Origin of the sequence: Chryseobacterium sp. PCH239 (assembly GCF_018924625.1) — a bacterium.
In the GTDB taxonomy this organism is placed as follows: domain Bacteria; phylum Bacteroidota; class Bacteroidia; order Flavobacteriales; family Weeksellaceae; genus Chryseobacterium; species Chryseobacterium cucumeris.
On record NZ_CP073027.1, the window covers coordinates 980418 to 1441790 of the forward strand.

Annotated in this window: 401 protein-coding genes, 6 tRNA genes, 6 pseudogenes, 1 CRISPR repeat array and 1 riboswitch (2 of these 415 running past the window's edge); of the genes and pseudogenes, 172 read left to right on the forward strand and 241 right to left on the reverse strand. The window is 36.2% G+C overall.

The window, feature by feature from the left end; genetic code table 11:
- The 5 genes from KBP46_RS04605 to KBP46_RS04625 form a co-directional block, all read left to right on the forward strand.
- On the forward strand, positions 1 to 77 hold the final stretch of the coding sequence (locus KBP46_RS04605; RefSeq protein WP_216444761.1) for a four helix bundle protein. The gene continues 244 nt to the left of window position 1, outside the view; the window shows 77 of its 321 coding nt (coding positions 245–321); its start codon lies beyond the left edge, outside the window; its stop codon occupies positions 75 to 77.
- A gap of 113 nt (positions 78 to 190) precedes the next feature.
- Entirely contained in the window at positions 191 to 1966 is a 1776-nt protein-coding gene (locus KBP46_RS04610; protein ID WP_216444762.1) for an acyl-CoA dehydrogenase family protein, read from the forward strand.
- A 144-nt stretch (positions 1967 to 2110) separates the two neighbouring features.
- Positions 2111 to 2425 (forward strand): hypothetical protein, encoded by a 315-nt coding sequence (locus KBP46_RS04615; protein ID WP_120230934.1) that lies wholly within the window; start codon positions 2111 to 2113, stop codon positions 2423 to 2425.
- 26 nt (positions 2426 to 2451) lie between these two features.
- Complete coding sequence (locus KBP46_RS04620; protein ID WP_062670100.1) at positions 2452 to 2787, forward strand: YegP family protein; 336 nt, start codon at positions 2452 to 2454, stop codon at positions 2785 to 2787.
- A gap of 79 nt (positions 2788 to 2866) precedes the next feature.
- On the forward strand, positions 2867 to 3313 hold the full coding sequence (locus KBP46_RS04625) for a phosphohydrolase (RefSeq protein ID WP_041461800.1): 447 nt from the start codon (positions 2867 to 2869) through the stop codon (positions 3311 to 3313).
- On the opposite strand, the gene KBP46_RS04630 is transcribed toward KBP46_RS04625, so the two are convergent.
- Positions 3310 to 4026: a DUF2490 domain-containing protein gene (locus KBP46_RS04630; protein WP_062670101.1), complete on the reverse strand. Its 717-nt coding sequence runs from the start codon at positions 4024 to 4026 to the stop codon at positions 3310 to 3312. The genes KBP46_RS04625 and KBP46_RS04630 overlap by 4 nt on opposite strands.
- 71 nt (positions 4027 to 4097) lie before the next feature.
- The gene (locus tag KBP46_RS04635) at positions 4098 to 5909 is read right to left on the reverse strand and encodes a TonB-dependent siderophore receptor (protein WP_216444763.1); all 1812 of its coding nucleotides are present in this window, start codon (positions 5907 to 5909) and stop codon (positions 4098 to 4100) included.
- Positions 5910 to 6547: 638 nt separating this feature from the next.
- Here KBP46_RS04635 and uvrA point away from each other — a divergent pair.
- Both uvrA and KBP46_RS04645 read left to right on the forward strand, forming a co-directional pair.
- A complete protein-coding gene (gene uvrA / locus KBP46_RS04640; protein ID WP_216445450.1) occupies positions 6548 to 9340 on the forward strand; it encodes an excinuclease ABC subunit UvrA in 2793 nt (930 codons plus the stop codon).
- An 88-nt stretch (positions 9341 to 9428) separates the two neighbouring features.
- Entirely contained in the window at positions 9429 to 10196 is a 768-nt protein-coding gene (locus KBP46_RS04645; protein ID WP_123278371.1) for a methyltransferase domain-containing protein, read from the forward strand.
- Positions 10197 to 10282: 86 nt separating this feature from the next.
- Here KBP46_RS04645 and KBP46_RS04650 read toward each other — a convergent pair whose 3' ends face one another.
- Positions 10283 to 10921, reverse strand: a complete 639-nt coding sequence (locus KBP46_RS04650) for an NAD(P)-dependent oxidoreductase (RefSeq protein WP_216444764.1) — start codon at positions 10919 to 10921, stop codon at positions 10283 to 10285.
- A gap of 344 nt (positions 10922 to 11265) precedes the next feature.
- Between KBP46_RS04650 and KBP46_RS04655 the strand changes: the two genes are divergently transcribed.
- The 3 genes from KBP46_RS04655 to KBP46_RS04665 all read left to right on the forward strand — a co-directional run bounded on the left by KBP46_RS04655 (position 11266) and on the right by KBP46_RS04665 (position 13929).
- Positions 11266 to 12375 (forward strand): epoxide hydrolase family protein, encoded by a 1110-nt coding sequence (locus tag KBP46_RS04655; RefSeq protein WP_062670108.1) that lies wholly within the window; start codon positions 11266 to 11268, stop codon positions 12373 to 12375.
- 9 nt (positions 12376 to 12384) lie between these two features.
- Positions 12385 to 13155 carry an alpha/beta hydrolase gene (locus KBP46_RS04660; RefSeq protein ID WP_123278374.1) on the forward strand — a complete coding sequence of 257 codons (771 nt, stop codon included), beginning with the start codon at positions 12385 to 12387 and terminating at the stop codon, positions 13153 to 13155.
- Positions 13156 to 13641: 486 nt separating this feature from the next.
- Complete coding sequence (locus tag KBP46_RS04665; protein WP_062670113.1) at positions 13642 to 13929, forward strand: hypothetical protein; 288 nt, start codon at positions 13642 to 13644, stop codon at positions 13927 to 13929.
- A 50-nt stretch (positions 13930 to 13979) separates the two neighbouring features.
- Here the strand turns inward: KBP46_RS04665 and KBP46_RS04670 are convergent, their stop codons facing one another.
- The 7 genes and pseudogenes from KBP46_RS04670 to KBP46_RS04705 form a co-directional block, all read right to left on the reverse strand.
- Positions 13980 to 14351, reverse strand: a complete 372-nt coding sequence (locus tag KBP46_RS04670) for a response regulator (RefSeq protein WP_062670114.1) — start codon at positions 14349 to 14351, stop codon at positions 13980 to 13982.
- A gap of 18 nt (positions 14352 to 14369) precedes the next feature.
- A pseudogene (locus KBP46_RS04680) lies at positions 14370 to 14938 on the reverse strand (chemotaxis protein CheB).
- Positions 14939 to 14949: 11 nt separating this feature from the next.
- Positions 14950 to 15780, reverse strand: a complete 831-nt coding sequence (locus KBP46_RS04685) for a protein-glutamate O-methyltransferase CheR (RefSeq protein WP_062670119.1) — start codon at positions 15778 to 15780, stop codon at positions 14950 to 14952.
- Positions 15781 to 16146 (reverse strand): response regulator, encoded by a 366-nt coding sequence (locus KBP46_RS04690; protein WP_062670121.1) that lies wholly within the window; start codon positions 16144 to 16146, stop codon positions 15781 to 15783.
- Between the two features lie 15 nt (positions 16147 to 16161).
- The gene (locus tag KBP46_RS04695) at positions 16162 to 19770 is read right to left on the reverse strand and encodes a response regulator (RefSeq protein WP_216444767.1); all 3609 of its coding nucleotides are present in this window, start codon (positions 19768 to 19770) and stop codon (positions 16162 to 16164) included.
- A 5-nt stretch (positions 19771 to 19775) separates the two neighbouring features.
- On the reverse strand, positions 19776 to 20873 hold the full coding sequence (locus tag KBP46_RS04700; RefSeq protein ID WP_216444768.1) for an ATP-binding protein: 1098 nt from the start codon (positions 20871 to 20873) through the stop codon (positions 19776 to 19778).
- Positions 20874 to 20983: 110 nt separating this feature from the next.
- Complete coding sequence (locus KBP46_RS04705; protein WP_216444769.1) at positions 20984 to 21250, reverse strand: PleD family two-component system response regulator; 267 nt, start codon at positions 21248 to 21250, stop codon at positions 20984 to 20986.
- Between the two features lie 309 nt (positions 21251 to 21559).
- On the opposite strand from KBP46_RS04705, the gene KBP46_RS04710 reads away from it, so the two are divergent.
- A tRNA-Arg gene (locus KBP46_RS04710) sits at positions 21560 to 21631 on the forward strand.
- 244 nt (positions 21632 to 21875) lie between these two features.
- On the opposite strand, the gene KBP46_RS04715 is transcribed toward KBP46_RS04710, so the two are convergent.
- Complete coding sequence (locus KBP46_RS04715; RefSeq protein WP_216444770.1) at positions 21876 to 24179, reverse strand: response regulator; 2304 nt, start codon at positions 24177 to 24179, stop codon at positions 21876 to 21878.
- Between the two features lie 56 nt (positions 24180 to 24235).
- The gene (locus KBP46_RS04720; RefSeq protein ID WP_216444771.1) at positions 24236 to 24838 is read right to left on the reverse strand and encodes a CHASE3 domain-containing protein; all 603 of its coding nucleotides are present in this window, start codon (positions 24836 to 24838) and stop codon (positions 24236 to 24238) included.
- A 715-nt stretch (positions 24839 to 25553) separates the two neighbouring features.
- Here KBP46_RS04720 and KBP46_RS23515 point away from each other — a divergent pair.
- The 8 genes from KBP46_RS23515 (at position 25554) to KBP46_RS04750 (ending at position 33019) form a co-directional block, all read left to right on the forward strand.
- A complete protein-coding gene (locus tag KBP46_RS23515) occupies positions 25554 to 26024 on the forward strand; it encodes an alcohol dehydrogenase catalytic domain-containing protein (protein ID WP_253297203.1) in 471 nt (156 codons plus the stop codon).
- Positions 26002 to 26337 (forward strand): zinc-binding dehydrogenase, encoded by a 336-nt coding sequence (locus KBP46_RS23520; RefSeq protein ID WP_253297280.1) that lies wholly within the window; start codon positions 26002 to 26004, stop codon positions 26335 to 26337. Before KBP46_RS23515 ends, KBP46_RS23520 begins: the two co-directional genes overlap by 23 nt.
- A gap of 402 nt (positions 26338 to 26739) precedes the next feature.
- A complete protein-coding gene (locus tag KBP46_RS04730) occupies positions 26740 to 27093 on the forward strand; it encodes a hypothetical protein (protein WP_216444772.1) in 354 nt (117 codons plus the stop codon).
- Positions 27094 to 27282: 189 nt separating this feature from the next.
- A complete protein-coding gene (locus tag KBP46_RS23525; protein ID WP_253297204.1) occupies positions 27283 to 28137 on the forward strand; it encodes a TonB-dependent siderophore receptor in 855 nt (284 codons plus the stop codon).
- Positions 28138 to 28139: 2 nt separating this feature from the next.
- Complete coding sequence (locus KBP46_RS23530) at positions 28140 to 29534, forward strand: TonB-dependent siderophore receptor (protein WP_253297205.1); 1395 nt, start codon at positions 28140 to 28142, stop codon at positions 29532 to 29534.
- Between the two features lie 3 nt (positions 29535 to 29537).
- Positions 29538 to 30983: a DUF3526 domain-containing protein gene (locus KBP46_RS04740; RefSeq protein WP_216444773.1), complete on the forward strand. Its 1446-nt coding sequence runs from the start codon at positions 29538 to 29540 to the stop codon at positions 30981 to 30983.
- Complete coding sequence (locus KBP46_RS04745) at positions 30984 to 32330, forward strand: DUF3526 domain-containing protein (protein ID WP_216444774.1); 1347 nt, start codon at positions 30984 to 30986, stop codon at positions 32328 to 32330.
- Entirely contained in the window at positions 32324 to 33019 is a 696-nt protein-coding gene (locus KBP46_RS04750) for an ABC transporter ATP-binding protein (protein ID WP_062670135.1), read from the forward strand. The genes KBP46_RS04745 and KBP46_RS04750 overlap by 7 nt, the downstream gene beginning before the upstream one ends.
- A gap of 97 nt (positions 33020 to 33116) precedes the next feature.
- Here the strand turns inward: KBP46_RS04750 and KBP46_RS04755 are convergent, their stop codons facing one another.
- Positions 33117 to 34412: a deoxyribodipyrimidine photo-lyase gene (locus tag KBP46_RS04755; RefSeq protein WP_216444775.1), complete on the reverse strand. Its 1296-nt coding sequence runs from the start codon at positions 34410 to 34412 to the stop codon at positions 33117 to 33119.
- A gap of 187 nt (positions 34413 to 34599) precedes the next feature.
- Here KBP46_RS04755 and KBP46_RS04760 point away from each other — a divergent pair, with 187 nt between their 5' ends.
- Positions 34600 to 34842: a hypothetical protein gene (locus tag KBP46_RS04760; protein WP_110008709.1), complete on the forward strand. Its 243-nt coding sequence runs from the start codon at positions 34600 to 34602 to the stop codon at positions 34840 to 34842.
- A gap of 65 nt (positions 34843 to 34907) precedes the next feature.
- Here KBP46_RS04760 and KBP46_RS04765 read toward each other — a convergent pair whose 3' ends face one another.
- The 3 genes from KBP46_RS04765 to KBP46_RS04775 all read right to left on the reverse strand — a co-directional run bounded on the left by KBP46_RS04765 (position 34908) and on the right by KBP46_RS04775 (position 37126).
- Positions 34908 to 35672 (reverse strand): hypothetical protein, encoded by a 765-nt coding sequence (locus tag KBP46_RS04765; RefSeq protein WP_216444776.1) that lies wholly within the window; start codon positions 35670 to 35672, stop codon positions 34908 to 34910.
- Positions 35669 to 36163, reverse strand: coding sequence for a MarR family winged helix-turn-helix transcriptional regulator (locus KBP46_RS04770; protein ID WP_216444777.1), 495 nt, complete (start codon positions 36161 to 36163; stop codon positions 35669 to 35671). The genes KBP46_RS04765 and KBP46_RS04770 overlap by 4 nt, the downstream gene beginning before the upstream one ends.
- 117 nt (positions 36164 to 36280) lie before the next feature.
- A complete protein-coding gene (locus tag KBP46_RS04775; RefSeq protein WP_216444778.1) occupies positions 36281 to 37126 on the reverse strand; it encodes an AraC family transcriptional regulator in 846 nt (281 codons plus the stop codon).
- Positions 37127 to 37197: 71 nt separating this feature from the next.
- On the opposite strand from KBP46_RS04775, the gene KBP46_RS04780 reads away from it, so the two are divergent.
- Both KBP46_RS04780 and KBP46_RS04785 read left to right on the forward strand, forming a co-directional pair.
- The gene (locus KBP46_RS04780) at positions 37198 to 38574 is read left to right on the forward strand and encodes an MFS transporter (RefSeq protein WP_216444779.1); all 1377 of its coding nucleotides are present in this window, start codon (positions 37198 to 37200) and stop codon (positions 38572 to 38574) included.
- A gap of 38 nt (positions 38575 to 38612) precedes the next feature.
- Positions 38613 to 39002 carry a hypothetical protein gene (locus tag KBP46_RS04785; protein WP_062670150.1) on the forward strand — a complete coding sequence of 130 codons (390 nt, stop codon included), beginning with the start codon at positions 38613 to 38615 and terminating at the stop codon, positions 39000 to 39002.
- A 64-nt stretch (positions 39003 to 39066) separates the two neighbouring features.
- Here the strand turns inward: KBP46_RS04785 and KBP46_RS04790 are convergent, their stop codons facing one another.
- The 3 genes from KBP46_RS04790 to KBP46_RS04800 form a co-directional block, all read right to left on the reverse strand.
- The gene (locus KBP46_RS04790; RefSeq protein WP_253297206.1) at positions 39067 to 39717 is read right to left on the reverse strand and encodes an HD domain-containing protein; all 651 of its coding nucleotides are present in this window, start codon (positions 39715 to 39717) and stop codon (positions 39067 to 39069) included.
- A 91-nt stretch (positions 39718 to 39808) separates the two neighbouring features.
- Positions 39809 to 40666, reverse strand: a complete 858-nt coding sequence (locus KBP46_RS04795) for a helix-turn-helix transcriptional regulator (RefSeq protein ID WP_216444780.1) — start codon at positions 40664 to 40666, stop codon at positions 39809 to 39811.
- A 121-nt stretch (positions 40667 to 40787) separates the two neighbouring features.
- Positions 40788 to 41945 (reverse strand): MFS transporter, encoded by a 1158-nt coding sequence (locus KBP46_RS04800; protein ID WP_216444781.1) that lies wholly within the window; start codon positions 41943 to 41945, stop codon positions 40788 to 40790.
- Between the two features lie 193 nt (positions 41946 to 42138).
- On the opposite strand from KBP46_RS04800, the gene KBP46_RS04805 reads away from it, so the two are divergent.
- Positions 42139 to 42750 carry a GNAT family N-acetyltransferase gene (locus KBP46_RS04805; protein WP_216444782.1) on the forward strand — a complete coding sequence of 204 codons (612 nt, stop codon included), beginning with the start codon at positions 42139 to 42141 and terminating at the stop codon, positions 42748 to 42750.
- Positions 42751 to 42799: 49 nt separating this feature from the next.
- Here the strand turns inward: KBP46_RS04805 and KBP46_RS04810 are convergent, their stop codons facing one another.
- Positions 42800 to 43714, reverse strand: coding sequence for an AraC family transcriptional regulator (locus KBP46_RS04810; protein WP_123278399.1), 915 nt, complete (start codon positions 43712 to 43714; stop codon positions 42800 to 42802).
- A 76-nt stretch (positions 43715 to 43790) separates the two neighbouring features.
- Positions 43791 to 44588, reverse strand: coding sequence for an SDR family oxidoreductase (locus tag KBP46_RS04815; RefSeq protein ID WP_123278400.1), 798 nt, complete (start codon positions 44586 to 44588; stop codon positions 43791 to 43793).
- Positions 44589 to 44722: 134 nt separating this feature from the next.
- Here KBP46_RS04815 and KBP46_RS04820 point away from each other — a divergent pair, with 134 nt between their 5' ends.
- Positions 44723 to 48064, forward strand: a complete 3342-nt coding sequence (locus KBP46_RS04820) for a DEAD/DEAH box helicase (RefSeq protein ID WP_216444783.1) — start codon at positions 44723 to 44725, stop codon at positions 48062 to 48064.
- Between the two features lie 98 nt (positions 48065 to 48162).
- Here KBP46_RS04820 and KBP46_RS04825 read toward each other — a convergent pair whose 3' ends face one another.
- The 6 genes from KBP46_RS04825 to KBP46_RS04850 all read right to left on the reverse strand — a co-directional run bounded on the left by KBP46_RS04825 (position 48163) and on the right by KBP46_RS04850 (position 53487).
- Entirely contained in the window at positions 48163 to 49473 is a 1311-nt protein-coding gene (locus tag KBP46_RS04825; RefSeq protein ID WP_216444784.1) for a T9SS type A sorting domain-containing protein, read from the reverse strand.
- A gap of 238 nt (positions 49474 to 49711) precedes the next feature.
- The gene (locus KBP46_RS04830; RefSeq protein ID WP_216444785.1) at positions 49712 to 50887 is read right to left on the reverse strand and encodes an acetyl-CoA C-acyltransferase; all 1176 of its coding nucleotides are present in this window, start codon (positions 50885 to 50887) and stop codon (positions 49712 to 49714) included.
- Positions 50888 to 51039: 152 nt separating this feature from the next.
- Positions 51040 to 51540, reverse strand: a complete 501-nt coding sequence (locus KBP46_RS04835) for an endonuclease V (RefSeq protein ID WP_216444786.1) — start codon at positions 51538 to 51540, stop codon at positions 51040 to 51042.
- A gap of 2 nt (positions 51541 to 51542) precedes the next feature.
- A complete protein-coding gene (locus tag KBP46_RS04840; RefSeq protein WP_216444787.1) occupies positions 51543 to 51911 on the reverse strand; it encodes a glyoxalase in 369 nt (122 codons plus the stop codon).
- Positions 51908 to 52357, reverse strand: coding sequence for a GNAT family N-acetyltransferase (locus tag KBP46_RS04845; protein ID WP_216444788.1), 450 nt, complete (start codon positions 52355 to 52357; stop codon positions 51908 to 51910). Before KBP46_RS04845 ends, KBP46_RS04840 begins: the two co-directional genes overlap by 4 nt.
- An 89-nt stretch (positions 52358 to 52446) precedes the next feature.
- A complete protein-coding gene (locus KBP46_RS04850; RefSeq protein WP_062670175.1) occupies positions 52447 to 53487 on the reverse strand; it encodes a M28 family metallopeptidase in 1041 nt (346 codons plus the stop codon).
- A gap of 160 nt (positions 53488 to 53647) precedes the next feature.
- Here KBP46_RS04850 and KBP46_RS04855 point away from each other — a divergent pair, with 160 nt between their 5' ends.
- Both KBP46_RS04855 and KBP46_RS23535 read left to right on the forward strand, forming a co-directional pair.
- Positions 53648 to 54532, forward strand: a complete 885-nt coding sequence (locus tag KBP46_RS04855) for an aminotransferase class I/II-fold pyridoxal phosphate-dependent enzyme (RefSeq protein WP_253297207.1) — start codon at positions 53648 to 53650, stop codon at positions 54530 to 54532.
- Positions 54499 to 54786, forward strand: a complete 288-nt coding sequence (locus KBP46_RS23535; protein ID WP_253297208.1) for a hypothetical protein — start codon at positions 54499 to 54501, stop codon at positions 54784 to 54786. The genes KBP46_RS04855 and KBP46_RS23535 overlap by 34 nt, the downstream gene beginning before the upstream one ends.
- Positions 54787 to 54928: 142 nt before the next feature.
- On the opposite strand, the gene KBP46_RS04860 is transcribed toward KBP46_RS23535, so the two are convergent.
- Positions 54929 to 57661: a sodium-translocating pyrophosphatase gene (locus KBP46_RS04860; RefSeq protein WP_216444789.1), complete on the reverse strand. Its 2733-nt coding sequence runs from the start codon at positions 57659 to 57661 to the stop codon at positions 54929 to 54931.
- Positions 57662 to 57796: 135 nt separating this feature from the next.
- Here KBP46_RS04860 and KBP46_RS04865 point away from each other — a divergent pair, with 135 nt between their 5' ends.
- Positions 57797 to 59518 (forward strand): amidohydrolase, encoded by a 1722-nt coding sequence (locus tag KBP46_RS04865; protein WP_216444790.1) that lies wholly within the window; start codon positions 57797 to 57799, stop codon positions 59516 to 59518.
- Between the two features lie 78 nt (positions 59519 to 59596).
- On the opposite strand, the gene KBP46_RS04870 is transcribed toward KBP46_RS04865, so the two are convergent.
- The 10 genes from KBP46_RS04870 to pdhA form a co-directional block, all read right to left on the reverse strand.
- Positions 59597 to 60208, reverse strand: coding sequence for an inorganic pyrophosphatase (locus KBP46_RS04870; RefSeq protein ID WP_062670183.1), 612 nt, complete (start codon positions 60206 to 60208; stop codon positions 59597 to 59599).
- A 16-nt stretch (positions 60209 to 60224) separates the two neighbouring features.
- Positions 60225 to 60737 carry a hypothetical protein gene (locus KBP46_RS04875; protein ID WP_062670185.1) on the reverse strand — a complete coding sequence of 171 codons (513 nt, stop codon included), beginning with the start codon at positions 60735 to 60737 and terminating at the stop codon, positions 60225 to 60227.
- A 24-nt stretch (positions 60738 to 60761) separates the two neighbouring features.
- Complete coding sequence (locus tag KBP46_RS04880; protein ID WP_216444791.1) at positions 60762 to 61937, reverse strand: hypothetical protein; 1176 nt, start codon at positions 61935 to 61937, stop codon at positions 60762 to 60764.
- Between the two features lie 88 nt (positions 61938 to 62025).
- On the reverse strand, positions 62026 to 62922 hold the full coding sequence (locus tag KBP46_RS04885; protein ID WP_253297209.1) for a phytanoyl-CoA dioxygenase family protein: 897 nt from the start codon (positions 62920 to 62922) through the stop codon (positions 62026 to 62028).
- 109 nt (positions 62923 to 63031) lie between these two features.
- Positions 63032 to 63946 carry a hypothetical protein gene (locus tag KBP46_RS04890; RefSeq protein ID WP_123278410.1) on the reverse strand — a complete coding sequence of 305 codons (915 nt, stop codon included), beginning with the start codon at positions 63944 to 63946 and terminating at the stop codon, positions 63032 to 63034.
- Positions 63943 to 64620 (reverse strand): DNA repair protein RadC, encoded by a 678-nt coding sequence (gene radC, locus KBP46_RS04895; RefSeq protein ID WP_120230895.1) that lies wholly within the window; start codon positions 64618 to 64620, stop codon positions 63943 to 63945. The genes KBP46_RS04890 and radC overlap by 4 nt, the downstream gene beginning before the upstream one ends.
- 29 nt (positions 64621 to 64649) lie before the next feature.
- Positions 64650 to 65228: a murein L,D-transpeptidase catalytic domain-containing protein gene (locus KBP46_RS04900; protein WP_123278411.1), complete on the reverse strand. Its 579-nt coding sequence runs from the start codon at positions 65226 to 65228 to the stop codon at positions 64650 to 64652.
- Positions 65229 to 65241: 13 nt separating this feature from the next.
- A complete protein-coding gene (locus KBP46_RS04905) occupies positions 65242 to 65910 on the reverse strand; it encodes an ABC transporter ATP-binding protein (protein ID WP_216444793.1) in 669 nt (222 codons plus the stop codon).
- Between the two features lie 245 nt (positions 65911 to 66155).
- Entirely contained in the window at positions 66156 to 67751 is a 1596-nt protein-coding gene (locus tag KBP46_RS04910) for a 2-oxo acid dehydrogenase subunit E2 (RefSeq protein WP_123278412.1), read from the reverse strand.
- Between the two features lie 84 nt (positions 67752 to 67835).
- Positions 67836 to 68837 carry a pyruvate dehydrogenase (acetyl-transferring) E1 component subunit alpha gene (gene pdhA, locus KBP46_RS04915; protein WP_062670214.1) on the reverse strand — a complete coding sequence of 334 codons (1002 nt, stop codon included), beginning with the start codon at positions 68835 to 68837 and terminating at the stop codon, positions 67836 to 67838.
- Between the two features lie 848 nt (positions 68838 to 69685).
- Here pdhA and KBP46_RS04920 point away from each other — a divergent pair.
- The 3 genes from KBP46_RS04920 to KBP46_RS04930 are packed head-to-tail and all read left to right on the forward strand — an operon-like array spanning position 69686 to position 72591.
- Entirely contained in the window at positions 69686 to 70288 is a 603-nt protein-coding gene (locus tag KBP46_RS04920; RefSeq protein WP_216444794.1) for a phosphatase PAP2 family protein, read from the forward strand.
- Between the two features lie 8 nt (positions 70289 to 70296).
- Positions 70297 to 70782 (forward strand): BlaI/MecI/CopY family transcriptional regulator, encoded by a 486-nt coding sequence (locus KBP46_RS04925; protein ID WP_062670216.1) that lies wholly within the window; start codon positions 70297 to 70299, stop codon positions 70780 to 70782.
- A 24-nt stretch (positions 70783 to 70806) separates the two neighbouring features.
- Positions 70807 to 72591, forward strand: coding sequence for a DUF4153 domain-containing protein (locus KBP46_RS04930; protein WP_216444795.1), 1785 nt, complete (start codon positions 70807 to 70809; stop codon positions 72589 to 72591).
- 52 nt (positions 72592 to 72643) lie between these two features.
- Here KBP46_RS04930 and KBP46_RS04935 read toward each other — a convergent pair whose 3' ends face one another.
- Entirely contained in the window at positions 72644 to 73396 is a 753-nt protein-coding gene (locus KBP46_RS04935) for a hypothetical protein (protein ID WP_062670220.1), read from the reverse strand.
- 137 nt (positions 73397 to 73533) lie between these two features.
- Positions 73534 to 73884: an RNA-binding protein gene (locus tag KBP46_RS04940; RefSeq protein ID WP_034696719.1), complete on the reverse strand. Its 351-nt coding sequence runs from the start codon at positions 73882 to 73884 to the stop codon at positions 73534 to 73536.
- A 368-nt stretch (positions 73885 to 74252) separates the two neighbouring features.
- On the opposite strand from KBP46_RS04940, the gene KBP46_RS04945 reads away from it, so the two are divergent.
- The 9 genes and pseudogenes from KBP46_RS04945 (at position 74253) to KBP46_RS04985 (ending at position 84111) form a co-directional block, all read left to right on the forward strand.
- The gene (locus tag KBP46_RS04945) at positions 74253 to 74666 is read left to right on the forward strand and encodes a DUF6157 family protein (protein ID WP_216444796.1); all 414 of its coding nucleotides are present in this window, start codon (positions 74253 to 74255) and stop codon (positions 74664 to 74666) included.
- 97 nt (positions 74667 to 74763) lie between these two features.
- Complete coding sequence (locus tag KBP46_RS04950; RefSeq protein WP_062670225.1) at positions 74764 to 75159, forward strand: acyl-CoA thioesterase; 396 nt, start codon at positions 74764 to 74766, stop codon at positions 75157 to 75159.
- Positions 75156 to 75716, forward strand: coding sequence for an AraC family transcriptional regulator (locus KBP46_RS04955; protein WP_062670227.1), 561 nt, complete (start codon positions 75156 to 75158; stop codon positions 75714 to 75716). Before KBP46_RS04950 ends, KBP46_RS04955 begins: the two co-directional genes overlap by 4 nt.
- Before the next feature lie 194 nt (positions 75717 to 75910).
- Positions 75911 to 78787 (forward strand): heavy metal translocating P-type ATPase, encoded by a 2877-nt coding sequence (locus KBP46_RS04960; protein ID WP_216444797.1) that lies wholly within the window; start codon positions 75911 to 75913, stop codon positions 78785 to 78787.
- A 4-nt stretch (positions 78788 to 78791) separates the two neighbouring features.
- Positions 78792 to 79520 (forward strand): DUF72 domain-containing protein, encoded by a 729-nt coding sequence (locus KBP46_RS04965; RefSeq protein ID WP_216444798.1) that lies wholly within the window; start codon positions 78792 to 78794, stop codon positions 79518 to 79520.
- A gap of 294 nt (positions 79521 to 79814) precedes the next feature.
- Complete coding sequence (locus tag KBP46_RS04970) at positions 79815 to 80684, forward strand: polysaccharide deacetylase family protein (protein WP_123278419.1); 870 nt, start codon at positions 79815 to 79817, stop codon at positions 80682 to 80684.
- A gap of 64 nt (positions 80685 to 80748) precedes the next feature.
- Positions 80749 to 81408 (forward strand): YggS family pyridoxal phosphate-dependent enzyme, encoded by a 660-nt coding sequence (locus tag KBP46_RS04975; protein ID WP_123278420.1) that lies wholly within the window; start codon positions 80749 to 80751, stop codon positions 81406 to 81408.
- A gap of 56 nt (positions 81409 to 81464) precedes the next feature.
- Positions 81465 to 82649 (forward strand): sigma-54 dependent transcriptional regulator, encoded by a 1185-nt coding sequence (locus KBP46_RS04980; protein WP_120230883.1) that lies wholly within the window; start codon positions 81465 to 81467, stop codon positions 82647 to 82649.
- Between the two features lie 101 nt (positions 82650 to 82750).
- Positions 82751 to 84111 (forward strand): annotated as a pseudogene (locus KBP46_RS04985) (MATE family efflux transporter).
- A 171-nt stretch (positions 84112 to 84282) separates the two neighbouring features.
- Here the strand turns inward: KBP46_RS04985 and KBP46_RS04990 are convergent.
- A complete protein-coding gene (locus KBP46_RS04990; RefSeq protein ID WP_123278421.1) occupies positions 84283 to 84786 on the reverse strand; it encodes a GNAT family N-acetyltransferase in 504 nt (167 codons plus the stop codon).
- Between the two features lie 182 nt (positions 84787 to 84968).
- Positions 84969 to 85532, reverse strand: coding sequence for a Crp/Fnr family transcriptional regulator (locus KBP46_RS04995; protein ID WP_216444799.1), 564 nt, complete (start codon positions 85530 to 85532; stop codon positions 84969 to 84971).
- Between the two features lie 76 nt (positions 85533 to 85608).
- Between KBP46_RS04995 and KBP46_RS05000 the strand changes: the two are divergent.
- Positions 85609 to 86297 (forward strand): annotated as a pseudogene (locus tag KBP46_RS05000) (HAD family hydrolase).
- A gap of 84 nt (positions 86298 to 86381) precedes the next feature.
- Here the strand turns inward: KBP46_RS05000 and KBP46_RS05005 are convergent.
- Positions 86382 to 88784, reverse strand: a complete 2403-nt coding sequence (locus KBP46_RS05005) for a prolyl oligopeptidase family serine peptidase (RefSeq protein ID WP_216444800.1) — start codon at positions 88782 to 88784, stop codon at positions 86382 to 86384.
- A gap of 117 nt (positions 88785 to 88901) precedes the next feature.
- Between KBP46_RS05005 and KBP46_RS05010 the strand changes: the two genes are divergently transcribed.
- Positions 88902 to 89051, forward strand: coding sequence for a hypothetical protein (locus KBP46_RS05010; RefSeq protein ID WP_157885743.1), 150 nt, complete (start codon positions 88902 to 88904; stop codon positions 89049 to 89051).
- Between the two features lie 58 nt (positions 89052 to 89109).
- Here KBP46_RS05010 and KBP46_RS05015 read toward each other — a convergent pair whose 3' ends face one another.
- Both KBP46_RS05015 and era read right to left on the reverse strand, forming a co-directional pair.
- Positions 89110 to 89538, reverse strand: a complete 429-nt coding sequence (locus KBP46_RS05015; protein WP_216444801.1) for a DoxX family protein — start codon at positions 89536 to 89538, stop codon at positions 89110 to 89112.
- 68 nt (positions 89539 to 89606) lie between these two features.
- Positions 89607 to 90482 carry a GTPase Era gene (era, locus tag KBP46_RS05020; RefSeq protein ID WP_062670247.1) on the reverse strand — a complete coding sequence of 292 codons (876 nt, stop codon included), beginning with the start codon at positions 90480 to 90482 and terminating at the stop codon, positions 89607 to 89609.
- A gap of 350 nt (positions 90483 to 90832) precedes the next feature.
- On the opposite strand from era, the gene KBP46_RS05025 reads away from it, so the two are divergent.
- The 3 genes from KBP46_RS05025 (at position 90833) to KBP46_RS05035 (ending at position 92806) form a co-directional block, all read left to right on the forward strand.
- A complete protein-coding gene (locus KBP46_RS05025; protein ID WP_120230877.1) occupies positions 90833 to 91396 on the forward strand; it encodes a Crp/Fnr family transcriptional regulator in 564 nt (187 codons plus the stop codon).
- Between the two features lie 225 nt (positions 91397 to 91621).
- Positions 91622 to 91954, forward strand: a complete 333-nt coding sequence (locus KBP46_RS05030) for a multidrug efflux SMR transporter (RefSeq protein WP_034696733.1) — start codon at positions 91622 to 91624, stop codon at positions 91952 to 91954.
- A gap of 141 nt (positions 91955 to 92095) precedes the next feature.
- The gene (locus KBP46_RS05035; protein ID WP_123278425.1) at positions 92096 to 92806 is read left to right on the forward strand and encodes a T9SS type A sorting domain-containing protein; all 711 of its coding nucleotides are present in this window, start codon (positions 92096 to 92098) and stop codon (positions 92804 to 92806) included.
- A 58-nt stretch (positions 92807 to 92864) separates the two neighbouring features.
- Here KBP46_RS05035 and KBP46_RS05040 read toward each other — a convergent pair whose 3' ends face one another.
- From KBP46_RS05040 to KBP46_RS05065, 6 genes are all read right to left on the reverse strand, one after another.
- Complete coding sequence (locus KBP46_RS05040; RefSeq protein WP_120230875.1) at positions 92865 to 93632, reverse strand: class I SAM-dependent methyltransferase; 768 nt, start codon at positions 93630 to 93632, stop codon at positions 92865 to 92867.
- Positions 93632 to 94441 carry a type I methionyl aminopeptidase gene (gene map, locus KBP46_RS05045; RefSeq protein WP_062670256.1) on the reverse strand — a complete coding sequence of 270 codons (810 nt, stop codon included), beginning with the start codon at positions 94439 to 94441 and terminating at the stop codon, positions 93632 to 93634. The genes KBP46_RS05040 and map overlap by 1 nt, the downstream gene beginning before the upstream one ends.
- 86 nt (positions 94442 to 94527) lie before the next feature.
- Complete coding sequence (locus KBP46_RS05050; RefSeq protein ID WP_062670258.1) at positions 94528 to 94959, reverse strand: BT0820 family HAD-type phosphatase; 432 nt, start codon at positions 94957 to 94959, stop codon at positions 94528 to 94530.
- A 97-nt stretch (positions 94960 to 95056) separates the two neighbouring features.
- Positions 95057 to 96034 carry an acyl-ACP desaturase gene (locus KBP46_RS05055; RefSeq protein WP_047431293.1) on the reverse strand — a complete coding sequence of 326 codons (978 nt, stop codon included), beginning with the start codon at positions 96032 to 96034 and terminating at the stop codon, positions 95057 to 95059.
- A 150-nt stretch (positions 96035 to 96184) separates the two neighbouring features.
- Positions 96185 to 97726, reverse strand: coding sequence for a 2,3-bisphosphoglycerate-independent phosphoglycerate mutase (gpmI, locus tag KBP46_RS05060; RefSeq protein ID WP_120230874.1), 1542 nt, complete (start codon positions 97724 to 97726; stop codon positions 96185 to 96187).
- A gap of 183 nt (positions 97727 to 97909) precedes the next feature.
- Positions 97910 to 98839, reverse strand: a complete 930-nt coding sequence (locus tag KBP46_RS05065) for a DUF2268 domain-containing putative Zn-dependent protease (protein ID WP_216444802.1) — start codon at positions 98837 to 98839, stop codon at positions 97910 to 97912.
- Positions 98840 to 98998: 159 nt separating this feature from the next.
- On the opposite strand from KBP46_RS05065, the gene KBP46_RS05070 reads away from it, so the two are divergent.
- Complete coding sequence (locus KBP46_RS05070; RefSeq protein ID WP_002979957.1) at positions 98999 to 99322, forward strand: translation initiation factor; 324 nt, start codon at positions 98999 to 99001, stop codon at positions 99320 to 99322.
- Between the two features lie 2 nt (positions 99323 to 99324).
- On the opposite strand, the gene KBP46_RS05075 is transcribed toward KBP46_RS05070, so the two are convergent.
- The 4 genes from KBP46_RS05075 to KBP46_RS05090 form a co-directional block, all read right to left on the reverse strand.
- Positions 99325 to 100224 (reverse strand): leucine-rich repeat domain-containing protein, encoded by a 900-nt coding sequence (locus KBP46_RS05075; protein ID WP_216444803.1) that lies wholly within the window; start codon positions 100222 to 100224, stop codon positions 99325 to 99327.
- Between the two features lie 57 nt (positions 100225 to 100281).
- Positions 100282 to 102435 carry an alkaline phosphatase PhoX gene (locus KBP46_RS05080; RefSeq protein WP_216444804.1) on the reverse strand — a complete coding sequence of 718 codons (2154 nt, stop codon included), beginning with the start codon at positions 102433 to 102435 and terminating at the stop codon, positions 100282 to 100284.
- 275 nt (positions 102436 to 102710) lie between these two features.
- Entirely contained in the window at positions 102711 to 106769 is a 4059-nt protein-coding gene (locus tag KBP46_RS05085) for a LamG-like jellyroll fold domain-containing protein (RefSeq protein ID WP_216444805.1), read from the reverse strand.
- Between the two features lie 396 nt (positions 106770 to 107165).
- The gene (locus KBP46_RS05090; protein WP_216444806.1) at positions 107166 to 108995 is read right to left on the reverse strand and encodes a cytochrome-c peroxidase; all 1830 of its coding nucleotides are present in this window, start codon (positions 108993 to 108995) and stop codon (positions 107166 to 107168) included.
- A gap of 228 nt (positions 108996 to 109223) precedes the next feature.
- On the opposite strand from KBP46_RS05090, the gene KBP46_RS05095 reads away from it, so the two are divergent.
- Complete coding sequence (locus KBP46_RS05095; protein WP_062670271.1) at positions 109224 to 109709, forward strand: hypothetical protein; 486 nt, start codon at positions 109224 to 109226, stop codon at positions 109707 to 109709.
- Between the two features lie 21 nt (positions 109710 to 109730).
- Positions 109731 to 110585 (forward strand): nucleoside phosphorylase, encoded by an 855-nt coding sequence (locus KBP46_RS05100; protein WP_062670273.1) that lies wholly within the window; start codon positions 109731 to 109733, stop codon positions 110583 to 110585.
- 313 nt (positions 110586 to 110898) lie between these two features.
- Here KBP46_RS05100 and KBP46_RS05105 read toward each other — a convergent pair whose 3' ends face one another.
- The 4 genes from KBP46_RS05105 to KBP46_RS05120 all read right to left on the reverse strand — a co-directional run bounded on the left by KBP46_RS05105 (position 110899) and on the right by KBP46_RS05120 (position 114684).
- A complete protein-coding gene (locus tag KBP46_RS05105) occupies positions 110899 to 111660 on the reverse strand; it encodes a hypothetical protein (protein WP_216444807.1) in 762 nt (253 codons plus the stop codon).
- Positions 111657 to 112085, reverse strand: coding sequence for a MarR family winged helix-turn-helix transcriptional regulator (locus KBP46_RS05110; protein WP_216444808.1), 429 nt, complete (start codon positions 112083 to 112085; stop codon positions 111657 to 111659). Before KBP46_RS05110 ends, KBP46_RS05105 begins: the two co-directional genes overlap by 4 nt.
- A gap of 509 nt (positions 112086 to 112594) precedes the next feature.
- On the reverse strand, positions 112595 to 113872 hold the full coding sequence (locus tag KBP46_RS05115; protein ID WP_184935554.1) for a hypothetical protein: 1278 nt from the start codon (positions 113870 to 113872) through the stop codon (positions 112595 to 112597).
- 254 nt (positions 113873 to 114126) lie between these two features.
- Positions 114127 to 114684, reverse strand: coding sequence for a DNA-3-methyladenine glycosylase I (locus KBP46_RS05120; protein WP_123278436.1), 558 nt, complete (start codon positions 114682 to 114684; stop codon positions 114127 to 114129).
- Positions 114685 to 114822: 138 nt separating this feature from the next.
- On the opposite strand from KBP46_RS05120, the gene KBP46_RS05125 reads away from it, so the two are divergent.
- From KBP46_RS05125 to KBP46_RS05135, 3 genes are all read left to right on the forward strand, one after another.
- Complete coding sequence (locus tag KBP46_RS05125) at positions 114823 to 115122, forward strand: hypothetical protein (protein WP_034697596.1); 300 nt, start codon at positions 114823 to 114825, stop codon at positions 115120 to 115122.
- A 120-nt stretch (positions 115123 to 115242) separates the two neighbouring features.
- On the forward strand, positions 115243 to 116052 hold the full coding sequence (locus tag KBP46_RS05130; RefSeq protein WP_062670284.1) for an enoyl-ACP reductase: 810 nt from the start codon (positions 115243 to 115245) through the stop codon (positions 116050 to 116052).
- Between the two features lie 452 nt (positions 116053 to 116504).
- On the forward strand, positions 116505 to 118367 hold the full coding sequence (locus KBP46_RS05135) for an RICIN domain-containing protein (protein ID WP_123278437.1): 1863 nt from the start codon (positions 116505 to 116507) through the stop codon (positions 118365 to 118367).
- Positions 118368 to 118458: 91 nt separating this feature from the next.
- Here the strand turns inward: KBP46_RS05135 and KBP46_RS05140 are convergent, their stop codons facing one another.
- From KBP46_RS05140 to KBP46_RS05165, 6 genes are all read right to left on the reverse strand, one after another.
- A complete protein-coding gene (locus tag KBP46_RS05140; RefSeq protein WP_216444809.1) occupies positions 118459 to 119898 on the reverse strand; it encodes a glycoside hydrolase family 30 beta sandwich domain-containing protein in 1440 nt (479 codons plus the stop codon).
- Positions 119899 to 119938: 40 nt separating this feature from the next.
- Positions 119939 to 120748 carry a family 16 glycosylhydrolase gene (locus KBP46_RS05145; protein ID WP_062670288.1) on the reverse strand — a complete coding sequence of 270 codons (810 nt, stop codon included), beginning with the start codon at positions 120746 to 120748 and terminating at the stop codon, positions 119939 to 119941.
- Between the two features lie 74 nt (positions 120749 to 120822).
- Entirely contained in the window at positions 120823 to 123045 is a 2223-nt protein-coding gene (bglX, locus tag KBP46_RS05150; protein ID WP_216444810.1) for a beta-glucosidase BglX, read from the reverse strand.
- Positions 123046 to 123054: 9 nt separating this feature from the next.
- Positions 123055 to 124479: a glycoside hydrolase family 30 beta sandwich domain-containing protein gene (locus KBP46_RS05155; protein ID WP_216444811.1), complete on the reverse strand. Its 1425-nt coding sequence runs from the start codon at positions 124477 to 124479 to the stop codon at positions 123055 to 123057.
- Positions 124480 to 124482: 3 nt separating this feature from the next.
- Entirely contained in the window at positions 124483 to 126012 is a 1530-nt protein-coding gene (locus KBP46_RS05160) for a RagB/SusD family nutrient uptake outer membrane protein (RefSeq protein ID WP_062670293.1), read from the reverse strand.
- Positions 126013 to 126022: 10 nt separating this feature from the next.
- Complete coding sequence (locus tag KBP46_RS05165) at positions 126023 to 128941, reverse strand: TonB-dependent receptor (RefSeq protein ID WP_123278441.1); 2919 nt, start codon at positions 128939 to 128941, stop codon at positions 126023 to 126025.
- 250 nt (positions 128942 to 129191) lie between these two features.
- Here KBP46_RS05165 and KBP46_RS05170 point away from each other — a divergent pair, with 250 nt between their 5' ends.
- The 4 genes from KBP46_RS05170 (at position 129192) to KBP46_RS05185 (ending at position 134530) form a co-directional block, all read left to right on the forward strand.
- Complete coding sequence (locus KBP46_RS05170; RefSeq protein ID WP_253297210.1) at positions 129192 to 130301, forward strand: sugar MFS transporter; 1110 nt, start codon at positions 129192 to 129194, stop codon at positions 130299 to 130301.
- 16 nt (positions 130302 to 130317) lie between these two features.
- Entirely contained in the window at positions 130318 to 131106 is a 789-nt protein-coding gene (locus KBP46_RS05175) for an NUDIX domain-containing protein (RefSeq protein ID WP_062670299.1), read from the forward strand.
- Positions 131107 to 131234: 128 nt separating this feature from the next.
- Entirely contained in the window at positions 131235 to 132413 is a 1179-nt protein-coding gene (locus tag KBP46_RS05180) for an acyl-CoA dehydrogenase family protein (RefSeq protein ID WP_114821912.1), read from the forward strand.
- Between the two features lie 158 nt (positions 132414 to 132571).
- Positions 132572 to 134530 carry a T9SS type A sorting domain-containing protein gene (locus tag KBP46_RS05185; RefSeq protein ID WP_216444812.1) on the forward strand — a complete coding sequence of 653 codons (1959 nt, stop codon included), beginning with the start codon at positions 132572 to 132574 and terminating at the stop codon, positions 134528 to 134530.
- 102 nt (positions 134531 to 134632) lie between these two features.
- Here KBP46_RS05185 and KBP46_RS05190 read toward each other — a convergent pair whose 3' ends face one another.
- From KBP46_RS05190 to KBP46_RS05215, 6 genes are all read right to left on the reverse strand, one after another.
- Complete coding sequence (locus KBP46_RS05190) at positions 134633 to 136996, reverse strand: patatin-like phospholipase family protein (protein WP_216444813.1); 2364 nt, start codon at positions 136994 to 136996, stop codon at positions 134633 to 134635.
- Between the two features lie 167 nt (positions 136997 to 137163).
- Positions 137164 to 139851 (reverse strand): PD-(D/E)XK nuclease family protein, encoded by a 2688-nt coding sequence (locus KBP46_RS05195; RefSeq protein ID WP_216444814.1) that lies wholly within the window; start codon positions 139849 to 139851, stop codon positions 137164 to 137166.
- The gene (locus KBP46_RS05200; protein WP_062670309.1) at positions 139848 to 140384 is read right to left on the reverse strand and encodes a hypothetical protein; all 537 of its coding nucleotides are present in this window, start codon (positions 140382 to 140384) and stop codon (positions 139848 to 139850) included. The genes KBP46_RS05195 and KBP46_RS05200 overlap by 4 nt, the downstream gene beginning before the upstream one ends.
- Positions 140384 to 140788: a hypothetical protein gene (locus KBP46_RS05205; protein WP_062670311.1), complete on the reverse strand. Its 405-nt coding sequence runs from the start codon at positions 140786 to 140788 to the stop codon at positions 140384 to 140386. The genes KBP46_RS05200 and KBP46_RS05205 overlap by 1 nt, the downstream gene beginning before the upstream one ends.
- Before the next feature lie 62 nt (positions 140789 to 140850).
- On the reverse strand, positions 140851 to 141486 hold the full coding sequence (gene rsmG, locus KBP46_RS05210) for a 16S rRNA (guanine(527)-N(7))-methyltransferase RsmG (RefSeq protein ID WP_062670312.1): 636 nt from the start codon (positions 141484 to 141486) through the stop codon (positions 140851 to 140853).
- 98 nt (positions 141487 to 141584) lie between these two features.
- The gene (locus tag KBP46_RS05215; RefSeq protein ID WP_216444815.1) at positions 141585 to 142922 is read right to left on the reverse strand and encodes a M20/M25/M40 family metallo-hydrolase; all 1338 of its coding nucleotides are present in this window, start codon (positions 142920 to 142922) and stop codon (positions 141585 to 141587) included.
- Between the two features lie 314 nt (positions 142923 to 143236).
- Between KBP46_RS05215 and KBP46_RS05220 the strand changes: the two genes are divergently transcribed.
- The 5 genes from KBP46_RS05220 (at position 143237) to KBP46_RS05240 (ending at position 148866) form a co-directional block, all read left to right on the forward strand.
- Complete coding sequence (locus tag KBP46_RS05220) at positions 143237 to 144430, forward strand: pyridoxal phosphate-dependent aminotransferase (RefSeq protein WP_120230848.1); 1194 nt, start codon at positions 143237 to 143239, stop codon at positions 144428 to 144430.
- A gap of 33 nt (positions 144431 to 144463) precedes the next feature.
- Positions 144464 to 147403 carry a pitrilysin family protein gene (locus KBP46_RS05225; protein ID WP_216444816.1) on the forward strand — a complete coding sequence of 980 codons (2940 nt, stop codon included), beginning with the start codon at positions 144464 to 144466 and terminating at the stop codon, positions 147401 to 147403.
- Between the two features lie 148 nt (positions 147404 to 147551).
- Positions 147552 to 148184, forward strand: a complete 633-nt coding sequence (locus tag KBP46_RS05230) for a peroxiredoxin (protein WP_002980000.1) — start codon at positions 147552 to 147554, stop codon at positions 148182 to 148184.
- 125 nt (positions 148185 to 148309) lie between these two features.
- Positions 148310 to 148618, forward strand: coding sequence for a co-chaperone YbbN (locus KBP46_RS05235; RefSeq protein WP_062670320.1), 309 nt, complete (start codon positions 148310 to 148312; stop codon positions 148616 to 148618).
- On the forward strand, positions 148618 to 148866 hold the full coding sequence (locus tag KBP46_RS05240; RefSeq protein ID WP_002980002.1) for a hypothetical protein: 249 nt from the start codon (positions 148618 to 148620) through the stop codon (positions 148864 to 148866). Before KBP46_RS05235 ends, KBP46_RS05240 begins: the two co-directional genes overlap by 1 nt.
- A 527-nt stretch (positions 148867 to 149393) precedes the next feature.
- Here KBP46_RS05240 and KBP46_RS05245 read toward each other — a convergent pair.
- The 3 genes from KBP46_RS05245 to KBP46_RS05255 are packed head-to-tail and all read right to left on the reverse strand — an operon-like array spanning position 149394 to position 151638.
- Positions 149394 to 150083, reverse strand: coding sequence for a Bax inhibitor-1 family protein (locus tag KBP46_RS05245; protein ID WP_216444817.1), 690 nt, complete (start codon positions 150081 to 150083; stop codon positions 149394 to 149396).
- Between the two features lie 38 nt (positions 150084 to 150121).
- Positions 150122 to 150556, reverse strand: a complete 435-nt coding sequence (locus tag KBP46_RS05250) for a peptidylprolyl isomerase (RefSeq protein ID WP_228432307.1) — start codon at positions 150554 to 150556, stop codon at positions 150122 to 150124.
- A gap of 47 nt (positions 150557 to 150603) precedes the next feature.
- Positions 150604 to 151638 carry an acyl-CoA reductase gene (locus KBP46_RS05255; RefSeq protein WP_062670326.1) on the reverse strand — a complete coding sequence of 345 codons (1035 nt, stop codon included), beginning with the start codon at positions 151636 to 151638 and terminating at the stop codon, positions 150604 to 150606.
- 59 nt (positions 151639 to 151697) lie between these two features.
- On the opposite strand from KBP46_RS05255, the gene KBP46_RS05260 reads away from it, so the two are divergent.
- The 8 genes from KBP46_RS05260 (at position 151698) to KBP46_RS05295 (ending at position 160649) form a co-directional block, all read left to right on the forward strand.
- Positions 151698 to 152048 carry a 4Fe-4S dicluster domain-containing protein gene (locus KBP46_RS05260; protein ID WP_034698512.1) on the forward strand — a complete coding sequence of 117 codons (351 nt, stop codon included), beginning with the start codon at positions 151698 to 151700 and terminating at the stop codon, positions 152046 to 152048.
- Between the two features lie 108 nt (positions 152049 to 152156).
- Positions 152157 to 153221, forward strand: coding sequence for a 3-phosphoserine/phosphohydroxythreonine transaminase (gene serC / locus KBP46_RS05265; protein ID WP_062670328.1), 1065 nt, complete (start codon positions 152157 to 152159; stop codon positions 153219 to 153221).
- A 107-nt stretch (positions 153222 to 153328) separates the two neighbouring features.
- Positions 153329 to 154294: a D-2-hydroxyacid dehydrogenase gene (locus KBP46_RS05270; RefSeq protein WP_120230843.1), complete on the forward strand. Its 966-nt coding sequence runs from the start codon at positions 153329 to 153331 to the stop codon at positions 154292 to 154294.
- Positions 154295 to 154296: 2 nt separating this feature from the next.
- Positions 154297 to 155541 carry a DUF1015 domain-containing protein gene (locus KBP46_RS05275; RefSeq protein WP_123278449.1) on the forward strand — a complete coding sequence of 415 codons (1245 nt, stop codon included), beginning with the start codon at positions 154297 to 154299 and terminating at the stop codon, positions 155539 to 155541.
- A gap of 54 nt (positions 155542 to 155595) precedes the next feature.
- On the forward strand, positions 155596 to 156999 hold the full coding sequence (locus KBP46_RS05280) for a M28 family peptidase (RefSeq protein WP_062670334.1): 1404 nt from the start codon (positions 155596 to 155598) through the stop codon (positions 156997 to 156999).
- 2 nt (positions 157000 to 157001) lie between these two features.
- Positions 157002 to 158360, forward strand: coding sequence for a M20/M25/M40 family metallo-hydrolase (locus KBP46_RS05285; protein WP_216444818.1), 1359 nt, complete (start codon positions 157002 to 157004; stop codon positions 158358 to 158360).
- 3 nt (positions 158361 to 158363) lie between these two features.
- Positions 158364 to 159722, forward strand: coding sequence for a M20/M25/M40 family metallo-hydrolase (locus tag KBP46_RS05290; protein ID WP_216444819.1), 1359 nt, complete (start codon positions 158364 to 158366; stop codon positions 159720 to 159722).
- 696 nt (positions 159723 to 160418) lie between these two features.
- Positions 160419 to 160649 carry a hypothetical protein gene (locus KBP46_RS05295; RefSeq protein ID WP_147367550.1) on the forward strand — a complete coding sequence of 77 codons (231 nt, stop codon included), beginning with the start codon at positions 160419 to 160421 and terminating at the stop codon, positions 160647 to 160649.
- A gap of 163 nt (positions 160650 to 160812) precedes the next feature.
- On the opposite strand, the gene KBP46_RS05300 is transcribed toward KBP46_RS05295, so the two are convergent.
- The 5 genes from KBP46_RS05300 to KBP46_RS05320 all read right to left on the reverse strand — a co-directional run bounded on the left by KBP46_RS05300 (position 160813) and on the right by KBP46_RS05320 (position 164800).
- Positions 160813 to 161034: a hypothetical protein gene (locus KBP46_RS05300; RefSeq protein WP_216444820.1), complete on the reverse strand. Its 222-nt coding sequence runs from the start codon at positions 161032 to 161034 to the stop codon at positions 160813 to 160815.
- A gap of 146 nt (positions 161035 to 161180) precedes the next feature.
- Positions 161181 to 161756: a hypothetical protein gene (locus tag KBP46_RS05305; protein ID WP_216444821.1), complete on the reverse strand. Its 576-nt coding sequence runs from the start codon at positions 161754 to 161756 to the stop codon at positions 161181 to 161183.
- A 168-nt stretch (positions 161757 to 161924) separates the two neighbouring features.
- The gene (locus KBP46_RS05310) at positions 161925 to 162962 is read right to left on the reverse strand and encodes a peptidylprolyl isomerase (RefSeq protein WP_228436759.1); all 1038 of its coding nucleotides are present in this window, start codon (positions 162960 to 162962) and stop codon (positions 161925 to 161927) included.
- Between the two features lie 82 nt (positions 162963 to 163044).
- The gene (locus tag KBP46_RS05315) at positions 163045 to 163557 is read right to left on the reverse strand and encodes an FKBP-type peptidyl-prolyl cis-trans isomerase (RefSeq protein WP_062670348.1); all 513 of its coding nucleotides are present in this window, start codon (positions 163555 to 163557) and stop codon (positions 163045 to 163047) included.
- A gap of 172 nt (positions 163558 to 163729) precedes the next feature.
- Positions 163730 to 164800, reverse strand: a complete 1071-nt coding sequence (locus KBP46_RS05320; RefSeq protein WP_062670350.1) for a branched-chain amino acid aminotransferase — start codon at positions 164798 to 164800, stop codon at positions 163730 to 163732.
- Between the two features lie 85 nt (positions 164801 to 164885).
- Between KBP46_RS05320 and mnmD the strand changes: the two genes are divergently transcribed.
- Both mnmD and KBP46_RS05330 read left to right on the forward strand, forming a co-directional pair.
- Positions 164886 to 165560 (forward strand): tRNA (5-methylaminomethyl-2-thiouridine)(34)-methyltransferase MnmD, encoded by a 675-nt coding sequence (gene mnmD / locus KBP46_RS05325; RefSeq protein ID WP_216444822.1) that lies wholly within the window; start codon positions 164886 to 164888, stop codon positions 165558 to 165560.
- Between the two features lie 205 nt (positions 165561 to 165765).
- Positions 165766 to 166182 (forward strand): NUDIX domain-containing protein, encoded by a 417-nt coding sequence (locus tag KBP46_RS05330; RefSeq protein ID WP_120230835.1) that lies wholly within the window; start codon positions 165766 to 165768, stop codon positions 166180 to 166182.
- 21 nt (positions 166183 to 166203) lie between these two features.
- Here KBP46_RS05330 and KBP46_RS05335 read toward each other — a convergent pair whose 3' ends face one another.
- Positions 166204 to 166908, reverse strand: coding sequence for a DUF4294 domain-containing protein (locus tag KBP46_RS05335; protein ID WP_062670356.1), 705 nt, complete (start codon positions 166906 to 166908; stop codon positions 166204 to 166206).
- A 51-nt stretch (positions 166909 to 166959) separates the two neighbouring features.
- Between KBP46_RS05335 and KBP46_RS05340 the strand changes: the two genes are divergently transcribed.
- Both KBP46_RS05340 and rpe read left to right on the forward strand, forming a co-directional pair.
- Entirely contained in the window at positions 166960 to 168033 is a 1074-nt protein-coding gene (locus KBP46_RS05340) for a M42 family peptidase (RefSeq protein ID WP_062670358.1), read from the forward strand.
- 340 nt (positions 168034 to 168373) lie between these two features.
- Positions 168374 to 169024, forward strand: a complete 651-nt coding sequence (gene rpe / locus KBP46_RS05345; protein WP_216444823.1) for a ribulose-phosphate 3-epimerase — start codon at positions 168374 to 168376, stop codon at positions 169022 to 169024.
- Positions 169025 to 169229: 205 nt separating this feature from the next.
- Here the strand turns inward: rpe and KBP46_RS05350 are convergent, their stop codons facing one another.
- From KBP46_RS05350 to KBP46_RS05360, 3 genes are read right to left on the reverse strand one after another with little or no spacing between them, the layout of a single operon-like run.
- Complete coding sequence (locus tag KBP46_RS05350; RefSeq protein ID WP_228432309.1) at positions 169230 to 169715, reverse strand: DUF1772 domain-containing protein; 486 nt, start codon at positions 169713 to 169715, stop codon at positions 169230 to 169232.
- A gap of 37 nt (positions 169716 to 169752) precedes the next feature.
- The gene (locus KBP46_RS05355) at positions 169753 to 170850 is read right to left on the reverse strand and encodes a DUF692 family multinuclear iron-containing protein (RefSeq protein WP_216444824.1); all 1098 of its coding nucleotides are present in this window, start codon (positions 170848 to 170850) and stop codon (positions 169753 to 169755) included.
- 3 nt (positions 170851 to 170853) lie between these two features.
- Positions 170854 to 171075, reverse strand: a complete 222-nt coding sequence (locus KBP46_RS05360; protein WP_216444825.1) for a hypothetical protein — start codon at positions 171073 to 171075, stop codon at positions 170854 to 170856.
- Positions 171076 to 171220: 145 nt separating this feature from the next.
- Between KBP46_RS05360 and KBP46_RS05365 the strand changes: the two genes are divergently transcribed.
- Complete coding sequence (locus KBP46_RS05365) at positions 171221 to 173068, forward strand: alpha-L-fucosidase (protein ID WP_253297211.1); 1848 nt, start codon at positions 171221 to 171223, stop codon at positions 173066 to 173068.
- Between the two features lie 76 nt (positions 173069 to 173144).
- Here the strand turns inward: KBP46_RS05365 and KBP46_RS05370 are convergent, their stop codons facing one another.
- From KBP46_RS05370 to KBP46_RS05410, 9 genes are all read right to left on the reverse strand, one after another.
- Positions 173145 to 173561, reverse strand: a complete 417-nt coding sequence (locus KBP46_RS05370) for a nucleoside-diphosphate kinase (protein WP_034687444.1) — start codon at positions 173559 to 173561, stop codon at positions 173145 to 173147.
- 668 nt (positions 173562 to 174229) lie between these two features.
- Complete coding sequence (gene rsgA / locus KBP46_RS05375) at positions 174230 to 175156, reverse strand: ribosome small subunit-dependent GTPase A (protein WP_216444827.1); 927 nt, start codon at positions 175154 to 175156, stop codon at positions 174230 to 174232.
- A gap of 161 nt (positions 175157 to 175317) precedes the next feature.
- Positions 175318 to 176397, reverse strand: a complete 1080-nt coding sequence (locus KBP46_RS05380; protein ID WP_047431451.1) for a chorismate mutase — start codon at positions 176395 to 176397, stop codon at positions 175318 to 175320.
- Positions 176398 to 176797: 400 nt separating this feature from the next.
- Positions 176798 to 177379: a hypothetical protein gene (locus KBP46_RS23540; protein ID WP_253297212.1), complete on the reverse strand. Its 582-nt coding sequence runs from the start codon at positions 177377 to 177379 to the stop codon at positions 176798 to 176800.
- Positions 177380 to 177411: 32 nt separating this feature from the next.
- Positions 177412 to 178497, reverse strand: a complete 1086-nt coding sequence (gene dnaX / locus KBP46_RS05390; RefSeq protein WP_034698546.1) for a DNA polymerase III subunit gamma/tau — start codon at positions 178495 to 178497, stop codon at positions 177412 to 177414.
- A gap of 98 nt (positions 178498 to 178595) precedes the next feature.
- Positions 178596 to 179228 (reverse strand): TetR/AcrR family transcriptional regulator, encoded by a 633-nt coding sequence (locus KBP46_RS05395; RefSeq protein ID WP_034698548.1) that lies wholly within the window; start codon positions 179226 to 179228, stop codon positions 178596 to 178598.
- A gap of 5 nt (positions 179229 to 179233) precedes the next feature.
- The gene (locus KBP46_RS05400) at positions 179234 to 180490 is read right to left on the reverse strand and encodes an aminotransferase class I/II-fold pyridoxal phosphate-dependent enzyme (protein ID WP_062670368.1); all 1257 of its coding nucleotides are present in this window, start codon (positions 180488 to 180490) and stop codon (positions 179234 to 179236) included.
- A gap of 428 nt (positions 180491 to 180918) precedes the next feature.
- Entirely contained in the window at positions 180919 to 181272 is a 354-nt protein-coding gene (locus KBP46_RS05405) for an AraC family transcriptional regulator (RefSeq protein ID WP_062670370.1), read from the reverse strand.
- Positions 181273 to 181369: 97 nt separating this feature from the next.
- On the reverse strand, positions 181370 to 182107 hold the full coding sequence (locus KBP46_RS05410; RefSeq protein ID WP_120230827.1) for a LuxR C-terminal-related transcriptional regulator: 738 nt from the start codon (positions 182105 to 182107) through the stop codon (positions 181370 to 181372).
- Positions 182108 to 182196: 89 nt separating this feature from the next.
- Between KBP46_RS05410 and KBP46_RS05415 the strand changes: the two genes are divergently transcribed.
- The 3 genes from KBP46_RS05415 to KBP46_RS05425 all read left to right on the forward strand — a co-directional run bounded on the left by KBP46_RS05415 (position 182197) and on the right by KBP46_RS05425 (position 187192).
- Positions 182197 to 182844 (forward strand): DUF1349 domain-containing protein, encoded by a 648-nt coding sequence (locus tag KBP46_RS05415; RefSeq protein ID WP_216444828.1) that lies wholly within the window; start codon positions 182197 to 182199, stop codon positions 182842 to 182844.
- Between the two features lie 741 nt (positions 182845 to 183585).
- On the forward strand, positions 183586 to 186588 hold the full coding sequence (locus tag KBP46_RS05420) for an ATP-binding protein (RefSeq protein WP_216444829.1): 3003 nt from the start codon (positions 183586 to 183588) through the stop codon (positions 186586 to 186588).
- A complete protein-coding gene (locus tag KBP46_RS05425; RefSeq protein WP_062670379.1) occupies positions 186581 to 187192 on the forward strand; it encodes a response regulator transcription factor in 612 nt (203 codons plus the stop codon). Before KBP46_RS05420 ends, KBP46_RS05425 begins: the two co-directional genes overlap by 8 nt.
- Positions 187193 to 187323: 131 nt before the next feature.
- Here KBP46_RS05425 and KBP46_RS05430 read toward each other — a convergent pair whose 3' ends face one another.
- Entirely contained in the window at positions 187324 to 188169 is an 846-nt protein-coding gene (locus KBP46_RS05430) for a hypothetical protein (RefSeq protein ID WP_216444830.1), read from the reverse strand.
- A gap of 251 nt (positions 188170 to 188420) precedes the next feature.
- Between KBP46_RS05430 and KBP46_RS05435 the strand changes: the two genes are divergently transcribed.
- From KBP46_RS05435 to KBP46_RS05445, 3 genes are all read left to right on the forward strand, one after another.
- On the forward strand, positions 188421 to 189377 hold the full coding sequence (locus KBP46_RS05435; protein WP_216444831.1) for an AraC family transcriptional regulator: 957 nt from the start codon (positions 188421 to 188423) through the stop codon (positions 189375 to 189377).
- Positions 189378 to 189492: 115 nt separating this feature from the next.
- Complete coding sequence (locus tag KBP46_RS05440; RefSeq protein ID WP_120230823.1) at positions 189493 to 190695, forward strand: MFS transporter; 1203 nt, start codon at positions 189493 to 189495, stop codon at positions 190693 to 190695.
- 196 nt (positions 190696 to 190891) lie between these two features.
- Positions 190892 to 191305 (forward strand): hypothetical protein, encoded by a 414-nt coding sequence (locus tag KBP46_RS05445; RefSeq protein WP_062670388.1) that lies wholly within the window; start codon positions 190892 to 190894, stop codon positions 191303 to 191305.
- Between the two features lie 164 nt (positions 191306 to 191469).
- On the opposite strand, the gene KBP46_RS05450 is transcribed toward KBP46_RS05445, so the two are convergent.
- Together KBP46_RS05450 and KBP46_RS05455 are read right to left on the reverse strand one after the other, a co-directional pair.
- Positions 191470 to 192150, reverse strand: a complete 681-nt coding sequence (locus KBP46_RS05450) for a hypothetical protein (RefSeq protein WP_216444832.1) — start codon at positions 192148 to 192150, stop codon at positions 191470 to 191472.
- A 5-nt stretch (positions 192151 to 192155) separates the two neighbouring features.
- The gene (locus tag KBP46_RS05455) at positions 192156 to 192905 is read right to left on the reverse strand and encodes a hypothetical protein (protein ID WP_216444833.1); all 750 of its coding nucleotides are present in this window, start codon (positions 192903 to 192905) and stop codon (positions 192156 to 192158) included.
- A gap of 247 nt (positions 192906 to 193152) precedes the next feature.
- Between KBP46_RS05455 and KBP46_RS05460 the strand changes: the two genes are divergently transcribed.
- From KBP46_RS05460 to KBP46_RS05470, 3 genes are all read left to right on the forward strand, one after another.
- Complete coding sequence (locus KBP46_RS05460) at positions 193153 to 193755, forward strand: Crp/Fnr family transcriptional regulator (protein WP_367397892.1); 603 nt, start codon at positions 193153 to 193155, stop codon at positions 193753 to 193755.
- 65 nt (positions 193756 to 193820) lie between these two features.
- On the forward strand, positions 193821 to 194441 hold the full coding sequence (locus KBP46_RS05465) for a hypothetical protein (protein WP_216444834.1): 621 nt from the start codon (positions 193821 to 193823) through the stop codon (positions 194439 to 194441).
- A 13-nt stretch (positions 194442 to 194454) separates the two neighbouring features.
- Positions 194455 to 194856 (forward strand): DoxX family protein, encoded by a 402-nt coding sequence (locus KBP46_RS05470; protein WP_062670394.1) that lies wholly within the window; start codon positions 194455 to 194457, stop codon positions 194854 to 194856.
- A gap of 79 nt (positions 194857 to 194935) precedes the next feature.
- On the opposite strand, the gene KBP46_RS05475 is transcribed toward KBP46_RS05470, so the two are convergent.
- A complete protein-coding gene (locus tag KBP46_RS05475; protein WP_216444835.1) occupies positions 194936 to 195571 on the reverse strand; it encodes a DUF1062 domain-containing protein in 636 nt (211 codons plus the stop codon).
- Between the two features lie 498 nt (positions 195572 to 196069).
- Between KBP46_RS05475 and KBP46_RS05480 the strand changes: the two genes are divergently transcribed.
- Complete coding sequence (locus KBP46_RS05480) at positions 196070 to 197485, forward strand: aldehyde dehydrogenase family protein (RefSeq protein WP_216444836.1); 1416 nt, start codon at positions 196070 to 196072, stop codon at positions 197483 to 197485.
- 114 nt (positions 197486 to 197599) lie between these two features.
- On the forward strand, positions 197600 to 198397 hold the full coding sequence (locus KBP46_RS05485; RefSeq protein WP_216444837.1) for an AraC family transcriptional regulator: 798 nt from the start codon (positions 197600 to 197602) through the stop codon (positions 198395 to 198397).
- Between the two features lie 138 nt (positions 198398 to 198535).
- On the opposite strand, the gene metE is transcribed toward KBP46_RS05485, so the two are convergent.
- Positions 198536 to 200839, reverse strand: a complete 2304-nt coding sequence (gene metE, locus KBP46_RS05490) for a 5-methyltetrahydropteroyltriglutamate--homocysteine S-methyltransferase (RefSeq protein ID WP_216444838.1) — start codon at positions 200837 to 200839, stop codon at positions 198536 to 198538.
- Positions 200840 to 201017: 178 nt separating this feature from the next.
- A riboswitch (cobalamin riboswitch) is annotated at positions 201018 to 201204 on the reverse strand.
- A gap of 195 nt (positions 201205 to 201399) precedes the next feature.
- Here metE and KBP46_RS05495 point away from each other — a divergent pair.
- Positions 201400 to 201861, forward strand: a complete 462-nt coding sequence (locus KBP46_RS05495) for an Lrp/AsnC family transcriptional regulator (protein WP_062670399.1) — start codon at positions 201400 to 201402, stop codon at positions 201859 to 201861.
- Between the two features lie 84 nt (positions 201862 to 201945).
- Here KBP46_RS05495 and KBP46_RS05500 read toward each other — a convergent pair whose 3' ends face one another.
- The 3 genes from KBP46_RS05500 to KBP46_RS05510 all read right to left on the reverse strand — a co-directional run bounded on the left by KBP46_RS05500 (position 201946) and on the right by KBP46_RS05510 (position 203830).
- A complete protein-coding gene (locus KBP46_RS05500; RefSeq protein WP_216444839.1) occupies positions 201946 to 202488 on the reverse strand; it encodes a hypothetical protein in 543 nt (180 codons plus the stop codon).
- A gap of 105 nt (positions 202489 to 202593) precedes the next feature.
- Positions 202594 to 202962 (reverse strand): VOC family protein, encoded by a 369-nt coding sequence (locus tag KBP46_RS05505; protein WP_120230810.1) that lies wholly within the window; start codon positions 202960 to 202962, stop codon positions 202594 to 202596.
- Positions 202963 to 202969: 7 nt separating this feature from the next.
- Positions 202970 to 203830: an alpha/beta fold hydrolase gene (locus tag KBP46_RS05510; RefSeq protein WP_216444840.1), complete on the reverse strand. Its 861-nt coding sequence runs from the start codon at positions 203828 to 203830 to the stop codon at positions 202970 to 202972.
- A 430-nt stretch (positions 203831 to 204260) separates the two neighbouring features.
- Between KBP46_RS05510 and KBP46_RS05515 the strand changes: the two genes are divergently transcribed.
- The gene (locus tag KBP46_RS05515) at positions 204261 to 204407 is read left to right on the forward strand and encodes a hypothetical protein (protein WP_165835290.1); all 147 of its coding nucleotides are present in this window, start codon (positions 204261 to 204263) and stop codon (positions 204405 to 204407) included.
- A 798-nt stretch (positions 204408 to 205205) separates the two neighbouring features.
- Here KBP46_RS05515 and KBP46_RS05520 read toward each other — a convergent pair.
- From KBP46_RS05520 to KBP46_RS05535, 4 genes are all read right to left on the reverse strand, one after another.
- Positions 205206 to 209261 carry a hypothetical protein gene (locus KBP46_RS05520; RefSeq protein WP_216444841.1) on the reverse strand — a complete coding sequence of 1352 codons (4056 nt, stop codon included), beginning with the start codon at positions 209259 to 209261 and terminating at the stop codon, positions 205206 to 205208.
- The gene (locus tag KBP46_RS05525; protein WP_216444842.1) at positions 209258 to 210307 is read right to left on the reverse strand and encodes a radical SAM protein; all 1050 of its coding nucleotides are present in this window, start codon (positions 210305 to 210307) and stop codon (positions 209258 to 209260) included. Before KBP46_RS05525 ends, KBP46_RS05520 begins: the two co-directional genes overlap by 4 nt.
- Before the next feature lie 2 nt (positions 210308 to 210309).
- Entirely contained in the window at positions 210310 to 210699 is a 390-nt protein-coding gene (locus KBP46_RS05530; RefSeq protein ID WP_040996276.1) for a hypothetical protein, read from the reverse strand.
- Between the two features lie 438 nt (positions 210700 to 211137).
- On the reverse strand, positions 211138 to 211959 hold the full coding sequence (locus KBP46_RS05535) for a hypothetical protein (protein ID WP_216444843.1): 822 nt from the start codon (positions 211957 to 211959) through the stop codon (positions 211138 to 211140).
- A 303-nt stretch (positions 211960 to 212262) separates the two neighbouring features.
- Here KBP46_RS05535 and KBP46_RS05540 point away from each other — a divergent pair, with 303 nt between their 5' ends.
- The 4 genes from KBP46_RS05540 (at position 212263) to KBP46_RS05555 (ending at position 215770) form a co-directional block, all read left to right on the forward strand.
- Positions 212263 to 213135 carry a hypothetical protein gene (locus tag KBP46_RS05540; protein ID WP_216444844.1) on the forward strand — a complete coding sequence of 291 codons (873 nt, stop codon included), beginning with the start codon at positions 212263 to 212265 and terminating at the stop codon, positions 213133 to 213135.
- Between the two features lie 43 nt (positions 213136 to 213178).
- Complete coding sequence (locus tag KBP46_RS05545; RefSeq protein WP_216444845.1) at positions 213179 to 213637, forward strand: hypothetical protein; 459 nt, start codon at positions 213179 to 213181, stop codon at positions 213635 to 213637.
- Between the two features lie 441 nt (positions 213638 to 214078).
- Positions 214079 to 215104 (forward strand): SEFIR domain-containing protein, encoded by a 1026-nt coding sequence (locus tag KBP46_RS05550; protein WP_216444846.1) that lies wholly within the window; start codon positions 214079 to 214081, stop codon positions 215102 to 215104.
- Positions 215105 to 215227: 123 nt separating this feature from the next.
- Positions 215228 to 215770, forward strand: a complete 543-nt coding sequence (locus tag KBP46_RS05555; protein WP_216444847.1) for a hypothetical protein — start codon at positions 215228 to 215230, stop codon at positions 215768 to 215770.
- A gap of 553 nt (positions 215771 to 216323) precedes the next feature.
- On the opposite strand, the gene KBP46_RS05560 is transcribed toward KBP46_RS05555, so the two are convergent.
- Complete coding sequence (locus KBP46_RS05560; RefSeq protein ID WP_367397893.1) at positions 216324 to 216890, reverse strand: site-specific integrase; 567 nt, start codon at positions 216888 to 216890, stop codon at positions 216324 to 216326.
- A gap of 20 nt (positions 216891 to 216910) precedes the next feature.
- On the opposite strand from KBP46_RS05560, the gene KBP46_RS05565 reads away from it, so the two are divergent.
- The gene (locus KBP46_RS05565; RefSeq protein WP_216444848.1) at positions 216911 to 217219 is read left to right on the forward strand and encodes a hypothetical protein; all 309 of its coding nucleotides are present in this window, start codon (positions 216911 to 216913) and stop codon (positions 217217 to 217219) included.
- A 343-nt stretch (positions 217220 to 217562) separates the two neighbouring features.
- Here the strand turns inward: KBP46_RS05565 and KBP46_RS05570 are convergent, their stop codons facing one another.
- From KBP46_RS05570 to KBP46_RS05625, 12 genes are all read right to left on the reverse strand, one after another.
- Positions 217563 to 218273 (reverse strand): hypothetical protein, encoded by a 711-nt coding sequence (locus tag KBP46_RS05570; protein WP_216444849.1) that lies wholly within the window; start codon positions 218271 to 218273, stop codon positions 217563 to 217565.
- 315 nt (positions 218274 to 218588) lie between these two features.
- On the reverse strand, positions 218589 to 219209 hold the full coding sequence (locus KBP46_RS05575; protein ID WP_216444850.1) for a hypothetical protein: 621 nt from the start codon (positions 219207 to 219209) through the stop codon (positions 218589 to 218591).
- A 47-nt stretch (positions 219210 to 219256) separates the two neighbouring features.
- A complete protein-coding gene (locus KBP46_RS05580; RefSeq protein WP_216444851.1) occupies positions 219257 to 220429 on the reverse strand; it encodes a hypothetical protein in 1173 nt (390 codons plus the stop codon).
- 149 nt (positions 220430 to 220578) lie between these two features.
- A complete protein-coding gene (locus tag KBP46_RS05585; RefSeq protein ID WP_216444852.1) occupies positions 220579 to 220938 on the reverse strand; it encodes a hypothetical protein in 360 nt (119 codons plus the stop codon).
- 219 nt (positions 220939 to 221157) lie between these two features.
- Positions 221158 to 222378 (reverse strand): site-specific integrase, encoded by a 1221-nt coding sequence (locus tag KBP46_RS05590; RefSeq protein WP_216444853.1) that lies wholly within the window; start codon positions 222376 to 222378, stop codon positions 221158 to 221160.
- Between the two features lie 251 nt (positions 222379 to 222629).
- Positions 222630 to 222717 (reverse strand) — tRNA-Ser (locus tag KBP46_RS05595).
- Positions 222718 to 222909: 192 nt separating this feature from the next.
- Positions 222910 to 223404: a hypothetical protein gene (locus tag KBP46_RS05600; protein ID WP_123277821.1), complete on the reverse strand. Its 495-nt coding sequence runs from the start codon at positions 223402 to 223404 to the stop codon at positions 222910 to 222912.
- A gap of 86 nt (positions 223405 to 223490) precedes the next feature.
- On the reverse strand, positions 223491 to 224156 hold the full coding sequence (locus tag KBP46_RS05605; protein WP_216444854.1) for a hypothetical protein: 666 nt from the start codon (positions 224154 to 224156) through the stop codon (positions 223491 to 223493).
- Between the two features lie 2 nt (positions 224157 to 224158).
- Complete coding sequence (locus KBP46_RS05610) at positions 224159 to 228961, reverse strand: RHS repeat-associated core domain-containing protein (protein WP_216444855.1); 4803 nt, start codon at positions 228959 to 228961, stop codon at positions 224159 to 224161.
- A gap of 19 nt (positions 228962 to 228980) precedes the next feature.
- Positions 228981 to 230240, reverse strand: coding sequence for a M48 family metallopeptidase (locus KBP46_RS05615; RefSeq protein WP_216444856.1), 1260 nt, complete (start codon positions 230238 to 230240; stop codon positions 228981 to 228983).
- Positions 230240 to 232402, reverse strand: coding sequence for a type VI secretion system Vgr family protein (locus KBP46_RS05620; RefSeq protein ID WP_216444857.1), 2163 nt, complete (start codon positions 232400 to 232402; stop codon positions 230240 to 230242). Before KBP46_RS05620 ends, KBP46_RS05615 begins: the two co-directional genes overlap by 1 nt.
- A gap of 543 nt (positions 232403 to 232945) precedes the next feature.
- The gene (locus KBP46_RS05625; RefSeq protein ID WP_123277826.1) at positions 232946 to 233449 is read right to left on the reverse strand and encodes a DinB family protein; all 504 of its coding nucleotides are present in this window, start codon (positions 233447 to 233449) and stop codon (positions 232946 to 232948) included.
- A 157-nt stretch (positions 233450 to 233606) separates the two neighbouring features.
- Between KBP46_RS05625 and KBP46_RS05630 the strand changes: the two genes are divergently transcribed.
- Entirely contained in the window at positions 233607 to 234743 is a 1137-nt protein-coding gene (locus KBP46_RS05630) for a tetratricopeptide repeat protein (protein ID WP_216444858.1), read from the forward strand.
- A gap of 93 nt (positions 234744 to 234836) precedes the next feature.
- Complete coding sequence (locus KBP46_RS05635; RefSeq protein ID WP_216444859.1) at positions 234837 to 235175, forward strand: nuclear transport factor 2 family protein; 339 nt, start codon at positions 234837 to 234839, stop codon at positions 235173 to 235175.
- Here the strand turns inward: KBP46_RS05635 and KBP46_RS05640 are convergent.
- The 4 genes from KBP46_RS05640 to KBP46_RS05655 form a co-directional block, all read right to left on the reverse strand.
- Positions 235172 to 235735 (reverse strand): DUF6624 domain-containing protein, encoded by a 564-nt coding sequence (locus KBP46_RS05640; RefSeq protein WP_216444860.1) that lies wholly within the window; start codon positions 235733 to 235735, stop codon positions 235172 to 235174. The genes KBP46_RS05635 and KBP46_RS05640 overlap by 4 nt on opposite strands.
- 43 nt (positions 235736 to 235778) lie before the next feature.
- Entirely contained in the window at positions 235779 to 236330 is a 552-nt protein-coding gene (locus KBP46_RS05645) for an AAA family ATPase (protein ID WP_216444861.1), read from the reverse strand.
- A 61-nt stretch (positions 236331 to 236391) separates the two neighbouring features.
- Positions 236392 to 237387: an MsnO8 family LLM class oxidoreductase gene (locus KBP46_RS05650; RefSeq protein WP_062670415.1), complete on the reverse strand. Its 996-nt coding sequence runs from the start codon at positions 237385 to 237387 to the stop codon at positions 236392 to 236394.
- 65 nt (positions 237388 to 237452) lie between these two features.
- Positions 237453 to 237809: a helix-turn-helix domain-containing protein gene (locus tag KBP46_RS05655; protein ID WP_216444862.1), complete on the reverse strand. Its 357-nt coding sequence runs from the start codon at positions 237807 to 237809 to the stop codon at positions 237453 to 237455.
- A 107-nt stretch (positions 237810 to 237916) separates the two neighbouring features.
- Here KBP46_RS05655 and KBP46_RS24110 point away from each other — a divergent pair.
- Positions 237917 to 239049 (forward strand): annotated as a pseudogene (locus KBP46_RS24110) (MFS transporter).
- Between the two features lie 126 nt (positions 239050 to 239175).
- Here KBP46_RS24110 and putP read toward each other — a convergent pair.
- Together putP and KBP46_RS05670 are read right to left on the reverse strand one after the other, a co-directional pair.
- A complete protein-coding gene (gene putP, locus KBP46_RS05665; protein ID WP_216444863.1) occupies positions 239176 to 240672 on the reverse strand; it encodes a sodium/proline symporter PutP in 1497 nt (498 codons plus the stop codon).
- 254 nt (positions 240673 to 240926) lie between these two features.
- Positions 240927 to 242222, reverse strand: a complete 1296-nt coding sequence (locus KBP46_RS05670) for an Ig-like domain-containing protein (RefSeq protein WP_216444864.1) — start codon at positions 242220 to 242222, stop codon at positions 240927 to 240929.
- 236 nt (positions 242223 to 242458) lie between these two features.
- On the opposite strand from KBP46_RS05670, the gene KBP46_RS05675 reads away from it, so the two are divergent.
- The 7 genes from KBP46_RS05675 to KBP46_RS05705 all read left to right on the forward strand — a co-directional run bounded on the left by KBP46_RS05675 (position 242459) and on the right by KBP46_RS05705 (position 249753).
- Entirely contained in the window at positions 242459 to 243340 is an 882-nt protein-coding gene (locus tag KBP46_RS05675) for a cupin-like domain-containing protein (protein ID WP_062670425.1), read from the forward strand.
- Positions 243341 to 243464: 124 nt separating this feature from the next.
- Positions 243465 to 244178, forward strand: coding sequence for a hypothetical protein (locus KBP46_RS05680; RefSeq protein WP_062670427.1), 714 nt, complete (start codon positions 243465 to 243467; stop codon positions 244176 to 244178).
- A gap of 57 nt (positions 244179 to 244235) precedes the next feature.
- On the forward strand, positions 244236 to 244772 hold the full coding sequence (locus tag KBP46_RS05685; protein WP_062670429.1) for a TetR/AcrR family transcriptional regulator: 537 nt from the start codon (positions 244236 to 244238) through the stop codon (positions 244770 to 244772).
- 10 nt (positions 244773 to 244782) lie between these two features.
- A complete protein-coding gene (locus KBP46_RS05690) occupies positions 244783 to 245316 on the forward strand; it encodes a Crp/Fnr family transcriptional regulator (RefSeq protein WP_216444865.1) in 534 nt (177 codons plus the stop codon).
- A 67-nt stretch (positions 245317 to 245383) separates the two neighbouring features.
- On the forward strand, positions 245384 to 245767 hold the full coding sequence (locus KBP46_RS05695; RefSeq protein ID WP_120230793.1) for a hypothetical protein: 384 nt from the start codon (positions 245384 to 245386) through the stop codon (positions 245765 to 245767).
- 133 nt (positions 245768 to 245900) lie between these two features.
- Positions 245901 to 248711 (forward strand): TonB-dependent receptor, encoded by a 2811-nt coding sequence (locus tag KBP46_RS05700; RefSeq protein ID WP_123278209.1) that lies wholly within the window; start codon positions 245901 to 245903, stop codon positions 248709 to 248711.
- A gap of 7 nt (positions 248712 to 248718) precedes the next feature.
- Positions 248719 to 249753 carry a phytase gene (locus tag KBP46_RS05705; RefSeq protein ID WP_216444866.1) on the forward strand — a complete coding sequence of 345 codons (1035 nt, stop codon included), beginning with the start codon at positions 248719 to 248721 and terminating at the stop codon, positions 249751 to 249753.
- A gap of 123 nt (positions 249754 to 249876) precedes the next feature.
- On the opposite strand, the gene KBP46_RS23555 is transcribed toward KBP46_RS05705, so the two are convergent.
- Together KBP46_RS23555 and KBP46_RS05710 are read right to left on the reverse strand one after the other, a co-directional pair.
- A complete protein-coding gene (locus KBP46_RS23555) occupies positions 249877 to 250278 on the reverse strand; it encodes an ATP-binding cassette domain-containing protein (RefSeq protein ID WP_253297215.1) in 402 nt (133 codons plus the stop codon).
- Positions 250254 to 252125 carry an excinuclease ABC subunit UvrA gene (locus KBP46_RS05710; RefSeq protein WP_253297216.1) on the reverse strand — a complete coding sequence of 624 codons (1872 nt, stop codon included), beginning with the start codon at positions 252123 to 252125 and terminating at the stop codon, positions 250254 to 250256. Before KBP46_RS05710 ends, KBP46_RS23555 begins: the two co-directional genes overlap by 25 nt.
- A gap of 51 nt (positions 252126 to 252176) precedes the next feature.
- Between KBP46_RS05710 and KBP46_RS05715 the strand changes: the two genes are divergently transcribed.
- Complete coding sequence (locus KBP46_RS05715; protein ID WP_216444867.1) at positions 252177 to 252599, forward strand: MarR family winged helix-turn-helix transcriptional regulator; 423 nt, start codon at positions 252177 to 252179, stop codon at positions 252597 to 252599.
- Between the two features lie 9 nt (positions 252600 to 252608).
- Here the strand turns inward: KBP46_RS05715 and KBP46_RS05720 are convergent, their stop codons facing one another.
- The 9 genes from KBP46_RS05720 to KBP46_RS05760 all read right to left on the reverse strand — a co-directional run bounded on the left by KBP46_RS05720 (position 252609) and on the right by KBP46_RS05760 (position 264312).
- Entirely contained in the window at positions 252609 to 253331 is a 723-nt protein-coding gene (locus KBP46_RS05720; protein ID WP_216444868.1) for a sterol desaturase family protein, read from the reverse strand.
- A gap of 79 nt (positions 253332 to 253410) precedes the next feature.
- Positions 253411 to 253680: a hypothetical protein gene (locus tag KBP46_RS05725; RefSeq protein WP_062670440.1), complete on the reverse strand. Its 270-nt coding sequence runs from the start codon at positions 253678 to 253680 to the stop codon at positions 253411 to 253413.
- Between the two features lie 81 nt (positions 253681 to 253761).
- A complete protein-coding gene (locus tag KBP46_RS05730) occupies positions 253762 to 255102 on the reverse strand; it encodes a S41 family peptidase (RefSeq protein ID WP_216444869.1) in 1341 nt (446 codons plus the stop codon).
- A 6-nt stretch (positions 255103 to 255108) separates the two neighbouring features.
- Complete coding sequence (locus KBP46_RS05735) at positions 255109 to 255852, reverse strand: hypothetical protein (protein ID WP_253297217.1); 744 nt, start codon at positions 255850 to 255852, stop codon at positions 255109 to 255111.
- Positions 255853 to 256033: 181 nt separating this feature from the next.
- Positions 256034 to 256957, reverse strand: coding sequence for a T9SS type A sorting domain-containing protein (locus KBP46_RS05740; RefSeq protein WP_216444870.1), 924 nt, complete (start codon positions 256955 to 256957; stop codon positions 256034 to 256036).
- 75 nt (positions 256958 to 257032) lie between these two features.
- A complete protein-coding gene (locus tag KBP46_RS05745; protein ID WP_216444871.1) occupies positions 257033 to 258325 on the reverse strand; it encodes a hypothetical protein in 1293 nt (430 codons plus the stop codon).
- A gap of 324 nt (positions 258326 to 258649) precedes the next feature.
- Entirely contained in the window at positions 258650 to 259936 is a 1287-nt protein-coding gene (locus tag KBP46_RS05750) for a hypothetical protein (RefSeq protein ID WP_216444872.1), read from the reverse strand.
- Between the two features lie 69 nt (positions 259937 to 260005).
- Complete coding sequence (locus tag KBP46_RS05755; RefSeq protein WP_216444873.1) at positions 260006 to 263308, reverse strand: TonB-dependent receptor; 3303 nt, start codon at positions 263306 to 263308, stop codon at positions 260006 to 260008.
- A gap of 47 nt (positions 263309 to 263355) precedes the next feature.
- A complete protein-coding gene (locus tag KBP46_RS05760; protein WP_253297218.1) occupies positions 263356 to 264312 on the reverse strand; it encodes a FecR family protein in 957 nt (318 codons plus the stop codon).
- A gap of 240 nt (positions 264313 to 264552) precedes the next feature.
- Here KBP46_RS05760 and KBP46_RS05765 point away from each other — a divergent pair, with 240 nt between their 5' ends.
- The gene (locus tag KBP46_RS05765) at positions 264553 to 265179 is read left to right on the forward strand and encodes an RNA polymerase sigma factor (protein ID WP_062670452.1); all 627 of its coding nucleotides are present in this window, start codon (positions 264553 to 264555) and stop codon (positions 265177 to 265179) included.
- Positions 265180 to 265866: 687 nt separating this feature from the next.
- On the opposite strand, the gene hxpB is transcribed toward KBP46_RS05765, so the two are convergent.
- Together hxpB and KBP46_RS05775 are read right to left on the reverse strand one after the other, a co-directional pair.
- The gene (gene hxpB / locus KBP46_RS05770) at positions 265867 to 266514 is read right to left on the reverse strand and encodes a hexitol phosphatase HxpB (RefSeq protein WP_216444875.1); all 648 of its coding nucleotides are present in this window, start codon (positions 266512 to 266514) and stop codon (positions 265867 to 265869) included.
- A 22-nt stretch (positions 266515 to 266536) separates the two neighbouring features.
- Positions 266537 to 267157: a metalloregulator ArsR/SmtB family transcription factor gene (locus tag KBP46_RS05775; RefSeq protein WP_216444876.1), complete on the reverse strand. Its 621-nt coding sequence runs from the start codon at positions 267155 to 267157 to the stop codon at positions 266537 to 266539.
- A 194-nt stretch (positions 267158 to 267351) separates the two neighbouring features.
- Here KBP46_RS05775 and KBP46_RS05780 point away from each other — a divergent pair, with 194 nt between their 5' ends.
- From KBP46_RS05780 to KBP46_RS05795, 4 genes are all read left to right on the forward strand, one after another.
- On the forward strand, positions 267352 to 267978 hold the full coding sequence (locus KBP46_RS05780) for a superoxide dismutase (RefSeq protein WP_216444877.1): 627 nt from the start codon (positions 267352 to 267354) through the stop codon (positions 267976 to 267978).
- 22 nt (positions 267979 to 268000) lie between these two features.
- Positions 268001 to 268501: a DUF2480 family protein gene (locus KBP46_RS05785; protein ID WP_062670458.1), complete on the forward strand. Its 501-nt coding sequence runs from the start codon at positions 268001 to 268003 to the stop codon at positions 268499 to 268501.
- A 4-nt stretch (positions 268502 to 268505) separates the two neighbouring features.
- The gene (locus KBP46_RS05790; RefSeq protein WP_216444878.1) at positions 268506 to 269063 is read left to right on the forward strand and encodes an NADPH-dependent FMN reductase; all 558 of its coding nucleotides are present in this window, start codon (positions 268506 to 268508) and stop codon (positions 269061 to 269063) included.
- A gap of 170 nt (positions 269064 to 269233) precedes the next feature.
- Positions 269234 to 269584 (forward strand): 4Fe-4S dicluster domain-containing protein, encoded by a 351-nt coding sequence (locus tag KBP46_RS05795; protein WP_216444879.1) that lies wholly within the window; start codon positions 269234 to 269236, stop codon positions 269582 to 269584.
- Between the two features lie 88 nt (positions 269585 to 269672).
- On the opposite strand, the gene KBP46_RS05800 is transcribed toward KBP46_RS05795, so the two are convergent.
- Both KBP46_RS05800 and KBP46_RS05805 read right to left on the reverse strand, forming a co-directional pair.
- Positions 269673 to 270608, reverse strand: a complete 936-nt coding sequence (locus KBP46_RS05800; RefSeq protein WP_216444880.1) for a ketopantoate reductase family protein — start codon at positions 270606 to 270608, stop codon at positions 269673 to 269675.
- A gap of 64 nt (positions 270609 to 270672) precedes the next feature.
- Complete coding sequence (locus KBP46_RS05805) at positions 270673 to 271254, reverse strand: Crp/Fnr family transcriptional regulator (protein WP_216444881.1); 582 nt, start codon at positions 271252 to 271254, stop codon at positions 270673 to 270675.
- A gap of 273 nt (positions 271255 to 271527) precedes the next feature.
- Here KBP46_RS05805 and KBP46_RS05810 point away from each other — a divergent pair, with 273 nt between their 5' ends.
- Both KBP46_RS05810 and KBP46_RS05815 read left to right on the forward strand, forming a co-directional pair.
- A complete protein-coding gene (locus KBP46_RS05810; RefSeq protein ID WP_062670466.1) occupies positions 271528 to 272283 on the forward strand; it encodes an AraC family transcriptional regulator in 756 nt (251 codons plus the stop codon).
- 27 nt (positions 272284 to 272310) lie between these two features.
- Positions 272311 to 273471, forward strand: coding sequence for an NAD(P)/FAD-dependent oxidoreductase (locus KBP46_RS05815; protein WP_216444882.1), 1161 nt, complete (start codon positions 272311 to 272313; stop codon positions 273469 to 273471).
- A gap of 107 nt (positions 273472 to 273578) precedes the next feature.
- Here the strand turns inward: KBP46_RS05815 and KBP46_RS05820 are convergent, their stop codons facing one another.
- From KBP46_RS05820 to KBP46_RS05840, 5 genes are all read right to left on the reverse strand, one after another.
- Positions 273579 to 275012, reverse strand: coding sequence for a T9SS type A sorting domain-containing protein (locus KBP46_RS05820; protein WP_216444883.1), 1434 nt, complete (start codon positions 275010 to 275012; stop codon positions 273579 to 273581).
- Positions 274979 to 276580 carry a reprolysin-like metallopeptidase gene (locus KBP46_RS05825; protein ID WP_216444884.1) on the reverse strand — a complete coding sequence of 534 codons (1602 nt, stop codon included), beginning with the start codon at positions 276578 to 276580 and terminating at the stop codon, positions 274979 to 274981. Before KBP46_RS05825 ends, KBP46_RS05820 begins: the two co-directional genes overlap by 34 nt.
- Positions 276581 to 277225: 645 nt before the next feature.
- Positions 277226 to 278020 (reverse strand): hypothetical protein, encoded by a 795-nt coding sequence (locus KBP46_RS05830; protein ID WP_216444885.1) that lies wholly within the window; start codon positions 278018 to 278020, stop codon positions 277226 to 277228.
- An 83-nt stretch (positions 278021 to 278103) separates the two neighbouring features.
- Positions 278104 to 278649 carry a hypothetical protein gene (locus tag KBP46_RS05835; RefSeq protein WP_216444886.1) on the reverse strand — a complete coding sequence of 182 codons (546 nt, stop codon included), beginning with the start codon at positions 278647 to 278649 and terminating at the stop codon, positions 278104 to 278106.
- Between the two features lie 160 nt (positions 278650 to 278809).
- Positions 278810 to 280168: a tetratricopeptide repeat protein gene (locus KBP46_RS05840; protein WP_216444887.1), complete on the reverse strand. Its 1359-nt coding sequence runs from the start codon at positions 280166 to 280168 to the stop codon at positions 278810 to 278812.
- A 539-nt stretch (positions 280169 to 280707) separates the two neighbouring features.
- Between KBP46_RS05840 and KBP46_RS05845 the strand changes: the two genes are divergently transcribed.
- Positions 280708 to 281205 carry a GNAT family N-acetyltransferase gene (locus KBP46_RS05845; protein WP_123277851.1) on the forward strand — a complete coding sequence of 166 codons (498 nt, stop codon included), beginning with the start codon at positions 280708 to 280710 and terminating at the stop codon, positions 281203 to 281205.
- A gap of 142 nt (positions 281206 to 281347) precedes the next feature.
- On the forward strand, positions 281348 to 282214 hold the full coding sequence (locus tag KBP46_RS05850) for an alpha/beta hydrolase (protein ID WP_216444888.1): 867 nt from the start codon (positions 281348 to 281350) through the stop codon (positions 282212 to 282214).
- 110 nt (positions 282215 to 282324) lie between these two features.
- On the opposite strand, the gene KBP46_RS05855 is transcribed toward KBP46_RS05850, so the two are convergent.
- Positions 282325 to 282397: transfer RNA gene (locus tag KBP46_RS05855), tRNA-Lys, on the reverse strand.
- 350 nt (positions 282398 to 282747) lie between these two features.
- A tRNA-Lys gene (locus KBP46_RS05860) sits at positions 282748 to 282820 on the reverse strand.
- 326 nt (positions 282821 to 283146) lie between these two features.
- On the opposite strand from KBP46_RS05860, the gene KBP46_RS05865 reads away from it, so the two are divergent.
- Positions 283147 to 283308 carry a hypothetical protein gene (locus tag KBP46_RS05865; protein ID WP_156106559.1) on the forward strand — a complete coding sequence of 54 codons (162 nt, stop codon included), beginning with the start codon at positions 283147 to 283149 and terminating at the stop codon, positions 283306 to 283308.
- Between the two features lie 175 nt (positions 283309 to 283483).
- Here KBP46_RS05865 and KBP46_RS05870 read toward each other — a convergent pair.
- A tRNA-Lys gene (locus KBP46_RS05870) sits at positions 283484 to 283556 on the reverse strand.
- Positions 283557 to 283838: 282 nt separating this feature from the next.
- On the opposite strand from KBP46_RS05870, the gene KBP46_RS05875 reads away from it, so the two are divergent.
- Positions 283839 to 284294, forward strand: a complete 456-nt coding sequence (locus tag KBP46_RS05875; protein WP_062670477.1) for a MarR family winged helix-turn-helix transcriptional regulator — start codon at positions 283839 to 283841, stop codon at positions 284292 to 284294.
- A 14-nt stretch (positions 284295 to 284308) separates the two neighbouring features.
- Positions 284309 to 284812: a transposase gene (locus KBP46_RS05880; RefSeq protein ID WP_216444889.1), complete on the forward strand. Its 504-nt coding sequence runs from the start codon at positions 284309 to 284311 to the stop codon at positions 284810 to 284812.
- Positions 284813 to 284887: 75 nt separating this feature from the next.
- Here the strand turns inward: KBP46_RS05880 and KBP46_RS05885 are convergent, their stop codons facing one another.
- From KBP46_RS05885 to KBP46_RS05905, 5 genes are all read right to left on the reverse strand, one after another.
- Positions 284888 to 285526 (reverse strand): DJ-1/PfpI family protein, encoded by a 639-nt coding sequence (locus tag KBP46_RS05885; RefSeq protein WP_216444890.1) that lies wholly within the window; start codon positions 285524 to 285526, stop codon positions 284888 to 284890.
- A 102-nt stretch (positions 285527 to 285628) separates the two neighbouring features.
- Entirely contained in the window at positions 285629 to 286627 is a 999-nt protein-coding gene (locus KBP46_RS05890; RefSeq protein WP_216444891.1) for a GlxA family transcriptional regulator, read from the reverse strand.
- A 194-nt stretch (positions 286628 to 286821) separates the two neighbouring features.
- Entirely contained in the window at positions 286822 to 288414 is a 1593-nt protein-coding gene (locus tag KBP46_RS05895; protein WP_253297219.1) for a beta-carotene 15,15'-monooxygenase, read from the reverse strand.
- On the reverse strand, positions 288407 to 289471 hold the full coding sequence (locus KBP46_RS05900) for an HlyD family secretion protein (RefSeq protein WP_062670488.1): 1065 nt from the start codon (positions 289469 to 289471) through the stop codon (positions 288407 to 288409). Before KBP46_RS05900 ends, KBP46_RS05895 begins: the two co-directional genes overlap by 8 nt.
- Before the next feature lie 4 nt (positions 289472 to 289475).
- Positions 289476 to 290798, reverse strand: coding sequence for a TolC family protein (locus tag KBP46_RS05905; RefSeq protein WP_216444893.1), 1323 nt, complete (start codon positions 290796 to 290798; stop codon positions 289476 to 289478).
- A 132-nt stretch (positions 290799 to 290930) separates the two neighbouring features.
- On the opposite strand from KBP46_RS05905, the gene KBP46_RS05910 reads away from it, so the two are divergent.
- Positions 290931 to 291743 carry an AraC family transcriptional regulator gene (locus KBP46_RS05910; protein WP_123277857.1) on the forward strand — a complete coding sequence of 271 codons (813 nt, stop codon included), beginning with the start codon at positions 290931 to 290933 and terminating at the stop codon, positions 291741 to 291743.
- 62 nt (positions 291744 to 291805) lie between these two features.
- On the opposite strand, the gene KBP46_RS05915 is transcribed toward KBP46_RS05910, so the two are convergent.
- The 8 genes from KBP46_RS05915 to KBP46_RS05950 all read right to left on the reverse strand — a co-directional run bounded on the left by KBP46_RS05915 (position 291806) and on the right by KBP46_RS05950 (position 300662).
- Positions 291806 to 295291, reverse strand: coding sequence for a DUF2723 domain-containing protein (locus tag KBP46_RS05915; protein WP_216445455.1), 3486 nt, complete (start codon positions 295289 to 295291; stop codon positions 291806 to 291808).
- A 100-nt stretch (positions 295292 to 295391) separates the two neighbouring features.
- Complete coding sequence (locus KBP46_RS05920; protein WP_216444894.1) at positions 295392 to 296180, reverse strand: SDR family oxidoreductase; 789 nt, start codon at positions 296178 to 296180, stop codon at positions 295392 to 295394.
- Positions 296181 to 296362: 182 nt separating this feature from the next.
- Complete coding sequence (locus tag KBP46_RS05925) at positions 296363 to 297175, reverse strand: hypothetical protein (protein WP_216444895.1); 813 nt, start codon at positions 297173 to 297175, stop codon at positions 296363 to 296365.
- 382 nt (positions 297176 to 297557) lie between these two features.
- Positions 297558 to 297947 (reverse strand): RidA family protein, encoded by a 390-nt coding sequence (locus tag KBP46_RS05930; protein ID WP_216444896.1) that lies wholly within the window; start codon positions 297945 to 297947, stop codon positions 297558 to 297560.
- Positions 297948 to 298047: 100 nt separating this feature from the next.
- Complete coding sequence (locus tag KBP46_RS05935; RefSeq protein WP_062670502.1) at positions 298048 to 298611, reverse strand: Crp/Fnr family transcriptional regulator; 564 nt, start codon at positions 298609 to 298611, stop codon at positions 298048 to 298050.
- Positions 298612 to 298682: 71 nt separating this feature from the next.
- Complete coding sequence (locus KBP46_RS05940) at positions 298683 to 299174, reverse strand: SMI1/KNR4 family protein (protein ID WP_062670504.1); 492 nt, start codon at positions 299172 to 299174, stop codon at positions 298683 to 298685.
- 9 nt (positions 299175 to 299183) lie between these two features.
- A complete protein-coding gene (locus KBP46_RS05945) occupies positions 299184 to 299777 on the reverse strand; it encodes a TlpA disulfide reductase family protein (protein WP_253297220.1) in 594 nt (197 codons plus the stop codon).
- Between the two features lie 165 nt (positions 299778 to 299942).
- The gene (locus KBP46_RS05950) at positions 299943 to 300662 is read right to left on the reverse strand and encodes a DUF6796 family protein (protein ID WP_216444898.1); all 720 of its coding nucleotides are present in this window, start codon (positions 300660 to 300662) and stop codon (positions 299943 to 299945) included.
- A 196-nt stretch (positions 300663 to 300858) separates the two neighbouring features.
- Here KBP46_RS05950 and KBP46_RS05955 point away from each other — a divergent pair, with 196 nt between their 5' ends.
- From KBP46_RS05955 to KBP46_RS05965, 3 genes are all read left to right on the forward strand, one after another.
- On the forward strand, positions 300859 to 301842 hold the full coding sequence (locus KBP46_RS05955; protein ID WP_062670507.1) for an AraC family transcriptional regulator: 984 nt from the start codon (positions 300859 to 300861) through the stop codon (positions 301840 to 301842).
- Positions 301843 to 302163: 321 nt separating this feature from the next.
- A complete protein-coding gene (locus tag KBP46_RS05960) occupies positions 302164 to 304494 on the forward strand; it encodes a TonB-dependent receptor (RefSeq protein WP_062670509.1) in 2331 nt (776 codons plus the stop codon).
- A gap of 3 nt (positions 304495 to 304497) precedes the next feature.
- Positions 304498 to 305316 (forward strand): DUF4249 domain-containing protein, encoded by an 819-nt coding sequence (locus KBP46_RS05965; protein WP_062670511.1) that lies wholly within the window; start codon positions 304498 to 304500, stop codon positions 305314 to 305316.
- Between the two features lie 51 nt (positions 305317 to 305367).
- Here KBP46_RS05965 and KBP46_RS05970 read toward each other — a convergent pair whose 3' ends face one another.
- Positions 305368 to 306093 carry a YoaK family protein gene (locus KBP46_RS05970; protein ID WP_062670514.1) on the reverse strand — a complete coding sequence of 242 codons (726 nt, stop codon included), beginning with the start codon at positions 306091 to 306093 and terminating at the stop codon, positions 305368 to 305370.
- 395 nt (positions 306094 to 306488) lie between these two features.
- Between KBP46_RS05970 and KBP46_RS05975 the strand changes: the two genes are divergently transcribed.
- Together KBP46_RS05975 and KBP46_RS05980 are read left to right on the forward strand one after the other, a co-directional pair.
- Positions 306489 to 307175 (forward strand): Crp/Fnr family transcriptional regulator, encoded by a 687-nt coding sequence (locus tag KBP46_RS05975; protein ID WP_062670516.1) that lies wholly within the window; start codon positions 306489 to 306491, stop codon positions 307173 to 307175.
- Positions 307176 to 307277: 102 nt separating this feature from the next.
- Positions 307278 to 307673: a VOC family protein gene (locus KBP46_RS05980; RefSeq protein WP_216444899.1), complete on the forward strand. Its 396-nt coding sequence runs from the start codon at positions 307278 to 307280 to the stop codon at positions 307671 to 307673.
- A gap of 74 nt (positions 307674 to 307747) precedes the next feature.
- Here the strand turns inward: KBP46_RS05980 and KBP46_RS23560 are convergent, their stop codons facing one another.
- From KBP46_RS23560 to KBP46_RS06000, 5 genes are all read right to left on the reverse strand, one after another.
- Positions 307748 to 307933, reverse strand: a complete 186-nt coding sequence (locus KBP46_RS23560) for an alpha/beta fold hydrolase (RefSeq protein ID WP_367397899.1) — start codon at positions 307931 to 307933, stop codon at positions 307748 to 307750.
- Positions 307915 to 308694 carry an alpha/beta fold hydrolase gene (locus KBP46_RS05985; RefSeq protein ID WP_253297221.1) on the reverse strand — a complete coding sequence of 260 codons (780 nt, stop codon included), beginning with the start codon at positions 308692 to 308694 and terminating at the stop codon, positions 307915 to 307917. Before KBP46_RS05985 ends, KBP46_RS23560 begins: the two co-directional genes overlap by 19 nt.
- Before the next feature lie 145 nt (positions 308695 to 308839).
- Complete coding sequence (locus KBP46_RS05990) at positions 308840 to 309247, reverse strand: ACT domain-containing protein (RefSeq protein ID WP_216444900.1); 408 nt, start codon at positions 309245 to 309247, stop codon at positions 308840 to 308842.
- A 477-nt stretch (positions 309248 to 309724) separates the two neighbouring features.
- Positions 309725 to 310378 (reverse strand): response regulator transcription factor, encoded by a 654-nt coding sequence (locus KBP46_RS05995; RefSeq protein WP_062670524.1) that lies wholly within the window; start codon positions 310376 to 310378, stop codon positions 309725 to 309727.
- Positions 310356 to 312062, reverse strand: coding sequence for a sensor histidine kinase KdpD (locus KBP46_RS06000; RefSeq protein ID WP_253297222.1), 1707 nt, complete (start codon positions 312060 to 312062; stop codon positions 310356 to 310358). The genes KBP46_RS05995 and KBP46_RS06000 overlap by 23 nt, the downstream gene beginning before the upstream one ends.
- A 712-nt stretch (positions 312063 to 312774) precedes the next feature.
- Between KBP46_RS06000 and KBP46_RS06005 the strand changes: the two genes are divergently transcribed.
- From KBP46_RS06005 to KBP46_RS06020, 4 genes are all read left to right on the forward strand, one after another.
- Complete coding sequence (locus KBP46_RS06005) at positions 312775 to 313962, forward strand: FAD-dependent oxidoreductase (protein WP_216444901.1); 1188 nt, start codon at positions 312775 to 312777, stop codon at positions 313960 to 313962.
- A 13-nt stretch (positions 313963 to 313975) separates the two neighbouring features.
- The gene (locus tag KBP46_RS06010; protein ID WP_216444902.1) at positions 313976 to 315748 is read left to right on the forward strand and encodes an FAD-dependent oxidoreductase; all 1773 of its coding nucleotides are present in this window, start codon (positions 313976 to 313978) and stop codon (positions 315746 to 315748) included.
- A gap of 306 nt (positions 315749 to 316054) precedes the next feature.
- Entirely contained in the window at positions 316055 to 317194 is a 1140-nt protein-coding gene (locus tag KBP46_RS06015; RefSeq protein ID WP_062670532.1) for a VWA domain-containing protein, read from the forward strand.
- A gap of 59 nt (positions 317195 to 317253) precedes the next feature.
- The gene (locus KBP46_RS06020; RefSeq protein WP_216444903.1) at positions 317254 to 318708 is read left to right on the forward strand and encodes a sigma 54-interacting transcriptional regulator; all 1455 of its coding nucleotides are present in this window, start codon (positions 317254 to 317256) and stop codon (positions 318706 to 318708) included.
- Positions 318709 to 318779: 71 nt separating this feature from the next.
- Here the strand turns inward: KBP46_RS06020 and KBP46_RS06025 are convergent, their stop codons facing one another.
- Both KBP46_RS06025 and KBP46_RS06030 read right to left on the reverse strand, forming a co-directional pair.
- A complete protein-coding gene (locus KBP46_RS06025) occupies positions 318780 to 319187 on the reverse strand; it encodes a DUF4440 domain-containing protein (protein WP_062670536.1) in 408 nt (135 codons plus the stop codon).
- Entirely contained in the window at positions 319187 to 319435 is a 249-nt protein-coding gene (locus KBP46_RS06030) for a hypothetical protein (protein ID WP_062670538.1), read from the reverse strand. Before KBP46_RS06030 ends, KBP46_RS06025 begins: the two co-directional genes overlap by 1 nt.
- 162 nt (positions 319436 to 319597) lie before the next feature.
- Between KBP46_RS06030 and KBP46_RS06035 the strand changes: the two genes are divergently transcribed.
- The 7 genes from KBP46_RS06035 to arsB all read left to right on the forward strand — a co-directional run bounded on the left by KBP46_RS06035 (position 319598) and on the right by arsB (position 325409).
- On the forward strand, positions 319598 to 320422 hold the full coding sequence (locus KBP46_RS06035; RefSeq protein ID WP_216444904.1) for a GyrI-like domain-containing protein: 825 nt from the start codon (positions 319598 to 319600) through the stop codon (positions 320420 to 320422).
- A 69-nt stretch (positions 320423 to 320491) separates the two neighbouring features.
- Positions 320492 to 321613, forward strand: coding sequence for an agmatine/peptidylarginine deiminase (locus KBP46_RS06040; RefSeq protein WP_216444905.1), 1122 nt, complete (start codon positions 320492 to 320494; stop codon positions 321611 to 321613).
- Positions 321614 to 321738: 125 nt separating this feature from the next.
- The gene (locus tag KBP46_RS06045) at positions 321739 to 322680 is read left to right on the forward strand and encodes a 3',5'-cyclic-nucleotide phosphodiesterase (RefSeq protein ID WP_216444906.1); all 942 of its coding nucleotides are present in this window, start codon (positions 321739 to 321741) and stop codon (positions 322678 to 322680) included.
- A gap of 184 nt (positions 322681 to 322864) precedes the next feature.
- Positions 322865 to 323194 carry a helix-turn-helix transcriptional regulator gene (locus KBP46_RS06050; protein WP_062670547.1) on the forward strand — a complete coding sequence of 110 codons (330 nt, stop codon included), beginning with the start codon at positions 322865 to 322867 and terminating at the stop codon, positions 323192 to 323194.
- A 76-nt stretch (positions 323195 to 323270) separates the two neighbouring features.
- Positions 323271 to 323744, forward strand: coding sequence for a DUF6428 family protein (locus tag KBP46_RS06055; RefSeq protein WP_062670549.1), 474 nt, complete (start codon positions 323271 to 323273; stop codon positions 323742 to 323744).
- A gap of 19 nt (positions 323745 to 323763) precedes the next feature.
- Positions 323764 to 324375 (forward strand): low molecular weight phosphatase family protein, encoded by a 612-nt coding sequence (locus KBP46_RS06060; RefSeq protein ID WP_062670551.1) that lies wholly within the window; start codon positions 323764 to 323766, stop codon positions 324373 to 324375.
- 2 nt (positions 324376 to 324377) lie between these two features.
- Positions 324378 to 325409 (forward strand): ACR3 family arsenite efflux transporter, encoded by a 1032-nt coding sequence (arsB, locus tag KBP46_RS06065; protein WP_123277869.1) that lies wholly within the window; start codon positions 324378 to 324380, stop codon positions 325407 to 325409.
- Positions 325410 to 325462: 53 nt separating this feature from the next.
- Here the strand turns inward: arsB and KBP46_RS06070 are convergent, their stop codons facing one another.
- Both KBP46_RS06070 and KBP46_RS06075 read right to left on the reverse strand, forming a co-directional pair.
- Positions 325463 to 326755 (reverse strand): hypothetical protein, encoded by a 1293-nt coding sequence (locus KBP46_RS06070; RefSeq protein WP_216444907.1) that lies wholly within the window; start codon positions 326753 to 326755, stop codon positions 325463 to 325465.
- 621 nt (positions 326756 to 327376) lie between these two features.
- Entirely contained in the window at positions 327377 to 328972 is a 1596-nt protein-coding gene (locus tag KBP46_RS06075) for a tail fiber domain-containing protein (RefSeq protein WP_216444908.1), read from the reverse strand.
- Between the two features lie 375 nt (positions 328973 to 329347).
- Here KBP46_RS06075 and KBP46_RS06080 point away from each other — a divergent pair, with 375 nt between their 5' ends.
- On the forward strand, positions 329348 to 330136 hold the full coding sequence (locus KBP46_RS06080) for a PhzF family phenazine biosynthesis protein (protein ID WP_216444909.1): 789 nt from the start codon (positions 329348 to 329350) through the stop codon (positions 330134 to 330136).
- A 135-nt stretch (positions 330137 to 330271) separates the two neighbouring features.
- On the opposite strand, the gene KBP46_RS06085 is transcribed toward KBP46_RS06080, so the two are convergent.
- Together KBP46_RS06085 and KBP46_RS06090 are read right to left on the reverse strand one after the other, a co-directional pair.
- Complete coding sequence (locus KBP46_RS06085) at positions 330272 to 330724, reverse strand: Hsp20/alpha crystallin family protein (RefSeq protein ID WP_062671580.1); 453 nt, start codon at positions 330722 to 330724, stop codon at positions 330272 to 330274.
- 196 nt (positions 330725 to 330920) lie between these two features.
- On the reverse strand, positions 330921 to 332069 hold the full coding sequence (locus KBP46_RS06090; RefSeq protein WP_253297223.1) for a cation:proton antiporter: 1149 nt from the start codon (positions 332067 to 332069) through the stop codon (positions 330921 to 330923).
- 829 nt (positions 332070 to 332898) lie between these two features.
- Here KBP46_RS06090 and KBP46_RS06095 point away from each other — a divergent pair.
- Both KBP46_RS06095 and KBP46_RS06100 read left to right on the forward strand, forming a co-directional pair.
- On the forward strand, positions 332899 to 333471 hold the full coding sequence (locus KBP46_RS06095; RefSeq protein ID WP_253297282.1) for a lysoplasmalogenase: 573 nt from the start codon (positions 332899 to 332901) through the stop codon (positions 333469 to 333471).
- 11 nt (positions 333472 to 333482) lie between these two features.
- Positions 333483 to 334463: a sterol desaturase family protein gene (locus KBP46_RS06100; protein ID WP_216444911.1), complete on the forward strand. Its 981-nt coding sequence runs from the start codon at positions 333483 to 333485 to the stop codon at positions 334461 to 334463.
- Between the two features lie 213 nt (positions 334464 to 334676).
- On the opposite strand, the gene KBP46_RS06105 is transcribed toward KBP46_RS06100, so the two are convergent.
- The 3 genes from KBP46_RS06105 to KBP46_RS06115 form a co-directional block, all read right to left on the reverse strand.
- Positions 334677 to 335537: a GLPGLI family protein gene (locus KBP46_RS06105; protein WP_216444912.1), complete on the reverse strand. Its 861-nt coding sequence runs from the start codon at positions 335535 to 335537 to the stop codon at positions 334677 to 334679.
- Positions 335531 to 335710, reverse strand: coding sequence for a hypothetical protein (locus tag KBP46_RS06110; protein ID WP_114821595.1), 180 nt, complete (start codon positions 335708 to 335710; stop codon positions 335531 to 335533). The genes KBP46_RS06105 and KBP46_RS06110 overlap by 7 nt, the downstream gene beginning before the upstream one ends.
- A gap of 605 nt (positions 335711 to 336315) precedes the next feature.
- Positions 336316 to 336540, reverse strand: a complete 225-nt coding sequence (locus KBP46_RS06115) for a helix-turn-helix domain-containing protein (RefSeq protein ID WP_216444913.1) — start codon at positions 336538 to 336540, stop codon at positions 336316 to 336318.
- A 385-nt stretch (positions 336541 to 336925) separates the two neighbouring features.
- Here KBP46_RS06115 and KBP46_RS06120 point away from each other — a divergent pair, with 385 nt between their 5' ends.
- Both KBP46_RS06120 and KBP46_RS06125 read left to right on the forward strand, forming a co-directional pair.
- Complete coding sequence (locus KBP46_RS06120) at positions 336926 to 337738, forward strand: RNA polymerase sigma factor (RefSeq protein WP_253297224.1); 813 nt, start codon at positions 336926 to 336928, stop codon at positions 337736 to 337738.
- 1 nt (position 337739) lies between these two features.
- A complete protein-coding gene (locus KBP46_RS06125; RefSeq protein WP_216444914.1) occupies positions 337740 to 338834 on the forward strand; it encodes a hypothetical protein in 1095 nt (364 codons plus the stop codon).
- 464 nt (positions 338835 to 339298) lie between these two features.
- Here KBP46_RS06125 and KBP46_RS06130 read toward each other — a convergent pair whose 3' ends face one another.
- The 10 genes from KBP46_RS06130 to KBP46_RS23570 form a co-directional block, all read right to left on the reverse strand.
- Positions 339299 to 340462 carry a hypothetical protein gene (locus KBP46_RS06130; RefSeq protein ID WP_216444915.1) on the reverse strand — a complete coding sequence of 388 codons (1164 nt, stop codon included), beginning with the start codon at positions 340460 to 340462 and terminating at the stop codon, positions 339299 to 339301.
- A 351-nt stretch (positions 340463 to 340813) separates the two neighbouring features.
- The gene (locus KBP46_RS06135) at positions 340814 to 341374 is read right to left on the reverse strand and encodes a hypothetical protein (RefSeq protein WP_216444916.1); all 561 of its coding nucleotides are present in this window, start codon (positions 341372 to 341374) and stop codon (positions 340814 to 340816) included.
- Entirely contained in the window at positions 341375 to 344935 is a 3561-nt protein-coding gene (locus KBP46_RS06140) for a DUF6443 domain-containing protein (protein WP_253297225.1), read from the reverse strand. It abuts the gene before it with no gap.
- Between the two features lie 4 nt (positions 344936 to 344939).
- The gene (locus tag KBP46_RS06145; RefSeq protein ID WP_216444917.1) at positions 344940 to 348245 is read right to left on the reverse strand and encodes a hypothetical protein; all 3306 of its coding nucleotides are present in this window, start codon (positions 348243 to 348245) and stop codon (positions 344940 to 344942) included.
- A 2-nt stretch (positions 348246 to 348247) separates the two neighbouring features.
- Positions 348248 to 349789 carry a T9SS type A sorting domain-containing protein gene (locus KBP46_RS06150; protein ID WP_216444918.1) on the reverse strand — a complete coding sequence of 514 codons (1542 nt, stop codon included), beginning with the start codon at positions 349787 to 349789 and terminating at the stop codon, positions 348248 to 348250.
- A gap of 360 nt (positions 349790 to 350149) precedes the next feature.
- On the reverse strand, positions 350150 to 350653 hold the full coding sequence (locus tag KBP46_RS06155; protein WP_216444919.1) for a hypothetical protein: 504 nt from the start codon (positions 350651 to 350653) through the stop codon (positions 350150 to 350152).
- Complete coding sequence (locus KBP46_RS06160; RefSeq protein ID WP_216444920.1) at positions 350650 to 354195, reverse strand: DUF6443 domain-containing protein; 3546 nt, start codon at positions 354193 to 354195, stop codon at positions 350650 to 350652. Before KBP46_RS06160 ends, KBP46_RS06155 begins: the two co-directional genes overlap by 4 nt.
- A gap of 4 nt (positions 354196 to 354199) precedes the next feature.
- Positions 354200 to 357496, reverse strand: a complete 3297-nt coding sequence (locus KBP46_RS06165) for a hypothetical protein (RefSeq protein WP_216444921.1) — start codon at positions 357494 to 357496, stop codon at positions 354200 to 354202.
- Positions 357497 to 357498: 2 nt separating this feature from the next.
- Positions 357499 to 358404: a T9SS type A sorting domain-containing protein gene (locus KBP46_RS23565; protein WP_253297226.1), complete on the reverse strand. Its 906-nt coding sequence runs from the start codon at positions 358402 to 358404 to the stop codon at positions 357499 to 357501.
- Between the two features lie 204 nt (positions 358405 to 358608).
- The gene (locus KBP46_RS23570; protein ID WP_253297227.1) at positions 358609 to 359040 is read right to left on the reverse strand and encodes a hypothetical protein; all 432 of its coding nucleotides are present in this window, start codon (positions 359038 to 359040) and stop codon (positions 358609 to 358611) included.
- 709 nt (positions 359041 to 359749) lie between these two features.
- Here KBP46_RS23570 and KBP46_RS06175 point away from each other — a divergent pair.
- Positions 359750 to 360433, forward strand: a complete 684-nt coding sequence (locus KBP46_RS06175; RefSeq protein WP_216444922.1) for a nucleotidyl transferase AbiEii/AbiGii toxin family protein — start codon at positions 359750 to 359752, stop codon at positions 360431 to 360433.
- A gap of 40 nt (positions 360434 to 360473) precedes the next feature.
- Positions 360474 to 360785, forward strand: a complete 312-nt coding sequence (locus KBP46_RS06180) for a hypothetical protein (RefSeq protein ID WP_216444923.1) — start codon at positions 360474 to 360476, stop codon at positions 360783 to 360785.
- Between the two features lie 66 nt (positions 360786 to 360851).
- On the opposite strand, the gene KBP46_RS06185 is transcribed toward KBP46_RS06180, so the two are convergent.
- The 4 genes and pseudogenes from KBP46_RS06185 to cas9 all read right to left on the reverse strand — a co-directional run bounded on the left by KBP46_RS06185 (position 360852) and on the right by cas9 (position 367562).
- The gene (locus KBP46_RS06185) at positions 360852 to 360998 is read right to left on the reverse strand and encodes a hypothetical protein (protein ID WP_216444924.1); all 147 of its coding nucleotides are present in this window, start codon (positions 360996 to 360998) and stop codon (positions 360852 to 360854) included.
- A gap of 137 nt (positions 360999 to 361135) precedes the next feature.
- Positions 361136 to 361952: direct repeats of the CRISPR family, unit length 47 nt; unit sequence GTTGTGAATTGCTTTCAAAAATTATTATCTTCGTGATTAGTCACAGC.
- Positions 361953 to 362009: 57 nt separating this feature from the next.
- Positions 362010 to 362348, reverse strand: coding sequence for a CRISPR-associated endonuclease Cas2 (gene cas2 / locus KBP46_RS06190; RefSeq protein ID WP_216444925.1), 339 nt, complete (start codon positions 362346 to 362348; stop codon positions 362010 to 362012).
- Positions 362345 to 363238, reverse strand: coding sequence for a type II CRISPR-associated endonuclease Cas1 (gene cas1, locus KBP46_RS06195; RefSeq protein WP_216444926.1), 894 nt, complete (start codon positions 363236 to 363238; stop codon positions 362345 to 362347). The genes cas2 and cas1 overlap by 4 nt, the downstream gene beginning before the upstream one ends.
- A gap of 2 nt (positions 363239 to 363240) precedes the next feature.
- Positions 363241 to 367562, reverse strand: a pseudogene (gene cas9, locus KBP46_RS06200) (type II CRISPR RNA-guided endonuclease Cas9).
- A 399-nt stretch (positions 367563 to 367961) separates the two neighbouring features.
- Between cas9 and KBP46_RS06205 the strand changes: the two are divergent.
- Positions 367962 to 368234 carry a helix-turn-helix domain-containing protein gene (locus KBP46_RS06205; RefSeq protein WP_216444927.1) on the forward strand — a complete coding sequence of 91 codons (273 nt, stop codon included), beginning with the start codon at positions 367962 to 367964 and terminating at the stop codon, positions 368232 to 368234.
- Positions 368221 to 368523 (forward strand): hypothetical protein, encoded by a 303-nt coding sequence (locus tag KBP46_RS06210; RefSeq protein WP_216444928.1) that lies wholly within the window; start codon positions 368221 to 368223, stop codon positions 368521 to 368523. The genes KBP46_RS06205 and KBP46_RS06210 overlap by 14 nt, the downstream gene beginning before the upstream one ends.
- 51 nt (positions 368524 to 368574) lie before the next feature.
- Here the strand turns inward: KBP46_RS06210 and KBP46_RS06215 are convergent, their stop codons facing one another.
- From KBP46_RS06215 to holA, 5 genes are all read right to left on the reverse strand, one after another.
- Positions 368575 to 369948, reverse strand: a complete 1374-nt coding sequence (locus KBP46_RS06215; protein WP_216444929.1) for a site-specific integrase — start codon at positions 369946 to 369948, stop codon at positions 368575 to 368577.
- Positions 369949 to 370242: 294 nt separating this feature from the next.
- A tRNA-Ser gene (locus KBP46_RS06220) sits at positions 370243 to 370327 on the reverse strand.
- Between the two features lie 140 nt (positions 370328 to 370467).
- On the reverse strand, positions 370468 to 370680 hold the full coding sequence (locus KBP46_RS06225) for a hypothetical protein (protein ID WP_062670628.1): 213 nt from the start codon (positions 370678 to 370680) through the stop codon (positions 370468 to 370470).
- A gap of 524 nt (positions 370681 to 371204) precedes the next feature.
- Complete coding sequence (trxB, locus tag KBP46_RS06230) at positions 371205 to 372149, reverse strand: thioredoxin-disulfide reductase (protein WP_216444930.1); 945 nt, start codon at positions 372147 to 372149, stop codon at positions 371205 to 371207.
- A gap of 271 nt (positions 372150 to 372420) precedes the next feature.
- Positions 372421 to 373458, reverse strand: coding sequence for a DNA polymerase III subunit delta (gene holA / locus KBP46_RS06235; RefSeq protein ID WP_216444931.1), 1038 nt, complete (start codon positions 373456 to 373458; stop codon positions 372421 to 372423).
- A 7-nt stretch (positions 373459 to 373465) separates the two neighbouring features.
- Between holA and KBP46_RS06240 the strand changes: the two genes are divergently transcribed.
- The gene (locus tag KBP46_RS06240; protein ID WP_062670636.1) at positions 373466 to 373897 is read left to right on the forward strand and encodes a type I restriction enzyme HsdR N-terminal domain-containing protein; all 432 of its coding nucleotides are present in this window, start codon (positions 373466 to 373468) and stop codon (positions 373895 to 373897) included.
- Between the two features lie 197 nt (positions 373898 to 374094).
- The gene (locus tag KBP46_RS06245; protein WP_216444932.1) at positions 374095 to 374838 is read left to right on the forward strand and encodes a dienelactone hydrolase family protein; all 744 of its coding nucleotides are present in this window, start codon (positions 374095 to 374097) and stop codon (positions 374836 to 374838) included.
- A gap of 64 nt (positions 374839 to 374902) precedes the next feature.
- Here KBP46_RS06245 and KBP46_RS06250 read toward each other — a convergent pair whose 3' ends face one another.
- The 8 genes from KBP46_RS06250 to KBP46_RS06285 form a co-directional block, all read right to left on the reverse strand.
- Positions 374903 to 375283 (reverse strand): PEGA domain-containing protein, encoded by a 381-nt coding sequence (locus KBP46_RS06250; RefSeq protein ID WP_062670641.1) that lies wholly within the window; start codon positions 375281 to 375283, stop codon positions 374903 to 374905.
- A 243-nt stretch (positions 375284 to 375526) separates the two neighbouring features.
- Positions 375527 to 375898 carry a cupin domain-containing protein gene (locus tag KBP46_RS06255; protein ID WP_034696224.1) on the reverse strand — a complete coding sequence of 124 codons (372 nt, stop codon included), beginning with the start codon at positions 375896 to 375898 and terminating at the stop codon, positions 375527 to 375529.
- Complete coding sequence (locus KBP46_RS06260; RefSeq protein WP_120230628.1) at positions 375895 to 376422, reverse strand: GNAT family N-acetyltransferase; 528 nt, start codon at positions 376420 to 376422, stop codon at positions 375895 to 375897. The genes KBP46_RS06255 and KBP46_RS06260 overlap by 4 nt, the downstream gene beginning before the upstream one ends.
- A 3-nt stretch (positions 376423 to 376425) precedes the next feature.
- Positions 376426 to 377028 (reverse strand): DUF2911 domain-containing protein, encoded by a 603-nt coding sequence (locus tag KBP46_RS06265; RefSeq protein ID WP_062670647.1) that lies wholly within the window; start codon positions 377026 to 377028, stop codon positions 376426 to 376428.
- A gap of 128 nt (positions 377029 to 377156) precedes the next feature.
- Positions 377157 to 377762, reverse strand: coding sequence for a CDP-alcohol phosphatidyltransferase family protein (locus KBP46_RS06270; protein WP_216444933.1), 606 nt, complete (start codon positions 377760 to 377762; stop codon positions 377157 to 377159).
- Positions 377763 to 377816: 54 nt separating this feature from the next.
- A complete protein-coding gene (locus KBP46_RS06275; RefSeq protein ID WP_317126393.1) occupies positions 377817 to 378323 on the reverse strand; it encodes a methylated-DNA--[protein]-cysteine S-methyltransferase in 507 nt (168 codons plus the stop codon).
- Positions 378324 to 378368: 45 nt separating this feature from the next.
- A complete protein-coding gene (locus tag KBP46_RS06280) occupies positions 378369 to 378914 on the reverse strand; it encodes a DinB family protein (protein WP_216444934.1) in 546 nt (181 codons plus the stop codon).
- A gap of 53 nt (positions 378915 to 378967) precedes the next feature.
- On the reverse strand, positions 378968 to 379486 hold the full coding sequence (locus KBP46_RS06285) for a Crp/Fnr family transcriptional regulator (protein ID WP_216444935.1): 519 nt from the start codon (positions 379484 to 379486) through the stop codon (positions 378968 to 378970).
- A gap of 69 nt (positions 379487 to 379555) precedes the next feature.
- Between KBP46_RS06285 and KBP46_RS06290 the strand changes: the two genes are divergently transcribed.
- Together KBP46_RS06290 and KBP46_RS06295 are read left to right on the forward strand one after the other, a co-directional pair.
- Positions 379556 to 380410: a hypothetical protein gene (locus KBP46_RS06290; protein ID WP_123277940.1), complete on the forward strand. Its 855-nt coding sequence runs from the start codon at positions 379556 to 379558 to the stop codon at positions 380408 to 380410.
- 3 nt (positions 380411 to 380413) lie between these two features.
- Positions 380414 to 381457, forward strand: coding sequence for a hypothetical protein (locus tag KBP46_RS06295; protein WP_216444936.1), 1044 nt, complete (start codon positions 380414 to 380416; stop codon positions 381455 to 381457).
- A 131-nt stretch (positions 381458 to 381588) separates the two neighbouring features.
- Here the strand turns inward: KBP46_RS06295 and KBP46_RS06300 are convergent, their stop codons facing one another.
- The 13 genes from KBP46_RS06300 to KBP46_RS06360 all read right to left on the reverse strand — a co-directional run bounded on the left by KBP46_RS06300 (position 381589) and on the right by KBP46_RS06360 (position 396344).
- A complete protein-coding gene (locus tag KBP46_RS06300) occupies positions 381589 to 382641 on the reverse strand; it encodes an alpha/beta hydrolase (RefSeq protein WP_216444937.1) in 1053 nt (350 codons plus the stop codon).
- Entirely contained in the window at positions 382625 to 383914 is a 1290-nt protein-coding gene (locus tag KBP46_RS06305) for a PepSY domain-containing protein (RefSeq protein ID WP_216444938.1), read from the reverse strand. The genes KBP46_RS06300 and KBP46_RS06305 overlap by 17 nt, the downstream gene beginning before the upstream one ends.
- Positions 383915 to 384115: 201 nt before the next feature.
- On the reverse strand, positions 384116 to 386266 hold the full coding sequence (locus tag KBP46_RS06310; RefSeq protein ID WP_216444939.1) for a TonB-dependent siderophore receptor: 2151 nt from the start codon (positions 386264 to 386266) through the stop codon (positions 384116 to 384118).
- A 157-nt stretch (positions 386267 to 386423) separates the two neighbouring features.
- Complete coding sequence (locus KBP46_RS06315) at positions 386424 to 386882, reverse strand: hypothetical protein (RefSeq protein ID WP_216444940.1); 459 nt, start codon at positions 386880 to 386882, stop codon at positions 386424 to 386426.
- A 53-nt stretch (positions 386883 to 386935) separates the two neighbouring features.
- Positions 386936 to 387436, reverse strand: a complete 501-nt coding sequence (locus tag KBP46_RS06320) for a hypothetical protein (protein ID WP_062670665.1) — start codon at positions 387434 to 387436, stop codon at positions 386936 to 386938.
- A gap of 156 nt (positions 387437 to 387592) precedes the next feature.
- Positions 387593 to 387964 (reverse strand): hypothetical protein, encoded by a 372-nt coding sequence (locus tag KBP46_RS06325; protein WP_062670667.1) that lies wholly within the window; start codon positions 387962 to 387964, stop codon positions 387593 to 387595.
- Between the two features lie 129 nt (positions 387965 to 388093).
- On the reverse strand, positions 388094 to 388552 hold the full coding sequence (locus KBP46_RS06330; protein WP_120230617.1) for a hypothetical protein: 459 nt from the start codon (positions 388550 to 388552) through the stop codon (positions 388094 to 388096).
- A 9-nt stretch (positions 388553 to 388561) separates the two neighbouring features.
- Positions 388562 to 389005, reverse strand: coding sequence for a hypothetical protein (locus KBP46_RS06335; protein ID WP_216444941.1), 444 nt, complete (start codon positions 389003 to 389005; stop codon positions 388562 to 388564).
- A 201-nt stretch (positions 389006 to 389206) separates the two neighbouring features.
- Positions 389207 to 390400 carry a hypothetical protein gene (locus KBP46_RS06340; protein WP_216444942.1) on the reverse strand — a complete coding sequence of 398 codons (1194 nt, stop codon included), beginning with the start codon at positions 390398 to 390400 and terminating at the stop codon, positions 389207 to 389209.
- A 208-nt stretch (positions 390401 to 390608) separates the two neighbouring features.
- Complete coding sequence (gene carB, locus KBP46_RS06345; protein WP_120230614.1) at positions 390609 to 393791, reverse strand: carbamoyl-phosphate synthase large subunit; 3183 nt, start codon at positions 393789 to 393791, stop codon at positions 390609 to 390611.
- A 59-nt stretch (positions 393792 to 393850) separates the two neighbouring features.
- Complete coding sequence (locus KBP46_RS06350; RefSeq protein WP_216445459.1) at positions 393851 to 394204, reverse strand: four helix bundle protein; 354 nt, start codon at positions 394202 to 394204, stop codon at positions 393851 to 393853.
- Between the two features lie 41 nt (positions 394205 to 394245).
- A complete protein-coding gene (locus KBP46_RS06355; protein ID WP_062670679.1) occupies positions 394246 to 395319 on the reverse strand; it encodes a carbamoyl phosphate synthase small subunit in 1074 nt (357 codons plus the stop codon).
- Between the two features lie 134 nt (positions 395320 to 395453).
- The gene (locus KBP46_RS06360; RefSeq protein WP_301285832.1) at positions 395454 to 396344 is read right to left on the reverse strand and encodes an aspartate carbamoyltransferase catalytic subunit; all 891 of its coding nucleotides are present in this window, start codon (positions 396342 to 396344) and stop codon (positions 395454 to 395456) included.
- Positions 396345 to 396583: 239 nt separating this feature from the next.
- Here KBP46_RS06360 and KBP46_RS06365 point away from each other — a divergent pair, with 239 nt between their 5' ends.
- Positions 396584 to 397045 carry an Lrp/AsnC family transcriptional regulator gene (locus KBP46_RS06365; RefSeq protein ID WP_034696246.1) on the forward strand — a complete coding sequence of 154 codons (462 nt, stop codon included), beginning with the start codon at positions 396584 to 396586 and terminating at the stop codon, positions 397043 to 397045.
- A 437-nt stretch (positions 397046 to 397482) separates the two neighbouring features.
- On the opposite strand, the gene argH is transcribed toward KBP46_RS06365, so the two are convergent.
- The 8 genes from argH to KBP46_RS06405 form a co-directional block, all read right to left on the reverse strand.
- Positions 397483 to 398787: an argininosuccinate lyase gene (gene argH / locus KBP46_RS06370; protein ID WP_216444943.1), complete on the reverse strand. Its 1305-nt coding sequence runs from the start codon at positions 398785 to 398787 to the stop codon at positions 397483 to 397485.
- Between the two features lie 256 nt (positions 398788 to 399043).
- Positions 399044 to 400126 (reverse strand): M20 family metallo-hydrolase, encoded by a 1083-nt coding sequence (locus KBP46_RS06375; protein ID WP_216444944.1) that lies wholly within the window; start codon positions 400124 to 400126, stop codon positions 399044 to 399046.
- Positions 400101 to 400895 (reverse strand): acetylglutamate kinase, encoded by a 795-nt coding sequence (gene argB / locus KBP46_RS06380; protein WP_216444945.1) that lies wholly within the window; start codon positions 400893 to 400895, stop codon positions 400101 to 400103. The genes KBP46_RS06375 and argB overlap by 26 nt, the downstream gene beginning before the upstream one ends.
- 66 nt (positions 400896 to 400961) lie before the next feature.
- Positions 400962 to 401921, reverse strand: coding sequence for an N-acetylornithine carbamoyltransferase (locus KBP46_RS06385; protein WP_216444946.1), 960 nt, complete (start codon positions 401919 to 401921; stop codon positions 400962 to 400964).
- Positions 401922 to 402006: 85 nt separating this feature from the next.
- Positions 402007 to 403146 carry an aspartate aminotransferase family protein gene (locus KBP46_RS06390; protein ID WP_062670693.1) on the reverse strand — a complete coding sequence of 380 codons (1140 nt, stop codon included), beginning with the start codon at positions 403144 to 403146 and terminating at the stop codon, positions 402007 to 402009.
- Between the two features lie 84 nt (positions 403147 to 403230).
- Positions 403231 to 404196, reverse strand: coding sequence for an N-acetyl-gamma-glutamyl-phosphate reductase (gene argC, locus KBP46_RS06395; protein ID WP_123277954.1), 966 nt, complete (start codon positions 404194 to 404196; stop codon positions 403231 to 403233).
- 52 nt (positions 404197 to 404248) lie between these two features.
- Positions 404249 to 405445, reverse strand: coding sequence for an argininosuccinate synthase (argG, locus tag KBP46_RS06400; protein ID WP_123277955.1), 1197 nt, complete (start codon positions 405443 to 405445; stop codon positions 404249 to 404251).
- Complete coding sequence (locus KBP46_RS06405) at positions 405417 to 406082, reverse strand: GNAT family N-acetyltransferase (RefSeq protein WP_062670699.1); 666 nt, start codon at positions 406080 to 406082, stop codon at positions 405417 to 405419. The genes argG and KBP46_RS06405 overlap by 29 nt, the downstream gene beginning before the upstream one ends.
- Positions 406083 to 406242: 160 nt before the next feature.
- Here KBP46_RS06405 and KBP46_RS06410 point away from each other — a divergent pair, with 160 nt between their 5' ends.
- The 13 genes from KBP46_RS06410 (at position 406243) to nhaA (ending at position 422087) form a co-directional block, all read left to right on the forward strand.
- Positions 406243 to 406659, forward strand: a complete 417-nt coding sequence (locus KBP46_RS06410) for a helix-turn-helix domain-containing protein (protein ID WP_062670701.1) — start codon at positions 406243 to 406245, stop codon at positions 406657 to 406659.
- Between the two features lie 271 nt (positions 406660 to 406930).
- The gene (locus KBP46_RS06415; protein ID WP_216444947.1) at positions 406931 to 408310 is read left to right on the forward strand and encodes a porin; all 1380 of its coding nucleotides are present in this window, start codon (positions 406931 to 406933) and stop codon (positions 408308 to 408310) included.
- A gap of 65 nt (positions 408311 to 408375) precedes the next feature.
- Positions 408376 to 409956 carry an MFS transporter gene (locus KBP46_RS06420; RefSeq protein WP_216444948.1) on the forward strand — a complete coding sequence of 527 codons (1581 nt, stop codon included), beginning with the start codon at positions 408376 to 408378 and terminating at the stop codon, positions 409954 to 409956.
- Positions 409957 to 410016: 60 nt separating this feature from the next.
- Positions 410017 to 410226 (forward strand): DUF6814 family protein, encoded by a 210-nt coding sequence (locus KBP46_RS06425; RefSeq protein ID WP_216445461.1) that lies wholly within the window; start codon positions 410017 to 410019, stop codon positions 410224 to 410226.
- 64 nt (positions 410227 to 410290) lie between these two features.
- Complete coding sequence (locus tag KBP46_RS06430) at positions 410291 to 410653, forward strand: GNAT family N-acetyltransferase (RefSeq protein ID WP_216444949.1); 363 nt, start codon at positions 410291 to 410293, stop codon at positions 410651 to 410653.
- 97 nt (positions 410654 to 410750) lie between these two features.
- Positions 410751 to 410945: a hypothetical protein gene (locus KBP46_RS06435; RefSeq protein ID WP_062670711.1), complete on the forward strand. Its 195-nt coding sequence runs from the start codon at positions 410751 to 410753 to the stop codon at positions 410943 to 410945.
- Complete coding sequence (locus KBP46_RS06440) at positions 410935 to 413526, forward strand: histidine kinase dimerization/phospho-acceptor domain-containing protein (protein ID WP_253297228.1); 2592 nt, start codon at positions 410935 to 410937, stop codon at positions 413524 to 413526. Before KBP46_RS06435 ends, KBP46_RS06440 begins: the two co-directional genes overlap by 11 nt.
- Before the next feature lie 122 nt (positions 413527 to 413648).
- Complete coding sequence (locus tag KBP46_RS06445; protein ID WP_062670716.1) at positions 413649 to 414008, forward strand: response regulator transcription factor; 360 nt, start codon at positions 413649 to 413651, stop codon at positions 414006 to 414008.
- Positions 414009 to 414106: 98 nt separating this feature from the next.
- Positions 414107 to 415993, forward strand: a complete 1887-nt coding sequence (locus KBP46_RS06450) for an AMP-binding protein (protein ID WP_216444950.1) — start codon at positions 414107 to 414109, stop codon at positions 415991 to 415993.
- Between the two features lie 61 nt (positions 415994 to 416054).
- A complete protein-coding gene (gene acs / locus KBP46_RS06455) occupies positions 416055 to 417986 on the forward strand; it encodes an acetate--CoA ligase (protein ID WP_216444951.1) in 1932 nt (643 codons plus the stop codon).
- 234 nt (positions 417987 to 418220) lie between these two features.
- Positions 418221 to 418586, forward strand: a complete 366-nt coding sequence (locus KBP46_RS06460; protein WP_062670722.1) for a hypothetical protein — start codon at positions 418221 to 418223, stop codon at positions 418584 to 418586.
- A gap of 109 nt (positions 418587 to 418695) precedes the next feature.
- The gene (locus KBP46_RS06465) at positions 418696 to 420906 is read left to right on the forward strand and encodes a bifunctional (p)ppGpp synthetase/guanosine-3',5'-bis(diphosphate) 3'-pyrophosphohydrolase (RefSeq protein WP_062670724.1); all 2211 of its coding nucleotides are present in this window, start codon (positions 418696 to 418698) and stop codon (positions 420904 to 420906) included.
- Positions 420907 to 420908: 2 nt separating this feature from the next.
- Positions 420909 to 422087 carry a Na+/H+ antiporter NhaA gene (nhaA, locus tag KBP46_RS06470; RefSeq protein ID WP_034696273.1) on the forward strand — a complete coding sequence of 393 codons (1179 nt, stop codon included), beginning with the start codon at positions 420909 to 420911 and terminating at the stop codon, positions 422085 to 422087.
- Here the strand turns inward: nhaA and KBP46_RS06475 are convergent.
- On the reverse strand, positions 422084 to 423097 hold the full coding sequence (locus KBP46_RS06475) for a YihY/virulence factor BrkB family protein (protein ID WP_062670728.1): 1014 nt from the start codon (positions 423095 to 423097) through the stop codon (positions 422084 to 422086). The genes nhaA and KBP46_RS06475 overlap by 4 nt on opposite strands.
- A gap of 229 nt (positions 423098 to 423326) precedes the next feature.
- Between KBP46_RS06475 and rlmH the strand changes: the two genes are divergently transcribed.
- The gene (rlmH, locus tag KBP46_RS06480; protein WP_062670730.1) at positions 423327 to 423800 is read left to right on the forward strand and encodes a 23S rRNA (pseudouridine(1915)-N(3))-methyltransferase RlmH; all 474 of its coding nucleotides are present in this window, start codon (positions 423327 to 423329) and stop codon (positions 423798 to 423800) included.
- A gap of 157 nt (positions 423801 to 423957) precedes the next feature.
- On the opposite strand, the gene KBP46_RS06485 is transcribed toward rlmH, so the two are convergent.
- The 4 genes from KBP46_RS06485 to KBP46_RS06500 all read right to left on the reverse strand — a co-directional run bounded on the left by KBP46_RS06485 (position 423958) and on the right by KBP46_RS06500 (position 426196).
- Positions 423958 to 424410, reverse strand: a complete 453-nt coding sequence (locus KBP46_RS06485; protein ID WP_062670732.1) for a tRNA (cytidine(34)-2'-O)-methyltransferase — start codon at positions 424408 to 424410, stop codon at positions 423958 to 423960.
- 66 nt (positions 424411 to 424476) lie between these two features.
- On the reverse strand, positions 424477 to 425289 hold the full coding sequence (locus tag KBP46_RS06490; RefSeq protein ID WP_216444952.1) for a lipopolysaccharide assembly protein LapB: 813 nt from the start codon (positions 425287 to 425289) through the stop codon (positions 424477 to 424479).
- Complete coding sequence (locus tag KBP46_RS06495) at positions 425286 to 425852, reverse strand: phosphatase PAP2 family protein (RefSeq protein ID WP_062670736.1); 567 nt, start codon at positions 425850 to 425852, stop codon at positions 425286 to 425288. Before KBP46_RS06495 ends, KBP46_RS06490 begins: the two co-directional genes overlap by 4 nt.
- 2 nt (positions 425853 to 425854) lie before the next feature.
- Positions 425855 to 426196 carry a twin-arginine translocase TatA/TatE family subunit gene (locus KBP46_RS06500; RefSeq protein WP_034696279.1) on the reverse strand — a complete coding sequence of 114 codons (342 nt, stop codon included), beginning with the start codon at positions 426194 to 426196 and terminating at the stop codon, positions 425855 to 425857.
- Between the two features lie 384 nt (positions 426197 to 426580).
- On the opposite strand from KBP46_RS06500, the gene KBP46_RS06505 reads away from it, so the two are divergent.
- The gene (locus KBP46_RS06505; RefSeq protein ID WP_123277961.1) at positions 426581 to 427528 is read left to right on the forward strand and encodes a hypothetical protein; all 948 of its coding nucleotides are present in this window, start codon (positions 426581 to 426583) and stop codon (positions 427526 to 427528) included.
- A 75-nt stretch (positions 427529 to 427603) separates the two neighbouring features.
- Here the strand turns inward: KBP46_RS06505 and KBP46_RS06510 are convergent, their stop codons facing one another.
- From KBP46_RS06510 to secD, 3 genes are all read right to left on the reverse strand, one after another.
- Positions 427604 to 428407 carry an arylamine N-acetyltransferase gene (locus KBP46_RS06510; protein ID WP_216444953.1) on the reverse strand — a complete coding sequence of 268 codons (804 nt, stop codon included), beginning with the start codon at positions 428405 to 428407 and terminating at the stop codon, positions 427604 to 427606.
- A gap of 103 nt (positions 428408 to 428510) precedes the next feature.
- Positions 428511 to 429767 carry a TCR/Tet family MFS transporter gene (locus tag KBP46_RS06515; RefSeq protein ID WP_216444954.1) on the reverse strand — a complete coding sequence of 419 codons (1257 nt, stop codon included), beginning with the start codon at positions 429765 to 429767 and terminating at the stop codon, positions 428511 to 428513.
- Between the two features lie 176 nt (positions 429768 to 429943).
- Entirely contained in the window at positions 429944 to 432853 is a 2910-nt protein-coding gene (gene secD, locus KBP46_RS06520; protein WP_216444955.1) for a protein translocase subunit SecD, read from the reverse strand.
- A gap of 216 nt (positions 432854 to 433069) precedes the next feature.
- Between secD and KBP46_RS06525 the strand changes: the two genes are divergently transcribed.
- Positions 433070 to 434437, forward strand: a complete 1368-nt coding sequence (locus tag KBP46_RS06525) for a sorbosone dehydrogenase family protein (protein WP_216444956.1) — start codon at positions 433070 to 433072, stop codon at positions 434435 to 434437.
- A gap of 203 nt (positions 434438 to 434640) precedes the next feature.
- Here KBP46_RS06525 and hemN read toward each other — a convergent pair whose 3' ends face one another.
- The 3 genes from hemN to KBP46_RS06540 form a co-directional block, all read right to left on the reverse strand.
- Complete coding sequence (gene hemN / locus KBP46_RS06530) at positions 434641 to 435999, reverse strand: oxygen-independent coproporphyrinogen III oxidase (protein WP_216444957.1); 1359 nt, start codon at positions 435997 to 435999, stop codon at positions 434641 to 434643.
- A 178-nt stretch (positions 436000 to 436177) separates the two neighbouring features.
- Positions 436178 to 437191, reverse strand: a complete 1014-nt coding sequence (locus KBP46_RS06535) for a glycosyl hydrolase (RefSeq protein ID WP_216444958.1) — start codon at positions 437189 to 437191, stop codon at positions 436178 to 436180.
- A 46-nt stretch (positions 437192 to 437237) separates the two neighbouring features.
- On the reverse strand, positions 437238 to 438755 hold the full coding sequence (locus KBP46_RS06540) for an amino acid permease (RefSeq protein WP_062670751.1): 1518 nt from the start codon (positions 438753 to 438755) through the stop codon (positions 437238 to 437240).
- 164 nt (positions 438756 to 438919) lie between these two features.
- Here KBP46_RS06540 and pnuC point away from each other — a divergent pair, with 164 nt between their 5' ends.
- The 5 genes and pseudogenes from pnuC (at position 438920) to KBP46_RS06565 (ending at position 444877) form a co-directional block, all read left to right on the forward strand.
- Positions 438920 to 439582, forward strand: coding sequence for a nicotinamide riboside transporter PnuC (gene pnuC, locus KBP46_RS06545; protein ID WP_062670753.1), 663 nt, complete (start codon positions 438920 to 438922; stop codon positions 439580 to 439582).
- Positions 439583 to 439586: 4 nt separating this feature from the next.
- Positions 439587 to 440252, forward strand: coding sequence for a hypothetical protein (locus tag KBP46_RS06550; RefSeq protein ID WP_062670754.1), 666 nt, complete (start codon positions 439587 to 439589; stop codon positions 440250 to 440252).
- 89 nt (positions 440253 to 440341) lie between these two features.
- Positions 440342 to 441108: pseudogene (gene dapF, locus KBP46_RS06555) on the forward strand (diaminopimelate epimerase).
- Between the two features lie 32 nt (positions 441109 to 441140).
- The gene (mltG, locus tag KBP46_RS06560) at positions 441141 to 442166 is read left to right on the forward strand and encodes an endolytic transglycosylase MltG (RefSeq protein WP_216444959.1); all 1026 of its coding nucleotides are present in this window, start codon (positions 441141 to 441143) and stop codon (positions 442164 to 442166) included.
- Between the two features lie 131 nt (positions 442167 to 442297).
- Complete coding sequence (locus KBP46_RS06565; protein ID WP_216444960.1) at positions 442298 to 444877, forward strand: TonB-dependent receptor; 2580 nt, start codon at positions 442298 to 442300, stop codon at positions 444875 to 444877.
- Between the two features lie 45 nt (positions 444878 to 444922).
- Here the strand turns inward: KBP46_RS06565 and KBP46_RS06570 are convergent, their stop codons facing one another.
- The 3 genes from KBP46_RS06570 to KBP46_RS06580 all read right to left on the reverse strand — a co-directional run bounded on the left by KBP46_RS06570 (position 444923) and on the right by KBP46_RS06580 (position 448148).
- Positions 444923 to 445375: an adenylyltransferase/cytidyltransferase family protein gene (locus KBP46_RS06570; protein ID WP_062670769.1), complete on the reverse strand. Its 453-nt coding sequence runs from the start codon at positions 445373 to 445375 to the stop codon at positions 444923 to 444925.
- Between the two features lie 139 nt (positions 445376 to 445514).
- Entirely contained in the window at positions 445515 to 446537 is a 1023-nt protein-coding gene (gene galE, locus KBP46_RS06575; protein WP_216444961.1) for a UDP-glucose 4-epimerase GalE, read from the reverse strand.
- Positions 446538 to 447023: 486 nt separating this feature from the next.
- A complete protein-coding gene (locus tag KBP46_RS06580) occupies positions 447024 to 448148 on the reverse strand; it encodes a DegT/DnrJ/EryC1/StrS aminotransferase family protein (RefSeq protein ID WP_062670775.1) in 1125 nt (374 codons plus the stop codon).
- 88 nt (positions 448149 to 448236) lie between these two features.
- Between KBP46_RS06580 and KBP46_RS06585 the strand changes: the two genes are divergently transcribed.
- Entirely contained in the window at positions 448237 to 449838 is a 1602-nt protein-coding gene (locus tag KBP46_RS06585; protein WP_216444962.1) for a S8/S53 family peptidase, read from the forward strand.
- A gap of 219 nt (positions 449839 to 450057) precedes the next feature.
- Here the strand turns inward: KBP46_RS06585 and KBP46_RS06590 are convergent, their stop codons facing one another.
- Complete coding sequence (locus KBP46_RS06590) at positions 450058 to 452592, reverse strand: phosphoenolpyruvate carboxylase (protein ID WP_216444963.1); 2535 nt, start codon at positions 452590 to 452592, stop codon at positions 450058 to 450060.
- Positions 452593 to 452814: 222 nt separating this feature from the next.
- On the opposite strand from KBP46_RS06590, the gene KBP46_RS06595 reads away from it, so the two are divergent.
- A complete protein-coding gene (locus tag KBP46_RS06595; RefSeq protein WP_123277970.1) occupies positions 452815 to 453219 on the forward strand; it encodes a hypothetical protein in 405 nt (134 codons plus the stop codon).
- 37 nt (positions 453220 to 453256) lie between these two features.
- Positions 453257 to 453862: a hypothetical protein gene (locus KBP46_RS06600; RefSeq protein ID WP_253297229.1), complete on the forward strand. Its 606-nt coding sequence runs from the start codon at positions 453257 to 453259 to the stop codon at positions 453860 to 453862.
- Positions 453863 to 454033: 171 nt separating this feature from the next.
- Here KBP46_RS06600 and lpdA read toward each other — a convergent pair whose 3' ends face one another.
- Complete coding sequence (gene lpdA / locus KBP46_RS06605) at positions 454034 to 455434, reverse strand: dihydrolipoyl dehydrogenase (RefSeq protein WP_216444965.1); 1401 nt, start codon at positions 455432 to 455434, stop codon at positions 454034 to 454036.
- A 98-nt stretch (positions 455435 to 455532) separates the two neighbouring features.
- Between lpdA and KBP46_RS06610 the strand changes: the two genes are divergently transcribed.
- From KBP46_RS06610 to KBP46_RS06625, 4 genes are all read left to right on the forward strand, one after another.
- Entirely contained in the window at positions 455533 to 455952 is a 420-nt protein-coding gene (locus KBP46_RS06610; protein WP_216444966.1) for a helix-turn-helix domain-containing protein, read from the forward strand.
- A gap of 136 nt (positions 455953 to 456088) precedes the next feature.
- Positions 456089 to 457252 carry an iron-containing alcohol dehydrogenase gene (locus KBP46_RS06615; protein WP_120230582.1) on the forward strand — a complete coding sequence of 388 codons (1164 nt, stop codon included), beginning with the start codon at positions 456089 to 456091 and terminating at the stop codon, positions 457250 to 457252.
- Positions 457253 to 457477: 225 nt separating this feature from the next.
- Positions 457478 to 457939: a lipocalin family protein gene (locus KBP46_RS06620; protein ID WP_216444967.1), complete on the forward strand. Its 462-nt coding sequence runs from the start codon at positions 457478 to 457480 to the stop codon at positions 457937 to 457939.
- A 64-nt stretch (positions 457940 to 458003) separates the two neighbouring features.
- Entirely contained in the window at positions 458004 to 458660 is a 657-nt protein-coding gene (locus KBP46_RS06625; protein ID WP_216444968.1) for a GDSL-type esterase/lipase family protein, read from the forward strand.
- Positions 458661 to 458741: 81 nt separating this feature from the next.
- On the opposite strand, the gene KBP46_RS06630 is transcribed toward KBP46_RS06625, so the two are convergent.
- The 3 genes from KBP46_RS06630 to KBP46_RS23575 form a co-directional block, all read right to left on the reverse strand.
- Positions 458742 to 460094, reverse strand: a complete 1353-nt coding sequence (locus tag KBP46_RS06630; RefSeq protein ID WP_120230580.1) for a DEAD/DEAH box helicase — start codon at positions 460092 to 460094, stop codon at positions 458742 to 458744.
- A gap of 150 nt (positions 460095 to 460244) precedes the next feature.
- The gene (locus KBP46_RS06635; protein WP_228432247.1) at positions 460245 to 460757 is read right to left on the reverse strand and encodes a hypothetical protein; all 513 of its coding nucleotides are present in this window, start codon (positions 460755 to 460757) and stop codon (positions 460245 to 460247) included.
- 124 nt (positions 460758 to 460881) lie between these two features.
- Positions 460882 to 461373 carry the 3' portion of an AarF/ABC1/UbiB kinase family protein gene (locus KBP46_RS23575; RefSeq protein WP_253297230.1) on the reverse strand. 477 nt of this gene lie beyond the right edge of the window, so the window shows 492 of its 969 coding nt (coding positions 478–969); its start codon lies beyond the right edge, outside the window; it ends in the stop codon at positions 460882 to 460884.

The window sequence follows — 461373 nt, forward strand, 5'->3', positions numbered from 1 at the left end:
CTGAAATCTTTGAAATTAAGATTGAAGAATTTCAAAAAGCAACAATGGTATTTCAGAATACTTTAAACAGGGACTAAGAAAACAAAAGACTAGGAGATAATGGACCGAAAGAAAATAGACAGTATAAAAGTCTATCATCTATCCGTCTATTATCTGAATGTCTCAAAAAATTTAAAAAACAAAATAATATATGGCTACATTAAAAGGCGGGGAATTCCTGATCAAACAGATTCCTGCAAACGAAATTTTCAGTATTGAAGAACTGAATGAAGAACAAAAGATGCTTCGTGATTCTGCGAAGGAATTTATAGATAGAGAAGTAGTTCCTCAAAGAGAACGTTTTGAGAAGAAAGATTACGCATTTACTGAAGAGACCATGCGTAAACTGGGAGAAATGGGAATGTTGGGAATCGCGGTTCCTGAAGAATACGGAGGTCTTGGAATGGGCTTTGTGACTACAATGCTTGCCTGTGATTATCTATCAGGAACTACAGGTTCATTGGCTACAGCTTATGGTGCACACACCGGAATTGGAACCCTGCCAATCGTTCTTTACGGAACTGAAGAGCAGAAGAAAAAATACCTTCCGGATTTAGCAACGGGAACAAAATTCGGAGCTTACTGTTTGACAGAGCCAGATGCTGGTTCTGATGCCAATTCAGGAAAAACAAAAGCAAAACTTTCCGAAGACGGAAAACATTATATCATCAACGGTCAGAAAATGTGGATCTCCAATGCAGGATTTGCAGATACATTTACATTATTTGCTAAAATTGATGATGATAAAAATATCACAGGATTTGTCATCAACAGATCGGAACTTGAAAACCCTGAAAGCTTAACTTTCGGAGAAGAAGAACATAAATTAGGTATCCGTGCTTCTTCTACCCGTCAGGTCTTCTTCAATGATATGAAAATTCCTGTGGAAAATCTTTTAGGAGAAAGAAACAATGGTTTCAAGATCGCTTTGAATGCATTGAACGTAGGCCGTATCAAATTGGCTGCAGCATGTCTTGATGCACAGAGAAGAATTTTAAACCACTCTATCCAGTACTCTAACGAAAGAAAACAGTTTGGTGTTTCAATCGCTACTTTCGGAGCGATCAGAAAGAAAATTGCTGAAATGGCAACCGGAGTTTTCGTAAGTGAAGCAGGTTCTTACAGAGCAGCTAAAAACGTTCAGGATAAAATTGACGAATTAGTAGCAGGTGGATTAAGCCATCAGGAAGCAGAACTGAAAGGTGTTGAAGAATTCGCGGTAGAATGCTCAATCCTTAAAGTATTCGTTTCTGACCTTGCCCAGCACACAGCAGACGAAGGAATCCAGGTGTACGGAGGGATGGGATTCTCTGAAGACACTCCTATGGAAGCTGCATGGAGAGATTCAAGAATTTCAAGAATCTATGAAGGTACCAACGAAATCAACAGATTATTAGCCGTAGGAATGCTTATTAAAAGAGCGATGAAAGGTGAATTGGATCTTTTATCACCTGCTATGGCCATCAGCAAAGAATTGATGGGTATCCCTTCATTTGAAGTTCCTGATTATTCAGAATTCATGAGCGAAGAAAAAACAATTATCGCAAACCTTAAGAAAGTATTCCTAATGGTTTCCGGAGCAGCTCTTCAGAAATATATGATGGATATTGAAAAACAACAGCATTTATTATTGAATGCATCTGAAATCCTTAACCAGATCTACATGGCAGAATCTGCAGTACTAAGAGCAGAGAAACACTTCTCTCCTGAATCTGTAGAAGCAGCTATGGCTCAGTTAAATCTTTACAAAGCTGTAGAGAAAATCATCACTGCAGCTAAAGAAGGAATTGTTTCTTTTGCTGAAGGAGATGAGCAGAGAATGATGCTTTCTGGATTAAGAAGATTCACTAAATATACCAACCATCCGAATGTAGTAGCGCTTACTGAAAAAGTAGCCGCTCACTATATCGAGAAAGGATCTTATTAATCTTTAATAACATAAATTTGATTCAGCGTCCCAATTTTGGGGCGCTTTTTTGATCTTTATCAGTTATGACATCCATTTAAATTAATGGTATTTAGCAAGGTTATTCAAAAAAAATTATTATTTTTATTTTAAAATAACTAACACATGAAAATTTTATTATTTCCAATACTCCTTATTTCCGTTACTTTTTCAGCACAAAAAAAAGATAATTTACTTCCTGTTCCCAAGATGGATACCACAAAAATTGTTGCTAAAGGGAAATTCCCGGGATATTTTGCTCTGAAACCCGATCAACCTCAAAAAGAACTTTACAAAATATTAACGGTTAAGCCCAATGATACAATTCTTTATCTGGCTTTAAAAGAATCTTCAAAGGATTATTCACAATATAAAATTCTAAATTCGATTACTCCAGATAAGCTTCAGGTCAATCGGAAAAAAATACTACCATCCAAATAACATAACACAAACTAAAAACTATTACCATGGGAAAATTTATTATCTCTAAAAGAACAAACGGAGACTTTCAGTTCAACCTCAAAGCTGGAAACGGGCAGGTTATTTTAACCAGCCAGGGATACAGTACCAAACCTTCCTGTGAAAGCGGAATCGGATCCGTAAAACTCAATGCACAGGAAGACGCAAAATTTGAAAGAAATACAGCCAATGACGGCAGATGTTATTTTAATCTAAAAGCCGGAAACGGACAGATCATCGGAACCAGCCAGATGTATGAATCTGACAATGGTATGGAAAACGGAATAGAATCTGTAAAAAACAATGCTCCTCATGCTCATATAGAGGACGAAACAGACTTTTAAAATCATATAAAATATTCTTCATAAAATGTCTTATTTTTTTAAGGCATTTTTTATTTTTGTACTCTATTTTTCATTAGAAATGACAAAAGAAGAATTACTGAATAAAGCAATCAAAATCGCCGATAAGGCTCATAAAGGACAAACCGATAAATACCATGCTCCCTACATTGCCCACGTAATGCGGGTGATGAACTATGGTAAAACACTGGATGAAAAAATCGTTGGAGTACTTCACGATGTTGTAGAAGACCATCCACAGGAGTTTAGTCTGGACTATTTAAGGTCGGAAGGATTTCCTGAATATATTATTTTTGCCATCAGCTGCCTTACAAAGCTTGATCCGGAAGAAGACTATGATGAATTCATTAAAAGAACGGAACGATCTCTCCTTTCTGTAGCTGTAAAACTAAATGATCTTCGTGATAATATGGATCTCAGAAGAGTAAACAGAGAGCTTACTCCTAAGGATATCAAAAGATTCAATAAATATCTGAAAGCCTATCGCTATCTGATAGAGAAATATTAATCCGCACCCGGGAAATCGTAACTCTTCGTGTGATGATCTGTTCCATCGATATTGATATTTAACGCAAGGTAAACGAAATGTAAATTTTTGTTTCCTTTTGCTTCAAATTCACGCTGCCACAGATATCCGCTCACGATTCCGAAATAATCATCGATCTGATAGCCGAAACCGCCATAGACTCTGTTTCTGGCGAAAGTAGGCTTCATCGGAGAGACAAAGAAAACCTCGTCATAAGCATTAGCGAAAACAGTTCCTTTCTTAATGGTTTTAGCGTTCAAAGGAACACTAACGTTCAGACGGTATCTGTAACGCATTCTCTGGGAAGTCTGATCTGTTTTTGGCTCGTAAAACCAGCTCTTTTCAGCACGGAAACGGTTTTCAAACTTTACGATACCTTTCTTGATATCAATAACGTCCTGAAGCCATACCCTGAACTCCTCTCTGCTCAGGCTATGTTCTTTATAGTTAACATACCTTCCCAGTCCTACAAAAGGTTTGTGGTTTTTGGTAAGATTATACCCTAGCCCCCCTTTTATTTCATAATAATCAGGGTAGGTATAATCTTCGTTACCACGCATCTGCCCTTCAGCATAAAGGAAAAATTTCGGATGAAACTTATAGGTCAGAGTCACTGCATTGAAGCTGGAAATGTGTTCCTGCGCTTTAAAAAAAGATATTCCAAGTAATAAACCTAAGCCTATAAGACGTTTCATAAAAAATTTTTGCAAATGTATATTTTTTAACAATTTGTTAATATTAACTTTCATTAATATTAAATTAACACCTACTTAATATTAATTGTATAAGAAAACCCAATGTGGAACCACCTTTGCGGCATTCCCACCCCAAATGCTTCGGTATATTTTGTGTTGGTCAAATTGTTAATCAACACATACACTGAATAATCTTTCTTAGCAAAACTCAGCTTCTCATCTACAAGATTATAGGTTCCCAGATTGACTCTTTCATTGTAACGGTAAACAAGCTCATTGGTAAAGTTTTTCAGGAATTTCACCTCTAACTTGGACACAAACTGATGCTTCAGATTGTCCAGAATATATCTTGAAATCACACCAGCTTTTTCTTCATATTTACTATCAATATAAGTATATCCTACTGTATATTTTAACCAGTCTGTCGGTCTGTGGCTCCACTCGGCTTCGACTCCTTTTGTTTTGATATCTCCTACATTCTGGGCATACCATACTTTATCACTAAGGTCTTTTTTTACCCAGTCAATAGAGTTGCTGGAATTCCTAAGAAATCCACTTATTTTTGCTAAAATTCTGTTATTTTGATATTGATAACCTATCTCTGATGACAAAGCATTTTCAGGCTGTAAATCCGGATTTCCCTGTTCCGTTTTACTCACATAATAAAGTTCGGTAAAAGTGGGTACACGGTGTACTTTTGCGATATTTCCGTAGATTTTAGAATTAGTATTAAAGTTATAACCTACGTCAAGCCCCGGATAAAAGAAATTTCCTTCTTTAGAATAATTAGCCCATGAAATTCCCGGACTGATGTTCAGTTTTTTATCCAGTAATGAAAAATGATGTTCAAAGAAAACCTGAGATATAAAACGGTTTCGGTCACCCAAATTACTGCTTATTAAAAATTCTTTTCTCAGTTCAACACCAATTCCGGTTATTCCCAACCCCCACTGATAGCTGGAATTCACTTCTCCACCTACGTTATTTCCGATGTGCATATTTCGGTAAAAATCCGGATTCCATCTGTCATAAAGATACATATCCTGCCCTCTTCTCCAATACACATTAGAGTTAAGCTTCAGCTTTCCAAAAGTCTGCTGATGAGCTACACTTACAATAGAGGCCTGTGTTTCCTCATACTGTTTGGTAGCAGCACTGGAAGCATAAAAACCATTGGCTCCGAATTTCTTTTCCGAAAACCCGGCCTGTACTCTTACATCTCCGTTTTTGATATTCAGCTTTCCCTGATAAAATACATTCCTGATTTCATAATCTGTATTGAACATATATCCTTCTGAAGAAGCAGAATTTGCCTGAAGGGAGTTGGTAAATTTTTCATTTCCGATCTGCGCGTTAAATCCCAGACCATAGCTGCCGTAATCTCCACCCTCTGCACTGATTTTTACTTTTTTCCCTGGGGTAGTTTTGGTAACGATATTGATAACACCGGCATAAGCATTCTGTCCGAAACGTCTTGCAGCCGGACCTTTTATGATTTCTATCTTTTCTACCTCATCCAGATCTACCGGAATATTCATATTATTATGTCCGGTCTGGGAATCATTCATCCTGATTCCGTTCAACAACAGAAGAACCTGCTCAAAAGAACTACCACGAAAACCGATATCGCTCTGCACACCATTAGCCCCTCTCCTTCTGATATCCATTCCTGGCACCTGTTGAAGGATTTCGTCTATACTTTTAGCCGGAGAATTTACAATGTCTTCTCTGGTGATAACACTGATGTTCTGATTGGCACTTTTATAAGGTGTAGAGATAAATTTTCCCTGAAATTGGATGCTTTCAATATCTGTTGTCTTTTCCTGTGCATTTACCCAAAGTAAAGATCCCAGAAAAAAAGCACTTCCTATCTTTTTGATCATAATCGTTTCCGTAGTTTTTTTAACAGAGTCCAAAAGTAAGAGAGTTCACCAAGACAGGCAAATGATAGTTGTCATAAAAAAAGATGCAACGTAATGCTGCATCTGTGTGAGGGAGTAATTCTATCTTTTTCTCATTAAATGTGTAACTAGATCTCTGAATAATTTTCTCATTTCTATATTACATATTTACGGCTACAATTTTAAATAATTTTACAACATAAAACAATAGTTAAACAAAAAAACACAATATATTTTAAAAATTATAAAAAACACTGTAAAATAAACCGTAAAACAACATTAAGTCCACAAAAAATATTCATTTTTATCGTTCATCAACAGATTTATTTCCTTTTTCGCCTTCTTATTTCATGTTGATAATAACAATTTTTAACAATAAGATAAGCGTAAATTTTTCGCTAAAATTTCGTAATTTTGTGGGTCTTAATTTTACGATGAAAGCATTCTTTTTCAACGGTAATTCTATCGGCAATCTAAAAAATTACAGCTGCAGAATATCAGATGAATTTGGGAATACCGGCAAAAGTTCAATTGATGACAGCCTGGGAAAATTCTAAGGCAAAACACCATTATACTGAAAGTTTTAATGCTTTACAGTTACTTTTATGAATAAACAAAATATGGCTAACACAACAGAAATAGACATAAAGAAACAGATTTTCGTTAAGAATGCACATCTTAACAATCTGAAACATATAGACGTCCTGATTCCGAAAAATAAACTTATTGTTATTACAGGTGTTTCAGGAAGTGGAAAATCCTCTTTGGCCTTTGATACTATTTATGCAGAAGGACAGAGAAGATATGTAGAAAGTTTAAGCTCTTATGCCCGTCAGTTTTTGGGAAAATTAGAAAAACCAAAAGTGGACGATATCAAAGGACTTGCACCTTCTATTGCCATACAGCAGAAAGTAATTTCTTCCAATCCGCGTTCTACTGTGGGAACTTCTACAGAGATCTACGATTATATGAAGCTTTTATTTGCAAGGATCGGGAAAACCTTTTCACCGGTTTCCGGAGAAGAAGTGAAGAAAGATTCGGTTTCTGATGTAGTCGACTTCATCAAGGCTTCAAAAAAAGATACTTCCTTTCTATTAACTGCTCCTTTGGAATATGATGTTGACAATTTCAAAGAAACCTTAAATATTTTAAAACTGGCAGGTTTCACAAGGCTTGAAATCAATGGAAATGTTGCAGGAATTGAAGACCTTGAAAGTTTTGGTTTTACTCCTGAAAAAGGAATGACTATTAATCTTGTCATCGACCGTTTCTCATACGAAGAAGACGAAAGTTTTTTACAGAGACTTGCAGACTCTATACAAATGGCGTTCTATGAGGGACGCGGATATTGTTCACTAAAGAACATCGATACAGAAAAAGTAAAAGAATTTTCCAATAAATTTGAGTTGGACGGCATGGAGTTCCTTGAACCCAACGTTCATTTTTTCAGCTTTAATAATCCATACGGAGCATGTCCGGCGTGTGAAGGGTATGGAAAAGTAATTGGAATTGATGAGGATCTTGTAGTTCCTAATAAAACATTATCCATCTACGAAGATGCTGTTGTCTGCTGGAGAGGAGAAACGATGAGCGAATGGAAAAAAGATTTCATCAAAAAAGCAGGTGATTTCCCTATCCACAAACCTTATCATCAATTAACAAAAGAACAGAAAAACTTCCTTTGGAAAGGTGACGGAAGGAGTAATTTCCCGTGCATCAACAATTTCTTCAAGATGCTTGAAGAAAACCTTTATAAAATCCAGTACAGAGTAATGCTTTCCCGTTACAGAGGAAAAACCCTTTGCCCGACATGTGAAGGTTTGAGACTTCGTGAAGAAACAAGCTGGGTAAAAGTAGACGGACACAATATTCAATCGATGATTGAGCTTCCTTTGGATGAGCTGGCTCCTGTCATTAATGGATTGAAGCTTTCTGATCATGACAAAGAAGTAGCCAAAAGACTGATCTATGAAATCACCACCCGCCTGGAATTTTTATTAAAGGTAGGATTAGGATATTTAACCTTAAACAGAACGTCCAATACCCTTTCAGGAGGAGAAAGCCAGAGAATTAACTTAGCAACCAGTTTAGGAAGTTCTCTGGTCGGTTCTATTTACATATTGGATGAACCTTCTATCGGACTGCACTCTAAAGACACCGAAAACCTGATCGAAGTATTGAAAAATCTTCGTGACCTTGGAAATACCGTTATTGTAGTAGAACACGACGAGGATGTGATGAGAGCGGCAGACTATATTATTGATATTGGTCCGGAAGCAGGTTATCTTGGTGGCGAACTGGTATTTGCCGGTGATTATAAAGACTTGAAAAAAGCCAATACCCTTACTTCAGAATATCTTACGGGAAGACTTGAAATTGAAGTTCCGAAAAAAAGAAGAAAAGGAAAAGAATGGATTCATATTAAAGGTGCGCGTCAGAATAACCTTAAAAATATAGATGTAGACGTTCCTTTGGAAAGTCTGGTAGTCATTTCCGGAGTTTCAGGAAGTGGAAAGTCTACTTTGATGAAAGAGATCCTTACCAATGACATCCAGATCCAACTTGGAATGGGTGGTAAAAAAGGAGACTATGATTCTGTAGAATTCCCGAAAAAACTGATCAAAAATATTGAATTGATTGATCAGAACCCGATTGGAAAATCATCCCGTTCAAACCCTGTCACCTATCTAAAGGCTTACGATGATATCCGTGATCTTTTTGCCAAGCAGAAAGTGGCCAAAATGATGGGTTACAAGCCTAAGCATTTCTCTTTCAACGTGGATGGAGGTAGATGTGATGAATGTAAAGGAGAAGGAGTAATCAATGTGTCTATGCAGTTTATGGCAGACATCGAGCTTGAATGCGAAGTTTGTAAAGGAACCCGATTCAAAAATGAAATCCTTGAAGTAAGATTTGATGAAAAAAACATCTCTGATATTCTTCATATGACCGTAGATGAAGCATTGGAATTCTTTAAAGATAATAATGAAGAAAAGATTGTAACAAAGCTGAGACCTTTGCAGGAAGTAGGATTAGGCTACCTGCAGCTGGGACAAAGCTCTTCTACCCTTTCAGGTGGTGAGGCACAACGTGTGAAACTGGCTTCTTTCCTTGTAAAAGGAGTAACCACAGATAAAACATTATTCATCTTTGACGAACCTTCTACAGGGCTTCACTTCCATGATATTCAGAAATTACTGAAGTCATTACAGGCTTTGATTGATCTTGGACATTCAGTGATTGTTATTGAGCATCAGCCTGATATCATCAAATGTGCCGATTATATTATCGATATCGGTCCGGAAGCCGGAAAACATGGTGGCGAAGTTGTATTTGCAGGAACACCTGAAGATCTGACTAAAAATAAAAAGTCCTATACGGCAAAATACATCAAAGAAAAATTGGAACAATAAATACAATCGGCTGTTTTAAAAACAGCCGATTTTTATTTAGATTCTTTATCTTTATTCAACTTATTAACCCATTACAAAATTATTCTTTATGCCTTGGAATCCCGAATTATACGATCAATACAAAGATGTACGTTACAAACCCTTTTATGATTTAGCAGCATTAATTAAGCCTGAAAATAATATAAAAGCTATTGATTTAGGCTGTGGAACCGGAGAACAAACCTCTATTCTAACGGAAAAACTCACAGGTTCTACATTCTTAGGAATTGATTCATCAGCAGAAATGCTTGAAAAATCAAAGAAATTTGAAAACGATCATTTACATTTTAAGCTTCAGAGTATTGAAGAAGCAGCACTGTCTGATCAGAAATGGGATCTTGTCTTCAGTAATGCCGCTTTACAGTGGGCTGATGATCACGAAACTTTATTTCCTAAAATCATTGGATTACTTTCAGAGAATGGACAGTTAGCCATACAAATGCCCGTCCAGAAAGAAAATATTCTGAACCAGATTCTAACGGAAATGGCAGATGAGGAGCCTTATGCATCCCAATTAAATCATTTTAACCGAGATTCTCCGGTGCTTTCAATGGATGATTATGCCCAGATATTATTTGATAACGGAATTCAGGATATTGAAATATTTCAGAAAGTATATCCCATCATTGCGAATGATCACGAGGCTTTATACACCTTTATTTCAGGAACAGCATTGTTACCTTATGTAGAACGTCTGGAAGGAGAACAGAAAGAACAATTCATCTCCGAATTTAAATCTCGTATCGCCAAAAGGTTTACGAAATATCCGGCTATCTATGCATTCAAGCGCATCCTGATGTATGGCCGTAAGAAATAGAAAATCTTGATCCCCCATAAAAGAAAGCTGCCACAAAAGCCAAATTATTTGGCTTTTGTGGCAGCTTCGTCTTTATAGATTCTTTACTATTTTATATTATACAAGAACGGACTTTCCCTGATATACTCAGAATTTTCAATCTGAGAAGCTAAAAAATCAGCAAGATCTACGGCACTGATATTTTCTCCTTTGCAGTCTGTAAGGCTTATTTCCGTTGGAAAACGGTCCTCTGTAAGATGAATCAGAGGTAGTCTTACCAAGGTCCAATCTAGGTTGCTCTCCAGAAGAAGTTCATATTCTTTTTGTTTATCAGTTGTAGTCTCAGGGTAATTCTGATACATCCAGTCTGTCGCCATTTTTACCTTTTCATTTTTATGATCGGACGGTGTATTTACACTCAAGCCTGTAGTTACAATATAGCGACCGATTCCATGATGACTCATTGCAGAAATGATATTTTTTGTAGCATCACTAAAAATAGACTTCTCTCCTTTTGGCTGCCCTAAAGTACTCATGACAAGATCAGTTCCTAGAATCAATTTATCGATCGCTGTTGTATCCCTTGCATCTCCTTTTACCACTTCAATTAATGGATTTTGAAGGGTGAAATTCTTGGGATGCCTTAATAAAAGTTTAAGATGATATCCTTTCTCAAGAAGGTTTTGTACCAGATATTGTCCGGATTTTCCGGTTCCGCCGATGATGGCAATTTTATGGATTTTCATAATGATTTTTTTTAATATTAAATATCAATAATCAGCAGCTGATTCACCGCTAATGACCATTAGTATTATAAAAGATGAATTGTCTTTTCTTTAGATAAGAATAATAGGTATATAGGGTTCAGAAAATTGAACCTAAGATGTTCAGGCTTAAAAGTAACACCTGACTCATAGTAATATGTATTACGAGATTTTAATGAATTAAAGTTACTTATTTTCCTTATTAAAAAAATCAAAAAATTATGATTTTGACAACATATATTAAAAGAGAAAGTTTTTAACTTTGATAATAGGCTTATTACCAGCACATTCCATCAAAAACATCTACACTAATAAAATATAATAATATGGAACCCTTTACAGTAAACATCCCTGAATCGGTGATCACCGATCTTAAAAATCGCCTGCAAAATACCCGCTGGCCCGGAGAACCTGAAGGCTCAGGCTGGAACTACGGAACCAACGAAACTTACCTAAAAGAACTTACCCATTACTGGATCAATGATTATAACTGGAGAATGCGCGAACAGCAATTGAATCAGCATCCTCAGTATATCGTACTGATAGACGGAATTCTAATTCATTTTCAATACATAAGGGGAAAAGGTCCTAACCCAAAACCATTGATTCTTACTCATGGCTGGCCGGATAGCTATTACCGTTTTCATAAAATTATCCCATTGCTTACAGAAGGCGAAAAGAGTTTTGATCTGGTTATCCCTTCCATTCCGGGATTTGGTTTTTCTGATAAAACAGCAGTCAGCAGCGAAAGAGTCGCTGATCTTTGGAAAAAATTAATGACAGAAGTACTTGGCTACAAAAAATTTTATGCTGCAGGAGGAGATATCGGCATGGGCGTAGTAAAAGCACTGACTTCAAAATACCCCGAAGTCCTGGAAGCTGTTCATCTTACCGATGTGGGATACCCTACCGGTCAGGAAGATTTCACCACAATGAGTAAAGAAGAACAGGAATTCGCGCAGTTTGTTCAGCAGTGGTGGTACAGCGAAGGAGCTTATGCCATGGTACAGTCTACCAAACCTCAATCGCTGGCCTATGGTCTCAATGATTCTCCTGTCGGATTGGCAGCCTGGATCATTAGCTTTACCAATGCAGGAGCTTCTCCGGAGCTGATTGAAGCAGCATTTGGGGGCAGAGACGAATTACTTACTAATATTATGATTTATTGGGTCACACAAACCATTGGTTCTTCTGCCAGAATGTATAAGGAAGATGCAGCGGCTTTATGGAGCGGAACACAGGTTCATCAAAAAAGCAGCGTTCCTGCAGGAGTACTTGTATTTCCACGCGAAGCCCAGTTTCCAAAAGAATGGGCAGAACGTTTTGTGAATGTCACCAGCTTTAAAAAGATGAATGAAGGTGGCCATTTTGCCGCCCTAGAATTACCTCATCTATTTGCAGATGAACTGAGATCATTTTTTTATTCTGTCCCATAAAAACAATGTATGAAATATAATATATCTGCCCTACTTACAGTTTCTGTTTTGATGATGAGCTGTACTATACAAAAGAAAAATACTGAAAGTAATGATTATGAAGTAAGACTGGATACTTTAACCTTCTTTGACCAGAGCAGAAACCGGAAGATTCCTGTAGCCTTGTATCACCCTAAAACGGATAAAAAGATTCCCAATCAACAGGTTATTATCTTTAATCACGGATATGGTTTTAATAAGGGTGGCGATTATTTTGTCTACTCTTATTTGACTGAAAAACTGGCTTCAAAAGGTTATTTTACGGTCAGTATCCAGCATGAACTTACAACAGACCATCTGTTGCCCACTGAAGGAAATTTACAAATGGTGAGAAGGCCTTTCTGGCAGAATGGTTCGGATAATATTCTTTTTGTACTGAATAAACTTAAAAAGATGAAACCAGAACTGGATTATAAACATCTTTCCTTAATAGGCCATTCCAATGGTGGTGATATGACAGCATTATTCGCAAATCAGCATCCTAACCTAGTATATAAACTGATTACAATCGACAACCGCAGAATGTTTCTGCCCAGAACTTCTGTTCCTAAAGTATATACTCTGCGTTCTAATGATTATCCGGCTGATGAAGGCGTACTTCCAAATGAGGTAGAACAAAACAAGTATTCTATGACAGTACAAAAAACCTCCATTAATCATAGTCATATGGATAATAAAGGCAGTGATGAAGAGAAAAGAGTCTTAAATGATTTTGTTTTAAAATATCTTTCTGAACAGTAATTTCAAAAAGCTCCACAAGTTATCCACAAAAAATGTGGATAACTTGTGAATTTTAACATTTAATTCATATTTCGTATTAAAATAATTGCTACATTTACTATGTAATAAACATCGAAGTGGAAACTTTATTTGCTTTTCTTACTACTCTTGAAATTGCAATTAAATTTGAAATAAAAATTTAAGCACAGCATTGTCGGCTGTGCTTTTTATTGTTGTCTAATTAAAAAAATGAGATGTATTTATCTACTGGATCTACCCCTAAAGGGTAGATTCTTTTATCCATATATCCTTTCAAATAAAGATTTTTAGAGTTTTTGAATCCCTGAACATCTATTTATTCCAAACTGTATTAAAGAGCCGGTCAGAAAACCTATCATCAATGCAAAATTCATTTTAATCAGATTGCTCTTTATAATGTTATAATCTCCTCATATTGTTCCCCAGTACGGTATAACATTTGTATTTTACAGTTTAATTATCAACAATATGGACGAAACGAAAATAGAATCTTTAGACCTGATTAATGATAAGTATTTAATAGATGAATATTTTAAACTTAAGGTGAATAAGGAATTAAATATTGACATTGATCTTAGCTCTGAATATATCACTGCACATAATATAGTTTCAAAAAAATTAATTCTTGTGCAGACATTTTCTCATACCATTATGGAAAACCCGCAGCTCTATCTTTTATTACGCTCTTTAATTCATAACGTCAACAGTTATCACGTAACAAAAAGTCAAATGATTTCTGCTCTGAATAATACATAAAAAAAATCTCTCAAAATTTGAGAGATTTTTTATTTGGAAAATCGAAAGATTTACACCTGCTCTTTTATATGCTTTGCCACCATTTCTTCAAGATCATCCAGATTAAAAGGTTTTGAAACATAATCATCTGCCTTTGCTTCGGAAGCTAAAGCAGCAATATCATTGTTTGCCGTAACATAAATGACAGGAATGTGATTGAATTCTTCACTGTTTTTCAGAAGTTTTGTGGCTTCCACTCCTCCAATTTTCGGAATCCAGTTATCCATCAGAATAACATCGGGATGATATTCGGCCACTTTCTCCAGAATATCATGTGAAGTTTCTGAGATTCTGACCTCGTAGCCATTCTCTTCAAATATGATGGTAATCACTTCCAAAATAGCAGCGTCATCATCAAAAATTAAAATTTTCTTTTTGCTCATATTATTTAGGTTATTCTATTACAACTGATTGATATAATCTGCCAGATTATCCGGTTTGATAATTTGGTCATAATCTATTTCTTCTACGGCATGTTTGGGCATATATTCCACTTCTGCCGTTTCAGGATCCTGGATCCATACCTGTCCGTTATTTTTTTAATATAACAAAGTCCTTCTACTCCATCAGCATTGGCTCCGGACAGAAGAACTCCAATCATATTCTCTCCATAAATTTCTGCTGCAGACCTGAAGGTAACATCTATTGAAGGACGGGAATAATTCATTTTTTCTGAGCTGTCCAATGACATATTTTTCTTATTCTCAAACAGCAAATGATAATCTGCCGGAACAATATAAATCGCATTATTGTCTATTTCAGTTTTATCTTCTACTTCTATCACCGGTATTTTCGTGAACTGCTGTAATAAGGTTCTCAGAATGTCTCCGGATTGGGCTTTACGGTGAACCACCACTACGATTGGGATTTTCAGAATATCATTCAGGTTTTTGATCATTTCAATAATGACCTGTAAACTGCCTGCTGATCCTCCTATAACAATTAATTCAATGTTTTTCTGTGATTCCATAGCATTGGTTATTAATGATGATCAAGCTTTTTCCAGATTTTCTGGTCTTCAATCTGATGGTAATTCTTTTCAATAGTGGAAAACCTGAGTGTTTCTTTTGCTCCCAAAGCCAGAAAACCTAAATTTTCCAGACTATTATCGAAAAGTTTAAAAACTCTTTCCTGCAGTTCTCTATCAAAATAGATCAGAACATTTCTGCATATAATCAGCTGAAAGCTATTGAAAGAACTGTCTGAAACCAGGTTGTGCGTAGATAAAATAAGTTTTTCCTGTAAGCTTTTATCAAATTTTACACTATCATAATTGGCCGTATAGTAATCTGAAAAATCACGTTTTCCTCCTGAAAGCATATAATTTTCAGAATATAATTTCATCTGATATAACGGGAAAACACCGGCTCTGGCAGTTTCAAGAACTGCGGGATTTAAATCTGTACCATAAATCAGGGATTTATCATACAACCCTGCCTCTTTCAATAAAATAGCAATAGAATAGGCTTCTTCTCCCGTAGAGCAACCCGCAATCCAGATCCTAATCAGCGGATAAGTGCCTAATTGTGGCAGAACTTTCTCACGTAATGCTTTGAAAAAAGAAGGATCCCGAAACATTTCTGTAACATTTACTGTAACTTCTTCTACAAAACGTTTTAGATATTCCACATCATTCATAAGGGTATACCTAAGTTCCGCGAAGCTGGTAAACCTATCCAAAAGACATATCCTGTTTACCCTTCTTTTAAACGAAGCCCTGCTATAACCTGAAAAGTCATAGCCATACATCTCATAGACATCGTTGATCAGATATTCTATTTCTCCATCTTTTACGATACTTGGTTCCAGCATCTATGAAAGTTTTTCTATTGCCATTAGTAAAAGGTCTACATCAATAGGCTTTGAAACATAATCATCAGCGCCTACCTCAATACATTTCTCACGGTCTTCAGGCATAGCCTGTGCGGTTACTGCAATAACTGGTATATCTTTAATTTCAGGCGTATTTCTTATGATTCTTACGGCTTCATATCCGTCTATTCCCGGCATCATCATATCCATAAGCACCATTGAAAAATCAGGATCAGCTTTTAGCATATCTAAAGCTTGCTGAGCCATCGTACTGGTTTCTACTGCATATCCGCGGGCCTTAAGGGTGAGTTTCAATGCGAATATATTACGTGGATCATCATCCACAATTAAAATTTTCTTTTTCATCAGAATTTTATCTGTTTAACTTTCATACAACCAAACACGAAGCAGCGATAACAGCTGATCAATATCTACTGGTTTTGAGATATAATCCGAAGCACCTGCTGTAATGCATTTCTCACGGTCTCCAATCATTGATTTTGCGGTTACCGCTATAATAGGCAGTTTTTTAAATGCCGGCATTTTTCTGATCTGCTTTATGGTTTCATAACCATCCATTTCCGGCATCATCATATCCATTAAGATCACGTCTATATCAGAATTGTGGTGAATTTGCTCCAGAGCATGCTTTCCGTCCATGGCTACAATAACCTCTACTTTATATTTTTCCAGTGCTTTGGTTAAAGAAAAAATATTGCGGACATCATCATCGGTAATCAGAACCTTTTTACCACTCAGAACCTCTGTTAGGGATCCCAGCATTCTGCCTGCAGTACTTTCTGCGGAATTATTTTTTTCTTCCACCAGATGCAGGAACAATCCTACTTCATCCAAAATCCTTTGGTACGAATGCGCTGTTTTTACAACAATTGAATCTGCGTATTGCTTTATTTTAAGCTCTTCTTCTTTAGATAAATGGTGTTCTGTAAAGATGATAATGGGAAGGTTTTCCAGTCCTTCATGGCTTTTGATAGATTCTATGACGTGATAATCATTTCCTTTTGCGCTCGCAATATCCAGAATAACGCAGTCTACAAGATCAGAAGTCAGAGCTTTTACACTATCTTCTACCGTATGTTCTACAGATAAAGAGATATTAAAATTGCTCAGGAAATAAGACAATGCACTGGCATGTTTGGCATTTTCTTCAACAATCAGCACTTTTTGAGATCCTTTTTTTAAGGCTTCTTCAATCTTTCTGAAAACGTCAGTCATTTTATCCAGTGCTACCGGTTTATTAATAAAGTCAACGGCACCTTTCATCAGACTTTCTTTTTTAAGATGAAGAACAGACATCATATGAACCGGAATATGTTTGATATAAGGATCAGATTTCAGTTCATCCATGACCTCCCAGCCATCTTTCACAGGAAGCTGAACGTCCAGTAAAATAGCATGCGGATGGTACTTCTGAGCCGCTGAAAGAGCATAATCTCCTCTTACCACAACCACTCCTTTATAGCTCTGCAGATGGGCATATTTCAATAAAGCTTTTGCAAAATTGATATCATCTTCAATAATCAGAATGACTTTATCTCCTTCCTGAATATTTTCTCTGTCGTCTGCTACATCTTCAGGAATTTCAAGGGTATTTACCGGAATTACTTTTGGTTCTCCTTCATCAAGAATATTCTGAATTTCTTCCACATCTTCACGAATCACCTCTACAAGATCCTGATCTGTCTCAGAATGTATAATCTCTGTCACCGCGTGTGCAGGAATAATAAAGCTGAATTCACTTCCTTTGTCTATCTCACTTTTCAGAACCAATTCACCTCCAAGAAGTCTTGCTATTTCACGGCTTATGGACAGACCTAAACCTGTTCCTCCGAACTTTCTTTTGGTAGATCCATCAGCCTGCTGGAATGCTTCAAAGATAATTTTTTGCTTATCTTCTGCTATTCCAACGCCTGTATCTTTCACTGAGAATATGATAAAATCAGGTTTTTCAGAATGTTTCTTGATGTGTAAACCGATGCTTCCTTTTGTGGTAAATTTTAGGGCATTCGACAATAAATTTCTCAATACCTGGTCAATTCTCAGACGGTCACTTTCGATCACTTTCTGTACATTTGCATCGATTTCGATATTAAACGGGAGTGCTTTCTCCTGAAATACAGGATTGAAAAGACTCTTAAGGTCTTTTACCACTTCTTCAAGGTTTACGTCCTGATATTCAAGCGTCATTTTACCAGATTCTATTTTGGCAAGATCCAGAATTTCATCAATAAGGGTTAATAAGCTTGTGCCTGAACTATGAATTACTTTGGCAGATTCCATTTGATCTTCGTTAAGATTTTCGTCAGGATTTTCCGTCATTAATCGGGATAAAAGAAGAATAGAATTCAGCGGAGTACGCAATTCATGAGACATATTGGCTAAAAACTCAGATTTGTATTTAGTACTTAATGCCAGCTCTTCTACTTTTTTCTGAATTTCATTATTACGTTCAGCAATTAAATGATTTTTTTCTTCCAGCAATCTGGAGCGCTCTTCCAGTTCTGCATTAGCCTGCATCAGCTCTTCCTGCTGTACTTTAAGCTCTTCTTCAGATGCCTGAAGCTTCTGGGTTTGTGCTTCCAGCTCCGTATTCAGATTTTCAAGCTCAGAGTGCTGAACCTGTAATTCCTCAGATTGAGCCTGTGTTTCTTCCAATAATTGCTGCTCTTTTTCTCTGCTTTTTGCAGCACTCAGGGCGATTCCTATATTGGTACAGCATTCTTCAAAATAGTGTATTCTGTCTTCCTCAAAATTAGAAGTAGAACCAAGCTCTAATACTCCTATTATATGGCCGTCTGCAAATAGCGGCAGCAATATAATTCCGTAAATTTTAATCGTACTGCTGGCAAAAGTAACCACAAAATCTTCTTCATGAAGGTTATTATAAACCTGTGTCTTAGCATTAACAAAAGCCTGTCCCACCATTCCTTCTCCGGGTTCAAAAGCTTTTTTCATATTGGATTCCAGTCCAAATGCTTTATTAAGTTTTAAAATTCCTTCATCATATAAATACACAGAACCATTAATACATTTTCCGTATTCAATCAACTGCATTAAAGATTTATTGGAAACTTCCTGTACAGTCTTATTCCCTACCAGGGATTCATTCAGTAGCGCAAGCCCTTTCTGACGCCAGTCGCTCTTATTAATCTTATCAAAAGAGGTTTTGAGAGACTCCGTCATGTGATTAAGAGATTCTACCAGATCTCCAAGATCATCCTGAGCATTATCCACCGCTTTTTCACTGTAATCCCCATTCGCTACTCTGTTGGCAATCTTTTGAATAGCACTTACACGGCGCGTCATTTCTTCATCTTTTGCCTTAAGCATTTTCTCAAGCTTATCTCTTCGGATAAGATCTGCGCGCATTTTTATATAGAAAAATACAGTGACAACCACTGCAGCAACGGCGGAAAAAAGGATAAAAAGGACAGTTGTACCGGACGAACGGTTGAGATCATTATTTTTAATTTCAACCTGGTTTTCTTCATATTGTACAAAATCATTGACAATTTTCCGGCACTGATCCATATAGATTTTACCCTCAGTAATTTCCTGTTGCGTCATGATAATGCCTCTTCGTCTGTTCTCAACCAAATGTTTCAGGTTCTGCATTACCTTATCAACTGCTGCTTTTAAGCCTGCAAGTCTTTGAATTTGATTCTGATCATCGATATCCAAAGATTCAGCGCGTACCAAAGCTTTAGGATATTCTCTTAATCCCCGTTTATAAGGTTCAAGAAAATCTTCCCTTCCGGTAAGCTGATACCCTCTGTTTCCTGTTTCTGCATCCAGTAAAGCAACGAGAACGTCTTTCACCGCTGTTACAGAACGTCTGCTTTTGGAAAGATTTTCACGGTGGTTCATCTGATTTTGGATACTCCAATAAGAAGCCAACGAGCTGGCTATTAAAATCAAAAGTGAAAGACCTACTCCGAACTGAAGATTTCTTATTATTTTTTTCGGCATTAAAATTAGTTTAGTGGTAATGTGAAATAAAAAGTAGAGCCTTCATCTACTATACTGGAAACCCCAACACTTCCATGGTGCTGTTTGATGATCTCGGAACAGATAAACAACCCGATTCCCATTCCCTGAAACTGCAGTGAAGATTCTTCTACACGGTAGAATTTTTTGAAAACCGCATCCTGTTTAAAATCCGGGATACCAATTCCAAAGTCTGTTACGTTCACTCTTACTTCTTCAGCTTCTTCATCTACAAAAGTGGTGACAATCACCTGATTATTATCTGGTGAATATTTTATAGCATTGGTCAGAAAGTTGATGAGCACCTGTTCTATACGGATTTCGTCTAAAGAAATTAAAATATCCGGTTTTGTTCCGTGACGCTCAATTTTCACTTCACGCTGATCATGAGTTTGTATGATTGTTTCAATGGCATTATTGATCAAATTTTCCAGATTAACGGGTTTTTTATTAATTTTCAGCTTGCCATTTTCTATTTTAGAAACATCCAGCAGATCAGTGATCAAGGTATTCAGCTTTTCAATCTGTCCCTGAACTTTCGCTACAAACCCTGCTTCAGAGCTTTCTTTATCGAGTTTTAATTTTCTTTCCAACAACTGAACATAGGCTTTAATACTCGTTAAAGGAGTCTTTAGCTCATGGCTGGCGATGCTTAAAAATTCATCTTTTTCTTTTTCAACTTTCTTCTGATCATCAATATCGGTAAAAGTTCCCACCCAGTTTTTAATACGGCCTTCATCATATACCGGCGTTACTCTAAGCAAATGATAACGGTAATTACCAGAAACCACATTTTTAATTCTGACCTCCAGCTCAAGAGCTTTTCCTTTTTTTCTGCATCTCTCAAATTCTTCTGTTATATCAGGATCATCCGGATATATTTCAGGAAAATTCTGTTCAGAATCTGAATATTCATACCATTTACCGTTCACGAAATCCACAGTTCCGGCTTCATTAAGGGTAAATGCAATTTGTGGAAGTGACTCCAGCATTAAGTGAAAATGGTCAATCTGAGACTTCATTGTCACTTGTGATTCACGTCTTCCTTTAACCTCCAGCTCAAGATTCTGCTGGGCCTTCTTCATTGCTATATTCTGCTCCTGAAGATTATAGAATGTTTTTACTTTCAGTAAAAGAATTTCAGGATCTACAGGTTTCGTGACATAGTCTTTAGCACCGGAAGCATAGCCTTTCGTTATAAATTTCTTATCTGTATTAACAGCAGATAAAATATAATGGGAACTTCTTTTGTTTTACTGTAATCTGCCAATGTTTCTGCTACTTCAAAACCGTCCATATCAGGCATCTGAACATCCAGAATAATGAGGGCATAGTCGTTTTTAAGGGCTTTAGCAAGCGCCTCTTCACCGGAATTGGCTGTTTCCACCTGAAAATCTTTGGACTCTAGTAATTTTTGCAGTGAATAAAGATTACTTTGATTGTCATCAACAATTAAAATCATAGAAGTTAAAATCAATAATTAGTTACAGATATTTAAACCTCAAAAATACTTACAATATTTCAAAACGTAGCAATTTTTAAAGTATTATGAATAACTAATTCATACCACATTTTATGCTTTAAATAGGAATAAAATGAGATTAAGGGAGCTCATCCCATCTAAAAAAAATTTCTATCATTTCAGAGAAAACCAGATTATAAAACTCCTAAAACCTACTTAAGCATTTGTTGTTAATGTTTTTCTCTTGAATCAACATCTTGATCATTACGCTACTAAGGCAAATAATTTGTAATTTTATAATCTTAGCCAGGCCTCATAGTTCAATGGATAGAATAGAAGTTTCCTAAACTTTAGATCCAGGTTCGATCCCTGGTGAGGCTACAAAACGTGAACTCTTTGCTTAAGCATCTAAGAAAAATGAATGCTCTTGATGATAAATCGTCTAATTTGACAATTAAATTTTGAATAATTACAAGATAATAACAATCTTAAAAGAGGCTATCTCTTCTAAGATTTAAGACAGCCTCTTCTGCTTTATAAATTGTATAAAATCTTTTTTGTAAAAGTATTTCTAAGTAAAAAGTAACTTAGTAGAAAGAAATCGAGCACCATTTTTTTATAAATTCTAAACACTAATATATTTTTTGAGCACCTCAAGAAGATCTGCCTTTCTTACAGGTTTGGGAAGGAAATCATTCATTCCGGCTTCAAGGCACTTTTCTTTTTCGCCCAGCACATTTCCGGCTGTAACGCCTATGATAGGTATGTGTTCATATCCCGGCAGCATTCTGATATTTTGTGTTGCCTCAATACCGCTCATTATTGGCATCTGTACATCCATCAGGATAATGGAAAACTGCTTTTTCCTGCATTCCTCCAGAGCCTGCAGCCCATTGACTGCTTCCGTTAGATGTATACTGGGAGCAAGAGATTTCATCATTCTATTATTCAGGACCATATTCACAACATTATCATCAACCAAAAGCACATCTAATTCCGGGGCAAATAAATGGGAAACTTTTTCAGACTGGTCCTTCCCGGTTTCCACTGTATAACTTCGATCTACTTTTTTTAAGGTTTTGTATAGTTCATGTGATTTGATAGGCTTCAACAATAAATGTGCATTTTGTATTTTCCTAACCGAGGTAAATATGCTCAATTCTTCTGAAGAAGAAGAAAGTATTATAAATGGGGAAGTCTCTTTTCGCTGGTTGAACAGCCCTGTCATTTTATCAATCGTTTCCAATCCGGACATAAGAGGCATATGATAATCCATCAGGATCACATCGAACCGCTCACCTTTCAACAAGATATCTAATGCTTCCATCCCATTAGAAGCCAGGGTAGATTTGATATTCTTATAGCTAAGCATGTGCTCAAGAATGATCCTGTTGGTTTCATTATCATCAACCACCAGGGCCGTTTTGATCGTTATTTCATCCTCCTCTCTCAATTGAGAGATCTCGTAAGGAATCTCAATGTCAAAGAAAAATACAGAACCGCTTTCCTTTGCGCTGCTCAGCGACAAATGGCTTCCCATATATCCCAGGATATTGTTCGAAATAGTAAGCCCTAGACCCGTGCCACCATATTGTTTACTGATGGAACTGTTTTCCTGAGTAAAGGCATCAAAAATGTATTTCTGTTTTTCAACAGGGATGCCGATTCCCGTATCTCTAACCGAGAAACGCAAAGCAATAGTACGATCATCCATACGTAATTTCTCTACTTTTAGCTCGATCTCTCCTTTTTCTGTGAATTTCACGGCATTCCCAAGAAGATTGATCAAGATCTGCTTTAACCTTGCTTCATCCATAAAAAGTATTTTTGGAAGACCCGGTTCAATATTGAGAAGAAGTTCGATATTTTTTTTCTGGGATTGATAAATAATAACATTGATAACCTGGCTCAACATGTCATAAACATCACATTTTTCAATCAAAAGCTCCATTTTTCCGGATTCTATTTTAGAAAAATCCAATATATCATTGATAATGCTAAGCAGGTTTTCCCCTGACTCATTGATGTAATTCAGATATTGCATCTGTGTTTCATTCAGCGGTGTTGTGAGGAGAAGGTCTGAAAAGCCAATAACTCCGTTTAAAGGAGTTCTGATCTCATGACTCATATTGGCAAGAAATTCGGATTTTGCTTTGCTGGCAATATCTGCTGTTTCCTTGGCATTTTTTAGTTCTTCATTTATCTTTACAGCATTTGTAATATTCTGTATGGAAATAATTACTCCTCCTACTTCATCTTTTGTAAGATACCAAGGTCCGACTTTAAGGTCGTAATGCTGAATTTGTTCTTTTCCTTCTACCTTTAGTGTATAGTCACTGTTGATGTAGGTTTTTCCCAACAGCGCATTGTCATAAATCTCTTTTCTTTCTTTGGGTATACTAGGTGATATAGTGAAAAGATTATTACCAATAAGATCTATATTATTCATACTAAATTCCTCCTTCCATCTGTTGCTTACGGCAACATAATTAAGGTCTTTATCAAACATGGCCAAAGGAACAGGAACATCAGTGGCAAAAGACTGCATTATAGCCTCCTTGCGGGTAACCTCCAGAAACATCTTTTTGAAGGCATCAATGTCCTGAATGATTCCGAAAACCCTTTTGCAGCTATTACCTTCAAATTCGGGAATCCCTTTTACTCTTACCCATATCGTAACTCCATCATTACGCAAAAGCTGAAACTCCTCATCAAAAGTAATTCCTTGTTGTATTGCTCTGTTAAAAAGGTATTTTATTCTCTCCTTGCTTTTTCCTTTGTAAAAATCAAAGGCAGTTTCGAAAGTAGGCTGAAGATCATCTTTCAGTTTGTGAATTTCTCTTGTACTTTGAGACCAAAAGAGCTTTCCGGTCTTCATATTGGCTTCCCAACCTCCCACTTGGGCTACTAAGCTTGTTTCCTCAAGCATTTCCTTAGTGTTAAACAGATCTTTTTCCAACTTCCCGCGTCGGATAAGGTCAGATTTTAGTTGTATATAAACAAAATAGTTACCCCAATGGCTGCCATGGCAGAAAAAACGATGAACAAAACGGTCCACTGGGAAGACTTGTTCAGATCTTCATTTTTTATAGCAAGTTGAACTTCCTCCTTTTTTACAAATTTCTGAACGAGCATGCGGCATCTGTCCATAGCCTCCTTGTTTTGTACAAGTTCGTCCGGACTCATTAATATTCCTTTTTTACGATTCTCAATAAGCAATACATATTCTTTCATCATCATCTCTGAAGTATGCAGCAATTCATTTAGGATATTAATCTGATCTTTATCTCTCAGATGAAGTCTACCTTTGTTAGAAACAAGCAACGGATATTCACTCTTACTTTTATTGAAAGGTTCAAGAAAACTTTCCCTTCCGGTAAGCTGATATCCCCGATTTCCTGTTTCGGCATTTAAAAGAGTATTTAAGATATCTTTTGCTAAGCTTATAGATTCCTTATTTTTTAATAAGTCTTTCCTATTCTCCATCTGCTTATGTATGCTTATATAAGATGCTATGGAACTAGCAATCAGAAGTATCAAAGAAATCACTACTCCAATTTGAAGATTTCTTATAATTTTTTTTGGCATTAAATAGTATTTTTGTAATAAAATACTAAAATAGATCATTTTATAATATTAACAAATTAATTTAGAAATTTGTCAGCAGATATTGGAACATGAGTATAATTTAAGCCGTTTAAAGATAGAGTTGCCCAATTTAAAAGTTTATTTTGTATGTTTTCCTGATTGCTAGTTGTTATCTAATTTGCTTATTTAAAAAAGGAACTGTTTTTTTATAACAAACTGACAATAAAAACCTTACGTCAGATATAGATGGTTGTTTAGAGTTGTATTAAAAATATAGAGGAATCATCTGCTGGGCTACATGTAACCTATAAATCAATAGTTCAAATTGTATATTGAAATTTCTCCACAAAAAAACCTCCCGAATCACTGAGAGGTTATACTGTAATTTGTCAGAAATATGAAATTTTCAATGCTCAAATATAATTAAGTGTTTACACGATCGAATATGATCTGAATCATACCGTTCCAAAAAACCTTTTGACACCTATTTTAATGTAATAATTTACAAGCACATCACCATGGAATTCTCTCCATAATTTACTGACATATATTAGTTTAATATCAATTAAATCACCCGTTATTCAAAATCAATTTTCGTACATTTAAGGTATAAGTTTTAAAATATTAAGTTATGAAAGCAGTACGTTTTTTCGGGCACAAAGATGTCCGTGTTGTCAATGATATGTAAAAAGCCACTCCTAAAGGAGATGAAGTCTTGCTAAAAATTGGAGGAGCAGGTGTATGCCACTCTGATCTTCATATTATTGACGAGGGAACTGTAGGAGGTTCAGTATTCACATTAGGCCATGAAAATGCCGGCTGGATTGAAGAAGTAGGGCCTGACGTGAAGGGCTATAAAAAAGGAGATGCCGTTCTGGTCTATGGTCCATGGGGATGTGGCCATTGTAAACCCTGTCAGCAATCCAAAGAAAATTATTGTGACCATCAGTCCGAAATGGCTTATGGAGGTGGTTTGGGACTAGATGGAGGGATGGCTGAGTATATGCTTGTTCCTTCTTCAAGATTATTAGTTCCTATCTATGATCTGGATCCTGTGATTGCCGCTCCGCTTACTGATGCAGCTTTGACTCCTTATTCCGCAATTAAAAGATCATTGTCTAAACTACTCAAAAGATGCCGATGCAGCAGAACAGATTCAGAAAATTACAGGAATCAAAAAAGCTAAAGTGGTTATTGATTTTGTAGGGGCAACGTCAACCATAGAGCTCGGAACTAAAATTGTAAGTCTGGATGGTGATCTTACCATTGTCGGATTGGGCGGAGGTCATTATCAGTACAGCATGTCCGGACTGCCATTTGGGGTGAGCATGACGAATCCTTATTGGGGATCAAGAGTTGAGCTTATGGAAGTGGTAGGATTGGCAAGACAGAAAAAAATTCATATTGAAATTGAAAAATATAAACTGGATGAGGCCAATGAAGTTTATGATCGGATGAGAAATGGAAAGATCAGAGGTAGAGCTGTTTTGATTCCATAACAAAATGAAATAGAATATAAAGCCGGAAGTAGTTTTGCTTTCGGCTTTTTATTATCTATACACCATAAAATGTTCAGAATAACCTTTGTATTGATATACCCGGCTTGTTAATTTAATATCATTCACCTTTGTCCATTCAGCTTTCATAGATTAAAATGGCAACACAATTATTATAAGGATCTCCACAAGTGCCATCGCAGTCATGTGCTATTCCTTCAATATCATTACGATCAGGAACCACAGAAGTCAGTCTTAAGTTTTTAAGATTAAATTCATATGAACAACCTTACTCCATAAAGTAAATTCAAATCTATTAATTCCAAGTAAAAGCTAAAAATATCTGCTACTTTTTATTCATCATTCAATTTTTATCAAATTAAATTGTACATTTGTTTTTCTATTATGCAAAAATTTCTCAGAGTCTTTTTTGTTTTTTCTTTACTTCTGATATTTGTTTCAAATGTCAGCGGGGTTACAACATGTCTTGACCATGCCAGGCACTCCAAAGGTAAAGTGACTTATAAAAAAGGTTCAAAAGAAGAGAAAATTCCTACTTTTTCTCAGGACGACGAATGTCAGTGTGCACTTCATTTACACATGAGTAATGTTCTTCTCTCTGAACCTTTGAATTTGGATTTTGCTATCGACACTACCAATGATAACGAGATGCCACAACCAAAAGCCATTTCTTATCGTTGTCTTCTGGACTTTTTCAGTTCCAGAGCTCCTCCATATCTATTTTCTGCAGTAGCTTAATCTATGCTGCCCTAATATTTTCGTTTACAGATTTTTTAGTCTGTACTGTGATTCCGTGGATACCTGTGTCTTCACACCTATAAGGATATCCTTTTATTAATGGGCAAATTAAATGCCCGTACACCCCTGTTCATGACTACCAGTAATTTTAATTATTCGGGAATAATTCATTGTATTTCCCCAAATTCTGTGAAACTTTTCAGTCTAAGTTTCATCACCGCATCATCATTTCTGTATGCTCAATCCCGTTCTGAAGATTCACTATCTACTGTGGTTCAAACCGTAGAGGTCATCGGAAGAAAGTCTAAAGATTATACTTCCGACTATTCTTTTGCCGCCACCAAGGTTGCGATGAAAAACAAAGATCTACCCTTAACACTCAATACCGTTACCAAAGAACTGATCACCGACCGTCAGGCTTTCCAGCTTGGTGATGTGATGAAAAATGTGAACGGAGTTTCTCCTTCCAGCTATTATAACCAATACAACATCCGTGGCATCAGCCAGAATGAAGAAGGCCAGATCATCAATGGAATGAGGACAAGACAGTATTATTTTTTACAGCCGATGACTTCCAATATAGAACGTGTGGAGGTTTTCAAAGGGCCGGCAAGTATTACCATGTCCAGTGTAGATCCCGGAGGAACGATCAATATGGTTACCAAAAAGCCATTATCAAACCCTCGCCACGAAATCAGTTTATCAGGTGGAAGCTTTGAAACTTACCGTGTCACTACAGATCTTACAGGTCCTTTAAATAAGAGCAAAACTTTATTATTCCGTTTTAACGGAGCGTATCAAAATGCTCATTCATTCAGGGAGCATGTTAAAAACAGTGGTATTCTGATCTCTCCTTCTATCACCTTTGTTCCGAATGAAAAAACATCCGTGAACATAGAAATGATTTTTAATGATCTCTATGGAAACCTTGACAGAGGGCAGCCGATTTTCGGAGCAGTAGCAGGAAAAACAGATTTATACAGCACTCCTAGAAGTCTGAATTTAGGAGCTCCGGATGATTTTTTAAAACCAGAGAACTCATAGTAATGGGAACGGTTGCCCATCATTTTAACCAATCCATCAGTTTTAATGCTTCCTATATGAAGCAATATTGGAGAGAAAATCTGCAGGAGCATAGAACAACCAACTCTTTTGTGCCTGATATGGATAACAAATCGGTTTCCAGCCTTGCCATGATGCAGTTTGTACAAAGAAAGCAAAACTGGGCAACAGATAACATTAATACTTATTTTAATTTTAAATTCAAAACCGGGGCTGTTCAGCACCAGGCTTTGATAGGCTATGACAGTCAAATTTGGGAGAAACGTAAAGGCGGACAACAGAATGCAGCAAGAGGTTTTCTGCTGAAGAACGGTTCGGTAGCTTCTTCTTACAATCCTGCAAAAGCTTCGGATTATCAGACCGTTAATTATAATGGAACAATCATTCCTAAGCCTAATGTCACGCCATTTGATCTGAATCCAGAAGCTGTAAATTATCAGGGTGCGGATTTTAATACGCTTAATGTGATCACGCCCTTACCTTCTGCTCTTACCACAACGCATGCAGCTTATATCCAGCATCTTTTTACCTGGAAAAAGTTTAAAATATTAACGGGAATCCGCCAGGAATGGTTTCAGGATATTACCAACTTCAAAGAAGCTAATGAGACCTTTTTTAACAATAATAAACTGTTGTACAGATTCGGTATTACCTATAGCATAACGGATCATATCAATATATATGGAACTTATTTAACTGGCTATCAACCTCAGTCCAATACGGTAACGTTGATGCCCAATACCTCCAGTCTTACAGGATCTGCAGCAAGATTCAAACCTTTGACTTCTGATCTTAAAGAGCTGGGAATCAAAGCACAGCTTTTTGGAAGAATTTCTCTGAATCTTGCAGTGTATGAAATCAACCAGAAAAATATTCTAATCAATGCCAATAATCCTTCAGAACCTGACGAACTTGTGCAGCGTGGTGCAGACCGAAGCCGGGGATTTGAAGCTGAGTTTTCCGGTCATATTCTTCCACAATGGCATATTTACGGAGGCTACAGCTATATTGATGCTAAAATAATGGATGACAGTAACCCCGATGTCATAGGTAAAAGAAAGGAAAACACGTCTAAGAATTCGGTGAATATCTGGACACGCTACAATTTTTCAACTATTGAATTCCTCAAAGACTTTGGGATTGGTGCCGGAATACTTTATCAGAGTTCTAAAGTTCCGTGGTTTACAAGAAGTTTTGAGCTTCCCGCCTATACAACAATAGATGCAGCATTGTATTATACTCCTGCAAAGACTGTCCAGCTCTCTTTTAATCTGAATAACATCACCAACAAAGTCTACTGGATAGGAGCTCAGAACTATTTAAGACTGTTTCCGGGAACTCCAAGAAATTATTTACTAACTGCTACTTATAAATTTTAAATTATGGCTATTTCAAACTTACAACTGATGGTGAGAAAAACCTGGCAGGATTTGTTTAAAGGAAAACAAAATCTGCTCACCACGATTGCCGTACTCCTGTTCTGTATGCTGAGTATTGGTATAGGATATACAAAATACACGGATTCTTTTTCGAAAATAAAAGAATACCGGAAAGAAGTCCGGGAAAACTGGGAGCACAGACCAGACAAACATCCGCACCGTATGGCTCATTATGGTTATCTGGTTTTCAGAATCGGGCATCCACTAAATATTTTTGACAACGGACTGGATGATTACCTTGGAAATGTTATATTTCTGGAGGCGCATAAACAAAATACTGCCAACCTTTCGGAAGCAGGAAGTTCCGGAACTTTAGTCAGATTTGGGGCATTTAGCAGTGCATTTATTCTGCAGAGTATTGTTCCATTGATTATTCTTTTTCTAGGATTTGGATTAATTGTTCAGGAGCGTGAGAATGCTACTTTAAAGATCATCAGTGTGCAGGGAACTTCCGGAAGAGATATTATCTGGGGTAAAATCCTGGGACTCTGGCTGTTTTCTTTATGTTTCCTGATTCCGGTCATTCCCATTGTTTTCATGGCTGCATTCATGTCGGAGGCTACCAATACAGCGGATATTGCATTACGCTTATCATTTCTGTTACCTGCTTATATGATCTATTACTTTTTTATCTGCACGTTGACCGTAGTGGTTTCTGCAAATAGTAAAAGTACCTCATCTGCGTTGATCAGCCTTATTGGTTTCTGGCTTCTTTTCATCATTGTTTTGCCTAAAGGAATTCAGTTTGCGGCGCAGAATTTATATCCTGCCCCTTCCCGGATTGCTTTTGAAACGAGCCTGGAAAAGGATATTTTAAAGTCTGGAGACAGCCATAATCCTGATGATCCGCATTTCAAAAAAATCAAAGACTCTCTGCTGGCAAAGTATCAGGTAAAAACAACCAATGAACTTCCTTTCAACTATGGCGGATTCGTTATGAAGGAAGGGGAAAAAATAAGTTCACATATCTATATCAGACATCAGAAAGAACTGCAGAACATTTACAGTAAACAGCAAAATCTGACTGATATTTCAGGACTGATTAATCCTGCCATTGCGATCAAAAATTTTTCAATGATTGCAACGGGCACAGATTTCTTCTCTTATAACCAGTTTCAAAAACAGGCAGAAGAATATCGTTATCAGATGGCTCAACATTTAAATGATTTGCAGATTGAGAAGATCAGTAATATTAAACCGGAAAATGGCGGACCGCCTGCCGTCATCGACAAACACAACTGGGAAAAGTTCCCGGATTTCCAATATCGGTATACTTCTGTTCCGGACAGCATGAAACAACAGCCAATACCTGCTGCTGCATTAATTCTCTGGATGGCTATCTGCATTATTGCGATCGAAATAAGTGGAAGAAAATTAAAATTAATCTAAATGAATCGTTATTTATACACTCAATTTTACCGTAACAAAGCCTATATCATTGCTCTGCTGTTTTTATTGATAGCCGGGCTGATGGCTATTTATACAGGGAAAAAATTTTTAGACAGAAACGAAGACATCATCTCCCGAAGTGGAGCATTTCAAAAAGAAAGTATAGAAAGAAATACAAAATTTCACAAAGATGATCTGGGGCTGGTTCTTTATTATATTAAATTCAATCTGGTGAATGAAACACCCAGACTTGCCGCTTTAAATATCGGAATGCGTGACCTGAATCCTTCTATTCAGGGAGTAACCATCCGAAATCTCGAGGAACAGCGCTACAATGCTGATTTTTATAATCCAGCCAATGCCGCAGTTGGAAATTTTGACTTTAGTTTCGTTGTTGTTTTCCTGTTTCCACTGGTGATTGTTGCATTCTGCTATAATCTGATTTCTGAGGAAGAAGAAAGAGGAACCTGGAAGCTGCTGTCGGTTCAGAGCGGTAATTTACAAAAGCTTCTGGATCATAAGATGTTCATCCGTCTTTTGGCTGTTACAGTTGTATATTTTGTATTAATTATCATCGCTTCGGTCTGGATAAAAATACCTTTAGACTCGTACTATATTGCTTTTATGGTCAGTGGTTGGTTGTATATTCTGATCTGGTTTTCCCTGTGCAGATGGATTGTGTCTTTTCGGAAATCATCGGCTCAAAACGCATTAATTCTTCTGATTGTATGGGTGGGCATCAATTTTATTATCCCGATGAGCAGTAATATTCTGATACAGAAGCTTTATCCGGTTCATGAGTCCCTTAAAGCTGTGATGGAACAGAGAGAAGGCTATCACAACAAATGGGATGAAGCCAAACGTCCTACCATGGAAAAGTTTTACAAAGCCTATCCACAATACAGCAATTTCACTGTAGAAGAAAATGATGCATTCACCTGGACCTGGTATTATGCCATGCAGCATATGGGAGATCTTGAATCTGCAAAATCATCAGAACAGTATACAGAAAAAATGCAAAAACGGAATAAAGCAGCAACCTATTTAGGTTATTTCCTTCCCAATCTACATACTCAGCTTGTAGAAAGTCATCTGGCAAAATCTGATCTGCAGAATCACTTACAGTATGCTTCATCGCTCAAAAAATTCCATGAGAAAAAAAGATTGTTCTTCTACCCTCTTATTTTCTCAGGTAAGAGTACGGAATCTGTCAACTGGGCACAACAAACGATAGAGGTTTTCAAATTCTCTTCCTCTATCAAATGGATACAGATACTTCTTCCCTACCTCATCTTCATTGCTTTATTCATCATTCTTTCACAATACAAATACAGAAAACTATGTTAAAAACAGTCAACCTGCATAAAAAATACAACGATTTCACCGCACTTCATTCTCTTAATCTGGAAGTAAAAAAAGGAGAAATTTTTGCGCTGCTCGGACAAAACGGAGCAGGAAAAAGTACAACCATCAATATTCTTCTGGGACTCATTAAAGCAACTTCCGGAGATGCTTTTATTAATGACATTTCTGTAAAAGAAGAACCGCAAAAGATAAAAAAACACCTGGCTTACATTCCTGAAACCGTTCTTTTATATCCTAACCTTACAGGAATAGAAAACCTTGATTTTTTCTCCAAAATCGCAGGTTTTGATTACCAGAAAGATGAACTGTCTGCGCTCCTTAAACGTACCGGTTTGCAGGAAACCGCCCATCATAAAGCATTGGGCGGTTATTCCAAAGGGATGCGCCAGAAAGTTGGAATTGCCATTGCTCTGGCCAAAGATGCAAAAGTACTGCTACTGGATGAGCCTACCAGCGGGCTGGATCCGATTGCTACTGCAGAATTTACAGAAATTGTAAGACAGCTGGGTAAAGAAGGCAGAACGGTTTTAATGGCAACTCATGATATTTTCAATGCGGTAAGTGTTGCTACCAATATCGGTATTATGAAACAGGGAGAACTTGTCCAGAATTTACCTTCCAAAGCATTTACAGCGCAGGAATTACAGGAGCTGTATCTGAAAACAATCTGATGATCCTGTTACTTTAGTAAGTAACTTTTCATATTAAATATCAATTGGTTGATGCCCGGTGACGTTTTGTTACCGGGCATTTTTCATATCACATTATTTATGTTAATGCTTTCTTATATTCTGACAAAGCTCTTTCGCGGGCAAAGGTGTGTTCTACAATGGGTGATGGATATGCTGGTGTATTCCATTCAGGGAGCCATTTTTTGATGTACAGTAAGTCTTTATCAAATTTTTCTGTCTGAGCCGTTGGATTAAAAACCCTGAAATAAGGTGCTGCATCACATCCCGAGCCTGCAGCCCACTGCCAGTTTCCATTGTTGGCAGACAGGTCATAATCATTCAGTTTTAATGCAAAATACGCTTCCCCCCAACGCCAGTCGATCAACAGATGTTTGCATAAAAAGCTCGCGACAATCATTCTTACCCGGTTATGCATATAGCCTGTCTCATTCAGCTCTCTCATTCCGGCATCTACAATCGGATACCCTGTGGTTCCTTCACACCAGTGCTTAAACTCTTTTTCATTATTCCGCCAGTGGATATTATCATACTGCTTTTTGAAAGACTGATGAACCACCTGTGGGAAATGATATAAAATCTGCATAAAGAATTCACGCCAGATCAGCTCCGACAGCCATACCGCATTATGCTTCAATGCAAAAGCCACACACTTTCTGATGCTGATGGTTCCAAAGCGTAAAGCAATTCCGAGCTGTGTGGTATGCTGTAATGCCGGAAAATCACGGTACTTATCGTAATCATCAATAATAGACGCCTCCAGGACCGGTTTTTTAAAATCAAAATCTGTTTTTTTGAAACCTATTTCCTTTAATGCCATAATCTCAGAATATTTCTGTGGAAAGAGGTTCTTACAATCCAATTCAACAGATTGATAATGCTCAGGAGTTAAGGCTTCCCGCCACTTTTTGGCAAAAGGAGTGTAAACCGTGTAAGGCGAACCGTCTTTTTTAACAATCTGATCCTTATCAAAAATCACCTGATCTTTACAGGCCTTAAAAGGAATATTTTTTTCTTTGAAAAAATAATAGATTTCCTTATCTCTTTCAATTGCCTGAGGTTCATAATCTCTGTTGCAGAAAATACCTTTAATAGTATACTCTTCGGACAATTTTCTGAATATTTCTATAGGTTTACCATGATAGGTATTGATTTTTGAGTGATGCTTTTTTAATGAAATATTGATATCCGTCAAAGCCTGGTGGATATAATCAACCCTGCGGTCTTCTTTATCTTCCAGCTTCCCGAGAATATCAGTATCAAATATAAAAATAGGTAGTACCGGTGCATCAGACTGCAGAGCGTGATGAAGTCCGATATTGTCTTCCAATCTCAGGTCGCGCCTGAACCAGAAAATGGTGATTGTATCTTTCATAATTCCTTAATTCAAATTCATTGATCATTCCTGCTTGGAAATGACTCCATAACTAAGGATAAATATACAGATTTACTCCATTAATATTTTTAATAATTTGCATGATCTGGCTTTATCATTACAGTTTATATGATGATATGAATTAAAATTTTCCGACATTTGCTCCAATTATAATAGAAGCTTACGCATGGAAGAATTTGAAGTACCGGTAACTTATAAGGGCAAAGAACTGCTTTTCAATGGAAAGCTGGCTACATTCTCTTACGGATATAAACTGTATGTAGACGTAGATGGAACTGAAGTCGTTATCGAGCGTGATGATCACGGTGACTTAAGAGCTCTTCTCCCCGATGCTGCTTCCGAAAAAAATGTAGATAAAGGACTTATTGAAGCCATTATAGAAGTATTTAAAGAGCTTCAGGTTTTATAATTTGTTCTGCATAAAAAAAGAGACTTTTCGGAAGTCTCTTTTCATTCCCATATATTGAGTTTCATTTATTCGAAAACTACATAATTGACCTTATCCACGCCTGTATTTCCTGTTTTTTCATGATAGGCATACAGAACAAGCTCATAGTTTCCCGGCGAACTGATGATATGATCTCCTTCAAACAGATTGGTTGAAACTAAAGACATCTCTACATTTTTCACAAATTTTCCGTCTTTCTTCAGGATTCCTTTCACTTCTATTTCATCGGAATTCCACACGCCTCCTTTATCAATAACACATCCGCACATCATCACAATATTGGCCTGAAACAGGAAAGGTTTATCTTTAATACTTTTCAGTGCAATATACTGATGGGTTCTGGGTTTCAGAATATCAATAATATACCCCGGAATCTCAAGGATAATTCCCTCTCCCAGAATATGTTTCCCGGGAATCAGCCATAGCTCTGTACTTACTACCGCCTGAGCCTGCTTGCTGTTCAAAGGAGAGATTACTTCTATATTCACAAATGTAGGTTCATCAATATCTATGGCAGCCATAAAACCTCCTGTCTGTTCATCTGCAATGGAGTTTCCTCTTACTTTGGGCGTTTTCATAATCAGATCTGTGTTTCCCGTGCTTCCGGTAGTGTTTCCTTCTGCCAGAATCCTTTGATTAAGCTTGTTTCTGATGATAATATGAGCGCCGCCCAATGAAGTTCCGATAAACTTTGCATCTTTTGCTTTGGCTCTGATCATGATTTTCGTTTCTGTTGCCGAAATCAAATTCGTGGAAAAAAGAAATGCTGTAATGAGAAATAATGCCTTCATGATTGAATTGATTTTAAATATTCTTGTTTAAATCTGTGATGAAAAGATTCATTTTTTAATTCCTGATCAATATCATCCAGATACGTTAAAATCGACAGATCTTCTGATAATACCTTCAGAATTGCTTTTTCACAACTGTCCCAGATCTGCTTCAGCTGAGGAAGCATATCAATGGCTTTGGGAGATAATGAAATGATCTGCTTTCGCTTATCTGCACTATCTTTTTTGATGATGAGATAACCGCTTTCGCTCATTTTTTTGACGATAGCCACAACGGATGGATGTGAATAGCCCAAAGGCTCAGCGATATCGGTAATAGAAATTTCGCCTTTTTTCTGCAGCAACATAAAAACCAGATACCAATTGGGTTCCACATCAATTCCGAATTCTTTATAAAACTTCCGCACATCATGAGACATGCGGTCACTAATTCTCTTCAGTCTGCTATCCAAAGCTTTATATCCTAATTCTTTAATAAAGTCAAAATCCATCTGAAATATATTTGCAGTAAATATATAAAAATATAAAGTCAACTATATAGTTAACTTTATATTTTTTTTAAAATCAAATCTTAACCTAATAAAAAAAGCCTTCTTATAAAAAGATATTTACTTGAAACTTTTCCTGTATTCTCCGGGAGTTACTCCTCTGTATTTCTTGAACAGTTTGGAAAGGTGGCTTTCATCGCTGAACTGGAGCTCGTAGGCAATCTCACTGAGTCTGACACTGCTGTATTTTAAATAGGTTTCCACCAGTTTTAATCTATAGTCCAGCAGATAATCCTGATAAGAAATTCCTGTCTGCTGTTTAAAATATTCTCCGAAATAATTCCCGGAAATCCCAAAATGACCGGCAATAGTCTGAATTCCGGTTTTCTCACGGTCTTTTATATGTTGCTGAATATATGCAATGATTTTCATGATGGAGAAAGCTTTCCGGTTTTCCTGCAGATCTGAAGTTTCACTCTGAATGATATTCCGGGCAATAAGGTTCAGAAGGATCGACATGCAGTTGCGGATAATTAAATAATCCTCAGCTTTATTTTTGAATTCATTTGCAATTTGCAGAATAAGGGTTTCTGCAAAGCGCTCATCATTTTTATCTCTGAAGACACAGCCTGCTCTTGCATGATAATTATGGCTGATGTATTGTAGTTTATGTAAATTCTCACAGCTTTCAATACGGTCCGCTTCCAAACGGATTTTATCAATAAACTCCACCGGGCATTGAATTGTAATAAGCTGGGCAGACTCACTTTCAAAACGATAAAACTCTTTTTGTGGAATAATAAAGAGCTTGCCCTGAGAGAAATTAATGTTTCGCCCATCATAAGTAAGCGATCCTTTTCCCTTCACAATATAAACGAATGAGAGAAAAGTGTTTGTTTTAAGTACAATCTCTTCTTTCAGTTCTAATTCTCTCACATCAATCTCTTCAAGAGGCAATCCTTTCATGACACACTGTATTTTCCTCCAAAAGTACAATTTTAACAGAACACAAAGGAGGTAATTTTGCTCAAAAAAATATGAACATACATCCGAAACGGTGGCAGGCACTCAACTTTCTGATTGCAGGTGCTTTTCTATCACCACTGGATTATTTTATTGTTAATATGGCTCTGCCTTCCATCAAAAAATCACTGAACGCCAGTGATCATCAGCTTCAGATGGTTATAGCCATTTATGGACTCACCTATGCCGCACTTGTCGTGTGTGGCGGACGCCTGGGTGATATTTACGGACGTAAAAAGATATTTATAGCAGGATTGTATACTTTTCTGTTTTCCTCTCTTGCCTGCGCTTTTTCTCCGGATGTTACATGGTTAATTACTTTCAGATTGTTTCAGGGTGTTGGTGCATCATTGCTTGCTCCACAGGTACTGGCTTCTATAAAAGACCTTTTCAACAGTCAGGAACAGCCTAAGGCCGTAAGTGTTTTCAGTTCGGTATTTGGTCTTGCTTCGGTGATCGGACAGTTATTTGGCGGAATTCTTTTAAGCATGCATTGGGGAAATTTTTCCTGGGAAATGGTGTTTCTTGTCAATGTGCCAATTACTATTATCTGTATTCTGGGCATTCATTTTACTATGGGCAACAGTAACCCGAAAGAACAAACAGGTATTGATTTTGTGGGAGCTTTGTTATTAGTTATTGCCTTACTTTTTCTCATCTGCCCTCTTATTTTCGGCCAGAAATTCGAATGGGCATGGTGGATTTTCGGAATATTTGTCACCGGAATCGTATTAATAATTTTATTTTTAAAACACGAGAAGAAACAGCTCAAAGATAATCGCCCCATACTTATAGAGCCGGCTTTATTGCAGCATAAACCTTTCGCATTAAGTCTTCTGATTATTTTCTTTTATAATTTCACAGCTGGTTTATTTATTTGCTATCCTTATTATCTACAGCAGTTTCTTCATCAAAATTCAATGCAGACAGGATTTGCCATCATTCCTTATGGTCTCGCTTTTTTTCTGGCACCTTTGGTTACTTCCAGAGTACAATTAAACGCATCCAAAATGATCTATATAGGATTAGGATTGTTAATGACAGGATTTCTTATAAGTGCAGCTGTTTTTTATTTTCAGCACAAACCCTCATTTGTGACTCATCTGACATTGTTTATTGCCGGATTTGGACATGGTACGATTATGCCGGTCATGATGCGGACGGCCATTTCCCTGGTTTCAAAAGATAAAGCCGGGCAGGCTTCAGGCTTGGTAAGTATTGGTATTCAGATTGGGAGCGTTACCGGAGGAGCTGTTATTGGTACGCTGTTCTTTAATCTAATCCCAATTCTGGGGTTTACAGAAGCCTTTGCAGCCGCTGTAGGAATGATAGGTATTTTTCAGCTGGCTGGGCTCTGGGCACGAAACAGATTAAGCAAAATTATTAATTAAAAGATAAGTTTAAATCAAAAGATATAATACATTTAATTATGAATAATACAGAAAAGATCATTTGCGAAATAGAAGAATTCCACGGGAATATCGAAAAATGGTTTCAGGGGAAAGCCGAAAATCAGGAAAGTCTTTATCAAGAATTATTAGCCGGATTTTCACAAGATTTTAAAATGATTAATGGAAACGGAGATACTGTTACCCTATCTATGCTTGAAGAATGGCTTCCGACTGTATTTGGAAAGTTCCCGGAGCGAAGCATTCAGGTTGAAAATATTGAAGTCAATCATTCTGCGCATCACGGACTTGCTACCTATATTGAAACACAGGTCACTGGAGAAGTCCTGACTAAGAGAAAATCATCTGCGGTATTTCTGCTTGATAAAGAAAAAGCACTCTGGCTTCATCTTATAGAAAACTGGATATAAACCATAACAGCCCTGATCATCTAAGAATGTCCGGGGCTGTTTATTTTTTGAAAGAGCTATTTTCCTATTCAGACCATGGAGAATGTAAAATACAGTCGCAGAAGTTTTTCCTTTCAAAATTTGGGATCATGAAGGCACATACATCTGCTTTTATATTTCCGAAAGTAGTTTCGGTTTTATGTTCAAAACCACCGAAAAATGTAGGAATGATCTTCTTTTTGAAATCCTTTCTCGGAAAAGTTCTGATAATCTCTTCCCGATGTTCCGCACTCAGGTTTTCATAGCCTTCGCCCATCACATCCAATCCCACTCCTGAATACATTAAAGCAACCTCATTTTCTTTATGTTCCGCAATTCCAATGGTAGTGTGAAGGGCAATGGTGTCCCAAACGAGCTGAAGTTTATCCTGAGCAATACCATACCCCTTCAAAAAGTCTCTGGCTGCATTGGCTCCGTCTACTTCAAATCTCAGATCCGGGCTGCTGTAATGAGAAACAAGCCCCAGATCGTGAAATACGGATGCTACATACAATAGTTCCGAGTCATGCGCTTTGTTTTCACGTTTTGCATTTAAGGAAGAAAATAGAAAAACACGCATAGAGTGATTGTAGATAAATTCTGTTCCGTGTTCCAATAGAAGTTCTGTGGCTTCTGTTGCAATTTTACTGTCCGGGATGATGATTCCCGCAACTTCTTTCATACGATGTACTGACATATCTTTATATAATTTTATCCAAAGATATCCTGATTAGAAATGCTTCGGAATATCAATAAATGCCGATAAGATGTCAAAATTTCCGTCGAAATTATATTCCTATATGAATGAACTTACTGCGATAGTTTGCCGGAGATATTTCCGTATTTTTTTTAAAGAAGTGGCTGAACTGTTCCGGTGTACCGAAATGAAGCTGATAAGCAATCTCTTTTACAGAATGGGAACTGAACTGAAGAAGTCTTTTTGCCTCTGCTATAATCTGTCCGTTGATGATTTCTTTAGCACTTTTATCAGAACACCGTTTACACAATTCACTTAACCTTCTTGGCGTAATATTCAATCTTTCCGAATAATCATTCACGGCGTGAAGGCTATGATACTGACTGCTCAGCAATTCCATAAATTTGCGGTAAATGATATAATCCTGACTGTCAAAAGTATCCTCTTTTACCATTTTTACATTCGCCAGCTTGATCATCATGATTTTTAAATAGGCCGCCAGTACATCCATTTGATTGGTATAAGATGTTGCTTTGTATTCCGTCAATAAGTTTTTACATAAGTTTAAAAATTCATCTGTTTCAACTTGGTCCGGTATCAGTTTTTGATTCGCAGCAGCATTATTAAACAGAACAGCCTTGCAATTGCTGGCACTGGAAGGAACTCTTTCCCAGAAACAATCGCCAAAGGAAATATGATAGCCACAGACTTCAGCATCATTTTCAAATCTGCAGATCTGACCTTTTGAGAGTAAAAAAATTTCCTGATCTGTGATATCAAAAGAGTGCTCATCTATCACCAGTACTCCTTTACCTTTTTCAATCATTACAATGTGATGATAATTAAGCCTCACAAAATCCACGAAATATGGGAGATCATCTTCCAATCGTTTTACGGAAAAAGAATGGTCAATAACAGATTCTGATACAATTCCTGAGACCGGCTTCATAAAAGGAAATTTTTAATAAAGATAAAAAGTATTTTACAATGCAAGATTAAATAACAACCATGAGCCGGAACATGTCAAAAAACGCTTAAAAGATGTCAAAAATCCCTTAAAAAGAAATTAATTATGATTTCCTGAAGACTTTCATCTGACCCGCCATAATCGCCAGTAAAATTCCAAAGCAGGCAAAAAGACCGTATGAATATCTTAGATCAAAACTTTCCGCAATATATCCGATAAGAGGAGGCCCCATCAGAAATCCTAAAAACGATATGCTGGAAACAAATGATAAAGCAATACTCGGAGCTACTGTACTCACTTTTCCTACTGTACTGTAAACGGAAGGCACACTCAGGGAACTTCCGAGGCCAATGATCATAAAAGCAATGATGCAGATCCACAGTTCCGGAAAGAAAACACTTAGAAAAAGCCCGCTGCTCATCAGCAGTCCACAACACTGCAAAACGATCTTTTTCCCATACTTTTCAATGATTTTATTCCCGATAAAACGACCTAAAGTCATCATTAAGATAAAACTCGTATACCCCAGTATGACAAGGTTTTCAGGTGCTTTAACTATAGTTTGAAAATAAACCCCGCTCCAGTCGAACATCGCTCCTTCAATCGCCATACTCAGAAAGCCTATAATTCCCAAACCAATCAGTGTAGGATTCACTGCTTTGAAAATTGAACGGGTCTGCGGTTCTGCTTTATGAATAATATTGGTCAGATTTTTTGTACTGTAAAACCAAAGTATTCCTACCAGAATGAAAATAACAGCAAAATGGTAAAAAGTTCCTACATGGAGATTAATCATCAGCAAACCTATGACTGCCCCCGTAAGCCCTGCAAAACACCATGCTCCGTGATAGGAAGAAAGAAGAGTTCTTTTCGTGATAGATTCTATCTCAATTGCCTGTGTATTGATGGCAATATTGCACATATTCCCGGACACACCGAAAAAGAACAGAACGGCCCCTAAAGTCCAGTAAGAAGGTGATAAACCAATTAAGAGAAGAAAAAAAGGATACAGCATAAAGCATCTTTTGATAATTCCGCTGCTTCCGTAAATACTGATCAGTTTTCCGGCCAGAACCATCGTCGACAGCTGTCCTATCGGCATCAAAAGCAAAAGTGTTCCCAATTGGGCTTCAGTAATGGAAAGAGCAGTTTTAATGATAGGAATCCGGCTCGCCCAGGAAGAAAAAACAAGCCCGTGGGCAAAGAATAGTAAAAAACAGGCGGTCGGCATTTTTGCATTAAAAGATGGGGTCTCGTTCATTATAACAGGGTAATAAAAATCCTTTTTGCAAATTTAGACACGCTGCGCTATTAAAATGTAGTTCATTTTTGTCATTTTTATGTTCCATTTTAACCAATAATGGAAATGTGGATCTCCTTATGATGGAAAATCACTTTGTTTTTTGAATACAGATTTTCATTTTTTATTAATTTCGTTGTATAAAAAATGAGCCATGAAAGAAAAATGGATCGCCTATCCAACTATTTTGGAAGGAGAAACTGTTGAATTAATTCCCCTTGAAAAAGAGCATTTTGAAGAATTATATGCTGCTGCTTCAGATAAAGAACTCTGGGAACTGATTCCTACCGATTGTTCTGAAGAAACCCGGTTTTATAAAACGTATGAATTCGCCTTATCAGAAAGAGAAACCGGAAATCAATATCCATTTGTAATACGACATAAAGAAACCGGAAAACTGATTGGTTCCACACGCTTTTTTGAAATATATCCGGCAGACAGAAAACTGGAAATCGGATGGACATGGATCACCAAAGAGTTCTGGGGAACAGCCATCAATCTTGAATGCAAATTACTGCTCCTCACCTTCTGCTTTAATGTACTGAAAACAAACAGGGTACAGTTGAAAACGAAAGACGATAATTTCAGATCACGAAAAGCGATCGAAAAAATCGGTGGTGTATTTGAAGGTATTTTACGTAAAGACAAAGTTCTCAGCGATGGTACTACAAGAAATGCCGCTTATTACAGTATTTTGAATGATGAATGGGCAGCTGCAAAAAGCAAAATTGAAGCTTTGATCAAAGAAAAGCAACGTGTTGGCTAAAAAGTATACAATAAAAAAACACCTGATATTTGAACCAGGTGTTTTTTATTTAGTTGAAAGACTGTCTGTAACTCAGAGGTGTTTTATCGGTTTTCTTTTTAAACAGCTTATTGAAAGACTGCGGATGTTCAAATCCAAGAGCATACGCTACTTCAGATACAGAAAAACCTGTGGTAGTAAGATATTCTTTCGCCTTCTCAATCAGTTTTTCATGAATATGCTGCTGGGCATTTAATCCGGTAAGGTTACGAAGCATATCACTCAGATAATGGGGTGACAGATTGAGTGTGGAGGCCAGAAATTCTACCGTAGGAAGCCCTTTATTTAAGGTTTCCTGCTCGTTAAAATACTTTTCCAGCACAACATCCATTTTAGCCAGTACATCATTATTAACTGCCTTTCTGGTGATAAACTGTCTTTTATAAAAACGGTTGCTGTAATTAAGAAGCACATCAATATAAGAAACAATAACGTCCTGACTCACTTCATCAATAGCTGTATTTAATTCATTTCCAATATTATCCAACAAGCCTGTTATCGTTGTCTTTTCCTGATCAGACAAGTGCAGTGCTTCATTCGTATCATAAGAAAAGAAACCGAAGTTTTTGATATTCTTTGCCAAAGGATAACTTCTGATGAAATCCGGATGTACCAGCAAAGTATACCCGCAGTATTCTGCATTCTCATCAGTAGAAAGAACCTGACCGGGAGCCGTAAACATCATTCCTCCCTCATTGAAGTCATAATATCCCTGTCCGTAACCCATTTTCCCGACCGTGGAATATTTATATGAGATCTTATAAAAATTCAGGATAAAGCTTCTCTTCAGCATATCTTTTCTGATACTCATTTTCGTATTATCCACAAGGCTTACCAACGGATGAAGCGGCTTGGGCAGCTGCAGCATATCGTGTAATTCTGATATGGATGAGATCTTCAGCGGAATATTATCTTTCTTTTCCATGATATAAAATTATAAATTATTGGAGTAAAAAGACAGTACAATGTAATTTACTTTATACTGTCTTTCAAAAATCTGATTACATAAACTGTTTTCCGAACTGCTCTCTGAATGCCTCATCACCAAGTTCAAGACGCTGTGCATAGATGGCTTTAGCATCTTCTCCGGCCACATATCTCAATTGTTTTTTACCATCTGTTGCAGCCTCATAGACTACTGCTGCAATCTGTTCCGGTGTAGAAGCCGCTTCCATCATTCCTTCCATTTTAGAAAACAGAGAATTCGTCATGTCTTCATAAGCAGGACTGGATGCTGAGTCCAGTGAACGGCTTACAAAATCCGTCTTGATTCCTCCGGGAGACACCGTTTTAATATCAATTCCCAAAGTATTAAGCTCAAAAGCTAAGCTTTCACTCCACCCTTCAAGCGCCCACTTGGTTGCGTGATAAGTAGAACCTAATGGGAATGCTACCAGTCCTCCTATAGACGTTGTAGAAATGAACATTCCCTTTTTCTGTTCTCTGAAGTAAGGAATAAATGCCTGTGTAACGCGTATAACCCCTAATAAATTCGTGTCAAGCTGTTTGACAATCTGATCATCAGAAAGCGCTTCCAAAGGTCCTATAAGGCCATATCCTGCGTTATTATACACCACATCGATGTCTCCAAGTTCAAGAGCCTGCTTTACAGTAGACTTAATCTGTTCCGGATTGGTAACATCCAGCGGAAGTACAGTTACATTCTCCAAAGCCGCAAGATCAGCTGCTGCTTCAGGGTTTCTCATAGTGGCGATTACTTTCCATCCGTTGTTTTGAAATAATTGGGCAGCTGCTTTTCCTAATCCTGTAGAAGCACCTGTTATAAAAATTGTTTTCATTTTTCTTGGTTTAAAATTACAGGACAAAGTTCTGCATTACAACAAACGCCCGAGTTGCCAAAATGGGGTAAGGTGTAGCCAAAACGGATTCTTTAATATATTTGTTTTTTGTAAGTTTGTCCCGATCTATTTTTATGGCAGAATATATTCTTGACAACATCAATATCAGTACACTTTCCGTATATGACCTGCTGAAACATACCTCAGACAGTGCATTTATCGGGATCAGGGATTTTCGTGAAATCTATCCTGTTGCTATTGAAAACAATACAGGAATATTTACAAAACAATCTTCACTGCAGGATTTTCCGGTGGTCAGTATCAGCAAAATCAACAGTTCATTACTCTGTTCCTGCACCTGTGACCATGAAAAAAAACAGCTTTGTACTCATCAGGCAGAGATTATTCACTGCATTATTGAAGATAAAAATTATCGATTGTTTTTTGATGAAACGCTACGCAAGAAAATATTTCTCCCTAAAGCCAGAGGATATGGTCTGGAAAACGAGCCGGATCTGGATCAGTATTTTGAATTGGAATACAAAGATGGCCAAATTCAGATATTGCCCAAAATCAAGGAAATACTTCCTGTAGATGATGTAATGCTGACAGGAGATCTACTTCCTCAGCTTCCTTCTAAACTGGATGAGCTGGCAGTATTGGAATCGGGTAAAAAGCAAATAATGGTTATCGGTAAACACCGCTATTATAATCACATGACCTTCTCTCTTATGGAGGCAGAGATAACGCAATCAGGAAAAATCAAAAATCCGGTCACTCCCGTAGATGCCATGCAGCTCATATGGAAAGCGGAGAAACCTGCAGATATTAAATTTTACACTGCTATCACTTCTTTTCAGAATAATTACAATGAAGATTATAATCCTTCAGAACTGGAAGCTTTAAAGCTCATTGTAAAGAATCCTCTGGAGCTGGAAGTCTATTATCATGACCGGGAAATCGCAGAAACCGTTTCCGCAAAGTCACTTTCCCATATTGAATTAAACACTTTAGATGCAGAGGTTCAATTATCTGTATTTAAGAAAGATCCGTTTTTTGAAATCACCGGAGAACTGTTGTTTAATGACATTGCTCTTCCATTTAAAAATATTGTTCTCAGAAATGATTATTTTGTTTATAACCGTAACGTTTTCAACTTTGTAGACGATCCTGACATGCTCAGAATCATCCGGTTCTTTAAGGCTCATAATGAAATATTACTGGTTCATTCTTCAAAATATGAAGCATTTATGCAGGACATTCTCTCTTCTTTAGAAGAACGTATTCATATCAATTACAATTATATACGACCTGCAACAAAAGTACAACTTGAAGACAAGAATTATCAGACTGAAAAAGTCATTTATCTCCGTCAGCAGGAAAATTATATAGGAATTACTCCCGTTATGAAATATGGTGATGTGGAGGTCCCGGTCTATTCCAGGAAGCAGATTTTTGATACCGATCAGAATGGAAATCCATTTAAAATAGAAAGAAATGAATCAGCCGAAGCCCGCTTTACTTCTTTGGTGATGCAGCAGCACCCTGATTTTGAAGACCAGATGGACGGCTATCAGTATTTTTATCTCCACAGGGATAAGTTCCTGGATAACAACTGGTTTCTTGAAGCATTTGAGACCTGGAGAAATGAAGGAATCATCATACTTGGTTTTAACGAATTAAAAAACAATAAATTAAACCCTCACCGGGCAAAAATCAATATTCAGATTACCAGCGGACTGGATTGGTTTAACGCTAAACTGAAAGTAGGATTTGGTCCCAAAGAAGCTTCTCTGAAACAGCTTCACCGGGCCATCCGGAATAAGAGTAAATTTGTCCAGCTGGATGATGGCAGCATGGGAATTCTTCCCGAAGAATGGATGGAAAAGATAGCTGCTTATTTCAGAGCAGGAGAAATTGATGAAGAGCTTTTAAAGATTCCGAAAATCAATTTTTCGGAGGTAACGTCACTATTTGAAAAAGAAATTCTGAGCAAGGAGATTCAGGAAGAACTTACCTCCTATTCTACAAAGTTTTCAAAAGTAAAAGACATCCCGGAAACGGCTGTTCCCGCTGAGCTGAATGCTGAGTTGAGAGATTACCAGCATGACGGACTCAACTGGCTTAATTTTCTTGACAGTTTCAACTTCGGAGGATGTCTGGCAGATGATATGGGGCTTGGAAAAACCATTCAAATCATTGCTTTTATCCTTTCGCAGAGGGAAAAACGGGGACACGCCACGAATCTTATTGTCGTTCCTACTTCCCTGATTTTCAACTGGCAGGAAGAGATCAGCAGATTTGCACCTTCCATAAAAGTTCTGCTTCATTATGGTGCAGACCGTCCAAAAACAACCGCTCATATGCCTGATTACGAAGTAGTTCTTACCACTTACGGAATGCTACTTTCGGACATTCAATTTTTGAAAAAGCTTAATTTCAATTATGTGTTTCTGGATGAATCACAGGTGATTAAAAATCCTAATTCAGAAAGGTATAAAGCGGCACGTCTGCTTCAATCAAGAAACAGAATCGTACTAACGGGGACGCCCGTTGAAAACAGCACTTTTGATCTTTACAGTCAGCTTTCTTTTGCCTGTCCCGGATTGTTGGGAAGCAAACAGTATTTTAAAGACATTTATGCTATCCCTATTGATAAATTTGAGTACAGCAAACGTGCCATAGAGCTTCAGCAAAAGATAAAGCCATTTATCCTCAGAAGAACTAAGAAACAGGTTGCCAAAGAACTTCCGCAGAAAACTGAAACAGTAATCTACTGTGAAATGAATACGGAACAGCGCAAAATTTATGATGCTTATGAAAAGGAACTTCGTGAGTTTATTGCCGCCAACGATGACGATGATCTGAACAAGAACAGCATGCATGTTCTTACAGGCCTTACGAGGCTCAGACAGATCTGTAATTCCCCTGTTCTGATGAAAGAGGGATACTCCGGTGAAAATGCCGTTAAAATCGAAATTCTGATGGAACAGATCCTCGGAAAATCCAAAGATCATAAAATCCTTGTTTTCTCACAGTTTGTGGGTATGCTGGACCTCATAAAGACAGAACTGGAACGCCACAATATTCAGTTTGAATATTTAACAGGTCAAACGAAAGACAGAGGGGAAAAGGTCGCTCATTTTCAAAACAATGAAGACATTCGTGTATTTTTGATTAGCTTAAAAGCTGGAGGCGTGGGCCTCAATCTTACGAAGGCAGATTATATTTACCTTGTAGATCCATGGTGGAATCCTGCAGCTGAAAACCAGGCTATTGACCGAAGTTACCGTATAGGACAAACCAAAAATGTAATTGCGGTAAGGATGATATGCTCCAATACTGTAGAAGAAAAAATTCTTACGCTGCAGAAAAAGAAAAAACAGCTGGCTCAGAATCTGCTTGCCACTGACGGAAAAAAACTTCAGGGATTGTCTAAGCAGGATTTGATGGATTTACTGGGATCTGAATCGTAATATAAAAGCTTAAAAACAGCAAATAAAAAACCGACAGGTAAAAGACCTGTCGATTAAAAAACAAAAATTGATATGGATATGATTTAGATATGATGTGTCTATTTCTTAATAATCTTTTCTGTAGCTGTTTTCTGATTTTTTGTATGAATTTTGATCAAGTAAGTTCCTGGAACAAACCGGTCCATTGAAATCGTCATCGAATTACCTTCCAGCATCTTTTGTCCGGACATATTGTAAATCTCGTATTTCTCCAATCCTTCCTTCATCTTGATTGTCACTGAACCTGATGTAGGGTTCGGATATATGTTCACCTGGGCTGGTAACTCTTTGGAAACTTCTGATGTTGAAAGACTTTCAGGATGAATATTTAAAGTATAATCCTCTGCCTGACCGATAAACCAATCTGAAGGACACGGAAGATTCTTTAAAGCGCCCATCCATGAATTGGATTCATATGCTTTTACCAGTCTGAAACGGGTTTCTCCCAACTGCGCTCCTGCCGGAATGGTAATATTAGCTGTTGTCACCCCGGACTGCCGGCCGGGAACCGGATTGGAATTATCCAGATAGCCCAGATTAAATTGTTCATCAGCATCAAACTGATTATTATGGTTAAAATCAATATAAGCATAGGCAGATACGGTAGTCTGGCCATGGGTACCACCTGTCACACTTATAGGATAGGTATTTCCACGGTTCACATTAAACACTGTTGCTGTAAAGTTTTCAAGAACATCAGAATTGCCGTCAAGTGCACTGTTTCTAACAATTCCGGCAAATTCTACCGTACTGATTTCACTCACGGTTGAACTTGTAATATTTTCAGTACCGCAATAAGGAGCCGGGAAACTGGCCGTATTTCCTATGATATTAACCGTATAATCTTCCGTCTGCCCTGCTCTTAAACTGCTGTCACAAGCTGAACTTATAGAATTAGCAGCTGCCGGATTTGAATAGGCCTGAACATTGGTGTTTTTAAGAACCCTCATTCTTGTACTTCCGCTGGCAGCATTGACCGGGATTACTATGGTATTATTGACTGTAAAAGCATTAGCCGGATTAGCGGCATCAAGTCTTCCTATATAAAAGCTTTCTCCTGCATCATCAAAATTTCCGTTCTGATTAAAGTCTATAAAAACAACTACATCGCTTGGAAATGTACTGGAAGGACCTTGCACGGATATTGGGTAAGAACTTCCCGACTGCAGGTCTGTAGATATTGCTGTAAAGTTCTCATAAATTTGTGCATTGGACGATTGAACGGATGAGGAATTATTAATCGTTCCGAAAGTTACATTACTGATCATGTTGCTGTCAGCTCCATACTGAAAGGTTGGCATACAATATTGCAGCTGCGCATTCGTCAGGGATGCAAGTACAATACCAGAAAGAGTAGTTATTTTTTTCATTTTCTTTGTTCAATTTCTTGGGACAAATTTATATTTATTTAGAATGAATAAAAATAACAATGTAATGATATTTGTCAGCTTAATAAAAATAGAGCTTTAAATTTCGTCTGAACTCATTAAATATTCTGTTTTACCAATAGATAATCAATATGTTGCCAACGAAAAAGATCTTTCTCAAATTTAACTTTAAGAAAGATCTTTTAATATAATAATTGAAATCTAAGGTAATTTATCCCTTTTAGTCTATATTTTCGATAAGAACTGCGGAAGCGCCTCCTCCTCCATTACAGATGGCGGCAATTCCATACTTTCCTTTTTCCTGGCGTAAAACATTCACTAAAGTGGTCATAATCCTTGCTCCTGAAGCACCAATCGGATGTCCCAATGCCACTGCTCCTCCGTATACATTTACCTTGCTGATATCATAATCCAGAATTTTTTGATTGGATAGAATGACTGAGGAATACGCTTCATTAATCTCGAAAAAGTCGATATCAGACAGACTAAGACCAGTTTGTTTCAACAGTTTCTGAATAGCGATGGAAGGTGAAGTGGTAAACCATTCCGGTGCCTGAGCGGCATCTGCATAGGCTATTATTTTTGCCAGTGGTTTTAAATTATGCCGTTCTATCGCCTCAGAGGATGCTAATAATAAGGCTGCAGCCCCATCATTCAGATTGCTGGAATTGGCTGCTGTAAGTGTTCCGTCGGCTTCAAATGCAGGTTTCAAAAGAGAAATTTTCTCTGGGATCAGTTTATCAATATCTTCGTCTTTACCAACGATTGTAGTTCCTTTTTTACTTTCAATCGATATTAGGATCAATTCGTTGCCAATCTTGTCGTTTTTTGCCGCTTCCTGAGCTCTCTGGTATGAGAGAAGGGCATAATCATCAAGTTCCTGTCTGGTAAGTCCATATTTTTTCACGCGTAATTCCGCTGCACTTCCCATGTGGAAATCATTGTAGACATCCCATAGCCCGTCTTTAATCAATCCATCAGTAAGATTCGTATCTCCCAGTTTTGTCCCCTGACGGATTTTGACATAATGTGGAACATTGCTCATGCTTTCCATTCCTCCCGTCATAACAATATGATCCATTCCAAGCTGGATCTGCTGTGCACCCATCATCGCCGATTTCATTCCGGAAGCACAAACTTTGTTGATTGTCGTAGCATCTTTATCAACGGGAATTTTAGCAAAAATCGCAGCCTGTCTGGCTGGCGACTGTCCGAGTCCTGCGCTTAGCACATTTCCCATATATACACTGTCTATATGCTCTGGTGAGAGATTGATACCTTCATAAGCGTTCTGAATGGCAATAGCTCCCAACTGTGGTGCTGTAAATCCAGAGAGGCTTCCCATAAAACCACCCACCGGGGTTCGTTTTGCGGCGACTATAAATACTTCTTTCATAGAATTTATTTTTTACAATATACCGATCAGTATATTTTTGATTAAAAAAAATCCTTTTATATTGACAAAGGAATATAACAAAGATAATCAAAATATACCAATCGGTATATTCATAGACAAAAAAAATCTTACTTTTTGTAAGACTTTATTATTTATGCTCTGCTTAGTTGGTCTAATCTTTTCAACAGCGTAGGCATTCTGTAATCGCCATGCATCTGTTGTACTTTTAATTGAACTTCATCTACATTTATTCCTTTCGCTGTTACAAAAAGTGGGGTTTTACTTTCTCCACGAACTGCATTTCTTCGTTGGGAATCAGGAGTTCTAAATTCATTCTTTGCAATCCCAACAATAGGATATTTTTCTTCCAGTTCTTCATAAAGATGGCCGCCTAAGCCAATTTTCCCATCATTATCCAAAGTGACATATCCATCAACAATGATAATGTCTTCTGGTCTTAATGTTATTTTTTTTAACAGACTCAAAATACAGGGTAATTCTCTTTTGTAAAAAGCCCCGCTTTCATATTCTGAACTTACGGGAATCTGTTCTATAAAGACTTCCACTTCTTTTTCAGAGGTCCAGTCTTCAAATGCAATACACACGGTATTGGCATAATCCTCATAATAATAGGTATCAAATGCGTAAATCATATTTATTTCTTAAAAAACTCACCGAAGTGCCACAATATTCCTGACGGATCATGTACAAAGCACTCTTTCCCCCAATCCATTGTTCTTACAGGAGTAAGCATCACATTTTCATATTTTTCTGTAAGCTCCAGAGACAAAAGTTCTTTCCAGAATTCATCAGTATTGGCAACTTCCATAAAGATCATGGTATTATCCACCCAGTCTTTTGCATAATAATCCTGGAGATAAAATCCGATTTCTTCTCTTGTAAATAAAGACAATTTAGATTCCAGAACCACTTCTTGAAATCCCATATCTCTGTAAAAATTTCTGCTGATCTCAAAGTTTTGCGCTCCGATAAAAGGTCTGATGGATTTCAGTTTTGGTATCATAATTTTTTATTTTTCCAGTTTTCAGAAATCATTTGAAACTTGATTTCTCCTTTTCCATGGGTTCCAGCTTCCTTCCATCCAGATTTTCTGTAAAAGATTTCAGCCCTTGTTCCAGGTGAAGTACCCAGCCATACGGAATCTTTATTTTGTTCAAAATACCAGTCCAGCATAATATCATGGAGTTTCCTGCCTATTCCAAGGTTTTCAAAATCCGGATGCACAAAGAGCGCCCAGATATTGTTTTCTTTCAGATCTGCAATGGAAAAACCAACGATCTGATCTTCCATCTCACAAACCCAACCTTTTCCTCTTTGGAATAGAAATTCCTCACAATCTTTATCGGTAACCAATCCAGGATCTGATAGCGTGTTTTCTTTCACGGAGTTTCTCACAATCTGTATTTGTGGGATATCTTCTGGCTTTGCTTCCCGGATTATTGTTTTCATGGTAATGTTTTTGCTGGCAGTTTACAGGAATGATATTTTTTTAACCTTATCAAAGCTTAAAAAAATATCATTCCAATTAAAATTAATAATTATTTTCTGTCAACCACAATTCTTTCTTCTCTGTTGGCAATATCCCATGCAGTGGTAAAAATAAGCTGGGTTCTTTTCTCCAGCAACTGATAATCAATTTTTTCAGGATCATCACCTGGTTTGTGATAATCTTCATGAATACCATCAAAGAAAAATGCTACAGGAATATTATGCTTGGCAAAATTATAGTGGTCCGAACGGTAATACAATTGTTCAGGGTCATTCAAGTCATCGTATTTGTAATTCAGTTCCAGGTTGTTGGTTCTTTTGTTCGCCGCTTCGTTGATTACTTTAAGTTGGGAGCTCAACATTTCAGAACCAATCACATAGACATATTGTTTTCCTCTGTTGGCAGGATCATCACGTCCGATCATATCAATATTAAGATCAACCACGGTATTGGCTAACGGGAAAACAGGATTTTCGGAATAATATTCTGAACCGAAAAGTCCATGCTCCTCTCCTGTAACATGGAGAAACAGGATTGATCTTTTAGGCCCTTTTCCTGCTTTTTTAGCCTGTTGGAATGCTTTGGCAATTTCCATTACAGCTACAGTTCCACTTCCGTCATCGTCTGCTCCATTGTACACAACTCCATTTTTGGTTCCTACGTGATCATAATGAGCAGAAACCACCACAATCTCGTCCGGTTTTTCACTTCCTTCAATAAAAGCTAAAATATTTTCAGAATCCGGAAGGTTACCTCCTCCTCTTTTCTTCATGAATTCAGACGGTACTTTCTGATAGTAAGAGCCTAGTGCTTTAGGAGCTGAAATACCCAGATTCTTATAGTAATTAATCATATACTCACCCGCTTTTTTCTGTCCTTTGCTTCCGGTATCCCGCCCTTCCATATCGTCTGCTGCAATGACGTAAAGGTTTTTCTTTAAATCCTCTGCATTAATCTCTTTATAGGCATTATTAAACGCTTTGTTATGTTTTGTTGAAACAGGATGTGAAGCATTCCCGTCAGATATTTTTGCCGTTCCACAACTGGTTACTACAGCCATTGCCAACAACGGAATAAGTATTTTTCTCATAAAAGATAAATTTCTTAAAAATAACAATTTTTATTGAATCCCAGTATTAATAATCAATAGGACAAAATAATATGCAGTTCATTACAAATCTACCAACACACAAGCTTAAGTGTAATTTTGATATTAAAATTTTATTATATTTGATAAAAATACAAAATAAGTGAAAGAAATTTACGGATTTACTCATTATTCCTTTTTTACGGAAATGTCCGAGCTGGCAGCCAGGCACGGAAGCTTTGATCTTTCTCTGGGACTTCCCGATTTTGATATTGATGAACGCCTGAAAGTATTTTTAAAGGAAGCTGCTGAACACAACACGCATCACTATGAACCTCTTGCAGGCAATCCTCTGCTGATGGAGAGCATTATCAGATTCAATGCAAAACGAGCTCATCAAATAACGGTTACCACAAAGGAAATCACGATTGTACCCTGTGCAACCTTTGCTTTATATACTTCTCTTAAATCAATTATTAATCAGGGTGATGAAGTTATTATTATTCAACCCTCCTACTATACGTACGGACCCGCTGTTGTAATGAATGGCGGAATTCCTGTTTATTATGATCTTGATGGTGATTTTACCATAGATTGGAATCTGTTTAAAGACTGTATTACTGAAAAGACAAGAGCAGTCATTGTCAACTCTCCCCAGAATCCAACCGGAAAAATATGGAAAAAAGAAGACTGGAATCAGCTCTATGAACTGATCAAAGACCGTGATATTTATTTGATTTCAGAAGAAATATATGATACTTATTGTTATCATGAAACTGAACATTACAGTTCTTTCATCCATCCTGAACTTAGGAAAAAGACTTTCTGTATTTTTTCTTTTGGTAAAATGTTTCATACTTCGGGATGGAAAGTGAGTTATATGCTTGCTTCAGAAGTTTTAACAACAAGATTTCAATGTCATCAGCAGTATATTTCTTACAGTGCCAATGCTCCTGCACAATATGCTATCGCAAAATATCTCGACGTATTTGATCCGGATCTCAATAAAAAATCATGCAGAAAAAAAGAGATATTTTTAATGAAATGATTAAAGAAACACCGCTTCAGATCGAACAAAAAGCGGAAGGAAGTGTTTTTCAAGTTGTTAATTTCAGGACTATTTCTAAAAGCATGACAGATGTAGAGTTTTCAAAATGGCTTACCATTGATAAGAGGGTTTCCTGCCTTCCACTTTCTGCTTTTTACAATTCCAGAGATAATTCTGATTATATCAGGTTTAGTTTTGCTAAAAAAGATGAATTGATTATTCAGGCTTTGGAGCATTTGAAAAGAAGTCTTTGATTTTTCTGGATTTGCTTTTCCCAAAGATCACACAAATTTTCACAGATGATGGCTGATATTTTTTGCCTGGATTTTTTATGACGTGGATAGACGTGAAAAAGCACCGCCATAGCGATGCTTTTGTACTATTTTCACATTGATTTTAAAGAGCCAATACTCTTACATCAATTCTTCTGTTTTTTGCTTTGCATTCATCAGTGTCATTAGCTTCACAAACAGGATGCTGTGAACCATATCCTTCTGCTTCTATTCTGTCTCCGGAAATACCTAGTTCGAGTAGTTTAAGTTTGGCTGTCTGTGCTCTCAGATTGGATAATTTGATGTTACTATCTTCATTACCGCTGTTATCTGTATATCCGCCCAGTTTTATTTTCAGATCCGGATAAGCATTTAAAATTTCTGACAAAGTATTCAATTGAAGCACGGATTCTGCTTTCAGATCACTTGAACCTGTTTCAAAATAAAGGTTTTCAATGGTATACCACTTATTTGGATCTAATGCAGACTTATCTTTTTGTTTCACCACATTGTAAAGTTGGTAAAGCTGGCTTCCATCGCCCAAGGCAATCGTTTTTCCTCCATCCAGTTTTATTTTCTGAATATTACCTGTTTCATATACAAAGTCTCCGTTTTCATTAAGGTGTCCTTTAATTTCTCCCGGAATGACCGTAATTATTTTAGAATCTCCATTTACAGTTACTGCACTACTGGAAATTCCTGTAAGGCTTTCAATTTTTGCTTTTCTGTTAGCTTCAATTTTATCTTTATGCAAAACAGACAAAGTAGGTGCAATCACCAGAGAAACGATTGACATTAATTTAATCAGGATGTTCATCGAAGGTCCTGATGTATCTTTAAACGGATCTCCCACCGTATCACCTGTTACAGATGCTTTGTGTGGTTCTGAACCTTTATAATACGTCTGTCCATTAATATCAACTCCTTTTTCGAAGGATTTTTTTGCATTGTCCCACGCGCCTCCTGCGTTATTCTGAAACATTCCCATTAAGACACCACATACTGTAGCTCCAGCCAGGAACCCTCCTAATACTTCAGGTCCGAAAATAAAACCGATTAATAAAGGAGAAACGATAGCAATCGCACCAGGCAGCATCATTTTTCTGATGGATGCATCTGTAGAAATGGCTACACATTTTTCATATTCCGGTTGCGCTTTCCCTTCCAGAATTCCCGGAATTTCACGGAATTGTCTTCTTACTTCTTCTACCATTGCCATAGCAGCCTGTCCTACTGCGGTAATCGCCAATGAGGAGAAGATAAACGGAATCATCCCACCTACAAAAAGTCCGGCAAGAACATCTGCTCTGTAAATATCAATACCATCAATTCCTGCAATTCCTACAAAAGCAGCAAATAAGGCCAATGCTGTTAAGGCAGCTGAAGCAATGGCAAATCCTTTTCCTGTAGCAGCCGTTGTATTTCCTACGGCATCCAGAATATCTGTTTTTTCACGTACTTCTTTGGGAAGTTCACTCATCTCAGCAATACCTCCGGCATTATCTGCGATAGGTCCAAAAGCATCAATAGCAAGCTGCATGGCTGTGGTAGCCATCATTCCAGCTGCAGCAATTGCCACTCCATAAAGCCCGGCACACAGATAAGAACCATAAATTCCTCCCGCCAATACAATAATAGGAAGCAAAGTAGATTCCATTCCCACGGAAAGCCCACCGATAATATTGGTTGCATGCCCTGTAGAAGATTGTCTCACAATACTGGAAACGGGTCTTTTCCCCATGGCAGTGTAATATTCTGTAATAATGCTCATTAAAGTTCCCACTACCAGACCTACCATGATAGCTCCGAATACACCCATTTTCGTAAACTCATGACCTCTGAGAACCATTTTTTCAGGAAGGATATAGGTTACCAGGAAATAAGAAGCAATAGCGGTAATTACAATACTTCCCCAGTTTCCAAGGTTTAATGCATTTTGTACACTGGAAGTGGATGACCCTTCATTGTCATTAATTTTCACAAATAAAGTTCCGATCATTGAAAATATAATTCCTGTTCCTGCAATCAGCATCGGCAAAAGAATCGGGGCAAAACCTCCGAAAGCATCATCAGAAACAGTTTCTCTGCCTAATACCATCGTGGCAAGAACTGTCGCCACATAGGATCCGAAAAGGTCGGCTCCCATTCCGGCAACGTCTCCTACGTTATCTCCTACATTATCTGCAATGGTAGCTGGATTTCGGGGATCATCTTCAGGAATTCCGGCTTCCACTTTTCCTACAAGGTCGGCACCTACGTCTGCAGCCTTAGTATAAATACCACCTCCTACTCTTGCAAAAAGCGCAATAGACTCAGCTCCAAGAGAAAATCCGGTAAGAATTTCGATGGTTTTTTCCATTTCATGAGAATCTACTGTAGCTTCAGGGGCAAAAATCTGTTTAATAATCAGAAATAAAGCTCCCAACCCTAAAACAGCCAGTCCGGCAACTCCCATTCCCATTACAGAGCCTCCTGTAAAAGATACTTTAAGGGCTTTTGAAAGTGAAGTTTTTGCAGCTTCTGCCGTTCTCACATTCGCTTTGGTAGCGATTTTCATCCCGATAAACCCTGCTGATGCAGAGAATACAGCTCCTACGGCAAAAGCAATTCCGATACTCCAATGTGAGTTGGCATTACTTGACCCCATTACTGCCAATAGAATGGCGACAACAACAACAAAGTACGTTAAGATTTTGTATTCAGCCTTTAGAAAAGCCATTGCACCGTCTGCAATATGGCCGCTGATTGTTTTCATTTTTTCATTTCCAGCATTCTGTTTATTGACCCAGTTGCTCTGAAGAAATGTATAAAGCAAAGCTATGACACCAAAAATTGGCACTAACACAAATAGATCCATAGTTTATTATTTTATATTAAAAAATTGAGATTAGTCTTATAAATATAATGAAATTATAAACACATAATAAAATTCACTAATAATAATATATTATTTTGTAAATTTGTTTATCACTATGATTTGAATTAATTATTTATGAAAAGGATATTGTACACTATTTTTTTATCTGCAAGCATAAGCAGCTGTCAAAATAAGATTCCACAACAAAACGCTGAAATACTTTATTTCGGAGGTCCTATTATAACAATGGAAGACACCCCTCTTCAGGTTGAAGCTGTAGCAATAAAAGACGGGAAAATACTTTTTGCGGGAACAAAATCAGATGCAGAACGTTTTTCAGAGCCAGCAACCAAAATGATTAATCTTAATGGAAAAACTCTACTTCCCGGTTTTATAGATGTTCATGGGCATCTTACTTCAAGAGCCGGGATGATGGATGTTGTAGATTTATCTCCTGAACCTTATGGCACTGTAAATTCAATTGAAGATTTACAGAATACCATTAAAAACTACATCAAAGACAAAAAAATTACAGATCAACAGCCGATTATCGGAAATGGTTATGATGATGCAATTATGACAGAGCATCGTCATCCTACAAAAGCTGAACTGGATGTTATCAGTAAGACCAATCCTATCATTGTTATTCATGCTTCAGGCCATGCCAGTGTAGCTAACAGTGCCATGCTAAAGCTTTTGGGAATAACGGAATCATCAAAAGATCCTGAAGGAGGGCACATTGGCAGGGATAAAAAAACAGGAAAACTGAACGGAAAATTAGAAGAAAATGCAAGTTTCAACGCGTTACTGGTCATCACAGAAAAAATGGGTAAAGGCAAAAACACAGAGGCTCATGCAATGGAAAATCTGATGAAAGCCCAGAATGAATGGCTCAGCTATGGACAGACTACTATTTGTGATGGGAGAACGATGGGAGAAAGTGTTGCGCTGTTAGAAAAAGCAGCATCCCAACATCTTCTTAAAGCTGATGTTGTTTACTTTCCGGATTACGAATATTTCAAAAAGGATTTCAACAGTTTCAAACCAAAGTATATGAAATATGAAAATCACCTGAAATTAGCCGGATTCAAATTTTCTGACGACGGTTCTCCACAAGGTAAAACGGCCTGGCTTACCCAGCCTTATTTAGTTCCTCCTGAAGGTCAGTCTAAGGATTATAAAGGATTCCCTATTTTTACGGATGAAACCTTATACAACGATCTGAAAGTCCTTTTTCAAAATCACATCACTGCCCAGCTTCATGTAAATGGAGATGCCGCAATTGATCAGGCCATCCGTGTTATTCAAAGATTAAAAGATGAAAACATTTACAAGCCGGAATTGCGGGCAACATTAATTCATGTACAGAACAGCAGACCTGATCATATTCAAAAAATAAAAGAATTAGGAGTAATCCCTTCTTACTTTTCTACGCATGCTTATTTATGGGGAGATTGGCATTATTCGAGTGTTTTCGGCCCTGAAAGAGCTTCTTTTATAAGCCCGGCAAATTCAGCATTAAAAGCAGGAATTATTTTTACCATTCATCATGATGCTCCGGTTACACCACCCGATCTGATTACAGCAGTATACGCAGCAGTGAATAGAAAGACACGGTCTGGAATAATTTTAGGTCCTAATGAAAGAATCTCCACCCTTGAAGCGTTAAAAGCGATTACCATTAACGGAGCTTATCAATTGCAGGAAGAAAACAGAAAAGGGTCTATTAAACCTGGTAAACTAGCTGATTTTGTTATTCTTGATCAGAATCCTTTAACCACAACTCCTGAAAATCTCAGAAACATTAAGGTTCTGGAAACGATAAAAGAAGGATATTCTGTATACAAAAGAAATTAAACCTATTGATACATAATAAAATATTCACAAAAAAAGCAGATGAAAAATCATCTGCTTTTTTATTCTAGGGAAAAAATCTTATCCTCCGAATTTATCTGCATAGTCTGTTTGAGAAGCTTTGATCACTTTTCTTGCGTGTTCAGCTCCGTAAACTTCCTGGATTCTGCATTTTGCAGGCTCATCCGGTAAGTTTTTATAAGTAAGGAAGTAGTGCATCAATCTTTTTACTTCAGCTTCCGGTAATTCAGAAATATCTCTGAAGTGCCCGAAAGCGTGGTCATTAATCATTACTGCAACAATTTTATCATCTGCTTCACCTCCGTCGATCATTTTGAAACCTCCGATTGGAATAGCTTCCATCAATAAACCTCCGGCATGGATATTGTGAGAACTTAAAACACAGATATCAAGTGGGTCATGATCACCCATAGTAACGTCAGTAGCACCTGATTCTACAGCAAGTTTCATTACCTCTTTATCACAGTATGTTCTTGGTACAAAACCATATAAAGCTGGGATAATGTTAGAGAATTTCTGTGGCCTGTCTACCTTTAAGTATCCTGTTTCTTTATCTACTTCATATTTAATAGTATCTGAAGGAACAATTTCCACAAATACGTTGACAACATTTGGCGCATCTTCTCCTGCAGAAATTCCGTGCCATGGATGTGCTTTAAAATTTGGAATCATTATTTATCTGTTATTTTTAAGTTATTATTAAAATTTCTTTTCTTAAATCTTCTATAGTTTCAGCAATATAATCGTTGCTTTCCATATAATTCATGATGAAAATCGTTTTGAATTCATCCAGCTGAACTTCTCCTTTTAATCCATCATAGGTTTTGTGAAGCAGTTCTATAATCGCATTCTTTGAGTCAACAATATTCTTCCATGAATTTTTCGTAATGTACAACTGTTGTGAAGAGTTATACTCAAATTCTTCGTTGATTGCTTTTTCTGTCAGGAAAATAAACTCATGAACCGCCAGTCCTCTATCAAACCTCTGGATAAGGTTGGATGGTTTCATTCTGTCCAGAAACAATGTCATTCTTTCGTAGGAATGTGCTTTGTTCTCTGAATTTGATTTCACGGTAAGCAGTTTGATTTCCTGGTTCTTAAGAGTAATGTATGAGTGTACAAATTGTCTGAGCAAAACCAGAAAAGGAATTGCAATAATCAATGCAAATGCATAGGGTAAATATCCTGATAGACTCGTCATAATTTTAGACTGCAAAATTACTAATTATTTTCCGTCTTCTAAAGAGTTTTTAAAGATATCCACTTTAGAAATTTGTATATAGACCAATGCAAGGATAATTATAAGATAAAAGCCAAGCATCATCCTGTTTACCAGAGACGGAAAAACCAAAAATCTCAGCATAACAGTTCCATAAATAATTGCAAAAAACAAGACCTGAGACTGGTTCTTTTTATTATAAAATGAAAAACGATTCGCCAGAATGACTACTATAAAAATCAACAGGACTGGAAAATAGGAAGTATTGAACTCCAGCATGATATTAATTTTAATAAAACGAAAATAATCTGCAAAGGAAAATGGATCAGGCTGCGACACAGGATAAATCTGAACTTTCGTAAACTGGTTCATAAAAAGTGTAGACCAAGAAACCTGATTAAAAGCCTGTATTAAAAAGAAGGAAAGAAATATATATCCGTATGATACCAGTAATAAACCTGTTTTAATCTGAAAGCTATTTCTATAAAAATAAATAAGGGCATACAGGAATGAATAAAAAATAAAATATTCAGGTCTTGTAAGCACACAAAGCATAGCCCATATGCCTGCAAAAAAGAAATTTTTTCTCACTAAAAACACATAAAAGCTCAAAAGAAGCAGCAAGCATGATAAGGAATCTGCTGATACATGCCGGGCCGATTCCGGCAATGGCTTGAACAGTGAAATCAAAACAGTAAGGATGAAGGCAAGAGGATAATTTCTCAGAATTTTTATCAAAAAGCTGAAAATCAGAACCAGAATCAATGCATAAGAGATAACTGAAATCAGGGAGATTGAAGCAGAAGCACTGAAACCAAGCTTAAACAATGACCAGCCGATAAAATTATAAAAAGGTTTTACCACAAAAAGCTGTAACTCTTCTTCGTAGGCTTTGGGATTTTGTGAGATTATTTTATAGTAAGTACTCTCTCCTTTTGCCACTTCCTCAACCATGGGATTAACAGGCCCAAGTCCTGCAAAGTCGGGATTCTTTTCCCTCAGTTCGTCATATACCTTCTGATGAATTTCTTCAATTTTCATTTCAGGATATTCCGTTTTATAAATAAGCCCCATATAGGCCTCCATATCAGTGTTGTAATAATGATGGGTATACAGGTAGTATGACATCATGCATACATAGATTGAAAATATAAAAACAAGAATATTCTTCTTTTTTTCCATACACTGATATTAAGAATACAAATGTAAAAAAACTATCTTTTTAAACCCGTATTCCTATAAAAAGCTTTACGAAGAGGATTTTTCTGTATTAAAGTTCAAACAGTGCCGGCCTCTGTGTCACTTCATGATAACAGACACTATTTTCATCAAAGAAATGGTAAACAAGACTTTTTCTCGTTCTGTTTTTATCCGTGTGAGGTTCTCCGCCGTGAAGAATATTGGCATGCCAGATTAATAAATCTCCTTTTTTGGCTTTAAAGATTTCTTTCTTCAAACCTAATTCTTTTACTTTATCCTCCAGGAAAGTTTCATAAGCTCTGTAGCTTTTCTTACCAATTTTCAAAGCTGTCCCTTCATTATCATAATCAGAATTCAGGAAATAAGGGAGTTTATGGCTTTTAGGAATATAATGAAGCGCTCCGTTATTCTCATCTACATCTTCCAGGGCAATCCATACACCTAATAAACCACCTAATGGATACGTGGTCATGTGAATACTATCAGAATGGGTTTTCTGCTGGCTGCCATTGATAAAATTGATACTTTGGAAAAGTTTGGATTTTCCGTCAAGCAAAACAGATAAAAATTCTAACAGTTCTTTATCACTTCCAATATTTTTAATGATTTCTGAATGGTGGATCGCAAACATCAGTTTTCCTCCGTATATAAATTTCAAAGTCCCGTCCTTCATTAGTTTATCAATTTCAGCATTGATCTGATCGGCCGTTTCAGGAGTAAGGAAATTTCTAAGAATCATATAGCCATTTTCATCATACTGAAGAGCACTTTCTTTATTTTCGTCGGAAAGTTTCTTAAAAAAAGGAGTTTCCCTAAGTTTTGAATCATCCGGTCTTCGTTCGCTAGCCGGAAGATGTGCAAAATCTTTACTTGAAATACTTGAAAAATAGTTCTTATTGATTCCGTATTTTTTATATAATGGAATATTATGCTTTAATTTATTCTTTTTAAATATGTTATAAAGCATGTATGATAATTTGTACTGACGAATCTGTTGTAACATAACTGTTTTACTAAGGATTTTATAAAGTTACGGAATATTACCTAATTAGAACCAATCTAAACAATGCTTTTCATCATAAAAAAGACTTTCCTCTTAATACAAGATATCCTAATTTTTTAAAAAGGTTCTTTTTTGAATTCTCAATAATTCCGTACGGTCTTAATTCGGGACGAAACCCTCTGAAAAACTCTTCAATATTAGGTAGTTCTCCTCCTTCAAAATCAAAAATATGAGTTTCTATATTTTCTTTAATGAGATGATCAATCAATACGGATGCTCCTGATAATTTGACATAATCTTTATCATTAAAATTTCCTAAAAGCGCTACCATATTACTATCCGAATACGTAGCAATCATATTAACAATCTTATGCTTATAGTAAAAAGCTGTGAATTTCAGATATCCGGACTTATAAAAGCTTTCAAAAATCCTCATGAATTCAAACAAATCATGGTCTTTATTCAATCCTATTGTATTGGATTCAATAAAAGCTTTTGCTTTCTCATAAGGGATCGTTTTGATTTCTGATTCTTGTAAAACAGCTTCATCTAACCGAAGTTTTCTTTTTCTTTTGGGTGAATATTTCGAATATACTTTCTCATAAGCCTCAGGATATAATAAAAAGTTTTTCTTGATTCTGATCTTTGTGCGAAGCTGATTGACATCATTAAAAGGATACGCCCTTATCATGTAATTTTTTTCCAGGTATTCTAAAAATGTCTCATTAAGATCCACATCATCTTTGCTGGAAAAAACCCCAAGCTGCTGGCAAAGCTTAGGATTATGCACTATTTTCAGTCCATATTTTCTTACAAAAGGTATGGGCATTACAGCTTCATAATCTTTATAAACAAGAATTTCCCATGGCATTGTAGAAGTTGTATCTAAAAAAACTTTTGTTGCAGAATATTTTCTTTGTTCGGAATTTTCTAAACATTGAGCATATTTTACAAAATCAATTTCATGGTATTTCAATCTTCTAATCATAATAATCCTGCGTCTGAGAAGCTAAAATAAGAGTCCTGCGTGACAATAATATGGTCTAAAAGCTGAATGCTTAATGTATTTCCCGCTTCTTTTATTTTCTGTGTGATATTGATATCTTCCCGGCTTGGTTTTAAACTTCCGGAAGGATGATTGTGTGCAATGATAATACCTGTTGAAAAATGATCCAAAGCTGACTTATAAAGTGTTCTTACATCTACAATAGACTGACTGATCCCTCCCTGTGTGAGTTGAGAAACATGAATTACTTTATTGCTGTTATTAAGGAAAATTGTCCAGAACTCTTCTGTTCTCAGATCGGAGAGCTGATTTCTGAGAATCGCATAAGCATCATGACTGTTTCCAATAATTGTTTTTTCAGGAATATCCTGTACTGCTCTTCTTCTGCCGATTTCCAAAGCTGAAATAATTGAAATGGCTTTTGATTCTCCAATACCTTTAAATTTCATCAGATCTTTGGCAGAAAGTAAGCTCAATTCATTCCAACTGTTATTGACAGAGGCCAAAATTTTCCTTGCTAATTCCAAAGCATCTTCCTCTCTATTTCCACTTCCCATAATAATTGCCAGAAGTTCAGAATCAGAAAGTGAGCCTTTGCCTTTCTGCAAAAACTTTTCTCTGGGTCTGTCATCTTCGGCAAGGAGTTTTATGGCCATGGAAAAAAATTATAGATGAATATTATCAATTAATAGAAAGCATATAAAATAACAGGTTTTGGAGACCTATCAATATATTTTGCTGTTTCTTTAAGTGCATTGACGGAAAGCATAGGACATCCTAAGCTCAGACACGCAGGAGACTTTGATTCTGCATCAGGAATACATCCGTAAGAATGAAGAACAATAGCTCTTTGCATGGCATTGCTATTGGTAGCATCCAGTCCTGCCAGACGATAAGCTTTCCCAAACTTCCCTATATAGCTTTCTCCAATGACATATTTTCCAAGTGATGACTGATAAGAGCCTTCAACATTACTGAATTTCAAAGCATCTGATTTTGGAATGACAGAGCCTGATCCATGAGAAACTACAGCCTGCTGTAGAATCGTATTATTTTTCAGGTTATAAATAAAATAACGATACTTCCCGGATGGGATTTTAAAGTTGATAAAAACAGCCAGTTCCTGATTGTACTCTTTTCCTTTTATATAATTTTTAATCTCCAAAATTCTTGTTTGAGGAATACCTGATGGGTTCAACTGCTGGGATTCAGCTTTTGAACAGGAAATTACAATTAAAAAAAGAAAAATAAAGTGCTTCATCATCCGGTTTTATATACTACTCTATGATCATTCCGTCTTTCATAACGAGCTTGCGGTCTGTGATTTCTGCCAGATTCGGGTTATGCGTTACAATGACAAAAGTTTGGTTGTATTTGTCTCTAAGATCAAAAAACAATCTATGAAGATCATCGGCGTTCTTTGAATCAAGGTTACCTGTAGGCTCATCTGCAAAAATAATTTTCGGGGAATTGATTAAAGCTCTTGCTACAGCTACCCTTTGCGCCTCTCCACCTGAAAGCTGGTTGGGTTTATGATTCAGTCTTTGCTCTATCTTTAGATCTTCAAATAAAGCATAAGCTTTTTCGATAGCTTCTCTTTCGTTAGCTGCAGCTATTTTTGTCGGAAGCAATACATTTTCCAATGCGGTAAACTCCGGAAGAAGCTGATGAAACTGAAATACGAAACCGATATTCTGATTTCTGAATTTTGACAGCTGTTTATCATTCATATTAATAAATGATTCTCCTGCAATTTCAATTTCAGTATCATATTTATTAGATTGACTAGGATGATCCAAAGTTCCCAGAATCTGCAGCAATGTAGATTTACCAGCTCCTGATTCTCCTACAATAGAAACCACTTCCCCCGTTTTGATCTGAATATCAACACCTTTCAGTACCTCTAAATTCCCATAAGATTTATGGATATTTCTTGCTTTAATCATAATTCAAAAGTAGTGAATTGCCTGCAAATAAAAAACCGCTTTTTGAAGCGGTTTGTATTTTATTTTAGATTTAATATTATTAGATTTTGTTAATTCATTTATAGAAGTCTTTTCTATTAATTTTTTTAATTATTCCTGTCTTATTTTTTTGTAAAAATTTTTCCTAAACTATAAGATTTTGTTTGCATTCCATTTACAAAAAAACCTCCCGATTTGGGAGGTTTTACTATTTTCAGTTCAGAAAATTACAGTAACAAAGTTAATGGACTTTCTAAATAGGTTCTTAATGTCTGTAGGAACTGAGCCCCTGTGGCACCGTCTACTACTCTGTGGTCACACGCCAATGAAAGTTTCATGGTGTTTCCAACTACGATCTGACCATCTTTAACGATTGGTTTCTCAATAATGGCTCCTACTGAAAGGATTGCAGAGTTTGGCTGATTGATGATACTTGTAAACGTTTCGATTCCGAACATTCCTAAGTTTGAAATAGAGAATGTAGATCCTTCCATTTCATTAGCTTTAAGACCTTTATTCTTAGCTCTTGAAGCCATATCTTTTACAGATGCAGAAATCTGAGTATACGTCATCTGATCTGTATTTTTCAATACCGGAACTACCAATCCGTCTGGAATAGCTACTGCTACGCCGATGTTGATATTTCCTCTGTGAATGATCTTATCACCTGCCCAGCTTGAATTAACCTGAGGATGTTTTCTTAAAGCAATTGCAGTTGCTTTAATAATCATATCATTGAAAGAGATCTTAGTATCAGGTAAAGAATTGATTTCTTTTCTAGCCTCAATTGCTTTATCCATATTGATCTCAACCATCAGATAATAGTGAGGGGCAGAGAATTTACTTTCAGAAAGACGTTTTGCAATAATATTTCTTACTTGTGAATTTGGAGTCTCTGTATCTTCACCTTGTACAAAGCTTACTGCAACAGGAGCAGCGCTTGCTGCAGGAGCTGAAGCAGCTGGTTTTGCAGCTGGCTGATAGTTTTCAATATCTTTTTTAACGATTCTTCCGTTTTCACCAGAACCCTGAACACTGTTGATATCAACTCCCTTATCCTGAGCCATTTTCTTAGCCAGTGGAGAGATTGCTACTCTGTCAGAAGATGAAGAGTTCGCAACCGGAGCAGCTTTTTCTTCTGTTTTAGCTTCTGCTTTTTGTTCAGCTGGTTTTTCAGTTGACTGACCGGCAGCTTTTGGAGCTCCTACAGCGGAAACATCTGTTCCTGCAGGGCCAATGATTGCTAATACGGAATCAACCGGAGCAGCACCTCCTTCTTCTACACCTTGCTTCAATAATACTCCATTGAATTCAGATTCGAAATCCTGTACTGCTTTATCTGTTTCGATCTCAGCAAGAAGGTCTCCTTCTTTTACTGTATCTCCTACGTTTTTGTGCCATTTAGCCACTTTACCTTCTGTCATTGTATCAGAAAGTCTTGGCATTGTAATAATTTCAACTCCTGCCGGAACTTCTGCAGCAGCAGGCGCAGCAGTTTCTACTTTAGGCTGTTCTTCTGATTTTTTTTCTTCAGTTGCAGCAGCGGGAGCAGCAGCCCCACCTGTCAATCCTGAAATATCTTCTCCTTCATTCCCGATAATAGCTAAAACAGAGTCTACAGCAGCAGCAGATCCTTCTTCTACACCTACGTATAAAAGGGTTCCTTCTATTTCAGATTCGAAATCCTGAACTGCTTTATCAGTTTCAATTTCAGCTAAAATATCTCCTTCTTTTACTTTATCTCCTACTTTTTTATGCCATTTGGCCACCTTACCTTCCGTCATTGTGTCGGACAGGCGGGGCATCGTAATTACTTCTGCCATAATCTATATTGATTTGAGATTCGAGATTTGAGATTTGAGATTTCAGAAATTTCAAACTTCAAATTTCAAATAAATTTTTATTTTTTAGTTTTCTAATTTGTCTAAGAATGGATAATCTTCCTGAGCATATACATACTCATAGACTTTTTCTGCATCCGGATACGGGGAGTTTTCCATAAATTCGATACACTCTTCAACAAAGTCTCTGGATTTGTTATCCATAACTTCCAATTCTGCTTCTGTAGCCCATCCGTTTTCTAAAATTCTATGTTTTATCAATTCGATTGGGTCATCATTTTTATGAAGAGCTACTTCTTCTTTAGATCTATATGGCTCGGCATCAGACATAGAGTGCCCTCTGTAACGGTAAGTTCTTGCTTCAATGAAAGTAGGTCCGTCTCCTCTTCTTGCTCTTTCAATAGCTTCGTAAGCAGCTTCTGCCACTTTTTCAGGATCCATTGCATCTACAGCAAGGCAAGGCATTTCGTATCCTAATCCTAATTTATAGATATCTTCGTGGTTGGCTGTTCTTTTTACAGAAGTTCCCATTGCATACTGGTTGTTTTCTACAACAAATACTACAGGAAGTTTCCAGTTCATTGCCATGTTGAAGGTCTCATGTAAAGAACCTTGTCTTGCAGCACCATCACCAAAGAAACAGATATTTACTGCTTTTCTGTCGAAATATTTATCTGCAAAAGCAATACCTGCACCTAATGGAATTTGTCCTCCAACGATACCATGTCCTCCGTAAAAACGGTGTTCTTTACTGAAAATGTGCATAGATCCACCCATACCTCCGGATGTTCCGGTAGCTTTACCACAAAGTTCAGCCATGATTCTTTTAGGATCTACTCCCATCGCCATTGGATGGATGTGACATCTGTAAGCAGTAATCATACTATCCTTTGTAAGATCCATTGCATGTGTAAAACCGGCAGGGATAGCTTCCTGACCGTTATACAAATGTAAAAATCCTCTGATCTTTTGTTTTAGGTAAAGAGAACGGCATTTGTCTTCAAACCTTCTCCACATTGTCATATCTTCATACCACTTCAGGTATACCTCTTTAGAAAATTCTTTCATGTGTTAGCTCTTGCTTTTTTATGATGAAATAGTTGAGCAAAATTATGAAAAAAACTTTGTTTTTATTCTATACATAGATAACTTTTCGATTTTTCTGCAAAATCTATTTGCGGGCTGTATGGATTATTCTTAATTTCCGACCCCTTGGAAGCTTGATAAAGCTACGTTTTATCCATTACATTCTTTCCGTAATATTTCAGGAATTACCCTATTCATAAGCATTTCCCGAAACAACATATAATTAGGAGACATTGGAATTCTTTATATTTTGTTCTCCTATTTTATTCCTCTTTAATTATTGTTAATATATATTTTGGTTATTTCAACAGCTTCTTTTCCGGGGAAAAATCTGTAATTTTCAGAGTTCTGTCTTCAATTTCATTAACGAAATTACCCTATTGTTTTACCGTTCTGGCTTTAATTTCCTTCCAATCTTTGTCTGCTATAAATCCTTCCCTGCCATTTTCATTGTATACTCACCTTTTCACTCAAGCAGGTAAACAACCTCTGTTTTTCATTGAATCCCGATTTCAGGATTGACACAATTGATGGATAGGTTGTAGTGTAACAATATTTTCCCGGGAAACTTTTTGAATAAAGGCTAAACAACCTGAAAATATAAATAATATGAATACAGGTTACATGATAATGCTGAGTAAGACTGATCAATTAATATTAAGCATTTCCTGCAAAATTCAGTATTCATTTAAAGAAGCAAAAAAAAACATTTCACTTCATCAAAAACATTTAGTAATCAGATAACTTACCCATTAAACCACCTATTCCGTCTCATGGTTTCCATTTGATTTTTGAGGTTATAATAGTATATTTGGTTTTTAATCTCAACTATGGAAGAAAAACAATCTTCATTATTACATAAAATTTCAAAAGTCATCTCTGATTTTTTTAATCCTTTGGTCTCTCTGATCATTTTCTTTATCTACATGAGCATCAGAGAATATTCCCTTAAAGATTCTATGCTTTATTTCCTTCCTGTATTATTAATGATCATTATTCCGGTTGTGATATGGCTGGTGTGGAATGTAAAGACTGGAAGGTATACCAATATGGATGTTTCCAACCGTGTCCAAAGGAAAACCTTATATATATTTATTGCAGTTTGTGTGATCGCCTATCTTCTTTTTAATTATATCAGAAACGGATACATTGATTTTGTCATGCTATTTATTCTGGTACTACTTTTCGCTCTTCAGATCAGCAATCTTTTTATCAAAAGCTCGATGCATACAGCATTCAATGTATTTGTGGCAGCACTCTTTTTCTCACTGAACTGGAAAATGGGTTTTGCATGGCTGGGAATCGCTATTTTAGTCGGAATCACACGTGTCATTTTAAAAAGACATACCGTAAAAGAAGTATTTATGGGGGCTGGAATAGCTTTTCTGGTATCTTTTATCTATCTTTATTGCAATATTCAATTTCAACATTAGAATACTCTATGAAAATAAATCATCTTACTGCCGCAGAAGAAAACTTTATGAAGCTGTTTTGGAAAATGGAATCTTTTTATCTGAAGGACGTTATGGAGCAGCATCCGGAACCGAAACCACACCAGAACACGGTTTCCACTTATTTGAAAATATTAGTTGAAAAAGGCTATCTATCTACTGTAAAAGAAGGAAGAATCTTTAAATACAGCGTACTTGTTCCTTTAGATGGGTATAAAAAATTTCTATTAAAAGAACTTTCACACAACTTTTTTAATCATTCAGGGAAGGAAATCCTGGAGCTTTTATTAAGTGAAAAATTAATTTCCCAGGAAGATATGAAGGGTTATTTTGATCTAAAAATCGAAATAAAGCCAGCAAAGGTGGAAGAACCTAAGTTCGAAGTAGCTGAAGAAATCCTGAATCCAAAAAAAGAAAAGAAAACCAAAGGAAAAGACAAGGATAAGGATAAAAAGAAAAAAAAGAAAAAAGATTAATCTAAACCTTAAAAACACCAAATCATGAAAACAAAATTCCAGGAAACTCTAAGCCGGGCCAATGAAGTCATTTTCCGATATCCAATGATTTTGGTAATGGCTTTATTAGCTGCTATTGGTGCCATATACATTGTGGAAACGGAACGTAGTGAAATTACTTCTTATATTAAGTTCACCATTTGTTCCTGTCTCGGAATTTCTCTGATGTTTGCATTAAAAATGTTGTCACAGAGAATCGGGAAAGAATTACTACTACAAGTATGCGGTATAGTTTTCCTTATAGGTTTCTATTATATCCTGCCTGATAAAAAAAACAGTTTTACAGAAGTATACGCTTATATCATTGCTGTTACTGCTCTTCTCTCTCACTTATTGGTATCATTTGTTCCGTTTCTGGAGAAAGACAGAGAGCTCAGATTCTGGCAGTATAACAAAAACCTTTTTATCAATATCTTTCTCACTGCCGTATTTACAGGAGTTCTGACAGGCGGTGTGGAATTAGCCATCTTAGCGGTTGATAAACTTTTTGACTTTAATTTTCATGACAGAATTTACAGAGATACATTCTTTGTTCTCGCTATTTTGGGAAGCAGTTTTATTTTCCTTTTATTTAATGATAAAGGCTTAAATAACCTTGAAAAAGACGGAACTTATCCCGTTGTTCTGAAGTTTTTTACTCAGTTTATATTAATTCCGTTACTCCTTATCTATGTAACAATTCTTTATTTTTATTCTGTTAAAATATTAATCAACTGGCAGCTTCCAAGAGGCTGGGTTTCTTACCTTGTTTTAGCCTATAGCATTGTTGGCATCATTGCATTACTTCTGGTTCATCCGTTGAAAGAAGAAAACGCAAAATCCTGGGTCAGAATATTTTCAAGAGCATTTTATTATACCATTGTTCCTTTGATCGTTCTGCTTTTCACTGCTATTTTTACCAGAATTTTAGAATATGGTTATACAGAACCAAGGTATTTCGTTCTGCTGCTTGCTCTATGGTTGTTAAGCATTGTTGTCTACTTTATTTTCAACAAAAAAGCTACAATAAAGTTCATTCCTGTCAGCTTATTTTTATTTGGTGCTTTTGCATTGGTTTTCCCTTACCTTAATGCATTTAGTGTGGCTAAGAGAAGTCAGAAAACAGAATTGATGAATATTTTAAACCAGCATCAGCTAATGAGTGCAGGCAAGATTAATTTTCAGAAAAAAGTTACTGATACTGTCCGTAATGAAATTGCTGATAAATTTGAATTTCTGGCTGAAAGAAAGCAAAGTGAATTTCTATCAACGCTACTGAACGAAAAAGATCAGGCTGAATTAACCGACAATATTAAAAATGGTACATTTTATAGTATCAATTACGATATTCAGAATAAGTTCTCGGATGTGAATGTAACAGTAAAAAACAGAGCATACGAAATGAACAGACTCGTTCTTATTCGTAAAGAACAGGCTGTAGAAATCGGGAATTATCAATATTTATTTTTTTTCCATCGGTATAGCAGGGATCCCCAACAACTGAATAATGATCAGTTTGAGCTTACGGACCAACTGACAGAAAAATCCTCATTAAAACTCAGTTTAAATTCTCAGGAAGAAATAGATTTCGGGCCACAGATTATTAAACTATTTGAGAAAAATAAAAACAAGAAAGGAAATGTATTAATCCCAGAAATTGCTATGGAATCTGATTTAGGAAAGTATCATGTTAAGCTTATTTTCAGTGAAATTACAAGAGAAAAGTACTCTGAAAACGACACTGCCAGTATTTATTACGAAAACGTTTATATCCTTATAAAATTAAAATAAATAAAAAGAGACTATATGGATAGTCTCTTTTTTATTTTATCTAAATAGTCTGTTATCTATTAGTTCCAGAACTCCACAATGGAGTATAATCGTTATAAACGACTAAATTCCCGTCATTTTGTACAGAAAGCTTGTTCGCTCCTCTGCGAGAAGTATTTGAACTCCATACTGCTTTATTATAAGAATCATAAACAACTAGGTTTCCATCTGACTGGAACTCCGCTCTGCTTCCTTTATTATCTGTTCCGGATGCCCAGATTGCATCTCCGTTATCGTATGATAAAACAAGATTTCCGTCATTTTGGAAAGTCAGATAATAACTGCCATTAGGAGAGAAAACTTTTCCTCCTTTACGGAATTTGTATCCAGTACTTATGTTTCCATTTCCGCGGCCAAACCCATTATCTCTTCCACTATTTTTCAAATCGCTTTTTGAAGCCCATAACGGGTTTGAGCCATTATAAATAACAAGATTTCCGTCATCCTGAATAGTTAATCTTTCCGCTCTTCTACCATTAGTATTAGAACTAAAAGCCACCCCATTTCCAGGAGTATAAACGACTAAGTTCCCATCATCCTGAAAAACAGCTCTTACTCCCTTGTTATTAGTTCCTGCATCCCACATGGCAACTCCGGCTCTGTTATACAAAACAAGGTTACCATCATTCTGAAAAATCAAATAATATCGGTTGTTACTTGCCCAGTATTTTCTATTTTGCTCTAAGTTCTGCCCTGTGTAAATGTTCTGTGCATTAATTAATAATCCACCAAACACCATCATTAATGCTAATAAATGTTTTTTCATTATAATTATTTTTTGATTGATTGATAATTTCTAAAATTATGCCAAAACATCATCATTTTCCAACCCAAGTTATAATTAAATGATTTACTGGAAATTAAATTCCATAAAAAAAGCGGCTTAAAAGCCGCTTCATATTTTTACCAACGATTTCCGCCTCCGCCACGGTTGTTACCATAGCCTCCGCCTCTATTATTGTTGTTACCATAACCTCCACCTCTGTTGTTATCGAAGCTTCTTCTTGGCTTCTCTTCTCTTGGCTTAGCCTCAGATACATTTAGAGTTTTTCCGTTAAATTCTTTTTGGTTAAGAGCTTCAATAGCTTGCTTTCCTTCTTCATCACCCATTTCTACAAAACCGAAACCTCTGGAACGACCAGTTTCTCTGTCTGTAACGATTTTAGCTGATGATACATCACCAAATTCTGCGAATAGATCGTGCAACTCATACTCTTTAGTTGCGTAATTGATGTTTGAAACAAAAATGTTCATTTTAAATAAATTAAAAAATTAATAAAAATTTGGTATATAAAAGAAAAACAACATAAATTAATGAACAAATATTGATTCCAAATATAAACGTATGCAAGATACAATTAAAAATTTCAAATCAAAGCTTTTTTTAAATATTTCTCACATTATGTTGAATCTAAAAACAAAAAAAACACATAAAAACAATTTAAAAACCTGATTACCAAATAATTAATTAGAAATACATTTTGTTATAAAATTAGTTAAAGATTTAAAAACAAATGCCAACGCTGAGTCCTCAAAATCAAGTTGATATAACACACAACATTTCATTTATCAACTTCCTTACTGCCCTGTTCTTCATAAAATTTTAAATACTGCACCAGAATATGAAATCTTACACCACAAATTATACCAACACACTTATTGAAGCCGCTGAAGATTGTCCTGTTTTCCGTTCACAGGTTCCTCCTGAAAAAAAGGAAAAAACACTCGCCAATCTCCAATATGAGCAACTTATAAAAAGTCCTTATCAATATTCTTCCGATGATCTAATTTTTGAATGCTATGCCATTAAAAATGAAATTTCAAAAAATGAGAAAGAGAATGAAAGAGAAAAATTCTTTTCCAGAGGCCAGCCTTGTCTACGGTGTTCTCCTTTAGCAAAAAAATATGGGTTTGGATTCCATCATAATACAGAAGGGAAAGTAGCTCTGATTGCCATAGAAAGCGAAGAATATCAAACATTACTGAATGATCCTGCTATAGCAAAAACGAAAGCCATGCGTTCCAAAAGAAAATGATTGAGAAAATGAATGATTCTTTTCAGATCAATAAATACTATTCTTTTGAAAAGATCAGCTTTTAACACTAAATTTGTACTGCAAATTATTACAAGATATGAACTACCATACCAGAAAATGGGTGAAACCCGAAGACTTAAACCCCAATCATTCACTTTTCGGAGGAAGACTCCTTCAATGGATTGATGAAGAAGCTGCACTTTATGCTATCATTCAGTTGGAAAACACAAAAGTAGTAACCAAATTTATTTCTGAAATCAACTTTGTCAGCTCAGCCAAACAGGGAGATATTATAGAAATTGGAATTGAAGCTACCCATTTCGGGTCTTCTTCTATTACTTTGAGATGTGATGTAAGAAATAAAATGACTCATCAAACCATTATTACGGTAGAAAGAATTGTCATGGTAAACCTTAACGAAGAAGGCAATCCTGTTCCTCATGGCAAAACCCAGATAGAATTCGTAAAAGACAGGTTAAACAACAGCCTATGAAGATTTTCATAAAGAATATGGTCTGCAATAGATGCATTTCGGCAGTAGAAAATATCTTCCGTAATGCAGATGTAAAGACAGCTAATATCTTACTGGGAGAAGTAGAAACGGAAGCTGATCTTTCTCCTGAAAAAATGCAGATCATAGAAAAAGAACTGCTTGATACAGGTTTTGAAAGAATTATGGATTCAGCTCATCAGACTGTAGAAAAAATCAAAAACCTGATCATTGTAAAAATAAGCGAGCTCGATATCTCGGAAGATTTTCTGCTTTCCGAATTTTTAAGTTCAAAACTTCACAAGGATTACAGTGCTCTTTCCAAAACATTTTCTCAAAACGAAAATATCACATTAGAGCAATTCTTCATTCTTCAGAAAATAGAAAAGGTAAAAGAGCTTCTTTTATACAACGAATTCAACCTTACTGAAATTGCAGGAAAACTTGGGTATAAAAGTGTACAGCATCTTTCTTCCCAGTTCAGGAATACAACAGGATTCACTCCTACTGAATTCAAAAAACTCAAAGAACACAATCGCAAAGCACTCGACAATCTATAAGTTTAAGTGTTTGAGCGCTTAGGGTGAAGGAGTTAAATATTCCTATTCACACTTACAAACTCTCAAACACTCTTACTCTTATACTCTCCTACCCTTAAACTCTCCCACTCCACCTAATTTTATAACTATTATCCTTAAATTTATAACAACCTTAGTTTTCCATTTTGGAAATTTGTACTATAAATTTAAGAATCATGGAACAACAGTATAAAATACTCGGAATGACCTGTTCCGGCTGCCAGAAAAAAATTTCAAATCAACTGAACAGTGTTGATGGTGTTAAAGCCGATGTAAATCTGGAAACTCATACCGCCACCATCACTTCTGATCATGGAGTGAAACTTTCGGTATTAAATGATGCCCTGGCAGAAATAGGGAAATACAGACTTGAAGATCCCAATCATCCCGAGACAGCCTTTGTAAAACCTCAGGACCGTGTATCTCCGTCTTCGGTATACTATTGTCCAATGGAATGTGAAGGAGATAAAGTATATTTCAAACAAGGGGAAAGATGTCCTGTCTGCAAAATGTATCTGGTTCCTATTGAAGAAAAGCTTGCCAAAGATCCTAATCATAAACCAACTTATTCATCAACCAACCTTCCTGAAAATTTTAAAGATAGTATCGGGAAGCATTATTGTCCGATGTTTTGTGAAGGGGATAAAGTATATGATGAAAAAGGCAGCTGCCCTGTTTGTCATATGGATTTAGAGCCAATTACTGAAGAACTCGCCCAAAAAGCAACCTCACATCAGCATCACGCTCATTCCCATTCTCATTCTCACCATCATCATAATCATGACCACCATGACCATCATCATGAGGCTCCTAAAGTGACTGATGAGATGGCAGGCAGGTACTACTGCCCAATGTATTGTGAAGGCGACAAAACCTATGATTCTAATGTGGGATGTCCGGTTTGCGGAATGGATCTTGTAAAATATCCGGAAAAGAAAACCGCAAAATACACCTGTCCTATGCATCCGGAAATCATTCGTGACGAACCGGGAGACTGCCCGATCTGCGGAATGGATCTTGTGAGAATGCCGGACAGCGGTGATGATGACGAAGATGAAACCTATACTATATTAAAAAGAAAGTTCATTATTTCACTCGCGTTTACGATTCCGGTTTTCATTCTTTCTATGGGAGGAATGTTGATCAACTTCCCTTTCTCTCATCAGATCCAGGGATTTATTGAGCTTGCATTGACTCTTCCTGTAATGTTTTATTCAGGATGGTTTCTGTTGAAAAGAGGCTGGGTTTCCTTCAAAACATGGAACCTCAATATGTTCAGTCTGATTGCTCTGGGAGTTGCTGCTGCATTTATTTTCAGTATTGTTGCTCTGATATTTCCAGACATTATTCCACATGAAATTCGTGGACACAATCATGAAATCCCATTGTACTTTGAGGCTGTCTGTGTGATTTTAACCCTTGTTATTTTAGGTCAGCTGATGGAAGCAGCAGCTCATAAAAAAACAGGAAATGCCATTAAAGAATTAATGAACCTTTCACCTGATGAAGCCAATCTTATGATAAACGGTGAAGAAAAAAAAGTACTGCTTTCCCAGGTAAAAATAGGAGATTTATTAAAGGTAAAACCTGGTGAAAAAATTCCCGTAGACGGAAAAATCATTGAGGGAAATTCTATTGTGGACGAAAGCATGATTACCGGAGAACCTGTTCCTGTTGAAAAAAATGTTGACGATAAAGTATCTTCCGGAACCATCAACGGTAACCAGGTATTCATTATGAAGGCAGAAAAAGTAGGTGATGAAACACTGCTTTCCCAGATCATCAAAATGGTGAATGAAGCCAGCCGCAGCAAAGCACCTATCCAGAAGCTTACGGATAAAGTTTCAAAAGTATTTGTCCCTGTAGTCATTCTTATTGCAGTACTTACTTTTGTTCTTTGGCAGTTTTTCGGCCCGGAAGGAAAAAGGACTCTATTTGCCTTTGTGAATGCTGTTGCCGTTTTGATTGTGGCTTGTCCCTGTGCCCTTGGTCTGGCCACTCCCATGTCTTTAATGGTAGGAATAGGGAAAGGTGCTAAAAACGGAATCCTTATAAAAAATGCAGAAGCTCTGGAACAGATGAATAAAGTAAATGTTTTGATTACTGATAAAACAGGAACTTTAACAGAAGGGAAACCCTCCGTAGAACATATTGAAACAGTAAACGGAGATCAGAATCAGATTTTAAAACTGGCTTTTTCTTTGAATCAAAATTCTGAACACCCACTTTCCAATGCCATCATAAAAAGAGCAAAAGAAGAGAATGTAAGTGCTGAAAAAGTAGATCAATTTGAAAACATATCTGGAAAAGGAGTCAAGGGAAATATCAATGGCAAGACCGCTTATCTTGGAAATGAAAGTCTCCTGACCTCCCATCAGATTATGATTCCGGAGAGCTTAAAACAGAAAGCAGTAGAAGTTCAGTCTAAAGCTCATACTATTTCTTATATCGCACAGGAACAGCAGGTGCTGGGATTCGTAAGCTTTACAGATAAAATTAAAGAAAGCTCTAAGAAAGCCGTAAAACAGCTGATGAGTGAAGGTATAGACGTTATCATGATGACCGGAGACAATGAACATACTGCGAAAGCTGTTGCTGATGAATTAGGAATCAAACATTTCAAAGCCAACTGTCTTCCTGAAGATAAACTGAATGAGGTAAAAAAACTACAGCAGCAGGGCAAAATTGTAGCGATGACGGGAGACGGAATCAACGACTCTCCTGCCCTTGCCCAGTCTGATGTGGGCATTGCTATGGGAACAGGAACAGATGTTGCGATTGAAAGTGCTGAAATTACTTTATTGAAAGGAGATATCTTAGGCGTTGCAAAAGCTAAATTACTTAGTGAAAAACTTCTCAAAAACATTAAAGAGAATCTGTTCTTCGCATTCATCTATAATGTACTGGGCGTTCCGGTTGCGGCAGGATTATTGTATCCATTCTTTGGAATTCTTTTATCACCAATGATTGCAGCTGCAGCCATGAGCTTCAGTTCCCTGTCTGTGATACTGAATTCATTAAGATTAAACTCTGTAGATCTGGATATAAAATAATAACATGACAAAAGAAAATCTTTACATAGGGTGCTCGGGATTTTACAATAACGACTGGAAAGGGTCTTTATATCCCGAAAATGCCCAAAGTAAAGATTTTCTTTCTTTATACTCAAAAACATTCAATGCCGTAGAAATCAATTCTTCTTTTTATAGAAAACCGACCTCAAAAACATTATTGAAGTGGTATGCTGAAACACCTGATAATTTCAGATTCTTCATTAAAATTCCAAAAGCCATCACCCATCAAAACCGGCTTGAAAATTCCAAAGATGAGATCGTTCTATTCTGCAATCATATTCAAAACAGCCTGAAGGATAAACTTTCCGGATTTCTATATCAGCTTCCTCCTTCCTTTAAAAATACGGCAGAGAATATAGAACGGATTATCAACAATCTCGATTCCAGATTTCTGAACGTCATTGAATTCCGGCACAGCTCATGGTGGCAAAAAGAGATATTTGATCTTTTAAAACAATACGATATTGTCTTCTCAGGCGTAAGTTTTCCAGGCAATCTTCCTGAAGACCTTATTATTAATCATCCGGAAATACTCTATTACAGGCTTCATGGAAAACCTGTTCTTTACAAATCAGAATATAGTAATGATTTCATGGATGCATTAGCTGAAAAGATTAAAAATACAACCCAAACCTCATTTATTTTCTTCAATAATACCTGGGGAACGGCAGCTATTAAAAATTCGCTGTATCTAAAACATATTTTGGAATAACACTCCGGCAGAATGATTTGATTTTGTTAAAATAAAATAATTCTCCGTCAATTGAAGAATATTGAAGTCTTAGCAAACATAGAAAAATACTATCGTTTTCATATTTATAAATGTTAAATTTTAAAGAAAAGAAAATCATAAATTTACAACTTGTCAGGTAATGAAAATCTCCCTTAAAATAAAGTTCTTAAAATAAACTTAAAAAGAAAAACAACTGCACAGCTTGGCATATAATTTGTTAATTTTCATCTGTTATTTTTAACGATTTTTAACAATTTAAATTCCATTATTTTTATGAGAAAAATTTTTGCGGGAAAGTCAAAAAATATGACTTTTCTCGGGATGGTTGTATTGATGAGTACAACTTCGGCTTTATTGAACAGCTGTAATTTCAAGAATGAAGTGAATAATGACCCCGTCGTCAGTTCACAGGAACATCCTTCCGCAGAAATAGTCTCCAGTAATATGGATGATGAAAGCGTAGACCCGGATAAAAGAGTGATCTACCTTACCTTTGATGACGGACCCAATCAGGGGACAGAAAATCTTTTAAAAATCCTGGACAAGAGAAATGTCTGCGCCACTGCCTTTCTGGTGGGGAAGCATGCTTATGGAAGCAAAAAACAGAAGGATGATCTGCTATTGCTTAAGCAAAACCCGTTGGTAGAGCTGGCCAATCACAGTTTTTCTCATGCTCACAACAAATACACAGATTTTTATAAAAATGCTGATGCTGTAGTTCACGATTTTGACATCGCCAAAGACAGTCTGAAGCTTACCGATAAAATAGCAAGAACTCCCGGAAGAAATATCTGGAGGCTCAACAATATTAATGTAACAGATATTAAAAGTTCCACTTTAGCAGCAGATGGACTTAAAAAAGCCGGTTATAAAGTAATTGGCTGGGATCTTGAATGGAGACCTTCTCAGAAAATGACTTTAAAAGGAAGTCATGAAGCCATGATCAAGAAAGTAGACAGTATTTTCATGAACGACCTTGAGAAAACATCCAGACACCTTGTATTCCTTACTCACGACCAGTATCTGAGAGATGCAGACTCTATCAATGAACTGGATATGTTTATTGAGAAACTGCAGAAGAGCAACAGGTTTGTGTTCAGAAAAATATCTCAATATCCTAAAATCAATGAGGTTTTGAATTAATAACCGCTGCATACCTGATATCACTAAGCTTTGAACATTCAGAGAATTTTCGGACATTTGTATTATGAGTATTAAAGAGAACTACAACACTATAAAAAACCAGCTGCCATCCACTGTGCAGCTGGTTGCTGTTTCAAAAACACATCCTGCATCGGCTGTTCAGGAAGTATATGACCTGGGACAGAAAGTTTTCGGAGAAAACAAGGTTCAGGAACTGATGGAAAAAGCTCCTCTTCTTCCTCAGGATATCCAATGGCATTTGATTGGTCACTTACAGACCAACAAAGTGAAGTACATTGCTCCTTTCATAGATACCATACAAAGTGTGGATTCTGAAAAATTATTAACAGAAATCAATAAAGAAGCAGGAAAACACCACAGGAAGATTAAAGTTCTTCTGCAGGTAAAAATTGCAGCAGAAGAAAGTAAGTTCGGACTTGAAATTTCTGAAGCGAAAGCTCTTTTTCAACAATCTATTGAAGGCAATTTTCCCAATGTGGAAATAACTGGTTTAATGGGAATGGCAACATTCACCGATGATGAGCAGCAGGTTAGAAATGAATTTTTAACACTGAAGAAGCTTTTTGATGAATTAAATCAATCAAAAGCATTAAATACTTTATCAATGGGAATGAGTGATGATTTCCCGATAGCAATCGAGTGTGGGGCTAACTCTGTGAGGGTTGGATCTGCTATTTTTGGAAGAAGAGACTACTCCAAATAGAATATTTAGGTACAGTTTTTGCTAATAATTGAAACAAAAAATTTAAATTTGCAACTATGCAAAAAATCCTTATAGTAGAAGACGAAAAAGCAATCTCGGGAGTACTTCATAGTATTCTTTCGGATGAACTCACCGATTATGAATTTGTTATCGCCGAAGATGGCCTTGAAGGTTACAAGCAGGTAGAAAAAGAAGATTTCGCCCTAGTGATTTCTGATATTAAAATGCCTAAGCTTTCAGGAACCGAGCTTTTGAAACAAAGTCTTGCCTTAAAACCAGAAACTACTTTTATCATGATCTCAGGACACGCAGACATTGATTCCGCTGTTTCCTGTTTGAAAGAGGGCGCATATGATTTTATTTCCAAACCCATTGATATCAACAGACTTATTACAAGTGTGAAAAATGCATTGGTGAAAGAAACCCTGAAGAAAGAAAACAAAAATCTCCAGACTGAAAATAAAACTCTAAAAAGAAAAGTAAGTAAGAAATACCAGATGATTGGTACTTCTCCTGCTCTTCAAAAGATTCAGGATATGATTGAGAAGGTAGCTGCTTCTGATGCCAGAGTTCTGATCACAGGACCTAACGGAGCAGGAAAAGAGCTGGTAGCTCATGCAATCCACAATCAAAGTGAGCGTGCAAGAGGCCCTATGGTAGAGGTAAACTGTGCTGCTATCCCATCTGAACTTATTGAATCTGAACTTTTCGGACACGTAAAAGGATCTTTTACAGGTGCTATTAAAGATAAGCAGGGAAAATTTGAACAGGCCAATGGCGGTACTATTTTCCTGGATGAGATTGGAGATATGAGCCTTATTGCTCAGGCTAAGGTATTAAGAGCTCTACAGGAAAGCAAAGTTTCTCCTGTAGGAAGTGATAAAGAAATCAAAGTTGACGTAAGAGTAATTGCGGCAACCAATAAAAATATGCAGAAAGAAATTGAGGAAGGAAAATTCAGAGAAGACCTTTATCACAGACTTTCTGTTATTGAAATCTATGTTCCGCCATTGGATGAAAGAAAAGAAGATATCAAATTATTGGTTGAGCACTTTTCAGGAATGATTGCTGATGAGCATGGTACTGCTGCGAAAAAGTTTGATGATAAAGCTATTGATGCTTTAAAAGCGCTTTCGTGGACTGGAAATATCCGAGAATTAAGGAATGTTGTTGAAAGATTGATTATTCTTGGTGGAAACACTGTTTCTGAAGGTGACGTTGCAAGTTTTGTAAGGAAATAATAGCCTATTATTTACCATATTATAAAAATTTGCAGTGTTACCACTGCAAATTTTTTTTTTGACCTAATTTGAATGATAAACTATATGAATCTTAAAATATTATGAACTTTTTAAACAAAAACTATACAAAAGAATGCCTGACTTTGGCTCTGCCTGTAATGCTTACTCAGGTGGGGCAAGTTTCAGTAAACTTATTCGATAATATTATTGTCGGAAAATTATTGGGTGCCGATGCTCTGGCATCTGTTTCATTGGGGAATGCTGTGTTTTTCTCCATATTTGTGTTAGCCCTGGGCTTTTCATTTGCCATTCCACCATTGGTTTCGGAAGCGCACTCCAAACAGGATCACGCTACGATCAATTCTGTATTCAGCCACGGCTTTATTATCAATATGTCGGTCGGAATTATCCTGATGGTCATTCTCCTTTTGGGAATGCCACTCCTCTATCATTCCGGACAGCCCGCCAAGATCATTCCTGATACGGTAAGCTTTTTAAGTATCATGGTGATCAGTATGATACCATTCATGGCCTTTCAGACCCTTCGTGAAGTTTCTGAAGGTTTATCCTATACCATTGGAGTTACCAAAGCGACCATTATTGCCAACATCATCAATATTGCCTTAAACTATGTCTTTATCAAAGGACTTTGGGGAATTCCGGCAATGGGTGTACAGGGATCTGCACTGGCTACTCTGATTTCCAGAATTTTTATGGTGGTTTTTCTTTATTTTGTTTTGGTAAAAGAAGAAAGAACAAGACGCTATATCAAAGATTTCTCTTTAAAAATTCAGGTTTTTTCAAAGCAGATGTTTGATAAAATGGTGAGACTTGGATTACCTACAGCTTTACAGATGTTCTTTGAAGTAACTGCTTTTGCCGGAGCTGCATTTATTTGCGGGCTGATCTCAGCACACGATATTGCTTCTCACCAGATCGCATTAAGCATGGCTTCATTTACCTTCAACTTATGTGTTGGATTCAGTGTTGCCTCTACGGTAATGATTGGGAGAAAACTGGGTGAACAGAATTTTGTGGAACTGAGAAAGGTAGGAATCAACAACCTGAAAATCGCCTTTATTTTCATGTGCATCTGCGGATTGGTGTTTATTTTAGGCAGAAATATCCTTCCTACCTTCTTCACGAAAAAAGAAGAAGTGGAAGTCATTACCCTGGCTGCAAAACTGATGATCATCGCTGCTTTATTCCAGCTTTCTGATGGAATTCAGGTGACCGCTTTGGGAATGCTGAGAGGTTTGCAGGATGTGAAATTCCTTCTATTTATACCTTTATTGCATACTGGGTGATTACCATTCCTTTGGGATATTTCTTCTGTGTTACTTTAGAAATGGGCGCATTCGGAATGTGGATCGCACTTGGACTGGGATTAACGGTTTCCGCTGTTTTCCTGGTAAAACGATTCCTGAATATGTCTGCGAAAAGAATTAAGCAGAATTCATAAAATCAAAAAGGCTGTTTCAATGTGAGACAGCCTTTTTTATATTCGTTAATTTACAACAGAACAGTGCGCTATATCCTTTCTATATCTATATAATTATGCATATTTTCTAAACACAAACAGTATAAATTAAATTCACAAATAGACACTAGCTTATCCGCCTTTCTGCTCAGTTTAATCTATCCTCTTCCCTAAGATCTTCAGACTTCTTTCCACACCATCCAGAATCGCTACATTAGGAAGACTTCCCCAATCTTCAAATCCAAAGTGTCTGAATAACTTCAAACTTGGTTCATTATGAAGGAAAATAAGCGCTACAAGGTTTTTTACTCCAAATTTTCCGGCGTTATCAATGCAATATTGAAGAATGGCTTTTCCGTATCCTTTTCCTCTGCAGGATTCATCCAGATAAATACTTACTTCTACCGTACCGTTATATGCTGCCCTTTCATGGAATGAACTGAAACTGACCCAACCAACGGTTTGATTCTGGTCATCTTCAACTACCCAAAGCGGCCTTGTCTGGGGATTATGCTCTTCAAACCATTTTAGCTTACTTTCCACAGAAACTTCTTCCATGTCTGCAGTGACCATTCTTGAAGCAATTGTTGAGTTGTAGATGGCTACGATTTTATTCAAATCGGCTAATTCAGCATTTCTGAACTTTAGTTTTTCCATGAATATTGAAGTCAAATTATTGTAACGCAAAAATACTACATTTTAAAATCACCCCTGTAAAAACACACTCAATTTATTTTATTTTTAATAATTAAAGCAAATACACCCCTAACAATACAATCATTTTTTACACAAAGACGTAATAAATTTAAACTTTGAATATTTTTAAGGAGCAAGGAAAATTATTTTAAATCTTTTAAAATTCTATTTAAACTTCTTACTGTAATTCCTAAATAAGCCGCCATATCTTCTTTGGAGATATGAATATTCTGCTTAGCCTGCATTTGTAACAATTGTTTTAAAGTATGTTCTATCGTATATAACTGTTGGTAGGATGCTCTGCTGGAAGTATTGATAATTCGCTCTGCAAAAGACTCTAAAAGAAGGTGGTTTAGGGCAAGATCATTTTTAATCAAAGCTTTAAAAAACGGAATCTTTACTGCATATACTGTCACTTCATTGAGGGCTTCAATACTGCACAGACAGTTTATATTTTTGATTAATTCCACTTCCCCGATGATTTCACCGCTTCCCAGAAACTCAACAATATATTCTTTTCCGTTTTCTTCAGCCAGAAAGCATTTGACAATCCCTTCTTTAATCATCATGACATGAGAAAGCTGATGATCCTGTACCAGTATTTGATCCCCTGTAGAAAAAGATTTTACTAGAATATCGTCACTCGTGTTCTGCTTTTTGTGCAGTTCATCAAGATAGTTTAAAAATGTCTGATTCGTCCTTAACATATTCTCCCGGGACAAATGTCCTTTTCTTATTGAGTTTTTATACTGAATTTTACGGACAGAAAATTACAAAACAAAAATGAATAATCATATTACAACCATTGCTTTTGATGCGGATGATACACTTTGGATCAACGAACCTTATTTTCAGGAAGCAGAAAAAAATTCTGTGTACTTCTTGAAGATTATCTTCCACAACATTCGGTATCACAGGAATTGTTTAAAACAGAAATGCAGAATCTCCATCTGTATGGCTATGGAGTAAAAGGATTTATGCTGTGTATGGTTGAAACCATCACTAGAGTTTCTAATAATACAGCTTCATTGGAATTAGTCAATAAAGCTATTATTCTTGGTCAGGAGCTTCTTCAGAAACCTATAGAATTATTGGATGGAGTTACCGAAACTCTTGAAAGTTTAAAAGGAAAATACAGACTGGTTGTTGCCACAAAAGGCGATTTGCTGGATCAGGAGCGTAAACTGAAAAATTCGGGATTACAGGATTATTTTCATCACATTGAAATCATGAGTGACAAAAAAGAACACGATTATAAAAAGCTTTTGAAACATCTGGACTGCCAACCTGAAAACTTTCTGATGCTTGGAAATTCTATCAAATCAGATATTCTGCCGGTACTAGAAATCGGTGGTTATGCCGCTCATATTCCTTATCATGTCACCTGGAGTCATGAACAGCATGATGTAAATCTTGAGCATCCTAATTTTATAGAGCTTAAGAGTATTGATGAGATTTTGAAGCGCTTTTAAATACAATATAACAACGCCCCAACTTTCTTAATATATTTTTAATCAAAAAAGAGACTGTTTTTGATAAACAGTCTCTTTCTTTATTTATTTCTTCAAGCACTTTTCAAGGAACTGATCCTGTTCCCATAAAACGTGTAAGATATTTTCTTTCGCCTGGTAACTGTGGGCTTCTTTTGGAAGAAGAACCATTTTCACAGGAGCACCTAAATTTTTCAGTGCCTGGAAGTATCTTTCCGTCTGCAATGTAAATGTACCCGGATTATTATCTGCATCTCCGTGAATCAGAAGAAGTGGGGTCTTCATTTTGTCCGCATGCATAAACGGAGACATCGTGTTGTAGATTTCCGGAACATCCCAATAGTTTCTCTGCTCACTCTGGAACCCGAATGGTGTCAAAGTCCTGTTATAGGCACCACTTCTTGCAATTCCACAGGCAAAAAGGTTAGAATGAGTCAGAAGGTTTGCCGTCATAAATGCACCGTAAGAATGCCCTCCTACAGCCACTTTCTTTCTGTCGATATATCCTAAATGATCTACTGCATCAATGGCAGCAGCAGCATTGGCTACCAACTGAGGAATAAAGGTATCATTAGGTTCTGTTTTCCCTTCCCCAACAATTGGGAAAGCAGCATTATCTAAAACAGCATACCCTTTAGCTGTCCAATATACAAAAGAGCCATACGTTGGGAATGTAAAGTCATTATCATTTTGAGTACTCTGTCCTGCAGTATCCTTATCTTTATATTCTCTAGGGTAAGCCCAGATTAATAAAGGTAATTTTTCTTTCTTTGTCTTTCTATCATAGTTTGCAGGTAAATAAAGGGTCCCTGTCAGGGTAACACCATCATTTCTCTTGTAAGTAATCACTTCTTTGTAAACGTCTTTGATACTTTCAAAAGGGTTTGCAAAATTGGTTACGGCTTCTGCTTTATTAGATTTAATATTCTTTTTAAAATAATTAGGATATTGGCTTGGTGACTGCTGAGTGGTCAGAATTTCTCCTTTTGAAGGATTTAAAATATCTACAATCCCTTCTTTAGCGTTTTTAAGATTAGAGGTATAAAGTCTTTTCTTTTTCAAAGATTTAATATCCATTTCGTCGATAAACGGGTGCTGTCCATCTTTGGTAAATCCATCTCCGATAAGATAGGCTTTTCCACCTTTCATATCGACTACAGATCTTCCGTATTGGTTTTTCGTTGTATTAAAATGTCCGGGATCGCTGTAAACATCCTGGTAATTTCTGTCATCGAAAACTTTTGATTCTCCACTGCTAAGATCCAACAGGTAAGATTTTGTATTTCTTGTATCATACCAGCCTTCAGAAACAATAGCATAATGATCATTAGTCCACACCACGTCCTTATATCTCTGCTTTGTTTTGAAGAAAGATTTCGGAGCCGCTGTAAACGGAGCTTCCCAGGTAAATATCTCGTCTCTGTACTCTGCTGTTTTAGACTGATCTCCTCCATCCAGAGCTTCCGCATAGGTAAGAGTAGCCGGAGCATCGCTTCTCCATTCCATTTCTCTTTTTCCGGTTCTTACGGATGAAAATCCTTTTGGCATGATTTCATTCAAAGGAACGTCATTTACTGTTTTTACAGTATTTCCTTTCATATCATACACCACCGTTGTTGATGGAAATCTGCTCAGTGGCACAATATAAGAGAATGGTTTTTTAATAATTGTAGCCAGCAGATAGCTTCCGTCCGGAGAAAAACTTAAGCCGGCATACATATCCTGATCTTTCAGTTTCTTAAGATTTCCTGTAAGATCTACATTATAAATTTCAGAAGCAGTAAGGGTCTCAAATTTTTTTTCGTCCTGAGGGTTCTTCAAAAGATCCTGATAAGTCCTGTTCTGGGAAACCTTACCATCTGCTGTTGAAACAATCGGGCCTGTCGGAAGGTCTTCGTCTGCATTTAAAAGAGCAGCTCTGTTTTGTGGAAGCGTTCTGATCAGGAAGCTTTGAGAGTCATTATACCAAATATAAGGCATTCCTAAATTAGCATTCAGATTATCTGCGGTAATCTTTTTGGCAGATGCTGTTTCCATATCCACTATCCAAAGTTCTACTCCTTTAGAGGTTGTATTGGTAAAAGCCAGCTTCTTTTCATCCGGTGAAAACGAAACGTAGGCAATTTTTGAATGGGAAGGTAAGTTTTTTACCTGAATCTCATTTTTATCATTGAACTTTCTGATATTCAGATTATTGGAGTAGATCATGCTGCTTGAAATATTGGTAACAGGATTGATTCTAAGTCCGCCAAGCTTCATTTCATTCTGACTGAGGTCTTCCAATGTTTTATATGTAGGGCGATACGTAAACACTACCCAGTCCTTTTTGCTGTTCATCAGAACACTCGGAGGTCTTTCATAATCTGCAAGTTTTAAAATCTCGGCAGAGGGTTTCTGATAGCTAATATTTTCCTGTGCATCATAAAAATTGAGAAATGCCAAGAGGCAAATAGTCAGTTTTATCTTCATTATAAATTCATTTTTTACGAATGTAGTGAATTTTAAAAGAATTTTAACACTTAAAATAAGACTCCTTTTAGTGTCATATTTATTTTTTATTACATTTATCTTACAAATTAAAATAATATGAAAAATTTAAAAAAATTATCAAAAGGAAATTTAAAATTGATTAACGGAGGAAATGCTCCACTATGTGATGCAGGCTTTATGGCTTGCAGAGTAAGAGATGAAAACGGAGCCCTGATCTGGGAATGCTTACCTAACTGTAATTATTAATAACAGAAAAGGCACTTCATTTTCTGAAGTGCCTTCCTTATTTTGTATGGTTGTAAGATTACCAGTCTGAAGCTCTTTTTCTTCTTTCAATCATATGATCTACTGAAACTTTTCCAGCTCCAATTACCATAAGCAAAAGATAAACAGAAAGATAAATAAGGCTCATTTCTCTTTTTTCGAATGGATCTGCTCCATGTACCACAAAACCTGCAATAATCATTGTAAAGATTAAAAATCCCAGAGCAACTCTTGTAAAAAGCCCTAATATCAGGAGTATTGAACATACAAATTCAGCAAAAACCGTAAGAATCAATGACACCTGTGATCCCAATCCCATAAAATCAAAAAATTCGATTTTACCACCAGCCAATAGCATCTGAAGCTTTGGAAAACCATGAGAAAGCATGGCAAAACCAACAAACACTCTTACTGCCAGTAAAATAATATCTTTAGGTATTGAGCTGAAATTTGAATTATTATAGTTCATGTACTAAAAAATTTATACTAAGGTAGTAAAAAATCTTTTAATACAACGGGATTACAGGCTATTTTAGTCTATCTGTAACCGAAATTTTTAAGATCCCTATCGTTCTTTCTCCAGTCTTTTTTCACCTTTACAAAAAGGTTTAAATGAATTTTTTTGGTGAAAAATTTCTCAAGGTCCAATCTGGCTTCAGTTCCAACTTTTTTAATCGCTTCTCCTTTATGCCCGATAATAATTCCTTTTTGAGTATCTCTTTCTACATAAATAATAGAGTCTATAAAGATAATTCCTTCTTTCTCTTTGAACTGTTCAGTCACTACCTCTACAGAGTATGGAATTTCTTTATCGTAATTCAAAAGGATTTTCTCACGAATAGCCTCATTAACAAAGAACCTTTCAGGTTTATCCGTGTACTGGTCTTTATCATAGTAAGGCGGATTCTCAGGAAGCAAAGATTTTATTTTAGGTAAAATAACTTCTGTATTGAAGGCATTCAATGCAGAGATAGGTAAAATCTCAGCCTTTGGAATTCTTGCATGCCAATCTTCTACCAATTTTTCAAGACCTGCCTGGTCCGTCTGATCTACCTTATTTAAGAGAAGAAGTACAGGAACAGGAATTTTATTCAGTTTATCAATTAAAAATTCTGATGGTTCTGCTTTATCGGTAACATCTACAATAAACAGGAAAACGTCAGCATCCTGCAAAGAGTCCTTTACAAAATCCATCATTTTCTCCTGCAGTCCGTATTTTGGATCCAATACTCCCGGAGTATCAGAAAATACAATCTGAAGATCATCTTCATTATAAATACCAAAAATTCTGTGGCGGGTTGTCTGAGCTTTCTGCGTTACAATCGCCAACTTCTCTCCCATCAATTGGTTAAGCAAGGTCGATTTTCCCGCATTGGGCTTTCCAACTATATTTACAAATCCAGCTTTGTGCATAAAAATAATATTACGAACTGCAAAGTTAGTAAAACAAAATTGGTCTTTACAGTTAATCTTAACAATTAAAAGAAAAAAGAGAGTTATATGCCTAATACAGTGTGAGAAAAGGAAATTTACCCTGGATCACAATTGCCGGGCTCACCAAGCCGTCAAAAATTCAAAGAATTTTTGACACCTCTCCAATGGAGGAAAATTTTGCTCTTTTCCTTTGTAGTATTGACAATAAATAAATTGAATTCAGAAAAATTTTTGATTATACATATTGCAATATTTCTGATAAAAAATATCTGATAATTTTGTATTGCATTACTTAAAACTGATATTTTTGACTATTAGAATTCATCTTTATGAATATAGACCAGATTCTTGATAAGGTTTACCTCCTTCCTGAGACCTCAAAAAACAGTTTAAAAGAGTATATTACCGAAGTTTCCCATCCTAAAGGCTTTTGTCTGATGGAAGCTGATAAAGTGATTCCTTATCTTTATTTTATAAGAAAGGGGATCGCACGTGCTTATTCTTCAACAGCTGACAATGATATTACTTTCTGGTTCGGAAGCGAGGGACAATGTATTCTCTCTATGAAAAGCTATGTGGAGGACAAACCGGGCTATGAAAGCATTGAACTTCTGGAAGACTGTGATCTGTACAGAATGGAAACAGAAAACCTAAGAAAACTGTTCAATGAAGATATCCATATTGCCAACTGGGGACGAAAGCTGGCAGAAGCAGAAATGATAAAATCTGAAGAACTGATTATTTCCAGACAGTTCAAAACTTCTCTGGAACGTTATAAAGATATTATGGCGTATCAACCTGAACTGTTAAAAAGGGTTCAGCTGGGGTATATTGCGTCGTATCTTGGGATTACTCAGGTAAGTTTGAGTAGAATACGGGCCGAAATCAAGTAGATTAAAAAATTCTTTGATCCTTAATTTATGTTTGGGCTAAAGCCAACGGAATGATCTTTTATATTATAAGCGGACTAAAGTCCGCTCCTAATGATATGACAACTCTTTCATTTACATCTTCATTCTTCCAGCTCCCATCTTTCTTTCTTTAATTTCATTTTTTAACAATTGTAAAATTTTTTCTCCTGTCAAATTCTGAAATTTGCAGTAGTAAAATTTTAAAAAATGAATTGGTTAATATTAGTTATCGCAGGATTATTTGAAGTTGCCTTCGCATCATGTCTGGGAAAGGCAAAAGAAACATCAGGAACTGAAATGTACCTGTGGTACGCGGGTTTCCTGGTAACAATGACAATCAGTATGCTTTTACTCATCAAGGCTACTCAAACCTTACCTATCGGTACTGCTTATGCGGTATGGACGGGAATTGGAGCAGTAGGAACTGCCTTAATGGGAATCATATTCTTTAAGGATCCTGTAAGTTTCTGGAGAGTATTTTTTATTGTAACACTTATAGGTTCTGTGGTAGGATTAAAGGCTGTATCCTCATCACATTAAAAAGCGCATAAATTTCTATCTATATTTAAAAGTGGGAACCGTTTTCGTATTGAAGGCGGTTTTTTTTAATCATTTTCAGGTTTTAATTTATTTGACAAGAAAAAGAAATTCTTTTATATCTTTATCGGAAACTTTTAACCTATGAAAAAAATTCTATTCCTTTTAGCAGGTGGCTTACTCACTGCCCAGCAAACCTCTGAATTAATTTCCAATAACTGGTATATTTCCAAAATGGTAACAAGCAGTGGCCAGACTACCAATACACCTTTAATAGATAATGGAGTTCCCGCAACTACATTTAATTCCGCGGGAGGAACGAGCTATGTTATTAATTCCAGATATTATAACACCTCTATGATGGGCTTTGGGATTATGCCCGGAAGCAACAATCTGATCAAAACATCAAGTGCATGTACTCTTTTATTTTATAATGGCGGAAATGCAGCACCTGTTCGTGCTTATGATCAGAAAAACTGTGATATTTATGGTTTAGGAGCATATGCATCAATTTACAGTTACCAAATAACAACCAACGGAATTGTAAAAACTTTGGTGATTACAGATCCTTCAGGAAACAAAATTTACTATAACAATACTGACCAATTGAGCACTAAAGAGACTGCTGCAGTAACGAAAATGTTTAAAGCATATCCAAATCCTGCAAAAGAAGTTTTGCATCTCGAAAATATTGAGAAAAACCTTCCTCTTAAGATCTACGATTTGTCAGGAAAACTGGTATTTGAGACTACAACCAACAGCAACAAAACATCAGTTGATACAAGCAATTTACAGAAAGGGCAATATATTGTAACGATAGAAAATTATAAGTCCTACCCTTTTGTCAAAGAATAAAAACAGAACGTTTCATGTAAATAAAAAAACCGTTTCACTAGCTGAAACGGTTTTTATTTTATTTTTTATAAACTACAGGTAAGATTTCATTATGTCTTAATCCGAATTTTTTTATTTCTTCTTCAGAGAATGTCTGTGAATAGAAGTTCTGTTCTACTTCGAAGCCTGCCTTTCTTAAACGGTCAAAATAATCCATTCCGTACCAACGAACATGATCGTACTGTCCGAAATGTTTCTGACGTTCTTTTGGATCTTTAATCGTGAAGTCTTCATAGGTTTTCTCTAATGAATTTTTCATCGGAACCTGAAGAATTCCCCACCCGCCGGGTTTCATTACCCTGTATAGCTCGCTCATTGCTTTTGCATCGTCTTCAATATGTTCCAGAACGTGGTTACAGAAAATGATATCAAAACTATCATTTTCAAAAGGTAAATCCAGAATATCAGCCTTCACATCTACAATAGGAGAATACAGGTCTGCAGAGATATAATTCAGGTTGCTCATTCTCTTGAATTTCCTTAAAAATTCCTGTTCGGGCGCAATATGGAGGACTTTATAATTCTTAATGAAAAAATCGGTTTCATTCTGAAGATACAGCCACATCTGGCGATGTCTTTCCAAACTTAACGTTCCGGGAGAAAGAGCATTTTCTCTTTGTTTTCCATATCCATACGGAAGGAATTTTCTATAAGATCTTCCATCAATAGGATCAAAGAACTGATCTCCTTTGAAAAACTGATAAATAAGCGGTCTAGCCCAGATGCTCATTTTAATAAGCATAGGACGTGGAATTTTATTCAGTAAAAGCTTAGTTACCTTTTTCATTAAAAATCCAGTTGGAACTGCTTTTCTTCATCACTTACAATCCCTAAAGCTTCGTATACATAATCAAATGTAGAAAGCAATACCGGCTTACCATTGATCACAGCTACATCATGCTCGAAATGAGCAGAAGGTAAATTATCTAAAGTAGTTACTGTCCAACCGTCATTATGGAATTTTACTTTTTCAGTTCCCATGTTAACCATCGGCTCGATTGCAATGGCTAAACCGTCTTTAATTACTTTTCCGCTTCCTTGTCTTCCATAGTTAGGAACTTGCGGATCTTCGTGCATTTTTCTTCCTAATCCGTGTCCTACAAGCTCTCTTACTACTCCATACCCCTCCTTTTCACAATGTGTCTGGATGGCATGGGAGATATCTCCTATTCTTTTTCCTCTGACAACCTGCTCAATTCCTTTGTATAAAGATTCCTTGGTAACCTGCAGTAATTTTTTAACCTCAGGTTTCACTTCCCCGATTTCAAAAGTATAGGCATGATCTCCTACGAAACCATTCAAAATAACGCCACAATCTACAGAAAGAACATCTCCTTCTTTTACTACATCATTGTTTGGGAAACCGTGAACAACCTGCTCATTCGGAGAGATACATAAAGAGTTTGGAAATCCTCCGTAGCCTAAGAATGCGGGTTCAGCACCATGATCTTTAATAAAATCATGAGCCAGTTTATCTAAATATAAGGTAGTAATCCCCGGTTTAATTTCTTTTGCCAACATTCCCAATGTTTTAGAAACCAGTCGGGCACTCTCCTTCATCAGACGTAATTCGTCTATTGTTTTTAATTGAATCATTGTATTAATTTACCAATGTATTAATAGATCAGTGTAACAATATGGATTGGTAAATTGGTACACTGTTAAATTTAAATTGTTTTATTCTACCAAAAAAGTCCTTTTTTCTTTTCTTTTTTAAGTTTTGAATAGGCAAGAACTTCTTTTCCTTCAACGCGGAATTCTATTCTTTCCTGAATAATATTGTAGATCTCACCCCATCCCGGAAATCCACCTAAATTTCTGTCATCGATAAACCAATCTGCATCTAATTTTCTGGACTGATTTTCAGGATCAAAAACTTCTCCTTCAAAGCTTGAGTTCACAGCATAAAATTCTATTCCGTTTTTTTTACAGAATTCTACCGCTTCATCTAATGTTTTTCCGTGTCTGTATGTCCAAAGTATCAATCTGAATCCTTCAGACTGAAGTCTTTTCAAAGTTTCGAATGCAAAAGTTTTCGGTTTTCCAATTGCCGGGTAAGCATCGTCAACAATAGTCCCGTCAAAGTCAACAGCAATCTTTTTATTATTTAACATTTTGTTCTTTTTTTAGCTTTGCAAAGATAAGAAATAAAAAGAGTGCCAAAAAGAAAGGCACTCAATACTTTTATATTTTAAATAATAATAGATCTAATTAGCTTTTTACCCAGCTAAACTGGAACTGAAGATCAGGAGTAGAAACTCTGTCTGTAATCTTCTGTAGCCTTGCAGGAAGTTTCATCAGGTATTCCTGCGCTTTTTCTGCCTTTTCTGTAAGTCCTTTTACATGCTCAATTTTCCATTCATCTAAAAGGTCTTTCATAATATTGATATAATCCTGACCTGTGTAGACCATACATCTTTGTGCAGCATCTGAGAAATGTCCCCAAAGTTCACCAGCTTTTTGTCCGGACTGTCTCATTAAGTGAGCAGGCATTACAATTTTCTTACGCATCATATCTTCAAATGCCAGAATCATTTCTGAAGGGTCTACTTCAAGGATTTTTGCTACGAAATGTTTGTATGCTTTAGCATGTCTTGCTTCGTCTGCAGCAATTACACCACACATTTTTGCTAATTTTCCGTTTCCTGATTGTTTAGCCAATGTACCAACTCTTCTGTGAGAAATATTGGTAGCTGTTTCCTGGAAGCTTGTATAAATAAAGTTTCTGTATGGATCCATGCTGGTTCCTAAATCGAAGCCATCATTAATCAGGTATTGAGTGGTAATTTCCACTTCTCTCATGTTTACTCTTCCACACAGATAAAGATATTTGTTTAATAAATCTCCGTGTCTGTTTTCTTCAGCAGTCCATGCTCTTACCCAATTGGCCCAGCCTAATTTTTCTTCCTGATTGATTCCATCAACTCCCATTAACCAAGACTCATAGGAAGGAAGAGCTTCTTCTGTGATACAGTCCCCAATCAATGTTACAAAAAGATCATAAGGCATTTCACGGGCAAAGGTCTGAATTTCTTCTAAATCGTGTTTAAATTCTTCACTTGAAGGATCTGGTAAATAATCGGAAGGCTGCCATATTTTTTCAATTGGCGTTAAAAATTTATCAAGAAAAGAACCTACTTCCTTTTCCAATAATCCCATTACTTCTTTCCTAACAAGCTTTTGATACATTTTACTATTCAGTTTTAATTTACAAAGATATGATTTATTTATTATTTAACGCATAATAAAGTATGACTTGCATACTTTATCTGACATAAATCATAAAAAAAATGCCGCTACTAAAGCATAACGGCATTTTTTTAACAATATTATTGAATATTAATTAACCAAAACTTCTCCAGTCATTGCATCTGGTATTTCAACACCCATTACTTTAAGGATTGTAGGGGCTACATCGCCCAGTTTTCCAGGCTTCAGGTTCCATGTATGGTCTTTATCCATCACGATAAAAGGAACCAGGTTTGTAGAGTGCTGAGTATTTGGAGTTCCGTCCGGATTGATCATTACATCTGAATTTCCGTGATCGGCAAGAATAAAAACAGCATATCCGTTTTCATAGGCAGCTGTAGCCACTTTTTCTATACATTGATCTACCACTTCTGCTGCCTTCACTGCTGCTTCAAAAACACCTGTATGGCCTACCATATCTGTATTGGCGAAATTTAAGCAGACAAAATCAGCAGTTCCCTGCTCCAGTTCCGGCACGATAGCATTGGTGATATCATATGCCGACATTTCCGGTTTCAGATCGTAGGTAGGAACATCTTTCGGGCTTGGGCAAAGCAGTCTTCTCTCCCCTTTAAATTCCTCTTCCCTTCCTCCTGAAAAGAAGAAAGTAACGTGAGGATATTTTTCTGTTTCTGCAATTCTGATCTGGGTTTTTCCATTTTTCTCAAGAATTTCACCCATGGTTTCCGTCAGAACATTTTCATCAAAAACAACCTGTACATTCTGGAATGTTTTATCATAGTTTGTCAATGTGATATAATACAGGTTCAGCTTCTTCATTCCAAATTCCGGGAAATCTTTCTGGGAAAGAACTTCTGTAATCTCTCGTCCTCTGTCTGTACGGAAATTGAAGCAGATCACCACATCATCTTCAATGATTCTTGCTACCGGCACTACATTTCCTGTAGCAGTTGTATTCATTAAAATAATAGGCTTCAGGAACTCATCGGTTACATTATTATCATAATACATCTTGATTGTTGCCAAAGCATCCGTTGTCTGTTCTCCTATTCCTTCCACAAGGGCACCGTAAGCTAATTTTACACGCTCCCATCTTTTATCTCTGTCCATGGCATAGTATCTTCCTACCACTGTTGCCAGCTTTCCGGTAGTTGCTTCCATATGTTTCTGAAGTTCATCGATAAACCCTAATCCGGAATGCGGATCACAGTCTCTGCCATCGGTAAATGCGTGAACAAAAACATTCTCATTTAAACCGAACTCTTTTGCAGCGGTCAGTAATCCTTTTAAGTGATTGATATGTGAGTGTACTCCTCCATTGGAAACCAGTCCGATGAAATGTACTTTTTTATTTTCTTTTTTGGCGTATTCAAAGGCGTCCTGAATCACTTTTTCCTGGCCCAATGTTCCGTTTTCAACGGCCATGTTCAGCTTCACCAGGTTTTGGTATACTACTCTTCCGGCTCCCAGGTTCATGTGTCCTACTTCAGAATTTCCCATCTGTCCGGCTGGTAAGCCTACCGCCAGCCCACTCGCTTCAAGCGTTGTATGTGGAAATTTCTGGTAACAGCTGTCTATGAATGGTGTATTTGCTTTATCTATTGCAGAAACGTTAGGGTTTGTTCCCAATCCCCATCCGTCAAGAATGGCCAGTATTGCTTTTTTCGACATTTTGTAAAACTTTTGTTAGACAAATTTACCTAATTTCCTATGAATAGAAGAATTTGAAGTCTTGAATTTTATGGATTGCTAATGATCAATTGATTGCTTTTGAAATTTTAACCATGTCAAGGTTTTAAACCTTGACACGGTTCGTATAATGATGAACTTTTAAATTACCCGCAGCATTCCGTATTATTCTTTAAAAAAATCTTCGAATTTTATGTTTTTTTGCTTTGCATATTCTCTGATATACTGATCCAGAAAGCCACTCTCCTTAAGAAACAGAAGAGGATTCTGAATATGTAAGATATCGTCAATAGCTTTATGCTTATCTGACTGTTTATTAAAATACGCCTCAGAAATCTTATATCCCATCCAATAGCCCAGATCGTTAGGCCTGTTATCTTTTTTACTGGTTCCGTACAGCCAGTCTGTAGGATCATTCTTCTTAAGTACCGTTACAAATTCTTTACACAATTGAACAAAATTTGCTTCTCCATATTGATAAAACGGACTATTGTTGGTTTCTCCAGACACCAATTCACTGATAAAATCGGCACTCCCTTCACTTAAAGTATATTTTAACAGGTTATCAGTTCCTTTGATATCCTGTTGAAAGTGAATCGTCTCATGTGAAACAAGTCCTGCAATGCCATCCAGATTCTGAAGAGTTTCGGTACCGATCATAATGCCGTCTTTAGTAAATGTTCCTCCTGTATTAAACCTTCCGTATACAAAATATATAGGAGGAAATTTTGCCTGTGGATACCAGTATTTCAATGCACTGTAAACAGCCCTGATTTTTTTTTCTTTTTGGTTGATTCCGAGCAGAACATTCCGGCTTTTAAGATAATCTTCTTTTCTCTTTTTTACCATTGTATATAACGAATCAGCATTGATTATGCGGTATTCCATAAAACCTTTTACGCCCTGAGATCCGTTGCTGATATAATCTTTAAAAGGATTTTCTTTTGAAGCATCCATTTTATCGAATGCTTTCCAGAACCGGTCTGTATCTCTGGTTTCAAATACAGCGTTCAATGGATCAGTGGAGAAACCTGTCTGTGCTTTTGCAATTCCGGAGGCTAAAAGAAGACATGTAAAAATATATCTGGTTTTCATATTAGTTTTTAAAGATATCTTATCAAACGGTTAAAAATATAAAAATTTATACAGAATAGAAATAAACGCTGTCAAGGTTTGAACCTGACAGGCTTCAAAAATTGAAATTTCGTTGATTATTTCAGTTCATTAATCGCTAATTCTTTTTAATTTTGCGGTATGGATTTACGAGATCAATTGAAGAATCTTTTTCCTGATCATGAAGAGCAGGATTTTGAGATGCCTGAAGAAGAATTCAAGCAGAAAGAGCCATTGGTATGCAAATTTGAGAAAAAAGGAAGAAACGGTAAGCCTGTAACGATTGTTGAAGGCTGGGAAGGCAGCGAGGAAGACCTGAAAAAAATCTCAAAGAAAATAAAAACCACCTTGGGTATAGGCGGCTCTGAGAAGGATGGAACGATTATCATTCAAGGAGATAACCGTGATAAAATCATGAATATCCTTAAAGAAATGGGATATAAAACCAAACGTGTTGGCGGATAGTTCTAGAAATAGATCTGGGTTTCCGGCAGTAAGGTTTTTAAGTTTTCAATTTTAGATTTTTCTATAGGATTTCCTGTAAGAATCAATGTTTTCAGATTTTTAAGCTGTTTGATTTCTACAGGAATGTCTTTCAGATCATTATTGGCCAGATTCATGCTGACGATATTTTTCAGCCCTTTTACTTTGGGCGATATTTCTGTGATATGATTTCCGCTTACATTCAGAAATTCAAGCTTCTTTGCTTTAAAAAGGTTTTCCGGAAGCCTGATAATAGCATTCTGCTGTAGTTCAAGATATTTTAAATTTTCCGGAAAAGACAGATTTCCAAGATCATTGATCTGGTTATCTGCAAGGTTCAGAAATCTCAGATTTTTGATCTGATCCAGTTTGTCTGCAATAAAGCTTATCTGGTTTCCCTGAAGGTTGATTTCTTCCAACGCGGGAATTTCCATAAGGGCTTCGGGAAATGTATTTAGATTATTAGCATCAAAATGTACCACTTTTAAGTTCTGAAGCTTTGCAAGATTAGGATTAATGCTTGTCAAGCTGTTCAGATTCATAGAAAAAGTAGTCAGTTTCTTCAGATTGCTTACCTCATCAGGAATAAATTTAATGCTGTTTTCATTCACATTTAAAATTTCCAGTTCTTTTAAAGCAAAAAGTTCCTGATCCATTTTCTCAAGCTTATTCGCCATGATATTCAAAAAGAATAATGAATCCAGTTTTACAATCTGAGGAGGAATATTGAAAAGACCTTTTTCTCTGAAACTTATACTGTAAACCGCTTTTTTACTTTTTAAAGCATCTTCAATATTGGTAAATGTAGGATATTTCACCGGATCAATCTGTGCTTTGATCTGAGAAAGTGAGATGATGGAAATCAATAAGAAAAGCTTTTTCATAAAAATAAAAGGTCTGCCAGCAACCAAAGCTGCCGACAGACAAGAATTATAAATAATTTATTTCTTTACAAGTTTAACTGTTTTCTGGAATCCTCCTTCAGCTTCAATATTTAAAACTAAAACTCGTGATCCTTCTAACTGTTGTGTGAAATCAAGATCCAATACTTTATTGGTTCCGTTGAATTTCTTCGTGTAAACGATTTTCCCGTCCATGCTGTAAGCTGTTACAGAAATATCTTTCAATCCTTTTGCTGAATTGATTTTTACCACTCCTGAAGTTGGGTTCGGTGCTACCGTTACTGTATTCTCTTCAATTTTAGTATCAATAGTTCCTAAAGTTCCTTCAGTTCCAAGATTATTTTTAAGGGCAATAACAATTGTTGCTGATTTCCCTCTGTAATCAATCGTATTTCCTGTAGCATCTACATCTGTAGAAATTGTTGAATCCGGGTGTTGAATAGAGAAGAAACCAAATTTATGATCAGGTGTAAATGTCAATCCTGTAGGTTCCGAACCAGCCGGCATAGAAGCAAATAGTCTTACTTTCGGATTGGCCTGTGTATGATCCGGAGCAATGACCCAGATATAGTTTTTACCACCATCCTGAAGTACCCAAAGGTTTCCAAGTTCATCGAAAGTAAGGTTGTCATTTCCGTCTCCCCAGGCTTCAGATTTCATTCCCTGAGCTGTATTGAAAGAATATACAGAAGAACTTCCACCTACAAATGTTTCTACCTGAGAAGCAGTAGTTCCGTTATCCTGTAAACGGTATACTCTGTCTAATCCTTTGGCTGTAAAATAGATTTTACCATCCAGCGGGCTGATATCAACATCTTCTACCCCGTTGAATTTTGTTCCACCTAATGACAGGGCGTTGGTATTGGTATTATTCTGATCTACTTTTTCTTTATTCGGAACCTGAATCCATGTCGCTGTAGTTCCTGCCGGATCTCCTGCAGCCGTTAATCCCTGATCCAGTTTTAATACATAAAGGTTTCCTGAAGAGAGATCATTAGGAGTATCCATTACATATTTGTACACCAAATGAGTTCCACCGTCTTCTCCATAATACGCTATAGTTCCCGCATTATTGATCACCACGTTCTCATGGTTCATGATTCCCATCTGCCAAAGCTTACCTTTTGTCCCGTTAGGGTTTTTAGATATAACCTGAGCAGTAGCAGGATCAATCTCTACCAGCCAGCCATAATCTTTATAACCGTCATTGTTCACATCATTGGAAGTTACAGATTCTTCTGCAGTGACTATAGTTCCCCACGGCGTAATTCCTCCGGAACAGTTCCTGATCGTCTGTACCAAACTTGGATCTGAGAAACTTACCGCTCTTGATTTTGTCAGCTGCCAAAGTTTTGAAGTCGCGTTATAGTTGATTTCTGCCATGGTAACTCCTCCGGGATTCGTTTCATGGTTGACAGAAAGATATCCGTTCGTACTGCTTCCTGTTTTTGGGACATAACCGGTAAAGTCATTCTGACCTCCTACCAATCCTCCGCCTTCGGTATAGCTGTCTCCTTCTTTTAAAATAAGCTGGTATTTGTGTTCAGCCGGAATAATTAACTTATTGGTTTGTGCTGTAGGAACAATTGAAGTAAAACAGCTGATATGCGTTCCGTTACAAGCTACAGGAATAGTTGTATTGGTAGTCGTTTTCAGATAAGCATCAATTCTTAAGTCTGAACTGGTTGTACTTCTGTTATGTAATTCAATAGAAAATCTGTTAACACCGTTTACAAATTTTGATTTTGGAATTGAAAAAATGTTATAAACACTCTCTGCTGCCCCATCAATAGTAGTACTGGAGAAAGTATTGAATGTAACAGCACCTGCAGGCATATTATCTCTTACAACTTCTTCTCCGTTAAGGTATACAATAATACCGTCGTCTCTCATCACACCAAACTCCATAGTATCGGAAAGCGTTGAAAGATCTACCGTAAAATCTTTAGCAAAATAGGCTGTAGTAAGCCCTGAATTGATTGTGGTAGTTACAGGATCTCCATATCCTAACGGGCCGTTTCCTACTGCCCATGTTGAAATATCATAGGTTTGGGCATTCCAACCGGCTGGCTGCGCCTGGTTGTTATCTTTATAGCTCCATGACGCATTCTTATTGAATATCAAGGTCTGCGCCTGAAGACCAGAACCGGCCAGTATAGCCAAAGCTCCCACTGCTAGTAGTTTTTTCTTCATTTTTTATTTGATTTATTAGACCTTGCAAAACTATTTTTTTAGAGCTTTTTCTCTGTTAATAGGATTTTAAATCTAAATCGTCGAATATTAACTTATCAAAAACCTAATGTTAAGTGGATTAATTTTTTGTTACAAAAGCATAAGGTCCCAACCTTCTTTTCGGAACACAAGTATCTGAAATCATTATTAAGGTTATAAAATTTTAGAAACAGGACAATCAAAAAATAAGGTATGTCAACTGACATACCTTATAAATCAAATATTGTTTTTTAAATTTATTTAATGATGAATTTTTCCTGAGATGTATTGGTTTTAGATATGTAGGATGCGATATATGCTCCTTTTGGAAGGTTCAGTATAATGTTTTCTTCAGATTTTAAACTGAATATTTCTGCTACTTTTTTACCGGACATATCATAAATAATTAATTGTGAGCCTACCCAAGATTTTGGCACGCGCACTGAGATTGGAGAGCCCTGAGCAGACGGGTTGGGAACAATTCTTGGCAACTGATTTTTCGCAACCTCGGAATTAACTCTGGATAATGCAGAAGATGAATTGGTAAGGAAAAACTGACTGAAAGAATTTACATTTAAATTTGTGTTAAAAGTAACCCTTGTATTAAGACCTGTACCGGAAACCTGATCTGCATTATCGACGCTTGTTCCCCAGGTGCTTCCAAAGTCATTACTCCCTCTTTTGAAGAGACTGTAAGAAGATGGATTCAGATAATTGCCAAATCCTGCATTTTTATAAAATGATAAAGATGTAAGCGGTGAAAATGTAAGATTTGTCCCATAATTGTTTATAATCGTATAGAACTCAAAATTAGTATCCGTATTTGGTAATTGGTCAGGATTAATTGTACCTCTTGATATCCATACATCTCCATTCGGATAAATACCTGAATTAAACTCCATAGCAACTCCGGCAGTTGTAAAGTCTTTCACACCAGAAGACGTAACATTCATTTTTTCACTTACTCCTTCAAAAACCGGAGCATTTGAAGTTAATCTTGTATATCCTGTTCCCTGATAGGATGCAAAAGTTCCTGAGTTGTTTTTATTAACCGTAATATTCCCGGTCGATTCATTGAACTGAAGATAATACACCAATCCATTTAAAATAGGATCTCCGGCAATACTTTTTGTCAAATGTCTCCATTGTCTGATTTCATCAATAGATAATGGTCTGTTCCAGATTGCAACTTCATCCATTTCCAATTGGGTAAATCTGTTCGTATATCCTCTTCCATAGCTTCCTAAAAACAAGAGGTTGAAAACTTCAGACGGTAATGCTGTATTATTTATACTTTCTTTTCCGTTAACATATATTTTTACATTCGTTCCGTTGCTTACCAATGCGATGTGTGACCATTGCCCTACAGGAGCCTGCAAACCGGATGACCAGCTCCAGCCCGGGTGAAAGCCGATTGTGTTGTTGCCTTCTCTGAAATTCATTCCAAATGGATTGCTGCCATCCTGAGACATAAAAACACCACTGTAATCGGTCTGGATACCGTTGGGTTTTATCCAGCAAGAGAATGTAAAAGAATTTTTATTAAGGTTAGCGTTATCTATTTTAATATAATCACCTGTGGTTTGACCTGTAAGTTTTATACTGTTTCCAGGAACTTTGTCAGGCTGGCTTGTTCCACACTGATTATTGATTTCAATAAAATTATTGAGTGTCTGCGTGCTTGTTCCATATTGATCTGTCACCGTTAAAGTTACGGGATAGGTTCCGTTCGAGGCTCCCGCATAAGAAACCAATGGGTTTTCTAATGTGGAAGTAGAAGGTGTTCCTCCCGGAAAGCTCCATTGCCATGTAGCACTGGCATTACGTACAACGGAATAATCTTTAAACTGGACTTTTTCTGCAACCGGACAGCTAATTTTATTATTTCCAACTGATATTAAAGCACTGGGAGGACTTATCTCATATAAAGCATGCTCAAATGCACCTCTGGATGTTCCTATTTTTAATTTATTTTCATTGTAATTGATGAACATAAAACGTACATCACACATGGGCAAGCCATTACCCAGCATTACCCAATTCTGCATCACATTATTTCTGTAAAATATTCCTGCTTTATTGCCTACATACACGCCACCATTTGATCCTCTCTGGAAAATAATTTTTGTAATCGGAGAAGTCGTGAGTACAGAAGAACTGAGATTAGTCCAGGTTGCTCCTCCGTCACCTGACTTTAATACTTTGCATACTGACTGAACGCCGCTGTAAGTTATCCATATTTTGTTAGGATCATCATCTCCTATGGCAATATCCGATATATTGGTTTGCCCGGAAGTTACCGTCGTATTAGGGGTAATATCAGTCCATGTAACGCCGGCATCTGTCGTTTTCCAAAGTTTATTATTGGTTAAACCTTCAACAACAATCATTACATTGGGATTTTTAGCAGAAATCTTTTCTCTGAATACCTGATTGCCAAAGGTTTTTACGATAGATATACTATTTCCGTTGTCTTCTGTTTTAATAAGAGAATTTTTCCATGTTGCCAAATTCGGATTACCTGTCGGATATTGACCTGCATGATGGGTAATCATGGTATAGTATTTATTGGGATGGAATTCTATGGAATTAAAATAAGCATAAATTCCTCCTAAATCCAGGAAATTAGGTTCATTAATCAGTGTATTCACGCCGGTCCTGAAATACCGGTAATTACTATATCCCTGGCTGTAAATATACCGGTCATCCAACGGATTAACGTCCGTATTCCCCTGATCTGCCCCTGTTCCGTTATACCAATCAAAACCATTGGCACTTTCCTTAATCATTACCGGGCCGTGATTATTCCCCGATGCAACCAGATTGGTTTTGAAAGCACTTCCGAAACCCCAAAGCTCATGATTACCAATACTATTGGTTAAAGTAGTCATTGTGACTCCCAAATTGCCGGATGCTGCCATTTCCCCATCACTTCCTGTTACAAATTTTCCGTTCACGAAATCCATGGATCTGATATCAGAATGGGTGTATGACGCAGGAGTAGTAAAGGTTACTCCATTATCTGTGGAAATCCTGATTTGACCCACTCCATAAGTTCCATATACAATCTTATTTTCATCATTACGATCCATTTGTATGTCGCCATGATGCAGACTGTTAATTCCTCCGGAACCAGGAACCATATTGATTCTTGAATTTTCAACGGCTCCGGTAGCTTTATTAAATTTATAAAGGTTAACCGCCTGATGCCCATAGGCATTAGCACCGCTGCCTGCTGCTACATAGAACGAAGAAGTATTATTTGTGGGTAAAAAAACCTTAACCCAACCAACAATTTGCCCATTGGCAGTAGTATCCAAGGTAGTAGAATTTAATTGGGTAAAGCTAGCTCCCTGATTAGTTGATTTATAAACCTTAAAAATATTATTGTTTGATGAGCTGGCAAAATAAACCGAATTCCCATCATTCGGATCCCATTCCAAAGATTCACTCTGCGTTGAAGAATCTCCAATCTGATAATCTGCAGGAAGACCGGTTTGAACGGCACTCCAGGTATTTCCGCCATCACTCGTTCTGTACAATGAAGTTCCCCAGTGAACAACAGCAATATTAGCATTTGAAGGAGAAACTGCAATATCATAAGCTTTTCCGGAATAGTTTGCGGAAGTCATCGTGGTGGCAGTCCAGTTAAGTCCGCCATCTATAGATTTAATGACCTGGGTATCGCTTAATGCATACACTGTTTGCGGATTAGCAATACATACGTCAATGTCATTATACTTAGAATCAGGAAAACCGTTGTCTACCAGATTCCAGGACGTTCCTCCATCTATAGTACGCCATAGCCCTCCGGTTACGAAGGATACAAACATCTTTTGAGCATTGGTAGGATCTATCCTAGTTAAAAACACATACCCTCCATGATTATATTTATTGGAATAATTTGTACTTGCACTATTTACCGGTCCTATTATTGTCCAGTCACCAACTTGTGTTTGTGTAGATAATAAGGCTACATTTTTTACTTTAGGTTGATTGAACAATAAAGGTTCAGGGGTAACTTTCCCCTGATTATCCAGATAAAACAACTTTGTTCTTAACCAGTCTTCGCCAATACTTCTTGGCTTGCTTTTTTCCCACCTGTGACTGCCAAAATACTTGTCGAAACTGGCTTTTACTTTGAAGTAATCGACATTGTCCTTCATTTCAGAAAACCAGGGTTGGGACTTGTGCCTTAATTCGTATTCGATGTCTTCATCCTCTTCAGTTTCATTTCTTGCTGCCGGAAGAGTTTGAGCATGATAAATTGCTGAGATCAGCAAAGTAGGTAAAAGAAGTCGCTTTATTTTCATCATTATTATTATTTAATTATTAAATCATTATCAATGAAGTAAATTTAAACAATACCAATAATACTTAAACAACATGCGAATATTTTACTAATATTTTACATTTTTAATTAATTTAATAAAATTATAATGATTCAGTGTTTATCATATATCTACACAAACTTCAATAGATTTAATGTACTGAAAAGCCTGAAAACATTTTATGTAAAACAAAACAATTAAAGAAAAAATTTTTGATCGTGGTAAGGAAAATGAACAAATACTCTGGCTTTAAGAGTACGGATATGTGATGTAAGACCATTTTTTATTGCCTTGAATACTTGCCTTTGCCCAAGAGGTTAATGGTTCAAAACAAAACCATACCTTGCAACTCCCACTCCGAATTACTACCAAGAAAACCGTCTATTTTGATTTACTCACATCCGTAAGAGCATTCAGAAAGGCGATGATCTGCTTTATTTCTGTTTCGGTGAGGTTCAGTTTATCGGATGCCAGCGTCTGGTTTTTCATTTTTAATCCTAAACCTTCTCCTCCACCTTCGTTATAAAAATCCAGGACTTCTTCCAAGGTATTGAAAGCTCCGTTATGGAAATAAGGTTTGGTAAGGGCAATATTTCTCACCGTTACTGTTTTGAATGAATAATCATAAATCCATGATTTTTCCTTTTTCACTGGGCTGTTTCCTCGTCCCAAATCCTTATCAATCTCTACCGGAAGCTGTTTGATCGGTCTGGTTGTTATTCCCAAGACTTCAGATTCATTTTCATTAAAAAATGGAGGTACCAATCCTGAAAAGGTGGGGGTAAAATGGCAGGTTGCACAATTGGCTTTTCCCATAAAGAGGTTGAATCCTTTTTTCACATCATTGGAAACCTCTTTTTCATTCCTCATAAAACGGTCAAAATCGCTGTCAAATGAGTACAATGAAGCCACATAAGAACTTAATGCTTTTGAAAAATTTTCTTTACTGATTTTCCCGTCCTTGAAGGCATTTCTGAATGCTTTTTTATACTCAGGTTTTGTTTTTAATTTCTGGATAATGCTTTCATAGCTGGTATTAAATTCCTGCTCATTATAAATAACGTGCTCTGCCTGCTGTTCAAGATAGAAAGCACGAAGATCATAGAAAAACCTCTTGGCAAAAACAGCATTATATAAAGATGGGGAATTCCTCAAAACCGTTTTCCCTTCCACATTACTTTGTGATTTTGCCTTCAGATCTGTAAAAGCATTTTCCTGAAGATGGCAAGTCGCACAGCTCATTTTTCCGTTACCACTTAAATTCTGATCGTAGAAAATGGATTTTCCAAGGTTACGGAGTTCCGGACTATCTTCTGAAGATTTTAATAAAGTATAAAAATAAGGATCCAAAAAATCACTGCTGAAAAAGTTTTTGTTTCCCACATTCCATCCGGAAAACTCTTTAAGATCATCAGGTCTTCCGTCCCATTTTCCCAGCTCTTCATACAAAGGCTGAACGTATTTTTTATAAAATTCAATACGATCAAAAGTTTCAAAGTCGGTATTTTTTGAAAGATAGCCGATAGCTTCTGTTAATATCAGATTAGCTTTCTGAGTATTATAGTTTTTAAAATAAGGATCATCATTGATGTACTGCTGTATTCCTGCAAAAGCATGGCTGGTTTCTTCAGAAATATTCAAAGATCCCGGTGTATCAAAACCTGAAACACCCAGTGAGTAGATTCTGATCAACTCTATTCGCAAAGGCAGTGTTTTGTTATTTCCTTTGCTCAACCCATTTTTTAAAGCACTTAAATAAAACCCGGAATAGCTGTTATACAAAAAGGTAGTGATGGTTTTGATCTTTTCTTTTTCATGTATTGCTTCGTCGGAAAATATCAGTTCATCCAGTACCTGCAATCCTTCGGGAGGAAGTGTATAGGCTGAAGTTCCTGCAGCTTCGATGTGAAACAATGGCGCTGCATTAAGATGGGTTTTGGTAAATTCAGGATAATGATAAGCGATATAGAATTCAACTTCTTTAAATGAATTTCTTGTTCTGCTTAGTGATTTTTGCAGCTCTTCCAGGGAAATACGGTCTTCAGAGAACTTATCAACATCTGATTTCAGCTGTTCAAGATTGGTTTTAAAGTCGGACAACCCTTTATTGACAAATGTATTTTCGCTTTCTTTTCCTTTATAAACAGGATTAAAAGACATTACTGCAAATCCTATCAGAAGGACGATTACAAGCAGTGGATAAGATCTCATGAATTTTTAGCGGCAAAAGTATTCATCTGATGTTATCTCAGTTTTAATAACAGATTAAATAATGTTTATATTTCCGGTACAATATTTTTCACTAATTTTAAACCCCGAAATCAAATTCATTATTCTAAAGAGAACGGTTCTTCGAAATACCGGAAAATAATGGCGGGAGATTATTGGGAGAGGATTTTTTAAATTAAATTCAACACATCAAAAAAACTAAATAGGAGTATGAAAACAAAACTATGGTTTGCTGTTATGGCAAGTTTCCTTTCTATGACGGCATTTTCCCAGAAAAAAAAGCAACCGGAGAAGATATCCGGAAAGCCACAGGAAATGGCTGTATATGCAGAGAAAAGAGGGGCTGATTATTATTTGGTCCGCCTGGAAAAAGATAAAAACATTCCCAATGTCTATGTACATTCCAATGGTATAACCAAGCCTTATAAAAATTATTCTGACCTGAAAGATATTGTTACAGAGTTCCCCGGAATGATGACTTCCAACAACTCAACAAAGGAAGAACTGATTTCTATTCTTAAAAAAGATGATCACTTCTACGAAATCACTTCACAGAGGAAAGATCCTAAAAACATTGAAAAGACGGTCATTACTGTATATGAGGTTATGAACGGACAGAAAAGGATTGTAGAAGAATACAATGACATCTACGAGGTTATGGCATCTCCTTATAAAGAAGCCATTATGATTAATTAAAAAAACAAAAATATACATATTATGCTAAACAAACTTGCTGCCTCAGAACTTGTTCTGAATGAAGACGGAAGTGTATACCACCTGAATCTTTTACCTGAAGATATTGCTGACAAAATCATCCTTGTAGGTGATCCTGACAGAGTGGCAAAAGTTTCAAAATACTTCGATACCGTAGAAATCAAAAAAAATAAAAGAGAATTCTATACGCATACAGGAACGCTTCGTGGAGAAAGAATCACCGTAATGTCTACAGGGATCGGAACTGAAAACATCGATATCGTGATGAACGAACTGGATGCTTTGGTAAACATTGATCTTCAAAACAAAGAATTCAAGACTGAGCACAAGGCTCTTGAATTATTCCGTATGGGAACTTGCGGAAGTGTAAACCCGGATGTACAGGTAGACAATATGCTGGTAACGCAGAACGTTGTAGGTTTGGACGGATTGATGCACTTCTATCAGGATTACAACTTCGAAAATGAGTTTTCTAAAAGCTTCTTAGAAAAATTCCCTTACGAAAGAATCAAGCCAATGCTTTATTTCTCAGACTGGGCAGAAGAAATGGGAGCATACTACAAAGATGCCAAATACCACGGAAATACAGCAACATTCCCGGGATTCTATGCTCCACAGGGAAGACAGCTTCGTTTGAAAGCGGTAGATGATCAATTCTTAGAAACGCTGAATGATCTTGGAATTACCAATTTTGAGATGGAGACCTCTGCGATCTATGCTCTTTCAAAATTATTAGGCCATAAAGCCATTACCGTAAATAACGTTATTGCCAACAGAAGACGTGGAGAATTCTCCGCAGACCACCATGCTTCTGAAAAAAACCTTATTGAATGGGTATTGGAAAGAATTATTAAGTAATTATTTTATTGATAAAATTAAAACCTCCGGAAAAAGATTCCGGAGGTTTTTTTATGAGGTTTGGGCTAAAGCCAATGGAATTTTTATCTATTTTTTAACGCGCTAAAGCCCGTTCCTAATGAATTGTATCTTGCTGAAAATATTGATTCTTTTACGATGAACAAAGCTTACCACTCACCTTATCATTCCCTAGGAATCTAAATACAAAACTTTAAAAACAGCGTAGAGATTCCTGCGGAATTACAGAGTTGTCAATAGAAATCTTGTAAGTAAAATAGTTAAAGGTCGATAATCATTAATACAAATGCCATGATTACAAATGAAAACTTCTCGGATCCGGATATTGAAATGTATAATTCAGCTCTGAAACCAGCTTTGATGACAGAACCTTCTTCCCTTTCACTTCAAACTCTTCTTCATCAAGTAGATTTTTCTGTGCGTTAATCACCTGACTTTTCGCAGGATGTACAGGAGCCGTAACATTATAAAGTTTTGATTCACTTTTCTGTTTAATCATTTCTGAGATAATCCTGCTGATATCAGCATAATGAATATGATTTACAGCATGATCCAGATTACCTACATTATAATTTTTCAGCAGTCTGTTGTCTCCCATCAGACCGCCAAGTCTCAGAATATTAAGTTGGGGATATTTATTTCTCAACATTCTTTCGCCTGATATTTTCTCCAAAGGGACATCTTCTTCTGTAAATTCTTTAGCAATATCGGGATAAACACCTGTAGAACTCATCAGAAACATCTGCTCTTTAAAGTCTCCTATAAAAGCTGACAAATTCTGAATCCTGTTATACAAAGAGCTTACACAACAACTTTTTTCAGAAACAGGAATTGTAATAATCAAAACTTCCATATTTTTAACTTCTCCCCATTGGGAAAGAGGTTCTGTCAGCTGATAATCCGGGAAAGAAGCCATTACAGCATGAATTCCTTTATTATTGAGTAAATTTACTTTGCTTTCTGTTGTAGTTGTAGTTGCCAGTGTATATTTTCCGGATAAGGAAGATGCGAGTCTTTCTCCCAGCCAGCCATAGCCTATAATTCCTATTTTCTTCATTGTTCGGACACGGTTTGAATGGATAATATTTCGTCTAAAGAAGCCATCAATTGAGTTTTTACTTCATTACTCAGATGCATACAATTCTGAACAGCTTCAGGAATATATTTTGCTTTTTCTTCGAGTTTTGCTCCCTGCTCTGTAAGGTTGATCAATACAACTCTTTCATCTTCTGAGCTACGGGTTCTGATGATCAGTCCGTTTTTTTCCATACGTTTCAAAAGCGGGGTAAGCGTTCCGTTGTCCAGATGAAGATGTTCACCAATCTTTCCTATATTCATTCCGCCATATTCCCATAAAACAGTCATGACAAGATATTGAGGATATGTAAGTGAAACTTCCTCCAGGTAAGGCTTATATAAACCCATAATATATCTGGAAACGGCATATGTTTTAAAACATAAATGTTCTGATAAAGGCATCATCGTTCTATTTTAAGAAACAAAGATAACCTATTTACTTTGTGCACAATATTTTTGTTTAAAATATTTATTAATTAATATCTTTTATAAGCCGAATTCTATTTTTGCAGAAAATTTTCTTTTAGCCTCTTCTTATTTATTATTTTAGCAAAAACTAATTACTGATTGAACATGAAACACACATCAGACAGAAAACAATAAGCTTTCAGAACTCTCTACAGAAGAACTAACAAAGGAAGAAAAAAAACGCTCTGCAGCTCATATTTCCTTTTGTATAATTATGGGAATGCTGGTAGGCGTCTGCATTTATGTTACCGCTAAGAAAGGGTTCAACGGTATCACTCCGCTTCCTCTGGCTTTTTTCCCTTTATATCTTATTATTAGAAAAAGCTGGCAAAATGCCCGCAAGGAACTTCAATCCCGCAAGCTAAATAAAAATTGACAATCCATAAAAAGGACTTCCAGTCCGGAAGTCCTTCACACCATATCAACTATAATAAAAAACCTATTATTTAAAATTCATTGATCATCACGTAAAAATGTCCGGAATACAAACTGTTAGCTGTTCCTGAAATATTAGTGAGATTAATTGTAATAGAGGAAGCAGAAGTCATTCTTGGATTCGAGATGGAAAATGAAGAATTTCCTACAAAATCTCCTGCCGGAGAAACTACCACTACAGCTCTTGTGGAACCAGGCTGATATTCTGCCGGAACGGGAATATCGATGGTTGTAGATTTTCCCGGAGGCAAATTATTAATTGAAATTCCAGGCCATGCTTCAAAACTGATCTGACTTTTCTGAACACTGCCTTTTTCTCCCAATTTAAACTGTCCGCTTACATCCAGTTTTGCAGAGATATTCGGAGTATTTGTACCAATACCTACATTTGCATTGTTATTCCCCAGAACAATAGCATTGGCCTGTGAAGTAGCAGCTCCATATCCTACAGCGGTTGAAAATTGTCCTGACGCATTGGCTCCCGAGCCTAAAGCAGTAGAATTCTGACTATTGGTTACTGCATTATATCCTAAGGCAGTTTCACTATTGCTATTTGTTTTGGCATTATATCCTAATGCAATGGACTGAAATCCATCTGCTGATGAGTTATTTCCAACAGCTACAGATTCATTGCTGCCGGTTTGGGCATGAAAACCTATTGCTGTAGATCTGAATCCTGCTGCAGTCGTTTTATTTCCTACAGCTAAAGCTTCATTACCAGAAACTGAAGTGGCACTCCCAATAGCAATTCCCATAAATGCTGAGCTTGCGCTTCCCAAAGCAATACCATTCTGACCTGCATTTGAACCTATCCCGAGGCTTACAGAATTGTCAACTCCAAGTCTTCCTGCTGTTAATGCATTTGCTTTAAAGATCAGATCATCATATGTTTTTGTTCCTAAAGCAAGCGTTGTACTCGCTCCTCCATAATTTCCTACATTCGTGCCTGTAAGATTCCAGTTGTTTCCATCCTCTGTTTTAGTGGTATTCCCACCGTTTGCTAAAATTTTATTCCATTTTGATTCGAACCAGTAATAGAAACCAATTTCTTTCAGAGTAGAATTTCCGTTATTCCATATGATAAGACCTTCTGCCGGAGAAGGTATGGTAATATTGTCCGTTGTCGTGGTAAGCGCAACACTTGGAAGGAGTACTCCTTTATTATTGGCATTAATCTGAAGCATCGCTGACGAATCCGGATTCGGTAATCCAATCCCAACTTGCGCATATGTAAAAATACTTATTAAAAATAAGAGAAGTGTATACAGAAGTTTATAGTCTTTTTGCATTACTTGCATTTTTTGCAGGTGCAAATATACAAATTTTTAATAAAATCATAATTAAATTAAAAATATCACAATTAAAAACACATTAAAGTGATTAATATAAAATTTAATCACAAAATAATGAAAAATGTTTAATATCAAGCAATTAACCAATACAGCATTCATTAGGTCTTTCTGATATATCCCATTCTGCGTTTAATTTTTAAAATTACAAAATCAACAATAAACTTCACTAAATATTGAATAAAAATCAACAGCTATTTTCTAAGAAAACATTTTTTTAAATGATCATTGACCATTCCGGTAGCTTGCATATGAGCATAAATGACTGTAGAGCCTACGAATTTGAATCCTCTCTTTTTAAGTTCTTTGGAAATAAGATCTGAAACCTCTGTTGTAGCAGGAATGTCGGATAATGTTTCGGGGCAGTTGTCGATTGGTTTTCCATCAATAAAATTCCAGATATAGTGGGAAAAGCTTCCAAATTCCTTCTGAACTTCTATAAATTTCTGTGCATTGGTGACAGCTGACAGAATTTTAAGCCTATTTCTGATAATTCCGGGGTTATTCATCAGTTCCTCAATCTTTTTTTCAGAATAAGCTGCCACTTTTTTATAATCAAAATCATCAAAAGCTGTTCTGAAATTTTCCCTTTTAGACAAAATGGTATACCAGCTCAAGCCGGCTTGAAAACTCTCAAGAATCAGGAATTCAAATATTGTTTCATCATCATACACAGGCCTTCCCCACTCTTCATCATGGTATTTTCTGTAGAGATCATCTTTTTCACACCAGCCACAACGCATTTTTTCCATAATTATCAATTTTATACTTTAAATTTACTATTGATTTAGTAAAATATAACAAAATATTATGAAAAGTTTAACAGAGAGGTTCTATTTTAGGAATGGTTATTGTTTAATTACTCATACCAAATTAAAATTTATACTATTATGAACAATTCAGAGTACAATAAAGCGGAAAATGCAGTAAACAATGTAGAAAATTCTTTACAGAATGCAACGGACAAAGCCAAGTGGAAAATCAATGAATTGGCAGACAAGGCTAAAGATTATATCAATGAAAAGAGGAATAATGATCAGGAAGCCAGCCAGGAAGACTGGCTAGACAGGGTAAAAGCTAATGTATCCGATGCATGGGAAGATATCAAGGATAAAGCAGATGAAGCATGGGAAAAAACCAAAGATGCGGCAGAGGATGTAAAGGCAGAATGGAATAAGAAAACCAATTAGTATTTCAGTCATATAAATATTTTCAATAAAATGGAGTCTTAAATTGATAAGGCTCCATTTTTTATTATGCCATAAGCACAATTATTGTTACATTTGTATTATAATAAACATTAAAAAATTATGTCATACGGTTTACTTAAAGGCAAAAAGGGAATTATTTTTGGAGCCCTTAATGAACAATCTATCGCATGGAAAGTTGCTGAAAGATGCCATGAGGAAGGTGCTGAATTCATTTTATCAAACGCTCCTATTGCTTTGAGAATGGGAGAACTTAATGGTTTAGCAGAAAAAACAGGTTCTGAAGTAATAGGTGCTGATGCTACTTCTATAGAAGATCTTGAAAAACTTTTTGATGCCGCTGTTGCAAAATTTGGAAAAATCGACTTTATCCTTCACTCTATCGGAATGTCTATCAACGTAAGAAAAGGAAAACATTATACAGAAATGAATTACGACTGGTTGGAAAAAGGCTGGGATATTTCCGCTGTTTCTTTCCATAAAGTAATGCGTGTAGCTTGGGAAAAAGACTGTATGAACGAATGGGGAAGTATTTTGGCCCTTACTTATATTGCAGCTCAGAGAACATTCCCTGATTATAATGATATGTCTGATAACAAAGCGTATCTGGAAAGCATCGCAAGAACTTTCGGAAACTATTGGGGAGAAAGAAAAGTACGTGTCAATACGGTTTCTCAGTCTCCAACAATGACTACTGCCGGTAGCGGTGTGAAAGGTTTCGGAGGATTCCTTGGATATGCAGAAGATATGTCTCCGCTAGGAAATGCTACAGCTCTTGAATGTGCAGATTATTGTGTAACTTTATTCTCTGATCTTACTAAAAAAGTAACCATGCAGAATCTTTTCCATGATGGAGGTTTCAGCAGCTCAGGAGTTACTCAGAGAGTAATCAGTAAATATGACGCTGAATAATCATTCATAAAACAATAGCGGACTAATAAAGTTCCGTTCAAAATAAGTAAAGCCCATGAAAATTTTTTCATGGGTTTTCTGTTTGTATCATCCGGATACTCCTCATTTGGCGAATTCTTCCAGGCCACTATTACCGACAGTCAAAAGTTGTTGCATTCTGCTACATTATCCAAAATAAATAAAGATACCTGCTCATTATTAAAATACATACCATCTATAATATATATCGGATGTGTGAAATAATTATTAGTTAAGAAAGTCAACAACAACTCTATTTTAAGAAAAAGAAAAAGTAAAAACCCAACATTAAAATATTATTATTTTCTTAAAAATATCTTTTTCAATTAACAACAAAAATATTAATTTCCCATAAAACAATATTAATTTTCTATAATATAAATCATAAAACAAAATAATTTATAATTTAACATCATCAACTAAAAACAAGTTTTATGAAAAAACATTTAATTTTTTTTGCCTCAATACACTTTATTGCTGCAATTGCATTTTTTAATCCTATAAAGGCACAGACCTGCCCAAGCTGGGGGCCTTATATAGAAGGATTTGATATGGCTAATACCGGGGAACTTTGGTACTCGGAAGTAATGGTAGACAATACCTGTAAAAAAATCAACACCTATTATTCAACGCTGAACTTTTCTTTAGGTCCGCGAGGAGGATATGGAGGAATTCAATACAAACCGAATGAAGTGTATAATAACATCTTCTCTATGTGGGACATACAGGACTCCAGCCTTCCACAGTGTAAAACGGAATATGCAGCGCCCAATACTTTGATAGATGGTTTCGGAGGAGAAGGAACAGGTCTTCATACAGATAATCCCATGCCATGGGTACCGGGAGTATGGTACGCAACAGTTGCCAGAAGGTGGTCTACCGGTGATGGAAAGACAAGAATAGGGTTCTTTATGTATGATTACGGTGTAGGAAAATGGAAACATTATGTGACTATTATAACGCCGGAAAATAATGCTTCATTTACCGGAACAAAACTGGGAGGTTTCGTAGAGAACTGGAATTCTAGCTTGAATAAAGATTCCCGTTGTGGATATTACAGAAATTTCTGGAGTATGAATGCACAGGGAAACTGGTCAAAACCATTAAGATATACCGCTTCAGCAGGAACCGGATCCTGGGGAGCACAAACAGCATTTAACAATACTGCCATTAAAATAACATCGTGTGGAACAACACCTGCTCCAGCAGGTGGTTCAGTAACTTTTAACAGTATTACTCAGGAAGGTACAAAACCTGCCTCAACTATTCCTATTAATGTCACTACCGTTACCCCTACATATAATTCATCCACTAATTCGGTCAATGTAACTTGGGCAAGTTCAGAAACAACAAGTCCGCAGCTTTCTTATAAAGTAGCTTTGTATACTGAAGCCAGCTGGGGGAATAATTATACTCCGGTTGCAGTAGTTTCCGGTATCCGTCCTGATCTCCGAAATGTAAGTATTCCTCTTCCTGCTAATTCTCAATCCGGAAAATATTATGTAAGTGTAGTATTGGACGATATATTTAAGCAAACTTCCAATTTCGGATATAACAATATTAATATCATAGCACCTCCGGTCATTGACCCGAATGCCTATTACAGAATAAAAAATGCAGGAAGTAACCTTTATATAAGCCCGGCAAATTATAGTTCTGCATCAAATGTTAAGATGGTACAATATCCGTTTAGTACTAATCCTGCACAGCAATGGAAGCTTGAAAAAACGGGAAAAAACTACATTATTATTAACCATGCTTCCGGATTGGCAATTGATGTTCCCGGTTCTAATATTACTAACGGAACTACATTGATACAGTATTCCAAAACCGGGAATAACAATCAGCAATGGGTACTAAAATCCTATACACCCAATACCATACTTATAGGCACCGCTTTATCAAATATGAAATCGATGGATAATCCTGCCAATTCCCAAACAACAGGTACTAATATTAACATTTGGGATCAGGATATGAATGGTACGGCAGGAATAAATCATCAGTGGATACTTGAACAGGTAACAACCACAACGTCAAGCATGTCTGCAAAACAGGAAATAACTTCTGCCGTTTATCCTAATCCTGTAAAACAAGGGGAAAATCTTACCATAAACCTTCCTGAAAATGGAAATTATGAATTACAAATTGTAAACACAGATGGACTAACAATACAACACCAGACAGTAAAAGGGGGAAAAACTACAATTTCAACCTCAAATATAAAAAACGGTGTATATTTCTATATTGCTAAAAGCATAAATGGTACTATTTCAGGAAAATTCTCTGTACAATGATAGTATAAGATTGTAACATGATATAATCTAAACGGGCGACCTCAATAAAGGCCGCCCGTTCTGTCAAAAATAATATTAAATTAATATGAAATTATAAAATTACGGTTTGTATAGAATGTGCAGGAGCATTCAGCTTAGCAGCCATTCCTTCTATCCATAGATTGGTTTCAATATCATTGTCCGAATCATTCATGATAACGGTTACCAGCTGTCCGTTTTCATTCATAAAAGCAGAAGATGTAAGGGCTGCTCTGTTGGAAGAACTTCCTATTCTCTGCGCATTCGGTCTGATATATTTTGAAACATGCCCTATATAATAGTATTCATACGTATAGAATACCTCTCCTGTTTTGGTATCAGCAATAATCGGGGCAAAGCAGAAGTTTCCTTTATGATTAGGTCCTCCAGTTTCATCCAATAAAATATTCCAGTCAGTCCATAAAGCATTTCCTTTGTTGAAATCGTTCAGCATATTTTTGCTGTACAGCTCTCCCAGGCTTACATCATAGATTTTATCCATATTGAACTGTTCTTTACATCCTTCCGTAAAGGCCAGGAATTTATCAGGAAAAGCTCTGTGTGTTTCTGCTAAATTGTCAAAAAGCTGAGTTTTGTTGTTCCACGTTTCATACCAATGATAACCGATACCATGGGCATATTTTGAGGTTTCCGGATCACTTAAAGTAGTCGTTGCTCTTTGATAGATAAGGTCTCTGTTGTGGTCCCAGATCATTACTTTTTTGTCTTTATATCCGTTTTTCCAAAGCGTTGGTCCAAGGTTCTTTTTCAGGAATTCTCCTTCTTCTTCAGCGGTATAAATACATGATTCCCAGCTTTGGGTAGCCATGGGTTCGTTCTGAACAGTTAATCCCCAGATATTAATTCCTCTCTTTTCATACTCTTTGATGAATTTGATATAATAATCTGCCCATGTCTGATAGTATTGATTTTCCAATCTGCCGCCTTTATACAAGCTTTGGTTTGATTTCATCCATGCTGGTGGGCTCCATGGTGAGAAATAAAATGTAAAATTATTACCAATAGCTTTCTGAGCTTCTTTAATCATTGGGATTTTATACTTTTCATCATGAGCCACATTAAAGGTCTTTAACGAAGTATCATTATCTTCTACATAAGTATAAGAATCACTGGAAAAGTCACAGGAATTCATATTGGTACGAACAACAGTGTATCCCAATCCATTTTTTCCGAAATAAGCATCCAGAATTTCTTTTTGCTTATTCTTTGGCATTTTATAAAAAGTCTCTGCTGAGGCATCTGTAATGGCACCTCCAATTCCTATCAGTTTCTGATATTTAAAATGGGGAGCTACAAAAATACAGGCATCCGTTTCTTTAGGCTGCCCGAACTGCTCAAATGTAACTACTCCCTTATCCGCCATCTTCTCATTTGCTTTTGAGTTGGTAAGAACCACTTTAGCTGTTTTTCCTGCATTTTTTTTCCAATAATTCTGAGCATTGACATTCATGACAACGCCTACTACAAAACAACTTACAATTAGTTTTCTCATGATTTTTTCTGTTTCCGGACCCATCCGGTCCTCATTTTCATTATTTATTTTGATAAACTCTTACGTAATCTATATAATACTTCTGTGGAAAAATCGTATCATCAATACCTTCCTTTCCACCCCAAAATCCTCCTACAGCGAGATTTAGAATGATAAAGTAAGGTCTGTTAAAAGGCCATGCTTCATTGTTTTTCTCTTTATTTTCGTAGGTGAAAAATTTCTTATCATCTATATAGACATCAATCTTTTCCGGTGTCCAGTCTGCTTTATAGACATGGAACTTTTCGCTTGCATCCTTTACAAACAAAGTATCTGTTTTCTGTGTTCCCTGGATATGATTATATTTTTTGGTATGAACGGAAGCATGGATATATCCTTGGTTATAGCCCACATGTTCCATGATATCCAATTCACCATCATCCGGCCATTTCTTCATATTTTCACTCATCATCCAGATGGCAGGCCAGGTTCCACGGCCTTTAGGAAGTTTTGCCCTAACTTCTACTGTACCATATTGAAAAGCAAATTTTCCTTTGGTTAAAAGTCTTGCAGAAGTATACTTACTGTTTTCCCGATTTTCTTTTCTGGCTTCAATGATGAGATTTCCTTTTTCCATTCTGGCATTCTCAAGCCTGTTTTTGGTATAAAACTGAGCTTCTTCATTTCCAAAACCGCTTCCTCCGGTATCATAATTCCATTTTAATGAATCCGGAAGGCCTTTGCCGTTAAACTCATCACTCCAAATCAGTTTTCTTCCAGTATCTGGTTTGTTTGAAGCACAATTGAATACAGAAAGGACGAGTGCTCCTGCTGCACAAATTCTGATGAGATTTTTAGCTTTGAGATTCATACGTATGTAGGTTTTAAGTTTTGGCTAAAGCCGTTTTAACGAGCAGGTTTTAATCCGCTCCTCTTGAATTGAATTTATTTCGTCCAGGTGATTCTTTTGGCCTGAACATTTTGAGAATCCGTACCTATCATAATGTCAAATTCTCCGCTTTCCCAATCAAAATTCAGGTTATCATCAAAGAATTTCAAATCTTCTGGTGTCAATTTAAAATCTACTTTTTTACTTTCTCCTTTTTTGATGAATACTTTCTGAAAGCCTTTCAGTTCTTTTACAGGTCTTACAACTTTCCCGAAAAGATCTCTGATATAAAGCTGTACCACTTCTTCTCCGTCATATTTTCCTATATTGGAAACAGTCACACTGATATTCAGTGTCTGATTTCCCGTAAGATTTGTGGAACTCAGAACCATATCAGAATATTTGAAATTGGTATAGCTTAAACCGTATCCAAACGGATATTTCGGGTCATTATCCAGGTCTATATAGGCTGAAACATAGTTTCTGTCTGTATTATTTTTTGCCGGCCTTCCTGTATTATAATAATTGTAATACACAGGAATCTGACCAACAGTTCTTGGAAAAGTCATTGGTAGTTTACCACCTGGATTTACAGTTCCGAACATAACATCAGCAATTGAGTTTCCTGCTTCTGTTCCCAGCCACCATGTGTACATAATGGCAGGAATATTGTCTGATGCCCAGTTGAAAATCAGAGGTCGCCCGGCATTGATCATCAGAATGATGGGTTTACCTGTTTTGGCAATTTCTTTTAACAAATCTTCCTGAACACCTGTAAATCCTATATTACTTCTGCTTTTGGCTTCTCCGCTCATCGCATGGCCTTCTCCCAGCGTCATGATGACAACATCTGCTTTTTTTGCAGTTTCTATGGCTTCAGCAAACTGACTTTTATCCTGATCATCGATATTGCAGCCTTTTGCATATAATAAAGTAGAGTTTTTATCCAGCTGGTTTTTAATTCCGTCAAATTGTGAAACGATTCTTTGATTATCATCTTTGAACGCAACAGACCAGAAACCGTGATTAGCTACTGTTTCTTTGCCGAAAGGGCCAATCAGAGCCACTGTTTTTGTAGTTTTTGAAAGCGGGAGAATATTTCCCTGGTTTTTAAGAAGAACAATACTTTTTGAACCGAATTCCCTTCCGAATTTTCTGTTTTCCTGATTATCAGTCTGCTCTTTTTGTCTTTTCTCATTACTGAACCTGTAAGGATCATCGAAAAGCCCCATTTCGAATTTCTTGGTTAAAATTCTACCTGCTGCATCATCTACCAGTTTTGCATCTACTTTTCCTTCTTTCACCAGTTTTGGAAGCTCTGCCATATACACACGGCTTTCCATATCCATATCGCTTCCGCCTTGTATTGCTTTTTCGGCTGCCTCAGCACCATCTTTAGCATAACCATGAGGAACCATTTCTCCGATGCTTCCCCAGTCTGACACTACAAAACCTTTATAATTCCATTTTCCTTTTAAAAGGTTTCTCTGAATATATTGATTGGCTGTTGCAGGAATTCCGTTAATATCATTGAAAGAATTCATGAAAGTGGCCACTCCTGCTTCTGCCGCAGCTTTAAATGGTGGAAGATAAGTTTCATTCAATTGTCTGAGACTCATATCTACAGAATTGTAATCTCTTCCGCCTACAGCGGCTCCGTAGGCTGCAAAGTGTTTTGCACATGCCATTACCGCATCAAGACTTCCCAAGCCTCTACCCTGAAATCCTTTAATTCTTGCCAGTCCTATTTTTGTTCCAAGATAAGTATCTTCTCCTGAACCTTCCATTACTCTTCCCCATCTCGGATCTCTGGCAATATCCACCATTGGCGCAAACGTCCAGTGAATACCATAAGCGGCAGCTTCTGTTGCGGCAATTCTTTCTGATTTTTCAATCATGGCCAGATCCCAACTTGCAGCCTGTCCAAGATTGACAGGGAATGTGGTACGATAGCCATGGATAACGTCCTGCCCGAACAATAAAGGAATTTTCAGCCTGGACTGCATGGCCAGTTTCTGAAAAGCTCTGGTTTCTTCAGAACCTGCTACATTCAACATGGAACCTACTTTTCCTTTTTTAATTTCTTCTAAAACAGCAGCTGAATTGGAATGCTGCGGTCCTGTGGCATATTCAAAACCACTGTACTGAACCATCTGCCCTACTTTTTCTTCCAAAGTCATTTTAGACAATAGCTCCGCTACTTTCTGATCAATGGTCTTTTGTCCGTAAGCATTCAATCCAAATGCAGAAAATGCCAGTAAGAAATAAACTCTTTTCATAGTATCAAATTAAAAAATATAGGTTGCTGTAGAACGTCCTGAAATTGTTACTGCAGCGGTTTTCCCGGCAAATTTAATATTAAAATTCTCATCTGCCTGATTATCGTTCTGTACAATTAAAACTATTTTCCCAAATTGAGTCTTAAAAGCAGCCGTTGAAAGTTTATCCGTCTGTGTGGAAGCGATGCGCTGAGAGCCTGCAGGAATAAATTTTGAAGCATGTGCAATAATATAATAGGAAACATTTCTGGTGAAATTTTCACTGTCGGAAACGGTTATAGCTCCTTTACATTCTGTACATCCGCCATCTGTATGAGGGGCAAATTTCGGATCGTTGGCAAGATTCCATTCCAGCGCAATTTTACTCCAGTTTCTCATAGATCCGATGATCACGTTTTTTGTATGCCAGTTCAGGTCTTCGGTAAAAGTGCCTTTTGAACCTGTCCATTGTTCAGTAAAGTATAAATTCTTATCCGGAAAAGCATTATGTACCGTACTTAATGCAGAAATATCGCCTTCGTAAAGATGAAAAGCAGATCCGTCTATATATTTGCCAGCTTCAGAATCTTTTAAAATATCAATCGCGTATTCGGGTTTGTTGCAATTGTGATCATACACAACAATTTTAGTAGTAATGCTATTTGTTTTAAAAACAGGTCCCAAATGGTTCTTAATAAAATCTCTCTGCTGTTCAGACGGCATATACAAACTTGGGTTATTTCCAGGATGCAGGGGTTCATTTTGCGGAGTTACAGCATCAATGGTAATCCCTTCTTTTTTCATTCCCTGAATATATTTTACAAAATATTGAGCATACGTTCCATAGAATTCAGGTTTTAAACTTCCTCCTTTTGATTTACCGTTGTCTTTCATCCAAACCGGAGGAGACCATGGAGCAGCAATAATTTTAATAGAAGGATTGATTGTCAGAATCTCTTTCAGCATACCAATCAAAGCGTTGTCTTTTGCCAGACTGAATTTTGAAAGCGAAGGATCAGTTTGTCCCTCAGGAAGATCATCATATGAAAAGACTTCACCATCAAGATCAGATGCACCTATGCTCAGTCTTAAATAGTTGATGGATATTGAATTTTTATCATTTCCAAAAAGTTCGTTAAGCAGTGCTTTTCTTTTGGAAGGCGACAACCGGTTGATTACCTCAACACTTCCTCCTGTTAATGTATAGCCAAAGCCATCAACATATTGAAATTTTTGAGTCTCATCAATTTCAATATTCTGAAAGCGGTTGGTGTTATTTACAAATTTAACGGGAGTCTGCTGCTGTAATTTTACACTTTCATCTCCTTTTGTGAGCCAGTATTGAACTTCGTTTCCTTTATTGGATGCCACTGAGGTACATGATAAAGGAAAAAGGGCCACACCACTAAGTAGTGCGGCACCTCTAAAGAAACTATATAAGTTGTGAAACTTCATATTTTAGTAACCAGGATTTTGTTTGATCTTCGTATTAAGAAGTTCATTATAAGGAATAGGTAAAAGTTCATTCTTATTGGGTTTAAATCCTCTAGATGCTAATTTGGAAGGTGCTTCTCCCCATCTTACGAGGTCAAACCATCGGTGCCCTTCACCAGCCAGTTCACGTCTGCGTTCATCTTTAACAGCTTGCAGTGTTACTGGTACTGAAGGCAGCCCAACTCTGGCTCTTACTGCATCCAATAAAGCCTGGGCTCTTGCACCTGAGCCGTTTAATGCTTCGGCTTCCATTAAGTAAGTATCTGCCAGTCTGATTACAATATAATTCCTGCTGTAGTTTAGCTCCGGAGCTCCGGGAAGATTGGATACCTCATCTCTTCTGGGAAGATATTTATTCAAAAAATAACCGGTATCATTATGAGCGGGTGAATATTTGATCTCTCCGCTTGCAGTCAGTTGTTTTGCGTTCAGGATCGTGGCATTCACTCTCGGATCGTCCTTCAGGAAATTATAAAGATCTTCTGTTGCAGTATTAAATGCCCATCCTGAAACAATATCCGGTGCTGTAGTCTTTAATCTATCGTATCCTCTCGGTCCTATCATTATACAGATAGAGTTTCCTTCATCCTTTCCTTGACCCCAGAAGCCCCAGTCTGAATTTCCTTTATTGGTATGCATTACTTCCAGAATAGATTCTGTGGTGAATTTGTTGTCCTGTCTCCACAGGTCATTATAATTAGCAATTAATTTATATCCGTACTGGCTGACTTGTCCCGGTGTTCCGTTCACTTCTGCAAATTGGGCTGCAGCAAGATCTTTCTTATTGTTATACAGATAAATTTTTCCCAGGATAGCTCTGGCTGTCCCCTGGCTTATCCTTCCTACCTCTGCTTTGTTAGTAGGTGCAATAGATAATGGAAGATCATTGATGGATGCTACAATATCTGATTCAATCTGCTCATACACTTTCTGAGGCTCTGTCTGAGGGATATTATAATAATCATCGGTTGCTGTAATAGGCTGTAAGATGAGAGGAATATTTCCAAACATTTTCAGCAGCTCAAAATAGTAAAGTGCTCTCAGCGTTTTAGCTTCAGCAATAAATCTTTTGCGTACCTGATCATTCATTTTAGCACCCGGAATTCTCTGAATAAGGAGATTTGCTCTGGCAATTCCCTGATAGAAATCATTCCAGTAGGTTTTGGGAACAGTGATCTGATCAATAGAATAGTTGGAAAAACTTTGTATTCCGGTACCATCTGTAGGACTTCCGCCACCGGAATAGAAATCATCGGAAGCTGCGTTAAAGAAAGTGACCGTATTTTCAAACCCGCCAGAATATTTTCTTAGCAGGTCATACACTGATACCAGCGCACTAAAAGACTGCTCTTCATTCTGGAAGTAGTTATTGGAGTCAAAAGCTCCTTTATTCTGTACATCTTCAATGAACTCATCACCACAAGATACGGAACTGAATCCAATACCTGATGTAAGTGCGATCAGTACTATTGCTTTATAGAATCTATTTTTCATGTTTGTTTTTTTAAAATTGAATGTTAGCACCAAATATGAATGTTCTGGCCTGTGGATAATATGCCCTATCTATACCATAGGAATCATTAACTGCAATTTCAGGATCATATCCTGTATATTTTGTAAAAGTGAAAAGATTCTCTCCTGTTACATAGAACCTTACCTTACTGGCACCAAAGCGTTTGGAAATTTCTACCGGCAGCGTATATCCCAGCTGAACCAGTTTAATTCTCATAAAATCTCCTTTTTGAAGATAATAGTCGGACATTTTGGTGTAATTTTCATTTTTATCATCAGCATCCAATCTTGCTACCGTATTTGAAGTGCCTGGCCCTGTCCATCGATCAAGAATTGTGGTTTGGTAATTACTGTAGAACAGATCAAGTCTTCTTAGACCCTGGAAAATCTTATTTCCGCCCTGACCTTGTAAAAACACCATCAGATCTACGTTCTTATAATTAAGGTTTAATGTTAAACCATAGGTAAACTTAGGGACAGAACTTCCCAGATAAGCATAATCATCCTGATTGATTTTACCATCGCCATTTACATCAAGTCTTTTGAAATCACCAGGCTTGGCATTAGGCTGTATCAGGCCACCACTGGCATTTCTATAGGCATCAATTTCTGCCTGTGTCTGGAAGATACCCAGATTCTGATATCCATAAAAAGCTCCATAAGGTGAACCTACCTGGAATCTTGTTACCGGTCCCATAGACTGGAAAGATGCAAAGTTTTCGTAGATTTTATCATCTTCAAGTCTTGTTACTTCATTCTTTAAATAGGAGAAGTTACCATTTACTGAAATTCCGAAATCAGACCAGGTCTTTTTATATCCCAGATTAACTTCAACTCCAGTATTGTTCATATCCCCCACATTTCTCCAAGGTCTGTCCGGAGCACCTACATATCCAGGAATATCTACCTGGCGAAGAATATCCGTTGTTTTCTTCTTAAACCAATCCACTGTCAAAGTAAAATCATTTAAGAATTTCAAATCGGCAGCAATATTCAACTGAGAAGTCTCTTCCCAGCGAAGATCCGGGTTTTCAAGAGTAGTTGGAGCGTATCCGATAATGATATTATTATCACCATAGGTATAATTGCTTCCTGATTTAAGGAAGTTGGCAAACCTGAAGTTTTCAATAGCATCATTACCTAAAACACCATATCCTCCCCTGAACTTCAAGGTATTAACGATCTTATTCTCCGGCCAGAAATTTTCGTTGGAGATATTCCATCCCAAAGAGAAAGCAGGAAAGTTCCCCCAATGTCTGTTTTTTGCAAATTTAGAAGAACCATCTCTACGGATAGTACCGGTAAACAGGTATTTATCTTCATAATCGTAAATCACTCTGGCAAAATAAGAGGCCTTATGGGTTTCAACCCCGTCATAAGCTGACGTTGAACGATTTTCCTGAGGAACATCAAAATTAAAGGACGCGTCCTCCCAGTTATTAACCGGCAGGTTGATATAGGTGGTATTATTTCCGGAACCTATATTATAAAAGTAAGCTCCCTGTCCAATTAATACACTCAAATTATGATTTCCCCACTTATTCTGATACGTCAATGTATTTTCCGTATTCCATTCCAGCTTTCTATTGCTTTCCCTTAAGAAGCTATTAAATACTGTGTTTCTTGAATTGGTATTAAGATAAAATTTGGGTGTAAACTGTTCTTTTCCCCAATAAGATAACTTTCCGTTAAGAGTAGTTTTGAAAGTAAAATGTTGTAAAAACTTTAACTCTGCAAATATATTCGCCACAAAATCATCAGACCAGTTGTATCTTCCAAGCTGAGTTTGTCTGAATGCCAATGGATTTGTCATTTCATTCTCTACAATAGTTGATACACCATACGGATTTCCGAAAGCGTCTCTAATCAGATAAGGAGAAATACCTGCATTATTATATGGGCTTGTATTCAATAAGGCAGGATCTGTAACCACTACCTGTGTTATAGGATCTAAATTGATCGCTGAACTTAAAGGACCTCCGAATTCGTCATTGGCATTAACTCCTTTCGTCTTTTGGTGGGTATAGGAGAATGTTTGTCCAATGGTAAGGAAATCAAAAACTTTATGGGTAGAATTCAGCCTTACATTCATCCTTTTGTAATTTGAAATATCCTTCAGGACAATTCCATCCTGTTCATAATATCCAAAAGAAGAATAAAAAGTAGATCTGTCATTTCCTCCACTCAGACTGAATTCATGAGACTTTCTTTCAGCAGTATTGAAAACTACATCCTGCCAGTCTGTACCGGCTCCAAAAGATTGAGGATTAGTAAAACGCGGGGCCTTTCCAGCATTAGTCAGAGCTTCATTAATAATAGTTCCATATTGGCTGGCATTCAAAAGATCCAATTTTTTTGACGCCGATCCCACCCCGTAAAAACCATTATAGGTTAAATTCATCTTTCCCTTTCTCCCTTTCTTTGTCGTTACAAGAATAACACCTTTAGCTGCAGAAACCCCATAGATCGCTGCGGAGGCACCATCTTTCAGAATTTCCATATTTTCTATATCAGACTGGTTGAGCCATGCGATATTATCCACAACAATTCCATCCACAACCCACAAAGGATCATTACTTCCTGCACCAAAACTTGTTACACCACGAACCCTTACTGTAGCTGCAGACCCAGGTTGTCCGGAATTGGTCACCACAGAAACACCTGCCGCCCTTCCCTGAAGGACCTGTTCAGGCTTTCCTGAAGGAATATCCTCAATATCCTTCGCCCTTACACTGGAAATAGCTCCTGTTACGTTACTCTTTTTCTGGGTACCGTAACCGATGACTACCACTTCGTCTATTTTGTTTTCTTTCGCAAGTGTGTCCTTCACCTTGGTGGTCTGGGCACTGAAGTTGGCCGTAAAATAGAGGACGGCAACCACTCCTACGCTTCTTGATATTCTTACATTCATATACAGTTATTGTTTAATTCTCAAATTGAGACAATAAAAATATATTTTTTTTAATTAATTAACATTCTATTCATAAATATTTTAATTTTTCTTTTATTTTTCAGGGTTAGAAGCCCTATCTTAGCATCAATATTTCATAAAATTTCATAAAAAATTAATAAAGTTATCTCCCAAAATGATCGTCAAGCCTTCAAAAATTTCTCTTCCGTTAAAACTTACCTTTCTCATTTTTTCAATGGTTCTAAACTGTATGGGACTGGTGATTCTGCAGTTGTCAGAAGAGAAAATCACCTATGGAGAACTGGGACTTTTAGAATCTTTTAAAGATCTACCTATTGCTTTTATTTCGCTTTTTGCAGTGAGCTTTATCAACAAGACAGGACCTAAAAAGGCATTGATCCTTGCCCTGGCCATTGTTGGATTCTGTTCCTGCCTGCTTCCTTTTGTAAAGGTTTTCTGGTTTTATAAATTGTGGTTTGCGATTATAGGAGCCTGCTTCGCTATTGGTAAAATCTGTGTTTTTGGGATTATAAGGAATAATATTTCGGATGAAAAATCCCTTGCAAAGACCATGAATAGCGTAGAAGCTTCTTTTATGATCGGGATTTTCGTTGTGAACACGGGTTTTGGATGGGTGATTTCCAGCCAGTATTCTGAATTCTGGAAGTTTGGTTTCTTGCTGATTGCTTTATTATCTGTGTTGACTATTTTTCTGCTTTCGAAGATAGAAATAGTAGAGTCAAAACCTATGGAAAGTAAAAGTATTCTCTCAGAATTATCAGGGTTTACCTCACCTGCAGTAGCTTTGTTTTTAGGAGTGGTCTTTTTTATTGTTTTCGTAGAACAAGGATTCAATTCATGGCTTCCTTCTTTTTATAAAAATCATCTGAAAGTCAATTCATTTTTTGCACTTCAGGCCACTTCTTTTCTATCCGTCTTTTCTTATGCCGGACGAACGATTACTGCCAATATCATCAAAAGGTTTACATTACCAAGGTATTATATTACTTGTATGACTCTTATTATCACCTTACTGATCATTATACTGGGAATACAGTATTTTGATTCCGAAGATTCGAGATTCTTACTTTTTTTATTTCCGGTTATTGGCTTGTTTCTTTCACCCCTCTACCCTGTGATCAATTCAAGAATGATTGCGCAGGTGGATAAAAATAAGATTAATCTTTTCACCTCTCTTATTGTTATTTTCTCCTCTCTTGGTAGCTCTGTAAGCTCTATTATTATGGCTGTTTTGTTTGAAAAACAATTGTTGAATTATTATCCATTATACATCTTATCTTCTGTAATTCTGCTTTTTGTGATTAGTTTTATATATTTTACTGTCACAAATAGAAAATAGTTTTATTTTTACTGCCATGAAAATTAAAGACACAAAAAGTAAAGAAACGCTACAGGAACTCATTGACACGAAAGATTTCGTAGCGCATATTTCCGTTGACTGCACCATATTCGGCTTTCATAATAACATTCTGAAAGTTTTGCTTTTAAAATATCATGATCTGGATCTATGGTCACTTCCAGGTGGTTTTGTTTTTAATGATGAAGACCTGAGAGAAGCTGCTGAAAGGGTTTTGTTTGAAAGAACACATCTTAAAGGGTTATTTCTGAAACAGTTTCACACCTTCGGAAGAATAGACCGTACAGAGAACAATGTACATCAGATTCTCCTTAAAAATAAAGGAATAACCGTTCCTGAAGATCACTGGATCTTCCAGCGTTTTATCACAGTAGGTTACTGCAGCCTTATTGATTTTTCTCTGGCTGATACTTTCCCTGACGCTTTCAATGAAAGCTGTGAATGGTTTGAAGTCAACAACCTGCCTAAAATGGCATTCGACCATGACAGAATTATTGAGACAGGTCTTGAATACCTGAGAATGAATATCAATACAGAGGTTGCAGCAAGTAACCTGCTTCCTGAAAAATTTACAATGAAAGACCTTCAGGCTCTTTATGAAACTATTTTAGGACAGAAATTCAGAAGAAATAATTTTCAGCGGAAAATTTTAAGTTTAAATATTCTGGACAGAATGGAAAAACTCTATGACGGCTCGGCCAATAAAGCTCCTTATCTGTATAAATTTAAAACTAAAGTTCATAACTCTACCAATCAGTATCCTATCTCTAATGATGAGGAGTCATAAAAATATAAATTTAACTAAAATCATAAACAAAGTAACAGTAGCCCTCTGAGAATCAATAGTAAAACAAGTTTTTAAAAAAATTTTCTAGACATCACGAAAAATGTTACTTTTAACCAAATCAAAAAATCATGTCATATTATCCTCTTACAAGCATCCCTGATTATTATGGAATTGATGCTTTACTTACTGAAGAACATAAACTCATCCGCCAATCCGTAAGAGACTGGGTTGAAAGTTTTGTAATGCCGCAGATAGATCAGGCCGCTCAAAATCATACAGATATTCCTAATCTTATGAGAGAATTGGGTAAAATCGGAGCGCTGGGACCTTATATCCCTGTTGAGTATGGCGGTTCAGGATTAGACCAGATTTCTTATGGTCTGATTATGCAGGAGTTGGAAAGAGGAGATTCTGCAGTACGTTCTGCTGCTTCGGTACAGAGTTCATTGGTGATGTTCCCTATTAACGAATTCGGTTCTGAAGAACAGAAAAAGAAATACCTTCCAAAGCTTGCTGCGGGAGAAATGATTGGTTCTTTTGGATTGACTGAGCCAAACCACGGTTCTGATCCGGGTTCAATGGAAACTTATTTTAAAGATATGGGTGATCATTATCTTTTAAATGGTGCTAAAATGTGGATCACGAACTCTCCTTTATGCGACATCGCTGTAGTATGGGCAAAAAATGAGGAAGGAAAAGTACAGGGATTAATTGTGGAAAGAGGTATGGAAGGTTTTACCACTCCTGAAACTCACAATAAATGGAGCTTAAGAGCTTCCAAAACCGGAGAACTGGTATTTAATGATGTAAAGGTTCCGAAAGAAAACCTGCTTCCTGGAGTAACAGGACTGAAAGGACCTCTATCTTGTCTGAACTCTGCAAGATATGGAATTTCCTGGGGAGTAATAGGTGCTGCGATTGACTGTTACTGTACTGCAGTTCAGTATTCCAAAGAAAGAAAACAGTTTGGAAAACCAATCGGTTCTTATCAGCTTCAGCAGAAAAAATTAGCTGAATTCTTAACAGAGATTACAAAAGCTCAGTTATTATGTCTTCAGTTAGGAAATCTTAAAAATGCTCACAAAGCAACTCCTGCTCAGATCTCTATGGCTAAACGTAACAATGTACATATGGCTATTGAAATAGCCAGAGAATCCAGACAGATCCTTGGAGGTATGGGAATCATGGGTGAATTCCCAATGATGAGACATGCTGCAAATCTTGAGTCTGTAATTACTTACGAAGGAACGCATGATGTTCATTTACTGATCACCGGACTGGATATTACAGGAATCAACGCTTTCTAAAAAAGATAAAAATATAAATAGAGAGTCTGGCCAATGGTCAGACTCTTTTGTTTACTCACTTTGCAGGGATCTTATATTCAATGAATAATTGTTGATATCATAAAGTTTTTGTGATTTTATTAAAATTATTACTTTAATACCACGCAAAAACAAACAATATGAGAAAAATTACAACTTTTTTATTAAGTCTTACCGCATCATTTTACTTTGCACAGCAGGCTGGTGATGTTGTAAGTGCCGAGCAGAAACTGGATTTAACACCACAAGGAGTTATCAATTTTATCGCCAATAATCTTGGTGATCAGAATGCTCCGGAATTTGCCAACTATCTGAACAGTTTCAATCTTGGACTGAAAGGTTACAAAATTACCTATTACACCAAAAATGAAAACAATGTTCTTGTAAAAGCTACAGGACTATTGATGTACCCTAACGTACCTTTCAAACTCTCAACAGTAGTATCCGATCACGGAACAACAGACAGCAGAAATAATGTTCCGTCTAATTTCAAAGGGGCTTTAACAGCAGGATTTGTTGTTGAATTATCCTATGTACTCAACGGATATATTTTGATGGCGCCCGACTACGTAGGAATGGGAACTGGAGATGGTACTCACCCTTATGTAGATTACGCCACAGAAGCGGGTGCTACCATAGATTTTATAACCGCAGCGAATAAAGTACTGGCACAACTCAATATTAAACGTTATGACGAATATTTCTTAGCCGGATATTCTCAGGGCGCCCATGCTGCGATGTCTACATTAAAAAGATTAAGCATTTCAAATCCCAATAATATAAAATTCAAATATGCCTACATGGGTGACGGACCGTATGATTTCTCAGGAGTAACTTTAAATAAGGGAGTCCTTGAAAAAGATATTTATCCGTTCACCTCATTCCTAGCGAATGTACTTCATACCTGTAACAATACAGGTTATAAAACCTATAATAATGACATTTCAGAAGTTATTTCTGCAGAATACCTCGATAAATACAACTATCATGTTGTTCAGGATAACGGCGGACTTTTGTGGGGGCCTGTTATATGGAGAAAGCTCTTTACCACCAGTTTCGTCAATGATGTTACCAACAATCCCAATAACAAGCTAAGGCTATGCATGAAACCTAAGGATGTATACGACTGGTATAATAAAACGCCTATGACATTGGGGCATTCAACTGTCGATCTAGCGATTCCGCCTGAAAATACTTCTAAAACTATTGATGTTCAGCGTGGCTATTATCCATGGTGGGATCTTAATAAGTATAAACTGGATTCTTTTTACTGGGGACCACTGGGACATGTGGGAGGAATTCTTCCTTTTACACTAGCTTCCAATGCGAAATTCAATACCCTGAGAAGCGGCGGCCTTCTTAATGAATGGGCGATTGCAGGATCAATTTTCGGTAAACAATCAGCAGAGAAAACATCTGAAAAACCTTCCCTTCTGTCTTCACAGATCAAACCGGATCTGGGCAATATGCAACTGGTAGAAATTACAGATTTCAATAAAGAAAAAGCCCAGAGCAGGACAGCCAGCAATCAAAATTTATCAACTTTAAAAGATGGAGTTTATTTATTGAAAGTATCAGAAAACAATGAAAATAAAATAATTCCATACATCAAAAACACACCTCAGGAAGTTACCGAAAACGAAATTGTACAATCTGTGAATGCATCCCTTTTGCAATTAAAAGTAGATCAGGAGGAACTTACTGCTGTACATATTTTTGATGAAAATAAAACCCTGATCAAAAGTATTTCCCAAAAACAGTATCGGGAAACCGGAGGAATCAATATTCATGATCTGGAAAGCAAAAACTATACGTTTGAAGTTGTTACTCCTTACTACAATCTTCAGTTCAGTAAAGCGGTGGGAGGAACAATATCATCAGAAAATAACACTGATATCTATACGCAGAGACAACAAATTGTAGCTAAATCCGGCAATGATATTAAAAACATCAGCGTTTATAACATTTCCGGCGCTCTGATTATTCAGCAGGAAGTAAACAAACCGTTGTTTGAATCCCGAAATCTTGAACCGGGTGTATATCTCGTACAAATCACCCTTTCTAATGGAAAAACCATTAATAAGAAAGTAAAACTGTAAAAACAATCACTCTTCATATCTCATTTCAAGTTAATTTTGGCACTTCAGCAATGAAGTGCTTTTTGCTTCGATCATTTAAAAGCATTATAAAGGAGTATATCCTTAAAACTTAAATCCGACACTAAAATAGATCCTTGAAAAATCAAGCTGACTGTTTCTGGAAATATTCATGCTGATAGGACCGATAAGGGATTCGTAGCCCAGGTTCAATCCGTACCCAAACATATCAAAACTGTCATTAAAAGGAGAAAACTCTTCACTCACCTTTCCATAGCTGAATGAAGGAGTAAGATAGAGTTTTTTCATAATTCTGTACTGGAATGACACAGCAGCCTTAGCCACAGAAGTCATCGGAAGTTCTTTTTGACGAAGCCCGTTGAATTCAGGGCTTAGCAGATCATAATTATATTCACTCCCACCCAGGTTATACTTTTGATTCAAAAACAAATACGGAACTTTATCTTCTTTCTTGGAACCGAAACTCGTTCCTAGAAACACATTCGCTTTTACTGTCAGTTTTCTTGTGATGGGATAGAAAAAGTTCTCATTCAATGTAAATGAAACAAGGTTTTTAGGCTCAGAATAGTAAGATTCTTTCGGGTTAAGGATCAGATACAGGAGAGGCTGCACAGTGTTCAGATCATAAAGCTCATACCGATCTCCGTAATAAAATCTCGTACTCACCTGCAGATGATTCCCTTTTGTAGTGAAATATCTTTTATTGAGATTATTCTGTTCAAATTTCAGGAAAGTATTGAAATTGCTGTGATTATAGAGCTTTTTACTGTAATTATCTACTTTCGACTGATCCACCTTATCCAGTAAACTGTACATTCTTTCCGTACTGAATTCCGTTCCCAGAGATAGATAAGCATTAGGATTGATGTTATAATTCAGTGCAATTTTTCCGGTTATATTACGGTACATATGGTTAGGAAAGCGGTCACCGCCATCTTCACTGATATCATACAGTCTGAAGTTCAGATCATTACTTTTCAGGTGAACCATCTTGGCTTCCAGATCCAACCATAAACGTTCTCCACTATCCAGGAACTGCTGGTAAGCAAGTTTAGCTTTGAAACGTTCCGAAATATCCACTGTTGCCAGAAATCTTGATCGGTTGAGAAGAATATTTCTGTATGTATAATTGACAATAATTCCTACGGACTGTTCCGTATCATAGTGCAGCGCGAGTTTAAATGCCCCTTTTTTCGCCCTTTTCACAAATACATTCATCACAAGACCATCATTTACATTCGTGTAGGTATAGTACACTTTAACGTACTGGCGCATTCCAAATACACGGTCTATGGCTTCATTAACCGTTTTTGCATCGTAATACTTCCCTTCCGTAAGTCCCATCTGCTTTTTCAGTACTTCAATTTCAGCCGCATCTGTAATGGGTGTTCCGTCTTCTTCGTTAAAAGTAAATTTAGTGGTAGGCAGTTTCACTTCTTCAATCATTGTATGTTCATACGTAATTCCGGCTTTTCGCTGAGCTTCTGCCAGAGCTACAAACTCAGGAAGATGTTTTCTCGCTTCAGTCTCTCCTATTTTTATGATCCTTCTGAATTTGGCAAAATCTTTCGTTGTAATTTCTCCCAGTGGATCTACAAAGTCGACCAGAATATCTGATAATTCTTTCTGATGTTTAAAATCTTCTACAGAGCGGATGGCATGAGTCTGATAGATCATCTTCATCGGATTTTCAATCTCTTTTTTCGTAAAAAGTCTGAATCCGGTGTAGCCTCCGATCACAAAACCGGCACCCATCTCACGAACTTCATTGGCCGGATAATTACGATCCAGACCGCCATCAACCAAAAGCTTTCCATCAATATAAACAGGAGCAAAAGCGGCAGGAATAGCCAGCGTAGATCGAATAGCCAGTGGTAATGATCCTTCTTTCTGCATCACCAGACCTCCGTTTTCAATATCGGAAGATGTAAGCTGCACAGGAATCCTCAGTTTACTGAAATCGTTGATATGCTTTGCGTTGAAAGTAAGCGTATTAAGAACTTCTCCCATGTACTGCCCTTCAATATAAGAACTTGGAAGTGTGGGAAATCCTTTGACTACCGGAAATTCAAGGATATACTTATCATATTCGTCTTTTTCACTGATATTGACTTTATTGTAAGGAATTTTATTACTCAGAATCCTGTTCCAGTCCATTTTATAGATCGTATGCTTAAGCTGGTCTGCATTATATCCCATTGCATATAAGCCTCCCAGAATCCCTCCCATACTGGTTCCTGTGATATAATCGACTTTGATTCCCAATGAATCGATCATTTTTAAAATCCCGATATGGGCAAATCCTTTTGCACCGCCGCCACTGAGCGCAAGGCCAAACTTAGTATCTTTGGTTACATTCTGAAGCGCAATATTCAGGGAATCATTCTTTTGCTGAGATTTGATAATGAGAGAAAAAGCAATGGCTAAAAATATCAGGATCTTTTTCATTGGTACTGCTTAATGTATCTGATTTAAACTTTATAAGTTTTTAATAAGTAGTAAAGATACACAAAAAGTTACCTGCTTTATCACAACATTTCGTGAAGTAAACGATTCTAAGCCAGCTTATTTATTAAGAATAAACAGAGAGAAAAAATATACTAAGACTAAAATTTTTAATATGTTTTTATCGTTTCCACGAAATTGATATCCGGATTTAGGATTTCCAGGATAAGGCTTTTCACAGATTTCATGGCATCATCAATATTTCCTTTATCAAACTGCAGGGCAACCATTCCCTTTTTAGCATCTGCAAAACTCCAGATTCCGGTTTCAATCGGGAAACCCCAAAACTCAGGAAGGTGCTGTACCACGTAATGATAAATACAAAGCTGAAGGGCCTGCTTCCTGTCGCTGTTATGAAAATATTCATCTACGTTATCCTGATCAATCTTTACAGTAAGATTTTTAGTCCTGGCGGTTTTATAATCAATAATTCTCAGAGTACCGTTCAGTTTATCAATCCGGTCAATGAATCCGAAGAAAGAAATTTTATCATTTCCATCAAGAGGAAAATCGATGTTTTCAAACCTTCTTTCGATATCAATAATCTCCAGTTTATTACCTTGCTTTATGAGTTCAAGATCATGATTCAGCACATTTTCAATGACCTTTTTTGCAATGGCCATATGGATATAATTCATCCCTTTTTCATAAAATTCCGGCTGGTGCTTCAGTTTTTCAATAGCAATATTTATATATTCATCTACTGCTTTAACTGAATTCTTTAAATCACTTTCTTTTAAAACCTTACCCTTTAACACCTCATACACTTCTTGAAGTGAATAATGAACCAGATTTCCGTAATTTTTTATCGATAGTTCTTCTTCAATTTCATCCGTTTCCGAAGTATTTAAAATCTTGGAAAGGTAGAAATCAATCGGATTGTAAAGATAACTCGTCAGGTGGGAAGCAGATACTTTTTCCTTCCATTTTTGAAGACGTTCCTGTACAATTTGTGTCTTGGAAATTTCTATCGGTTTGGTGGCAATAGGTTCAGAGGAATTTTCAATAATGAGATGTTCGATCTCATGAGAACTTTCCATTTCGATCTGTGTAATGAAACGGCTCTTCTCTCCGGTATTGACTCCGGAACTTAAAGCATTGTATAGTAAATGTACATTCTTCGCATCCTGAATCAGTCTGTAAAAGTGATAGGCATAAATGCTGTCATTTTCAAGAAAAGTATGAAGATCGAAGAACCTTCGGATATCAAAAGGAATATAGGTATTCTGAGAGTTTCCAAGGGGAAGTTTTCCTTCGTTGACGGAAAGCAGAATAACATTTTCAAAGTTCAGCAGACGCGTTTCCAGTAATCCCATGATCTGAAGTCCTCTCAGAGGTTCTCCCTGAAAATCGATACTTTCAGAATTGATATGCTGGTTGATCAGGATTTCCAGCGTTTCCATTTTGATCTCAATATTGTAAGGAGTCAGCTGGTTTTTGATGATTCTGAATGCATTTTCAAAGTGAGAGACATTTTCATACTGAATATCGTCTATTTCAAGCCATTTTACCTGCTGGCAGAACTCAATAAGCATATCCAGATAACCGTTGGTTCCTGTTGCTTTTTGAAGAAGTCCATAATAAGACAGCCCGCTTAGCAGTTCATGTAAAAGTTTCCTGGAAATATAAACAATATTCCGTTCTTCTACTTTGGCTTTAAAATCATTGATAATCTGTTCATCTTCTACAGATTTTGGCAGTTCCTCCAAAATAGGGAAAACATCTCTGTAATAATAAGACAGTTTATTTTTTTCCAATTGTTTCTGCAGATAGAAAAGACGTTTCACTGCATTGGAGAAAGATAAGTTTTTCAACGGGAATCCCATTGTAATATTCAAATTATCAACACCATGCATTACATCAAGACTGGCCGGAAGAAGATTTTCATCCAGCAGTACTACTGCTGTATTGGAGTAGGTTTTATTATTGATCTCTTTAAAGATTTCAGGCAATACTTTGGTCTGGGTTACATTCCCGGACACTTCGTATACCTTAATTTTTTTAGGTTGGTTAAAATCGTCTTCTATCCACTGAAAAGATCTGTTATCATCAAATTCTTTCCAGGTTTTATGATTTCTCAGAAATTTTCCTGCTTCCTGTCTCTCGTCATCGAAATAATAACGGTCAGCCTGAAAGAAACACTGCGCTTTATTCCATTGCAAAAGGCTTCTTACAAGCTTTTCTTCTACCGGAGTAAAGGCATTGAAGCCGCAAAAAACAAATTCTTCTTTAGTATTTTTTGCAAAGTCGGCAATCCTGGCTTTAGCCGCCTCATGAATCATTCCGGAAGTAGCCCAGTTTCTCTCCTGCAGTCTCTCCTTTAAAACAGGGAGAAAAACGTTCATATTCTGCCAGAAATTAAGAAACTTCTTTCTTGGGACATCATCATCCTCTCCAAGATCCTGAGCCCATTCTTTAATCCTTTCCTCATCAAACATATACTGCAGAACTGCCTGATCGCTATCTGAGAATTTGAGAATATCATCCCAATCCTTCTGTAAGGTGGGAAACCATTTCAGAAAATCGGAAAAATCATCTCTGGGGATAAGATTCAGGCTTCGGTACACATCAAAAGAGAAAAGCCACAACGGAATCCCCTGAATAGTCTGATGATCTGCTATTTTATTGATGAGTTCCTCAATCGTAAAAAAATTGGGAAGAAACCCTGAATAGTTATTTTCCTCCAGAATTTGTCTGATAAACACAATGGGACGTTTTCCGGGCAGAATGATATTAAACGCAGAAAGGTCAGTGTTTTGTGCCAGCAGTTCGTGGATGATCTTATTGAGGAATTTCAAAGGGTTTTATAGCTTTTTAAGTTATCTAGTTGTTCAGAAATCAACTGATTATATTCGGTTTGTTTTTCTTTATCAATTCCATGCCGGGTTTCGCCGTCATAGGACATCTGGAAGTTTTTATAATCAATAGCGATTCCGTCATAAATGGCTTTGAAATATTTATTATAATCTCCAGAATTTTTAATTTTTTCAGCAACAGCCTTTCTGAATTTTCTCACAAATAATTCTGCAATATCAAAATGCTTTTGCTCATGAAGAAGAATATAATCATCCATTCTTTTGACATCTTTCCAGGATTTATCCTCATGAAAAAGGGTTTTGATGGTAATCGTAACCGGAGCCTTCGGATCAGAAGATTTTTCAGAATAAAACTCCCAGCCACAATGGGTATATGCTGCTACATCAGGATTCTTTTTCTTGCTAACCGGGCTTTTAAAGTTATCCCATGTTAATTTTTTACCTTCTTCCCAGATAATTTTCTGTCCGGTTACAGCTTGCGCTGCTAATAAACATAGTACAAAAGTCAATCTCATTATTCCACTACAATTGTTTTTGTGATCCAGTTATTTCCTCCATTCCAGAATTTAAAAGTATAATTACCTTTTCTTTGAGGACTGAAATTGATTTGATTCGCTCCAACGTAATTCCCTTGTGTACAAGGTCCGTTGGTAATATATTTATAGGAAGTCACCGTTCTTTCCAGATTGGTATTGTAAACATAATCATATCCATAAAAACCCTCACAATGAGATGGATAAGTGGAATATGTTTTGATGCTCTGTATTCCAAAAACATCCATGGTATCATTGACAATTTTTACGCTGTCTATTTTAATTTTACCAATAGATTCAATGGTTTGATAATTATCATCATCACACGAAACCAGAAGCACGCCTAAAACGAATACTGAAAATCCAATATTTAAAAGTTTTTTCATAACCTTTACTTTTCTGATTATTAACAAATGTTAGCAAAAATTATTCCTTATTCACATCAAAATCAGGAATTAAAATTACCTTTTGATACATAAACTACTTTTTTAGTATCAAAAAATTCTTCATCAAAATAGTGTTTAAGATTGAAAATTTCACATTTAAGTCCGGCAAGCTCTTCAGCAAGATCACCGCCTTTCAAATATAAAATTCCGTTATGTTTAGGGTTAAACTGTTCTTTTTCAAATTTCCCCTTCAGCCATCTTAAAAATTCCGGCATCTGGGTTACTGCTCTGCTGACTACAAAATGGAATTTTTCTTTCAGCTTCTCTGCTCTTCCATGAATAGCGGTAACATTAGTTAATCCAACTCCGTCTGCCACAGCCTGTACTACACTGATTTTCTTCCCAATAGAATCAATCAGGGTAAATTCTACTTCAGGAAAAAGAATCGCCAAAGGAATTCCTGGAAAACCACCTCCGGTTCCGATATCCAAAACTTTGGTTCCTGGTGCAAATTCCATCACTTTTGCAATCCCCAACGAGTGCAGAATGTGCTTTTCATATAGGGATTCCATATCTTTTCTGGAAATTACATTGATCTTTTCATTCCATTCATTGTACAGATTTTCCAATTTGGAGAACTGTTCTTTCTGTTTTTCAGTAAGATCCGGGAAATATTTTAATAGTAACGATGCAGACATGTGAATTATTATAAACCGCAAAAATAAGTTTTATTTCTCGTGTATTCAAATCTACTTTTCCTGATCCTGCTGCAAACTCAGCTTTTCAGCAAAATTCATCACTTTGCAATTCCTGGTATAACAGGAACACTCAGGTTTCCTGAAGAGCTCACGCTCTGTACCGCAAAAATATAATTGTCTTTCGAAAGTGGAATCTTCATAGAAAGTTCAGTGGTGAATATTTTTTTCTGCCATACCGGATTGTGTGTTTCTCTTGCCAGCACATAATATCCTGTGGGGATTCCAAATTTTGGTTTTTCCCAATGTAAAGTTGTTGAATTTGTCAGCTCTTTCACATCCATTTCAACTTTCTCCGGTTTCGAGGTAGACTTTGCAAGGCTTGCCAATACGGCAACATTGGCTGCGACATTCTTTTTCAGATATTTGAAATCTATAAACTCTGGAAGATCACCATACTGCTTATTGTTTTCAATTCTTATGTCCTGATGCTGATGATCGTAGTTTTCGTAATATTCCGTCAGTCTTACAGAGGGGAATCCGTTATTCACAAAGCTGGTATGATCTCCTCCACGCAAAAATCTGTCATTCCTATAGATCAGTTTAATTTCCAATCCTTTCACATATTGTTCTGTAATTTCTTTGATATAACGAGCCAGCTGCCTGGATTCACTATCATTTTCAAAACCCAGATTTCTGATTGCCATTGCTTTTTTATCCAGATCTTTGTAAGGCAGACCTTCGCTGAATACACGAAGGATACGGGTATTGATCTCTCCTGTTTCTCCTGCTTTGGGATTACCGATCATATCATTATTCAAAACAGCTTCCAGTTGCCCATTTTCTCTTTTAATTTTCTCAGCTAATTGCTTTGAACCTAACAAAGATTGTTCTTCTCCCGAAAAAGCCACAAAAATGATAGATGCCGGAAATGAAGATTTGCTCAGTATTCTTGCGGATTCTATCACAGCACTTACCCCGCTGCCGTCATCATTAGCCCCCGGTGCTGCGGAAGTTCTGTTCATCACATCAGTTACTCTTGAGTCAAGATGTCCTCCGATCAGGAAAATTCTTTTGTCATTTGGATCTGTTCCTTTCAAAAAGGCAACAGCATTTCCAAGGTTTACTATTTTATCAATTCGCTTTCCATCCGGCTGAATATCTTCCTGCTGTAGATACACCTCCATTCTTCCATCTGAATTTTTAGCATAATCATTGAATTTCCTGATCACCCAGTTCCTTGCCGCACCTATTCCCTTCTTTGGATCATCGATCGAACTCAAGGTATGCCGGGTTTCAAAGCTTACCAACTTTCCGATATATGATTTTAATGAATCTTCATTCACCTGCGAGACATATTTTTTCACTTCATCATCTTTTGAATATCTCTGCGAGAAAACACTACAGAAAATCAGTAATAAAAAAACGGAATATTTCATAGGACAGATCTTAGGTTGTTAAAGATACAAAACCCTACGCTGCAAAATCATTCCTTATGAGAATTTATTTTAATCTCTTTCAATAGGACTAGTACCCAGTTTTAGCATTTTCCCACTTTGAATATCTTCTTCCTGGAATTAAGTTTTTTTACTAAAATTAAGATTAAAATCAGTCTCACACATCAAAAGGAAAGATTTTTATAACCTAACAGAAGATTTGACTAAAACCTGACAAAAATCTTTAAAGTACCCTTACTTTTATTACCGCCACAACACGTTTTTATTATATATTTGTTAAAATTCAAAAAAATACAATGGATAAACTTTCAGATAGAGTAAAAAGATTAGGATACTCCCAGACATTTGTCATGTCAAACAAAGCCAGAGAAATGAAAGCCAGCGGAATAGATGTGATCAGTTTAACTCTTGGTGAGCCGGATTTCGATGTTCCGGACAATATCAAACAGGCAGCATTCGATGCCATCAATCAAAATTACAGCCACTATTCTCCTGTTCCAGGATTTCTGGAACTGCGTGAGGCTATTGCATATAAATTAAAAAGAGATAATAATCTGGAATACAAACCTACCCAGATTTGTGTTTCCAATGGAGCTAAGCAGGCTATTATCAATGTTTTGGCTGCTATCATCAATGATGGTGATGAAGTTCTGCTTCCTGCACCTTACTGGGTAAGCTATGATGAAATGGTAAAAATGATGGGCGGAAATTCCGTAATGCTTCCTACATCTTATGTTACCGATTTCAAAGTGACTGCAGAACAACTTGAAGAAGCTATCACAGAGAAAACCAAAGCTGTACTTTTCAGTTCGCCATGTAATCCGTCAGGTGGATATTATACTTATGACGAATTAAAATCGATTGCCAAAGTAATTGCCAAATATCCTCAGATAACGATAATTTCTGACGAGATTTACGAATATATCAATTATGAAACGAATACCACTTCAATTGCTCAGTTTCCGGAAGTATATGAACAGACAGCTGTAATCAATGGGATGTCAAAAGCATTTGCTATGACCGGATGGAGAATCGGGTATTCTGCATGTCCGGAATGGCTGGCAAAAGCTTGTGAAAAAGTACAGGGACAGATGACCAGCGGTGCTAATACGGTAGCACAAAGAGCTTCTATTGTTGCGCTGAAAGCAGATCCTTCCGAATACAGATACATGATTGACGCTTTCAAAAAAAGAAGAGATCTTGTCTATGAACTGATCAAAGAAATCCCGGGATTCAAAGTGGTTCTTCCAAAGGCTGCCTTCTATTTCTTCCCGGATATTTCGTACTATATTGGAAAAACCCTTGATGGAACAGAAATTAAAAACTCGGACGACTTTGCCATGTTCCTTCTGGAAAATGCACATGTTGGATGTGTAGGCGGATTCTCTTTCGGAAGTCCTGAATGTATCAGATTCTCTTATGCTGCTTCTGAGGAGGAATTAAGAGAGGCTATGAAACGTATTAAAAACTTATTGGAAAAATTCAATTAACAAATTAATAACCCAAAATAAAACACGACAGCAATGAATCTGTTAAAAAAACTAACCATCGCTACAAGTATTGCCGCTGCAAGTTTCGCAGGATATGCTTTTGGCCAGGATTTCCAATGGAAAGAAGCGACTTCCAATGGCTACAAGTACAAATACGTGACCAACGACCCTACTTCTGCAAGGTATTACACTTTGAAAAACGGATTAACGGTTATTTTGAGTCCTACCAATAAGGATCCGAGAATACAAACGTATATTGCAACAAAAGCCGGAAGCAAAACCGATCCTGCAGACCACACAGGTCTTGCCCATTATCTGGAGCATATGCTTTTCAAAGGGACAAATCAGTTTGGATCTAAAGACTGGGCAAAAGAAAAACCTCTTTTAGATCAGATTGACGCTCTTTACGAAAAGTACAACCAGACCAAGGATGAAGCCAAAAGAAAAGAAATCTACAAAGAAATTGACAGGGTTTCCGGAGAGGCTGCAAAATTTGCAATCGCAAATGAATACGATAAAATGATGGCTGGTATGGGAGCTGACGGCACCAATGCCTTCACTTCTTTTGAACAAACGGTGTACACGGAAGATGTACCTGCGAATGTTCTTGACAAATTCCTTGCTGTACAGGCAGAAAGATTCAGAGAACCGGTTCTAAGACTTTTCCATACTGAGCTGGAAGCAGTATATGAAGAAAAAAACAGATCTCTTGATGATGACGGAGATAAAGTTTTTGATACGATGTTTGCCAATCTTTTCCCTAACAACAATTACGGAAAGCAAACCACCATCGGAACCATTGAACACCTGAAAAACCCTTCTCTGCATGCGATCAGAGAATATTATAACAATTATTATGTCCCTAATAACATGGGAATCATCATGTCCGGAGATTTTAATCCGGATGAGGTGATTGCAAAAATTGACAAGGCTTTCTCTTATATGAAGCCTAAAGCGATCCCTGAATATAAGGTAGGACAGGAAAAACCGATCACTGCTCCGATTGTAAAAGAAGTGGTAGGACCGAATCCTGAAAACGTAATGCTTGGTTTCAGATTTCCTGGAGCTTCTACCAAAGATGCCAGAATGCTGAATCTTGTTGGAAACATGCTTACTAATGGACAAGCAGGATTGATCGATCTTGATCTGGTAAAAAAACAGAAACTACTGGGAGCTTATGCCGGAGCCTATGCTTTGAAAGATTATTCCGTTTTACTTTTACAGGGAAAACCTACTGAAGGACAGTCTCTGGATGAAGTAAAGAATCTTCTTCTTCAGGAAATTGATAAACTGAGAAAGGGCGAGTTTTCTGACGACCTTATCCAGTCTATCGTCAACAACGAGAAGAAAGGTATTATTCAGAAGGATGAAAAATATTCTTCAAGAGCCAGCATCCTGATGGATGAATTCACTTCTGAGGTTGATCACAAAGCATCGCTTGAGTATGTTGATGAGATTTCAAAACTGACGAAAAAAGATATCATGGATTTTGTGTCCAAATATCTTCAGAACAATAACTACGTTGCTGTTTACAAAAGAAAAGGTGAAGACAAGAGTATTGTAAAAGTTGACAAACCAACCATTACACCGGTTTCCGTTAACAGAGAAGACCAGTCTCCTTTCCTTAAGAAGATTGATGAAATGCCTGAAAACCCTATCGCTCCGGTATGGTTGAATTATGACAAAGACATCGCTAAAAACAAATTAGCTGATGTAGAGGTACTTTCTGTAAAAAATACTGATAATGCTTTATTCAGAATGTATTATCACTTTGATTCAGGAAAATGGAACAACAAAATCCTTCCATTGGCCGCGGAATATCTTCAGTATTTAGGAACGAAAGACAAGTCTTCTGAAGTCATCAGTAAAGAATTCTACAAACTTGCCTCAAGCTTCAATGTGAGTGCAGGAAACGAGGAAACTTACGTATCACTGGAAGGTTTAAATGAAAACTTTGACAAAACCATTTCTTTATTTGAAGATTTAATCAAAAACTGTCAGGCAGATCAGGCTGCTCTTGATGCTTACAAAGTTAGGTTGAAGAAAGCCAGAGCGAACGCAAAACAGAATAAAGGAGTAATTATGGCCGGATTAAGAAGCTATGCACAATACGGACCTCAAAACCCTTTCAACAATGTATTAAGCGATGCTGAACTTGATGCATTAAAAGCAGAAGACTTAATTAATGTTCTTCATGAACTGTTCAATTTCAAGCACAAAGTACTGTATTACGGTCCAAAATCAGGAAATGATGTGGTAGCAGCTTTGAAACCTGTCCACAAACTTCCTGCCACCCTGAAAGATCTTCCTAAGTCTAAAACTTTTGCGCAGATCCCGACAGACAAGAACAAAGTATTGTTTGCTCATTATGATATGGTACAGGCAGAAGTATTCTGGGTAAGAAATTCTGACCCATACAATGCATCCACTACTCCAACGGTAAGTTTATTCAACAACTATTTCGGAGGCGGAATGGGATCTATTGTATTCCAGACGATCAGAGAATCAAAAGCTCTTGCTTATTCTACCTATTCTTATTTTGCACTTCCAAGTAAGAAGACAGACAAAGATATGGTGATGGCGTATGTAGGAACGCAGGCAGACAAATTCAATGAGTCTACAACGGCTATGAATGAGCTTCTGACTACCCTTCCAAAGTCTGAGCAGTTATTCGAAACAGCGAAAAGTGGATTGAAAAAATCAATCGCTTCTGAAAGAATTACTCAGGATGGAATCATCTTCTCTTATCTGAAATCTCAAAAGCTTGGAAACAACTTTGATATGAGAAAAAATGTTTACGAACAGGCACCCAAACTGTCTTTCACAGACATCAACTCATTCCATGATAAGGAAATGAAAAATAAGAACTACACCTACTGCCTTGTCGCTTCCCAAGACAAAGTGAATGAGGCCGATATGCAGAAATTAGGCGAAGTAAAAAAACTTAATTTAACTGAAATATTTGGTTATTAAAATAAACAAAAAGCCCTGATATCAGGGCTTTTTTATTTAACAACACGCCAAAAACAATTATAGATTTTATTTATCAACTTTAGTTTGTTCGATAGATGAATCTTTCATATATTTGCATTAGAAATTTAAATATAAAAACAGAAAAATTATGTCTTTAGTAGGAAAAAAATTCCCAAACTTAACAATTGACGCAATGTCTGAAATGGGTGACGATTTAAGAATCAACATCCTTGATGAAGCAGTAAACAACCAGCAAAAAGTTCTTTTATTCTGGTATCCTAAAGATTTCACTTTCGTATGCCCTACTGAACTTCACGCTTTCCAGGAGGCGTTAGGTGAATTCGAAAAAAGAAACACTAAAGTAATCGGTGCATCTTGTGATACTAACGAAGTACACTTCGCTTGGTTGAACACACCAAAAGATAACGGAGGAATTGAAGGAGTAACTTACCCACTTTTAGCTGATACTCACAGACAATTGGCTAACACTTTGGGAATTGTTGATCAGGACTTCGAATATGATGAAGATGGAAATGAAGTTTTCACAGGTTCTAACGTAACTTACAGAGCAACTTACCTTATCGACGAAACCGGAAAAATTTTCCACGAAGCGGTAAACGATATGCCTTTGGGAAGAAACGTAAAAGAATTCTTAAGATTAATCGACGCTTACACTCACGTACAGAAACATGGCGAAGTATGCCCTGCAAACTGGGAAGAAGGAAAAGAAGCTATGAAAGCTGACAGAACTTCTACAGCAGAATACTTAGCAAAAAATTAATATCTTAATTTAAATATAACAATGTAACAATCTAACAGTATAACAATTTGAAAAGTAATTTCTTGAATTGTTAGATTGGTCAATTTTTAGATTGTTACATTGTTTATTTTTTAAAAAATAAACTTATGTACACAGAATTAACCGAAGATACATTACAGAATATAGTTAACGAAAACGAAAAAGTAGTAGTTCAATATGGCGCAACATGGTGCGGAAACTGCAGAATCATGAAGCCGAAATTCAAAAAATTAGCATCTGAAAATGACTCTATTCCATTTTTATATGTAGATGCTGAAAAGCTTCCTGAAAGCAGAAAATTAGCAAAAGTAGACAACTTACCTACTTTCGCCATCTTTAAAAACGGAGAACTGGTGAACCAGGTTCAATCTAACCAGGCAGAAAGTTTAATTAACCTTTTTAATGAATTAGCATAATGAAATTACCCGTAATCAGACAGTTTTATCAGAATCAGACTCCTGAAAACCTTGAAAAAACATTAGAAGTACTGGAAAGTTTCTGCGAGTTCAGAGGAACAAGTGAAGAAGATCTGAATGTTGCAGGAGAATTGATTACCAACATCTGCGGAGCGCTGGAAGTTCACGCTAATGTACAAAACGGAATGAGCGAGAAAGATGCTTTAAACTCGTTTGCTCAGAAGGTTTTAGGATCAATTGACAAATAACTTCTTTCGATTATTTTTAATCTAAAGACTGTAAAAACACAAACTATACAATACCTGAGGTTCTCCTCATTACTATACTTTTTTCTATTCTTTAGAATCTTTTTTTCAACTGTAAAATGTACTTCAGAGGACTTTAACCGGTCACATGAGGCTGAAAGTTGCATCAATATTGTAAAGAATAACCAATTAAAATCCCGGTGATATTTTTCATCAGGATTTTTTGGGTTTTGGTTTAAAACACGAATAACACGAGCGATTCCACAAATAACACAAATAAATATACGCAAGCATCCGTGTTAATCTGTGGCATCTGTGGGCAAAAATATATTTAAATATTATTATAAGTTTCGGCTGAAGCCGTTGGAAAAGATTTATTTAAAGTAAAACGGGCTAAAGCTCATTCCTATTGATATTATTAAATTGTGTTTATTCGTGAAAACATTTGTGAATTTTGTGTTTAAATACAAAAAGAAATCCCGATGAAAAATCACCGGGACTATATTTTTAAAGCTAGGACAACTTATCAATTAGTTTCTTCTGCTCATCAGAATACTTAAGATATACCAGAATAAAAGCATAATCGAAGCAAAAAGCTGCAATGCTGCACCTACATACTGATTCGTTCCATAGGAATCTTTTAATTTGCTTGTCTGATATAGAATGGTAGCTGACGCTAAAATCACCATTCCAACAGAAAACCACAACCCAAGATTAAATCCGAAGATCATCCCTCCTACAATTAATCCAATGGAAATAAATCCACCGATTACAATGATATTTCTTAAGAAAGAAAAATCTCTTTTAGAAGTGAATGCTACTGCAGAAATACCTGCAAACATAGCAACAGTTAACGTCGCAGCCTGGAAGATCACATTCGCTCCACCTTCAATATTAGTAGCAATAAATAGCAGAGGCAAAAAGATAATGGCTTCCAGCAGAATGTAAAATCCTAACCCTAAATATTGGGTAGATTTACTCTGTGAAAGAGACCATTTAGAAGCCAGAACAGACGCTAACCAGAAAACTCCGATAATCAGCAGCCAGATGTATCTCTGACCAAACATCATAAATATAATTTCCTTCGGAACCGTTTTTAGTAATATCGTTTCAACTCCAATAAATGCAAGAATAGATAAAGCAACATGCAAATAGGTCTTCTTGTAAAAATTCGCCTTCTCCACATCCGAAGAATGAGCGACTAAAACATCTGTCATCATAGTTAATATTTTTTTGTTAATCGAAAATAAATTAAGTTTTATTTTGAGGGCAATACTCCAAGAATTTTTCCGTCATCCTCAAATACAGCGGTAATAACTTCCCTGGAAGATTCTCCTGCATATTTGTATTTAATACTCGGGTGATTGATTCCGTCCATTGTTTTATAATATCCGGCCTTTAAGACTTCAAGTTTTTTGTTGGGATCAATACCGTCTTTGACTTTCTTAAGCACATCATCCGTCACAATTTCCTTTACCTTCTCAGAAATCAATCCATCAATAGCCGTACGGTCTGAAGCCTGTAAAGCAACAATGAACTTCTGGAAGTTATCATTATACAAACTGACCTTTTCCTTACTTATAGTGGCCTGCACTTCCTTTTCAGGACTGTTTCCAACCTTTGCACCTGTTACTTTCTGTGCAAAAACCAGCTGTCCGCCCACAAGAGCAAGTCCCAACAATAATTTTTTCATAGTATTCATTTTTGTTCTGGTGAAATAAGTGATGGAAGATACGAAAATCAGACCAGTTCTAAAAATTTCATTGTATCTACATTATCTGCATAGGTATCAAGGCCTGGATTTTGAGCTTCACCAAACGGAATAGCATTCAGTTCCAGCTCTCCTTTCGCCACTACACACTGAATATTTTCTTCATTTTCTGCAATAAAGCTTTTCACATCATCCAAGGATTCATATCTGCTGAAGTTGATTACAGAAAGCGGACTGAAAAGCTTATCATCCTCTTTCAGCATTACAAAATTATTATCCCAGAATTTATCCTGATTTAAAAGATAAACCGCTCTGTTATAATCATAATTGTTGGCATATTTGTTATGATTGATAATATCCTGGAATCCTAAGAAGTTCTCAAACAGCCTGTCAATCACAAAATCCTGCGGAATAAAAATTCTCGTTACATTTCTGCATCCCAATCCAAAATACTGGAAAATATCTTTCGCCAGAAGCTGCAGTTCTTCATCCGTTTCATCTCCCTTCAACACCGCCACAGAAGTTCTGTTCTTACGGATAATATTTAAGTGATTTTTAAAATAATATTCCAGATATCTTGCTGTATTATTACTTCCGGTAGCAATAACGGCATCAAAATTCTCTAATTTTTCGACAAATTCAAAAACTACATTTTCATTGGAAAATTCATTCCACTTCTTTAATAAAAATGGAATCATATACTTATCCTTTGAAGACAGCTTAATGACAGGGATGTGATTGCTTAAAACAACAGACATTACATCATGAAACCCTACCAAAGGGATATTTCCGGCTAAAATGAGTCCAACTCTTTTAGAAATTTTAGAGATTGAATAATTTCCAAGCCAGTTTTTGATATTTTCTTCAGTCAGAAGATCTGTCCATTGTTGTAAAGCAAATTTCTGATTATCAATGGTAAACCACGGATTCTCTATTTCAGATCTTTTTAACAATAATTCGATATCAGCATCATCTTCATTGTGATCTTCCTGTTTCTTAGCTAAAAACGCTTTTATATAACTACTTAATTTAATAAGTCCTAAAACTTGATTTTCGGTATTCATAATTACTTTAAAATTGGGTAAAATTTTGTAATTTTGTGCAAATTTAAAAAAAATTAGCGATGGCTATTAAAATAACTGATGAATGCATTAACTGCGGGGCTTGCGAACCGGAATGTCCAAATAATGCAATATATGAAGGAGCTGTAGATTGGAAAGCTTCTGACGGTACGGCTCTTCAAGGTACGATTACGATGCCGTCGGGACTCACTGTAGATGCCAATTCACCGCAGGAACCTGTAAGTGATGATGTATACTTTATTGTAACAGACAAATGTACAGAGTGTAAAGGATTCCATGAAGAACCTCAGTGTGCAGCAGTATGCCCTGTAGACTGCTGTGTGCCTGATGAAGATCATGTAGAGTCTGAAGAAGCTCTTCTTAATAAAAAAGCATTCTTACACGGCGAATAAAAAATTCCGTCTCATCATCTGTGAGGCGGTTTTTTTAACCCAAAATCCAATTAAATCAAAATAAAGCAGAAGGATATCCAAGTCCCGAAGCACCCAAAAAATAAAAATATGAACAAAAAACACAATTTCAGCGCAGGACCATGTATTTTACCACAAGAGGTATTTGAAAAATCAGCACAGGCTATCCTTGACTTTAACGGTATTGGATTGTCTCTCCTTGAAATTTCTCACAGAAGCAAGGATTTCGTTGCGGTAATGGATGAAGCGCGTGCCATTGTAAAAAGATTGATGAATCTTGGTGATGATTATGAAGTACTTTATTTAGGAGGTGGTGCCAGCCTGCAGTTTGCAATGGTTCCTTACAACCTGATGAAAGTAGGAGGAAAAGCAGCTTACCTGGATACAGGAACATGGGCAGCCGGAGCCATTAAGGAAGCAAAAAAAGTAGGAACAGTGGATGTAGTAGGTTCTTCAAAAGAAGAAAACTATTCTTTTATTCCTAAAGATTATACGGTAGGTGCAGAATACGATTATTTCCACTGTACTTCCAACAATACTATTTATGGAACTCAAATGAAATCTTTCCCTCAAGTGGATACACTGATGGTATGTGATATGAGTTCTGATATTTTCTCAAGACAACTGGATTTCTCTAAATTTGACCTTATCTATGCCGGAGCTCAGAAAAATATGGGACCTGCCGGAGTTACTCTGGTGGTTATCAAAAAAGAAATTCTTGGTAAAACAGGAAGAGAAAACATGTTCTCTATCCTGGATTATTCTCAGCACATTGCTAAAGAATCTATGTACAATACTCCACCGGTATTCCCTGTATACGCTTCTTTACTTACCCTTCAGTACCTTGAAAGAAACGGAGGAATTGCTGCTGCAGAACAAAGAAACGAAGCTAAAGCCAAACTTTTATATGATGAAATCGACAACAATCCGTTATTCGAAACTTTCTGCGTAAAAGAAGACCGTTCACTCATGAATGTTTCCTTCAAAATTACAGACGAAAGCAAGAAAGAAGAATTTGACAATGCATGGAAAGCAGCAGGGATCAGCGGGTTAAACGGACACAGAAGCCTGGGCGGATACAGAGCTAGTTTATACAATGCCTTACCTATCGAAAGTGTACAGGTTTTGGTGGATGTAATGAAGTCAATAAAATAGCTTATATTAGGCGACCGAAAAATAGAAGGATATCAGACAAAGGATGTCAGATAACAGACCTCAAAATCTAACTTCTGACATCTTCAATCTAACATCATAAATAACTCATGAAAGTTTTAGCAAACGACGGAATTTCAAAAGCAGGAGAAAATACTCTAAAAGAAGCCGGAATTGAAATTCTGGACAATAGAGTGGCGCAGGATCACGTTATTAATTTTATCAACGATAATAATGTGGACGTTCTTCTGGTAAGAAGTGCAACGAAAGTAAGACAAGATCTGATCGATGCATGCCCGGGCCTTAAGATTATCGGAAGAGGCGGTATCGGAATGGACAATATTGATGTAGAATATGCCAAAAGTAAAGGCATCAAAGTAATCAATACACCTACAGCATCTTCAAAATCAGTGGCAGAACTGGTTTTTGGCCACTTTATTTCACTGGCGAGATTCCTTCACGAGTCCAACAGACTGATGCCATTGGAAGGAGAAACTCATTTCAACGCCATGAAAAAGTCATTCAGTAATGCGTATGAACTTTCAGGAAAAACATTAGGAGTAATCGGCTTTGGAAGCATTGGCCAGGAAGTTATAAAAATAGGAATTGCTTTAGGAATGAAAGTAACCGTTCTGACAAGAAGCCCGAAAACAGAAGTTCTTACACTGAACTTCTTCAACGGACAGTCTGTGAACTTTGAAATCACTTCCACCAATGATATGGATGCATTCCTTAAAGATGCAGATTTCATCAGTATCAATACGCCGAAAACGAATGAGTATATTATAGACACCCCTCAGTTTGAAAAAATGAAAGATGGAGTCTATATTGTAAATACTGCAAGAGGAGGTGTCATCAACGAAGTGACCCTTATCGATTTTATCGAGTCAGGAAAAGTAGCCGGAGCGGCACTGGATGTTTTTGAAAATGAACCCAACCCGGAACTGCCTTTACTGATGAACCCCGCATTATCACTTTCCCCTCACGTAGGTGGCAGTACGGTGGATGCGCAAGAGAAAATCGGTATCGAACTTGCAGAACAAATTATTAAGCTACAAAAAGAAACTATAAGATAAATATGCCTGTTTTTAAACCTTTCCGTGGAATAAGACCTCATAGAGACTTTGAGAGTACTTTCCCTACCCATCCACTGGATAATTTCACCCAGGAAGAGATTGCGGAGAAAGCTCAAGTTGAAAATACTTACATCAATATGATTAAACCCTATGTTGTAAGTAAATCTAAAGATATTGACCGGAACCTGCGAAAGATCCGTTCCACCTTTGAAGAACTTCTGGAAGAAAAGAAATTGGTCCAGGACAATTCATCCTACTATCTTTATGAGCAGATCTATCCCAACAAACAGATGTTCAGAGGACTTCTGGGATTGGCAAGTATCGAAGATTTCTGGAATGGAAAAATCAAAAGACATGAAAGTACCATCCCGCAGAAAAAAGAAAAACTGGCTCACTACCTTGAAAAAGTAAATCTGCAGGCTGAACCTGTGCTTCTTACCTACCCTGCCAATTCAAAAATTGAATTGCTGATGAATCATGAGGAAAAAAATGTTCCTATCTTCAATCATGTAGATTCAATGGGTATCAGACATAAAATCTGGAGAATAGATAACCGTCTGAAGCTACAGCAATTTAAAGAAGTGATTGATCAGATTGATTCGTTTTATATTGCCGACGGACACCACAGAATTGGTTCCACAGCAATCAATGCAAAATACCATAAGGAGAAAAACAAGAAACATAATGGTACAGAGCATTACAACTTTGTATACAGTTTCATTGTTTCCAACCAGTCGATAAAGATTCATGATTACAATAGAATCTTACATGACCTGAATGGTATTTCTCCGGCAGATTTCCTGAAAGAACTTGAGAAATATTTCCTGATTCACGAAAAAGGAGAAGCATCGTACTACCCTTCTCAAAAATTCCATATTTCAATGTATATGGATGGGAAGTTCTATTCTCTTCACGTGAAGCATGATCTTCGTTCCAAAGAAATGTCTCTGGATAATCTGGATCACCATCTTTTAGATAAGTATATTTTCAAAAACATTCTGAAAATTGAAGATCCGGACAGTTCTGAGCTTATTTCTTATGTGAAAGGAACATCCAATATCAATGGAATCAATCTTTTAAAAGAAAAGGTAGACAACGGTGAAGGTAAAGTTGGTTTTGGAATTTATCCTGTAAGTTTTAATGACATGATTAAAATTTCAGACTTAAAATTAAGTATGCCTCCGAAATGTACATTTATTGAGCCAAAATTAATTACTGCTTTATTAATGTACGACATGAAACCTTAATAAATTACTATTTTTTCCCTACTTTTATCAACGGAAAAGATAAGTAAATAAAAAATGAAAAAAATATTCATTATACTTCCACTCTTTTTGAGTGGATTTTTATTTTCTCAGAAAAAACCACTTAAAAACCCGACAAAAAAAGGTACTGTTGCCAAATTCAACTATCATGATGAATTCAGAAAAATTTCAGATGAAATTATGACTAACGGTACTGCTTATGATAATCTTGGAGAGCTCACCAAAAGAATTGGTCCACGTTTCAGTGCAACTCCAGGTTATACCAAAGCCGTAGAATGGGCAGAAAAAAAATTCAAGGAAATCGGGATTAATATGATCTGGAGACAGGAAGCTAAAGCACCAGTCTGGATCAGAGGAAAAGAATCTTTACAAATCAAAGCCGGAAATGGAGACTGGAAAAACATCAGAATGCTTTCTTTCGGAAATTCTGAAGGAACAGGCGGAAAAGATCTGGTGGGCGAAATCGTTTTAATCAATTCCACATCAGAGCTGAATGCCATGTCAATAGGTCAGTTAAAAGATAAAATAGTTTTTGTGAATGTTCCTATGGACCCGAAAATTATTAATACAAGTGATTCCTATTTACAGGCCGCAAAATCAAAACTAATTTCCGCTTCTGTGATTGCTAAAACAGGTGCAAAAGCATTAATTATAAGGTCACTGACGACTGCTAGTGACGATACTCCTCATGCTAAAATGATTTACTACGAACCAGATGATAAAGTTAAAATTCCAGCTTTATCAATTGGTGTAAGATCTGCAGACGAATTGGAGAAAACCTTAAAGAAACAAAAAGTCACAGCTAAAATCAATATGACCGCCGAATCAAAAGGTGACACTACAAATCCCAATATCATTGCTGAAATTGGAGGTAAAAAAGATTCTAAAGTAATTGTTTTAGGTGCTCAGCTGGATTCGTGGGATATTGGTGAAGGTGCAGTAGATGATGGAACTGGCGTTGTGCAGTGCATCGAAGTGTTAAGAACACTCAAAGCACTTGGATATGAAAACAACCACACCATCCGTGTAGTTTTGTATGCCAACAGTGAAAACGGAGGGCAAGGTCGTGAGATGTATGCAGCATATGTAAAAAAGAAAGACGAAAAACACGTATTTGCCTTAGGAACTGATGCCGGAGGATATTCTCCCCGAGGATTCTCTTTAGACATGTCACCTCAAAGACGAAGACTGGTGTATCCCTGGAAAGAATATTTTCTGCCTTATGGCGTCTATGATTTTGACCAGACAGAAGCCATTCAGGATATTTCGCCTTTGAAAAAACTGGATATTCCTTTAGCAGAGCTTGTGGTAGACACCCAGAGATATTTTGATTATCACCACTCCGAACAGGATACTTTTGACAAAGTAAATAAAAGAGAGCTTCTTCTTGGAGCTGTCGCCATAACACAGATGATTTTTATGGTTGATAAAAACTGGTAACAATGAAAAAGATAACAGGAACTTTATTACTTCTTTTTGGAATGGCCGCATTTGGTCAGTCTAAAGAAGATTCTGTCCAGTTCAGAAAAATCTCCACAGAAATTCTGAACAACGGAAAAGGATACAATGAACTGAGAGAACTTACCAAAACTATAGGTAACCGTTTAAGTGGTTCAGAAGCCTATGAGAAATCCGTACAGTGGGCAGCCCAGAAACTTCGTGATGCCGGAGCTGACAAAGTATGGCTTCAGGAAGTGATGATTCCGGTTTGGGTAAGAGGAAAAGAATCATTACAGATTAAAACTTCTAATGGAAAATGGAAAAGTGTAAAAATGCTTTCCCTTGGAAATTCTGAAGGAACCGGAGGTAAAGATCTTTCCGGAGAAATCATCATGGTAAAATCACTGGAAGAATATGACAGACTTCCTGCTGAAAAAGTGAAAGATAAAATTGTGTTTTTCAACTATCCTTTTAGTCAGGAAAATGTACAGACATTTATTTCTTATCGTGATGCAAACCCCTACAGAAGAACTGCCGCTTCATTAACGGCTAAAAAAGGAGGGAAATTTGCCATCGTAAGGTCTCTTTCCTCTGCTTTTGATGATGTTCCGCACACAGGTAACATGCGCTATGACGAAGGTATTTCCAAAATACCAGCTATAACAATCGGAAATACATCAGCTGATGAACTTGAAGCAGTATTAAAAAATCAAAAAGTCACCGCAAAGCTTAATTCCAATTGCGGAATGAAAGGAGAAAAACTTTCCCATTCTGTGATCGGAGAAATTACCGGTAAAAAAGACCAAAGTGTTATTGTTGTTGGTGGGCATTTAGATTCCTGGGATGTTGGAGAAGGAGCCCATGATGACGGAGCTGGCATTGTTCAAAGTATTGAGGTCTTAAGAACCTTTAAAAAATTAGGAATTCAGAATAATCATACGATCCGCACCGTTTGTTTTGCCAACGAAGAAAATGGAACAAAAGGCGGAAAACAATATGGTAAAGCCGCCAAAGAGAAGAACGAGAAACATATTTTCGCCATTGAATCTGATGCAGGAGGTTTTTCACCACGCGGAATTTCCCTCGAAATGGATGAACCTCAAAGAAACCAGATCAAAAGCTGGGTGAATCTGTTTTTACCTTATGGCGTTTACAACTTTGAAGGAAAATATTCAGGGTCAGATATTGCCCCGCTTCACGAAATGGGAGTTCCCACAGCTGAACTGGTACCGGATCCGCAACGCTATTTTGATATTCACCATACCGAAGAAGACACTTTTGAAAAAATCAACCGCAGAGAATTATTATTGGGCTCTACGGTGATGACACAACTTATTTATATGATTGACAAAAATTGGTAAACAATGAAAAAGATATTAGGAACTTCATTATTACTTTTTGGAATGGCTGCATTTGGCCAGTCTAAAGAAGATTCAGTCCAGTTCAGAAAAATCTCTACAGAAATCCTGAACAACGGAAAAGGATATACAGAGCTTAGAGAGCTTACAAAAAATATAGGCCACCGCTTAAGCGGATCCGAAGCCTATGAAAAGTCTGTAAAATGGGCAGAACAGAAACTTCGTGATGCCGGAGCTGATAAAGTATGGCTTCAGGAAGTGATGATTCCTGTCTGGGAAAGAGGAAAAGAATCTCTGAACATCCAGACTCCCAACGGAAAATGGAAAACCCTTAAAATGCTTTCCCTTGGGAATTCTGAAGGAACAGGAGGAAAAGATGTTTCGGGAGAAATCATCATGGTAAAATCTATGCAAGAATATGACAGACTTCCTGCTGAAAAAGTGAAAGATAAAATTGTGTTCTTCAACTACCCTTTCAGCCAGTCATTTGTAGAGACTTTCAAAGCCTATGGTGATGCTGCAAAATACAGAACAACTGCTGCTTCTTTAACCGCTAAAAAAGGAGGCAAATTTGCCATCGTAAGATCTCTGTCCTCTGCTTTTGATGATGTACCTCACACAGGAGCAATGCGTTATGAAGACAAAGTTTCCAAAATCCCTGCGGTAGCCATTGGAAGCACGACTGCAGATGAACTGGAAGCTTTACTGAAAAAACAGAAAGTTAATGCAAAACTAAACTCCAACTGCGGAATGAAAGGAGAAAAGCTCTCCCACTCTGTTATTGGAGAAATCACAGGTAAAAAAGACCAGAGTGTAATTGTTGTCGGCGGACACCTTGATTCCTGGGATGTAGGTGAAGGAGCCCACGATGACGGAGCCGGAATTGTACAAAGCATTGAGGTTTTAAGAACCTTTAAAAAGCTGGGTATTCAGAATAACCACACCATCAGGGTTGTTTGTTTCGCCAATGAAGAAAACGGAGTAAAAGGAGGAATCCAGTACGGTAAAACGGTAAAAGAGAAAAACGAAAAACATCTTTTTGCTATTGAAACAGATGCCGGAGGCTTTGCCCCGAGAGGTATTGCCCTGGATATGGATGATGCGAAAAGAAATCAGATTAAAAGCTGGTCGAATTTATTCCTTCCTTACGGAGTTTATAATTTTGAAGAGCGGTTTTCAGGAACAGACCTTTATCCGCTTCACGACATGGGAATTCCCGCTGCAGAGCTGATGCCGGATTCGCAGCGATATTTCGATATTCACCACACGGAAGAAGATACTTTTGAAAAGGTGAACCGAAGAGAGCTTTTATTAGGAGCCACCGCTTTGACTCAGATTATTTATATGATTGATAAAAACTGGTAAAATATGAAACCGTCTTTCTAAAGGCGGTTTTTTTATTTTAATAGTAATGCATAATAAATTTCACAGTATTCCATTAGTGAAATTTGTGCAAAAAACATTTGGGTTATTCGTGATTTATTTTAAATACATAAAAATAGTTCTTGTCCGTAATATTTTCTTCGTTCATTAGCATTAGCTTTAAAAAACAGAAAATTTTTCTATGTTTAAGGAAATAACAGAAGAAAAAACGCTTCACCACTGCCCTCATCAATCCCGTGAAACAAAGTGTTGATCGCAAAAACAGAACTTTGGCATGATATTAGCATGTAAAATATTGAGAAAAAATTAAAAAAACACTAAGGATGAGAAAAAAGGTTTTCTGTGGATTTTCAGTTTTTCCACTGATTCAAGTTCATATCTAGTATATGAATCCTTTTTTTTCTACGATGCCGTAAAAGATACGGGCTCGTGATCAATTAACCCCCGTTAGTTTTTCACAGCAGTTTTGCACCCGTATCTGACTGGTATCACAATAACCAGGAATCATTGATTGATTCAAAAAAAACAAAAATATCCCGGACTTTCAGCCCGGTATTGCGATATAAATAAATGGCAAAGTCATCGTGAACCTTAGCCCAGTAAAAGAATATATTCTTTTTACCGTGATGAGTGCGCCTTTATGCTATAAAATAATGTATAACCCTTAAAATGTTAGTAATGATGAGAGCCTTTTTTGAAATGATTTTTAAGAGAAATGAAGATGCTGCAAAATTGCATATATGGAGCCTAATGCTGGTGTTAAGTTTTGCTGCATTTTCAGTGTTGGTATACGCCTTAGAACCAAGCTTTAACAGCTTAATTATATACCTGACGGCATTTGCCGCTTATATCGGGTTTGGCCTTGTATTCATCAGTTCCTTAGCCGGAACGAGTATGAAGAAAAGATAACAGAACATATAACTTTCAATTTATTTTTACTGAAAAAACCGCCCCGTTTGGGGCGGTTTTTTGTTACCGTCTTACACCATATTATATCTTTCAGTATTTCCAAAAAAAGCCACTCCTTCCGGAGCAGCTTCCGATAACAAAGTTATCTTAACATCGTAAAAACTTATTCTTTAAACAGATCCTCCATCATTTCTTCAAGGATCTTCTTTGTTTCTTCTTCAATCATTTTCCCTGACTTTTCAACGAGTTCTTCTCTGAATGGTTCACAGCAGGCTTTTATTCCAAAACCTTCATCTGTTTTTACAAATTCCGGATGCCTACTGTGTTCTTTGTATACTTCAGATTCTATTTCCTTCTTTATCTGGTCGTAATTCAGGTCAAACATATTTTTTTATTTTGTTCTTTTAAGTGCATGATAAAGATAGAGGTAATAAAGCCTTGCCGAAATCCGTATTTCTACGGTATTTACAAAACCAAAAAACCGTCTTTTTCGGGACGGTACGATTCAATGTAAAAATTAATGTTTATCCTTTAGAACTTATCCAGAATTTTCTTGGGTAAGATCTTCACCAGTTCTTTCTTATATTCCTTTTCAAGAATAACAAATTTCCATGTCTTTTTATCTTTTGAAACCGCACAGGCTTTCATAGCAGCGTTGATGAGATATGAACCTTCGCTGGCGACATATTTCACATTATTTGCTCCGTATTTGGCTGTCAAAGCACCGTTCATTTTCTTTTTCATATCATCATTTAATGAACTGACATTGCATTTCAGTTTCAAAAAATAAGGGGTAATAGAAAAATATTCCCCGGTTATGAGTTCAGGCTTTTCAATATTTCCAAACTTCAGATCTTCTACTTCAATTTTCATGAATGGATTATTGTAAGTCATATTCAAAATCTGGGTCATTTGCTCTTTTGACACTATGGTGAAGAATTTTGGATATATGCCGCTTACCGCCTGATCTATCTGTTTGGATTGAATGCTGTTGACAAAATAAGTAAGTGATTTTTTTATCGCTGGATCGTCAGGATTAGTCTTAGTCTGTGAAAAAGTCTTCATTGACAGCAGAACGAACAGAAACAAAAGTGATTGGGTTTTCATAGCTGAATGGTTATTATAAAGTTTAAAATTACTTTTACTGGAAAACGGTTAATCTTTCCATATCGTAAAATGTGTCGTAACCTGTATGCCAATCGTTACAGAATTTATTTGAGGCCAATAAAAAAGCCATCCTTTCGGACAGCTTTTGATACTATTTTGAAGATTCAATTATTTTACTTTTACAAGCTCAACATCGAAAACCAACCATGAGTTTGGCGGGATCACTCCTCCTGCTCCTCTTTCTCCGTAAGCCATTGCAGGCGGGATCAATAGTGTAGCAGTTTCACCTTCTTTCAATAACAGGATACCTTCATCCCATCCTTTGATTACTCTTCCCATTCCGATTGGAATTTCGATCGGTTCGTTTCTCTTGAATGAAGAATCAAACTCAGTTCCGTCTACCAGTTTACCTGCATAGTGTACAGATACATTGTCACCAGCTTTTGGCGCTTTACCGTCAGCTGTTTTTGTAATTTTATAGTAAAGGCCTGATTCAGTTTTTTGCATACCAGCTTTCAGGTTTTCAACCAATTTCTCCTGGTTAGCTTTGAATTCTTCTTCTCTTTTTTTCTTTTCAGCTTCTTCTTTAGCGATGAAAGCTTTATTGTTTTCTGCGATTTTAGCCTTTCCTTCATTGAAAGTTTTAGCTGCATCATAGTGCTTGTACTCATCACCTTTGCTGAAAACAGAAACTTTTTCTAAAACGATATCTGTTTTAGGTTTGTCCTGAGCTCCTTTTTCAACGTTCGCAATCGCATCAATTACCTCATTTCCTTTTACCACTTTTCCGAAGATTGTATGTCTTCCATCTAACCAAGGTGTAGCTACTTCAGTAATAAAGAATTGAGAACCGTTGGTATTTGGTCCTGAATTCGCCATAGAAAGAATACCTTTCCCTGTGTGTTTAAGGTCGTTTCTTTCGTCTTCGAATTTATACCCAGGATCTCCCATTCCTGTTCCCTGAGGATCACCTCCCTGGATCATGAAATCTTTGATTACTCTGTGGAAAATAGTTCCGTCATAGTAAGGAACTCCTTTAGCCTTAGCTTTGTTGTCGATTTTCCCTTCTGCAAGACCGATAAAGTTGGCTACAGTTACTGGTGCTTTCTTGTCCTCAAACTTCACAATCATGTTACCTTTTGTGGTTTGAAGATTGGCATAAAGTCCGTCATTAAGACCTTCGTAAGTTTCTTTGTCTACGTTCATTTTTTTATAAATTGGGGTACAACTCATCAGCGAAATACTTGCCGCTGCCAGAATTATATTCTTGTTAAACAATTTCATGTATTTATAAAGCTTTTAATTTTATGATTAATGGAATGTCGTTGTCTATTTTCTTTTCGTCTCCGTAAGTCCCGTAGGCCAAAGAAGACGGTACCAAAAGTGTTACTTCCTCTCCATCATGTATAAAACGCAAAGCGTTCTCCACTGCTCTCAGTTCATCAAAGTGTCCGAATCTGGCATCTCTTCTTTCAAAAGGCTGATCGTAGATTTTCGTCTGATCAAAATCATACAGATCATAAGAATAGGAAATTGTAGTTTCATCTTTCCTCCTTTCTCTTTGATCATAGCCTTCTACCGTTACCCAATAATTAAGCTGCGTTGGATAATACTTCACAGACTGACTGCTGATCCAATCCTGAATCTGCCCTCTTTCTATGACATTTAGATTTTTCATCCTGTTCTTAGAAACATCCAGATCTTTCTGGCTTAAAACCCCACCTACAGGGGGATGTGCCGTCTGTGCGTTTCTGTTACAGCTCAACAGGCTTATGGCTGATATGAAGAGTATTTTTTTCATAAACTTTTGCGAAAATACACATTTCGGGAATCAATTACAAAACTTGACACAGAAATATGTGAATGTTGTAACGCATTGATCTTAGCCAAAAACTCTTCGTCCATTTTACGTGAATAGGCATATATGAAAAAGCCGGGAAAAACCCGGCTTTCATATCGTTATATCAATAGTATTATACTGTTTCCAGTACGTGATCTACCATTACTCTCCATCCGAACGGATCTTCAGACAAGTTGGTTTGTAAATCTACCAAATCTTTTTTAAGGATAGCCGCATAGCTTTCTTCATCAGATAATCTCGGAAGCGAAAGTTTTTCTCCCTGATATCCTAAAGCCTGGAATTGAGTGGTTACTACTGCTGTACCTACTCCCCATACTTCTTTAAGTTCACCGTTCTTTAAAGCTTCGATTACAGTTTTTACCGCAATCGGTTCAATTTTCACTTCGATACCTCTTTTCTTCGCTAACTGGATGAAGCTGTCTCTCGTTACTCCGTCAAGGATTTTCTCAGATGTTGGCGGTGTATAGATCGTATCGTTGATTCTAACAAACACGTTCATTGTACCACTCTCTTCGAAATATTCGTGTGTAGCATCATCCGTCCAGATGATTTGCTCATACCCTTCTTCAATGGCCAACTGTGTAGGATAGAAAGAAGCCGCATAGTTACCTGCAGCCTTTGCAGAACCTACCCCTCCGTTTGCCGCTCTTGAATAGTGATCAGAGATCTTTACAGATACCGGTTCTGAATAATAACTCTGTGCCGGTGTTGCAACGATGGCAAACATATATTTATTAGCAACTCTTGCTTTCAAAGCTTCCTCTGTAGCAAAAATCAAAGGTCTGATATAAAGCGACATTCCTTCCCCCTGTGGAATCCACTCTCTGTCAATATCTACCAAAGCTTTCAATCCGTCTAAAAACATTTCTTCAGTCACTTCCGGCATAGCAAGACGTTTCGCTGACTTGTTGATACGTTCAAAATTCTTTTCAGGCCTGAAAAGGAAAACCTGCCCGTCTTTGTCTTTATAGGCTTTCATACCTTCAAAACAAGCTTGTCCATAGTTTACTCCCATCATAGCAGGCGTAAATGGAATCGGACCGTAAGGAACTAATTTTACATCACCCCATTTTCCGTTTTCATACTCACAAATGATCATATGATCGATGAAAGTACTACCAAATGAAAAATTGTTAGGGTCAAATGTAGAAATTCTGGAGTTTTCAGTTTTTTGAATTATCATTTTTTAAAATTTTTACGATGTTCTACAAATTTAACATAATTTTCTAAATATAAAAATTTTAGAGTAAATTTGACAAAAAATTAGCTTGAAAAGAGAGATTAAGACCACAAACGACGGAAGTAAAACATTGTTTATCAATGATTTAAATGAGAACTACCATTCTCATCACGGAGCCCTGCAGGAAGCCGAACACGTGTTTATCAAAAATGGACTGAATTTAATAAATGATTGCGAAATTAATATTTTAGAACTCGGTTTTGGAACAGGTTTGAATGTTTTGGTAACAATTAATGAATATTTAAAAACTGACAAAAATCATGTCATCAATTATTTTTCGCTCGAAAAATACCCCATAAATGAATCCGAAGTTAAGGATTTGGCTTACTTTGAACTTTTTGATAACCCAGAGTTTAAAAATATTTATCAGAAAATTCATCTGGCAGATTGGGAAAAATCAGTAGAAATCATTAGTGGATTCAATTTAAAAAAGATAGAATGTGACTTTTTCGACCTGAAAGACATTGATCTGCCTAAAATTAATCTTGTTTACTTTGACTGTTTTGGAGCCAGAGTACAGCCAGACCTTTGGGAAAAGCCATTGTTTGAACTCGTAGCTGACAAAATGGCCATTAACGGATTATTAACCACCTACTCTTCTAAAGGCAGTGTAAGAAGAATCCTTCAGGAACTGAATTTCAAGGTGGAGAAAAAACAGGGACCTCCGGGAAAAAGAGAGATGATTAATGCAATTAAAATGTAGAATGGAAGCTTGAGGAAGGAAGCTGAACGTTTACAGCCGAATGCTTGATTTTTTTACTTTAAAATAATAATCAATATATAAAATACGTTGATTCAATATTATTGGAAATAGATAGTATTAAACTTCCAGCTTCACGCTTCCAACTTCCGGCTTTTTCCAACAAAATTCCTTACATTAGCTATACAAAATATTATACATTATATATATGATAGATAAGATCAACATTAGAGTGTATGCGTGTGCGGTAAAAGATAAAAAAGTTCTGACTTTATTTGAAGAATATGCCGGCGAACCTTTAATGAAATTTCCGGGTGGTGGATTGGAATACGGTGAAGGAGTTCTTGAATGTCTGCACCGTGAGTTTGATGAAGAACTGAATGTGAAAATCAATGTGCTGGAACATTTCTATACTCAGGAAAATTTTCTGGTATCGCGTTTCAGAGAAAACGAACAGCTTCTTACCATATATTATATAGTAGATATCGTTAACGAGGAAGACTTTATTATTCTGGATCCCTGTATTGAAAAAACAGAATGGATTGATATCGACAGACCGGACAATCCTTTTCCTCTTCCAATAGATAAAATTGTATTTGACAAATTAAAAGAAAAATTCCTGTAAGCATTCTTACAGGAATTTATATTATTTCTTTACTTTAAAATCATTAGCTCCGGGATAAGGCTGCAGATAACCTGAGTTCCAGTTGGACTGCAGTAATGACTCTATAAATTCATCACTTCTGTTGGTGTGAGGATCATAACGCTCTTTCAAATCAATATCAGCCATTTTTCCTTTTACATTCCACCAGAAAGCACTCCATCCACCTCTTAATTCTTTGATAATCTCAAATACATTTTTTCCGGTTGCCCTGTTCATCAGCTTTGCAAAAACCTGTCCTTCGGTTGTCGTAAGATCTCTCAATTGTTTTTCATATTGGTCAGCCAGTATATTCTGTCTTTCTCTTACAAACTTTCTTTTGGCTTTGCTGTCCAGATCATTCATATCTTTCTGGATATCTCTGTACTGCTGCAATGCAGTCACAAATAACGGATATACCCTGTACAGCTTTTTGTTGAGAAAATAATAGTAATTCTTATCCAGCTGGTTATTAAATCTCGGTTTATTCACTAAAACCAACTCATCCAATACGACTACAGGCTCTCCATTGATTTCATACACCTTAATCTTCTGCTGTTCATCATAATAATATTTATTACCAAATTCATCCACTTTCAGAGATTCAGGCGGGTACTGATTGAGTGGTTTCGCCACTATCCCATCCTTCTGACCGAAAACACTTACTCCAAAAAAGAGAATAAAAAGGCAGATAATCTTACTAAAATTCATTATTTTTACACTTATAAGAAGAAAAATTAAACGCAAAAATCATTCCTTTTTATGAAATTTGAAAAGAAATCTTTGAAATTTTTAGAGAAATATTTAAACACATCATCTCCAACAGGTTACGAACATAAAGGTCAGGAAGTCTGGATGGACTACATCAGACCTTACGTAGATAAAATTGAAGTAGACCATTACGGAACCTGCTATGGGATCATCAATCCGGAAGCTGAATTCAAAGTAGTGATTGAAGCACACGCTGATGAGATATCATGGTATGTAAATTATATTACAGATGACGGATTGATCTACGTCATCCGAAACGGAGGTTCTGATCAGACGATTGCTCCTTCAAAAGTTGTCCATATCCATGGTGAAAACGGAATTGTAAAAGGGGTATTCGGATGGCCGGCTATTCATACAAGAACCAATCAGAACGAGCCTACGCCTAAAATTGAAAATATCTTCATCGACTGTGGTGCGACTTCTAAAAAAGAAGTGGAAGAAATGGGAATTTTTGTAGGTTGTATGATCACCTACCCGGATGAATTCTTTGAAATGAATGACAGATATTTTGTCTGCAGAGCCCTGGATAACAGAATCGGCGGTTTTATGATTGCTGAAGTAGCCAGACTTTTAAAAGAAAATAAGAAATCAATTCCATTTGGACTTTATATTACCAATTCTGTACAGGAAGAAGTAGGTTTATACGGAGCAGACATGATTGCGGACACCATCAAACCGAATATTGCTATCGTTACTGACGTCACCCATGATACTACCACTCCAATGATTGAAAAGAAAAAAGAAGGAGATCAGAAATGTGGTGCCGGGCCGGTAGTATTCTTCGCACCAAGTGTTCACCACACCATCAGAGAATTAATTATTGACACCGCAAAGACCAAGAAAATACCATTCCAGAGAGCTGCAGCCAGCAGAGCAACCGGAACTGACACAGATGCCTTCGCCCACTCTAACGGCGGCGTACCAAGTGCTTTAATTTCCTTACCTTTGCGTTATATGCATACTACGGTAGAAATGGTATCTAAGGAAGATGTAGGTAATGTCATCAAACTTATCTATGAAACAGTTCTTAAGATCAAGCCGGAAATGAAACTGAAGTATCATTAATATAAATGAAAAACGTCTTTTATCATCTGATCCGGAAACCAACTTTTATATCGGTTTTAACAGCTGTCTTTTTTAGTTACATCATCTTTTTAACTGTATATAAAATATTTGATCCTCCCAAAACAGGGTCGGCATACAATATGATTCTTGAGATGTTGTTAATTGTGAGCGTTGTACCTTTAGGATTATTTATAATTGACAGGTTATTGGTTATTAAAATTAATCATATCAAATTAACAATCATAGAAACTTTTATATTCGGGTGTTTTTCCCTGTATTATTTTTTAGTTGTTAATCCATTTTAAAGAAAGAAATCTAAGTAAAAGTATAAAAAGTAAAAATGAAAACGAAGCTTATTGCTCCATCCCTATTATCGGCAGACTTTGGGAATCTGCAAAAAGACATTGAAATGCTGAATAATTCTCAGGCCGACTGGTTCCACATTGATGTCATGGACGGAAGATTTGTTCCTAACATTTCTTTTGGTTTCCCGGTAATGAAAACCGTTCAGCAGCATGCTAAAAAATTTGTGGATGTTCACCTGATGATCGTGGAACCTGAAAAATATGTTGATGAATTCATCAATCATGGTGCTGATCTTGTTTCTGTTCATTATGAAGCATGTACCCACCTTCACAGAACCATTCACCATATTCAAAGCAAAGGAGCAAAAGCAGGTGTTGTTTTAAATCCTTCTACTCCGGTATTAATGCTTGAAGATATTATTGCAGATGTAGATCTTGTATTGCTGATGAGTGTAAATCCAGGCTTTGGAGGACAGAAGTTCATCGAAAATACTTACAAAAAGATTGCAGAAACCAAGGATCTGATCTTAAGTAACAACTCTACAGCACTTATCGAGGTAGACGGAGGAGTAAATCTTGACAACGCTTCTAAATTATTTGAAGCCGGAGCTGATGTTCTTGTGGCAGGAAATGCTGTTTTCTCAGCGGAAAGTCCGGAAAGAACCATTGAACTTTTAAAGATATAAAAGAATCAAAATAATAAACAAAAGGCAGCCATTGGCTGCCTTTTCTCTTGTTTGGAAATTTAAGTCGTCTTGGTTATAATCTTTTTTTCAACTTATTTGAAAATGTTTAAAACTATCTTGCTAACAACACAAAGATCTGAATAAAACCAGACGTACACATCGGTAGAAATACGTAATTTAATAGTAGGTATTTTCACTTAATCCATTATAATTCTTTATTCCAGACACAGGCACAGACCACAAAAATGATCGAAATAACTGAAAAGACCGTTCTGATATTATTCAGAAAATTCCATCTGTTTTCAAAATTTTCCCGCATCTGCCTGATCGTTTCTGCTGTAGAATTAGAGATATCAAACTTATCTAAGGCATCATTCATTGGAACATTTCCGGCAACAGTGACTCCGAAAACGCCAATCAGATAGGCAAGTGTAGCAAGAAGAAGAAAAATAAAAACAGGCTGCTGTCCGCGGAGCAAAAATGTAGATAGGGGAAGAAGAACCACCGTTCCCATAAAACTCATAAAGAATACAGGGTTAAGAATTTCGCGGTTAATGCTCTGCATCGCCTTTAGGTATTCGGTGTCGGAAAGCTTTCCTAATCCAAGCACAACTGAGCACGAATAAGCATAGAAAAGTCCTCCTATCAGAGCAGTGAGGACAGCGGTAATGATCAATACTAATGTTGTCATTTTCATATATTTTGATTTTGGTTATCAGAGAATAGAATTAGTAAGGATTCCATTTTTTAATGATATTCTGAGCGGTAAGGATCATTTCAGCGTCCCAGTTTTCAGTTTTAAAATAGTGAAAATCCAGATGCTTAATGTTTTCAACATTTGCATTCTCATAAAGAAGTCGGGTAAGCCTTGACTGCTCTTCATATAAAAGCAAATCTTCCAGAGGTTTAGCGGGAAGTTTAATTTCTTCTTTACACCAACCGTTTTGTTGCTTTAATTTCAGGTCTGAAGTTTCAATGATTGTTCTGACTTTATTAAAATCAGCCAGAAAATAATTTCTTTCTTCTTCGGTTTTCAAGGTATGTCCCAATCTTTCAATAATAATGTATTCAAGATTTGGACATTTTTTCATCACAGAGGGCAACACAGAAAGGATATCTTTAGGAATAACATCATCATGGGTATCCCTTCTCACCTGCTTTTTTCTATAAACACTATCCTGCCAGCTTCCTCCGGAAAGATGAATTTCTTTTACCTTATCCAGGGGATACAAATCAATGATCTGCTGTATCTCTAATTCGAAATTACAGGATTGGCAGTAAATATTATGAAGATCAAGAATCAGAAAACCATTAGTATCTTCCGTGAGTTTGTCAAGAAAAACGCCTTGTTCTTTAACATCTTCAATAGAAAATGAAAATGCCAGATTTTCTATCCCTACAGGAATATTTACAGCATCCTGAAGTCTGTATAATCTGTCTTTTCCTATTTGTAAAATTTTGGAATGTAAAGATACCGGTAATGGTACTCCCTGATGAAAATTCTCAGTATTCATGAAACCAAAATGTTCCGTGATATGATTGTATTTCCGCAGGCTGACTTCTTCTTTTAATTTCTTCAGCCATTCTTCCTGCCTTGCCGTCCATCTCGCATCAAATAAAGAATAATATACTCCATGCCCTATTAAACGGTTATTTTCCGCGTAAAAATTCAACAGATCCCGAAGCCAGTCCGGCTCATTGGTATGATAAAGAGTATCAAAAGACCATTCCATCACTTCAATGGAATTGTTGTGCAACAATGGCAAAATAGCAGAAACAAAATCCGGTTCCGCCATCATGGATACTCCTAATATTGGCTTTCTCATTTTCTATCCCATTCCACAAGCCAGACAGCCATGTCCACGAAGTACAAGTGTATCTTTTTTAACAACCGGTTTGGGTGTTCCCGGTTTTTTCTTTTCAACCGTATCCGTAGAAGTCGCTTTCTTTACTTTTTTAACAGGCTTTTTTGTTTTAGCTTCAGGTTTAGTCGTCTGTGCAGATACTCCTACCGCTAATAAACTCGCCATCAATAATGCTGGAATTTTCATAATTTCTTTTTTCAGATAAATTTTACAATAAACGTTCCATTTATAAAAATACAATAATAAGAAACGTTTTGACAACAATTATCAGAAACTATGCTATACTATAATGTTTTCTTTATCTATATTTAATGTTAAAATAAATCTATATATGAAAAGCAGTCTGATTAAAGCTGTTTTCCTTGGATTGATACTATCTGCACATAGTATCGATGCACAGGTTCAGACAGTTGATAACAGCAAAAAAATGGAATGGTTCAGCAATGCAAAACTGGGTATTTTTATTCATTGGGGAATTTATTCTGTCAACGGAATCTCAGAGTCCTGGTCATTCTTCAATAATTATATTAACCATGAAAATTATATGAAACAGCTGAATGGTTTTTCAGCTTCAAAATACCAGCCCGAGCAATGGGTAAACCTCATTAAGGAATCCGGGGCAAAATATGCGATCATTACCACAAAACATCATGACGGAGTTTCACTATGGAATTCGGGAGCGGAAAAAGCAACAACTATCCCTCAAAATTCTTTGGCTAAAAAAGATGTTCTAAGTCCTTTTGTTTCTGCTCTGAAAAAATCAGGATTAAAAACAGGACTTTATTTTTCGTTACCGGATTGGAGCCATCCGTATTATGATATCAATACCCGGACAAAAAAACGTTACGAACTCAAAAATGATCTAAAGCGCTGGCAGAATTTTATCAGCTATTACCAAGGTCAGCTCAATGAGCTTTCTACCCTATATTCACCGGATCTTCTTTGGTTCGATGGAGACTGGGAACATACTTCCGAAGAATGGGAAGCCGCTCAGACCCTGGATTTACTTAAAAAACACAATTCTAATATTATCATTAATTCAAGGCTTAATCATCACGGAGACTATGATACTCCTGAGCAAGGCATTCCTGTTATTCCACCCCAAAATCCATACTGGGAGCTTTGTTACACCATGAATGATTCATGGGGATATCAGCCTTTTGATAAAAATTATAAAACCTCCAATATGATTGTCAGAACCCTGGCAGATGTGATCAGCATGGGCGGAAATCTTCTGCTTGACATTGGTCCGAGATCAGATGGTACAATTCCTGAGGAACAAAGTGAGATTCTTAAAAATCTTGGTCGATGGACTTCCAAAAATCAACATGCCATTTATGAAACAACCCGCGGAATTCCGTTTGAAAACTATAAAGGAAAATCTTCACTGTCTACATCAAAGAAGTCTTTATTCCTCTATCTTGAAGAGGCTAAAAACCTGACAAAAATTTATGGAGTGCCAACAAAACCTCTTTCAGTAAAGATCATCGGAGATCCATCCGCTGTTGTTACAATGGATTATAACGCTGAAAAAACACTGACACTGAATTTCTCCAAAGTAAAATTTGACAAGGATGTCACTGTGGCAGAACTTACTTTTGAAACTCCTCCAGCATTTTTGAACGATTTTAAGAAGGAAAAACATTCTCTTCCCGAAATACTGGAAAGCAAAAATACCCAGGAAGCCGTCTATGATATCGCCAATGCTTTAAACTATGATCAGAATTTAGTTACCCATGAAGGCCTTACTCAAGATGGCCTTGACATGAAAATAAAAAAAACGTCTAAAACAAATCCGGAAACCATAGAATGGATAAGCAAGCATGCTGAAGCTTTGTTTGAAACAGGCAAAGGCCTTCCGGCTGGCCATTACCCGGGAATGAGCGCTTTATCAAAAGACAGGCAGACACTATATCTTTTTGTGGAAGGAGTTCCTACGGGATCTATTGCTCTGAAAGGAATAAAAAATGAGATTGCCAGAATAAGAGTTGTGGGTGAAGGCACTATTCTTCCTCATACGATCTATAATAAACTGTACTGGAGTGACAGACCGGGAATTATTTATATTGACGTTCCAAAGGAAAAACTTGACAAGCAAATGACCGTCATTGCTGTTTTGCTGAATAAACCTCTGGAACTCTATAGAGAAAATGTGGGAGCAATTGAAAACAATCTTTAGTACCTGAAAGATCGATTTATATAAAAACAAAATCCGGAGAAATTCTCCGGATTTTTTATTTTGTAAGATGATTTTCTTAGAAAATCTCTCTTCCTGAAAAATGGAACTGAGCTTCGATTAATGCATTCTCGTCAGAATCTGAACCGTGAACAGCATTTTCTCCGATGCTTCTTGCAAACATTTTTCTGATTGTACCTTCTGCAGCTTCTGCAGGGTTAGTAGCACCGATTAATGTTCTGAAGTCTTCAACTGCATTGTCTTTTTCTAAAACTGCTGCAACGATAGGACCAGAGCTCATGAATTCTACTAATTCTCCATAAAATGGTCTCTCAGCATGTACTTCATAGAATTTTTTTGCATCAGCAACTGTAAGCTGAGTTAATTTTAAAGCTTTGATCTTAAAACCTCCTTCAGCAATCTTACCCAATATAGCACCGATATGTCCGTCAGCAACTGCATCAGGCTTAATCATAGTGAATGTAATGTTAGACATAAATGTATATTTTTTTAATGGCGCAAAATTACAAAAAATATCTTTGATTTTTATTTTAATTTTTTTTAACATAAAAATAACTTTTATTAAGAAATTGTAACACAAACTTTGGCACAGTAATTGTTTATTCTATTGCGATTCTCATGTTTAATTTGAGTTTTCATGGTTATTAGTTTTTACCCAGCTTCGGCTGGGTTTTTTATTTGCAAAAAATGAAGGTATTTTTTATTAATTATGTAATTTTTTAATTAATATTTAATCATATTTAACGATTTTCTTCTTTAAAGTGCAATTGGTGAAATAATTTTACTTTTTGAAAATCCAATCTCATGGTGGTCAGAAATATGACAAAAGTGGAGTTATCTGCCAAAATTGTAAAATTGAAAAGTAGAGTTATTTAAAAACGAATATTTTTTTCATTTAAAAATCAAAAAAATAAATTACAAAAAATAAAATCCATCAAATACATTAAACTAATCTTAAAAAAAATAATATCAGTAAATATTCTTCTTTAACAGCATAAGCAAGTGTTCCCCTTGTCAAGGTTTCAAACCTTAACAAGGTGTCATTTCGACAAAATAGTTTAAAGCAGAAAAAGAGCCCCTCTAATGATAGCCTCTATATTAATTTGTAACAAAATTTGTTCTGTTAAATAAAGATTGTATTGATTATTTCTGAGAAGCTTCTTCTGCCTCGTCCATCAATTTAATGTAAGTAGCATAGCGCGAATGCTGAATTTCTCCTTTTTCAAGAGCATCGATAACAGCACATTTAGGTTCATTGATGTGAAGGCAGTTGTGAAATTTACATTCTTCTCTCTTTTTGAAAATTTCAGGAAAGTAATGCTGTACTTCTTCTTTTTCAATATCAATCATTGCAAATTCACGAACTCCGGGAGTATCGATAACGTTTCCTCCAAAATCCCAGAAATGCATCTGGGCGAAAGTTGTGGTGTGCTTACCTTTCAGGTGGGTATCTGAAATTTCAGAAGTTTTTAAATTCAATCCCGGCTGTAAAGCATTCACTAAGGTAGATTTTCCACAACCTGAGTGGCCAAAGAATACGGAAGTTTTATCTTTAAGAATCTCCTGAAGCTGGTCCAGATTCAATTTAGAATAGGAAGAAATTTCCAGGGTATCATATCCAATCTCCTGATATAGGAATTCAATATCTTTTACAATTTCAATTTCTTCTTCGTGTAAAACATCGATTTTATTAAAAAGAATCAACGGGGTGATGTTATAGGCTTCACAGCATGCCAGAAACCTGTCCAGAAATCCTAAAGAAGTTTCAGGATGTTTCAGGGTAAAGATAAAGCATGCCAAATCAATATTGGAAGCTATAATATGGGCTTCTTTTGAAAGATTTACCGATTTTCTGATCAGATAATTGGAGCGAGGTTCAATTTTTGTGATCCAGGCTATATCATCCTGTTCCAGCTGAAACTCAACAAAATCTCCTACAGCAAGTGGATTGGTAAGTCTGGTTTTTATTAATTTGAATTTCCCCCGGATTCTGGCCTCGAAAATTTTATTTGTTTCCAATTCCAAAACCTGGTACCAACTGCCTGTAGATTTAATGATTTTTCCTTTCATAGATAATACTGGTACAAATATACGCAATTAGGGCTTAGTATTCAGGAAATAGGTTTAAAAACACATGTTTCAATTGCCCTAAATACTGATGACTAAGCCCTGATTTATTTTTTTACTGAATATATAGTAAAAATTATACTTCTCTTCCTATTATCCTTAATTTATCTTTCAATCATAATATTATTCTGAACTTCAATAGACTCTTCGTGAATCGCTTTGAATACTTTTTCAATAAACTCCTGAGACATTCCAGTTTCTTTTGCTTTTTGAGTAGCGTATTCTGTAATGACTTTCCAACGTTCAGGCTGGAAGATTGCAATGTCATTTTCCTTTTTAAGTTTACCGATCTTTTCAGAAATTTTCATTCTTTGAGAAAGAAGTTCAATTAACTGGAAGTCAAGATCAGAGATCAAAGTTCTGTGTCTTCCCATCTCTCCTTCAAAACCAGCAAGATTAGAACTTCTCACTTTCAGATTTCCGATAAGGTCTGCAAGAACTTCCGGAGTAATCTGCTGAGAAGCATCACTCCACGCCTCATCAGGATTGCAGTGTGATTCAATGATCGCTCCTTGGTATCCTACGTTAAGTGCTTCCTGAGTAATATCAGCAAGACCAGTTCTGTTTCCGCAGATGTGAGAAGGGTCAATTAACATTGGAATATTTGGAAACTGGCTCTTGAAATCAAGGGCAATCTGCCAGTTCGGGTTGTTTCTGTATTTAGTTTTCTGGTATGTTGAAAACCCTCTGTGAATAACTCCAAGGTTTTTAATGTCCTGTCCTAAAAGTCTTTCCAAAGCTCCAATCCATAATGCAAGATCCGGATTAACAGGGTTTTTCACGAATACAGGTTTATCTGTTCCTCGTAGAGCCATCGCAATTTCCTGTACCGTAAACGGGTTCACTGTAGAACGTGCTCCAATCCAAAGAACATCTACATCTGCTTCAAGGGCTGCGAAAACGTGGTGTGCGTTGGCTACTTCAGTCGCTGTTTTAAAACCATACTCTTCTTTTACTTTTTTCAGCCAGTTCAAACCGATCACTCCTACTCCTTCAAAACCGTTTGGTTTGGTACGGGGTTTCCAGATTCCTGCACGGAAAACTGACACATTGGCATTAGATTCTTTAATTCTCCTTGCCGTTTCAAGCATTTGAGCTTCACTTTCTGCGCTACATGGTCCTGCAATCATTAGAGGCTGTGTAAGCCCATCGATCCATTCATTTTTTAAATCATTTAAATTCATTCTTCTAAATTTTATTGTTTTTTTATATAATTTTTTCGTTAACAGCAATAGCCCTTTGGATTATAAAATTTAATTTATAATTCTTTTCAAAAAATGCCGTTCAAAATTGTTTAAAGGAATCAGGAAAATAATAGGGCTCTACTTCTCCTGTATTTTTTGGAAAGAAATTCAGTTAACAGTACCAATAAAATCGGTAATACGTTCTGAAATTTCTATAATAAGAAGCAGAAAAACTAAAATAACCACTAAAAAAGTAATTAGCGGGAGCAAAAAAAGACTGATATGTGTTAGTCAAATTTTCCATTTTATTCTGGAAATATCTTTATTTAGCGTTTCTGGTTGTAATTTGCTTTTGTCAAAAAATTATTTTCGACAGAAATATTTGACAAATATATAAAAATTATGTCAAATCAAACTTCATTAAATCATCAAGATCTTTCAAAAGTGGATTTTTTTCTATAAATTTTTCAAACATTTTTCTTTTCGTCACCACTTCAATCTTCAGATTTTCAACGTCTCTGACGTATTCTACCTCAATAATATGATTCTGAATTTTTCTTTTAAAATGGTTAAAAAATTCTCCACTTATTTTATCAAATTCTACTTTTGCAGAATCTGAAGGGAACAAAACTTTGATTTTATGCTCATCGGCTTTTACCAGTTTGAAGGTCTTGACAGCATTAAATACAAAATTATTTTTTACCTGAAGCTGTTTAAGCATAATTTTCCATTCCATCTGCAGATCTGTATCTGTAAAATGGTTCTGAGGAAGATTATCAGATTTTATCACAACATCTTCTGTTGTTTCGACTTTATCTTCTTTATTCAAAAAGGAATTGATGCTGAAACCGGAAGAGATTCCAGGTCTTGATAATGGTCTGGTGGTTTTTGTTACTGAAACTTCCTGAACTGCCTGAGAAGCTGCAGGTAGCTGTTCTGCTTTAACTTCTTTTTTCTTCTGGGCATTTTCCGGCATCTTCACTTCCTGCTTCTCACTGAGAAACGGAGCCAGTATCAGGAACTTTTTTTTTTAGTATCACCTAAATTAGCTGTCAGTGAAGCCAGCTGCATTAAAGCAATTTCAACCGTAAGTCTTGGGTTTTTGGAATTCTTATAATTAATATCTGCATGGTTACAGATCTCAATACCATCAATAAGCTGCTGGGCGGCCCATTTCTGTCCTTGTTCTACAAATTTAGCCTTGGTTTTCTCTCCTACTTCAATGAGTTCCATGGTGGAAGCATTCTGTGCCATCATCAGATCTCTGAAATGGTTTCCTAATCCGGCAATGAAAATATGGGGATCAAAACCTTTCTTTACAATCTCATTGAATGCAAAAAGCACTTCAGGAATTTTGTTTTCCTTGGCGAGATCCACAATATTCAGATATTGATCATAATCCAGAATGTTAAGTACTTCGGCGGCTTTTGCCAGGGTAATATTTTTCTGGGAGAAGGTAGAAAGTCTGTCGAAGATAGAAAGTGCATCTCTTAATGCACCATCCGCTTTCTGAGCAATCAGGTACAGAGCGTCATCTTCATACTGGATATTTTCTTTTTGGGCAATATTTTTCAGATGATTCTGAATGTCTTCAATGGTAATTCTCTTGAAGTCATAAATCTGACAACGGGATAAAATTGTTGGAATAATTTTATGTTTCTCCGTTGTAGCCAAAATAAAAATAGCATGAGCAGGCGGCTCTTCCAGCGTTTTAAGGAAAGCATTGAAAGCGGCAGAAGACAGCATATGAACCTCGTCAATGATATATACTTTGTATTTACCAACCTGAGGTGCAAAACGTACCTGATCTATAAGTTCTCTGATATCATCTACAGAGTTATTGGATGCAGCATCCAATTCATAGATATTGTAAGCAAAGCCATCTTCTGAAACCGAGCCATCTTTCTCATTGATTTTTCTTGCAAGAATTCTGGCACAGGTAGTTTTACCCACACCACGAGGACCGCAAAAAAGTAATGCCTGAGCTAATTGACTTTCTTCAATTGCATGTTCTAAAGTATCCGTAATATGGGATTGCCCTACAACCGTATCAAACTCCTGAGGACGATATTTTCTTGCAGATACTATAAAATTTTCCATTGGCCAAAAGTAAGAAATATAGTTTTAATTTGAAAATTAAAAGTTTTCAAATTATTAACAAAAACGTATTTCTGCTTAAATCGGAAAACTTTCAATTTCTACTTCTTTTTGCTGTATGCAAAGTCGATCAACTCAACAATAGCGGCTTCAACCTCTTTTCTTCCTTCTTCAGTTTTCAGATCGATACCACAAAACTTATTGGCGTTGTACCCTGTATAGAGGTTGAGATAGTAAGCTCCGGAAACAATCAAAGCCATAATTGCTCTGTGTCTTGTTGCTACTCCTTCACCAAAGTAAGGATCTGAGATGTTTCCAAATAAAACTTCTCCAACTTCTTCACGTTGTTCAACCAATTTCTTAAGGATAGGTTTACTTTCTGAAAGTTCCCAAAGGATGATCTTCTGAAGTTCTTTATTTTTCTTCAGGTTTTCGAACTGGTTCAATACAACCATTTTAGTAAGTTCGTGACCACCGTCTGAGAAATCCATATCAACATCCTGGTTGACCTGGCTCCAGTAATCCTGAGATTTGATATATTCATCGATCAGCTTATCAGTACTTCCAAAATACTCATAGATCAATTTTTTATCAAATCCGGCAACAGCAGCTATCTTGCTTACTTTTAATCCGGAATATCCTTTTACTCTTAAAATTTTACCAACTGCAGCAAGCAGTTTCTGCTTTGTTTTTTCTTTGTCCCTAATGGGGCCCTGCACTACTTTTCTAGGCATAATTATTATTTTTTCGCAATATGCAATTTTTTATTAATATCATCAAACGCATTAAGCGTTTTGTCGAGATGTTCTTTTTCGTGTCTTGCCGTAACACTCATCCTGATACGTGCGTCCTTTCTTGGTACAGCCGGATAAAGAATCGGGTTGGTATAGATTCCCATTTCTATTAGTAGTTTTCCAACATCTCCTGTTACATAAGGATCTCCAATTTTTACGGGAACGATCGCAGAGCAGGTTACTCCTGTATCTAATCCTAAATCGTCAAGTCCTTTTTTGAAATAATTGATGTTATCCCAGAGTTTTTCTCTCCAGATAGGTTCTTCGTCAATTAAATCAATGGCTTTAACAATTCCTGCGGATGATGGTGGAGCTGTAGCTGAGAAGATCTGCTGGCGTGAATGGAATCTGATGAATGCAGCTATTTTTTTATCTGCAATGACATAACCTCCCAGATTTCCAAATGTTTTGCTGAATGTACCTGTAATGATGTCTACTTTATCCAATAACCCAGCCTGTTCCAAAGTACCTCTTCCGGTTTCCCCAAGGATGCCGACACCATGCACGTCGTCTACCATTAGAAAGGCATTGTACTTTTTCACAAGGTCATAGATCTCATTAATTCGGGAGGTATCACCATCTTGGGAATATACTCCGTCCACAATAACGAGTTTCGTACGGTACAGATTTTCAGATACCTTCAAAATGTGTTCCAAAGATTCCAAATTATTGTGCGGAAATGTTTTTTTATTGGTAAAAGCACATCCTTCATGTACACTGGCATGCACTGCCATGTCTAAAATAGCAAGATCTTCTTTCTGCATTAAGCACTGTAAACTAGCGCTGTTAGCAGTATATCCGGTAGTAAACACTACGGCTTCATCTTCTGTTCTTTTAAAAAAACTTGAAATTCTTTTTTCTAAAGCATTGTGATAATCAAAGTAGCCACCGATAAGAGGTGTAGCTCCTGTTCCCGTTCCATATTTCTCTATTCCTTCGATAGCGGCCTGCTTTACTTTCGGGTGTTGTGTAAATCCTAAATAATCACTTGATACAAAACTAACAAATTCTCTGTTTTGGTCTGCAATATTTACATTTAGTATTGCATTGGTTCCTGAAGTGTTCTTCAGTCTGTAGTTCATGTGTCCGTTAGACTTTACAAAGTCTAAATATTCATAAAAAATCTCAGCCCTTTGAGCCATATCATTATCTGGTATATTCTCAAAGTCTTTAATAGTTGCTGTTGTGAAATTGATGCTCATCCTTAATCTTGTTTGTTGTGGTTTAAAAGAAACAAATATATAACTATTTAAAAGGCTTAAGCGCCTCTGTTAAGATTAAATATTATTAAAGACACAATATTTTTATCTTATTATCTGGAAACCAAAGTATTTAAATAGACATCTATCTTTTTTAACGTTTTTCGCTTTTGAATTAATTAGTTTTTTCTTACCTAAATTTAATAAAAAAATCAAACAATAAAGAAATATTAATATATAAATAATAAAAAAATGTAATTATTTTTTACAAACAGCTCATTTATAAAAGATTATTTTTCTATTATTTTAACATTTTAATTCACTAAACAGCATTAAAAATACAACAATTCGAGCGTTCAAATCCCTATCCTGAGATAAAAAACAGCGCAAATCTCTTGCAATAGCAATATTAAACAAAAAAAGTAGTCAATTTAAACTTTTTGGGAATTTCTGAAATTTCCGGGAGTAAAGCCGGTCATTTTTTTGAAAAATTTTGAAAAATTGGAAGGATCATAAGTAAAGATACGGGCAATTTCTGCCACAGATCGATCGGATCCCACGAGCATTTGCTTGATCTGAAGAATAATTTTTTCATCATAAAAGAAACAAGGGTGCTGTCCGGTTTCTTTTTTAACGGTATCGGTAAGGTGCTTATGGGAAACCGCAAGCTCTCTGGCGATCTCATTCAGCTCCATAAATTCAGAAGCAGCACCGGAAATAACGTCCTGGATATGCTTGTCTAAAAAAGTAAAATACTGCCTGGTAATTTCTTCGCTTCTTTTCATCGTATATGTTTCTTGCTAATGTGTATTCAAGATATAAATTTAATCATTAAGATACAAAGTAAAAAGGTAAGCTTTTCGGATATTTCAAGCTGGATATTTAAGAAAAACTGTCTTTAAAAGCTTGTATAGAATTTTTTACTTTCAGCTTTTCCAGGATATTCTGACGGTGTCTGTTTACCGTATTGACGCTTATAGAAAGCAGGCCTGCAATTTCTTTGCTTGCATATCCCTCTCCTACACATTTTAAAACTTCTAATTCTCTGGGGCTTAAAATATTTTTATAATCGAGCTTATCTTTTACAACCACTTCCCCTTTGATTACATTGACAATCATAAAATCAGGAGCACCGGATGAAGTCAATGCAATATTATAAAGACAAAGAGCGAGCCTAAGTCTGCCGTTATCGGGTGAATAAATATAAAACATACGGTGTTTCACCCATCTGTAGTCTTCATTTTTATCCTTCATCCTTATTTTTGAAACCACACTATATGCCGTACGTTCTTCTATTTCCATGGTCTCCAGCAATTTGAAAAAACGGAGTTCATGGATGTATTTTTTCAGGCGGTCATCAGGGTGTATCTTTTTCAGCATATCTTCTTCCCAGATGGAGTCTATTTCCGCAGGGTTTTCCTCCATCTTTAGCCCAAGTTCATCTGCTGCCGCAGATTTATAAATAAAACTTTTATTCTCCTGCATATCGCTCAGTACACATATTGCACCTTCCATCTGAGAGTATGCCAACGCTCTCTGTTTATAGATCTCTAGATCAAGCTGGCATTTTTTCAAGGCGCTATCCAGTAATTGATCACTAAGCTGTTCACGGATTTCCATAATGGTTATTTATCAGTATTGACGCAAATGAAGTTTAATAATACTTTTGCTAAAATAATAATTTACCCTTAGAACTTATCCCAAAGAGAATGAAGAAACTGATTTTCTGCTTTTGCGCCTTATCCCTGATTCAAAAGTTTTCCGCCCAGAGTCTTGAGAAAATGACCTGGTTTAATGAACCTGAAAAATGGGAAATCAAAAACAACAGCCTTTCTATGTTTGTAACACCACAGAGCGATTACTGGAGGGTTTCACATTATGGATTTACTGTAGATGACGCTCCTTTCTACTACACCACATATGGCGGTGAATTTGAGGCAAAAGTAAAAATAACCGGCAGTTATAAAGCAAGATTTGACCAGATGGGGCTTATGCTGCGAACAGATCATGAACATTATATCAAAGCCGGAGTAGAATTTGTAGATGGTAAGTACAATCTCAGCACTGTGGTCACCCACAATAAAAGTGACTGGAGTGTCATTACATTAGAAAAAACACCTCCTGCCATATGGATAAAAGCGGTGAGAAGACTGGATGCTGTTGAGATATTGTATTCTTTTGATGATAAAAATTATATCATGATGCGGAATGCGCCTTTTCAGGATAACATTCCTGTAATGGTTGGATTAATGGCAGCCTGTCCTGACGGAGAAGGATTCAATGCTGTTTTTGAAAACTTCAGAGTAAAACACCTGCCGGATCAGCGCAGACTCAAGTGGCTTGAAACCCATCAATAACGATTGAATTACACTTCAATATACAGTCAATTTTATTTACCTCCCACCATTTCCGGGAGGTTTTTTGATTTAAAAAGGGATTCTGAATATTAAAAAATAAAAAAGAGACCGTACTAAAAGTAAACAGTCTCTTTTGTTGTTGAGATAAAAACCGTTTGTGTTCTTAGAATCATTATTTAGACAATAAAGCTTCTTAATTGTTGTGAGAATATTTTTGCAAAAATATGAATATCCATAAGCCCTGACAAAGTTATCATGTAGAATAAACCATCTTTTTTTGTCGAAGTTTTACTACAAAACAAATTAAATTAAACTTTAACCATTCATATAAAAACTAATAAAATTATTCAGACATGATAATATTTCTCATTTATAAAATTCTAAAACAATTCAGAAATCCAGCACAATACAGAGGTCTATAAAAGATAATTTAAAATGAATGTGATATAAATTTATCACTTATTATTGAAATACAACAATGTGTCAAAAAAAATTGAATGGCTTATTGTCTGCAATACATGATAAAACTTATAGAAAACAAAATATGCAATACTAATTTATCGCCATAATTTCACTATTTTTACACGATCAAAAAATATAAAACACAAAAGACCAGAAAACTTCAATGATAAAAATTTATTCTCAATCGTTCCTGCCTTTTAAAAAAACTTTGACTTGTACAAATACTATTATTAACCGTCTATTGCATTAGCAGCAGATATAGATCAGTTTTGCACATATATGAGAGTTTGGGCATTAATTTTTGCTTGTATCTATCTAAACATTTTCGGGCAGCACTATACATCTACGTGGTATAACATAGATAACGGGCTTCCCCAAAGCAGTGCAAAGGCCATTGTCAAAGACAAATATGGCTTCATCTGGATTTCTACTGAAAACGGACTGGTAAGGTATGACGGGAGTTCTTTTATTACCTTTAATAATTTCAGGGTAAATAATCTTCATTTTGGCGAATTTATAGGAGATCCGTGCCTTGACAGCATCACCGTTCTTAATAATTTTCAGGAAAATAAAATTATTATCAGAAACAGGTTTCCTAAACTGGCAAGCCTTACTAAGGGCGATAAAATGACCTATTGCAATGGTACCGATATCCTGCACCGTATTGCCAATAATATCATTACATCGGATTTCTATAATGACGTCCAGTATTTTATTCAGCTTAGAAATTCTGTTTATCATTTTACAGAAAAGAATGCCATCATCTATAAGGAAGGAAAAAAGGAAATAAAAATTGCTTTCCCTTTTACCAATAAAGACCTAAATTACATCTTTGTACTGAATAATCACCTTTTCGTCAATGATCTGAAAAAAAGAAAGACCTACTCCATCTACAAGGGGCAGCTTTCTGTTTCTGATCAACCTACACTTTTTAACCACCCTGATACGAAAATATACTGGCAGCAGATTACCAATCAGACTTTTATTATCAACCACGACAATATTTATCTTTTAGAAGGTAACGAAAAGGATCTCCGTTTAAAATTTCTTGTCAATTTTGAAGAAATCGGAAATCATTCCTACTGCTCGATGTTCTATGATAAAGCGTTCAACAAATTGTACCTGGGAACGCTGAATAATGGTCTGAATGTTCTTCAGCTTTCCAATTTCTATGTATCGAGAAAAGAAGCTGATTTTTCCAGCAATGTATATTTCGCATCTCTTCCTTTCAGCCAAAGTACAATTATTGCTGAGGACGGAACAGAATTCGGAAGAAACGGAATTGTAAACAGCCATCTTTTCGGAAACAATGACAATTATCTGATGATGTATGACAATTCCGGAAATATTCTGATCAAAAAGAGAAACCATATCGTCAGGTTTTATAAAAATTCGGGATATAAAAAAAAGGATTCCACTTTTGTTAAAAAGGGACTTGAAACATTTATGAAAAGCGGAAGCCTTTACGGCACTACCTTCACAAATCTTTCAGGCACCCAACTCCATCTGTACAAAAAGGATATATTCAGCCAGCCGGATTACACCTATACTTTTAAAAGTTTTGTCAATATTTTTCATCAATATAATGAGAATGAAATTCTGACCGGAAACAGCGACGGCCTTTATTCTATAGCACTACGAAGCAATGGCATAACTCCTTTGATCAAAAATATTCATGTCAAAAGTATTATCAGGACAAAAGATAATCTGATATGGATTACAACAGAGAAAAACGGCTTCTATCTATTCAGAAATCATAAGCTGATCAAGATGCCAAACGATATGAACAATTATCTCCAGTCGGCTCATTATATTCTTGAAGACCAGAAGGGATATTATTGGATTTCGTCGAATAACGGGATGTTTAAGGTCGCTAAAAAACAATTACTGCAGTATGCGGAAGGCAAAAAAACTCCTGTTTTTTATTATCGTTTCACCAAAAAAGACGGTTTCCTGACCAATGAATTTAATGGAAGCTCGGAGCCTAACGCCTACGCTCTTCCGAACGGAGATTTTGTATTTCCTTCAATGGACGGCTTTGTATTTTTCAATCCGGAAAGTATTCAGACTTATTATCCGGGAAGAAATAACATTTATATTGAACGGGTAAAAATCGGAAATTCTGAGCCTCAGTATTTTCATCAGATCCTTGATTTGAAAAATGATTACAAAACAGCGGATGTCTTTATTGATATTCCTTATTTTTCCAATCCTGAAAACCTTTACATTGAAGCAAAAATATCAGGAAAAGAAAATACCGAATGGGAAAAGATTGCCACAGGAAAAGAATTAAAATACACCATCAGCAACCTTTCTCCCGGAGATTACACCCTGAGGGTAAGAGTATTGATTTCTGCTGACGGGAAATATGAAGAAAAGGTAATACATTTTAAAATTCAGCCTCTTTTTTATCAGACCTTGCTTTTCAGAGTGTCTGCGTCCATTATTATCCTTATTATCATCATCATTATCGTTCAGTTAACCACGAATTTTCTCAGGATAAAAAATAAAGCTTTAAAACAGATTGTTCATAATAAAAACTCTGAACTGAAGGAAACCTCTCTTCACCTGGAGCTCGTAAAAAACAACCTGCAGAAAGAAACAGAATATCAGAAGAAACTGGTGGAAACTATCAGTCATGACATTACCACTCCCATCAGATTTATTGCTATGCTTTCTCAGAAATTACATGAATCTGATGATGTAGAACTTCAGAAAAAATACTTTGACAGTATTTATAAATCTTCCGAACAGCTGTATCAGTTTACCCTGAATTTGAAAGAATACACTGAGCTCTATAAGGCTGAAAATATTTTCGAAGAAAAGGAATATCCCATCAACAGAATCCTGGAGACCAAGAATAAACTGTTCTGTGAAATTGCCAAAGAAAAAGGAACTACGATCACCAATCTTACTGAAGGTGTCATCTATTCCAGGGTAAATGAAAGTATTTTAACAGCCATTATTCATAACCTGCTTGATAATGCTGTGAAGAATACCTCTCAGGGAAACATTACCCTTAGGATTACCGAAAATCTACAAAAATCCACAATAATAATTAGTGACACAGGAACAGGAATGTCTGAGGAACAGATTGCTATCTATATGAATCTGTTCAGAAATCCAAAACTGGAAACCCCCAGTTTTAAAGGAAAAGGATTGGGTCTGCATATGGTTATCCATCTGGTAAAAAAGATCAATGCTGAAATGAATTTCAGGCAAAACCATCCTAAGGGAACTGTTGTGGAAGTAACGCTCAAAAAAACTAATCTTTATGAATGAAAAAATTTTAATTGCTGATGATCATTATGTAGTAAGAGCAGGAACCTGTCTGGTTCTTGAAACTGCTTATCCGGGTCTGAATATAGATTTTGCTGAAAATTATGACCAGGTGAAAAAGAAACTTGAAGATCAGCGGTATGACCTAATTATTTTAGACATTGATATGCCAGGAACCCAATATAAAAAAATGGTTCCGGAGCTTAAAGATATACAGAATGACCTTAAAATTCTAATATTCTCAGGATATGATAAAGATGTAGCCATCCAATATATCAGGGAAGGAGCTGAAGGCTATCTGAATAAACAAAGCAGTGAAGAGGAAATTAAAAATGCGGTGAAAACGGTCATTGAAAAGGGATATTTCTACCCTGCAGAGCTGATTGGTCTTATTATTCAAAACAAAAGAAATAATCCCGTAGAGAAGTTATCATCCAGGGAATACGAAATCTTCAAACTTCTGGCGGACGGTAATGGCAATCTGGAAATCGCCAACAGGCTCAATATTCAAATGTCTACAGTAAGCACTTATAAAAAAAGAATTTTTCAAAAGCTTAATGTTGGAAATATTGCTGAACTGATCAAAGTCTATGAAATGATGCATTAAAACGGGGCCGGAAATCCATAGTATCCCAACCCCAGAAAAAACACAAATCTCATGAGATTTTAACAGCTAACCCATTGATTTTTTATGCGTTATTTTTTATCATTGTATTTTTAGAATCATCTGTCGGTGTACTAGTACAGTCTCTGTACAGAGAGAAATAACTCCCTTGTATTATCAGAAGTATTGGAATCTGTGGTTGTAGCATCGCTGCTTCCTGTTGTAGATTTATTATCTACACGGAATGCATAATACACTCTGTACCATCTTGGCTCCGGTTCCTGTACTGTAATATCAAATGTTACCGTCTCATTATGGGTCTGGGTAAGATAAACACCATCATCAAATTGTCTGTAAGCTCCCGGTGATAATTTAATATTTCCATTATCAGAATCACCGGTATGGGTAGACATTTCCGAAACCCAGATTTTCACATCTGAAGTTCCTACATTGTAAAGTCTCGGATTAAAAGTGGTAGCCGCTCCCGTACCTGCTGAACTGCTGTTAAACTGGGCATCAAGTCTTAGAAAACCTCCCAAAACCGGAAGATCAGTAAGATAGGTACTGGCCAATGTATTGGCTCCCGAAGTACCTGCAGGAATGCTTCCGTGATAATAGATTAAATCTCCAATGGGAATATCATTATCTTGTCCCCCAAAAGCAAATTTCCAGGTAGTTCCGTTGAACATATAATAGCCGGCTTTATCTACTTTTGCTGTTTTTACAGAAGGAACAGTTACAGCCTGTGTTACATACACCAAAGCTCCAGTCTGAGCTGCCAGATAAACATTATCTTTAGCTCTTAACTGATCTCCTGTCATTCGGGGAGCCATCACTCCGTCAGCCGCAGTAGCCACATCGGGCTTTCCTTCTACATGCAAAGTTACTTTAGGGGAATCTGTATTGATCCCAACCTGGGAAAATGCCACTATTGAAAAACACATCATAATGCTGGCAAGAGGTAATTTTATTTTTTTCATTTTAGTATATTTGTTTAAAAATTGAATAAATCGTTTAGGGTTAATTGAAAGATCATCAATCAGCCTTTGTTGAGCTAGCTGGTGCAAAGTTATCCGGACTGACAAATCAAATCCATGAATAATCAATGAAAAACAGGAAACAGCTCATAAAACACAAATTTCTAATAACCAGAAAGTTAAACCAGTCATTTTCTGAAATCTGACTGTTAAGAGAAAATATTGGAATGATTTAAAATTACCTTCTGCCACAAATGACCACCGAAAAAGACATAAAAATTGAACAGTACAAAAGACAGCTGGTGTATTATTATAATATTCTGATGTCGGTTATTCTTGCCCTATTTGGTTTAATATTTACTTTTATTATTCCCGATAAAATAATGGCCTGGTATCTTTTCGGAGGACTTTTTTTAATGGTCTATACATATCTGATTGTACGCAAATCCTACTCGGTGAATGTCATGGTGCATTCCTACATTATTATTGCGACACTTTATAATTTTTACATTATGCTGGCTTTCTGGAACAATTCTATAGCGAGTTTTGTCTGGCTTATTCCGATTCCGCTGGCAGCCTATGTTTTCTTTCAAAGAAAGTATGTTTTTATTTACAGCATATATGTTTTGCTGAATATTATAGCGGGATACCTTATTTCTAAATCTTTCAGCTTTAAATTCCCGATACACCAACCAGAAGATGTGAGAATTACCGATACCATCCTTATGATTTCCAATGTAGCAGTCATTGCACTCCTGCTCTATTTTAAGGATAAAATAAAACGGGTTGAAATTTACCATGAAATTGAGGAGAAAGCCCAGAGTACAGCAATACAGCCGGTTCCTACAGCAGACAAAGCTCCTTTTGCGGATGAACTGTTTGAAAAAATTGAATCAGTGATGAGAGAGAAACAGCTGTATAAAGATGTTAATTTTAATATTTCAAAGCTTTCTACAGAAATGGATATAAACAGCAGTTATATCTCAAAATCAATTCGTACAAAAGGATATCCCAACTTCAATAATTACCTGAATATGCACAGAATTGAGTGTGTAAAAAGATTACTTCATGAAAATGACATTGAAAAAGTAACCCTTATGTATATTTACACAGAAGCAGGATTTTCTAATCAGTCCACCTTCAACAGAGTTTTCAAACAGATGGAGAATATTACTCCTTCAGAGTACATCAACAGTCTGCAGCTTCATTGATTTGTTTCGCCAATCAATATCATTGAGATAATGATTTTTAAATTCGGAAAATAATCAGGAAATTTACATCACTTAATTTTTCCATCAAACCACTGCATTTTAATGCAAAAAAATCATGAATTCATCTGAAAAAGCACTTCAGGGAAGCTCACGTTTCCGATATATAAAACTTTGTATTTTCTTTTCAGGACTTTCGGTTTTTGCACAGCTTTATCTTTTCCAGCCGATGCTGCCTATGGTTGCAGAGCAGTTCGGAGTGTCTGTAGGTGATACTTCCCTGCTGGTTTCATCATCCACAATAGGTATGGCATTGGGATTACTGTTTTTTGCTTTTAAAGCAGACAGCTATTCCAGAAAAAGTCTTATGGTTTTTTCGCTGATTTCATCTGCCATTCTGACTATTATTTCTACCTGGATTCCAAGTTTAAGTCTGCTCATTGCTATCGGAATATTGAAAGGATTTGTTGTTTCAGGCGTCTCAGCAGTTGCCCTTGCCTACCTTACAGAAGAAGTGGATGCTCTGGCAGTACCTGCAGCCATCAGTATGTATCTTAGCGGAAATACAATAGGTGGAATGAGCGGAAGGATAATGGCGACTCTTTTTGCAGGGGAATTCGGATGGCGTAATGCTGTTCTTCTGATCGGTATAGAAAGTTTTATTCTTGGTGCCGTATTCTGGAAACTGTTTCCGGAATCAAAATTTTTCAATTCTCAGAAAACAGATTATCATCTTAAGGTAAAACAGATGAAATTTTTCCTTACCAATCCTTACATGCTCCGTTTATATTGTACTGCAGCATTATTAATGGGTGTTTTCGTGAGTGTTTATAATTACCTGACATTCAGACTAGAGGCCAAACCATTTTCATTAAGCCACTTTATCATTGCTTTTATCTTTCTGATGTATATTTTTGGCGTCTTCGGAACAATGATCGTAGGCCGTCTTTCAAGGAGGTTTCCCATGAATAATATCCTTAAAGCATCCATTCTGACTATGATTATCGGAGCTGCTTTATTGCTGTCTGAAAACATTTATATCCTTATTTTCGGACTCGGGCTTTTCACCCTATCATTCTTCGCTGCTCATACTATGGCCAGCCAGATGACCGCACTGTATGCCAAACGAGGAAAATCTTCTGCTACTTCTATTTACTGGCTTTTTTATTATTTTGGTTCAAGTATTCTGGGAAGTGGTACCGGCTACCTGCTTCATGCTTATTCCTGGAATGTTTTTATAGGAGTTCTTATGATAAGTGTTATAACCGCTCTTCTTCTTACCACTATTAATACCAATCCAAAAGCGGGAATAAAAAACTAATACCACATAGATACCACATCCAATATTTCATGATTATGGGACAATTCACGTATAATGTACTATTTTAACGTATTATTAATTTTTTATATCAAAAATTTAACCTAATATCCTTCAAAACAAGATTTAACAATGCAATGTCGGGCATACTATTTGCTATTTTACTAAAGACCATATCACCATTTAAAATCAAAATATTATGAACGTAGCAGATCTAAAAATCAAGAACTTGGTTGAGTATAAAAATCAGATTTATACCATTGCTGAGATCTTTCAAAATGTCGAACAGGCTTATTTTGTTAAAATTGAAAATGATATTCAAAGTATTTCGGTCCCGGCAGCATCCATTAAACCGATTAAAATAACGGAAGAATGGCTTGAAAAGCTCGGCTTTTCACGAACAGACAGTTCAGATCAGAGTATACGGTATGAAAGACCGGAAGCTTTTATAAAATATGATATAGACCTAAGTTCCAGAAAAATACTGGAAGGGCTGAAAATATACGGGAACGCCATAAAGTGTAAATATATCCATGAGTTTCAGAATATTTTCTCAAGCTTATTCGGAAAGGAAACTGTTTTACATTATGGTTATTTGAAAACAGAATCGTAGTTAAATAGTTCTTAGTTGAGGAAGACCACAATTTACATGATAAATTGTGGTCTTCTTTTTAGAATAAACATACACAATCTCTCATCTTTTTCATTTAAAATAAATATGCTTGTGTAGAAACAAAAAATGGCATATGTTATTGGTTTATGATTTAAATGACATCGCTAATTTTCAAATAAATTTTCGTGTTTTTGAATAAAGTAAATTTTTTTGTTTTTATCATTTTCTTTAGAGTTTAAATTATAAATTAAATATGTATCATTTACATACTCTAGCTTGATATTTGGAAACTGCTTTTTAAGTGATTGTATTTTATTGTCATGGGTAATGTTAAATACATTTAGTGGTTTAGAGTAAGTTAAAAATATGACCACAACTATTGTTAAAAGTAAACCAAATGCCATTGGCAATGCACTGGCCGACATTAATTTAATGATATAAATACAGAACATTGTTGCTAAAATTAAAAAAACCGTTTTTAAAAAGATATCAGAATAAGAAATTGCGGAAAAATTATAATAATTTCTTAAAAAAAGATAGCATATTATTAATAAAGAACCTATACCAAAAAGAATTTTGAGTGGATGGGATTTATACTTATCAACAAATTTATTAAAATAGAAAACTGTAAATAACATTATAGAAAGCTGAAATAATATTGAAATTCCATCAAGTAAAACTTGGCTAGTTGAAAAATAAATTAGCAATGAAGGAGATAATATACTTAATAATAAGAATTGTCTAATACCTCCCAATAATGCAGGGATGATAATTATAAGGGATAAATTTTCTGATAAATATTTAATTATCCGGTTTTCGAAAAGTTGATTTTGGGTACTTGCCATGTTAATTATTTTTTATCCAGTGCTTTCCCTTCTTCAAATAGAGTTTCAAACTTTTGAATATAAAACCTTCTATTATCAAGTTCATCATCAGGGTTTTTGATAAATACTAAATATGTATCGTTATAATAAATTAGTTCAGCTTTTTTTGAAAATTTTTCTCTAACATTTTTTGTCAAACTAGTAACATTTTCCACATTATACTGGAATGGTTTAATCATAATTATATAAAAAACAGCATATAATATAGTCACAACAGTCATAAGCTTTAATGCTATTTTCATTTTATTTGAAGAATAAATTTGAGTATTAATTGATGTATCGTAAGAATCTGCAAGAATTAAAGAAAGTAATACTAAAGAAAGGCTTTTCAGAAGATATGATGTGAAAGTGGATAAATTATAGGTTGTTTCTATTATTTGAAAACCATTGAAATAAAAAAGTATTCCAGAATATAATAATAAAAAAAAGAGCATTAGAATTTTTTTTGCGAGAAAGTTTCTAATGTTTTTTAATACTATTTTATAAAAAAAGATTGCAGTACAAATCATAAATATTACTTGAAAAATTGTTTCTAAACCATCTATTGCAATCTGAGTAAAGGAAAAATACTGTATAAGGGTTGGGGAATAAAATAAAAGTATGATGAATTGTCTTAATCCACCTAATAACGAAGGGACAAAAATAATTAATGAAAAGTTTTCTTTAATAAATTTGAAAATTTCATTTTGTTCGATTTTTTGTATTAATGTATTCACAAGTTATTTAGTTTCAACAAATATATTAATTAGTTAGGGATTTGGAAATATTCGAAATATCTTAATTGTTGGTTACTTTTATTGTTTATTTTTTATGAATAGTTTTCTATTGCGAACTTTACTCCATTGGAAGACTGTATCTTTCAAAACCTATTATCCTTTCGGCGGGTATTCACCCTGCATTATCACTACAAATTTTTAATATTTTCGTAAATTTGCCAGCGTACACTATTAAGTACACCACTTCATGATGGATACAGATATAATACTTTCGCAACTCATAGAACACTTTCGAGAAATCGTTTTTTTAGAAGATAAAGATATTGACTGTATTAGTTCCAAATTAGAAATTATACAACTTAAAAAGAAAGATTATCTGCTTCGCGAAGGACAGGTTTCCAGACATATGCGTTTCATTGCACAGGGAAGCCTCTATGCGTACCACATTGATGAAAAAGGAAAAGAAAATACCACTCAGCTGGGTATTGAAAACTGGTGGGTAAATGATCTTTACAGCTATCTTAGCGAACTGCCTTCAAGAATGTTTATTCAGGCTAATGAAGATACCACCATCATCCAGATCAGTAAAAATAATCTGGAATTATTGTACAAAGAAGTTCCGGCTGTCTCAGAATTCTGGCGCCTGAAAATGCAGTCTGCCTATGTTATTTTACAGGAAAGAACCTTTGAACATTCCCGTGTTGATGCCTACACCAAATACAGAACATTTGTCACTACTTACCGTAATATCGAACAGCGTTTTCCTCAATACATGATCGCTTCCTACCTCGGAATCACCGTAGAATACCTTAGCTATCTGAGAAAAAAACACCTGTCTGACGTTTCTTAAGATTTCTTAAGTTTATTCCGTTCCGGCCTGAATAATTTTGCTCACAGAAATTTAATGAGTGAAATATGAAGGCAAAAATTATCGCTATAACAGCTCTTGTATCAGCTTCCCTGAGCCTGAATGCACAGCAGCTTTCCTATACCCCGGATCTTGTTTTAGGACATCGCTCCTATACTTATATGCACAATATCAATTATCAGCTGAATGAACGGTTGAAACTGAACAATCTTACCCTATTTGATACAGAATATACCAAAGATAAAGAAAACATATTCTTCATCAGAAATACCCTCTCGTATAATCTTACCAAAAGACTGAGTGCCAATGCGGCATTGGGAATGAAAAATCCCGGCGCATTTTTCAGTATTTACCTGCAATATAAAATCATCCAGTCCTCCTATTCACTTTCCTACTCTATAGGAACTACGTATCAGAAAGGATTTTCTCTGGAACAGTCTGTATCATTTGAATACACCCCTTATCTGACAGAAAATTTCAAAGGATACTTTAGTGTACTCGCTATTGGGAATCTTGATGACAGCGGATACCCCAGAGGGTTACAGTTTGTCAGATTAGGAGTAAAACAGAATAAAATGATGTACGGACTGGCTTCCAATTTTGATCAGTTTAATAACGGAAAAAAGACCCTGGAAAATATCGGGGCATTTGTAAAATATAACTTTTAAATAATGATAAGAAATGAAAAAGAACATTGATTTAGGAATGCTGATTATAAGAATAGCAATCGGATTTCCCATGTCTGTTTATGGAATCAGTAAGTTGATTCACGGAATTGGGTTTATTGAGGACATGATGATCATGTACGGCTTACCATCATTCTTTGCCTATGGTGTATTTGTGGGAGAAATTATAGCTCCTGTACTGTTGATCTTAGGATTCCGGGCCCGTCTGGCGGGATTAATCTTTGCTGCCAATTGCTTCACGGCTACCCTACTGGCGCAAACAGCCAATATTTTCAAGCTTAATGACTTTGGAGGCTGGGCGTTGGAACTGCTTGTGATTTATATGCTCGTAAGTCTAAGTTTTTTCTTTACCGGTGCCGGAAAATACGCAGTTTCAACCCAAAATACGTGGGATTAATCCAAATGAAATACATAAAGTGAACTCAATAAAAAGTCTCCCGATCAACAACCGGAAGGCTTTTATAATGATTGATCATTTACTGTGTTGAGAAAAAATCCTCTTTTCCGATAAGATAAATATTGATCAGCTCCTGCCTGTTGATATCAACTATATCTCCATTCTTGAACTTATATTTCTTTTGAAGAGGCTTCTTATTAAAGTAAACCTTACCTGAAGCAAGCAAGAGGTTCAGCTTAGATGATGAAAGCCCTAAACAGATTCGCATGACTGTTGAGACTCTCATATTAAAATCAAAAGAAGACTGTATTTGAAAAGAAATGGACTCATCTTCCCTATTCATAAGATCTTCTACGGGAAGATTGGGGTACAGAATTTCATATTCCACACTTTCCCAGTCGGCTTCCACATTATTTTTTCTTCTCATTTCCTGTGAGAAAGCGTATTGCCAGGCAGTTTCCACATTGTTTTCTGAGAATTTACGGAATATTTCTTTACTGATTGATTCTGTTCTGATTCTTGAAAATACGGTCATATTATAGGTATTGCTGCATTTTACACACCGGTAAATCAGCCATATATCAATATTCTTTTTCTGGGCATTCAGTCTGAATTTATCGCTGCATTGAAATCTGTCGCTGTTACATTGATTGCATTTCTTTTTGAGTAAGGGAGTATTTTTCGCTTTTACCTCCCAGATATATTGGGTATTCATTACTTATAATCGTGCTTAATATTCTTTGTTGGATTTTTTCCATATTATTCACGCATACAGAAAGGTATACCTCCGTAGTATTATTCAAAGATCAGGTAAGCTATAGTTTTTCTCTGTAGTAAAGTTTTGATCAATAGCATTGGTCAAAGCCGGAATAGCAGAGATAAAGTCACCTTTAACAGTGAATACGATAAATAATATGATGAAATAAAAACCTGTCCGGGCAGAATTACCCAGACGAAAGAACGATCAGCCTGTGGTTACTGAGACTGATACTAAGCTAAAATAAGTTTAAGAGTGGTTCTCAAAACGTTTTATTTACTTGGTTATGATAAAAGTAGTCAATTTTATCGAAGAACAGAGCATTTTTCACAGGTAAATTCAAAAAACCAAATGGACAATCTCTAAAATGGACCATACAACAAAGAAAAATTGAACTTTACAACAAACCCGTCTTTTCCGTTTCTGCCGAACTTTGTGGTATTAAAATCATCAAAAATGAATCAGATTAATAAAATTTACATCAATGGCGAATTTGTTACGCCAAGAGGAACAGAAACTTTTGATCTTATCAATCCCGTTACCAACCAAAAAACCGGAGAAGTGGTTCTTGGAAATGAAGAAGATACCAGAATGGCCATTGCAGCAGCAAAGAAAGCTTTTTCAACTTTTTCAAAAACAACAAAGGAAGAAAGGATTCATTTTCTCAGAAAACTGCATGAAGCTGTAAGCAAAAGAGAAGATGAGTTGGTTGCTGTTATGGTGAATGAATATGGAGGAACTTTACAGTTCAGCAGAATGAGTGTCCAAAATGCAATCTCTGCCTTTACAGCTACGATCAATACTTTAGAATCTTATGATTTCGAAAGAACGGTGGGACATTCTAAAGTACGTTTTGAATCTTTAGGCGTAGTTGGAATTATTACCCCATGGAATGCCAGCAACAGCTTTATCTGTAATAAACTCGCTACTGCCATTGCTGCCGGATGTACAGCTGTGATCAAACCCAGTGAAATGAGTGGAGTACAAACCCAGCTGCTTACTGAATGTTTCCACGAAGCCGGCCTTCCGGAAGGAGTTTTCAATATCGTCAACGGATTAGGAAATGTAGTGGGAAATGAAATTACCCAGCATCCTGATATCGCTAAAATATCTTTCACAGGATCTACATTAACGGGAAAAGCGATTGCTAAAGGAGCTGTAGATACGATGAAAAGAGTAACCTTAGAACTTGGAGGGAAGTCTCCTAATATTATCCTGGAAGATGCCGATTTTGAAAAAGCAATTCCTATGGCCGTTTTCGGGGCTTATATGAACAATGGCCAGGCTTGCATCGCCCCTACCCGATTGCTGGTTCCTCAAAACAGGCTGGAGGAGGTAAATGAACTTGCTAAAAAAGCCGCAGGACAAGTAAAAGTAGGAAATCCTGACGAAGAAGACACTCTTGTAGGACCTATGGTGAGTGTAAAACAATTTGAAAGAGTACAAAGTTATATCCGTCTGGGACAGGAAGAAGGTGCTGTTCTGCTTGCAGGTGGTGAAGGCAAACCGGAAGGTCTTGAAAGTGGTAATTTCGTGAAAGCGACCATCTTTACCAATGTCCGTAATGATATGCGTATTGCGCAAGAGGAAATTTTCGGACCTGTACTGTCTATTATTCCTTATGCCAATGAAGAGGAAGCCATTGCTATTGCCAATGATACTACATATGGTCTTGCAGCTTATATCAGTTCTGCCAACCAAGAACATGCAGAACGTGTAGCCGCACAGATTGATGCCGGAAGAATCTGCATTAATGGGTTTGCGCATGATCCTTATGCGCCTTTCGGAGGTTTCAAACAAAGCGGTATCGGACGTGAGTTTGGTGTATTCGGACTGGAAGCTTACCTGGAACCCAAAACGATTCTGGCTTAATATGATCTTCTTCACAGCAAATATTCTCAGGATTACTTTGCTGTGGAGATTCTATGATCCTTAAAAGTTTTGTAAGTTTGAATAAGAATTGATCAAGAAACAACTTTCTGAGCTATGAGCGAAAATAATATTCCTTTTCCCATCAATTACTCCTGTCATTTTTCAGAATTCAGGGAAGGAGAACAATTTGCACGAATTCACAGCCTCGGCCTGGTGCTCTCCGGGGAAATGGAACTTAATGATGGCATCACAAAAACGATATTTAAAGAAGGAGAACTCTATTCTGCAAGGAAAAACAGTTTATTGAAATTCGCAAAATATCCACCCAAAAACGGTGAAATCAGAACCATATCCATCTATTTTGACGATGCCATGCTTCATGACTTCAGCCGTGAGTATGGATATCAGGCAGAAAAAAAGGACAATGTCCAGGCCTATATTAAACCGGAGCAAAAGGCATTACATTCTTTTATGTACTCATTATTACCGTATGAAGATCTTCCTGCTTCTGAAGAAATACTGAAGCTTAAACAAAAAGAAGCTCTCCTCTTACTGTTGAATTACGATCCCGGCCTTAAGGATATTTTGTTTGATTTTTCCGAACCCTATAAAATAGATATTGAATCTTTTATGAATAAAAACTTTCATTTCAATGTCAATGTAGAGCGTTTTGCTTATTTAACAGGGAGAAGTCTGTCTGCATTTAAAAGGGATTTTCAAAAGATATTCGGAATTCCGCCAAGACAGTGGCTGCAGCTTCGGAGATTAAAGGAAGCCCATTTTCTGCTTACCCAAAAAGGAAGATCAGTTTCTGATATTTATCTGGATCTTGGGTTTGAAAATCTATCCCATTTTTCGTTTGCGTTTAAAAAACAGTTTGGTTATCCGCCAAGTGCTTTACAGGCAAAATAGTTCAGAAACACATGTTTATTATAAAACACAATAGTAAAACTTTACTTCAACAACATTTCACCGGATTACCATAATAAATCGTGCCATGAATATCATGGCACGATCTGAATAATTGAATCTAATTATTTCTAAAGTTTTTTAAAGTGCATATTCTATTGAAGCTTCTTTAGCAGCGGCAACCATTGCGATTAAAGCTTTTTCAGTTTCTTCCCAATGTCTTGTCTTCAGTCCGCAATCAGGGTTTACCCAAAGTTGGTTGGCAGGAATGACGTTCTGAGCCTTTCTCAGCAATTCAATCATTTCTTCTTTTGAAGGAACTCTTGGTGAGTGAATATCGTATACTCCAGGACCAATTTCATTCGGATATTTGAAATCGGCGAAAGCATTCAGCAGCTCCATCTGAGAACGTGAACATTCTATGGTAATGACATCTGCATCCATATCGGCAATGTTTTCAATAATATCATTGAACTCAGAATAACACATGTGAGTGTGAATTTGGGTAGCATCTTCCACTCCGCTTGCTGAAATTCTGAAAGCTTCCACTGCCCATTTTAGATAATTCTGCCAGTCTGTTTTTCTTAATGGTAGTCCTTCTCTGATGGCAGGTTCATCAATCTGAATAATTCTGATCCCTGCTTTTTCCAGGTCCACTACCTCATCACGAATTGCCAAGGCAATCTGCTTACAAGTTTCTGAACGAGGCTGATCATCACGTACAAAAGACCACTGTAAAATCGTAACCGGACCTGTCAACATTCCTTTTACCCATTTTTCAGTCTGGGATTGTGCATATTCAGACCAATACACCGTCATCGGAGTCGGGCGGGAAACATCACCGAAGATGACAGGAGGTTTCACACAACGGCTTCCGTAGCTTTGTACCCAACCGTTTTTAGTGAATACAAATCCTTCCAACTGTTCTCCGAAATATTCCACCATGTCATTTCGCTCAAATTCTCCATGAACCAATACATCAATTCCGATGTCTTCCTGCCAACGGATTGTTCTCTGCGTTTCCTGTTTCAATAAGGTATCATATTGTTCCGCAGTAAGCTCTCCTTTTTTAAATTTTGCTCTCCAGCTTCTTACTTCTGTGGTTTGCGGGAATGATCCGATTGTAGTGGTTGGAAATAAAGGTAGCTGCAATACTTCCTGCTGTTCTTCTTTACGGATTTTGAAGGTATTTATTCTCTGAGCATCTTTTTCAGTAACTGAATTCACTCTCTGTTTTACCTGATCATTATGGATAAGAGAAGAAGTTCTTCTGCTTTCAATGGCTTTTTTATTTTCTTCAAATGCTTCAAGAACCTGTTCATTTTCCGTTCCGGATGCCAGTTGTTTAAGTGTTACGACTTCCTTTACTTTTTGTTTTGCAAAAGCCAGCCAGTTTTTAATTTCAGGATTGAGACGGGTTTCAAAATCAAGGTCACAAGGTGAATGAAGCAATGAACATGATGGTGCAATCAGAATTCTTTCAGATCCTAATTTCTCAACAGCTTTTCTGATGAAAGACAATGATTTTTCGTAATCATTTTTCCAGATATTTCTACCGTCGGTTACTCCTAATGAAAGGCTTAAGCTTTCCGGAATAACATTCAGAATATCATCTAACTGTCCAGGATTTCTCACCAGATCAATATGCAATGTATTCACCGGAAGAGAAACAGCAATTGATGTATTATCTTTTAATCCGTCAAAATAAGTGGCAACGATAAATTTCAGTTTCGGAAAACGTTTTCTGATTTCAGCATACACAGAAAGGTAAGTTTCTTTGGCTTTTTCTGTTAAATCCAACGCCAGAAAAGGTTCATCAAACTGAATCCATTCCGCACCCTGATCCTGAAGTTTGGTTAAAATCTCTGTATAGACTGGAAGAAGATTTCCAGCCAGATCCAATTTATCGAAGCCTTCTTCTTTTTCTTTTCCTAATAACAGATAAGAAACCAGTCCAATAATCACCGGTTTTGCATTGATTCCCGCTTGTTTTGCTCCGGCAAATTCATTGAAAATCTTATCTGAGCTCAGTTTAAACTGTTGATTTTTATAAAATTCCGGAACGATATAGTGATAGTTGGTATCGAACCACTTGGTCATTTCCATGGCAGTGATATCCAATCCATCTTTCTGATATCCTCTTGCCATTGCAAAATAAAGATCCAATTCAGTATTGTTCTTTTTAAGCACCACTTCATGGTAACGTGTTGGAATGGCTCCTACTACAAGGCTCATATCCAATACCTGATCATAGTATGAAAAATCATTACACGGGATAAGGTCTATCCCTGCTTCTTTCTGGATATTCCAGTTTTGGTTACAGATAGTTCTTCCGGTATTCAGAAGTTCTTCCAAAAGGATTTTACCTGACCAATACTGTTCGCAGGCTTTTTTGAGTTCTCTTTTGCTACCAATACGCGGATAGCCAAGGATGTGAGTTTGCATTTTTTTAAACTTTTTAATTAAACTTATTGGGAAAGTTCTTTAAAAGGCTTCGTAATGTTTTATCGGAAGAAGTTTCAGGAAAGTCATGACATAGCAGACAGCGTAATTTCCTTTACAAAAGAAAATACCCGAATCCGATATATCATCTGTATGACCCCAAAGCTTCAGACCGCGAAAGCATTGTCAATTCAGTAAAGGCAGGTCTCCTGACTTGTAACAGTTTCCGTCATCCTTCCCGCTTTTGGCAGTGGATCTGCAAGGACAGAAACCTTTGGTGTGTTACTTACAGTTGCGCGACAGCTCGTGATTTGCACACGATTCCCTATTAATCTACGTTAAGTAAAACCTTTTCTGTTTGATGAAGTATCTGTAAAGAACTGTACTTTTACCTTTAACTATGGTCATCAGTAAAAGTTTTTAATTTTGTGTAAAATTAGCAATACAGAATAAAAATACAATTATTATCAAATAATTAAGCAAATTAAACTTTTAAAAACAAAAATAAAAGCATAAAATTCTGTACATTTGAATGTTTTAATCATTTAAAAGAATAATATTCTGTGGAACAACTCGATGATAAGGACTTACAGCTGCTAAGGCTGCTCCAGAAAAATGCTAAACTCACCGTTAAGGAACTTGCGAAAGAGGTAAATCTTTCTACCTCACCTGTTTTTGAAAGGGTAAAAAGGCTTGAACAGGAAGGTTTTGTTAAAAGATATGCGGCCGTTCTTGATGCCGAAAAACTGAATCGCGGATTTACGGTTTTCTGCCAGATCAAGCTCAAAATCCACGACAGATCAGTAGGTTATGATTTTGTAAAGGAGATTTTAGAAATCGAAGAAGTTGCCGAATGTTACAATATTTCCGGGGATTTTGATTTCCTTCTGAAAGTTCAGGTACGGGATATGAAGCATTATCAGGATTTTGTATTCAATAAGCTTGGATCTGTGGATTCCATAGGGAGTACCCACAGTACGTTTGTGATGGCTGAGGTAAAAAACAACCATGGGCTGACGATATAGCTTTCGCTTTACGTTAATCTGCTTCAGATATAAAAAAATCCGTCGATAATGACGGATGTTGTTATTATTCTAATTTTCCAGTACTTAATTGGCTGCCGGATCAACAAGCGTTGGTGTTAAACCTAATGATTTCAACAGGTTTTTATTGTCAAAAAACAATGTTGCATAATGTTTTCCTTTTTTAAAAACAAGTTTTGATCCACCTGGAAATTCACTGTCAGCTCCTAATTTTTGGGTTTTAGCATTGTATTTAGTGAACCTGGTTTTACTATCCTGTAAGGTACTTTTATTCAGCACAAGGCCAAAAGGAAGCCCTTCCACCACTAAAGATTTATTGTCTGAAGCTGCGAAAAACATCTCATTGACAGCATTATCTTTTCCAAGACCACAATAAAGTTCCAGCCCTGTTTTCATTGGCCATTTTGCATATTTTTCTTCGTTGGCATCTTCATAAAAAACAGTTTTTACATTCAGTGCTTTTGATATTTTATCGGGTGTCTGTGGGAAGATAAATTCTGAATTTTTGTCCAATAAAGAATTCAAAGCGGCTGTTTTTTGTGAAAATGCAGTCACACTTAATGCCAGAAAAAAGAGGGTTACAATGAAATTGAATGGTTTCGTCTGCATGAGAATATTTTAAAATTTTAATAATTTGATGATTAAAGGTATTAAAATTACACAATTTGTGTGATATAATTCTATGGTGAAACCTTATCTATAAAATTCCCGATTTTACTTCTTTTGCTGCAAATTGAACACCGTCCCAGCAGGATCAGTAATCCAGTGCATGTTGTCAGGAAGTTCTTCAATCTCGTCACAGGTTTCCACACCATTTGACAGCAAGTATTCTGTTGCTGTTTCTACATCAGGGACCGTGAGTTGTAACCAGGTTTCGGAATGGGTATAATTGTCGACACAATCCAGCCAAATAATATTATTCCCGAATTTTACTTCGTGAGTTCTGGAAACAGTAGGATTATTAATGGGTTTTTCCTCCACTTCTAATTTTAGAATTTCTCTGTAGAAGGCCACTGTTTTTTCATATTTATTTTTGGGAATTTTTATAGCGATATTAATTCCTGCTTCAAATTTTGGATTCATACTCAAACTATTTTAAAAAATTATTCAGATAGTTCAGAATCATTGCTGTCTGCATCATCAGACTCACATGGGTTTGTCCCGGAGCAATAGCCAATTGCGATTTGGGCATTTCTCCCATGTCCGCAAAGACATCACCTCCCAATAATTTATAGGTTTTTGAAAGTTCTGTTTTGTCCAATCCATCATTATCACCAGCTATGATTAAAACCGGTACCCGAATTTTAGAAATGTTATTATCGCCAAGATCAAAAGGTTGTCCCGCAGAAGCTATCATCTGCTGCAGAAATGGAGTCCATTTTGTTTTATCTGGTGCTACAGCATTATAGGCAGTATGCATAGGACTGTTTGTAAAGAGGTCGGGTTTCATTCCTTCAAGCGCTTTATTTACTTCGGGCAGCCAGCCATTAGTTTTATATGTTGACGAAATAATAACCAATTTGTTCAGTCTTTGCGGACTCTGTATCGCTAATTGATAAGCCACTTCACCTCCAAAACTGTATCCTACAACATCAGCTTTATCAATTTTCAGATAGTCCATTATCTTTGTAACATCACTGGCCAAAGTAGCGTGTGATAATTTCCTTTCCGAAAACGGAGTATGTCCATGTCCCTGTAATTCAAGTGCTATTACTTTTCTGTTTTTAGACAATTCCGGGATCAGCTCGCCCCAATTCAGGTCAATCGTCATAAAGGCTCCATGTAACAGTACAACAGGCTTTCCTTTACCATAAACTTCATAATACACTTTGATTCCGTTGGCAGGCGCATAGCCGCTTTCAGAAGGTTTTATTTTTTGTCCATATAATTTTGATACTGTAAGAAAAACAGTTAGGACCACTAATGCAGAGAATTTGAATAAATTTTTCATAATATTATCAGATTTGGTGGATTAAACTTTTAATCAAAATTACCAAGTCAATCTGAAAACGGACTTGTCAAAAGACAAGATTTTATTAAGATGTAATGAATTTTAAAACTGAATCTCAAAACCCACCCCATTAAATTATTTTACACAATTCTACACAACATTATATAATTAATCAATTAAAAATAAATATTTTTATAATAATTCTACAATAGTTGATAAAATTTGATTAATTTCGAATAGAACTAAACTTAAAAATTATTATGAAAAATTTAAAGAAAATCGAAAGACAGGAATTGAAAACAATTAAGGGTGGAATTGACTGCAGAGGTGGTCAGCTATGTTTAATCGGTGGTAAGTGGCAATGTATGCCTTACGACGGATGTGGTGGGGGAAACCAGCCTTAATTTACGTTTAACACAATTACTTGACTATGAAAAATTCTAAAAAAATTTCAAGAGACCAATTAAAGAGTATTAATGGCGGAGCGGTAAGCTGTTCTGAAGCATGCTGTCCACCTCCGGGAATCAAAAGATGTCCGTGGGTGATCTGTATAGCACCATGTGAGATTTTAAGTTAAAGAAGACCCTATTCTCAACAATAAACCCTGTGATTTTGAATTGCAGGGCTTTTTATTTAAACTATATAATGTATTCTTATTTATACTGATTTCAATCTAAGATATACTCTAAAAATAAAAAACCTTAAATCAATTGATTTAAGGTTTTCTTTGCGGAGAGTGAGGGATTTTGTAACCTCCCGTCATCTCTTTATTAATAAGCGTTTCGCTGTAGCAAATTCTGAAAGGCCCTAAATAGGTCACCTGCAAAAAAGCGGTAAAATCCTAATTTAAATTTTACGTAGTAAAACTAAAAATTTCTACTCAAATCTGCAAGTAAAAAGACCAAAATTTGAACAAGTTTTTTAGAGTTCAAACCAACAATATAATACTTCTTTTTGCGCCTGAAATTTCTCAGTTGAAATATTTCTAAAAGAAAACGAAGAAAAAACCGAAAAAAAAGAAAAAAAGAAAGCCTTTTGAAAATGAGCGTGGCATTCTGTCAAGGTTTTTTGGAAAAAGTTTTTGCGCAGATTTTTATACGTAAAAAGCTTACGGTTACTAAAAAAAAGAAAAAATAATAATGCTATAAACTTTCTCATTCCTAAAATGTAGAGGACACTCAGAAATTAGAAAATTCAGAGAAAATCCAGATCGTATATTTGGATTCTTAATGCTATTAAAAACAATAACCATGAATAAGACAATTGAAAATTATTTTATAAATCATTATCATTATAGGTAAGGTAATTCTTAAACTAACAGTATGGTGACTTGCTAAAAAAATGTAATGAGTCTTTTTTTCTAAACTTAGACAACTTAAATTATTTTCATCAAACCATACTGTAATAGTTTTCGTAAATCTCTATAAGTAGGGCTAAGTTTATTTTCACTATATTTTCCAAATTCACCATACTTTGATACAAATTGATACCAAACCAATTCTTTTTTCTGTTGTTCAATAATACTTTCAAGAAATTCCTTTTTTATATAATATAGCTTTGCTGATTCAGTCCAAATGAACTTAGTTACTTGCTCATTTTTTGAATTGTAAAAAGATAAATCTTTCGGATTGAAATAAAATTGATTGATATTGGAAATTTTAGGATTTAAAAATGGAAAACTTGGATTCTGATACCGGTTATTTGACCAACCTGACCATCTGTATTCCCAAACGAGCTCATCCATTTCAAATTCTTCTTCACCATAACTTCGGTCTGTATTTTTAACAAATTTACTCCAATTGATTTCTCCTGCATAAATATTATAGAAAGAATTGCTATCACCAGAATAATAGCTTCCGTTTTCAATACTCTTTTTAAACTTATTGATTTTACTTTTCGATGTCAAAAATGAATGTGTAAACAAATTAAATTGTGTATCATTTTCTTTCCCTTTCTGATTAATAGATGCAGAAAGTAGCACCCATTCTTCATTCGTGAAAAGTTTGTGTATATAGTAAGAATCTATAAAATCGTTATCATCAGAATCAATCCATTCTTGCACTTCTTCTTTGCTGGAAGGAAAAAAACAATTTGCTATAATTTGATTTCGCACTGGACGTCTTGGAAAAGTTGGGTCATAACGAACGTCTAAACACCTGTATCGGTTCTTGTCATCTGACTTAAGTCTATCATCTAAAAACACATAGCCTACAAATTCAAAGTAAGACTGCCAAAGGTATTTTTCTGCATAAAATTTAATTTTAGAACCATATCCATACCTGTAATTTTTCTCTTCTTTAAACCGCTTATTAATTGAGTCAAAAAGTTTTTCGTTATAGCCATTCTCCTTTACTCTCTTTAAAATAATTTCTATGCAATCACTCTCCGAAAAAGTGTTATGTCCTTCGTAACTACTTGTTGAAATTCCTGCTATTTGATGTTTAACAAAATCGTACATATCTACACCTGAAAGCGAAGCATTAAAACGAGAATAAGCTTTCCCATTCTGAGATTTGGTGGGCTTCTTTGTAGAAATTCTAAAATTACCTTTATTAAATTTAATTTTTTTTCGATAGTCAAGTTTGAAGTTTTCATAGGCGAATTCGGTAATTGTTAAAATATACTCAATTACTCCAATATGAGTATTTTTCCAATTAGGCAAAAAATCACTTATCATAAGCTTGAGCGCATTCTCAGTCAAGTCCTTTTCTCTCACAGCCAACAAAGTTCCGCATATGGATGCAATAAGTGATTCTATTGCATTTGCATCTTTGAAATCAAAACATTGTTTGCAAAATCGCAACAATTGATTAGGAAAAGACCGCCCAATTAAATATAGGTTTTCGGTAGCAAAGTCCCTAAGAATTTGATTTGTAGATACTGTGCTAATGAATGAAATGTAGAAACACTCTTCCGCTTCAATAGCTGTTAATTTTTCTCGTAATGAAGCCTTATTGATTGCTTCTAACAAATCATAAGTTGTTGCATTATTTTTCCGTATAATTTCTGTCCAACGAATATCGATCTCCGTTTGCTTTAAATGAAGTAAAACAGACATTGTAAATAATGAGAGCCCGTGAACTTTCTTTTGAAATATATTTTCGTATAGTTTGCTCAAAAGAAGGTTGTGGTTAATATCATCCTTTGTAGATTTTGAAAATATTGTTCTTAATTTTTCTTGCCCTGAAGTATTACCAATATAGTAATCAATATTTCGGTAGCTAATTTCTAAAGTTGTCGTATTGTCGAATAATTCAAAAAACTCTACACCATATCTTGAAGGTAAAAGATACAATAATGAAATCATTATATCTTCAGCCAAAGGATGTGCATTATCTTCAGTAAATAGTTTGTTCTGAATATCGTTTTTGTTTAGCCATTCTTTCGCATCATCTGCTGTTTTAGCATTTACTAATAAAACTTTTGAAGCAATAAGATAGCCTGCCACTAAATCGTAGGCAAACTGAATTTTCTCGTTATCAGTTTCATCCAAATTTCTTTGAAATAGACAAAGACCTTCATCCAAAATTTTGTCCGCTATTGTTCCTGCAAGCGTATCACTATTGGGAGAAATAATGGAAACGAAATCAACAATATCAATATCTCGGGAATTGTCATTCCATAACTTTTCACACACCTGCGAAACTCTAGAATTGATGTTTTTTTTACTTAAGTTATCATCATCGGTAACTTTTCTGATGATGTTATCATAATACTTATCGAAACTTTGAAAAACATTGTCAATGGAAATATTAATATTTCTACTTCCTGTATTAGCTTCAGAAAATATTTTCAATAAAAGAGGATGGTTGAATAAGTCTTTATTAAAGTTCCAGGATGTCGGAACTATGTCATATTTATTGAAGTACTTAGGTACGGCCGATTTTTTTTGTTTTTCCGTAAGCCCCTCCAAAACAAATGTATTTTGAATATCAGTTATGCTATTCTTCTCAAAGATTGAATTAATATACCTGTCTCTGCAAGTTGTGATCAGGCATACATAATCAAGCTTTTTAATTTCAGTTATGATGTCATAAATGTTTGTTCTCCAAATTTCTTTGTAGGGGTTACTTTCATTTAGCCCATCAATAATTATTGGTATTTTAAAGCCCTTAATAAAACCCAATGTATTAAGAGCCCGCAAAAATTGTTTAAAATCATAATACCTTTCTAATCCCAAAGATTCTAATGCTATTTTTTGAGGGAAATCAGATTTCCTAAAATTTGAACCCAGAAATAGAACTGCCGGAATATTTTTTTCAATACAGGTTTTAGCTATATTACAAGCAATGTTTGTTTTGCCATAACCAGCACTGCTAAGAATATGTACCTCTTTTTGATAAATCAAGTCTAATAATTCTACAAGTGGGGTTGGTATTGACTTATGATTATGGATTCTTCTTTCAAAGTTTTCAACTGCTACAAAATGACTATGTAAAAGATGTATCTGTTCAATGATGTCTTCGTGACGCCAGTCGTATTGCTTTTCTTTTTTGCTTTTCGCCCACTTTCCATCTTTAATAGTTTTGTTTAATTTATCTGCATATGAACGATACGTTTTAAGATAAGATTTAATCTTTTCATCTAAATCTCTACACTTTTCAATACTTAATTTTGAATCCAAAATAATACAGACTTCATCAAGAGTATTGCAAATGAAATCGATTAGCGCCAAAACATCTTTAGCATAATCTGCGTTTAAAAATGATTCTAAATCTTTTCTCTCTATATTTTTTTTTGAGCTTTTAATATCATCCTGTATATATGTACTTTTAAGTTCAATTTCATTATAAATCTCTTTGTAGTTAAGTAAGTACAGGATTTCTTCATCATAATCCGAAGGGACATAGAGGTCAGTATCAAACTTTGTATGTAAGTGTTGTATTTGCTGTTGCGTGTATTCTTTTATAAGGTCAAAACTTATAAAATTTGTATTAAAATAATGATGAAATAATCCTCCAAATTTTGAATGTTCACTGGATAAGAAGTTCTTAAAGGTCTCTTTATTCCAATGCAAAATTTTTGATTTTGATGATAACTTATTTAATGATGTTTTTAATTCTTTAAATGCACTTTCTTTAAAGCTTGCTGGTGTACAAACAATCCACAACTTAATATTAGGATGTTCTTTTAATGTGGTAGCAAAATTATTCTCCAGATGTGTTCTTCTTTCTTTCGTAAGACTCGTATTATCTTCGGTATTATACCACCACTTAACCTGCCATCCTATTTCATCTCCAGCTCTGAGATTTAACTCTGGACAGTCTGTATGAAGTAATAAGTAAAATTCAGAACCTGGGGTATTATAAAAATTATCAAAATATCCATACTTGGAATAACGGAGGTAAGCGACTTGAAAACAAAAAGATTCAAAACTTATGTCTTTAGCCTGTTGGTTACTATCAAATTGACTCCATAAAATATTAATCATACTAATGCCTCTGCCTTATTTTCTGTTTTACACAAATTGATCTGGCTATAATATGGACAACCACCTCTACAGTTACTACTATTTTTACAGGTTCGTTCACAAGTATTCACTTGTGCACTTCGATAAGTTTCCCAATGACCATTCCATATATCAGAAAAACTTTTTTCTCTCAAGCTGTATGTGTCTCTATTATGATTTGCAAAAGAGCACGGTTTTACATTTAGATTCTCATCCACATAAGCTGAAAAAAAGGCACATTCGCAAGGCTCAATAAAATCAATTGTAGTATTTGTAAAGTGCATCAACATTGGCATAAAACACGAATCGAACCCAATATTTAGATTGCAGGAATGTGCATCCACCAATTTGCAGAATTTTTTCAAATCATCATTCAGCTGTAAACACAAATCTTCTTTGCCTCTTCCCATAGGCTTAAACGTCAGAAATATGATTGAGTTAAAACCTTTAAGTAGGTTATTATATTTTCCCTCCAGAATCTCAATTCCTTGCTTTATGCTTTTCTTGTCAAGTATGAAATGAATGTTTGTTTTAATTCCTTCTTCAATAAAAATATGCGCCTTGGATAATGGTATTGATCGAATATTTGGATAAGAAATGGCAACTGCACCAACAAGTGGTTTTATTTTTTCGGCTATATCTTTTGTGATATGCATTGCATTTGTAGTAAAATTCGGGACTACATTATATTTTCTTGTTACTTTTAATATCTCAATGAAATCAGGATGTTCTAATGGCTCACCGCCACCTAATGCCACCTGAAAAACATTTCCCCAACGCTCATGATTTAATGATTGAATTACACGTTCGTAGTCTTCTAAACTCATAAAAACATTGTTAGGCACACTGTCCCTATAACAAAAGGTACAACCCTTGGTACAGTGATTAGATATTGAAATATCAACCAATTCAGGCATAGGTGCTCGATAAGGATCATCATTGACTGTTTTTCCCCATCGCATTGTTATACCTGATTTTGGGTCAGCTATAAAATTGTATTCTTCACTGTGTCTTCTAATCAAGTTCATAATTAATAAGTTTGTGTTTGAGTTACTCCAAATCCATAAATTTTCCCAAGCTCACCTTTCATTATATACTCCCCATAAATATATTTCCAAATCTCCTCATCATCCATTTGAGACAAATCCACTTCTTTTCCTTCCGCTTCTATCCATTCTTTTGTGTTTGTATCTCCGTCGGTATTGAACTCAATTTTCTTGTAATAAATGTCTTCATCTCCAAGATATACTCTTGTTCCATTCTCAAGAAGATCTTCTTTTACAAAATCTCTGATTTTAGCAACTTCCTTATCTGTATAACTCCCAAAGGCTCTTTCCATGGTTTCTAAAAGCTCTTTCTTCATCGTTATGATATAGCTTACAGAACTGCTATTGGAAACAAAATCATTTCTTATTTTCATAATTATAGTTTTAAAATGTTTAAACTTATATACTTGTTTGATTTATATGAATTAGTCCGATAATTTCTTCAAAATAATAAGTAGTTTTTATTACCAACTTAAATCTATAAATCTTCCCCAGAATTGTTATAAAAAGTTTTAATTTATTTCAAAATTAAAAATAAGAATTTTAAATATAAAATGACAATTAACTTGTTATGCCCGATTTTGTATATCATTTATATTTAAGTGTTGGATTAAGTCTATTCTTTAAAGCAGAAGATAAGAAGTAATTAAAAACTTATATTATAACGAGCAGTAATGAAGTTAACAACAGTATAATTTACGCGAGCAATCATGTAATAAATATTTAGTTAAAATCTTAGAAGACAATCCATTCAAAATTACTATAAGTGATTTTAAAATAAAGTGAGATTAATTTTATATTTGAATATATTATCATTTACCATATTCCATTCCACGACCGTATCCATAACCATCTGACAATTCAATATGTGTGAATCCTTTTTCATGTATCATATCAAAATATCCTAATGTTTCAAATTTTCTGAACCAGACATCATTAAAAAGAACATAGGTTAACTTCATTTTTTTATTACCCTTACCAAAAACCTTAACCGTAATATCCAAACTTCTGTCGAGTAATAAATTTCTAAGATCCTTTCCATATTTTAATCTTGCTTGGGATTCTTCTGCAGCTTGCTTCCTATCTAAATCCGCAATCTGTTTTTTACCAATTAAATTTTCATTCTTTATTAACGAATCCCTAGTCTTTTCAATTTTGCCTTCAAATTTAGATCCTTTGGTTTTTTTAGCGAGGCCGGTAAATCTTATAATTTCAGTATCAACAAAATATTTCTTAGATTTCAAGATATAATATGCATTTTCAACTTCATCCGAAAGGCTTTTAACAGTAATTGCATGTTGATTTAAAATTTCAATTTCATTTTTTGTAAGTCCCAATCGCTTGATTTCATTTTCTTCCGCTAATTTTCGGGCTGAAATTCTATCTAGTTCTTGCTGCTTCTCTTTTTCAGCTGAAATCTCCAATGATGATTTATAAAAAAAATTAACATAGATAATTGAAAGAAAAATCGTGGCTAAACCAAAAATTAAAACTGACTGCCTAAATTTTTCTGTTAGCCTAAGGTTTTGCGCTTCGGTATTTTTTGGAAACTTACTTTGTGTAGATTTTATTACTACAGAATTTACAAGAAAAATTATAATTAAAAATGTAAGAATTATTATTAAAGTTATCATAATAGTAAAATAGTTTTAGTTAATTTATTCACCCTGATTAGAAAGTGCTTCAGTTTTTTTCAAAATTAGATAGAATTAGTGTGTGAAAATTACGGTAATCCGTAAAGTCATTGCGCAGTAATTATATTTTTAACTTGAATAAAGTTCAGTGAAAGTACTACTTGCCAATTCTATGATGATCTTTATTTTTGTTGTTTACGGAAAACCATAAATATAGTTTGCCGAGCCTTTGTATCTTTACTTTTAATAAATTACTTGTGAGAGTATAATGTTATACGAAATAACCATTAAAAATTATATTAAATGAATATCATAATTTTGATTTTTTGGATTTTTTCTCTCATCCTAATCTGGTTGATGAGTAATAAATTTTTTAATAAAATAGAAGTGCAAGGTCGAATTTTTATCTATTATGTACTCGTAAGTGCTTTATTCTTATTATTTTTCAAAGGAACTGATTTTGGGATAACAGAAAATTATATTTATAACTTAATAACTACAATTCTGGGAATACTAATAACGGTTACGCTGATTGACACAATATATAACTATATAAATAATAAAAAAGAAGAGGCTTATAGAAAAACAGCATTAAGACTTTTAAAAATGCCAATTTATACTTATTGCATTAATTGGTTTTACTTATATCAAGAAGATAGTCCACAGAATACAATTATTAATGAAAACTTTAAATCTTTAGAAGACTTTTTTTATTCGGATGATTTTTTTTCTAAAGTGAGATCCTTTGATTTCAATAGACATATATCTATTGATAAAACTTATGCAATTTATTATGATGAAAGTTTTGATAAAGTAAATATGCAATTTCAAAATATTCTGGCAAAATATGCTTCTAAAATTTCAGATGAAGATGTAAGATTAATTGAACATTTTGGTGGAGCTGCCGCAATATTTAAAATTTTCAAAATACAAGTTTTTTTGAGTACCGTAAAATTTTCTAAAATAGCTTCAGGAAATAAGGAAAAGTTGACTCCAAATATTAATGAATTTAAGCACTTAAGTCACAAAAATTTTAAATCGCATTTTGCAAAATTACTTAAACTAATAAGTGAATATAACTTGGTCGCTGAAAATCATAACAAATGGGATATCATTACGCTTACTTCTTTGTCGACAATTGAAAAAGAAAATCTTAATCCAAATGTTGAATGGTAAGTTGCCATATAAACGTGAATATCTATAACTATAGGGAATAGAAATGATAAAAGATAACTACGAAGAGAATTTTATTAATAATGCTTTCAATAATATTATGGAAATATATTTTAATCCAGAAATTGAAAGAAGAAAGCAAAATAATACTTTAGAAGAAAATTTTGAACTTATCGCAGCTCAAGCGTTCATATTTCCCGACGAAAGACCTAATATTATAAGATTGAATGCGGAAGTACAAGCAACTGTCAAAATAAAGGATGGAATAAATAAAGATGCTTCCGATTATTTTCCAAACTGTGAAGATGTAGAATCAATTGAGATTAGTGAAAATGAATATCTGAATTGCGGACATATTATTATAATTAGATTTAAAGACTATTACCAATTAAAATTTGACTTTATATATAACAAGAAAACTTGTAAAAGTTTGCTTGATAATTCTTTTCAGTTTCTAAAGACTGCAGAATTTGCATTGAAGAACAATTTTTTAATTCCTATATAGATAATGCTTTTAGCGCATTTGAATTAATGGCTAAGGCAAATTTAATGTTTGAGGCAAATAAAAATATAAGTTCCAAAACTAATCATAAAGCAATTAATCAATCTTTTAACTTAAGATATCGAAACTCTCTTCAAGAAGATGAAATAGAATTAAGAAAAATATTCAACAAACTATCAACCGAACGAAAGAATGCTAGGTATCTAGAAAATGAGATTAATTATGACAATGAGGAGTTAAAATTAGCCTTTCGTAAAATTGAAAAATATTATCTAAGTTTAATAAAGAGAATAAGCAATTTTTGATTAAAAGGAGTTGTAACAAAGCGAAGATTATTTTAAAATTAAAATCTTCGATTAGATTAGGATATAATTGTTTTTACAGAACCCGTAAAATTATGTCAGGATATAAATTATATTTGAGCGATATGTAATCCTTAAAAAAATGAGCGATAGAAAAAAAGTTTTTATCTCATATTCTTGGGATAATGAAAGTCACCAGAACTGGGTGTTAAAATTAGCAAATGATTTAATTTCAAAATATGGTATAGATGTAATTCTTGACCAGTTCGAATTAAATGCGGGAAAGGAATTAACTTATTTTATGGAAAATGCAATTTCCGAAGCTGACAAGGTTCTCATAATTTTAACTCCTAATTATAAACAAAAAGCAGAGAAAAGAGAGAAGGGTGTAGGTTATGAAACTTCTATTATCTCACAAGATATATTATCATCTTCAATATCAAAGATAAAATTTATACCCATATTAAGAGAAGGAGAACAATTCACATCAACACCATCGCATCTTGTATCGAAAATTTACCATAATATGGTTGATGATACAAAGTATTACATAAAATTACTAGAATTAGCAAAACTTATCTATGATAAAAATCTTGTTGAAAAACCTGAATTAGGACCAATGCCAGATTTTAGCGATTTAAAGCTAAATGATCCATTAATTAGCGTTATAAATGAATTTACGTCCGAAAAAAATCTAAACGAAAAATTAGATAAAATTATAGACAATTATGAAGGGGGTCAAAAATCAATCAGTGAGAAAGATAGTATTGTTAAATTAGTTCAGGATAAAGAAAAATTTTACAATGAAAATACCGAACTTCAGATTAAAACTCATTATGATGGTCGTGATTCAATAATCATTAACTGCTTAGGTTTTTCAGCTATAATAAATATAAATGGAATAGCAACCAATACTGCGAAATATGTTACAATTTTAGTTAGATATTTTAGAGGTTATATTAGTTTTAACAGTTCACCTATGTATTTTCCAGGTGAAGAACCAAAACAAATTTCCAGTATTGAATATAAATTTGATTTAGATAAATCAGAAAATGCTGTATGGAAATCAAAGACGGATGTAATAAATTCCGAAAAACTGGTTAATGAAATCTATTCGACAATTATTATTAATTTGAAGAACTCAAAATCACAAAATTTTAGAAAATAAATATTGATAAAAATTGGGATTTATCAAATACTATCTTTCTAATAAGCAAACTTCCACTTTACAACAAAATTTATTTTTCCCACATTTCGAAATTATATATTAGCCTTATTATAAATAATACCGATGAGCTTTGAAAATAGAGAAATAGAAAATATATTAAATGAATTCGTTGCATTGATTTCCAAACAGAAAAACTTAATCTTTCCTGTTTCAGATATTGAAGTCAGCAAATTATTATTCGAGGAAAAAATTGTAAAAGAGGAAAATGGATATATTAAAATTTTAAACTATGAAAAAGTATCTATCTATTTTTTAAATTACTATAAAGAACTTTTCGACTTTGAGATAAATAATGATTTTTCAAAAAGTGTAGATTTCATTAATCGAATCGAAAGTGATTTTAAACAAGATGGTCTTGTTAATAATTTCTTTTTATTGGAAAAAGAAATATGGAAAGCTATAATTTTAGAGTCAAATATTTTATTCAAATGTTCTTTCAATGATTACTTAAAATCAATTGACTATGAAAACAAACCTGATGAATTATATAATTTTATAACCGCATATTCGGTAGTCTTACCTAAGCTTAATTTATCAGAAGATTTAATTTTAGAAAATGTTCTGATTTTGGTAGATTTAACAAAAAGTAATGCAGATTACAATTAGATTTAGGACAGGTACTAAATAGTATTAGGAATAAATGTCTGATTGACTACAAATCTGGGATACAATTATTAAATAAATCATTACTTTTTGATGTTGAAAAAGATAATATTATATCTTCTATAATTTCTGGTTTATATGAAAATAAGAAAAATGAATTTTATGAGTTGGCACTAGATGAACTAATAAAAAAGAAAACCAAACTAGCTGCGATTTTTTTTGGACTATCGAGTATCTCAAATGTAGATGAGAATGATTGCAAGCTTTTCATTAATCTAGTAAAATTACACACCGAAGACTTAAACTACTAAAAAATGAAGCTAACTTTCAAGAATTTAGAAAATCAGTTCTTGATAAGAGTGAAAAGCCCAACCAATATCAAACAGATGAGATTGGACTTTCTTGTATCAGATATTTAGCTCACAGCTATTTTAAGAATGAAATATTACCTGAAGAGTGGAGAATTTTAATTGATAAAAATGAGTAAAACTATCTTTATAAAGAGCTTATTATTTGTTTTTGAATTCTTGCAAACAGAACAAGCAAACAATTTTTTTTACGTTTTATTCACAAGTTTATTCCTTAAAACCGCCATGTCATCACTCACTTTCTTATTCAAAATCTTTGCATAATGCTGAGTAGTTTTAATATTCGTATGCCCAAGCATTTTACTAACACTTTCAATGGGAACACCATTAGATAAAGTAACAGTAGTGGCAAATGTATGCCTTGCGAAATGGAACGTCAAATCTTTATTTATACCACAGACGCTTGCAATTTCTTTGAGGTAAGAATTCATTTTCTGGTTACTGAGAACAGGAAACAGAACATCTGAATTGACGCACTGCGGATGATTCTCATATTTTAAAAGCATTTCTTGAGCCAAAGGCAATAGCGGAACCCTGGTTGAGGTATCGGTCTTTTGACGATGAGTAAAAATCCATCGATCACCATCAATCCCGATGTTTATGTTTGATTTTGATAAATGCTTGACATCCACATAGGCTAGGCCCGTATAGCAGCTAAATAGAAAAATATCCCGAACTTGGTTCAATCGATCTGATGCAAATTCCTTTTCATAGATCATCTGAATTTCTTTTTTGGTAAGATAAGGACGTTCCACAGCTTGAGGGTAATATAAATATGAAACCTATTATTTTAGATTTATTTAAAAATCAAAGAAAATACTTAAGTACTTTTCTACGAGTAATTCTCAAAAACTATTATTATGACAATGATAATGTAATTGTGATTAATAATTATTTATTAGATAAATTATTGGACGCTGCTAGCAAGGACAATGAAGAAGAATTGAATTGGAGATTTTTAAATGCAGAATATTTAAAGTTATTAGATATTTACCCTTTTGTTAAACGCTTCGTGAAATCTGATTTATTCAAATTTTCAGATTATTTTGTGGACTATATCACAATTGAACTCATTTCCTTATAAATCTATAGAGTTGTTCCAAATAGCAATGAACAGTAAAAAAAGTAATGAGAAAAATCTGTCTTATCGAATTGAAGAAAAATGTATCAAATTTATTGTCAACGCATACAACAAGCTTAGTCAGAATACAGAAGATAACAGACATATAAAGATGTCAATTCTAAAGTTGTTTGACAAACTATTATGCGATTATAGATTTACAAAGAGCACAGATATGATTCTTGAGGAATTGTTGTAAATTAAAGTTGGTAATTTAATCAGATTATGGCCATGATTTTTAAGGGTAGAACACCCATCCAGAAGGCTACGCTTTCATTTTTTATTTCATCCGAATTCGAAAATTTAATTATTTTCCCCGATTAAAGGTTATATATTCTCGATATGCATCTATACTAGTCTGGCGTAAGTCCACTTCTAAGTAATTTGTTCGTACATAGACAAGAAGCTGACTTTTCTTAATACTTAAGTCAAAAATGTTTTTTTCTAATTTCTCTAATAATTGCCTCTCTTCTTCGTCATTATTAACACCATAAACAAGTGTATTTCCTCCATTGTTTAAATAATGATCACCAAAACTTAAAGCTGTGCGCCATAAATTATAAAAATCAATAATAAAATTGTTTAGTGCTTCATCATAAATATGAAATAAACTACTAGAAAAAATTCCATTGAAAGATTCATAATAATGAATAATTCTATAATCAACAATCCTCGGAGCTCTTTCAATAAATAGATCTAACGTTGGTAGATGTATAGTAGAAAATAATTGTTGTAACGAAACAATATCGTTATTTCGCCTAATTTCTTCTGGAGTAAAAAGGTGAATATTTTTTTGTGGATTATCCTCAATTATAGTTTTTACAGCAATCTTTAGTGTGTTTTTCAAATTCCCCCTTCCATTTTGATCAGTATTATTTATGATCCTATACGTGCTAATACGTCTTCTGTCGAGATCAAAAGGCAAGTCTTGTGGGAATGCACCATAATTTGTATTATATAACATTATTATTCTTTCCCAACCTCTCTGCTTGTCGCTTCCTCTAAAGTGATTCTGCAATTTTCAATTTCGTCTTCTATAATGGGAATAATCGATTGTATTGCATTTCTAATTGCTCTAGAATTGGTATTTGGATCTAAATCTGATTGCCAAGAATAAAATATCTGCATAAGGTTGTGTTAATAGTTTATCAATACTAAAAGAAGTTCTTATCTGCTGAACTTTACTTGCTGTTAGGTTCCTCCTTTAAATTTTTTCTAGTTGATGATACTCCACACATATTACAAATGATATTATAGGATTTCTTATTATCCTCTTTTAAAATTTTTACGGACTGCCCCACAGTGAAGACATTGGCCAATTATAAACTCTTTTTTACCTTTCATTATTTCTATATTTTTCAATGTTCTTATCAAATGGTGAATATGTAGATTGCGCTTCAAACATATCGTCTGAAATAATAAGAGTATAATTATTTATTTCTGTCCACTTCTCATTTTTTGATGAAATATATTCGAAAAGCAAGGAAATTTCACCGTTAAAAGGTTTTTCCCATCTAGAACTTTCAAGTATTATGTGCTCATTTATTTCTTTGTCGCCAAATAATAATATTGGAAACCATTCTTTTTTGACGGCTTTAGAAATCCATTCTAATCTCTTAGTGTTTAATTCTTGAAACTTTGAGTAGTCAACAGTCCATTTAGGGTAAAAATAATAAACTAATTCATTTTCCTGCTCTTTAACTTTAGCTATAATTCTAAAGTCGAGTATTTTACCTGATAATCTTCCTAAATTATATAATGCTATACCGACATTAAAACTTGGTATCCACCAAGTCCCTTTATCGCCAGAAATTTTCGGAGTTATTTTATAAAGGGAAAATGTTGGTGTAGAATTAATAACTCTTGGATTAAATGGTAATAATCTATTAAAAAACAATGTTAAAAGTGATACAAATAGTGCTGCAGAACTTATTATAATCGGTAATGTTGACATTTAATTAACTTTAAAAATTTAAATTAGATCTTAAAATATTTTTTCTTTTACTTATTCAGAATATTAAGCAATTCCTCATATGATTTAATAAATTTATCAATTACATTCTCATAAACTTCAAAATGAGTAGCTTTTTTATCAAGCCCTAGTCTTATTTTGCAGGAATTATATCTTTCTTCAAAACTAGAGTCACTAAAGTGACCTTGTAATTGCCTTAAATCACTCAATATAAAAAATGGAGTCATTAAAGTATGAGCAGATTCTATTTTACATTTTTCTTTTAAAAATAGTTCCAATGTTTTTAATGATGCTAGTTGTTTGATTTCTTTTTTAGCACCTTCGCCCAATAATGCTTCTTTAAGCTTATCAAGCTGTATATTTTCTACAATAAGTTTATTTAAACTTATATAGGCATTAAAAATTTGTTCTTTTTCCTCTAAGATCGGAGGTTTATAAAACTCAAATAAATCTTCAATAGCAATTTTAGTTAAATTAAATGTGAATTTTTCCATGAAAATCTCATCCAATTGATTTTTTAGCGTAAAAAGTTTTATTTCGTTGTCCGAGTCTTGAAATGCATCTGCAGGTGAAAAAGGATTTTGTGATAAATAAAATTTTGAATAAATATCGTGATCAGAAGCAACATTACTAGCTTGAAACCTTCTTAAATGTGATTTCATTTCATCTGATTTAAAATCATTAGCTAAATCACCTAACCACATGAAAATTTTTCCATTCCTATTTATTCCAAATCCCCAATTAAATAACCTCTCACCTTTATGATATATATTTCCACTGGAAAATGACCCAAATCGTACCATATAATCGGGATGGTTATTGTAATATAATAATACATCTTTATCAAAAAATACAGGAATAAGATACCCATCGTTTTCAGGTCTTAAAAGACCTGGTATTAAGTAATAATCTTCTGGAGCATATTTAAATTCTAGATAATCATATTGTGGGAATTTTGCATCTTCATAAGAAAAGGTCATAACGCATTTGTCACCATCTTTCATTTTTTCAAATTCTTCCTTGGAGATATTGTCATAATATTCTTTCGGGTTTAAGGGCTCTTTATCACCACATTTAGGACAAATATAGAAAGGGATATTAAAATCCAGTTCTTTATCTTTTTCTTCTTTATATCTTACCCAATAAATTTCTAGACGTTTGTAATCACCACAAGTTTTACATTTCAATGGATGTTGATTCATAATATTTTAGCTTTATGATAAACTAACTCCTAAAGTATTAGATGTTACTGGATATAAGATTTTTGGTATGTATTGTAGTAATATATATAAATAAACTTTAAGTATTATTAAAGCTTTTTATTATAAATTATTAAACAATGATTAGAGGATTAATTTCTATCGTCAAAATATATTTCGTCATCAATATCAAGATTCTCATAATCTCCATATTTAGATGAAACAACTACATTAAAGCGTTTGAATAAATTGAAGAATTCAGCGTATGTAAATTCCTTCTCAAAACGCATTTTAATAATATGTTTCTGTTCTTCAGATGATTCTTCCTTATCTATACAAATTATTGCAGCTGACAAATAATTATTTTCTCCGAAATAAAAAGACGCTCCAATAGCTTCGTATCTTTCAATATCAACTCCTCTTGACTCTAGAAAACGACCTAAATCTGTATGGTCACTAATATCTGCGGCAGCTGTGCCAACAAAATCGTCATATTGTACTGATGCTTTCATAGTTAGTTTTAGTTTTGAATTATAAATATAGTTTAAAATATTAAAAATATTAAAAAAATTAATTGTTTGAATTTAAATATATTATTTGGAAGCCAATTATATTTATCTTAATAATTTTAATCCACATTATTTTAATAATATTTCATTAATTAGTAAGGAATTTTGCGACTTAATAATCCAATACACAAAAGTGTAAGTTAAAAGTTAATGAAGTAGTTTCTACTGTTTTACCTCCAAATTTTTTCTTAAGGATTGCATATCATCACTCACTTTCTTGTCCAAAATCTTAGCATAATGTTGAGTAGTCTTAATATTCGTATGCCCCAGCATTTTACTTACACTTTCAATCGGAACACCATTGGACAAAGTAATAGTAGTAGCGAATGTATGTCTTGCGATATGGAACGTCAAATCCTTATTGATTCTACAGATGCTAGCAATTTCTTTGAGATAGGAATTCATTTTCTGATTACTGAGAACAGGGAACAGAACATCTGAATTGACACATTGCGGATGATTCTCATATTTTAAAACCATTTCCTGAGCTAAAGGCAATAACGGAACTCTGGTTGAGGTATCGGTCTTCTGACGATGTGTAAAAATCCATTGATCGCCATCAATCCCGATATTGATGTTAGATTTTGACAATTGCTTTACATCCACATAGGCCAAGCCGGTATAGCAGCTAAATAGAAAAATATCCCGAACTTGGTTCAATCGATCTGCCGCAAATTCCTTTTCGTAGATCATCTGAATTTCTTCTTTGGTAAGATAAGGACGTTCCACAGCTTTTATTTTTGCTTTATAGCCGAGAAAAGGATCTTTGGTGATCCAACCGTGCGCCATACACAAACGAATGATCTTTTTGAAATTTTTGAGGTATTTCACAGCGGTATTGTTTGCGCATTTACGGACACTGCGTAGCCAGAAATCATAATCACTGACAAAACCGTGATCGATTTGCGTGATATCAATATCAGAAACTTTGTATTTCCAATAAATGAATTCGTGGGTATGCTTTAAAGATGTTTTGTAACATTCCAGTGTCCCGGGAGCAAAATCCTGACCGACCAAAGCTTCCACTTTGTCATTATGCTCCTGGAATATGGGAATGAGCATTCTTTTCTCAATGTCAGTTCCAAGCAGTTTAGATTTTAAACCCTCTGCAGTTACAAAGTTTTCTTCTTTCAGCATCAGGTAGTGGAAATCGTAAACTTTCTGTTCTAAAGTTTTTAGATAGAGATTCAGTGTTTTAGCTTCTTGCGAATTACCTAGTGCCTTGTGTGCTTTAACATCCCATTTCTTCGGATCGATATACCTTTTGGCAGCAATGTCTGCTGCCTTGCCGTCTATCGTAATTCGTAAGTAGATGGGAGCGGTTCCGTTGGTTCTGATTTTATTCTTTTTGATAAAGAATAACAGGTTGAATGTTTTGTTCATTGTGTGATAACTTTGATGGTTTAATAATTTACTTTTTGTTACCACTTTTTGCAAGATGTACAATCGTTAGACTGCCTATTGGTCGGGCTTTGCTTGATTTTTCGTGACCCATTTTTGTAATTTTTTGAATGGGACACGAAATAGGACATATAAATCGTGACCTATTTTGGTTTTTTTTGATACTGCGCTAAAACAAAAAACGCTGTAAACATTGATGTTTACAGCGTTTTAGCTTATTTTGGTTTCTAACCTGGCGGAGAGTGAGGGATTCGAACCCCCGGACCTGTTACAGTCAACAGTTTTCAAGACTGCCGCAATCGACCACTCTGCCAACTCTCCTTTAACTCCGGTAGTACCGTTGTTTTCAGTGGTGCAAATATAGAAAGTTTTTTATTACTGACAAAATATTTTTACAATAAAATTCGTATTTCTGGTGTTTTAAAGAGATAGCAATGTCCTTAGCCAAATAAAATTTGAATATTAAGATCTCAACATCAGATATTTAAACTCAGGGATGAAATATTTAATTTTTTAACCATAGTAATACTCGGTAGTCACGTCTCCGCTGAAAGCCGGGTATGCATCCTGTTTTTCCATGTGCAACTCAAATAGTCTTTCGCCATTTTGACTTCCTCCCCGTATTTTCAAAGTATGCCATCCGTTTTCCAAGGATAACGTAATACTGTTTTCCTCATTAATGGTAGTAATATCTTTTAAATAGCCAATTCCTACAATTTTTACTTCATTATTAGCCGTCTGAAAAACCCAGCCTCTTGACTCTACCTCTACTTCATCATCATTCAGGATTTTTTCCTCATTTACAGAAACCCGGAATGCATAATAGTCTTCCTCTACCCCTATAATTGGAATAGCGATTCCTGATTTTGTTATTTCATCCCCATGTTCGTTTTCTACAAAATATTTTAAAATATTATTACCGGAAAGGTGATTTTCTTCCAGATATTTTGCTAAAAGTTCTGGACTAAACACCACAAAACCTTTAAGTTCTGAGAATATTTTTTTCATAATATATTTGAATTGGATTTGGATTAAATATTTAAACTCTATTGCTATGCTTTTGACTTACTATCCATTTCACATCAGTACAGCACTCAGGTTTTTCTTGAAATTTCAGATAAATAATTGTCTTGTTCTATGAGAAAATCATTAATTATGACAACAACTTCATCTATATTTTTTAAAAATAATTCCTGGTATTCTCTTGCCGGTTTATTCAAACTGTAAATAATTTGGGAATATTCATATTTTGATAATCCGATATAGATATAGTAAGGTTTTTCAGAATTCCGATTGTAGGTAATGTCTATAAAAAGTTTTCCTCTTACTGCTGAAAAAATCAATTCTATATCATCATACAAAGCTTCATTTCTTATCAGATTATTATAAACAATGGTCCAGCTTGAAATTTTTAAAGGGATAAGCTCTTTTTTTGAAGGATTCAGGTATTCTGATAATGTATTGTATAATTTATCAATTTGATGACCTGTCTCTATTGTTTTATAAATAGCTGCACCATCATGATGCCATTCCCCTAACCTTCTGGATAGCATACAGAAATCAAAAGAATATCCTACGTTACTGTTTTCATAGGTAACTGAAATATTTTTTCCTGTAATGTGATTTACAGCACTAAACAATAAGGTATCATCAAAAGGGATATCCTCTATATTATAATTTTTGTCTATAAAAACGTTTGCATCAATACTCCATCCGCCTTCAACCTGAATTCCAGTGTTTAGTATTCCTTTATCTTTCATCGTTATGGATAATTTGCTTTTTTTATATAATTATTGGCATCTGCCTCTGATATCGGATGGCTGTGTATGGTACCGGAAGCCACTTCCACTCTCATAAATCTTGTTTTTTCTCCCATATTATATCCAATATCCGTAGGATGTTCATAAATATAGTAAGTAACTCCACCATTCGGTACTACATTACCCTTTCTCATGGCATCAAATGCGGCTTTTTTCTCAAAATTTTTGAAGTTATCTTTTACTACATCCGGGAAATATGATCCTTCGGGTTTACCGCCTACTCCTTTAATACTTCTGGCTTTAGCATCTTCCATAGAAGTGGCCTGAATATGTTTGGTAGCATGTATAGAAGGAGGTGTAGGTCTTTTTGCTTTTATAATTGAACCTCGTTCTGCTTTTCTTCGTGACCATCCCCCGTCAACCTCTATTAATCCCAGCGGATCAATTTCCGAATTACTATCATGGGTATATGCATACAGATTGGGATTATCTCCAAGCGGACCCATTGGATCCTGAGAAAGATAAGTCCCGCTTTTTCCATCATAATAACGGAACCTATTATAACAAAGTCCCGTCTCTTCATCTTCATACTGCCCTTGCTGTCGGAAAGGAATAAATGATTCATCACCATTTACATTTTCAATTCTTCCGAAAATATCATAGTCGGCACTCCAGACCAGATTTCCATCCTCATTATAAGCCTGCGCAGGTCTCCCTATATAATCTGAAATAATTGAAGTCCTTCTGTTTCCTTCAATCTTTGCAGACGGCACATGGCTCCCTGTTTCATAAACCCATGTTATTAAATTCTCTACAGGCTCTTGCTTATTTATAATATTTCCTTCATCATCAATTTCATTGGCAGGTCTTGCCTCAATATTATAATTCCATTCATGTAAAAGAACATTACCATCCCAAATATAACGAGTTATTTTCTGCCAGCCAATTTTAGAAATTCTTCTTCCCAGTGCATCATACTCAAAACTCACTTCTTTACCATCAGGACGCTTTACTTTAGCCAGCATTCCATTAGCCCTCCAGGAATAAGCCCAGTCACCGGATTCCCATTCAGTTTTTTGAATTTCTGCTGAGGAATTATCGTTCACATCAGGTAAAATAACACCTTCCGGCATTTTCGGGCGGCTAAGCCAATCCGAGGCAATGGCTTTGTAATAAGGATGAGCGCTGTTTGATTTTTCCTGATGTTCTGGCCTCGCATTATTGATCACCCTTTTACTCTTTAATAACAAATTTCCTTCTTCATCATAATGATAAAACCAGTTTTTGTCACGCATCAGCTTTCCACCTTTATCATAAATACGATCGGTACGTTTTATACTTTCATATAAGCAGCCCGTTTCATCAGGGTTTTTATGCTGAACTTTTCCGTTGGAATATTCTGCAGCAGCAAGACTTCCAAATGCATCATAATCAAATCTTGTTCTACCACCTTTTACTTTGTCAAGTATAGTCAACAACCGGCTTCCTTCTCCCCATATATAGTCTTTATGAAAAGTAGTATTTGCTTTATGAGTAATTACTTTCTGGCTTATAGGCATTCCGGTATGATCGAATTCAAAAGTACTTTCCACATTCCCGGTCATTTCACGGGAAAGGATTTGCTCATTTCTACGGGTTTCAACATTCATCTGCCAGGGTAAAATTACCTCTGTAGTGTTGGCGGAAATGTTTCTAAGCTGTCCCAGATCAGTATAGGAATAATCAATTTTCGCTCCTAAGCTGCTTTCCAGACCGATAAGATTAGCTTGCTGATCGTATTTATATTGAACTAAATGCTCCCCTTGTTTTTCATTGATAATCTGCCCCAGCTGGTTTCTCTGAAAGCTAACACTGCTATCTTCGTTATCTGCTTTGATAAGCAAGCCTGAAGTATCATATTGATATGCCTCCCAGGTTCCGTGCGGATAATCCACCTGCGTTATTCTTCCTGCCAGATCATATTCATAAAAGATTGTATTTCCATGAGGGTTTCTTTTTTGGGTTATCAAACCATCCTTATCACGGATAAAGATTGTTTTGCGTCCCTCAAAGCCGGTTTCACCAATAATTTTGTTATTATTATCTCTTTCAAAAATATAGACCTCTCCTTTTTCATTGGTCATACTTACTAAATTTTCGTAAGCATCATAGCCAAAGGCTAGTGTTTCCTCTTTTTTATTTGTGAGGGCATTCCGGCGGATCTGCCGCTTTAAGCTTCCCATTGGAGTATAACTCATCAACCATTCTGCACGGCCATCTGTAGCATACACCGGAAGATCATACGCATCGTAGCGAAGTTTCAATGGTAATTGCCCCTGTTCATTCACTTCAACCACTCTTCCCATTTTATCTCTGTTCCAAACAGTTCTGCTTAAAGGTTTCGGACTAAAAATCAACAGCCTTCCATAGTCATCAAATTTCCAAAATTGCTCAGTTCCGATAGTATTGGTAAGTTGAGTAAGCTGTCCTCTTTCATTATACTCGTAAAATGCCGTAACTTTTTCTCTTATGCATCTTTCCGGAAGCCTTTTTCCATCAGCATATTCATAATAAACATTTTCTTCTGCCGCATCTGTATGACTGATTAATCTTCCATGCTCATCATAATTCCATGTTTCAGAAGCTCCCGAAGGTGAAAAACGGGCAATAACCTGTCCAAACTCATTATACTGATAATGATATTCTTCTCCATCAGGACTGTGAAAAGTCTTGATATTTCCCATTTCATCATACGTATACCCCTGAACACGTCCTTCCGGGCTTCCTATCATTTTCAGTTCATTGTATGCTGTAAAGTCATACCAGGTTTCCCCACCTTCTCCATCTACTTTTTTATATACAAGAAAATGATCATCATAATAATAACGTTCTGTTTTATTATCTTGTTTAGGGTATATTACTTCTGTGAAGCCTTCTTCTTCATCATAATGAAAACTTCCTTCCATATATCCATCCAAACCTTTAGTATATACTACCCTCCCTTTTTTATCATATTTCCAGATATAGCTCATCCCATTTCGGTTGACTCTTCTTACAATTTGATTTTTCCCATTATATTCAAAGACGATCGCTTTTTTGTGAATATCCCAGACATGGGTAAGATTTCCACGCTCATCATAACTGTAACGGACCAACAGATCTTTTTGGTTTTTATAGCAATAACAGACTTCTGTTATCTTTTTATATTCAGGGTGAATAGTGGTTTCTATACTTGTTTCTGTATTAACATCTTTTATCCTTTTTAGAACAATATTGCGGCCTTCATACTCATATTCACGAACAGTTCCGTCACCATATTCGATCCTTGCAATTTTATATATCACTCCTTCTGTAACATGATGAAAGCGGGTATAAGTGTAGATGTCTGTACCTTTGCGAACAACCCAAATACTATTATTTGGTCTGTATTGCCAGATTTTCTGATCTCTGAAATAGGTCATTTCTTCTCCGATTTCAGGTACGGGAACAAGCATGGCTATATTTTCTTCAGGATGCATCCATCCGGCAAATTTGTTATTCTCTTCAGGAAGGATAAACAGATCGTGATTATTAAAAACGCCATTTCCTAAAGGCCCAAAATCATAAGGTCTATCGCTGTGCCATTTATTTTTCCAGGTTAAAGGAGTATTCCCCAGAATTTCGAAATCCTCCCATTCAAAAAACATAGCACCCGTTGCAAAATTAACAGGTTCCAGCCCCCAATGACATAATTTCTTAGAAAGAGCATTTGAAAATTTAAACTTATTGAAAGGAGCTTTTTTAAGAACACTGTTATTAAGCTTTTTTAAACCATTCGCTCCCAGTTTTCCTATTTTCTTTGTTAAACTTCTCATTAAGAACATCCCTGCAAGACGCATCAGCATTTCTCCGGGTGTATAAGTATGAGGAACAAAGGCTCCTCCCACCAATACAGGGCCTCCCGTATTGATCTGGATATACATGCTTGAAAAGTTATTGTAGAAAGCAAAATAAGCCAATGGATTTTTCTTGGGTTTATCCGGCATTGCAGGCAGCATGGTCATTCCGAAAGGAAATCCCATACACGTTAATACCTGTTGAGGCTGATTTCCGCTCATTTTACTTCCCTGTGCCAGAACGGTCTGTGAGCCGTAATACACTTCTCCTTCATGGGGAGCTTCCTGAGGAAAAGGAATGAGATACACCGGAATAAGCGATGTAACATGTCTGAATGGAATCACCACTCCCATCACACTGGTTGTAGTGGTAGCTTTATGCCTTCCGTGAACATATATTGAGCCTCCCATCGGAATACTTTCCGGAAGAGAAGGCATCAGATTTCTTGCAAATTGCGGAACCGGAATCTTGATGGTAATATAATCCATAATATCAAAAACAATCCCGATAAACGGATGAGGCAATGGCAAAGGAATAAACATAAATGAAGGTGGCGGCGGAATGAGCGTCCAGTGAATATCAATGGCCAGTACGATATCAAAATGCTTACTTGTATGCTGAATAGCTGTGGAAGGCATTGCAGGATTATTGACCTTAATCAGTTTCACTTTGCTTTCCGGTGCTGCTCTTTCTGTTGTCACAGCACTGTCGCCACCTCCGCCTCCACTGCTTTTCTCCGGCTGGCCGGCATCTCCTCCCAATATGGATTTAGCCATAGAAACAGGATTCAGGGAATCAAAATTATTTTTCATTCCGTTTTTCCAGCCCTGTGTGGTTTTATCCCAACTTACCGAAGTAACGTCTGCTTTGACCTTCCAGGAGCGGTCCGGGTTCATATCCGGCTTTGCTACCTTGATGGGTTTTACTGTTTTTTTATTCAGATCTGCCATGATTTCTTTTAATTTGAGATTACCCTGCTTTTGGTTTTTCTACACTCACCTTCCAGTCATCACCAAAATAAGTCTTCATTTCATTGTTCAGTATTGTTTTTTTATCGGTATCACCTTCATATTTGAGAATAAGCATTGAGGCTACAAACCTAAGGCTGCTCTGTTCTCTGGCTGAAGAATCCATCAATTTTGCTATATCCAGACATTTTTCAAAATATCTGATCATTTTATCTTTTGTCAGAACCGTGTCATTCAATGTAGCGATGATTCTGTAACACTCAATCGCCATTGCATATTCTCCTATTTTCTGAGCAGTTTCTGCAGCTTTTTCAAATATTATTTCTGCTTTGGATTTTTTAGAGTTTCCCAGCAGAAAACTACCATAATTCATATACATCTGAACTGCTAAAGGGCTATCCGGTTCTACTTCTTCTAATATTGTGCGGTAGGTATCTTCTGCCTTTTCTTTCTTCCTGTCTGCAGTATAAGCCTGGGTAAGCATAAAATAAGCAGAAATCTCTCCCTGTTTATTCTTTTGTTCTTTGGCAAGTTTCACAGCTGTTTTCAATGCATGCTCTGCTTCTTTGAATCTTTCTTTGCTTAAGTGATTGCTTGCGATAAGAATCTGTTGTTGAAAATCCGTATCCGGACTGTTCTTCTTGCGGTTAGTGTGAGCCGCAGTATTCTGCATTAACTGATGAATGTCTACTTCCACTCTGAAGCTATGCGCAGAAGAGATATTGGGCAAAGTTCTGTAGGTATGATGTTCTGCCCATACCAGTTTAATATCTTTATTCTCTGACATTTCACAGATCCTGCACCACTCTTTCACCCATAAAGAAAGTTCCCCGGTATCACTGATCCTGAGTGGAGCAATGTAGATGTAAATTTTAGAATCCTGAATATTAGGGAAGTTCTTCTTTAATTCCATCAAAGGATAAAATGCCTTATATGCATCTGTTTTAAAGTTTTCTTCCGGGTTTTTCAAATCCCATTGAGGAATATTCTCTTCGCTTTTTTTCAACATCTCATAGAACTCAGTCCATTCATCCAATAAGGTTTGCCCGAAAGAGTTCATTCCGTTAAATTCCTGATAATGGAGTAAAAAAACATCATCACTTTCTTCATCTTCAGAAAGTTTCGATTTGATAAATCCGTCAAAAAGATCCGTTTCATGTTTTTCGCCTATACAGATCAGCATAGGTTTTTCTTCGTTTTTTGAAACAACTTTCTGCCATTGTCTTTTTAACTTCACCAACTCCAAATCTACAGGATTCATTAATTCAGTTTTACAGTTCCACTTACAATATTTGTTTCACTTCCGCCGCCAACATTAATTTTTCCTCCACTGCTAAGATTGGCTTCAGTATCACCTCTCATGGAAAGCGTATTGGTTCCGATATCAAGGGTATCAGATTTGATTCCAACACCGGAAGTAGGTTCACCATTTTCAGGTCCTACTCCAACTCCGATACTCGTTGTTCCACCAACTCCAATATTGACTCCCTGTACAAATATTTCTTTTCCTTTAATCTGAATATTGCCATCTTTATCCATATAGATTGAGCTGCTTCCACAATTCAGCGTAATGGAAATTTTGCTGTCTATGCTTATATTTCCTGCTCCGTCCAGAAAAACAGAATTTTGATCTTTATCTTTTACGGTAATCCCACCAGCATCATCCAGGCTCATTGTATGCCCGCTTTTACTGCTTAAGCTTTTAATATTATTTCCGGCACCACCGCCGCCGCCAACGCCTCCATGGAACATTCCTCCCATCACGAACGGACGGTCAGGATGCTGGTGCGCGAAATTAACCACCACCTGGTCACCTTCTTCCGGAATCGCCATGAAACCACGATTTTTACTCACTTTTTCGCTTCCTCCACCATCTGGAGTCATTACCCTGATATATTCTGTTGTGGTAGAACCATTTTGCCAGTCGAACTGTACTTTAACTCTACCCTGATTCAAAGGATCTACATTGGAAATTACTTTGGCAAATTGTGCATCTGCTTTTGGGGTATGAAACTCCGGACGTGGAATAAATCCCGTATCAGAAGCTATTGCTTCAAAAGTTCCGGTATAATATCCTCTGGCATCTACCTCATGGTACATATCAGTAATCATCAGTTTGGTAAAATAGGTCGTTTCACTGCTTTCAGCTTTTCTCATTTCTATATCCGCGATACAGCCGGGATAAAGAAATGGCACTGTGGTAATTCCTGAAATAACAAAGACTTCAACAGCCTTACTACCAGCAGTCCCTTTCTGGGAAGTTTCCACATCGATGAAAGACACCGCTTTTATGGGAGCCACTCTTAATGAAGGAGTCGTAAAAGTTTTTTCTGAAATTTCATACGCTCTTTTGGCAATATCTGAAGTATGATTAATTTTTGAACTTCCTGCTGTTAATTTTTCATTTTTACTACTGTTATAACCATAAAATGAAGGATTCACATGCTGAGCTTTCATTTTTATCTTGATATCACTCACACTGCTTCCATACGTAAGCTTCACAGGTTTTTCCTGAGGCGGAAGTTTTCCGAAATGCAATACTTCACCATCGTAATAGAACTGTTCACCGTAGGCTTCTGCAATTCTGGCCAGATAGTTATAATGGGTCTCCTCATATTGTGAGCTGTAAGAAACATTTCCATGGGCAGCATCCACCCTGAAATCAAAACTGCTTTGCCCAAGCCCTTCTTTGATTACCTGATCTGCAATACTGTTCAGACTAATTTCCTGTGCTCCGCCAAAACTTTGAATATGAGGAGCTGCATCCAAAAGAACCGTAGGGCTTGATCCTGTAAGAACAATATTTCCCAGGCTTCCTTTTTCCTGGCTGAAACCTACTTCTGTGATCACTCCTACAAAGTTTCTTTCGGGGCCGTCTTCAACATCTTTATATCTGAAAATTACGGTAATTCTTTTTCCAAGGAAGTTTTGAGCTTCTTCAAGATTGTGGTTTTCTGAACTCCCTAACGTATCGTGGGCCAGCATCAGATCGAATTCATGATGTTTTACAGCACTTTGTTTTAACTGAAAATGCTTGAAATGTTTTATCACTTTTCCGTCAATTACAATTTCAAGTTTTACTACACGATTGATCCCAGCAACTTGATTTCCGGGTATTGTACTGGCATTATAAATCCCTGAAGTAGGCTGTTTAGCCCATACTTTATCTTCTACCAGTGTGGGAGGGTTCGGTTGTTTAACCTGATTCATAAACATTTGAGAACCGTTTTGAACCACACCTGTATACGCCTGAACCTGAGCCATTTTTTCTGTAGCTTTCTTAATAGTTCCGCTCGATTTTTCCTGTATTTCCTGAGCAGCTTTGTTGACTGCCTGATCTGTCAATGTCTCTTTAATATTCTTTACAGCTGAAATTTTATCTTTGGAAACAGGCATTTTGGGTGAATGATCGTCCTGAAACATAATTGTAATATTTTGATTGATTGGGTGTCAGTTTTTTTAAGCCTGAAATTGATCTGAACAACAAAGTTCAGATACATTTTTCGTTATCCGTACTCCATGGTAATGGTAAAATCCGGATATTGAGATCAGAACAGGGTCTTAAAAAGGAAAAGTATAAGTGTAAGTTTACTTTATACCCCTGTTGAATTTCAAGATTTCTCTTGATCTTATTCTTATAATATGTGGGTTTTAATCATTATTAATTTTTTGTAATTGGATTGGTGGTATTACAAAGATAAAACGGTAACCGCTATTCAGAAAATTTTCATCATGTAATCTGAAATTTTGTCGTAGTTCTACGACTTTTTATAAATAATTCTAAAGTAAATGATTAAAAAAAGGAATAAACACCTATATATCAAATAAATATTTAACAATTTTTAATAAACGAAAACAAACAATTTTTCACTTAAGATAGAAATAAATCAAAATATAAGATCTTTTAACAAAAAAACCAGCGGTACATTGGCAGCTGGTTTTTGTTGTTAATAATCTGATGATCCCTTATAATTTCACACTGATCTCCTGCACTTCCTCTGCAGAAAGCCCATAAATTTGAGGTGTTTTTACATCCAGAAGGTTCAGGTAGATGTATAATTCTGCCCTGTGGTGGATTTCATGTTCTATCATGGCGCGAAGCCATTTCCATACGGAAATTTCACTATTGGCAGGAGTAAGACATTTCCTGGTAAGATCTTCGTCTGATAATCCTTCAATGATTTCAAGAGTCTGCCTGTGCATTTCATTGAAAAACTGAACTGTATTTTCATGGCCGTCAGCAAGGTCTTTACCACATCCAGGATAAGCACTTCTCCTTCCTGCAATGGTTTCTCCATACATATAGCGTTCAATGGCAGCAATGTGCCTTATCTGATCACCAATGGTAAATTTCCCTGGTTTGTAGGAAAAATCAATATGCTCAGGAGGAACAACTTCAATAATACGGTTTGTTCTTTCTCTTATTTTCCCGTAATACTCAAGGAATGACTGCACAGTTTTTATTTCCATATCTTTTGCTTTTTCCGTACAGTGAATATAAGAAATCTAATGATATTGAGGTTAAGGTTTTGTTGCAAATCATTCATAAGATTAAAAAAGTCCCCAATAAGTGAGTCCAAAATTTGGAAGCTCAATAAATATCTAATATTTTAGTTAAAAAATAATCATGATGAAAAGAGGAATTTGCCTGTGTATTATTCTATTAAGCTTTAAAAATCTTACTGCCCAGTCTGCAAAAATTGATACTGAAAAACTTCTTGAGTATTATGAAACACAACGTTATGCTGATGCAGCTACTTATCTTCAGAGCATATATCCCGGAGATACACAGGATATAAAAGCCCTTTCACAAATTGCTTACTGTAATATGATGGCTGGAAAACTGCCTGATGCAGAGAAAAGTTATCTGAAAATCAACACTATTCAACCCAACAACCTGCCTACTCTATTCAGTTTAGCAAGTATTAACTCCAGACGTGGAAATGTTTCTAATGCCAAAACCTTTCTTCAACAGATCATTCAGCTTGACAGTCTTAATTTCAGTGCTTATAAACAGCTTGCTGCTTATGCAGAAACACCGGAATCCAGACTTAATTATCTTAAAAAAGCCAATACACTGAATGCTACCGATCCTGATGTGGCTTATGATCTTTCGATAACTTATAGCGGTCTCAAACAATATCAACCCGCTTATGATGTATTGAAAACAGCGATCGCGGCTGATACTGAAAACTTTACTTTACAACAAGCTCTATTGCCGGTTGCCAATCAGCTCACCAAATATCCGGAAGTGATTGAAACTGGTGAAAAACTTCTGAAAAACCATGCTGATGTCAATGTAATGAACGATGTGGGACAGGCTTATTTTTATGTAAAGGATTATCAAAAATGCATTATGCTTTACAAAATGCTGGAAGACATGGGAGTACAAAATGAAGGCACATTATATTTTATGGCACTGAGCTATCGTGAACTGAAAGATTATAACAACGCTGCCCTCTATGCTCAAAAGACTATTGATGAAGCTATTTCTGACCACACCAACCTTTATTATGCTGCACTGGCAGGCATTTATGAAGCTCAAAATCAGTATAACGAGGCGGTGACCGCTTACAAAAGAGGGTTGACTTTTGGGACCAGCAATATTATTTATTACCGTTTGGGACTTCTTTATGATCTCAATCTGAAGCAGCCTAAGAATGCAGTAACCTACTATCAGCTGTATCTTAAAAACAATCCTGATCAGAACAAAGAAAAAGAACAGATTGCTTATGCAAAAGGAAGAATTCCTGTTTTAAAATAAGTTCAAAAAGAGATAAAAGCATTTTGTGATTATAGTCACAAGGGAATGGTCAGTGAACCTTTAATTTTGTATTCACCAATAAAAACAATCTTTATGAGTAATACCATTCAAAACGTTGCAGAACAGTTTATCCACTATTTAAATGAAGAAAATTTTGACAAGGCGGAAAGCTGTCTCGATCCTGATTTTAAATTTATAGGGGTAATGGGAAAAAGAGAAGGCGCACCTGTTTACATCAAGGATATGAAGCAGATGAAGTTTAAGTATGAAATTCTTAAAACTTTTACTTCCGGTGAAGATGTTTGTTTCTGGTACAATATTGATATGGGAGAAAAAACAATAGAATCTTCGGGATGGTATCACATAAAGGATGGAAAGATCCGTACTTTAAAGGTTCTGTTTGATCCGAGACCTTTATTAAAAGAGTCTTAAATCCATCCTGCTTTTTTCCTCCAGATGGTATATTCAGCGTCTTTGCTATCAATTTCCGGAATGTCTTCAGCATCCGGAATTTTATTGATATCTGATTCGGAAAGAGCCCGCAGATTTACCTTTTCGCGTTCTGTATTTAGGTTTTCTTTATTTTCTACGGGATAAATTACTCCTTCAGGGGTCAACTGTGTCCCATACTTTTGAGGTTTACTCTGAAAAACCTGAATCCGGTCGTATAAATAGGCTTTATGCAAAGGGTTAATATCATTGGAATGTTCTTCCATCATAGCATAACATGTTTTCATAAATTCAGGTTCCCCGATGGCATGCTGGATAATCAGCCAGCTTGCATCATTAGCTTTCCCGCCGACTTTTGAGATTGTGGGATAGCCTATTTCTGCTATAATTTCCCGCAGCCGTTTGGCATTGGCTCTATGAATATTTTCCATTTCAGGATGATAACCTCCGGATAATTCTCCAGCCAGCAATAGTTTTTCTCTGACGGACAGATCCTGGTCAGCCATTTCGATCAGTTCTTTTTCAAAAGGAAAATGGTTCATAATTGATAATTGATGAGTGATAATTGATAAATGATAAAATTCTTTATATGAGCCTGTCAAGGATAAAACGGGCTCTGTTTTCTACTGAAATTTTCGGGACTTCTATGATATTGTAACCATATTCCTGATAAATTTCGTTCATACATTCAAAGGTAAGCATAGATTTCTCAAAGGTTTGTTTTCTTTCAGGGTCATTTTCGTAAATATCTTTCCATGGCGGCAGAATGAAAACATTGTTATGATAAATCATTTCTCTTGTTTTAACCTCCATAGATTCCGGAACAGGAATATTTTCAAGTTTCATATAACCAAGTGTATCCAGTATTCCACGGTCAAAGAAAACAGGTTCTGCAGAAGTTGTCTGACTTATTCTCAGGTAGGTTTTTACAGATTCTTCGAACATCATCTCTGCAAAAAGTTCTTTGTTAAGCCATGGAAGCCCTTCACCACCGGAATCCATCTGTTCTTTAATGATTCTTCTTCCTTCTTCAGGTACAGTTATCAGTTCATGGCGGCTTAATTCATCCAGCAACGTTGTTTTTCCTGCTCCCGGGCCTCCTGTAATGATATATAATGTTGATATATTCTGTTTCATGGATTTGAATTATAATATAAATAAAGCTCCATAGCACAACAGAAATTTGATACTGTGGAGTTTATCTATTATTTTTAATGATACTTTTATAAGTGTTTATACGATCTTCTTCCCGGTACATATTACACAGGATCAGAAGATCATCTGTATGGTACTTTTGGGAAATCTCATCTAATCTCTGATCTACAGATTGCGGGGTTTCTATAATAATTCTGTTTAATGTAGTAAAGAATTCTTCTTCCTCCTTTGTTCCCAAAATTTTCTGTTCTACTGCTTCCGGAGAAAAAACCGCATTGGGACTTGCCAATTGTCTGGATTGCAAAAACTGATAGGCCATTCCATAAGCATTGCGTCTGGCATCTTCAATTTTGTCCGCTACTGATACTGCCACAGCAACCTGTAATGAAGGCCGGGGAAAATATTGTGTGCTATCAAATTCTTTGAGGTAAGTATCTGTATTTTCCTTTCCATTTTCACTATTCATAAAAGCGGCGAACGAATATCCGACTCCGTGTCTGGCTGCTTCTCTGGCAGAAGTCATTCCTGAGCCCAGCCACATAATTTCCGGAATATGCTGTACATGAGTCGGCTGTGCTATAAGTCCATCATATATCCCTTCTTTATCTTTTATGAATTGAATAATCTCTTCCAGTTTGGTTTCCATATTGGATAAAATAACTGGTTTATGATTGTTCAGTGCCATGACAGCATCTTTTAATCCTCCGGGAGCTTTTCCCAGACCGAGAATAAAACGCTCAGGATATAAGGTTGACAACATTTTGGTCCATTCTGCAATCTTATAGGCAGAATAGTTTCTCATCATGATTCCGGCAGTTCCTATTTTGATCCGGTTTGTTTTACTGAGAACAATAGCAGCTAAAAGTTCAGGGCTGGAACTGGCATACGCTTCTACACCATGATGTTCGGAATACATGATACTGTGATACCCTGTTTCTTCAGCCATTACAGCAAGATTAAGACTGTTTTTCAATGCAGATGCCGCACTGCCGCCCATGGTGGCGGGTGACTGATCTAATATCCCTAATTTCAGCTTCATGCTATAGAATCAATTTTATGGTGAAGGTATGAAAAAAGCGTTATGTAATGGGAAATATAACCTTATTATTCTTTGGGAGGGAAAACAATTCCTTCACCTTTCATGAAGTCGTAGCCCAATGTCATAATGATTTCAATAACCGGAATGGCTTTCTTTCCTTTTTCTGTAAGACTGTACTCCACTTTCGGTGGAACTACAGGGAAAACTTCTCTGTGAATCATCTCTTTGGCTTCCAGTTCACGCAACTGGCTCGTCAACATCTTATCTGTAATATGAGGAATATCCTTTTTAAGCTCACTAAAGCGAAGAGGTTTCTCCTGTAACCTCCACAAAATAGGCATTTTCCAGGTTCCTCCAATATGACTTAACGCAAATTCAATAGGAGTATAATACAGTCTTTTATCATGGAAAAATTCAGGCATAACAACGTTTTTTAGATTAGTACTTTCAAAAAGGTAAGTATAGAACTAAAAGGTAAGTATATAGTTTTCTGATAGTCTATTCTGCAAATTTGCAAAAAAAAATGAATATGAACAGAAATCTTTATGTACTGGCGCTAGGTGTTTTCGGAATTACAACCACAGAATTCGGAGTGATTGGCGTATTGCCGGAAATTGCTTCTACATTCCGGATCTCCATTGAAAAAGCAGGATGGTTACTCAGTATATTTGCAATGATTGTGGCTGTCTTTGGCCCTTTCATGCTTCTCTTATTATCTTCATTCAAAAGAAAAAATCTATTGGTATTTTCCTTGCTTATTTTTGTTGCCACCAATATTCTGTCAGCCTATATCTCAAATTTCCATCTGCTTCTTATTGTCAGAATGCTTCCTGCGTTTTTCCATCCGGTGTACTGGTCTATTGCCTTATCTGTTGCCGGTCAAACCTCAGATCCTAAAGAAAAGTCAAAGGCTGTGAGCATTATTTTTTCAGGGCTTACATTGGCGACTGTTTTAGGAGTTCCGTTGGCAACTTTTATGTCTGATCTTTTCTCTTGGCAGGCTTCTTTTTACTTACTGCTTTTATTAACGGAGTCGCTCTGTTAGCTGTATGGATCTATTTACCATCGATTCAAAATACAGGAATATCATCAAATAAATTCTCCATGGAAATATTTCGGAATAAACATTTGTGGATCGGAATTTTCCTTGCATTTTTTATCATTACAGCCATGTATTCAACTTATGGTTATATGGCCGAATTTTTAAGGAGTGTTACCCGAATGAACGGCCTACAAATCAGCATCATGCTCTTCCTGTTTGGAACAGTAGGAATTGCAGGAAATAAAATTGCGGGACGATATATGAGCCAATTTCCGTTTCAAACAACTCTGGTGTTTTTAATCTTATTATCAGGCATTCATCTCCTGATTGGATATTATGGAAGTTACTTTAAACCCATGATCTGGATAATAGGATGCTGGGGATTAGTTCATTCCGGAGGATTTCTAATCAGTAATGTGAATGTGACCTCATCTGTTTCCGATTCTTCAGAGTTCATCAACAGTATTTTTACTTCCTGTGGAAACTTTGCCGTTACAGCCGGAACTCTGCTTGGAGGGAGCTGGATTGCCCATTATGGTATTGAAAATATAATATGGTCGAGCATTATAGGCTTTATCCTTGCACTTATTATGCTAATCATTAATGGCAAAAAACAATAAAACACCTATAGCACAGACTGTTAAATAATAATAAATTTTCGATTTTATTATAAATGTAAAATAAAGAATCTCCCTTACTTGTGCAAGAGGAGATTCTTTATAACTGTAATATTTTAGTGCCGGATGCTATTCGTGCATGATCTTTTGAACTTCATTAAATTCGCTTTCAATGACAGGATCAGGCTTATATGTTGATAATGAAACAATCACGTTAGTCAACAGGGAAAGCGTAAACCCAGGAATGATTTCGTACCAGCCTTTCAGCGGATGTTGTAGATAAACCCAGGCTAAAACTGTGATTCCCCCTACCATCATCCCGGCAAAGCCTCCCTGCCATGTTGCCTTTTTCCATAAAAGCGACAGCAGGATCAGGGGCCCGAATGCAGAACCAAAACCTGCCCATGCATTTCCCACCAGATTGAGAATACTATCCTTTGGATCCAGGGACAAAAGTACCGCAATGACAGCTACCAGTAAAACAGAAAGTCTGCTTGCTATTAATAATTGCTTAGAAGTTGCTTTTTTATTCAGAAAAGCTTTGTAAATATCTTCTGTTAATGAACTAGAAGTCACCAATAACTGAGAGGAAATCGTACTCATTACCGCTGCCAGAATAGCTGTAAGTAAAAATCCTGCAATGAACGGATGGAATAATATACGGGAGAAATAAATGAAAATAGTTTCTGCTTCCGTCTTTGATCCGTCAAACTTCATCATGGTATTCATATCGAACTTTTGCAGATAAGCGATTCCTACCAATCCTATGGCCAGAGCTCCGGCAACAGTAAAGATCATCCATGTAATCCCGATGCGTCTCGCTTTGATCAGATCTTTAGGTTTGTCAATGGCCATAAAACGTACCAGAATATGAGGCTGACCGCAATATCCTAATCCCCATGCCAATAAAGACACAATACTTACGGTTGTGGTTCCTCTGAACAGATCCAGATATTTTGGATTTTTTGCTTCAATCAGAGAAAACGTCTCTCCCACACTTCCGATTTGGGAAATCGCTACAATCGGAACAATCACCAATGCTAATACCATAATGGTACCTTGCACAAAATCAGTAAGACTTACTGCCAGAAAACCACCTAAAAATGTATACAGCACTACCACCAGACTTGTCAGAAGTAAGCCCGCCGTATAATCCATTCCGAAAGCAGATTCGAATAATTTTCCTCCCGATACCATTCCTGCAGAAGTGTACAGGGTAAAAAACACCAGAATGAAAATAGACGACGTGATCTTCAGAAGCTGATTTTTATTTTTAAACCTGTTTTCAAAAAATACAGGTAACGTAATGGCATTCTGTGCCACCTCTGTATAAATTCTGAGCCTTGGGGCTACAATAATATAATTGAGATAAGCACCAATGGTTAATCCTATGGCAATCCAGGAGCTTGAAATTCCGGAAAGATACATTGCTCCCGGAACCCCCATCAAAAGCCATCCGCTCATATCGGCTGCTCCTGCAGACAATGCTGTTACGGCAGCTCCCATTTTCCGGCCGCCAATTAAAAATTCTTCTGAATTACTTGTTGATTTTCTATAAGAATATATGCCTATACCTATCATTAATAACAGATACAACCCCACAGAAATCCCTTCATATACTTGCATATCATTATTTTTACGAAGCCGAATATAATGATTTTCTAATGAATGGAATTACGCAAAGCAAACTAAGCTTTTACTATTGCAGCTTTTTTCGAACTCTGCCAAACAACAAGTGATAATATAAAACCGAGCCCCATAAACAGAACAGGAATATATTTACCCCAAACTTTCTGTTATACTGAAAGATCCAATAACAATCAAAAAGCAAACTATTGAAACTGTATATAAAAGCTGGTTATCAATCGTTTGTAATCAAACTATTTTTCCCTCGTTTTAAATTTTATAACCAAGTTTTCATCTTTCAGAGGGTACCCTTCTTTAGACCTGAAACTTTTATTGGTAAGTATAAATTCATACTCTTTGCCGGGCTTTACATCTACTCCCAAGACCAACGTTTTATCATTATTTTCCATTCCTTTCACTTTGGTCATCGGCATATATTCTTTTCCTTTATCAGAAAGATTGAAAGAATAGTAGCCGGGAACCATTTCCTGTGAAAAAGTAATTCTGAGCTCTTTGGTATCGGCATTTACATCCACGGAACCATTGACTGGTTCTGTTTTCACTACATACGGTAATTGATTTTGATATTCTTTAACAAGCATACTGGCCTTTTCTTTGAAAAACTTTGATTTGTCCAAAAAGTCTTCCACTGCTTTATTATCACTATAGTTCAGTTCAATAATATCTTTTATAGCCTGTTTTTTATCTTTGGCATTCTGGTAATACATTTTACTGATCACATAGCCTACATAATATCCTAAATCCGCACCCTGTCCTTTTTGTCTTCCATTATAAAACCATTCAGCAAGATTACCGGTAAACATTTCTTTTTTAAACCTGGCTTTAATTTCAGCTTCATGAACCATTCCGTAAGAAATATATTTTCTTTGCGGAGATTCATTCATCACAAGTCCGGCAATCAGATCGCATGATCCTTCCTTTATGGCCTGATTTAAAACCCTGTTTTGATACCCCGTCTGCTGGGTATGGATATACTCGTGAATATTCAGGGAAACGATATTATCCAGAGACTGATTGGCAAACATACCCTTCAACCATTCATCTTTAAATTCTGAAACATCTGTAGACCCAATTCCGGTGGCAAGTTCTGCTCCTACCAATACCATATTTCCGCTCACAGTTCCTCCGGCGTTAAGCCCACCGATGGTAAAATACATTTCAGCGTCTTTAAGTTCAGGATACAATTGCTTCAGCCTGACAACACCAGCTTCCAGCTCTTTGGTCTTGGTTTTTATCGTTAAGGTATTTGGCCTTACTGAATTCCAGAATTTAGGGTATTTTTCTATGACTTTCACATATACACTATCGTTATAATCTCTGGCATTCATAAAAGCTTTTAAGCCTTTTGTTGCTTTATCAGTATATAGTCTTTTGATGAGATCCAGCTTTCCGGAATAATCATTTGTTTTTTGAATGCTGTCATATGCCACCCAAAAGTTATCAATATCTGAAGTGAAAATTCTGGTTGATTTCTGTGAAAAAGCAGTGGCAAATACAAGTGAAAAAATAAGAGTAGTAAAACGTTTCATGGTCATTTTTAATACGGCAATTATACATACAATTATTGTATTTCACAACTATCTTTTACCGTATAAACACTATAAATTTTAAAAGAACAGCAGGTAACATCATATTATAATAACTCCAAAAAAAGCAAAGCAAAAACAGGTGCTTTATTATTTATTTATATTAATTCCAAATAATTTTAATTCTTTCCATTTTATTGTCACAAATATTTAATACTTTAGCTTAATAATTTGAACAAATGGGAATAATCCTTAAACCAATTGATATTGTAGATGACATTTCACAGGAAGATTTCCGTGAAAAATATCTAAAGCCATGTAAGCCAGTGGTAATCAGAAATATGGCAAGAAAGTGGCCCGCCTATCAAAAATGGACGATGGATTACATGAAGGAAGTAGTAGGCGACGTTGAAGTTCCCCTTTATGACAGTTCCAAAGCAGATCCTGCCGCTCCTATCAATACACCGACTACGAAAATGCCTTTTCGTGATTATGTGGACCTTATTCAGAGAGAGCCTACAGATTTGAGAATTTTCTTCTTTGACCCTATAAAATTTGCGCCCAAACTGTTGGACGACTATGTTCCACCAAAGAATCTTATGGGTGGATTTTTAGATAAATATCCGAGTATGTTTTTCGGAGGTAAAGGTTCTGTGACTTTCCTTCATTATGATATCGACATGCCGCATATTTTCCATACTCACTTCAATGGAAGAAAACATGTCCTTCTGTTTGAATACAAATGGAAAACACGTCTGTATAAGCTTCCTTATGCTACCTATGCACTGGAAGATTATGATATTGCCAATCCTGATTTTGAAAAATTTCCGGCTTTGGATGGTATTGAAGGAATTGAGTGTTTCCTGGAACATGGAGATACATTATTTATGCCTACAGGTTGGTGGCACTGGATGAAATATCTGGACGGATCTTTCTCTATTTCACTGCGTGCATGGGATAAAAGCTGGGCTGTAAAAGCACATTCCCTATGGAATCTTGCTGTGCAGCGTAATTTTGATAATTTCATGAAAGGCCGATACAAAAAAAGGTATATGGACTGGAAAGAAAGAAAAGCAGTAGAAAAAGCCCATATCGCTTTGAAAAAAGGGCTGCCAAAATAAAAACCTTTTAGATAAAAAAGTGGATGATTCGCTCAGAATCATCCACTTTTTTTATTCACTTTTGAGATGTATTGCAAAAAATAATTAAATTGCAAACGTTCCCTAAATACAAAAATACACATACATGTTTGAAAAATTAATCGATAGCTTTGAAAAGCTGTGCCTGCAGATTATTATTGAAATTTTACTGGTTCCTGTAACGATCTTCAAATTGTTTCAGGATCCGCGACGCTGTTATGATCTGTCTGTTCATGAAATGGAGAAAGAAGAGGCTGAACGTTTTCACGACTACCTCTCCCCTATCAAATTGTCTGTGTATACCTCTGTGATTGTCTCTGTTCTTTTAATGGATTATGGTGGTGAGCATAATATTATTTCAAAGATCAAAGGGCTCAGTATGGTAGAAAAAGCGCTCTTTATATTTTTGATGAATAATATTACTGCGGTAGTATTCACCGTTGCCATATTATGGTACAAAAAAGAAAAAGTGAATACCGTCACCTTCCGGACCTTATTATTTTCTTTTATTTATACAACCGTATACACCTCTACTCCTTTTTTTATATTAATCAGCTCGGCTATGTTTCTTGGAGAAACTTTGAATGTAGATGCTTATATAGAAAGCCTGGGAAAGATAAGCAACTATGGTACAAGAGAATACCTGTTCTTTCTGGTCTTTCTGGTTTTTATTATCATTGGAATTATCGGAATTTTCAAGCTTTTCAAAGCGTTGCATTATATTCTGAAGAATAACTTCACTTATCATCCTTATATCGTATGGTTTTTTACCTTACTTTTCTTTGTTATTCAGCTATATTATACAAAAGGATTTATTTAAAAACCAACACCTACCAGTCTGTTCATATTTTATTTACATTTGTAAAAATTTTACATTATGCCCAAACCTCGCGAAAGAATAATAAGCACTGCAATGGTTCTCTTCCATCGGCAAGGTTACAACAATACGGGCATCAATCAAATCATTGATGAAGCTAATGTATCTAAAGCAAGCTTTTACCAGCATTTTAAGTCTAAAGATGATCTTTGCATAGAATTTCTTAATAAAAGATATGATTACTGGGTGTCTGAACTTGAAAAATTCACAGCAGAAGCAGAAACACTACAAGAAAAGTTCCGAAAATCCTTCGATTTCCTGATCGACATGAATGAAAGAGAAGATTTCAGAGGATGCAGTTTTCTGAATATTCTGTCGGAAATTCCTGCAGATAAGGAAGAAATTCATAAAGTAATCCGTGATCATAAAATAAAGTTGAGAGAATCCTTCAATGAAGATATTCAAAACGATATGATTTCAGCCCATATCTATCTTCTTTTTGAAAGTTCAATACTGACCAGCCAGCTTTACAGATCCAATGAACTGATTGAAAAATCTAAAGTGATCGTACAGGATATACTGAACGCCTCCCATTAATCCTTCAGATATGCACATTCCTGATCTTCATTCTTTTTTGAAAACAGACCTTCATTTATCAACTGAAATTACTTATCCTGCTAAAACTATCCTGCTTGAGGAAGGAAAGATTTCAGATAAGATGTTCCTTGTAAAAAAAGGAGCCTTAAGAATATTCTTCTATCAGGACGGAAAAGAACTTACCCTGGAGTTTATAACAGAAAACCAGGCAGTTTCATCTTTTGACAGCTTCCTGAATGGCAATCCCAGCGATTTTGTTATTGAAACTCTGGAATCAACTACCGTTTATGAATTACAGGCTGAAACTTTTCACAGGCTCATGGAAAATGAGGAATTCCAGCATATTTTCCTGCCACTTTTTTACAAACGTTTCAGTGAAATTAATAAACGGCTGATTTCTTTTATCAGAGATTCACCTCAGGAAAGGTATCAGCAGCTTCTCAAAAACAGACCGGAGCTTCTTCTGCGCTTTCCGCAGCATTATATTGCCTCTTATCTTGGGATTACCAGTGTTTCGTTAAGCAGAATACGCAGCCGAGGGTAATTTCTTTACAATTGTTATCGTCCGGTCAATAAGCTGGCGAGTAATTTTGCTTCAAAATAATAAAGTTATGAAGCATTTTATCCGGCAGGTATTCAACGATATACTAGAAAATACGGCATTTGACGAATTATTAATTGAGAAATATTTTTCAAAAGAATACATTCAGATTGTAGATCATTCTCAGCTTACTTATGATGAATTTGTTCTTCACATCAGAAAACTGAAAGAAAAAGTGGCTGAACAAAAGCTTGACATCATCAGTTACGCTGAAAATGGTAATATCATATTTACCCACCACATAGTAAAATCCACCCTAAAAGATGGAAGTAAGGTGGTACATAAAGTATTGGCAGAATTTACCATCCAGAATCATCAGATTATACGATGTAATGAATTGACTTTGCTTCTAGAGGGGAATACTGTTGAAAAGAATTTAGGATCTGAAAGGTAGACAATCACTGCGTATTTCCTTTCAACAAACAGTTTCTATATTAACAATTCTTAAGAAAACCTTAATTTTCTCTTCAACTCCTTTGCCAAACAGACGTTTAATTTTGCTGTTATTTTTATCTAAAATATTAAAAGTGAAGAAAATTTTTACGTCTGTTTTATTTTGTGCCTCTATTTTTTTCTATGCACAAACCGGTTCTTTGTCCGGAAATATCAATGATGATTCAAAAATAGCCCTGCCTGGAGCCAAGATCTCTTTAAGCCCGGGAAATATATATACCACTTCGGATGAGCACGGAAACTTTGTATTTCTGAATGTTCCTCCTGGAAGCTATACCATGAAAATTGACTACCTCGGTTATGGTGTGCATGAGTATACTGTAACGGTAGAACCTGAAAAAAATACCCGTCAGAATATTATTTTCGACAAGAAAGAGACATCCATTGCAGCCATTGTAGTTTCGGGAGCGACTCTGAAAAATCAGGCAAGAGCCTTGAATAAACAAAGAAATAACGCCAATATTACCAATGTGATTTCTTCTGATCAGATCGGACGTTTTCCGGATGCCAATATCGGAGATGCTTTGAAACGTGTTCCGGGAATTACGATACAAAATGACCAAGGTGAAGCCAGAAACCTTATCATCAGAGGGCTTGCTCCCAATCTGAACTCCGTTACGCTGAATGGCGACCGGATTCCGTCTGCTGAAGGAGATAACCGTAATGTACAGATGGACCTGATCCCTTCCGATATGATTTCTACTATAGAAGTTAATAAAACCCTCACTCCGGATATGGACGCCGATGCCATCGGAGGTTCCGTAAACCTTATTACCAGGGCTTCCCCGAACGGACAGAGGATTTCCGCAACCGTTGCCGGAGGATACAATCCCATCCGTGAAAAAGGAAATTACACTGCCGGATTTGTGTACGGAAACCGTTTTCTGGATAAAAAATTAGGCGCGGTATTCAGTTTTTCCTATAACAACAACAATTTTGGTTCGGACAATATAGAACCCGTATGGAGCCAGGCCAATGATCTTGCCCAAACGGTTTATGTAAGCAAAATGGGAGTTCGCTATTATAATGAACACCGTATCAGACATAGTTTTGATCTCAACATGGATTATGAGTTCAATTCCAAAAATAAGATCTATGCTTCTGCGATGTACAACTTCAGGAATGATAAGGAAAACAGATTTGCTTTAGGATATAAAATAAAACCTGTTTATAATGCTGATGAAACTGAGATTACAGACTGGAAAGGAAGTATCACAAGACAAAATAAAGGAGGTGATGCCGATAATGACAATACCCGTCTGGAAAAACAAAAAGTTCAGAACTATGCTTTACGAGGAGAACATTTATTAGGATCTAAAGTTGACCTCGACTGGGCTGTCAATTATGCCATCGCAAGTGAAGATAAGCCTCATCAGCGTTATATAGAGTTTGAAAACAGCAAAATGAACTTCGCTCCTGACCTTAGCAATCCTGAAAAACCAATGTTCAATCTTCTCACAGCAGACAATCTGGGAAGCTATAAACTGAGTGATCTTTCGGATGCCAATAACTTTACTCAGGAAAAAGAATTAGGCGCAAAAGTAAATGTACGTTTTCCGTTTTCCGTGATTGATGGTCAGAAAGGAAGACTTCGTACCGGTTTCCGTATGCGTTTGAAGAAAAAGGAAAGAGAGAATGATTTCTATGCTTTTACACCTGTTAACAATATGGGAAGTCTTTTATCGGTGCCAACCATACACCTTAATGGTGAAAACTTCCAGCCGGGAAATTATGTTCCGGGAACATTTGTTGACCCTTCTTTCCTTGGCGGATTGGATTTATTCAATCCAACTTTATTTAACGGTAAGCTGAAACCTGAAAAGTATCTTTCCAGCAATTACAATGCAAAAGAGCAGATTTATGCAGGTTATATCCGCTGGGATCAGGATTTTAATGATAAACTATCGATGATCGTTGGAGCCCGTATTGAAACAACCCAGATTGATTACACCGGAAATTATGTCATGAATGAGAAGGATTTGGTAGGGCAAATCAATAATACCAATACATATACCAATGTCCTTCCGAATATTTCCTTCAAATATGTTCCGGTGCAGGATCTTGTACTTCGTGCAGCATTTACTACCGCTCTTGCCCGCCCTAACTATTATTCTTTAGTTCCTTATCTGAATGTTATTTCAGAAGATGAAATTGTTGCAGCAGGAAATCCGAATCTGAAGGCAACCTATGCCTACAATTTTGATTTCATGGCAGAGAAATATTTCAAGTCTGTAGGGATTCTTTCCGGAGGTGTTTTCTATAAAAATCTTAACGATTTCATTTATACGTATTCCAAAAGAAATTATACCGCGAACGACTTTGCCAATGATTTTGCGGGACAAACCAACCCAATTCCGGCCGGAGAAAGCAACTGGAAATTTACCCAGCAGCGTAATGGTGACAATGTAGATATTTATGGGTTTGAAGTTGCTTTGCAAAGACAGCTTGATTTCATTCCCGGAGCTTTCTGGAAAGGACTTGGAGTGTATGTCAACTATACTTATACTAAATCCAAAGCAAAAGGAATTACCAATGAAGAAGGCATTGAAAGAACAGATGTAGGGTTTCCGGGAGCTGCTCCTCATATGTTCAACGGATCTCTTTCATGGGAAAACAAACGTTTTTCAGCAAGAGTTTCCATGAACTATGCTTCTCATTATATTGATGAGCTTGGTGGCAAGGCATTTGATGACCGTTATTACGACAAACAGTTTTTCCTTGATGCTAATGCTTCCTACAAGATTACGACTCAGCTCAGAGTTTTTGCAGAAGCCAATAATCTGACGAACCAGCCGTTAAGATACTACCAGGGAATCCCAAGCAGAACCGCACAGGCTGAATATTACAGACCAAGGTTTACAATGGGAGTGAAATTTGATTTTTAAAATAAACATGAAAAACCTACATTATATACTGGCTCTTTCAGTTCTTCCTTTTGTGGTCAGCTGCAAAGGGCAGAAAGAAGCCATAGAAAAATTAAAACCTGCTGTTATCACAGAAACAGTAGTTCATGATACGGATGATCCTGCCATATGGATCAATTCTCAGGATCCTTCAAAAAGTATTATCATCGGAACAGATAAAGATACGGATGGAGGTTTGTACGCCTTTGATCTTAACGGAAAAATCATCCATAAAGTATTAGGATTGAAGCGCCCCAACAATGTTGATCTTGAATATGGTTTTATTTTAAATGGAAAGAAAACAGACATCGCTGCCGTAACGGAAAGGGAAACGAACAAAGTAAAATTATATTCGCTTCCTGAACTGAAAGAAGTGGGAGAAGTCTCTGTATTTGAAGGAGAAACGGAACGTGGTCCGATGGGAGTTTCCATGTATAAAAATCCGCAGACAGAAGAAATATTTGTCATTGTAGGAAGAAAATCTGGTCCTGCTGACGGCTACCTATGGCAATATAAGCTTACGGAGAAAAATGGCTCTATCACCGGAGAAGTTGTCCGTAAATTCGGAAAATACAGTGGCCTGAAAGAGATTGAAAGCATTGCTGTAGATGACGAAATGGGCTATATCTACTATTCTGATGAGCAGTTTGGAGTTCATAAATACTATGCTGATCCGGAAAAAGGTAATGAGGAATTAGCTGTTTTCGGAAAAGGTGATTTTAAATCTGATGTGGAAGGAATTTCCATCTATCCTACTGATAAAGGGAAAGGTTATATTCTGGTTTCGAATCAGCAGAATGATACCTTTAATGTCTACTTAAGAGAAGACCAATCAAAGGGGAGAATTGCAGAAATTCCGGTTTCTACATTAGAAAGTGATGGTTCTGAAGTGACCCATGTTAACTTGGGTCCAAAATTCCCGAAAGGCGTTTTTGTTGCGATGAGCAATGGCAGAGTATTTCATTATTATGACTGGAGAGTGATTGAAAAAGCCATTAAATCAGCGATAAAGGCTGGAAAATAAAAGAATCTTGAACCATTAAGGCTGATAAGGTTTTAGGAGCATTAAGTTGAACTGTCCTGTCATTGCGAACCATAGGTGAAGCAATCTCATGGTTTAGTTCAACTTAATGCTTTTCTTTTGTTTTTATTGGATATGTTTTCTCAAAAACTCTGCAGTGAATGATTTTTTATTTTTCAAAAGATCCACCGGAGTTCCTTCAAACAATACTTCACCTCCAAATTTTCCTGCGCCCGGTCCCATATCAATAATCCAGTCTGCCTGGGAAATAATATCAAGATTGTGTTCGATAACAATCAGCGTATTATTCTGATCTGCAAGTCCATTAAAAAACGTAAGCAGTTTTTGGGTATCGCTTGGATGCAGCCCTGTGCTCGGTTCATCAAGAATAATGATCTGATTGGTATTTTTCAGTTCTCTTGTCAGCTTCAGGCGCTGTCTCTCGCCTCCGGAAAAGCTGTCCAGTCTTTGTCCCAATGTCAGATAATCTAGTCCTAATTGTATCAGCAGATCAAAATTTCTGAGCACCAATTCTTCCTTAAAAAATCAGCGGCCTCAGAAACCGTCATGCTCATCACTTCAGCAATTGTTTTTCCGCTGTAGGTATATTGCAGTATATCAGGATCAAATCCTGAACCTCCGCAAACCTCGCATGGCTGCTCAATATCATCCATAAAAGCCAGGTCAATCTTTTCTATTCCCAAACCTTTACAGTTTTTGCAGGCTCCGTCACTGTTTCTGCTGAAGAGTTTATCTGAAACATGGTTAGATTGTGCAAAAAGCTTACGTACAATATCTGATATTCCGAGATAAGTAAGCAAATTGGAGCGGGCACTTGCAGCAAACAAAGATTGATCAATAATAGTTACATCCGGATAGAGTTCCGGGAGAATACGATTTATCAGGGTACTTTTGCCGGATCCTGCAACACCGGTTACGACTGTAATTACTCCTGTCGGAATATTTACCGTCACATTTTTAAGATTATATCTGTTGGCATTTTTAATTTCCAGATAGCCATCAGGTTTTCTGAATTCTTGTTTGATGGAAGGTTTTGTTGCGAAATAAGAACCTGTTTTACCTACCGATTTTTTTAAATCTTTAAACGCCCCGTCATAGATCACTTCTCCTCCGTTTCTTCCTGAACCGGGGCCAATATCAATCACCCTGTCCGCCATTTTGATGAGATCCGGATCATGCTCAACGATTAAAACAGAGTTTCCTTTGTCTCTGATCTGCTGAATGATAGTGATGATATTCTGCAGATCTTTCGGATGAAGTCCAATACTGGGTTCATCAAAAATATACAACAGATCTACCAGGCTGTTTCCCAGACTCCGAACCATTTTTATACGCTGAGATTCTCCTCCGGAAAGCGTGTTGGTACTTCTGTCAAGAGTCAGATATTGTAATCCGATTGTGATGATATTCTGCAGTTTTGCAGAAAGCTCTTTGATAATCACTTCATAGGCACCGGAGTCCAGAGAACTGATAAATTCCAGTAATTCATCTACAGAAAGCGCCATACAGTCAGCGATATTCATTCCCTGAATTTTACAGGACAGGATTTTTTCATTCAGACGTTTTCCCTGGCAAAACGGGCAGGTTTTGGTAATCACAATATTCTTCAGAGCATCTTTTCTTGTAATGTTTTCTTTAGAATCTTTTTTCAGAAATGCTTTTTCAATCCTTGGAACAATACCTTCGTATTTTACCGTTTTTCCCCATTCTTTATGTGGATGTTTAGGTTTGTGCTCCGGTGCATACAGCAAAGTTTCCCATTCTTTATCGGTGAAATCCTTTAATTTTTTATCGTTATCAAAATAACCGGACAAAGTATATCTTGTTAAACGCCATCCTCCAGGCTGAAATGTCGGGAAACGAATGGCTCCTTCATGTAAGGATTTTCCACGATCAATCAAAGTATTTACATTCAAAGTCTGAACAAATCCCAATCCTTCACATTCAGGACACATTCCCTGAGGATGATTAAATGAAAAAACATTAGAATACCCTACAAACGGCTCTCCCATTCTGGAAAACAAAAGTCTCAAAGAAGCAGACACGTCCGCTGCCGTTCCCACCGTAGATCTGGCATTTCCACCCAACCGTTTTTGATTGATAATGATTGGAACATTAAGGTTTTCAATTTTATCTACATCCGGAAGGCCATAATGCTGCAGGCGGTTTCTGATAAAGCTGTTCTGGGTCTCATTAATCTGTCTTTGTGCTTCTGCTCCAATGGTTTCAAAAACCAAAGATGATTTTCCGGATCCCGATACTCCTGTAAAAACCACGATCCTGTACTTTGGAATTTTTATTGAAATATTTTTGAGATTATTCTGACGGGCGTTCGTAATTTCTATATTTTCCATGATAAAATTACTTAACTTTGTTAATATTTAACTAAGTTAAGCATATTTGTAATGAAACCCATTGAAAAAGAATTTTTTAACACATTTACTGATTTCCAATGTCTTATTCTGGCTCACATGAACCGGGGTGACATTAACGGAGTAACTGCTGCTCATTATAATATTATTGAATTTATTATGAGGAAAGGAACAGCAACAGGAAGGGAAATATCACTGGCTTTCAACATTAGCCAGGCAGCCATTTCAAAACAGCTGAAATTTCTGATCGGTCAAGGTTTGATTGTCCGGGAACAAGAGAAAGCAGACCACAGGAAATTCAATCTTTCAGTAACGGATAAAGGAAGGTTTATTGTAGATAATTCTGAAACTTTCCGTAAGGCTATCACTCATCAGACGGCTTCCATACTTACCTCTGAAGAATTAAAAAACTTTAATTATCTGCTGGGTAAAGTTTTGAATAATATAAAACTGTAGTATCCATAGTTACTTATATGTCCTGAATAACCTGTCCCAGATTGAAGTATAAAATCCAAAGTTTTTACTTTCATCCAAATGGTGCTGGTTATGAAACCTGGTTGTTCCCACAAAAAAGCGGTCAAAAGAGGATGGAAAAAACTCTCTGTTCAAGTGTCCTATCGTTCCCCAGATGAGATTAAGCAAAAGATATATTGAAATCGAAATCACAGAAAAATCATGGCCTACAAGTAAAACCAGCATCATCAGTCCGAACCCTATGGTTTCCAAAGGATGCAGAACAAAAAGACTTAAAAAGTTGGTACTGATATGTTCATGGTGTTTTCCGTGTAGAACTTTATAGACCAAAGGTAAATGTGCTGCAAAATGAAATAAATACATCAGAAAATCCATTAAGAGGAGTAAAACAGCTACTTCCGCTATTATTCCAATTACTGATTCTGTCTGCCCCGGCACAATCCATCCTTTTTTCCATAAAAAAGCCCCAAAAAGCATAACAAAACTGTTACATCCTATGGTAAGCAGACTAAGATAAAAGTCAGATCGGGTAACAGGATGATTCTTCTCCTGCAGCTGACTTTTACGACAAGTCTTCTCGATAAAAATATACAACCCTATCGAAAACAGATATAGGAAAATATTAACGATCAGACTGAATATCAACCATTGCGGCCAGGAAAACTGCCAAAATACCTGTAAATAACCGGAAAGTTCTGCCTGAGTAAAATTCATAAGTCTTTCATCCTTCTGCTTGATGTCATAAAGGTATGAATTTCACCGTAAAACCAACCGATAAAGTACATTCCGGGCTTTATTTCTGTCTTGCCTTTCTTCTGAGCTCCCTCAGTCTTGACGTGAGCTTTTTTCTCAAATCGTTATGATAGGCACGGTAGTTTTTGATGCTGTTTTCCAGATTTTTCTTGTTAAGCAGATACTCTTCGTACAGATGTCCCAGTTCTGAAATCTGAGTAATAACCTCTGAAGGCTGACTTTCAGGATCTTCTGCAGCTTCTATCAGCAGACGGTAATATTCAATACGGCTGGTCAGGTTCATGTGAAGTTTTGGTTCTATTCCCTGCATGATTTTATCATTTTAGTTATTTTGTGAATGGGTAAAGGATAAAGATATTTTTTATATTATTTTTTGTTTTTTGAATCCAGCTTATTTCTCCATCATAACCGGAGGCACGTCACTCTGAAATAAAATTTTGATATTTCCATTCTTTTCGTGGTCTGCTGATTTGAAATAACCTCCGTTAAGTGCAGAAGAAATAAGGGTTTCATTGGGATCTCCCAAAGGTAATAATGGCAGTCCGGTAAATTCATTGACATTGCTCTGCGGGGAAATTCCACTACTGTATTCTCCGGCTCCGCTGGCATTAAAGACTTTATAAATCACCGGATGAATCTGCCAGGAAATTTTTCTGGGTTTACGTTTGTCTTCCACTACAAATCCTGCCATATCTTTCCCCAGCGTAGTATCTCCTATCTGAATCACCTGCATATAAGGTTTGAGATTATTCACAACAATCTCGGCGGCAGATGCCGTACTGTTCGATGTGAGGATAAAAACTTTCTGCAATCCCAAAGCATTCGCACGCAAAGTTGTAAAGTCCAAAGCTTTGGGATCGTAAGCAATCTGTTGGGCAAATGTTCTTTTTACTTCCCCTCCGTTTTTATTTCCTTTAAAAATAATGAACGGTGAACCGGATGATAATCCTGAAGGAATCAGGGAGCAAAGAGCTGCAGCAGATGACACCGAACCTCCATAATTGTATCGAAGATCCAGAATTAATTCCTTTACTCCGGCGGCCTTCAATTCCCCAAACTTTTGATATAGCGTTTGAGTCATTCCGTCAGGGAAATCATAGATGTACATATAACCTACTTTTTTACCATTTTTTTCAAAAACTTTGGATAAAACAGGCTGTTCAAAAGAGAAACCATAGTAAACGGTGATGTTTTTTTCATCCGTAACGCTTCCGTTTTGCCACTTTCCAACGGTAAGCTCTACAACCGTCTGGTCTTTAATGGACGAAGCCATTGCTTCGGCATTCGCGGCTGTCATTACTTTTCCATTGACTTTGGTAATGATCATTCCTCTCTCCAGTCCTGCATTGAAAGCCGGGGAGTTTTGCAGCACCAGCTTCACTACAGTAACCACTTCATTATTAGCAAGCTGAACAATGGTATAGTCAAAACCGTACATATTCCTTATAGAACGTGGATACGAAGAGGAATCTTCCGTATTCACCATAAAAGAAAACCGATCTTTGGGAGACAGCAGACTTTTGAAAAAATCTTTTACAGGAAGCTGATAATCCGGTTTTGCAGGCATCTCATCTGCCCAGTAATAATACCGTTTCATACTGTCCTGAACCCATAGATTCACAAATTCTGTACTTCCCTCCGGAAAAACGGGTGCGCTTTCGTCATTATTATTGGTACACGAAATGAGAAAAACTGCGATGGCAATATATTGAAGTTTTAAAAAGTTTTTCATATATAATTACAGATATTCTGCTACGTCAATATCTCCTTTTACCACCCATTCTCCATTTTCCATTTTTTCCTGAAGTACAATCATATTGGCGCCCGTGTGTTGTTTTAATTTCACCTGAATCATTTTAGATCCTGCGTAAGGCGCTGTAGTTCCCGGTTTGTATAATTCAAGATATATGGGAGCTGTTGAGCTGAAGAAGCTATAGATTTTCACTGCAGTAAAGTTGTCTTTCCCTATATTGTCAAACTCGGCAAGTACGACTCCGTTTTCTCTTTTCAAAATGCCTTTCACTTCTTTGAGAGAGCTTCCGGAAAATTCTCCCAGATTGGGAAAAATAAATTCAAAACCTACTTTCCCGAGGTTCACCTGAGGTTTTACTGCAGAGGTCTGCAGATAAATTCCGGGAAGATTAAAAAAGTAGAGGTTTTTATAATCATTTATATTGTCATATGTAATATTGTATTTTGCAATTTCAGCGCCTGTATCATTATTATAGACAGACAATTTATTAGTTTCTCCCTGATCCAGAACAAACTGAAGCCGGGTTTCAATTTTATTGGTATAGGACGTTTTTCCTTCAATGGATACAGGCTGTCCGTTCAACCTCAGCTGAAGGACATCAGGTTTGGAAAATCCTTTGATATTAACCTCTCCGGGTTTCTGTACTTTATCATACAGCTCCATCGTATTGCTGTCTGTACATGAAAAAAGTGCAGCAAAAAACAGTAGTAATGCAAAGATTTTATTCATCTTTTTCAATTATTTCTTGTAAAAGTTTAAAAATATTGCCCGGCCCATGAGCCGGGCAATATATAATTATAAAAAAACTAGTTGGATATGTTCTGGATAACCTTTTTGCGAAGGCTACCCATTCTTTTATATTAAAATTTCATGGTGTTTCTAAAAATCAGATTCTAAGGGGGCGGAATGATTATTTTTTAATAAACTTCAGCCTTTCCGTAATCTTTCCATCCGTAATTTCTGCGATATACGCTCCGGATGTAAGCCCTGCTGTGTTGATCGCTTTAGCATATGGAGTGGTTAAGACTTTTTGTCCTGCTGCATTGTAAATATTGACTACAGTTGTATTTTCTTTCAATGCTGGGTTAAGATGCAGCTGTAAAGATTCTCTTACCGGATTTTCTGCTATTTGTGTTACAATTTTGTTTCCTTTTACATCCTTAGTTCCCAAAAATGAAGTAGCATAAATTCCTATTTCATCAATATTGATGTTCTGGACATTGTTTCCGCTTGTTTTTCTGTTTGACCACATTCCGATATAGATCTTTTTTCCCGCAAAAGCAGAAAGATCTACAAGAGATTCTACAAACTGGGTAAGATCTGCCGGAAAAGGATTGGCTGAGTCACCTACCTGTATTTTATACATACTCTGAACATCATTTCCGTCTGCATCTACGGTCATTGCCTGAAAGTCCGATAACGTTGGAACTTCTTTCTGCGGTGTGCTTACATAGATAAAAAGTTCTCTGGCAACAATCGTGTGAGTAGATCTCTGTCTCCCGATATAGGCGGCCAGTGTAATGGTTCCTGCAGTATTGGTAAGGTCAATCTGAGGAGAAATAATCCAGTCATTTTCTGTGGTGAATCCGTTAGCATTTCCAGTTGGAACCAAATTGATAGAATGGCGTAGAACACCTGCAGTTCCATAGGCCAAGGTAGTTCCGTTGTGATAGATGTTTTCTCCCTGTACCCATCCGTTTCCATTGCTATTAAGGTCATGAAAAGTCCAGCCCTGAAGATCGGCAGGAGTATCAAACGAATTTCCCCATACCAGAGACTGTGCTGCAGCCAGGTGGGATAAAAACAGAACAGATGATAAAATTATTTTTTTCATAATGCTGATGATTAAAATTTTTGAAGTAAAAGCAAGGAATCAGCATGTGCTGTTCCCTGCTTTTTAAAGTTTTTATTATTCTACAATGGAGAAGTTGTATTTTGTCCAAAGTCCCTGGAAGTTTCCACAGTTTCTTGGAGAAACATTCCAACCACCTTCGTTGAAGAAAGGCTGGCTCATACCCCATAGAGTTGCAGGAGTACCAGTCGCCAGGTTAGCTGCAGGGATTCCTGCTGTACCTGTACCTGTAACTGAAGTAGTAAATCCGTGAACCTGGATGGTGCTGTATGCTGAAGCTGAAGAAAGCTCAGAACCTGTACCTTCTACTTTGATACCCACAGGATAACCTGTAACGACAGCGTTATTTAATGTTAATCTTCCGTGTCTTCTGATGTGGATACCGTTTTCATATAAAGCACCTTTAGTAGAGTTCTTAGAACCAACGATAGTAAGGTTGTTGATCACCGGATGAGTCAACAATGTTGTAGAAGAACCTTCTGCGTTGTTATCAAGCTCGATACCGTTAGAATCCGGGCTTGATCCGCTAAGACTGTGTGTAGAGTTGTAATCTGCCAAAGCTAATGCACAAGTAATAGTTCCTGTATATCCGTTATCGAAATCGAAGTTATCATCATCTGCAGCAAAAGAAACAAGGTTTGAAGCGTTTACAGTTCCTCCGAAGAATTCAAAAGAGTCATCTTTCCCGAAAGAAACCTGAATATGATCCAAAGTAGTTCCGTTTCCTACTCCTCCTAACGTAAGACCGTTGATTTCGTTACCTGAATTCGGAGCTAAAAGATCATATCCTGCAAACTCGATACGAACATATTTTAATGTTCCTCCGTTATGGGAAGCATTGGTACCTCCGTAATAGAAATCAGGACCGGATAATCCTTCAATTGTTTTTGTGAATGGAGTGTTTGTAGGCGCATCACCTAATATAACAACACCTCCGAAGTCACCAGGAGCAGCAGTTGTATCTTCGTTTCCGTCTAACAATTTGTAGCTGGTGAAAATAATAGGCTGAGCCTCTGTACCCGCTGCATTGATTTTTCCTGTTTTAGCAATTACCAAAACTCCGGTAGCTGTATTGTTTGCGCTTGGCTTGGCTTTAATGAATGTACCCGGCTGGATTGTTAATGTAGCTCCATTTTTTACCGTTACAATTCCATTTAGTTCAACTACTCCACTCCATGTAGTATTTGAAGTAATATCACCACTTACACTGGTTACCGGAAGCGCAGAAGCTGTAAGGTACTCAGCAGAAGTAGATTTCATTTCGAATGGAGAAGATGAATCTGCCAGTTGATCATTTTGACAAGCTGTAAGAGATAATGCTGCCACTGCAATTAGAGTTAGTCTTTTCATTGTTATAATTTTTAATAAATCCGGTCGTGTTATTTTTATACCAGATCAGTTTTTTATTCAGGAATATCCTCCTCTCTATTCCTTCGATTTGTTTTTTGGTGTTCATCCCATCGCTGCAGGAGGAGCTGCATTGCGGGCGTTCCCATGAAAATCGTTAATGCCTGGGAAAAGCTGTTAACGTCCGGTTTTTTCAGAACTGTACTGCTGTGCGCATCATCAGTATTATTTCAGTTTTTGATCAGGTTCCCGAAACCTGTACGCTGCTATAATTAAGATATCTTTTTAATCTAAGTGCCTATTTTCTTACTCATAGATTTCGTCTCCTTATTCTAAAATGGAGAAATTATACTTAGTCCAAAGTCCTTGAAAATTGCCACAATTCCTTGGTGAGATATTCCATCCTCCTTCGTTAAAAAATGGCTGATTCATTCCCCAAACGGAAGCAGAAAGTCCAGTAGATAAGTTCAACATAGGAATTCCCGCTGTTCCGGCACCTATTACAGAAGTTATAAATCCGTGGACCTGAATGGTATTATAGTTAGACCCCGAAGAAAGCACTGAGCCTGTACCTTCTACCTTAATTCCTATAGGGTATCCGGTAACAACAGCATTATTTAATGTTAGCCTTCCATTTCTTCTAACATAAATTCCATTTCCATACTTTTCTCCCATTGTAGTTTTCCATACTCCAATTATTGTAAGATTGTTAATTACAGGATGTGTTACTAATGCTGTGGATGTTCCATCAATATTATTATCGAGTTCAATACCATGAGAGTCATTGACTGTCCCACTGAGACTATGAGTAGAATTATAATCTGCTAAAGCCAGTGCACAGGTGATAGTTCCTGTATACCCGTTATTAAAATCAAAATTATCATCATCGGGTGCAAAAGAAATAAGGTTGGATGCATTTACATTTCCTCCATAAAATTCAAAGGAATCATCTTTACCATAAGATACCTGAATATGGTCGATAGTTGTACCACTCCCCACTCCGGCTAATGTAAGACCGTTTATTTCATGAATGGTATTTGGATAGATCTCTGCTCCTCCAAATTCAATGCGAACATACTTCAATATTCCCGCGTTATGATTTTGGTTAGTCCCACCATAATAATAATCTGGTCCGAAAAGTCCCTCAATGGTTGTTGTAGAAGGCGTGTTTGTTAAAGCATCACCCAATATAATCAATCCGCCAAAGTCACCAGCAGCTCCAATAGTATCTTCACTTCCATCTAATAATTTATAGCTTGTAAAAATAATAGGTTGGTTTTCTGTTCCTACGGCATTAATTTTTCCTGTTTTATTAATGATCAGCATTCCTGATGGCTCTGCTATTCCTTTGGGTTTTGCCTTAATATAAGTTCCGGGAAGGATTGTCAGTGTTGCTCCATCTTTTACCGTTACTATACCATCAATTTCAATAACTCCACTCCAGGTTGTATTCGTGGTAATGTTACCACTTACAGTAACTACTGGAAGTGCAGAAGCAGTAAGATATTCTGAGGAAGTTGCCTTCAGTTCGAACGAAGATTGCTTATCTTCAAGCCTCTCCTGCTGACAAGCTGTAAGGAAGGATAATATTATAATTCGAATTAACTTTTTCATTGTACCGTCTTAATTATTATGTTATATTTTTCTATTTTTATTAAACCATGTATGTCTTAAGTTTTGTTTTTAAAACATATAATTCACACTTAGGCTGAACATTCTTCCGCTGTAGGCCCGAAACATAATCTTATCAATGTTCTTATCATATCTGTCTGTTGCACCAGGTAAAAGTCCCCACGCTTCCCGCTCAGTTCCAATGGCACTCCCCAATCCTAGAGGGATCACATAGGAATTATAATTATTATAGTATTCCTTTACCCTGTTGAATAAGTTTCTGGCATTTAATTTTAATTCAAGGTTTTTATTCCGAAGAAATTTATAGGAGATCTGTGCGTCTGCCACAGCATAAGGGCGCTGTATTTCTTCTCCTTTGTAAGCATACCCAACAGTGATATACTGATCTCCTTTAGCATTGTATAAAAAACTCAGTCCCAAACGATCACCATCATACGTCAATCCAAGATTGTAAGCATAAGGAGTCTGTCCGTAAAGCGGGCGTTTCACTTCATAGGTTTCATCATTATCACCTGTTTTGTACAGATCTTTAAAAGCCACTACTTTGGTATGGTTATACGTAAAATTTCCGCTTATGAAAAGCTTTTCCAGAAAGGTTCCGTCTGCAATAAATCCTAAATTCTTTCTTACTTCAGCTTCCACTCCCAATAATTTTGCATTTTTCGAATTACCATTATAGAGATATAAATTTCCTTCGCTGGAAATATGTCCCTCACGTTCTATGGGTCTGTCTATATTTTTATAATACAGTCCTGCAGAAAATATTTCTCCCAACCCGGGAAACCATTCAAATTTGAAATCATAATTATTAATAACAGAGGATGTCATTTCTGTATTATAAATTAAACCATTAGCTATCGGATCGAAATATGGAAGTCCTGTTCTTTCATTGAACTGAGGACGGATCACAGATCTGTTGTAAGCAAGCCTTAGATTAATTTTATTGGTAGGACTGTAGGTAAAGTTCGCTGAGGGCATCCATTGCCACGGTTTATCTTCAACGGCTGCTCTTTCAACATTCTTTGTATCAGTTGGGTCCAATTGCTGTGAGATAAGATCATATTTAAAGTATTCTGCACGAAGTCCCCAAACTAATCTTAATTTCTTCCAACGGTTATCAAACATCACAAAAACCGCATGCTGTTTTACTTCTCCTTCATATTGATCATTTTTATACAATGCCTTGGTTTCCCAGCCAATACCACCCGGAACATATTGAGATCCATTGAACCAATCCGCAAGGGTACCATACATCGTCAGGTAATTTTTTTCGCTATTCGGAACATCCCGGTTCTCATCGACCCTTAAGAAGAATTTCTGCTGTTGGTTGGTGTTATTCTTTAATGTTCCTGCATATCCTGTCATCACCGTATTTTTAAAATTTCCTGTATCCAGATCCCATTTTACTGAAGCTCCGTAATTGTAATCGGTTTCTTTGTTGGCGATATATCCTCTGTAGAAATTTCCGCCGGTATTATAAATTTTATGATAGGTCAGAATTTCACTTCCAATAAAATCATAGAGGGTCAGATATTGGGTATAATCTTTCGTATCAGACGTTATGCCGGTTCTTGCTGCAAACCAGCTGACTTCAGTGTTTCCTATTTTGTGATTCCCTTCCAGTTTATTCTGCAAAAGGGTCTGAAAAATGGGATAGTTGGTATTATCAGTATAAGGTCTGTCTAAGTTTTTGATCTGAGCCGGATCATTATTGGGGATGACACCGTTGTAAAAATAATTATAGGCTAATTCTGCATTGGATGCCATGGCACTACCAGTGGTATATTCATTCCAACCTGTAACTCTTGTTAATGTATTATCAAAAATATGAGTGTATGAATTACGGAATGAAATTCTGTTTTTTCCCAGCTGAAGTCCAAAATTGAGCATCCCTGCCAACGTAGAGTTATAATTATAGGAAGCCCCTTTGTTTTTGAAATTATAAAATGGTATTGGAGCAACTCCCTTTGTTTCCCAATCGGCAACATAAGGTCCGGTGGTATCCAGCCAGTTTCCTCTTCCCGTATGGTCAATATCCAGCTTATTCTGTTCATTTCTGATGACAAATGCTCCGGCAAATCCCCATTTATTATTGTTTTTAAGAGCATATGTCCTTCCTAATGCCAGCTGTATATTAGATCCCATATCACCTCTGGTTTTATAGGTGCTGAAATTGTCATTGGTAAACTGCCTGGACTGTTCAAAAAACCTTGGATCTGTCCAGTTCATCGGCTCCAGTCCTTTGGGAAAATCTCTTGTACCGTCATCATACCCGAAATAGTCGTACTTTCCTCGCTTGCGGGTCAGAAATTCTTTGAAAGCCGACTGGTCATTATACGAAGTTCCTAACGTAACTGTTGTAAAGTTTTCATTGGGAATATCCTTGGTTCTCACTTCTACGTAACCTCCTGCAAAGCTGGCATTCATATCAGGAGTGGCTGATTTGCTTACCACCACACTTTCTACCATTGCTGTAGGAATTATATCAAATGAGAAGTTCTGGTTATACGCTTCCGTGCTTGGCAGGTTGATTCCGTCCATGGCCGCGGTGTTCCAACGTTCTCCCATGGATCTTACCACTACATATTTATTATCAATGGTGGTAATTCCTGTTACCCTTTTCAAAGTTCCTCCTACATCGCTATCCGGTGTCTTGGAAATTTGTTCCGCTGAAATACCATCACTCATCTGCGCTGCTTTCTTCTGTTGGGCAAGAAGTCCCGCCTGAGTATCTGCTTTACGAGATGCAGTAATTACTACTTCTTTGATGTCTGTAATTTTATCTGAGGCCTTGTTTAAAGCAAATGAAACAGCATTCGTTTCTTTGTTCGTAACAGACAGTTTTTCAACTCTCAGCGTATTATATTTAGGTGCTTTTATCGTCAGATTATAAGTTCCCGAGGGAAGATCTATGGTAAAGTCACCGTTATTATCAGTGACCACTGTTTTCTGAGCTACAGTGACTTCTGCTCCGGTAATGGGATTTCCTACTTCATCCACTATTTTACCGGAAATTCGTCCGTTTCCCAATGCGGAAATATTTGAACTTTCATATTTTATCGAAATAAGATCACCATGCAGTCGGTAAATAATAGGAAGTCCGTTGGTAATATCCTTCAGACAGTTGTTGACAGAAGTATTTTCACATTTCACTCCTTTTACCTTCAGCTCTTTAATGTCTACCTTGGAATATGCCAGTCTCATTCCCGTTTTTCCGGCAAATTCTTCCAAAACTTCAATCAACGGTCTGTTGGCAGGTACAGAAAATGTTACTTTCTGCACCAGCTCCTGAGCTTCTGCGGCTACAGTAAAAAATAAGGCTGCTATGGTAATCCCACATTTCAAACTTTTCATACTTAATAGTGTTCTCTTGATTATGATTATTTATTTTTTATAATGATTTATTTCTTAAGGATATAGGTATTTTCTTTTTTCTGTACTTCCAGTCCCAGGATGAAAGCCAGTGATTCAATATTTTCTCCGACCGTTCCTCCCGTAAAATCCGCAGTAATTTTTTTATCTTCAGCTTCCTTAGGATATTGAACCTTTGTATGATAATTGCTTTCCAGGACTACTACTACTTCTTTTAAAGGAACATCGTTAAAACTCAGAGACAATATTGCAGCAATTCTGTCTGCTGAATTTTTTACAGGTTTCAGTGAAATAACTGCCGTAGTATGAGCAATTCCGAAGTTGGTCCACTTCTGATTAGGCTTAAGGAAAGAAACAGGAACCCCGGGAGTGGATACAGCCACCTTTCCTTCATAAAGATCAACCGCTTTTCTCTTCCCGGACTGTGAGATTTTAAATACCGTTCCTAATACTTTGGTACTGAAACCATCAGCACGAACGATGAATGGATGTGTTTTAGATTTTGCCACAGAGAAGATTGCATCTCCTTTTAAATCCACGACTCTGGTGGACGCAGGAAAAGATTTCTCTACAGTCAGTACAGCGCCTTGTAAAAGAGTAACCACAGATCCGTCTTCAAGACGAACAATACGATTTCCGGATTTTGCAATATATACGTCAGGCTTAATGAACATGGTGTAGGTAAATATTCCGCCCAATGATAAAAGCAGAATAATAACTGCAGCCATTTTATAGAGATGTGTTGTAAAGCTCTTTACAAATGAAATAGAAATACTATCTGTTTGAGGAAAATAATACTCCAGTCCGGATAATACTCTTTCTTTGGACTCTTTCATATGAATAGCATCCAGATTTTTTTCTGTCTGAGTTCTCCATAGTTTTAAAAGTTCATTTTCTTTTTCAGAGATTGAGTCTTCCGAAACTTCCCGTTCCCAAAGTCTGAAAACAAAGGCTTCAATATTTTTATATGGTAAAAGTTTTTTCATAAGGTCTTTCATGTATTCACAGATACTTCTATCTATAAGACAGAGAAAATGAAAAACTTCCCCAGGATATTCTTAACGTTATATTCACATTACAACCAAATTGTTAATAATTTTCATCCTTTTTCACATTTACTCAACATTAACGTCATATTTGAGTCCTGTTTTTCAGAAATATTTAATCTTATCACACCCAAAGTTCACAAAAAGTTAATTTTCCTTTAGGTAATTTTGTATCACAATATGAGCCCAACAGACTATATATTATTAAAGAAAATAAAATCAGGCGACCGTCCTGCATTTATGCTGCTGTATGACCGATACTGGGATAGTCTATATCGCTTTGTTTTTGTACGGACACGGGATAAAGAAGTTTCTGAAGAAATTCTTCAGAATCTATGGATGAAGATTCTTGAAAATACAGATGTGATACAAACCGATGAAACAGAAAGTGCCAAAGGCTACCTTCTCCGTCACCTTCATTACCGGATTATTGATTTTTATAACAGCTACAAAAAAGCTCCTCCTACTCTGAGTATTGACGAGTTTGATATTCCGAATGAAATTGAAATGGCAGATTCAGATTATTTTGAAATTCTTGAGGAAAATGAAATTTCTGCTTTGTTATCCATGATTGATGAGGTGGTTTCTCAGCTTCCCTCAACAGAGCAACAGGTCTACGATATGAGAATCAGGAAAAATATGTCGGTCAATGAAACAGCAGAAGCACTGGGAATCAGCAACAAGACCGTGAGCAATAAGCTAAGCAAAGCTTTGGGAGAAATCCGTGAACAACTGAATCCGGAGTATAAGTCTTCTAAAAAGCTGGTTTCTATTTTGTTATTGATGGAGGTGTTGACGAAGTATTGATTTTGGGGTTCGGGATGCGAGATGCGAGGATATGTCAATGGTCAATTTGCTGTGAAGTCAATAGTCCATTTTGTAACATCATTTAACATTCACAGCGGAGCGGATTCACCTTTCACCTTTCACTTTAATGTCAATAGTCAATTTTTATAACATCATTTAACATTCACAGCGGAGCGGATTCACCTTTCACCTTTCACTTTAATGTCAATAGTCAATTTGCTAAGCAGTCAATAGTCAATTTTTATAACACCTGTTAAAATTCACAGCGAAGCGGATTCACCTTTCACCTTTCACTTTAATGTCAATAGTCAATTTGCTACGCAGTCAATAGTCAATTTTTATAACACCTGTTAAAATTCACAGCGAAGCGGATTCACCTTTCACCTTTCACTTTAATGTCAATAGTCAATTTGCTACGCAGTCAATAGTCAATTTTTATAACACCTGTTAAAATTCACAGCGAAGCGGATTCACCCTTAACCTTTCACTTTAATTTCAATAGTCAATTTGCTACGCAGTCAATAGTCGATTTTTATAACACCTGTTAAAATTCACAGCGAAGCGGATTCACTTTTCACCTTTCACTTTAATGTCAATAGTCAATTTGCTAAGCAGTCAATAGTCAATTTTTATAACACCTGTTAAATTCACAGCGGAGCGGATTCACTTTTCACTATTCACTATTCACTATTCACCAAATACCGGCAGAAAAATGGTATTAAAATCCATGATTTTAAAATCGGCAAGATTTGAATCTAAATTTTCGTCATTATTGGTGAAAATGATAGTCTGCATTCCTGCTTCTTTTGCTGCCTTAAGCCCTGACTGACTGTCTTCAATAGCAATACAGTGTTCCGGACAAACTCCCAAATTTTTTGCAGAAGTAAGATATACGGCAGGATGAGGTTTTCCCTGATTTTCAAACTCTGATGAGTGAATGGTATCAAACAGGTCATGAATCTGAAGCTTTTCAAGCACCGCATGTGCTACACGTAAAGGAGCATTGGTAGCCAGCCCTATTTTGTAGTCCTTGTTCTTAAGATTTTTAATAAACTTCTCTACACCAGACATGGTACAGTTTTCGGTCTGTATCATTTCGATTACTCTTGTAACCACTTTATTTTCCAGATCAGAGGCATCAAAATTTTCCCAGGGAAATCTTTTATACCAGAATTCGGTAACTTCCTGAGTGGTCATATACTTTGTTTGTGCCGCAAGATCATCCGTAACCTGCACTCCATAAGATGAAAATACATCCAGTTCTGCCTGGGTCCAGAATTTTTCTGAGTCTACCAGAACACCATCCATGTCAAATATTACTGCTTTTACAACCATTTTTTTAATGATAAATGATAAGTTATTGGCTGATTTTATACACGCAGCGCTGTCCACCGGAAATAATGTGATCTACTCTTTCCACTGTATACTCCTTCCCTATCAAAGATTGGAAATTGGATAATTCTGCCCGACAGAAGCCCTGACATTCGGTTGCAGCCGCACATATCGGACAATGGTTTTCAATCAGAAAATAGTCTGTGCCTTCTTTTTTCCATTCTGCCATATAGCCTTCATCACTACGGACTTTTGCAAGAGATTCAAGACGCTGCTCCAGAGATTTTGTCTTGGAAAGTACTTTTTCATACCGTTTATGGGTGTTTTTTTCCCGGTCACTGATCAATAATTCCAAAGCATTTTCCCCTAAAAGATTTTTCACTGATTTCAAAATCTGAACGGTCACATCTGCGTGCGTATCCGGGAATTGAGACAGTCCTTTCTCTGTAAGCGTATAATAAGTAGAAGGACGGCCAACTCCTTCACTCTTCACCGAAGACCGGATCAATCCTTCCTGAGCAAGGTTGAGCAAGTGTTTTCTTGCGCCTTCTTTAGTGATTGACAATTCTTCAGCAATAAGAAGGGAGGTAGCTTCACCCCTCATCTTTAAAAACATCAGAATACGATCTGCTGCCGGCTTCTTCATTTGACAATATTTAGGTTGTTTTATTTTTCAACAACAAATATAGTCATTTTCTATAATTTCAAAAAAACAAAGCTAAAATAAAGATTTACAATATCTTATTGATTCAAATCACAAAAGCAATAAAACAACATAAAAGTTGTTTTATTAAAATATATTTCTACCTTTGTGGTACAATAATAAAAAAAATAAATACGATGAACCCATTTACATTACCACAATTGCCTTATGCTTATGATGCTCTGGCTCCTTTTATAGATAAAGAGACAATGACGATTCACCATCAGAAACATCATCAGGCTTATGTAGATAATCTGAATGCAGCATTGGCACAAACCAACGAAACGAATCCTGATCTGGATTCCTTATTGCAAAGAATCAGCGAATACAGTCCTGCTGTAAGAAATAATGGTGGCGGCCACTATAACCATTCTTTATTCTGGGAAATTCTTTCCCCTCAACCTAAGCTTATTCCTCAAGGGATGCTTCATGATGATATTACAGCCACTTTCGGAAGTCTTGACAATCTAAAAGCAGAAATGAAAAAAACAGGTTTGTCGCAGTTTGGTTCGGGATGGGTATGGTTATTTGTAAAATTCAACGGATCACTGGCCATCAGCTCTACTCCTAATCAGGATAATCCGATGATGGATATTCTTTCCACCAACAGAGGTTTTCCGATTCTGGGAATAGATGTCTGGGAGCATGCCTATTACTTGAATTATCAGAATAAACGTGCAGATTACCTTGATGCTTTCTGGTCTGTACTGGATTGGTCTGCTGTAGAAAGAAAATATGAAGAAGCTTTATCAAAAGTGAGATAAGTAACACTAAAGTAAACTAACTATGACTGAGGAAAATTTTATCAATAAAGCAAAGGCTTCAGGCATTATTGCCCTTGACCTTTCAGAATACAAACCCACTACGGAAATTGTAGAACTGGATATCAAAGATCATCTTTTCATGGGAATGATTGTCAAGGAGAAAGAATTTAAGGAATCAATTGCTGTGGTGGATTTTTCTATATACAACGAAAAAGCAGTAGGAATTATCTGTTCTACGGATGCCATTATTCCTCCCTGGGCTTATATGCTGATTATGGAAAAATTATTTCCTTATGCTTCTTATGTAGATTTAAATAACGCAGAAACAATACTGCTCGATCTCTGGAAACGACGTCTCATTTATGCTGATCTTAAACGGTATAAAAATCAGAAAGTGGTGGTCCGGGCAAGTACCAGTCATGATCCTGCTTTGTATTTATTAGCAGCAGGATTATTAAAACCTCTGGTAAAAACATTGATGTACGGCGAGATAGGGTTACCTAAAGTAATTTTTAAACAATAAAAAAATGAAAGCTATCATATTCAACGGATCACTGGAAAGAAGAACTTTATCTACTTCCGGACTGATTTCAGATTATTTCTCAGAACGTCTGAAAACGCTGGGAATTCACACGAATATTTTTACCCTTGCTGATTCTGGAATCCCTTTATTCGATGTTACTCTCAACAAAACTCCTTTGGCTGTAGAACGTATGACTCAGATGTTCACTGATGCTGATTTGCATATCTGGCTGGCTCCTCTTTACCACGGAAGTATTCCTGGAGTGATGAAAAACTGTCTGGACTGGCTTGAAGTAACTGCCAACAGATACGAACCTTATCTTACGGATAAAACTGTGGGGCTGGTATGCTGGGCAGATGGTCTGCAGGCCATGCAGGGAATCAATGCCATGGATTCTATTGCCAAATCATTGCGTGCATGGCCATTGCCATTTAGCGTTCCCATTGTCAGGTCATCATTATTTACGGATGAGCAATCCACTCAAATTTCGGATCTGTATTCCGATAAGTTTGATAAACTTATCAGCATTGCAGCTTCTAAAAAAATTGCCATTAGTGACTAAGTACCGGCAGAAATTGCTGCATATTAATGATTTAAATAAAAAATAGCACACTTTATGCTGCTTATTTTCAAAGAACAGTGTTAAACTGCTGTCATTTAAGTTTAGCAGGGATTTCAGAATCGTTCAACGTTGACGGAATCCCTTTTTTAAACCCTTTAAATTCAAACAATATGGCTATAAAAATAACAGATGCCTGTATCAACTGTGGAGCCTGTGAACCTGAATGCCCCAACTCAGCCATTTACGAAGGTGCTATCGACTGGCGCTGGAAAGACAAAACCAAGCTTTCAGGACATATTACATTCCCCGACGGCACAAAAGATGATGCTGACGCTTACCATCCTGCTGTCTCAGATGAAGTGTACTATATCGTATCCGGAAAATGTACGGAATGTAAAGGCTTTCACGAAGAGCCTCAATGTAAGGCTGTATGCCCTGTAGACTGCTGTGTGGATGATCCTGATCACAGGGAAACGGAAGAAGTACTATTGGACAGACAAAAATTCATGCACAGTGCTTAATCAGCTTCTATCTTTTATATTTAATTTCAATAAAGGCGGGTTAAAAACCCGCCTTCTTTATCATTTTTTATCTGGTATTAGCACAAAGTTATTTTGCTTTAATCTCGGTATAAATTTTTTGAGTAAAAGGAGCTTCTACCTCTGTTTCAGTACCATATTTCAATACAGCACCTGCAAACAATTCCAGTTCGTTATCCTTCTTTCCTGAATTGATATCAAGCTGTAAGGAAGTTGGAGTTTCAAAAGGAAATGTAGAAGCTTTCTTAAAAGTAGCTTCAACAATATCTTCCTGAAGATTTATTCCTTTCTTAGCAGCAATCTGTTGTATTTCTTTCATAATTCCGGTGGCTTCATTCTTTTGCTGCTCATCGGTACATACCGCTCCCATGGACGAGTTATGTTTAGCTGTTACCAATCCAAAGCTTGCTATAAATATGAATTTTGTCCAGATATCTTTTAATGAATTATCTTTAAAATCAAAGTCAATTTTACTTTCACTCAATAGCTCTGTAATCCATTCTATAGGTGCAGAAAAATGCTCAGGATCTCTTCCCACTATGATTTTACCTGCATTACCTTTATGTTCTACAGTTCCTCTTTCCTTAATATGAGAAGCTACATATACACAAGTTGGCAGAACAGTATGATCAGGAATAATGGTGCGTATTCTGTCATAGATATCTGCTCCGTTCATCATCGGAAGAAGGACAGTATCTTTATGAATGACTGGCAGTAATTGTTTACAGACATTTTCAAGATCATACTCTTTTACACAAATCAGTACCAGATCAGGATTTTTGATCTCACTGATGTTCTGCACGATATCATTAGGATAAGTCTGTGAATTGGAATGCTCCGGAGACAGCAATGTCAATCCGTTTTCTTTTACTTTATCATAAGTTTCTCCGCGGGCAACAAACGAAACGGTATATTTTCCTGTAGTTTCATTAATCTGATTGATTTTAAAACCAAAATAACCACCTACACCACCCAATCCTACTACTACAATATGTTTTTTGTTCATGAAATTATTTTTAAGCAAAGATCAGCGATGACATTTAAAATATCACTTGACAAATGAAAAGAAATTACAGTTTATGAATATCTCTTCTGATCCTGCTCAGTGAGCTGTCTTTAATTCCAAGGTAAGAAGCAATCACTTTCAAAGGAACATGTTGAAAAATATCAGGATCTTTCTTCATCAGGTTAAAATATCTTGTGGAAGCCTTCTGACTCGCCATTTCGATCAGCCTATCATGAATATTATAATAATTAAGAACAAAAAGAAGCCTGCTGAACTCTCTGAACTCGGGAATATTATGGAAATTTTGCTGTACATTTTCCAATCCTGTTTCCCAGAAAACGCAATCGGTTACGGTCTGGTATATTTCTTTGGCAGGCTGCTGTCTGAAAAAGGACAGAAAATCATTTACAAAACAGGGAGCCGTATAAATATTTGTTGTGATTTCCTCATTATCTTCATTCAATATAAATGAACGGACATATCCTTTTTCCAGAAAATAGGTTTTGGTACTGATTGCATTTTTATCCAGTAAAACAGTATTCGCTTTTAAATTAAAATGGCTGAATTTTTCTGTAATTTTTTCCACCACCTCAGCTTGGATACTGAATAAGGAATGAAAGTAGGTATTAAGTGATGATTTGTCCATTAGGTATTGTCCTAAATCTATTTTAAGGTCTAAAAATAGCAATAATTTGTGGAAGTCTGGTTAATCAGAAATTGTAAAACCACCTCGTCAAAAATTCTCTGAATTTTCGCCTCCCCTCCGGAGAAGGTGAATTTTTCACATCATACGAAATGATATTAATAAAAATACATAGATTCACTATTAATTATCACGATGAATTTCACAGCACTTGGTGATCTATAGCAAATTTTGTAATTTTCTTCATTAAAAATAAGTATTAAACGGACCAACATTATGGATATTGATTTCACTTATAACTTTATCGAACCTGATAAGGAGATTGCAGATTTCGTTGAAAATCTGGGTACTTTTCAGAACCTTTCGGATGAAGCAAAAGAGGTGGTGATCATTCCTGATGGAAGAATTGATTTATTTTTTTCAGAGTCCGTTTCAGAGCCTTTTCATATTACCCTTCTCGGGCTGGAAACTTATCCTGAGCAAAGATATATCGCTCCTCATACCCTTGCTTTTGTTATCAGCTTTAAACCTATAGCAGTTGAATATATTTTACATACCTCTATTGCCGATTTATTAAACCTAGGAAAGGAACTCTCTCCTGATTTCTGGAATTTTAAAGCTGACGATATAAAGGATTTTAATCATTGCTGTACAAAAGCTACTCAAAAAATAAAAGAACTTCTTCCTCAGAAAATAGATGAGAGAAAACGCCGACTTTTTGAATTGGTGTATACTTCAAAAGGGGAAATGAGCGTACAGGAACTTTCCGAAAAAACAGGCTGGAGCAGCAGACAGATCAATCGTTATTTTACCAAACAGCTTGGCTTGTCATTAAAAGCCTACACTACTATTTTACGTTTCAGAACATCATTGGAACATATTGCCCAGGGAAGACTTTTCCCGGAACTCAATTATACCGATCAGAATCATTTCATCAAAGAAGTGAAGAAATTTTCAGGAGTTGTTCCTAAAGAATTATCCAAAAATAAAAACGACCGATTTGTACTATTATCGGTATTGAAAGGAAAATAAATTTGCATTGTAAAATTTAAATCAACAATGCTTATAGACAATAAATCAATAGCAATCGTTGGTGGCGGTCCTGCAGGACTTACACTGGCAAGACTTTTACAACTGAAAGGTGCAAATGTAAAAGTATACGAAAGAGATTTTAATAAAAATGCCCGTGTACAGGGTTCTCCTCTTGATATGCATGAAGATTCTGGGCTGGCTGCCATACGCAAAGCAGAACTTCTGGAAGAGTTTAAAAAGGCTTTCCGTCCGGGTGCAGACAGAACTCTGATCATGAATGAAAAGGCCGAAATATTTTTTAACGATCATGAAACAAAGCCTGAAGAAGATTTCGGCCATGAAAATTTTCGCCCTGAAATAGATCGCGGTCCATTAAGAAATATGCTGCTGGAATCTCTAGATCCTGAAACCGTTGTCTGGGACAGTCATTTTCTCTCTATGGAGCGTAAGGGTGAAGGCTGGCTGCTGCATTTTAAAAATGGAAATTCTGTGTATGCTGATCTTGTCGTTGCTTCAGATGGTGCCAATTCTAAAATCCGCCCTTATCTCACTGATAGTAAACCTATTTATTCCGGAATCATTATGCTGGAAGGAAATGTTTCAAAAGAAAATGCTCCTCAGATTGATGCTTTGATCAAAGGGGGAAAAATTATGGCATTTGGAAATTCTCAAAATATCTTAATGGGTCAAAAAGGCAATGGAGATCTCGGATTTTATGCAAGCTTTAAAGCAGATGAGCATTGGCCTGCCACTTGCGGTCTTGATTTTTCTGATACTGCACAGATGCTAAAATGGTTCAAAACAGAATACCCGGAATGGAGCCCAATCTGGGAGGAACTTTTTGAAAATGCAAAAACTCCTTTTATTCCACGTTTGATCTACTCTATGCCTTTAGATCAAACGTGGGAAACTCTTCCCAACCTCACACTGATTGGGGATGCAGCCCACGTAATGCCTCCATTTGCTGGAGAAGGTGCTAATATGGCTATGCTGGACGCCCTTGAACTGAGTGAATATTTAACAGATGAGAATTGTAAAACCTTACAGGAAGCCATTTCCGTCTACGAACATCATATGCGTAAGAGAGCTGCTACAGCTACGCAGGAATCCCTTGAAAATGGAGAACGAATGCACTCTGAAACCTCATTAGCCACTATGCTTGATTTTTTTAATAGCCATTTGGATTAATGATCATCAAAAGGCTGCCTTCAGTTGAAGACAGCCTTTTTTCCCTCTTGAAATAATTCTTTTTCTCTCCGCCTTTAGATCCTGATACGGAGATTCATTCGTGTTGTTTATTTTTTGATTAATTTGTTATTGTAAGTGTTTTTCTCATCTTTGATGGTGATCACATACATTCCTTTTACAAGAGAAGCTACATTGATTTTTCCATCAATCTTACCTTCCTGAACAAGTCTTCCATCCGCACTGTAAATTTTGTAGTCACCTTTACCTTTAAGATTTTTCACTTCTACAAATGTATCTGCAGGATTAGGATAAATAGATACCTCTGATGATTTTGTATCTACCGTTTCTCTCACAGCAAGGGTACTCGCAGTAATTTTCACAGGAAGATCCATAATACCTCCCGCCTGGCTTGCCAGCTCACCACATACGCTATTCAAAGCACTCGTTGAAAATTTACCAACCACTCTCATTCTTAACACCTTATCTCCAGAATAAGAGGTAGCAGGAACCGTGAAGTTAAAACTTGGCAGCCCTATATTACCTGCATTTGTTGTTGCTGAAGTCTGTCCTACCCTTTCTGTTGCTTCAAATACTCCGTTTCTGTTGTAATCAATCCAGGCAGATAGATTTACCGGTATTCCGTTTTGCAACAGATTCCCTATTCTAGGCGTAAGCGTATAGGTACTACCTTGTGTCAAATTAACTACCTTAGTAAGATCTTCGCTTAAATCTTTATAGGATCTTGCTGTAAGATCACTATAATCAAGATTTGCAACAGTAACTTTTAAGATGGATCCTACATAAGGTGAACCTGAATTTAAAAGGCAATAATCAACTCCGGTCTTTAATCCTTTTGTTTTGAATGTATAATTATTAGAGAAAGTCCCGGAAACAGAATTAACTACAGCCGCTACCTGTACTTCATAATTGGTTTCATCTTCTAAATTATTCAGAACTACAGAATTTGCCTGGCTTACAGCATTAGACCAGTTTGCCGTTCCTGCTTTTCTGTAATTAACAGAGTAAGTAGCTCCCGGAACACTATTCCAGGATACCCTTGCCGTTGTTTTAAAGATCTCCGTATCTATAGTGGAAATACCTGTAGGTGCGGACGTAGAAGATGTAGGTGCAGCCCCCACAGTAATAGCAGGAGACACGGCATAAAAGATATTTCCTACAGCTGAAACTCTTAGTTTTATAGCTCCATTTATATTTCCTGGCATTTGTGCGCTATAACTTCCGGTGTTTGGTGTTGCAGCAACCAGATTTGTCCAGGTTGTTCCATTATCTGTAGTGTAATCAATTTTTACACTCGCTGTATTATAAGGTGCAGCATTTGTATTGGCAACATCCCAATAGATTGTATTTACTGCATCATTATACAATACTGAAGATGCAGTAAGCCCATTGAATTTGAACGGTCCGTCATTCCCTACAGTCACTGTAGTTGTTGAACTTGAAACCATAGGACGCTGAGCGTTTTGATCTCTTACTGTTACAGCATAATTCAATGTTCGGGGATATAAGATACCGTTTCCCATGCTTGCTTGTCTGTTAGAATTCCATTCATAACGCTCGCCAACTTTGGAAAATATCTTCTTCCGTTTGCCGTACCAGGAACTGATCTTGATAAAGCTCCTTTTGGATTGTATCCCCATCCGCTATCCCCTGAAATTGTAGAAAATTCATCTGTACTGTCATTCTGTTCCCAGGTATAGTTTACAGGATCATTTTCTGCATCAATGGCTAAAGCTTCAAGATAATAAGCGGTTCCTTTAGGAATACTATAAGCCACCAAAGGATTAATAGCTGGTGCTGTATTATTGTTTATATTTTGAGAGGCTCCACAATTAAGTTTATTTTCTAAATTAGTTAATACCTGATCGATGGATTTATAATGGAAGTATCCATCAGCGTTAGCCTGCACATTATCATAGGTAATTCCGGCATAGCCCATAATAGTAGTACCTCCTCCAGGCTCTACATTGGCTCCCTGATTGGCATCTGTGACAGAAGTATTTGAAAATGTGTGATTAGCTCCCAATTGATGTCCCATTTCATGAGCTGCAGTAAAGTCAAAAACTTCACCTACAGGAACAGGTCCCTGGGTATAAGCTGAACCTTTTTTTATTTCAGTATTAGTGGCCGGATCTACACAGACAATTCCGATTCCCCCTGCATTTCCGCTTCTTTCTGCATTTTGATTAAGAACATGCCCAATATCATAGTTGGCATTTCCTACTACAGAAGTAAGGGTCTGTTGCAACTGTAAATTTAAATTATTAGAATAAGGATCTGTAGCCGGATCAAGATAGATGATATCCGGAAGATTCTGAACGGTCAGATGAGCTCCGAAATCTCGTTCAAAAACTCCGTTTATGCGGGTCATCGTATTATTCATGGCAGCCAGCACTACTCCTTTCTTTACGTCGTCGGTTGCATTGGCCGGAGTTCCTGCTGCAGTTAATTGATATTGGCTGTATTCTCCTGTAACGGACAATGCCATTCTAAAATCTCGAAATTTTGTATTGGTAGGTCTGCTGGCGATTCCAACTCCGGAAAGCATTTTTTTACCATTCTCTACCAGCTTATTAATATCCTTAAAATCACGTTCTCCGGTATCACATTTAAAGCCATGCTCTCCTTCATTCTTTGTTTTATAGAATACTCCATACGTCTGTTTATCAGCACTTATTGGCTCTATAAACTGGAATATACCATTTTTAATGATCATAGACTGCATATCATTAGGAGATGTACTGAATCTTAAATACTTAGATGGATCATCCACACCTACTCCCGTATAAGATCCCAGTTGATATTTATCGGCCAGGGATTTATCAAGTACAGGATTGCTATAGACAGCAAACTTTTCAATCTTTCCGTCCACAGTTGGTAGAGAAATAATAACCGGCGTTGCACCCTTCCCGGTTTCTTCAGCATTTCTTAGCATTTCGCGAAGAGATTTCAGATCCACTCTATAAGAATGTTGTACTTCTACTCCTTCTCTTATCTGTGAAGTTTTCTGAGAGACAGATTCCCATCTCTGAGCATTGAAAACCGTAAAACAAGATGCTAATGCACAAACGAATAAAATTCTTTTTTTCATAGATTTATTTAAAATTACTTTGGTTGTATGATTATAGGTAGCTCATTTTTATCAAAAGATCATTTTGGATTCTGATCAGTCCACTTAAGTATTATCATAAGTTCAACAAAATGAAATCCATGATGCAAAATTCACAACAAATCACTCCACAAAACTTGCATATTCCAAATAAAAAACAAAAATAAATGATACTACACATATACAACAGCAATTACAAATATTTAATTATCAACCACTTAGATTTAACACCTAATTTTGTCTTAAATAGTTGTGTTTTTATACGTACATATTATTAAAAATTTCCATCTAAGGACGGATGAAAAAACAATACTGAATATCAGATGAAAAAAGATGAATTAAAACAAGAATAATCAAAAGACGCGGTGCAAAAAAGGAACACATTCGAAGAACACCGGCTCTTTTTTAAAAATAAGTTAGCAAATCGACTACAAATCACAATCATTTAAATACCAGCAATTTAAACAATCGAATACACCATGTAGTACCCATGTAGTATAGTCTTTTTTCTTGTTTCCATTAAAAATTTTCATATTTGGCCATTGAGACCACTTAAAAAACCGGGTGGTGAAAAGAGAATATTTCGAGTACTGTCTGACCTGATAAATCAGACAGTTTTTTTTTGGTTTATTTTAAGGTATCAAAGAAATGATAAATATCTGTTTCTCCCGGAATATTTAATTTTTTTCTGATCCTGTATTTTTTCTGCTGAATACTTCTGTGCTGAACCATGGTATAGTTTGCTATTTCTTTAGAAGTAAAATGAAGTTTAAGCATTGCACAAAAAATCAATTCAGAATTTTCAAGATTGGGGTTAATTGTTAAAAGCTGAACTATAAATTCGGGGTAACTTTCTTTAAAACGATCCAAAAATTCAGGGTCATTTTTTTTACCCAGTTCTATAACTTTTTCCTGTTTATTGTCATTCATTCTTATTTTCAGATTCTCAGCTTCTATGGCAAGAACTTTTTTCCGTTTCCTCAACGCAATAATAATTCTCCAAGCATATAATCCCAGCAGACAAAGACCAATAAACGACAGAGAAACAATCCAATAAATTTTACTTTTATGATGATTAGCATCCTGCTGAGTTACTGCAATAAAAGATTCCATATCCTGATTGATAGTAGCCAGTAAAGATGTATTTGTTCTGTAAAAAGCATCTGTATAAGCTTTCAAATAAAGATAAGCCTTTTCTTTATCTCCGGTACGTTCATATAAAACTCTGAGATCATTATAAATATACTTAGCATAATAAGCATAAATATGTTTCGTTTTTTCATTGATTTTCAAAGCTTTATTAAGAGCTATTTCCGCTTTATCATACTGTTTATAATTAAGAAAATACTCTCCCATAATGGTATTGGCATAGAGGGCTATTCCGTCTTCTTTACCATTGATATTAGCTTTGTTGTAAGCCATCGTTATATATTTATATGCAGAATCTTTGTCTTTATGCATATACACATAGTCACTTATCGCACAATCTGCAAGGCCGGTATCATCTATTTTTTTGCTTTATGGAAGTATTCCAGTGCTTTTTCGTATTCTTTTTTTTGCATGAGATAAATAGCCTGCCTCAAATAAATACTGAAAAGAATATCATTTTTAAGTTCATAATTCTCACTTTTCTTTATAAAACTCATTGCTTCATTATTATATTGAAAAGCTTTATCAAGCCTTCGAAGCTCTACATTGAAACGGCCATAAACATTATAAAACCTGGCTTTGTGTAAGTTATCCTCAGAATCATCCAGAATCTCTTTGGCATTATCAAAGAGAATTTGTGATTTCTGAAAATTTTCCAGGGAAATATTGAGTTCTGCAAGATTGATATAGCAGAGCGCCTTCCCATCTGCATAATTCATTTCATTGGCTTTTTTGTAATATCTTTTATTAAGATTAATCAATGAATCATATGCTCCGGCAATTCTGAACTTTTCATTCTGTTTCAGCAAGGCAACGTCAAATTTCTTTTCAGCCTCTTTCTTTGAATGAGAATGGCACGAAACTAAAACAAACAGTAAAACAGAAAGAAAAATACGCATCATAGGTTTCTCTAATTAAGCTAAAATTCCTGTATAAATAATGATCTTTTTAGAATAACAATCCTGTTTAATTTTAAAATTCTCAATGGTTATTTCTGATAAGATCAATAATAAAATCTTTTCATAAAACAGAATCCTGCTGCTTTTATTGTGATATATTTCTTTATTCTGCTAAGTTTTCAAAAAAGTCATAAATTTCTGTTTCTCCGGGAATATTCAGTCTTTTTCTGATCCTGTATTTCTTCTGTTGAACAGATTTATGCTGTACAAAAGTATAGTCTGCAATCTCTTTGGATGAAAAGCGTAATTTCAGCATTGCACAGAAAGCCAGCTCTGAATTTTCAAGATCGGGATTGATCTCCAGAAGCGACTTAATAAATTCAGGATAGAATTCTTTAAATTTCAACAAGAAAGAAGAATCATTCCTTTTAGCAAGCTCAATCACTTCCTGTCGCTGCTTGGTCTGGACATGGTTTTTCAACGTATCAGTTTGCTCTTTTAAAGTATTTTTCTTCTTTTGTAACCTGTTAATTATTTTCCGGACATATACCCCTGAAACGGTAAGTACTGTGATAGACAATGCAATAAATAACGGAAGATCATTTTTATGCCAGTCTGATTCCTGTTTCATTTCTGAAATAAAATCTTCGGTAGCTTTATTCATAACGACAAATCGTTCTGCATCAAACCTTCCTTCCTCTTCCATATATTTCTTCAGATAAAAATAGGCCTTACCGCCATCATTTTTTTTCTTATATAATTCTGCAAGTGCTTTGTAGACTTCTTTGATATGGGAAGAATAGGTTCGTCTTGTCTTAATGTTGATCTCCAGGGCTTTTTTAAGGGCTTTTTCAGCTTGTTCACTATTATCAATTTCATTATAATAATATCCCATTGTATAATAAACCCAAAGAGATTCCACATCCGTTGTTTTCTGGCTGATCATTTTTTCATCTGCTCTGGCAATGTATATACCCGCAGAATCAGGTTTATGGGTAAATAAATAATATTGTGCCACCATACAATTGGTATAGGCTGAATTTTCCAACATATTTGCTTTTCTAAAACATTTTAAAGAGGTTCCAAACCATCCTTTCCATGCATAGTAAATTCCTTTGTTTACATAAAGTCTGGGCAGAAGTTTCTGGGTAAGTTTCGTTTTTTTTGCCTGTTTTAAGTAATAAAATGCTTTATTATTACATTCTATAGCCCTATCGTTGAGTTTAAGGTGAGAATAATACAGACTGTAATCATCATAGAAGACTGCTTTATGGTAAGTATTTTCAGAATTGAACAGGCCTTTTTCTGCTTTATTGAAAAAGTACCGGGCTTTTTCATAATTCCCTGCAGAAACATTTACCCCTGCCATATTCAGATAGCAGAGTCCTTTTCCTCCTGTGTACCTCATTTTGGCGGCTTTTCTCAGATATTCTTTATTAAGCCTGACAAAAGCTTCATATTGACCGGACAACTGAAGTTCTGAACTTTCAGTCAACAGAGATATATCAAAGTTTTCTCTCACTTTATTTTGAGGTTCACTATGACATGAAAATATAACCCAAAATATTCCCATGCAGATTGGAAAGGCTATTATTTTCTTTATACCTTCTGAGTTTGTCTTTATATTTTTAAAAATGATTAAATCAATTTTTCTCATCACCACCACTTTTCCCTATATATCTACATATCTACCTATTCACTTATTTACAAATAAGTTGATAATTTCCTACCGTTATTTCAATATTATTCCCCAATTAGTGTTATAAATATACATAATTTATCATGTTCCTTATGAAATAAACGAGTTATTTCGCAAAAATGTAACATTCAAATAAAGTAATGTAATATTCCCCTTAAACAAGCACTTTTTAAAATTGACAGACTGCATTTATATGCTTTTCTGATCAAAAAGTATATGTTTTGTTTATAATAAGACTATCTGAAATGAAAATTGTTACAGATAGATGAGATCGTTTTAAAATTTTAATAAATTATTTAAAACTCTGTTGCTAAAAATTATCTCCATCTTTGTATACTGATGTAAATAAAAACCTGATCAGCATGAATATTATTAGCTATCGAAAACTTCTTCCCGAAGAAAGCAAAACATACCGCGTAATCCGTCTGGAAAGTCTGGAAAAGTTCCCGGAATCATTTGGAGCCAACTATCATGAAGCCCTGAAAATTGAAAAGTTCCAAATAGAAAGTGATATTGAAGAACAAACTTTTGGAAGATTTGTTTTGGGTGCCTACGCAAATGATCTGCTTATAGGCATATGTACTTTTGTTAAAAGTGACAAAAACTCTGGTACAATTTACCAAATGTATGTAAAGAAGGAGTTTCAAGGAAAGAATATAGGTCAGGGATTGATTGAAGCTGTTATTCATGAAGCAGGCAGACAATTTAATGACATTGAAATTCTTTTAGAAGTTGCCCCTGGAAATGATAAGGCTTATAATTTATACAGAAAGACAGGATTTTTGGAGGTAGAAAAAACTTCTGCCCAAGATAGCAGCCATTGTATCATGATGAAATATATGCCTAAAAAAATTGAATAACATCAGAATCCTGATCCAGAAACCAAGTTCTGCATAGTTAAATATTGTAATGGAATTAGGGTATTTACTAAATTTAACAAAGAAAAGGGATACAGCTCTAAGCAATACAATGTATCATTATTTTTTTAAGTTAAATTAAAGCATGAAAACGGAAAACTTTGAAACAATATGTGATGATGGTGTAAAGCTTAAAGGTATACTTCTTATTCCGGATCATCCTAAAGCAGTAATTCAATTTAACTGTGGTACGGGAACAAAAAAAGAATTCTATTTGTCTTTTCTCACCTATCTTGCTGAAAATGATTTTCTGTGCTGTCTTTGGGATTACAGAGGAAGCGGAGATTCTTATTCCGGAAATCTGAAAACCTGTGAATTTACCTTTTCAGATTATGGAATAAAAGATATGCCCGCCATCAAAGTTTTTTTAAATAAAAAGTTTCCCGATCTTCCGTTTATGATTATAGGGCACAGTGCCGGAGGCCAGCAAATCGGATTTATGAAAAATCTGGATAATGTAAAGGGAATGATCAATTTTGCCGTATCTGCAGGTTATTATATGAATATGCCGTTTTCATACAGAATGAAGGCTTATTTTTATTTTTATATTTTTACTCCCATAAGTGTTCTTATGACAGGATATGTAAAAGCCAAAACCTTTGGAATAATGGAAAACCTGCCCAAAAATGTTGTATATGAGTGGCGAAACTGGCTTGAAAAAAAAGATTACTTTTTCGATGCTCAATTTTATGGTACTACTGTTCCTATAGGACATTTCAAGAATTATACATTCCCCATTCATCTATTCTGGACCACTGATGATACGATATCCAGCCAGAAAAACACTGAAACATATTGGCAGCACATTGACAGTAAAGAAGATATCACTTTCACAAAACTGGTTCCTTCTGAATTAGGATTAAAAAAAATTGACCATTTTGGTTTTTTCAAAAAAAATATGAAAGACAGGCTTTGGATACATGTCGTAGATAAACTAAATCATTTTATTTAACCATGTAATTCCGAATGTATTCATCTTAACTTATATTAATATCACAAAATTAAAATCTCAGTATAAAGAAAAACGGACAAACCATTATAAAATAGTTTGTCCGTTTATTGTGACCCGGCTGGGATTCGAACCCAGGACCCATACATTAAAAGTGTATTGCTCTACCAGCTGAGCTACCGAGTCGGTCATTTACTTTTTCAAGCAAATCCCTATGTTTAAGGGACTGCAAAGATAGAAACTTTTTCTTTATTTACAATACTTTCCCGGACATTTTATGCCTTTGATTCCGCTAACTTTTACAATATCAGAGACAAAAATTTTAATGCTTCTGACACAGATATACATTTTAAATTCCAAATCTTGTAAAACGCATGAAAAATAGACTTAAATTAACATTTGTTTATTTTGATAGAATAAAGTTACGATGAGCAACTGCTCAGTTATGTAGGCAAATTACTCTAAAACGGAGACTTTTACAGTTTGTGATTTTCTTAAACAAAAAAAGCTTCAACGTATGTTGAAGCTTTATCAAGTGACCCGGCTGGGATTCGAACCCAGGACCCATACATTAAAAGTGTATTGCTCTACCAGCTGAGCTACCGAGTCGGCCACTTACTTTTTTAAGTAAATCCCTTTATTTAAGGGACTGCAAAGATAGAAACTTTTTCTTTATTTACAATACTTCCCGGACATTTTATGCCTGTGATTCCGCTAACTTTTACAATATCAGACTTAAAAATTTCACACGTCTTAGGAGGTTCTTAATATAAATTTCAAAAATGCACCCAAAAGTCTTCCGATGAAATTGAAAGCTGCAGTGAATCCCTTTGCTACTCGCGGACGATCAGTAAATCAATTTTATTTTCTTAAAATTTGAAACAACCTTACTATCAATAATTTGTTTTTTTCAAATAAATTCACTATATTGATGTATGAAAAAAAATGAACGTCAGGACAATATAACACACGCTGGCAAAATTAACGAACGAACAAAAGCATTGGAAGTCCTTGAAAAAGCAAAAAAAGTACAAGGAAAAATTACATTTCTCCGTCAGGGAGTCGGGAGAAACTTTAAGCCCAAAAATGAAGAGTAAAGCTATTACTGAACTTCGATTGCAAAGTGCGAGTACAATCAACTGGTCCATTAATTTAAATAACCGGCCATTTTAAAACATTATAGCGAACACTATAAATAAAAAACCTGCAAATTATTTTTTGCAGGTTTTTTTGTGTTTTTCTGATGCTTTGATTTTTGCATCTTTAAGATTGTGACCCGGCTGGGATTCGAACCCAGGACCCATACATTAAAAGTGTATTGCTCTACCAGCTGAGCTACCGAGTCGGCCACTTACTTTTTCAAGTAAATCCCTTTATTTAAGGGACTGCAAAGATAGAAAAACACTGCTTAAATCCAAATTATTTAAAACTTTTTTATCATAAATTTCACATTAAAAAAGTCAAACACTTGTTTATAAATTAATTACGCTGTTACTTTTTTAATTCAAATTCTCAGCAAAAATAGGAGCTGGCGGATAATATTGTTTTTTGAGTAAAAAATTTATTTTGGTAAATCAAAAAACAATACTATCTTAGCAACTAAGATAATTAGCAAATAATTTAATTAATGACTAAAAACAATATACAAAATTTTCGTGAAGCCAGCAGAGCATACTCTGACGCCTCAATCTTTATGCATGAAGCCATTGCGAGGAAAGCCGGGCTTTCCAGCACTGATCATAAATATCTGGGACTTATTCTGCAGTACGAATCCATAACAGCAGGTGAAATATCTAAGCTGACAGGTCTTACAACCGGAGCTGTTACCGGATTGATAGACCGTCTGGAGAAAAAGAATCTTCTTAAAAGAGAGTTCACCAAAGAAGACCGCAGAAAAGTAATAATCATACCAAATACAGAAAACAGCATGAAATTACTCGGTCCTATTTTTGAAGAGCTGCAGCAAAAAACCATGAAACTTGTTTCCACTTTTTCTAAAAAGGAAATAGAAACTATTGAACGTTATTTCAGGGAAGCCACAGTTCTTATGAAAGAAACAACAGATCATTTAAATAACCCATAAATCAATACAAAATCATGGAAAGTTTAACAGCAACTTATATAACCCGCGCAGAAATCTGGCTGTGCATCACAACGTTACTTTATTTTCTTATGAACGGGGCACAGATTTTCGAAACTCTCCTATTTGTACCTAAATGGGCTTCTTCCCCACCCGATACATTGAAGCTGCTTCAGGATGAAAATGGAGTAAGCCTGAAGTTTTTTTGGATCATCCTTCACTCTTTGCATGAAATAACCTTTATCCTTGCAATTGCTTTTTGCTGGAAAATAGATCCGGTAAGGAACGGGCTTTTGATTTTACTCATTATCCACGTAGCAGTAAGAGTCTGGACATTAGCTTTTTTTGCTCCGAACATTATACAGTTTCAGAACTTAGCATCTGCCACTTCTGTTTCACAGGAAATCATAACCAGAATTTCACTTTGGAAAACCCTTAATTATATTCGGGTAGCTGTTTATATCGCGGTGTCAATTGGTTTCATTCCTCTTTGTATTAAAGTACTCAGTTTTCGTCTGTAATGACAGGACCTCAATCTAAAATATAAATTTCGCCGATCAGAGATCGGCGAAATTTGCAAATCAACAGATTCTCGTTTAAGCTAAATTTCCAGATTTTGCATTCTGATATTCAAAAATTTCTATAATTGTGTTCATTGTTTTCTGTCCGAGGTGTTTTCCAACCAGATAAAGAGCGGCATCTATTCCGGCTGTGATTCCCGCAGTAGTTATCAGGTTGCCCTGATCAATATATCGTACATTCCGGATTACCTTAGTATCCGGATTATGCTGTTCAAGGGCATCCAACAGCATATGATGGGTAGTAACATGATAATCAGCAAGCATTTCCGTCCCTGATAGCAGCATACTTCCGGTACATACCGTAAATATAACTGTTCCTGCATGATAATGATTTTCAATCCATTTCAGGACAGTTTCCCGAAAATCCCTGTCCTGAATATATTGCATAATGTATTCAGGATTTGCCCCTGGAACGACAATCATATCCGGTTGAGGGCATGTATGGATATCGTAGGTAGGAATAAGAGCCATTGTGTTCGCCTCCATATTTACCGGATCTTTTGTTTTCCCGACGGTAAAGCAATTGTAGCTGCCGGGTTCCAGAACATTCGCTTTAACAAAAACATCTAAAGGGCCATTTAAATCAAGTGCTTCCACCTGATCATAAATTAAAAATGCTACATTCATTGTCTTGCCGTTTGGTACGTGATTCATAATTTTATTATTTAAGATTATTATTTTCAGATCATAGCACAGGTCTTCCCTGCTGACAATTGATGATTGTCAGTTTTATGTAAAATCAACAAGAAAAAGCTATTATTCTGTAGTATTGAATGCCTTCCTGTACTGTGCCGGAGAGAGGGAAATGTTTTTAAGAAATAAGCGGCTGAGAGAAACAGCATTACTCAATCCGCATTTATCAGCTATCATATCGATGCTCATATCAGTATATTCCAGCATATTTTTAGCCTGATCCAGCCTCATTTTTTCGAGAAATCTGCCGGGAGTCATTCCTGACTCTTTTACAAATACCCTGGAAAAGTTACGGACACTCATGTTCAGAAACTCTGCCATATACTCCACCGTAATAGCTTCTCCAAGCTTATCTTTCAATAAATCACGGATTTGTTTTGTAAAAGGAGACATTATTTCATATTCCGGCAATGCATTTCCGAACTGAGACTGTGCTCCGGATCTTTTTAAATACAGGACGAGATGACGGGCAACTTCGGCAGCCAAAGGTTTTCCAAAGTCTTCTTCCAATAGAGCCAATGCAAGATCCATCCCTGAAGAAACACCTCCGGAAGTATAAATTGGCCTGTCACGGATAAAAAAAGGATTAATATTGACATCCAATTTTGGATAAGATTTCTGTAAAGTATCTGCGAACTTCCAATGGGTAGTTACCTGTTTGCCATCCAGCAGACCAGCTTTGGCAAGGATGAACGCCCCTACACAGACAGATCCCATTCGTCTTACGTGACGAGCTATATTTTGAAGGTAATGATAAATGTCCGGATTGACCTCATCCAGCACGCTCAATGTGGTACCTGCCACCAGTAAAGTGTCTACGGAAAAATCAATATCATAAATAGTATGGCTGCATGATAAAGGCATTCCTGAACCTGAATATATTACTTTTTCTGAAGTTCCGGATACCAGATACACATGATAGCCGGAATCCTGTTTATCATTTAAAAAACGGTTTGCTGATGTAAAAACATCCCATGGTCCGGCAATATCAAGCAGCTGTACCTCTGGCAATGCTAAAAGCACTATATTTTTCATTGCTGTTTTTCGCCCTTCTTTCTTCATATCTCTTTCTGTATGAGTACAAATGTAGAGAGAAAGGATTTTGTCTGCAATGACAAAAAACATACAATTCCGGCCAGAAGTAATCATTATCCTTTATCAAAATAAAAGAGACTGCCTTATCAGACAGTCTCAGCACTCTACTATAAAATTAGCTGACAAGCTATACTTTTTCGATGATTAACATTAAAATTCTCTTACGCAGGAGATAATCTGCGTGATTTTAAATAAAGAGCAGTGCGGTTAAGATATGGGAAAAGGAAAATCAATAACAGTGAGGCGGCAAGAAGCCATACCATCATTTCATAATAATCCATCGCAAAACGGACATGATCCTGAACATTCATTCTGCCAATCAATAACTTATTGGCAGCTTTAACAGCCTTATCTTCCGGCATTCCGCGAGCAATAAGCTTAGCAGTCTGCTGATGGAGAAAGCTTTTAACTTCCGGATCGACAGCACTTAAATGATCCTGAAAAGCATTATAATGGCGACTTTTTTCAAAGAGTTCAAAAAAATTGATCAGGGCAATACTGATACAAAAACCCAGATATCGTATGGCTAATGCTATGGCAGCAGCGGAAGGTCCAATAACAGCAGGAACGGAAGAAATAATATAAATAATCGTCGGAACCATAATCAACCCCACACCTAATCCCTGAAGAAATAAGGGAACATAATAATTGAACTCATCAGCCTGAACATCAAAAGAATAATACATTAATCCATGAAAGATCAATAGCATTAAAAAACCTGGTCCCCAGATATACCGTATATTTTTTTTCTGCAAAACCATACAGCAGGCAATAATGACCCCAATAATCAACCCTGTAAGATTGAAAATATTAATATAGGAAATATGAAATGGGTCCAGATGCAGCTCCGATGCAAAATAGGTATTGACAATTCCTGAAGCAAAACGGCATATATACATCACAAAAAGAATCAGCAGACCTACTTTAAAATTCCGGTATCTGAAAACACGCAGATCAATATAAGGCCTTTTAATAGCCTGCTGGCGAAATACTGATATTCCACCTAGGACAATAATTCCAATGACACTTCCCAAAATCCTGTTATCCTCCAGCCAATAATATTCCTGCCCGAAAATGGTTATATATCCTATGAGCACCAGCATCGTACTGAACAGTCCGAAACTCTGCCAGTCGAGTTTATAGAGATGAAATCTTGCATGGGTTCTGTAGTTGCTCATTGCCAGGGTGAGGAAAATAAGTCCCGGAAGATAGGAGAAGATGGCAGTTTTATAGACGATATTAAAATTATACGAATCTATGAGGTCGGCGGTAATCAGGTTGTTAAACGGCAAAGCACAAATTAATATCCCGAAAAACACTGAAAAGCTGATTTCCCGCCCTCTTTCACTGCTCAGCCGGGTGAAAATAAGGGTAAGAGAAAGGTTTACATTCCCTGCAAACAACATTCCCTGCATAAAACGAACCGGAAACAAAATGTAGACTTCACGGGTGAAATAGCATATCAGACAAGCCAGAATCTGCAATGTGGTAAACAGAAGAAAATATTCTTTTGCGGCCAGAAAACTGAAAAATCGTCTTTCCAGGCTGTAAAAACCTACATACCCTGCATAAAATAAGGCTATTGAAAACTGGATGTCTGCCGGTTCACATCCATAATATCCTGCTGCTGCATTCACATTAGACAATGGCAGAAAAAAGATAATGATTCCCGGAAGTGTCATTGAAAAAAGAATAATCTTCACCAACCATTCCGGTGCCCATTTTTTGAAATAGGGCATTTGTCTTTTAGCCATTGGAATGCTTTTTATTGGCATAAACATTCACATTCATTCCCACTTTCAGAACATCAATCTGGCTTCTTTGTCCGTCCACTCTGATTCTTACGGGAATACGCTGTACAATTTTTACATAATTCCCGGTGGAATTATCCGGTGGAAGCAATGAAAAACTCGAACCTGTTGCAGGAGAAAGGGAAATAATCGTTCCCTGGAATTCTTTGTCCGGATAAGAATCCGCCACAATTTTCACATGATCGCCGATATGCATGTCTTTGATCTGCGTTTCTTTATAATTGGCTACCACCCATTTATCAGTTTCATTATTGACAATAAAAGCCAGCGTTTCTCCGGCATCAATCATCTGCCCCACCTCAACGGTTCTACGCCCCATCCTTCCGTCATAAGCAGCAGTAACAGCCGTATAGCTTACGTCTAGTTTGTGACGGTCCAGCAATGCTTCCAGTCTTGCAATTTCTGCCAGAACAACGGCTTTTTCTGCCCTTATATCATTAATCTTGGATACAGAAGCTGCATAATTATCCTGTGAAGATTTATAATCACTTTCATTGACATCTAGGGTTGCTTTCACATCTTCAAGGCGCTGTTTGGTGGCAGATTCTTCATCATACAGTTTTTTATATCTGTTATAATCAAGCTGTTGCTTCCAGACCTTTGCTTTACTGGCATCTACCTGAGCCATCGCTGCTGCAGCTTCCTTTTCTGTAGTTCCTGTTGTACTTTCCAATACTCTCAGTTGGGCACGCGCTTTCTGAATGGCTGCCTGAGTCTGTTTTTCCTGTAGAATATATTCACGGTTATCAATGATTAAAAGAGTATCTCCTTTTTTAACTTCCTGATTTTCCTCAAATTTTACGGCAACAATGAATCCACCGGCTCTTGAAATAATCGGGTTGACATATTCCTGAACCTGTGCATCATTGGTCTGCTCATAGGCATAATAATTTTTTAAGGTAAAACCGCCCCAAACAGCAAGTGCGGCAACGATAACAACTGAAATCCATCCTGTGATCTTCGTGATCATTCTATCGGTGGGAGTGTATTTTTTTTTCATTGTTTTATAAAACGCCTGTAATATTTTGTAATAAATAATAATTGTTCTGTGCCATAATTTTAGCCGCTTCCAGTTCAAATTTTGTCTGAAGCAGCTGTATATCTGCATCCAGCAGTTCTGTGATAAGAGAAGTCTGGCTGAAGTAAGTATTTTTGATAATACGCGCATTTTCCTTTGCCTGAGCTACATTGGCTTCTGCCACTTTTATCTGTTCTAAAGCTTCCTGGTACCTTAAATAAGCTTCTTTCACCTGCTGTCTTACTTTATCCTCCGTATCCCTGTGCACTTCCTCTTCTTTTTCAAATTCAAGCTGGGCGGCCTTTACTTTATGGGTGTTATGGTAAAGGGAAGAGATGGAAAATGATGCTTTAATTCCCACAATCCCCAATGAATACCAATAAGGATTATAGGGATAAAGGAAAATCTGCGGATTGGCGTAATAAAATTCGCCATACATCCCTATTTTAGGTCTTACATTCGCTTTTACCTGTTTCAGTTTGATGATACTCAGCGCTGTCTGCTGTTCAGAAACATGGTAATCAAAAGAATGATCCAATGCCTGTTTCAGATATTCATCATACGTTGTATTCTCATTCCATTGATTAAACGGCGCTTCAGGAATAGCAACCTGTTCATCCGGAATTCCAAGAATAATATTCAGTTTCTGCATGGCGATGAGGATATCATTTTCTATGGTCACCAGTGCCATTTTTCGTTTTGAAAGTTCAAGTTCAATTCTTAAAACATCACTTTTTAAAACCACTCCGTTTTTATAAAGAGTCTGTATTTCCTTCAGTTGTGTTTTCTGATCATCAATATCCTGCTTGATAAGATCTCTGAAGATTAAGGTTTTCTGTAATTCCAGATAAAGCGATGCTGTTTTGTAGTGAATATCTGAAACGGACTGTTCTTTCCGGATATCCTTAATTTTCTGAAGCGTTTGATTTTCCTTAATCTTAAGATTCAGTTTGTTTCCGTTATAAATATTCAGATAAAAATCTGCTCCGGCTCTGTAAAGCGTATGGATAACTTCATGCTGGGTAGGTTTTGAAAAGATTCCGTTCTCATAGATAGGAATGTTGGACGCTTTTTCAGCAGAGCCTTTGACTTCTATTTCCGGAAGGCGCTCTCTTTTAGCGTCTTTTACTTCGGCTTCGGCAATGTCTACATTAATGGTATTGATTCTGATATGACGGCTGTTTTCTTCCGCTCTTTGCCATGCGTCTTTTAGGGAGAGTCGTATGGTATCCTTTGTTGGACTGCCGGTCTGCGCTGATACGATGGGGAAAACTCCAAACATCAGCAATCCGGCGACATAAATTTTCATTTGAATTTTTGAATTATTGCACTGCAAATTTATTGGCAATCCGGATATTTTATTTATCTAAAATAGTCAACTTTTACATGATTCCGGCCAAATGATTATATTTGTATTTTCTTTGGTATTTTAAACTTTTTAATGGGATTAATTGCTGCACTTCCGGACATAGATAAAGACGACAAAAGTGTATTTGTCATGCATGAAAAATCAGAAAAACTGATTCCTTTTCACAAACATACGAAAGGACAGCTGAGCTATGTGGAAGGGGGTATCGCCTATATTACGATTGACAACAGGACCTATGTGGTTCCGGCAAGGCATTTCTTCTGGATTCCGCAGGGAATGGAGCATATTTTAGAGATCGGACATACGGCAACGGTTTTGCGGTCTCTTTACTTCTATGCCTATGATGATATTTCAGATCCTTTCTACAGCAGACTGGGCATTTATCCGGCATCAGAACTCCTGATTCAGATGATCAAATATTCTGAAATATGGGATGAAAAGCATGTAACTGCAAAAGATGAAAACTTTGAATTTCTGGTAGCATTAAAAAAGATCCTTCCTAAAACCCATCAACAGCCCTTGCCTATTATTCTTCCCGCCACCCATAATAAACAAATGATGCGGATTGTATCTTATCTGGAATGGAATATCGGGGAAAAATTGACTCTGGCTAATGTCAGCAGCAGATTTGGTTTGAGTGAGCGTTCTCTGTCGCGGCTTTTCAAAGCAGATATGGATATTTCTTTCCTCCAGTATTTAAAAACATTAAGAATCATCAAAGCCATTGAACTGCTTTTAAATACAGACAAACCCATCAATGAAATCGCGGATGATGTGGGCTACAGCTCTATCAGTGCCTTTAGTGATACTTTTCATGAGTTTACCCAATCCAGACCTTCTGATTTAAGGAAGAGCAATAAAGCCGTTCAGAATTTTACAGATTAAATTGGACCCTGAATTAAATAAAAGCCTTTAAACATTATGCTTAAAGGCTTTATCACTGATTATTACTGTGTCACTTTCATCATCGCATTGGTAATCTCAATTTCTTTTTTCCTGGAATAGGTGGAATCAAAAGGCTCCATAACATTGAATAAATACTGATAAAAGGGAACGATCTGGCGTATATTTTCAGCTTCTTTCCCTGCTCTTTCTTTGTCCATCTGCTGAAGCCCTTTTATGAAGATATTGAATTTTTTGTCGATAGGCTCCATTGCTTTTAAAAGATACGCATGTGCTTTTTCATTTTGCCCAAGCTTTTTGTAGCCTTCAGTAACAGCAGAAACCACCAATGCATATTCCATCGGCTTGGACCTCATCTGTCTTTTGGCTGCTGCTTTAAATGAAGGAGTAAGACTTTGATAATAATCGTATTCTTCAAATATTCCTTTTTTGAGATTTTCTACCAGCTGAAGCCCCTTCTGCTCCTGCCCTGCAACAATATATCCGGTAACCATGGCGCTCAGTGAACGTGGATCGTTGTATTTTTCAGCAGGAATTTCTTTTGCAGCAAGTTCCAGTAACTCGAGTGCTTTCGCTTTCTGCCCGCTTGCCACAAGTGCAGATACAGCTCTGCTCACCGACATTCTGTAGCCTAAAATATTCGATGTGGCTGTTTCATCATAATAAATACTCAGATCTTTAAAATTTCCCCATCTGAAATTTTTCACCACCTGATAAAGAGATTGGGCATCTACCCTTCCTTTGTCGCCATCAGGCCCCTGAGGCGTATGAATGGGAACCAATCTGTAGCTGAAACCGTCAAACTGCAGATATTCATCCAGATAAAAAATATTTTCACTGTCGTACATCCCGCCTGAAGAGAAACTGATCGGACGTTTCCAATCGAAATTGGCCAGCATATCCAGCATCATCAGATTGCTTTTGTAAAGGGTATTCGCTTCATAATTGATCATGATCTGATCTACAGCATCCGGAAGATCGGACTGATTAATAATTCCTGCTTTTACAGCATTTTCTTTGTTGACGGGAAGGATAAATTTACTGACTGGAATAATATTGTATTTTTCATATTGTTTTTCGCCGAAGTACATTTTCAGCAGTTCATCTTTTTCAGACGATTGTAATTTCAGGAATTTCATAGCATCCTTAAGGGTCATTGAATCCTGAGTCAGATATTTTCTGAATTCCTGGAAAGCCGTTTCCGGCGCTCCCTGTTCTTTCAGCATCTGGAAAAGTCCTTCCCAATCTTCTTTTTTCATCAGATACACCTGATCATTGACACCGTCTCTATATTCTTCATGCGTTAATTCACCCGGAATTCCCATGGCATTGTAGGTTCTTCTCTTCACCTGATCAATATTCCATGGAGTGGCCAAAAGGGTAAAGTTGACTGTTTTCACATCATCCCTGAATCTTTCTGTTTCCTGAATAGCCCACACCGGAAAGGTATCATTATCACCATAAATAAAAATGATATCATCTTTAGGCAATGACCGTAAAAATGAATAGGCATAATCGCGGGCTGCCGTTTTTTTGCTTCTGTCATGGGAAGTATAATTCTGGAATCCCATCATCAAAGGAACCCCTAATAAAATAGTTCCCAGAATAATATTGGCAGCATTGGATTTAATCTTAGACTGAATCAGCCAAAGTATTGCTCCTGCTCCCAGACCAATCCAGACGGCAAAGACATAGAATGAACCTACCATGGCATAGTCTCTTTCCCGCACTTCAAACGGTTTTACTCCGGTATAGAAAACAATTCCCACACTGGTCAGAATAAACAGCGAAAGCATCGCATAAAATCTTCCAAAATCTCTGTTGAGCTGGAAAAAGAAGCCAATCAATCCTAAAACTAGCGGCAAAAAGAAAAACTTTACAGTACTTTCATTTTTAAATTTGGCAGGCATATGATCCTGATCTCCCCATAAAGCATTATCAATAAAAGAAAATCCTGATATCCAATTTCCATTGGTATTTTCCATGTGCCCCTGAAGATCATTTTGTCTTCCTGCAAAGTTCCACATCAGATATCTTACAAAGTAATATCCGTTCTGAAATGATATAAAATAATCCATATTCTGAGTGAAAGACGGACGTTGCACCTTGATAACATCATAAGGCTTCACTTTCAGATAATCTTCGACTGTAATAGAATCTCCTTCATATTTTGCTCTTAATTCTTCAAAAATCCTTTTCGCTTCCGGATTATCTGCAACGTCTTCATTCTCATAATTAAAAGTAAAATCAGGAGCTCCATATAAAGAAATATAGTTTGCCATCACTTCATTATCCTGATTGAACATTCTTGGCATGAAGCTTATATGGGATTTGTTAAACACATAGTTGAAACTCTCCCCCGTTTTTCTGTAGGTCCCGGTTTTTTCATCTTTTTCGTAAATATCTCCGGTAATGTCTCTTTTGTAGCTTCCATCTTCATCTTTTTCCATTCCGTTTTTATCAAGAAAGGCGGTGTAATTCTGTCCGTAAATGGTAGGCCAGTCACCGTATTGCACTCTGTTATAATAATCTCTCATTCCGATGGCGGTATCCGGATCATTAAGATTCATAGGAGGATTAGCATTGGCTCTTATCGGAATCACCAGCCAGCATGAAAACCCGATGATCATATAGACCAGAGATAAAACAACAGTCTGATAGAGCTTTCTTTTTGTTTTCTTCGCATATTTAATCAGAAGATAACTGATGATGATCATGAGAACAAACGCCACCATGGTCCCCGAATGGAAAGGAAGTCCCAGCCCGTTCACGAAGAAGATTTCAAGATTTCCAAACATCGTCATGATCAAAGGAAAAATCATCTTGAATACGAAGGCAAGAATTCCAAGTGTAACCAAATTGGCCACTATAAAACTCTTCCACGAAAAAGTATAATTTCTGGCATAATACACCAGGCATATGGCGGGAATGGCCAGCATACACATCATATGCACTCCTACAGAAAGCCCTATAATGAAGAAAATAAGAATGATCCATCTCTCGCTGTCTACGGCTTTATATTCATTTTCCCATTTGGTAATGAGCCAGACCATCAAAGCAATAAACATGGAAGCCATTGCATACACTTCTCCTTCCACTGCTGAAAACCAGAATGTATCTGAAAACGTAAAGCATAAAGCACCAATCACTCCTGCAAACAGAATTGATATTTCCTCATGTTTTGTCATTTCTTCAACATCTTTATGTAAAAGCCGTCTTAAAAAATGGGTAATTGTCCAGAACAGAAAGAGGATCGTAAATGCACTGAATAAAGCCGACATAGCATTGATTACAATAGAATAATGTTCTGCATTCCCTAATGCAAAAATACTGGCTACCGCTCCCATAATCTGGAATAAAGCCGCTCCCGGCGCATGGGTTACCTCCAGTTTCACAGCTGAAGAGATATATTCTCCGCAATCCCAAAAACTAAGGGAATGTTCTATCGTTGAAAGATAAGTAATAAGCGCAATAGCGAAAAGAAACCATCCCAGTACGGTGTTCCATTTTTTAAAAGACCAGTTTTTCATATCATATTTTCCAATATTGATATGACAACTCAAGAAAAAGGTTTATTACATTTACCTTATTTATTTGGAATAATTTATTAATTTCTTAAATGGTAAAAGTTTAATAGGTATTATTCAATCCTCCATCCAAAGGAATACTTGTTCCGGTAAGATAATTTGAATATTCCGAAGCCAGAAAAGCCACGAGATGTCCATATTCCTCAGGTTGTCCGAATCTTTTCATCGGAATCTTATTTTCCCTCGCCTTTTTTATTTCTTCTTCAGAATTGCCGCTTTGCTGCGCTTCGTGAGCAACGAGTTTCTGAATTCTTTCAGTATCGAAGTATCCTGTTAAGACATTATTTACCGTGATATTATGCTGTGCAATTTCGTTGGAAAGCGTTTTGGCCCACGCAATCACTGCAGAACGGATAGAATTGGACAAGGCCAGATTTCCAATCGGTTCTTTTACTGAAAGAGATGAAACATTAATGATACGCCCTTTCTTCTGTTGGATCATATGAGGTAAAGCCAGCAATGTTGTTTCACAAACAGTTTTAAAAAGAAGATCAAATGCTTTCTGATAATCCTCTGTATTTTTATCCACTGCCAACCCCGGTTCCGGACCATTGGTATTATTCACCAGAATATCTATCGAATGATCATTAAAAAATCCTTCTATAATTTTCTTATAACTTTCAAAATCTGAAAAATCTGCTACCAGGTATCCATGTTTCTGATCAGGATTGATGACTGGCAGTGCAGCAACGAAATCTTTAAGTTTTGCTTTATTGCGGGCCATAACAGTAACATTGGCTCCACATTTTGCCAGTTCTATGGCGATTCCTGCTCCTATTCCCTGGGTTGCTCCTCCCACTAAAGCGTTTTTTGAAAAAAGTTGAATATTCATCTTTGCAATGAGTATTGATTATCTGTATAAATATAAGCAATCTTTATTTTTAATGATCATTTAATGCACAGCAGGCGCTATTTTATACAACAGTAAACACCAGGGTAAGCCGGTGTTTCAGTATTTGTGTTATTAGAATTTTTGCTAAAAGAATAATGCCTGATATGGGAACTTTAAAGAAATTAATCTCCGATACGGAAAACAAGTAATTGGGTAGAAGTTGCAGCCAGACTCATTCCTGCTCCTCCACAGTTACCGGATTGGCCTCTTCCAAGAGTTATCGTCCATGTTCTGTTGGCTGGAACAGTGGTAGCATAGGTTATGGTACCTCCGTGATTAGAAAGGGCTCCTTCTGAGTGTGAAGCCGTACTGTGAATTCGAGTAGAACCTGTGTTAAGAGGGAAATCTATAAAATATGAGCTGATAGTACATCCTGTTGCATTATGAGTTGCTTCATACACTAAAGTCATCTGATAAGTTCCTGCAGGAAATGTAATAGTACTTGTTCCTGCGTTATAGCTCATACCGGGAATGGTATTTTTAACCACAGACATAGGGACCACCTGTGATCCGCCTGCACCTTGTGCCTGCAAGAAATTGGTCTGTGCTGTTTCCAGCCTGAAAACTGCAGGATTTGGAATAGATAAAGCGCCTAATGTACCGATACTTTTAACAACACCAGTCGCATCCACTACCAACAGAGGATCTGTAGTGGTATTTCCTGCAGAAAGCCCCTGTACTCGCAACGGATCGGTTCCATTGATATGAAGCTTATTCGTTGGAACCGTAGTCCCGATTCCCATGTTTCCAGCGGCAGTAACAGCTACATCATTGGCCTGTTGTGCCGCCGAAGGTGTTCCTGTAGCAGGATTATCTTTGGCTGCATCAATATTGAAAACACCCTGTGGATTGGAAGTCTGAATACCTACCTGCGCACTTATAAAAATATAATTTCCTGTTAGAAGAAATAAAGAATAGATAAGTTTACGTTTCATAATAAATAATTTTTGATCAACATTAAAATGATTTTAAAAACAAAAAGCTAAAATTATTGTGATAAAATTAAAGATTCAACCTAAATAATCACTTATATTAAAACAAATATAATAAATTTCACACAAAAGAGAACTAGGCTTATAAAAATAATTGTTAATTTTTCAATAAACTCAATTTCAATTATCAGCATTCCATTCACAGATTATATAATAAGCATAGTTATTTAGAAACTTTTATTTATATTCATAAGATTGTTATTCTTATATAAACCCTGTACTTTTTGAAAAAATCAGATTTATCAATCTTTCAGATAATATTTTTAAACAATATAAAAAACCTTCTTAATATATAAGAAGGTTTCTTTTAATTTTAAACGATAATCTATTTGACCACGGTTGCTTCCAGTTCCACTTTTAAAGTTTCAAACAAACCTTTCACTTCAAGCATTGTTACGGCCTGCTGAATTTTATGTCTGCCAATCCATTCCTGAAGAATAGGAAAATGAGGCCAGAGTTCTTCCGTAGAAGTAGTATAAATATTTAATCTTACAATACCGCTGCATTTATACCCTGCTATAGTAATCACTTCTTCAAGGTTGGCAATAGCCTGTTCCAGCTGCGATTTCATATCCTTATTACTGGATGTTCCATCGGGGGCAATAGCTGCCTGTCCCGAGCAATATAAAGTACTTTGCACATTTTTTACCTCTACCGCCTGTGAATAGCTTCTTTCATTCTGCCATTTCCAAGGATTAACCGTTCTTTTTTCCATTGTCTTGAATTTGTTATTTGTTACTGTACAAAATTGCAGAACAAATACAGCAAATTCCTGTGATACGGATCACGATTATAGTGTGAGTTTGATCACAGCGTTACAGAGGCAGACGGCTTAAAGTTTCTCTGGACACCCCTAAATAAGCAGCCAAAAGAGATTTGGGAACACGCTGAACAAGAGAAGGATATTTTTTCAAAAGCTGCTCATAGCGTTCTTTTATTCCTGTTGTCATCATAGAAATGGTACGCTGTTGGGCCGTAATAAATCCCATATATGCTTTTTCAAGGAAGAAATGCTCCAGCTTTGGAAGTTGAGCGCAAAGTTTTCTGTAATCGTCCAGCTTAATACACAGTACTTCCGTATCTTCAATACATTCCAGAGACATTGTTGCTGCCGTTTGCTGATAATAAGCGGGAAAATCTGTTTCCCACCAGTCTTCCATGGCAAATCCAACAATATGTTCTTTTCCGGTTTCGTCAGAATAAACCAGCTTCAGCAAGCCTTTCAGGACAAAATAATTATAGGGAACCGTTTCCCCTTCCTGTACCAGAAACTGATGTTTCTTATATTTTTTATAAGTAAAGCAGGATGATATGAATTCAAATTCATCATCATTAAGAGGAATTATTTTTTCAATATGGGTTCTTAGCTGATGCAGCATATTCTATTTCTTATGGTAAAAGTATTCTTTTTTCACTTAGACATTTACATTCATTGCTGATAAAATCAGCGTTACAATGTAAACGGATACATATCACTTAATGTGGGATGAATAGTATTCAGGGCTTTATAAAACTCTTGCCGAACCGGCTCAGTGATATGGTCATATTGATCAAAACAGTCATCCAGCTGACGGATAATGAATGCCATTTGCAGCCATTCTTCAAAATTAATATGCATCGGCTTCAGCTTCCCTTCATCATCATGATCATAGAAAAAAACCTTCTGATCCCTGTCCAGAAACCATCGGTCACCTTGTCCGTTGCCAGCAAAACACCAGTACTCCGGCAAGTTAAATTCTTTATTTTCATTGACTGCATCCACTGAATTGTACAGAATGGTTTCAGAAGATATTTCTGTTGTTTTTATTTGAGTAACCAGCGTTTTATAGTTTTCAGAGAAAGGAAAATCTATAACCTTTGGAAAGTTCTGCACGGCGCTTTTTTCTTTAAGGATTTCATTTTCTATTGCTGTAAGAGTTGGCAGGATAAAAGGAATCATCATTATTAAAAATTATGGATTTTCTTTCAAAAGCTCATCAATCTGTTTATAAAATGAATCTTTACTGTAGTCTGCCAATCCTTTATGATGCAGGCGGATTTCTCCTTTTTTATCCAGTATAACAGTGGTTGGTAAAGATCCGCTATACAATACATCAGGGATATTTCCGGCCGGCGTAAGAAAAGGAACCGTAAAGCCTTTTTCTTTTAAATAAGATTTTCCAGGAGCAGGAGTATCATCCAGATTTACTGTAAGAAATACCATATCCGGATTGTTTTTGTACTGATCATACAGTTTCTGAACAGACGGAAACTCAGCACGGCACGGAGGACACCAGGAGGCCCAGAAATTAATGAAGACTACTTTATTCTGTAACGCAGACCCGTCGATAATTGTTCCATCTTCATTTTTCAGCATCAGCCCGGCATAGGAAACTTTGGCTGCATTATTCCGGGTTTCTTTTGGTTCTGATATGCTGGAATTGAGAATTCCTGTGGAAGCCACCTGTCTCATCAGCCATGCCTTTGCATCTTTATTCACCAAAATGATAATAAACAATACCGTAAGTACTGCTGTAGAGCCATTTTTCCTTAACCAGATCTTCATATTTTCCATATTCTCCCGCTTAATTCCCAGCCAATATAGGATTAATATTTTGATCAACATTCCTAAAAAGATAGTTTTTAATGTAAAAAAGCCTTTAAATTCTAAGATTTAAAGGCTTTCCTCTCCATTTATTTCAAGTTAAGATCATGGTCATATTTTTTATAGCTAAATCCTGTTCAGCAATTTCTTTCTGAAAAAGAAAAGCAGTGAACTGAAAAATGTCAGATAGGCAATATTGAATATGGCACCTCCTACCCATCCTGAAAAAGGAAGCGGTAAAAGATTTTTTATAGGAATGATAAACAAAGTAAGGGCAAATGGTGTCAGCAGAGCCATCCACCCCGGCAACAGGGTTTTATTGAAAAGAATACAAACAGCAAAGGAAATCCATCCCACTGCCAGTACACCAATGGCTGTTCCCCAGGCAATGTTCAGCATTTTCATAAAACCTCTTCCCGTCTCCAGAAGATAAGGGTGAGAGACAGAGTCTGTTTGATAAACTGCTTTATAAATCTCCCCCACATAGAAAAATCCGGCATGTCCTAAAGGTGATAAAACTGCCCCTGCCAGTAGGATCCAATACACAAAGACTGCATACCATTTTTGAGTGTCTTTGAAAAACTGATATACCAGCCAAGTGGCAGGAAGCAGTAAAGGCCCCGTAAGAGCACCAATCAAAGCACCAAACATCAATCTCGGAGTGGAACCTTCCAGCATTAAAGTTGCAAATTCTACATTTACCTGATCTGCATAGGTCTTTGAAAACAAAGGATAGTCTGATGGATCCGGATCAAATCCGGCAACGTAAATGTCACCAATAATCCAACATATTGACACTGCTATTGCTGCAGCAAAAGACCAGTTTATTTTACCTGAATATTTCATAATTTTTAATAATTAATTTTATATAAGATGTACATCGTTTCATTATTTCTTTCTTTTATTTAAAAGCAATTTAATTATTAAGAATGATTCTAAATAATTATTACCTTTGTGCAAACTTACTCTAAACATTCAACAGAAAGGGTCTGTAAAACGGAATAAAAAGTCCGTAAAAAGGAAATTCAAACAACAAAAGGAAATGACAGTACGGCTATATGATGAAAACTTTGGAAACATGCTTATGGAGCGGGACTATCCTTCCTCTTATTTCTTAGATGATGGAGGCATCCAGGAATGCATTACCCAGCTTACTCCTCCTTATGGAAATGGTTTTTATCACGAAATAAGCTTTACCCATGTCCATATCAGTTTTGGGAATATTGTATTGAATAAACCGCTTCAATTGTACCTTGAGAGTGATTTTGATTCGGTAGAAATGCATTTTACCCTGAAAGGAAAAAGCAAAGCCATTTCGGGTAACTTCCAAAAAACAATAGTGTTTGATAACTACCAGCACAATATTATTTATGCCCATCATATGGAAGGCAGGATGGAATTCGAAGGTCCGGAAATGTATGTATTCGAAATCAACCTTGCTCCTGAATTCTTTAAAAAATTTCTGCCTGAACATTCAGTACTGTTTGAAATATTCAAAAATTCGATTGACAAGCAGAATTCATCTCTCATTCAGACTGAGCATAGCCGCATTACCCATGAAATGTATCAGATTCTGAACGATATTATTCTTTGCAACAGAAAAGGGACTTTCAAACGAATTTATCTTGAAGCTAAAGTAAATGAACTTCTTCTGTTGCAGCTTGAACAGTTTGTTGACAGTAAATCCTCATCTTCTTCCCTTCAGAAAAAAGATATAGAGAAAATGTACGCTGTGAGGGATTATATTGTAAAGAACCTGAATACAGATAGTTCCCTGAATGATCTTGCCCATCTGGTAGGAACCAACGAATTTACTTTAAAGAAAGGATTCAAAGAGCTCTTCGGGACTACCGTTTTCGGATTCTGGAATGATCTCAAAATGGAGCAGGCTAAAAAAATGCTTCTCGACAGCGATCTGAATATCAGTGAAATTTCTGATCGTATCGGCTATAAAAATCCGAGACATTTTTCATCAGCATTTAAACGAAAATTCAATATCCTACCAAGCCAGATCAGAAGCAGATAGCATCGTGCAGTCTTATAAAAGCTTATTTGTATTTTTTAAATTCCGGGTAATAATAAAAATTAAATAACGGTCGTTAATAATTTGTTTTTCAATAAATTCTACAAAAAACAATAATAAATTAATATACAATGCATAATACTGCTTTTTATCTGACAGTCCTCTTTTATCCTTGCCATTATCATTTCCGGAAGTCTGCTTTTCCCATGGATTTATTTCATAATTAATTTGTTACCTGTAACAAATCCCCTATTTATCCAACTCATTGAACATCATCAAAACATTAACTCATAGACAAGAGATCTACTACTTTAAAATAAACTAATGCAAACATCCTTTTTAAAAATCACTGCAGCCACCGCTGCGCTCTGTTTCAGTACCCTGGCAATAGCCCAGCAAACGTATTCCGTAAGTGGAACCGTGAAAGACAAAAAAAACGGTGAATTGCTCATCGGAGTTTCTGTAAAAGTAAGTGAAGATCCTACCATCAATGTTGTAGCCAATGAGTATGGATTTTACTCACTTTCCTTACCTGAAGGAAATTATACCCTGATTATTTCCTACCCTGGATATCAGGATTTTGAACAGCAGATCAAAGTAGATCAGAATATAAAAGTTGATCTTCCCCTCCTTCCTGCAGAAACTGCAGCAAAAGCAATTGATGAGGTGGTGATAACCGGCATTAAAAAGGATAAAAACTTGACTTCGGCTCAAATGGGAGCAGAAACATTAAGCATTAAAAATATAGAAAAACTTCCTGTTCTGTTTGGAGAAAAGGATGTAATGAAAACCATACAGCTTTTACCCGGCATTAAAAGCAACGGTGAAGGAAGCAGTGGATTCAGTGTACGTGGTGGTGCTACCGACCAGAACCTGATTTTACTGGATGAAGCTCCGGTTTATAATGCCTCTCACCTTCTTGGATTTTTTAGTACATTCAACAGTGATGCTCTGAAAGATGCCAGCATCATTAAAGGAAACAGCCCCGCACAATACGGAGGCCGCCTTTCTTCTGTATTAGATGTTAAAATGAAAGACGGAAACAACAAAGATTATAACATCAATGGAGGAATCGGACTTATCAGCAGCAGATTGAGTGTGGAAGGTCCCATTCAAAAAGAAAAGTCTTCATTCATTGTTTCAGGGAGAAGAACGTATGCGGATTTGTTTCTTAAAACCAATAAAGATTATAAAGACAACAAATTATATTTTTATGATCTGAATCTTAAAGCGAATTATCAGATCAATGAAAACAACCGTATTTACCTGTCCGGATATTTTGGAAGAGATGTTCTGGGATTGGGAGATACTTTCAATACCGACTGGGGAAATACTACGGCAACTTTGAGATGGAACAGCATTATCAGCAGTAAACTATTCTCCAATACGTCATTCATCTACAGTAATTATGATTATAAAATCAGTCTGAAAAATGATGATACCGTATTTGATTTAAATTCAAAAATCCGTGACTGGAATCTTAAGCAGGACTTTACCTGGTTTGCAGGAAACAAACATTCTGTACGTTTTGGTCTGCAGTCTATTTATCATACCCTTACTCCGAGCAGTGCTTCCGGCACTACAGTGAGCAGCTTTGCAAGAAATCCGAGATATTCATGGGAAAATGCCGTTTATATTAATGATGATTATAAAGCAACGGAAAAGCTAACGATTAATTATGGAGCAAGGCTCTCCATGTTCAGCATATTGGGAGGTGATACATTCAATACGTATGAGAATGGTGTGCTCACCGACAGTAAATTCTTAGAAAAAGGAAAATTCGGAAAAACCTATGTGAATATTGAGCCACGTATTAGCGCCAACTACCGCATCAATGAATTTAGTAGTGTAAAAGGAGGTTATTCCAGAAATACCCAGAATCTTCACCTCTTAAGCAACAGCAACAGTGGAAACCCTACCGACCAGTGGATAGGAAGCAGTTACACGGTAAAACCGGAAATTGCAGATCAGATCAGCCTTGGTTACAGCAGAAATTTCAACAACAATAATTATGAACTGAACGCTGAAATCTACTATAAAGACATGAAAAACCAAATCGACTTCAAAAATGGAGCTCAAATTGGTTTTGACACTGGAGCGGATGTAGAAAGTGAACTGCTATTCGGAAAAGGAAGAGCTTACGGTCTCGAACTTATTGCCAAAAAGAAAAGCGGAAAACTGACAGGATGGATTTCCTATACCCTTTCCAAAACAGAAAGAAAGATTAACGGAATCAATAATAACGAATGGTACAATGCCAGAATGGATAAAACCCATGACCTTTCTATCGTTGCGACCTATCAGCTTAATCCAAAGTGGAGTTTTTCGGGACTTTTCGTATATAGCACAGGAAATGCGGTTACCTTCCCTACCGGAAAATATGAACTCAACGGACAAACCATATTCCAGTATAGTAACAGAAATGCAGACAGAATGCCGGCCTATCACAGAATGGATCTGAGTGCGACTTATGAACCAAGTTCCAATAAACGATTCCGTGGTTCATGGACATTCGGTATTTACAACCTATATGGTAGAGAAAATGCCTACACCATCAACTTTGAAGACAATCCTGACCGTCCCGGAACAACCCGTGCGATGCAGACTTCTTTATTCCGTTGGGTACCCAACATCACTTATAATTTCAAATTCTAAATCATGAAAAACACATTATATATCATAGTATCTCTTCTTGCATTAACTTCTTGTGAAAAAGAGATCGACCTGGACCTGAATGATCAAAGCGGAAACATTGTCATTGAAGGAAATGTAACCAATCAATCAGGACCTTACACAGTGAAAATCACCAAGTCAGTAAGCTTTTCATCACCTAATCAATATCCGGCTGTCACTGGCGCTCAGGTTATTTTAAGTGATAATACAGGTCAAACAGAAACCCTTCATTATGTAGGAAACGGAGTCTATCAAACGACTACTTTTGCCGGAGAACCTGGTAGAACCTATACTTTGAAAGTAGAGTCCGAAGGAAAGCAGTATAGCGCTCAGAGCAAAATGCCTGAAGTGGTCAATTTCGATGGATTACAGCAGAGTTCTTTCAAATTTGGAGATAAAACCACGTATACCCTCTTACCATTATTTACAGATCCATTACCATTAGGAAACCGCTACCTTTTTAGCTTTACCATCAATGATCTTACTAAAAAGTACATGAATACTTTTTCAGATAATGTGAATAACGGATTACCCAATCAACAGCCTCTGATTCTTCCTAATGACGATAATAAAGGCAGAGATCATGAAGTGGTAGTAGGAGATAAAATTCATGTAGAGATGCAATCTATAGATAACAACGTATTTACGTATTACAGTGCTTTACTTCAGATTTCAGGCGGCAATGGCGGAACTGCAACTCCAACCAATCCTCCAAGTAATATCAGTAATGGAGCATTGGGATATTTTTCAGCCCATACTACAGATACACAAACTTTTGTTATCGAGCAGATGACCACTCCATAAATTTAAAAAAGGATATTCCAATGATGGGAATATCCTTTTTTATTCTCTGTTCTATCTTAATCTCCTTTTTAAAGCATAATATCTGTACAGAAGCTTATCATACCGGATCACACAAAACAGAAATCCTGCTGTAACCATCAATGTTTTGAGACCGATCATGCTATACCCAAAACCGCCAATAATGCATCCTGAAAAAAAGAAGGCGATAATCACCAGTTTAAGAGTGATGTTCTTTGTAAGCTGTTTCTTTTCATTTTCCCGTTCTTTAAAGAAAAGTTTTGAAAGTTCTATTCCCAGATCAGTAAATAATCCCGTAAGATGAGTCGTTCTCACCACAGACTGAGATACTCTTGTTACTAATGAATTCTGAACTCCCATTGCAAAAAGCAAAAGACCGGCAATGGTATAAGGAGATATTGATAGTTTCAGTAGCCCATCATCTGATAGTCCTACAAAACCTAATATCAGAATTTCAGTAATCAAAGGAATAAGATGCGGGCGAAACATGCTACGTCCGGAAGAAAATTCAACCATAAAGCTTGAACAGAATGCTCCTCCCAGAAAGCACATAATAAAGACAAGATAAGTAAGAGCTTCACTATAATGACTGAGTAGAATTTCTTCGGAAAAGAAGGCAAAGTGCCCCGTTATGTTGGTGGTAAGTATTTTAACAGATAATACTCCCACAATATTCACTATTCCGGCAACAAAAGAAAGTGCTGATGCCAGCTTAAGATTATGAAAATAGGTTCTGTTTCTCCCTCTGTGCCTGAACATTTTAAATTTCTATAAGGGTTGTATATTGTGTTTTTTTAAAATTTTACTCAAAAAACAGCTGGATAAAATAAATAAGCAAAAAAAAATAAATTAGAAATGTCAGCATAAAGCCGTGAAAAACATATCCGCTTAACTATTTATCCAGTGTTCTTTATAGAATTACGGAATCCCCTTTAACGTAAAATTCTACTTTTTCCGTAACAAATAACAGATCAGTCTATGACATGAAAATGCCTTTAAAACCTCTCTGAAATGTTCTGTTTCTTATTTCAGTACCAATTTTATTACTTTTGTAAAAGTAATTCGTTCAGAAAAAAAACCATGTGATATAGATGGGTTTAAAATGTGATTTAAGTTAAAAACTGAGCGTAAATTCAACAGCCGTATAAAAAATTATGATCTCAAAATTTATTTTCAATAATCAGTATCTTTTTGATGAACTCCCCGAGTATGACAAAAATCTGCTTACAGGAGCAATGAAAACCAAAAACTACCGTAAAAATGAGCCCATATTTACGGACGGGACAAAACCTAACGGCGTTTACTACCTGAATGAGGGTAAAATAAAGAAATACAAGGTTGATAATGACGGAAGGGAACAGATTATTTACATTTACAGTTCCGGAGAATTTTTCGGCTATTCTGCGATCCTGAGCAACGAATCTTATGGAGATACGACCTCAACACTGGAGAATTCAGTTATTTCTTTTATTTCGAAAGACAGCTTTCTGGATATTCTAAGCCAATCATCAGTACTTTCAAGGTTGTTACTGAAATCTTTGAGTCATGAATTCAGTGTGATGGCCAACCTTATTGCTGTTTTATCTCATCGTACCGTAAGAGAAAGAGCCGCTCTCAGCCTGCTGATTCTTCATGATAAATATAAATCAAGTGATGCTCCTGATGAAGAAGTATTTATTACGCTTTCTCGTGTGGATCTTGCCAATATGGTAGGAACGGCCAGAGAAACTTTAGCGCGTATCATCAATGATTTCAAACAGGAAAAACTCATCAGATCCGAAGGACGGAAAATACAGATCATCAACGTTAAACAGTTAATTCATATTGCTAATTTTTATTAGTAAAATTATTCAAATTAGAAATCGTTTATTTCTACTGACAGTCTGTTGTCATAAATACCTGTTACCTTTGCTTATAATTAGTTTAAACAAATAAGTATCCTTATGAAACTTACCTCATTAAGAATGATCAGCAAAGACATTAAAGCAACAGTAGCATTTTATGAACAGATCTTGGGTATAACTGCCACATGGTATACGGAAGATTTTGCAGAACTTTCTACAGATTCTATTACGATCGCTGTCGGAAGTATACGAACAATGAAAATGTTCTCGGAAGGTCTTACCGATTTTGCAGGAACAAAATCAACCATCATTGAGTTTTTGGTTAAAAATGTTGACGAAGAATATGAAAGAATCAAAAGTATAGCTTCCGAAATTATTCAAGAGCCCACAACAATGCCCTGGGGAAACAGATCTCTCCTGTTCTGTGATCCGGATGGCAATATGATTAACTTTTTTACTCCAGTGAGTGAAGAGGCTATGAAGAAATTCAGTTAATTTTTTATCCATCAACATAAAACTCGCTGAGGACTTCAGCGAGTTTTTCATGAATATATTGATATTATTTTAATTTATTCTCCAAGGAATTCAATGGCTTTTCCAACAAATGCATCATGATATTGATAGAAAGAAGCGTGTCCTGAATCCGGGAAAATTACCAGTTCTGCATGGTCTAAATGCTGAGCCATATTTTTCGCATTCTGAACAGATACCGGAAGGTCGTTTTCACCATGAACAATCAGTACCGGATTTTTGATTTTTGTATTTCTGTAAGGGCATCAGGATTAGGTTGAGCCCAACTCAATACAGCGGTAAACTGCGAGTTTGAAGTTGCATCACTTAAAGAAAGATCCCTATCCGTAGTACGAAGCTGAACCCTTGCGAAAGATGCTTTTCCTTCTGCAATACTTTGAGCAGATTCTGTAAAACCGAATTTCAGAAATGAAGCTTCCGGGCTTAATCCGGCTGTTCCTGCAATAATATTGGGAAGATTAGATAACCCGATTGCTCCCTGTGGGCCTGTACCTGTTAAAATCACTTTATTGATCAGTGAAGGGTTAGTCAGTACTATTCTCTGTGCAATAAATCCACCCATTGAAAATCCCATGATATTCACTTTGGTATAATGTAGAGCTTTAATAAAATCTACAGCATCATCGGCCATTGCCTGAACCGTATTGGGCGTTGTTCCTTTTGAAGAAGCGACACCTTTATTGTCAAAGACAATTACCTTATACTTCTTGGCCAGTCCATCAGTGACTGCAGGATCCCAGTCATCCATTGAACCTCCCAATCCCGGAAGAAGAACCAGAGGAACTCCGTCTTCTTTTCCTAAAACACGGTAGGCAATGGCATTTCCTTTAACAGTTATGAATTGGGTTTTGGCAGTTTGGTGGCTGTTATTTTGTATCTCCTGTGTCGTGGGAGGCTCATTTTCTTCAGTGCAGGATACGGTCACTACCGTAAAAAGAGTTAAACATAATAAGCTTACGGCTGAGATTTTTCTGATTGTTTTCATTGTCGTTTATTTTTGTATGATTATGGTGCAAACATAAAACACAAAAACAGGAAGAACACTTATAAGCTTTATCAACAGGACATTTTAGCCGCCCAATTAGACATTTTACAAGGTGAAAATAAAAAGTAAAAACTCAAAACAATGTTTAAAGTTCCTGAGCTGATCTCAATGCATCAAGGGCATCCATTGCTTTTTCAGCGTCTTTTACTGCTACAAAAATATGATCATGAAAATAAGCTGCCACTACGTTACAACTAATATTCTCCTTTCTCAAAGCATTGGCAAAAGCTGCAGTAAGTCCTACCGCTTCCAGAGAAGAGTGAATATTCAAGGTAATCCATGAAGAAATATAATTATATTTTAAAGTCCAATCATCAGCAATACTTTTTTCCAAAACAATGGTAACAGCTTCATTTTCCCGGAAAAAAAACAGGGTCTTTTCTATATCCGGTATTTGGTCTAAAGTTTCAACAGTACAAAATACATATTCTCCTCTATTCAATACTGGTTCCATATTCTGAATCAGTACCGCTAAGTCTTTTTCTCCTGACATCTTTTTTTGATGCAAAACTAAAGCATCGATGGCAGCATTTGTTTATCATTTGATAAAAAACGCAAAAAGGAGGCTGTATGCCTCCTTTTTGTGTTTGTAATGTAACCTATCACTGAACCTCACTATATGTGTTTGTGTTTTTTTTGATCATTTGGCTTTTTTAAGAAGTCCGGTTAAGGTTATTCATACACTTCTAATTTCATCAGTGTTTATTAATTTTTCATCATTTGTGTTTCTATAACTACAGTTTTATTATTTGTATAGTTATAATCATTTGTTGTTTTTGTGTTTGAAACTTCAGAAGTTAAAAAGCATTTCTCAGTTGCTTTTTCATTACTTAAATTTCATAGTACAAAGGAACAACATTCTCAAATAAAATTCCCTATAAACCCCATCGATACATATCGATGGACTTATAGATATTTATCGATGAAATATAATATCCTGACTCATTGAAGTGGTGATTATCCTGAAACACTATAGTTTATGATGGGTTTTGACAAGCTCTACCAGCTCAACTATATTTTCGATCTTTAGTTTTTCAAAAATATTCTTTTTGATTGTGCTTACTGTATTTTGTTTGATATTCAGACTGTTTGAAATTTCCAGGTTTCCATACCCTTCAGCATAAAGTTCTGCAATCTCCATTTCTCTTTTGGTTAAAATGTTGAGTGGACTTATCAGATCCGGGTTGTAAACAAACTGTACCAATAGATTTCGTAAAAGAGCAGAGAAATATTCTCCCTTCTCGATAAAGGCCGTGATCGCTTCCCTTACCTCTTCCTCTTCACTCAGTTTACTCAGATAACCATCAGCACCGGCTTTGATGAATTTAAGACCATGCAACTCTTCTTCAAGTCCTGTAAAAATCAAAATTTTAATATCAGGATTTACACTTTTCATCTGAGGTAAAATATGAAGACTGTTTCCGTCCGGGAAATGGGCATCAATGATAGCCATCTCTATTCCTTTTGATTCTATGAGCTCCAAGACCTGATGTAGGGATGAAGTCTGATACACTTTAGCGTTAGGAACAATATCACTGATCACAATTTCCATTCCCTGACGTACAATACTGTGGTCGTCTGCCAGAAGGAATATAATCTCTTTATTTTGAATTGGTGTTTCCATTATTATTACTATTTAAATTGATCCTGAATGTCACTTTAGTTCCTTTATGCAATTTGCTTTCCACAGATATATCGCCATCGAAAAGTTCTACAATTTCTTTTACCAGATTAAGGCCAAGTCCCGCTCCCAGATTATCCACTTCATCAGAAACCATTCCCTGATAATAAGGATCAAAAATTTTACCGAGATCAGCTTCTGATATTCCTACTCCGGTATCTGCTACTGTTGTGATCAGGGTAATTTTATTGTCTCCAAGGGATTCTGTAGCCAATACAAGATCAATCTGTCCGTTTTCTGTAAACTTGTTGGCATTTCCCAGAATATTCATAAAAATCTGATTGATTCTGATATTATCCGAATACACTACTAGATTTTCAGGGATTCTGTCTGTGACCGCAAACCTGTTGTTTCTCGTTTCCAGATAAGGAGTAATGACCTTTACAATAGAACTGATCTCATCTTTAAGGTTAAAAACAGATTTTATAAGTTCTTTTTCTGCATTTTCATTTTTAGTGTATTCCAGAATCTGGTTAGATTGCAGAAGCAAAGTGCTGTTGGTAAACTTGATAGATTTAAGATAATCCTTTATCGTCTCATCTTCAGTAGATCTGTGAATTTTATCTATGAAAATATTGATGATTTTCAAAGGAGATCTCAAGTCATGACTTAACATTCCCAAAATCCTGTTTTTGAAATTAAGGTTCTTTTTAATTTCCTTATTGGCTGCATCCAGTTTTTGTTCATAAACAAAAGCCATTCTTGTAAAATACATGATCAGAATAGAAACAATAAACATCAGAATCATCAGTCCCAATACGAGATAAGTCCTTATCTTGTTATTATTCGAGCTCTGTTCGTTGTATTCTCTTTCCAGTTCAGATTTAAAATCTTTGATAGCATTTTCGTATACTTCTATTAAGTTATTACTGTACACCAACAGTTTACTGAAATTGCTGTAAAACTGTAAGTTATTTTTCTGACTAATGGCTGCAAGGAGCTGAACCTTCTTTACTTCAGCTGCATAATGCTTGTCTATAGATTTTATCGTATTGTCCATTTTGGATTTTACCTGAGAAAGATCTATAGTTTTATTATTGGTCATCGTAATCACCGTACTCTCCTTCTGAACATCTACTTTCCCTGTTACCGCATCTTTTAAACGCCCGAAAAAGCCTTTCTTTTTAACCGTATCCGCATACGTACGGGTTTGAATCTTGAAATCTTCAAAATCATTTTTATACTTGGCAGGCTCATACTGCTTATCCTCAATTTTTGCCGGTGGATTCAGAGAAGTCTGGTACACTGAATCTATCAATGTCTTCAATTTTGCAGTCTTTAAGGTATCCTTGCTACGAAGCGCCAGATTTTTTTTCAGTCTCGGACTTGTATTTTCATATTCACCAATTTTATCAAAATTAGTCTTAAGCTTTCTCAATGACTGGAAATAGAGCTGCAGATCATTATTATCCTGAGTCGCCATATATTTTTGAAGATGATCCTGTGCATCCATGAAATCTTTCCTGGAATTATCAGTCAATCCTCCCAATGCACGGCTTTCCTCAAGCTGATCTTTAATAAACTTCAGCTTCTTCCCATTGACAAATTCATTGTAGAAAAATGTGGCAATAATGACCTGTATCAGTAAAATACAAAGGATCAAAGAGTAATGAACAAGTTTTCTCAATTTAAAATTTAAGAATTTATTTTTCATATTTGTTTATCAGTTAAATTAATTTCCTGATGACATAAGTCCATTAGATATTAGCCTTTAACAATATAGCATTATTTTCAATAATTTCATAATATGCATATATCATTCAATTGGCAAAGTTAAAGTAATTTTTGTCTTCTTATAATAATGAATATTTGATTAAACTCACAGAATTTATTTTTTTTTACTATTAAAATGCTTTGTAAACATTCAGTTTTATGTATGTAAATCTATTTTTTTAGATCAATTGCAAAAAGTTGAGGCTCAGTAAAATATTATTTTTCTGTTCATTTTATTACAAATAGTAAACAATAAGTCAAAAAAATGAGCATATAACTCATAGACCACTTATTCCATATCCACCTTGTAATTATTGAAACAGCCTTCTGGATATGGATTTCCTGGCATTCCGTATTTCTACTCAATACCACATTTGGTAATTAACACTCTAAGAAGATATATGCTCTTCTTTGTTACTTTGAAAGGCTTATTAACCGTGACACTATTCAATGGAAAACCAGAATATTCACATGTACCGGAAGATTGGTCTCAACACTTAAACTATCGTAGTAAATAAGATTCAGAGAGTATTAAAAATTAGTAATGAGGGTTCATTCCTTCATATGGATGTCTTTAGTTTTCTGTATTTCTTCTTACGATTATAAAACATAAAACAAAATAACCTATGATTACAGAAAACTACGACGTAATCGTCATTGGCGGAGGAGCAATAGGACTGGCTACAGCTTATCATCTCGGTCAGCGTCAGGCTAAGACTTTAGTACTGGAACAATATACTTTTGTGAATCAATTAGGCAGCTCTGCAGGAGTATCACGCCAGTTCCGGATTCCTTATCCGGATGAATATATGGTACAAATGGCTTTAGAGGCACAGCCTTATTGGGATGAATTACAGAAAAAGACAGACGCCCAATTGCTGGATAAAGTTGGAACACTTTGGTTTGGAGACCCTGAAGTACACTCCACTGAAGGAAATATTGCGGAGGCAGAAAAAGCATTACAGGCTTTAGGAGTTCCTTATACGACTTTAACATCAAAGGAAATTGAAGAGCAGTATCATTTCAAAAATTTACCGGATAATTATACAGGCCTGTTCCAACCTGATGGTGCCAGCATCAATTTTAAAGCAACTATTGAAACACTTTTAGCTCTTTGTCAGAAGGAAGAAACCGTAGAACTCAGAGAAGATTCTCCGGTGCTTGAAATTAAACAAAACGGTGATCTTTTTGAGCTTACTACACCCAACGGAATTTATATCGCTAAAAAACTGGCCATCATTCCCGGACCTTATATCAACAGTGTGATCAATCTGCTTGATTTTAAAATAGAAGCCACTTACTGGAATATGTCTTCTGCTTATTTTAAAAAGACCGACCCTACGATACAATATCCAACATGGTTTGTATTTCAGAATGCAAGCGGAGAAAACGGCAATCAATTCTACGGCTTTCCTTCCGTGGAATGGGATTATCCCGAATACATTCGTGTAGCACCGGATTTTGTAATCAAACCTTTGGAAGAACCGAGTGACAGAACACTAATTCCCAACCCTCAGGAACTGGCTTATACTTCAGAATGGATTAAGAATCATATGAGCGGACTCAGCATCGTTCCGGAATATACTTCAACATGCCTTATCGCTTTGAGTACAATTCCTAATAAAGAACTACTGATTGATTTCGCTCCGTCTTATGTTCCCAACCATAAAAACATTGTGGTGTACGCTACCGGATGGGCAGCCAAATTCACTCCTTTCTTAGGAAAAATCATGTCGGATCTTGCCTTGGATGGACATACAGATTTCGATATTACCCCCTTCCGATTAGGATATAAATATTTTTTAGCCCTTTAAAAATTATAAAACCATGAATCAAGAAAACGTCAACAAAAATACACCGCTGTATCCAGGAATGCAGCGCGATCTGAAAGTAGAAGTAGCCATTATCGGTGCCGGAACTTCCGGATTATATACTGCCTTTCGCTTGGTAGCAGACCAAAAATACAAAGGTCATGAAGTCCAGATCTTCGATATGAGTGACAAATTAGGAGGAAGACTGGAATCTGTCATGATGCCGGGAATGAATTTCTGGGGTGAACTTGGAGGAATGCGTTATCTGACTTCTCAGGAAATTGTAACAACTCTGATTGAAGGTTACCCATTGAAAGAAACAGATCTGAGCAAAAGAACCCCTGTTCTGAAAGATAAAATGACTCCTATTCCTTTCCATATGGGAGACCCTGACAAACTGTTGATGTACATCAGAAAAGAGCGTTTCAAACAGAATGCATGGACAGAAGAACAGAAACAAGGCAATAAACTGATTACACGCTACTATCTGAATGAAAATGATGAAGGTTTCAGCTCTGATCAGTTATTCAACAAAATTATATATAATGTTTTAATGGCAGACCCATGGGTAGCTGCAACCTATAAAGATCTGATTATTGCTGATCCTAATGGTTATGATTACACTTTCAAACTGACCAGCCGAGACTGGGATGCTATAAAACCAAGAATGGTTTACAATTTCCCGGGTTCTCCTTATGACAAACGCCTGGTAAACGATATCGGTTTCTGGAACTTAATCAAAGACCAGGTTTCTCAGGAAGGATATGAGTTCTTAGCAAATGCCGGAGGATATTATTCCAATACCATCAACTGGAATTCTGCAGAAGCGTTTCCGTATATGGTAGGAGATTTCTCTGCTGATACTACCTACAAAACCATTGAGGAAGGCTATGACAGTATTGCCTATGCAGTAGCCAACACTTATATGGAATATGAAGGAGCACGCATCTGGTCTGAAAACAAGCTGATTACTTTCACCAAAGATCATCATTTGACCGCTACCCATAAATACGAATTAACTTTCCTGAATATACAAAGCAACGAAACATGGAAAGTGTATGCCAATTCAATCGTATTGGGTATGCCAAGAAAATCACTTGAACTTCTGGATCAGAATAACTTCTTTTTTGATGCCAACAGACACCAGAAACTGAACGAAAATATCCGTTCCATCATCATGGAGCCTGCATTTAAAATCCTTATGGGTTTTGAAGGTCCGTGGTGGAGAGATCTGGGGATTGATTCCGGGCATTCTATTACAGACTTACCTATGAGACAATGTTATTATTTCGGTACCGATACTGAAACTAAAAACTCAATGTTATTGGGAAGCTATGGTGATATGGAAACAGAAACATTCTGGAAAGCACTTTCTGATGACAAAGTGCTGTTTAAAGTAAGAGCTGCAAGATCTGCCTCATTGGAAGAATTGCATAAGTTTGACGATGTTCAGGCTACAGAATTCATGGTGAATGAATTGATAAATCAGCTGAAAGAATTACACGGAGTAGATATTCCTCAACCGTATGTAACCTATTTCAGAGACTGGACAGATGATCCTTACGGTGCTGGATATCATGCATGGAAAGCAGGTTTCTCCGTAAAAGATGTGATGCCTTATATGAGAAAACCGTTGATGGATGAACAGATTCATATTATCGGGGAAGCGTATTCTGATCAGCAAGGCTGGGTGGAAGGTGCTTTCTGTGAAGCAGAAAAAATGCTTCAGACTCATTTTAAATTAGACTGGCCCTACTGGTTAGATCCTGAATATTATTTAGGATGGTAACCATGTATTAATAGTAAGATGATGTGTAATAAGCTCCGGAATAATCCGGAGCTTTATTATTTCCATTTTGACAGTAACTCACTACCGCAGTTAATTTTATACTCTTTTTAAGCTCTATCAAACAACAAGCTGTTATATTCTTATTCCATATCACCATCATTAGTATTTTCTATTTTTCTACGGAAATCTTGCGATGATATTTTCATAACTTTTCAGTTTGAAACGAAATAAAGAATACTTCAGACAATTCATTACATTTTCTGAAATATTCAAAAGCAAATAACTGCAAAACCTCTTTATCATCTTATGACAGATAAAAATTTTAATCCAGGAAAAGGATTTATATTCAGTAAACATGTGCCGGAGGAATTATCACATTTTGACCGCATCTTTGATGTTTTCAAAGATTTGCTTACCCACACCTCCGGAGATATTGAAGAAGCTTTCGAGTGGCTGGACATGCTTGATCAGGAATATGATATTTTCAGTGATGAATACACCCTTCAGGATTTTGAAGAAGATCTGAAAAAACGAGGCTACATTAGGGAAGAAGATCCTGAAGAAGGCAACACAGGAAGTGGAAAAGGTAAAAATATATTAACTCCGAAACTTGAAGCCGCTCTTCGTGAATATGCATTGGATCAGATTTTTGGAAAACTGAAGAAAAACGGAGCCGGAAATCACAGGACCAACAAAACAGGAATCGGGGATGAAAGAGATGGCGAAAACCGTTCCTTCCAATACGGAGATGATCTTGCCGCCGTGAATATGACGGAAAGTTTAAAAAATGCACAGATCAACAACGGAATCTCAGACCTTCGCCTGACAGAAGAAGACCTCATCGTAGAGGAAACAAAACACAAGGCACAAATGAGTACCGTCCTGATGATCGACATCAGCCACTCTATGATTTTATATGGTGAGGACCGAATTACACCAGCCAAAAAAGTAGCTATGGCACTCGTGGAATTGATCAAGCGTAAATATCCGAAAGATTCCATTGATATTATTGTTTTTGGTAACGAAGCCTGGCCCATTAAAATCAAAGACCTTCCCTATCTGAAGGTAGGCCCTTATCATACCAATACCGTAGCCGGACTTGAGCTGGCCATGGATATTCTCCGCAGAAAAAGAAATACCAACAAACAGATTTTTATGATCACCGATGGGAAACCTAGTTGTATTCAGCTTCCTAGTGGTGAATTTTATATGAACAGCTTTGGTCTGGATGAAAAAATTGTAAACCAATGTTTCAACAGAGCAGCGCAGGCAAGAAAACTGAAAATTCCTATTACCACCTTCATGATTGCTCAGGATCCTTATCTGCGTCAGTTTGTGGAGGAATTCACAGCTCAAAACAAAGGAAAAGCATTCCTCACCGGGCTATCAGGCTTAGGACAGATGATTTTTGAAGATTACGAGAAAAACAGAATAAGAAGAATATAAAGATCAGATTTAAATGATTTAAAATAAAAACCTGATCTGATAAATAGTATTACAAGACAATGAAAAACGATATTACATTCAAAGAATTAAAAAAATCCGGCTATACTCATAAAACAATTAATGAGGAAATCCAAGCCAATTTAATTGCAAGAATTAAAGTTAAAGAACCCGTATTTAAAGGACTTTGGGGGTATGAAGACACGGTAGTTCCACAATTGAAAAAAGCAATACTCGCCGGCCACCACATCAATTTATTGGGACTACGCGGCCAGGCAAAAACCAGAATTGCAAGAAGCATGGTTGATCTGCTTGATGAATATATGCCTATCGTAAAGGGATCAGAAATTAATGACAGTCCTTTTCATCCCATTTCAAAGTTTGCCAAAGATCTGCTTGCTGAATTAGGAGATGAAACTCCAATTTCGTGGGTACACCGTTCTCATCGTTTCTACGAAAAACTGGCTACTCCCGATGTGAATGTTGCAGATTTAATTGGTGATATAGACCCTATTAAAGCCGCTACCTTGAAACTACCCTATTCCGATGAACGTGTTTTACATTACGGAATGATTCCACGTGCCAACCGCTCTATTTTTGTTTTAAATGAATTGCCGGATCTGCAGGCCAGAATCCAGGTTTCCCTGTTTAATATTTTACAGGAAGGAGATATTCAGATCCGTGGATTCCAGCTGAGAATGCCGCTTGATATTCAGTTTGTTTTCACAGCCAATCCGGAAGACTATACCAACAGAGGAAGTATTGTAACCCCGCTGAAAGACAGGATCGGGTCTCAGATTTTCACCCATTATCCAAAAACTATCGCTCTTGCAAGACAGATTACAGAACAGGAAGCATTGATTTCTGCTGAAGATAAAGCACAGATCCAGATTCCTGATCTGGCGAAAGATCTCCTGGAAGAAGTTGCTTTTGCAGCCCGTATCAGCGAATATGTGGATGCGAAAAGTGGTGTCAGTGCCCGTCTTACCATCAGTGCTATGGAAAATTTAATGGCAGCAGCCAAATTACGTTTAATTGAATCCGGAGCAGAGAGAACTACTGTACGTCTGCTTGACTTCATGTCGATCATTCCATCAATCACAGGGAAAATCGAACTGGTGTATGAAGGTGAACAGGAAGGTGCTGATTACGTAGCCAAAATCTTAATTGATAAAGCCGTAATGACCCAATTTGAAAGCCTGTTCCCACGTATTTCAAAACTGGAAAAAGAAGGGATCAAAACACCGTACACTGACCTGATCAGGTGGTTCAACAAAAATCATTTAGAACTTAATTACAATGATACGGATGAAGAATTCTATGCTAAACTTGATAAGATAGAACCTCTGACAACTGTAGTTGAAGAAAATGCTTCCGAATTGAGCAAAGAAGATCAGAACTTCTGCAAAGAACTGGTGCTTTGGGCATTAACGATCAGCAATAAAATTGACAAATCTGAAAATCAGAATGCATTCACTTTCGATTCTCCCGGGATTGGCCAATTCTTACGTAACTAAAAATCAGTAAAATACTATAAAAGTAAAACCTTCAGTTCAGCTGAAGGTTTTTTATTTGTTTCTGAAAGACTTTATACCAGATTGTCATTTTTAAGCACAGCAGAACCGAAAGGATTGTCAACCAACCATAGCCACTCTCCTTCTTCATTTCTTTTCATGATACAGGAAGTATTGCCTGTCATATGAATAGAATGCCCATCTGGAGCAGTTCCCGTTATTTCCCACTGATCCTGCCACATAGCCAGATCATTTACAACAGTGATATGCGGAGTTTCACCCTGAATATCCAGTTTTAAGCGACAAATCTCATTCATTGCCCTTTCTATCTGCTCAGGTCCTCTCCATTCTCTTCCATCGCGGTCTATGTAGACTGCTTCAGGATGAAAACAGCTTAATGCTCCTTTTACATCTCCATTTCTGATGCAATACCGAAAATAGGCTACAGCACCAATTTCTGTTTTTCTGTTAAACTCCTGCATTACTTCACATTTCTGGAGTCCATTTCCCTTTTCAAGCCTTTCTTTCCTTTATTCCAGCTGTTGGCCACAAAAAAAGCAAGAAGTATCGGTAAGAAAGTAGTGAAACTGATCCCTTTGGTTATGGTACTATAAATAGAAATTCCAGCCAATACTCCCAGGATGATAGCATTCACAACATTTCTGGCTTCGATAGTTCTTTTTTTCTCTATCAGCTCCTGATCGGTTAATTCTGACAAATCTTTTTCCATATTGAATGTATTTTTGGTTTTTTTGTTTTAAAGCGGTAAAATTCTTTTTTTTAAAAAGCTATTTTTGCCGAAAGCTAAAATACGATATTGTCAAGATATTTTTTTTATTTCTTTTATTTGTAATTTATTTCATACCACCAGTTTCGGACAATTTCAATGCTTATGGAAGACAACCTGAATTGTATTTACAGAGTTATCAATTTCATGGAAAAGAATTATGATCAGCCTGTTTCTGTAAAGGAACTGGAAGACATTTCTCATTATTCTTACCGGAATATCCAGCGCATTTTCAAGTACAGCTTTGGGGAAACAATAGGTGCGTTCCAACAGAGGCTGAAGGTAGAAAATGCCTATAAACGGATTCTTTATACTCAGGAAAATCTCACCTCCATTGCCATTGAAGTGGGTTTTGCCAATATCGCTTCCTTTTCAAAAGCCTTTAAACAACATTTTGGAATTTCTCCTAAAGCTGCAAAACAAAGTAAGGAACAACTTCTTTGTGGAGATGCCATCATCCCTGTTATCTCAGAAGTCTTACTGGAACCCGAAATTGTATATCTGAAGCCTGTGCAGGTATTTTATCAGAGCATGAACACCTATTATAACAATGAAGAGATTGAAGTGCTGTGGGAAAAGTTCATGGAAAATGATTTCCCTGACTCCGGGATAGAATATTTTGGAGTTATAGCCGATGAACCATTAATAAAAACAGAAATCAACTGCCGCTATGATGCATGCTCATCCGTTCAGTCCGGAAATAAAAAGCTACCTTCAAAAGTGATATTCGGAGGTAAATATGCCCGCTTTACCCATCATGGAAGCTACGAAACAATAGACGACACGTATACGAAGATCTATTCACGCTGGATTTTCAATTCAGGTCTTGAGTTTTCACACACTCCTATCATTGAAAAGTATGAAAATCATGCTGAAAACGAAGATGATCAGGAAAAACAACTGACCTATATTTTATTACCTTTGAAGTAAGTTGTCAATTTGGGACAACTTTAAGAAAAACAATCGATCTAATTTTGCCCTGTTAAAAATAGATCAGTTATGCAAAAAAAGAAAATCATGTTCCCATTATTACCTCTTCTTCTATTATCCTGCTCATCAGCGGACTTAACAGAATTACCGGGTACGGTAAATCCGGAAACCATTGTTTACAAAATGCCTGAAGAATCAGCTCCCCATGAAGGAACCTGGCTTCAGTGGCCACATCAGTATCAATATGGAACTACCTACAGAAACCGTCTGGACGCCACCTGGGTAGCCATGACCAAAGAACTTGTACAAAGTGAAAAAGTTCACATTATTGCTTATGACGGTGCAGAAAAGAATCGTATTATAGGCCTGCTCAACAATGCTGGAGTTTCTCTCACCAATATCAACTTCAAAATTTATCCAACGGATGATTTCTGGGTAAGGGATAACGGTCCTATTTATGTAAAAGATCAGAACGGACAGTTATTCATTCAGGACTGGGGATTTAACGGCTGGGGAAACAAAGCCGATTACAGCAAATGTAACGTAATACCTTCAAAAATAGCAGCCGATACCAATATACCAAAAATCAATCTTAATTCAGTCATGATCAATGAAGGAGGAAGTGTGGAAATTGACGGAAACGGAGTGTTGATGGCTTGTAAAAGTTCTATTCTGAATAATAACAGAAATCCGGGAATGACGCAACAACAGGCAGAAGCCATATTTACTAAAAACCTCGGAGTAACCAAATTTATCTGGCTGAATGGAAAAGCCGGTCTGGATATCACAGACATGCACATCGATGGGTTTGCCCGATTTGCCAATTCATCTACCATTATCACAATGAATCCGGACGATCTTAACTACTGGCAGGTTCCCAATGGAGATATTGATAAACTGTATGATGCAACCACAAAAACCGGAGCTGCCTATCAGTTTGTAAAAGTACCTTTAACAAGAAATGATGTGATCACTACTTACGGAAAAAATGTGGGCCGCGCTTCATACATCAATTATTATATTGCCAATAACCGTGTATTGGTTCCTAATTATAATGACCCGAATGATGCGGTTGCCAACAACATCATCCAACAGCTCTATCCTGGTAAACAGGTAGTTGGAATCGATTGCCGTAATTTATTCGCCAATGGAGGAATGGTGCATTGTGTCACCCAGCAACAACCTCAATAAAATAATCGTAAGAATAAAGCCTACTCATTTCAGCAGGCTTTACTGATAGACGGCTTCAGTCGTCAAAAAATAGCGTAAATTTGCTCTGTCCATCCCGAAAAAGATGGTTTTCTATTATACGTATTATGAAAAAAACAGCACTTTCTTTATTGGTTCTTCTGAATATTGTTTGCCAGGCACAAAATTTTGATGTAATTCCCTTAGGAATATATGGTGGTGAGCAGGAAGACAATTTATCAGCCTATCTGGTAGGCGCTCCAAAAGACAATGCATTTCTCTGCCTGGATGCCGGTACCGTAAATGCCGGAATACGAAAAGCGATTGAACTGAAAAGTCTTGAAGGATCAGCAGAAACGGTTTTAAAAGATCAGATCAAAGGGTATTTTGTATCCCACGGTCATCTCGATCATTTGTCAGGGCTTATCATCAATTCTCCGGCTGATTCCAAGAAAGATATTTTCGCCATAGCTCCTGTGATTCAGATTTTACAGAATCATTACTTTATTACAGATACCTGGATCAATTTTGCAGATCAGGGACAAAAACCAATCCTTGGAAAATACCATTATAATGAACTCCAGGAAGGAACTGAGATTCCAGCGCCTAAAACACCTTTTTTTATAACAGGCTATGAACTGAGCCACGTAAATCCATATAAAAGCAGTGCCGCATTGGTAAGAAGAGAAAATCATTATCTGCTTTATCTTGGAGATACCGGTGCAGACCGTATAGAAAAATCTGACCGTCTGGATCAACTTTGGAATAGGACAGCTCCACTTGTTAAAAAAAGACAGCTCAACACAATATTAATTGAAGTTTCTTTCCCCAACAGTCAGCCAGAACATATGCTGTTCGGGCACCTTACTCCGAATCTGCTGATTGAGGAATTGAGCAAACTCAAAGAAAAGACAGGACAAAGCAGCCTTGAAGGCCTCAATATAGTAGTTACGCATAGAAAACCGACAGGTGATAATCCAGAACTTATCAAAAAAGAGCTACTGAAAAACAATCCTCTAAAGGTAAATTATATCTTCCCGGAACAAGGTAAAAAGATTAGTTTACTGTAACAACAAATCAAAAGATGAAGCGGAAAAAAGCTTCATCTTTTTTGATTTACAACTGTATCATTCATAACAAAACAATTTTAATATACTGAAATTCAACAATTTAATTTTATTTATCTGAAATTAATAAGTTTTTTCATGGTTATATTAATTTATCATCGTAATATTGCAATATAAAATTACAACAATGGGAGTTACTAAAACAGAAATTTATACTGACGAGCAAAATAAGCTGGCTTCTCTGCTTAAAGTTTTGGGACATCCGGCAAGAATCGCTATTTTACAGTATATCATTAATCAAAAAGCATGTATCTGTAATGATCTTGTTGAAGAACTTGGATTGGCTCAGGCTACCATTTCCCAACATTTAAAAGAGCTGAAGAATATTGGAATTATCAAAGGTTCCATTGAAGGAAAATCTGTATGCTACTGCATTAATGAAAGCAACTGGAAACAGTTTCAAAATGAATTCAACCTGTTTTTTAATCAGGATGTTAGTATAAAACAATGCTGTTAAGGCATTTTTTTGAACAAAAACATCGTAATATTGCAATATAACACTAGAAAATTATAACACTAAATTTTAATCTACTATGAGATTATCAGAAATTAAAGAAATTCTTTCTACCCTGGAAAATGTAGAATTTCAATTGGAAAACGGACATTTTGTTCCTGAACATTTCCATGTAACGGAAGTGGGACAGATTATTAAAAACTTCATCGATTGCGGCGGCGTAATCAGAAATGAAAAAGTGGTCAACTTCCAGCTCTGGGATGCCAACGATTATGAGCATCGTTTAAAACCTGGAAAACTGCTTCATATCATTCAGCTTTCTGAAGAAAGACTCGGGATAGAAGATAGCGAAATTGAAGTTGAATATCAGGGAGAAACCATTGGAAAATATGACCTTGAATTTAACGGGAAAAACTTCATCCTGAAAAACAAAACAACAGCCTGTCTTGCTCAGGAAGCCTGCGGAATTCCTTCCGAAAAACAAAAGAAAAACCTGTCTGAACTATCTGTAAACCCAACATCAGCCTGTACTCCGGGATCAGGATGCTGCTAATTAATTTTATTAAAATCTTATGTATAAGGAATTATTAAATACGATTCAATCTCTGAAATGGGAAAATACAGATAGCGATAGAAAAGAGGTTCTTGAACCATTGATCAGCTTTATCCAGCAAAAAGTGGATGATAAACAGGAAATCAACCTGAATTTTATCTGCACTCACAATTCAAGACGAAGCCATCTGGCACAGATATGGGCACAGGCAGCGGCTTCTTTCTTTACAATTCCGGAAGTCCGTTGCTATTCCGGAGGAACAGAAACAACGGCATTGTTTCCTAAGATCGCAGAAGTTTTAGCAGAACAAGGTTTTTCAGTTTTCAGCATTGCCGATACTACCAATCCTGTATATGCTGTAAAATATGATGATAACAGCCTTCCGATCATTGGCTTTTCTAAAAAATATGATAGTCCGTTCAATCCTGTATCCGGTTTTGCAGCGATTATGACCTGCTCGCAGGCAGATGGCGGATGTCCTTTTATTCCCGGTGCGGAAAAGAGAATTCCGATCACGTTTGAAGATCCTAAGGTTTCAGATCACACCCCGGAACAAACAGCTGTATATGCTGAAAGAAGCTTACAAATTGCAGCAGAAATGTTTTATGTTTTTTCTAAAATAAAAAGATAATCATGCAGCCCAGATTAAAATTTCTTGACCGTTATCTTACCTTATGGATCTTTATGGCTATGGGGATAGGGATTGCTTTGGGACATTTTTTCCCTGCTATTCCTGGTTTCATCAATTCTCAGTCTGTAGGAACTACCAATATTCCTCTGGCCATCGGACTCATTTTGATGATGTATCCGCCATTGGCCAAGGTTGACTATACTCTTCTGCCATTGGTTTTTAAAGATAAAAAAGTAATCAGCATTTCTTTATTGCTAAACTGGATTATTGGCCCGGTTTTGATGTTTGGTCTTGCGATCCTTTTTTTAAGGCATGAACCGGATTATATGTCAGGCTTAATACTCATTGGGCTGGCCAGATGTATCGCTATGGTTATTGTCTGGAATGATCTTGCCAAAGGTAACAGAGAATATGCAGCATTATTGGTGGCTTTAAACAGCATCTTTCAGGTGTTCACTTACAGTTTTCTGGTTTGGCTGTTTATCAATGTACTTCCTACTCAACTTGGTCTGGCAAGTTTTAATGTGAATGTTTCTATGAAAGACATTACAGAAAGTGTGCTCATCTATCTGGGAATTCCTTTTCTGGCAGGTTTTCTCACCCGATACTTTCTGATTCAATCAAAAGGTGCAGACTGGTACAACAGGAAATTTGTTCCTAAAATATCTCCTGTAACATTGTATGCTTTATTATTTACCATCGTACTGATGTTTAGCTTAAAAGGGTCTAAAATACTGGAGTTACCAATGGATGTCATTAAGGTAGCAATCCCATTGGTGATCTATTTTGTCTTGATGTTTTTTGTAAGTTTTATCATCAATAAAACATTAAAAATCCCTTATGATAAAAATGCATCTATAGCCTTTACCGCCACCGGAAATAATTTTGAACTGGCTATTGCTGTGGCCATCTCGGTCTTTGGCATTCATTCGCCGCAGGCATTTGTAGGGGTGATTGGTCCATTGGTAGAGGTTCCTGTGTTAATACTCTTGGTAAAAGCCAGTTTATTCTTGAAAAAGAAATGGTATCATTAATTTCATTACAAAATAAGAAGCATCACCTAAATAGTGATGCTTTTTTATGGATATCAGTTCTTAATCAATTTATAATTTCCATTGTTTTCATCTTTAGCTATGGTATAGCCGTCTGTCAGTTCGAGAATCCACCCATCTCCTGATACTTTTTTATTTTCAGTTTTCACTGGATTTGATATTGAAATTTTATCCCAGTTGGGGCTCATCAATGCTCCGGTTTCAACCGTAAGAATACCCCACAAATCAGTAATCCGGATATTGGGATATACTGTCCCTAGATCTTCTACAGGCATAATATTTCTCGGATCAAAGGAAACATTCATTTTTTCAAATTTGATTTCAAAGTGAGGCTGTTGAATAAATTTCAGTTTGTATTCGGCAATACGCTTTTTTGTTTGTTCTTCTCTATCGATTTCCTGCTTTATAATTGATGTACCATTATAATTGTCAGAAAGCTTTTCAACTGCTTTTTGCAGGTCAGTCTGAATCCGTATATCGAATGCTTTAATGAAATAACCGGTCAGGTCTGTTTTTGAATCAATTTTTTTGTTCCAGTCCGGATCTTTATGATACAGCAGATACCCATAAACAGGTGTGGTGTAATAAGCAAATGAACGTACAAATGTGGGATTTTTCATAAAACCTTCTATGCCATTTAAAAAATATGATCTTGTCTGATCTTTATTTCTGCCACTCACAATGAGCCCTGTAAACTCAGCAATTCCCTCATTCAGTTCCAGCAGGTTTTCTGTAGTTTCTGAACCTTTGTAAAGTGTATTCCTGTATTTCCTAAAGATCAATGCATTGGTGAGATGCCGCTTTATTTCTTTTTCTGAATTTGAGCGGACTGCCTGCTTTAGCGCTTCCAATTCGAGACGAAGGTAAATTCTGCCCTCTTTCTGATCCAGATGGTTATTTTCTGCATTGTTAAGACTAAACCCCAATGAAGGCTGAATGCGGTGAAAAGACTCATGAGCCAAAAGATTAATCCTGTTTTCTTTATTTTGAGAAAGCGGGAGCATGATCATTGCCCATCTTTTTCCACCCCAATTGATAGCGGTATTTGCAATATTGACTGTGGCAGGTAAAACTCCAGAATAGAGAGTACCATTATGTTTCAGTATTCCCTCCGAATCTGGCTCGCTGGCAAAAAACTCTCTGGTTTTCGGATCGATTAAAATCATAGGACCATATAAATCTTTGTTCCAAAGTCCGATATTCTTTTTCGAAGCTGTCTTCAGCTCATCGAAATAAACAGAAATTGTATCAGGGGGGATAGATTGTTTTTGTGCTTTTACACCTAATACAAACAAGAGAAAGAATGCTGTTAGAACAGTCTGCTTCATGGTTAAATTCTTTGTGGTTAATGTTTTCCTGTGAAAATACATCGTTGCACCTTAGAGTTATATATCCTTAGTGCAAATTATATACTTTAAGAAGCTAATATAATGAATTACAGTAATGAAGAACAATGACAACCATCAAAAATAATCTCCCATAAGCGAACCTTTCGGGACAGTGAATGAGCAATTATCCGATCCCTATACCAATCACATGGCAGAAAGTGGACTTATTATATTGGCCTTTTGATCTATCATATACCGGGAAAATTAGTGAGAATACGAAAGAGTTAATAATCATTCCTGACGCTGTACATAGATCTTTACGACAAAACAGACATTGTTCCTTTCGATAAGCTGTATGTTTTTTTAAGAAACCTGAAATAAGATTATTAGTAAAACCAGATTCATTAATACAAAAGCCCGCTATCTGCAGGCTTTTGCGACGTATGGGAAAATAAAAAATTTGGGAATTTCAAACCCTAAATCGCGGAATATTTTAATAAAAGCCGAGGGAATGCTTTATTAAAATAGTTTTCCAAAAGGATAAGGTATTTTCTTTTTACTGTGTGTGTTCTTAGAATCGGAAATGCAATAACTTTAAGTCCAAAATATTGTACCTGTTTATTACAATCCCAGTTTCTTTTTGATGGCTTCCATTTCTGTTTCCATCTTTTTGATCTTAGTTTTCTGCTCTTCTATTTCAGCCTGCTGATCCTGAATAGCTTTTGTAAGGGCAGGAACAAGTGAAGCATAGTCAACAGCCCAGGCCTCTCTGGTATCATCTTTTGGTTTAAAGACGGCTTCAGGAATTAGTTTATAAAGATCCTGTGCCAGAAATCCTATTTTATGCTGAGTCTTCTGTGCCGGATTCACAGCTGGTTTACCTTCTTTAATCTGATTATTGGCAGACAGCTCGTATTGTTTCGGCTGCAATGCCAAAATGGTACTAAGACCATATCCTATTTCTTTAACCTGAGTTTTTAAACGCATATCCGAAGTATTGACAAAACCACCTGCAGCACTCACCAACCCGTTACCGTCAATCGTCACTTTTGTGCTTCCGTTATAACTATATTTGAAACCTTCCGCCCCAAGATAAATCTGGGTTACAGACCCATTCAGTGTGTTGTATCCGCTTAAATCAAGGTGTCCTTTGGTGGCCGCCACTTTATTTCCTCCAATACCGCTAACTTCGGGTCTGTTCATATTGATATCTCCATTACCATCAATATCAAGCATACTGTTAACGCTGTTACCATAATAGTATCTAAGACCTGTAGTACCAAGCGTTACCTGGGCAAATGCAGGATTATTGCTGTTTCCCTTTAAGGTAAGAAGACCATTGAAAGCATTCACAGAATTACCGGCAGCCCCAAAAGCTGTAATATCACCGTTTCCATTGAAGTTAAGCTTTCTGTCCCCATTAAAAAGATAATCGCCTCCATTGGCCTGGCTGAGTTTCAACTGGGCAACATTATTATTTCCCGCGATCGTCAGCGCTCCTCCTATATTGTTTATGACTCCTGCATTAGCTCCACCTTCTATTGTTTTCGTGGAAGAGTTCAGGAACATATCCATAGAACTTCCCACATCATTAGTGAGCCTTAGAAGAGCGGAAGCATTAGTCCCGGAATTCGTGTTGCTGATGGATGTAAGTCCTGCACCATCTACATTGCTCCTGAAATACAAGGCTTTATCTAAATAATCAATCGCTGTATTCTGTAAAAGTGTACCGCCAAGCCTCACATCCTGCCCTATGGCTGTAAGCCCGTTGCTTGCCGTTACATTTGCACTTCCTGAAATATCCCATGTAGAAGCAGCTCCCGTAAGACCTGTACTGATCAGCTGAAGGCTCTGGTTAGGACCTATTGCCATACTTGCATTACCATTAATTGTTTCTGAAGCTGAAGGATTTATTGTAATGGTAAAAGCGGTATTATTTCTGATCGTATACATACGGCCTTTGAAATTACCTGCACCGGATATTGCTGTCGGTAAGGTAAAAACAGCATTGCCCGTTCCGTTATACGAGATATGAAAATCCGCAGAAGACAGTGTATACGCTGCGGCAGTAACAGTGCTGTATTTTGCAGCTAATGATCCGTTCACGTCCAGTGTTGAACCTGGTTGAGCTGTATTGATTCCGACACTTTGAGCAGACACAATACCGTAAGAGAGCAAAGCCACTGCTACTGATAATGTAGTAAAGTTTTTAAACATTATTATTTGATTATGAGTTATTAATGAAGTGAAGAAATCTTAGGAAAACAATTGCAGATTCAGAGTCTTTTCAAAAGATTGAAGACTTCAGCCATGGGTATTCCCGAAAGACTTGAATGAAGAAAATTATGATTATATTTTTTCACTGTTTCCCGTTTTTATTTAGTACAAAACTAAATTTTCCGAAAGCTTTTCCTGAAAAACATCTGTAAGAAAATTGCCACCCGGATGTGGAAAAATTATTACAAAACAGGACCATAAAAACTCATTATTTATTTGTATAAAAATAGAATCTGAAATAATTTTTTCAGGAATATCGGAGAACTTCCTGATGAAAATGGATTATCTTTATAGTTTACAAAATTTTTACAACCTATGAAGTTAGAATTATATCAGATAGATGCTTTTACAGAATCTGTTTTCCATGGAAATCCGGCATGTGTTGTTCCATTAAAAACCTGGTTACCCGATGAAACCCTTTTAAAAATAGCCCGTGAAAATGCAGTAGCAGAAACCGCTTTCTTTATTGACAATGGAGATCGTGTTCATCTGAGATGGTTTACCCCTGAAATAGAGATGGATTTATGTGGACATGCTACCCTAGCTACCGCTCATTGTCTTGTTTCCATCCTCAATTATCAGCGTGATAGAATCATTTTTGAAACAAAAAGTGGTGACCTGACAGTAGATGTAAAAGATGGAGTTTATTATATGGATTTTCCTTCCAGAATTCCCGAAGCCTCTACTCTTCCGGAAATCATATCCAGGTCACTTAATATACAGCCTAAGGAAGTTTTCAAAGCAAGAGATTATGTTCTGGTATACGATTCTGAAGAAGATGTAAAAAATATCAACATTGAAAGATCCGTTTTTGACCTTATCAACCTGGACCCGGGCGGTGTTATCGTGACATCAGCAGGCACTGACAGTGATTTTGTATCAAGATACTTTACCCCGCAGTCTTCTATTCTTGAAGATCCTGTTACAGGCTCTGCACACTGTTCACTGATTCCCTTCTGGTCATCAAGATTAGGGAAGGATAAGCTTTTTGCCCGCCAGATCTCTGAAAGAGGCGGCCAGCTCTATTGTGAAAATAAAAATGAAAGAGTAATTGTGGCAGGGAAAGCCCAAACGTATTCTGCAGGGCATTTTTGGATAGAATAGATTTTCTGGCAGTCACAGTATATGCTACAATTAAAGACCGTGAATCATTCGATTCAAAGATTTAAGTTAATCTGCCCTTTTAAAAATTATAAAAAAATTGGCTACTTTTTAGTAGCCAATTTTTTTATAATTTTTCTATGATATTTCAATCATTCTTGGAGGTTTCTGCTTCGCATCTTCTTTTTTCGGGATGGTTAACATTAAAAGGCCATTTTCATATTTTGCATTAATGTTATCCTGATCCACCACATCTTTCGGAAGCTCGAAACTTCTCTGGAAGGATTGGTAACTGAACTCTCTTCGTGTGAAATTGTCATCTTTTGACTCTTTACGATCTTCCTTCGTTGATGAAATAGTAAGCAGGTTACCATCCAGCCTGATCTGAAAATCATTTTTATTCATACCTGGTGCTGCGACCTGAACTTCGTAAGCATCTCCATTCTCCTTTATATTTACCGATGGTACGGTAGTACTGGTAGATGAGTAATTGTTATTGCCCCAGTTAAAAAGTTCACGACCAAAAAAATCATCAAAGACATTTGAAAAGCCCAGGTTGCTGTTTCCGTTTCTTCTTATTAGATTATTCATTGTAATCATTTTTAATTAAGTTTAACAATCATTAAAAACACGTCAGCTGGCCAGCTGTACATCAAAAATTACAAAAAAAATACCATTTGATTAAGTGTGAAATTTTTTCCGGTTTTCTGTCATTTTTTCAGCACCACTGACACAAAATCATGGTACTGAGAACATTCGCCATCCGTATGTTTTTTTATTCTTTATTCTAAATACAATTTTTTTTACGAAACCTGAAAAATGTACCGCAACTTATCCATATTGTGGACAATAAAAGGGATAAGCAGGTAATACCCAGCCCGGCTTTATAGAGATCGTACTCTACCATACCGGTTTTGTAAGCAATCGAAATAGCCAGTATTCCAAATTCACCTGTTTGAGAAAGTAAAGCACCTCCATAAAAACTATCCTGCCATTTAAAATTCAGCATTCTGAAAAAGAGAGCCGACATAATACTGTTGCTTATCAGTACAATTAAAGTTCCTATCGTGATAAGCTTATAATTGGATAACAGATAATTGATGTCCAGCCGTAAACCAATGGATACAAAAAACAGTGCCACAAAGAAAACCTTAAATGGAAGAAGAGAATGTTCCAGCCATCGAAATGCCTGAATTTTTCCGACTAAGACCCCTGCAATAAAACTTCCCAGTGCCGCACTCATTCCGACCGTTTCTGCTATAAGACCAAAGCCGAGACAGATCAGTAAGCCGGAAAATACCTGAAGCTCATGGTCATTTTCAAGGAATGTACTTGACAATTTGATTTCCTTCAGATGTCTGATTTTCCGGAATATCAAAAAAATGCCAAGACATATGGCAATGGGAAGCATCATATTCCATATACTGAAATCTTTGCTATTCCAGAATTTCAACACAGTGAGCACCGGAGCCAGAAGAAGATCCTGTAATAACAAAATATTGAGGATAATAATTCCAAAGGCAGTATGCAGGGTTCCATGCTTCTTCAGAAACTCAACTACAACTGCAGTACTATTGAACATAAACAGAATGGCGATGAGGAGCACACTTTCAAGATTCAGATGGAGTAACTTACCCACAAAATACGCAAATATAAAACTTAAGAGTATTTTCATCCCCTGAGCCAATAAGGGCTTAATGATAAGGCTCTTTTTATTGGGAATATTAATTTCCACCCCGATAAAAAACATCAGCAGTAATATTCCTATTTCGCCAATCGTTTCTATTTCTTCCGGTTTGTTAAATAGCTTTAGTACATAAGGACCTAATAACACCCCGGCAATAATATAGGCAATAAGATAGGGCTGATTAAATTTCTTCAGTAAAAACATCAGTCCTAAGATGGTCATACACAAAATACATACAGTCCAAAGCATATTGATAACGTTTTAGATTGAGATAATTTCGTTTTTTAATATGAGTTATGATCTGTTGTCTTATTATTGAATGTGACGTTGGATTTCCTCAGCTTTCCTATTGCAAGGCTATTGTACCCAATATTACCCTTCTGATAAACCATTAATCCAACTCTACTGTTTTTAATTTGGAAAAAATAAAGACGGGCGCCATCTTTATTGTATATGGCTTCTTTAGAAAAAAAGCTACCATATTCTACATTGAACTCCAGTAAAAAATTTTCATTGATTATCATAACAAATTCATAATAATAAACTCTAACTTATTACATGTTCTGGTTATTAGTTATTTTCAAACCTGAATACAAAATCCAGACCAAGCTACCCGGAGATATAGCTGACTGGAAATCTAGCAATAATTTTTAATTTCTGAATCCTTTCTTGAGATCATTGCTTTTGATAGTCGTCATACAATCCTAAATTTCAAGGATAAAGAATTTTCCAAAAAATTCGAAAATTACTTTGGAAAAGATGTAATTAAACTGCATAAACTTAAATAATACTTCTAATAATAGTCGATTTCTAAAATATAAAATAAACTAAAGTGTGATGCATTGTATTTTTATATATCAAAGGTATTTTATCTTCATTTTATTTGTAATTTAACAATCTTAGCTAAGTATCACATATAGAACAACTTGGTACAAACCTGAGATATATCCATGTTGTAACAAGTAAAAAGATAATTAAAAAATTGCAATAAAATAATACCATGATAAAATCTTTCAATATCAAATTGTTATTAGTCCTTCTGTCCATTGTTTTTGCATTTGATTTAGTATTTATTGCTATGGATCATAGTTCCTGGCGGTTTTTTACCAAGCCACTGTTGTTACCTGTTATTATCTGGTTTTATTTTACTTATTCTAAGCAAAACATATGTCGGATCAACCAATGGTTTTTATCTGGATTAATTTTAAGCTTTTTGGGTGATGTGTTTTTGTTATTTGGATGGGGATTTATGCCCGGTTTGGGAAGCTTTTTATTGGCTCATATTTGTTACATAGCTTATTTTTTTAAGATTAAAAAGAAAAATGCATGGAGTTGGCTTTCCTTTGTTTTGCTTTATTTAGGTTCATTTATTTACTATATATATCCTTATTTAAACGAAATGAAGATACCCGTGTTAATTTACGGAATTACCATTGCTACGATGCTGTATTTTAGTATCAGAACTTATTCTTTATTATTAATCCTGGGAGCTGTTTTGTTTGTAATATCAGATTCCGTATTGGCCATTAATATATTCGTACAGCGCAGTATTGGGAAAGAACTTGTTGTGATGATTACTTATGTTTTAGCCCAATTGATGTTGGTGCTGGGAGTGGTTGGTCTTGAAAAAAAGAACAGAATTATCCGATAAAATCAAGACTTATGAAAAGAAAAGATAGCCGGTTTTTTCATAATATTGCTCTATTCTGTCCATTGGATTTTACTGATCCTGTTACTTATTTTATTCCTGTGTTTATCTTGTTGATAGTAGGGGAAATATTTTTGTATCAGATTCCTCAAAAAGTATTCACAAAAAGACTCATCAAAGATAATGTATCGAGTATCGGATTGGGGATAGGGGCAGTAATGTTAGACTTTGGGATGAAAGCTATTTCAATATCCTACTTTTTTTGGATTTACAATCATTTTAGACTTACTGATATTTTCGGGATCAAAGATTTCAATAAATTCTTCACTTTACAATGGCATGCAGATCACTGGTGGCTTTGGTTATTGGTTATGATTGTTCAGGATTTTGGCTTTTACTGGCATCATCGGTTGAGTCATAAAATCAGATTGTTCTGGACAGGTCATGTCAATCATCATTCGGCTACTCATTTGAGTCTTGCTATTGCATTGCGTCAGGGATGGTTTGAAATTATATATCGGGACATTTGGTATATCCCTTTTATCATTATTGGTTTTCATCCTATTATGATGGCTATGATGCATCAGTTTAACCTGATTTTTCAATTTTGGCCGCATACCAATGCTATTGGAAAATTAGGGTGGTTCGATAAAGTATTCAATTCTCCATCCAACCATCGGGTGCATCATTCCCGAAAAATTGAGGATTTAGATAATAATTATGGGGGCATTCTGATGATTTGGGATCATCTTTTCGGCACATACAAAGCGGAAGAAAAGAAAACAACGGATTACGGAATCTATCATAACATTCATACTTATAATGTTTTTCATATCGTCTTTGATGAGTTTGGAAATATGATAAAGGATGTCCGGAATGCACCTTCATGGAAAGCGAAATTGGGGTATATATTCAATGCTCCGGGCTGGCATCATCATGATAAAGATGAACGGATTTCTACTTTGAAGCGGGAATTAGAAGAAAAAATGAATTGATGGTTGTCTTACATGAAAAGTGTAAATTACTGATAAAAACTCTTTATTAATTCAGAAATAAACATCAACCTTCTACGACTTGTTAGACAAAGTAATTCCCTCAACAATTAAGTTCCAGACACTTTTTTAGCAGCTTTTAAATGCTTAAAATATACTTGAATTTATGTATAATGCTTTCCTGGTTAAAAAAAGTGTTAAGAAAATAAATTTTCATTACTCTAATTCAATAGGATTATATGGTAGTGGGTCTGATTTAACAGATATCTGACTACCATCTTCATTGTAGGCTTTACCATGAAAAAAGCCAGGATTATCATTGTAGTTTTGCAATACTTTTCTAAATTGCTCTCTTGTTACTGTTAATATTCTTTTTTCGTTCCTCAGATAGATTCTGTTAGGCTTTTTATCCATTGCTATTACAGTAAAATGGAAATTACTTTTACTATCCTCAATTTCTAAAATTAGACCAGGTAAATTTTGAAAAACATACGGTCCATTATTAATTGGGATTTCTTTAGAATACCAAGCTGTGTATTTTCTACCTCTATATTTAGTTGTGGCTTTATTACATAAATAACCCAATATATCTTTTGTCTCATTTTCGAGCTTCCATTCTATTGCTGGCTGGTTCTCTTCGTATTGATAAGTTACATTTGCTCTATCCTGTACGATAACTTTATTTACTGAAAAATCTTTAACTAAAACATTTTTCCACTTATCAGGTAAATTAAGTGTTTGGTTTAATTCTTTAGCTCCTAGTTTTTCTAAATGACTAAAACTTAACATTAAAGAATCCTTTCGTAAGGAATTAAAATCTGAAAACCTTGAAAAATTCTTTCCTATTTGAAGTAAGCATATTGTTTCTAACTTCTTTTTTTTAGAGTCTTTTACAAATTCTAATTTGTAATAAATATTTTGATAACTACTGTCTATAATTTTTTCTTCATAGGAATCAGGTTTCATAGAGAAATTACCTGTTACAGTAATTTGAGCATTTGAAAAGAATCCAATCACTAAAAAAAATAACCGTAAGAAATTACGGGTATTGGTAATTATTCCGATTTTTTTTAGCATTTCACATCATTAAAGTATTCTGCTGCTTCTTGTAATTCTGCCCAGTTACTATAATTATCCGTGCATAAAGAATAAGAAGCTCCACAAGGAGCAGTAACACCAACCCATTGACTACAAGTTCCTCCTGTTACTTTTTTAAGATCATTTCGAGATAATTTTTTTAATTTTTTCATTTTTGTATTATTTTAAATTCGATAGCTAATATAACAATATAAATCATTCTAAAGAGAAAAATTTTACTATGTTAAGCAGTTGTTAATAAATAACTTATACCAACTTGTGCATTGTTACGATTTACAAATATGTGATTTAAATTATTGATAGAATTTTGGTTTTATTCAGAATGTGAAGACCCATTTCAATACCTGAACCAGCTTTTTATATGTAGTTTAACTACCTATATGAACAACAAGCCTCTCCCTTTGCCGACCGGAAATCAAGCAATTTAGGACATAAAAAAAGAGACGTTTAAAAATAAACGTCTCCCTAAGCGGAGAGTGAGGGATTCGAACTTGGCAACAAAAACTATCTGAATATGGGATAATTAAAATAAAATCCAGACAACTGCCACGAATTTGCCACTACTCTATATTATAATCTGCAAAATCTTGGATCTTGACTAAAGTACTCTTAGTTTCCAATTACAAATATAAAAATTCTATTAATAATGTATAATTTAAAATATATTCTTTCCAAAATGCTCTCACCGTATTTACAAAAACACCAATTGTCTCCGGTATTTTAGTTATCTATGACCTTCTACACGAGAGTAATTTTCTTACTTTAATTTAAAATCAAATAGATCCTGTGGATGCACATCCAGTCCTTTGGCTAACTCTTGAATTGTAGAGATTCTAAGATCTACTTCTCCTTTTTCTATTTTGCTAATATTGCTATGATCTACATCACATTTTTGCGCCAACTCTCTATAACTCAAATTCATCTTTTTCCTGAACATCTCAACTCTTTTACCAAATGCAATTCTAAATTCTAATTTATCCATCTCGGTCAACTTTGAATGCACAAAATGATGAGATTTAAATAAATTATTGTAGTTGAATTAACCTACATAAAGAAAAATGTTTTATATTTGCTAAATAGTTACAATAAAGGTAACTTTGCAATACTTCAATATTAATAATCGAAGCTATTGCTTAGATTCTCGACTAGAAAACTGGTAATTTTATGTGTACGGGAAGATAAGTAAATTAGCTCACGACCGCGGCGTGGGCTCTCTTATCGTACACGGGTATACCAGTACCTCTAGTCAATAAGTTGAGTTCCACGCCTTTTCTTTTAGGCAATATGTAGTTGAGTTAGCGTTTTGATGCAAAGAATTCATCTTATTGATCGAAGCAGTTTCTTCCAGCAACAAATTTTTACTGCTTATGAAAACAGACTCTTTACCCCGAATGCCCACCGATCATCAGCTATATGAACTGCTGAAAAATGGTAATCCGACCTCTTTAGAACATATCCATTCACGTTACAAAAGACTTCTTTTCTGGCTCGGTAAAAAAATGCTTGAAGACGATTTTGTGGTGGAAACGCTTGTGCAGGATACTTTCCTTAAACTTTGGTTACACCGTGATTCGATTGAAACTCCTAATCACATCCTGGGCTTTTTACGGTTTGTCTTGAAAAGAGACTGTATATCATACTTCAATGCTCCAAAAAATAAATTCGCCCGTTTAACCACTTCCCTTGAACATTTTGAGAATTATCAGGATTATCTCACCGGTTACGATCCCTTGCAAGATCAAGAGCATCTCCTACGTCAGCAGTCCGATCAAAAAGATTTTGATGAAGTTAACAGGGTTTTAAATGTAATAAATCCCAAAAGAAGACACTTGATTGAACTTTGTCTTGAATATGGCTTTCAGTATAAACCCATTGGAGAAGCAATGGGGAGCAGTGTGACAGCCATAAGCAATGAAGTGAACCGAGCCATAGATGATCTTCGGAAAATCATTAAGGGAAGTTCTTTTGAACAGCAACAAAAAAAAGCTTCCCACAATCAAGAGCAACCAGATAAACTCAGTAACCGGCAATTAGATATTTTAAAAAGAAGATTTGAGCAAAAATCTTCCTTCATAGTAATTGCCAAGGAACTCAAACTTTCAGAAAAGGAAGTCCATAGGGAATTTCTACATGCTTATCAATATTTGCAGAAGAACAACAGATTATTAAAAGCTCTTTGAAATGGAAAAATCAACGATTACTCTTACCCGAAAAATTCAGTTACTGATCGATGTTCCTCCTACCAAGAAAAAGGAGGTGTGGGAAAAGCTCTATTGGTATCAAAACCGATGTTTCCGCGCGGCTAATTTTATTGTTTCACATCTGTATGTTCAGGAAATGGTTAAGGATTTCTTTTACTTCACCGAAGAAATCCAATACAAACTGGCCGATGTAAACAAAGACCAAATGGGAATATTTACACGCTCAAAAACAAGCACAACTGCACGCATGGTATTTGACCGTTTCAAAGGAGAGATCCCTACCGATATTCTGGGAAGCCTGAACAATACGATTCAATCTACTTTTTCTAAGAATAAAGCCGGATACTGGCAGGGCTTAAAGTCTTTGAGAAACTTTAAAAAAGACATTCCTATTCCGCTTCCGGTTAAATGCATCAGCAAAATGAAATACGATCCTGATAAGAAAGCATTTTGTTTCAACATGTTTGCTATTCCGGTTAAAACGTATTTAGGGAGGGACTTCTCCGATAAACGCCTTATAATGGAACGGCTTTTAAAGGGAGAGATAAAGCTTTGTACATCACAGATTCAGCTTAAAGCAGGGAAAATCTATTGGCTGGCAGTATTTGAATTTGAAAAAGAAGAGCACCTTTTACAACCTGAAATCATCGCTGAGGCTTCTCTGTCTCTGGAACATCCTATAGTAGTAAAAGCTAATAATGTACGAATCAATATTGGTTCAAAAGAGGAGTTTTTATATCGTAGACTTGCTATTCAGGCAAGTCAAAAAAGGATTCAGGCCGGTATTGCCTATGCCTGCTCTGGGAAAGGAGCCAAACGCAAACAAAAAGCACTTTATAGAACAGAAAATTTGGAAAGCCGATATGAAAGTCATCGTCTTCATGTGTACAGCCGGAAACTTATTGATTTCTGTATCCAGCAGCAGGCAGGCACACTTATCCTAAAAAATCAGGAAGATAAAATCGGTATTGCAAAAGAACAGGAATTTGTACTTCGCAACTGGAGTTATTATCAATTGCAGACTAAGATAAAATATAAAGCAGAAAAAGCTGGCATCGAATTAATCATTGGATAGCTAAAAAAATATGAGGGTGCTTGTACACCCGTAGGGTGAGGTTAATAAGCACTCACTAAATACTTAATAGTATATACAACGGCGTGGGCTCTTTTTTTATATGTATAATATGGAATAGAAATACATCAGGGAAAAAGCATAAACGCTTTAGAGAAATGGTGGGAATAAAACAATGAACTTTAGCTGACCTAGGTGATAACTGTAATCAGAAACAATTTCATTTACTTGAACAAAAGGAAGAGTTTGATGAAGATCTCTTCAAAACAACTGTTTAAATTTTCAAAAGAAAAAAGAAAAAAAGAAAGTCATAAATTCATTATTGAAGATTTTAAAAAGCAAGTTTATGATAAAAAATACGACCTGCAAGGTGGAGATTTTTTGTCATATCCTTTGGACCTGAACTTGTTTTTTAAAAAATCTGGAACAATACCTTTGTTTTCTTTTATGAATTTTTGCAGTCCTTCTTATGACCTCTTTATCTTTTTTCTTTTTTGCTGAACAGGAATATTTTCGGTATTATATTGTATTCTATGATCACCAATGTTCAGTAAGGAGAAGATTTCTAAACTGCTGTCAGGATTTTTAAAAACCTCTTCCAGTGATGAAAAAGGAATATTATTTTCTTCTGAAACTTTTTTACAAATGAGATCAACTATTGTTATGAGTTTCTCTTTGGTAGTATCAAATAACTTCGGCTGTTTGAACTTTTCAAATTGGATTGCTTTTATGATTGTATTCTTTACAGAATTAAAATAAGTTTCCTTTTCTTTTGTATATACTGTAACATTAGACAGTATGCCGGAAAGCTTGTTTTTTAACAGTGAAATTTCTTTGTTTAAGTCAATATTCTTTTGCTGAAGCTCAGTAATGATTTTAGTTTTGGATTGAAGAATTTCTTTATTTTTAAGCAGTTCAGTATTATATGATTTAAAAACTCTCTCATAGTTTTCAATCGTCTTATCTGTTTTGATCCTGCTAAAACCTAAAAAGTCATTTTCTTTGACAATAAGATCTGCAAACTTTTTAGATTTGAGTTCTTCCTTTATTTGTGCTATCTTATTATTTAGTAACACAAGCTCATTTTCCTTTTTTTGAATTTTAAATTCAATAGCTTCCAGTCTTCCTTTAGAACCTGAAATACCTCTCACCATTTCCAGACATTCAGCAGTAATATCCTGCATTTTTGAATAATGGAAGGATTGATGTTTCAACGTTTTCCCTGTTTCCAAATCCTGCCAATCTGCCACTAAATGAGCATGATAGTTAGGTTTCCATTCTTTAAAATCCTTATCATAATGGCCTTCATCTTTATGAATGGCAATTTGAAAAATTCTTATTCTTAGTTCTTCTTCAAGCCTTTTGGAGAGCCTATGCAGGTCCTGCATCGTTGTATTTTCTTTAATGACAACTACCGCTTCACGAACAGGCATTGCATTTTTCTGTAATTTTCTTCCGGATTTTTCCTTACAGTACGCTTCTATTGATTTTAGTCTATCTGAAATCTTACTCTCTATCCAATATTCATTTTTTTCCGTAAGAACCTTTTTTATATAGTCAAAAGTTTTTCTTCTGAAATTGTGCGCTTCAGAATCTGTTTTGACCGCCTTAAAATTGATAGATGTTTTCATAACTCGCAAAATAGTTCACATAGCATTACTCATACATAATAAGATTCGTTTGGCTTCGACTTTCACTTATTGGCTTAAATTAGTGAACCATAAAATAATCATGCAAATATGGACCACATATCAATTAATAAGATCTTTAACCGACTAAACCCGGATTGTTTTTTCATCTATTCGTAGATAGCCACTTGCAAGATTCTATACCATACTAAAACAATACTTGCTAACAAATTTTCAAAGGCTATTATAAAATTCTGATACAATATTATAAACAGGAAACCCATCACAATTGTAATGGGTTTACATGTTATAATCTGTACTTATTGAAGCATCTCATTGAGAGATACCATAAGTTCATTTAGGGTTAAAAAGATGAACAACTTCCTCTGTTTCTTTCTCTGCTAAAACAGGAGGATCAAATATTACATCTCGAGTAATTTTCTTTTTAATCGTATCAAAAAGCATTTCACCTTTTATATATTGATTTTTATTATCATGAGTAAATGTATATACAGCATATGGCTCTCCTGTTTTACTGTAAAAAATCCAAGGCCCCCTTTTTAAGTATAAATTTTCCCCTTTATAAAAATCTATTTCTCCCTCACTTGCTATTTTTCCATTATTAAAATAGATTGTTGAAGTAAAATGATTAGGTGCTTTATGTAAATAGGAGTAGCTACTTATCTTTTTATTTGGATAATATTTATAAATTTTAATTACAGTACCATTATGATAAATATACTTACTATCTAATTTAGCACTCTTATCAAATACTTCTGAACTTACTAATCTTCCTTTACTGAATGTCGCTTTTGTATTAGTCTCATTCGTTTTAATCCATTCAACATAATTTTCTTTTTTACAAGACTGTAGCAAAAGAATAATTATCCCAATCGTAAAACCTAAGTTCTTCATTTATTTTTGTTTAGACTTTATTACACTATCAATTTTTGCCTTTACATATGGATTTGAAATTTCGTCATAATTATTTCCTGTATGCCAGTTCTGATATATATTTCCTGTTTTTGGCACTTTAAATTGCATAATAGTATCTTTATTATCAAGTGGTACCGTAGCATTAATAATTGTATCTTTATTGACAGGTTGCACCTTTCCTCCTAAAAATGTATATGCTAAATCTCCTAATGCCATAATATCAACCCTGTAAGCCATAATATCTTTCCAATCATTTCCTCTGCTTAAACTATTAACCATTCCTCCCATAAAACCATCCAAGCTTACAATTTTATCAATATCCCCTCTAAAGAAAGGATTAGCATGGTTTAAAGGACCAGCACCTCCTAAATTTGTATAAAAGTTACCACCTTCATTTCCTAAATGAGAAAGATATCTGGTAAGATCAAAAGCACCTTGACCTTTTATATACATTCCTCCAGGTGTTGTTGTCGCTCCATAAGAAGTGTTGCCGTTTGCATCAGTATAAGTTCCGTCTGCATTTAAGGTATATTTGACATCACCTGTAGTTTGATCTGTAACTTCGCCTGTTTCTGCGACACCGTATACATTTGCATACCCTGCATCCATTGCCTCTTGCGTTGTATTAATCTTGGCATTATAGGTCAATTTATGTTGTCCATCTATAATTTGATGTATCCAACCTAACCCCTCTCTACCATCAGGATCTATAAAATTAACAGGGTTACTAAAGGCATAATTATAGGTGCTGTGTCTTGTCATCTTTTCCGCCAGTGGATCTATAACTCCCCATCTACCAAGGTCACTCATATACATTCTTGCTCCAAAATCACTCCATCCAGTTTCCTGTAGTTCTTTACCTCCGAATTTATAGTTATAATAACCTCCAAAGTTTGAACTTGAATTTCCTCCTATATGGTTTAATCCAAATGGATAGTAATTATTGGTATCTATAGATTCCAGCACTCCTGCATTACTTTTAGCAAAAGTTATTCTTGTATTTCCTAAATGATCCTTATAATTGTAAATATAGCGGTTTTCTGCGAAACTGTAAAATCCTTCTGCTGTAGGCACAAATTCTAATTTCCACTCAGCTGCAGGAGGAAACAGTGGTGGTCTTTTGGAATAAGCCTGTACTTCAAATGCAGTTTCTGTTTTACAGGTCAGACATGTACCTCCGTTATCATCATATGAATATTGGAAGCCATCCAGATAGTCTGTCATACGGCTTGTAGGAAGTCCCATATAAAACTGCTGTGAAACTGTTTTACGAAGCTTTACCCCATCAGCACGGTACAGGTGTGATATTCCTGTATTGATAGGTCTGTCCATATAATCAAAACTCTGGATAGAAATAGCATTAGGCAGATTAAAGAAATTATAAGCAATGGATTGGATTCCTTTATCCTTCATATCAGTCATATTGCCATTAAGATCATAAGCAATGATATTGTTTCCTCCTTCATATCCTGAGCTGTTAGTCGAATGTTCTATCACCTGATTCAAACGGTTTCCTGTATATTTATATTCAAGATCATCTACCTGTGTGGCTGTAGTCCCTGATACAGGATAAGCATTTCTTTTCAAGGTCATGATATTTCCATTCAAATCATAGGTCAGGTGTTCATTGAAATTGTTATTATACGGATTGGTAGCTCCAGGCTCTGTATAAATAGCATCTTTCAGCCTGTTAAGAGGATCATAGGAATATGAATATCTTTTCAAAGCTCCCTCTGAGGCATTTCTCCAATCTACTTCTGCAATATTTCCATTATACCTTCCTGAAGCTAAATTGGTATACTGAGGGTTAGTATACCTGATTTCATACCCAAAGAGTTTCCCGTTTAAAGAAGCTGGATCATTGATTTTGGTAAGCCATCCACGGATATTGTACTTGTAATCTATCGATTGCAGTGGACTAGCAATATCTGTTCCTCCTACTTTTTTATTGGTCACCTGGGAAATTTCGTTATATGTATTTTGCGCAAGTATTTCTGTTGGATTGCTATCAACCTGATGCTTATGAGAAAGTAGTCTGTTCTGGTGATCATACTCAAATGTTTCTGTAATCACTTTTTCTGTATCAGTATCTAATCTTTTATGTCGGGTAATAGCCAGCTTGGTAACCCCTGCAAAATCAAGTTTGGATTCTGTATGGGTATATCCTCCCACATAATTGATAGAGTGGCTTCCAATAGCTCTTCCTTTCCTATCATAATATGTATAGTTTTTTGTCCAGCTGTCATCTTCAATATTTTTTACAAAACTCATGACAGGCATACCTTTAGTACTCCTTCCATCAGCTGTAAGAGTTTCAGTAAGTATAGGTTCTCCCTGAATCATTGAAGGAAAAGCAGGATTAAAGCTGTATGCTGGATAAGAATCGTAATAGTTTAAAGACAATAAGGTAACCCATTTACTCGCATTGGGATAGGTAGTATCGGGATTGTTATAATATACATTCATTCCCTGTCTTTCAAAAAAGGGTGTATCTATTCTATTCACATTGTTGGAAGCATATCCATTAACAACATCCTGTTCCTCATACCTTTGTCCTCCAGTACAGATTCCCGTAATAGCAACTCTTCCAAACTGATCATACTTCGTGTACAGCCATTGTCCTTTTGCTCTTAATACTGCATCCTGGGTTCCTACCAGTCTGTCCTGCTTGTCATAAATCATAAATTCCCACCCCTTACCTGGAATCTTTTTCCCAACTAAACGGCCCCTGCCGTCATAACGATACTGATATGCTAAAGCATCACGTTGTAGAGTTCCCCAACTTGCCAACCCCGATAAAAGTGGGGGGATAACAAACGCTAACTGATCATATTCATTATACACATAATACGTATCTGCATTTTCGGTAGCGCTGATTACCTTTCTTACCAATATAGTTTGTCCCTTACCATTTTTAAATTCTATGGTTTTATTTTCATCTTCATCCGTAACCGTATTTTTATATAACTGAGCATCTCCATACATCCCATTGTTAACTACATTTGACTCTGTAGCATTATTTACCCAAGCTGTAGGAGCCGTAAATTTTTTGACCTTGTCTAATGTAGAATTGGCTTCATATCCGAACTTTACAGATTTTCCATTCCAGTCATTACCTACTTGTTTCTGTTCCATAATCCTGTCCAAAGGGGACTTTTCCAGATCTTTTTCAGAATAAATCTTTTCATTCCCGTAGGTGTTAGGATAAACACCCAATGGCCCTGAATAATAGTTTCCGTTGCTGGTAGAAAGTTGAGGAACAGGCAGGTAATCTTTTACCTGTCTTCCGAACTGGTCATACTCAATATGAGTGACAACATCTCTCCCCAGAGGTGAAGCCTGTAAGTTGACAATCTGCTTAGGTCTTCCAAGCCCATCAAAATACTGAACCGTTTCTGAAGATTTTGTAGGGAAAGCTCCGTTATAATCCAGATACGTTTTGGTCTGAATATAATTTTCATTGTTGGAAATCGTGGAAAGCTGGGCATAGGTTATATTCGATAAGAGTAATGCTCCTATTGGTATTATGAGTTTTTTCATCAGTTTAGTTTTTATAATTATATTTGTACTCTGTTAAAATTCTGCCTGTTCTGTTTTGTTCCCTTATTTCTTTGAGTTTGTTTGCAGAGTCATACATGTAGTGTTCTCTGATTCCTGAAGAGGCACATATACTGGTTACCCCAACTAAAGGGTTGTAAGTATATGTAGTGATTTCAAAATTTTTAAATTCTGGCTTTGTTCTGAAGCTGTCAAGTTCAGAAATTAGCGTGTCTTCTGTAGCATCATCAATATCCAGGTCTGATTTTTTAACGATTTCAAGCTGTAAATATGAACTGTTGTCATCACCATTTAAGCCAAATGCCTGCATTACCTGAGAGTATGTTGCTCCTTTTATAATCGCTATAGGCTGACTACCTTTATATCCCCAGATTGTAGTTACAGGAATAGTATCCTGGGCGGTAACCTGAAGTTGATTACCCTTAGCATCATATCTGTCCACAGTTATATTTTTAAATGATCCTGATGGAGTATCCAGCATATAAGTTGATACGGATGAAGGAAGAAAACTATTGGTAATTTCATACTTCTTCTCTACTTTTTTTGTTACAGTATTATTGTTTTTGGATTGTTTCTCTACTACTTCTCCAACAATATTCGCATTAATAAGTTTTTGAATTTGTTTGTCAGCAGGATAAGAGTACTGTTCTTGTGTGATATCATTATTGGCATGCTGAGTACTTTGCTGTTTGATGAACCCGTCAGTATTGCAGTCAAAATTCTGTATGGTACTAATTACCTTTCCTCCCAAATATTCATTTTTTGTTTTCGTCTTCAAAAAATAATATTCATTGTAATATTTGTTAATATGAAAATAGAATGAATAGATATTAGTGTTTTCAGCAATAAATGTATCTGGTGATGAAACACCTACTCCATAAATTGTTTTCATGCTAAAACCATTAGGATTTCTTTGATAATCATTAATTGTTTCAGAGAGAACATTACCAGACTCATCTCTTATTTTTTCACTAAGGATAAGTCCTTTATTTGCACTTGAGGTAAATCCTATAGTCGGATGATTATTACCTGAATCCAGAGGCCACTGATTTTCACTTAAATCATCAATGTAAGCAGGATCTGCAATATATCCTTCAGAGAGACTTGCTCGTCTCCATTGACGACTTATCATTTTATCATAAATATTATTTGCATATTCCCTTGTTGTAAGATTATATTCAATTTCTCCTTTTCCCAGTGTTTTTACTCTTACTTTTGAGTATCGTAACGGATTTTCCCACCTTATATATTTAGGATTGGAGTATATTACATTATACTTACTTCTCATTCCACTGTCTTCATTAATTTCCACAGATTGAGTATCGTAAAGTTTACCTGCTCCAAAACTGTTATTAATATAAGTTGTTGAAAGTTCTAAAGGCATAACTCCACTGGAATCACCATTATCCAATTTATATATATACGAAGTAACAAGAGGCTGGGAGTCAGTTTCATTTACCTTTTTAGTAATAGTTTTAATTCTTAATCCTCCAGTAAGTCTGCGTAAATATACATCGTTAATAGGGATGGTTCTAAAATCGTTAAGTTCATATTCATACTCAACACTTCCTTTGGTAGGATAAATAATCTTTGTGAGAATATTCGCCTGCGATCTTACTTCATCAGGAGCTCTATTGGCACCATAAAATGAAATATCTAAAACGGTAGGAATAAGTGTAGGAATAGAATTATTGGTATTGTCATTATAATAGCCCCAGAAATCCTGTAAATAAGAATTTCTCTGAGGAAGATTCTGAGTCATATTATATTCAAATCCAGTCACTGCATCTGCTGTTCCTGTTTGTGACAGAACCTGTCTTATTGAATTAAGCTTCAATCTTTTACACTCGTATGTATTGCAAGAACCTTGAAAATAAGACTGATTAAGAGTGAATTTTTCTATTAATTTTCCATTATAATCATATTTTTCTATAGCTGACAAACTTTTTCTTGTATTGGAACCATTTTGTGATTGATCAATATCTTCCCTTTGTAATCCGTTATACATAAAAAGAATTTTATTGTTATTGGATGTTTTTATTTCTGAAATCCTCTTAGGAGATCTTATTCTAAAAGAAGTATTTCTAGGTAATTCTCTTTTAGTAAAGCCAGGATCTCCAGAGTCCATAAAATGATCTGGTGGAGATGATGTATAGCCTGCAGCTGGATTTCCTGATTTGAAGACTTGCATTATTGATGCTTTTTGTTGATAGACCAGATCAGGAGCCGTTGCGTAGGAATATTCTATAAAATCACCATTAATTCCTACGACTTTACTTAGATACCATTTTGAGACATATTCATCCGCCGATATTCCTTCATTGGTATTGGGTGTTGGACCAGACCAATCATCATAAAACGGTGTAGTCTGGGTTTCGCTATAAGTCACTTCAGTATAAGAGGAATTATTTGAAAAATAATATTTAATTCCTTCTGGTGTTGTGAATATCCACTGATTTCCTGATGAATTAAATGGAGATTCAATTTTTAGACCTGGTATATGAGGTATTGTAGTAGGTACCCTATTACCATCAAAAATAAATTTACCCGAATATTTTCCAAAATTAAAATAGAATTCATCAGGTTCACCATCCACATTTATCATAGTCCACCCTGTTCCAGCCATAGCTCCTAGGTCTGCCACAGTTATTCCTGATCCCAAATTTAAGGGACCTGACACCTGCTGTGCTAAAAGTGAACGAAAGTTGGTTTTATATACATGGTTTTCGGCATCTACAGCAAATTCCTGAATAGTTCCTCCTAAAGATTTGTCTTGGTAGGGTTGGTCTGGGAATACAAAAGTGCCATTAAATGGTGTATAATAAGGGTGTGAATTCCAATTTCCAAAATCAAGCCAGCCATTGATTGATTTTTGGCCGTTTACAACATGGGCTGGTGTATTAGCAACTATTCCAACTTTTGCGTCTGTATAAATTTGAGATTCATCAGGAAAACCATTCACTTTTCTGGTAATTGTTCCTCCTGATTCCAAATCCCATCCCAGACCTAAATCTGATGATATATCGTTTATTTTAACACCGCTACCTTTCGTATAAACCAAATTTATTTCATCCTGTAAAAAATTTGTCCCAATATTAGTAACTGAAACTTTTGGAGCATTAACTCCAGTACTTAGATTTACATTATCCCCTTCTACATTTAATTTATTTAGTGTACTAACTTCAGGCTTGTTAATGTTTTTAACAGACAGATCTCTCCAATATAATTGGGCACTTGTAGTAGCAGATAAAAAAGATAAAATTAATGCAATTTTTATTTTTTCTTTCTTCATAGTTATTTCTTAATTAGTTTAGCATTTGCCGTTTTATTTGTATCAGTTTTTATAGTCACCAGATACGCTCCCTGAATCAAATTCTGAGTATTTATCTTTGTTACTTTATTCTTGGTTTTCAGACTCTGTAACTGTCTTCCGCTCATATCATACAACAGAATATCAGCCTCTTTAAAATCAAAGCCAATTTCTACGTAAGCATAATCTGATACAGGGTTTGGATAAATTTTGATATCATATTTTTCAATTAGTTGATCAACCTGCCTGTCTCCCAGCTTTACAATCTTCCAGTTTTCTTTTCCTAGTTCTTCTGCGCTCGTTCCTGCCATTACAATAGAACCGTCTCTGTTCAGCTTTAAATCAGAAAGCCTTTCTTCCTTCTTTCTGGATTCTCCTTTTACATATTTTCTCCACTGCTCATTTCCATTCTGATCTAAATACAGGATCCAGAAAGTTTCATCATCAGTCTGTATTCTTCCTTCTGCTTGGGTATAGCCTCCTAATAAGATTCCTTTTGAAGATTTATCATCTGCTGAATGAAGAACGCTCATTCCCATCAGAATATCACGGTTTTTGAAATTGTAAGACTTCTGCCACTGCTCATCACCTTTTTCATTTAAGGAAATCAGCCAAAGGTCTGTTCCTTCTTCTAATCCAAAAGTTTTATTACCTGATCTTTCTGATCTGGATTCTCCGCCAATAATGAATCCATTTGAAGTTAATGCCAGGGTTCTCAAATGATCATCACCTTTTCCTCCAAAGTTCTTTTCCCATTCAACTTTTCCGTTTTTATCCAGCTTTACAATCCAGTAATCACCTTCGCCAAAGTTTTCTGTTTTCTTTGTCCCACTTATGGAACTTCTGGAATATATTCCAAGTAGTGCTCCTCCATCACGAGTAGGGATCATCTTCTCTACTTCATCAAGTCCACGGCCTCCAAATGTTTGCTCAGACAGAACCTTTCCGTCCTTATCTAACCTAATGATCAGAACATCTTTGGAACCATAACCTTTAGAGGAATTTTGTACATTTCCAGCTACAAAGAATCCCTGATCTATAGTCTGAATCACAGCTCTTGCTTCTTCATCTGATGAGCTTCCTAAGGTTTTCTGCCATAATTCATCACCAAATTCATTGATTCTAATTAACCAAATATCAGAGCTTCCTTTGGAATCCTCCTTTTTATCAAATCCTTTTCCTGAATATGAAGTTCCAGAAATCAGAAAACCACCGTCCTGAGTAGTGACAGTTGAAGATAAATAGTCATGATTGTTTCCAGAAAAATATTTTTCAAAAACCTGTTCTCCCTGCTGATTTAATTTTATCAGATGGAAATCGTAACCGTTGTTCTGCTTGCTGTTCTGCCTAAGCTTATTGGTCTGAATACTGCTTCCTGTGATCAGATACTGTCCGTCAATTGTTGTAGTAATCTGGCTTAAAAAATCCTGAGCTGAGGACTTTATATCTTTCTGCCAAAGTACCTCCTGAGCAGATATGCTCGTAATAGTGCATAGAAACAATGCACACATGTAGAGTTTTTGCATAAATATGTTGTAATTAAATTTAATGAATAATGATATATGAATTGTGTAGATTGGAAATACACAAATTGCCGAAATAGAGTATTGGTTTCATGGCCGTGTTTTTTTAATGCGTGCAAAATTAAAGCTTTTTAATACTTATCCAAAAAGAAATTTATTAACTTTCTATAATGGGACAAAGGTATATTTGGAAAACGACAAAACATGTCGTGTTATATTTTACTATACAAACATTAATCTAAAATTTGCCATTAATAATTTAAATTATTATTTCTCAGTACCTATAAATAAAAATACTGTAGAGATTGTTCTACAGTATTATAAGCTAGTTGGATGTTACAAATACCTCGCTAAAAGATATTTTTATTCTTTAGATGGAGGTGGAGGAGCAGGGAGTTCATACTCTCCCATAGGTTTAAAATATTTCTTTAGGTTCCCTTTTTCAATTATTTCCAGATGATTCACATCCTTTATTTTATAAACTACCCCTTTTTGATAATCATCACCATCATAATATGGAGGTTTCAAACCATTTATTGGATCATTTAATTTGTTATTTTCTTTTATTATTGTAAAAATAGGTTTATATGGCCTAGTAATTATAATTTTATTTTTTTTATAATTAAAGTATCCTATATTATCCACCGTATATGTTGGACGGAGTATTCCCTCATATTTAGAAGACATAATTATTAATGTATCGTGTCTATTGAAAACATAAAATATGCTATCAGTTTTAGAAATTTTATTGTGAATATCATCTACGCTTTCGGTTATTGTTTTATAAATTTCATCAGAGGTAAAGTATTCATTCTTTTTTTCACAACTAAGAAAAAAGCAAAAGCATATTATTATAATTTTTTTCATTTTAAAGATTTTAGGTTAATAGAAGATCCTACAGTTACCTTGCTCGTATTATGCCAGAAATATTTCCATAATGTATTTTTACCTTTATTAGGTGCATAGAAAAGATAATGCCCAGGATAATTATTACTTTCAGTTCTTTTATAAAATATCCTATCACCGGCTTGTGCTATACCATAATCTCCACCAGTTGCACCATTATCTGGAGATGGTTCATTTCGATTTTTATGAGAATGTATTTCAAACAATAATTTTGACATGGACTGATTTTGAAATGTAGGAGGTGTCAAGTCCCCTTTATGGCCAGTATATAATGTAAATAGAGCGTTCCCATTTACATTATAAGCATCTAGTCCCCATTCAACATTAGAATTTTTTGCAGCAAACATAAAAACATTAGCAGCATCATTTGGGTTTTTTGTGCGTGCATAATTAATTTTATTAAAGCCATAGGCTTTATCAGAAGTTGTCTGTATTGACAATGCACTTATAAGTGATCCACTATCTTTGCTTGCCTTTGATACTTTTGCATAATCTGTACCTTCTTTACCTTCTCCACTAATTTCTTTTTGTGCATGTCCTTTTGAATCCTTAATTGCATTTCCATTGGAATCACTTTTAGCTTTGTAAAGTCTGTCAAAATTATCATCAGTTTTTTGGATTAAACTGATATTCCCATTACCATCAATACCATAATCGTCATAATTCATCCCATTGGAATCAATAAATAAAATAGGGTTATTTCCTGACATATGATATGCTGACATTGGATAATATATTTCCGCCAGTGGATCTACTACTCCCCATCTTCCAAGGTCAGGCATATACATCCTCGCTCCATAATCATAAAAACCGGTCTCCTGCAATTCCTTTCCATTATACTTGTAGTTGTAAAAACTTCCAAAGTTTGAGTAATTTGATCCTCCAATATGGTTTAATCCAAACGGATAATAGTTATTGACATCCATTGTCTGAACTACCCCGGCATTATTCTTTCCAAAACTTACCCTTATATTCCCCAAATGATCCTTATAATTGTAAATATAACGGTTTTCTGCAAAACTGTAAAATCCTTCTGAAGTAGAAACAAAATCCAACTTCCATGAAGACGGGGTAATTATTGGACCTATAATCTTTGAATAAGCCTGCACTTCATATGCCGATTCCGTTTTGCAGGTGGTACATATCCCACCATCATCTTCATATGAATATTGAAAGCCATCCAAATAATCAGTCATACGGGTTGTTGGTAGTCCCATATAAGCTTGCTGACTATATGTCTTATGAAGCTTCACTCCATCAGCACGGTACAAATGGCTTATACTTGTTGTACTTATATTTCCAACAGGATTAGTAAATTGTATACCAATTGAAACAGGCAGATTAAGATAATTATAAGCAATAGATTGGATTCCCTTATCCTTCATATCTGTCATATTACCATTAAGATCATAACCAATTATATTGTTTCCTCCTTCATATCCTGATGGATTAGGTGAGTTTTCTATCACCTGATTCAAACGGTTTCCTATATACTTATATTCAAGATCATCTACCTGAGTGGCTGTAGTTCCTGATACCGGATAAGCATTTCTTTTCAGGGTCATGATATTTCCATTCAGATCATAAGTCAGGCTTTCATTGAAATTATTATTATACGGATTGGTAGCCCCAGGTTCTGTATATATAGCATCTTTCAGTCTGTTAAGAGGATCATAGGAATATGAATATCTTTTCAAAGCGCCTTCTGAAGCATTTTTCCAATCTACCTCTGCTATATTTCCATTATATCTTCCTGGAGCTAAATTGGTGTATTGAGGATTAGTATACCTGATTTCATATCCAAAGAGTTTTCCATTCAAATTTGCTGGATCATTGATTTTGGTTAACCATCCACGGATATTATACTTATAATCTATAGATTGTAATGGATTAGCCACATCTGTTCCTCCCACTTTTTTATTGGTAATCTGGGAAATTTCATTATAGGTATTTTGCGTAAGAATTTCTACAGGGTTACTATCAACCTGATGTTTATGAGAAAGTAACCTGTTCTGGTGATCATAATCAAATGTCTCTGTAATCACTTTTTCTGTATCAGTATCTAATCTTTTATGTCGGGTAATAGCCAGCTTGGTAACCCCTGCAAAATCAAGTTTGGATTCTGTATGGGTATATCCTCCCACATAATTGATAGAGTGGCTTCCAATAGCTCTTCCTTTCCTATCATAATATGTATAGTTTTTTGTCCAGCTGTCATCTTCAATATTTTTTACAAAACTCATGACAGGCATACCTTTAGTACTCCTTCCATCAGCTGTTGGAGTTTCAGTAAGTGTAGGTTCTCCCTGAATCATTGAAGGAAAAGCAGGATTAAAACTGTATTCAGGATAGGTATCATAATAATTAACAGTTAACACCTGAGTGACACTGGTAGGAGTGGAAGCCTTAGTGTAATATACAGGCATACCATTTAAAGTCAAACCAGCAGTAGCAGTTCTGGCTTCATATAAATTAGTATTGGCATTGACACTATTTTGCATTGATGCCCTGCTGGAAGTGTTATTTGTAATTCCAGTATAAATGACTCTTCCATACTTGTCATATTTAGTGAAAAGCCATTGTCCTTTTCCTTTAAGAACCGTATCCTGGGTCAGGATAAGCCGATCAGCTTTATTATACACCATATATTCCCAGCCTTTACCAGGAAGCTTTTTTTCCACTAAACGGCCCCTGCCGTCATAACGGTACTGATATGCTAAGGCATCTCGCTGTACTGTTGTCCAACTGTCTAGTTTAGAAAGTAGTGGAGGAATAACAAATGCTAACTGATCATATTCATTATAAACATAATACGTATCTGCATTCTCGGTAGCGCTGATTACCTTTCTTACCAATATAGTTTGTCCCTTACCATTTTTAAATTCTATAGTTTTATTTTCATCTTCATCCGTAACCGTATTTTTATATAACTGAGCGTCTCCATACATCCCATTGTTGACTACATCTGACTCTGTAGCATTATTTACCCAAGCTGTAGGAGCCGTAAATTTTTTGACCTTGTCTAATGTAGAATTGGCTTCATATCCGAACTTTACAGATTTTCCATTCCAGTCATTACCTACTTGTTTCTGTTCCATAATCCTGTCCAAAGGGGACTTTTCCAGATCTTTTTCAGAATAAATCTTTTCATTCCCGTAGGTGTTAGGATAAACACCCAATGGCCCTGAATAATAGTTTCCGTTGCTGGTAGAAAGTTGAGGAACAGGCAGGTAATCTTTTACCTGTCTTCCGAACTGGTCATACTCAATATGAGTGACAACATCTCTCCCCAGAGGTGAAGCCTGTAAGTTGACAATCTGCTTAGGTCTTCCAAGCCCATCAAAATACTGAACCGTTTCTGAAGATTTTGTAGGGAAAGCTCCGTTATAATCCAGATACGTTTTGGTCTGAATATAATTTTCATTGTTGGAAATCGTGGAAAGCTGGGCATAGGTTATATTCGATAAGAGTAATGCTCCTATTGGTATTATGAGTTTTTTCATCAGTTTAGTTTTTATAATTATATTTGTACTCTGTTAAAATTCTGCCTGTTCTGTTTTGTTCCCTTATTTCTTTGAGTTTGTTTGCAGAGTCATACATGTAGTGTTCTCTGATTCCTGAAGAGGCACATATACTGGTTACCCCAACTAAAGGGTTGTAAGTATATGTAGTGATTTCAAAATTTTTAAATTCTGGCTTTGTTCTGAAGCTGTCAAGTTCAGAAATTAGCGTGTCTTCTGTAGCATCATCAATATCCAGGTCTGATTTTTTAACGATTTCAAGCTGTAAATATGAACTGTTGTCATCACCATTTAAGCCAAATGCCTGCATTACCTGAGAGTATGTTGCTCCTTTTATAATCGCTATAGGCTGACTACCTTTATATCCCCAGATTGTAGTTACAGGAATAGTATCCTGGGCGGTAACCTGAAGTTGATTACCCTTAGCATCATATCTGTCCACAGTTATATTTTTAAATGATCCTGATGGAGTATCCAGCATATAAGTTGATACGGATGAAGGAAGAAAACTATTGGTAATTTCATACTTCTTCTCTACTTTTTTTGTTACAGTATTATTGTTTTTGGATTGTTTCTCTACTACTTCTCCAACAATATTCGCATTAATAAGTTTTTGAATTTGTTTGTCAGCAGGATAAGAGTACTGTTCTTGTGTGATATCATTATTGGCATGCTGAGTACTTTGCTGTTTGATGAACCCGTCAGTATTGCAGTCAAAATTCTGTATGGTACTAATTACCTTTCCTCCCAAATATTCATTTTTTGTTTTCGTCTTCAAAAAATAATATTCATTGTAATATTTGTTAATATGAAAGTAAACTGTATTGATCGCAGATCTTTCAGCAATAAATGTATCTGGTGATGAAACACCTACTCCATAAATTGTTTTCATGCTAAAACCATTAGGATTTCTTTGATAATCATTAATTGTTTCAGAGAGAACATTACCAGACTCATCTCTTATTTTTTCACTGACAATAAGTCCTTTATTGGCACTTTCTGTAATACTAATTGTAGGATGATTATCACCTGGATCTAATGGCCATTGATTGGTAGAGGGGTCTGTAATATAAGATGAATTAGCAATATAAGTCCCATGTGAATCTGCTGCCTGCCATTTACGGCTTATCATTTTATCATTAGTATTATTAGGATACTCTGCCGTAGTAAGGTTATATTCCGTTTCACCTTTTCCTAATGTCTTGACTCTCACCTTTGAATAATGTAAAGGATTTCCTGACTTTATATACTTAGGGTTTGAATAAATCATATTATACTTGCTTCTGGTACCATCATTTTCATCAACTTCCACTGTCTGATGATCATACAGCTTCCCTGCTCCATATGTGTTATTAAGTTGAGTTAAAAGATAGGTAGGTAGAACTCCGCTGGAATCACCGTTATCAAGTTTATAGATATAGGAAGTAACTATTGGATTTGCGGTTGCAGATTCTTTTTTACTGATATTTTTTATCCTTAGCCCTCCTGTTGTGCTTTTACTATAAACACCATTTACAGGGAGTGTTCTAAAATCGTTAAGTTCATATTCATACTCAACACTTCCTTTGGTAGGATAAATAATCTTTGTGAGAATATTCGCCTGCGATCTTACTTCATCAGGAGCTCTATTGGCACCATAAAATGAAATATCTAAAACGGTAGGAATAAGTGTAGGAGTAGAATTATTGGTATTGTTATTATAATATCCCCAGAAATCCTGTAAATAAGAATTTCTTTGAGGGAGGTTCTGAGTCATATTATACTCAAATGCAGTTACTGGATCTGCTGTTCCCGTTTGTGATAGAACTTGCCTTATCGAATTGAGCTTTAATCTCTTGCACTCATACGTATTGCAAGAGCCTTGAAAATAAGACTGATCAAGAGTGAATTTCTCTACGAGCTTGTTATTATAATCGTATTTTTCGATACTTGACAAACTTTTTCGTGGATTGGAAGTATTTTGTGATTGATCAATGTCCTCTCTGTGCAATCCGCCATAATTAAACAGTACTTTGTTGTTATCCGATGTAGTGATAGCAGAAATTCTTTTAGGTGATTTAATTCTAATGTTTGTATTTCTCGAAATTTCACGTTCATAGAATCCTGGATCTGCTGAATCTATAAAATAATAAGGTGGAGTTGTAGTAAAGCCTAAGCTTGGCTGTCCTGCTTTGAAAACCTGTTTAATTGAAGAATTTTCAGTATATACTAAATCAGGAGCCGTTGCGTAGGAATATTCTATAAAATCACCATTAATTCCTACGACTTTACTTAAATACCATTTAGAAATGTATTCATTGGCATCTATGCCTTCATTAGTGTTGGGAGTAATCCCAAAACAGTCATCATAAAGAGGAGCTGTTAAAGTTTCACTGTAAGATGTTTCCCTGTATGATGGAGTATTTGAAAAGTAATATTTAACACCTTCGGGAGTTGTAAAAATCCATTGATTCCCAGGTGAGTTGAAAGGAGATTCAATTTTGAGTCCTGGAATATGAGGAATCGTGGTTGGAGTCCTATTTCCATCAAAAACAAATTTTCCTGAGTATTTACCAAAATTAAAATAAAAATCATCGGGTTCACCGTCAACATTAAGTGTATCCCATCCCATTCCTGCCATAGCTCCTAAATCGGCTATCGCTAAACCAGAGCCTATATTAAATGGTCCAGAAACCTGTTGAGCTAAAAGAGATCTGAATTTTGTATTATAGATATTATTTTGTGCATTTAAAGAAAATTCCTGAATAGTGGCTCCTAGAGATTTATCTTCATAAGGAGTGCCAGGTAAAGCATATGTTTTTCCATTGATAATTTTGGTTTTAGAATTCCAATTGCCATAATCAAGCCAGCCGTTGACTAATTTTTGTCCATTAGGTACATAGGATGGACTACCGCCTTCAACTCCCACTGATGCATCAGTGTAAATCTTGGATTCATCAGGAAAGCCATTTACTTTTCTGGTAATTGTTCCTCCTGATTCCAAATCCCATCCCAGACCTAAATCTGATGATATATCGTTTATTTTAACACCGCTACCTTTCGTATAAACCAAATTTATTTCATCCTGTAAAAAATTTGTCCCAATATTAGTAATTGAAATTTTTGGTATTACTACACCTGTACTTAAATTAACATTATCAGCAGATACTGCTAAATTATTAAGCTGCCCTACCTCTGTTTTCTTTACACTTGTTGTAGCCAGTTCTCTCCAATATATCTGTGCACTTGTAGTAGCAGATAAAAAAGATAAAATTAATGCAATTTTTATTTTTTCTTTCTTCATAGTTATTTCTTAATTAGTTTAGCATTTGCCGTTTTATTTGTATCAGTTTTTATAGTCACCAGATACGCTCCCTGAATCAAATTCTGAGTATTTATCTTTGTTACTTTATTCTTGGTTTTCAGACTCTGTAACTGTCTTCCGCTCATATCATACAACAGAATATCAGTCTCTTTAAAATCAAAACCGATTTCTACGTAAGCATAATCTGATACAGGGTTTGGATAAATTTTGATATCATATTTTTCAATTAGTTGATCAACCTGCCTGTCTCCCAGCTTTACAATCTTCCAGTTTTCTTTACCCAACTCTTCTGCGCTGGTTCCAGCTAAGACAATAGAACCGTCTCTGTTCAGCTTTAAATCAGAAAGCCTTTCTTCCTTCTTTCTGGATTCTCCTTTTACATATTTTCTCCACTGTTCATTTCCATTCTGATCTAAATACAGCATCCAGAAAGTTTCATCATCAGTCTGTATTCTTCCTTCTGCTTGGGTATAGCCTCCTAATAAGATTCCTTTTGAAGATTTATCATCTGCTGAATGAAGAACGCTCATTCCCATCAGAATATCACGGTTTTTGAAATTGTAAGACTTCTGCCACTGTTCATCTCCTCTTTTATTTAAGGAAATCAGCCAAAGGTCTGTTCCTTCTTCTAATCCAACAGTTTTATTACCTAATCTTTCTGATCTGGATTCCCCGCCAATAATGAATCCATTTGAAGTTAATGCCAGGGTTCTCAAATGATCATCACCTTTTCCTCCAAAGTTCTTTTCCCATTCAACTTTTCCGTTTTTATCCAGCTTTACAATCCAGTAATCACCTTCGCCAAAGTTTTCTGTTTTCTTTGTCCCACTTATGGAACTTCTGGAATATATTCCAAGTAGTGCTCCTCCATCACGAGTAGGGATCATCTTCTCTACTTCATCAAGTCCACGGCCTCCAAATGTTTGCTCAGACAGAACCTTTCCGTCCTTATCTAACCTAATGATCAGAACATCTTTGGAACCATAACCTTTAGAGGAATTTTATACATTTCCAGCTACAAAGAATCCCTGATCTATAGTCTGAATCACAGCTCTTGCTTCTTCATCTGATGAGCTTCCTAAGGTTTTCTGTCATAATTCATCACCAAATTCATTGATTCTAATTAACCAAAGATCAGAGCCTCCTTTGGAATCCTCCTTTTTATCAAATCCTTTTCCTGAATATGAAGTTCCAGAAATCAGAAAACCACCGTCCTGAGTAGTTACAGTTGAAGATAAATAGTCATGATTGTTTCCAGAAAAATATTTTTCAAAAACCTGTTCTCCCTGCTGATTTAATTTTATCAGATGGAAATCGTAACCGTTGTTCTGCTTGCTGTTCTGCCTAAGCTTATTGGTCTGAATACTGCTTCCTGTGATCAGATACTGTCCGTCAATTGTTGTAGTAATCTGGCTTAAAAAATCCTGAGCTGAGGACTTTATATCTTTCTGCCAAAGTACCTCCTGAGCAGATATGCTCGTAATAGTGCATAGAAACAATGCACACATGTAGAGTTTTTTCATACTTGTGTTATTAATGTTAAGTAAATGTCGATTGATGTATTGTGTATAACAGAAATACACTAAATTGCCGAATGTAATTATTATTTCATAGTTATGTTTTTAACGCGTGCAAAATTAGGGATTATTAATCTTCACCCCAAAATAAATTTTATTAACTTTTTAACAAGACAAAGATATCTCTGCAAAGCGACAAAACATGTCGTGTTATTTTAATTTAAGACAATGTGATAACTGATATTAGCTAATAAAAGTAAGTTGAATTAAAACTCTAGCAAAATTCTTAAACTATTTAAAAGTCTCGCAGAGCGAAGCAGCAACTTTGTTAGAGCTTAAGGACTTTCAAAGTTGCGAATGAGCTCCTAACTTTTCCGCATAGTTGTAAAATCGAACGCATTTATATATGCAATAGAATTATTCTTAAAACAAAATCTCAGATAAATTACTTTTTACAAAGCACGCTTAGTTTTGATTAATAGTTTAAAAGGTACAACCGATTTTAAGTTTTTCAACTAAAAGCTAGGCTTCTAAAAATAGATATATACTTATGTGGCTACCAAAAGAAAAATTTTAAAGTTCAATCATTAATATCTGCATCAATAAAAGACTTCTAATTTTGACTTTAATTGACAAGCGAAGCTAAATAGTTCCTTGCACTGCCATTATACAGACATACATCATTCTCAGAATTAATTTTCTGAAAAATGAAATTATGATCCACAAGGAAACTGTAAGTAAGGAAATGTGGGAACTCTTACAACAGCTGATGAAAGATGAAATGCTAAAAGATTTTACTTTGGTAGGCGGTACCGCTTTAGCCTTAAAATTAGGGCATAGATTGTCTGTAGATATTGATTTGTTTACCACAAGGGATTTTGACTCATTCGCCTTAATAAGCCACTTACAAAAAGAATACAATGCGACTAACGAAATTGTTTTTGAGAATACCGTAATGACCTATATTAAAGATATAAAAGTTGATCTTTTAGCTCATAAATATCCTGTCATAGCAATGGATAAAATCTCAGAAAATATAAGAATGATTTCTAATGACGACATTGGTGCTATGAAACTTCACGCAATATTTCAAAGTGGAGAAAGATTAAAGGATTTCGTAGATATGTATTTTCTTCTTGAACAAAAACCTCTACAGTCATATTTAAATAGCTACCATGCGAAATACAACGGAAATTCAAATTTGGCAGCGCACTCATTAGTTTATTTTGATGGGATTAGAAAAGAATATGATGTTTCAATGGTTCGCGGAAAAGAGCACAAATGGAAAACAATGCAGGAAAGACTTAAGGAAGCTGTACTAAATCCTAATGTGAAATTTGGAAATTCAGCTGAAAAAAAAATCGTTCTAAAAAACAAAGGAAAGGGATTTAGAAGGTGATTTTGTTGTCATAACGAGATAAAATCACTATATTTAAAGTATGGGATTAAAGAAAAAAGTCTTGCCAAAAATACATCCAAAATTCTTTTGGGATACCAATTTTAGGAAACTTGATTGGGAGAAAGCATATATCCCAATTATTTCTCGAATTCTTGAAAGGGGTGGGCAAAATGAGATCGATGAAATTATAAAATATTACAGTCGAGAAAAAATTGTTGATACAATCATAAAAGAAATTTATTTTCTGCCTAATTATGCCATTGACCGAGCAATGGATTTTTTTCCAGAACTTAAAAAAGAGGAGATGCACTGCTATATTAACCGTAAGGATAAACCATATCATTGGATATAGCTAAGAAACTACTTATCTAACCGATAACTCAAACCAATTCTATTTACGAGAAAACAATTCCTCGTATTAAAAATTGAAAGGTGCTACATTGGAAATAACAATGGCAATAATAATGGGTGAACGATTATAAATTGCAAAAATTACTACTTTCCAATCACTTACAACAGCATAAAATCTTTCACAAGACATTGCATAGGTATGAATTGCTTTCAAAAGTTGTTATCTTAATAATTAATCACAGCTTGATTATTTACAATCCTTTGCCGGTTGGTGTTGTGAATTGCTTCTAGAAATTATCATTTTAGTGATTAGTACATACATGAAATAGAAGCTTTTATGAAGAGTGAGCGGTTGTGAATTGCTTTCAAAAATTATTATCTTCGTGATTAGTCACAGCAAACCTACGAACTACACCAAACCGCGTAACGTTGTGAATTGCTTTCAAAAATTATTATCTTCGTGATTAGTCACAGCTAGCGTCAGTTAAAGGAGTTCCATCATACCGTTGTGAATTGCTTTCAAAAATTATTATCTTCGTGATTAGTCACAGCAGATCTCTCATATTCGTTTTGCTCCCAATAGTTGTGAATTGCTTTCAAAAATTATTATCTTCGTGATTAGTCACAGCATCCTATGTCGATTATCTACATCGTATGCGGTTGTGAATTGCTTTCAAAAATTATTATCTTCGTGATTAGTCACAGCTAGCTTATTTTGATGAGGTAGCCCGTAAGCGTTGTGAATTGCTTTCAAAAATTATTATCTTCGTGATTAGTCACAGCAGTCACAAAGAGTATCGAAATTACCCACTAGTTGTGAATTGCTTTCAAAAATTATTATCTTCGTGATTAGTCACAGCTTTAGATAAAAAATCCCTGAAACGCTCCACGTTGTGAATTGCTTTCAAAAATTATTATCTTCGTGATTAGTCACAGCATTTGTAAATTTCATAGTTATCGTCATTTTGTTGTGAATTGCTTTCAAAAATTATTATCTTCGTGATTAGTCACAGCAAGCTGCAATAATTCGTGAAGGTGCTTCAAGTTGTGAATTGCTTTCAAAAATTATTATCTTCGTGATTAGTCACAGCTTAAAGCTTCAATAAAAGTTGCCTTCGTTAGTTGTGAATTGCTTTCAAAAATTATTATCTTCGTGATTAGTCACAGCCTCAAAAAATAATCTACTGGTTTTCAGTAGATTATTTTTATATTTAGAATTTAAAATTTAGAATAATTCAAGCTGCTGAAAGGTTGGAGGTGGCTTTTCTTTATTCCTGGCAAAGAAGATTTCAATATCTCCAAATTGTTTGTCCGTGATACACATAATGGCCACTTTCCCAGCTTTTGGAAGCATAAATTTAACTCTTTTAATATGAACCTCAGCATTTTCCCGGCTCGGACAATGGCGTACATACATTGAGAACTGAAACAAGGTGAAACCATCATCAATCAGTGCCTTCCGAAAACGATTAGCATCTTTCATATTCGCTTTGGTCTCAGTCGGGAGATCATATAATACTAAAACCCACATAATCCGGTATGCGTTAAACCTTTCGGCGTTCATAACAGTTCAGGATAAGAAATCAGTCTTTTTTCTCCTGTATAGCATTTGTAAAGCGACGAAGCCGTCATTTTTACAGCAACCAGCAATGGCCTTGTTTTATCATCAATACGCACATCTTTGGTTGCAATCTGCAGAATATGAGCCTTAAATTCTTTCGTCAGTTCTTCTACATCAGGATGAATTTTCAGCCACTGCATTACTAGTAAATCAATAAACGGACGATAAGGTTCCATCAGATCATCGGCAAGGCAGTAAGGATTATATTTATTTTTATGAAAAATTCCCAATACGGGCAATAATCCTGTTTCAACAATAGCCCTGGCAACAATACTTCTGAGAACCGCATACCCGAAATTAAAGAACTGATTGGGTGGTTCTCCGAAACGCTGTCTCAAAAAATCAAGGCTGATCAGATATTTCCAGTAATGCTGAGCTGCAATACCTTCCATATTGCTTAAATCCCCAGACTTTACATTTCTTTGGTATTCAACCATTGGTTCATAATAGTTTCCCAACTTCATCAGAACATTTTTCTGATTTTCAATCTTACATTCCACGGTTTGTTTCCAAAGTTGCTTTTTCAGCGGTTCACTGGCTTCGAGCTGATCTTTTACCCGGTCAGAATGTTCAGTATGACCATACAGTGGAAGCATAATTCCGTGCGGTAAATGATGCGCATCACAACTAATGACCACTACATTATTTCCCATCATCTTCTGAATCAAATTATGAGAAATGGTAATCTGATAATGATCCAGCATCAGCAAACCCAAATCTTCCACAGGAACACTCCCCTTTTCCATTTTGGTTTCTGGACAGAGGATTTTCAGCTGCTCATCTTTGAGCTTAAGATAAGCGGGATTACCGATGTAGATTGAACGGGTAATCATAATTATATCTTTGCAATGTTCCCTAGACGGTCGACTTTAAGTTTTACACAGTTTTCTTTTATCATAATGGGCTTGCCGTTTTTATCAAACATACAACTACCATCATAGAAATTCTGCATTCTCTCACTTTTACTATTTGTACCATTCTCATTTTTTATTATTTCTGTCGCACTTGAGTAAGGAATAAAATGCCCCTCACCTCCTGTACAACTAACGAATTTGTATATCCTTTTAACTTGTTCGTCAGAAAGGCTTTTAAAATCGTTATTTGTCATATTACCCCGCTCATCATTAGATAGAATATAAACCAAATCATTCGGGCATAAATAGAAATCATTTGTACTTCTTAAATCAACCACGGGTAAACCTTGCTTTTGCCTTTCAATCACCTCATTCAAAGGAATGGTTTCATAGCTTCTCCTGCCGTTTTTATCTTCGTACACTGCAAAAAACAAATTGGTTCCTTTTGCAGCTTCTACATATTTATCTTTTTTATTTCCGGCTTGTCCTACCTGAAATTTACTACCCAGTTCAAAAACCCTTACTTTGTTGATGGGTTGATGAGGCTTGCCATCATTATACTTCTCAATACTTTTACTCAAATCTTCAATTCCTTCGGGTGAAAAAGCCAATTCAGGGTTTCCACCTTTAAGCATTAAATAATTTTTGAGAATTTTTTGAATTCCTGTATCAGTAATGGAGCCTATTGATTTTAAATCGAATGAAGCGTCAAGGCTTTTCCTTGTTGCTGTTAAAATTTTTCCTTTTGGAACTTTTACCCAAGGTAAATCTACTTTACCAGAAACCGTATCTTTATGCATTGGTTTTCTAATCGCCCAATTTATTCCCTTTTGTTCTACTCTTGCCTTATTTCTTGCACAATCTTTCTCTACATATTTTTCGTAATAATTAGTCGCTTTATTAATGACCCTAAGGTTTTGCTTAAAACTTACAATAACCGTGTCCAAATTATGCTTAACATCTACAGTAAAATTTTCCCAAGGTTTTAAAAATTGTTTTGGCACTTCTCGTTCGATTTTCTCCCCTGTTTGCGTATGGAGATAAACAACTCTTTCAAACTTCATTAATTTCTTTTTCAAATCGTAGCGGTTGGTTTCCGATTTTGCCGATTGATTATTTAATAAATTTACATGATCCTTTGTAGCACAAGCAATTACCAAAGCGTCCAGAGCATGATGACGATGGTCTATTCTTTTTTTAGAATAACCTTTCGAATACTCAATTGGAACGGTCGGCAAAAACTTTTGAAAATTTTCGTTCCAGGCGGTAAAATCCGTCGAATTGGTCAACTGATTCATTCTTTTAAAACGGGGTAAAATCAAGTCATTCCAAACATCATTCAGCCCCCAGTCCTTTTTCAATTGGGTAGTAATTTTTCCATTTCCGGGAACAATGTTTTTAGAATTTACTCCTTCATCCGAACCATCTTCTAAGCGAACAATATTAGAAAGTATACCGGAAATATATTTACTGATATAACGAGTATCATTGATCTGACGTTCAATCATTTTTTCAGGAATATCTTCTAAAAGAAGTTTATTTCTTTTACTTCGGTTATTGGCGTAGTGCTTCTTAACAAAATCTTCGTATTGATCAATATCAAAAACCTTCACGCTTTTACCCAAACCAAGTTCAATAATAGTTCCTCCAAACTGCTTAATAAATCCAAGTCCGATATAATTATCCTTCAATTTGTTAACTGCCGATTCACAAATAATTTTATTACTAAAACTATCATCAAAGTATCGACTTTGTGGGATAATATGTTCAATTTCATATTCTGGCGTAAACAATTTATTTAGTGGAATCATTTGCCCGGTATAAGGCGATTTGTATTTCTGTTCCAGCCAAAGTTTATACCGTTTTAAATCTGAAGGAGAAGGTTGCGCCGTTTTGCTTATTTTTAAATATTCATCTTCAATTTCAATGCCTGAATTTAAAACACCGTCCTCATAAATTTTCAGAATTTCTTGTTGCTGGGGTGAAAACGGACGAACATTTTCTACAGCATGATCATTCATCATTTCAGCTAATAGAGCTTTGATGCGGAGATTCGTATTTTCATTTTCAATAATTTGGCTCGTAAGTTTCTTTCTATCTTCAGCCGGAAGTTTCATTTCCCTTCCCAACTCTATATGAATTTCATTGAAGAAGTCTTTTGCTCCTTTTCCGTATTTTAGCCAAATATCTTTCACAACACGTAAAGTCTCAGTAATGACCTGCTCTACAATTGGATTGCGAAGCGAGTGGTGTTTAAAATCTTTTAAAAATTCTTCCAAATCATCAGCTGAATTCCATTTCCCTGTTATTGATGCTTCCGAATGTCTTCCATATACAATATATTGAGCCAGCCACAATTGTAAACCCTGGAAATCATTTTCATTCGTAAGATGGACTGCCTTTTCTCTTACCTTATCTTTTATATTTTCATCATATTCTCCATTAATGATCTTCTTAATCCTGTCTTTTGAAGACTGATCAATATTGGCATAATCCCAATATTTGCCCAATCGCATTATAGGCAACAATTTCTTAATTGCTTTTTCCGAATAGGAACCATATTCGCTTTTAAATGGTGGAAATTTTCTGAAAGCCTCGAAAAAAGAACTTTCGTCTAGATGATGTTTTGATGCAAAGGTTTTTAAGGCTTTTTCGTATTCTATTTTATCATTGACAGAATAGATAATATGCCAAATCTGTTGTTCGATTTCCCTGGTCAGAAAATCATCGGGAATATTTTCTACTTTTTCCAATCGAGTTGAAATCATCGTCTTCGTTTCATTGCAGGGGTATTTTTTATCCTCTACAAAATTCCAACGATGTGTTTTCTCATTGAGCTTAAAATGTTTCAATAGAGCTTTTTGATCAATTTCTTTTCTGTTATTTAAAAACTCAAACAGATTTTCGATATCCTGGATAGTGGTTAAAATTCTTTGATAACGTTTTCATCATTATCTTTTTTATATAGATTAAGATTAAAAATCCATTGCCAGAGACGAAACTCCTGATAATATGGATTCGATTTTGGAATAGCTTTTAAATATTGTGTATGTTCTGCTCCATTTTCATCTTTGTATTTTCTGAATTCCAAAGTACAGTTGGAAATAGAAGACTTCTGGCTTCTCAACGGTCTTTGGTAGAAAACAATATCCTCCATAAAAAGATGTACAAAATCTTTTTTACTTAAAGTCAGTTGATGGGCTTCATTATTTCTGTACAACTCGCGAATACAACTATTATATAAATCATCATTTTGTAATTCCTGATGGAACTGCTTTTGCTTTTCTAATATCTGCCTGAGTTCTTCTTTATAGAATTTTCTTTCAATCGTACGAACTAGTTTCCCTTTGATTTTTTGTTTGGGATTATTAAGGAGAGTTTCGTAAATATATATTCCAACGGTTTTATGAGACTGCTCGATTTCCTGCTCTGTTTTCTTCTTTACCAAAGTCCAATCGTTCTCACCCGGTGCCCGGAAACTTCTTTTTTCATTTCCGTCTTTGTCTGTTTTAACACTTCCATCATCATTCAAATCAGTTGTTACAATAAAATCTCTTGTTTTATCTTTCCAATCAAACAACGATATTTTACTTGCCCTTCTGTAAATCCATCCATTTTCTAAAACCAAAGAATACCATATATCTGATTTGCTTTTTTGTGGCTCATCTGCTAGAACATCCACAACTTTTAAAGAATAAAATTCAACAATTTTATTAGGATTTTCTTCCTCTTCTTCCCCACGCAATTGATAATATCCACGTTTTTGGTTAAAATTCAAAAGAATCCAGGCCAACTCCTCTTTTTCAATTTTTTGAGAAAGTGCCTTTTTACGGAGATAATAAATCGTCCAGTCGTACGGTATTCTTAAATCCTGTCCGTTCGTCTTAAAATCTTCAAGCATCTCGTTGAAAGAGTTTTGGAACAGAAATGAAAACTGTCCTTCAATATTTTTCCAGGCCAATTTTGGTTCAGTTTCAACTTTGAACTTCCCAAATCGTTTTTCAAAATCAATCTGTGAAGCATAGTGTTCTGGAAGGAAATTCAAAATGTTTAAAACCCTGTGAAGCCTCTCCCTTCGTAGAAGAAATCGTTCACGTAATCTTCTTACACTTCTGTATTTTGTACGTTCCGCAGTTTGCGAAACAGAATTCCCTTTACCAAAATCGCCCAAAATATCTTGAGACATCGGAATTATCCTGGTCCCCATTCCAAGAATTTCACCTTGTTTGTTTTCAAAATCCTGTTTTACTAAAGCCCACCCAATAGAGTTTGTTCCCAAGTCCAGTCCAAGTATATTTTTCATCGCTATTAATTTTGATACCACATAAAAATAGTAATAAAAAAATATTCAAATTATGGATTCCCATAAATACAGTTAATTTTTTTCTTTTATCTTTGTATCAATAATTTTGAAAGCAATTCACAATAAGGATTATTCCGTTGTGAAAACATTTAGCGCCTCGACTACCTTCGGGGCATTTTTATTAGAATTATCATCTTTAATACATCAAACCTTTAAGATTATTTAAATCTTCAACAAAATGGTTCGAGAATTGTTCTTCCATGACTACTTAAAACTTACTTTTCTAAATTTCCTGCACAGGCAATAAGAAATACAAAGAAAAAATATGCCTGTGACTTCCTCTTTAGGATATCTGTAAGTCCAAAGTTTAAATTTTGAATTAAATCAAAATTTATAAAAATGGATACAATAACGAAAAAAGATTTAACAGCATTAAGAAACCTAATAGTTTCGGATATTGAGAACCTACTAAAATCTAAGTTAGCTAATTCAAGAGAGGATGAAGAATTTGGCTGGATGCGGAGTAAGGTAATTCGCAGAAAACTGAATATTTCTGCTTCGACATTACAAAACCTCAGGATCACTGGCAAAATTCGATTCAAGAAATTATTGGGCTCGTATTATTACAATTGTGAAGACCTTCAACATCTATTTGATTATGAAAAGGAATGATATACAGCACTGGTTTGATTTCCTTGATGAAATCCAAAATAATCCAAAATTGAATGTTTGGCATATTGCTTTGTTAACTGCAATTGCCCGCCTTGCTTGGAAACAAAATGAAAAATGGATTATCAGAGTGAGCAGGAGAAAGCTTATGGAGTTTTCGCATATCACTACAATAACCAGTTATCATAAATATTTTAAGCAACTTCAGCAGTTTGGATACATTAAGTACATTCCATCTTATCATCCAGATTATCGCAGTACTGTAGAAATTCTGTCTATACAGAAAAACTGAGTCAGAAAAACAATCCCCTCAAAACTTTATGCATTGAGGGGATTGTTTCTATTAAATAATAGCCTTTGCCCTAGTGAGCATATTTTCAAAAGCATTACATCTCTCAGCAAGAGAAAGCTCTGAATAAGCGTTCCGAGTGTTTTTTAAATCATGGAATTCTTTTTCGAGCTGTTCCAGAAGTTTAACCAGGTCCCTATTGAAATTATTGTTACCTCTTAGCTTAGCTTCAAGATCTTTCATTTCCCTAGCAATTGATTCCTGTTCAGTGATTGCATAATCCTCTGTCTGTTTCACTGAATGATGACCCAGCATTTCTTTAACAACGTGTATTGATATACCGTTGTTTAAAGTAACCGTACTGGCAAAGGTACGTCGTGCTTTATGAGTATTAAGTATTACATTAACATTACATAAAACCGCTATCTCCTTTAGATATTCATTCATTTTCTGATTTGAGCGACCAGGCAGTACGGTGCCTCTTTTTATGCATAATGGATCATCTTTATATTTCGATATAATTTCCAGCGCTTTAGGCAAGAGTGGGATATCAGTGTCAGATTTTGATTTTTGCCTGCTGGACATAATCCAGGCACTTCCATCATTAGCTTCTTTAATATCTTCCCATTTGAGTTGGAAAGCATCTATATAGGACAATCCTGTGTAACACTGAAAAACAAAAATGTCCCGTACTACCGACAACCTTTCTGAGCTAAATTCTTTTTCTTCAATTCGTTTTAGTTCAGCTTTTGTCAGCGGCTTCTTTTTAACCTTGGTTTTCTTTCCAATAAATAGCTTAAACGGATCTTTAGGAATAATTTCTTTTGCAACTGCTCTCAGTACTATTTTCTTAAAATTGCTAATATACTTCAATGAAGTATTGTTAGAACATTTCCTTACTGTTTTTAAGTACAAATCATAATCCTTTACAAACTCATAGTTCAGTGTTCTGAACTCTATGTCTTCTTTATTATATTGATAATTGATAAATTCTTGAACATGGGACCTTGCGGTGATATAACGGTCATGTGTTCCTTTGGCATATTCTCCGGTCTCTACCAATTTACCCATCTCATCATTATGTTCCTGAAATTCTTCAAGCACCTTATTTCTAGGTTTATATTTTCCGTTTACGAAGTTTATAAGATCAATTGAGGTAATGGGAATACCATTATTCATAAGCTCAGTTCTGTGGCTGTTAATCTTAGTCATTAAAGATTCCAGGAAAAGGTTAATAATCTTTGCATCTTCTTTCGTACCCACAGCTTTGCCTTCTTTCTGATCCCATCGATTGGGATACCATTTTCTTTTCGTAGAGGTTTCTTTTGGAATACCATCTACAGTTATCCGCACATAAATATGGCGGATCTTTTCATTTTTTGAGCTCTTTAAAAAGAAAGTGAGCCCATAGCTTTGTTCTACTAACATAATTCAACATTTTTTAAGGTTATAAATGTCAAACTAAAAGTTCCTCGAATCAAGATGTTTAGATTTGCAACGTGTTCATTACACATTGTTTAAATGCATTTTTACAACTTTTTGAGTCTGCTTTCTATGGCAATTTTCAATCAATTTAAAAATTGCCACACAATTGCCACAAACTTTTGGAGTATTTTTGAAAATTACAGCAATTGCAATAAATAAAAAATCCTGCAAATCATTGATTTTGCAGGATTTAAATATTTTTTGATGCTTTTTGAAAACTTACGTTTGTGCATCTTGCGGAGAGTGAGGGATTCGAACCCCCGGACCTGTTACAGTCAACAGTTTTCAAGACTGCCGCAATCGACCACTCTGCCAACTCTCCCTAAACTCCGGCTATACCGTTGTTTTCAGTGGTGCAAATATAGAACGATTTTTAATTTCTGCAAAACTTTTCCCACACAAATTTTAACAAAACTTAATAATAGACTAGGAATCAGGGGAATTATTTTTTGAAAACCTTCCCTATTCCCGATCAACAATGGAAATAAAACTGTTTTTTAAAAAATCAGACGGATATACAAACTGATCTCCATCTTCTCCCTTTACTACAATTGCGCCCTGTTCATCATTAAGGCATTTGTCCAGCTGGGTTTTCATGTCATTAAGGGCTCCATTGGGAACTTCAATGATGTAAGTTCCGGTAACGTGTGTAACTTTTATGATTTTTGTTTCCATTTTGTTTTTGATTATGGGCTAATTTAGGGATTTTACTTTACGCAAAACAAGATGATCATAATAACTTATCTATCACTTTTACTCAATTGTATAGTCGTAACCACCCCGTCAAAAATTCAAAGAATTTTTGACACCCCTCCAAAGGAGGGGAATGTGTACGTCTTCAGTTGTTATATAGATGGTCATGAGGATTTTGGAAATATTTCTGGAAAATAAAGCTATTTATCTAATTTCTTATCGAATATTGGGTATGGAGAGATGTTGAATGTTGTAAGCGCAAAGGCGCAAGTAATATTAAAAAAAGACTGTTCTAAGGTGCAAAGATTTTATCTCCGATAAAATTGATAACGTATATTCTTTACTGAAAATCTCATATTGAGCGAAGTCGAAATGCTCTTACACCTTAAAATCATACATAAAGTGAAAAAAACCTTTGCGACATTGCGATTACCCAACAAAGCTCAGGTATATAGGAACAAAAAAGCGCACCCTTCGGGTACGCTTTGTATTGTATACACTGAATACTATCCGTGTAATTCAGCTAAATATTTCTCTGCATCCATTGCCGCCATACATCCGCTTCCCGCAGCTGTAATAGCCTGTCTGTAGATATGATCCTGAACGTCTCCGGCCGCAAATACCCCCGGAAGATTCGTTCTTGAAGAACCTTTTTCAGTCACGATATATCCGTTTTCATCAAGATCTACCTGACCTGCGAAGATATCCGTATTCGGCTTGTGACCGATGGCGATAAAGATCCCTTCAACATCCACTGTAGATTTCTCCTGAGTCTGATTATTGATGATTACCGCTCTTTCTACAAGGCTGTTTTCTCCTTCAATCCCGATTAATTCATGGTGGAATTTCACTTCAATATTCGGCGTATTTTCCACTCTGTGAACCATTGCTTTTGACGCTCTGAAAACATCTTTTCTTACCAACAGCGTTACTTTTTTACAAAGCTTTGCTAGGTAAGTAGCCTCTTCAGCAGCTGTATCTCCCGCTCCTACTACTACAACATCTTTTCCTCTGTAGAAGAATCCGTCACACGTAGCACAAGCTGATACACCGCCTCCTGCATATTTTTTCTCATCTTCAAGACCTAAATATTTTGCAGTAGCTCCTGTAGAGATAATAACTGTTTTGGCAAGGATCTCCTTGTTTCCTGCATATAATTTGTGAACACCGCCTGTTTCCTTAGAGAATTCAGCTTTAGTGATCATTTCGTAATGAACTTTGGTATCAAATCTTTCTGCCTGTTTTTGCAGATCCATCATCATTTCAGGACCTGTAATCCCGGCTGGATACCCTGGGAAGTTATCCACTTCAGTAGTGGTTGTTAATTGTCCGCCCGGCTCCAAACCTGTATACAATTCAGGTTTTAAGTCTGCTCTTGCTGCGTAGATAGCAGCTGTGAAACCAGAAGGCCCAGATCCAACGATCACACAATCTAAAATGTTTTGCTCCATAATTTGCTTTGTTCGAAAAGATTTAATTTGAATTAGACCGCTAATTTCGGAATTTTTAATTTCTTTTTAAAGTTATTTTAATGATACTTGTCAATATCTGATATGTTGAATTTCGATGGTAACTGTTAAGTGGTCCGGGATTCGGGGTTCGGGTTATTGCGTTACGGGGTTCAGGTGGGTAAGAAAATGTAAAACTCTTCTCCAATACCCTCAAACCTCGAATCGCGCATCTCACTATCCCGCAACTCGCTACCTCGTATCCCGCAACACATCACACCTTCATCTTAATCTTATCTACGTTGATGATCTTATACACAAGTTCTCTGATCAGTTCGGCTTCTCCCATATTTACCGCTCCCAGGCCTTTCCCTTTCATATCGAATTCACGAAGAATAGAAATCACTCTTGTGGCGTGTTTCAGAGGATAAAATCTGGCACTTTCCGCGTAGTCTTTGATAAAATAAGGATTCACTCCCATCTGTGAAGCAATGGTCTGTGGAGACTGCCCTGCCATGGTCTGATAAATAATAACATTTGAAAAATAATTGTAAAGGCTTGCCAGCATCATGACAAAAGGATTATTCTTCGGGTTTTTACCCATAAAATGGGCAATTTTAAAAGCTGCATTGGCATTTTTAGTTCCTAAAGCCTTCTGGAGCTCAAAAATATTATATTCTTTGCTGATCCCGATATGATTTTCAACGATGGTTCCGTCAAGGATTTCCCCTTCTTTAAGAATCATCTTCAGTTTGTTCAGCTCGTTGGCAATTCTGGACAGGTCATTTCCCAGATATTCTGCCAGTAGATGAGAGATATTGGGAGCTGTATTGATTTTAAGCTTTACACACTCATCTGAAATCCATTTCGGCAGATTGCTTTCCTTTACAGATTCGCTAAGGAAAAGGGCTTTGGCTTTATCCAATGCTTTGGCTGCTTTTTTTCTACTGTCCAGCTTCTTGTGTTTATGGGCAAAAACCAATACTGTAGAAGGAACGGGATTTTCTACATAGGCTTCCAGAATTCTGTTTTCCTCTTCATTGAATCGTAAATCCTGAGCTTCTTTCACAATAATCACCTGTTTGTCTCCCATCATCGGAAACTGTCTTGCCAGGGAAAGAACTTCCTGATAAGAAGTATCTTTTCCATAAGTAACTGTCTGGTTGAAAGCTTTTTCATCTTCTTCCAAAAAGTTATGTTCAAGAGCCTTTACAGCGACATCAATAAAGTAAGCTTCTTCTCCGTGGAAAAAATAAATAGGTAAAACTTCTTTATTTTTAATATTTTTGAGGATTAAATCTAATTCTTTCATCTTATTAATGGAACTTCCAAAACTGAATTTTCAGGAAACTTTTGATTTTAAATTCAAGAAAGACAAAGATAAGTTTTTTATTTATGATTTGGTCCGCAAAACTTATCTTCTGCTCACTCCTGAGGAATGGGTCAGACAACATTGGGTACATTATTATCTTACTGTAAAATCCTACTCAACATCGGCTCTGATTACCGAAAAAAAGATTATCCTGAATGGTCTTACCAAAAGAATTGACCTTCTGGTTACTGAAAAAACCGAACCCATAATTCTGATTGAATGTAAAGCTCCGCAGATCAAATTAACGGAAAAAACTTTTGAACAGACTGCCCGGTACAATTCTATTATCGGTGCCAGGGAAATTATTTTAACAAACGGTTTGCAGCACATTAATGCCTATTATGAAAATGAGCAATACCAGTTTTACAAACCTGAGTAAGGCTTATAACATTAGATAATTTCTGAAAAGTATTAAATAATATTTTATTAATATTCTTTCTGAGTTATTTTTATTAATTTCGATAAGATTTCTTTTCAACACTACTATCACAAATTTTTACACGAATTGCACAATTGTTATTGGTTGTATTTGTGAAAAGGATTAGTGTAATCTGTATTAAAATTAAATTACAAAATATGATACGTTCCATCTTATTAACTGCAATGATTATGGCTTCAGGAAATCTTTTCAGTCAGAAACTTAAACCTGTTTCCTACCAGGACGGTTCCCAGAAACTTAATGGTCTCATCACTTCCAATGCCGGAAAAAAACTTCCCGGAGTACTGATTCTTCCAGCCTGGAAAGGTATTGACGAAGAAGCTAAAACAGCGGCTGTTGAGCTTGAAAAGCAAGGCTACATCGCTTTTATTGCTGATATTTATGGTGAAGGAAAAATTCCTACTGATAACGAATCTGCTGCAAAAAGCTCAGGATATTACAAACAGAATTATCAGGAGTACCAGAAAAGAATTTCGCTGGCGTTGGAACAACTGAAGAAAAACGGAGCAATTTCTGATAAGGTAGCGGTTATCGGCTATTGTTTCGGAGGTACAGGAGCACTGGAATCAGCAAGAGGTCATCTTCCTGTAGCGGGTGTTGTTTCCATCCACGGAAGTCTGGGCAGAGATCAGAGTAGAAAAAATGAGGCTTTAACAGCTAAAATTCTGGTTGAAAATCCGGCTGATGATAAAAGTGTAACTCCTGAGGATTATAATAACCTCATCAAAGAAATGAATGAAGGAAATGCCGACTGGCAGATCATCACATATGCCCATTCTAAACATACATTTACAGATCCGAAATCACCGGATTACAATGCAACAATGGCCAAAAGAGCATGGAATCATACGTTGCTGTTCCTGAAAGAAATTTTGAAATAAACATAAAAAAGGCAAATTCATAAACTGATGAATTTGCCTTTTTACTTTTATATTGTTAGCTTAATTACGGTTTAGCCTGAAGCTCAACATCATATTTCTTTGGAGAATATTTGGTTAGAGAACCTGTTGCAGCATCAATTCCCACTCCTATTGCTCCTCCAAGAATAATATTCAGTAAAGTCACGGCATTAAAAGTTTTTGTCAGTTTTACTTCTTTCTTCTCGAATCCTTCTTTTTCAAATGTGACCATCTGCTTACCCAAACCTCTTGGAATTTTGGTTGTACAAGGTGTTGTACATTTTTCAATTCCCTTGTGAAATACTTTTGCTCCTTCAGGGCTTGAAGAAAAAGCGATTGAATCCTGAGTTCCTGTAAAAATGGTTGCACATGAAGTGGTAGAAAGCGCGATTGCCAGCATGAATACAATCGATAATTTGTTTTTCATAGATTTTAGTTCATTTTTTTAAGTCCGCGAACTTACAAAATAAATTGAAACTATCAGGCATGAAAAAGAAAAAAACTATTGCGAAACCTTTTATTGAAGGGCATTCTTAATAAAAACACATTGAAAATCAACTTCAAAGAAATCAGCAATTCATGATTATTTTTTCATGATGGTGTAATTACACAAAAAAAAAGCAAATCCACTATTCTCAGATTTGCTTTTTTATATTTTTTAATTCTTTTCTTAGTCTACGCCTTCCTCTTCCCTATGCACCAATTCCATAGAAAATGCAGGAAGACAGATCGCAAGATATTCACATGGTTCTGAAAACGGATTACTATAACGGATTCTCGCTCCTTTTTCAATAAGGATGCTCTGTCCTTTTTCCAACGTAACAATTTCTCCATCTATTTCAAATTGCTTTTTTCCTGAAATGATATAGGTGAATTCATCAAACTCAGGAGTCTGGTGAGGCTCACTCCAATCCGGAGGTGCTACCATATGAGCAATTGAAACAGTAGAATTTCCTGTAGAGTTTCCCCAGTGTTCTTCAATCAGTTTTCCATCTGTTGTAGGAACTACAAATGGTGACTGCTGGATTTTATATTTTTTCATACCCAATCTTCTTTTTTAATTTCATACACGAAATTGGTTCTTGTAGGTTCTGCAAAATAAGCCACTTCTTCTTCAGCAATCTTTTGACCTCCCAGTCTTTCCAAAGCTGTCTGCGAACGGAAATTCTCTTTTCCAATGTGAAAATGAACTTTGTCTACAAACTGGAAAATATAATCCAGCATCAGCTTTTTAACCTTAGGATTAATGCCTTTTCCCCATGATTTTGTTCCGTAGAAAGTATATCCGATGAAAATATGATTGTTCTCTTCATCAAAATCATAATAACGGCTGCTTCCCAATACATCTCCGGTAGCTTTCTCCATAATTTTGAAAGCACCTTTACTCTCCATAGCTCCTGTGAAAAAGTTTTCAAAAACTTCTCTCTTATAACGGTCTTTGTTAGGATGCTGTTCCCAGACTTTAGGATCGGAAGCCACTTCATATAAAGATTCAAAATCCCCTTGCTGTAAGGGGATTAATTGAAATTCTTCATTCTCTAAAACAGGCTGAACAGAAAAATTCATTGCTTAGCCTTTTTTAGTAGAATCTGATTCTATTTTCTTGATTTCTTTCAACTTGTCGGAAATCTTGATAACAGTGTCTAATTTGGACGGTTTCAAAGGAACTTCTGCCTGAGCCATATCCCATTTGATAACCAGGTTTCCTGAGTTTTCATCTGTAGGATTTAAAGTGATTTCAAACCATTCCTGTTTGTCTGTCAGTTTGTTAACCGGTACCGTAACGTCTACTACATCCTGTTTTGGATCGTAAGTATAAGCTCCCCATTGCTGGAAATCTTTATTAAGGATAACTTTCCATTCTTTTTCTGTAGGAACGATGAACAATCCGTATGTTCCTGCAGGCACTGTTTTCCCACCGAAGTTAACGGCCTGTCCGAAAGTAATTTTTGTAGAAGAGTTCGCTCCCGCTCTCCAAACCTGGCCATAAGGAACCAGTTCTCCGAAAATTTTACGTCCCTTCACTCCCGGTCTTCCATAATCAATGGTAATTTTAGACATTGAAAACTGCTGCTCAACCTTCTGGCGCGGACTTGCTGCCGGCACAGAATAATCCTGAGCAAAACTGAATGCTGAAACTGAAATGCAAACTGCTGCTAGTAACTTTTTCACGTGTAAATTTTTGTTTAAAATTACAAAATTCAGAGCGAAATAGCTTTCATAAACTTCGTTAAAATTTGTTTTACCGATATTTTTCTATGACGGTATTTTTTAGCCAAATCTTTTTTAAAAGTAAATAATCAACTATTGAACAATTTATTTTTCTTAATCGTTTTCCCTTTTCTTAGTTGAATGGAATGAAAAACAGAAGGAACATCATTCGTCCAGGTTTTCAATATAAAAAGAATAGCAATAATCTCTGCCCTTGTAAGCAGGCCAACCCAAAAACAAAGGTTGAACAGAATGACAGACTGACATTGAAAAATAACCTGAATTAATGTTCCAAAAAGTAATAAAGTCCAGATCTTGGCACCAATAGAGTGTGTTGCTACTTCCTTTCTGAATCTTAAAAAGCTTACCAGATAAATAAGAGCTTCAGATCCTGCAAGAATAATTATTTTGGAAGCGTTTGTTTTGAAAAATTCAGGGCATTGTATATATGCTGCAAGTCCTACCGAGATAAAGAAAATCTGATCAACAGTAGAATCCATACGTCTGAGTTTCTGAGTTGAAATCTGAAGATGCCTTGCTATAATTCCATCAAAAATATCAGTTAACAACCCTATAGATAAAAGAACGACAGTAATTGCCTGATAATTTTCTATTGTAATGAGACTTAAAGCAATGATGAGAAAGCCAATAATCAATCTGGAAAAGATTAAAATAACCGGAATTTTTGATTTCATAAAAGGTAGCAAACTTGTGATAAATGCAGAAATATAGGGATATTTTTAATATATCTAAAATAAGATAGCCTTTTCCAGCTCCAATAGTTTTTGTTTTCTCCAGATACCTCCGGCATACCCTACCAACTCGCCGTTGGAACCTATCACACGATGGCAGGGAATTAAAATGGCAATTTTATTGATACCGTTGGCTGTTCCTACGGCACGTATCGCCTTGGGGTTTCCCAGTATTTCTGACTGTTGTTTATAAGTCCTTATTTCTCCCATCGGGATTTCGCGAAGAAGCTGCCATACTTTTTCCTGAAACGCAGTTCCGGTAGTGAACAATGGAACTTCAAACTGACTTCTTTTTCCTTCAAAATATTCTTTCAGCTCCTCTTCCAGCTGTTTGAAATGAGGATGTTCTTTTTCTAAAATTTCTGCTTTCAAAATCTTTGACAAAGCCTTCAACTGTTTTTCAATATTTTTCCGGTCTGTAAATTCCAGCAGACAGATTCCCTGATCTATGGCACAGGCAATCATTTCTCCCAAAGGGGTTGATATATGTTTTTGGTGTATCATTTCCATTCGTTTAAAATTAAGCTTTTTGGAAATCATAACTTGTTTTTAATCCGTTAAAATTCTTTTTATCTGTTCAACATGCCTTGCATTATGATAAATAACAAAACGAAAGGTATCTCCCAACTTCAGTTTGATCAGCTTTGAAATACTAATACTTGTTTTTGTTTTTTCTAAGTCAATAAATTGAGCCTCTTCCAGTAATTCAAGCATTTTTTTCTGCTGTTTTATGAATGTATCCACTACGCTTTTATCCAGATTACTGTGGATAGGATTCATGGCCTTAAGCGTTTTCATCGTATTCAGTTTCTCTTTGGGAAGCATACTTTTAGCAAAATAATTCCCAAGAATTCCGGGCTTAAAATAGAGTTGAGAAGGTTTTCCGGCAGAAGAAATAGTACGGCTTATTTCGGGAATATAAAAATCTCCGTAGCGGTTAAGATGCTCCAGACATTCCAATGTACTCCAGCTTTCTGTTGAAGTTCTGAAATTCAGATCATGTTCCGTCTTTAAAAACAACATTTCAGCGAATTGTAAATGTTCTGCAATTCTATTTCTTAATTCATTCAGGAATTCTGAGGTTGAAATTTTCATTACGTTTTTTATGCAAATATGCTGATCAGAATGTTCTTAAATCTTGACTGAACTCAAGATTTTTTTAGTCTGGACAAAGTTTCCGGTGACATCCTCAGATAATTGGCAATATATTTATTGGGAACTTCCTGAAATAGTTTTGGACTTCGTTTTAAAACCCTTTCAAAACGTTCCCCGGGAGCATTGATGAGCAGATCTTTTTCTCTTTCAAGCTGCTGTAATACGAGATCTTCAAGGACATTCATCCAGAATTTCATATGTTCTTCGTCCGATTGTACGAACGCATAGAAATCCTGTTTTGAAGCTATTCTTACCGTTGTTTTCTTAATCGCCTGAATATAAAGATCCGAAGACTTTCCCGATAAAAAAGAATCCAGGCTGACAATAATATTTCCTGTGTATCCGAAACGAATGATCCTTTCTTCATTTTCATCCATCATATAAATCCGGACACTTCCGTTTTCAATACAATAAATAGAGGTATCTGTACTGCCTGAAATCTTCAGAAACTCATTCCGTTTGAATGCTTTCTTTTCCCAATGGATTCCGCTCTGAAGCAATTTTTCAACCATTTTATTTTATTATTTGCTTTTCCAAAGATAATAGGTAATTTTAAAGTTTTAAAACACTAATCACTGATAATGCTCAAAAGAACAGTATTTTTCATACTGCTTTCTGCCGGATTGTATGGTATGAAAGCACAGCAGACCATCCCCTTCCGGATCACAAAACACAATAATATCATTGTAAAGACCCTTGTCAATAAAAAAGATTCGCTCAATCTCATGTTCCAGATTGCCATGAAAGATTATGCTATTTCTCCTGATGGCAAACAGAAAGCAGCACATATTATTTTCAACAAAGAAGAACTCAGCGACGACAATACAGTACAAATCGGAAAAATTATTCAGAAAAATGTACATTTTTTTGACAATCAGCTGACAGGTCATGAGGCAGACGGAAAAATCGGGACCGGAATTTTTGAAGGGAAAGCCTTTAAAATTGATTACGACAATAACCAGTTTGTGATGTACGACAAAATGCCAGATCTGCAAGGCTACCAACCCATCAACATCATTCCGGATCATGAAGGGTTTTATCTTGCTGCAGACAATATCCTTGAAGGCGATCAGCAGCAGGAAACCTATTTTGTTTTACAATCCGGGTTTTCCGGAGCTATTCTTTATAGTAATGAGTTTGCTGAAGAAAAACATCTGGAGAAAAAACTTAAGATAACAGGAGAAAAAACACTAAAGAATTCTCAAGGTAAAACGTTAACGACCAAACAAGCTGTTCTACCCTATTTCAAATTGGGAAATAGCGTGTTCAAAGATGTTTTCGTAGGATTTTTCTCCGGGGAACTGAAGACACAAAATGTAAGTTATCTCGGTGCTGATATGCTTCGCAGATTCATCTGGATCTTTGATGCAGAAAGGAAAATGGCTTACATTAAACCCAGCAAATATTTTTCAGAACCTTATTACAAAATGAATTAGAATATGATAAACACTTTAATGCTAAAAAAGATTATAAAACCCCAAACCGTCGCTGCGCTTTTATTTTTGCCATTGGCTATTGTAAGCTGTAAGAAAGAAGAGAAAAAAACTGTTACCACAGAAACACATCTGACGAATGATTCTGTAAAAACAGCAAAAACTGAGGAGAAAATAGATTATACTCATTTTAATATTTTCAGTCTGTCCGTTATTTCATCCGCGGAAAAAGATTCTGATATGGATATTTTCATTTCTGTTTCGGATGTCTATAAAGGTGAGCAACCTATGCCTGCAAAGATTGTTAAAAATCATAAACAGATGTCTTTCGAAGAGCTCCAGCATTTTGAACTGGATGCACCCAGCAGAAAAAAATTGCTCAGCGGAATTCATCTTACTGAAAATGATTCTCTCTACATCTATGAGTATGGTTCTAACCAACTTCAAAGAATGCCAGTCAGCCAATTAAAAGCCGTTGCCTACTTAAGTCCTTATTCCGATGATCAGGATTTAGACCCGGATTCTTATATGATGGGTTTCCAGGTGGCAACTCATCAAAAAACAACTGAATACGATCGTTATACTAATGCCATCGCCTATTTTGGAAATCAAAATCCGTTTGTAGACAATAAAATGAAAGCTGTGAAATGGCAAAAAGCCGGCGCTGATGTTTCAAAAAAATACTTTTCTCACTCAAAACTGGCTTTGGGAAAAACTTATCAGTCCCAATATGAAAATCTGACCTATTATCTGCAGGATTATCTTGAAGAAGGAAATATTGTAGAGCGTAAACTGGCAGTCATCAATGATCGTAAGGAAAAAATTGCAGAGAAGATATTCAGCCTTGCAGGCAGTGATGGCGGAGAGTTTCTTCCTCTTTATGGAATAGATGCTGATGAATCTAATATTTTCCAATATACAGGCCATCTTTTCAAAGGAAAACCTCCGGTTATTTTTGGGTTCATTGCCCAGTCTTTTGGCTGTCCTTCCATTAATTTTTTAGATCAAAAGGAGAAGGATTTCCCGATTAATTGTGATAACAGGCATTAATTCCCGGAAAGAATTTATTCCGATTTCTAGCGGAATGTCGAATTCTCTGGATACATAAAACGTATCGTTAGAAGTAAGATATAAAAAACCAAATCTGTTGATAAACGGATTTGGTTTTTATTTTCAGTTCATTATTTCTTAGGATAATAGTTGTCTTTCAGATTCATAAAATAGGTTTCGGATTCTTTAAAACCATTACTTTTCATAAATTTGATTACCACATTCAGATAGGCTTCCGAAGGAATAAAATTTATTCCCATTTTTTCAGAAAACTTTTGATACTCTTCTTCAAGCAGTTTGGGATTTTTGGCCAACTGTTTTATATCGGTTCTATACCCTTTGAATATAAATTTCAAAGCTTCATAATTTCCGGGATAAGAAACGGTCCCATGGGTTTCGCCTTCAAAAAAGTGATGTTTATAGTTCAAAGATCCGTTTTTTTCTATCATTCCTTTAAATTCTTCAATCGCCTGGGTCATATCAGAATTCCAGTTTTTCTGCTGCTCTTCATTATCTGCCTGGGAAACATACAACGATTTTTTTGCAGGAAACTTTTTATTTTTTTCCAAATAGTTTCTCGTTCTTGAAATGGTCAATTTATGATCCCACCATAAACTAGGATCATTAGCAACATAAGCATTAAAATAATCCGGATGTGAAAGAAAGGTATTAATGGCAAATAATCCGCCGAAAGAATGGCCTACCAACACACAATAATCCTGAGTTCTGTAGTTTTTATTAATAAAAGGCTTCAATTCCTCCTGCATGAATTTCAGAAAGTTTTCACTTCCTCCGCTGTCGGCAAAAAGCGTAAGAGCAGGGTTTACCGGACTCTTCTTTTCAGACTTTGTCGGAGTAAGATCTCTTGTTCTTTCTGTATTTTTAATTCCGACAACAATACATTCCGGAATGTCGGCATAGGGTGTTCTGGCAATGAAATCTGTTAATCCTGTATAATAATCAAAATTAATTTCTCCGTCTAAAAGATAGATGACAGGATATTTTGCAGGATTGATGGTATTGTCGTTATACGTTTTGGGCAGATGAACCCAGATTTCTCTGTTTTCATTTAGAACTTTTGAAAATACGTTTTGCTTCTCCCCTATCGTTAGTTTTTCCTGGGATTTTCCAAATGTAAACAGTAAAAATACAGGAAGGTATATAATTTTAAACCAATTGTTCATGGTGTGAATCTTTTCTGTGTTGATGAATATTTTTAATTTCTTTATTCTTTTTGGGTGATTTGTTTCTGCGTCCCCACCAGATCAGAAATCCGGTAATCGGGAGACTGGTACAGATCATTCCGATAATGAATGTGAATATTTTACCGAACATTCCGCCCCAATACCCTACATGAAGGTCAAAGTTCATGTGCTCTATCACTTCGTGCTTCTGTACTTCTTCAGGATAATCAATCTCCTTTCCGGTGTATTTGTTGGTTTCCATACTTTTCCCGTTGATAAGGCTTTTCAGACCAATAAACCTAGCTGCCACCACATGATACACCGTTGCAGAATCATTTCTCGGAATACTCATTCTGAACTGTTTTGCATCAGGAAACTCCTTGAATTTTCTGTCAAGAAAATCCGTATAGGTCAGAGCTTTTTTCTCCGGATCAAACTTAGGTTCATATTTTTCTGCAATAGTATGGGCATCCACTGCTCCGCCGAAAGCCTGTTGGGTTAGATTGGTTAAAACCTCATAGGCCATAATCAATCCTGTAATGGTAATAAACACAGCCGGAAGCAATGAATAAAACCCAAAGACATTATGGAAATCGTAGTTTTTCCTGCGCCATTTCGTTCCGGATTTAATTTTAAAAGCTGTTGTTCTTGTTGTTTTGTTCCATTTTTTTGGCCACCAGAGAATCAATCCGCCGATAAGCTGGATAAAAAAGATGATGGAAGCAATTCCAACCACCGTTTTCCCAAACTTTCCTGCCAATAGCTGCGCATGAATATGGGCTACAACATAGAAAAACTCATAGCTTTTGGTAGAACCGATTACTTTTCCGGTGTAAGGGTCAAGATAATGATAGGCAAATACACCTCGTGGACCACGGCCTTTTTTCTTTGGTTTGTCTGCCTTGTCCGCACTTTTATCTTTAGGAGGCTTCGTTGCTGAAGCTACTCTGAAACTTCTGTCAGCATCTTTGTAGGTATCAAAATAGAACGCTTTTCTGTCCGGAACCTGCTGGTGAAAGTGGGCAAGCAACTCTTCGGGGGTCATTTTTTCTGCATTAGCCGGAGCCTGGACATATTTTGCGCTTCCGCCGCACAGATCAATGATTTCGTCACAGAAGACAAATACAGTTCCCGAAAGAGTAACAGTAAGCACAATGATTCCGGAAACCAGGCCGAGCCATAGATGCAGCCAGCCGGTGATCCTTTTGGTAAGGGATTTACCCTGCTTTTTTTTAGGATTCGTTTTATTATTTTCATATCTGTTTTCATCCAATAAACAATGTAAGTGCAGAAAATGCAAAGGCGCAATTGTATTTATAATGGCGTGTTTGTAAAGTGAAAAGAGTTATTTCTGCTGCCGTTTACTTTAGCATATTTGAAGGCTTCAGAAATAGATATATTATAAATCAAAGCTTTGCACCTTTGCGGTTTTCATCCTTATATTTTCGTTGAGATTATTTTTGTTTTTTTAGATTTAAAATTTGAATGCAAAATTGGCAAGAATTTCTCTTGGCTTCTGTGGCTGTCCGTAGAAGTTCCAGTAGTTTTCATTCAGCGCATTATTCATTTTCAGACCGATTCTGTATTTTTTCCTGTCATAAAAAACTGTTGCACCTACCGTAGTATAAGAAGGAGCAAGAAAATGATTGGTGATGTTGATATAGGTCTGGTCTACAAAATTAAATCCGGCTCCGAAACCAAGTCCTTCATATGCACCATCCATGATTTTGTAGCTTGTCCATAGATTGGCAACATGTTTTGGAGTCCAGGCAATTCTTTTTCCGCTGTCTTTGCTCCGGTCATCATATTTGTTATCGTTATAACCATATCCGGCAACGATATTCCATCCTTTGAAAGGGTTGGCAATGATGCCTATTTCCAGTCCCTGACTTTTGATATTCCCATCCTGAATACTTCCTATTCCGCCTGGATCTGCAACCAGTCTGTTTTTAACATTAATATTATAGTAACTCACGGTCGTCAGTAGTTTTTTATGGAACAGATCCACTTTAAAACCTGTTTCAATCTGATTTCCCTGTTCAGGATCCCACTTTGTCAGGACACCCACTTCATTCATTGATGGAGCATAGTTTTTAAATCCATTCACATAATTGGCAAAGAATGAGATCTCATCTTTTACAATTTCATACACCAATCCGAACTTTGGTGAAAACTGGGTCTGGCTGTAACCGGAAACTTTATTTTCAGGATATCCGTTTTTGGTAGAGATCTCTACACCATTTACCACCATATCATCATTTTTATAGCTGTCTACTCTCAAACTGGCCATTACCAGCAAATTATCTGTGATATTTAAAACATTGGAAATATAACCGCTGATGGTTCTGAATCTTGTAATATCCGATTCTGTGGATTTTCTTTCCTTATTCATGAATTTGTTTCTTGAGATAGGATCCCATGCGGAAGAGCTGTCGAGATTCACTTTATCATAAGGCATGAAAACATTACTGTATCCGTTGGCCTCATAGTAAGGGAACTGATATTTTGTTGTTTGCTGGAAGTAATCTATTCCTACTACCAGACGGTTTCTTAACCCTGCTATTTTAAAATCTCCTGTAAAATTCTGCTGGATATTGTCTGTGGTCACTTTAAAGCTGTCAAAAGGACGGATCATTCTTTCTACCTGATTATTATTCAGATATCTGAGTACTAAAAAGATAGATTCGTTTTCATTGGCTTCTCCTCTTTGGTAAGATGTCCTTGACGTCCACTGGTCATTGAATTTATGGGTAACCTCAGCCATCGTTACAAAGTTGGTTCTTTTCGAGCCGATATCATTACTAGTAAACGCTCTTTTGTAGGCTACTTCCAGGTCTTTCATGGAGTGTAAGGTCAGCTTTTCTGAGTTTCTTACATAAGCATTCAATGTTTTATCCGGAGCATGGAACTCGGTATCAAGTGTCACTGTGGTTTTGTCGCTTACTTTGTACAAAACACTTCCGGAGAAAAATAATCCTTTGTTGTAGCCTGCATCCTGGAAAGAATCCTGAGAATAGGCTGCGACATTGAATCTTGCCAATGCAGTTTTTTCTTTATTTAAAGGGGTATTTACATCGGCTGTAATCCTGTTCATTCCCCAGCTTCCGGTGGTATAATTGATAATTCCCCCGAAGTTTTCCTGTGGTTTTTTCGTAACGATATTCACCACACCGCCATAATTGGCTAATGTTCCACCGAATAAGGTTCCGGATGGACCTTTTATTACTTCTACTCTCTCGATATTAGCGATCTCAGATTGTACTCTTGGATTTTGAGTCAGTCCGTTTCTGAAACTGGCATTGGAACTGAAACCTCTCATAAAAATATCATTTCCACTGTCGTTTACACTATTGCTTACGACCACTCCTGGAGCAGAAGCCATCGCTGTGTTGAAATCCATGGCTCCCATTTCACTGATGATTTCTTTGGGAACAAGATTATAAACAGTAGGGTTTTCAAGATTTTCCAGAGGAAGCCTTGCGATAGATTCAGATTTTTTTGTTCTGTAATTGTGAGTTCCCTGGAGCGATACGGATTGAATTTCAGCCACTTTAATGGTATCTGTTTCCTGGGCACTCAGCATCGTTACGGCTAATAGAGCTGCAGAAATAATAGTTTTTTTCATGTTTATAATTAAGTTAGTTCTGCAAAATTATTTTATTTTTATTAATTCTAAATAAAAACATGATACAAATCATAAAACTTCTACCATAGAATAGCCTATAAATAAAGGGTTTTCGAAAATTCCGAAAACCCTTTATTCAATCAATAGATAAGTTTTTTTATTTATTTTTCCAATTTTTAATCATCTTCATATAGCGATCAATATTAATTTTTTCCTCCCGTAAAACATTACCTTCTATTTCTTTTGCGTTTGTATTATCCGCATACACAATTGTTTTGCCCAATACGGGATATATAATGAATAATGAGTCAAAAGTTTTACCACAGCTTTCATTATAATAATTTTTCTCAATAACAATCTTCTTTATTTTTTCATTTTCAGAAAAAAAATATCTTTGGATATAATCTCCACATTCTGGATGATTATTAAACTCAAGACCTTTTAATTTTCCATCTTTAAGATAGGCATAAGCAGGATGTAAAATATCACCATTGGATAAAACCTGATCAGCATCAAAAACAAATTTTTCAAATTCTTTTTTGTAATTTTTGCTAGGATTACATTGAAATAGTAATAGCAGTCCAAAAACACTCAGGACACAATTCTTTTTTACCATAAGGCTAATAAAAATAAAGGTAACTATATTGCTAAAGTTTTACTTTACCTGTTTTATATAACAGCAGCGGCCATCATCGACATATAATAATTGGCGCAATGCAGTGCATTAATTAAAACGATTTCTTTTTCCGGAAGGGTTTCATAGGCATCAGAGGTGGTGATCTGGTATTCGTAATTCATAGAAGTCCATTTCAGATGGGGTTTTATAATCATCAGCTCGACGCCGTCCTGATCTGTAAGGACAAATGATTCTTTAAAAATACCTCTGTGTTTAAAAAGATAGCCATTTTTAATCCCATCAAAATAGGTCTGCACCACAATTTCCCCGTTCCAGTTCATTCTGAATTTCAGAAGCACTCTTTCGTGATCTTTCAGTTCAATTGTAGTTCCCCAAAAACCCTTTGGCTCCACCTGATAGGTCTGCCCATGAGCAATTTCAATAACAGCATTAAATTTAAACCAGCTTGTATAGATAAGTTTTCCAATTAATCTTTCTTCTCTTGTAACTTCAAAAGATAAAGAATTGCTTGATTTTGCGTAATATTCTGCCATGGTTATATTTTGATTTGGTGGAATTGTATTAGTTTTTAAATAATAATAACAGCTTGAATTTTAACGCTCTAATTTATAAATAATTCGGTAAACATAAATGCATTTTTAAGCGGGTGTGATAAAAATGATTGAGAAAGAGTTGAGAATTATATTTTTTCAATCAAGTTTTTCATAATAATGGTTTGAATCTGCATTTAGACTAATCTTAGGCTTTTCAAAAATCCCATTTAAAAAATAGGTTTTGTAAGCAGCTGGCTGACCAAAATCTGTATAATGAAGTTCTATTTCAGGATTTAATCCATTATATAATTTATATGTACCCATTCCATAAAATTTACTTCTAAATGTATTGTCTTCATATAAAACTAAAGTATCTGCAGTGTGAGGAGCTTCCACACAGCAAATTGGCTTATCAAAATTCATGTTAATATATTTTCCATAGATATCCTGCTTTTTTAATGGAAAATTGATATTGAGAATACATATAACTCCTAATACAAAAGTGAGTGTAAGAAGTGTTTTTTTCATAGAATAATTGATAATACCACAATATTCTTTTTAATCGAAATATTGACTAACCTAAATTATAGAATTTATATAGAAAAACCTCATAAATTGCTGAAATGTATGAGGTTTAAACTGTTTTTCAGATCAATTTCATTCAATCTTTGTAAGTGTCATTGTTTCATCATGATCTATACTTTCAGGCCGCTTCCCATTCATGTTGATCAGCATAAGGAATTTTGAATCGTTAATAGGAACAATAATTCCTAGCAGTCTTCCTTTTTCCTGATTATCTTTTAGTGCAATAAAATCAATATGAATTGGTGTCTTTTCCATATCAATTTTATATTTGAGTTCACCCTTTTGCCCATTATTAGGACCTCCGTGAATGATAAAATTCTTACCGTCAATTTCTTCCCCGTTAATTGTAATAGATACATATCCATCTTTAGTAAAGCCTGCTTTGCCTTTACTCTTCCAGTAATCAATGGATTCCCAGTTTCCAACAATATTAAACTGGGATTTTTGAGCTTTGGCCTGAAAACCAATAATAAGTATAAACGCTATTACGCTTTTTAGAAAAGTCCGTTTTATTTTCAAATAAAAATTCATAGCAAACTTTTAATTAATTTTATAAACATAACCTTTACTGATATATCTGCTTTTATTTATTAATTCTGAAGGATAAAAAATGGTTCCATTAATCTCAACACTTTTAATCCTATATCTCCAGCTTCCATTATGGCTTGTGTAAATTTTTGTTGTTGAATCTGGATAAAGCTCAAGGACAATGGAAGAATCTTTTATTTCTATTTTTTCAAGAGACTTTGGATTTTTGATTTTATAAAAAGATCGAGGAGACAATATTCTATTTTCATAATTAAATGCAAAGCTCTCAGCCTCATTATCAATTGCTTTTGAGATGGGATAACTGTAATTGATCTTAATTATTTTTTTAGATCCGGTCAGGTTTTGAATATAGAAATCAGTTATCCAGGAACATCCTGAAAGCACTGCCACGAAAATACAACATAGAAATCCTATCGTAATTGATTTTATACTCATTGTACTGGAATTTAGATGATTTTTGTAAAAATAGTCAGATAAATTTAATTTATTAGTTTTTCCGATAAAAAATCCCGTAAGGAAAACATACGGGAATTAAGATTCATTTTTCCAAAAAATAGTATTTTTTTAATCCATGTTCTATCATTAAAAAAAACAGGATTGACTGTACTACAGTAACAATTTTGATCACTTTTGTTATTAATTTATTCTTATATAATAATTGACAGCCATATTTTTGGGACGGGTTTCTTTTCCCCCGGCAGCAGCAATAACTAAAGGGACCGTTGATTTATCATAACCGCTAACTACCTGTGAACCATCAAGGTCACCATCAGCACCTGATGTATTTGCAGAAACTGCCCTTGGCGTAGAAGTTACTCCTCCAAAACTCTGCTGAACAATCTGATGATCGTGCTCTTTGATTTCATCTCCCTGGATACTTCCCCGTAATCTGTTACCCTCTGGATCTTTTTGATTTTCAGAAACCGTTGGGATACCGTAGCCTAATTCATTGGAGTCGAAAGCATTATTTCCACGAAGGAAAATACCTCTCAAATCGGGAACATTTGTAAGATTTTGTGTGGCACGGGCAAGCCCGCAGGTTGTGTCTACTTTTCTTCCGTCACAAGGTGCCCATTTTGAGTATTTGCTATTCCAGTTCTTATCAGGATTTGCCAGATTATTTTTAGTTACCTCCTGAAATTCTTCCCAACTTAAGTATGAACAAAGTATTGTTCCTACAGGAAAATCTTTATTAAAACCACTGGGAAGTCCATTTAATAAGCAGTTTACAGGACCTTTATCTGTGTCCAGGAAAAAGAAAATATCTTTTGACGGATCGTTTCTTTTAAAAGTAATTGAATTATCATCATCCAGAATACCCCCTTTATTAAAGCTTTTGCTTATTTCTATCCCATTGGTTATTTTATAATCTTCGACAATAGGGCTTGGATCCGTGCTTGATATTTTGTTGTAAAAAATATAGATGGTTATCCCTTCATCTCCTTCCTGTACTACTGTTGATAATCCTTTTTTATTATTTTGAACTTCTAAACATTTCACATATCCTTCAATGATGTCTTTGTTGGGTGTAAGCAAACTAAAAGAATCAAAAAATGATTGTGAGACCATAATGGTGTCCAAAGATTTGATTTTCTCCTGAAAATTATGAATTTCATCATCAGAAGCACCTAAATTTAAAACATTTTTAACCAGTGATGTAGGATCAATTGCTTCAAAACCAAATGAAAATTTTTGAGTTTTAAAATCGTCTTTGAATTTTTCGGATTCATAATATTTCTTCAGGTCGTAAAGAAAATCTCCTGTTTTTACGACATTCAAAGTGGTATAAATTCCACCCTCTAGAAGTTTTGTACATTGATTAGGTTCCATTTGTATAGTTTTTTGAGGTTAGTTAATGAGTTTTGCATATAATGAGAGTTGTATTATCAAACTTTCATTTGTTATGACATACCAAAAGTACTCTGTATGAAATCGTATGTCAATTACCCTTTTGTGGTATTATTTTAGTAGGTTTGAGCATAAAAAAACCTCATAGGTTTTTAAAATCTATGAGGTTTAGAATATTTATTTTTCGAAATTACATTGTCTCCATTTTGAAGCTCATGCTTTCGATTACTTTTAGAATTGCTTCTACCGTATCCATTGAAGTTAAACAAGGAACACCGTTTTCCACACTCATTCTTCTGATCTGGAATCCGTCTCTTTCTGCCTGCTTACCTTTTGTAGTGGTATTTACAACATACTGAACTTTTCCTTTCTGGATCAGGTCGATAAGATTTACACTTTCTTCTCCGATTTTGTATCCGATTTTGCAAGGGATTCCTTTTTCTTCGAAGAACTTCGCAGTACCTTCCGTAGCCCAGATTCTGAATCCGACTTCATGGAATCTTGCTGCAAGAGCTGCTGCTTCATCTTTATGCTTATCAGCTACTGTGAACAGGATAGATCCGTGCATAGGAACTTTTCTTCCCGCTGCTACCAATCCTTTGTAAAGTGCTTTTTCAAGGGTTGTATCTTTCCCCATAACTTCTCCTGTAGACTTCATTTCAGGGCCTAAAGAGATATCAACTTTCGTTAGTTTTGAGAAAGAGAATACCGGCACTTTTACAAATACTCCTTCTTTGTTTGGAACTAATCCGTTTTCGTATCCTAAATCTTTCAGTTTTTGTCCCAGAATTGCCTTTGTAGCAAGATTCGCCATTGGAACTTCCGTGATTTTAGATAAGAAAGGAACTGTTCTTGAAGAACGAGGGTTTACTTCGATTACATATACATTTCCTTCGAAAAGAACGTACTGGATATTCATTAATCCGATAACGTTTAATCCTTTTGCCAGTCTTTGTGTGTAGTCTACCAAAGTATCAATCTCGCTCTGAGATATATTCTGTGGAGGATATACCGCGATTGAGTCTCCGGAGTGAACCCCTGCTCTTTCGATGTGCTCCATAATTCCTGGAATCACTACCGTTTCACCGTCGCAGATGGCATCTACTTCAATTTCCTTTCCTACCATGTATTTGTCTACCAATACAGGGTGCTCAGGGCTTGCTTCTACTGCATTTTCCATGTAGTGAGCCAGTTCTGCTTCTGCGTATACAATTTCCATTGCTCTACCTCCAAGAACGTAGCTTGGACGTACCAATACCGGATATCCGATTTCGTTGGCAATTTTTATTGCTTCTTCTTTCGAAGTTGAAGTTCTTCCTTTTGGCTGAGGAATTCCAAGCTCCTGAAGTGCTTTTTCAAACTTATCTCTGTTTTCAGCTCTGTCAAGATCTTCCAGTGAAGTTCCTAAGATCTGTACTCCGTGAGCGGCTAGTTTATCGGCAAGGTTAATCGCTGTCTGCCCTCCGAACTGTACCACTACTCCTTTTGGTTTTTCAAGCTCGATGATGTTCATTACATCTTCTTCTGTAAGCGGCTCGAAGTAAAGTTTATCTGAAATTGAGAAGTCTGTAGAGACTGTCTCAGGGTTGTTGTTGATGATAATCGCTTCGTAACCCATTTCTTTGATTGCCCATACCGAGTGAACCGTTGCATAGTCAAATTCTACTCCCTGTCCGATTCTGATAGGCCCGGAACCTAGTACGATGATTTTTTCTTTATCTGAAACAACGCTTTCATTCTCTTCTTCGTAAGTTCCGTAGAAGTAAGGCGTTTCACTTTCAAATTCAGCGGCGCAGGTATCTACCATTTTGTACACCGGCATGATTCCGTTTTCTTTTCTGAAGTTGAAAACCTCACGCTCTTTTACATCCCAAAGAACTGCGATATTGATGTCTGCAAAGCCTAATCTCTTCGCTTCAATCAGGGTTTCTTTATCGAATTTGTTTTCAGCGATTACTTTTTCGAAGTCAACTAATTTTTTCAGTTTCCAGATGAAGAATTTATCGATTTTACTCCATTCTACAATCTGTTCCCAGTCGTATCCTCTTCTTAAAGCATCTCCGATAATGAATAATCTCTCATCATCACACACTCTGATTCTTCTTTCGATTTCTTCAGCAGTAAGAGCCTGAGCCTGCTTTGTTTTTAATCCTAAATGCTTGATTCCTGTTTCTAATGAGCGGATGGCTTTCTGTAAAGATTCTTCAAGGTTTCTTCCGATCGCCATTACTTCACCAGTTGCTTTCATCTGAGTGGAAAGTCTTCTGTCTGCTGTTTCGAATTTATCGAATGGGAATCTTGGGAATTTTGTTACCACATAGTCAAGAGCCGGCTCGAAACATGCGTATGTTTTTCCTGTTACCGGGTTCATGATTTCGTCCAGAGTCAATCCTACAGCGATCTTTGCAGCAATCTTTGCAATCGGATAACCTGTTGCTTTACTTGCTAATGCTGATGAACGGGAAACTCTCGGGTTTACTTCGATGATATAGTAATCGAATGAATGCGGATCTAAAGCTAACTGTACATTACATCCTCCTTCAATTCCTAATGCTCTGATGATTTTCAGGGAAGCATTTCTCAGCAGCTGATATTCTCTGTCTGAAAGCGTCTGAGAAGGCGCAACTACGATAGAGTCTCCTGTGTGAACACCTACCGGGTCTATATTTTCCATGTTACAAACTACAATGGCGTTGTCGTTTGCATCACGCATTACTTCGTATTCAATTTCTTTGAAACCTGCGATTGATTTTTCAATAAGACACTGTGTAACCGGGCTGTGTTTTAGTCCCAATTCAGCGATTTCTTTCAATTCAGCTTCTGTGGAAGCGATACCACCTCCGGTTCCTCCCATTGTAAAGGCAGGACGAACAATTACAGGATATCCGATTTCATCTGCAAAAGCAAGAGCTCCTTCAACCGTATTGACGATATCAGATTCCGGTACCGGCTCGTTCAGTTCTCTCATCAGCTCACGGAAAAGATCTCTGTCTTCTGCTCTGTTGATGGCAGAAAGTTTTGTTCCCAATACTTCCACTTTGCACTCTTCAAGAATTCCTGATTTCTCCAGTTCTACCGCCATGTTAAGACCTGTCTGGCCTCCAAGGGTTGGTAATAAAGCATCCGGACGTTCTTTTCTGATGATGTGGCTTACAAACTGTAATGAAATCGGCTCAATATATACTTTATCAGCGATTTCCACATCCGTCATGATCGTTGCAGGGTTTGAGTTGATCAAAATTACTTTGTAGCCTTCTTCTTTCAAAGACAAACAAGCCTGCGTTCCTGCGTAATCAAATTCAGCTGCCTGACCAATGATGATAGGTCCTGAACCGATTACTAAAATTGTTTTTATATCTGTACGTTTTGCCATTTTTCTTTTTTTAGATACAAGATGTTAGATGTCAGATTTCAGACTTCCAACAGGTTGTTTTACTTTTTTAAATTAGATTTGAATGTATAAATCATTCTTTGAATTTCATTTAGATTTGATATTAAACCATTAACTTTTTCTGCTTCAAGTAAATTTAATTCTCTAGTTAAAATTAACTGGGTCTGTAACTCAAAGGAGGATGCATTTGCTATTCCAAGAAAATGATAAAATTCTCTATCATTATTTCTTCCTGCACCTTCAGCTATATTTGAAGGAATAGAGATTACAGATCTTTTAATTTGAGAAATCAAACCAAACTTTTCATCTTTAGGTAACTCCGCACAAATGAGATAAACCTGTTTTGCAAGTTCAATAGATTTCTGCCAAAAGACCAATTTTTCAAAATTATGCATGATAAAGTCTGCTATCTGATGTCTAATATCTGAAGTCACTCTTATTTCTTAAAGTCCTCCATCATTTGAATGAACTCATCAAACAGGTAATTTGCATCTTCAGGACCCGGGCTTGCTTCAGGGTGATACTGAACGGAGAAACAAGGGTGGATTTTGTGTTTTAATCCTTCGTTTGTTCTGTCATTTAAGGCAATGTGTGTTTCGATAAGGTCTGTTCCTTTTAAACTTTCCTGATCAACAGCATACCCATGGTTTTGAGAAGTAATGGCTACTGTATTTTTCTCCAGATCCAATACCGGGTGGTTTCCTCCTCTGTGTCCGAATTTCAGCTTGAAAGTTTTCGCTCCACAAGCAAGACCAATTAACTGATGTCCTAAACAGATTCCGAAGATTGGAACTTTTCCTAATAATCCTCTGATCATATCTAAGGCGTGTGGTACATCTTCCGGGTCACCAGGACCGTTTGATAGCATGATACCGTCCGGATTCATCAATAGAATTTCTTCTGCAGTCGTGTCTTGAGAAACCACGATGATGTCACAGTTTCTTTGAGACAATTCTCTGATAATTCCCAGTTTTGCACCGAAATCTACTAAGACCACTTTGAAACCTCTGTTCGGGTTAGCGTAAGGTGTTTTTGTAGAAACCTCCTCTACCTGATTGGTTGGGAAAGTTGTTGATTTCAACTCAGAAGCTACAGCAGCTTCGTCAGCATCATCGTTTACAATTTTTCCTTTTACTACTCCATGGTTACGAAGAACTCTTGTCAGTCTTCTGGTGTCGATACCTGAAATTCCTGAAAGGTTTTTCTTTTTAAATAATTCATCTAAAGTAATCTGAGTACGGAAATTGGAAGGAAGATCGCACAGTTCTTTTACGATAAGCCCTTTAATTGCCGGCTCGATACTTTCATAATCATCACGGTTAATACCATAATTTCCGATAAGCGGATAGGTCATACAAACTATCTGACCACAGTATGATGGGTCAGAGATCAATTCCTGATACCCTGTCATTCCGGTATTGAAAACTACTTCCCCTGCAGTTTCCAATTCTGCTCCGAAACCTTCTCCATGAAACACTTCACCGGACTCCAGTATTAATTTTTTCTTCATTTTAAACTTTTATCTCTTATTATTTTATATGTCATTAACAGGTCGCCCCTACGCGGCTCTTTACCTTTTTACTTTTTACTTTTACTTTTTACTTTTTACTTTTTACTTTTACCCTGGCTCTTTTACCTTGGTTCTTATTTAAAAGTATACCCCTTACTTTCCAACGCTTCTTTCAAAATGGCCATTCTGGCGAAAACACCATTTTCCATTTGTTTAAAGACTCTTGATCTTTCACATTCTACAAGATCTGAATCTATCTCGACACCTCTGTTGATCGGAGCCGGATGCATGACGATTGCTTCTTTTTTCATGGACTGTTCTCTTTCTTTGGTCAGACCATATCTTTTATGGTACTCTGAAGCAGTGAAGCTCATTGCTGCATCGTGTCTTTCATGCTGGATTCTTAATAACATCAGAACATCCACTTCAGCGATCAGCTCATCCACTGACATATACGTTCCGTTGATCAAGGCTCCTTCATCAAACCATTGTTCCGGTCCTGAGAAGTATACTTTTGCTCCCAGTCTTCTTAATGCTTCTGCATTTGAATTGGCAACACGGCTGTGTTTTACATCTCCTACAATTCCCACCTTCAGTCCTTCAAACTTTCCGAATTCCTGATAAATGGTCATCAGATCCAGCATACACTGTGAAGGGTGGTTTCCTGTACCATCTCCTCCGTTGATTACCGGAATCTTAATATTTTTCAATTCCTCGAAGTATCTGTCTTTCTTATCACGGATCACTACAAGGTTCACTCCTATACTTTCAATGGTCTTTACAGTGTCATAAAGACTCTCACCTTTGTTTACCGAACTGTGTGATGCATCAAAAGGAACTACCTGAAGTCCTAGTTTTCTTTCCGCAAGATCGAAGCTTGTCTTCGTCCTTGTACTGTCTTCGAAGAAAAGGTTTGAGCAAAAAACTTCTCCTTCAATTTTAGCAGTTTTACCATTTGCAAAAGCCAGTGCTTCTGTCAGTATACTGTTGATTCTCTCGGTGCTTAGTTCTGTAATCGTAAACATAATTCTAATTTTTGGGCATAAAAAAAGCGAAGACAACAATCTTCGCTAATAACAATAAATATCGTAAAGGGCGCTTTCGCCCGGTAAATCTAATGATATAAATGCTTTTTTATTCATTAGGTGCAAAGATACAACAATTTCATGAACCTACAAAAATTATGTTTAAAATAAATTAAAAACTTCAGTCTTTCCTTATTCTCATTTAAAATTAATATTTTTGTTAGCACACAACTTTATTTATGGATTTAAAAGACAAAATGATTCTCAGTATTATTCAAGAAGATTCTACATTATCGGTTAAAGAAATTTCCGAAAAGATAGGTCTTACCTTTACTCCTACGTATGAGCGAATCAAACAACTGGAGAAGCAGGGCATCATTGAAAAATACGTAGGTCTTTTAAACCGTGAAAAACTGGGTCTGAATATCATCGTTTATTGCAATGTCCGTCTTAAGGAGCAATCCAAAAAAGTATTGGAGACCTTTGAGGACAACATTTCCAAATACGACGAAGTTCAGGAAATCACCAGCCTTTCCGGGGAATATGATTATATGCTGAAAATTATCGCGAAAGATATCAATTCCTATAATGAGTTTGCCGTAAGCGTAATTTCAAACCTTCCCAACATCGGACAATATCACAGTTCTATTGTACTTCACGAGGTGAAAAAATCCACCAAGTTTAAAATTGATCTGGAATAATCCCTCTTATTTTAAACTCATTATTCATTCCTATTTCAATTGCTGAAAATCTTTGATTTTCTTGCGCCTTAAAAGTAATATCTATTATACAATTCCTTGCACCTTTGTGTATACCAACAATTTTCATTTCTACTATCTTGTTTAGAAAACGCAAAGACGCAAAAGAAATTTATTAATTTTATGCTTTAAGGCGCAAAGATTTTATCTCCGATAAAATTTTATACAGCAGATTTAATCTCAATTTCCAACCATAGTCAGTTTAAAGATCAATCATCAAATTCAAAGAGCGGAGTAAAATCCAACCATTAAGATCACTTAAGCAGTTAAGATTTATTAAAGATTAAGGTTTCCACAAACGAAAAGACAGCAGGCTAAAATATTTTTAGAATTTCCACTGATTTTTGCCTAAGTTTTTGACGACCTTAATGGCTTAGATTCTAACCCAATAATTTATTTTTCAGTTTATTGAACTGATATTCTATTTTGTCCAGGCAAAGATTTCCGATACTTCCCTGGTGGGTATGTTCAAGGTTTCCAGGTTCAAATTCAAACTCATTATTTTCAATCTCCTGCCCTACTTTTACATAAGCATCACGGAAAGAACTTCCGCTTTTCACCTCTTCATTGATCTTTTCCACACTGAAAAGGTATTTGTATTTCTCGTCCTCCAGAATCCCGTCTTTTACCTTAACATTTGGTAAAGTATAGCTTAGGATCTCCAGACATTCTTTCAGGGAATCAATAGCCGGGAAAAGAATTTCTTTGGTCAACTGTACATCTCTGTGATATCCTGAAGGCAGATTGCTTGTCAAAAGAATCAACTCATTGGGAAGTGACTGAATTCTGTTGCATCGTGCGCGAACCAGCTCAAAGATATCCGGATTTTTTTTGTGCGGCATAATACTGCTTCCCGTAGTAAATTCTTTTGGAAAGCTGATAAAATCAAAATTCTGGCTTAGATACAAACATACATCATAAGCAAATTTCCCAAGTGTTCCAGCTAAAGTAGCCATTGCCATTGATAACATTTTTTCTGACTTTCCACGGGTCATCTGAGCATACACCGAATTATAGTTCATCGACTGGAAGCCTAGATTGTAAGTGGTACTTTCACGATTGATCGGGAAAGATGAACCATAACCAGCCGCTGATCCTAATGGGTTTTTATTAATGATGTTCTTTACTGAAAATAACATTTCCACGTCATCCAAAAGCGCTTCTGCATAAGCTCCAAACCACAATCCGAACGAGGAAGGCATTGCAATCTGCAAGTGAGTATATCCTGGAAGCAAAAAGTTTTTATGCTGATCTGCCAGTTGAATTAAAATCTGGAAAAACTCATCTGTAAGGGCTGTGATCTCACGGATTTCATCCAATAAATACAATTTGATATCCAGTAAAACCTGATCATTTCTTGATCTTGCCGTATGGATTTTCTTTCCTGTATCTCCTAATTTTTCAATTAAGATTGCTTCTACCTGAGAATGGATATCCTCAGCTTCTTTATCAATTTCAAAAGTCCCATCCTCAATTTGATTTAAGATACTATTTAAGACAGATAACATCTGTTCTGACTCTTCCTGAGTGATAATTCCGGTTTCTGCCAGCATCTTGCAATGGGCCATAGAGCCTTTTACGTCATATTTGGCTAAACGTTCATCAAAGTCAAGGTCTTTACCGACTGTAAAGTTATTGACTAGTATATTGGTGGCAAGGTCATCCTTCTGCCATATTTTTTTCATATTCTCTGATTTAAAATACTGATGGGTCTTGACAAGCCCGGCAAGGCAATCCTTATTACTATTAACTATAAAAAAACATTTCCTTATGTGAAGCTTTCATTCCTAATTTTCTTTTTTGCATAAATCTTTTAAAAACTAAACTTCATGCCTGCCGGACGGAGTCAAAACATATATTGAGTCGGAAGTCTGAGGCTGGAGGCTGGAAGCTAATAACACACTGCTATAACTTCCATCTTCCTACACCCATCTTCCATTCTTATAACACTTTTTCTAAAATTCTGATGTAGATTTCTATTCCTTCTTCTATTTCATGGATATAGATAAATTCATCTGCAGTATGAGAGCGCCTGCTGTCTCCAGGTCCCATTTTCACTGATGTACATGGAATAATCGCCTGATCTGAGGAAGTAGGTGAACCATAGGTGGTCCTTCCGATTTCAATTCCTGCTTTTACAAACGGATGATCCATTTCGATCTTGGAGGAATTCAGTCTGAACGATCTTGCCGTTAATGTAGATTTCATCTGAGATTGGATGATTTCAAATGCTTCCTGATTGGAATATTCATCCGTTACCCTAACATCCAGTGTGAAATTGCACGATTCCGGAACCACATTATGCTGTACTCCTGCATGGATTCCTGATAAAGTCACTTTAACTTCGCCCAGATATTCTGAAACCTTCGGAAATTTAAAGGAAAGAATATTCTGCAGATCCTGCATACATTTTACAATTGAGTTATCATCATTAGGATGAGCGGCGTGAGAAGGAGTACCTTTCATTTCTCCATCAATCACAAGAAGTCCTTTTTCTGCAATCGCCAGATTCATCTGCGTGGGTTCTCCTACAATGGCGAGTTCTATGTTGTGTAGCTGCGGAAACAGAGCCTCTATTCCATCAAATCCTGAAATCTCCTCCTCTGCCGTCAAAGCAATAACTAAATTATATTTTAAATCTTCTTTATTATAAAAATGTAAAAAAACCTGTGCCATAGAAACCAAAGAAGCTCCGGCATCATTACTTCCCAATCCAAATAATTTTCCATCTTTTTCAATAGGGACAAACGGATCCAGCGTGTAAGCTTTGTTTGGCTTTACCGTATCATGATGGGTATTCAGTAAAATAGAAGGTTTAAAGACATCAAAATGCTTATTTACCGCCCAGATATTATTTTTAAAACGTTTGGTAGGAATCTGGTGTTTTTTGAAAAAATTTTCAATTTCTACCGAAGTATTAAACTCATCTTTACTGAATGAAGGAATCTCAATCAAATTTTTAAGCAATCCGACCGCATTATTCAATAGCTCTTCTTTATTATAAACAGATTTCAGTTCCTGCATGATGATTTTCTATATGGTTTTTCAATTCTGTTTCTTTGATCAGAAACACTTTGTCTACATTATTTTTTATAGCTCCAAGAGCATTTTCAAGTTTGGGCAAAATCCCTTTGTGAAGTTTTCCTTCTTCTTTTAGTGTGGTAAAATCTTCTTCAGTTACACTTTTAATCACAGATTCAGGATCGTTTATATCTTTCAAAACACCTTCCTTATCAAAACAATACAACAGTTCAACTTCATATTTCTCAGAAAGAGCCTGCGCCATCACAGAAGCAATGGTATCTGCATTGGTATTGAAAAGATTTCCTTTTCTGTCGTGGGTAATCGCAGAAAATACAGGAACAAGATCCAGTTTGATGAGTTTTGAAACCAGCTTTCTGTTTACACTTTTCTTGGTAATATCCCCCACAAATCCAAAATCGATTTCAGGATGTTCTCTTTTCTTAGCTTTAATTAAATTTCCGTCTGCTCCTGAGAACCCTATGGCATTGCATCTTTTCTGCTGCAACTTTTCAACGATATTTTTATTGATTCCTCCCGCATATACCATCGTTACAATATCCAGTGTTTCTTTATCCGTAATCCTCCTTCCATTGATCATCTTTTGTTCGATACCCAGTTTATCAGCAAGCGTTGTTGCCAACTTGCCACCACCATGAACAAGGATTTTCTTTTCAGTAATTTCGGAAAACTGTTCTAAGAATTGGCTCAATAATTCCTCATCATCTATTAAAGCTCCGCCAATTTTTATGATGTATAACTTTTCTTTCATTGTAAACGTTTTGTGATCTTTTCTTTTTTCTATCCTTGTCAACGTTTTGAACCTTGACAAGGATTATTATTGGGCTTTCAATTCATCTAAAATTTCACTGAACACAGCCTGTGCGGAGAAAATACGGTTTTTTGCCTGCTGATAAATGATAGAATGATCTCCATCCATCACTTCATCACTCAGTTCCACATTACGGCGAACCGGTAGACAGTGCATTACTTTCGCATCATTGGTATGCGCTAGTTTTTCATTCGTAAGCATCCACTCACCCTTTACTTCAGGCATTGCTGCGTAGTCATCAAAAGAAGACCAGTTTTTCACATAGATAAAGTCTGCATCTTTCAATGCTTCATCCTGATCATGGATTACTTTCACATCTTTTGTGAAGTTTTTATCTAAATCATACCCTTCGGGGTTTGTAATCACTAACTCTACATCCATTTCCTGCATCCATTCTGCGAAAGAATTTCCAACGGCATGAGCAATAGGTTTGATATGCGGTGCCCAGGTTAATACCACTTTTGGTTTATGGTCTTTTTTCCAATTTTCTGTAATGGTGATGCAGTCTGCTAAACTTTGCAGTGGATGGCGGGTAGCTGATTCCAGAGAAATAACAGGTACTTTTGCATGCTTTTCAAACTGGCTTAGGATGCTTTCATTCACATCATCTTCTTTGCTCTTCATCCCTGCAAAACAACGTACCGCAATGATATCACAATATTGATTTAACACTTCGATAGCATCTTTGATATGTTCTACAGTGTCGCCGTTCATCACCGCTCCGTCAGCAAATTCAAGATTCCAGGCTTCCTGTGCTGCATTTAATGTCAACACATTTAAACCTAAATTTTGAGCTGCAATCTGACTGCTCAGACGGGTTCTCAAACTTGAGTTTAAAAATACAAGTCCGATTGTTTTTCCCTTTCCTTTTTGTGTTCCAGTAAGGGGGTCTGCTTTTATCTGTAAAGCTTTTTTTATGATTTCCTGTAAGTTTTCTACATCACTTACAGAGGTAAATTTTTTCATTTGGTATTTTCTATTTTTTTTCAATGGACAAATGGAATATCCATTTCATTTTAAAGTAATTTTAAAGATTTTGTTTTTAAATCCCTTAGATATTTTCCAATACCCCCTTCAGGGCACTGATGAAAAGATCTGTTTCCTCTTTTTTGATATTCAGTGCCGGAAGAATCCTTAAAACACTTTTATCATTAGAGTTTCCAGTGAAAATATGATGATCAAACAGTAATTCTTTCCTTACTTCTGAACAGTCTCTGTCGAGTTCTATTCCGATCATCAATCCTTTCCTTCGGATAGATTTAATATGTGGTAAATCTTTAATTTCATTTTCAATATACTCACCCATCTGTTGTGCATTTTCAAGAAGATTTTCATCTTTCATGACATCCAGCACAGCAATTGAAGCTGCACAAGCCAGATGATTTCCTCCAAATGTAGTTCCAAGCAAACCATTGCTTGCCTCGAATTTAGGATGGATTAAAACTCCGCCCACAGGGAAACCATTTCCCATTCCTTTAGCCGTAGTAATAATATCTGCTTCTACACCAAATTCCTGATGCGCAAAGAAATATCCGCTTCTCCCATACCCGGACTGCACTTCATCCAAAATAAGAACAGTATCATATTTTTCACATAATTCTTTGATTTTAGATAAAAATTCCGGTGTTGGAATCATAATTCCTCCTACTCCCTGAATTCCTTCGATGATTACGGATGAAATTTCATTTCCAAATTTTTCAAAGGTTTCTTCAAGCTCTTGTATATCATTCCATTCTGATTTGATGAATCTTTCAGAAAAATTAACCGGAGCTACAATTTTCGGATTATCAGTCACTGAAACCGCTGCAGAAGTTCTGCCGTGAAATGAGCCTGAAAAGTAAAGCACTTTGCTTTTTCCGTTATGAAATGAAGCCAGCTTCAATGCATTTTCATTGGCTTCTGCTCCAGAATTGCATAAGAAAAGGTTATAATCTTCATATCCTGAAAGCTTTCCTAATTTTTCTGCCAGTTCAGTCTGTAATTCATTCTGAACAGAATTGGAATAGAAAGAAATTTTTTCAAGCTGATCTTTCAGCTTATTCTGATAGTGTGGATGGTTGTGCCCGATAGAAATCACAGCATGACCTCCGTAAAAATCAAGATATTGTTCTCCTTTATCATCCCACAGAAAAGATCCCTGTGCTTTAACCGGATTTATGTTGAATAATGGATATACGTTGAATAAATTCATGTCTTTTTATAAATGATAATTGATAAATAATGAATGATGCGGGATTCGGGTTTCGAGTTCCCATACATCCATCTACTTTCTATATTAGAATGCTATCGGTTTCAGGTTTAATCCTGCATTTTCTTCCCAGTTCATAGCCAGATTCATATTCTGTACGGCCTGCCCCGAAGCACCTTTTAACAAATTGTCAATCGCTGAGTGAATAACGACAACATTTCCACTCTTTTCGATTTGAATCACACAGCGATTGGTATTGACAACCTGCTTTAAATCCACTGCCTTCCTGCTTACTGTAACAAAAGGCTCCTCTGCATAAAAATCCTGATACAAATGTTCTATTTCCTCCAGCTCCAGCTCCGTCTTCATGGTGGAACTTGTAAAAATCCCTCTTGCAAAATCTCCTCTCCAAGGAACAAAGTTCAGGTTTACTTCTTTATTATTGAATGCAATCAGCTGCTGCAAAATCTCATCCACATGTTGATGAGTTAATGTTTTATAGGCTGAAACATTATCATTTCTCCAGGTAAAATGAGTGGTTGCCTGCAGAGACTGCCCGGCTCCCGTAGAACCCGTAATCCCTGTGGTAAAGACCTCATTCAACACTCCTTTTTCCGCCAATGGCAGCAAAGCCAATTGAATGGCCGTAGCAAAACATCCCGGGTTCGCAATACTTTTAGCACCCACTAGTTGTTTTTTATTAATTTCCGGCAATCCGTAGATAAAATTTCTGTTTCCGAAATTTCCTTCTAAGCGGAAATCGTTTCCAAGATCAATCACCAGCGTTTCATCCTTGACAGGGTTCTGCGTTAACCAGTTTTGACTTTCTTTATGAGGAAGACATAGAAAAAGAACATCCACGTCTTCAGGCTTATCCGTCAAAACCATTTCACAAACTGTCGTTAAATCCGGGTACAGATCCGAAATTCTTGTTCCCGAATTCGAACGACTATATAAAAAACTCAATGTCACATGGGGATGAAAAGCCAGTAAGCGTATCAGCTCACTTCCTGTATAACCGTTGGCACCAATAATTCCTACTGTTTTCTTCATTTTAATTCTGACAGCATTTTGTTCTGCCTTTCACTACATCGTCCTTGCGGAACTAGTTGATATTTTGGTTAATCTGGTGGTATATATTTAAAGAATTGCTTACAATCTTCGTATATCCTTTTACATCTTCTCCCGTCCATGCTCTGTTCGCTTCTCCATAGCTTCCGAATTTGTCGGACATCAGATCATGATCAGATTCAATTCCGTTAAGAATAAATCTGTAAGGATGAAGGGTTACAAATACTTTCCCGGTTACTGTTTTCTGAGAATCTACCAAGAACGACTCAATATTTCTCATGACAGGATCTAAGAAAAGTGCTTCATGAAGCCAGTTTCCATACCAGTCGGATAACTGCGACTTCATCATTTGCTGATATTTTGAAAGCGTATGTTTTTCCAATAAATGATGCGCTTTGATAATCACCGATGCTGCTGCCGCTTCAAATCCTACTCGTCCTTTAATCCCAACAATGGTATCCCCTACGTGAATATCACGACCAATTCCATATGCTGAAGCCAGTTCTTCTATTTTTTGAATGGCGTATACTGAATGTTCAAAGCTTTCTCCATTGACTCCTACCACTTCTCCGTTTTTAAACTCGATCTCCAGCTCTGAAGGCTGAGTTTCTTTAATCTGGGATGGAAAAGCTTCTTCCGGCAGGTAATTTCTGGATGTCAGTGTTTCTTTACCGCCTACTGAAGTTCCCCAAAGTCCTTTATTGACAGAATATTGAGCTTTTTGAAATTCCATTTCATAACCGTGTTCTTTCAAAAACTCAATTTCTTCTTCACGGGACAAAGCCATATCACGAATTGGAGTAATAATTTCAATATTTGGACACATCACCTGGAAAATCAAGTCAAAACGAACCTGATCGTTCCCTGCTCCTGTACTTCCGTGAGCAATGGCATCTGCCTGTACTTCAATGGCATATTTTGCAATCTCCTGCGCCTGAATAGTACGTTCAGCACTTACCGATAGAGGATAGGTATTATTTTTCAATACATTCCCGAAAATCAAATATTTCACACATGAATTATAGTAATCTTCCTGAGCGTCTACGCACCTGTACTCTTTTACTCCAAGGTTTAAGGCTTTTCTTTCCAACTCTTTTTCTTCTTCTTTTGAAAAACCTCCGGTGTTTACAGTAACGGCATACACATCATACCCTAGTGTTTCACTAAGATATTTAGCACAGTAGGAAGTATCTAAACCTCCGCTAAACGCTAAGATGACTTTCTTTTTCATCTGGACTCTTTTTATTTTTATTAATGGTCACATGGAATTCATCAAAATCTTTCTGAATCATTCCATCATATTTATTTTCAGGCAGATTATTCACTACCTCCTCTTTTTTTTTATCGTTTTCCGGAACAAATAACATGGCTGTACAAAGACAGTTTTTACGTTCCTTCATCATTAAAATTTCATAGTTTACACAATTTTTGCAGCCGTTCCAGAATTCTTCATCCTGAGTCAGTTCAGAATAGATCACGGGTTTATATCCCAAATCACTATTTATTTTCATTACTGCCAAACCGGTTGTTAATCCAAACACTTTCGCATCCGGATATTTATCTCTAGATAACTGGAAAACTTTCTGCTTGATCTGAGTCGCTACTCCCCCGTTCCTGAATTTCGGTGACACAATCAGCCCCGAATTAGCCACAAACTTCCCATGTGACCAGGTCTCTATATAACAGAAACCTACCCACTCTCCGTTTTCAGTGGCTACCACAGCATTGCCTTCTGAAATCTTTTTACTCAAATATTCTATAGAACGTTTTGCGATACCCGTTCCTCTGCGCTGTGCAGAATCGTACATTTCCTGCTGTATTTCACTCACATACATTAGATGTTCGCATGAGGAAATTTCTATTTCCATTTATTTATCTAATTTTTTTGGCAAATTTAAAATATAATTTCTTTTAAATCCAAATTAAAAAGATATTTTTTTTGTTTTAAAATTTTAAGCAGGTAAAATTATCTTTACACAAAAATGTACATTTGCTAATTTATTATATATTTGCTAAAATAATATAGTTATGGAAAACACCTGTCCTAAATGCAAGAGTATCAAAGTAGTAAAAAGCGGTATCATCAACAATAAACAACGCTTCCACTGCAAAGACTGCAACTATTATTTTACCGTTAAAAAACTGGGAAAGCAAATAGATGATTACTATGTAACCAAAGCTCTTCAGCTTTATCTGGAAGGCTTAAGTTATCGTGAAATTGAAAGAATTATCGGTGTTTCCCATGTTACCATAAGCTCATGGATTAAAAAATACAATATCACAAGGCCGCCCCATTCTGAATTCCATCCTGTTTATAAGATACTAAAGCAAAGCGAACTGATTGAGTATATCGCTCAGGAAGAGAATATTAAAAACTCCGGAATTATCATCACACAATTTGCCGATAAATATATGCTGATTAAGTGGGAACGGTTTAAAAAGTAGCGCGGGTTTCGGGATGTGGGTTTCGCGGGATGCGAGTCATGAAGTTTTAAAACCGAGGTGAAAATACTCTTACAAAAAAACTGTATATCAAATATTTAAAAAATTATAATTTTAAAATCTTAAACCCCAAACCTCGAACCCCGCATCACGAAAATCAAATTCTACTAAATATTAACTATACTATTACCACTAATATATATTAAATTTTCATAAATAAATTATTAATTACAATTTGGCATTCACAAAAAACAACGCCAAAAATTGATAATTTATGAAGAAATTACTTACATTCATTGGATTAGCTTTAATCAGCAGTTCCTTATATTCACAAGGCTCTCCTGATTATGGCAGTGGCTTAAAACTTAACCTCAACCAAAACGGGGATAAATTCGTCAGATTTATTTTATGGGACCAGTTTTGGGTAAGAAATACATCTATGAACCCCGGAACCATGGTAGGCAGTGAACCTGCTGACAACTCATGGAGTCTGGGAAACAGAAGGTTACGTGCATTAACATACGCACAGATCTCTAAGAGATATATGATCCTGCTCCATTTCGGAATTAATAATCAGACTTTCATCAATGGCGGCGCTTCAGGCACCTCAGGAACAGGAGGTTATGGAAACGGAAAGAAAACCCAGCTGTTCTTTCATGATGCCTGGAACGAATATGCAGTTATTTTACCTGGAGAAGCGGGAAAATTCAGTTTAACTTTAGGGGCCGGACTACACTACTATATGGGACTTTCCCGTATGACCATGGCTTCGACGCTTAACTTCCTTACATTAGATTCTCCTGTTTTCTCATGGCCTTTGATTGATAATTCAGATCAGTTTGCAAGACAGCTTGGAATGTTTGCCAAAGGAAAGTACGGAAAACTGGAATATCGTTTCAGTTTAAATAAACCTTTCGCCACAGATCTTGTTCCTGTGAATGTAACAGATCCTTCAAAAGCAGTCGCTGTTGATAATAACGGAAATCCCAGTTTTTCAAAAGCAGGGTATGTTGAATATCAGTTCCTTGATGAAGAATCCAACACACTTCCTTTTAAAGTTGGATCTTACCTGGGAACAAAGAAAGTCTTCAATATAGGTGCCGGTTTTTATCATCAGGCTGACGGAACAAGAACTTCTGTCAATTCAAACATTGAAAAACATGATATTACCCTTTTTGCTGTAGATGCGTTTGCAGATATTCCTTTGGGTGAGGCAAAAAATAAAATGGCCGTTTCTGCCTATGCCGGATATTATAATTACAATTTCGGACCGAACTATGTAAGAAATCTGGGAACCATGAATATTGGCGCTTCTGATCCTAATTTTATAGGGAATAAAGCCATTGCAGGACCAGGAAATCTACAGCCAACCATTGGAACAGGTAATATTATCTACGCCCAGGCAGGTTTACTATTACCGAGTCAGGCAGAAAAGCCAAAAATCAGAATACAGCCTTTTGCTGCTTATACTCGTAAAAGTTTTGAGGCTTTTGATAAATCTTCATCTCAGTTCGATGTTGGAGCCAATTGGTTTATAGACGGACATCACGCAAAAATAACGACACAGTATTCCACAAGGCCTGTTTATACAAATCCTACGGAAAGTCCTTCTTCTAAAGGAGAATTTATTGTACAGTTTCAGATCTACCTGTAAGGTTTTAATGGTTCAAAAAAATTATAATTAACATCCTATTCCACTAACATCAAAAACTAATCAATATGAGCGAAAATCATCACGAAAGCTACGAAAATATGACCGACAGGCAGAAAAACCGCACCATCTGGAGTGTGATCACTGCCTCATCTCTCGGAACATTGATAGAATGGTATGACTTCTATATCTTTGGAAGTCTGGCCGTTGTTTTAGCGACCAAATTTTTCCCTGCGGATAATCCTACTGCCGCATTTTTATCTACCCTGGCTACTTTTGCTGCCGGATTTGTAGTAAGACCTTTCGGGGCATTATTTTTCGGGAGACTGGGAGATCTTATCGGAAGAAAATATACTTTCCTGGTTACGTTACTGATTATGGGATTTTCCACTTTCCTGATCGGATGTATTCCAAGTTATGAAACCATTGGATTTCTGGCGCCGGTTTTGGTTTTAATTTTAAGATTACTTCAGGGGCTTGCTTTAGGAGGTGAATACGGAGGTGCTGCCACGTATGTCGCAGAATACGCACAACCTCATCGCCGCGGATACTGGACCTCCTGGATCCAGACTACAGCAACAGCCGGACTTTTCATTTCATTAATTGTTATTCTGATCACCAAGACCACTCTTTCTGCAGAAGAATTTGATACGTGGGGATGGAGAGTTCCATTCTGGATTTCTATTCTGATGGTTGCTGTATCTTACATTATCAGAAAGAACATGAAAGAATCTCCCCTTTTTGCGAAAGCCAAAAGCGAGGGAAAAACGTCCAAAAACCCTTTAAAGGAAAGTTTCGGAAACAAATACAATTTCAAATTTGTACTATTGGCTTTATTCGGGGCTGCGATGGGGCAAGGTGTAATCTGGTATACAGGACAATTCTATGCCATGAGTTTCCTTCAAAAGGTCATGAATGTAGAATCGGCGCAGGTAGATTCATTGATGGCTACGGCTTTATTTTTAGGAACACCCTTCTTTGTATTCTTTGGATGGCTTTCTGACAAAATCGGCAGAAAAGCAGTGATGATGACCGGAATGCTGATCGCTATTTTAGCGTACAGACCTATTTACGACAGCATGTTTAAAAGTGTAAACCTAGAAAACAAAACGATTGCAGCCAATGGAATTACAGAAAAAAGAACGGCTAAAATCCACAATGATATTGCGACAGACAGCCTGGTGACTTTTCACAAAGAAACACTTTATACAGACGGAACTTTAATTAAAAAAGACAGCGTAGTTCATTGGTCACCTTCAGGGATTGTTATGAAAGACGGAAAACCGGAAGAAGCCAAAGTTTCTCAAAGTTTAAAATTAAGTGACAACACCAAATGGTACCTGGTATTCCTTGTTTTCATCCAGGTGATCTTTGTAACGATGGTTTACGGACCTATCGCTGCCTTCCTTGTTGAAATGTTCCCTGTGAGAATCCGTTACACCTCAATGTCATTACCTTATCATATTGGAAACGGGGTATTTGGAGGACTTCTTCCAGCGGTAGCTACTTATCTGGTGACTACAGGAAAAGAAGCAGGACATGCAACATGGTATCTGGAAGGACTCTGGTACCCGATTGGAGTCGCTGCCGTATGTTTGATCATCGGATTATTTTATCTTAAAAATAAGAACAATAATCTTCACGATTAGGTACTGAATCACTCAAATTTTTATTAATTTTAAAACTACTAAAATGAACGGACTAAAAAAATATTAGGCATTCTCTGGATCGCAATAGCAGTAATTGTGGGTTACTTCGGAATTACCGTACTGGGAATCCCGAAAATAACTTCCGGAAAACAGGAAGATCTGGTTTTTGGCATCATCATTCTTTTTGTACTGATGCCGATTATCTCAGGCGGAATGGCAGTTTTCGGTTATTACGCCTTAAAAGGAGAATATTCTGACGATAAAATTTAAAAGCAAAAAACAGATCATTGATGAATGCGGCATTCATCAATGATCTGTTATCAATTATAAAAAAATGGATATCACGATTAAAGCAATTCCCCGTCCTTCTCAGGATAAGAACGTTATTGACCTCATCTGCAGATTAAATACTTCTCTTATTACAATCTCTGGTGAGAGTGGAAGCAAAAGTGCAGACCTTGATGACTTTTCTCAGGAGAAAGCTTTGTTCCTCATTGCTGTAAGTGATGAAAAACCCATAGCCTGTGGAGGTTTTCGCCCCCTTTCACCAGAAATATGTGAAATTAAACGCATGTTCTCCCTGGAAAAAAACATAGGCCTAGGCGGAAAGATTCTCTCAGCGTTAGAAAAAGCCGCAAAACAATTTGACTATAAATACATCTATCTGGAAACCCGTAAAAAAATGACAATGCCGTAAAGTTTTATCTGAAAAACGAATATAAGGTCATTGAAAATTATGGAATTTACATCGGACGTGAAGAAGCGATATGCTTCAGTAAGGAAATAAAATAATTATGAAAAAAAGACACGAACAAAAACTTATCATACTGAGCGTAGGGCTTATGATTGCTTTCAGCATTCCTATTTCACTTCTTTTCAATAGTGACAGGGAAGTTTTGGGCTATCCTATGATCCTTATTTATCTGTTCGTGGTCTGGATGATTTCCATTGTGATTTCTTTTGTAATTGTAAAAAGACATGATGAGTAGTTTCGCATTATTTTTTGTCGTTCTGTTTTATCTGGCCCTCCTTTTCTTAGTTGCCTACCTGGCAGAGAAGAAAAGAAGCAAGCTTTGGATCAATAATCCATACATCTATGCTTTATCTCTTGCTGTATATTGTACTGCCTGGACGTATTATGGAAGTATCGGTGTGGCAGCGACAAGCGGATTAAACTATTTGCCAATTTACATTGGACCTATTATGATTATTCCGGCATGGATCTATATCAATACCCGGATTGTAAGAATTTCAAGGGTCAACAAAATAAGCAGCCTGGCCGATTTCATTTCATTGAGATACGGGAACAGCAGAAGCCTGAGTGCCATTATCACGATAGTCTGCCTTCTGGCGATAGTTCCTTATATCGGGTTGCAGATTAAAGCCATTTCTGAAACCTTCCATCTGGTAACTGAAACTCCGATGTCAAAAGATATCCTGACTGATAATGCAACTTTCGTGGTAATTTTAATCGCTTTATTTTCTTCTTATTATGGAACACGATATGTGGATGCTTCAGAAAAACGGCTTGGAATTATCTCCGCCATTGCTCTGGAAAGTTTTTTAAAGCTGTTTTTCATTATCATTCTCGGATTTTTCGTTATTTATTATGTTTTTGATGGTTTCTCAGATATTTATGAGAAAGCCAGTAAATTTGAAGATTTTAAAGAAAAAAACACCTTCAACGGAATTGAAGGTGCCCTGAACTGGATGGTTCTCTGCATGATTTCCGCAACAGCGATCTGCATTCTCCCAAGACAGTTCCACACTGCTATTGTTGAAAACAGGCAGGAAAAGCACATCAGAACAGCTATTTGGTTTTTTCCGCTTTACCTTCTAATCTTTACTGTATTTATTTTCCCGATTGCCTGGGGAGGAAGATTAATTTTTGACGGACAGAAAGTAAATCCTGAGTTCTACTCTATTCTGATTCCACAGCATTTCGACAATACTTTGATCACAGTATTCGTCTTTCTTGGAGGATTGAGCTCATGTATTTCCATGATCATTATCTCTGCCATTACTTTATCCATCATGCTTTCCAACAATCTCATCATTCCATACGGATTGCTGGGAAAATTAAAATCTGAAAGCGAGGAGCAAAATACAAGAATCATCACCAATATCAGGAAGTTCAGTATTTTCGCATTGATCATTATGGCTTTTGCCTTCTACAAGTATTTCATTTTGAAAACTTCCCTGGATTCGGTAGGATTAATCTCATTTGTCGTGATTGCACAGCTGGCACCTGCATTTTTCGGAGCTTTATTCTGGAGAAGAGGAAGCTATAAAGGTGCTGTTACAGGACTTTTAGCCGGATTGGTAATATGCTATTTCGGGCTGATTATTCCCCAGTATTATTTTTCGTACAATCAGGAATTTAAAGGGGTCTTGAGGGATATGTATAATGCTTTCGGTTTTTTTACCATTCCTTATTTAGGAAGAATTCCACAGATCTTTTTCTGGTCGATGCTGGTCAATACAAGCCTGTTTACAATTGTTTCCGTAAGTTCAAAAGGAAATTACCGTGAAAGAAACTTTGCTGAGCTTTACGTAGACATCGATAAGTACATTCAGAATCACGAAAATGCTTTTATCTGGCGAGGAACAGCCTATATTTCTGATATTCAGAATATTCTGGAACGTTTCTTAGGTAAGAATAAAACGGAACAGGCCTTAAGGATTTTTAATTTAAAATATAACATCGACTCCAATACTGAGACAGCCGATTCAAGGTTTATCAAATTCTCAGAAAACCTTTTGGCCGGAAGAATCGGTACAGCTTCCGCAAAAATATTGATTGAAGGAGTAACCAAGGAAGATAAAATATCTTTAAAAGAAGTTTTAAATATTCTCGAAGAATCTCAGGAAAATATCAGCTTAAATAAAAAGCTTACCGAACAGTCTGCAGAACTTCAGAAACTATCTAATGATCTGAGGACTGCCAATGAAAGTCTGATTATTAAAGACCGCCAAAAAGACGATTTTCTGGATTCTGTCGCTCACGAGCTAAGAACTCCGATTACGGCCATCCGTTCAGCAGGAGAAATTTTAGCGGATGACGATGATATCCCTTTTGACATCAAACAGGAGTTTTTAAACAACATCATCACAGAATCCGACAGATTAAGCGAAATCATCAATGATATTCTTTATCTGGATAAATTGCAGCATGGTGAAATCTCTCTGCATATTCAGGAAAACAATATTGTTGACACGTATAAAAAAGCATTGAATCCGCTTCTTCACCTGATACAGCAGAAAAATATTCATTTGAGTGAAGTTAATCTCCTGAATCAGTCTATATTTGAATATGATGAAGCAAGAATGATTCAGCTGTTTCAGAATATCTGGGGAAACGCTTTAAAATTTACGGAAGAACACGGCACCATTCAGACCAAATTGTTTGAAAAAGATCAGCAGCTGATCATTACCATCTTCAATACCGGAAAGCATATTCCGGAAGAGGATCTGGAAATGATTTTTGATAAATTTTATCAATCGAAAAACCAAAACATATTAAAGCCTACAGGAAGCGGACTGGGATTGGCCATTTCCAAAAAATTGTAGAGGCACACGGAGGAAGTATAAAAGCAGAAAACAGCGGGCTGGGCGTAACTTTCACCATCAACATTCCCAAAAAAACTAAAAAAGAGATTACAGATGAAGTTGAACACCATTAAAACCTTCTTATGAGAAAGATAATCATTGCGGATGACGAACACAAAATATTGATGTCGTTGGAATACAGCTTTAAGAAAAACGGATATGATGTTTATATTGCCCGTGACGGAATGGAAGTCCTTGACTTTCTGAAAACCATGGTTCCGGATGTGATTCTTCTAGATATCATGATGCCGAATCTTGATGGCTACAGCACCCTGGATCTTATTAAACAGGATGAAAAACTGAAAGACACCAAAGTGATCTTTCTAAGTGCTAAAAATAACCCAAGAGATATTGAAAGAGGATTGGAAATGGGTGCAGATGCCTATGTAACCAAACCTTATTCAATAAAAAAACTGATGCAACAAATTGAGGAGATGTTCTAAGAGATTGCTTCGCCTGCGGCTCGCAATGATACGACTACTTATCCTTGTCAAGATTTAAAACCTTGACAAGGATAAAAAACTAACACACAACTAATGATATGAATACAGATACCTTATTTAAACAAAGCATAGAAAACAAAGAAGACTTCTGGAAGGAACAGGCCGGGAAAATACAATGGTTTGAATTTCCGCAGCAGATTCTTTCCAATGGTGAAAACGATTACCCACAGTGGTTTTCTGATGGGAAGCTCAATATGTGTTACTTATGTATTGACAGACACATTGAAGACGGCTTCGGAGATCAGGTTGCGATCGTTTATGATTCTCCTGTAACCCATCAGAAGAAAACCTACACATTTCATCAGGCAAAAGAGGAAATAGCAAAACTGGCAGGAGGATTGGTTTCTTTAGGGTTAAAAAAAGGAGACACAGCCGTTATTTATATGCCTATGATTCCGCAGACACTTTTTGCCATGCTGGCATGCGCAAGAATCGGGGTGATTCACAATGTGGTTTTCGGAGGCTTTGCACCTCATGAGCTTGTTGTCAGAATTGATGACTGCAAACCGAAAGTTTTAATCACAGCCACGGCCGGTGTCGAAATTGCAAAGAGAATCCCTTATCTGCCACTGGTAGAAAAAGCAATTGAGCTGGCTCAGGACAAAGTAGACAATATTGTTGTATACAACAGAAAATTAGTAGATAATCAGGATGAAATGTTTGACGGACTTATTGATTATGAAGAACTGGTAGAAAAATCAGCTCCTGCGGACTGCGTTTCTGTAGAATCCACTCATCCGCTTTACCTTCTTTACACCTCAGGAACTACCGGAAAGCCTAAAGGGATCGTTCGTGACACAGGAGGTTATGCCACGGCATTACAATTCTCAATGACTTATGTCTATGGTGTTGAGCCGGGAGAAACGTATTGGGCTGCTTCAGACTTCGGATGGGCGGTTGGCCATAGCTTTTCTGTGTACGGACCCTTAATCAATAGAAACACGACTGTTATTTTTGAAGGAAAACCCATCATGACTCCTGATGCAGGAACTTTCTGGAGAATTATCTCAGAATATAAAGTTTCGGTGATGTTTACGGCCCCTACTGCTATCAGAGCTATTAAAAAAGAAGATCCGAACGGAGAACTGGTAAAAAAATACGATTTAACCCATTTTAAAAAACAGTTTCTCGCTGGTGAAAGATGCGATGTTGCCACTTTGGACTGGTTTGCAGAACATATTGGTGTTCCGGCAATAGACCATTGGTGGCAGACAGAATCCGGCTGGCCAATGCTGGGGTTGTTGACTCATGATGAAAATTATCAGATCAAAAGAGCATCTGCAGGAAAGCCTGTTCCGGGATATGATATTAAGATATTTGATGAAAACGGTTACGAACTCAATCCTCATCATGAAGGTTATCTGGTGATCAAACTTCCCCTCCCACCTGGCGCCATGCTTGGAATATGGAAAGACTACGCCCGTTTTGAAAGCAGTTATCTGTCTCAGTATAAAGGGTATTATTTTTCGGGAGACGGAGCTATTCAGGATGAAGACGGTTATATTTTCATCACAGGAAGAGTGGATGATGTGATTAATGTAGCAGGACACAGGCTTTCGACCTCCGAAATGGAAGAAATTGTTTCCTCACATCCTGATGTTGCCGAATGCGCTGTTGTAGGCATTGATGATGATTTAAAAGGACAGGTTCCTTTTGCCACGGTGGTGTTGAAAAACGGCTCGGCGATTTCTGAAGAAGATATTGAAAAAGACATCGTTCAGATGGTTCGCAACAAAATCGGAGCAGTTGCTTTTTTAAAAAACGTAATGGTTGTCAAACGTTTACCCAAGACGAGATCCGGAAAAATTTTAAGAAAGCTGATCCGGACACTGCTGGACGGTAAAGATTTTCAGATTCCATCCACTATTGATGATGAAAAAATCATTGAGGAAATCCAGGAAAAAATCAAGGTTTATAGAGCTTAAACGGGAAATTAAACATAAATTTAAAATATAATAAATTCAAATTTCAAAAAACGAAAGGGATATGAGAAATTACTTAATAGAAGATTTACCACAATATTTTGAAGACTATAAGAAGTCTATCAAAAATCCTAAAAAATTCTGGGATAAAGTTGCAGATCAAAACTTCGTGTGGTATCAGAGATGGAGCAAGGTTGTTAAGTACGACATGAATGAAGCGAAGATCACCTGGTTTAAAAATGCGAAACTCAATATTACCAAAAACTGTCTCGACAGACATCTTACCATAAGAGGGGAAAAAACAGCAATCATCTGGGAACCCAATGATCCTAAGGAAGAAGCACAGCATATTTCTTACAATGAATTATACACCCGGGTGAATAAAACGGCCAATGTTTTGCGTGATATGGGTATTGAAAAAGGAGACAGGGTCTGCATTTATCTTCCCATGATTCCTGAACTGGCCGTTACGATGCTTGCCTGTGCAAAACTGGGAGCTGTTCATTCTGTTATTTTTGCAGGATTCTCAGCTTCAGCAGTGGCTTCAAGGGTCAACGACTGTGAAGCCAAAATGGTTATCACATCGGACGGAAGCTACAGAGGTAATAAAGTTCTGGATCTGAAAAGCATTGTAGATGATGCGCTGGAAAAAACGCCGACCGTGGAGAAAGTTCTTGTGGTAAAGAGAACCCACAACGAAATTACCATGAAAGAAGGAAGAGATTACTGGATGGCCGATCTGTATGAAAAAGCTTCTCCTGATTTCGTTACTGTCATTATGGATTCTGAAGATCCTCTTTTCATTCTTTATACTTCAGGATCTACAGGAAAACCAAAAGGAATGCTGCACACCTGCGCCGGGTATATGGTGTACACCGCATATACTTTTAAAAATGTATTCAACTATAAAGAAAATGATATTTACTGGTGTACGGCAGATATCGGATGGATCACAGGACACTCCTATATTCTTTACGGGCCGCTGTTGAACGGTGCTACTACAGTGATCTTTGAAGGAGTTCCTACTTATCCGGAACCGGACCGCTTCTGGGAAGTGATTGAAAAGCACAAGATCACTCAGTTTTATACGGCACCTACTGCGATCCGTTCTTTAGCAAAAGAAAGTACAGAATGGGTAGACAAACATGATCTAAGTTCTCTGAAGGTCATTGGCTCAGTAGGTGAACCTATCAATGATGAAGCATGGCACTGGTTCAATGACCATGTCGGAAAGAAAAAATGTCCGATTGTAGATACATGGTGGCAAACGGAAACAGGAGGAATCATGATTTCACCGCTTCCTTTTGTAACGCCTACAAAGCCTACTTACGCTACCCTTCCTTTACCAGGTGTACAACCAGTTCTGATGGATGATAAGCGCAATGAAATCACAGGAAATCAGGTAACAGGAAATCTTTGTATCCGTTTTCCATGGCCCGGAATTGCAAGAACCATCTGGGGTGACCATCAAAGATATAAAGAAACTTATTTCACAGCTTTCCCTGGAAAATATTTTACAGGAGACGGAGCTTTGAGGGATGAAGTGGGCTATTACAGAATTACCGGGCGTGTAGATGATGTAATTATCGTTTCAGGACATAATCTTGGAACAGCACCTATTGAAGACAGCATCAACCAGCATCCGGCTGTTGCAGAATCCGCCATTGTAGGTTACCCTCATGACATCAAAGGAAATGCGCTGTATGGCTATGTAATGCTTAAAGAAACCGGAGAAGGACGTGATAAAGAAAATCTTAAAAAGGAGATCAATCAGTTAATTTCGGATCAGATCGGACCCATTGCGAAACTGGATAAAATACAGTTTGTTTCCGGGCTTCCGAAAACACGTTCCGGAAAGATCATGCGTAGAATTCTGAGAAAAATTGCAGAGGGTGACTTCAGTAATTTCGGAGACATCAGTACACTTTTAAATCCTGAAATTGTAGAGGAAATTAAAACGAAAGAATTTAAATTTAATCAATTTTTTAACCAATAGAAGCCCTGGAAGTTATTTTCAGGGCTTTTTATTTTAGAACAAGGAAATTATCAGGAGATGGAAACGAATATTATCCAAATTGTTAAAATTAAACACCCGTTCAACAATCATTCTTAAAACATTATCATCATCTATTGAAAACTGAATATTAATTAACAAATTATATTGACTTAAATGCAATGATAATCAGAAAATTATTACTAACTTTAATGGGAACTTTAAAACCAATTAACTATGTCACATATATTAGCTGGAGTATTTGGTCATCACAGCGACTACAAAAAACTGGAAAGTGATCTGGAAAATTCAGGATTCGGAACTTCAGATTACATTGTATACCTTAATGATGGTTCCGGTAATTCCCAATATTTGGCAAGTGTTACCGTTAATGATCTTACTCAGATTGACCTTGCACGGAATGCATTTGTTCAGAATGCAGCATTGAAATCCTACTTATTTGAAAATATGAACATCAATGAAACCAATTACGATACCATCAAAAGGTATATTGATGCAAGAAACAGAGCTGAAATCCACAGCAGCCCTGATATTAAAATCAAAACATCAAGTGACGGTATGAATTCTGAAGTCAAATTCTAATCGATATAAAATCTAATAACTGAAGATCCGTAGTGTATACTGCGGATCTTTTATGTTTGAAAAAACTAAAAAATTTCGTATTTTCGTCTAATTATAGGCATGTGCACAAATGAGCTACGATTTAGAACAAGAGAATAAAGAGATCCTTGCCAGATATAAGGACCTGATCTCTAATACATACAGAACATTGGATGAGGAAAATAATAAGCTCATCCGAAAGGCATTCGATATCGCGCTGGATGCCCACAAGGATCAAAGGAGAAAATCCGGAGAACCTTACATCTACCACCCTATTGCTGTTGCTAAGATTGTAGCAACAGAGATTGGTCTGGGTGCTACTTCTATTGCCTGTGCACTTCTGCACGATGTGATTGAAGATTCTGATTATACCTACGAAGATCTGAAAAAAATCTTTGGTGAGAAGATTGCCAATATCGTGAATGGATTGACGAAAATTTCCATCATGAACCATCAGAATATCTCTGTACAGTCTGAAAACTACAGAAAACTTTTACTGACATTATCTGAGGATTTCAGGGTGATTCTGATTAAAATTGCAGACCGTCTCCATAATATGAGGACTCTGGAAAGCATGGCTCCGGACAAGCAGAAAAAAATTGCTTCCGAAACGGTTTACATCTACGCTCCAATGGCTCACCGTCTTGGATTGTATAATATCAAATCCGAGCTGGAAGATCTTTCTTTAAAGTATAATAATCCCGAAGTCTATAACGAGATCACGGAGAAATTGGAACTGGCCAAGGAAAGCCGTGAAAGATATATCGAAGAATTTAAAAAAGAAGTATCTGAAAGACTTCATGAAGAAGGCTTAAACTTTAAAATCAAAGGCCGCGCGAAAGCTATTTCTTCCATCTACAGAAAAATGCTGAAACAGGGAGTTTCCTTTGAAGAGGTTTTTGATAACTATGCGATCAGAATTATTTATAAATCGGATGCAAAAAATGAAAAATTTCTGGCGTGGAAGATCTACTCTATCGTTACGGATGTATACCACAGTAACCCTTCCAGAATGCGTGACTGGATTACCCAGCCCCGTTCTACAGGATATGAAAGTTTACATTTAACGGTTTTAGGCCCTGATAAAAAGTGGATTGAAGTACAGATCCGTTCGGAAAGAATGGATGAAATTGCTGAGAAAGGAGTTGCTGCACACTATAAATACAAAGAAGGTTACAAACAGAGTTCTGATGACAGAAATTTTGAAAAATGGGTAACCGAGATCCGTGAAGTACTGGAACAGCAGCAGAATCTTTCCACCTCGGAGCTTCTGGATAACATTAAGCTTAACTTATATTCCAAAGAAGTATTTGTCTTTACGCCAAAAGGAGAAATTAAAATCCTTCCGACCAATGCTACCGCTCTGGATTTTGCCTTCTCTGTTCACTCCGATCTGGGAATGAAATGCTTAGGTGCCAAGATCAATGGAAAACTGGTTCCTATTTCCTACATCCTTCAAAACGGAGATCAGGTAGATATTCTTTCGTCACAGAATCAGAAGCCTAAATCTGACTGGCTGGAATTCGTAGTAACATCGAAAGCCAAATCCAAGATTAAAAGTTATCTGAACTCTCAGAAAAACCAATTGGTGGAAGAAGGAAAAGAAATTCTGCAGAGAAAACTTCGTCATGCGAAAATTAATTTTAATGATGAAGAAATTAATAAACTGCAAAAGTTCTTTAATTTAAAATCATCCCAGGAGCTATTCCTTAAATTCCAAAGTAATGAACTGGATGTAAGCAGCCTGAGAAAATATATAGAAAGTAAAAACGTATTCAACAATTTACTTTCAAGATTCAGAAAATCGCCTAATAAAAGTCAGCATTTCGAGGATCTGAAAGAGGAAAACCTTGACATGATTGTCTTTGGGAAGGACGAAGAGAAGCTTAACTATACGTATGCAAAATGCTGTACCGTAATTCCGGGAGACAAAATTTTCGGATTCATCACGATTTCAGACGGAATCAAAGTGCATAGTGACAACTGCCCGAATGCCATCAATCTGAGAGCTCAGTACGATTATCGTGTTATTCCGGCCAAGTGGGTGAATGCGGAAAGCTTTAAAAACAGAGTAAAAATTGAAATTGAAGGACTTGACAGAATGGGTATGATTAATGATATCACCACTGTCATCAGTGGAAGTATGGGAATGGATATGAAAAGTATGTCTATTGAATCCAACAATGGTGTTTTCACAGGAAATATCAACCTCGAAGTCAAAAATAAAGGTCAGTTAGAAGAGACCTTTAAAAAACTTAAAAATATTAATGGTGTTTCCAGAGTGAGACGAGTACAATCGTAAACATGAATTTATCTCTTTATTTTAAAAAATTTTTCAACAACAGTCAGTCCTCAGGAATTATTCTTATTTTCTGTGTACTTATTTCATTGCTTATTGCCAATTCGTCTGCTGCAGAGAACTTTCAGCATTTTTTAGACCAGGAAGTAGGAACTCATCTTTTTGGTTTGGAATATCCTGTCAGCATCTGGATCAATGACGGATTAATGGCAGTTTTCTTCCTTCTGGTAGGCCTTGAAATAAAACGTGAACTTGTAGAGGGTGAACTTTCATCCTTTAAAAATGCCTCCCTTCCTATTTTTGCAGCAGTAGGCGGAATGCTTGTCCCTGCAGTAATCTACAGCATTTTCAATACAGGAACGGAATACAGCAATGGTTGGGGAATTCCTATGGCAACCGATATTGCATTTTCTCTGGCTATCATTTCGATGTTAGGTAAAAAAATTCCTAATTCTATCAAGATATTTTTAGCGGCATTAGCTATTGTAGATGACCTGGGAGCGATCCTCGTGATTGCGATTTTCTATACAGAGCAAATCCACTGGAGCTATCTTCTCCTATCTTTTGGAGTGACTGCCCTACTTTTTATTTTAAACTTTTTAAAAGTAACCAAAACAATATTTTATATCATTCCGGGATTGTTTTTATGGTATTTCCTCCATCATTCCGGAATTCATGCTACGATAGCGGGTGTTTTGCTTGCATTTTCCATTCCTACCAATGCTTCGAATGTAGAAATTTCACCATTGGAAAAGCTGGAGCATCAGCTTCATATTCCGGTAAGTTTTCTCATTATGCCCATATTTGCTTTAACGAATACCAATATTACTTTCTCCAGTGAAATGGTCGCAGGAGTGACAAGTACGTTAGGTCTGGGAATTATCTGTGGATTGGTGTTGGGTAAGCTGATCGGGATCAATTTATTCTCATTGATTGCCATCAAATTAAAACTCAGTTCCCTGCCTCAAAACAGTAACTGGTTACAAATGATTGGTGTAGGGTTGTTAGCCGGAATCGGGTTTACGATGTCCATTTTTATTGCATTGCTTTCCTTCAAAGGAGAAATTCCGATTCAGGATGAAGCGAAGTTTGCCATCCTGATTGCGTCTTTTATCGCTGCCATTGCAGGATTTACCATACTTAGCGTAAGCTCAAAAGAAAACCCTGAACTGGAAGAGAATTAATCTTTCTTCCGGTTCTCCAATTTTCTTTTATGTTCCTCATCACTATCAAAGTCAGGTTCAGTAATCTGGGTGTGATATCCTGAAGCTTCCTTCTCAATCTCATCAGACAACAGCTTTTCTATTCTGAGTTTTCGGATCGCCATATTCAGCTCATTTCCGAATAAAAGGAGATATACATTGACATTCACCCAAACCATCAGCAGAATCATGCTTCCTATAGACCCGTAAAGAACGTTATATCGGGCTATATCTTTTACATAAATAGCAAAAATATACGTTGTAACCACAAATAATACTGTAGTCAGAATAGCTCCCGGAACCGCTTGTCGGAATCTTGTAATCTTCACAGTACCCAGCCAGTAAAATAAGGTCAGAAGTATAAAGTAAAAAAGCGGGAAAGAAACAAACCCGATAATCTTGGAAAGGTTGTCTACAAGCCACGTTACATCATAAGCCGGAGTAAAAAGTTTCATTACAACCTCTGCGTAATACACTCCAAACAGTGTTAAAAAAACGATGGTAATAAAGCCTATCGTGATAAAAAATGAAAGAATAAACTCTTTTACATCACTTAATTTTTCATCTGTATTTTCATTAAAACCATTAATTAGGGAAAATGTACCATTGGTCGCAAAAATAAGAGCCAGAAGAATGGTCAGGTTACTGATTCCTTTCATATTCGGAATGATATTGCTTACAATGTATCCTTTCACGTCTCCTTCCATGTTGGAAGGGAAAACATTATGCATCAGTACATCAAAAATATAAAACTGAAGCTCATCATATAGCGGCATATGAGGCAGAACAGAAAGCAAAAACAGAATAAACGGAAAGAGACTTATGGTAAAACTCCAAGAAATAGCAGCCGCTTTTCTTCCAATTTTTCCTTTAAAAATCCCGGAGATATAGATCTGAAACATCTGCCAAAGCGATATTCCTAAAACAGGAATATGGATGCTGTCAAAAAACTCTTGAATCTTTAAAATAAATTTAGGAACCTTTACACTCATCGATCTGTTTGTCTTTATACAAAGGTAGGGGAATTAAATTAAATAGGGAAAAGATATAAGGTGATAGGTGGCAGGAATTAGATAACAGGTCGCTGATGTTGGGTAGCAGGGATTAAGGGAGAATTTGAGAGTGGGAGGACTTTAGAGTTTAAACTAAAAAACTTACAACCAAAAAACCAGCAACAAATTAACTGCGAAACCCTATCTTTGCCATCTGAAAATTCTTGCAATGCGAATCAGTTTACTTTGTATCGGTAAAACAGATGATAAGGAAATTACCTCTTTAATCAATTATTATCTCAACCGTTTACCCAAACACTGGAATTTTGAAATTACAGAAATTCCGGATGTAAAAAATGCCAAAAACCTATCTCCTGATCTTCTTAAAAAGGAAGAAGCCAAGTTATTCTTAAACCATATTGATAAAAACGATCTGGTAGTGATTCTTGATGAAAAAGGAAAACAGTTTACCAGCCGGGAGTTTTCTCAGAAAATTGATACCTGGATGAATTCCTCCGTAAAGAAAATACATATTCTGATTGGAGGAGCTTATGGCTTTTCTGAAGAGATCTACAGTAGAGCGAATGAAAAAATGTCTTTATCGAAAATGACTTTTACCCACCAAATGATCCGTCTGTTTATTGTAGAACAGCTTTACCGTGCGGACCAGATTTTACAGGGAAAACCTTATCATAACGATTAAAAAAGAGGCTCCCGAGAATGTCATTCTGACGAAAGAAGAATCTCACCAATACAATTTATGAGATTCTTCACTCCATTTCTGAGCTACGTTCGCAGCCTTTCAGTCTGTGTTCAGAATAACAAAAGCCAAATAATTTGACTTTTGAAACAACTTATCTCTATTTCAGACTGATCTGTCTCTTTGCTTCTCCTACCACAAAAGCAACAGAATTAGCAATATTAAAGCTCCTGATGAGTTTCGACATAGGAATGGTAAGATGATTTTCAAACAGGTCCAGGACCTCTTTACTCAGTCCCACACTCTCCTTTCCGAAAACCAACCAATCTCCATCCTGAAAGTCCGTTTCAAGGTATGATTTTTCGGCATGTGAACTCATTAAAAATACTCGTGATACATCAGGAATTACTTTAATCCATTCTTTTACATCTGCATATTCAGAAACATCGAGATGTACCCAATAATCCAACCCGGAACGCTTCAGGTTTTTATCATTAATTACAAATCCAAACGGATGAATCAGGTGTAATCTGCTTTCAGTTCCTACACATAATCTTCCAATATTTCCAGTATTATTAGGTATTTCGGGTTCTACAAGAACAATATTCAACATCTTTCTATCTCTTTTCGTTTTTTAGTATGGATTTATTTAAATGATTGGGGTAGAGTGTTTTTTAATTTATTTCTTTACACATTTAGCATAAGAATCAGTCAGGACTGCTTTTTCATAGCCTAAAGCAACTGCTTTATCCAGATTTTCACAAGCTTCCTTAATTTTGGATGTGTCCATGAGAATCATAGCCTTGCTCACATAAGATTGGGCAAATTTCGGGTCTATGGAAATTGCTTTGTTGGCATCTGTAAGAGCTTCTTTATATTTTTTCATTTTAAAATAGACGTCTGCTCTTCCATTATAAAGCAGTGATTCCGGTTTTTCAGAAAGAAGTTTATTATAATCTTTTAAAGCTCCGTCCAGGTCACCATTATTTTTTTTCAGATTGGCCAGTCCTGTTTTTGCAAAAAGATTGTCAGGAGCAAAAGTCAGAATCTGATTAAGGTCTTTGATGGCCAGGTCTTTTTTCCCCTGACTGTCATAAATTTTGGAACGTGTAAGATACAGATCCGGAGTTTCAGCATTTACCTGAAGTCCTTTTTCTATATATTCCAGGGCTTTTACTTTATTTCCTTTCTGACTGTAAAGCGACGAAAGATTGACGTATACAGAAACCGACAGCGGATTTGCTTTCAGGGCAGAATCGTAGGATCTAAAAGCCTGCGTCGTTTTTCCAAGCCTTCTCTGAGCTGTTCCGAGATAATCGTAATATTCTGATTGAAATTTTTGGATCTGTTCTTTTTCTGCCAATTTTAAATACTGCTCTTCTGCACATTTATAATCAGCTTTTTGAAAACATTCTTCAGCCAGTTTTTTATCCTGGGCATAGAATGTTAAAGAAAAACAGAGGGAAATTACTACTGGTAAAGTTTTTTTCATGAAGTTATAGTTTGTTTGTTGATCACTTTTTTGGCGAGTGCACCAAATATCACTCCCAATAAAGATCCAACAAACGCCCCCACCAAAATATCTATCGGGAAATGCACTCCTAAATATATACGGCTGTAGGAAACCACTATAGCCCATACAAATATAGCATATGGAAACCATTTAAGCTTATTTTTTAATAAAATACTTAAAAAGGATGCCAAAAAGAATGTATTGGAAGCATGAGCAGAATAAAATCCAAACTGTCCACCACATTTCACAATTCTCATGTGATGCTCTAAAGTAGGATCATGACACGGTCTCAGCCTTGCCACACCATATTTGAACACACTGGCTAACTGATCAGAAACCGTTGCTCCAATAGCCAAAAATATAAGGATAAAAACTAATGATCTTAGTTTGTGGTTTTTATATAAAAAATAAAGAAATATAATATAAAGAGGCACCCAGATCCAGGTACTGGAAATCAGCATCCAAAACTGGTCGAAAGATGAATCGCCCAAATTATTAAGGTAAAGAAATACCTTCTTATCTTCCTGAATGATTTCCTCCATACTTATCTGCTTACAGGTCCTTCGTAAGTCTCATCATCTGCAGGCTTCGGTTTTGGAGGCTCATTGGAAGCAACAGAAGAAGGTTCCGTCAGAATATCTTTCTGAATATCATTCATCGGGTTGAAATCCTTTGCAGCATCTTTTACCTTCTCAATCTCACGTTTGATTTCAGAAACAGGATTATCTGTTTCCTTCATGATTTCAGTTTTGATATCTTCTACTGCTCCACGCATCTTTCTAACGCCTGCACCTAAGTCACGCGCAATCTGGGGCAGCTTATCCGGACCGAATAATACAACGATTGCAATGGCAATGAGTGCCATTTCTCCAATGCTTAATTCCATGGTGTAAAATTACGAAAGATTATTGCATTTATAGACTGTAAACTAAAAATTTAAACAAATTTTAAGATTTTATAATGAAGTTCAGGATTCAAGGTTCAAGGTTTAAAGTTCAAGGTTTAAGGTTTTTTAGACGGGTTGCGGGTTTTGAGATTACTTTTTTTACGTGGGGCGAGTTGCTCTTTCTTTTTATTACTGTTTACCCACAAACTTTAAACTAAGAACCTTGAACCCTAAAACTCTTCCACTCTCAAACTTAGTTAGCTAACATCTGCAACCTGCAACCTACAAACCCGACATATCAATTAACAAATATTTAATTCAAAATAATGAGAATTAAGCAGCAATTATGTATATTTATAATGCACAACCAAACAAATATTAATTATGAAAAAACTAGTGACTACTTTTAAAGTTTTCGCCGTGTTATCGGTAATGGCACTCTACAGCTGCCAGAATGAAAACAATGAAATGAACCAACAGGAAGCTGTTCAGGCTAAGACAACCATCGATGAGCTGAAAAAAGAAATTACTCCTTCGTCTTCTCAACTTATTCCTGAAGCAGTACAGCTTCAACTGAATGAATCCACCAAAAATCTTGAAACGTATTTAAAAAATGATTTACAGATTGTGGGAGTGGCTGTATTGGGAAAAATTTCAACCCAACAAGGGGTAGAACTGTCTAAAAAACTGATTACGGATAAAGATCAGTTCATTGCTTCCGGAAATATTTTGGATCCATCCTCTGTAAAAATGGGAAAAATTGGAGATTTATATCATGGTGAGGATTTAACAATCGCCCAACAAGGATTAAAAGAAGCCATCACCGGAGAAGTAAAAGCGGGCACCCAGGTTATGGAAGTAACATGGAACGGCAAAAACGGAAAATTTACCACCCTATGTTTTTATGGAGATTCAGGGATTATCTGGGACAATATCTTCGGAGGACTTGTGATGATGGATACCCGAGGAAATTCAGAAACATCTGACAGAGAAGCTTCAAAAGTAGCTTCTACATGGTATAAACAGTGGTGGACAGCCAATTGGCTTTGGGGTTCTAAACGAGGTGAAGCAGGATATAAGATTACCATTTATTATTCAGGATCCACCGTTTCCAATGCAGATGTAAGTGATTGGGGCTATATAAGCTTAGGGAAAGCAAAAAGCGAAAGTAAAATAACTAAAAAGACAGGAGCTTACGGGCAATGTCGCTATGCACTGGGGCTTTGTACACCAACAGGTTCTTTAAGCTTTAACTCCACTAATTTCTCTGTATCATTCTCCGGATTAGGCAGCAATATTGTAAGTAACGGGACAAAATCCCTTTATCCATAGCTATTTTCATAAAAATCAGATTTTAATCAAAACGGGAAGCTCAGTGAGCTTCCCGTTTATTATATTTTATAAGTCTTACCAGATTCTGACTTTTGACTTCAACGCTTCTATCGCATTTTCTTTAAGCCCAAAAGTATTAATCAATATTTCATAGAGCTGTATATCATTTTCTATCGTTATAGATTCCTTTTCACCATCACGAGTCCGGATATTCAGAACATGGTCTGTATAGGTATAACGAGCATTCTCATCTACTTTTGAAAGAATCAGTCTGTTCTTAAAATGAGAATCCGGATGAGTAGACAAATACCAGTTGGAAATATCAAGGTCAACAGGTTCTACATTTTCAGGAGTAAATCGATACACAGGAAGCCACTGCTCCTTCCACATCCAAAGCGTATAGGTTTCTTCTTTATGGGAAACTTTAAACATTCCGTTGGGTGTTTGCTGCTGCTCTTCTTCATTTAAAAGTACAGGTGCAGTGAGCGTGGCTGTTCCAAATCCACAATCTACTACATATTGATCTCCATCAAAATCGACAATAAGTAAAAGATGCGTCTGTGCAGCAATACTATCCTCCTGCCTTCCCCACACTACCCTTCCAAGCTGGAGCTTTACATTGAATCCTAATGTTTTTAAAACTTCACTTAAAAGCAGATTCTGTTCATAGCAATATCCGCCTCTGGATTCAATAACCAACTTTCTGAAAACATCATCTACATTCAAAGAAGGCACTTTTCCAGTATAAGAGTCTATATTTTCAAATGGAATATATTTAGGATGAAGCTGATGTATTTTCCTCAATGTTTCCATGTTCAACTCCGGAGTTCCGGAGAAATGAATCCGTTCAAAATACTTTTCCAGGTCTGCTATATTCATAATTTTGTTTTTCCTGTTTCAGCAATGAGCAAAACTATTCACTCCTGTAAATTTATTGAAAGATGTAACTCAAAATCACCTATATCTCATCAATAGAACAAATCTACGGCTTGTGAAAATCTTTTTCAGAGGTGATATCAACTAATTTTTTTTTTTTCTGAAAAGCAGAATAAGTAATTACCACACTGACCGCCATTAAAATAAATGCTAAAAAGAAAGGTGCCCCTGAAAATTTGAACGGTGCTTCATCATGCGTGAAATAGTAAAATAAATTAGTCATCATCGGAGGTCCTATAATGGATGTAGCACTCATTAAACTCGTTAATGCTCCCTGAAGCTCTCCCTGTTCATTGGAAGGAACACTTTTCGTGATGACAGACTGTAAAGCCGGTCCGCAAATTCCTCCTAAACAGTAAGGAACCAGAAACACAAACATCATCCAGCCTTCTGAAGCAAAGGCAAACAATAACATTCCTACTGCATAGAAAGCCAATCCGTAATAAATACTTTTCTGCTCGCCCAGTCTGGGTGTTGTATATCTGATAAGCCCGCCCTGTACAAGACCTACCAGCAAACCTACTACTCCCAATGAGATTCCTACCATTCTTTCTGTCCAGCTGAATTTATACATCGTAAAGAAGCTCCAGTTACTCTGTACCGCATGGCCTGCAATATAGATCAATATCAACGAAACAATCAAACCTGAAATTTCAGGGTGCTTGCCTAAAAACTTAAATGAACCAATAGGGTTGGCACGTTTCCAGTCGAATTCTCTTCTTTTATCTTTATCCAAACTTTCAGGAAGGATGAAATATCCATACAAGAAGTTAAGCAGACACAGACCTGCTGCGGCATAGAAAGGAACTCTGGCTCCATAATGTCCTAGAACTCCACCCAGAACAGGTCCTATGATAAATCCGAGCCCAAAAGCAGCACCTATCAGTCCGAAATTCTTAGCCCTGTCTTCATCCGTGGAAATATCAGCAATATAGGCACTGGCGGTAGTGACACTTGCTCCTGTAATCCCTGCAATGATCCTTCCTAAAAACAGCCACCAGATCGTTGGAGCCAGCGCAAGGAAAATATAATCGATTGCAAATCCGAAAAGAGAAATCAGAATGATGGGTCTTCTTCCGTATTTGTCACTAAGATTTCCGACTAACGGAGAGAATATAAATTGCGTAAATGCATAGGCAAATCCAAGCCAGCCACCATATTTTGCAGCTTCACTAATATCTGCATGAATAAGTTCCTCAATTAATTTGGGAACAACAGGGATGATGATTCCCCATCCCGTAATATCGATCAGTAAAGTAATAAATATGAAGCCTATAGCTGCTTTTTTCTTTGAATTTTCCATGATGGTGCAAAATTAATCAAATCTGAAAAATAATGATTCTAAATTATCAATAGTTAATATGTATACTAAAAAAAAGTAAAGCAATACGAGCACGAACAGCTGACCACTATTGGGGCTTTGATTAAAAAAAGGCCGTTTCTTTCGAAACGGCCCTTACTAATTTATTGTAGTTTGTATTACTTAGAAGCGAGTTCTTCTTTAGCAGAAGTAGATTTTCCATGTACCTCTTCTTCTTTCCCAGTCTTAAGGAAGTCATAAGCAATTGCAGACGCCACAAAGATGGATGAATAAGTACCAAATCCAATACCGATTAGCATCGCAAACATGAATCCTCTTAAGTTATCACCTCCGAAGATGAAGATCGCAAGGATCACCAAAATCGTAGTGAATGAAGTGTTGAATGTTCTACCCAACGTACTTGAAATAGAGTCATCAAACAGACCAGCTAGTGTTAATGATTTTTTCTCTCTCAGGTATTCTCTGATTCTGTCGAAGATAATTACCGTATCGTTAATTGAATATCCTAACACAGTAAGAATCGCAGCAATGAAGTCCTGATTGATCTCCATATTGAACGGCATATATTTGTGAAGCAATGAATATGCTCCTAAAATAATTACCGCATCGTGGAATAGAGCAGCAACTGCTCCAAGAGAGAACTGCCATTTTCTAAATCTTACAAGAATATAGATGAAGATCATTGCTAATGCAGCTAATACCGCATAGATACCGTGAGTCTGGATATCATCAGCAACAGAAGGTCCTACTTTCTCAGAAGAAATAATTCCTGCGTGGTCTTTATCAGCAGATTTGAAATCTTTCAATGTTGTTCCTGCCGGTAAGTTTGATTTTAAACCTTCGAATAATTTCTGTTCGATAATCTGGTCAGCCTTTAAAGATTCATCTTCGATAAGGTAATCCGTAGAGATCTTTAATTGTTTGTTGTTTCCGAAAGTTTTAGCTTCTACAGAAGAGTTCTTACCGTCTTCAGTTTTGAATAATGCTACTAATTTTTCTTCAACATCTTCAGCTTTTACATCTTTATCAAATCTTACCACATAGTTTCTACCACCGGTAAAATCGATACCATATTTGAAACCGTGTGTAGCGATTGAAACAATACAAATAACTGTAAGAACAGCAGAAACGATGTAAGCATATTTTCTCTTTCCGATGAAATCGATCCAGGTATTTCTGAATAGGTTCTTCGTAGCCGGAGTCCAAACAGAAAGTCCTTTTCCTTTATTTAATCTTGAGAAAATCATTACTCTTGAAAGCAATACAGACGTAAATAATGTCATTAAGATACCGATCATCAACGTCAATGCAAAACCTTTAATAGGCCCTGTTCCGAAGAAGAACAATACAACTGCCGTTAAGAAAGTCGTAGTGTGACCATCGATAATCGCATTTAATGCATGTTTGAAACCATCTTTGTAAGCTTCAAGAATACTTTTCCCAGCGAATAATTCTTCTTTAGTTCTTTCATAAATGATAACGTTCGTATCCACCGCTACTGCCATGGTAAGAACGATACCCGCGATACCTGGAAGCGTAAGGGTAAAGTCACCCGAATCCATAATACCGAAAATATAGAATAAGTTGATCACCATCGCAATTACCGCGTATACACCAGCTCCACCGTAGTAGAAAATGATATAAACAATGATAATAGCAAATGCAATGATAAACGACATTAAACCAGAATCAATAGCCTCTTGTCCTAAAGATGGACCTACAACGGTAGCCTGAACTACTTTTGCACCTGCAGGCAATTTACCAGCACCTAACACATCTACCAGTTCTTTAGCTTCTTCCTGAGAGAAGTTACCAGAGATCTGAGTTCTACCGTTAGGGATAGCATTTACAACGTTAGGAGCTGTGTATACTCTGTTATCAAGAGTTACGGCAACTGGTTTTCCAACGTTTTTCTCAGTTAATGTTTTCCATTCTTTTGCTCCTTTAGAGTCCATCTGCATATCTACCACTACTCTGCTTAGTTCATCGTAGCTGATGTTTGCAGTTTCTACAGCACCGTCTACCGGAGCTTTCTGGTTAATGTTACCTCTGATCGCATACAATACTAAACTTTCAGTATCGGTAGCTTCAGGTTTGTAACCCCACATGAACTGAGTATATTTAATGTTAGCCGGACGTAAAGACTGACCTACTTTGCTGTTTAAAATTTTGTTTACAACTGCAGTATCGGATAATTTTACGTTAGCAACACCATTTGTTCTTAATTTGTCAAGCTGTAAAAGGCTCATGAAGTCCACATTCTTTGCCACTCCCATAGAATCTCCTTTTGCAGCAACCATAGTTGTCAAAGTCTGGAAATAAGGTGCAATTTCAGGAACCTGCTGTACTTCCCAGAACTGAAGTTTTGCAGAAGTCTGAAGCATTTTCTTCACTTTATCGATGTCCTTCATACCAGGCATTTCCACAGAAATCCTCGCTGTACCAGGTACTCTCTGAACGTTTGGCTGGATAGCTCCAAGTTTGTCAATTCTAGTTCTGATTACCTCGAAAGCTGTTCCTACAGATGCATCGATTTTTCTTTTAACAATGCTTTTCACCTGCTCATCAGGCGTGTTGTACTTCACCTCAGTAAGGGTTGTATTTCCGAAAATTTCCGGATCCGCCAACTTAAGATTTGCCCCTTTAGCTTTGTTAATTACATCGAACTGCTCAAAGAAGTTGTCGATGTAAGGTTTAGTAGAATTCTTCTGTGCTTCATCAGTTTTGTTTAAAGCCTCAATAAGAACAGGATTTGTAGAATAATTGGTTAAATCATTCACAAGATCTCTTTGGTTAATTTCCAAAAGAACGTTGATCCCTCCTTTCAAGTCAAGACCAAGTTTCATTTCCTTGTCTTTGGCTTTAGTGTAATAAAGTTTTGTGAATCCTAAATTCAAAGTATCCTTAGAAAGTCTTGCGATTTCTTTTTGATACTTCTCCGGATTGTCTCCTGCAATAGCAGTTGCCTGCTTTTCAATTTTGCTGGCGTACCATGTTGGTAATAGCTCGTTTAAGCAAATCAACCCTAGTACAATAGCGACAATTGTAATAAGTCCTTTTCCTTGCATTTTGTTATAACTACGTTAAATTAAGTCGGCAAATATAATGATTTTCTTGTATTTTATGAATTTTTAACAACAGAAATGGTTTATTTCCAGATATATTGGTATCGTGATTTCTATTTAAGATTTAACAATTTTTTCATACTATCATAATGAAGTCTTCAAAATCGATTGGTATAAAATTTTCATTTACTTTTCCAACACACTAACTCTCAAAATATTATGAAAAAATTACTTTTTAGCATCAGTGTTTTTTCTTCCTTAATTGTTAATTCTCAAAGCATTAATTTGGAAGAATTTGTGACAGGACTTACCAGCCCTGTAGAGATTACGAACGCCAATGACAGCCGCCTTTTTGTGGTTCAACAAGACGGCATCATTAAAATTATTCAACCCAATGGGACTATTAACACAACCAACTTTCTGAATATCGGATCAAAAATTACTTTCGGCGGTGAAAGAGGCCTTCTTGGTCTTGCATTTCATCCTCAATACTCTACCAACGGGTATTTTTTTGTGTATTATAACAACCTTTCAGGCAATATTATTGTTGCCAGATACAGTGTGAGCTCTACAGACCCAAACGTAGCAGATCCTGCTTCTGAAAAAATACTGTTGAATATTCCCAAACCATTCGACAATCACAATGGAGGAAGCATTCATTTTGCTCCTGATGGAAAGCTTTGGATCATCACCGGAGACGGAGGAAGTGGTGGTGACCCGAATAATAATGCCCAAAATAAAAATGTTTTATTAGGGAAAATGTTGAGAATTGATGTGGATGCTACCGGCCCTTACAATATTCCGCCAGACAATCCTTTTGCCGGAGCCGGAGTGGATGGTGCAGACGAGGTATGGGCTTATGGTCTTAGAAATGCCTGGAAATTTTCTTTTGATCTGACTACAGGTAATGCTATGATTGCGGATGTTGGACAGGGAGCAATAGAAGAAATCAACAAAATGCCCATTACTACAGCCGGATTAAATTATGGCTGGCGTTGTTATGAAGGAAATAATGCTTACAATACAGCAGGATGCGCTGCACAGTCTACCATGACCTTCCCTGTTGCTGTATACAACCATTCTGGCGGGAAATGTTCTATCACAGGCGGCTACGTCTATAGAGGAAGCCAATACCCGTCACTTCAGGGAAAATATTTCTTTGCAGATTATTGTTCTTCTCAGATCGGAATGCTGGATACCAATAATACCATTACTTGGACGACTCCTTATTCCGGAAATAACTTTTCTACTTTTGGAGAAGATTATCAAAAAGGATTGTATGTCGCAGATTTGAGCAATGGAAAAATTTTCAAAATATCTACAGGAACTTTAGGAACTAATGAAAATACTTCAGGAGCAGTAAAGGTTTATCCTAATCCTGCTTCCAAGGAAATTTTCATTGATGGGGTGAAAGATAAAAAAGCAACCCTGGAAATCATCAGTGCAGAGGGAAGAAAAGTGATGGAAACGGATCAGATTATTAATGGCAAAGCAATTAATATCTCAGGGATACCTGCCGGAGTGTATTATATTAATCTAAAATCCGGGGAACTGAAATCATATAGTCAGAAATTGATTATTAAATAGTAGTAGCTGGTTTTAAACGCAAACGAAACGCTAAGGCTTTTAAATTCTATAAAAAAGGGTGGCAAAGGCTTTTCACCAAGCAAAAAACATTGGACTACTCTAGACACCTTAATACAATCTTAATGTTTCAAAAAAGTTTAAACAAGTTCAAAACAAACCCACGGGTCTATAAAAAAGCGGTTCAGAATTGAACCGCTTTTATTTTATATAGTCATTGAGAAAATCCTAGTTTCAGGTTTGTTTCTCATCATCCTCAGGTCAAAAACCATGGCTACATTCCTTGTGAATGCTCTTCCGGCTTCTGTAATTTTAACTTCAGTTCCATTGATCTCAACCAAACCGTCATTTTCCATTTCTTTCAGCATTTCCAGCGCATTGTCAAGCTCAGGGAAAGAGCTATTAACATCAAAAGTGGTTTCAAGCTGACACATAAGATTCAGAATATGTCTTCTTACCGTAAGATCCTCATCGCTCAGAACGTGTCCTTTTACAACAGGAATCTCACCTTGTTCAACCATTTTCTGATATTCTTCCACTGTTTTTACATTTTGGGCAAAAGCATACCATGAGTCTGAAATAGCAGACATACCAAGCCCAACCATCAGCTGGGTTTTACTAGAGGTATACCCCATAAAATTTCTGTGAAGCTTTTTATGAATCAGAGACTGATACAGATCATCATGCTCAAGAGAGAAGTGATCCATCCCTACTTCAATATATCCTAAATCCTGAAGAAGCTTTTTTCCATCTTCATACAAACGGCGCTTCTCTTCTCCACTTGGAAGGTCATTTTCATCAAATCCTCTTTGTCCGACACCTTTCACCCATGGAACGTGTGCGTAAGAATAGAATGCCAGTCTGTCCGGTTTCAGTTCCATAGTCTTTCTGATGGTATGTTCCATTGCTTCCCAATTCTGGTGCGGCAATCCGAAAACCAGATCATGGCTGATTCCTCTGTACCCTATTTCCTTTGCCCATTCTGTAACGTTTTTCACATTTTCAAAAGGCTGGATTCTGTTGATGGCTTTCTGAACTTTAGGATCGTAATCCTGAACTCCAAAGCTCACTCTTCTGAAACCAAGGTCATATAAGGTCTGAAGATGTTCCTTCGTCGTATTGTTTGGATGCCCTTCAAAAGAAAATTCAGGGTGCTCTGCAATGTCTACCGATGAAAAAATACCTTCCAGTAATGTTCTTAAATTCTCAGGAGAGAAAAAGGTAGGAGTACCACCTCCCAGGTGTAATTCTTTCAGTTTAGGTCTTTCGTTGAAAAGATCAAGATATAGTTTCCATTCCTTTAAAACACTTTCCAGATAAGGTATTTCAACACTATGCTGTTTGGTGATACGCTTATGGCATGCACAAAACGTACACAATGCCTCACAGAAAGGCAAATGGATATAAATAGAAATTCCCTCCTCTGCATTGCTTTCATGAAAAGACCTGATTACGGTTTCCTTCCATTGTTCCGGTGAAAATGTTGATTCATCCCAATAAGGAACGGTAGGATAAGAAGTGTAACGCGGTCCGGGAATATTATACTTATCTATTAAAGAGTTCATTTTGAAAATTAAAATTTTATAAGGGTATGAAATTTAACATAATTAAAATTCCACCCTACAAAATTAACCATTAGTTATGAATTTTAACCTATGAATTATATTAGGTTCTATTTTATAATGAGTCTAAATACGTATGATCAGGCTTTTGGCCAATAGTGATAAATTCTATTCCTGCTATTTAAAATTTTAATTTCATCACCGCAATTCTGTCATTTCCTGCAAGAACCACTTTATTAGCATCAATCCACTGGCAGACAAAGAATCCTTTTTCATCAGAAATTTTAGTCCATGTTTTTCCAAAATCTGAGGAATAACTGATGTGCTTATCTCCCACTGCCACTATTTCTTTTCCTTTGGATCCCGGTTTTATTTTCACACAAGTGGTATATCCCGCATTCTGTCCTGAAGCCTGAATCTGCCAGGTTTTTCCTGCATCATTTGACGTTGCAATATTATTGATATTAGCATCCTGTTTGGTATAATCTCCTCCTGCTGCTATTCCGAAACGGTCTTCAAAAAAATCAATGGAATACATTCCCTGGGAAGATTCTCCTTGTATGATTGGGGTATTGAACAGTTCTATTTTATCATCTTTCAGGTTCATTCTTAAGATTCTTGAAGCTTTTCCTCCAGTCGCAATCCATAAGTATTTTTTAGAGGATGAAATATTGGTATTGCTGGCGGCAAAAGCAGCTTCGCCATCATTTAACGTTACATTATTTTTAAACATGTTCCATTTCCCATCCTTATATACCGCCAGTTTCAGCAGGTGATCTTTATCTGCGTCACTGAAGGTATAGGCAAGTTTATCATTCACGAAATGCAAAGCATCATAAAACGCTGTTTTTGCAGTATCTTTAAAAATCACCTGTGATTTCAGATCTTTTTTATCAATTTTGAAAAAACGTGCCGGACTTTCAATATTGATTGCATAGAAAGAAGTTTTATTCTGTCCTAGTGTTCTGAACTGAAGTTTTTCTTCAGATAGCCTGACCTGTTTCTGGTTTTTATAGTCTTTAAGATCTACAAACCCGAATTTGGAATCCGTACCGCTGTACCATACTTTGTTGTCATATAGTTCAAGAGCCCTGATACTGATTTTATCGTTAAGAATGGTTTCAAGGCTTTCCACCTGTTGGGAAAACGCTGTAATTCCTACGGACAGGAATACAATGGAAAAAATATTTTTCATAGTAATAATATTGTGACAAAAAAAACCGCCGAAGCGGTTTATATTATTAATCCTGATTCTGATATTTTTCAGGGTTGTTAAGCTTACTGTTTGATTTTCCGTAAAGGAAGTATACCAAACCTCCTAAGAATAACCATACTGCAGAAAGTTCCAATGCATGAGCACTTAGGTTAAAGATCAAATATAGGTTGATAATTACTCCTAATGCCACTACGATTTTATAAGCAGGAACTTTGAAAGGTCTGATCAGATTAGGTTCTTTCTTTCTCATTACCCAAACTGCGATACAAACCAGTGTAAATGCAAAAAGGGTTCCGAAACTTGTCATATCTGCCAATGTAGAAATTGGTGTAAATGCAGCGATTAAAGCCACTACAATTCCCAACAGGATAATTCCTTTGTAAGGTGTTTTTGTTTTTGGGTGAAGCTGTCCGAAGAATTTAGGAATCAAGCCGTCTTTTGCCATACCGATGAAGATTCTGGACTGCCCCATCATCATTACCATTACAACAGAAATCAACCCTACAGTAGCAGCAATCGTTACGATATTACTCGCCCAGTGCTTTCCTGCAATTTCAAAAGCATACGCAACAGGTGCTTTGATGGCATCCGGATATCTTCCTTCAGGATTAAAGTCTGTATAATGCATCATCCCTGTCAATACAAGAGATACACAGATATATAAAGCTGTACAGATCAATAGTGAAGCGATGATAGCGAAAGGTACATCTTTTTTAGGGTTAATAGCTTCTCCAGCCTGTGTAGAAACAGCATCAAAACCGATATAAGCAAAGAAAATAGCTGCTGCTCCGGAAATAATACCTTTAATCCCGTAGGCAGAAACCAGATCTCCTTCAGAGTTCTTGATCTTTATCGGATCCGGAATAAAAGGTTTCCAGTTTTTAACCCCATCTACAGCATTATAAAGATCTGTATTAGAGAAAATGATATATACTCCGGCGATAATTACAAAGATAACAGCTGAAGTTTTCATTAAAACGATCAGGTTATTTGCTCCTGCAGCTTCTTTAGTTCCTTTTACCAATAATGCAGTAATTAAAAGAACCAGAATAAATGCTGGCAGGTTCATAGAAAAACCATCTCCGGTATAACTTGCCGGGTCTGATGTCAGATAGGCAGGCAAATGAATATTAAAAATCTTCAAAAATTTATTAAAATAACCGGACCAACTCACGGAGACGGCCATACTCGCCATCGCGTACTCGAGAATGAGACACCATCCCATGGCCCATGCAAAAATTTCTCCTACTGTTCCATATGCATAAGCATAAGCTGAACCCTCTACAGGAATAATGGATGCAAACTCTGCATAGCATAATGCAGCAAAAACGCAGGCGATCCCTGCGATGATAAAGGAAATGGCAAGTGCTGGTCCTGCGTGATAATAGGCTCCTGTTCCTGTAAGAACAAAGATTCCACCACCGATGATAGCACCTACTCCAATTGCTGTTAAACTCCATTTTCCAAGGACTTTTTTCAGCTCACTTTTCTTCATATCTGCCTCATAGGCACTTAGTGGCTTTTTAACCCAAATTTTCGACATGTTTTTTTATTTATTAAGGATTTACGAAAATATAAAAAATTTAGGAACTCCCACGTTTATCGTTAAACTTTCCTCATTTATTTTACATTAAAGGTTTAAAAACCTGAACAACACATTATATAATCCATTTTAAAAAGTCCATATTTTTGCTTATTTTTGATTGCATGAATTTATATGATCTTTTTGTAAAGCCTTATGAAAGCTATGATTCTTTACAAATTATGTTGGAAGCATCAGGTGCAATTTTCGGAATACTGAGCGTATTTTTTTCCATAAAGAAAAATATATGGGTGTATCCTACCGGCATTATTTCAACGCTGATCTATGTATATCTTCTTTTCAATGCCGGGCTTCTGGGAGACTGTATGATTAACGTCTATTATACTGTCATGAGTATTTATGGATGGGTTCTATGGGCAAGAAATTCTGAAGATCATGTTCACGTAGAAGTTACATGGGCTACCCGAAAAGAATGGATACATGCAAGTATTCTTTTTGTGCTGAGTTTGGCATTTGTTACTTTTATTTATTATTGCAAACCTTATATTGATCATTTAGAAGGTGGTTATTTGGGATTGTATCATCTCGACTGGGCCAATTGGATGGATATTTTTACCACTTCCATATTTTTAGTAGGAATGTGGTTGATGGCCAAACAGCGCATTGAGAGCTGGATTTTCTGGATTCTCGGAGATCTTATTTGTATTCCTATGATGATTTTTAAGGGACTTGGAATCACTTCGGTTCAATATTTGGTATTTACTATAATGGCGATCTTAGGATACGTCAATTGGAAAAAAAGTTTTAAAGAAAAAAAAGTACAATAAAGTCATGAAAAATTTATTTAAAATAGCAGTCAGTATTTTTGCTATTACCAGTTTAACCTCTTGTTTAGCATATACCGACGGATACGGAAGCAATAGTGGTTACGGATATGGTGATCCCTATTACAACAACGGGTATTATTATGCTCCTTCAGGATACTACGGAAGCGGAGGATATTGGGGCAATGATGGCTATTATTACAGAAACAACGTTAATTATTACTATGATAATGGCATTCCTTATTATTATGACAATTATAATAACTCCAGAAGAAAAGTCTATGTAGAAAGAAGATCATCTTCTTCGTCAAGACCTCAAAACGGATTCCAGAATACGCGTACAACGAACAGTAACGGTTCATATAATAATAACGGAGGATTCAATAATAATAGAAACTCTAACAGCAACAGCGGATTCAGAAACCAGAATAGTGGTTATCAAAACAATCAGGGAAATCAGAACAACAGTGGTTTCAGAAACTCCAACAGTAACAGTGGATTCAGAAATCAAAACAGCAGTAATCAGAACAACCAGGGAAACCAGAATAACAGCGGTTTCAGAAATTCCGGAGGCAGCAGATCAGAGTCTTCCGGCGGTGGATTCAGGAATAGCTCGGGCAGCCAAAGCACCAGTTCAAGCAGACAGCAGAGCGGCGGTGGCGGCTTTAGATAAAACGATTATAAATAAGGAAACGAACAGCTAACACTGTTCGTTTTTCATTTAAAATATAGTAATTTTGCTTCTTCATTTAACAAAAAAATATGGAATTTTATAAATATCAGGGAACAGGGAATGATTTTGTAATGGTAGACAACCGTGATCTCCAATTTACTAAAGATAAAGATAGCATTGAAAATTATGTGACAGACGTTTCGGAATAGGTGCTGACGGTCTTATTCTATTGGAAAACGATCCTCATTATGACTTCAAAATGGTGTACTACAATTCTGATGGCGGAGAAAGTACGATGTGCGGAAACGGAGGAAGATGCCTTGTCGCTTTTGCTTTTTTCCTTGACATCTTTGAAGACAAATGCAAATTCATTGCGACAGATGGTGAACATGAAGCTGAAATCCATAACGGAATCATTAAATTAAAAATGATCAATGTGGATACTATCTCCCAAGACGGAAATGATTTTGTTCTGAATACCGGATCTCCTCATTATGTAAAATATGTTGACAATCTGAAAGATTATCACGTTTATGACGAAGGATATGGCATCAGAAATTCAGAAAAATATAAAGAAAAAGGAATCAATGTGAACTTTGTAGAAAAAATTTCCGATAATGAAATTTTTGTAAGAACCTATGAACGAGGCGTTGAGGACGAAACTTACAGTTGTGGAACAGGAGTTACAGCTTCTGCTTTAACTTTTCTGCAAAAACATAATCTAACCTCTGTAAAAGTTAAAACTTTAGGTGGAAACCTTAAGGTATATGCTGAAAAAAGCGGTGATGCATTCCAGAATATTTGGCTGGAAGGTCCTGCAAAGCAAGTTTTTAGAGGTAAAACAGATCTTCTTTAAAAACAAAAAACTTTTAATCAACATTGATAAGAATGAAAAAAGCAATTCTCATTGTCATTCTGCTGGTTTTTGTAGTGGCAGGATTTTTTGGTTTGAGATTTTATAATAAATACTTAGGAAATAACGTAGAAAAGGATGGTTACGTTCTGATTCCTCATAGAGCAGGCTTTAAACAGATCCTGGATTCTATTGCTCCTTATATTAAAGACAGGGAATCTTTTGAAGCTGTGGCTAAAGAAAAAGGTCTTGATACCAATTTTAAAGCAGGACGTTATCACATCCAGAGCGGAACAGGTAACAAAAACCTTGTCAATATGATCAAAGCAGGTAACCAGACTGCAAACTCTTACAGAATCGGTGATTTTGGAGATATGTATCAGATGATTGGTAGGGTGACTAAAAAAACAGAAATTGATTCATTACATTTTGTGAATGATCTCGATGCTGTTGCACAGGAGAAAGGATATAAAAATGTTGAAGATTTAAAAAAATATTTTTTCATTGATACTTATAATTTTTTCTGGACGGTAAGTCCGAGAGAATTTTTTTCCAAGTTCGAAACTCAATATAATGATTTCTGGACGAGTGAAAGAAAAAACAAAGAACAGCAGTCCGGTCTTACAAGAGATCAGATTTATGCTTTAGCTTCTATTGTTTATAAGGAATCCGGAGGAAAAAAGGACGAAATGAAAACGATTGCAGGATTATATTTAAACCGTTACAGAAAAGGAATGAAACTTCAGTCTGATCCTACGGTAATTTATGCAATTAATAAGCAGACTAATTTTAAAGAACCTATAAAAAGGGTATTATATAAGCATTTGTCTACACCATCACCTTATAATACTTATGCCAATGCAGGTATTCCTCCGGGACCTATCTGTGTAGTGGATAAGAATTCAATAGATGCTGTTTTAAATGCCGAAAACAACAACTATATATTTATGTGTGCTGATCCGGCAAGATTCGGATACCATAAGTTTACTGCAAGTGCTGAAGAACATGCAGTGAATGCAAAGGCTTATCAGGACTGGCTCAACTCAAAAAATATAAAATAAGTTTAGAAGCACCAGAAAATTTAAACAGTTAGAAAAAAATATACAACCATAATGTTTTGATGTTCACACTATTATAGACACTCAAAATATTAAGGGTTATTCTTTCACGATCTTATACAAAAAAATAACCTATGAAGAATAAGACAGAAATTGTCACTATTTTCACCAGAAAAACTTTAGGACTTACCTTAGTACTTTCAGCGGCAGCACTGGCTTTTGCACAAGAAAAGGCTGGAGTTTCAGGAATCATTGTCAACAAAAAAAATCAACCGGTTCCTTACGCTTCCGTAACTTTCAGCAATAAAGCCAACAAGACTTTAAGTGATGCTGTACTAACTGATGAAAAAGGACAGTATCAGCTACAACTTATGCCCGGAGACTATGACATTACAGTAGAAGCTATTGATTACAAAAAAAGTGTAGTCAGCAAAAACATTGCAAAAGCAGGTAATATCGGTGCTCTATCTATTGAAGCAGAGTCAACCTCTACTGTAGATGGTAAAACGAAAGAAATACAGGGTGTTGTTATTACCGCATCAGCAACCAAAGCATATAAAGTAGAACTTGATAAGAAAACTTATGATCCTTCACAGGATATTGTAAGTAAAGGAGGAAATCTTCAGGATGTTTTGACCAACGTTCCCTCGGTTTCCGTAGACACAGACGGAACAGTATCGATGAGAGGAAATTCAAATGTAAAATTTCTTATCAACGGAAAGCCGTCTTCTCTTCTTGGAATAGACGATGGAGCCAATGCTTTGCAAAGTATTCCTGCGGATCAGATTGAAAGAATTGAGGTAATTACCAACCCTTCTTCTAAATTTGAGGCAAGTGGAACTGCCGGTATTCTGAACATCATTCTTAAAAAGGATAAAAAGATGGGATTCAATGGTAGCGTAACCGGAACTTTAGGTTACCTTCCAAGAACCAATCTTAATGCAAACCTAAACTGGAGAAAAGGTAACTGGACCTGGTTTTTAAATGGCGGCGGCGGTTATCAGAAGAATGAAAGTACCATGAAGAATACAACTACCAGAAAGGATGATATTGGCAGCTTAGCTTCAACAGCATTCCCTTTTACTCAGTATTCCCAACAAAATGGTAAGACAACCAGAGAAAGTGACACTTATAACGTGACGGCTGGTTTTACTCATGACTTCAGTGATAAGACTTCTATCAATTTCTCGGGAATGATCAGAAGTTTTGATACAGATCAAACCGGAATTAACACTTATAATGAAAGGCTTTATAAAGATGCTTCTACCGTAAATGATGTTGTTAGAGAAAGAAATAGCTTTGGAAATAACAAAAATCTGGCAACACAGTTTGATCTTGGACTTGATCAGAAAATTGGAGATAACGGCCAGTTATTATCCGCATCCGCAAGTTACCAGACGAACAAAACAGACGGAACCAATCAGATTGTACAGAGAACTTTTATCAATAATCTTTTACAACCTACCGGTACTATTAATAATGTAAGTACAGATTCTAAAACGGATACCTTTATTGGAAAAATTGATTATGAACTTCCAATAGGTGAAAAGTCTAAATTAGAAGCAGGAGCACGTTATGATTATAACAGAAACACGTATGATTATTTTGTGGACCAAAGTAATAACGGACAGCCTTCCTTTACAAGATTTGATTTTACAAGTAACACGGTATATTCTGAAAATATTCTTGGAGTGTATGCACAGTTTAAAAGTAAAATTGGAGAAAAATTTGCGTATCAGTTAGGATTAAGAAGTGAGACTTCAAAAATTGACGTTAATTTTCAAAATTATGATGTAAACGGAAACCCGGCAAATACTCCAGAGGTTAATAAAAACTACACTAAGTTCTTCCCTTCTGTATTTTTAAGCTATGACCTCGCAAAGAACAATCAGATCTTGTTAAACTATTCAAGAAGAATTAACCGTCCGAGAGCTTTCTCCCTGATTCCATTTATGTCTTTTGATGATGACAGAAACTACTTCAGAGGAAACCCGGATCTTAATCCAACCTACGAAAACTCTTTTGAACTTGGATACAATCTTTCAAATAAAAAGATTACGTTTAATCCAACTTTGTATTTTAAAAAGTCTGAAGATGAGCAAAACAGATATCAATACATCGATGAGACCGGAGCTGTCAATACCATGCCTTTCAACGTGGGTACGGAGACCAATTATGGTTTGGATCTGAATGGAACTTACGATCCTTACAGCTGGTGGAAAATAATGCTTTCTGCTGACCTTTACGGATATAAAAATACAGGAAGCTTTAACCTATTCCCTGACAATCCACGAACTGTAAATGATTTCTCAGGTTCCGGATTTTCATACAGAATACGTTTTAACAATACTTTTAAGCCTACTAAAAACTTAAGCCTTCAAATCCAAAGTTTCTACAGAGCTGCTGAGAAAACAGCTATGAATAACAGAAAGGCCATGTATGGTATAGATTTAGGAGTAAGCCAGACCATCTGGAAAGGAAACGGAATTATAGGATTCAACATCAGAGACATCTTTAATACCAGAAAAATGAAAAACTTCTCTGATAATGCCCAATTTACCAGAGAAATGGAAATGCAATGGCAGCCAAGACAGTTTGCTTTATCCTTCACTTATAAGTTCAAGCAAGGTGAGAAGATTGATGCCAAACCAAAAATGAAGAAAGATATTAATTCTAATACAAAAGGGGACGAAGAACAAGGCGGCCCAATGTAATACAGCAAAAATCCCGAAAGTTTCTTTCGGGATTTTTTATTTCTGTTATTTTACAGGTTCTGCTTTTGCGTATTTTTCTTTTTCAGCTTCATAAATTCTCCTTCTCAGATCGCTGGTGGAAAACCTATGGTCTCTTTTGTTGAAAAATAGCTCAATTCCTTTTTCTTCACAGTATTTCTTACCTGTAAAGTCTTTGTCCATGTAATCATCCCCGATGATTCTTACGTCAATCACAAATGATTTAAGAATATCCAAAAGGTCTTCTTCTGTGTAATAAGGAATTATCTCATCCACAGCATTCACCGCTTTCAGTTGGATATATCTTTCAACAATAGTCTGACTTGGCTTATTTTTGTTTGGACGATCGTGGGACGGATCGATTTGAAGTCCGACGATTAAATAGTCACATACAGTTTTAGCTTCTTCAAGCATTTTAATGTGACCTGCATGCAATAAGTCAAATGACGAAAATGTAATACCTATTCTCTGTGTCTTCATATTAATGTTAAATTAAAGCTTCGCTGAAATAAATGTTTTTTAAAAAGATAAAACACCAAATTTCAAGGAAGATGTTTTTGTAATTTGTTTTATGATCTTTTAAATTGCTCTTTCTATATAAGCATTTCTCAATGCTAAGTTATGAATTTCTGGTGTTCAGATATTTTTGCCATTCCCAAACTGTTCTTAAAGCTTCTTCAAGCGAGGTTTCAGACTTCCAGTGAAGTTCTTTCTCAGCTTTATCCGGGTTGGCATATGCAATAGTGATATCCCCTTCCCTTCTGGCACAGATCTGATAAGGCACTTCTACATGATTGGCTTTTTCAAAAGCTTTTACCACTTCCAGTACAGATGAACCCTTTCCTGTTCCCAGGTTGTAGACATCTATCACAGCATCCGATGAAGGATCCTCTATCAGTTTCTTTAATGCCGCAACATGTGCTTTTGCCAAGTCAACAACATAGATATAGTCACGAACGGCCGTTCCATCCTCTGTAGGGTAATCATCACCCCAGATATTCAATTTCTCACGAATTCCGGAAGCCGTCTGCATCACATAAGGTACTAAATTATTAGGAATCCCTATCGGCAATTCTCCCAGTTTTCCGGAAGGATGTGCTCCGATTGGATTAAAATATCTTAATAGTGATATTTTACTCTGATAGGCTTTTGCAAAATCAATCAGGATCTGCTCTCCCATTTGTTTTGTTTTCCCATAGACACTTTCAGGGGTTTTCAACGGGGTATTTTCATCTATCGGCATTACATCTGCCTGTCCGTATACCGTACATGATGAGCTGAAAATAAAGTTGGAGATCTTTCTTGCTTTAAATTCCTGAAGAATATTAATCAAAGAAAACAGATTATTCTCATAATAATCAACAGGAATGATCTGGCTCTCTCCTACCGCTTTAGAGGCAGCAAAATTGATACAACCATCAATCTGGTGAGCATCAAACACCTGAGTAAGAAGTTCTTTTCTTCTTAAATCAAAAGGATAAAAAACAGGCTTCTTACCTGTAATGTCCTCAATATTTTTTAAAATAAACCTTTCCGTATTGGATAAATCATCTACAATAACCACTTCAAAGTCGTTATTGAGAAGTTCTACAACAGTGTGAGAACCAATATATCCAAGTCCGCCGGTAACAAGTATTGCCATTTTTTTATCTTTTGCGCTTTCTTAGTCTTCGCTTTTTCCTATATTTTCTATTTCATTGATTCCTGTTTCTTCTATCTCACTCTTTTTATTAAGATAAAAAATATAAAAAACAATAAAACCTATAACTCCTGTATTAAAAGTAATTACAAAGTTATAATATGAGTTATTAACATAAGTTTTAACCAGGGTATATTCGGCATAACAAACCAGAATAAAGATCATTACTGCAAAAAAATTGAGGATAGTTTTTGCCCGTTTTATTCTAAAATAAATGATCCCTCCTGAAATTAAATTTATGATAATATAAAAAGAGTATTTTGCGACATTTTCATAAATACTCTCTTTATAATATGTGGAATAAGATGAGGAATTATAAGACTTCAATGTATTTATGATATAGATTGAATACAGCCCCACAATAAAAAGGTGAAATCCTAAAAAAATTTATATTTTCTCCCTTTTAAAAAAATTCCTTCATACTTATTTTTATCCCATAAACTCAAGCACTGCATCCGTAATATACTTCAGCTGTTCTTCGTCTAATTCTGTATGCATTGGCAACGAAATTACCTGATCCAAAAGCTTATCTGTATTCACAAAGTCTGCAGCGTTGCTTTCCTGGAAGTATGCTTTTTGCTTTCTTAATGCTACCGGATAATAGATCATTGCAGGAATTTCTTTTTCCGCTAAAAACTTCTGAAGCTCATTACGTTTTCCATTCAGAATCCTTAATGTATACTGGTGGAATACGTGAGTAGAGTTTTCCGCTCTTTTTGGAGTCAGGATATTCGGGTTCCCTTCAAAAGCTTCATCATAAAAATCAGCTGCTTTTCTTCTTGCTTCGTTGTAAGAATCAAGATGAGGAAGTTTCTTTCTTAAAACCGCAGCCTGAATACTGTCCAAACGTGAGTTTACTCCTACCTCATCATGGTAATATCTTTCGTACATTCCATGGTTTACAATTCCTCTTAAACGGTGAGCTAATTCATCATTATTGGTAAAGATAGCACCTCCGTCTCCGTAACATCCCAGGTTTTTGGAAGGGAAGAAAGAAGTGGTTCCCACAGTAGACATTGTTCCTGCCTGTTTTACACTTCCGTCAGAGAATGTATATTCTGAACCGATTGCCTGAGCATTGTCTTCAATAACAAATAAATTGTGCTCTTCAGCAATTTTTAAAATTTCCTCCATATTAGCGCACTGTCCGAAAATATGCACCGGAATTATCGCTTTTGTTTTGGGCGTAATTGCTTTTTTAATCTGTTCAGTAGAGATTGTGAATGTATCATAATCTACATCTACCAGTACAGACTTTAATTTAAGCAGGTGAATAACTTCTACTGTAGCAGCAAAAGTAAAATCAGCTGTTATAATTTCGTCTCCTTCTTTCAGATCCAACGCCATCAGGGCAATCTGTAATGCATCTGTACCATTGGCACAAGGAATAACATGTTTTACGTCTAAATAAGACTCCAATTCATTCTGGAAAGACTTTACTTCAGGACCGTTAATAAATGCCGCAGAATCCATTACATTCAAAACTGCATTGTCTACATCATTCTTTATTTTGTAATACTGACTTTGCAAGTCAACCATCTGAATTTTTTTCATATACTAAATATTTCTGTAAAAATAAGGAATTTAAAATCCTATCAAAAATTTTATTGATTTTGTTTTTATCTTTATACAAATAAATTTTATGAAAAAACTTTTACTCTTTTGTTTCCTAACTGGTTACCTTGCCGTTTCCGCACAAACGGAGCTCGTCTTTGTTTACTTCACGGATAAGCCTAATAAAGCTGCTTTTTACGCCAATCCGCTGTCGGAACTCAGCCAGAAATCACTCAACAGGCGTACCGCGCTGGGAATTCCCCTCAATGATCAGGATGCTCCTATTGAACAGTCTTATCTTCAGAATCTTCAAAATTTGGGATTTGTTGTTACGGATTATTCAAAATGGCTTAATGGTGCAGCAGTTAATGCTACTGCTGCACAAAAAACATTACTTCAGGCTCAAACTTATGTTTCCGCTGTTGAAAGTTTTGCCAGAAACAGTTCTGCTACTGTGAAACCAGCACCAGGAAAATGGAAAGACGATGCCAGCATCAATAAAATACTTACCAATTTTAATTACGGTTCCGGAGCCGGACAAATAGATCAGGTGAATATCCGGCCGCTTCATCTGGCAGGCTATACGGGAACAGGAATTTCCATAGCGGTGATTGATGCCGGATTTCCAACGGTGAATACAGGTGCTGCTTTTTCAAGATTGTGGACCAATAATCATATCAAAGCCTCTTATGATTTTGTAACCAAAACCGGAGACATCTACAATGCATCTCTCAGTACTCATGGCTCCGTCGTGTTAGGTGCTATTGGCGGATATCTTCAAGACGTTTTTGTAGGAGCTGCACCTGATGCTGACTTTTATCTTTACCGCAGTGAAAATGCTACCGTAGAGATTCCCGAAGAAGAACTCTACTGGATTGAAGCTGCTGAGGAAGCAGATCGAAAAGGAGTAGAAATTATTACTTCTTCACTAGGATACAATGTTTTTGATGAAAGCCGTTACAATTATACATATGCCAATATGGACGGGAATACTTCATTTATTGCCCGCGGAGCAGGTATTGCCGCTGACAAGGGTATTTTTGTTCTTGCTGCTGCAGGAAACTCCGGACAACAGCCCTGGCATTACCTTATGACACCCTCTGACAATGCAAAAGTATTTTCTATCGGATCTGTAGATTCAGCCGGAAATGCATCCGGATTTTCTTCTTTCGGGCCTAATGCTCTCGGGGTGGTAAAACCGGATGGAAGTACCCAAGGGAGCGGTACAACAACCGTGTATGATAATGCGACCTTAGTTGTAAACGGAACTTCTATTGCTACTCCTATTGCCGCAGGCGGTGTTGCATGTCTTATTCAGGCATTCCCAACAATGAACAGAGAGCAGATGAGAGCAAAGCTGAGACAAACGGCTTCACTTTATCCTGCCCATACCGATCAGATGGGATATGGTATTCTTAATTTCGGAAGTTTATACAATCTCGTTCTGAATACCTCTGAGACTGTAAAAAAAGACAGGTTCTCCATATTCCCGAATCCTGCAAAAAATATCCTGAATATTGCATCAGAGCAAGAAGTTCAATCGTTAGAAATATATGATAACCTTGGAAGACTCATCAGGAAAAGCAACAACCAGAAATCTATAAAAGTGGAAGATTTTTCCAAAGGAACCTATTATCTGAAAATTCAGACGAAGGACAAGGTTTTCTACGAAAAATTCTTAAAGGAATAATTTTGTTTCTCGCAGATTATTCAGATTGAGCAGATTTAATACAACATAAACATCTGTACAATCTATGGGAGATATATTACTATTTTTTGTCGTATTACAACATAAAAATAAGTTTGAGCTAAAGCTCATTGAATGGTTTATAATAAAAAACGGGCTAAAGCCCGTTTTTTATTGATATTGATTATCATTTCGTTATGATCATTCTTATTAAAAAATAGCTTATGCAGAGTTTCTGCTTGCATTAATATTCCCGAACAGTGAACGCGTTACCAGCTTTTCATAAGCTTCTTTGTTGCCTTCTCCTTTCTGAATCTTCATTAAAGCATATTGCTGAATACTCAGCAACGGAAGTACAATCTTCTCGCGGATCTTCACCGATTTTCTGGATAACGGATCTTCTTCCTGAAGCATTTTAAATCCTGTCAGTTCCAGCATAATGTCTCTGGAAAGCTCATATTCATCGAAAAGGACATTCCAGAAAGCACCGAACTTCGGATTATTTTTGATATAGTAAGTCAATGGGAAGTAAGACTTGTTCATACTCATCATGGAGTTCAGAACTAAAGTCTTAAAGAAATCTGACCCTTTGTAAAGTTCCCTTACCTCTTCAAATCTGCCCTGTTCTTTCATCTTTTGCATTGCATATCCAAAACCGAAGAACCCAGGTACGTTCTGCTTTAATTGTGACCATGATCCTACAAACGGGATGGCTCTCAGATCTTCAAACTTCAGTTCGCTTCCGTTTCCTCTTTTTGAAGGCCGGCTTCCGATATTCGTTTTTCCGTAATATTCAAGCGTACTCATTTCCTGCAGATAGGGAACAAACATAGGATGCGCTTTCAGATCTGAATATTTTTTATAGCTGATATCCGCCAACTCAATAATCAAAGCTCTTTCTTTTTCGGTAAGTTCTTTTTTTGAATTTTTGAATACGTCATTTTCTACACCGGCGGTCAGAAGCTGTTCAAAGTTGTATTTTGCCTGTTCTTTATTTCCAAAAATACTGGTAATCGTCTGCCCCTGAATTGTTAGTTCTATTTTATTATTCGCAATTGTTTTTCCCTGAGAAGCATAGAAATCGTGGGTCTTCCCTCCTCCTCTGGCTGGTGGTCCGCCTCTACCGTCAAAGAATACCACTTTAATATTATTCTGCTCGGAAAGTTTTGTCAGTACTTCTTTGGCTTTATAAATTTCCCAGTTGGCTTTTAAATATCCTCCGTCTTTGGTTCCATCTGAGAATCCAAGCATGATCGTCTGCTGATTTCCTCTTTTTTCAAGGTGTTTTTTATAAACAGGATTATGATACAGCTCATTCATTACATTTTCTGCATTGGCAAGTCCTTCCATGGTTTCAAAAAGCGGAACAATATCCATATTGATCGCTTCATCCCGATAACCGCAGATTTTAAAGAAGGCATATACATTCATAACATCTTTTACCGCGTCAGAATTGGAAATAATATAACGGTTCATTCCTCTCAGTCCGTTCAGATTCTGGATTTCTGTAACCTGAGAAACCGTTAATAAAGTATCTTTTACAATATCTTCGAAATCCTCCGCATGTACCGTTTCTGACATCTGAATCAGTTTACTGAACTTCTGTTCGTAATCAGCCTCTTCATTTCCGTAAACTTTTGCATAAACCTCATCAATCACTTTCTGATGAATTCTGCTGTCCTGGCGAATATCCAGCGTAGCAAAGTGAGTTCCGAAGATCATCACACGATCCCTGAAATTGACCAAAAGATCTAAAAATAAAGAATTATGCTCATTGATCAATATTTTTTCTGCCTCATTGGCTTTCTTTAAAATATCTTCGGCTTTAATGCTTTTCCCGTCAAAAATGGCAGCATACAGCTCTTCACTTAACTGGGTCAACACTTCGGAAACACCTCTGAAACTTAATCTTCTTCTGATAAATTTCAAATGGCTGTAATAAGACTTCAGAATGGCTGAGCGAAGTTCTTCCGCTACTCTTTTCGTTACCTCTGCGGTTACAAAAGGATTTCCGTCTCTGTCTCCTCCCGGCCAGAAACCAAGCTGGATAATATCTTCATGAAGGTGAAAATGTCCGTTTCCGAAAGTCTTTTTGATCTTTGTAAACAGTTCACCGATGGTATCATAATACACATATCTCAGGTAAGAAATAATGCTTAGTGCTTCATCTATCGGAGTAGGTTTTTCTTTATTGACAAAAGGAGTCTTCCCCAGCTGCTGCAGAAGCATATCAATCTGCGTCACTGAATCACCGGTAATCGCTCCTCTCAAATCCTGAATAATTCTTTGTACCGAACTTGGATAAAACTGAGTGGGGTGCGCAGTAAATACAACCTTAACACTAAAATCTTTTAATTTCTCACGTACTTTTTCAATTTTATGATCCTGAAAAGAACGTTCAAAGAGGTTGGTCACCGTTCCATTATCACTTTCTGAATGGAGATTAGGAAATGCTGCATCTTCAATACTGTCAAACAAAACAACCTGTCTTTCTATATACTGGATGATCTTGAAAAGCAGTTCAAGTTTCTGCTCTTCGTTCTGAAGATCGGTATGGTTTTTAAAGAATTCTTCGACGATATCTTCAGGAGTTTTTCCTGCTTCATAGCCGGTCCTGCTTTCCTCATAAAGAAATGGAAGCAGCATTCCGATATTCGTCATTTTATCATAAGGCAGGCTCATAAATAATGAATTATAGATCTGGAACTTATTTTCCACAATCTGCCTGAATTTTTCTGCGCGTTGGTCATGTATCATATTAACAAATGTAAGCGATTTTGAAATTAATTTAATTGACAAATGACAAAAATAAAAGATGAAAACTATTTTTTAAAAAATTTTATAAATACTTTTTCCAGAGTAAACAAACGATTAACTATGGAATACTTGTATAGATTTTAAAATTATAGAAATCCATTTTTACTCATTCAGATTTAATATAATTTTGATTAACTTTACTCTTCACACCATCCATCATCCATGAAAAAAATATTTACTTTTTTACTCGTAGCCCTTCTTTTCATCTCTTGTGAAAAAGATTGTTACAATCCACCTCTGCCGATCCTTTTTAAGTTTGTGGATTCTAATGATGAAAATCTTATTGCCAATGGAACATTGACCACTTATTCAGTTCAGGACGAAGATAACAATAGTGTCCAACTATCCAAAACATCTGACAATATGATCATTGTAGAAAATGTAGGTGCCTATAATGGAACAAAAAAGTATAAATTCTTTTCTAATATTAAAGACTTAGACTTTTCAATACAATCATCAGAATTTAACGGAGGGTGTGATGGCTATCAAATTAATAAATTAACGTTTACAGGTATAGATATTGATGTAACTGCTGAAAAAGGATATTATAAAATTGTACTGGAATAATTCTCTTTCTTACATTTGCACCGGAAACCCACTCTCTATGAAAGTAATCATCGCATTTTCCCTGATTCTCTCCAATCTGCTTTACAGCCAGATCAAGGTTCCTGATGATTATAAAAAAATTCCTGATATTCTTGATACAGTAGAATATCTCTATCCTTTCATTGTTCCTGATAAAGACTATGCTTACTGGCGTGTTCTGAGTAATGATGCGGACTATGAAAAATCAGTACTCTATGAAAGCCAGGCTCCTGACTTTATGACCATTAATGAACCAGTTCCTGAAAAAGGTTTTTTCCAGAAGTGTATTGGGAACAACTGCTTCTCATACATTCTGGCATGTAAGAATGAAAGATCGGTTTACTTTTCCAGTGAACAGCAGTTAAGAGATTTTATCGGAACAGTAGACAATCTTCCGGAAGCTATTTTACTGGCAAAAACATATGGGTATTCGGTGGATACCAGTAATCGCTTTACCGGATCATATAAAATTGAAGACCGCTATATTTCAATGTACCTCATGCAATCTAAGGGTTGTCCGGCTGTGAAAGAATCTTTTTGGGTTAAAATCAACAGAAAAACAGGAAAACTGGAGGCAAAAAGCAATGGCGTGTATGCGAAGGATGAAAACTGTAATTCTTTGTGATTCTTTTGAAAACGCAAATAATCCATTAAGATTTTTAAAATTGATAAGGATAGTTAAGGGAATGGCTAAAGCTATTGTATTGAGCTTTGCTTTTTATTGTCATCTCAGATGAATCTTAATTATTCTTACATTCTTCAAAAATCTTAATGGTTCAAATTTAATAGTACTTCTTTATATATTAATTGCTCCCTGTCCTGAAGCAATCAAATAAGCCTCTTTTAAAGTTTCAGAATAGGTTGGATGGGCATAGGAAATACGGAACATATCTTCTGCAGTCACCTCATATTCCTGAGCGATAACACCCTGAGCAATCAAATCTGCAGCTCTGGCTCCAATAATGTGAACTCCCAGCACTTCTCCATATTTCGGATCAACCAAAACTTTGGCAAAACCTTCCATATCCATTGAAGCACGGGCTCTTGCGCTGGCAGAAAAAGGGAATTTCCCTGTATTATATGCGATATTATTCTGTTTCATGTATTCTTCCGTATATCCTACTGAAGCTACTTCAGGCCACGTATACACCACTGAAGGAATACGATTATAATGAATATGACGTTTTTGTCCGTTAATGGTTTCTGCTACAAAAACACCTTCTTCTTCCGCTTTGTGAGCCAACATTGTTCCCCCGATAACATCTCCTATTGCATAGATAGCAGGCACTGAAGTCTGATTGTTTTCATTTATTTTAATAAAACCTCTCTCGTCCAGCTGTACATCCGTATTTTCAAGACCCAAACCTTTTACATAAGGGCTTCTTCCCACTGCTACCAATATATAATCTGCTTCCAGTTCACCTTCTGTTCCGTTTTTATCTTTAAAAAAGACTTTGCCCTTAGAGCCTACATTCTGGGTTTTATATACAGATTGATTGAGACGGATATCAATTCCTTCTTTTTTAAGAATCTTCTGCATGCTTTTTCCCAACTCATGGTCCATGGTGGAAATCAGATGATCGGCATATTCCAGAATAGTTACTTTCGTTCCGATGCGGTTGAAAATAGATGCCATTTCCACTCCTATCACTCCACCGCCTATGATTACCATAGATTCCGGTTTTTCCTGCAAAGAAAGGGCTTTTGTGGAAGTAATAATCCTTTTTTTATCAATATCTACTCCTGGAATAGTTGATGGTTTTGAGCCTGTAGCAATTATATAATGCTGTGCAGTAATCTCTTTAATTCCAGATTCACTGAGAATTTTTAGGGTAGAATTATTGATGAAACTTGCTGTCCCTTTTAACCTTGTAATTTTATTTTTATTCATTAAAAAGTCCAGCCCTCCTGTATTTTTTGAAACCACCTCTGCTTTTCTTTTATACATTTGGGAAAAATCCAGTTCAATAGTATCCAGCCTGATCCCATGTTCCTTGAATTGATGCTGTGCTTCAGCATAATGATGAGTGCTGTCCAATAATGCTTTAGTCGGAATACAGCCCACATTGGTACATGTTCCTCCCAATGTATCATACTTTTCTATAATCACGGTTTTGTATCCCAACTGGGCGCTTCGTATCGCCGCTACGTATCCGCCGGGTCCTGAGCCAATTACGGCAATGTCATAATGATCCATTTGATTTATTAATTTTTATGATTAAATTTACTTGCAAAATAAAAGCAAAATTATAATAAACACTTTCATTTTGCAAGCATTATTTTAAAATTAACAAAATGAGTAAAAAACGATCCGACTGCCCGATCAGCTGTTCACTGGAAATGTGGGGTGACAAATGGTCTCTGCTTATTATTAGAGACCTTATGCTGAAAAAGGAATGTACTTATGGTGACTTTCTTAAGGCAGATGAAAAAATAGCTACCAACATTCTGGTCACAAGACTGCAAAACCTTTTAGACAATGGGATAATTGATAAAAAAGACCATCCAGACAGCAAGTTGAAAATTCTTTATTTTCTAACTCAGAAAGGGATTGATCTTATCCCCGTGATCGTTGAAATCAACCTTTGGGGTGATCGGTATCTCACGATCCCTGATGACCGGAAAAAATTACTGGAAGAGATCAAAAAAGATAAGGAAGCCTTTATAAAAAGAGCAAAAGCCTATCTTTCTCCTGAAACATCGCATTTGGATTAGAAAGCAATAAAAAACATTAATCAAAGAAGTTCAAAGCAATAGCTTTCATAAAAATGAATAATAGCAATTTTAAAATTTCATTAACTCACTTTTCCTTTTTCATTCCGTAAATTTGACTTAAAATAAATTTAGAACAATGCTTAATTTCGAGTTTAAAAATCCAACAAAAATACTTTTCGGGAAAGGTGAAATCGCTAAAATTTCCAAAGAAATTCCTCAAGATGCAAGAATATTAATGATTTACGGTGGCGGAAGCATCAAAAATAATGGTGTTTACGATCAGGTAAAAGAGGCTTTAAAAGGACATGAATTATATGAGTTTGGCGGAGTTCCTGCCAACCCTGAATATGAAGTTCTGATCAATGCTTTAAATTTTATCAAAGAGAAAAATATTACTTACCTTCTCGCTGTAGGTGGCGGATCTGTGATTGACGGCACAAAATTTCTTTCTGCAGCAGCCAATTATGACGGTGAGCCATGGGATATCCTGAGAAAGTCGGTAAGAACATTTGAAGGAGAAGGAATGCCTTTTGGAAGCATTCTGACACTGCCTGCAACAGGTTCAGAAATGAATTCCGGATATGTGATCTCAAGAAGAGAAACCCATGAAAAATTATCTTCGGGAGGACCAGGACTTTTCCCACAGTTTTCTGTTCTGGATCCGGAAGTGATCAGAACTATCCCTAAAAACCAGATCGTGAACGGAATTACTGATGCCTACACTCACGTTTTGGAACAATATATGACTGCTCCTTCTTCTGCAGACCTTCAGGAAAGAATTGCAGAAAGCATTCTGATCAGCCTGCAGGAAACTGCTCCTAAAGTATTGGCTGATGATTTCAACTACGATGCTGCCGGAAACTTTATGTGGTGCTGTACAATGGCTTTAAACGGCCTGATCCAGAAGGGAGTGATTACAGACTGGGCAGTACATGCAATGGGGCACGAGCTGACGGCTTACTTCGGTATTGATCATGCAAGAACACTGGCAATTATTGCTCCTTCTCATTACCGTTACAACTTTGAAGATAAAAAAGGAAAACTGGCCCAGTACGCTGAAAGAGTTTGGGGAATCAAAGACGGAAGCGTAGAGGAAAAAGCTGAACTGGGTATTAAAAAACTGGAAGAATTTTTCCACAGTCTTCACATCAAAACCAAGCTTTCCGAATATACGGAAGACTTTAAAGGAACAGCTGAAAAGGTTGAAAAAGCCTTTACAGAAAGAAACTGGCTGGGACTTGGAGAATACAAAAAACTGACTCCGCAGGATGCTTATAAGATTGTAGAAATGAGTTATTAAGGGATTGGGGATACAGGGCACGAGGTTCGAGCTATGTTATTTCGAGATTCGGATGACAGTGTTTATATTAATTTTAAAGTTGAATATATAAACCCTGAAACTTGTATCTCTCATCACAATATTCATAAAATTATTTAATTTACAAACATTCGTTTAAAAAATCATTATTTCATTATAGATATTTCAAATTTATTTATATTTTAGCATATTCTTAAATTTGTGAAAATGAAAAAACAGCTACTTTTATTTGCCTTTTCTGCCCTGGCGCTTACTTCTTGTAAAGATGATAATCTTGAAGCTTATGATATGGATATCATGAAAGGAGATTGGAAGGAAGTTAAAAGGGAAGTAATTTCCGGAAAAGATAATAAAACAGTGCTTTATACTGAAACGTTAACCGGATGTGCAACCAAAAATACTCTTTTCTTAAGAACAGATTATTATGTGAGCTACACGGCGTATACGGGAGAAGGGGCCAACTGTACTCCAGCTCCCAAAACTGAAGGAAGATATACCTACGATGCCGATTCAAAAATTATTGGAATTAAACTTGGCGACGAAGGATCTGTCAATTACAGAATTGATATGTTAACAGCCAAAGATCTTAAACTTGCCCAGCAGTCAGGGATCTTTGATATGAATGGAGATAAAATTCCGGATATCCCTTACGTTACCTACAAAAGATAAAATATAAACTCCCGCTAATCGGGAGTTTTTTATTACTTTTATATCTAATTTAAAACTGAATATAATGAAGAAGATTCTATCAGCATTTCTATTGCTGTACTTTGCTATTGCCTTTTCTCAGGAAAAAAAACCGATGTTCTGGCAGGACATCCAGGAATTTAAAAAGCTGGACCAGCAAAATCCGCCTCAAAAGGATGCTATTTTATTTATCGGAAGTTCCTCATTCACCAAATGGACGGATGTAGCGGATTATTTTCCCGGCAAAACAATCATCAACAGAGGTTTCGGGGGATCCAGACTTACAGACCTTAATAATTTTGCAAATGATCTCCTAGCACCTTACCAACCCAAACAGATCATTATTTATTGTGGTGAAAATGATTTTGCTGATAATCATAAGCTAAAAGCCAAAGTAGTCGTTGACCGATTCAAAGCTTTCTACAAAAAGATACGTGAGCGATTTCCTGATATTGAAGTAGATTATATCTCCATCAAATATTCGCCGAGCCGAGAAGTGATCTGGCCACAGATGAAAATCGCCAACAAAAAGATTGCTGCTTTTATGAAAAAAGAACCAAACGCAGAATTTATTGATGTTACCAAAGCAATGGAAGATGCCAACGGAAAGGTAAGAAAAGATATTTTTGTGGAAGATATGCTTCATTTTAAGCCGGAAGGATATAAAATCTGGGCCAGGATAATCACTCCTTATTTGAAGTAAACTCAACCCATAACAAAAAAATAATATCAAATTCGATTAAAAATAAAAAAACGATTCCTGAATTGGAATCGTTTTTTTATTTTATTTCTTTCTTTTCGACTTTGATATTGCTTTCTGCTGCGCTCTGTTGGCTCCAAACTTCTTAGGAGCTTTTCTTTTAGAAGGTCCACCCCAGTTTTCTTTGGTATTTTTAGCCTTTTTCTCGTGAAATGCTCCGCCTCCTTCGTTCAGTTTTACCTGTACAGGATTTTTCATCACTACCTGATCTTCTTCGGCAGCAATCTTCTTAGGATTGATCTTAACACCTTCAGGGAATTCATTAAATTTCAATTCCTTATCCATCAACAGCTCGATATCAAGCAGTAAAGGTTCTTCTTTTTTCGTTACAAAAACCAAAGCTTTTCCTTCTTTATCTGCTCTACCCGTTCTACCGATTCTGTGGATATACTGCTCGGGAACTTCAGGGGTCTCAAAATTGATTACATGCGTAATGTTTGAGATATCAAGACCTCTTGCCATTACATCGGTAGTAATCAAACCTCTGATCTCTTCATTTTCAAAGCTTTTCATCGCTTTTAGTCTGTAGTTCTGTGATTTGTTGGAGTGAATCACATCAAACTGTTCAGGGAAAAGCTCATTGATTTTAGTAAAGAGCAGATCAGCATGCCTTTTATTATTGTTAAAAATCAATACTTTGGACATATCTGCATCATTCTTCAGCAAATGCTCAAGTAAATTGATTTTAGTATTAAAGTTTTCAACTTTGTACCCTGTCTGTTCAATTTTTTCAAGTGGAGTTCCTGATTTTGCCAATGAAATTTCTACCGGACTTGCAAAATATTCATCCAACATATCATCTACTGCTTCTGTCATAGTAGCTGAGAAAAGAATATTCTGTCTTTTCTCCTTCATCATTTCAAAAATGTGGGTAAGCTGTGGTCTGAAACCAAGGTTAAGCATCTCATCAAATTCGTCAATGATCAGCTTCTGAACTTCCTTCAGAGAGATTGCATTGTCTATGGAAAGGTCCATCACTCTTCCCGGTGTTCCTACCAGAATATCACAACCATCATTGAACAATAGTTTTTGAGTATTGATATTTTTTCCACCGTATATTCCGATTACTCTTGCAGTAATATTTTCCGTCAGTTTTTCAAGGATTTCAGTCACCTGTACTACCAATTCTCTTGTAGGAACAAGCACCAAAACAGTTGGATTTCCTGTCTTACTGTATTTCCATGTTTTCAGAACGGGTAAAAGATAAGCCAATGTTTTTCCGGTTCCGGTCTGTGCAATTCCCATTACATCCCTTCCCGAAAGAATAGGCTTTAAGCTCTTCTCCTGAATGGGAGTAGGTTCAAATAATTCCAGATCCGCTAAAACATCAAGAATTTTAACCGGAAGGTCAAAATCCGCAAAAGTGAGTTTTTCCATTTTGCAAAGATAGGTATTTAATTACAAGTTGAAAATTTGAGTTGGCAGATATTAGCCAGCAGGTTGCAGAGAGTAGCTATCTGATTATAGGGAATTACTACCAAATACACTGATGTTTCTAGCAACAAATAACAACCAGCAACAAATTAATTACTCATTTACCTTTACACTATTGACTTTGATTTTAATATCATCATCTTCCCATTTACTGGAGGTAATAATAACATATCCTTTCTTTTTAGGATCTTTTTTGATGGGGAATTGATCCTCTTCCCACTGATTACAATGCGTTGAAATAGAAGGCAATAATGGTTTCCAGCCCGTTTTACTTAAAGTATACACATAAAAAGGATGCCAGCAGCTGGTACACCAATTGGGATAAAATCCGATCTCTTCCTTCCCATCACCATTAAGATCTCCCAAATTATACAGACTTCCCTGGTTTGCAGGTGTAATGGTTATAGGTTTTATGTTTTTATCACTGAAATAAATGGTTGTTTCACACTTTCCTTCACATTCGTCACCACAGTCGCTGACTTTTGTATAGGCGTATTCTTTTGTTCCGTTTCCGTCAAAATCTCCCTGAAGTTTCTCTTCACGTCCCTGTTGAGCCATACAATATGAGCTGAATAAGGTGATTGTTGTTATAATAAGTGTTTTCATTGTTGGTTTAGTTACGAGTTTCGGCGTTCGGGTTACGATTTATAAGTTAAAAGTTAAAGATTTTACAATTTTTCATCCTGCATTATAACGTCAACTATGCAAGTCAAATCACATAATGCGTGTATTATTTTCTGGTTACTCTTAGCAGGAGGATTATAACTAAAAGGATTGAAAAGATAAAGCCTAAAACTGCTACTAATGACAGTTCTCCGATTCTTGGTCCGGACTCGGAAGAAAAGACAATGGCTGTGGCAATGATATTTGCTCCTAAAACCATAGCCAGAATCAGATTGATGACACTGGATTTGATCAGTTGGTTGGTCTTATCTATATTTTTGATTTCACTGGAAACCGTAAATTTATTTTCATCCAGCTTTTGAAGAACGGAACGGAGCTCTTTCGGAATTTCATCCACATTATCAGTGAAATTCATCATCCGGTCCATCCCTGTTTTCAAAAGATTTTTAGGACTGATTTTCTTGGTAAAAATCTTTTTGGTGTAAGGGTGAAGACTTTTAACAATATCAAGATCAGGATTAATACTCCTTCCCACTCCTTCTATCAGGCTGATTCCTTTGAACAGAAGATAGAAATAATCCGGCATATAAAGCCTGTT

What these genes read in the sequence shown, in the direction of transcription:
- KBP46_RS04610 (WP_216444762.1), top strand. Translation starts at nt 191, where the DNA reads ATGGCTACATTAAAAGGCGGGGAATTCCTGATCAAACAGATTCCTGCA.
- KBP46_RS04615 (WP_120230934.1), top strand. Translation starts at nt 2,111, where the DNA reads ATGAAAATTTTATTATTTCCAATACTCCTTATTTCCGTTACTTTTTCA.
- KBP46_RS04620 (WP_062670100.1), top strand. Translation starts at nt 2,452, where the DNA reads ATGGGAAAATTTATTATCTCTAAAAGAACAAACGGAGACTTTCAGTTC.
- KBP46_RS04625 (WP_041461800.1), top strand. Translation starts at nt 2,867, where the DNA reads ATGACAAAAGAAGAATTACTGAATAAAGCAATCAAAATCGCCGATAAG.
- KBP46_RS04630 (WP_062670101.1), bottom strand. Translation starts at nt 4,026, where the DNA reads ATGAAACGTCTTATAGGCTTAGGTTTATTACTTGGAATATCTTTTTTT.
- KBP46_RS04635 (WP_216444763.1), bottom strand. Translation starts at nt 5,909, where the DNA reads ATGATCAAAAAGATAGGAAGTGCTTTTTTTCTGGGATCTTTACTTTGG.
- uvrA (WP_216445450.1), top strand. Translation starts at nt 6,548, where the DNA reads ATGGCTAACACAACAGAAATAGACATAAAGAAACAGATTTTCGTTAAG.
- KBP46_RS04645 (WP_123278371.1), top strand. Translation starts at nt 9,429, where the DNA reads ATGCCTTGGAATCCCGAATTATACGATCAATACAAAGATGTACGTTAC.
- KBP46_RS04650 (WP_216444764.1), bottom strand. Translation starts at nt 10,921, where the DNA reads ATGAAAATCCATAAAATTGCCATCATCGGCGGAACCGGAAAATCCGGA.
- KBP46_RS04655 (WP_062670108.1), top strand. Translation starts at nt 11,266, where the DNA reads ATGGAACCCTTTACAGTAAACATCCCTGAATCGGTGATCACCGATCTT.
- KBP46_RS04660 (WP_123278374.1), top strand. Translation starts at nt 12,385, where the DNA reads ATGAAATATAATATATCTGCCCTACTTACAGTTTCTGTTTTGATGATG.
- KBP46_RS04665 (WP_062670113.1), top strand. Translation starts at nt 13,642, where the DNA reads ATGGACGAAACGAAAATAGAATCTTTAGACCTGATTAATGATAAGTAT.
- KBP46_RS04670 (WP_062670114.1), bottom strand. Translation starts at nt 14,351, where the DNA reads ATGAGCAAAAAGAAAATTTTAATTTTTGATGATGACGCTGCTATTTTG.
- KBP46_RS04685 (WP_062670119.1), bottom strand. Translation starts at nt 15,780, where the DNA reads ATGCTGGAACCAAGTATCGTAAAAGATGGAGAAATAGAATATCTGATC.
- KBP46_RS04690 (WP_062670121.1), bottom strand. Translation starts at nt 16,146, where the DNA reads ATGAAAAAGAAAATTTTAATTGTGGATGATGATCCACGTAATATATTC.
- KBP46_RS04695 (WP_216444767.1), bottom strand. Translation starts at nt 19,770, where the DNA reads ATGCCGAAAAAAATAATAAGAAATCTTCAGTTCGGAGTAGGTCTTTCA.
- KBP46_RS04700 (WP_216444768.1), bottom strand. Translation starts at nt 20,873, where the DNA reads ATGAAGAAGGCCCAGCAGAATCTTGAGCTGGAGGTTAAAGGAAGACGT.
- KBP46_RS04705 (WP_216444769.1), bottom strand. Translation starts at nt 21,250, where the DNA reads ATGATTTTAATTGTTGATGACAATCAAAGTAATCTTTATTCACTGCAA.
- KBP46_RS04715 (WP_216444770.1), bottom strand. Translation starts at nt 24,179, where the DNA reads ATGCTTGAGGAAACAAGCTTAGTAGCCCAAGTGGGAGGTTGGGAAGCC.
- KBP46_RS04720 (WP_216444771.1), bottom strand. Translation starts at nt 24,838, where the DNA reads ATGCCAAAAAAAATTATAAGAAATCTTCAAATTGGAGTAGTGATTTCT.
- KBP46_RS04730 (WP_216444772.1), top strand. Translation starts at nt 26,740, where the DNA reads ATGCAAAAATTTCTCAGAGTCTTTTTTGTTTTTTCTTTACTTCTGATA.
- KBP46_RS23530 (WP_253297205.1), top strand. Translation starts at nt 28,140, where the DNA reads ATGGGAACGGTTGCCCATCATTTTAACCAATCCATCAGTTTTAATGCT.
- KBP46_RS04740 (WP_216444773.1), top strand. Translation starts at nt 29,538, where the DNA reads ATGGCTATTTCAAACTTACAACTGATGGTGAGAAAAACCTGGCAGGAT.
- KBP46_RS04745 (WP_216444774.1), top strand. Translation starts at nt 30,984, where the DNA reads ATGAATCGTTATTTATACACTCAATTTTACCGTAACAAAGCCTATATC.
- KBP46_RS04750 (WP_062670135.1), top strand. Translation starts at nt 32,324, where the DNA reads ATGTTAAAAACAGTCAACCTGCATAAAAAATACAACGATTTCACCGCA.
- KBP46_RS04755 (WP_216444775.1), bottom strand. Translation starts at nt 34,412, where the DNA reads ATGAAAGATACAATCACCATTTTCTGGTTCAGGCGCGACCTGAGATTG.
- KBP46_RS04760 (WP_110008709.1), top strand. Translation starts at nt 34,600, where the DNA reads ATGGAAGAATTTGAAGTACCGGTAACTTATAAGGGCAAAGAACTGCTT.
- KBP46_RS04765 (WP_216444776.1), bottom strand. Translation starts at nt 35,672, where the DNA reads ATGAAGGCATTATTTCTCATTACAGCATTTCTTTTTTCCACGAATTTG.
- KBP46_RS04770 (WP_216444777.1), bottom strand. Translation starts at nt 36,163, where the DNA reads ATGGATTTTGACTTTATTAAAGAATTAGGATATAAAGCTTTGGATAGC.
- KBP46_RS04775 (WP_216444778.1), bottom strand. Translation starts at nt 37,126, where the DNA reads ATGAAAGGATTGCCTCTTGAAGAGATTGATGTGAGAGAATTAGAACTG.
- KBP46_RS04780 (WP_216444779.1), top strand. Translation starts at nt 37,198, where the DNA reads ATGAACATACATCCGAAACGGTGGCAGGCACTCAACTTTCTGATTGCA.
- KBP46_RS04785 (WP_062670150.1), top strand. Translation starts at nt 38,613, where the DNA reads ATGAATAATACAGAAAAGATCATTTGCGAAATAGAAGAATTCCACGGG.
- KBP46_RS04790 (WP_253297206.1), bottom strand. Translation starts at nt 39,717, where the DNA reads ATGTCAGTACATCGTATGAAAGAAGTTGCGGGAATCATCATCCCGGAC.
- KBP46_RS04795 (WP_216444780.1), bottom strand. Translation starts at nt 40,666, where the DNA reads ATGAAGCCGGTCTCAGGAATTGTATCAGAATCTGTTATTGACCATTCT.
- KBP46_RS04800 (WP_216444781.1), bottom strand. Translation starts at nt 41,945, where the DNA reads ATGAACGAGACCCCATCTTTTAATGCAAAAATGCCGACCGCCTGTTTT.
- KBP46_RS04805 (WP_216444782.1), top strand. Translation starts at nt 42,139, where the DNA reads ATGAAAGAAAAATGGATCGCCTATCCAACTATTTTGGAAGGAGAAACT.
- KBP46_RS04810 (WP_123278399.1), bottom strand. Translation starts at nt 43,714, where the DNA reads ATGGAAAAGAAAGATAATATTCCGCTGAAGATCTCATCCATATCAGAA.
- KBP46_RS04815 (WP_123278400.1), bottom strand. Translation starts at nt 44,588, where the DNA reads ATGAAAACAATTTTTATAACAGGTGCTTCTACAGGATTAGGAAAAGCA.
- KBP46_RS04820 (WP_216444783.1), top strand. Translation starts at nt 44,723, where the DNA reads ATGGCAGAATATATTCTTGACAACATCAATATCAGTACACTTTCCGTA.
- KBP46_RS04825 (WP_216444784.1), bottom strand. Translation starts at nt 49,473, where the DNA reads ATGAAAAAAATAACTACTCTTTCTGGTATTGTACTTGCATCCCTGACG.
- KBP46_RS04830 (WP_216444785.1), bottom strand. Translation starts at nt 50,887, where the DNA reads ATGAAAGAAGTATTTATAGTCGCCGCAAAACGAACCCCGGTGGGTGGT.
- KBP46_RS04835 (WP_216444786.1), bottom strand. Translation starts at nt 51,540, where the DNA reads ATGATTTACGCATTTGATACCTATTATTATGAGGATTATGCCAATACC.
- KBP46_RS04840 (WP_216444787.1), bottom strand. Translation starts at nt 51,911, where the DNA reads ATGATACCAAAACTGAAATCCATCAGACCTTTTATCGGAGCGCAAAAC.
- KBP46_RS04845 (WP_216444788.1), bottom strand. Translation starts at nt 52,357, where the DNA reads ATGAAAACAATAATCCGGGAAGCAAAGCCAGAAGATATCCCACAAATA.
- KBP46_RS04850 (WP_062670175.1), bottom strand. Translation starts at nt 53,487, where the DNA reads ATGAGAAAAATACTTATTCCGTTGTTGGCAATGGCTGTAGTAACCAGT.
- KBP46_RS23535 (WP_253297208.1), top strand. Translation starts at nt 54,499, where the DNA reads ATGCAGAAAAAAAGAGATATTTTTAATGAAATGATTAAAGAAACACCG.
- KBP46_RS04860 (WP_216444789.1), bottom strand. Translation starts at nt 57,661, where the DNA reads ATGGATCTATTTGTGTTAGTGCCAATTTTTGGTGTCATAGCTTTGCTT.
- KBP46_RS04865 (WP_216444790.1), top strand. Translation starts at nt 57,797, where the DNA reads ATGAAAAGGATATTGTACACTATTTTTTTATCTGCAAGCATAAGCAGC.
- KBP46_RS04870 (WP_062670183.1), bottom strand. Translation starts at nt 60,208, where the DNA reads ATGATTCCAAATTTTAAAGCACATCCATGGCACGGAATTTCTGCAGGA.
- KBP46_RS04875 (WP_062670185.1), bottom strand. Translation starts at nt 60,737, where the DNA reads ATGACGAGTCTATCAGGATATTTACCCTATGCATTTGCATTGATTATT.
- KBP46_RS04880 (WP_216444791.1), bottom strand. Translation starts at nt 61,937, where the DNA reads ATGGAAAAAAAGAAGAATATTCTTGTTTTTATATTTTCAATCTATGTA.
- KBP46_RS04885 (WP_253297209.1), bottom strand. Translation starts at nt 62,922, where the DNA reads ATGCTTTATAACATATTTAAAAAGAATAAATTAAAGCATAATATTCCA.
- KBP46_RS04890 (WP_123278410.1), bottom strand. Translation starts at nt 63,946, where the DNA reads ATGATTAGAAGATTGAAATACCATGAAATTGATTTTGTAAAATATGCT.
- radC (WP_120230895.1), bottom strand. Translation starts at nt 64,620, where the DNA reads ATGGCCATAAAACTCCTTGCCGAAGATGACAGACCCAGAGAAAAGTTT.
- KBP46_RS04900 (WP_123278411.1), bottom strand. Translation starts at nt 65,228, where the DNA reads ATGATGAAGCACTTTATTTTTCTTTTTTTAATTGTAATTTCCTGTTCA.
- KBP46_RS04905 (WP_216444793.1), bottom strand. Translation starts at nt 65,910, where the DNA reads ATGATTAAAGCAAGAAATATCCATAAATCTTATGGGAATTTAGAGGTA.
- KBP46_RS04910 (WP_123278412.1), bottom strand. Translation starts at nt 67,751, where the DNA reads ATGGCAGAAGTAATTACGATGCCCCGCCTGTCCGACACAATGACGGAA.
- pdhA (WP_062670214.1), bottom strand. Translation starts at nt 68,837, where the DNA reads ATGAAAGAATTTTCTAAAGAGGTATACCTGAAGTGGTATGAAGATATG.
- KBP46_RS04920 (WP_216444794.1), top strand. Translation starts at nt 69,686, where the DNA reads ATGGAAGAAAAACAATCTTCATTATTACATAAAATTTCAAAAGTCATC.
- KBP46_RS04925 (WP_062670216.1), top strand. Translation starts at nt 70,297, where the DNA reads ATGAAAATAAATCATCTTACTGCCGCAGAAGAAAACTTTATGAAGCTG.
- KBP46_RS04930 (WP_216444795.1), top strand. Translation starts at nt 70,807, where the DNA reads ATGAAAACAAAATTCCAGGAAACTCTAAGCCGGGCCAATGAAGTCATT.
- KBP46_RS04935 (WP_062670220.1), bottom strand. Translation starts at nt 73,396, where the DNA reads ATGAAAAAACATTTATTAGCATTAATGATGGTGTTTGGTGGATTATTA.
- KBP46_RS04940 (WP_034696719.1), bottom strand. Translation starts at nt 73,884, where the DNA reads ATGAACATTTTTGTTTCAAACATCAATTACGCAACTAAAGAGTATGAG.
- KBP46_RS04945 (WP_216444796.1), top strand. Translation starts at nt 74,253, where the DNA reads ATGAAATCTTACACCACAAATTATACCAACACACTTATTGAAGCCGCT.
- KBP46_RS04950 (WP_062670225.1), top strand. Translation starts at nt 74,764, where the DNA reads ATGAACTACCATACCAGAAAATGGGTGAAACCCGAAGACTTAAACCCC.
- KBP46_RS04955 (WP_062670227.1), top strand. Translation starts at nt 75,156, where the DNA reads ATGAAGATTTTCATAAAGAATATGGTCTGCAATAGATGCATTTCGGCA.
- KBP46_RS04960 (WP_216444797.1), top strand. Translation starts at nt 75,911, where the DNA reads ATGGAACAACAGTATAAAATACTCGGAATGACCTGTTCCGGCTGCCAG.
- KBP46_RS04965 (WP_216444798.1), top strand. Translation starts at nt 78,792, where the DNA reads ATGACAAAAGAAAATCTTTACATAGGGTGCTCGGGATTTTACAATAAC.
- KBP46_RS04970 (WP_123278419.1), top strand. Translation starts at nt 79,815, where the DNA reads ATGAGAAAAATTTTTGCGGGAAAGTCAAAAAATATGACTTTTCTCGGG.
- KBP46_RS04975 (WP_123278420.1), top strand. Translation starts at nt 80,749, where the DNA reads ATGAGTATTAAAGAGAACTACAACACTATAAAAAACCAGCTGCCATCC.
- KBP46_RS04980 (WP_120230883.1), top strand. Translation starts at nt 81,465, where the DNA reads ATGCAAAAAATCCTTATAGTAGAAGACGAAAAAGCAATCTCGGGAGTA.
- KBP46_RS04990 (WP_123278421.1), bottom strand. Translation starts at nt 84,786, where the DNA reads ATGGAAAAACTAAAGTTCAGAAATGCTGAATTAGCCGATTTGAATAAA.
- KBP46_RS04995 (WP_216444799.1), bottom strand. Translation starts at nt 85,532, where the DNA reads ATGTTAAGGACGAATCAGACATTTTTAAACTATCTTGATGAACTGCAC.
- KBP46_RS05005 (WP_216444800.1), bottom strand. Translation starts at nt 88,784, where the DNA reads ATGAAGATAAAACTGACTATTTGCCTCTTGGCATTTCTCAATTTTTAT.
- KBP46_RS05010 (WP_157885743.1), top strand. Translation starts at nt 88,902, where the DNA reads ATGAAAAATTTAAAAAAATTATCAAAAGGAAATTTAAAATTGATTAAC.
- KBP46_RS05015 (WP_216444801.1), bottom strand. Translation starts at nt 89,538, where the DNA reads ATGAACTATAATAATTCAAATTTCAGCTCAATACCTAAAGATATTATT.
- era (WP_062670247.1), bottom strand. Translation starts at nt 90,482, where the DNA reads ATGCACAAAGCTGGATTTGTAAATATAGTTGGAAAGCCCAATGCGGGA.
- KBP46_RS05025 (WP_120230877.1), top strand. Translation starts at nt 90,833, where the DNA reads ATGAATATAGACCAGATTCTTGATAAGGTTTACCTCCTTCCTGAGACC.
- KBP46_RS05030 (WP_034696733.1), top strand. Translation starts at nt 91,622, where the DNA reads ATGAATTGGTTAATATTAGTTATCGCAGGATTATTTGAAGTTGCCTTC.
- KBP46_RS05035 (WP_123278425.1), top strand. Translation starts at nt 92,096, where the DNA reads ATGAAAAAAATTCTATTCCTTTTAGCAGGTGGCTTACTCACTGCCCAG.
- KBP46_RS05040 (WP_120230875.1), bottom strand. Translation starts at nt 93,632, where the DNA reads ATGAAAAAGGTAACTAAGCTTTTACTGAATAAAATTCCACGTCCTATG.
- map (WP_062670256.1), bottom strand. Translation starts at nt 94,441, where the DNA reads ATGATTCAATTAAAAACAATAGACGAATTACGTCTGATGAAGGAGAGT.
- KBP46_RS05050 (WP_062670258.1), bottom strand. Translation starts at nt 94,959, where the DNA reads ATGTTAAATAATAAAAAGATTGCTGTTGACTTTGACGGGACTATTGTT.
- KBP46_RS05055 (WP_047431293.1), bottom strand. Translation starts at nt 96,034, where the DNA reads ATGTATCAAAAGCTTGTTAGGAAAGAAGTAATGGGATTATTGGAAAAG.
- gpmI (WP_120230874.1), bottom strand. Translation starts at nt 97,726, where the DNA reads ATGTCGAAAAAAGCAATACTGGCCATTCTTGACGGATGGGGATTGGGA.
- KBP46_RS05065 (WP_216444802.1), bottom strand. Translation starts at nt 98,839, where the DNA reads ATGAAAACCAGATATATTTTTACATGTCTTCTTTTAGCCTCCGGAATT.
- KBP46_RS05070 (WP_002979957.1), top strand. Translation starts at nt 98,999, where the DNA reads ATGGATTTACGAGATCAATTGAAGAATCTTTTTCCTGATCATGAAGAG.
- KBP46_RS05075 (WP_216444803.1), bottom strand. Translation starts at nt 100,224, where the DNA reads ATGAAAAAGCTTTTCTTATTGATTTCCATCATCTCACTTTCTCAGATC.
- KBP46_RS05080 (WP_216444804.1), bottom strand. Translation starts at nt 102,435, where the DNA reads ATGAAGAAAAAACTACTAGCAGTGGGAGCTTTGGCTATACTGGCCGGT.
- KBP46_RS05085 (WP_216444805.1), bottom strand. Translation starts at nt 106,769, where the DNA reads ATGATGAAAATAAAGCGACTTCTTTTACCTACTTTGCTGATCTCAGCA.
- KBP46_RS05090 (WP_216444806.1), bottom strand. Translation starts at nt 108,995, where the DNA reads ATGAGATCTTATCCACTGCTTGTAATCGTCCTTCTGATAGGATTTGCA.
- KBP46_RS05095 (WP_062670271.1), top strand. Translation starts at nt 109,224, where the DNA reads ATGAAAACAAAACTATGGTTTGCTGTTATGGCAAGTTTCCTTTCTATG.
- KBP46_RS05100 (WP_062670273.1), top strand. Translation starts at nt 109,731, where the DNA reads ATGCTAAACAAACTTGCTGCCTCAGAACTTGTTCTGAATGAAGACGGA.
- KBP46_RS05105 (WP_216444807.1), bottom strand. Translation starts at nt 111,660, where the DNA reads ATGAAGAAAATAGGAATTATAGGCTATGGCTGGCTGGGAGAAAGACTC.
- KBP46_RS05110 (WP_216444808.1), bottom strand. Translation starts at nt 112,085, where the DNA reads ATGATGCCTTTATCAGAACATTTATGTTTTAAAACATATGCCGTTTCC.
- KBP46_RS05115 (WP_184935554.1), bottom strand. Translation starts at nt 113,872, where the DNA reads ATGCAAAAAGACTATAAACTTCTGTATACACTTCTCTTATTTTTAATA.
- KBP46_RS05120 (WP_123278436.1), bottom strand. Translation starts at nt 114,684, where the DNA reads ATGGAAAAAATGCGTTGTGGCTGGTGTGAAAAAGATGATCTCTACAGA.
- KBP46_RS05125 (WP_034697596.1), top strand. Translation starts at nt 114,823, where the DNA reads ATGAACAATTCAGAGTACAATAAAGCGGAAAATGCAGTAAACAATGTA.
- KBP46_RS05130 (WP_062670284.1), top strand. Translation starts at nt 115,243, where the DNA reads ATGTCATACGGTTTACTTAAAGGCAAAAAGGGAATTATTTTTGGAGCC.
- KBP46_RS05135 (WP_123278437.1), top strand. Translation starts at nt 116,505, where the DNA reads ATGAAAAAACATTTAATTTTTTTTGCCTCAATACACTTTATTGCTGCA.
- KBP46_RS05140 (WP_216444809.1), bottom strand. Translation starts at nt 119,898, where the DNA reads ATGAGAAAACTAATTGTAAGTTGTTTTGTAGTAGGCGTTGTCATGAAT.
- KBP46_RS05145 (WP_062670288.1), bottom strand. Translation starts at nt 120,748, where the DNA reads ATGAATCTCAAAGCTAAAAATCTCATCAGAATTTGTGCAGCAGGAGCA.
- bglX (WP_216444810.1), bottom strand. Translation starts at nt 123,045, where the DNA reads ATGAAAAGAGTTTATTTCTTACTGGCATTTTCTGCATTTGGATTGAAT.
- KBP46_RS05155 (WP_216444811.1), bottom strand. Translation starts at nt 124,479, where the DNA reads ATGAAGTTTCACAACTTATATAGTTTCTTTAGAGGTGCCGCACTACTT.
- KBP46_RS05160 (WP_062670293.1), bottom strand. Translation starts at nt 126,012, where the DNA reads ATGAAAAATAGATTCTATAAAGCAATAGTACTGATCGCACTTACATCA.
- KBP46_RS05165 (WP_123278441.1), bottom strand. Translation starts at nt 128,941, where the DNA reads ATGAATGTAAGAATATCAAGAAGCGTAGGAGTGGTTGCCGTCCTCTAT.
- KBP46_RS05170 (WP_253297210.1), top strand. Translation starts at nt 129,192, where the DNA reads ATGGGACTGGTGATTCTGCAGTTGTCAGAAGAGAAAATCACCTATGGA.
- KBP46_RS05175 (WP_062670299.1), top strand. Translation starts at nt 130,318, where the DNA reads ATGAAAATTAAAGACACAAAAAGTAAAGAAACGCTACAGGAACTCATT.
- KBP46_RS05180 (WP_114821912.1), top strand. Translation starts at nt 131,235, where the DNA reads ATGTCATATTATCCTCTTACAAGCATCCCTGATTATTATGGAATTGAT.
- KBP46_RS05185 (WP_216444812.1), top strand. Translation starts at nt 132,572, where the DNA reads ATGAGAAAAATTACAACTTTTTTATTAAGTCTTACCGCATCATTTTAC.
- KBP46_RS05190 (WP_216444813.1), bottom strand. Translation starts at nt 136,996, where the DNA reads ATGAAAAAGATCCTGATATTTTTAGCCATTGCTTTTTCTCTCATTATC.
- KBP46_RS05200 (WP_062670309.1), bottom strand. Translation starts at nt 140,384, where the DNA reads ATGAGATTGACTTTTGTACTATGTTTATTAGCAGCGCAAGCTGTAACC.
- KBP46_RS05205 (WP_062670311.1), bottom strand. Translation starts at nt 140,788, where the DNA reads ATGAAAAAACTTTTAAATATTGGATTTTCAGTATTCGTTTTAGGCGTG.
- rsmG (WP_062670312.1), bottom strand. Translation starts at nt 141,486, where the DNA reads ATGTCTGCATCGTTACTATTAAAATATTTCCCGGATCTTACTGAAAAA.
- KBP46_RS05215 (WP_216444815.1), bottom strand. Translation starts at nt 142,922, where the DNA reads ATGAAATATTCCGTTTTTTTATTACTGATTTTCTGTAGTGTTTTCTCG.
- KBP46_RS05220 (WP_120230848.1), top strand. Translation starts at nt 143,237, where the DNA reads ATGGATAAACTTTCAGATAGAGTAAAAAGATTAGGATACTCCCAGACA.
- KBP46_RS05225 (WP_216444816.1), top strand. Translation starts at nt 144,464, where the DNA reads ATGAATCTGTTAAAAAAACTAACCATCGCTACAAGTATTGCCGCTGCA.
- KBP46_RS05230 (WP_002980000.1), top strand. Translation starts at nt 147,552, where the DNA reads ATGTCTTTAGTAGGAAAAAAATTCCCAAACTTAACAATTGACGCAATG.
- KBP46_RS05235 (WP_062670320.1), top strand. Translation starts at nt 148,310, where the DNA reads ATGTACACAGAATTAACCGAAGATACATTACAGAATATAGTTAACGAA.
- KBP46_RS05240 (WP_002980002.1), top strand. Translation starts at nt 148,618, where the DNA reads ATGAAATTACCCGTAATCAGACAGTTTTATCAGAATCAGACTCCTGAA.
- KBP46_RS05245 (WP_216444817.1), bottom strand. Translation starts at nt 150,083, where the DNA reads ATGATGACAGATGTTTTAGTCGCTCATTCTTCGGATGTGGAGAAGGCG.
- KBP46_RS05250 (WP_228432307.1), bottom strand. Translation starts at nt 150,556, where the DNA reads ATGAAAAAATTATTGTTGGGACTTGCTCTTGTGGGCGGACAGCTGGTT.
- KBP46_RS05255 (WP_062670326.1), bottom strand. Translation starts at nt 151,638, where the DNA reads ATGAATACCGAAAATCAAGTTTTAGGACTTATTAAATTAAGTAGTTAT.
- KBP46_RS05260 (WP_034698512.1), top strand. Translation starts at nt 151,698, where the DNA reads ATGGCTATTAAAATAACTGATGAATGCATTAACTGCGGGGCTTGCGAA.
- serC (WP_062670328.1), top strand. Translation starts at nt 152,157, where the DNA reads ATGAACAAAAAACACAATTTCAGCGCAGGACCATGTATTTTACCACAA.
- KBP46_RS05270 (WP_120230843.1), top strand. Translation starts at nt 153,329, where the DNA reads ATGAAAGTTTTAGCAAACGACGGAATTTCAAAAGCAGGAGAAAATACT.
- KBP46_RS05275 (WP_123278449.1), top strand. Translation starts at nt 154,297, where the DNA reads ATGCCTGTTTTTAAACCTTTCCGTGGAATAAGACCTCATAGAGACTTT.
- KBP46_RS05280 (WP_062670334.1), top strand. Translation starts at nt 155,596, where the DNA reads ATGAAAAAAATATTCATTATACTTCCACTCTTTTTGAGTGGATTTTTA.
- KBP46_RS05285 (WP_216444818.1), top strand. Translation starts at nt 157,002, where the DNA reads ATGAAAAAGATAACAGGAACTTTATTACTTCTTTTTGGAATGGCCGCA.
- KBP46_RS05290 (WP_216444819.1), top strand. Translation starts at nt 158,364, where the DNA reads ATGAAAAAGATATTAGGAACTTCATTATTACTTTTTGGAATGGCTGCA.
- KBP46_RS05295 (WP_147367550.1), top strand. Translation starts at nt 160,419, where the DNA reads ATGATGAGAGCCTTTTTTGAAATGATTTTTAAGAGAAATGAAGATGCT.
- KBP46_RS05300 (WP_216444820.1), bottom strand. Translation starts at nt 161,034, where the DNA reads ATGTTTGACCTGAATTACGACCAGATAAAGAAGGAAATAGAATCTGAA.
- KBP46_RS05305 (WP_216444821.1), bottom strand. Translation starts at nt 161,756, where the DNA reads ATGAAAACCCAATCACTTTTGTTTCTGTTCGTTCTGCTGTCAATGAAG.
- KBP46_RS05310 (WP_228436759.1), bottom strand. Translation starts at nt 162,962, where the DNA reads ATGAACGTAGACAAAGAAACTTACGAAGGTCTTAATGACGGACTTTAT.
- KBP46_RS05315 (WP_062670348.1), bottom strand. Translation starts at nt 163,557, where the DNA reads ATGAAAAAAATACTCTTCATATCAGCCATAAGCCTGTTGAGCTGTAAC.
- KBP46_RS05320 (WP_062670350.1), bottom strand. Translation starts at nt 164,800, where the DNA reads ATGATAATTCAAAAAACTGAAAACTCCAGAATTTCTACATTTGACCCT.
- KBP46_RS05330 (WP_120230835.1), top strand. Translation starts at nt 165,766, where the DNA reads ATGATAGATAAGATCAACATTAGAGTGTATGCGTGTGCGGTAAAAGAT.
- KBP46_RS05335 (WP_062670356.1), bottom strand. Translation starts at nt 166,908, where the DNA reads ATGAATTTTAGTAAGATTATCTGCCTTTTTATTCTCTTTTTTGGAGTA.
- KBP46_RS05340 (WP_062670358.1), top strand. Translation starts at nt 166,960, where the DNA reads ATGAAATTTGAAAAGAAATCTTTGAAATTTTTAGAGAAATATTTAAAC.
- rpe (WP_216444823.1), top strand. Translation starts at nt 168,374, where the DNA reads ATGAAAACGAAGCTTATTGCTCCATCCCTATTATCGGCAGACTTTGGG.
- KBP46_RS05350 (WP_228432309.1), bottom strand. Translation starts at nt 169,715, where the DNA reads ATGACAACATTAGTATTGATCATTACCGCTGTCCTCACTGCTCTGATA.
- KBP46_RS05355 (WP_216444824.1), bottom strand. Translation starts at nt 170,850, where the DNA reads ATGAGAAAGCCAATATTAGGAGTATCCATGATGGCGGAACCGGATTTT.
- KBP46_RS05360 (WP_216444825.1), bottom strand. Translation starts at nt 171,075, where the DNA reads ATGAAAATTCCAGCATTATTGATGGCGAGTTTATTAGCGGTAGGAGTA.
- KBP46_RS05365 (WP_253297211.1), top strand. Translation starts at nt 171,221, where the DNA reads ATGAAAAGCAGTCTGATTAAAGCTGTTTTCCTTGGATTGATACTATCT.
- KBP46_RS05370 (WP_034687444.1), bottom strand. Translation starts at nt 173,561, where the DNA reads ATGTCTAACATTACATTCACTATGATTAAGCCTGATGCAGTTGCTGAC.
- rsgA (WP_216444827.1), bottom strand. Translation starts at nt 175,156, where the DNA reads ATGAAAGGAAAAATCATTAAATCTACAGGCAGTTGGTACCAGGTTTTG.
- KBP46_RS05380 (WP_047431451.1), bottom strand. Translation starts at nt 176,397, where the DNA reads ATGAATTTAAATGATTTAAAAAATGAATGGATCGATGGGCTTACACAG.
- dnaX (WP_034698546.1), bottom strand. Translation starts at nt 178,497, where the DNA reads ATGGAAAATTTTATAGTATCTGCAAGAAAATATCGTCCTCAGGAGTTT.
- KBP46_RS05395 (WP_034698548.1), bottom strand. Translation starts at nt 179,228, where the DNA reads ATGCCTAGAAAAGTAGTGCAGGGCCCCATTAGGGACAAAGAAAAAACA.
- KBP46_RS05400 (WP_062670368.1), bottom strand. Translation starts at nt 180,490, where the DNA reads ATGAGCATCAATTTCACAACAGCAACTATTAAAGACTTTGAGAATATA.
- KBP46_RS05405 (WP_062670370.1), bottom strand. Translation starts at nt 181,272, where the DNA reads ATGAAAAGAAGCGAAGAAATTACCAGGCAGTATTTTACTTTTTTAGAC.
- KBP46_RS05410 (WP_120230827.1), bottom strand. Translation starts at nt 182,107, where the DNA reads ATGGAAATCCGTGAACAGCTTAGTGATCAATTACTGGATAGCGCCTTG.
- KBP46_RS05415 (WP_216444828.1), top strand. Translation starts at nt 182,197, where the DNA reads ATGAAGAAACTGATTTTCTGCTTTTGCGCCTTATCCCTGATTCAAAAG.
- KBP46_RS05420 (WP_216444829.1), top strand. Translation starts at nt 183,586, where the DNA reads ATGAGAGTTTGGGCATTAATTTTTGCTTGTATCTATCTAAACATTTTC.
- KBP46_RS05425 (WP_062670379.1), top strand. Translation starts at nt 186,581, where the DNA reads ATGAATGAAAAAATTTTAATTGCTGATGATCATTATGTAGTAAGAGCA.
- KBP46_RS05430 (WP_216444830.1), bottom strand. Translation starts at nt 188,169, where the DNA reads ATGAAAAAAATAAAATTACCTCTTGCCAGCATTATGATGTGTTTTTCA.
- KBP46_RS05435 (WP_216444831.1), top strand. Translation starts at nt 188,421, where the DNA reads ATGACCACCGAAAAAGACATAAAAATTGAACAGTACAAAAGACAGCTG.
- KBP46_RS05440 (WP_120230823.1), top strand. Translation starts at nt 189,493, where the DNA reads ATGAATTCATCTGAAAAAGCACTTCAGGGAAGCTCACGTTTCCGATAT.
- KBP46_RS05445 (WP_062670388.1), top strand. Translation starts at nt 190,892, where the DNA reads ATGAACGTAGCAGATCTAAAAATCAAGAACTTGGTTGAGTATAAAAAT.
- KBP46_RS05450 (WP_216444832.1), bottom strand. Translation starts at nt 192,150, where the DNA reads ATGGCAAGTACCCAAAATCAACTTTTCGAAAACCGGATAATTAAATAT.
- KBP46_RS05460 (WP_367397892.1), top strand. Translation starts at nt 193,153, where the DNA reads ATGATGGATACAGATATAATACTTTCGCAACTCATAGAACACTTTCGA.
- KBP46_RS05465 (WP_216444834.1), top strand. Translation starts at nt 193,821, where the DNA reads ATGAAGGCAAAAATTATCGCTATAACAGCTCTTGTATCAGCTTCCCTG.
- KBP46_RS05470 (WP_062670394.1), top strand. Translation starts at nt 194,455, where the DNA reads ATGAAAAAGAACATTGATTTAGGAATGCTGATTATAAGAATAGCAATC.
- KBP46_RS05475 (WP_216444835.1), bottom strand. Translation starts at nt 195,571, where the DNA reads ATGAATACCCAATATATCTGGGAGGTAAAAGCGAAAAATACTCCCTTA.
- KBP46_RS05480 (WP_216444836.1), top strand. Translation starts at nt 196,070, where the DNA reads ATGAATCAGATTAATAAAATTTACATCAATGGCGAATTTGTTACGCCA.
- KBP46_RS05485 (WP_216444837.1), top strand. Translation starts at nt 197,600, where the DNA reads ATGAGCGAAAATAATATTCCTTTTCCCATCAATTACTCCTGTCATTTT.
- metE (WP_216444838.1), bottom strand. Translation starts at nt 200,839, where the DNA reads ATGCAAACTCACATCCTTGGCTATCCGCGTATTGGTAGCAAAAGAGAA.
- KBP46_RS05500 (WP_216444839.1), bottom strand. Translation starts at nt 202,488, where the DNA reads ATGCAGACGAAACCATTCAATTTCATTGTAACCCTCTTTTTTCTGGCA.
- KBP46_RS05505 (WP_120230810.1), bottom strand. Translation starts at nt 202,962, where the DNA reads ATGAATCCAAAATTTGAAGCAGGAATTAATATCGCTATAAAAATTCCC.
- KBP46_RS05510 (WP_216444840.1), bottom strand. Translation starts at nt 203,830, where the DNA reads ATGAAAAATTTATTCAAATTCTCTGCATTAGTGGTCCTAACTGTTTTT.
- KBP46_RS05515 (WP_165835290.1), top strand. Translation starts at nt 204,261, where the DNA reads ATGAAAAATTCTAAAAAAATTTCAAGAGACCAATTAAAGAGTATTAAT.
- KBP46_RS05520 (WP_216444841.1), bottom strand. Translation starts at nt 209,261, where the DNA reads ATGATTAATATTTTATGGAGTCAATTTGATAGTAACCAACAGGCTAAA.
- KBP46_RS05525 (WP_216444842.1), bottom strand. Translation starts at nt 210,307, where the DNA reads ATGAACTTGATTAGAAGACACAGTGAAGAATACAATTTTATAGCTGAC.
- KBP46_RS05530 (WP_040996276.1), bottom strand. Translation starts at nt 210,699, where the DNA reads ATGAAAATAAGAAATGATTTTGTTTCCAATAGCAGTTCTGTAAGCTAT.
- KBP46_RS05535 (WP_216444843.1), bottom strand. Translation starts at nt 211,959, where the DNA reads ATGATAACTTTAATAATAATTCTTACATTTTTAATTATAATTTTTCTT.
- KBP46_RS05540 (WP_216444844.1), top strand. Translation starts at nt 212,263, where the DNA reads ATGAATATCATAATTTTGATTTTTTGGATTTTTTCTCTCATCCTAATC.
- KBP46_RS05545 (WP_216444845.1), top strand. Translation starts at nt 213,179, where the DNA reads ATGATAAAAGATAACTACGAAGAGAATTTTATTAATAATGCTTTCAAT.
- KBP46_RS05550 (WP_216444846.1), top strand. Translation starts at nt 214,079, where the DNA reads ATGAGCGATAGAAAAAAAGTTTTTATCTCATATTCTTGGGATAATGAA.
- KBP46_RS05555 (WP_216444847.1), top strand. Translation starts at nt 215,228, where the DNA reads ATGAGCTTTGAAAATAGAGAAATAGAAAATATATTAAATGAATTCGTT.
- KBP46_RS05565 (WP_216444848.1), top strand. Translation starts at nt 216,911, where the DNA reads ATGAAACCTATTATTTTAGATTTATTTAAAAATCAAAGAAAATACTTA.
- KBP46_RS05575 (WP_216444850.1), bottom strand. Translation starts at nt 219,209, where the DNA reads ATGTCAACATTACCGATTATAATAAGTTCTGCAGCACTATTTGTATCA.
- KBP46_RS05580 (WP_216444851.1), bottom strand. Translation starts at nt 220,429, where the DNA reads ATGAATCAACATCCATTGAAATGTAAAACTTGTGGTGATTACAAACGT.
- KBP46_RS05585 (WP_216444852.1), bottom strand. Translation starts at nt 220,938, where the DNA reads ATGAAAGCATCAGTACAATATGACGATTTTGTTGGCACAGCTGCCGCA.
- KBP46_RS05590 (WP_216444853.1), bottom strand. Translation starts at nt 222,378, where the DNA reads ATGAACAAAACATTCAACCTGTTATTCTTTATCAAAAAGAATAAAATC.
- KBP46_RS05600 (WP_123277821.1), bottom strand. Translation starts at nt 223,404, where the DNA reads ATGAAAAAAATATTCTCAGAACTTAAAGGTTTTGTGGTGTTTAGTCCA.
- KBP46_RS05605 (WP_216444854.1), bottom strand. Translation starts at nt 224,156, where the DNA reads ATGAAAGATAAAGGAATACTAAACACTGGAATTCAGGTTGAAGGCGGA.
- KBP46_RS05610 (WP_216444855.1), bottom strand. Translation starts at nt 228,961, where the DNA reads ATGGCAGATCTGAATAAAAAAACAGTAAAACCCATCAAGGTAGCAAAG.
- KBP46_RS05615 (WP_216444856.1), bottom strand. Translation starts at nt 230,240, where the DNA reads ATGAATCCTGTAGATTTGGAGTTGGTGAAGTTAAAAAGACAATGGCAG.
- KBP46_RS05620 (WP_216444857.1), bottom strand. Translation starts at nt 232,402, where the DNA reads ATGTTTCAGGACGATCATTCACCCAAAATGCCTGTTTCCAAAGATAAA.
- KBP46_RS05625 (WP_123277826.1), bottom strand. Translation starts at nt 233,449, where the DNA reads ATGGAAATAAAAACTGTGCAGTCATTCCTTGAGTATTACGGGAAAATA.
- KBP46_RS05630 (WP_216444858.1), top strand. Translation starts at nt 233,607, where the DNA reads ATGATGAAAAGAGGAATTTGCCTGTGTATTATTCTATTAAGCTTTAAA.
- KBP46_RS05635 (WP_216444859.1), top strand. Translation starts at nt 234,837, where the DNA reads ATGAGTAATACCATTCAAAACGTTGCAGAACAGTTTATCCACTATTTA.
- KBP46_RS05640 (WP_216444860.1), bottom strand. Translation starts at nt 235,735, where the DNA reads ATGAACCATTTTCCTTTTGAAAAAGAACTGATCGAAATGGCTGACCAG.
- KBP46_RS05645 (WP_216444861.1), bottom strand. Translation starts at nt 236,330, where the DNA reads ATGAAACAGAATATATCAACATTATATATCATTACAGGAGGCCCGGGA.
- KBP46_RS05650 (WP_062670415.1), bottom strand. Translation starts at nt 237,387, where the DNA reads ATGAAGCTGAAATTAGGGATATTAGATCAGTCACCCGCCACCATGGGC.
- KBP46_RS05655 (WP_216444862.1), bottom strand. Translation starts at nt 237,809, where the DNA reads ATGCCTGAATTTTTCCATGATAAAAGACTGTATTATACTCCTATTGAA.
- putP (WP_216444863.1), bottom strand. Translation starts at nt 240,672, where the DNA reads ATGCAAGTATATGAAGGGATTTCTGTGGGGTTGTATCTGTTATTAATG.
- KBP46_RS05670 (WP_216444864.1), bottom strand. Translation starts at nt 242,222, where the DNA reads ATGAAACGTTTTACTACTCTTATTTTTTCACTTGTATTTGCCACTGCT.
- KBP46_RS05675 (WP_062670425.1), top strand. Translation starts at nt 242,459, where the DNA reads ATGGGAATAATCCTTAAACCAATTGATATTGTAGATGACATTTCACAG.
- KBP46_RS05680 (WP_062670427.1), top strand. Translation starts at nt 243,465, where the DNA reads ATGTTTGAAAAATTAATCGATAGCTTTGAAAAGCTGTGCCTGCAGATT.
- KBP46_RS05685 (WP_062670429.1), top strand. Translation starts at nt 244,236, where the DNA reads ATGCCCAAACCTCGCGAAAGAATAATAAGCACTGCAATGGTTCTCTTC.
- KBP46_RS05690 (WP_216444865.1), top strand. Translation starts at nt 244,783, where the DNA reads ATGCACATTCCTGATCTTCATTCTTTTTTGAAAACAGACCTTCATTTA.
- KBP46_RS05695 (WP_120230793.1), top strand. Translation starts at nt 245,384, where the DNA reads ATGAAGCATTTTATCCGGCAGGTATTCAACGATATACTAGAAAATACG.
- KBP46_RS05705 (WP_216444866.1), top strand. Translation starts at nt 248,719, where the DNA reads ATGAAAAACCTACATTATATACTGGCTCTTTCAGTTCTTCCTTTTGTG.
- KBP46_RS05710 (WP_253297216.1), bottom strand. Translation starts at nt 252,125, where the DNA reads ATGGAAAATATAGAAATTACGAACGCCCGTCAGAATAATCTCAAAAAT.
- KBP46_RS05715 (WP_216444867.1), top strand. Translation starts at nt 252,177, where the DNA reads ATGAAACCCATTGAAAAAGAATTTTTTAACACATTTACTGATTTCCAA.
- KBP46_RS05720 (WP_216444868.1), bottom strand. Translation starts at nt 253,331, where the DNA reads ATGAATTTTACTCAGGCAGAACTTTCCGGTTATTTACAGGTATTTTGG.
- KBP46_RS05725 (WP_062670440.1), bottom strand. Translation starts at nt 253,680, where the DNA reads ATGCAGGGAATAGAACCAAAACTTCACATGAACCTGACCAGCCGTATT.
- KBP46_RS05730 (WP_216444869.1), bottom strand. Translation starts at nt 255,102, where the DNA reads ATGAAAAACTTTTTAAAACTTCAATATATTGCCATCGCAGTTTTTCTC.
- KBP46_RS05735 (WP_253297217.1), bottom strand. Translation starts at nt 255,852, where the DNA reads ATGAATAAAATCTTTGCATTACTACTGTTTTTTGCTGCACTTTTTTCA.
- KBP46_RS05740 (WP_216444870.1), bottom strand. Translation starts at nt 256,957, where the DNA reads ATGAAAAAAATAATTTTATCATCTGTTCTGTTTTTATCCCACCTGGCT.
- KBP46_RS05745 (WP_216444871.1), bottom strand. Translation starts at nt 258,325, where the DNA reads ATGAAAAGACTAACTCTAATTGCAGTGGCAGCATTATCTCTTACAGCT.
- KBP46_RS05750 (WP_216444872.1), bottom strand. Translation starts at nt 259,936, where the DNA reads ATGAAAAAGTTAATTCGAATTATAATATTATCCTTCCTTACAGCTTGT.
- KBP46_RS05755 (WP_216444873.1), bottom strand. Translation starts at nt 263,308, where the DNA reads ATGAAAAGTTTGAAATGTGGGATTACCATAGCAGCCTTATTTTTTACT.
- KBP46_RS05760 (WP_253297218.1), bottom strand. Translation starts at nt 264,312, where the DNA reads ATGAAAAAACTTTTACCATATAAAAATATTGAAGCCTTTGTTTTCAGA.
- KBP46_RS05765 (WP_062670452.1), top strand. Translation starts at nt 264,553, where the DNA reads ATGAGCCCAACAGACTATATATTATTAAAGAAAATAAAATCAGGCGAC.
- hxpB (WP_216444875.1), bottom strand. Translation starts at nt 266,514, where the DNA reads ATGGTTGTAAAAGCAGTAATATTTGACATGGATGGTGTTCTGGTAGAC.
- KBP46_RS05775 (WP_216444876.1), bottom strand. Translation starts at nt 267,157, where the DNA reads ATGAAGAAGCCGGCAGCAGATCGTATTCTGATGTTTTTAAAGATGAGG.
- KBP46_RS05780 (WP_216444877.1), top strand. Translation starts at nt 267,352, where the DNA reads ATGAACCCATTTACATTACCACAATTGCCTTATGCTTATGATGCTCTG.
- KBP46_RS05785 (WP_062670458.1), top strand. Translation starts at nt 268,001, where the DNA reads ATGACTGAGGAAAATTTTATCAATAAAGCAAAGGCTTCAGGCATTATT.
- KBP46_RS05790 (WP_216444878.1), top strand. Translation starts at nt 268,506, where the DNA reads ATGAAAGCTATCATATTCAACGGATCACTGGAAAGAAGAACTTTATCT.
- KBP46_RS05795 (WP_216444879.1), top strand. Translation starts at nt 269,234, where the DNA reads ATGGCTATAAAAATAACAGATGCCTGTATCAACTGTGGAGCCTGTGAA.
- KBP46_RS05800 (WP_216444880.1), bottom strand. Translation starts at nt 270,608, where the DNA reads ATGAACAAAAAACATATTGTAGTAGTAGGATTGGGTGGTGTAGGTGGT.
- KBP46_RS05805 (WP_216444881.1), bottom strand. Translation starts at nt 271,254, where the DNA reads ATGGACAAATCATCACTTAATACCTACTTTCATTCCTTATTCAGTATC.
- KBP46_RS05810 (WP_062670466.1), top strand. Translation starts at nt 271,528, where the DNA reads ATGGATATTGATTTCACTTATAACTTTATCGAACCTGATAAGGAGATT.
- KBP46_RS05815 (WP_216444882.1), top strand. Translation starts at nt 272,311, where the DNA reads ATGCTTATAGACAATAAATCAATAGCAATCGTTGGTGGCGGTCCTGCA.
- KBP46_RS05820 (WP_216444883.1), bottom strand. Translation starts at nt 275,012, where the DNA reads ATGGGAAACGGTATCTTATATCCCCGAACATTGAATTATGCTGTAACA.
- KBP46_RS05825 (WP_216444884.1), bottom strand. Translation starts at nt 276,580, where the DNA reads ATGAAAAAAAGAATTTTATTCGTTTGTGCATTAGCATCTTGTTTTACG.
- KBP46_RS05830 (WP_216444885.1), bottom strand. Translation starts at nt 278,020, where the DNA reads ATGGCTTACAACAAAGCTAATATCAATGGTAAAGAAGACGGAATAGCC.
- KBP46_RS05835 (WP_216444886.1), bottom strand. Translation starts at nt 278,649, where the DNA reads ATGATGCGTATTTTTCTTTCTGTTTTACTGTTTGTTTTAGTTTCGTGC.
- KBP46_RS05845 (WP_123277851.1), top strand. Translation starts at nt 280,708, where the DNA reads ATGAATATTATTAGCTATCGAAAACTTCTTCCCGAAGAAAGCAAAACA.
- KBP46_RS05850 (WP_216444888.1), top strand. Translation starts at nt 281,348, where the DNA reads ATGAAAACGGAAAACTTTGAAACAATATGTGATGATGGTGTAAAGCTT.
- KBP46_RS05865 (WP_156106559.1), top strand. Translation starts at nt 283,147, where the DNA reads ATGAAAAAAAATGAACGTCAGGACAATATAACACACGCTGGCAAAATT.
- KBP46_RS05875 (WP_062670477.1), top strand. Translation starts at nt 283,839, where the DNA reads ATGACTAAAAACAATATACAAAATTTTCGTGAAGCCAGCAGAGCATAC.
- KBP46_RS05880 (WP_216444889.1), top strand. Translation starts at nt 284,309, where the DNA reads ATGGAAAGTTTAACAGCAACTTATATAACCCGCGCAGAAATCTGGCTG.
- KBP46_RS05885 (WP_216444890.1), bottom strand. Translation starts at nt 285,526, where the DNA reads ATGAATCACGTACCAAACGGCAAGACAATGAATGTAGCATTTTTAATT.
- KBP46_RS05890 (WP_216444891.1), bottom strand. Translation starts at nt 286,627, where the DNA reads ATGAAGAAAGAAGGGCGAAAAACAGCAATGAAAAATATAGTGCTTTTA.
- KBP46_RS05895 (WP_253297219.1), bottom strand. Translation starts at nt 288,414, where the DNA reads ATGGCTAAAAGACAAATGCCCTATTTCAAAAAATGGGCACCGGAATGG.
- KBP46_RS05900 (WP_062670488.1), bottom strand. Translation starts at nt 289,471, where the DNA reads ATGAAAAAAAAATACACTCCCACCGATAGAATGATCACGAAGATCACA.
- KBP46_RS05905 (WP_216444893.1), bottom strand. Translation starts at nt 290,798, where the DNA reads ATGAAAATTTATGTCGCCGGATTGCTGATGTTTGGAGTTTTCCCCATC.
- KBP46_RS05910 (WP_123277857.1), top strand. Translation starts at nt 290,931, where the DNA reads ATGGGATTAATTGCTGCACTTCCGGACATAGATAAAGACGACAAAAGT.
- KBP46_RS05915 (WP_216445455.1), bottom strand. Translation starts at nt 295,291, where the DNA reads ATGAAAAACTGGTCTTTTAAAAAATGGAACACCGTACTGGGATGGTTT.
- KBP46_RS05920 (WP_216444894.1), bottom strand. Translation starts at nt 296,180, where the DNA reads ATGAATATTCAACTTTTTTCAAAAAACGCTTTAGTGGGAGGAGCAACC.
- KBP46_RS05925 (WP_216444895.1), bottom strand. Translation starts at nt 297,175, where the DNA reads ATGAAACGTAAACTTATCTATTCTTTATTTCTTCTAACAGGAAATTAT.
- KBP46_RS05930 (WP_216444896.1), bottom strand. Translation starts at nt 297,947, where the DNA reads ATGGAAAAAAGAACGGTTAATCCTTGGAAATGGCAGAATGAAAGAAGC.
- KBP46_RS05935 (WP_062670502.1), bottom strand. Translation starts at nt 298,611, where the DNA reads ATGCTGCATCAGCTAAGAACCCATATTGAAAAAATAATTCCTCTTAAT.
- KBP46_RS05940 (WP_062670504.1), bottom strand. Translation starts at nt 299,174, where the DNA reads ATGATGATTCCTTTTATCCTGCCAACTCTTACAGCAATAGAAAATGAA.
- KBP46_RS05945 (WP_253297220.1), bottom strand. Translation starts at nt 299,777, where the DNA reads ATGAAGATCTGGTTAAGGAAAAATGGCTCTACAGCAGTACTTACGGTA.
- KBP46_RS05950 (WP_216444898.1), bottom strand. Translation starts at nt 300,662, where the DNA reads ATGAAATATTCAGGTAAAATAAACTGGTCTTTTGCTGCAGCAATAGCA.
- KBP46_RS05955 (WP_062670507.1), top strand. Translation starts at nt 300,859, where the DNA reads ATGACAGTACGGCTATATGATGAAAACTTTGGAAACATGCTTATGGAG.
- KBP46_RS05960 (WP_062670509.1), top strand. Translation starts at nt 302,164, where the DNA reads ATGCAAACATCCTTTTTAAAAATCACTGCAGCCACCGCTGCGCTCTGT.
- KBP46_RS05965 (WP_062670511.1), top strand. Translation starts at nt 304,498, where the DNA reads ATGAAAAACACATTATATATCATAGTATCTCTTCTTGCATTAACTTCT.
- KBP46_RS05970 (WP_062670514.1), bottom strand. Translation starts at nt 306,093, where the DNA reads ATGTTCAGGCACAGAGGGAGAAACAGAACCTATTTTCATAATCTTAAG.
- KBP46_RS05975 (WP_062670516.1), top strand. Translation starts at nt 306,489, where the DNA reads ATGATCTCAAAATTTATTTTCAATAATCAGTATCTTTTTGATGAACTC.
- KBP46_RS05980 (WP_216444899.1), top strand. Translation starts at nt 307,278, where the DNA reads ATGAAACTTACCTCATTAAGAATGATCAGCAAAGACATTAAAGCAACA.
- KBP46_RS05985 (WP_253297221.1), bottom strand. Translation starts at nt 308,694, where the DNA reads ATGAAAACAATCAGAAAAATCTCAGCCGTAAGCTTATTATGTTTAACT.
- KBP46_RS05990 (WP_216444900.1), bottom strand. Translation starts at nt 309,247, where the DNA reads ATGTCAGGAGAAAAAGACTTAGCGGTACTGATTCAGAATATGGAACCA.
- KBP46_RS05995 (WP_062670524.1), bottom strand. Translation starts at nt 310,378, where the DNA reads ATGGAAACACCAATTCAAAATAAAGAGATTATATTCCTTCTGGCAGAC.
- KBP46_RS06005 (WP_216444901.1), top strand. Translation starts at nt 312,775, where the DNA reads ATGATTACAGAAAACTACGACGTAATCGTCATTGGCGGAGGAGCAATA.
- KBP46_RS06010 (WP_216444902.1), top strand. Translation starts at nt 313,976, where the DNA reads ATGAATCAAGAAAACGTCAACAAAAATACACCGCTGTATCCAGGAATG.
- KBP46_RS06015 (WP_062670532.1), top strand. Translation starts at nt 316,055, where the DNA reads ATGACAGATAAAAATTTTAATCCAGGAAAAGGATTTATATTCAGTAAA.
- KBP46_RS06020 (WP_216444903.1), top strand. Translation starts at nt 317,254, where the DNA reads ATGAAAAACGATATTACATTCAAAGAATTAAAAAAATCCGGCTATACT.
- KBP46_RS06025 (WP_062670536.1), bottom strand. Translation starts at nt 319,187, where the DNA reads ATGCAGGAGTTTAACAGAAAAACAGAAATTGGTGCTGTAGCCTATTTT.
- KBP46_RS06030 (WP_062670538.1), bottom strand. Translation starts at nt 319,435, where the DNA reads ATGGAAAAAGATTTGTCAGAATTAACCGATCAGGAGCTGATAGAGAAA.
- KBP46_RS06035 (WP_216444904.1), top strand. Translation starts at nt 319,598, where the DNA reads ATGGAAGACAACCTGAATTGTATTTACAGAGTTATCAATTTCATGGAA.
- KBP46_RS06040 (WP_216444905.1), top strand. Translation starts at nt 320,492, where the DNA reads ATGCAAAAAAAGAAAATCATGTTCCCATTATTACCTCTTCTTCTATTA.
- KBP46_RS06045 (WP_216444906.1), top strand. Translation starts at nt 321,739, where the DNA reads ATGAAAAAAACAGCACTTTCTTTATTGGTTCTTCTGAATATTGTTTGC.
- KBP46_RS06050 (WP_062670547.1), top strand. Translation starts at nt 322,865, where the DNA reads ATGGGAGTTACTAAAACAGAAATTTATACTGACGAGCAAAATAAGCTG.
- KBP46_RS06055 (WP_062670549.1), top strand. Translation starts at nt 323,271, where the DNA reads ATGAGATTATCAGAAATTAAAGAAATTCTTTCTACCCTGGAAAATGTA.
- KBP46_RS06060 (WP_062670551.1), top strand. Translation starts at nt 323,764, where the DNA reads ATGTATAAGGAATTATTAAATACGATTCAATCTCTGAAATGGGAAAAT.
- arsB (WP_123277869.1), top strand. Translation starts at nt 324,378, where the DNA reads ATGCAGCCCAGATTAAAATTTCTTGACCGTTATCTTACCTTATGGATC.
- KBP46_RS06070 (WP_216444907.1), bottom strand. Translation starts at nt 326,755, where the DNA reads ATGAAGCAGACTGTTCTAACAGCATTCTTTCTCTTGTTTGTATTAGGT.
- KBP46_RS06075 (WP_216444908.1), bottom strand. Translation starts at nt 328,972, where the DNA reads ATGTTTAAAAACTTTACTACATTATCAGTAGCAGTGGCTTTGCTCTCT.
- KBP46_RS06080 (WP_216444909.1), top strand. Translation starts at nt 329,348, where the DNA reads ATGAAGTTAGAATTATATCAGATAGATGCTTTTACAGAATCTGTTTTC.
- KBP46_RS06085 (WP_062671580.1), bottom strand. Translation starts at nt 330,724, where the DNA reads ATGAATAATCTAATAAGAAGAAACGGAAACAGCAACCTGGGCTTTTCA.
- KBP46_RS06090 (WP_253297223.1), bottom strand. Translation starts at nt 332,069, where the DNA reads ATGCTTTGGACTGTATGTATTTTGTGTATGACCATCTTAGGACTGATG.
- KBP46_RS06095 (WP_253297282.1), top strand. Translation starts at nt 332,899, where the DNA reads ATGGATCATAGTTCCTGGCGGTTTTTTACCAAGCCACTGTTGTTACCT.
- KBP46_RS06100 (WP_216444911.1), top strand. Translation starts at nt 333,483, where the DNA reads ATGAAAAGAAAAGATAGCCGGTTTTTTCATAATATTGCTCTATTCTGT.
- KBP46_RS06105 (WP_216444912.1), bottom strand. Translation starts at nt 335,537, where the DNA reads ATGCTAAAAAAAATCGGAATAATTACCAATACCCGTAATTTCTTACGG.
- KBP46_RS06110 (WP_114821595.1), bottom strand. Translation starts at nt 335,710, where the DNA reads ATGAAAAAATTAAAAAAATTATCTCGAAATGATCTTAAAAAAGTAACA.
- KBP46_RS06115 (WP_216444913.1), bottom strand. Translation starts at nt 336,540, where the DNA reads ATGGATAAATTAGAATTTAGAATTGCATTTGGTAAAAGAGTTGAGATG.
- KBP46_RS06120 (WP_253297224.1), top strand. Translation starts at nt 336,926, where the DNA reads ATGAAAACAGACTCTTTACCCCGAATGCCCACCGATCATCAGCTATAT.
- KBP46_RS06125 (WP_216444914.1), top strand. Translation starts at nt 337,740, where the DNA reads ATGGAAAAATCAACGATTACTCTTACCCGAAAAATTCAGTTACTGATC.
- KBP46_RS06130 (WP_216444915.1), bottom strand. Translation starts at nt 340,462, where the DNA reads ATGAAAACATCTATCAATTTTAAGGCGGTCAAAACAGATTCTGAAGCG.
- KBP46_RS06135 (WP_216444916.1), bottom strand. Translation starts at nt 341,374, where the DNA reads ATGAAGAACTTAGGTTTTACGATTGGGATAATTATTCTTTTGCTACAG.
- KBP46_RS06140 (WP_253297225.1), bottom strand. Translation starts at nt 344,935, where the DNA reads ATGAAAAAACTCATAATACCAATAGGAGCATTACTCTTATCGAATATA.
- KBP46_RS06145 (WP_216444917.1), bottom strand. Translation starts at nt 348,245, where the DNA reads ATGAAGAAAGAAAAAATAAAAATTGCATTAATTTTATCTTTTTTATCT.
- KBP46_RS06150 (WP_216444918.1), bottom strand. Translation starts at nt 349,789, where the DNA reads ATGCAAAAACTCTACATGTGTGCATTGTTTCTATGCACTATTACGAGC.
- KBP46_RS06155 (WP_216444919.1), bottom strand. Translation starts at nt 350,653, where the DNA reads ATGAAAAAAATTATAATAATATGCTTTTGCTTTTTTCTTAGTTGTGAA.
- KBP46_RS06160 (WP_216444920.1), bottom strand. Translation starts at nt 354,195, where the DNA reads ATGAAAAAACTCATAATACCAATAGGAGCATTACTCTTATCGAATATA.
- KBP46_RS06165 (WP_216444921.1), bottom strand. Translation starts at nt 357,496, where the DNA reads ATGAAGAAAGAAAAAATAAAAATTGCATTAATTTTATCTTTTTTATCT.
- KBP46_RS23565 (WP_253297226.1), bottom strand. Translation starts at nt 358,404, where the DNA reads ATGATCCCTACTCGTGATGGAGGAGCACTACTTGGAATATATTCCAGA.
- KBP46_RS23570 (WP_253297227.1), bottom strand. Translation starts at nt 359,040, where the DNA reads ATGAAAAAACTCTACATGTGTGCATTGTTTCTATGCACTATTACGAGC.
- KBP46_RS06175 (WP_216444922.1), top strand. Translation starts at nt 359,750, where the DNA reads ATGATCCACAAGGAAACTGTAAGTAAGGAAATGTGGGAACTCTTACAA.
- KBP46_RS06180 (WP_216444923.1), top strand. Translation starts at nt 360,474, where the DNA reads ATGGGATTAAAGAAAAAAGTCTTGCCAAAAATACATCCAAAATTCTTT.
- cas2 (WP_216444925.1), bottom strand. Translation starts at nt 362,348, where the DNA reads ATGAACGCCGAAAGGTTTAACGCATACCGGATTATGTGGGTTTTAGTA.
- cas1 (WP_216444926.1), bottom strand. Translation starts at nt 363,238, where the DNA reads ATGATTACCCGTTCAATCTACATCGGTAATCCCGCTTATCTTAAGCTC.
- KBP46_RS06205 (WP_216444927.1), top strand. Translation starts at nt 367,962, where the DNA reads ATGGATACAATAACGAAAAAAGATTTAACAGCATTAAGAAACCTAATA.
- KBP46_RS06210 (WP_216444928.1), top strand. Translation starts at nt 368,221, where the DNA reads ATGAAAAGGAATGATATACAGCACTGGTTTGATTTCCTTGATGAAATC.
- KBP46_RS06215 (WP_216444929.1), bottom strand. Translation starts at nt 369,948, where the DNA reads ATGTTAGTAGAACAAAGCTATGGGCTCACTTTCTTTTTAAAGAGCTCA.
- KBP46_RS06225 (WP_062670628.1), bottom strand. Translation starts at nt 370,680, where the DNA reads ATGGAAACAAAAATCATAAAAGTTACACACGTTACCGGAACTTACATC.
- trxB (WP_216444930.1), bottom strand. Translation starts at nt 372,149, where the DNA reads ATGGAGCAAAACATTTTAGATTGTGTGATCGTTGGATCTGGGCCTTCT.
- holA (WP_216444931.1), bottom strand. Translation starts at nt 373,458, where the DNA reads ATGAAAGAATTAGATTTAATCCTCAAAAATATTAAAAATAAAGAAGTT.
- KBP46_RS06240 (WP_062670636.1), top strand. Translation starts at nt 373,466, where the DNA reads ATGGAACTTCCAAAACTGAATTTTCAGGAAACTTTTGATTTTAAATTC.
- KBP46_RS06245 (WP_216444932.1), top strand. Translation starts at nt 374,095, where the DNA reads ATGATACGTTCCATCTTATTAACTGCAATGATTATGGCTTCAGGAAAT.
- KBP46_RS06250 (WP_062670641.1), bottom strand. Translation starts at nt 375,283, where the DNA reads ATGAAAAACAAATTATCGATTGTATTCATGCTGGCAATCGCGCTTTCT.
- KBP46_RS06255 (WP_034696224.1), bottom strand. Translation starts at nt 375,898, where the DNA reads ATGAAAAAATATAAAATCCAGCAGTCACCATTTGTAGTTCCTACAACA.
- KBP46_RS06260 (WP_120230628.1), bottom strand. Translation starts at nt 376,422, where the DNA reads ATGAATTTTTCTGTTCAGCCTGTTTTAGAGAATGAAGAATTTCAATTA.
- KBP46_RS06270 (WP_216444933.1), bottom strand. Translation starts at nt 377,762, where the DNA reads ATGAAATCAAAAATTCCGGTTATTTTAATCTTTTCCAGATTGATTATT.
- KBP46_RS06275 (WP_317126393.1), bottom strand. Translation starts at nt 378,323, where the DNA reads ATGATACACCAAAAACATATATCAACCCCTTTGGGAGAAATGATTGCC.
- KBP46_RS06280 (WP_216444934.1), bottom strand. Translation starts at nt 378,914, where the DNA reads ATGAAAATTTCAACCTCAGAATTCCTGAATGAATTAAGAAATAGAATT.
- KBP46_RS06285 (WP_216444935.1), bottom strand. Translation starts at nt 379,486, where the DNA reads ATGGTTGAAAAATTGCTTCAGAGCGGAATCCATTGGGAAAAGAAAGCA.
- KBP46_RS06290 (WP_123277940.1), top strand. Translation starts at nt 379,556, where the DNA reads ATGCTCAAAAGAACAGTATTTTTCATACTGCTTTCTGCCGGATTGTAT.
- KBP46_RS06295 (WP_216444936.1), top strand. Translation starts at nt 380,414, where the DNA reads ATGATAAACACTTTAATGCTAAAAAAGATTATAAAACCCCAAACCGTC.
- KBP46_RS06300 (WP_216444937.1), bottom strand. Translation starts at nt 382,641, where the DNA reads ATGAACAATTGGTTTAAAATTATATACCTTCCTGTATTTTTACTGTTT.
- KBP46_RS06310 (WP_216444939.1), bottom strand. Translation starts at nt 386,266, where the DNA reads ATGAAAAAAACTATTATTTCTGCAGCTCTATTAGCCGTAACGATGCTG.
- KBP46_RS06315 (WP_216444940.1), bottom strand. Translation starts at nt 386,882, where the DNA reads ATGGTAAAAAAGAATTGTGTCCTGAGTGTTTTTGGACTGCTATTACTA.
- KBP46_RS06320 (WP_062670665.1), bottom strand. Translation starts at nt 387,436, where the DNA reads ATGGCAGAATATTACGCAAAATCAAGCAATTCTTTATCTTTTGAAGTT.
- KBP46_RS06325 (WP_062670667.1), bottom strand. Translation starts at nt 387,964, where the DNA reads ATGAAAAAAACACTTCTTACACTCACTTTTGTATTAGGAGTTATATGT.
- KBP46_RS06330 (WP_120230617.1), bottom strand. Translation starts at nt 388,552, where the DNA reads ATGAATTTTTATTTGAAAATAAAACGGACTTTTCTAAAAAGCGTAATA.
- KBP46_RS06335 (WP_216444941.1), bottom strand. Translation starts at nt 389,005, where the DNA reads ATGAGTATAAAATCAATTACGATAGGATTTCTATGTTGTATTTTCGTG.
- KBP46_RS06340 (WP_216444942.1), bottom strand. Translation starts at nt 390,400, where the DNA reads ATGGAACCTAATCAATGTACAAAACTTCTAGAGGGTGGAATTTATACC.
- carB (WP_120230614.1), bottom strand. Translation starts at nt 393,791, where the DNA reads ATGGCAAAACGTACAGATATAAAAACAATTTTAGTAATCGGTTCAGGA.
- KBP46_RS06350 (WP_216445459.1), bottom strand. Translation starts at nt 394,204, where the DNA reads ATGCATAATTTTGAAAAATTGGTCTTTTGGCAGAAATCTATTGAACTT.
- KBP46_RS06355 (WP_062670679.1), bottom strand. Translation starts at nt 395,319, where the DNA reads ATGAAGAAAAAATTAATACTGGAGTCCGGTGAAGTGTTTCATGGAGAA.
- KBP46_RS06360 (WP_301285832.1), bottom strand. Translation starts at nt 396,344, where the DNA reads ATGTTTACGATTACAGAACTAAGCACCGAGAGAATCAACAGTATACTG.
- KBP46_RS06365 (WP_034696246.1), top strand. Translation starts at nt 396,584, where the DNA reads ATGGATTTAAAAGACAAAATGATTCTCAGTATTATTCAAGAAGATTCT.
- argH (WP_216444943.1), bottom strand. Translation starts at nt 398,787, where the DNA reads ATGAAAAAAATATGGCAGAAGGATGACCTTGCCACCAATATACTAGTC.
- KBP46_RS06375 (WP_216444944.1), bottom strand. Translation starts at nt 400,126, where the DNA reads ATGCAGGAACTGAAATCTGTTTATAATAAAGAAGAGCTATTGAATAAT.
- argB (WP_216444945.1), bottom strand. Translation starts at nt 400,895, where the DNA reads ATGAAAGAAAAGTTATACATCATAAAAATTGGCGGAGCTTTAATAGAT.
- KBP46_RS06385 (WP_216444946.1), bottom strand. Translation starts at nt 401,921, where the DNA reads ATGAAAAAATTTACCTCTGTAAGTGATGTAGAAAACTTACAGGAAATC.
- KBP46_RS06390 (WP_062670693.1), bottom strand. Translation starts at nt 403,146, where the DNA reads ATGAATTTATTCAACGTATATCCATTATTCAACATAAATCCGGTTAAA.
- argC (WP_123277954.1), bottom strand. Translation starts at nt 404,196, where the DNA reads ATGAAGAAAACAGTAGGAATTATTGGTGCCAACGGTTATACAGGAAGT.
- argG (WP_123277955.1), bottom strand. Translation starts at nt 405,445, where the DNA reads ATGAAAAAGAAAGTCATCTTAGCGTTTAGCGGAGGTTTAGATACTTCC.
- KBP46_RS06405 (WP_062670699.1), bottom strand. Translation starts at nt 406,082, where the DNA reads ATGGAAATAGAAATTTCCTCATGCGAACATCTAATGTATGTGAGTGAA.
- KBP46_RS06410 (WP_062670701.1), top strand. Translation starts at nt 406,243, where the DNA reads ATGGAAAACACCTGTCCTAAATGCAAGAGTATCAAAGTAGTAAAAAGC.
- KBP46_RS06415 (WP_216444947.1), top strand. Translation starts at nt 406,931, where the DNA reads ATGAAGAAATTACTTACATTCATTGGATTAGCTTTAATCAGCAGTTCC.
- KBP46_RS06420 (WP_216444948.1), top strand. Translation starts at nt 408,376, where the DNA reads ATGAGCGAAAATCATCACGAAAGCTACGAAAATATGACCGACAGGCAG.
- KBP46_RS06430 (WP_216444949.1), top strand. Translation starts at nt 410,291, where the DNA reads ATGGATATCACGATTAAAGCAATTCCCCGTCCTTCTCAGGATAAGAAC.
- KBP46_RS06435 (WP_062670711.1), top strand. Translation starts at nt 410,751, where the DNA reads ATGAAAAAAAGACACGAACAAAAACTTATCATACTGAGCGTAGGGCTT.
- KBP46_RS06440 (WP_253297228.1), top strand. Translation starts at nt 410,935, where the DNA reads ATGATGAGTAGTTTCGCATTATTTTTTGTCGTTCTGTTTTATCTGGCC.
- KBP46_RS06445 (WP_062670716.1), top strand. Translation starts at nt 413,649, where the DNA reads ATGAGAAAGATAATCATTGCGGATGACGAACACAAAATATTGATGTCG.
- KBP46_RS06450 (WP_216444950.1), top strand. Translation starts at nt 414,107, where the DNA reads ATGAATACAGATACCTTATTTAAACAAAGCATAGAAAACAAAGAAGAC.
- acs (WP_216444951.1), top strand. Translation starts at nt 416,055, where the DNA reads ATGAGAAATTACTTAATAGAAGATTTACCACAATATTTTGAAGACTAT.
- KBP46_RS06460 (WP_062670722.1), top strand. Translation starts at nt 418,221, where the DNA reads ATGTCACATATATTAGCTGGAGTATTTGGTCATCACAGCGACTACAAA.
- KBP46_RS06465 (WP_062670724.1), top strand. Translation starts at nt 418,696, where the DNA reads ATGAGCTACGATTTAGAACAAGAGAATAAAGAGATCCTTGCCAGATAT.
- nhaA (WP_034696273.1), top strand. Translation starts at nt 420,909, where the DNA reads ATGAATTTATCTCTTTATTTTAAAAAATTTTTCAACAACAGTCAGTCC.
- KBP46_RS06475 (WP_062670728.1), bottom strand. Translation starts at nt 423,097, where the DNA reads ATGAGTGTAAAGGTTCCTAAATTTATTTTAAAGATTCAAGAGTTTTTT.
- rlmH (WP_062670730.1), top strand. Translation starts at nt 423,327, where the DNA reads ATGCGAATCAGTTTACTTTGTATCGGTAAAACAGATGATAAGGAAATT.
- KBP46_RS06485 (WP_062670732.1), bottom strand. Translation starts at nt 424,410, where the DNA reads ATGTTGAATATTGTTCTTGTAGAACCCGAAATACCTAATAATACTGGA.
- KBP46_RS06490 (WP_216444952.1), bottom strand. Translation starts at nt 425,289, where the DNA reads ATGAAAAAAACTTTACCAGTAGTAATTTCCCTCTGTTTTTCTTTAACA.
- KBP46_RS06495 (WP_062670736.1), bottom strand. Translation starts at nt 425,852, where the DNA reads ATGGAGGAAATCATTCAGGAAGATAAGAAGGTATTTCTTTACCTTAAT.
- KBP46_RS06500 (WP_034696279.1), bottom strand. Translation starts at nt 426,196, where the DNA reads ATGGAATTAAGCATTGGAGAAATGGCACTCATTGCCATTGCAATCGTT.
- KBP46_RS06505 (WP_123277961.1), top strand. Translation starts at nt 426,581, where the DNA reads ATGAAAAAACTAGTGACTACTTTTAAAGTTTTCGCCGTGTTATCGGTA.
- KBP46_RS06510 (WP_216444953.1), bottom strand. Translation starts at nt 428,407, where the DNA reads ATGAATATAGCAGACCTGGAAAAGTATTTTGAACGGATTCATTTCTCC.
- KBP46_RS06515 (WP_216444954.1), bottom strand. Translation starts at nt 429,767, where the DNA reads ATGGAAAATTCAAAGAAAAAAGCAGCTATAGGCTTCATATTTATTACT.
- secD (WP_216444955.1), bottom strand. Translation starts at nt 432,853, where the DNA reads ATGCAAGGAAAAGGACTTATTACAATTGTCGCTATTGTACTAGGGTTG.
- KBP46_RS06525 (WP_216444956.1), top strand. Translation starts at nt 433,070, where the DNA reads ATGAAAAAATTACTTTTTAGCATCAGTGTTTTTTCTTCCTTAATTGTT.
- hemN (WP_216444957.1), bottom strand. Translation starts at nt 435,999, where the DNA reads ATGAACTCTTTAATAGATAAGTATAATATTCCCGGACCGCGTTACACT.
- KBP46_RS06535 (WP_216444958.1), bottom strand. Translation starts at nt 437,191, where the DNA reads ATGAAAAATATTTTTTCCATTGTATTCCTGTCCGTAGGAATTACAGCG.
- KBP46_RS06540 (WP_062670751.1), bottom strand. Translation starts at nt 438,755, where the DNA reads ATGTCGAAAATTTGGGTTAAAAAGCCACTAAGTGCCTATGAGGCAGAT.
- pnuC (WP_062670753.1), top strand. Translation starts at nt 438,920, where the DNA reads ATGAATTTATATGATCTTTTTGTAAAGCCTTATGAAAGCTATGATTCT.
- KBP46_RS06550 (WP_062670754.1), top strand. Translation starts at nt 439,587, where the DNA reads ATGAAAAATTTATTTAAAATAGCAGTCAGTATTTTTGCTATTACCAGT.
- mltG (WP_216444959.1), top strand. Translation starts at nt 441,141, where the DNA reads ATGAAAAAAGCAATTCTCATTGTCATTCTGCTGGTTTTTGTAGTGGCA.
- KBP46_RS06565 (WP_216444960.1), top strand. Translation starts at nt 442,298, where the DNA reads ATGAAGAATAAGACAGAAATTGTCACTATTTTCACCAGAAAAACTTTA.
- KBP46_RS06570 (WP_062670769.1), bottom strand. Translation starts at nt 445,375, where the DNA reads ATGAAGACACAGAGAATAGGTATTACATTTTCGTCATTTGACTTATTG.
- galE (WP_216444961.1), bottom strand. Translation starts at nt 446,537, where the DNA reads ATGGCAATACTTGTTACCGGCGGACTTGGATATATTGGTTCTCACACT.
- KBP46_RS06580 (WP_062670775.1), bottom strand. Translation starts at nt 448,148, where the DNA reads ATGAAAAAAATTCAGATGGTTGACTTGCAAAGTCAGTATTACAAAATA.
- KBP46_RS06585 (WP_216444962.1), top strand. Translation starts at nt 448,237, where the DNA reads ATGAAAAAACTTTTACTCTTTTGTTTCCTAACTGGTTACCTTGCCGTT.
- KBP46_RS06590 (WP_216444963.1), bottom strand. Translation starts at nt 452,592, where the DNA reads ATGATACATGACCAACGCGCAGAAAAATTCAGGCAGATTGTGGAAAAT.
- KBP46_RS06595 (WP_123277970.1), top strand. Translation starts at nt 452,815, where the DNA reads ATGAAAAAAATATTTACTTTTTTACTCGTAGCCCTTCTTTTCATCTCT.
- KBP46_RS06600 (WP_253297229.1), top strand. Translation starts at nt 453,257, where the DNA reads ATGAAAGTAATCATCGCATTTTCCCTGATTCTCTCCAATCTGCTTTAC.
- lpdA (WP_216444965.1), bottom strand. Translation starts at nt 455,434, where the DNA reads ATGGATCATTATGACATTGCCGTAATTGGCTCAGGACCCGGCGGATAC.
- KBP46_RS06610 (WP_216444966.1), top strand. Translation starts at nt 455,533, where the DNA reads ATGAGTAAAAAACGATCCGACTGCCCGATCAGCTGTTCACTGGAAATG.
- KBP46_RS06615 (WP_120230582.1), top strand. Translation starts at nt 456,089, where the DNA reads ATGCTTAATTTCGAGTTTAAAAATCCAACAAAAATACTTTTCGGGAAA.
- KBP46_RS06620 (WP_216444967.1), top strand. Translation starts at nt 457,478, where the DNA reads ATGAAAAAACAGCTACTTTTATTTGCCTTTTCTGCCCTGGCGCTTACT.
- KBP46_RS06625 (WP_216444968.1), top strand. Translation starts at nt 458,004, where the DNA reads ATGAAGAAGATTCTATCAGCATTTCTATTGCTGTACTTTGCTATTGCC.
- KBP46_RS06630 (WP_120230580.1), bottom strand. Translation starts at nt 460,094, where the DNA reads ATGGAAAAACTCACTTTTGCGGATTTTGACCTTCCGGTTAAAATTCTT.
- KBP46_RS06635 (WP_228432247.1), bottom strand. Translation starts at nt 460,757, where the DNA reads ATGAAAACACTTATTATAACAACAATCACCTTATTCAGCTCATATTGT.